The organism is Mesorhizobium sp. KR9-304 (assembly GCF_040049215.1).
Taxonomy (GTDB): Bacteria; Pseudomonadota; Alphaproteobacteria; order Rhizobiales; family Rhizobiaceae; genus Mesorhizobium_K.
In genome coordinates this window covers 279,998-689,811 of the sequence record NZ_JBDZDN010000003.1, presented here as the reverse complement: position 1 = coordinate 689,811, position 409,814 = coordinate 279,998, and the positions used below count along the sequence as shown (strand labels likewise).

General features: G+C 63.9%; 399 protein-coding genes, 4 tRNA genes and 5 pseudogenes (1 of these 408 cut by a window edge). 173 read left to right on the top strand and 235 right to left on the bottom strand.

Annotated elements, in window-relative coordinates; all coding sequences use genetic code 11:
• Positions 1 to 187: 187 nt before the first annotated feature.
• Positions 188 to 1,681, top strand: coding sequence for an adenylate/guanylate cyclase domain-containing protein (locus tag ABLE71_RS19605; protein WP_348785133.1), 1,494 nt, complete (start codon positions 188 to 190; stop codon positions 1,679 to 1,681).
• Between the two features lie 235 nt (positions 1,682 to 1,916).
• On the opposite strand, the gene ABLE71_RS19600 is transcribed toward ABLE71_RS19605, so the two are convergent.
• Positions 1,917 to 2,378 carry a hypothetical protein gene (locus tag ABLE71_RS19600; protein WP_348785132.1) on the bottom strand — a complete coding sequence of 154 codons (462 nt, stop codon included), beginning with the start codon at positions 2,376 to 2,378 and terminating at the stop codon, positions 1,917 to 1,919.
• 182 nt (positions 2,379 to 2,560) lie between these two features.
• On the opposite strand from ABLE71_RS19600, the gene ABLE71_RS19595 reads away from it, so the two are divergent.
• Both ABLE71_RS19595 and ABLE71_RS19590 read left to right on the top strand, forming a co-directional pair.
• Entirely contained in the window at positions 2,561 to 2,989 is a 429-nt protein-coding gene (locus ABLE71_RS19595) for a DUF805 domain-containing protein (protein ID WP_348785131.1), read from the top strand.
• A gap of 18 nt (positions 2,990 to 3,007) precedes the next feature.
• Entirely contained in the window at positions 3,008 to 3,292 is a 285-nt protein-coding gene (locus tag ABLE71_RS19590) for a DUF1330 domain-containing protein (protein ID WP_348785130.1), read from the top strand.
• 106 nt (positions 3,293 to 3,398) lie between these two features.
• On the opposite strand, the gene ABLE71_RS19585 is transcribed toward ABLE71_RS19590, so the two are convergent.
• Positions 3,399 to 4,133: a hypothetical protein gene (locus ABLE71_RS19585; RefSeq protein ID WP_348785129.1), complete on the bottom strand. Its 735-nt coding sequence runs from the start codon at positions 4,131 to 4,133 to the stop codon at positions 3,399 to 3,401.
• A 123-nt stretch (positions 4,134 to 4,256) separates the two neighbouring features.
• On the opposite strand from ABLE71_RS19585, the gene ABLE71_RS19580 reads away from it, so the two are divergent.
• A complete protein-coding gene (locus ABLE71_RS19580) occupies positions 4,257 to 4,586 on the top strand; it encodes a hypothetical protein (RefSeq protein ID WP_348785128.1) in 330 nt (109 codons plus the stop codon).
• Here ABLE71_RS19580 and ABLE71_RS19575 read toward each other — a convergent pair.
• Positions 4,583 to 5,293, bottom strand: a complete 711-nt coding sequence (locus ABLE71_RS19575) for an SOS response-associated peptidase (protein WP_348785127.1) — start codon at positions 5,291 to 5,293, stop codon at positions 4,583 to 4,585. The genes ABLE71_RS19580 and ABLE71_RS19575 overlap by 4 nt on opposite strands.
• A 5-nt stretch (positions 5,294 to 5,298) precedes the next feature.
• A complete protein-coding gene (locus ABLE71_RS19570) occupies positions 5,299 to 6,033 on the bottom strand; it encodes a hypothetical protein (protein ID WP_348785126.1) in 735 nt (244 codons plus the stop codon).
• Between the two features lie 156 nt (positions 6,034 to 6,189).
• On the opposite strand from ABLE71_RS19570, the gene ABLE71_RS19565 reads away from it, so the two are divergent.
• The gene (locus tag ABLE71_RS19565; RefSeq protein WP_348785125.1) at positions 6,190 to 6,855 is read left to right on the top strand and encodes a hypothetical protein; all 666 of its coding nucleotides are present in this window, start codon (positions 6,190 to 6,192) and stop codon (positions 6,853 to 6,855) included.
• A gap of 62 nt (positions 6,856 to 6,917) precedes the next feature.
• Here the strand turns inward: ABLE71_RS19565 and ABLE71_RS19560 are convergent, their stop codons facing one another.
• Entirely contained in the window at positions 6,918 to 7,217 is a 300-nt protein-coding gene (locus tag ABLE71_RS19560) for a hypothetical protein (protein WP_348785124.1), read from the bottom strand.
• Positions 7,218 to 7,330: 113 nt separating this feature from the next.
• On the bottom strand, positions 7,331 to 8,215 hold the full coding sequence (locus ABLE71_RS19555; protein ID WP_348785123.1) for a hypothetical protein: 885 nt from the start codon (positions 8,213 to 8,215) through the stop codon (positions 7,331 to 7,333).
• A gap of 579 nt (positions 8,216 to 8,794) precedes the next feature.
• Here ABLE71_RS19555 and ABLE71_RS19550 point away from each other — a divergent pair.
• Positions 8,795 to 9,517, top strand: coding sequence for a hypothetical protein (locus ABLE71_RS19550; RefSeq protein ID WP_348785122.1), 723 nt, complete (start codon positions 8,795 to 8,797; stop codon positions 9,515 to 9,517).
• Here the strand turns inward: ABLE71_RS19550 and ABLE71_RS19545 are convergent.
• Positions 9,514 to 10,854: an integrase arm-type DNA-binding domain-containing protein gene (locus tag ABLE71_RS19545; protein ID WP_348785121.1), complete on the bottom strand. Its 1,341-nt coding sequence runs from the start codon at positions 10,852 to 10,854 to the stop codon at positions 9,514 to 9,516. The two genes, ABLE71_RS19550 and ABLE71_RS19545, sit on opposite strands and share 4 nt — an antisense overlap.
• Positions 10,855 to 11,197: 343 nt before the next feature.
• Between ABLE71_RS19545 and ABLE71_RS19540 the strand changes: the two genes are divergently transcribed.
• The 3 genes from ABLE71_RS19540 (at position 11,198) to ABLE71_RS19530 (ending at position 13,136) form a co-directional block, all read left to right on the top strand.
• Positions 11,198 to 12,364 carry a CPBP family intramembrane glutamic endopeptidase gene (locus ABLE71_RS19540; RefSeq protein ID WP_348785120.1) on the top strand — a complete coding sequence of 389 codons (1,167 nt, stop codon included), beginning with the start codon at positions 11,198 to 11,200 and terminating at the stop codon, positions 12,362 to 12,364.
• 100 nt (positions 12,365 to 12,464) lie between these two features.
• On the top strand, positions 12,465 to 12,806 hold the full coding sequence (locus tag ABLE71_RS19535) for a hypothetical protein (RefSeq protein WP_348785119.1): 342 nt from the start codon (positions 12,465 to 12,467) through the stop codon (positions 12,804 to 12,806).
• Positions 12,807 to 12,881: 75 nt separating this feature from the next.
• The gene (locus tag ABLE71_RS19530; RefSeq protein ID WP_348785118.1) at positions 12,882 to 13,136 is read left to right on the top strand and encodes a DUF982 domain-containing protein; all 255 of its coding nucleotides are present in this window, start codon (positions 12,882 to 12,884) and stop codon (positions 13,134 to 13,136) included.
• Between the two features lie 6 nt (positions 13,137 to 13,142).
• Here the strand turns inward: ABLE71_RS19530 and ABLE71_RS19525 are convergent, their stop codons facing one another.
• The gene (locus ABLE71_RS19525; RefSeq protein WP_348785117.1) at positions 13,143 to 13,298 is read right to left on the bottom strand and encodes a hypothetical protein; all 156 of its coding nucleotides are present in this window, start codon (positions 13,296 to 13,298) and stop codon (positions 13,143 to 13,145) included.
• 189 nt (positions 13,299 to 13,487) lie between these two features.
• On the opposite strand from ABLE71_RS19525, the gene ABLE71_RS19520 reads away from it, so the two are divergent.
• On the top strand, positions 13,488 to 14,261 hold the full coding sequence (locus ABLE71_RS19520) for an NAD kinase (protein ID WP_348785116.1): 774 nt from the start codon (positions 13,488 to 13,490) through the stop codon (positions 14,259 to 14,261).
• Positions 14,262 to 14,450: 189 nt separating this feature from the next.
• Positions 14,451 to 16,064 carry a DEAD/DEAH box helicase gene (locus ABLE71_RS19515; protein WP_348785115.1) on the top strand — a complete coding sequence of 538 codons (1,614 nt, stop codon included), beginning with the start codon at positions 14,451 to 14,453 and terminating at the stop codon, positions 16,062 to 16,064.
• A 72-nt stretch (positions 16,065 to 16,136) separates the two neighbouring features.
• On the opposite strand, the gene ABLE71_RS19510 is transcribed toward ABLE71_RS19515, so the two are convergent.
• From ABLE71_RS19510 to ABLE71_RS19485, 6 genes are all read right to left on the bottom strand, one after another.
• Positions 16,137 to 16,793 (bottom strand): OmpA family protein, encoded by a 657-nt coding sequence (locus ABLE71_RS19510; RefSeq protein ID WP_348785114.1) that lies wholly within the window; start codon positions 16,791 to 16,793, stop codon positions 16,137 to 16,139.
• 394 nt (positions 16,794 to 17,187) lie between these two features.
• Complete coding sequence (locus ABLE71_RS19505; RefSeq protein WP_348785171.1) at positions 17,188 to 17,466, bottom strand: hypothetical protein; 279 nt, start codon at positions 17,464 to 17,466, stop codon at positions 17,188 to 17,190.
• Positions 17,467 to 17,814: 348 nt separating this feature from the next.
• Positions 17,815 to 18,946, bottom strand: a protein-coding gene (gene prfB / locus ABLE71_RS19500) for a peptide chain release factor 2 (RefSeq protein ID WP_348785113.1) whose coding sequence is annotated in 2 segments (ribosomal slippage) — positions 17,815 to 18,879 and positions 18,881 to 18,946 — 1,131 coding nt in all. Because the reading frame shifts where the segments join, the coding sequence is not laid out codon by codon here.
• 251 nt (positions 18,947 to 19,197) lie between these two features.
• Complete coding sequence (locus ABLE71_RS19495; protein ID WP_348785112.1) at positions 19,198 to 21,630, bottom strand: penicillin-binding protein 1A; 2,433 nt, start codon at positions 21,628 to 21,630, stop codon at positions 19,198 to 19,200.
• Positions 21,627 to 21,860, bottom strand: a complete 234-nt coding sequence (locus ABLE71_RS19490; RefSeq protein WP_348785111.1) for a hypothetical protein — start codon at positions 21,858 to 21,860, stop codon at positions 21,627 to 21,629. Before ABLE71_RS19490 ends, ABLE71_RS19495 begins: the two co-directional genes overlap by 4 nt.
• Before the next feature lies 1 nt (position 21,861).
• The gene (locus ABLE71_RS19485) at positions 21,862 to 23,097 is read right to left on the bottom strand and encodes an N-acetylmuramoyl-L-alanine amidase (RefSeq protein ID WP_348785110.1); all 1,236 of its coding nucleotides are present in this window, start codon (positions 23,095 to 23,097) and stop codon (positions 21,862 to 21,864) included.
• Positions 23,098 to 23,711: 614 nt separating this feature from the next.
• On the opposite strand from ABLE71_RS19485, the gene ABLE71_RS19480 reads away from it, so the two are divergent.
• From ABLE71_RS19480 to ABLE71_RS19460, 5 genes are all read left to right on the top strand, one after another.
• Positions 23,712 to 26,609, top strand: a complete 2,898-nt coding sequence (locus ABLE71_RS19480) for an Rne/Rng family ribonuclease (RefSeq protein WP_348785109.1) — start codon at positions 23,712 to 23,714, stop codon at positions 26,607 to 26,609.
• A gap of 533 nt (positions 26,610 to 27,142) precedes the next feature.
• Complete coding sequence (gatB, locus tag ABLE71_RS19475) at positions 27,143 to 28,642, top strand: Asp-tRNA(Asn)/Glu-tRNA(Gln) amidotransferase subunit GatB (protein ID WP_348785108.1); 1,500 nt, start codon at positions 27,143 to 27,145, stop codon at positions 28,640 to 28,642.
• 9 nt (positions 28,643 to 28,651) lie between these two features.
• The gene (locus ABLE71_RS19470) at positions 28,652 to 29,278 is read left to right on the top strand and encodes a poly-gamma-glutamate hydrolase family protein (protein WP_348785107.1); all 627 of its coding nucleotides are present in this window, start codon (positions 28,652 to 28,654) and stop codon (positions 29,276 to 29,278) included.
• Positions 29,279 to 29,782, top strand: a complete 504-nt coding sequence (locus tag ABLE71_RS19465) for a GNAT family N-acetyltransferase (RefSeq protein WP_348785106.1) — start codon at positions 29,279 to 29,281, stop codon at positions 29,780 to 29,782.
• Positions 29,779 to 30,273, top strand: coding sequence for an N-acetyltransferase (locus ABLE71_RS19460; protein WP_348785105.1), 495 nt, complete (start codon positions 29,779 to 29,781; stop codon positions 30,271 to 30,273). The genes ABLE71_RS19465 and ABLE71_RS19460 overlap by 4 nt, the downstream gene beginning before the upstream one ends.
• A gap of 34 nt (positions 30,274 to 30,307) precedes the next feature.
• On the opposite strand, the gene ABLE71_RS19455 is transcribed toward ABLE71_RS19460, so the two are convergent.
• Positions 30,308 to 31,051 carry an isoprenylcysteine carboxylmethyltransferase family protein gene (locus tag ABLE71_RS19455; RefSeq protein ID WP_348785104.1) on the bottom strand — a complete coding sequence of 248 codons (744 nt, stop codon included), beginning with the start codon at positions 31,049 to 31,051 and terminating at the stop codon, positions 30,308 to 30,310.
• 161 nt (positions 31,052 to 31,212) lie between these two features.
• Between ABLE71_RS19455 and ABLE71_RS19450 the strand changes: the two genes are divergently transcribed.
• From ABLE71_RS19450 to ABLE71_RS19440, 3 genes are all read left to right on the top strand, one after another.
• Positions 31,213 to 31,611 carry an NADH:ubiquinone oxidoreductase subunit NDUFA12 gene (locus ABLE71_RS19450; protein WP_348785103.1) on the top strand — a complete coding sequence of 133 codons (399 nt, stop codon included), beginning with the start codon at positions 31,213 to 31,215 and terminating at the stop codon, positions 31,609 to 31,611.
• Between the two features lie 124 nt (positions 31,612 to 31,735).
• Positions 31,736 to 32,164 (top strand): DUF2155 domain-containing protein, encoded by a 429-nt coding sequence (locus ABLE71_RS19445; RefSeq protein WP_348785102.1) that lies wholly within the window; start codon positions 31,736 to 31,738, stop codon positions 32,162 to 32,164.
• 339 nt (positions 32,165 to 32,503) lie between these two features.
• Complete coding sequence (locus ABLE71_RS19440; RefSeq protein ID WP_348785101.1) at positions 32,504 to 33,013, top strand: penicillin-binding transpeptidase domain-containing protein; 510 nt, start codon at positions 32,504 to 32,506, stop codon at positions 33,011 to 33,013.
• Between the two features lie 13 nt (positions 33,014 to 33,026).
• Here ABLE71_RS19440 and aat read toward each other — a convergent pair whose 3' ends face one another.
• The 6 genes from aat to ABLE71_RS19410 form a co-directional block, all read right to left on the bottom strand.
• The gene (gene aat, locus ABLE71_RS19435; RefSeq protein WP_348785100.1) at positions 33,027 to 33,644 is read right to left on the bottom strand and encodes a leucyl/phenylalanyl-tRNA--protein transferase; all 618 of its coding nucleotides are present in this window, start codon (positions 33,642 to 33,644) and stop codon (positions 33,027 to 33,029) included.
• A gap of 18 nt (positions 33,645 to 33,662) precedes the next feature.
• Positions 33,663 to 35,009, bottom strand: a complete 1,347-nt coding sequence (accC, locus tag ABLE71_RS19430; protein ID WP_348785099.1) for an acetyl-CoA carboxylase biotin carboxylase subunit — start codon at positions 35,007 to 35,009, stop codon at positions 33,663 to 33,665.
• A 19-nt stretch (positions 35,010 to 35,028) separates the two neighbouring features.
• On the bottom strand, positions 35,029 to 35,490 hold the full coding sequence (gene accB, locus ABLE71_RS19425; protein WP_348785098.1) for an acetyl-CoA carboxylase biotin carboxyl carrier protein: 462 nt from the start codon (positions 35,488 to 35,490) through the stop codon (positions 35,029 to 35,031).
• Positions 35,491 to 35,515: 25 nt separating this feature from the next.
• Positions 35,516 to 35,950: a type II 3-dehydroquinate dehydratase gene (gene aroQ, locus ABLE71_RS19420; RefSeq protein WP_348785097.1), complete on the bottom strand. Its 435-nt coding sequence runs from the start codon at positions 35,948 to 35,950 to the stop codon at positions 35,516 to 35,518.
• 129 nt (positions 35,951 to 36,079) lie between these two features.
• A complete protein-coding gene (locus tag ABLE71_RS19415; RefSeq protein WP_348785096.1) occupies positions 36,080 to 36,901 on the bottom strand; it encodes a DsbA family protein in 822 nt (273 codons plus the stop codon).
• A gap of 60 nt (positions 36,902 to 36,961) precedes the next feature.
• On the bottom strand, positions 36,962 to 38,356 hold the full coding sequence (locus ABLE71_RS19410; RefSeq protein ID WP_348785095.1) for a M48 family metalloprotease: 1,395 nt from the start codon (positions 38,354 to 38,356) through the stop codon (positions 36,962 to 36,964).
• Positions 38,357 to 38,484: 128 nt separating this feature from the next.
• Here ABLE71_RS19410 and ABLE71_RS19405 point away from each other — a divergent pair, with 128 nt between their 5' ends.
• Positions 38,485 to 39,633, top strand: a complete 1,149-nt coding sequence (locus ABLE71_RS19405; RefSeq protein WP_348785094.1) for an aminotransferase class I/II-fold pyridoxal phosphate-dependent enzyme — start codon at positions 38,485 to 38,487, stop codon at positions 39,631 to 39,633.
• Positions 39,634 to 39,636: 3 nt separating this feature from the next.
• Here the strand turns inward: ABLE71_RS19405 and ABLE71_RS19400 are convergent, their stop codons facing one another.
• Positions 39,637 to 39,885, bottom strand: a complete 249-nt coding sequence (locus tag ABLE71_RS19400) for a ParB N-terminal domain-containing protein (protein ID WP_348785093.1) — start codon at positions 39,883 to 39,885, stop codon at positions 39,637 to 39,639.
• Between the two features lie 148 nt (positions 39,886 to 40,033).
• On the bottom strand, positions 40,034 to 40,636 hold the full coding sequence (locus tag ABLE71_RS19395) for a hypothetical protein (RefSeq protein WP_348785092.1): 603 nt from the start codon (positions 40,634 to 40,636) through the stop codon (positions 40,034 to 40,036).
• Between the two features lie 68 nt (positions 40,637 to 40,704).
• Between ABLE71_RS19395 and ABLE71_RS19390 the strand changes: the two genes are divergently transcribed.
• Positions 40,705 to 40,869, top strand: coding sequence for a hypothetical protein (locus ABLE71_RS19390; protein WP_348785091.1), 165 nt, complete (start codon positions 40,705 to 40,707; stop codon positions 40,867 to 40,869).
• A 12-nt stretch (positions 40,870 to 40,881) separates the two neighbouring features.
• Here ABLE71_RS19390 and ABLE71_RS19385 read toward each other — a convergent pair whose 3' ends face one another.
• A complete protein-coding gene (locus tag ABLE71_RS19385) occupies positions 40,882 to 41,376 on the bottom strand; it encodes a DUF1993 domain-containing protein (RefSeq protein ID WP_348785170.1) in 495 nt (164 codons plus the stop codon).
• Positions 41,377 to 41,513: 137 nt separating this feature from the next.
• Between ABLE71_RS19385 and ABLE71_RS19380 the strand changes: the two genes are divergently transcribed.
• Entirely contained in the window at positions 41,514 to 42,569 is a 1,056-nt protein-coding gene (locus ABLE71_RS19380; RefSeq protein ID WP_348785090.1) for a DUF1176 domain-containing protein, read from the top strand.
• Between the two features lie 2 nt (positions 42,570 to 42,571).
• Here the strand turns inward: ABLE71_RS19380 and ABLE71_RS19375 are convergent, their stop codons facing one another.
• Genes ABLE71_RS19375 through ABLE71_RS19345 form a run of 7 tightly spaced genes read right to left on the bottom strand, consistent with a single transcriptional unit; the run spans position 42,572 to position 48,824 of the window.
• Positions 42,572 to 43,447: an alpha/beta hydrolase gene (locus ABLE71_RS19375; RefSeq protein ID WP_348785089.1), complete on the bottom strand. Its 876-nt coding sequence runs from the start codon at positions 43,445 to 43,447 to the stop codon at positions 42,572 to 42,574.
• 3 nt (positions 43,448 to 43,450) lie between these two features.
• Positions 43,451 to 45,061, bottom strand: coding sequence for a molybdopterin-binding/glycosyltransferase family 2 protein (locus ABLE71_RS19370; protein ID WP_348785088.1), 1,611 nt, complete (start codon positions 45,059 to 45,061; stop codon positions 43,451 to 43,453).
• A complete protein-coding gene (locus tag ABLE71_RS19365; protein ID WP_348785087.1) occupies positions 45,058 to 45,777 on the bottom strand; it encodes an XdhC family protein in 720 nt (239 codons plus the stop codon). The genes ABLE71_RS19370 and ABLE71_RS19365 overlap by 4 nt, the downstream gene beginning before the upstream one ends.
• A gap of 8 nt (positions 45,778 to 45,785) precedes the next feature.
• The gene (locus ABLE71_RS19360; RefSeq protein WP_348785086.1) at positions 45,786 to 46,124 is read right to left on the bottom strand and encodes an XdhC family protein; all 339 of its coding nucleotides are present in this window, start codon (positions 46,122 to 46,124) and stop codon (positions 45,786 to 45,788) included.
• A 17-nt stretch (positions 46,125 to 46,141) separates the two neighbouring features.
• Positions 46,142 to 47,371: a VWA domain-containing protein gene (locus ABLE71_RS19355; RefSeq protein WP_348785085.1), complete on the bottom strand. Its 1,230-nt coding sequence runs from the start codon at positions 47,369 to 47,371 to the stop codon at positions 46,142 to 46,144.
• A gap of 5 nt (positions 47,372 to 47,376) precedes the next feature.
• On the bottom strand, positions 47,377 to 48,309 hold the full coding sequence (locus tag ABLE71_RS19350; protein ID WP_348785084.1) for a MoxR family ATPase: 933 nt from the start codon (positions 48,307 to 48,309) through the stop codon (positions 47,377 to 47,379).
• A gap of 20 nt (positions 48,310 to 48,329) precedes the next feature.
• Complete coding sequence (locus ABLE71_RS19345) at positions 48,330 to 48,824, bottom strand: flavin reductase (RefSeq protein WP_348785083.1); 495 nt, start codon at positions 48,822 to 48,824, stop codon at positions 48,330 to 48,332.
• A 186-nt stretch (positions 48,825 to 49,010) separates the two neighbouring features.
• On the opposite strand from ABLE71_RS19345, the gene ABLE71_RS19340 reads away from it, so the two are divergent.
• The 6 genes from ABLE71_RS19340 to ABLE71_RS19315 all read left to right on the top strand — a co-directional run bounded on the left by ABLE71_RS19340 (position 49,011) and on the right by ABLE71_RS19315 (position 53,938).
• Complete coding sequence (locus ABLE71_RS19340; protein ID WP_348785082.1) at positions 49,011 to 50,087, top strand: branched-chain amino acid ABC transporter substrate-binding protein; 1,077 nt, start codon at positions 49,011 to 49,013, stop codon at positions 50,085 to 50,087.
• The gene (locus ABLE71_RS19335; protein ID WP_348785081.1) at positions 50,087 to 51,094 is read left to right on the top strand and encodes a P1 family peptidase; all 1,008 of its coding nucleotides are present in this window, start codon (positions 50,087 to 50,089) and stop codon (positions 51,092 to 51,094) included. Before ABLE71_RS19340 ends, ABLE71_RS19335 begins: the two co-directional genes overlap by 1 nt.
• 199 nt (positions 51,095 to 51,293) lie before the next feature.
• Positions 51,294 to 51,728, top strand: a complete 435-nt coding sequence (locus tag ABLE71_RS19330) for a hypothetical protein (protein WP_348785080.1) — start codon at positions 51,294 to 51,296, stop codon at positions 51,726 to 51,728.
• Between the two features lie 60 nt (positions 51,729 to 51,788).
• The gene (gene purB / locus ABLE71_RS19325; protein ID WP_348785079.1) at positions 51,789 to 53,096 is read left to right on the top strand and encodes an adenylosuccinate lyase; all 1,308 of its coding nucleotides are present in this window, start codon (positions 51,789 to 51,791) and stop codon (positions 53,094 to 53,096) included.
• A complete protein-coding gene (locus ABLE71_RS19320) occupies positions 53,096 to 53,668 on the top strand; it encodes an alpha/beta hydrolase (RefSeq protein WP_348785078.1) in 573 nt (190 codons plus the stop codon). Before purB ends, ABLE71_RS19320 begins: the two co-directional genes overlap by 1 nt.
• A 90-nt stretch (positions 53,669 to 53,758) precedes the next feature.
• Positions 53,759 to 53,938, top strand: coding sequence for a hypothetical protein (locus ABLE71_RS19315; RefSeq protein WP_348785077.1), 180 nt, complete (start codon positions 53,759 to 53,761; stop codon positions 53,936 to 53,938).
• A gap of 46 nt (positions 53,939 to 53,984) precedes the next feature.
• On the opposite strand, the gene ABLE71_RS19310 is transcribed toward ABLE71_RS19315, so the two are convergent.
• Complete coding sequence (locus tag ABLE71_RS19310) at positions 53,985 to 54,800, bottom strand: VOC family protein (protein WP_348785076.1); 816 nt, start codon at positions 54,798 to 54,800, stop codon at positions 53,985 to 53,987.
• A gap of 243 nt (positions 54,801 to 55,043) precedes the next feature.
• Between ABLE71_RS19310 and ABLE71_RS19305 the strand changes: the two genes are divergently transcribed.
• The gene (locus ABLE71_RS19305; RefSeq protein ID WP_348785169.1) at positions 55,044 to 55,592 is read left to right on the top strand and encodes an alpha/beta hydrolase; all 549 of its coding nucleotides are present in this window, start codon (positions 55,044 to 55,046) and stop codon (positions 55,590 to 55,592) included.
• Here ABLE71_RS19305 and ABLE71_RS19300 read toward each other — a convergent pair.
• Positions 55,589 to 56,371 (bottom strand): HpcH/HpaI aldolase/citrate lyase family protein, encoded by a 783-nt coding sequence (locus ABLE71_RS19300; RefSeq protein WP_348785075.1) that lies wholly within the window; start codon positions 56,369 to 56,371, stop codon positions 55,589 to 55,591. The two genes, ABLE71_RS19305 and ABLE71_RS19300, sit on opposite strands and share 4 nt — an antisense overlap.
• A 102-nt stretch (positions 56,372 to 56,473) precedes the next feature.
• A complete protein-coding gene (locus ABLE71_RS19295) occupies positions 56,474 to 56,791 on the bottom strand; it encodes a DUF1476 domain-containing protein (protein WP_348785074.1) in 318 nt (105 codons plus the stop codon).
• Positions 56,792 to 57,047: 256 nt separating this feature from the next.
• On the opposite strand from ABLE71_RS19295, the gene purC reads away from it, so the two are divergent.
• The 4 genes from purC (at position 57,048) to ABLE71_RS19275 (ending at position 59,303) form a co-directional block, all read left to right on the top strand.
• Positions 57,048 to 57,842, top strand: coding sequence for a phosphoribosylaminoimidazolesuccinocarboxamide synthase (gene purC / locus ABLE71_RS19290; RefSeq protein ID WP_348785073.1), 795 nt, complete (start codon positions 57,048 to 57,050; stop codon positions 57,840 to 57,842).
• A 31-nt stretch (positions 57,843 to 57,873) separates the two neighbouring features.
• Positions 57,874 to 58,116, top strand: coding sequence for a phosphoribosylformylglycinamidine synthase subunit PurS (purS, locus tag ABLE71_RS19285; RefSeq protein ID WP_348785072.1), 243 nt, complete (start codon positions 57,874 to 57,876; stop codon positions 58,114 to 58,116).
• A 22-nt stretch (positions 58,117 to 58,138) separates the two neighbouring features.
• Entirely contained in the window at positions 58,139 to 58,819 is a 681-nt protein-coding gene (gene purQ / locus ABLE71_RS19280) for a phosphoribosylformylglycinamidine synthase subunit PurQ (RefSeq protein ID WP_348785071.1), read from the top strand.
• A gap of 70 nt (positions 58,820 to 58,889) precedes the next feature.
• Positions 58,890 to 59,303 carry a hypothetical protein gene (locus ABLE71_RS19275; protein WP_348785070.1) on the top strand — a complete coding sequence of 138 codons (414 nt, stop codon included), beginning with the start codon at positions 58,890 to 58,892 and terminating at the stop codon, positions 59,301 to 59,303.
• Between the two features lie 136 nt (positions 59,304 to 59,439).
• Here ABLE71_RS19275 and ABLE71_RS19270 read toward each other — a convergent pair whose 3' ends face one another.
• Positions 59,440 to 59,655 (bottom strand): DUF1127 domain-containing protein, encoded by a 216-nt coding sequence (locus tag ABLE71_RS19270; protein ID WP_348785069.1) that lies wholly within the window; start codon positions 59,653 to 59,655, stop codon positions 59,440 to 59,442.
• A gap of 90 nt (positions 59,656 to 59,745) precedes the next feature.
• Between ABLE71_RS19270 and ABLE71_RS19265 the strand changes: the two genes are divergently transcribed.
• The 4 genes from ABLE71_RS19265 to ABLE71_RS19250 all read left to right on the top strand — a co-directional run bounded on the left by ABLE71_RS19265 (position 59,746) and on the right by ABLE71_RS19250 (position 63,978).
• A complete protein-coding gene (locus ABLE71_RS19265; RefSeq protein WP_348785068.1) occupies positions 59,746 to 61,161 on the top strand; it encodes a PLP-dependent aminotransferase family protein in 1,416 nt (471 codons plus the stop codon).
• Between the two features lie 108 nt (positions 61,162 to 61,269).
• Positions 61,270 to 63,498 carry a phosphoribosylformylglycinamidine synthase subunit PurL gene (purL, locus tag ABLE71_RS19260; protein WP_348785067.1) on the top strand — a complete coding sequence of 743 codons (2,229 nt, stop codon included), beginning with the start codon at positions 61,270 to 61,272 and terminating at the stop codon, positions 63,496 to 63,498.
• Between the two features lie 13 nt (positions 63,499 to 63,511).
• Positions 63,512 to 63,745, top strand: coding sequence for a BolA family transcriptional regulator (locus tag ABLE71_RS19255; protein WP_348785066.1), 234 nt, complete (start codon positions 63,512 to 63,514; stop codon positions 63,743 to 63,745).
• A 5-nt stretch (positions 63,746 to 63,750) separates the two neighbouring features.
• Positions 63,751 to 63,978 (top strand): hypothetical protein, encoded by a 228-nt coding sequence (locus ABLE71_RS19250; protein ID WP_348785065.1) that lies wholly within the window; start codon positions 63,751 to 63,753, stop codon positions 63,976 to 63,978.
• Here the strand turns inward: ABLE71_RS19250 and ABLE71_RS19245 are convergent.
• Positions 63,972 to 64,688 (bottom strand): phosphodiester glycosidase family protein, encoded by a 717-nt coding sequence (locus ABLE71_RS19245; RefSeq protein WP_348785064.1) that lies wholly within the window; start codon positions 64,686 to 64,688, stop codon positions 63,972 to 63,974. The genes ABLE71_RS19250 and ABLE71_RS19245 overlap by 7 nt on opposite strands.
• A 240-nt stretch (positions 64,689 to 64,928) precedes the next feature.
• On the opposite strand from ABLE71_RS19245, the gene grxD reads away from it, so the two are divergent.
• Both grxD and ABLE71_RS19235 read left to right on the top strand, forming a co-directional pair.
• On the top strand, positions 64,929 to 65,261 hold the full coding sequence (gene grxD / locus ABLE71_RS19240) for a Grx4 family monothiol glutaredoxin (RefSeq protein WP_348785063.1): 333 nt from the start codon (positions 64,929 to 64,931) through the stop codon (positions 65,259 to 65,261).
• 98 nt (positions 65,262 to 65,359) lie between these two features.
• Complete coding sequence (locus ABLE71_RS19235; protein ID WP_348785062.1) at positions 65,360 to 66,595, top strand: multidrug effflux MFS transporter; 1,236 nt, start codon at positions 65,360 to 65,362, stop codon at positions 66,593 to 66,595.
• Between the two features lie 28 nt (positions 66,596 to 66,623).
• Here the strand turns inward: ABLE71_RS19235 and ttcA are convergent, their stop codons facing one another.
• The 6 genes from ttcA to ABLE71_RS19205 all read right to left on the bottom strand — a co-directional run bounded on the left by ttcA (position 66,624) and on the right by ABLE71_RS19205 (position 71,292).
• Positions 66,624 to 67,481: a tRNA 2-thiocytidine(32) synthetase TtcA gene (gene ttcA, locus ABLE71_RS19230; RefSeq protein ID WP_348785061.1), complete on the bottom strand. Its 858-nt coding sequence runs from the start codon at positions 67,479 to 67,481 to the stop codon at positions 66,624 to 66,626.
• Positions 67,482 to 67,496: 15 nt separating this feature from the next.
• Positions 67,497 to 68,426, bottom strand: a complete 930-nt coding sequence (locus ABLE71_RS19225) for a glutaminase (RefSeq protein WP_348785060.1) — start codon at positions 68,424 to 68,426, stop codon at positions 67,497 to 67,499.
• 76 nt (positions 68,427 to 68,502) lie between these two features.
• A complete protein-coding gene (rpsD, locus tag ABLE71_RS19220) occupies positions 68,503 to 69,120 on the bottom strand; it encodes a 30S ribosomal protein S4 (RefSeq protein ID WP_348785059.1) in 618 nt (205 codons plus the stop codon).
• A 245-nt stretch (positions 69,121 to 69,365) separates the two neighbouring features.
• Positions 69,366 to 69,554, bottom strand: a complete 189-nt coding sequence (locus tag ABLE71_RS19215) for a DUF3008 family protein (RefSeq protein WP_348785058.1) — start codon at positions 69,552 to 69,554, stop codon at positions 69,366 to 69,368.
• A 21-nt stretch (positions 69,555 to 69,575) separates the two neighbouring features.
• Positions 69,576 to 70,418, bottom strand: a complete 843-nt coding sequence (gene murI, locus ABLE71_RS19210; RefSeq protein ID WP_348785057.1) for a glutamate racemase — start codon at positions 70,416 to 70,418, stop codon at positions 69,576 to 69,578.
• On the bottom strand, positions 70,411 to 71,292 hold the full coding sequence (locus ABLE71_RS19205; RefSeq protein ID WP_348785056.1) for an RNA methyltransferase: 882 nt from the start codon (positions 71,290 to 71,292) through the stop codon (positions 70,411 to 70,413). The genes murI and ABLE71_RS19205 overlap by 8 nt, the downstream gene beginning before the upstream one ends.
• A gap of 279 nt (positions 71,293 to 71,571) precedes the next feature.
• On the opposite strand from ABLE71_RS19205, the gene ABLE71_RS19200 reads away from it, so the two are divergent.
• From ABLE71_RS19200 to ABLE71_RS19180, 5 genes are all read left to right on the top strand, one after another.
• Positions 71,572 to 73,116: an alkaline phosphatase gene (locus tag ABLE71_RS19200; RefSeq protein WP_348785055.1), complete on the top strand. Its 1,545-nt coding sequence runs from the start codon at positions 71,572 to 71,574 to the stop codon at positions 73,114 to 73,116.
• Positions 73,117 to 73,189: 73 nt separating this feature from the next.
• Positions 73,190 to 73,618: a hypothetical protein gene (locus ABLE71_RS19195; RefSeq protein ID WP_348785054.1), complete on the top strand. Its 429-nt coding sequence runs from the start codon at positions 73,190 to 73,192 to the stop codon at positions 73,616 to 73,618.
• Entirely contained in the window at positions 73,596 to 74,312 is a 717-nt protein-coding gene (locus tag ABLE71_RS19190) for an ABC transporter ATP-binding protein (protein WP_348785053.1), read from the top strand. The genes ABLE71_RS19195 and ABLE71_RS19190 overlap by 23 nt, the downstream gene beginning before the upstream one ends.
• Entirely contained in the window at positions 74,309 to 75,544 is a 1,236-nt protein-coding gene (locus tag ABLE71_RS19185) for an ABC transporter permease (RefSeq protein ID WP_348785052.1), read from the top strand. Before ABLE71_RS19190 ends, ABLE71_RS19185 begins: the two co-directional genes overlap by 4 nt.
• A 225-nt stretch (positions 75,545 to 75,769) precedes the next feature.
• Positions 75,770 to 76,984 carry an NADP-dependent isocitrate dehydrogenase gene (locus tag ABLE71_RS19180; protein ID WP_348785051.1) on the top strand — a complete coding sequence of 405 codons (1,215 nt, stop codon included), beginning with the start codon at positions 75,770 to 75,772 and terminating at the stop codon, positions 76,982 to 76,984.
• 115 nt (positions 76,985 to 77,099) lie between these two features.
• On the opposite strand, the gene ABLE71_RS19175 is transcribed toward ABLE71_RS19180, so the two are convergent.
• Entirely contained in the window at positions 77,100 to 78,131 is a 1,032-nt protein-coding gene (locus tag ABLE71_RS19175) for an aldo/keto reductase (RefSeq protein ID WP_348785050.1), read from the bottom strand.
• Positions 78,132 to 78,239: 108 nt separating this feature from the next.
• Here ABLE71_RS19175 and ABLE71_RS19170 point away from each other — a divergent pair, with 108 nt between their 5' ends.
• Positions 78,240 to 78,827: a helix-turn-helix domain-containing protein gene (locus ABLE71_RS19170; RefSeq protein ID WP_348785049.1), complete on the top strand. Its 588-nt coding sequence runs from the start codon at positions 78,240 to 78,242 to the stop codon at positions 78,825 to 78,827.
• 82 nt (positions 78,828 to 78,909) lie between these two features.
• Here the strand turns inward: ABLE71_RS19170 and alaS are convergent, their stop codons facing one another.
• Together alaS and recA are read right to left on the bottom strand one after the other, a co-directional pair.
• Positions 78,910 to 81,582: an alanine--tRNA ligase gene (alaS, locus tag ABLE71_RS19165; RefSeq protein WP_348785048.1), complete on the bottom strand. Its 2,673-nt coding sequence runs from the start codon at positions 81,580 to 81,582 to the stop codon at positions 78,910 to 78,912.
• 745 nt (positions 81,583 to 82,327) lie between these two features.
• A complete protein-coding gene (recA, locus tag ABLE71_RS19160) occupies positions 82,328 to 83,422 on the bottom strand; it encodes a recombinase RecA (RefSeq protein ID WP_348785047.1) in 1,095 nt (364 codons plus the stop codon).
• Positions 83,423 to 83,708: 286 nt separating this feature from the next.
• Here recA and ABLE71_RS19155 point away from each other — a divergent pair, with 286 nt between their 5' ends.
• A complete protein-coding gene (locus ABLE71_RS19155; protein ID WP_348785046.1) occupies positions 83,709 to 84,650 on the top strand; it encodes a carbohydrate kinase family protein in 942 nt (313 codons plus the stop codon).
• A gap of 19 nt (positions 84,651 to 84,669) precedes the next feature.
• Entirely contained in the window at positions 84,670 to 85,587 is a 918-nt protein-coding gene (locus tag ABLE71_RS19150) for a pseudouridine-5'-phosphate glycosidase (RefSeq protein ID WP_348785045.1), read from the top strand.
• Between the two features lie 4 nt (positions 85,588 to 85,591).
• Here ABLE71_RS19150 and ABLE71_RS19145 read toward each other — a convergent pair whose 3' ends face one another.
• Complete coding sequence (locus ABLE71_RS19145) at positions 85,592 to 85,915, bottom strand: TfoX/Sxy family protein (RefSeq protein WP_348785044.1); 324 nt, start codon at positions 85,913 to 85,915, stop codon at positions 85,592 to 85,594.
• 89 nt (positions 85,916 to 86,004) lie between these two features.
• Here ABLE71_RS19145 and ABLE71_RS19140 point away from each other — a divergent pair, with 89 nt between their 5' ends.
• Positions 86,005 to 86,499, top strand: a complete 495-nt coding sequence (locus ABLE71_RS19140) for a GFA family protein (protein WP_348785043.1) — start codon at positions 86,005 to 86,007, stop codon at positions 86,497 to 86,499.
• An 87-nt stretch (positions 86,500 to 86,586) separates the two neighbouring features.
• Here ABLE71_RS19140 and sufA read toward each other — a convergent pair whose 3' ends face one another.
• The gene (gene sufA / locus ABLE71_RS19135) at positions 86,587 to 86,970 is read right to left on the bottom strand and encodes a Fe-S cluster assembly scaffold SufA (protein WP_348785042.1); all 384 of its coding nucleotides are present in this window, start codon (positions 86,968 to 86,970) and stop codon (positions 86,587 to 86,589) included.
• A 121-nt stretch (positions 86,971 to 87,091) separates the two neighbouring features.
• Between sufA and ABLE71_RS19130 the strand changes: the two genes are divergently transcribed.
• Positions 87,092 to 87,688 (top strand): hypothetical protein, encoded by a 597-nt coding sequence (locus ABLE71_RS19130; protein ID WP_348785041.1) that lies wholly within the window; start codon positions 87,092 to 87,094, stop codon positions 87,686 to 87,688.
• 28 nt (positions 87,689 to 87,716) lie between these two features.
• Here the strand turns inward: ABLE71_RS19130 and ABLE71_RS19125 are convergent, their stop codons facing one another.
• From ABLE71_RS19125 to ABLE71_RS19100, 6 genes are all read right to left on the bottom strand, one after another.
• Positions 87,717 to 88,115, bottom strand: coding sequence for an SUF system Fe-S cluster assembly protein (locus tag ABLE71_RS19125; RefSeq protein WP_348785040.1), 399 nt, complete (start codon positions 88,113 to 88,115; stop codon positions 87,717 to 87,719).
• A 5-nt stretch (positions 88,116 to 88,120) separates the two neighbouring features.
• Positions 88,121 to 89,362 (bottom strand): cysteine desulfurase, encoded by a 1,242-nt coding sequence (locus ABLE71_RS19120; RefSeq protein WP_348785039.1) that lies wholly within the window; start codon positions 89,360 to 89,362, stop codon positions 88,121 to 88,123.
• Between the two features lie 111 nt (positions 89,363 to 89,473).
• Entirely contained in the window at positions 89,474 to 90,742 is a 1,269-nt protein-coding gene (sufD, locus tag ABLE71_RS19115) for a Fe-S cluster assembly protein SufD (protein ID WP_348785038.1), read from the bottom strand.
• 17 nt (positions 90,743 to 90,759) lie between these two features.
• The gene (sufC, locus tag ABLE71_RS19110; RefSeq protein WP_348785037.1) at positions 90,760 to 91,515 is read right to left on the bottom strand and encodes a Fe-S cluster assembly ATPase SufC; all 756 of its coding nucleotides are present in this window, start codon (positions 91,513 to 91,515) and stop codon (positions 90,760 to 90,762) included.
• Between the two features lie 46 nt (positions 91,516 to 91,561).
• Complete coding sequence (sufB, locus tag ABLE71_RS19105) at positions 91,562 to 93,082, bottom strand: Fe-S cluster assembly protein SufB (protein WP_348785036.1); 1,521 nt, start codon at positions 93,080 to 93,082, stop codon at positions 91,562 to 91,564.
• A gap of 181 nt (positions 93,083 to 93,263) precedes the next feature.
• A complete protein-coding gene (locus ABLE71_RS19100; RefSeq protein ID WP_348785035.1) occupies positions 93,264 to 94,427 on the bottom strand; it encodes a cysteine desulfurase family protein in 1,164 nt (387 codons plus the stop codon).
• A gap of 227 nt (positions 94,428 to 94,654) precedes the next feature.
• Here ABLE71_RS19100 and ABLE71_RS19095 point away from each other — a divergent pair, with 227 nt between their 5' ends.
• Positions 94,655 to 95,329 (top strand): alpha/beta hydrolase, encoded by a 675-nt coding sequence (locus ABLE71_RS19095; protein WP_348785034.1) that lies wholly within the window; start codon positions 94,655 to 94,657, stop codon positions 95,327 to 95,329.
• A 171-nt stretch (positions 95,330 to 95,500) separates the two neighbouring features.
• On the opposite strand, the gene ABLE71_RS19090 is transcribed toward ABLE71_RS19095, so the two are convergent.
• Complete coding sequence (locus ABLE71_RS19090; RefSeq protein ID WP_348785033.1) at positions 95,501 to 95,833, bottom strand: hypothetical protein; 333 nt, start codon at positions 95,831 to 95,833, stop codon at positions 95,501 to 95,503.
• 37 nt (positions 95,834 to 95,870) lie between these two features.
• Positions 95,871 to 97,007 carry an anhydro-N-acetylmuramic acid kinase gene (locus tag ABLE71_RS19085; protein ID WP_348785032.1) on the bottom strand — a complete coding sequence of 379 codons (1,137 nt, stop codon included), beginning with the start codon at positions 97,005 to 97,007 and terminating at the stop codon, positions 95,871 to 95,873.
• A gap of 102 nt (positions 97,008 to 97,109) precedes the next feature.
• On the opposite strand from ABLE71_RS19085, the gene tyrS reads away from it, so the two are divergent.
• Positions 97,110 to 98,363 carry a tyrosine--tRNA ligase gene (gene tyrS / locus ABLE71_RS19080; protein WP_348785031.1) on the top strand — a complete coding sequence of 418 codons (1,254 nt, stop codon included), beginning with the start codon at positions 97,110 to 97,112 and terminating at the stop codon, positions 98,361 to 98,363.
• A 35-nt stretch (positions 98,364 to 98,398) separates the two neighbouring features.
• Here tyrS and ABLE71_RS19075 read toward each other — a convergent pair whose 3' ends face one another.
• On the bottom strand, positions 98,399 to 101,803 hold the full coding sequence (locus ABLE71_RS19075; RefSeq protein ID WP_348785030.1) for an AsmA-like C-terminal region-containing protein: 3,405 nt from the start codon (positions 101,801 to 101,803) through the stop codon (positions 98,399 to 98,401).
• A gap of 95 nt (positions 101,804 to 101,898) precedes the next feature.
• Here ABLE71_RS19075 and ABLE71_RS19070 point away from each other — a divergent pair, with 95 nt between their 5' ends.
• Positions 101,899 to 102,366 carry a peroxiredoxin gene (locus ABLE71_RS19070; RefSeq protein WP_348785029.1) on the top strand — a complete coding sequence of 156 codons (468 nt, stop codon included), beginning with the start codon at positions 101,899 to 101,901 and terminating at the stop codon, positions 102,364 to 102,366.
• Between the two features lie 327 nt (positions 102,367 to 102,693).
• The gene (locus ABLE71_RS19065) at positions 102,694 to 103,959 is read left to right on the top strand and encodes a M23 family metallopeptidase (protein ID WP_348785028.1); all 1,266 of its coding nucleotides are present in this window, start codon (positions 102,694 to 102,696) and stop codon (positions 103,957 to 103,959) included.
• 10 nt (positions 103,960 to 103,969) lie between these two features.
• On the opposite strand, the gene ABLE71_RS19060 is transcribed toward ABLE71_RS19065, so the two are convergent.
• The 13 genes from ABLE71_RS19060 to ABLE71_RS19000 form a co-directional block, all read right to left on the bottom strand.
• Entirely contained in the window at positions 103,970 to 104,278 is a 309-nt protein-coding gene (locus ABLE71_RS19060) for a Dabb family protein (RefSeq protein ID WP_348785027.1), read from the bottom strand.
• Positions 104,279 to 104,709: 431 nt separating this feature from the next.
• Positions 104,710 to 106,341, bottom strand: a complete 1,632-nt coding sequence (locus tag ABLE71_RS19055) for a GMC family oxidoreductase N-terminal domain-containing protein (RefSeq protein ID WP_348785026.1) — start codon at positions 106,339 to 106,341, stop codon at positions 104,710 to 104,712.
• Between the two features lie 10 nt (positions 106,342 to 106,351).
• Positions 106,352 to 107,113, bottom strand: a complete 762-nt coding sequence (locus ABLE71_RS19050; RefSeq protein WP_348785025.1) for a 3-ketoacyl-ACP reductase — start codon at positions 107,111 to 107,113, stop codon at positions 106,352 to 106,354.
• Positions 107,110 to 108,615, bottom strand: a complete 1,506-nt coding sequence (locus ABLE71_RS19045) for a GMC family oxidoreductase (protein ID WP_348785024.1) — start codon at positions 108,613 to 108,615, stop codon at positions 107,110 to 107,112. The genes ABLE71_RS19050 and ABLE71_RS19045 overlap by 4 nt, the downstream gene beginning before the upstream one ends.
• Before the next feature lie 3 nt (positions 108,616 to 108,618).
• Entirely contained in the window at positions 108,619 to 109,734 is a 1,116-nt protein-coding gene (locus ABLE71_RS19040; protein ID WP_348785023.1) for an ABC transporter ATP-binding protein, read from the bottom strand.
• A 4-nt stretch (positions 109,735 to 109,738) separates the two neighbouring features.
• Entirely contained in the window at positions 109,739 to 110,620 is an 882-nt protein-coding gene (locus ABLE71_RS19035; protein ID WP_348785022.1) for a carbohydrate ABC transporter permease, read from the bottom strand.
• Entirely contained in the window at positions 110,617 to 111,537 is a 921-nt protein-coding gene (locus ABLE71_RS19030; protein ID WP_348785021.1) for a sugar ABC transporter permease, read from the bottom strand. Before ABLE71_RS19030 ends, ABLE71_RS19035 begins: the two co-directional genes overlap by 4 nt.
• Positions 111,538 to 111,601: 64 nt before the next feature.
• Entirely contained in the window at positions 111,602 to 112,849 is a 1,248-nt protein-coding gene (locus ABLE71_RS19025; protein WP_348785168.1) for an ABC transporter substrate-binding protein, read from the bottom strand.
• Between the two features lie 62 nt (positions 112,850 to 112,911).
• Positions 112,912 to 114,423 (bottom strand): aldehyde dehydrogenase family protein, encoded by a 1,512-nt coding sequence (locus tag ABLE71_RS19020; RefSeq protein ID WP_348785020.1) that lies wholly within the window; start codon positions 114,421 to 114,423, stop codon positions 112,912 to 112,914.
• A 25-nt stretch (positions 114,424 to 114,448) separates the two neighbouring features.
• Positions 114,449 to 115,222, bottom strand: coding sequence for an enoyl-CoA hydratase/isomerase family protein (locus tag ABLE71_RS19015; protein WP_348785019.1), 774 nt, complete (start codon positions 115,220 to 115,222; stop codon positions 114,449 to 114,451).
• A complete protein-coding gene (locus tag ABLE71_RS19010; protein WP_348785018.1) occupies positions 115,215 to 116,828 on the bottom strand; it encodes an acyl CoA:acetate/3-ketoacid CoA transferase in 1,614 nt (537 codons plus the stop codon). Before ABLE71_RS19010 ends, ABLE71_RS19015 begins: the two co-directional genes overlap by 8 nt.
• On the bottom strand, positions 116,825 to 117,838 hold the full coding sequence (locus ABLE71_RS19005) for a Gfo/Idh/MocA family oxidoreductase (protein ID WP_348785017.1): 1,014 nt from the start codon (positions 117,836 to 117,838) through the stop codon (positions 116,825 to 116,827). Before ABLE71_RS19005 ends, ABLE71_RS19010 begins: the two co-directional genes overlap by 4 nt.
• Positions 117,835 to 118,878, bottom strand: a complete 1,044-nt coding sequence (locus tag ABLE71_RS19000; protein WP_348785016.1) for a LacI family DNA-binding transcriptional regulator — start codon at positions 118,876 to 118,878, stop codon at positions 117,835 to 117,837. Before ABLE71_RS19000 ends, ABLE71_RS19005 begins: the two co-directional genes overlap by 4 nt.
• Positions 118,879 to 119,078: 200 nt before the next feature.
• Between ABLE71_RS19000 and ABLE71_RS18995 the strand changes: the two genes are divergently transcribed.
• On the top strand, positions 119,079 to 120,242 hold the full coding sequence (locus tag ABLE71_RS18995) for a dihydrodipicolinate synthase family protein (RefSeq protein ID WP_348785015.1): 1,164 nt from the start codon (positions 119,079 to 119,081) through the stop codon (positions 120,240 to 120,242).
• Between the two features lie 9 nt (positions 120,243 to 120,251).
• On the opposite strand, the gene ABLE71_RS18990 is transcribed toward ABLE71_RS18995, so the two are convergent.
• Positions 120,252 to 120,560 (bottom strand): hypothetical protein, encoded by a 309-nt coding sequence (locus tag ABLE71_RS18990; RefSeq protein WP_348785014.1) that lies wholly within the window; start codon positions 120,558 to 120,560, stop codon positions 120,252 to 120,254.
• Between the two features lie 135 nt (positions 120,561 to 120,695).
• Complete coding sequence (locus tag ABLE71_RS18985; RefSeq protein ID WP_348785013.1) at positions 120,696 to 120,965, bottom strand: DUF1488 family protein; 270 nt, start codon at positions 120,963 to 120,965, stop codon at positions 120,696 to 120,698.
• A gap of 758 nt (positions 120,966 to 121,723) precedes the next feature.
• Here ABLE71_RS18985 and ABLE71_RS18980 point away from each other — a divergent pair.
• Positions 121,724 to 121,819: pseudogene (locus ABLE71_RS18980) on the top strand (hypothetical protein); the annotation flags it as partial.
• Positions 121,820 to 121,945: 126 nt separating this feature from the next.
• Here the strand turns inward: ABLE71_RS18980 and ABLE71_RS18975 are convergent.
• Positions 121,946 to 122,021, bottom strand: a tRNA-Val gene (locus ABLE71_RS18975).
• Positions 122,022 to 122,242: 221 nt separating this feature from the next.
• On the opposite strand from ABLE71_RS18975, the gene ABLE71_RS18970 reads away from it, so the two are divergent.
• Both ABLE71_RS18970 and ABLE71_RS18965 read left to right on the top strand, forming a co-directional pair.
• Positions 122,243 to 122,319, top strand: a tRNA-Asp gene (locus ABLE71_RS18970).
• Between the two features lie 262 nt (positions 122,320 to 122,581).
• Positions 122,582 to 123,766, top strand: a complete 1,185-nt coding sequence (locus ABLE71_RS18965) for a hypothetical protein (RefSeq protein WP_348785012.1) — start codon at positions 122,582 to 122,584, stop codon at positions 123,764 to 123,766.
• Here ABLE71_RS18965 and ABLE71_RS18960 read toward each other — a convergent pair.
• The 6 genes from ABLE71_RS18960 to lon form a co-directional block, all read right to left on the bottom strand.
• Positions 123,763 to 124,908 carry an acyltransferase family protein gene (locus tag ABLE71_RS18960; RefSeq protein WP_348785011.1) on the bottom strand — a complete coding sequence of 382 codons (1,146 nt, stop codon included), beginning with the start codon at positions 124,906 to 124,908 and terminating at the stop codon, positions 123,763 to 123,765. The two genes, ABLE71_RS18965 and ABLE71_RS18960, sit on opposite strands and share 4 nt — an antisense overlap.
• A gap of 192 nt (positions 124,909 to 125,100) precedes the next feature.
• Positions 125,101 to 125,802 carry a FecR domain-containing protein gene (locus tag ABLE71_RS18955; protein WP_348785010.1) on the bottom strand — a complete coding sequence of 234 codons (702 nt, stop codon included), beginning with the start codon at positions 125,800 to 125,802 and terminating at the stop codon, positions 125,101 to 125,103.
• A gap of 71 nt (positions 125,803 to 125,873) precedes the next feature.
• Positions 125,874 to 127,133, bottom strand: coding sequence for a porin (locus ABLE71_RS18950; RefSeq protein ID WP_348785009.1), 1,260 nt, complete (start codon positions 127,131 to 127,133; stop codon positions 125,874 to 125,876).
• A gap of 273 nt (positions 127,134 to 127,406) precedes the next feature.
• Positions 127,407 to 128,276 (bottom strand): hypothetical protein, encoded by an 870-nt coding sequence (locus ABLE71_RS18945; protein WP_348785008.1) that lies wholly within the window; start codon positions 128,274 to 128,276, stop codon positions 127,407 to 127,409.
• Positions 128,277 to 128,531: 255 nt separating this feature from the next.
• A complete protein-coding gene (locus ABLE71_RS18940) occupies positions 128,532 to 128,804 on the bottom strand; it encodes an HU family DNA-binding protein (RefSeq protein ID WP_348785167.1) in 273 nt (90 codons plus the stop codon).
• Between the two features lie 187 nt (positions 128,805 to 128,991).
• Complete coding sequence (gene lon, locus ABLE71_RS18935) at positions 128,992 to 131,406, bottom strand: endopeptidase La (protein ID WP_348785007.1); 2,415 nt, start codon at positions 131,404 to 131,406, stop codon at positions 128,992 to 128,994.
• A 352-nt stretch (positions 131,407 to 131,758) separates the two neighbouring features.
• Between lon and ABLE71_RS18930 the strand changes: the two genes are divergently transcribed.
• Together ABLE71_RS18930 and ABLE71_RS18925 are read left to right on the top strand one after the other, a co-directional pair.
• Positions 131,759 to 133,057, top strand: a complete 1,299-nt coding sequence (locus ABLE71_RS18930; RefSeq protein WP_348785006.1) for a DUF1513 domain-containing protein — start codon at positions 131,759 to 131,761, stop codon at positions 133,055 to 133,057.
• A 47-nt stretch (positions 133,058 to 133,104) separates the two neighbouring features.
• The gene (locus ABLE71_RS18925; protein WP_348785005.1) at positions 133,105 to 133,356 is read left to right on the top strand and encodes an Imm8 family immunity protein; all 252 of its coding nucleotides are present in this window, start codon (positions 133,105 to 133,107) and stop codon (positions 133,354 to 133,356) included.
• Between the two features lie 192 nt (positions 133,357 to 133,548).
• Here ABLE71_RS18925 and clpX read toward each other — a convergent pair whose 3' ends face one another.
• The 3 genes from clpX to ABLE71_RS18910 all read right to left on the bottom strand — a co-directional run bounded on the left by clpX (position 133,549) and on the right by ABLE71_RS18910 (position 137,039).
• A complete protein-coding gene (gene clpX, locus ABLE71_RS18920; RefSeq protein WP_348785004.1) occupies positions 133,549 to 134,826 on the bottom strand; it encodes an ATP-dependent Clp protease ATP-binding subunit ClpX in 1,278 nt (425 codons plus the stop codon).
• A 306-nt stretch (positions 134,827 to 135,132) separates the two neighbouring features.
• On the bottom strand, positions 135,133 to 135,765 hold the full coding sequence (locus tag ABLE71_RS18915) for an ATP-dependent Clp protease proteolytic subunit (RefSeq protein ID WP_348785003.1): 633 nt from the start codon (positions 135,763 to 135,765) through the stop codon (positions 135,133 to 135,135).
• 167 nt (positions 135,766 to 135,932) lie between these two features.
• Positions 135,933 to 137,039, bottom strand: a complete 1,107-nt coding sequence (locus ABLE71_RS18910; RefSeq protein WP_348785002.1) for an FAD-dependent oxidoreductase — start codon at positions 137,037 to 137,039, stop codon at positions 135,933 to 135,935.
• A 77-nt stretch (positions 137,040 to 137,116) separates the two neighbouring features.
• Between ABLE71_RS18910 and ABLE71_RS18905 the strand changes: the two genes are divergently transcribed.
• Together ABLE71_RS18905 and ABLE71_RS18900 are read left to right on the top strand one after the other, a co-directional pair.
• The gene (locus ABLE71_RS18905) at positions 137,117 to 138,373 is read left to right on the top strand and encodes a cytochrome P450 (protein ID WP_348785001.1); all 1,257 of its coding nucleotides are present in this window, start codon (positions 137,117 to 137,119) and stop codon (positions 138,371 to 138,373) included.
• Positions 138,370 to 138,951 (top strand): class I SAM-dependent methyltransferase, encoded by a 582-nt coding sequence (locus ABLE71_RS18900; protein ID WP_348785000.1) that lies wholly within the window; start codon positions 138,370 to 138,372, stop codon positions 138,949 to 138,951. Before ABLE71_RS18905 ends, ABLE71_RS18900 begins: the two co-directional genes overlap by 4 nt.
• A gap of 18 nt (positions 138,952 to 138,969) precedes the next feature.
• On the opposite strand, the gene ABLE71_RS18895 is transcribed toward ABLE71_RS18900, so the two are convergent.
• The 7 genes from ABLE71_RS18895 to ABLE71_RS18865 form a co-directional block, all read right to left on the bottom strand.
• The gene (locus tag ABLE71_RS18895; RefSeq protein ID WP_348784999.1) at positions 138,970 to 139,242 is read right to left on the bottom strand and encodes a DUF2442 domain-containing protein; all 273 of its coding nucleotides are present in this window, start codon (positions 139,240 to 139,242) and stop codon (positions 138,970 to 138,972) included.
• Positions 139,223 to 139,459, bottom strand: a complete 237-nt coding sequence (locus tag ABLE71_RS18890; protein ID WP_348784998.1) for a DUF4160 domain-containing protein — start codon at positions 139,457 to 139,459, stop codon at positions 139,223 to 139,225. Before ABLE71_RS18890 ends, ABLE71_RS18895 begins: the two co-directional genes overlap by 20 nt.
• A 24-nt stretch (positions 139,460 to 139,483) precedes the next feature.
• Positions 139,484 to 139,828 carry a cupin domain-containing protein gene (locus tag ABLE71_RS18885; RefSeq protein WP_348784997.1) on the bottom strand — a complete coding sequence of 115 codons (345 nt, stop codon included), beginning with the start codon at positions 139,826 to 139,828 and terminating at the stop codon, positions 139,484 to 139,486.
• A gap of 61 nt (positions 139,829 to 139,889) precedes the next feature.
• The gene (locus ABLE71_RS18880) at positions 139,890 to 141,173 is read right to left on the bottom strand and encodes an O-acetylhomoserine aminocarboxypropyltransferase (RefSeq protein ID WP_348784996.1); all 1,284 of its coding nucleotides are present in this window, start codon (positions 141,171 to 141,173) and stop codon (positions 139,890 to 139,892) included.
• Between the two features lie 192 nt (positions 141,174 to 141,365).
• Positions 141,366 to 141,887, bottom strand: a complete 522-nt coding sequence (locus ABLE71_RS18875; protein ID WP_348785166.1) for a CoA-binding protein — start codon at positions 141,885 to 141,887, stop codon at positions 141,366 to 141,368.
• 104 nt (positions 141,888 to 141,991) lie between these two features.
• Positions 141,992 to 142,414, bottom strand: a complete 423-nt coding sequence (locus tag ABLE71_RS18870; RefSeq protein ID WP_348784995.1) for a VOC family protein — start codon at positions 142,412 to 142,414, stop codon at positions 141,992 to 141,994.
• Positions 142,415 to 142,421: 7 nt separating this feature from the next.
• Positions 142,422 to 143,237, bottom strand: coding sequence for an enoyl-CoA hydratase (locus tag ABLE71_RS18865; RefSeq protein ID WP_348784994.1), 816 nt, complete (start codon positions 143,235 to 143,237; stop codon positions 142,422 to 142,424).
• Between the two features lie 169 nt (positions 143,238 to 143,406).
• Here ABLE71_RS18865 and ABLE71_RS18860 point away from each other — a divergent pair, with 169 nt between their 5' ends.
• Positions 143,407 to 143,841, top strand: coding sequence for a PaaI family thioesterase (locus ABLE71_RS18860; RefSeq protein ID WP_348784993.1), 435 nt, complete (start codon positions 143,407 to 143,409; stop codon positions 143,839 to 143,841).
• An 18-nt stretch (positions 143,842 to 143,859) separates the two neighbouring features.
• Here ABLE71_RS18860 and ABLE71_RS18855 read toward each other — a convergent pair whose 3' ends face one another.
• The 3 genes from ABLE71_RS18855 to ABLE71_RS18845 form a co-directional block, all read right to left on the bottom strand.
• Complete coding sequence (locus ABLE71_RS18855; RefSeq protein WP_348784992.1) at positions 143,860 to 144,240, bottom strand: Rid family hydrolase; 381 nt, start codon at positions 144,238 to 144,240, stop codon at positions 143,860 to 143,862.
• 67 nt (positions 144,241 to 144,307) lie between these two features.
• On the bottom strand, positions 144,308 to 145,126 hold the full coding sequence (locus tag ABLE71_RS18850) for a methyltransferase domain-containing protein (RefSeq protein ID WP_348784991.1): 819 nt from the start codon (positions 145,124 to 145,126) through the stop codon (positions 144,308 to 144,310).
• Between the two features lie 2 nt (positions 145,127 to 145,128).
• A complete protein-coding gene (locus ABLE71_RS18845; protein ID WP_348784990.1) occupies positions 145,129 to 145,641 on the bottom strand; it encodes an OsmC family protein in 513 nt (170 codons plus the stop codon).
• A gap of 331 nt (positions 145,642 to 145,972) precedes the next feature.
• Between ABLE71_RS18845 and rplM the strand changes: the two genes are divergently transcribed.
• Genes rplM through ABLE71_RS18830 form a run of 3 tightly spaced genes read left to right on the top strand, consistent with a single transcriptional unit; the run spans position 145,973 to position 147,412 of the window.
• The gene (rplM, locus tag ABLE71_RS18840; protein ID WP_348784989.1) at positions 145,973 to 146,437 is read left to right on the top strand and encodes a 50S ribosomal protein L13; all 465 of its coding nucleotides are present in this window, start codon (positions 145,973 to 145,975) and stop codon (positions 146,435 to 146,437) included.
• A 3-nt stretch (positions 146,438 to 146,440) separates the two neighbouring features.
• Entirely contained in the window at positions 146,441 to 146,920 is a 480-nt protein-coding gene (gene rpsI / locus ABLE71_RS18835) for a 30S ribosomal protein S9 (RefSeq protein ID WP_348784988.1), read from the top strand.
• A gap of 54 nt (positions 146,921 to 146,974) precedes the next feature.
• Entirely contained in the window at positions 146,975 to 147,412 is a 438-nt protein-coding gene (locus tag ABLE71_RS18830; protein ID WP_348784987.1) for an SEC-C metal-binding domain-containing protein, read from the top strand.
• Here ABLE71_RS18830 and ABLE71_RS18825 read toward each other — a convergent pair.
• Positions 147,300 to 148,352 (bottom strand): glycerophosphodiester phosphodiesterase family protein, encoded by a 1,053-nt coding sequence (locus tag ABLE71_RS18825; protein ID WP_348784986.1) that lies wholly within the window; start codon positions 148,350 to 148,352, stop codon positions 147,300 to 147,302. The genes ABLE71_RS18830 and ABLE71_RS18825 overlap by 113 nt on opposite strands.
• Positions 148,353 to 148,543: 191 nt before the next feature.
• On the opposite strand from ABLE71_RS18825, the gene speB reads away from it, so the two are divergent.
• Both speB and argC read left to right on the top strand, forming a co-directional pair.
• Positions 148,544 to 149,545: an agmatinase gene (gene speB, locus ABLE71_RS18820; RefSeq protein ID WP_348784985.1), complete on the top strand. Its 1,002-nt coding sequence runs from the start codon at positions 148,544 to 148,546 to the stop codon at positions 149,543 to 149,545.
• 28 nt (positions 149,546 to 149,573) lie between these two features.
• Positions 149,574 to 150,506, top strand: coding sequence for an N-acetyl-gamma-glutamyl-phosphate reductase (gene argC / locus ABLE71_RS18815; protein WP_348784984.1), 933 nt, complete (start codon positions 149,574 to 149,576; stop codon positions 150,504 to 150,506).
• Positions 150,507 to 150,518: 12 nt separating this feature from the next.
• On the opposite strand, the gene ABLE71_RS18810 is transcribed toward argC, so the two are convergent.
• Complete coding sequence (locus ABLE71_RS18810; RefSeq protein WP_348784983.1) at positions 150,519 to 151,622, bottom strand: COX15/CtaA family protein; 1,104 nt, start codon at positions 151,620 to 151,622, stop codon at positions 150,519 to 150,521.
• A gap of 139 nt (positions 151,623 to 151,761) precedes the next feature.
• Here ABLE71_RS18810 and ABLE71_RS18805 point away from each other — a divergent pair, with 139 nt between their 5' ends.
• Entirely contained in the window at positions 151,762 to 151,977 is a 216-nt protein-coding gene (locus ABLE71_RS18805) for a DUF2842 domain-containing protein (protein ID WP_348784982.1), read from the top strand.
• A 12-nt stretch (positions 151,978 to 151,989) separates the two neighbouring features.
• Here ABLE71_RS18805 and ABLE71_RS18800 read toward each other — a convergent pair whose 3' ends face one another.
• The gene (locus tag ABLE71_RS18800) at positions 151,990 to 153,036 is read right to left on the bottom strand and encodes a polysaccharide deacetylase family protein (RefSeq protein WP_348784981.1); all 1,047 of its coding nucleotides are present in this window, start codon (positions 153,034 to 153,036) and stop codon (positions 151,990 to 151,992) included.
• A gap of 89 nt (positions 153,037 to 153,125) precedes the next feature.
• On the opposite strand from ABLE71_RS18800, the gene ABLE71_RS18795 reads away from it, so the two are divergent.
• Positions 153,126 to 154,319 carry a GNAT family N-acetyltransferase gene (locus tag ABLE71_RS18795; RefSeq protein WP_348784980.1) on the top strand — a complete coding sequence of 398 codons (1,194 nt, stop codon included), beginning with the start codon at positions 153,126 to 153,128 and terminating at the stop codon, positions 154,317 to 154,319.
• A gap of 6 nt (positions 154,320 to 154,325) precedes the next feature.
• Here ABLE71_RS18795 and ABLE71_RS18790 read toward each other — a convergent pair whose 3' ends face one another.
• The gene (locus tag ABLE71_RS18790) at positions 154,326 to 156,833 is read right to left on the bottom strand and encodes a Wzz/FepE/Etk N-terminal domain-containing protein (protein WP_348784979.1); all 2,508 of its coding nucleotides are present in this window, start codon (positions 156,831 to 156,833) and stop codon (positions 154,326 to 154,328) included.
• A gap of 225 nt (positions 156,834 to 157,058) precedes the next feature.
• On the opposite strand from ABLE71_RS18790, the gene ABLE71_RS18785 reads away from it, so the two are divergent.
• From ABLE71_RS18785 to ABLE71_RS18765, 5 genes are all read left to right on the top strand, one after another.
• Positions 157,059 to 157,622 (top strand): polysaccharide biosynthesis/export family protein, encoded by a 564-nt coding sequence (locus ABLE71_RS18785; RefSeq protein ID WP_348784978.1) that lies wholly within the window; start codon positions 157,059 to 157,061, stop codon positions 157,620 to 157,622.
• A 20-nt stretch (positions 157,623 to 157,642) separates the two neighbouring features.
• Positions 157,643 to 158,773: a glycosyltransferase family 4 protein gene (locus tag ABLE71_RS18780; protein ID WP_348784977.1), complete on the top strand. Its 1,131-nt coding sequence runs from the start codon at positions 157,643 to 157,645 to the stop codon at positions 158,771 to 158,773.
• Between the two features lie 99 nt (positions 158,774 to 158,872).
• A complete protein-coding gene (locus ABLE71_RS18775) occupies positions 158,873 to 160,405 on the top strand; it encodes an undecaprenyl-phosphate glucose phosphotransferase (RefSeq protein ID WP_348784976.1) in 1,533 nt (510 codons plus the stop codon).
• Positions 160,402 to 161,673 (top strand): O-antigen ligase family protein, encoded by a 1,272-nt coding sequence (locus tag ABLE71_RS18770; RefSeq protein WP_348784975.1) that lies wholly within the window; start codon positions 160,402 to 160,404, stop codon positions 161,671 to 161,673. The genes ABLE71_RS18775 and ABLE71_RS18770 overlap by 4 nt, the downstream gene beginning before the upstream one ends.
• Positions 161,674 to 161,760: 87 nt before the next feature.
• Entirely contained in the window at positions 161,761 to 162,693 is a 933-nt protein-coding gene (locus tag ABLE71_RS18765; RefSeq protein ID WP_348784974.1) for a hypothetical protein, read from the top strand.
• 138 nt (positions 162,694 to 162,831) lie between these two features.
• On the opposite strand, the gene ABLE71_RS18760 is transcribed toward ABLE71_RS18765, so the two are convergent.
• Positions 162,832 to 162,908, bottom strand: a tRNA-Pro gene (locus tag ABLE71_RS18760).
• 662 nt (positions 162,909 to 163,570) lie between these two features.
• Between ABLE71_RS18760 and ABLE71_RS18755 the strand changes: the two genes are divergently transcribed.
• From ABLE71_RS18755 to ABLE71_RS18725, 7 genes are all read left to right on the top strand, one after another.
• On the top strand, positions 163,571 to 165,175 hold the full coding sequence (locus ABLE71_RS18755) for an ABC transporter substrate-binding protein (RefSeq protein WP_348784973.1): 1,605 nt from the start codon (positions 163,571 to 163,573) through the stop codon (positions 165,173 to 165,175).
• 37 nt (positions 165,176 to 165,212) lie between these two features.
• The gene (locus ABLE71_RS18750; RefSeq protein WP_348784972.1) at positions 165,213 to 166,202 is read left to right on the top strand and encodes an ABC transporter permease; all 990 of its coding nucleotides are present in this window, start codon (positions 165,213 to 165,215) and stop codon (positions 166,200 to 166,202) included.
• Positions 166,199 to 167,029, top strand: coding sequence for an ABC transporter permease (locus ABLE71_RS18745; RefSeq protein ID WP_348784971.1), 831 nt, complete (start codon positions 166,199 to 166,201; stop codon positions 167,027 to 167,029). Before ABLE71_RS18750 ends, ABLE71_RS18745 begins: the two co-directional genes overlap by 4 nt.
• Positions 167,030 to 167,037: 8 nt before the next feature.
• Complete coding sequence (locus tag ABLE71_RS18740) at positions 167,038 to 167,817, top strand: ABC transporter ATP-binding protein (protein WP_348785165.1); 780 nt, start codon at positions 167,038 to 167,040, stop codon at positions 167,815 to 167,817.
• A complete protein-coding gene (locus ABLE71_RS18735) occupies positions 167,817 to 168,596 on the top strand; it encodes an ATP-binding cassette domain-containing protein (RefSeq protein WP_348784970.1) in 780 nt (259 codons plus the stop codon). The genes ABLE71_RS18740 and ABLE71_RS18735 overlap by 1 nt, the downstream gene beginning before the upstream one ends.
• A 7-nt stretch (positions 168,597 to 168,603) precedes the next feature.
• Positions 168,604 to 169,698, top strand: coding sequence for an aminotransferase class V-fold PLP-dependent enzyme (locus tag ABLE71_RS18730; RefSeq protein WP_348784969.1), 1,095 nt, complete (start codon positions 168,604 to 168,606; stop codon positions 169,696 to 169,698).
• 180 nt (positions 169,699 to 169,878) lie between these two features.
• Positions 169,879 to 170,130 (top strand): hypothetical protein, encoded by a 252-nt coding sequence (locus ABLE71_RS18725; protein WP_348784968.1) that lies wholly within the window; start codon positions 169,879 to 169,881, stop codon positions 170,128 to 170,130.
• A 48-nt stretch (positions 170,131 to 170,178) separates the two neighbouring features.
• Here ABLE71_RS18725 and ABLE71_RS18720 read toward each other — a convergent pair whose 3' ends face one another.
• The 6 genes from ABLE71_RS18720 to ABLE71_RS18695 form a co-directional block, all read right to left on the bottom strand.
• Positions 170,179 to 170,721 (bottom strand): MerR family transcriptional regulator, encoded by a 543-nt coding sequence (locus tag ABLE71_RS18720; RefSeq protein ID WP_348784967.1) that lies wholly within the window; start codon positions 170,719 to 170,721, stop codon positions 170,179 to 170,181.
• A 129-nt stretch (positions 170,722 to 170,850) separates the two neighbouring features.
• Entirely contained in the window at positions 170,851 to 171,174 is a 324-nt protein-coding gene (locus ABLE71_RS18715) for an integration host factor subunit alpha (protein ID WP_348785164.1), read from the bottom strand.
• 160 nt (positions 171,175 to 171,334) lie between these two features.
• Positions 171,335 to 172,306: a beta-ketoacyl-ACP synthase III gene (locus tag ABLE71_RS18710; protein ID WP_348784966.1), complete on the bottom strand. Its 972-nt coding sequence runs from the start codon at positions 172,304 to 172,306 to the stop codon at positions 171,335 to 171,337.
• A gap of 9 nt (positions 172,307 to 172,315) precedes the next feature.
• Complete coding sequence (gene plsX, locus ABLE71_RS18705) at positions 172,316 to 173,380, bottom strand: phosphate acyltransferase PlsX (RefSeq protein WP_348784965.1); 1,065 nt, start codon at positions 173,378 to 173,380, stop codon at positions 172,316 to 172,318.
• A 159-nt stretch (positions 173,381 to 173,539) separates the two neighbouring features.
• Complete coding sequence (locus ABLE71_RS18700) at positions 173,540 to 174,097, bottom strand: DUF177 domain-containing protein (RefSeq protein ID WP_348784964.1); 558 nt, start codon at positions 174,095 to 174,097, stop codon at positions 173,540 to 173,542.
• A 10-nt stretch (positions 174,098 to 174,107) separates the two neighbouring features.
• Complete coding sequence (locus ABLE71_RS18695; protein ID WP_348784963.1) at positions 174,108 to 174,650, bottom strand: ubiquinol-cytochrome C chaperone family protein; 543 nt, start codon at positions 174,648 to 174,650, stop codon at positions 174,108 to 174,110.
• A gap of 132 nt (positions 174,651 to 174,782) precedes the next feature.
• Here ABLE71_RS18695 and ABLE71_RS18690 point away from each other — a divergent pair, with 132 nt between their 5' ends.
• Positions 174,783 to 175,319: an outer membrane protein assembly factor BamE gene (locus tag ABLE71_RS18690; protein ID WP_348784962.1), complete on the top strand. Its 537-nt coding sequence runs from the start codon at positions 174,783 to 174,785 to the stop codon at positions 175,317 to 175,319.
• 80 nt (positions 175,320 to 175,399) lie between these two features.
• Here ABLE71_RS18690 and ABLE71_RS18685 read toward each other — a convergent pair whose 3' ends face one another.
• The 15 genes from ABLE71_RS18685 to ABLE71_RS18615 form a co-directional block, all read right to left on the bottom strand.
• Positions 175,400 to 177,541, bottom strand: a complete 2,142-nt coding sequence (locus ABLE71_RS18685; protein WP_348784961.1) for a sodium-translocating pyrophosphatase — start codon at positions 177,539 to 177,541, stop codon at positions 175,400 to 175,402.
• 270 nt (positions 177,542 to 177,811) lie between these two features.
• Positions 177,812 to 178,537, bottom strand: a complete 726-nt coding sequence (locus ABLE71_RS18680) for an NYN domain-containing protein (protein ID WP_348784960.1) — start codon at positions 178,535 to 178,537, stop codon at positions 177,812 to 177,814.
• 69 nt (positions 178,538 to 178,606) lie between these two features.
• The gene (locus ABLE71_RS18675) at positions 178,607 to 179,815 is read right to left on the bottom strand and encodes an MFS transporter (protein ID WP_348785163.1); all 1,209 of its coding nucleotides are present in this window, start codon (positions 179,813 to 179,815) and stop codon (positions 178,607 to 178,609) included.
• Positions 179,816 to 179,823: 8 nt separating this feature from the next.
• The gene (gene nusB / locus ABLE71_RS18670) at positions 179,824 to 180,321 is read right to left on the bottom strand and encodes a transcription antitermination factor NusB (RefSeq protein ID WP_348784959.1); all 498 of its coding nucleotides are present in this window, start codon (positions 180,319 to 180,321) and stop codon (positions 179,824 to 179,826) included.
• A 5-nt stretch (positions 180,322 to 180,326) separates the two neighbouring features.
• A complete protein-coding gene (ribH, locus tag ABLE71_RS18665; RefSeq protein ID WP_348784958.1) occupies positions 180,327 to 180,815 on the bottom strand; it encodes a 6,7-dimethyl-8-ribityllumazine synthase in 489 nt (162 codons plus the stop codon).
• Between the two features lie 99 nt (positions 180,816 to 180,914).
• Positions 180,915 to 181,532, bottom strand: a complete 618-nt coding sequence (locus tag ABLE71_RS18660; protein WP_348784957.1) for a riboflavin synthase — start codon at positions 181,530 to 181,532, stop codon at positions 180,915 to 180,917.
• Positions 181,532 to 182,656 (bottom strand): bifunctional diaminohydroxyphosphoribosylaminopyrimidine deaminase/5-amino-6-(5-phosphoribosylamino)uracil reductase RibD, encoded by a 1,125-nt coding sequence (gene ribD / locus ABLE71_RS18655; RefSeq protein ID WP_348784956.1) that lies wholly within the window; start codon positions 182,654 to 182,656, stop codon positions 181,532 to 181,534. The genes ABLE71_RS18660 and ribD overlap by 1 nt, the downstream gene beginning before the upstream one ends.
• Positions 182,657 to 182,660: 4 nt before the next feature.
• Positions 182,661 to 183,125 (bottom strand): transcriptional regulator NrdR, encoded by a 465-nt coding sequence (gene nrdR, locus ABLE71_RS18650; protein WP_348784955.1) that lies wholly within the window; start codon positions 183,123 to 183,125, stop codon positions 182,661 to 182,663.
• A 9-nt stretch (positions 183,126 to 183,134) separates the two neighbouring features.
• On the bottom strand, positions 183,135 to 183,542 hold the full coding sequence (locus ABLE71_RS18645) for a type II toxin-antitoxin system VapC family toxin (RefSeq protein WP_348784954.1): 408 nt from the start codon (positions 183,540 to 183,542) through the stop codon (positions 183,135 to 183,137).
• Complete coding sequence (locus ABLE71_RS18640; protein ID WP_348784953.1) at positions 183,530 to 183,772, bottom strand: AbrB/MazE/SpoVT family DNA-binding domain-containing protein; 243 nt, start codon at positions 183,770 to 183,772, stop codon at positions 183,530 to 183,532. The genes ABLE71_RS18645 and ABLE71_RS18640 overlap by 13 nt, the downstream gene beginning before the upstream one ends.
• 82 nt (positions 183,773 to 183,854) lie before the next feature.
• Complete coding sequence (gene glyA, locus ABLE71_RS18635; RefSeq protein ID WP_348784952.1) at positions 183,855 to 185,168, bottom strand: serine hydroxymethyltransferase; 1,314 nt, start codon at positions 185,166 to 185,168, stop codon at positions 183,855 to 183,857.
• Between the two features lie 192 nt (positions 185,169 to 185,360).
• Positions 185,361 to 186,614 (bottom strand): L,D-transpeptidase family protein, encoded by a 1,254-nt coding sequence (locus ABLE71_RS18630; protein ID WP_348785162.1) that lies wholly within the window; start codon positions 186,612 to 186,614, stop codon positions 185,361 to 185,363.
• A 302-nt stretch (positions 186,615 to 186,916) separates the two neighbouring features.
• A complete protein-coding gene (locus tag ABLE71_RS18625) occupies positions 186,917 to 187,432 on the bottom strand; it encodes a winged helix DNA-binding protein (protein ID WP_348784951.1) in 516 nt (171 codons plus the stop codon).
• 214 nt (positions 187,433 to 187,646) lie between these two features.
• The gene (locus tag ABLE71_RS18620; protein ID WP_348785161.1) at positions 187,647 to 188,018 is read right to left on the bottom strand and encodes a DUF6163 family protein; all 372 of its coding nucleotides are present in this window, start codon (positions 188,016 to 188,018) and stop codon (positions 187,647 to 187,649) included.
• 44 nt (positions 188,019 to 188,062) lie between these two features.
• Positions 188,063 to 189,106 carry an enoyl-CoA hydratase/isomerase family protein gene (locus ABLE71_RS18615; protein ID WP_348784950.1) on the bottom strand — a complete coding sequence of 348 codons (1,044 nt, stop codon included), beginning with the start codon at positions 189,104 to 189,106 and terminating at the stop codon, positions 188,063 to 188,065.
• A gap of 263 nt (positions 189,107 to 189,369) precedes the next feature.
• Here ABLE71_RS18615 and ABLE71_RS18610 point away from each other — a divergent pair, with 263 nt between their 5' ends.
• A complete protein-coding gene (locus ABLE71_RS18610) occupies positions 189,370 to 190,191 on the top strand; it encodes a DUF2066 domain-containing protein (RefSeq protein ID WP_348784949.1) in 822 nt (273 codons plus the stop codon).
• Between the two features lie 71 nt (positions 190,192 to 190,262).
• Positions 190,263 to 191,294 (top strand): porphobilinogen synthase, encoded by a 1,032-nt coding sequence (hemB, locus tag ABLE71_RS18605; protein WP_348784948.1) that lies wholly within the window; start codon positions 190,263 to 190,265, stop codon positions 191,292 to 191,294.
• Positions 191,295 to 191,308: 14 nt separating this feature from the next.
• Here the strand turns inward: hemB and ABLE71_RS18600 are convergent, their stop codons facing one another.
• Positions 191,309 to 191,962 carry a glutathione S-transferase gene (locus ABLE71_RS18600; RefSeq protein ID WP_348784947.1) on the bottom strand — a complete coding sequence of 218 codons (654 nt, stop codon included), beginning with the start codon at positions 191,960 to 191,962 and terminating at the stop codon, positions 191,309 to 191,311.
• A 102-nt stretch (positions 191,963 to 192,064) separates the two neighbouring features.
• Between ABLE71_RS18600 and phaZ the strand changes: the two genes are divergently transcribed.
• The 3 genes from phaZ to ABLE71_RS18585 all read left to right on the top strand — a co-directional run bounded on the left by phaZ (position 192,065) and on the right by ABLE71_RS18585 (position 195,615).
• The gene (gene phaZ, locus ABLE71_RS18595; protein ID WP_348784946.1) at positions 192,065 to 193,279 is read left to right on the top strand and encodes a polyhydroxyalkanoate depolymerase; all 1,215 of its coding nucleotides are present in this window, start codon (positions 192,065 to 192,067) and stop codon (positions 193,277 to 193,279) included.
• Positions 193,280 to 193,407: 128 nt separating this feature from the next.
• Entirely contained in the window at positions 193,408 to 193,761 is a 354-nt protein-coding gene (locus tag ABLE71_RS18590; protein WP_348784945.1) for a DUF423 domain-containing protein, read from the top strand.
• A 78-nt stretch (positions 193,762 to 193,839) separates the two neighbouring features.
• The gene (locus ABLE71_RS18585; RefSeq protein ID WP_348784944.1) at positions 193,840 to 195,615 is read left to right on the top strand and encodes an SLC13 family permease; all 1,776 of its coding nucleotides are present in this window, start codon (positions 193,840 to 193,842) and stop codon (positions 195,613 to 195,615) included.
• A 13-nt stretch (positions 195,616 to 195,628) separates the two neighbouring features.
• Here the strand turns inward: ABLE71_RS18585 and ABLE71_RS18580 are convergent, their stop codons facing one another.
• Both ABLE71_RS18580 and ABLE71_RS18575 read right to left on the bottom strand, forming a co-directional pair.
• Complete coding sequence (locus tag ABLE71_RS18580) at positions 195,629 to 196,327, bottom strand: DUF2270 domain-containing protein (RefSeq protein WP_348784943.1); 699 nt, start codon at positions 196,325 to 196,327, stop codon at positions 195,629 to 195,631.
• 102 nt (positions 196,328 to 196,429) lie between these two features.
• Entirely contained in the window at positions 196,430 to 196,582 is a 153-nt protein-coding gene (locus ABLE71_RS18575) for a hypothetical protein (RefSeq protein WP_348784942.1), read from the bottom strand.
• A 152-nt stretch (positions 196,583 to 196,734) separates the two neighbouring features.
• On the opposite strand from ABLE71_RS18575, the gene ABLE71_RS18570 reads away from it, so the two are divergent.
• A complete protein-coding gene (locus ABLE71_RS18570) occupies positions 196,735 to 197,799 on the top strand; it encodes a LacI family DNA-binding transcriptional regulator (RefSeq protein WP_348784941.1) in 1,065 nt (354 codons plus the stop codon).
• 15 nt (positions 197,800 to 197,814) lie between these two features.
• On the opposite strand, the gene ABLE71_RS18565 is transcribed toward ABLE71_RS18570, so the two are convergent.
• The 3 genes from ABLE71_RS18565 to sthA form a co-directional block, all read right to left on the bottom strand.
• Complete coding sequence (locus ABLE71_RS18565) at positions 197,815 to 198,312, bottom strand: VOC family protein (RefSeq protein WP_348784940.1); 498 nt, start codon at positions 198,310 to 198,312, stop codon at positions 197,815 to 197,817.
• Positions 198,313 to 198,337: 25 nt separating this feature from the next.
• On the bottom strand, positions 198,338 to 198,772 hold the full coding sequence (locus ABLE71_RS18560) for a VOC family protein (protein WP_348784939.1): 435 nt from the start codon (positions 198,770 to 198,772) through the stop codon (positions 198,338 to 198,340).
• Between the two features lie 128 nt (positions 198,773 to 198,900).
• Positions 198,901 to 200,289 carry a Si-specific NAD(P)(+) transhydrogenase gene (sthA, locus tag ABLE71_RS18555; protein WP_348784938.1) on the bottom strand — a complete coding sequence of 463 codons (1,389 nt, stop codon included), beginning with the start codon at positions 200,287 to 200,289 and terminating at the stop codon, positions 198,901 to 198,903.
• 211 nt (positions 200,290 to 200,500) lie between these two features.
• Here sthA and ABLE71_RS18550 point away from each other — a divergent pair, with 211 nt between their 5' ends.
• From ABLE71_RS18550 to ABLE71_RS18540, 3 genes are all read left to right on the top strand, one after another.
• Positions 200,501 to 200,971 (top strand): RDD family protein, encoded by a 471-nt coding sequence (locus ABLE71_RS18550; RefSeq protein WP_348784937.1) that lies wholly within the window; start codon positions 200,501 to 200,503, stop codon positions 200,969 to 200,971.
• Between the two features lie 135 nt (positions 200,972 to 201,106).
• Positions 201,107 to 201,862, top strand: coding sequence for an arginyltransferase (locus tag ABLE71_RS18545; protein WP_348784936.1), 756 nt, complete (start codon positions 201,107 to 201,109; stop codon positions 201,860 to 201,862).
• A 90-nt stretch (positions 201,863 to 201,952) separates the two neighbouring features.
• On the top strand, positions 201,953 to 202,804 hold the full coding sequence (locus ABLE71_RS18540) for a DMT family transporter (RefSeq protein WP_348785160.1): 852 nt from the start codon (positions 201,953 to 201,955) through the stop codon (positions 202,802 to 202,804).
• Between the two features lie 43 nt (positions 202,805 to 202,847).
• On the opposite strand, the gene ABLE71_RS18535 is transcribed toward ABLE71_RS18540, so the two are convergent.
• The 7 genes from ABLE71_RS18535 to ABLE71_RS18505 all read right to left on the bottom strand — a co-directional run bounded on the left by ABLE71_RS18535 (position 202,848) and on the right by ABLE71_RS18505 (position 212,935).
• Positions 202,848 to 203,336 (bottom strand): nucleoside deaminase, encoded by a 489-nt coding sequence (locus tag ABLE71_RS18535; protein ID WP_348784935.1) that lies wholly within the window; start codon positions 203,334 to 203,336, stop codon positions 202,848 to 202,850.
• A gap of 140 nt (positions 203,337 to 203,476) precedes the next feature.
• Complete coding sequence (locus ABLE71_RS18530; RefSeq protein ID WP_348784934.1) at positions 203,477 to 203,977, bottom strand: CAP domain-containing protein; 501 nt, start codon at positions 203,975 to 203,977, stop codon at positions 203,477 to 203,479.
• Between the two features lie 24 nt (positions 203,978 to 204,001).
• A complete protein-coding gene (locus ABLE71_RS18525; protein WP_348785159.1) occupies positions 204,002 to 205,210 on the bottom strand; it encodes an AI-2E family transporter in 1,209 nt (402 codons plus the stop codon).
• 110 nt (positions 205,211 to 205,320) lie between these two features.
• Positions 205,321 to 208,452 (bottom strand): efflux RND transporter permease subunit, encoded by a 3,132-nt coding sequence (locus ABLE71_RS18520; protein ID WP_348784933.1) that lies wholly within the window; start codon positions 208,450 to 208,452, stop codon positions 205,321 to 205,323.
• Entirely contained in the window at positions 208,449 to 209,621 is a 1,173-nt protein-coding gene (locus ABLE71_RS18515; RefSeq protein WP_348784932.1) for an efflux RND transporter periplasmic adaptor subunit, read from the bottom strand. Before ABLE71_RS18515 ends, ABLE71_RS18520 begins: the two co-directional genes overlap by 4 nt.
• Before the next feature lie 76 nt (positions 209,622 to 209,697).
• The gene (locus tag ABLE71_RS18510) at positions 209,698 to 210,369 is read right to left on the bottom strand and encodes a TetR/AcrR family transcriptional regulator (RefSeq protein WP_348784931.1); all 672 of its coding nucleotides are present in this window, start codon (positions 210,367 to 210,369) and stop codon (positions 209,698 to 209,700) included.
• A 211-nt stretch (positions 210,370 to 210,580) separates the two neighbouring features.
• Positions 210,581 to 212,935, bottom strand: coding sequence for a DNA topoisomerase IV subunit A (locus ABLE71_RS18505; RefSeq protein WP_348784930.1), 2,355 nt, complete (start codon positions 212,933 to 212,935; stop codon positions 210,581 to 210,583).
• Between the two features lie 201 nt (positions 212,936 to 213,136).
• On the opposite strand from ABLE71_RS18505, the gene ABLE71_RS18500 reads away from it, so the two are divergent.
• Positions 213,137 to 214,342, top strand: a complete 1,206-nt coding sequence (locus tag ABLE71_RS18500; RefSeq protein ID WP_348784929.1) for a hypothetical protein — start codon at positions 213,137 to 213,139, stop codon at positions 214,340 to 214,342.
• An 81-nt stretch (positions 214,343 to 214,423) separates the two neighbouring features.
• On the opposite strand, the gene aspS is transcribed toward ABLE71_RS18500, so the two are convergent.
• Entirely contained in the window at positions 214,424 to 216,208 is a 1,785-nt protein-coding gene (gene aspS, locus ABLE71_RS18495) for an aspartate--tRNA ligase (RefSeq protein WP_348785158.1), read from the bottom strand.
• Positions 216,209 to 216,407: 199 nt separating this feature from the next.
• On the opposite strand from aspS, the gene ABLE71_RS18490 reads away from it, so the two are divergent.
• A complete protein-coding gene (locus tag ABLE71_RS18490; protein ID WP_348784928.1) occupies positions 216,408 to 217,655 on the top strand; it encodes an MFS transporter in 1,248 nt (415 codons plus the stop codon).
• Positions 217,656 to 217,739: 84 nt separating this feature from the next.
• Positions 217,740 to 218,897, top strand: coding sequence for a ribonuclease D (gene rnd, locus ABLE71_RS18485; RefSeq protein WP_348784927.1), 1,158 nt, complete (start codon positions 217,740 to 217,742; stop codon positions 218,895 to 218,897).
• Positions 218,898 to 218,932: 35 nt separating this feature from the next.
• Here rnd and guaB read toward each other — a convergent pair whose 3' ends face one another.
• The 3 genes from guaB to ABLE71_RS18470 form a co-directional block, all read right to left on the bottom strand.
• On the bottom strand, positions 218,933 to 220,438 hold the full coding sequence (guaB, locus tag ABLE71_RS18480) for an IMP dehydrogenase (RefSeq protein WP_348784926.1): 1,506 nt from the start codon (positions 220,436 to 220,438) through the stop codon (positions 218,933 to 218,935).
• Between the two features lie 161 nt (positions 220,439 to 220,599).
• Positions 220,600 to 221,295 (bottom strand): RlmE family RNA methyltransferase, encoded by a 696-nt coding sequence (locus ABLE71_RS18475; protein ID WP_348784925.1) that lies wholly within the window; start codon positions 221,293 to 221,295, stop codon positions 220,600 to 220,602.
• Entirely contained in the window at positions 221,292 to 222,647 is a 1,356-nt protein-coding gene (locus tag ABLE71_RS18470; protein WP_348784924.1) for a Ppx/GppA phosphatase family protein, read from the bottom strand. Before ABLE71_RS18470 ends, ABLE71_RS18475 begins: the two co-directional genes overlap by 4 nt.
• Before the next feature lie 256 nt (positions 222,648 to 222,903).
• Here ABLE71_RS18470 and ABLE71_RS18465 point away from each other — a divergent pair.
• Positions 222,904 to 223,182, top strand: a pseudogene (locus ABLE71_RS18465) (AI-2E family transporter); the annotation flags it as partial.
• Positions 223,183 to 223,486: 304 nt separating this feature from the next.
• Here the strand turns inward: ABLE71_RS18465 and ABLE71_RS18460 are convergent.
• Positions 223,487 to 224,131 (bottom strand): ThuA domain-containing protein, encoded by a 645-nt coding sequence (locus ABLE71_RS18460; protein ID WP_348784923.1) that lies wholly within the window; start codon positions 224,129 to 224,131, stop codon positions 223,487 to 223,489.
• Between the two features lie 108 nt (positions 224,132 to 224,239).
• Between ABLE71_RS18460 and ABLE71_RS18455 the strand changes: the two genes are divergently transcribed.
• Positions 224,240 to 224,743 (top strand): VOC family protein, encoded by a 504-nt coding sequence (locus ABLE71_RS18455; RefSeq protein ID WP_348784922.1) that lies wholly within the window; start codon positions 224,240 to 224,242, stop codon positions 224,741 to 224,743.
• A gap of 41 nt (positions 224,744 to 224,784) precedes the next feature.
• On the opposite strand, the gene ABLE71_RS18450 is transcribed toward ABLE71_RS18455, so the two are convergent.
• Positions 224,785 to 225,582 (bottom strand): IclR family transcriptional regulator, encoded by a 798-nt coding sequence (locus ABLE71_RS18450; RefSeq protein WP_348784921.1) that lies wholly within the window; start codon positions 225,580 to 225,582, stop codon positions 224,785 to 224,787.
• Here ABLE71_RS18450 and ABLE71_RS18445 point away from each other — a divergent pair.
• Complete coding sequence (locus tag ABLE71_RS18445) at positions 225,567 to 226,124, top strand: RidA family protein (protein ID WP_348784920.1); 558 nt, start codon at positions 225,567 to 225,569, stop codon at positions 226,122 to 226,124. The genes ABLE71_RS18450 and ABLE71_RS18445 overlap by 16 nt on opposite strands.
• Here the strand turns inward: ABLE71_RS18445 and ABLE71_RS18440 are convergent, their stop codons facing one another.
• The 4 genes from ABLE71_RS18440 to ABLE71_RS18425 are packed head-to-tail and all read right to left on the bottom strand — an operon-like array spanning position 226,125 to position 230,000.
• Positions 226,125 to 226,922 carry an ABC transporter permease gene (locus ABLE71_RS18440; protein WP_348784919.1) on the bottom strand — a complete coding sequence of 266 codons (798 nt, stop codon included), beginning with the start codon at positions 226,920 to 226,922 and terminating at the stop codon, positions 226,125 to 226,127.
• Positions 226,922 to 227,827, bottom strand: a complete 906-nt coding sequence (locus tag ABLE71_RS18435) for an ABC transporter permease (RefSeq protein WP_348784918.1) — start codon at positions 227,825 to 227,827, stop codon at positions 226,922 to 226,924. Before ABLE71_RS18435 ends, ABLE71_RS18440 begins: the two co-directional genes overlap by 1 nt.
• Entirely contained in the window at positions 227,820 to 228,896 is a 1,077-nt protein-coding gene (locus tag ABLE71_RS18430) for an ABC transporter ATP-binding protein (protein ID WP_348784917.1), read from the bottom strand. The genes ABLE71_RS18435 and ABLE71_RS18430 overlap by 8 nt, the downstream gene beginning before the upstream one ends.
• Positions 228,897 to 228,908: 12 nt before the next feature.
• Positions 228,909 to 230,000, bottom strand: a complete 1,092-nt coding sequence (locus ABLE71_RS18425; protein ID WP_348784916.1) for an ABC transporter substrate-binding protein — start codon at positions 229,998 to 230,000, stop codon at positions 228,909 to 228,911.
• A 192-nt stretch (positions 230,001 to 230,192) separates the two neighbouring features.
• On the opposite strand from ABLE71_RS18425, the gene ABLE71_RS18420 reads away from it, so the two are divergent.
• The 4 genes and pseudogenes from ABLE71_RS18420 to ABLE71_RS18405 all read left to right on the top strand — a co-directional run.
• On the top strand, positions 230,193 to 230,546 hold the full coding sequence (locus ABLE71_RS18420; RefSeq protein WP_348784915.1) for a hypothetical protein: 354 nt from the start codon (positions 230,193 to 230,195) through the stop codon (positions 230,544 to 230,546).
• Positions 230,539 to 231,168, top strand: coding sequence for a 4-carboxy-4-hydroxy-2-oxoadipate aldolase/oxaloacetate decarboxylase (locus ABLE71_RS18415; protein WP_348784914.1), 630 nt, complete (start codon positions 230,539 to 230,541; stop codon positions 231,166 to 231,168). Before ABLE71_RS18420 ends, ABLE71_RS18415 begins: the two co-directional genes overlap by 8 nt.
• A gap of 16 nt (positions 231,169 to 231,184) precedes the next feature.
• The gene (locus tag ABLE71_RS18410) at positions 231,185 to 232,816 is read left to right on the top strand and encodes a GMC family oxidoreductase N-terminal domain-containing protein (protein ID WP_348784913.1); all 1,632 of its coding nucleotides are present in this window, start codon (positions 231,185 to 231,187) and stop codon (positions 232,814 to 232,816) included.
• A gap of 447 nt (positions 232,817 to 233,263) precedes the next feature.
• A pseudogene (locus ABLE71_RS18405) lies at positions 233,264 to 233,425 on the top strand (site-specific integrase); the annotation flags it as partial.
• Positions 233,426 to 233,482: 57 nt separating this feature from the next.
• Here ABLE71_RS18405 and ABLE71_RS18400 read toward each other — a convergent pair.
• Positions 233,483 to 233,556: transfer RNA gene (locus tag ABLE71_RS18400), tRNA-Gln, on the bottom strand.
• Positions 233,557 to 233,760: 204 nt separating this feature from the next.
• Here ABLE71_RS18400 and ABLE71_RS18395 point away from each other — a divergent pair.
• Positions 233,761 to 233,982 carry a cysteine rich repeat-containing protein gene (locus ABLE71_RS18395; protein ID WP_348784912.1) on the top strand — a complete coding sequence of 74 codons (222 nt, stop codon included), beginning with the start codon at positions 233,761 to 233,763 and terminating at the stop codon, positions 233,980 to 233,982.
• Between the two features lie 24 nt (positions 233,983 to 234,006).
• Here the strand turns inward: ABLE71_RS18395 and rbsK are convergent, their stop codons facing one another.
• The 3 genes from rbsK to ugpC are packed head-to-tail and all read right to left on the bottom strand — an operon-like array spanning position 234,007 to position 236,487.
• The gene (rbsK, locus tag ABLE71_RS18390; RefSeq protein ID WP_348784911.1) at positions 234,007 to 234,933 is read right to left on the bottom strand and encodes a ribokinase; all 927 of its coding nucleotides are present in this window, start codon (positions 234,931 to 234,933) and stop codon (positions 234,007 to 234,009) included.
• A 6-nt stretch (positions 234,934 to 234,939) separates the two neighbouring features.
• The gene (locus ABLE71_RS18385) at positions 234,940 to 235,395 is read right to left on the bottom strand and encodes an RbsD/FucU family protein (RefSeq protein ID WP_348784910.1); all 456 of its coding nucleotides are present in this window, start codon (positions 235,393 to 235,395) and stop codon (positions 234,940 to 234,942) included.
• Between the two features lie 42 nt (positions 235,396 to 235,437).
• The gene (ugpC, locus tag ABLE71_RS18380) at positions 235,438 to 236,487 is read right to left on the bottom strand and encodes a sn-glycerol-3-phosphate ABC transporter ATP-binding protein UgpC (RefSeq protein WP_348784909.1); all 1,050 of its coding nucleotides are present in this window, start codon (positions 236,485 to 236,487) and stop codon (positions 235,438 to 235,440) included.
• 298 nt (positions 236,488 to 236,785) lie between these two features.
• On the opposite strand from ugpC, the gene ABLE71_RS18375 reads away from it, so the two are divergent.
• The 3 genes from ABLE71_RS18375 (at position 236,786) to ABLE71_RS18365 (ending at position 240,550) form a co-directional block, all read left to right on the top strand.
• Positions 236,786 to 238,432 carry an ABC transporter substrate-binding protein gene (locus ABLE71_RS18375; protein WP_348784908.1) on the top strand — a complete coding sequence of 549 codons (1,647 nt, stop codon included), beginning with the start codon at positions 236,786 to 236,788 and terminating at the stop codon, positions 238,430 to 238,432.
• 100 nt (positions 238,433 to 238,532) lie between these two features.
• The gene (locus tag ABLE71_RS18370) at positions 238,533 to 239,636 is read left to right on the top strand and encodes a sugar ABC transporter permease (RefSeq protein ID WP_348784907.1); all 1,104 of its coding nucleotides are present in this window, start codon (positions 238,533 to 238,535) and stop codon (positions 239,634 to 239,636) included.
• On the top strand, positions 239,633 to 240,550 hold the full coding sequence (locus ABLE71_RS18365) for a carbohydrate ABC transporter permease (RefSeq protein ID WP_348784906.1): 918 nt from the start codon (positions 239,633 to 239,635) through the stop codon (positions 240,548 to 240,550). The genes ABLE71_RS18370 and ABLE71_RS18365 overlap by 4 nt, the downstream gene beginning before the upstream one ends.
• A gap of 30 nt (positions 240,551 to 240,580) precedes the next feature.
• Here ABLE71_RS18365 and ABLE71_RS18360 read toward each other — a convergent pair whose 3' ends face one another.
• Both ABLE71_RS18360 and ABLE71_RS18355 read right to left on the bottom strand, forming a co-directional pair.
• Positions 240,581 to 241,381, bottom strand: coding sequence for an SDR family oxidoreductase (locus tag ABLE71_RS18360; RefSeq protein WP_348784905.1), 801 nt, complete (start codon positions 241,379 to 241,381; stop codon positions 240,581 to 240,583).
• Positions 241,378 to 241,707 carry a nuclear transport factor 2 family protein gene (locus ABLE71_RS18355; RefSeq protein WP_348784904.1) on the bottom strand — a complete coding sequence of 110 codons (330 nt, stop codon included), beginning with the start codon at positions 241,705 to 241,707 and terminating at the stop codon, positions 241,378 to 241,380. Before ABLE71_RS18355 ends, ABLE71_RS18360 begins: the two co-directional genes overlap by 4 nt.
• Before the next feature lie 69 nt (positions 241,708 to 241,776).
• On the opposite strand from ABLE71_RS18355, the gene ABLE71_RS18350 reads away from it, so the two are divergent.
• Positions 241,777 to 242,172, top strand: a complete 396-nt coding sequence (locus ABLE71_RS18350) for a helix-turn-helix domain-containing protein (protein WP_348784903.1) — start codon at positions 241,777 to 241,779, stop codon at positions 242,170 to 242,172.
• On the opposite strand, the gene ABLE71_RS18345 is transcribed toward ABLE71_RS18350, so the two are convergent.
• From ABLE71_RS18345 to ABLE71_RS18325, 5 genes are read right to left on the bottom strand one after another with little or no spacing between them, the layout of a single operon-like run.
• Positions 242,169 to 242,918 carry a creatininase family protein gene (locus ABLE71_RS18345; RefSeq protein WP_348784902.1) on the bottom strand — a complete coding sequence of 250 codons (750 nt, stop codon included), beginning with the start codon at positions 242,916 to 242,918 and terminating at the stop codon, positions 242,169 to 242,171. The genes ABLE71_RS18350 and ABLE71_RS18345 overlap by 4 nt on opposite strands.
• A 2-nt stretch (positions 242,919 to 242,920) precedes the next feature.
• Complete coding sequence (locus ABLE71_RS18340) at positions 242,921 to 243,484, bottom strand: SIS domain-containing protein (protein ID WP_348784901.1); 564 nt, start codon at positions 243,482 to 243,484, stop codon at positions 242,921 to 242,923.
• Positions 243,481 to 244,974 (bottom strand): FGGY-family carbohydrate kinase, encoded by a 1,494-nt coding sequence (locus ABLE71_RS18335; protein WP_348784900.1) that lies wholly within the window; start codon positions 244,972 to 244,974, stop codon positions 243,481 to 243,483. Before ABLE71_RS18335 ends, ABLE71_RS18340 begins: the two co-directional genes overlap by 4 nt.
• Positions 244,971 to 246,098 (bottom strand): M42 family metallopeptidase, encoded by a 1,128-nt coding sequence (locus ABLE71_RS18330; RefSeq protein WP_348784899.1) that lies wholly within the window; start codon positions 246,096 to 246,098, stop codon positions 244,971 to 244,973. The genes ABLE71_RS18335 and ABLE71_RS18330 overlap by 4 nt, the downstream gene beginning before the upstream one ends.
• Complete coding sequence (locus ABLE71_RS18325; protein ID WP_348784898.1) at positions 246,095 to 246,907, bottom strand: BtpA/SgcQ family protein; 813 nt, start codon at positions 246,905 to 246,907, stop codon at positions 246,095 to 246,097. The genes ABLE71_RS18330 and ABLE71_RS18325 overlap by 4 nt, the downstream gene beginning before the upstream one ends.
• A gap of 175 nt (positions 246,908 to 247,082) precedes the next feature.
• Here ABLE71_RS18325 and ABLE71_RS18320 point away from each other — a divergent pair, with 175 nt between their 5' ends.
• From ABLE71_RS18320 to ABLE71_RS18295, 6 genes are all read left to right on the top strand, one after another.
• A complete protein-coding gene (locus tag ABLE71_RS18320) occupies positions 247,083 to 248,105 on the top strand; it encodes an aldo/keto reductase (protein ID WP_348784897.1) in 1,023 nt (340 codons plus the stop codon).
• A gap of 102 nt (positions 248,106 to 248,207) precedes the next feature.
• Complete coding sequence (locus tag ABLE71_RS18315) at positions 248,208 to 249,746, top strand: altronate dehydratase family protein (protein ID WP_348784896.1); 1,539 nt, start codon at positions 248,208 to 248,210, stop codon at positions 249,744 to 249,746.
• 124 nt (positions 249,747 to 249,870) lie between these two features.
• Positions 249,871 to 251,343: a class I adenylate-forming enzyme family protein gene (locus ABLE71_RS18310; protein WP_348784895.1), complete on the top strand. Its 1,473-nt coding sequence runs from the start codon at positions 249,871 to 249,873 to the stop codon at positions 251,341 to 251,343.
• Positions 251,344 to 251,360: 17 nt separating this feature from the next.
• The gene (locus tag ABLE71_RS18305) at positions 251,361 to 251,924 is read left to right on the top strand and encodes a GNAT family protein (RefSeq protein WP_348784894.1); all 564 of its coding nucleotides are present in this window, start codon (positions 251,361 to 251,363) and stop codon (positions 251,922 to 251,924) included.
• Entirely contained in the window at positions 251,917 to 252,162 is a 246-nt protein-coding gene (locus ABLE71_RS18300) for an acyl carrier protein (RefSeq protein WP_348784893.1), read from the top strand. Before ABLE71_RS18305 ends, ABLE71_RS18300 begins: the two co-directional genes overlap by 8 nt.
• Positions 252,163 to 252,184: 22 nt before the next feature.
• Entirely contained in the window at positions 252,185 to 253,219 is a 1,035-nt protein-coding gene (locus ABLE71_RS18295) for a nucleotidyltransferase family protein (RefSeq protein ID WP_348784892.1), read from the top strand.
• On the opposite strand, the gene ABLE71_RS18290 is transcribed toward ABLE71_RS18295, so the two are convergent.
• The 3 genes from ABLE71_RS18290 to ABLE71_RS18280 are packed head-to-tail and all read right to left on the bottom strand — an operon-like array spanning position 253,216 to position 254,931.
• Positions 253,216 to 254,199 carry a serine kinase gene (locus ABLE71_RS18290; RefSeq protein WP_348784891.1) on the bottom strand — a complete coding sequence of 328 codons (984 nt, stop codon included), beginning with the start codon at positions 254,197 to 254,199 and terminating at the stop codon, positions 253,216 to 253,218. The two genes, ABLE71_RS18295 and ABLE71_RS18290, sit on opposite strands and share 4 nt — an antisense overlap.
• Positions 254,196 to 254,636, bottom strand: coding sequence for a lasso peptide biosynthesis B2 protein (locus ABLE71_RS18285; RefSeq protein ID WP_348784890.1), 441 nt, complete (start codon positions 254,634 to 254,636; stop codon positions 254,196 to 254,198). The genes ABLE71_RS18290 and ABLE71_RS18285 overlap by 4 nt, the downstream gene beginning before the upstream one ends.
• Before the next feature lie 16 nt (positions 254,637 to 254,652).
• Positions 254,653 to 254,931: a PqqD family protein gene (locus ABLE71_RS18280; protein WP_348784889.1), complete on the bottom strand. Its 279-nt coding sequence runs from the start codon at positions 254,929 to 254,931 to the stop codon at positions 254,653 to 254,655.
• 381 nt (positions 254,932 to 255,312) lie between these two features.
• Between ABLE71_RS18280 and ABLE71_RS18275 the strand changes: the two genes are divergently transcribed.
• Entirely contained in the window at positions 255,313 to 256,263 is a 951-nt protein-coding gene (locus ABLE71_RS18275; protein WP_348785157.1) for a formyltransferase family protein, read from the top strand.
• Positions 256,264 to 256,297: 34 nt separating this feature from the next.
• On the opposite strand, the gene ABLE71_RS18270 is transcribed toward ABLE71_RS18275, so the two are convergent.
• The 9 genes from ABLE71_RS18270 to ABLE71_RS18230 all read right to left on the bottom strand — a co-directional run bounded on the left by ABLE71_RS18270 (position 256,298) and on the right by ABLE71_RS18230 (position 265,397).
• Positions 256,298 to 257,773 (bottom strand): nucleotidyltransferase family protein, encoded by a 1,476-nt coding sequence (locus ABLE71_RS18270; protein ID WP_348784888.1) that lies wholly within the window; start codon positions 257,771 to 257,773, stop codon positions 256,298 to 256,300.
• Positions 257,763 to 258,473, bottom strand: coding sequence for a glycosyltransferase family A protein (locus ABLE71_RS18265; RefSeq protein ID WP_348784887.1), 711 nt, complete (start codon positions 258,471 to 258,473; stop codon positions 257,763 to 257,765). The genes ABLE71_RS18270 and ABLE71_RS18265 overlap by 11 nt, the downstream gene beginning before the upstream one ends.
• Positions 258,470 to 259,216 carry a glycosyltransferase family A protein gene (locus ABLE71_RS18260; RefSeq protein ID WP_348784886.1) on the bottom strand — a complete coding sequence of 249 codons (747 nt, stop codon included), beginning with the start codon at positions 259,214 to 259,216 and terminating at the stop codon, positions 258,470 to 258,472. The genes ABLE71_RS18265 and ABLE71_RS18260 overlap by 4 nt, the downstream gene beginning before the upstream one ends.
• 7 nt (positions 259,217 to 259,223) lie before the next feature.
• The gene (locus tag ABLE71_RS18255; RefSeq protein ID WP_348784885.1) at positions 259,224 to 260,339 is read right to left on the bottom strand and encodes a serine kinase; all 1,116 of its coding nucleotides are present in this window, start codon (positions 260,337 to 260,339) and stop codon (positions 259,224 to 259,226) included.
• On the bottom strand, positions 260,312 to 260,743 hold the full coding sequence (locus ABLE71_RS18250) for a PqqD family protein (protein ID WP_348784884.1): 432 nt from the start codon (positions 260,741 to 260,743) through the stop codon (positions 260,312 to 260,314). Before ABLE71_RS18250 ends, ABLE71_RS18255 begins: the two co-directional genes overlap by 28 nt.
• Before the next feature lie 273 nt (positions 260,744 to 261,016).
• On the bottom strand, positions 261,017 to 262,294 hold the full coding sequence (locus tag ABLE71_RS18245) for a nucleotide sugar dehydrogenase (protein WP_348784883.1): 1,278 nt from the start codon (positions 262,292 to 262,294) through the stop codon (positions 261,017 to 261,019).
• 3 nt (positions 262,295 to 262,297) lie between these two features.
• Entirely contained in the window at positions 262,298 to 263,323 is a 1,026-nt protein-coding gene (locus ABLE71_RS18240) for an NAD-dependent epimerase/dehydratase family protein (RefSeq protein WP_348784882.1), read from the bottom strand.
• Positions 263,323 to 264,591: an FkbM family methyltransferase gene (locus ABLE71_RS18235; protein WP_348784881.1), complete on the bottom strand. Its 1,269-nt coding sequence runs from the start codon at positions 264,589 to 264,591 to the stop codon at positions 263,323 to 263,325. The genes ABLE71_RS18240 and ABLE71_RS18235 overlap by 1 nt, the downstream gene beginning before the upstream one ends.
• The gene (locus ABLE71_RS18230) at positions 264,588 to 265,397 is read right to left on the bottom strand and encodes a polysaccharide lyase (RefSeq protein WP_348784880.1); all 810 of its coding nucleotides are present in this window, start codon (positions 265,395 to 265,397) and stop codon (positions 264,588 to 264,590) included. The genes ABLE71_RS18235 and ABLE71_RS18230 overlap by 4 nt, the downstream gene beginning before the upstream one ends.
• Positions 265,398 to 265,629: 232 nt before the next feature.
• Between ABLE71_RS18230 and ABLE71_RS18225 the strand changes: the two genes are divergently transcribed.
• From ABLE71_RS18225 to ABLE71_RS18200, 6 genes are read left to right on the top strand one after another with little or no spacing between them, the layout of a single operon-like run.
• Positions 265,630 to 266,835 (top strand): hypothetical protein, encoded by a 1,206-nt coding sequence (locus ABLE71_RS18225; RefSeq protein WP_348784879.1) that lies wholly within the window; start codon positions 265,630 to 265,632, stop codon positions 266,833 to 266,835.
• Positions 266,832 to 268,073 carry a glycosyltransferase gene (locus tag ABLE71_RS18220; RefSeq protein WP_348784878.1) on the top strand — a complete coding sequence of 414 codons (1,242 nt, stop codon included), beginning with the start codon at positions 266,832 to 266,834 and terminating at the stop codon, positions 268,071 to 268,073. The genes ABLE71_RS18225 and ABLE71_RS18220 overlap by 4 nt, the downstream gene beginning before the upstream one ends.
• A gap of 4 nt (positions 268,074 to 268,077) precedes the next feature.
• Positions 268,078 to 269,169, top strand: coding sequence for a glycosyltransferase family 4 protein (locus tag ABLE71_RS18215; RefSeq protein WP_348784877.1), 1,092 nt, complete (start codon positions 268,078 to 268,080; stop codon positions 269,167 to 269,169).
• On the top strand, positions 269,166 to 269,762 hold the full coding sequence (locus tag ABLE71_RS18210) for a histidine phosphatase family protein (RefSeq protein ID WP_348785156.1): 597 nt from the start codon (positions 269,166 to 269,168) through the stop codon (positions 269,760 to 269,762). Before ABLE71_RS18215 ends, ABLE71_RS18210 begins: the two co-directional genes overlap by 4 nt.
• Positions 269,759 to 270,904 carry a hypothetical protein gene (locus ABLE71_RS18205; RefSeq protein WP_348784876.1) on the top strand — a complete coding sequence of 382 codons (1,146 nt, stop codon included), beginning with the start codon at positions 269,759 to 269,761 and terminating at the stop codon, positions 270,902 to 270,904. The genes ABLE71_RS18210 and ABLE71_RS18205 overlap by 4 nt, the downstream gene beginning before the upstream one ends.
• Entirely contained in the window at positions 270,901 to 271,674 is a 774-nt protein-coding gene (locus tag ABLE71_RS18200; protein WP_348784875.1) for a polysaccharide deacetylase family protein, read from the top strand. Before ABLE71_RS18205 ends, ABLE71_RS18200 begins: the two co-directional genes overlap by 4 nt.
• On the opposite strand, the gene ABLE71_RS18195 is transcribed toward ABLE71_RS18200, so the two are convergent.
• The 9 genes from ABLE71_RS18195 to ABLE71_RS18155 form a co-directional block, all read right to left on the bottom strand.
• The gene (locus tag ABLE71_RS18195; protein WP_348784874.1) at positions 271,666 to 273,054 is read right to left on the bottom strand and encodes an adenylate/guanylate cyclase domain-containing protein; all 1,389 of its coding nucleotides are present in this window, start codon (positions 273,052 to 273,054) and stop codon (positions 271,666 to 271,668) included. The genes ABLE71_RS18200 and ABLE71_RS18195 overlap by 9 nt on opposite strands.
• Positions 273,051 to 273,902 (bottom strand): MBL fold metallo-hydrolase, encoded by an 852-nt coding sequence (locus ABLE71_RS18190; protein WP_348784873.1) that lies wholly within the window; start codon positions 273,900 to 273,902, stop codon positions 273,051 to 273,053. The genes ABLE71_RS18195 and ABLE71_RS18190 overlap by 4 nt, the downstream gene beginning before the upstream one ends.
• A gap of 12 nt (positions 273,903 to 273,914) precedes the next feature.
• On the bottom strand, positions 273,915 to 274,370 hold the full coding sequence (locus ABLE71_RS18185) for a cyclic nucleotide-binding domain-containing protein (RefSeq protein ID WP_348784872.1): 456 nt from the start codon (positions 274,368 to 274,370) through the stop codon (positions 273,915 to 273,917).
• 88 nt (positions 274,371 to 274,458) lie between these two features.
• Positions 274,459 to 277,125 (bottom strand): ABC transporter transmembrane domain-containing protein, encoded by a 2,667-nt coding sequence (locus tag ABLE71_RS18180; RefSeq protein ID WP_348784871.1) that lies wholly within the window; start codon positions 277,123 to 277,125, stop codon positions 274,459 to 274,461.
• 95 nt (positions 277,126 to 277,220) lie between these two features.
• Positions 277,221 to 278,390 carry an ABC transporter permease gene (locus tag ABLE71_RS18175; protein WP_348784870.1) on the bottom strand — a complete coding sequence of 390 codons (1,170 nt, stop codon included), beginning with the start codon at positions 278,388 to 278,390 and terminating at the stop codon, positions 277,221 to 277,223.
• Entirely contained in the window at positions 278,387 to 279,385 is a 999-nt protein-coding gene (locus ABLE71_RS18170; protein ID WP_348784869.1) for an ABC transporter permease, read from the bottom strand. Before ABLE71_RS18170 ends, ABLE71_RS18175 begins: the two co-directional genes overlap by 4 nt.
• Positions 279,386 to 279,498: 113 nt before the next feature.
• Complete coding sequence (locus tag ABLE71_RS18165) at positions 279,499 to 281,388, bottom strand: ABC transporter substrate-binding protein (protein WP_348784868.1); 1,890 nt, start codon at positions 281,386 to 281,388, stop codon at positions 279,499 to 279,501.
• On the bottom strand, positions 281,385 to 283,271 hold the full coding sequence (locus ABLE71_RS18160; RefSeq protein ID WP_348784867.1) for an ABC transporter ATP-binding protein: 1,887 nt from the start codon (positions 283,269 to 283,271) through the stop codon (positions 281,385 to 281,387). The genes ABLE71_RS18165 and ABLE71_RS18160 overlap by 4 nt, the downstream gene beginning before the upstream one ends.
• 125 nt (positions 283,272 to 283,396) lie before the next feature.
• Positions 283,397 to 284,539, bottom strand: coding sequence for a DUF3095 family protein (locus tag ABLE71_RS18155; RefSeq protein WP_348784866.1), 1,143 nt, complete (start codon positions 284,537 to 284,539; stop codon positions 283,397 to 283,399).
• Positions 284,540 to 284,722: 183 nt separating this feature from the next.
• On the opposite strand from ABLE71_RS18155, the gene ABLE71_RS18150 reads away from it, so the two are divergent.
• The 3 genes from ABLE71_RS18150 (at position 284,723) to ABLE71_RS18140 (ending at position 288,043) form a co-directional block, all read left to right on the top strand.
• Entirely contained in the window at positions 284,723 to 285,985 is a 1,263-nt protein-coding gene (locus ABLE71_RS18150) for an adenylate/guanylate cyclase domain-containing protein (RefSeq protein ID WP_348784865.1), read from the top strand.
• Positions 285,986 to 286,240: 255 nt separating this feature from the next.
• On the top strand, positions 286,241 to 286,522 hold the full coding sequence (locus ABLE71_RS18145; RefSeq protein ID WP_348784864.1) for a cytochrome c: 282 nt from the start codon (positions 286,241 to 286,243) through the stop codon (positions 286,520 to 286,522).
• 165 nt (positions 286,523 to 286,687) lie between these two features.
• Complete coding sequence (locus ABLE71_RS18140) at positions 286,688 to 288,043, top strand: ferric reductase-like transmembrane domain-containing protein (RefSeq protein WP_348784863.1); 1,356 nt, start codon at positions 286,688 to 286,690, stop codon at positions 288,041 to 288,043.
• Positions 288,044 to 288,173: 130 nt separating this feature from the next.
• Here the strand turns inward: ABLE71_RS18140 and ABLE71_RS18135 are convergent, their stop codons facing one another.
• The 6 genes from ABLE71_RS18135 to ABLE71_RS18110 all read right to left on the bottom strand — a co-directional run bounded on the left by ABLE71_RS18135 (position 288,174) and on the right by ABLE71_RS18110 (position 295,994).
• The gene (locus ABLE71_RS18135; protein WP_348785155.1) at positions 288,174 to 289,073 is read right to left on the bottom strand and encodes a DUF2950 domain-containing protein; all 900 of its coding nucleotides are present in this window, start codon (positions 289,071 to 289,073) and stop codon (positions 288,174 to 288,176) included.
• 98 nt (positions 289,074 to 289,171) lie between these two features.
• Positions 289,172 to 290,521, bottom strand: coding sequence for a DUF3300 domain-containing protein (locus tag ABLE71_RS18130; protein ID WP_348784862.1), 1,350 nt, complete (start codon positions 290,519 to 290,521; stop codon positions 289,172 to 289,174).
• A 125-nt stretch (positions 290,522 to 290,646) separates the two neighbouring features.
• Positions 290,647 to 291,441 (bottom strand): xanthine dehydrogenase family protein subunit M, encoded by a 795-nt coding sequence (locus tag ABLE71_RS18125; RefSeq protein WP_348784861.1) that lies wholly within the window; start codon positions 291,439 to 291,441, stop codon positions 290,647 to 290,649.
• 112 nt (positions 291,442 to 291,553) lie between these two features.
• The gene (locus ABLE71_RS18120; protein ID WP_348784860.1) at positions 291,554 to 293,896 is read right to left on the bottom strand and encodes a xanthine dehydrogenase family protein molybdopterin-binding subunit; all 2,343 of its coding nucleotides are present in this window, start codon (positions 293,894 to 293,896) and stop codon (positions 291,554 to 291,556) included.
• Between the two features lie 139 nt (positions 293,897 to 294,035).
• Complete coding sequence (locus tag ABLE71_RS18115) at positions 294,036 to 294,533, bottom strand: (2Fe-2S)-binding protein (RefSeq protein ID WP_348784859.1); 498 nt, start codon at positions 294,531 to 294,533, stop codon at positions 294,036 to 294,038.
• A gap of 162 nt (positions 294,534 to 294,695) precedes the next feature.
• A complete protein-coding gene (locus ABLE71_RS18110; RefSeq protein WP_348784858.1) occupies positions 294,696 to 295,994 on the bottom strand; it encodes a DUF445 domain-containing protein in 1,299 nt (432 codons plus the stop codon).
• Positions 295,995 to 296,272: 278 nt separating this feature from the next.
• Here ABLE71_RS18110 and rirA point away from each other — a divergent pair, with 278 nt between their 5' ends.
• Positions 296,273 to 296,737, top strand: a complete 465-nt coding sequence (rirA, locus tag ABLE71_RS18105) for an iron-responsive transcriptional regulator RirA (RefSeq protein WP_348784857.1) — start codon at positions 296,273 to 296,275, stop codon at positions 296,735 to 296,737.
• On the opposite strand, the gene ABLE71_RS18100 is transcribed toward rirA, so the two are convergent.
• From ABLE71_RS18100 to hemP, 5 genes are read right to left on the bottom strand one after another with little or no spacing between them, the layout of a single operon-like run.
• Entirely contained in the window at positions 296,738 to 297,529 is a 792-nt protein-coding gene (locus tag ABLE71_RS18100) for a heme ABC transporter ATP-binding protein (protein WP_348784856.1), read from the bottom strand. It lies immediately after the preceding gene.
• 7 nt (positions 297,530 to 297,536) lie between these two features.
• Positions 297,537 to 298,640, bottom strand: coding sequence for an iron ABC transporter permease (locus ABLE71_RS18095; protein ID WP_348784855.1), 1,104 nt, complete (start codon positions 298,638 to 298,640; stop codon positions 297,537 to 297,539).
• A 1-nt stretch (position 298,641) separates the two neighbouring features.
• The gene (locus ABLE71_RS18090) at positions 298,642 to 299,541 is read right to left on the bottom strand and encodes a hemin ABC transporter substrate-binding protein (RefSeq protein WP_348784854.1); all 900 of its coding nucleotides are present in this window, start codon (positions 299,539 to 299,541) and stop codon (positions 298,642 to 298,644) included.
• A gap of 11 nt (positions 299,542 to 299,552) precedes the next feature.
• Entirely contained in the window at positions 299,553 to 300,608 is a 1,056-nt protein-coding gene (locus tag ABLE71_RS18085; protein ID WP_348784853.1) for a ChuX/HutX family heme-like substrate-binding protein, read from the bottom strand.
• A gap of 10 nt (positions 300,609 to 300,618) precedes the next feature.
• Positions 300,619 to 300,831, bottom strand: a complete 213-nt coding sequence (hemP, locus tag ABLE71_RS18080) for a hemin uptake protein HemP (RefSeq protein WP_348784852.1) — start codon at positions 300,829 to 300,831, stop codon at positions 300,619 to 300,621.
• A 254-nt stretch (positions 300,832 to 301,085) separates the two neighbouring features.
• On the opposite strand from hemP, the gene ABLE71_RS18075 reads away from it, so the two are divergent.
• The 4 genes from ABLE71_RS18075 (at position 301,086) to ABLE71_RS18060 (ending at position 305,680) form a co-directional block, all read left to right on the top strand.
• Positions 301,086 to 303,230, top strand: coding sequence for a TonB-dependent hemoglobin/transferrin/lactoferrin family receptor (locus ABLE71_RS18075; RefSeq protein WP_348784851.1), 2,145 nt, complete (start codon positions 301,086 to 301,088; stop codon positions 303,228 to 303,230).
• A 50-nt stretch (positions 303,231 to 303,280) separates the two neighbouring features.
• On the top strand, positions 303,281 to 303,664 hold the full coding sequence (locus ABLE71_RS18070) for a hypothetical protein (RefSeq protein ID WP_348785154.1): 384 nt from the start codon (positions 303,281 to 303,283) through the stop codon (positions 303,662 to 303,664).
• 3 nt (positions 303,665 to 303,667) lie between these two features.
• Positions 303,668 to 305,194: a TonB family protein gene (locus ABLE71_RS18065; RefSeq protein WP_348784850.1), complete on the top strand. Its 1,527-nt coding sequence runs from the start codon at positions 303,668 to 303,670 to the stop codon at positions 305,192 to 305,194.
• A gap of 171 nt (positions 305,195 to 305,365) precedes the next feature.
• Positions 305,366 to 305,680 carry an antibiotic biosynthesis monooxygenase gene (locus ABLE71_RS18060; protein WP_348785153.1) on the top strand — a complete coding sequence of 105 codons (315 nt, stop codon included), beginning with the start codon at positions 305,366 to 305,368 and terminating at the stop codon, positions 305,678 to 305,680.
• Positions 305,681 to 305,682: 2 nt separating this feature from the next.
• Here the strand turns inward: ABLE71_RS18060 and putA are convergent, their stop codons facing one another.
• A complete protein-coding gene (putA, locus tag ABLE71_RS18055) occupies positions 305,683 to 309,309 on the bottom strand; it encodes a bifunctional proline dehydrogenase/L-glutamate gamma-semialdehyde dehydrogenase PutA (protein WP_348784849.1) in 3,627 nt (1,208 codons plus the stop codon).
• 142 nt (positions 309,310 to 309,451) lie between these two features.
• On the opposite strand from putA, the gene ABLE71_RS18050 reads away from it, so the two are divergent.
• The gene (locus ABLE71_RS18050) at positions 309,452 to 309,901 is read left to right on the top strand and encodes an Lrp/AsnC ligand binding domain-containing protein (RefSeq protein ID WP_348784848.1); all 450 of its coding nucleotides are present in this window, start codon (positions 309,452 to 309,454) and stop codon (positions 309,899 to 309,901) included.
• A gap of 91 nt (positions 309,902 to 309,992) precedes the next feature.
• Positions 309,993 to 310,670 (top strand): hypothetical protein, encoded by a 678-nt coding sequence (locus tag ABLE71_RS18045; protein ID WP_348784847.1) that lies wholly within the window; start codon positions 309,993 to 309,995, stop codon positions 310,668 to 310,670.
• Positions 310,671 to 310,672: 2 nt separating this feature from the next.
• On the opposite strand, the gene ABLE71_RS18040 is transcribed toward ABLE71_RS18045, so the two are convergent.
• Together ABLE71_RS18040 and ABLE71_RS18035 are read right to left on the bottom strand one after the other, a co-directional pair.
• Complete coding sequence (locus ABLE71_RS18040; RefSeq protein ID WP_348784846.1) at positions 310,673 to 311,878, bottom strand: cytochrome c peroxidase; 1,206 nt, start codon at positions 311,876 to 311,878, stop codon at positions 310,673 to 310,675.
• 6 nt (positions 311,879 to 311,884) lie between these two features.
• Positions 311,885 to 312,325, bottom strand: coding sequence for a FixH family protein (locus ABLE71_RS18035; RefSeq protein ID WP_348784845.1), 441 nt, complete (start codon positions 312,323 to 312,325; stop codon positions 311,885 to 311,887).
• Between the two features lie 122 nt (positions 312,326 to 312,447).
• On the opposite strand from ABLE71_RS18035, the gene ABLE71_RS18030 reads away from it, so the two are divergent.
• Positions 312,448 to 313,389 carry a sugar kinase gene (locus ABLE71_RS18030; protein ID WP_348784844.1) on the top strand — a complete coding sequence of 314 codons (942 nt, stop codon included), beginning with the start codon at positions 312,448 to 312,450 and terminating at the stop codon, positions 313,387 to 313,389.
• A 55-nt stretch (positions 313,390 to 313,444) separates the two neighbouring features.
• On the opposite strand, the gene ABLE71_RS18025 is transcribed toward ABLE71_RS18030, so the two are convergent.
• The 3 genes from ABLE71_RS18025 to ABLE71_RS18015 form a co-directional block, all read right to left on the bottom strand.
• Complete coding sequence (locus ABLE71_RS18025) at positions 313,445 to 314,464, bottom strand: aldose epimerase family protein (RefSeq protein ID WP_348784843.1); 1,020 nt, start codon at positions 314,462 to 314,464, stop codon at positions 313,445 to 313,447.
• A gap of 68 nt (positions 314,465 to 314,532) precedes the next feature.
• On the bottom strand, positions 314,533 to 315,990 hold the full coding sequence (locus ABLE71_RS18020) for an NAD-dependent succinate-semialdehyde dehydrogenase (protein ID WP_348784842.1): 1,458 nt from the start codon (positions 315,988 to 315,990) through the stop codon (positions 314,533 to 314,535).
• A gap of 194 nt (positions 315,991 to 316,184) precedes the next feature.
• Positions 316,185 to 317,132 carry an AEC family transporter gene (locus tag ABLE71_RS18015; protein ID WP_348784841.1) on the bottom strand — a complete coding sequence of 316 codons (948 nt, stop codon included), beginning with the start codon at positions 317,130 to 317,132 and terminating at the stop codon, positions 316,185 to 316,187.
• A gap of 150 nt (positions 317,133 to 317,282) precedes the next feature.
• Here ABLE71_RS18015 and ABLE71_RS18010 point away from each other — a divergent pair, with 150 nt between their 5' ends.
• The 6 genes from ABLE71_RS18010 (at position 317,283) to ABLE71_RS17985 (ending at position 322,952) form a co-directional block, all read left to right on the top strand.
• On the top strand, positions 317,283 to 317,831 hold the full coding sequence (locus ABLE71_RS18010) for a histidine phosphatase family protein (protein ID WP_348784840.1): 549 nt from the start codon (positions 317,283 to 317,285) through the stop codon (positions 317,829 to 317,831).
• Between the two features lie 149 nt (positions 317,832 to 317,980).
• Positions 317,981 to 318,262 (top strand): acyl carrier protein, encoded by a 282-nt coding sequence (locus ABLE71_RS18005; protein ID WP_348784839.1) that lies wholly within the window; start codon positions 317,981 to 317,983, stop codon positions 318,260 to 318,262.
• Positions 318,263 to 318,301: 39 nt separating this feature from the next.
• On the top strand, positions 318,302 to 319,498 hold the full coding sequence (locus ABLE71_RS18000) for a beta-ketoacyl-ACP synthase (RefSeq protein ID WP_348784838.1): 1,197 nt from the start codon (positions 318,302 to 318,304) through the stop codon (positions 319,496 to 319,498).
• 13 nt (positions 319,499 to 319,511) lie between these two features.
• The gene (locus tag ABLE71_RS17995) at positions 319,512 to 320,783 is read left to right on the top strand and encodes a beta-ketoacyl-ACP synthase (protein WP_348784837.1); all 1,272 of its coding nucleotides are present in this window, start codon (positions 319,512 to 319,514) and stop codon (positions 320,781 to 320,783) included.
• A 121-nt stretch (positions 320,784 to 320,904) separates the two neighbouring features.
• On the top strand, positions 320,905 to 321,933 hold the full coding sequence (locus ABLE71_RS17990) for a zinc-binding dehydrogenase (protein WP_348784836.1): 1,029 nt from the start codon (positions 320,905 to 320,907) through the stop codon (positions 321,931 to 321,933).
• 11 nt (positions 321,934 to 321,944) lie between these two features.
• Positions 321,945 to 322,952 carry a lipid A biosynthesis lauroyl acyltransferase gene (locus ABLE71_RS17985; protein WP_348784835.1) on the top strand — a complete coding sequence of 336 codons (1,008 nt, stop codon included), beginning with the start codon at positions 321,945 to 321,947 and terminating at the stop codon, positions 322,950 to 322,952.
• 36 nt (positions 322,953 to 322,988) lie between these two features.
• Here the strand turns inward: ABLE71_RS17985 and ABLE71_RS17980 are convergent, their stop codons facing one another.
• Positions 322,989 to 323,420: a L,D-transpeptidase gene (locus tag ABLE71_RS17980; protein ID WP_348784834.1), complete on the bottom strand. Its 432-nt coding sequence runs from the start codon at positions 323,418 to 323,420 to the stop codon at positions 322,989 to 322,991.
• Positions 323,421 to 323,606: 186 nt separating this feature from the next.
• On the opposite strand from ABLE71_RS17980, the gene ABLE71_RS17975 reads away from it, so the two are divergent.
• From ABLE71_RS17975 to ABLE71_RS17955, 5 genes are all read left to right on the top strand, one after another.
• A complete protein-coding gene (locus ABLE71_RS17975) occupies positions 323,607 to 324,881 on the top strand; it encodes an acetylornithine deacetylase/succinyl-diaminopimelate desuccinylase family protein (RefSeq protein ID WP_348784833.1) in 1,275 nt (424 codons plus the stop codon).
• A gap of 143 nt (positions 324,882 to 325,024) precedes the next feature.
• A complete protein-coding gene (locus tag ABLE71_RS17970) occupies positions 325,025 to 326,506 on the top strand; it encodes an ABC transporter substrate-binding protein (protein ID WP_348784832.1) in 1,482 nt (493 codons plus the stop codon).
• Positions 326,507 to 326,669: 163 nt separating this feature from the next.
• Complete coding sequence (locus ABLE71_RS17965; RefSeq protein WP_348784831.1) at positions 326,670 to 327,617, top strand: ABC transporter permease; 948 nt, start codon at positions 326,670 to 326,672, stop codon at positions 327,615 to 327,617.
• Entirely contained in the window at positions 327,614 to 328,477 is an 864-nt protein-coding gene (locus tag ABLE71_RS17960) for an ABC transporter permease (RefSeq protein WP_348784830.1), read from the top strand. Before ABLE71_RS17965 ends, ABLE71_RS17960 begins: the two co-directional genes overlap by 4 nt.
• Complete coding sequence (locus tag ABLE71_RS17955) at positions 328,474 to 330,099, top strand: dipeptide ABC transporter ATP-binding protein (RefSeq protein WP_348784829.1); 1,626 nt, start codon at positions 328,474 to 328,476, stop codon at positions 330,097 to 330,099. The genes ABLE71_RS17960 and ABLE71_RS17955 overlap by 4 nt, the downstream gene beginning before the upstream one ends.
• Before the next feature lie 109 nt (positions 330,100 to 330,208).
• Here ABLE71_RS17955 and ABLE71_RS17950 read toward each other — a convergent pair whose 3' ends face one another.
• The 6 genes and pseudogenes from ABLE71_RS17950 to ABLE71_RS17925 all read right to left on the bottom strand — a co-directional run bounded on the left by ABLE71_RS17950 (position 330,209) and on the right by ABLE71_RS17925 (position 335,629).
• Positions 330,209 to 331,693: a peptidoglycan DD-metalloendopeptidase family protein gene (locus ABLE71_RS17950; RefSeq protein WP_348784828.1), complete on the bottom strand. Its 1,485-nt coding sequence runs from the start codon at positions 331,691 to 331,693 to the stop codon at positions 330,209 to 330,211.
• Between the two features lie 119 nt (positions 331,694 to 331,812).
• Positions 331,813 to 332,466 carry a protein-L-isoaspartate(D-aspartate) O-methyltransferase gene (locus ABLE71_RS17945; RefSeq protein ID WP_348784827.1) on the bottom strand — a complete coding sequence of 218 codons (654 nt, stop codon included), beginning with the start codon at positions 332,464 to 332,466 and terminating at the stop codon, positions 331,813 to 331,815.
• Positions 332,463 to 333,221, bottom strand: coding sequence for a 5'/3'-nucleotidase SurE (gene surE / locus ABLE71_RS17940; protein WP_348784826.1), 759 nt, complete (start codon positions 333,219 to 333,221; stop codon positions 332,463 to 332,465). Before surE ends, ABLE71_RS17945 begins: the two co-directional genes overlap by 4 nt.
• Positions 333,222 to 333,830 (bottom strand): annotated as a pseudogene (gene serS, locus ABLE71_RS17935) (serine--tRNA ligase); the annotation flags it as partial.
• A 159-nt stretch (positions 333,831 to 333,989) separates the two neighbouring features.
• A pseudogene (locus tag ABLE71_RS17930) lies at positions 333,990 to 334,664 on the bottom strand (serine--tRNA ligase); the annotation flags it as partial.
• A gap of 170 nt (positions 334,665 to 334,834) precedes the next feature.
• Positions 334,835 to 335,629 carry a hypothetical protein gene (locus ABLE71_RS17925; protein ID WP_348784825.1) on the bottom strand — a complete coding sequence of 265 codons (795 nt, stop codon included), beginning with the start codon at positions 335,627 to 335,629 and terminating at the stop codon, positions 334,835 to 334,837.
• Positions 335,630 to 336,217: 588 nt separating this feature from the next.
• Between ABLE71_RS17925 and ABLE71_RS17920 the strand changes: the two genes are divergently transcribed.
• Together ABLE71_RS17920 and xth are read left to right on the top strand one after the other, a co-directional pair.
• The gene (locus tag ABLE71_RS17920) at positions 336,218 to 337,669 is read left to right on the top strand and encodes an NCS1 family nucleobase:cation symporter-1 (protein ID WP_348784824.1); all 1,452 of its coding nucleotides are present in this window, start codon (positions 336,218 to 336,220) and stop codon (positions 337,667 to 337,669) included.
• Positions 337,670 to 337,781: 112 nt separating this feature from the next.
• Complete coding sequence (gene xth, locus ABLE71_RS17915; protein WP_348784823.1) at positions 337,782 to 338,573, top strand: exodeoxyribonuclease III; 792 nt, start codon at positions 337,782 to 337,784, stop codon at positions 338,571 to 338,573.
• Between the two features lie 63 nt (positions 338,574 to 338,636).
• On the opposite strand, the gene ABLE71_RS17910 is transcribed toward xth, so the two are convergent.
• Positions 338,637 to 339,068: a TerB family tellurite resistance protein gene (locus ABLE71_RS17910; RefSeq protein ID WP_348784822.1), complete on the bottom strand. Its 432-nt coding sequence runs from the start codon at positions 339,066 to 339,068 to the stop codon at positions 338,637 to 338,639.
• Between the two features lie 131 nt (positions 339,069 to 339,199).
• Between ABLE71_RS17910 and ABLE71_RS17905 the strand changes: the two genes are divergently transcribed.
• From ABLE71_RS17905 to ABLE71_RS17890, 4 genes are all read left to right on the top strand, one after another.
• Positions 339,200 to 339,985 carry a TSUP family transporter gene (locus ABLE71_RS17905; RefSeq protein ID WP_348784821.1) on the top strand — a complete coding sequence of 262 codons (786 nt, stop codon included), beginning with the start codon at positions 339,200 to 339,202 and terminating at the stop codon, positions 339,983 to 339,985.
• Between the two features lie 203 nt (positions 339,986 to 340,188).
• The gene (locus tag ABLE71_RS17900) at positions 340,189 to 340,965 is read left to right on the top strand and encodes a helix-turn-helix transcriptional regulator (RefSeq protein ID WP_348785152.1); all 777 of its coding nucleotides are present in this window, start codon (positions 340,189 to 340,191) and stop codon (positions 340,963 to 340,965) included.
• A 71-nt stretch (positions 340,966 to 341,036) separates the two neighbouring features.
• On the top strand, positions 341,037 to 341,435 hold the full coding sequence (locus tag ABLE71_RS17895) for a VOC family protein (protein ID WP_348784820.1): 399 nt from the start codon (positions 341,037 to 341,039) through the stop codon (positions 341,433 to 341,435).
• A 9-nt stretch (positions 341,436 to 341,444) separates the two neighbouring features.
• Entirely contained in the window at positions 341,445 to 341,846 is a 402-nt protein-coding gene (locus ABLE71_RS17890) for a cupin domain-containing protein (RefSeq protein ID WP_348784819.1), read from the top strand.
• Here the strand turns inward: ABLE71_RS17890 and ABLE71_RS17885 are convergent.
• From ABLE71_RS17885 to ABLE71_RS17870, 4 genes are all read right to left on the bottom strand, one after another.
• The gene (locus tag ABLE71_RS17885) at positions 341,843 to 342,517 is read right to left on the bottom strand and encodes a DUF2161 family putative PD-(D/E)XK-type phosphodiesterase (protein ID WP_348784818.1); all 675 of its coding nucleotides are present in this window, start codon (positions 342,515 to 342,517) and stop codon (positions 341,843 to 341,845) included. The two genes, ABLE71_RS17890 and ABLE71_RS17885, sit on opposite strands and share 4 nt — an antisense overlap.
• A gap of 74 nt (positions 342,518 to 342,591) precedes the next feature.
• Complete coding sequence (locus ABLE71_RS17880; RefSeq protein WP_348784817.1) at positions 342,592 to 343,059, bottom strand: nuclear transport factor 2 family protein; 468 nt, start codon at positions 343,057 to 343,059, stop codon at positions 342,592 to 342,594.
• 102 nt (positions 343,060 to 343,161) lie between these two features.
• A complete protein-coding gene (locus tag ABLE71_RS17875) occupies positions 343,162 to 344,631 on the bottom strand; it encodes a cobyric acid synthase (RefSeq protein ID WP_348784816.1) in 1,470 nt (489 codons plus the stop codon).
• A gap of 4 nt (positions 344,632 to 344,635) precedes the next feature.
• Positions 344,636 to 345,235, bottom strand: coding sequence for a dimethylsulfonioproprionate lyase family protein (locus ABLE71_RS17870; RefSeq protein ID WP_348784815.1), 600 nt, complete (start codon positions 345,233 to 345,235; stop codon positions 344,636 to 344,638).
• Positions 345,236 to 345,348: 113 nt separating this feature from the next.
• Between ABLE71_RS17870 and ABLE71_RS17865 the strand changes: the two genes are divergently transcribed.
• The 3 genes from ABLE71_RS17865 (at position 345,349) to ABLE71_RS17855 (ending at position 348,081) form a co-directional block, all read left to right on the top strand.
• Positions 345,349 to 346,515, top strand: a complete 1,167-nt coding sequence (locus ABLE71_RS17865) for an isobutyryl-CoA dehydrogenase (protein ID WP_348784814.1) — start codon at positions 345,349 to 345,351, stop codon at positions 346,513 to 346,515.
• Positions 346,516 to 346,660: 145 nt separating this feature from the next.
• Positions 346,661 to 347,545, top strand: a complete 885-nt coding sequence (mmsB, locus tag ABLE71_RS17860) for a 3-hydroxyisobutyrate dehydrogenase (RefSeq protein WP_348784813.1) — start codon at positions 346,661 to 346,663, stop codon at positions 347,543 to 347,545.
• A gap of 314 nt (positions 347,546 to 347,859) precedes the next feature.
• Positions 347,860 to 348,081 (top strand): hypothetical protein, encoded by a 222-nt coding sequence (locus ABLE71_RS17855; protein ID WP_348784812.1) that lies wholly within the window; start codon positions 347,860 to 347,862, stop codon positions 348,079 to 348,081.
• Between the two features lie 40 nt (positions 348,082 to 348,121).
• Here ABLE71_RS17855 and ABLE71_RS17850 read toward each other — a convergent pair whose 3' ends face one another.
• The 3 genes from ABLE71_RS17850 to ABLE71_RS17840 all read right to left on the bottom strand — a co-directional run bounded on the left by ABLE71_RS17850 (position 348,122) and on the right by ABLE71_RS17840 (position 351,330).
• Positions 348,122 to 348,475: a hypothetical protein gene (locus tag ABLE71_RS17850; protein WP_348784811.1), complete on the bottom strand. Its 354-nt coding sequence runs from the start codon at positions 348,473 to 348,475 to the stop codon at positions 348,122 to 348,124.
• 74 nt (positions 348,476 to 348,549) lie between these two features.
• The gene (locus ABLE71_RS17845; protein ID WP_348785151.1) at positions 348,550 to 349,929 is read right to left on the bottom strand and encodes an aspartate aminotransferase family protein; all 1,380 of its coding nucleotides are present in this window, start codon (positions 349,927 to 349,929) and stop codon (positions 348,550 to 348,552) included.
• Between the two features lie 234 nt (positions 349,930 to 350,163).
• A complete protein-coding gene (locus ABLE71_RS17840) occupies positions 350,164 to 351,330 on the bottom strand; it encodes an MFS transporter (protein ID WP_348784810.1) in 1,167 nt (388 codons plus the stop codon).
• A gap of 316 nt (positions 351,331 to 351,646) precedes the next feature.
• Between ABLE71_RS17840 and ABLE71_RS17835 the strand changes: the two genes are divergently transcribed.
• The 4 genes from ABLE71_RS17835 (at position 351,647) to ABLE71_RS17820 (ending at position 357,259) form a co-directional block, all read left to right on the top strand.
• Complete coding sequence (locus ABLE71_RS17835; RefSeq protein ID WP_348784809.1) at positions 351,647 to 351,847, top strand: hypothetical protein; 201 nt, start codon at positions 351,647 to 351,649, stop codon at positions 351,845 to 351,847.
• A gap of 142 nt (positions 351,848 to 351,989) precedes the next feature.
• Complete coding sequence (locus ABLE71_RS17830; RefSeq protein WP_348784808.1) at positions 351,990 to 353,567, top strand: trimethylamine methyltransferase family protein; 1,578 nt, start codon at positions 351,990 to 351,992, stop codon at positions 353,565 to 353,567.
• Positions 353,568 to 353,573: 6 nt separating this feature from the next.
• Entirely contained in the window at positions 353,574 to 354,692 is a 1,119-nt protein-coding gene (locus ABLE71_RS17825; protein ID WP_348784807.1) for an alcohol dehydrogenase family protein, read from the top strand.
• A complete protein-coding gene (locus ABLE71_RS17820) occupies positions 354,689 to 357,259 on the top strand; it encodes an FAD-dependent oxidoreductase (RefSeq protein ID WP_348784806.1) in 2,571 nt (856 codons plus the stop codon). The genes ABLE71_RS17825 and ABLE71_RS17820 overlap by 4 nt, the downstream gene beginning before the upstream one ends.
• A gap of 46 nt (positions 357,260 to 357,305) precedes the next feature.
• On the opposite strand, the gene ABLE71_RS17815 is transcribed toward ABLE71_RS17820, so the two are convergent.
• On the bottom strand, positions 357,306 to 358,427 hold the full coding sequence (locus tag ABLE71_RS17815; protein WP_348784805.1) for a DUF2336 domain-containing protein: 1,122 nt from the start codon (positions 358,425 to 358,427) through the stop codon (positions 357,306 to 357,308).
• A gap of 173 nt (positions 358,428 to 358,600) precedes the next feature.
• Between ABLE71_RS17815 and ABLE71_RS17810 the strand changes: the two genes are divergently transcribed.
• The 3 genes from ABLE71_RS17810 (at position 358,601) to ABLE71_RS17800 (ending at position 360,349) form a co-directional block, all read left to right on the top strand.
• A complete protein-coding gene (locus tag ABLE71_RS17810; protein WP_348784804.1) occupies positions 358,601 to 359,053 on the top strand; it encodes a MaoC family dehydratase in 453 nt (150 codons plus the stop codon).
• A complete protein-coding gene (locus tag ABLE71_RS17805) occupies positions 359,053 to 359,931 on the top strand; it encodes a CoA ester lyase (protein ID WP_348784803.1) in 879 nt (292 codons plus the stop codon). The genes ABLE71_RS17810 and ABLE71_RS17805 overlap by 1 nt, the downstream gene beginning before the upstream one ends.
• Positions 359,932 to 360,022: 91 nt before the next feature.
• Complete coding sequence (locus tag ABLE71_RS17800) at positions 360,023 to 360,349, top strand: hypothetical protein (RefSeq protein ID WP_348784802.1); 327 nt, start codon at positions 360,023 to 360,025, stop codon at positions 360,347 to 360,349.
• Between the two features lie 61 nt (positions 360,350 to 360,410).
• Here ABLE71_RS17800 and ABLE71_RS17795 read toward each other — a convergent pair whose 3' ends face one another.
• Positions 360,411 to 360,995: a nitroreductase gene (locus tag ABLE71_RS17795; RefSeq protein ID WP_348784801.1), complete on the bottom strand. Its 585-nt coding sequence runs from the start codon at positions 360,993 to 360,995 to the stop codon at positions 360,411 to 360,413.
• 114 nt (positions 360,996 to 361,109) lie between these two features.
• On the opposite strand from ABLE71_RS17795, the gene ABLE71_RS17790 reads away from it, so the two are divergent.
• The gene (locus ABLE71_RS17790) at positions 361,110 to 362,096 is read left to right on the top strand and encodes a hypothetical protein (RefSeq protein ID WP_348784800.1); all 987 of its coding nucleotides are present in this window, start codon (positions 361,110 to 361,112) and stop codon (positions 362,094 to 362,096) included.
• 36 nt (positions 362,097 to 362,132) lie between these two features.
• Here ABLE71_RS17790 and ABLE71_RS17785 read toward each other — a convergent pair whose 3' ends face one another.
• A complete protein-coding gene (locus ABLE71_RS17785) occupies positions 362,133 to 362,525 on the bottom strand; it encodes a hypothetical protein (protein ID WP_348784799.1) in 393 nt (130 codons plus the stop codon).
• Positions 362,526 to 362,634: 109 nt separating this feature from the next.
• Complete coding sequence (locus ABLE71_RS17780) at positions 362,635 to 363,519, bottom strand: lysophospholipid acyltransferase family protein (protein ID WP_348785150.1); 885 nt, start codon at positions 363,517 to 363,519, stop codon at positions 362,635 to 362,637.
• A gap of 209 nt (positions 363,520 to 363,728) precedes the next feature.
• Here ABLE71_RS17780 and ABLE71_RS17775 point away from each other — a divergent pair, with 209 nt between their 5' ends.
• The 3 genes from ABLE71_RS17775 to ABLE71_RS17765 are packed head-to-tail and all read left to right on the top strand — an operon-like array spanning position 363,729 to position 365,982.
• Positions 363,729 to 364,370 carry a CDP-alcohol phosphatidyltransferase family protein gene (locus ABLE71_RS17775; protein ID WP_348784798.1) on the top strand — a complete coding sequence of 214 codons (642 nt, stop codon included), beginning with the start codon at positions 363,729 to 363,731 and terminating at the stop codon, positions 364,368 to 364,370.
• The gene (locus ABLE71_RS17770; protein WP_348784797.1) at positions 364,367 to 365,056 is read left to right on the top strand and encodes a lysophospholipid acyltransferase family protein; all 690 of its coding nucleotides are present in this window, start codon (positions 364,367 to 364,369) and stop codon (positions 365,054 to 365,056) included. The genes ABLE71_RS17775 and ABLE71_RS17770 overlap by 4 nt, the downstream gene beginning before the upstream one ends.
• Positions 365,053 to 365,982 carry a phosphatidate cytidylyltransferase gene (locus tag ABLE71_RS17765; RefSeq protein ID WP_348784796.1) on the top strand — a complete coding sequence of 310 codons (930 nt, stop codon included), beginning with the start codon at positions 365,053 to 365,055 and terminating at the stop codon, positions 365,980 to 365,982. Before ABLE71_RS17770 ends, ABLE71_RS17765 begins: the two co-directional genes overlap by 4 nt.
• Positions 365,983 to 366,013: 31 nt before the next feature.
• Here ABLE71_RS17765 and ABLE71_RS17760 read toward each other — a convergent pair whose 3' ends face one another.
• A complete protein-coding gene (locus ABLE71_RS17760) occupies positions 366,014 to 366,391 on the bottom strand; it encodes a cupin domain-containing protein (protein WP_348784795.1) in 378 nt (125 codons plus the stop codon).
• Positions 366,392 to 366,551: 160 nt separating this feature from the next.
• Between ABLE71_RS17760 and ABLE71_RS17755 the strand changes: the two genes are divergently transcribed.
• On the top strand, positions 366,552 to 367,349 hold the full coding sequence (locus ABLE71_RS17755; protein WP_348784794.1) for a copper homeostasis protein CutC: 798 nt from the start codon (positions 366,552 to 366,554) through the stop codon (positions 367,347 to 367,349).
• A 60-nt stretch (positions 367,350 to 367,409) separates the two neighbouring features.
• On the opposite strand, the gene ABLE71_RS17750 is transcribed toward ABLE71_RS17755, so the two are convergent.
• The 5 genes from ABLE71_RS17750 to ABLE71_RS17730 form a co-directional block, all read right to left on the bottom strand.
• Positions 367,410 to 368,180: an SDR family oxidoreductase gene (locus ABLE71_RS17750; RefSeq protein WP_348784793.1), complete on the bottom strand. Its 771-nt coding sequence runs from the start codon at positions 368,178 to 368,180 to the stop codon at positions 367,410 to 367,412.
• A gap of 22 nt (positions 368,181 to 368,202) precedes the next feature.
• Positions 368,203 to 369,216 carry a fumarylacetoacetate hydrolase family protein gene (locus ABLE71_RS17745; protein WP_348784792.1) on the bottom strand — a complete coding sequence of 338 codons (1,014 nt, stop codon included), beginning with the start codon at positions 369,214 to 369,216 and terminating at the stop codon, positions 368,203 to 368,205.
• A 100-nt stretch (positions 369,217 to 369,316) separates the two neighbouring features.
• Positions 369,317 to 370,351, bottom strand: coding sequence for an L-threonine 3-dehydrogenase (gene tdh / locus ABLE71_RS17740; protein ID WP_348784791.1), 1,035 nt, complete (start codon positions 370,349 to 370,351; stop codon positions 369,317 to 369,319).
• A 51-nt stretch (positions 370,352 to 370,402) separates the two neighbouring features.
• The gene (locus ABLE71_RS17735; protein ID WP_348784790.1) at positions 370,403 to 371,590 is read right to left on the bottom strand and encodes a glycine C-acetyltransferase; all 1,188 of its coding nucleotides are present in this window, start codon (positions 371,588 to 371,590) and stop codon (positions 370,403 to 370,405) included.
• 137 nt (positions 371,591 to 371,727) lie between these two features.
• Positions 371,728 to 372,207, bottom strand: a complete 480-nt coding sequence (locus ABLE71_RS17730) for a cupin domain-containing protein (protein ID WP_348784789.1) — start codon at positions 372,205 to 372,207, stop codon at positions 371,728 to 371,730.
• Between the two features lie 581 nt (positions 372,208 to 372,788).
• Here ABLE71_RS17730 and ABLE71_RS17725 point away from each other — a divergent pair.
• A complete protein-coding gene (locus ABLE71_RS17725) occupies positions 372,789 to 373,895 on the top strand; it encodes a mandelate racemase/muconate lactonizing enzyme family protein (protein ID WP_348784788.1) in 1,107 nt (368 codons plus the stop codon).
• A gap of 8 nt (positions 373,896 to 373,903) precedes the next feature.
• Here the strand turns inward: ABLE71_RS17725 and ABLE71_RS17720 are convergent, their stop codons facing one another.
• On the bottom strand, positions 373,904 to 375,106 hold the full coding sequence (locus tag ABLE71_RS17720; protein WP_348784787.1) for an acyl-CoA dehydrogenase: 1,203 nt from the start codon (positions 375,104 to 375,106) through the stop codon (positions 373,904 to 373,906).
• A gap of 243 nt (positions 375,107 to 375,349) precedes the next feature.
• On the opposite strand from ABLE71_RS17720, the gene ABLE71_RS17715 reads away from it, so the two are divergent.
• Together ABLE71_RS17715 and ABLE71_RS17710 are read left to right on the top strand one after the other, a co-directional pair.
• Complete coding sequence (locus ABLE71_RS17715) at positions 375,350 to 377,419, top strand: EAL domain-containing protein (RefSeq protein ID WP_348785149.1); 2,070 nt, start codon at positions 375,350 to 375,352, stop codon at positions 377,417 to 377,419.
• A gap of 93 nt (positions 377,420 to 377,512) precedes the next feature.
• Complete coding sequence (locus ABLE71_RS17710; protein WP_348784786.1) at positions 377,513 to 377,986, top strand: GNAT family N-acetyltransferase; 474 nt, start codon at positions 377,513 to 377,515, stop codon at positions 377,984 to 377,986.
• Here ABLE71_RS17710 and ABLE71_RS17705 read toward each other — a convergent pair.
• Complete coding sequence (locus ABLE71_RS17705; protein ID WP_348784785.1) at positions 377,983 to 380,028, bottom strand: NADH:flavin oxidoreductase; 2,046 nt, start codon at positions 380,026 to 380,028, stop codon at positions 377,983 to 377,985. The genes ABLE71_RS17710 and ABLE71_RS17705 overlap by 4 nt on opposite strands.
• A 54-nt stretch (positions 380,029 to 380,082) precedes the next feature.
• Here ABLE71_RS17705 and queF point away from each other — a divergent pair, with 54 nt between their 5' ends.
• Positions 380,083 to 380,544 (top strand): preQ(1) synthase, encoded by a 462-nt coding sequence (queF, locus tag ABLE71_RS17700; protein ID WP_348784784.1) that lies wholly within the window; start codon positions 380,083 to 380,085, stop codon positions 380,542 to 380,544.
• Between the two features lie 22 nt (positions 380,545 to 380,566).
• Here queF and ABLE71_RS17695 read toward each other — a convergent pair whose 3' ends face one another.
• The 3 genes from ABLE71_RS17695 to ABLE71_RS17685 are packed head-to-tail and all read right to left on the bottom strand — an operon-like array spanning position 380,567 to position 383,796.
• Positions 380,567 to 381,004 (bottom strand): hypothetical protein, encoded by a 438-nt coding sequence (locus ABLE71_RS17695; protein WP_348784783.1) that lies wholly within the window; start codon positions 381,002 to 381,004, stop codon positions 380,567 to 380,569.
• 37 nt (positions 381,005 to 381,041) lie between these two features.
• Positions 381,042 to 382,226, bottom strand: coding sequence for a mandelate racemase/muconate lactonizing enzyme family protein (locus tag ABLE71_RS17690; protein WP_348784782.1), 1,185 nt, complete (start codon positions 382,224 to 382,226; stop codon positions 381,042 to 381,044).
• Between the two features lies 1 nt (position 382,227).
• The gene (locus ABLE71_RS17685) at positions 382,228 to 383,796 is read right to left on the bottom strand and encodes a trimethylamine methyltransferase family protein (protein WP_348784781.1); all 1,569 of its coding nucleotides are present in this window, start codon (positions 383,794 to 383,796) and stop codon (positions 382,228 to 382,230) included.
• Positions 383,797 to 383,884: 88 nt separating this feature from the next.
• On the opposite strand from ABLE71_RS17685, the gene ABLE71_RS17680 reads away from it, so the two are divergent.
• The 4 genes from ABLE71_RS17680 to ABLE71_RS17665 all read left to right on the top strand — a co-directional run bounded on the left by ABLE71_RS17680 (position 383,885) and on the right by ABLE71_RS17665 (position 388,622).
• Positions 383,885 to 384,787: a LysR substrate-binding domain-containing protein gene (locus ABLE71_RS17680; protein ID WP_348784780.1), complete on the top strand. Its 903-nt coding sequence runs from the start codon at positions 383,885 to 383,887 to the stop codon at positions 384,785 to 384,787.
• Between the two features lie 84 nt (positions 384,788 to 384,871).
• Positions 384,872 to 386,446 carry an FAD-dependent oxidoreductase gene (locus ABLE71_RS17675; RefSeq protein ID WP_348784779.1) on the top strand — a complete coding sequence of 525 codons (1,575 nt, stop codon included), beginning with the start codon at positions 384,872 to 384,874 and terminating at the stop codon, positions 386,444 to 386,446.
• Positions 386,447 to 386,453: 7 nt separating this feature from the next.
• On the top strand, positions 386,454 to 388,295 hold the full coding sequence (mutL, locus tag ABLE71_RS17670) for a DNA mismatch repair endonuclease MutL (protein WP_348784778.1): 1,842 nt from the start codon (positions 386,454 to 386,456) through the stop codon (positions 388,293 to 388,295).
• A 90-nt stretch (positions 388,296 to 388,385) separates the two neighbouring features.
• Complete coding sequence (locus ABLE71_RS17665; protein WP_348784777.1) at positions 388,386 to 388,622, top strand: DUF2093 domain-containing protein; 237 nt, start codon at positions 388,386 to 388,388, stop codon at positions 388,620 to 388,622.
• A gap of 24 nt (positions 388,623 to 388,646) precedes the next feature.
• On the opposite strand, the gene lpxK is transcribed toward ABLE71_RS17665, so the two are convergent.
• The 11 genes from lpxK to ABLE71_RS17610 all read right to left on the bottom strand — a co-directional run bounded on the left by lpxK (position 388,647) and on the right by ABLE71_RS17610 (position 400,661).
• Positions 388,647 to 389,675, bottom strand: a complete 1,029-nt coding sequence (gene lpxK / locus ABLE71_RS17660) for a tetraacyldisaccharide 4'-kinase (RefSeq protein ID WP_348784776.1) — start codon at positions 389,673 to 389,675, stop codon at positions 388,647 to 388,649.
• Complete coding sequence (gene waaA, locus ABLE71_RS17655) at positions 389,675 to 390,985, bottom strand: lipid IV(A) 3-deoxy-D-manno-octulosonic acid transferase (RefSeq protein ID WP_348784775.1); 1,311 nt, start codon at positions 390,983 to 390,985, stop codon at positions 389,675 to 389,677. The genes lpxK and waaA overlap by 1 nt, the downstream gene beginning before the upstream one ends.
• On the bottom strand, positions 390,982 to 391,686 hold the full coding sequence (locus ABLE71_RS17650) for a lysophospholipid acyltransferase family protein (RefSeq protein WP_348785148.1): 705 nt from the start codon (positions 391,684 to 391,686) through the stop codon (positions 390,982 to 390,984). Before ABLE71_RS17650 ends, waaA begins: the two co-directional genes overlap by 4 nt.
• A gap of 80 nt (positions 391,687 to 391,766) precedes the next feature.
• A complete protein-coding gene (locus ABLE71_RS17645; protein WP_348785147.1) occupies positions 391,767 to 392,018 on the bottom strand; it encodes a DUF4170 domain-containing protein in 252 nt (83 codons plus the stop codon).
• 179 nt (positions 392,019 to 392,197) lie between these two features.
• On the bottom strand, positions 392,198 to 393,001 hold the full coding sequence (locus ABLE71_RS17640; RefSeq protein ID WP_348784774.1) for a 3'(2'),5'-bisphosphate nucleotidase CysQ: 804 nt from the start codon (positions 392,999 to 393,001) through the stop codon (positions 392,198 to 392,200).
• Positions 392,988 to 394,331, bottom strand: coding sequence for a TldD/PmbA family protein (locus ABLE71_RS17635; protein ID WP_348784773.1), 1,344 nt, complete (start codon positions 394,329 to 394,331; stop codon positions 392,988 to 392,990). Before ABLE71_RS17635 ends, ABLE71_RS17640 begins: the two co-directional genes overlap by 14 nt.
• Positions 394,332 to 394,435: 104 nt before the next feature.
• Positions 394,436 to 395,293, bottom strand: coding sequence for a patatin-like phospholipase family protein (locus ABLE71_RS17630; protein ID WP_348784772.1), 858 nt, complete (start codon positions 395,291 to 395,293; stop codon positions 394,436 to 394,438).
• Complete coding sequence (locus ABLE71_RS17625) at positions 395,290 to 396,573, bottom strand: pitrilysin family protein (protein WP_348785146.1); 1,284 nt, start codon at positions 396,571 to 396,573, stop codon at positions 395,290 to 395,292. Before ABLE71_RS17625 ends, ABLE71_RS17630 begins: the two co-directional genes overlap by 4 nt.
• 70 nt (positions 396,574 to 396,643) lie before the next feature.
• A complete protein-coding gene (locus ABLE71_RS17620) occupies positions 396,644 to 398,026 on the bottom strand; it encodes a pitrilysin family protein (protein WP_348784771.1) in 1,383 nt (460 codons plus the stop codon).
• A gap of 105 nt (positions 398,027 to 398,131) precedes the next feature.
• The gene (gene rsmD / locus ABLE71_RS17615; protein ID WP_348784770.1) at positions 398,132 to 398,692 is read right to left on the bottom strand and encodes a 16S rRNA (guanine(966)-N(2))-methyltransferase RsmD; all 561 of its coding nucleotides are present in this window, start codon (positions 398,690 to 398,692) and stop codon (positions 398,132 to 398,134) included.
• A complete protein-coding gene (locus tag ABLE71_RS17610) occupies positions 398,673 to 400,661 on the bottom strand; it encodes a pseudouridine synthase (RefSeq protein ID WP_348784769.1) in 1,989 nt (662 codons plus the stop codon). Before ABLE71_RS17610 ends, rsmD begins: the two co-directional genes overlap by 20 nt.
• 88 nt (positions 400,662 to 400,749) lie before the next feature.
• Here ABLE71_RS17610 and ABLE71_RS17605 point away from each other — a divergent pair, with 88 nt between their 5' ends.
• Positions 400,750 to 401,184, top strand: a complete 435-nt coding sequence (locus tag ABLE71_RS17605) for a nucleoside deaminase (RefSeq protein WP_348785145.1) — start codon at positions 400,750 to 400,752, stop codon at positions 401,182 to 401,184.
• 23 nt (positions 401,185 to 401,207) lie between these two features.
• On the opposite strand, the gene ABLE71_RS17600 is transcribed toward ABLE71_RS17605, so the two are convergent.
• The 3 genes from ABLE71_RS17600 to ABLE71_RS17590 all read right to left on the bottom strand — a co-directional run bounded on the left by ABLE71_RS17600 (position 401,208) and on the right by ABLE71_RS17590 (position 406,137).
• Entirely contained in the window at positions 401,208 to 401,897 is a 690-nt protein-coding gene (locus ABLE71_RS17600) for a hypothetical protein (RefSeq protein ID WP_348784768.1), read from the bottom strand.
• Positions 401,898 to 402,096: 199 nt separating this feature from the next.
• A complete protein-coding gene (gene ileS, locus ABLE71_RS17595) occupies positions 402,097 to 405,132 on the bottom strand; it encodes an isoleucine--tRNA ligase (RefSeq protein ID WP_348784767.1) in 3,036 nt (1,011 codons plus the stop codon).
• 240 nt (positions 405,133 to 405,372) lie between these two features.
• Positions 405,373 to 406,137, bottom strand: a complete 765-nt coding sequence (locus tag ABLE71_RS17590) for a MipA/OmpV family protein (protein ID WP_348785144.1) — start codon at positions 406,135 to 406,137, stop codon at positions 405,373 to 405,375.
• Between the two features lie 227 nt (positions 406,138 to 406,364).
• Between ABLE71_RS17590 and ABLE71_RS17585 the strand changes: the two genes are divergently transcribed.
• Positions 406,365 to 406,934: an HdeD family acid-resistance protein gene (locus tag ABLE71_RS17585; protein WP_348784766.1), complete on the top strand. Its 570-nt coding sequence runs from the start codon at positions 406,365 to 406,367 to the stop codon at positions 406,932 to 406,934.
• Here the strand turns inward: ABLE71_RS17585 and ABLE71_RS17580 are convergent, their stop codons facing one another.
• Complete coding sequence (locus ABLE71_RS17580) at positions 406,935 to 407,918, bottom strand: bifunctional riboflavin kinase/FAD synthetase (RefSeq protein WP_348784765.1); 984 nt, start codon at positions 407,916 to 407,918, stop codon at positions 406,935 to 406,937.
• Positions 407,919 to 407,921: 3 nt separating this feature from the next.
• Positions 407,922 to 408,782, bottom strand: coding sequence for a TIGR01459 family HAD-type hydrolase (locus tag ABLE71_RS17575; protein WP_348784764.1), 861 nt, complete (start codon positions 408,780 to 408,782; stop codon positions 407,922 to 407,924).
• A 203-nt stretch (positions 408,783 to 408,985) separates the two neighbouring features.
• Between ABLE71_RS17575 and ABLE71_RS17570 the strand changes: the two genes are divergently transcribed.
• Positions 408,986 to 409,814, top strand: partial view of an EAL domain-containing protein gene (locus ABLE71_RS17570; protein WP_348784763.1) — the 5' portion only. It continues 392 nt past the right edge of the window; 829 of the gene's 1,221 nt are visible here — the first part of the coding sequence; the start codon lies at positions 408,986 to 408,988; its stop codon lies beyond the right edge, outside the window.

Here is a 409,814-nt window from a genome sequence, read left to right as displayed (position 1 = left end):
AAAGACAATCCAGCTCCGACGCTTGCAGCACCGCAAGCTCGCCGCTTAACATCAATCCAAAATCGAGGCCAACACTCCGCTAAATCAAGCAGCCATCAGCGCCAAATGTTCAGACGACGGACATTCACGGCTGATCGAAATCAACGAGGCTCGCACACTCGCGGCGATCAAAACCCTTCGCATAGAAGTGATCGACCCGCTCATAGCCGAGCATAGGGGCCGGATCGTCAAGCTGATGGGCGATGGTGCCATCGTTGAATTTGCCTCAGTAGTTGATGCTGTGGGCTGTGCCGTCGCAATGCAAGAGGCAGTGACTTTCCACCAGCAGGAGGTTCCGCCCGAGAACCGCATCGTGTTCCGCATGGGCATCAACGTTGGGGACGTTGTCGTGGAGGGAGACGACCTTCTCGGGGATGGCGTTAATATCGCGGCTCGACTTGAGGCTCTAGCGCAACCGGGTGGCATTTGCGTCACCGACGCTGTGCAAAAGTATTTGGCAGGCAAAACGGATATTCTCTTCGAGGACATCGGCGAGCAAACGCTGAAGAACATCGCTCAGCCAGTGCGAGTTTGGCGCTGGGCAATCGGCTCAACCCGGCCTGCCGAGGGCAAGCCATTGGCGCTACCAGAAAGGCCTTCGATTGCTGTGCTTCCTTTCGACAATCTGAGTGGCCAGCCGGAGGAAACGTATTTCAGCGACGGAATTACCGAGGACATAATTACTGGGCTGGCACGCTTCCGTTCCTTGTTTGTCATTGCTCGCAATTCCTCCTTCTCCTTTCGCGGCAAAGCGGTCAGTCTTGTTGAGATCGGCAGACAGCTTGGCGTCGCGTACGTACTTGAGGGGAGTGTCCGGCGAGCCGGAGACCGCATCCGCATCACTGCGCAGCTTATCGAAGCAGCCACTGGCGCTCACATCTGGGCGGATCGCTACGACCGAAACTCGGCTGACGTATTCGAAGTGCAGGATGAGGTGACAACGACGATAGTTTCGACGCTAGTGGGTCGAATAGAGGACGCAAAAATAAGGCAGTCGCTACGGAAGCATACGCAGAGCCCGGCGGCATACGACTATTTGCTTCGAGGGATCGTTCAGTTCAGAGGCTATGCGAAGGAGGACAATAGCCGTGCTTGTGCGTTTTTCGAAGAAGCCCTCGCCTGTGACCCGAATTTCGCTCTGGCCCATTCCTACCTCGCGCTTGCGCGGATCGCCCTGCATGGCTACGGGGCGGCCCCAGCGGAGGTAAAGTCAGCGTCCAGCGCCATGGCTAGACGTGGCGTCGAACTGGACCCTCAGGAAGGGGGTTGCCATCGTATCTTGGGGCAACTCCTCCTATACCTCCACGAATACGATTTGGCCGAACACCATGCGCGGCGAGCCATCGGACTGAACCCCAACGATGCCGATGGTGCAGCAACAATGGGTGACGTTCTGATACAGAGGGGCATCCGGCAGAAGGGCTGGTCTGGATCGAAAAGGCGATGCGCCTCAATCCATTTCATCCGCCATGGTACTATGCTGTGCAGGCCGCCGCCCTCTATTCACTCCGACGGTTTTCGGAAGCGGCGCAGGCGATCAAGCACATGCCCGACGAAGGCAGATGGTCGTCGCGACTTGCGGCCTGTTATGGCCAACTTGGCCAGACCGAGAACGCCGAGACAGAGGTCGCGGCGATCCTGAAGGCGAAGCCCGATTACTCAATACAAGAATTCATGAATAAGGTAGTTTTGTTAGAACGATCAGAAGACCGGGAGCTGCTCCGCGAAGGGCTCATCAAGGCGGGATTGCCGGCGTGAGCCAAGCAGACAACTTTGGGCCGGCGCTTACAGTAAGCGCCGAGCTTCAAGCCCAGCGGCCGTAAGTCGACCCGCATAAATATGGAAGCGCCTGCGACTTTCTCACGTTCAGCGCCGTTCTACTCGAGCCCTGTAATGTCCAGAAGCTCCTGTGTAACTTTTTGAAGTCGATTGACGTTAGCGTCCGTCGCACCAAGCAAGTCTTCCGCCTCGATCACGTGGTCCGCAAACCCGTCAGCCGGCCGCCCGTTGTTGCAATCAAAGGTGCGACGCATCCCTTCAAGAAAGTCTTCAACCCGCGAGAGATCGTCGATGAGCGCCTTGGTGAAATAGGCGTGTTTGCTCTGTGCTAGCTGAAACGCCACTCGCTCCGGTAAGCTCTCAGATAAACCAGAAGTTTTAAAGGCTTCCGTGGCTTTTTCGAACAGCTCAAGCCGGGTTCGGACGGCCAGCAGGCTGCCATCCAGGTTGTCCTGTAAGGCATCAACCGTCTTTTGTGCCTTGGACGGAAACAGGCAGATAAGAAGGACACGATCAGCACCCCTCCGAGCAACATTAGCTGAAAAGGGACTTGACCGCATCAGGAATTTGTTCCCATTTCGTTCCCCATGTCCGAACCATTTGGCCCAAGCGAAAAGGCTAGCCGACGCAGCTAGGGGCGAACGATCTTTCCGACAATCATCTATCCGTGCCCTGCGGATGGTAGTATTGTTTCGGCACGATACAGATTGAAGCGGTCTCGTGGCTCTCCGGGGGGAAGGCAATGATCGAAGCTGTCACGGTCTGTCTGCGCAACTATTTCAACTTCTCGGGTCGTGCGGCGCGTCCTGAGTTCTGGTGGTTCGTTCTCTTTGTCGTGATCGCTTCGTGGCTTTTGTCGATAGCCGACTACTTCGTTTACAAGCTGACTGATCTCTCGGCATTCAATCCTTATTCGACTACAGTCATTGATGACGAAACGATTTGGTACGACCTCACTGGCGGGCTGCTTACGGAAATCATAACACTCGCACTTTTTTTCCCCCAACTCTCCGTCTCCGCACGCAGGCTTCACGACAGAGACCATTCGGCCTGGTGGCTTTTGCTCATCTTCGTGCCGATCTTGGGCTGGCTAGTTCTACTCGTCTGGTACGTCCTTCCCGGCACGCCGGGCGATAACCGCTTTGGCCCTGATCCGCGCTCGCTGCCGTAACCAGAGAGGGATTTTTCCATGCCCAAGGCATACATCGTTGCGAGCATCAACGTCACTGATCCGGAAAGCTATGAGACATACAAGAACGCGGCAGCGAAGGTTACCAAGGAAACCGGCGGCAGGCTTCTGGTGGGCGGTGGCCGGACCGAAGCTATCGAAGGAACGTTGCACAACCGTATCGTCGTCATTGAGTTCGACAGCATCGAAGCGGCACGCGCAGCGGCGGCGGGCTACTCGGCCTTGCGCCATACGAGAGGCACTTCGGCCCCCGACTACAATTCAGTCATCGTTGAAGGCATGTGAGAGAACGAGGCTCGCACGGCCCCCCATGGTGGCCGAACGAGCACCGGGGGTATCGCGCGGCATCAACCGTCAAGTTCGACCCCCGTATTTTCGGCCATTTTAGGCGTCATTCGTCCACCGTGAGTGCACGCAGCGCAGCCCGAGCGTCTTCGTAAATCTTCCGACATTCCTCCAGCCACTCCTTCTTGCGGGGCAGCTCCGCTCGGAAAGGGTCGAGTGAAGGGGCCCTCATGGCCTTCTGAAGAAAGTCGATCCACTCGCCCTCGGCTAACGAAAGCGCCGCTCCGGCTTTCATATATGAGGACGCTTTCTTGGCCAGCTCGATGTCGGTGAACGTACCCGCTTCAGCCTGTGCAATCACATCGTCTAGCGACTTATCCATTTCGGACAGTGTGTGGTCGAGTTCATCCTTACGGCCGTTGGCGTGTTCGATCAGGAGCTTTAGACTGGCGTGATCCTCCGCTCTTTCTGGAGAGGTGTCGCCCGCGATGTCGATGAGCTGCTGGCACACCTCACTTAGTCGCCGAATGTTCGCATCGGTCTGTTCAAGGTCCCTCTCTGCCTCAGTCACCTCTTTCTCGAAGCTGGGCTGTGGGCGCCCATCGTTGTACTCAAGGGCGCGGCGCATAGCCTTAACTTGTTCCTCGACGCTGGAGAGGTCGTCAATGAGTGCGTTTGTGAAATAGGCGTGTCTCCCTTGCGCGAGTTTGAAGGACGCGGCCTCAGAGCAACCATCTTCAATTCCGGACATGTCGAATGACTTGGCGGTCCGTTTGAAAACCTCCAGGCCAGCCCCCACTGCCACCAACCGACGGTCCAGTTCCTCTTGAAGTGCGTCCACGGCCTTCTGTGCCTTAGACCGAAACAAGCGACTGAAAAGTGACATTGAAGAGCCCCCACTCTAGCAATTTTATACCATCCAGGGACTTGACCGCATCAGGAATTTGTTCCCATTTCGTTCCCCATGCCCGAACCATACTGGCCCAAGCGGAAAGGCTCGTACACGCTCGCTGACGCGGCGAAGCACAACACCTATGCCTCTATCCGGTGCACCTACTGCAAGCGGACCCGCTACTACCTTGTGGCCGACCTAAAGACCGCCTTCGGGGACGTTGAGTGCGATGATGTGGTCCATGTGGCGCGGCTGCGTTGCCGGAACTGCGACGGGAAAGGCTCGCTGGAACTGAAGATGGGCGGCCCCCCGAGCGACATTGCCGACAAGGCGTGGCTGCGGCGGATTGAGCGCGTCGAGTACAAGCGGAGGATTGTGTGGAAGGAGACGCAGGGCGTCTAGAAAAGCGAGGGCTGCTCGGGTGCTTTCGCGGGAGCCGCTACGTCCTCCACGAGGATCGGCGCGGGGACAATGGTAGTGAGTTTGTCGGGTAACGGGCGCTGAAGCTTCACTGCCACTTCATACGGCGCTGTCAGCCACGTCTCCACCTCCTCCGAGGTCGTCAGGATGACGGGCATGGCCTTCTCATGAATTGGCTTGACGACGCCATTGGGTTCGGTCGTCAGGAAGCCGTACAATTCGTAATCCTGCGGGCCGTCCTTCACGCGGCGGATGCCGTGCCAAGGTGTCCAGATGCCGGCGAAAAAGAACAGCGGCTTGCTCTCATCCAGAGCGAACCAGAAGTTCCGCTGGATGCCGGTGGCGGGGTCCTTGTCGCCAGGCGTCGGGCTTGGCTCCGCGAAACTTGTCGCAGGGACCACGCAGCGGTTCTCCACGTTCATCCACTTCCGCCAGTGTCCGAAGTTCGGGCGGCGTATGTTGGTGGTGCCATAGTCGGCCTTGCCCTTCACCCGATCGGGCGGCGTCGGCATTCCCCACTGGAGCTTGGTGAGTTCCCTCGTGCCGTCCGCCGCGTTGCGGACCACCGGGGCGGGATAGTTCGGATAGATGTCAACGGTGGGCTCTAGGTTGCCCAACACGTCCCGCATGGCGCGAGACCATTCGATGATCGCCCGTTGGGTGGTGGTGACGTTGTAGAGGTTGCACATGGGCGTCAGTTTAACAGGGATTGGATAAGCTCAAGGAGCTTGCGGCCAGCAGCTTTCATGCCCTCTCCCATGGCCTGTTCCGTGCCCTTCTGTATGGTCTTTTGCGCTGCGTCGGTAGTCGACCGTTGCAGCTTTTTCAGCAAGCCCGGTTCAACCATCGGGGCACGCAGCATAAGCAGCACTGTTTCTAACATCGCGATTAGTTGTGATCGTTCTATATCAGTCAATGCCGCCTGATCCTCTGGGAGGTTGGTTGATTTCACGAGCAGTGCAACCTCATCTAGAAGGTCGGAAAGCTCGGCAATGATTTCTTTCGCCCGCGAACGGGGCCGGATATAAACCCACTGCTCTGCCCAAACAGGAACGGGTTCGGGCGGGTGCCGTTCAACGACGTCATCCAGTTCCAACATACGTTCGTCTTGCGGCGATGTAGTCCTGGAGCCCCCGTACTCGCTCTCAATTCGCCGCAGATACGTCTTTACGCGTTCAAGCGCTGCAAGCATCACGTTGGCGGCAACGGACCCATCAAGGTTCTTTAGCTTCCTTGACAGGGTGGCATTGATCCCGGTGCTTCCAAGCACGCCTGCTTCGTCCAGGTCATAGAAAACGCTAACGCCGTCACTTATGAATGAAACCGGCATCTGTTTTGAGTAAAGATTAGAGCTGCGGATGCGGCTTATGCTTCGCTCGGTGGCGTCAAGCATCTCGTGAATTTCTTCCAGTGTAAAACTATGATCCATGCATCGCAGCCCAGGCGCCGCTCAAACGTTGGCTCCCTAAAAGCTTTCGTGTCAATTCTGTTACTGCTTAACCCGGTGTTCAAAGGGAAAAACCCATGGGCGTGGGGCGCTGGTCTCTCCGGACAATTGGTCGACGTTGAAACTTGGAAACACCACATGCGCACGCCGTTTGAACCGCATGTCGTGACCTTGGAGAGACCACAAGAACTGGTACACGTCCTCGTGTCTTCTGCATTTGACACCGTAGCGTCGCCCGATGAACTGATGTCTGTCGCCGTACCGTTGATAGGCATCTTGAACGGTGTCATGGCAGTTCAGTGCGGCGCAAAATCGCTGTCTTTTTATGGTGCAGTAGAGTTGTTGCCGGATGGGAATTTTAGACGCCACCTCCGCCTCTTTGCTGAGCAGGGTAGGTTTGAGATCAGCGGCTTTCCCGCATCGTTGGCCCATTGTGGCACCGACCGCCAACCTATCGTAGCGCTGACGCCGTCTACTACCCAGAACGCAATAGCGATGGCGAAAGGTGATCTTGCCGACGCACTCACGTACTTCGCGAGAGCCTACGACTGGCAGGAACTCTGGAAGGCATTCGAAACCATCGGGGCGCACTATGGCTCAACCCAAGACGCCGCGTATCTGCAACTCGGCGCGTCTCAGCAGGAGCTTGCCCGGTTCCGAGCGACGGCCAACGAAATACACCGCCACCACAAATGGCGCAGCCCACCTCGTCCTTCTCGTGTTGGTGCAACATCACGGCCTTCAATGACACTTCAAGAGGGCAAGGTATTTGTCGCCGCCTTACTCAAAGCCTCGTTGCAGTGAGCGTACCTGACGCTGGTCCAATGACAGCCACGGTTGTGCCTGACACCGAGCGCCGGCAAGAGCTATCGCTGTGTCCCAGTCCGCTTCACGTAGCCGACAACAACTGCGCAGAGCCAAACCGCAACGCCTATCAGCAAGGTCGCGACTACCTCCCAAACGTCCTCCGGCTTGAAGCCCGACCGGCCGCCCCAGTTGAAGGCATAGGCGAGCAGGTTGAAAGCGAACCATAGGCCCATCGGGATGGCAAAGATCAGTGCGGCGGTTATTGACCCCATCATGCCGGCGTCCTTGTCTTCCCAAAGGCCCAAGTGATAGCCGCCCCATGCAGCCACAGCGACGATTATGAGGGTGTAGATTTCCACAGCGCCTCGAAGCTCTCTAGTGTCATCAGACGGACAGCGCATCGTTGCCGGGGGGCACCGGGATATCGCGCCGGCTTCAACCGTCGAGCGCGAGCGCCCATGCTGTTGCGCATTCAGGGATGCGTCCAACCGGGGGGTGGGTCCATAGGGTAATCTTGAGCCGCTGCTAATTGCCCCGGCGTGCGCTTAAAGGGCATGAGCTCCGGCCGGACCGTATTCCAATGATTGATTAGGGTCGCGCCGTATCGCCATACTCCGACACTCGATGTTGCGCGAGGCAGCTGGACGTCGAAAGGCCTTTCTTGCTTGTACGCCAAGGCCTTTTCTCGCAGGAGAGCGCCTTTCAAAAAGGCGCTAATCAAGTGGTTTCGGACTGGTTCATCAAATGACGCGAACATGGTGGCCAAAAGGCTGCCAAGCAACCAGATGCGCACGATCGGCGGCGGATGGAAACTTGGCGTGATTTCGCCGGTCACCGGGAATGGTGACGGGGCGAGTTCCTCGGCGACGCGAAAGTTTGTGTACAATACAGCGCCTAGGAGCTCCGTCCGATAAGCTACCACATCGAGTGGCATACCCTCTGGTATCCGAAACTCCGTTCCCACGTCCGACTGTTGGATGCCTGTGAACCCGCAGGCAAGAACTCTGGCTGCGTAGCTGTCGGCGTCGGCCTCTAGCAGTTGTCGATCCAGCGTGGTGAGCGCCTTTGACATTCCATATTCAACGTGGCCGTTGGCTATGTGGCCGGCCTCGTGACGCAGTGTTTGACCGATAAGCAGGCCCCACTCCGCCTCCGCTCGAGCCTCAACACCGTCCGGATAGGCCTCGTGTGGCGGGGGACCCGGCATGTCGTCGTGTATCAGCGCCAACAACTCGGCGAGACGCAGCAGCTTGCCCGTAAACATGGCAATGCAGAACCGATTTTGGCCCACGACTGCTGCTGTTGCATTGACTTGCTCGTTATGTAGGACCCCGCCTTCAACGACAAACCCTGGCATGGCAGCCTCAAGCGAGGCCGCTATCATTTCCGCTTGGTAGAGAGCGCGGTTGAACCTGACAGGGTCAAATCCCGGAGGCGGCACTGTGAGAAGGCCCCCCCGTAGGTTTGCCCATGCTTCAAATTCAGGCGAAGCCAACACCGTTCCCTCAATTTAGGAGATTGTGCTTCGGCACCTGCGCTAAACCAACCACCCACATACGTGCGGTACACCGCTGACGCCCACGCAAACATATCTCGTAGCACATTGCCAGCGTCATGGGGCCCCCACTGCCACCGACCGGGGACCCTAGGGGCATGGGGGGAAACCCACCCCACCGGCCTTGACGTTTCCGGTAGGAGTGCGGATTTCAGAGGCCTCACCTTCGGACACGGCCCCAGTGAGTTCCCCGCGTGTTCCCCTTGTACTACATACCTAAGCCAACTCGCTGTTGTTGCTACTTAATTGGCACCGCTTTCTCTGATTGATAGTCAGCTGCTCACCTCTGCAGCCTGACTTGGACCGCAGCCAGTTTTTGGCTGGCATAGACAACTTAGCATTTTTGCGACAGCGTCTCGCAAGTTCGCTGCAGGAGCCTAGATGTCTACGCCCATTTCAATCGACGAGGAGGAAAAATATAATGTTGAGCGCGTAACCCGCTGGACTTTGCATAGGATGCTGGAATTCCGTGCCTCTCATGATCTTACGCGCTACCTTCTAGATCAGGCTCGCACTAATCATCGCCAAACTGCAGCCGAGATGCATGCAAATTATCCTATTAAAGGAGTAGGCGTAAAAGCAACAAGGGCAAGCTTGACGCGTCATAACTTCGATCAGCCGTATTTCATAATAGACGACCAGCCGCTCGCTCCCGAAGACCTCTTTTTTAAAGTTGCCGAATATCCCTTGGATGGAGCTTCCTGCTCCTATCTATTCACTCTCGTCGAGGAATACGGGAACTTTATGGTTCGAACTTTTTATCCAGATTACCCGCCATTTAAGAAAGTTCACACAGCGTGGCACCATGGAGTTTATGCGGGGATGAACTTACGGAACCCTGTCGAAATGCAGAAGGCGAAAGCAGCGTTTACGCGGCCATTTGGGGATGAGGGCGCTCATATCTCGCCGCAAGCGATACGACGGCTCCGACAAATCAAAGAGCAGCGGAATTCCTTTGCGCATGAGGCTCGGGAGGATTTTGAATTCAAGGCATTCTTCGAAAACACAATTGCTATCGTTTGCCACATCTATTTTCTTTGTATGCCGGATAGAAAAGAAATCGGTGTTTATCCATTTGAAGACATCCTCGGAACATGGCGCTAGGCGCGAAGCGGCACAACGTTGAAATGCGGCTCCCCAACCAAGTTAGTCACGAACCTTCCCCAATTTTCAAGCGCAGTTGCTTTTTGCTCTGCAAGGTCATGAACCTGATAAATCGCGACGATACCTGCGAAACTGCCAGAGGTGTGGTTGAGGACCTTTTCCGTCACTTCAACCGGGGTGCCTAGGCGCTGCAACCCTGCAGCCACTGTGCGTCTTAGGTCGTGCAGTCGCCATTCGGATATCACGATGTGTTCCCCGCGATCCCTTCGCGCTGACTGACCCATCAGGACATCAAGCCGCTTTTTCATACGGCTGTAGCCGCTAACCGGGGTTTCGCCATTGGTCGTGAACACATACCCGGCTGTCCCTGCTATCCGAGGCAGTTTAGAGAGGACACTCGTTGCCGCGTCTGACAGCGGCACTATGTGTGGCTTCCCGTTCTTGGTCCGACTTGCGGGTATGGTCCATTGCCGGCCGACCTCGTCAATCTCGCTCCATGTCATTGCTCCAACCTCGGAGCGCCGCTGACCGGTAAGAATGAGCATCTGCACTAGCGGCCCAAAGGGGTAGCCATCTGCCTCACACGCGACCCAAAGCCACCGCAATTCGTCGTCGGTAGAGCCGGGCAGAGTGCTGACACGCATCAAGGTACGGTCACGCCGTCGTGCTGCCTCGTCGTGCATATCGGTCGGCGGAGACATACCATCGATCGGGGATGTTAGAAGTATGTCCTTGCTCACACACCATTTGAAGAATTTGCGAAGTTCGGCAAATCGTCTGTTTGCTCCAAAGGGTGCCTTGGAAACAATCGCATCGAGTTGCTCCTTGACATCGCGGCGGCTGATTTCAGTTATATGTCGCTTCTGCCAAGCGTCGGTCGGACTACCTGTCAAAACTATCCAAGAGTTTGGGGTGTCAGGGTTGGACCTCATCCCAAGCAGACGAGCCTTTTCACGGAAGCCACGTCTCTTCGAAGCATACTCACGTAGGTACCTTTGAGCGACAGTAAGGAACTGGTTGGGATCGCTTCTGCTAGCTCGTGCTGCCGCCTCCCGCGCATTCTTTTGTGCAGACCGTGGGTCTTGGGGCGTCACCCCTCCTAGCATCCGTTGTGCATCGATGGCGTGTTCGCGAGCCTGCCTTAAAGAGAACGTTGGGTAGGGACCGATTGTCAATTTTTGCACCCGGCCTGCGAACCGGTACCGAACCGCCCACGACTTTTTTCCGCTGGGCTGCACAATCAGGTAAAGGCCCCTCACCTTGCGATCTGCAATCTCCTGCCGCTTGTCGGCTGCAGCCCAGTTCTTAACTGAAAGGTCCGTCAGGTCCTGTGTCATGCATTCATCCAGGGGAGCGTCGGGGGAACGAACAGCGGCGATACCCCGCGTTACAATGCGTTACGATCTGTGACGCACCCAGCACGTAAATTGCGGAAATAAAATGGCTTTTCAGGACCGCGTGATCGGCTCAGAAAGATGCTGAAACTACTTGATGCCGGTTTTGTAAACCGAAGGTCGGGAGTTCAATCCTCTCCGGGGGCACCAAAAAACTTAGCCTGTTAGCCTGGAACGAAATGCAGATGTGGCGCAAGCATAAGGCGATCGTCGAAGCTAGCGTGTGCCCTGTGGCGCGGTCCGGAAGCCGAATGTATGGTGTTCGCCAACGGGGGATGATCTGACGTTGGCATGGGTTAGGGCGTTTTACGCGGCGCATTCAAGGCGCATCTCTCTATTCGAGCTTTTGTTCATTTTTGGACTGCTTTTCATCCATCGGTGGATGGTCCCGTTCTATCATTGGGGTATCTACCGCCTGGAGTTGCCTTTTCCCGAAATCCTGTCGAACTTTTTCTACGGGATTTGGCTGGAAAAGGAATTCATACGTGCCGTTTTGGTTGTAGTTCTCATCGCCTTTATTTTGTTCAGCAATTTTATCCGACGCTATTCTTTCCGCGAACTTGGCATACGATTCGACAATTTGTGGACGTCGGGACGTGAATGTCTCGTCGCCCTGTGCGTTATTCTGGCTATCGCTATGGTGGTTGGCCTTGCCTTGTCGCAGTCGATTTCTTTGGAGAGATATGTCGCCTCCGGTCATTTCACTGCTGAACTGTCTGAGGGTCTCCTGTCGGGATTCGCACAGCAGTTCCTTTTGCAGAGCGTCGTCCTGGTCAGAGCGCTTCAACTCTTCAGAGGGAAACTCGCGGCGGTATTGACCTCATCCGTCCTGTTTTCCCTTCTGCACGCCCCAAACGTGATGCTCATGGCTCTGACGCTTGTTTTTGGCGCGCTGTGCAGCGTGCTGTTCCTGAGGAACAGAAACGTGATCACTCTGGGCATACTACATGGCGCGGTTCAGCAGGTTGTGAGGATTATTCTTGCTTCCGTTCTTGTCACTGGAGTTTCCTATTACAATGCCGACTACTATGACTACAGTCTGAGGGTCGGGCCCCGCAGAGGAGAGCCTGACTTTTTGGCAAAACTTGAATATGATGCTAGTCGCATCAAAGTTGACCCTTCAGGATCGATATCCGTTACGATTTCCGCGACAAACAAAAGCACATTGGAATGGGACTCGCATCACGGCGCCGATCGCGAATTCCTGAGCTATCATCTCCTGGACTCGGATGGAAATGTGGTCTCGTGGAACAATCCCATGACACCATTCGAGACGACCGTTAAGCCAGGCGAAACCGCGACTGTTGATATTGTGGTGAATTCTCCTCTGGACGGAGAACAATACTATGCGGAAGTCGATGTCGTGAAACAGCAGGTTTCGGGATCTCGGAAAGTAACTTTGTTTAAGTATAAGGGCTCTAAATCAGTTCTTGTTCCTCTCCTTGCACCTTAAGCGGGCAGCCAGCGGCGAGCACCCTTAACTTTCCCACTTCCCGCCCCAAAATCTCCATGATCGTGGTGCCCACGGAACTTTGGCAAATCTGGATTATTCTGTGACCATGGTGGACACGCGCAGGATCGGCATGATCGTCGTGGCGGGCAGCTTGCTGCTGCCGCTTGGCGCATGCTCGCGCACTTCCGATGGAACCGTGGTCGTGGACAAGCCGCTTGCGCTGCCGAGCTTCAACGTGATGCCGGCAAAGCCGCTGCTCCCGTCATGGATGCGGCGCAAGCAGCCTGAGCCGGTTGTCGTCGCCTCGAACTTCCCGCCGCCGCCTGCCAAGAAGACCTCACCGCGACGAAAGACCCGGGCTCCCGTCGTCACGACTGCTTCGGGCAAGCTGGAGTGCAAAAACCAGACCGAGGGCGGTCGCGTGCGCATGGTCTGCAAGTAGGCTCTGGCGGGCGTTCGTCATGCCTAGCGGGCGCTTGGGGCTGGTCTTGGCGAAGCCGATGTCCTATGAGCGGCAATGTCAAACACCCGCTTCGACGTTCCGGTCGCCGTAAAGTTCGGCTCGCCGGTCCAGGAAAAGGTCCTGCGAACCGCTCAGGACGCTTCCGACTTCCTCCTCAACAGCTGGCCGGGCAAGAGAAGCCCCAAGCACAGGGAGGCCCTCCAGGCCTGCCATGATGCGATCGCCGGCGCCAAGCCGATCATGTCGGCCCGCCGCGCCTTCCTCGCGGTTGCCCGCGAGGCCGGCGTGACGGTCGCCACCGGAACCTAGCCGGACCTATTCGGACTCCGCTTCCTCGGCAGCGACTTCCTCGTCCTTGGGCGTCCGCTCGTTCCTGGCTGCCGCCTTGGCCGCCGCCTTCTCCGCCTTCTTGGCGGCCTTTTGCCGGTCGCGTTCCTTGCGTTCGTGATTGTAGTTGGGCGCGCGCGCCATATTTTCTCCTTTGGTCGCTTTACGTCGACTTCGATGCCGGCATTCTAGTGCCATTCGCCGTCGGATAGAAGCGTTCTACCGGAGGCTGGGCTTTAATCAACCGGACATGCGCGGCAAGCCCATCCCTTTGCACTGGCAACGCCCCGTGCTAACCCCTCACCGCCTCCCATCGGGACCGACCGCGAAAGCATGAGCACAGCCGCAGAGAAGTTCGCCTTCGTGTCGTCGGATGTCGACGACGCGCGCGCCGCGGCGGCGGAGCTGATCTCGCGCTATGGACAGGCGACGGTCGCCGAGGCCGACGTCGTCGTGGCGCTCGGCGGCGACGGCTTCCTGCTGCAGACGCTGCGCGAGACGATGAGCACCGGCAAGCTCGTCTACGGCATGAACCGCGGCACGATCGGCTTCCTGATGAACGAGTTCCGCGCCGACGCCCTGCCGCGGCGGATCGCGGCCGCGCTGCCCGAGACGATCCGCCCCCTCGAGATGGAGGCCGAGACCGAGACCGGCGACAAGCAGGCGGCGCTCGCCATCAACGAAGTCGCGCTCTGGCGCCAGTCCTACCAGACGGCGAAGATCAGGATCGCCATCGACGGCAAGGTGAGGCTCGACGAGCTCAACTGCGACGGCGTCATGGTGGCGACGCCGGCCGGCTCCACCGCCTACAATTTGTCCGCCTACGGACCCATCCTCCCGCTCGACGCGCCGCTGCTTGCGCTGACGCCGGTCAGCCCGTTCCGGCCGCGCCGCTGGCGCGGCGCGCTGCTGTCCGACAAGGCGACCGTGCGCTTCGACATACTGGAGCCCGGAAAGCGGCCGGTGAACGCGTCGGCCGACCATGTCGAGGTGAAGTCGGTGATCTCGGTCACCGTGCGGGAGTCGCAGACCAAGACCGCGACCCTGCTGTTCGACCCCGGCCACTCGTGGAACGAGCGCATCCTGGCCGAGCAGTTTCGCTATTGAGGCGGCCTGGAAGCCGGCTCGCGATTAACGTTAGCCGCTAATCATAATACGGTTGTGATCCTTACATTACCGGCATTTAAGTTGACAAAACGCGGGTCTGCGCCTATCGCAATGCACAATATTGCAGGCGCGAGGCGCTTGCCGCGGCATCCCTGTCGCGCCATCGAACCAGCCAAAGCAGCCAAACACTTGTCTTCAGACACGACGACCGCTCAAGAAGCGTTGACATTCGCAGACCTCGGCCTGTCGCCCAAGGTCCTCTCCGCAGTCACGGACGCCGGTTACACGGTGCCTACTCCGATCCAGTCCGGCGCTATCCCGCATGCGCTGCTGGGCAAGGACGTGCTCGGCATCGCGCAGACCGGCACCGGCAAGACCGCCGCCTTCGTCCTGCCCATGATCACGCGTCTCGAAAAGGGCCGCGCCCGCGCGCGCATGCCGCGCACGCTGATCCTCGAGCCCACGCGCGAACTCGCCGCGCAGGTCGAGGAGAACTTCATCAAATACGGCAAGAACCACAAGCTCAACATCGCGCTCCTCATCGGCGGCGTCTCCTTCGACGAGCAGGACAAGAAGCTCGAGCGCGGCGCCGACGTGCTGATCGCCACGCCCGGCCGCCTGCTCGATCACCGCGAGCGCGGCAAGCTCTTGCTCAACGGCGTCGAGATCCTCGTCATCGACGAGGCCGACCGCATGCTCGACATGGGCTTCATTCCCGACATCGAGCGTATCTGCGAGATGATTCCGTTCACCCGGCAGACGCTGTTTTTCTCCGCGACGATGCCGCCGGAGATCACCAAGCTGACGGAAAAGTTTTTGCATGCGCCGGTGCGTGTCGAGGTCTCGAAGGCTGCATCGACCAGCACCAACATCACCCAGCGCCTCGTCAAGTCGGGGCCAAAACCCTGGGACAAACGCGAGACGCTGCGCAACCTCATCAAGGCCGAAGCCGACGGCCTGAAGAACGCGATCATCTTCTGCAACCGCAAGGTCGAGGTGTCCGACCTGTTCAAGTCGCTGGTAAAATACGAGTTCGATGCCGGCGCGCTGCATGGCGACATGGACCAGCGCGCGCGCATGGCAATGCTCGAGAGTTTCCGCGCCGGCAAGCTCAAGTTGCTCGTCGCCTCCGACGTCGCCGCGCGCGGCCTCGATATTCCCGACGTCAGCCACGTCATCAATTTCGACGTGCCGATCCATGCCGAGGACTATGTCCACCGCATCGGCCGTACCGGCCGCGCCGGGCGGTTGGGCAAGGCGTTCACGATCGTCACGCGCTCGGACACGAAATATCTGGACGCCATCGAGCGGCTCACCGGGCTCAAGATCGAATGGCATGACGGCGACCTGTCGACGGTGGTCGCCAGCGAAGGCAGTGACGAAGAGGCTCCGCGCCGCGGCCGGGGCGCTCCGCGCCGGGCCGGACGCAGCAAGGACGAGGGCGAGCGGGGGGACCGCAATCGCGGACGTTCCCGCCGCGAGGCGCCGGCGGCCAAGCCGGTCGAGCAGATCGAGGCGGAGCCGGCGGAGATTGCCCCCGAAGCCGCCGGCATCGCGCAGGAGCGCCGTGCCCGCAAGGATACGATCAAGTCGGAGAATGCCGGCCGCGGTGCCCGCACCGAGACCAGCCGTACCGACGCTCCGCGCAGCGACCGTGCCGCCAGGCCGGCCCGTGACGACCGGTCCGACCGGCCGCGCCGCGACGACAAGCGGCATCATCGCCGCGATGACGACATGAGCGACGGCACGGTTGGCTTCGGCGACGACATGCCCGCCTTCATGCGCATCGAAGCGAAGGCTTAGGCTTCGATTGTCTCAAACGTGAAAACGGCCCCGTTCGGGGCCGCTTCCATTTTTACGCCTGTCTGAAACCGGTCAGGTCAGCGGCGACAGCTGGATCTCGACGCGGCGATTGAGTGCGCGCCCTTCGGCCGTCGAGTTCGTCGCGATCGGCCTGCTGGAGCCGAAGCCGGTGACCGCGAAGCGGCGTGAATCGACCCCCTGCTGGTTAAGATAGTTGGCGACCGCCAGAGCACGACGTTGCGACAAGTCCTGGTTATGGGCGTCGCTGCCTGTCGAGTCGGTGTTGCCGAATATGTCCACCACGGTTTGCTGATAGCGATTGAGCACGATCGCGACCGAGTTCAGCGTCTGCCGGAAGCTCGGTTTGATTGCATCCCTGTCGATGTCGAACGTGATGTCCGACGGCATGTTGAGGACAACCTGGTCGCCGACGCGCGTCACGCTGACCCCAGTGCCCTGGAGCTGAGCGCGAAGCTCGGCTTCGTTCTTGTCCATCGTCGCGCCGATCGCCCCGCCAGTGAGCGCGCCCAGGCCCGCGCCGATCAGCACGGCGTTGCGCTGCGCGTTCCTGCTGCCGCCGACGGCCATGCCGGCAAGTGCGCCGAGGCCGGCGCCGATGGCAGCGCCGCCGGCCGTGTTGGAGACCTTTTGCTCGCCCGTATAGGGATCGGTCGAGCAGGCGCCGGCAAGAGCCGCGGCCGCCAGCACGGCGATCAGTTTTTTCGTCATCGGGTGTCCCCTCTCAGATGCTCTCGGCGCAACGATCTCGTCGCGCTGTCCGTCCCTTCGCTCTTGTACCACGAAATGCGGCAAAAAGCCGACAGCCGGTCCGGCTGCCGGAAGGCAGATCGCATATCATGATCGGCCGGTCACCCCGAAATGACGGCCCTACCTGAGATTCTTGGCATGGATGACCGCGCGCTGATCTGCGTCGTCGCGGAGGCCGTATTCGACCCCAATCCTGGATTGCCGAAGTCAGGCTTGCCGGTCGACCAGTCGGCGTCTGGCCAGGCTGCCGCGACCGCGGCCCGCGCGGAACTGGCGCCTGATCGTGTCAAGCTACGCCGCCCACCCAACGGCAGCATAGCGGGATGCCCCCACAACCTCGCGTCGGAAGCGCGGCTCAGTAGGAGCGCGGCGGGACGAAAAGGCAGATGGTGCGGGAATCGTCCGCCCCTGCCACCGAGCACCAGTGGAACTCGCCATCGGGCGAATCCTTCAGGCGCATATCGGAATAGGCGACGATCTCGCCCGTGCCCTTGATGACATAGCCTTCCGGCTTCTCGCTGATCTGCTTGGACGAAACTTCGCGGCAATCGTAGCCGGAGCAGCAGGAGAAAGGATAGGACCAGCCCTGCGGCTTGGCCGCCGTGGGGATGGCGTCATGCGCCGCGGCGGGCATCGCCAGGCAGGCCGCCAGTGCGGCGGCGCCGAGATACGGGGTAAGGCGCTTTTGGAGTGTCCGGCTCGTCGTGGCCGACATGCTTGCGTGGTAGGACATGGCTCATTCCTGTCAAAACGAGTTCGTCAAGCTTTCGCTTGCCCGTCCCAGGATCCGTGTCTTCCCTTCGCCGCCCGTCAGCGCAGATAAGCCGCGTCCGGCTGAATGCTTTTCCTCCTCCAGTACCCCCGATGCTGGAGCGATTCTTTCGCCAACGCAAGATTTTTGCTGCAGTGCACAATGTCGCAGCCTGCGCCGGCATCCGCATCGCGAATGCTGCGCCCGCATGGTTAACGAAAGCTTAACGGCCTACTCGATATCCGCGACCGGCTGCCCTGCCCCGCCTTCGATGCGCAGCGACAGCGATGCCTCCATGAACTCATCGAGATCGCCGTCGAGCACGTCGGACGGGCTCGTGTTCTCGACGCCGGTGCGCAGGTCCTTCACGAGCTGGTAGGGCTGGAGGACGTAGGAACGGATCTGGTGGCCCCAGCCGATGTCGGATTTCGACGCTTCGGTCGCGCTGGCCGCGGCCTCGCGCTTCTTCAGCTCCTCCTCGTAGAGGCGCGAGCGCAACATCTCCCAGGCTTTGGCCTTGTTCTTGTGCTGCGAGCGCTCGGCCTGGCAGGCCACCGCGATTCCCGTCGCGAGATGGGTGATACGCACCGCCGAATCCGTCGTGTTGACATGCTGGCCGCCGGAACCCGACGAGCGGTAGGTATCGATGCGCACGTCCGACTCGCTGACCTCGATCTCGATCGAGTCGTCGATGACGGGATAGACCCAGACGCTGGCGAAGGAAGTATGCCGGCGGGCGTTGCTGTCATAAGGCGAGATGCGAACGAGGCGGTGCACGCCCGATTCCGTCTTCAGCCAGCCATAGGCGTTGTGACCCTTGATCAGCACGGTGGCCGACTTGATGCCGGCCTCTTCGCCGTCGTGCACTTCCAGCACCTCGACCTTGAAGCGGCGGCGCTCGGCCCAGCGGGTGTACATGCGCAGCAGCATCGAGGCCCAGTCCTGGCTTTCGGTGCCTCCGGCGCCGGCATGGACTTCAAGATAGGTGTCGTTGGCGTCGGCTTCGCCCGAGAGCATGGTCTCGATCTGGCGCGCCTTGACCTCGCCCGCCATCGAGCGGATCGCGGCTTCCGCCTCGTCGACGACGGGCTGGTCGTCCTCTTCCTCACCGAGTTCGATGAGCCCGATATTGTCTTCCAGCGCCCGTGTCAGTTCGCGGACCGCCTTCACGCCGTCTTCCAGGCCCTGGCGCTCCCGCATCAGTTTCTGGGCTTCCTGCGCGTCGTTCCAGAGCATGGAATCCTCGGCGCGCATGTTCAGGTAATCAAGCCGCTTCAGCGCCTGATCCCAGTCAAAGATGCCTCCTCAGCAGGGTTATGCCCTGCCTGATTTCGTCGACGAGCTTTTCGGTTTCCGCGCGCATGGCTGGATTGGGCTTTCCATCAAAAGGAGGTGGTTGAATCGGCGCGGAACATAGGGATGCGGTCCGCACCTGTAAAGCAAAGATAAGCTCGGACGCAGAAATGGGCGAACCTGGGTCCGCCCATCCTGCCGCCTGAGATTTGCGCGCCTCCCCGGTGACGGGAACCGATCTTGAGGGGCGACGGCGAGTGGTAAGAGCTAGCGCGTCATTCGACGATGCGAAGTGACATGGTGCGCATTCGGGCCGGGAACCTAATACAGGCCGCCCCCCCCGGACTGGATCGCCCGGTTCGCGGAGGGCGAGATCGTCTCGCCCATTTCGCCGCCCGCATCCATGCCGATGACCCAATAGCTGTCGGCCGGCCCTGTGCCGGGCTTGAAGGCTTCCATGATCGTACCCGGCTCGCCCTCTTCGGCGCGCATGCCGGTCTTGCGGTTGATGGCGATGAGGGTCATGCCTTCCGGAACCTGGAAGTTCACCGGCGGCGTGTCCTTGAGAGCCTCGGCCATGAATTCCTTGAAGATCGGCGCGGCCAGCCCGCCGCCGGTCGTGCCCTTGCCCAGCGTCTGCGGCTGGTCGAAGCCGATATAAAGGCCGACGACCAGGTTCGGCGTGAAGCCGATGAACCAAGCGTCCTTCTCGTCATTCGTGGTGCCGGTCTTGCCGGCGACCGGACGGTTGAGTTCGAGCAGCGTCGTCGCCGTGCCGCGCAGGACCACGCCTTCCATCATCGACGTGATCTGGTAAGCGGTCATCGGATCGAGCACCTGGTCGGCGTTGTCGACGAGTTCCGGCTCGACCTGGTTCGTCCATTCCTGCGCCACGCAGCCTTCGCAGCCGCGCTCGTCATGCTTGTAGACGGTCTTGCCGTAGCGGTCCTGGATACGGTCGATCAGCGACGGCTTGATCTGGCGTCCGCCATTGGCCATCACCGAATAGGCCGAGACCATGCGCATCACCGTCGTCTCGCCGGAGCCCAGCGCCATCGGCAGGTAGGGCGCCAGATGATCGTAGACGCCGAAGCGCTCCGCATATTCGGCGACGATCTTCATGCCCATGTCGTGGGCGAGCCGCACCGTCATCAGGTTGCGCGAACGCTCGATGCCGGCCCGCAGCGTGGAAGGGCCGGCCGACTTGCTGTCGTAGTTCTTCGGCGTCCAGGTCGTGTTGCCCGACTTGATGGTGATCGGCCCGTCCATGATGACCGAGGCCGGCGTGTAGCCGTTGTCCAGCGCCGCGGCATAAACAATCGGCTTGAACGACGAGCCGGGCTGGCGCATCGCCTGTGTGGCGCGGTTGAATTCGGATTGCGCAAAGGAGAAGCCGCCGACCATCGCCAGCACGCGGCCCGTATGCGGGTCCATTGCCACCAGCCCGCCCGAGACGGAGGGAATCTGGCGGAGCTGATAGGCTGCGCCTTCCTTCTTCTCGACGTAAACGACGTCCCCGGCCTTCAGCACCTCGGCGGGGGAATCGGCCTTCACGCGCTTGCCGTCGACGATGTGGCGCATGGCGAAGCTCATGTCCTCGGCGGCCACGGTTGCGGTCTCGCGCTCGGCGGAGAGCGCACCGGAAATCTCCCGCTTCGGCTGCAGCCCGATCGACAGTCCGGCGTCCGAACTTTCCAGCACCACGGCGAGGCGCCACTCAGGCACGTCGGCGAGCGCCTTGACCTCGCCCAGCGGCACGCCCCAGTCGGCGCCCATCTCGATCCGCGCCACCGGGCCACGGTAGCCGCGCAGCGTGTCGTATTTCAACAGCCCGTTCTGCATCGCCTTGCGGGCAATGAGCTGCATCTTGGGGTCGATTGTCGTGCGGACCGAAAGTCCGCCTTCGTAGAGCGCGTTCTCGCCATAGCGCGAGATGATCTCGCGGCGGACTTCCTCGGTGAAGTATTCGCCCGCGAACAGATATGTACCCGTGCGGCGCGGCTTGACCCCGAGCGGCTCGGACTTCGCCTTGTCGCCCTCCTCGCGCGAGACGTATCCGTTCTCCACCATCTGGTCGATGACCCAGTTGCGGCGCTCGACCGCGCGATCGGTATGCCGGAACGGATGGTAGTTCGCCGGGCCTTTCGGCAGCGCCGCGAGGTAGGCGGATTCCGAAACCGTCAGTTCGTTGACCGACTTGTCGAAATAGGTGAGCGCCGCACCGGCCACGCCATAGGCGTTGAGGCCGAAGAATATCTCGTTGAGGTAGAGCTCCAGGATGCGGTCCTTGGGGAAGGCCTGCTCGATACGGAACGACAGGATCGCTTCCTTGATCTTGCGTTCGTAGGTCTGGTCCTTGGTGAGCAGGAAGTTCTTGGCCACCTGCTGCGTGATCGTCGAAGCACCCTGGCGGGCGCCTGTCTGTATGTTGTTGACGACCGCGCGGAACAGGCCGGCAACGTCGATGCCGGGATGGGTGTAGAAATTCTTGTCCTCGGCCGAAAGGAACGCCGCCTTGACCCGGTCGGGAACCGCCTGGATGGGCAGGTAGAGGCGGCGCTGGCGAGCAAACTCGCTCATCAGCGCGCCGTCCGAAGCATGCACGCGGGTGGTGACCGGCGGCTCGTATTTCGACAGCACCTCGTAGTCGGGCAGGTCCTTGGCCAGGTTTCCGACGAACACGCCGATCCCCGCCGCCACAAGCAGCGCAAGCGCCGTGCCGATGCCGAAGAAATAACCGACCAGTCGAATCATGCCCGCTCCAATGCCAGATCGGGGGATTCCCGCAAAACGACGGCGATCAAACGTCGCCGGAACCATCCCTTTCCGAATTCGCCAAGCCTTGATCTGGCGATGTGTGCAAAATGGGGCAAGCGGGCACGGCAGCGCAAGATCGGCGAAAAAATTGTGAAGGCCGTGGTCGATTCGCCACGCCACGGACCGCCGCCATTTTCATCGTCGCCGCTGCCGCCGACGCACAGCATTTCAGCCTCCGGCGCTGCCGGTCGAGGTGGCGAAGAGCTCGATCGCCTTCGAGATGCTCGTCGCGGCCTTGGCGCGCCAATCGGCGTTTTTCAGCTGCTCCTCGTCCTTGGCGTTCGACAGGTAGCCGAGTTCGACTAGGACCGAGGGTACGTCCGGCGCCTTCAGCACCTTGAAACCGGCGAAGCGGTGCGGATTGTTGATCAGCCCGACCGTGGTCGACAGTTCGCCGACCAGCGAGCGCGCGAAACGCATCGAGAAGCTGTGCGTCTCTCGCTTGATCAGGTCGATCAGGATGTCGGCGACTTGCTGGTCCTCTTCCTCGACAGCGATCCCGGCGAGCTGGTCGGAGAGGTTTTCGCGGTCCGCCAACGCCTGCGCCTCGGCATCCGAAGCCTTTTCCGAGACGGTATAGACCGTGGCGCCGCGAATGCCTTTCAGCCGGATCGTGTCGGCGTGAATGGAGATGAAGAGGTCCGCCTCGTGCTCGCGGGCGATCCTCACGCGATCGTCGAGGCGAAGGAAGTCGTCCTTCTCGCGCGTCATGAAGACGTTGTAGCGGCCGTCGGCCCGCAGCTTGTCGCGCAGCTCCGCGGCGAAGGTCAGGGTGATGTCCTTCTCGACGGTGCCGCCCGGCCCGGCGGCGCCGCCATCTATGCCGCCATGGCCGGGATCGATGACGATGGTGAAGCGCTGGCCCTCGCGGCCTGTCCGCAAGCCCAGGCGCTCGCTCTTAGGCGTCGTCTCGGTCGAGCCGGTCGTCGCCGCCTGCACCGCGAGCGCCTCTTCGAATGCGCCCTGCGAGGCCGCGGACAGATCTGCCACCATGCGAAAGCCGGGGGATGCCTCGTTGGGCAGGATGTCCAGCTTGTCGATGACGAACGGACCCTTGGCTTCGAGCATCAACCGCGAGGTTTTGCCGTTGATCTGGCCGTAGCGGACGTTCCTGATCAGTCCCCGCGCCTTCAGTTCGCTTGGATCGATCGCGAATTTCGTGGTCGGCAGGTCGATCACCAGCCGGTGGGGGGCGCGCAGCAGGAACCATCTCGGCTCCGGCTCGCTGTCGAAATTGATGACGACCCGCATGCGCACCGCATCGCCGGCCATCTTGTAGTCATGCGCTTCGAGCGCGCGAGCGGGCGACGGAAAGATCGACGAACAGGCGAGAACCAGCAACAGAAGCACCGCCCAGGCTGGAGCCCCGCGATTGCTTTCGTGCCTTGTGGCTCTACGACTCATCAGTTTCCCTGCCTCAAATCTGCTGCTTGCGGCGCGGCCCGGACAGACTCCACACTGTTAACGAGTGGTATTCGGACAAGGTTAACCGAGCGTTTCGCGCCGATTGTCCTAACGGAAGCCAAATTTGCCGGCGGCAGAAATCGGGGTTGCCTAAAACTTCGTCAAATCATAAAAGCGATACCGGATCACCGCAATGCCCGGATCCCCTCCGCCGCTACTCCCAAAAGTCTCAGGCGACGCGAGGCGGCTCCAATCGCAACCTGTGATGGTGTGAAGGTTGGTCCCTGTGGATTTCGTCGGGGCGCTCCGGTGGCGCGGAGCCCCTGCCGCAAGCGAATACGGCCGGAAGACGAAGGATCCGCGCCGGCTCTTCACGAGCAAATCAGCTGGTCCGGTTAGTCCGGGCTTAGGTTCAAAAGGTTCCGCAAGGCAAGGAATGGCAAGCGCAATCGTGAAAAGGTCCGCAAGACACCGCGCCGGTTCGGCTGCGGGCGGCACCGTCATGACGCTAAGCCAGGCCCGCGCGGACGCAATTTCCGGCATCCCAACAGGCGCGCGGCGGCGGAGTTTTTCCGCGGCGCTGCGGTCGGCGGCTGCCGGAGGGAAAAGATATAATGCCCAACAAGATGCTTATAGACGCCTCCCACCCGGAGGAAACACGGGTTGTCGTCGTTCGCGGTAACCGCATTGAAGAATTCGACTTCGAATCACAGGACAAGAAGCAGCTCAAAGGAAACATCTATCTCGCGCGGGTCACCCGCGTAGAGCCGTCGCTCCAGGCTGCCTTCGTCGAATATGGCGGAAACCGTCACGGCTTCCTCGCCTTCAGCGAAATCCACCCCGACTACTACCAGATCCCCGTCGCCGACCGGCAGGCGCTGCTTCGCGCCGAAGCGGCCGAAGCCGAGGAAGAGGACGACGAGGAGGAGGATCGCGAGCGCGGCCGGGGCCGCAATCGCCGTCGTCGCGGCGGCAAGAGCCGCGACCGCGGCGACGACGCGCTGAAGGCCGCCGAGGGGACTGATTCGGCCGATGCCTCTGCCGGACCCACGGAAGAGCGGCCGGCCGAAACCGGCCAGGCCGATGGCCCAGGCGACGAGAGTGCCGACGGATCAGCCGCCCCGGAAGAGCTTGTTGCAACCGCGGAAGCCGACGCCGCCACGCCGCCCGCCGACGCCGCTCGAGACGATGCCGGGGACGATGCAAGCGGCGACGACAAGCCCTCCGGCGGGGTGACCTCGATTGCCGCGGAAGTCGAACTGGACGAGGTCTCGGAGAAGATCGTCGAGCCGGCCGGCGATGACGAGCGCGGCGGTTCTGTGGAGGAGATCCGCCCCGCCCACCACGACGACCATGAACACGAGGTCGAATCTGTCGGCGCCGAGGATGCGCTCGAGGAAGTGCGCAACCGCCGCAAGCCGCCGCGCCGCCACTACAAGATCCAGGAGGTCATCAAGCGCCGCCAGATCCTGCTCGTGCAGGTCGTCAAGGAAGAGCGCGGCAACAAGGGCGCGGCGCTGACCACCTACCTCTCGCTCGCCGGCCGCTATTCCGTGCTGATGCCCAACACCGCACGCGGCGGCGGCATATCGCGCAAGATCACCAACGTGCAGGACCGCAAGCGCCTGAAGGAGGTCGTGGCCGATCTCGAGGTGCCGCAGGGCATGGGCGTCATTCTGCGCACCGCCGGCGAGAGCCGTACCAAGGCCGAGATCAAGCGCGACTACGAATATCTGATGCGGCTTTGGGAAAACGTCAGAAGCCTGACGCTGCAGTCCACCGCGCCCGCGCTGGTCTACGAGGAAGGTTCGCTGATCAAGCGCTCCGTGCGCGACCTCTACAACAAGGACATCGACGAGATCCTGGTCGCCGGCGACGACGGCTACCGCGAGGCCAAGGACTTCATGCGCATGCTGATGCCGAGCCACGCCAAAGTGGTTCAGCCCTATCGCGAGACGACGCCGATCTTCGCACGGGCCGGCGTCGAGTCGCAGCTCGACCGCATGCTGCAGCCGCAGGTGACGTTGAAGTCGGGCGGCTACATCATCATCAACCAGACCGAGGCGCTGGTCGCGATCGACGTCAACTCCGGGCGCTCTACCAAAGAGCATTCGATCGAGGAGACCGCGCTCCACACCAATCTCGAGGCGGCCGAGGAAGTCGCCCGCCAGTTGCGCCTGCGCGACCTTGCCGGCCTGATCGTCATCGACTTCATCGACATGGAGGAAAACCGCAACAACCGTGCGGTCGAGAAGCGCCTCAAGGATCACCTGAAAAACGACCGCGCACGCATCCAGCTCGGCCGCATCTCGCATTTCGGCCTGATGGAAATGTCGCGCCAACGCATCCGCGCCAGCGTGCTGGAATCGACCATGAAGCCCTGCCCGCATTGTGGCGGCACCGGGCATGTGCGATCCGATTCATCCGTGGCACTGCTCGTCGTGCGTGCCATCGAGGAGTTCCTGCTCAAGGATTCACGGCAGCACATCATCGTCAAGACCCCGGCTTCCACGGCTTTCTACGTGCTCAACCACAAGCGCAGCACGCTCACCGAGCTTGAGATCCGGTTCGGCCTGACGATCACCGTCGAGGTCGACGAGACTGTCGGCGCACAGCACTACATGATCCTGCGCGGCGCCGTTGCCGAGAAGCCGGCTGGCTTCCAGGAGCAGCAGTTCCTGGCGCCGCCGCCGGTTGAAGAGGAAGAGGACGAAATCGTCGAGGCCGAGGCTGAATACACGCCACCGGCCGAACAGCGTCCCCAACAGCAGCAGCCTCCGGCCGAAGGCGGCGAGGAGGGCAATCGCGACCGCAAGCGCCGGCGGCGGCGCCGGCGGCGGGGTGGCCGCGATCGCGACCACGACAATGGCGCTCCGCGCGAAGGGGCGGCGGGGGCGATGCCGAATGGCGCTGCCGAAGCCCAGTTTGCAGCCAGCGAAAGCGATCTCGAGGTCGAAACCGATGCGGATGCTCCGCAGGATGCGGTCGCCGACACGGCGGATACTTCCGAAGACGGTCAGGCCAAGAAGCGCCGGCGCGGCAAGCGCGGCGGCAAGCGCAACCGCAAGGAAGGCGACGACGCGCTGGCTGAAGCCGGCGACCTGCCCGAGCCGGAGGCCGACGAGCTTGTTGCGGCCGAGGAGATCGCGGCTGAGGAAACCGTCGAGGCGAGCGCTGCTGACGAAGCTGTCGAACCGGCGGTGGCCAGCGAGCCGGCTAAGAAGCCGCGGCGCGCTTCGAGGGCGAAGAAGGCCGTGGCCGCGGATGCCGCATCGCAGGTTCCCGATGAACCGGTTGCGGTCGCCGAGCCCGAAATGGCCCGACCCGAGGCTTCCGAGCCTGTGGCGGCCGCGGACGACCGGTCCGTCGAGGAAAGCGCATCGCGCCGCAAGCCGGCGAATGCCGAGCCTGCCGTCGCCGTCGTTTCGTCCACGCAGGCGGAAGGTCAGACCGAACCGGCATCCGACCAGCCGAAACGCGCCGGCTGGTGGCAAAGGAAGGGCTTTTTCTAAGCTCTTTCAGTCGGTTATATCGTAATCTTGGGGCCGGAAGCGCACTCGCGCTTTCGGCCCCAGCGCATCTGGGCGTGGATAGACATGCCCGGCAAGCCATTGATTTCGTTCGATCACCGATAAAAGCGGCGGCATTCTATTCACGCGCGTTCAGCCTGCGCGATACTGAGGCCATCACCCTCGCGGGAACACGGGTCATGAACCGGATGAGCGTGGAGGGGACGGCGCCGGATCGGTCGCGCTACGGTGGCGCGGCTGGGTGATGAGCCCTGAGGTCCGGGCCCTGACCGAGGTCGCGCAGTGAAAGAATTCGCTGCGTCCCCTCCAGGTAGGGCAAGAACGCCGGCGGGGCGCGGAAACCGGCCACGTACTAATAATTGAGAGGCTCGGTCCCGTGCCCCGCTCCCCACCTTTTCAAGCAAAGGCCAGATGCGAAAGCAGGCGTGGCGATGACGAAGCTTGGCTTCCGGCAACTCTTGCCACTCCCCGCTCTTTGCACTAGCGAAACGAAACGCAAAACAGATCAGGCCACCATGTCCATCATCGATACCCGCACGCCCGACGCCAAGCGCCTTATCCCCGGAGCAACCGGCGACTGGGAAATCATCATCGGGCTGGAAGTCCACGCCCAGGTGACGTCGGAGGCGAAGCTGTTCTCGGGCGCCTCGACCTCCTTCGGCGCGGCGCCCAACGCCAATGTCAGCCTGGTCGATGCCGCCATGCCCGGCATGCTGCCTGTGATCAACGAGGAATGCGTGCGCCAGGCGATCCGCACCGGCCTCGGCCTCAAGGCCGAGATCAACCACAAGTCGGTTTTCGACCGTAAGAACTATTTTTATCCCGACCTGCCGCAGGGCTACCAGATCTCGCAGTTCAAGCAGCCGATCGTCGGCAAAGGCAAGGTGACGATCTCGGTCGGGCCGGACCGCGAAGGAAAATTCGAGGACATCGAGGTCGGCATCGAGCGGCTGCATCTCGAACAGGACGCCGGCAAGTCGATGCACGACCAGCACCCGACCATGTCCTATGTCGACTTGAACCGCTCCGGCGTGGCGCTGATGGAAATCGTGTCGAAACCCGACATGCGCTCGGCCGACGAAGCCAAGGCCTACGTCACCAAGCTCCGGACCATCGTGCGCTATCTCGGCACCTGCGACGGCAACATGGACGAAGGCTCGATGCGCGCCGACGTCAACGTGTCCGTGCGCAAGCCCGGCGGCGAGTTCGGCACGCGCTGCGAGATCAAGAACGTCAATTCGATCCGCTTCATCGGCCAGGCCATCGACTACGAGGCGCGCCGCCAGATCGCCATCCTGGAGGATGGCGGCAAGATCGATCAGGAGACGCGCCTTTTCGACCCAACCAAAGGCGAGACGCGGTCCATGCGTTCCAAGGAAGAGGCGCACGACTACCGCTATTTCCCAGATCCGGACCTTCTGCCGCTTGAGTTCGACCAGGCCTATGTCGATGCGCTGGCTGAGGGTCTGCCGGAACTGCCCGACGTCAAGAAGGAGCGGCTGGTGAAGAGCCTCGGCCTCTCGATTTACGACGCGTCGATCCTCGTCTCGGAAAAGGCGATCGCCGACTATTTCGAGAAGGTTGCAGCCGGGCGCGACGGCAAGACCGCCGCCAACTGGGTGATCAACGATCTGCTTGGGCAGTTGAACAAGGCTGGCAAGGATATTGAAAACGCCCCTGTAACACCCGACCAGATCGGCGCGATCATCGACCTGATCAAGGAAGGCACGATCTCCGGCAAGATCGCCAAGGATCTTTTCGAAATCGTCTGGAACGAGGGCGGCGATCCGCGCCAGCTCGTCGAAAGCCGTGGCATGAAACAGGTCACCGACACCGGCGCGATCGAGAAGGCGGTGGAGGAGATCATCGCCGCCAATCCGGACAAGGTCGAACAGGCCAAGGCCAAGCCGACGCTCGCCGGCTGGTTCGTCGGCCAGGTGATGAAGGCGACCGGCGGCAAGGCCAACCCGCAGGCTGTCAACGACCTCGTCAAGGCCAAGCTCGGGATCGATTGATCCAATCGTATGCTGCGGAAACGCAAAGACTTTTACCAATCCATGCTTGAGCTTCGCGCCAAGGAACCGGCGAGCAGCTATCGGTACGATATTGCTGAGCCGACTTCCGATGTTCTACTTATGGCACCGCATGGTGGTGCTATCGAATCCGGCACTGCCGAAATTGCACGGATGATTGCTGGTAGCGACTTCAAGCTATTTGCATTTATTGGCCAACGGCGCGACGCAAAAGGGAGACTCTCGGGAAACTTCTCCCGCTTGCACGTTACTTCGGAGCACTATGATGACCCTGACGCCCGCAGAATTGCTGCTGGAGCGGACATTGTGGTGGCTATCCACGGCACTGGATTGCCAGAGGCTCACGTAGGCGGGCTCGACGTGGAATTGGCAGGCAAGATTCAAAACGCATTGCGGGGTGCCAAATTTCCCGTTGCGACCAAAGCGGCACCTCATCTGGCCGCGACCAGAAAGCAGAATATCTGCAACCTGAATGCTAGCAAAAGGGGGGTTCAAATCGAGTTGCCGCGCGCGATGAGGTCTCGCGAAGCAAGAGATCAGGTAGCCAAAATCATTCTGTCGGCGATGACTGAGCAACTTAAAGCTCAGTCGAACTACGCTAGCACGGCTTCAAACTAGATGTTCGTCCGGACCGCCAGCGAGCGCGATCTCAAGGCCGTCCGCGACCTCCTCGTCGAAACATGGCACGCGACCTACGATTCGATCTACGGGGCCGAACGCGTCACCGCCATCACCGACGACTGGTATTCGCTCGAGTCGCTGAAACGCCGGCTCGAGCGGCCTAATGCCGAGTTCCTCGTCGCCGACGACGGCAAGCAGCTTGGCGGAATGGCATTTGCGACGGTCGATGCCGCCGGCACATCGGTCATGCTCAACCAGCTCTACGTCCGTCCCGCCTTCCAGGGTCGCGGCATCGGCGGCATGCTGCTCGACGAGATCATCGAGAGCTTTCCCGACGCCACGCTGTTCAAGCTCGAAGTCGAAGAAGCGAACGCCAGGGCGATCGGCTTCTACCGGTTGCAAGGCTTCGTGCAGTCCGGCCGGACCGCCAATTGCGGCGCGGAGCAGTCCGGTATCCCTGCCCTTCTGTTCGAGCGCCGGAGAGGAGAAGTGGGCCGATGACGCAAATAAGGGCCATGACCGAGCAGGATGTGCCGGCCGTGTCGCGGTTGATGGGCGATTCCTGGCGGCGCACCTATGGGCCGATTGTCGGCGAAGACACTGCGGCGCGCATTTCCGGCGACAAGCACTCGCCAGAGCGCCTCGCCTCGGATCTCACCGACGCCGATACGATGTCTTTCGTCGCGGAGCGCACGGACGGCGCCATCGTCGGCTATGCCATGGCCCAGTTCAAGGACGGCGATGTCATGCTCGACCGCCTGCACGTCGACAAAAGCGAGTTTGGAACGGGCGTGGCGGTCGACCTGCTTCACGCCGTTCTCGCGGCGCATGCCGGCATGCCGAGCATCGCGCTCGAAGTGCTGGAAGGGAACGACCGGGCGCTGGCCTTCTACAAAAAACACGGCTTCGAGGTTGTCGAGCGAAGGGCTGCACCGCATGGCGCCGCCGGTCATTCGTCCCTCATCATGCGAAGGCTGCTTTCGCGTGCCTAGGGGCCAGCAACTCCACCCCCTTCACCTGCTGATTTCAGCGGCCGGCGACGTTGAGCAAGCGGGTTCGTTTCTTCGCCCAGCGCAGCAGCACGTAGGCGAGCGCGCCGATGGCGAGAGCCGCCAGCCAGTTCGGATCGAGCGCAATCTTGCTTTCGGCCAGATATTCGCGCGACTGGTCGAGTACGAAGAACACCGCGATGATGGCGAACAGGCCCGAATATTCGCGTCTCAGCACATTGCGGAAGGAGAACGGCAGCTTCGGGGCCCGCCACCCTGTCAATCTTGGGAAGAAGGCCGGAACCTCGGCCGCCCAGTTGCGGTAGTCGTCGCCGAATTTTCCCGCGAGGAATTTTTCCTCGGTCGCGATGATGCGCTCGAGATAGACGATCAGGAAGAGCAGCATCAGCACCGCGAACCAGATGTTCTGCAGGAAGCAGGCGACCGCCATATAGATCACCGCATTGCCGAGATAGAGCGGGTTGCGGGTCAGCGAGTAGAGGCCCGTCGTGTTCAGCGTGTCGGCGACCTGCCTCGCCGTGTTGCGGCCGGACGTGCCCGCCGGCACATGGCCGACCGTGTAGGCGCGTATGGCGAGCCCCAGGAAGGCAAGCGCGATGCAGACCGATTCGAACAGCGTGTCGGCCGCGGGCCCGAAGGTGGTTTCGATCGGCTCGGGCTGGGTGACGACAAGATACACCAGCGGCGCGAAGCCGAGCAGCACGTAACTGCGCCAGCGGAAGAACCAGCTGCCCTGGCGTGCGATCGAATCGGCAATCATGTCCGTCTCCGGCGGAGCGCCGCGACGCGCGGCCTGAAGCGCTTCTGCTGCAGCTTTGAGCCGGAATTGCGGCGCCGGCACTGCGGCGCTTTGCCCTTGCCATCCGTCCACGCCAACGCCATAAGCGATGGAATGCGACGCCTGTCGGCGACGAGGAACAGATGAAGAAGTTTTGGACCCAGTTTTTCACCTGGTGGAACGGCGAGACGCTTGGCACCCGCTTCCACACCTGGCGCTTCGGCAAGCGTGTGGGTGAGGACGAGGTCGGCAACGTCTACTACGAGGGCGGCGTCAACTCCGACGGCCGCACCCGCCGCTGGGTTATCTACAATGGCTACGCCGAAGGGTCGGCGGTGCCGCCCGGCTGGCATGGCTGGCTTCATCACCGGGTCGACGTCGCGCCATCCGCCGAAGACTATAGGCCGCGCGAATGGCAGAAGTCTCATATTCCCAATCTCACAGGCAGCCCCGCGGCCTACCGCCCGAAGGGCTCGTTGCTCTCCGGCAAGCATCGGCCACAGGTGACCGGCGACTACGACGCCTGGACGCCGGGCAACTGATCGTGCATCGGCGGTCGGGCCACGTCATTTGTCGCCACAATTGCCGGTTAGTTGCGTGGCTGGTGTCTTGATAGGCGAACGGCCCGCGCGTTTCGGGTCAGGCGCAACTTCCGGTGCTTCCCGCATGCTACCTTTTTTCAGCCCGATCCCGCTGGCCAGAACCGCACTTGGCGCCTTCGCCGCATTCGCTGTTTTCGGCCTGTCGCCGGCGAACGCCGAACGGGTCAGCAATCCAGTCGCCGAATTCACCGGCGTCGACAAGATCACCGGCCGCATCATCACCTTCGACGTCTATATCGACGAGACGGTGCAATTCGGCGCGCTGCAGGTGACGCCGCGCGTCTGCTACTCGCGCCCGGTAACAGAAGAGCCGAAGACCGACTCCTTCGTCGAGGTCGACGAGATTACCCTCGACCGAAAGATCCGCCGCATCTTCACCGGCTGGATGTTCGCCGAAAGCCCGGGCCTTAACGCTGTCGAGCACGCCGTCTACGACGTCTGGCTGAAGAGCTGCAAGCAATCCTCCGACGTCCCCGCACCGGAAACGAACTGATCCCCCGCATGTCCCTTGCCATCAACGGCGTCGCGTGCGCCCGCCATGCATTCCGGATCTGCGCGGCGGCGGCCCTCGCTGCCGCGGTCGGCACGGGTTCAGCATTGGCGGACAATGTCTGCACCATCCTCGCCGATGCCTCGACGCGCGCGGTGCTCAAGCGGGAGGGCGAATGCGACCGGCACGTTCCGCCTGCTTCGACGTTCAAGATTCCGATCGCGCTCATGGGATATGACGCCGGTTTCCTGAAGGACGAGAACAATCCGAAACTGCCTTTCAAGGAAGGCTATCCGGACTGGATCGAATCGTGGCGGACCGACATCGACCCGAGCGGCATGGATGAAGAACTCGGTCGTCTGGTATTCGCAGCAGGTGACGCAGGCGCTCGGCGAAGAGAAATTCGCCGGCTACGTCACGGCCTTCGGCTACGGCAATGCCGACGTGTCGGGCGACGCAGGCAAGGACAACGGCCTGACCCGGTCCTGGCTGAGTTCGTCGCTGCGCATCTCGCCGCTCGAGCAGATCGACTCCCTGATCAAGGTCGTCCGCAGGAAGCTCGACGTCAGCGCCCACGCCTACGAGATGACCGAGGCAATCCTGACAGAATACAAGCTGCCGAATGGCTGGACCGTCTATGGCAAGACGGGTGCGGGCTTTCCGGTGAAGGCCGACGGCACGCCCGACAGGCAACGGCCGCTGGGCTGGTATGTCGGTTGGGCGAACAAAGGCGACCGGACTATCGTCTTCGCGCGTCTCAAGGAGAATTCACAGCCAAAGAAGATGAGTCCTAGCCTTGGAACGCGCGACGACTTCTTGAAGGAACTGCCTTCGACGCTCGACGCGCTTTAGCCTGCCCTCGAATTCAGGGGTAGAAGACAGCGTTTCCCTTGAGCGCCTCGTGGAGAAGCTTCTCGTAGCGCCCGCGCGGCACGTCAATCGCGCCGAACCGCTTCAGATGCTCTGTAGTGAACTGTGTGTCGAGCAGGGCAAAATCCCGTTCGCGCAGGCGCTCTACCAGATGCGCCAGGCAGACCTTGGACGCATCCGTCTCGCGCGAGAACATGCTCTCGCCGAAGAAGGCGCGGCCGAGTTTCACGCCATAGAGCCCGCCGACCAGCAGTCCATCGCGCCAGGCCTCCACCGAATGGCAGTGCCCCTGCTCGAAGAGTTTTATGTAGGCTTCGCGGATCGGCGCGTTGATCCAGGTCGACGTCCGTTCCTCGCGCTCCTCCGCGCAAGCATCGATGACGCCCGCGAAATCGGTATCGATTCGTATATCGAAGCGGTTCTGCCGGATCACCTTCCTGAGGCTTTTCGGCATATGGAAGGCATTGAGCGGAATGACGCCCCGCGTCTCGGGCCGCACCCAGAAGACTTCCGGGTCGCCGGCGCTCTCGGCCATCGGGAACACCCCCGACGCGTAGGCCTTGAGCAGAAGATCGGTCGGAATGCGATAGCCGGGCGCGTAGGGACGGGTCATGGCCACCAGCCTGCCTGGCTACTCCACCGTCTCAACCAGATATTTTTCCAGCCAGTGGATATCGTAGTCGCCATTGGCAATGTCCGGATTGCCGACCAGATCGCGAAACAGCGGCAGCGTGGTCTTGATGCCGTCGACGACGAACTCGTCAAGCGCACGGCGTAGCCGCATCATGCATTCAACACGGTTGCGGCCGTGCACGATCAGCTTGCCGATGAGGCTGTCGTAGTAGGGCGGAATGCGGTAGCCGGAATAGACGCCGGAATCGACCCGGATGCCAAGACCACCGGGCGTGTGGAAATGGGTAATCGTGCCGGGCGAAGGCGTAAAGGTGCGCGGATCCTCGGCGTTGATGCGGCATTCGATGGCGTGGCCCTGGAAGCGGATTTCGTCCTGCGTTACCGACAGCCCGCCGCCCGAAGCGACGCGGATCTGCTCATGCACCAGGTCGATGCCTGTGATCGCCTCCGTCACCGGATGCTCGACCTGTAGGCGCGTGTTCATCTCGATGAAATAGAACTCGCCGTCCTCGTAGAGAAACTCGATCGTGCCGGCCCCGGAATAACCGAGATCGGCAATCGCCTTCGAGCAGGTCTCGCCGATTCGCGCGCGTTCTTCGGCATTCAGAGCGGGAGAATTCGCCTCTTCCCACACCTTCTGGTGGCGCCGTTGCAGCGAGCAGTCACGCTCGCCGAGGTGGATGCCGCGCCCCATGCCGTCGCCGAACACCTGAACCTCGATGTGGCGGGGCTTTTCGAGATATTTTTCTATGTAGACCGCGTCGTCGCCAAAGGCCGCACCCGCCTCGGTGCTCGCCGTCTGCAGCGCTTGTATCAGGTCGTCTTCGGACCGCGCGACCTTCATGCCGCGCCCGCCGCCGCCGGCCGACGCCTTGATGATCACGGGATAGCCTATATCGGCGGCAATGCGTTTCGCCTCGCGCTCGTCCGACACGGCGCCGTCCGAGCCGGGCACGACCGGAATGCCGAGACGCTTGGCCGTACGCTTGGCCTCGATCTTGTCGCCCATGATGCGGATGTGATCGCCCGATGGCCCGATGAAGGTGATGTTGTGGGCGGCCAGGATGTCGGCAAACTTGGCGTTCTCGGATAGGAAGCCATAACCCGGATGCACCGCGTCCGCTCCTGTGATCTCGCAGGCAGCAACGATCTGGTGGATGTTGAGATAGCTATCGCGCGACGGCGGCGGGCCGATGCAAACGCTTTCGTCGGCGAGACGCACATGCATGGCGTCGGCGTCAGCCGTCGAATGCACGACCACCGTCTGGATGCCGAGCTCCTTGCAGGCGCGCAGCACTCGAAGGGCGATCTCGCCGCGGTTCGCTATGAGTATCTTCTGGAACATGCGCCCTGATCTTCCGGCGCTATTCAATGATGACGAGAGGCATGCCGTACTCGACCGGCTGGGAATCCTCGACAAGGATCGCGGTGACCGTCCCGGAGCGTGGCGATGCAATCTGGTTCATCGTCTTCATAGCCTCGATGATCAGAAGCGTCTGGCCCTCCTTGACCGCCTGGCCAACCTCCACGAACGGCTTGGCATCGGGCGACGGGGCGAGATACGCCGTACCGACCATGGGCGAGGGTACCGCATTTTTTGACGTCTCGGCCGCGGCCGGGATGGGCTGCGCGGACGGCTGGGACGGAGCTGTAGCCGCATATACCGGTTGCGGGGCGGCGACGGCATGAACGGCGGCCGGTTGCCGAGACACGCGAACTTTGAAGGCGTCGAGTTCGACTTCGATCTCGGTCAAGTTCGTGTCGTTGAGAATTCCCGCGAGATCGCGGATCAGTTGCTGGTCAATGCCGGTCTTTTTTGTTGTCATTTCAAGGCCTTTTCATTGTCCGTCGTCAAATCCGCGCCGCCAGCGCCTGAAGCGCAAGCGTGTATCCGAGCGGGCCGAAGCCACAGATCATGCCCAGCGCATGGGGGGCAACTTTGGAAACGTGGCGGAAGGGTTCGCGGGCGTGGATGTTCGACAGATGCACTTCAACGACCGGCAATGGCGCCACCGAGCGGATAGCGTCGTGGATTGCGATCGAAGTATGGGTGTAAGCGCCTGCGTTGAGCACGATGCCCTGCGCTTTCTCGCCTGCTTCCTGAATCCAGTCGACCAGGATGCCCTCGTGGTTGGACTGGCGGAAATCCACGTCGATGCCGAGCGAGCCAGCGGCCTTCCGACAGTCGGCGGCGACACCATCCAGGGTCTCGGTTCCATAGATTCCCGGCTCGCGCTTGCCGAGCATATTGAGGTTTGGGCCGTTCAAAACGAAGATCGTTTTCAAGCAATGGACCTTTTCTCGCGCCGGCAATCTCCGGCGCGCCGCCACCTCTATAGTGGGCTTAGTCCGCCGCGAAAAGAGCGCAAGAGCCTAGTTTTGCTATCCACAGGCGGGGCTAGGCCCGATCCGATCCTAGTTGGCGGCCTGCGTCGCCGCTGTACGGGCTTCCGCGATTTTCTGAGCCAGAAGATCCTGGCCGAGCGCACCGAACACGACCTCGCTGCCAACCACATAGGAAGGGGTCCCCGTGATCGCCAGCTTGTTGGCCAGTTCGTAGGTCTTTTCGAAGGCTGCGCTGATCGTCGGGTTCTTCATTTCCTCGCGCAGCCTTGCCTCGTCGGCGCCGAGCGACATAGCGACCTTAATGGCCGTCGCTTCGCTGGCGCGGCCTTGCCCGCCGAGCAGCTGGTTGTGGAAATCCCCGAATTTTTCCGGCATCAGCGTCCGGAAGGCCATCGAGACGACATGCGCCTTGGTCGAATCCGGCCCGAGGATCGGAAACTCCTTGAGCACGAAGCGCAGATCGGGGTCGGCTGCCGTCAGCGCCAGCATGTCTTCCTGGGCGCGTTTGCAGTACCCGCAGTTGTAGTCGTAAAACTCGACGATCGTGGTCTTGCCGTGGGGGTTGCCGACAATACCGTCATAAGCAGCGTTGAATATCTCATCCCTGGCGGCCTCGATCACCTCGAGATTGGCCACGCGCTGCTGTTCCCGCTGCTTCGTCTCGAGCGCCTGCTGCATGTCCAGCAGCAGTTCCGGGTTCTTCACCAAATAGTCTCGGATGATGTTCTCTATCTCGACGCGGTCGACGGAGGCGGTCGCGGATGCAAGCGCTACCGCCTGCGGCGCGTCATTGGCGATCGCCGCCTCGGGGCGGCCGGCGACGTAGCCGACCGCCAGCATTGCGGCAGCGACGGCCAGACCAGTCGCACTCAACCAAATCGCCTTGCTCATCGTTGCTCGTCCTCTATCCGGTGACACTCACGGCTCTGTCGCAGCATGAGCCAAAAAGGTTCATTTCTTCTTCTTGGGCGTCTTGTAGTTGATGATGTCCTGCGCCCTCACCCACCCCGGCGCGCCGCGCTTGAACTTCTGCTGCGCACGCATGGCGAAAATCTTCGCCTGCTGGTAGTTGCCGCCGTAATAATAACCTTCCGCGGTCGCCAGTTCAGCATCGGCAACTTCGCCCAGCTGGTTGTAGGCCTGCGCCAAATAGGCATAGCCGTTGAAATTTTCCTTGTCCCGGCCGAGACCTTCCTTGATCTCGGCCACGGCTTGCTTGACTGCTCCGGGCTTGCCAGTCGCTATCAGCGCCTGCCCGTAGGCGATCGGCAGGATGCCGGACTTCGCCGGATCGAGCTGGACGGCCAGCTTATAGGCCTCGGCAGCCTTCTCAGGCTGGTTGGCGCGCAGAAGGATGTCGCCGCGCAACTCGTGGAAGTAAGGGTTCTTCGGCTGGATCTTGATCAGCGCGTCGGCCTTCTTCAGCGCAGCGCGCGGACTGCCGAAGAGGAGCGCGGATTGCGCTTCGCCATATTGGGCGGCGAGGCTGCCGGGCATCTTCTTGAACAGGCGGGAAGCTGCCGCCTGCCCTTGCGTGTAGACAGCAATCTTGGCGCGCATCATGTCGTGACGCTGCTGCAGCGCCTCCGAATCCTTGTTGTCGTAGTGCGGGCTCGCTTTCACCAGCGTTTCGAGATTGGCTACGCGGTCGCGCGGCATCGGATGGCTTTGCTGATAGGGATCAACGCGTGCGCCGGAAAGCGACAGCGCGCTCTGGAAGCGCTGGAAGGTGATCAGCATGCCCGCGCCCGACTGCCCGGTCGCCTCCAGATACTTGATCGCCGATTGGTCGGCGGTGGCTTCCTCCGAGCGCTGATAGCCCAGCAGGCCACGTCGCGCGGCCTCGGTGCCGCCGGCCATGAGGCCAGCGCCGGCGGCACCGAGGCCGCCGGTATCGGTGGCCGCGCCGGCCACCATCGCGCCGACGCCGAGCAGCGAAGAAATGACGGCCATGGTCTGCGCACGGGCAATCTGCTCCCGCAAGCGGTCCTGATGGCCGCCAGCAATATGCCCCGCCTCATGCGCGATCACGCCGATGATCTCGTTTGGAGTGCCGGCCTGCAGCAGCGCTCCAGTGTTGATGAACATGCGGCGACCGGCCACGAACGCATTGAAGCTCGGATTATTGACCAGGATGATGTCGATACCCGACTTCGACAGGCCGGCGGCCTTGAAGATCGGACGCGCATAGTCGCGCACCAGCGCCTCGATCTCGGCATCGCGGACAATCGGCAGGTTGCCTTGCGCGAAGGATACCGCCGACCCGGCCGATACGACGACTGCTGCAAGCAGCAGCGTTGCGGCCGCGCGGGCAAGGACAATCGTCGAGCGAATGAAGGAATCCATGGCGGGGAGCACAGGTAAACGAGCAAAGGGGCAATGGAAAGGCGGCGCCGGGGACATCATGAACTTGTGATCCCCATATCAATCAGGCATTTGTGCGGCGCAGTCGGTCACGGGACACGAGTCAGGCAATGGCGGTAGCGATCTCGAAACGCGGCGATGTCGAACCTTTCCACGCCATGGACATCCTCGCCGAGGCCAACCGCCTGAAGGCGCTCGGCCAGCCGATCGTTTCGATGGCGGTCGGGCAGCCGTCGGATCCCGCGCCGCAACGGGTTCGCGAGGCTGCGGCGAAGGCGCTGGCCGACGGGCGCATCGGCTATACTGACGCATTGGGGCTTGCGGCGCTGCGGGAGGCGATCTCCGCGCATTATGCCGAACATTACGGCGTGGACGTTGCCTCAAGCCGGATCGCGGTAACCACCGGCTCATCAGCCGCGTTCAACCTCGCCTTCCTCGCCATGTTCGATCCCGGCGACCGAGTCGCGATCGCCGCTCCCGGCTATCCAGCCTATCGCAACATCATGACGGCGCTCGGCCTTGAGGTCGTCGAGATCGAGCTTTCGGGCGCCGCTTATCTGCACGCGCAGCATCTGCGCGAAGCGAACGCCGAGCGACCCTTGAAAGGCGTGCTTTTCGCCAGCCCGGCCAACCCGACCGGAGCGGTGATTCCCACTCACGACCTCAAGGAACTCGTCGAGACGGCGCAAGAACTCGGCATCGCGGTGATTTCCGACGAGATCTATCACCGGCTCGCCTATTCGGCTCCCGACATGACCGCCCTGAGCCTCGGGCCGGACGTCACGGCCATCAACTCATTCTCCAAGTTTTACTGCATGACCGGCTGGCGGATCGGCTGGATGGTGCTGCCGGAGAAGCTGGTACGGCCGATCGAGCGGATCGCGCAGAGCCTCTACATCTCGCCACCGGAAATCTCCCAGATCGCAGCCATCGAGGCGTTCGGCGCGACGGCGGAGCTGGAAGCGGTCAAAGCGAGATATGCCTGGAACCGCGATCTGCTGATGCGCCGCCTGCCTGAGCTAGGCTTTGCCTTGGCCGCGCCGATGGATGGAGCGTTCTATGCGTTCTGCGACGTTTCGAAATTGACAAACGACAGCATGGCTTTCGCGCGGCGGATGCTGGCCGAAGCCCAGGTAGCGGCAACGCCCGGGCGCGATTTCGACCCACTCGCCGGCCACCGCTACATGCGCTTTTCCTATGCCGGCAGCCATGACGACATGGTGTTGGCCATGGATCGCATCGAGCGCTGGCTGCGATAACCGCTAATGCTTGCGAGCCTGCACCAGATAGGCGTCGATCTCCGCCTCACCCAGCCATTTCATAGCTTCGAGCCTGTGCAGCCCCTCGACGAGGATATGACGCTTGCCGTCGTGGCGAACCTGGATCGGCGTCGTCAGACCATGCTCGACGATATCCTCGGCCAGCGCGCGGACCGTTTCGGGATGCAGTGTCTTGCGTCGAGCCGTCGGCACGTAGATGCCGTCGATTGGAACTCTTGTCACTCGCAGCATGCTGCCTCCCGAACGGCCATCTATGATCATGAAGCATGACGTTCTCCGAAAGTCTGCACCTTTCGGGCTTACGCGTAAGCCGTGCACATAGGATCGTGCACATAGGATAGAGCGTTCGGCTTGCCGCGCCCAGGCGCGCCGCCCTGGCTCAGCGCCGTGTCTTGGCGAGCGCCTTGCGCTTGGCCTCGTCGATGAGGCCGTTCGCTACCTGCATGCGGGCAAGAGCGCGTTGTCTGAGGTGCGGCGCGACGCGGTCGGGATGATTGTTCAGGGCAAAGGCGCGACGCAGCCTCCCGAAATCCGTGGGATCAGCATTTGCAAGGCCGAGTTCGGCTGCAATCGCCTCAGGCTCTATGGGTAGCAGTTCCCCGGCATCGGGAGCAGCCGGCGTCTTCTCGAAACCGACCTCCGCGAGCAGCGCGGACAGCTCTGCCTCGATCCCCACACCCGCTGCTCGGTATTCCGCAGCAGCCGCCTCACGCGACACTTTGATGCGCCCCGAATGCAGCTCTTCGGCCACGGCCAGATAGTCGAACGGGATCGTTGGCCGGGGAGCGGTCTCCTCAGGAGTTTCGGTCACCACGAACAAATCGTCCAGCAGCGAAGCGAAATCGCGGTTCGTGCCCGTGACAGCCTCCCATACTCGAACATCGACCGTCGACAGGCACCGTAGAGCGGGGGCGTTAAAAATCACTGCGCGGAATGAGGACGACTTTAGATTTGGCGGGCGCGCATGGCAGCCATGCGCCATGCTGCACTGCACAATGGCCTGCGAATCGATTAAATACGGAGTGGGGGGACCAATTTGGGGCTTGAACGATGGCTTTCTACACTGAACTGTTTTCCCGCCCGCGTCCTCGCGAAGAGGTGCGCTACCGAGCGGCCCTTGCTCTTCTCAATGCCATGAGCAATGCCGACCGTTCCGACATCGGCATCAAGCCGGCGGATTTCCCGCGCATCGCCCGGGAAACCGCGATGAAATGAAGCGCCGGGCGCTCAGTCTCTACCCAGGAAGTTGCCCTTGCCCAGCGGCACGCCGTTGTGGCGTAGAATGCCGTAAGCCGTGGTTACATGGAAATAGAAGTTCGGCATCGCGACGTCGAGCAGATATTTCAATCCCTTGAGCTCAACGTCGTTGCCGCCGATCTTCAGCGTTACCGTCCGCTCGTCCGAGCCCTCGAACTCCTCCGGCTTGAAGGTCGCCAAATAGTCCCTCGTCTTCGCTACGCGGGCCTGAAGCTCCGCGAAACTCGCCTCATTGTCCTCGTATCTCGGAACCGCGCGCCCAGCGAGCCTTGAAGGCGCGCCCTTGGCGTGATCGGTCGCGATCTGCACCTGCTTCGTCAAATTGAGCATGTCGGGCGCAAGTCGAGCGGTCAAAAACACGTTCGGGTCGATCTTGCGTTCAGCGGCGTTGGCTTCGGCCTTGGTCAGAACGATCGTCAGCGCCCTCAGCCGCTCCGAAAAGACAGGAACGGAAACATCATACATGGAAATCACGGAAAACCCTCCAGAAGGAATGCGGAAATCGCTTCGCGCAGATAGGGTTCCACCACAGCCGATTGCAAGCGTCACCCGGCTGCGCAATCGATGCTATATCATTTAGCCAAAGCGGTGGAGACAAGCTCATGCGGCCATTGCCCCTTGCGTTAGCGTCGGCGGTGCTCCTGCGCTGCCTTTCAGGCGTCGATGCTTTCGCACAAGAGACGCGCTACATCGACGACCGATCGAGTGCGGCAACGATTGTGAAATCGCTCTACAACTCAGTGAACCGCAAGGAATACGCCCGCGCCTGGGACTATTTCGGCGACGAGAAGCCAGCGACGGACTTCAAGGCTTTTGCCGACGGCTACGCCTCGACAGAACGCGTCGACGTCGAAATCGGAGCGGTATCGGAGGAAGGTGCCGCCGGCAGCATTTTTTACAGCGTGCCCGTGGCCATCCGCGCGGTCGGGGCCGACGGTTCCGAAAAAGTCTTCGCCGGCTGCTATACCGCCCGCCAGGTCAACGCGCAGATCCAGGAGCCGCCATTTCGGCCGCTCCACATCGACAAGGGCAGCCTGAAGCCCGCCGACGGGGACCTCGTCGACGCCCTGCCCGCCCAATGCGGCGATACGCCGCCGGCAAAGACGGACGCAGCCTTCGAACAGGCCAAGGCAGCGTTTGCGGCCAGCCACGCCGAACAATGCGAAGCCAATGGCGGCGCAAGAGCCGACGACCCGTCCAATGCACCCCAGGCCTACCCGATCTCCTACCACTACAAGACGGACGCGGAAGGCGCCGAGCCCAGACAGGCGCGTCTCTTCCGTTTCTATTGCTCGATGGGCGCCTACAATGAAGTCCACATCTACTATGTCTCGGACGAGATAAGCGGCGTGAACGAATTGCATTTCGCCGAGCCGGAACTCGACATCCGCTATGAGAACGACAATTCCGAAGGCAAGGTCGAGAGCATTACCGTCATCGGCTTCCGGTCCAGCGGCGAACTCATAAACTCCTTCTACGACGAAGCGACCATGTCGATCTCATCGCATGCCAAATGGCGCGGCGTCGGCGATGCGGCGTCATCGGGGACCTGGATCTTCAGGGACGGCGCTTTCGCGCTGGTCAACTACGAAGTGGACGCGTCCTATGACGGCGAGATCAATCCCGAGACGGTGGTGGACTACAATACCCCGCCTTGAGTTCAGCGCGATGCCGAAAGCATCCAGTTGAGCGTTTCGCGCCAGTCCGTCATCCGTATCGGCGTGCCATGCGTGCCGGTCTCGAAGCGCACGAAGCGGGTCGGATACCCGGGCGAACGCGCCAGGATTGAGCGGTAGAAGGCCTCCTGTTTCTCGACCGGGAATACAGGATCGCGGCTGCCTTGACCGAAGAACACCGGCACCTTTCGCTTGAAGGCGGCGCTGGACAAAAAGCCTTCGTCCCAGAGCGAGCCGAGCAGCAGGAGGCCTGAGAGCCTGCCGGCCAATGTGGAGTTCCCGGCGAGTTGCCAGCAGAGCATGCCGCCCATCGAGCCGCAGGCGATGAAGATTTTCGCGCCCGGGGATTTTTCCGCGTAGTGCCCGACCAGTGCGGCGACCTCGGCGGCTCCTGTCTCACCGAAATCCGCAAAGTCCGGGGACAGGTAAAGCCCGCCATTGGTCGCCATCAGGTTCTTGATGCGGTTGAAATTTCCGCCGAAAGTGAAATCGTCGACGCCCTGCTTGCGGCTGCCGCCCTGCCCGTGAAGATAGACGGTGATGATGCTGGCGCCCTCGGTTCTGCCGACCGCAAAATGGTGGATCGTGCCGGCGTCCGTCTTCAACGCGAGATCTTTCTGGACCTTGCGCACGCCGGTCGAGACGTATTGGCCGCGCACACGCCGTTCGGGCACCTGATCGCGTTTGTCGATGTCGCGCGCCTCGCTGTAGTCGACCACGAGGTAAGCCCCGCCGGCCTCGGACGCGAGGATGCCGGGGTAGGCGAAAAGCTCGTCCTTGAAAGGTTTAAGGGCCTGCGCACTGGCCTGGGACGCCACGGGCAGCACGAGAAGCAGGAAGAGCAGCAGGCGAAATCCCATCCGTCAGTCCTGAAGCACGCCGCCAGCGCTTTCAAGGGCATCCCTGGTATCGACGTCGATCATGGCGCCTTCGCCGATCTCGACATCGACGACCGGCATCGATCCGGCCTCGACGAGGTGTCGTGCGCCGGTGTCGCCTTCCAGTTGGGCTACGGCGCCGAACAAGGCGCGTGGCAGGATGACGGGATTTCCGCGCCTGCCGTCATGGGTGGCGCGCACGATTGCTTGGCCGCCGGCCCTTCGGAAAGCAGCGATGAGGCGGTCGAGGTCGGCGGAGGAGACCGCCGGCATGTCGCCAAGCTGGATCAGAGCGCCAGCAGCATCCTCAGGCACAGCGGCGATGCCGGCTTTGAGCGAACTTGAAAGCCCCGCAGCAAAATCGGCATTGTGCGCAACGCCGGTATGCAATCCGTGCAGCGCTTCGCGGATGCGCGCGGCCTGATGGCCGGTCACAACTGTCGCACTGGACGCCTTCGACGCGAGAACACGCTCGACTGTCTGTCGGATCAGCGGCTTGCCGGAAAAATGCGCCATTAGCTTGTTCGGCCCGCCCATGCGGCTCGAACGGCCGGCGGCTAGCACCACGGCGTGCACTTTCGCGGCGGCCGAGAGCGACGGAAGCTCGCGCGGCTGCGGACGGGTCGGGATTTCCATCAGCAAGCCGCCGACGCCCATGCCGGCAATGTCGCCTGCCGTGACGTCGATCCCGGCGATCAACCGGTCAAGCACCCAGTCGAAGCCGTTTTCCTTGGGGCTGCGAGCGCAGCCGGGCGCACCGATGACGGGCTTTGTTCCCAATTGTCCAAGAACCATGAGATTGCCGGGGTCGACGGGCATGCCGGACCGCAGCACCTCGCCGCCAGCCTGCCTGATTGCCACCGGGATGACATCGTCGAAATCGCAAAGCGCAGACGCGCCGAAGACGATGACCATGTCGTTCGCCGCGGCCAGCGTTCCGATCGCTGCTGCCAGCGGTGCAGACTCATGCGGGGTGCGTAACTCGTCGGCGATCATGCTGCCCGATCGTGCAAGGCGGTTCGCCATCACGCGGGTGGTCTTGGCCAGAACGCTGTCCTTCAGGCCAGGAAGTACCGTCTGGACCAAGCCCACGGTCATCGGCCGGTACGGATGAACTGCGAAAATCTCCGATGCCGCGAGAAGCGAGACGACGCTGTCCACCAGAGCGCGATCGACGGCGAAGGGAATGATCTTCACCGTCGCGACCATGTCGCTTTTTTCGACCGGCTTGAACGCGGCGATCGTCGCCAGCGTGATCGCCGGATCGATTGCGTTCAATCGGTCGACCAAAATCTTGTCGACGGTGAAGACGCCCGCATCGGATGCGTGAAGATTGACGCGGCCAGTGGCGGCCGGCTTCGCCTCGATATCATGCAAGCGCATGCTCGCCGCGATACGTGCGGCAGCTGCATCCTCGTCGAGATCGTCGGAGGACAGAACCGCGGCGACAATCTCGCGGACACCCGCCGCTTTCAGCAACGCAATATCCTCGGCGGTGAGACGATGCGCCTTGCGGAAGCGCCGGTCGCCGGCCGTCGTGGCATGGGCGAGCATCGCCCCTTCGGCATCTTCAACCCGGACCGGCCCGAATTTCATGCAGCTTCGCCCTTTGGCGCGCGAACCGCGTCGGCCAGGCCGCGCGAGCGGAAGGTGCGCACCACTTGCGCCAGCACCGCGACGGCAATCTCGGCCGGGCTCGCAGCGCCTATGTCGAGGCCGATCGGCGCCGCTATGCGCTCGATGTCTTCCGGCGTCGCCCCAAGCGCCAGCAGGCGCTCCACCCGCTTTGCATGCGTTTTCCGGCTGCCGAGCGCGCCGACGTAGAAACAGCCGGCGTCGAGAGCGGCCTTCAGCGCGAAATCGTCGATCTTGGGATCATGGGTGACAGCGGCGAGGCCCGTATAGGCGTCGAGCGGCCGCTGCGCCAGAACCGTCTCGGGCCAGTCAGGATAGAGGTCCGTGTCAGGGAAACGGTCGGGGGTGGCAAAGGCACTACGTGGATCGATGATCTCCAGCGGATAGCCGGCGATGCGCGCCATCGGTGCGAGCGCCTGACTGATATGGACGGCGCCAATCACCACCAGCCGCGGTTGCGGCAGATGCGCGTTGAAGAAGAACTTCTTCCCGTCTGCCTCAACCGCCCCGGAATTGCCTGTGCGAAACGCTTTCGCCAATGCCTCGCCGACCTCGCCGTCGAACGCATCGTTCTCCCGGACCAACATCGCACTGCCGTCTTCAAGGTCGGTAACCAGCACCACCGCGCGGCGGGCGCGGCGTTCCTCGTTCAGGGCTTTGAGAACGGAAATATCCATGATTCCCCTCAGCCGAGCCTCTCGACGTAAACCTTGATCCGGCCTCCACAGGAAAGGCCGACCCGCCAGGCGGTTTCGTCGGCGACGCCAAACTCCAGCATCTTCGCCTTGCCCGTGTCGATCACGTCGATCGCCTCGGTGACGACGGCGCCTTCAACGCAGCCACCCGAAACCGAGCCCTGAAAGTTACCCTCGGCATCGATAACGAGATGGCTGCCAACCGGACGCGGCGCCGAGCCCCAGGTCTCGACCACGGTCGCGATCGCCACGGCCCGGCCTTCGTCCCGCCAGCCCTCCGCGATGATCAGCGGGTCGCGGGCATCGTCGAGATGAACGTCTTCCATCAAGTTCCTCCTTCGCGATCTTAAGCGGCCCGGTGCCCGAGCCACAAGCGCGGGTCGATGTCGCGCGAAGACGGACGGTCGAGCGAAGCACAGAGATCGGCAAGTGCATTGAGGTTGTGGACGGCGCGGAACTCGTCGACATAGGGCAGCATGGCCTTCACGCCGCGGGCCCGCGCCTCGAAGCCGTCGAAGCGCAGCAGCGGGTTGAGCCAGACCAGCCGCCGGCAAGACTTCTGGAGTCGCTCCATCTCCCGAGACAGGCCAGCGATATCGTCGCGTTCAAGGCCATCGGTGATCAGGAGAACCACCGCGCCCTGCCCCAGCACTCGGCGCGACCACAGCCGGTTGAACTCGGCCAGCGTATCGCCGATACGCGTGCCGCCCGACCAGTCCTTCACCGCGGCGGAGCATTCGGCGAGCGCCGCGTCGGGATCGCGGTGACGCATCTGGCGCGTCAGGTTGGTGAGGCGCGTTCCAAAGACGAATGTGTGAACGCGACGCCGCTTTTCGGTCAGCGCATGCAGGAAATGCAGGAAGATGCGCGTGTATTGGCTCATCGAACCGGAGATGTCGGCAAGCACGACCAGCGGCGGGTGAACCTCGCGCGGCGAGCGGAATTTCGGCAGTATGAGCTTGCCGCCGGTGCGTGACGCCAGCCGGATCATGGCGCGCGCATCGATTCGGCGGCCGGACGGGTCGGCGCGAAACCGGCGTGTGCGCACCGTATCGAAGGGCAGCCGTAACGCGGCGATCGCGCGCCGTGCCTCACCAAGCTCAGCCGCGTTCATCTGGGCGAAGTCCTTGCCGCGCAGAAGCTCGTTGCCTGACACGGTGAAGCGCGCGTCCATCTCGATCTCGGGGATCTCCTGCATGGGCTGCCGCTTGCGATGCCCCTCGAACATGGCATCGGCAACACGGCTCTCGGCTGTGCGCGGCTTCTGCCGCTCCCGGTTGTCCGGAGCGACGGGCGAGAACATGGCAAGCATCTTCTCGATCAGCTCGTGGGATTTCCAGAACAGACGGAACGCCTCGTCGAAGGTCGCATGATCCTCGTGCCTCGACACGAGCACGGCATGCAGCGTCCAGTAGAAATCGTCCCGCGAACCGATCCCGGCGGCAAGCACCGCTTCGATGGCGTCCTTCACGGACGCCGGTCCGACCCGCATGCCCGCCTTGCGCAGCGTGCGAGCGAAATAAACGATGTTGTCGGCGAGACGGCCGTCAGGATTGGCGATGGCGGCCGCCGGCACAGGCGTCACTCCGCCGCGGCGGAAAGCTCGGCCTTGACCTCCTGAAGGATCCGCCGGCCTTCACCCTGTTCTATGCGCGCGATGTCGTCCTTGTACTTCAGAAGCACGCCGATGGTGTCGGATACAGTTTCGGGATCGAGGGCCACCTTGTCGAGTTCGGTCAGCGCGCCGGCCCAGTCTATGGTTTCGGCTACGCCCGGCACTTTGAACAACTCAAGCTGGCGCAGCTTCTGGATGAAGCCGACGATCTCAGCGGACAGCCGCTTGTTGGCCTCGGGCACCTTGCGCCGCACGATTTCCAGTTCCCGGGCAGCGTCCGGATAATCGACCCAGTGGTAAAGACAGCGGCGCTTCAGCGCGTCGTGGATTTCGCGGGTGCGGTTGGTGGTAATGATCACGATCGGCGGCTCTTCGGCCTTGATCGTGCCCAGTTCGGGTACGGTGACCTGGAAATCGGAGAGGATTTCGAGCAGGAATGCCTCAAAGGCCTCGTCGGTACGGTCGAGTTCGTCGATGAGGAAGACCGGAGCCGCGCCCGCCTTGCCGGTCAGCGCGTCGAGGACCGGGCGGCGGATCAGGTAGCGTTCGGAGAAGACGTTCCTCTCCATGTCTTTTCGGTCGACCTTGCCGGCCGCCTCCTCCATGCGGATCTCGATCATCTGGGCGGCATAGTTCCACTCGTAAACCGCCGAAGAGACGTCCAGGCCTTCGTAACACTGGAGCCGGATCAGCCGACGCCCGAGCGACTGCGCCAGAACCTTGGCTATCTCAGTCTTGCCAACGCCCGCCTCGCCCTCGAGAAAGAGCGGGCGCTTCATGCGCAGCGACAGGAAAAGCACGGTCGCCAGCGACCGGTCCGCGACATAGTCAGCGCCGGTCAAGAGATCGACCGTCTCATCGATCGTTTGAGGCGCCGGACGGGGGTGAAGTTCGGCCATGCTATTTGACCTCTGCGGCTTCAGAAGACTCGGTAGCCGCGGTTGAAGTACATCAGCGGATCAATCGTATCGCCGATGCGGATGCCCGTCACCTGGCCGAACAGGATGCGATGCGTGGCGTGGTCCTTGGTGTCGATGATCGCGCAATCGAATACGGCGAGACCACCGATGAGGGTCGGGGCGCCACTGGAAATGCGATCCCATTCGGCAAGTGAAAAGCGTTCCTCGGCAGGCAGGCCAGTCTGGCCCGAAAAGCCCTCGGCAAGCGCCTGCTGGTCATTGCCAAGCGTGTTGAGCGCGAAATTGCCGTTCCGGACGAAGGTCTCGTTCTTCAGATTTTCTCGATTGAGGCAGACCAGCACTGTCGGTGGCGCGTCGGATACCGAACAGGCGGCGATCACGGTTGTGCCGCGTTTGCCTGCTGGCCCATCGGTGGTGACAATATGGACCGCGCCCGCAAACCGCGCCATCGCATCACGATAAGTCTGCGGACCAATTTCGTTCTTCTTCAGCACTCGTGAGTTTCCCGCGACAAATCTGCCCTCGCTATATATGGCCGGATAGCATGCCCCACAAGCAATGGTGGCCGGTCCAACCACATCGAATTCGCTTGTTGCGCTTGACCAGGCCAGCCTTTACGTCTTGCCGGGCATTGGCGGCAGGTCTCATGCTGCCGACAAAGGGAGAATCAGCGCCGCCTCATGCGACTTCCGTTACGAACGCTCTGCGCCCTTGCTGCGCTGGTGCTCGCCGGCGAGGCCGGCGCACAGGCGTCGATCGGGCTTTCGGCGCCGCTGACCGGCCCTTCCGCGCTGATTGGCGAGCAGATGCGCACAGGCGCCAACATGGCGGCGGAACGGTACGCCAGTTCATCTTTCAGGCTGATCGTTGCCGATGATGGTTGCACCGCCGATGGCGGTGCTCGGGCTGCCCGGGAGTTGGTGGCGGCGAAGGTGCAAATCGTAGTCGGTTTCCTCTGCGGCGAGGCAATCGAGGCCGCGCTGCCGATTCTGAAGGAAGCGAACATCCCGGCGATCACCGTCGGAGTGCGCACCGACAGCCTGACCGATCGCAGGAACCGCACCGGCTGGCCGGTCTATCGGCTAGGCCCGCGCGCCGACAGTGAGCGCGAAGCCGCGGGGCGGCTGCTTTCGCGGCTCTGGCAAGGCGAACTCTTCGCCATCGTCGACGACGGCACGATCTATGGGCGAGAGCTCGCCGAAAGCGTGCGCGTCGCTGTCGAAAAGGCCGGGCTGTCGCCGGTCTTCGTCGATACGTTCCGTCCGCAACTCGACAACCAGATCGGCCTCGTTGGACGACTGCGGCGCGCCGGGGCCACCCATGTCTTTGCCGGCGGCGACCGCGACGACATTGCCGTGATCGGCCGCGATGCCGCCCAGTTGCAGACCGGCCTCACCGTAGCTGCCGGTGAAACGCTGCGCTCGATCGGGGAAATACCGCTCGCGCCCGGCACTTTGATGGTCGCCCTGCCCGACTGGGCCGACGTCGCGGTTCCCGCGGTCACGGCAGCTTTCGCGGAGCGCAGGATATTGGCACAGGGCTACGTTTTGCCGACATACGCCGCCATCGAGGTGGCGCATGCGATCCTCGCAGAGCCATCGGTGGCTGGCGGATCGATCACCGACAATCTTTCAGGCCGCGACTTCGCGACCGCGATCGGCACGATCAGGTTCGACGACAAGGGCGACCTCACCGAAAATCCCTACCGCCTCTTCCGCTTCGACGGAACGGGATTTTCCGAGGTGACTGTCCCCTGATGTTTCACACTGGACCCCGCAACCTGATCACGGATGTCGTCGGCCTGCGTGTCGGCAACGCCTCGGACGGGCAACTCAAGTCGGGCGTCACGGTTGTGCTCTGCGACAACCCTGCCGTCGCCGGCGTGCAGGTGCTCGGCGGCGCGCCGGGCACGCGCGAGACGGATCTGCTCGAGCCGCACAATTCGGTGGACACCGTAAACGCGATCGTCCTGTCGGGCGGCTCCGCCTTCGGTTTGGACGCGGCGTCCGGCGTGCAGGCGGCGCTGCGCGAGGCGGGCATCGGCTTTCTCGTGCGCGGCAACCACGTCCCTATCGTGCCGGCCGCCATCCTCTTCGACCTGGCGAACGGCGGCGACAAGAATTGGGGCCGCTATCCGCCTTACCGCGAACTGGGATACGAGGCAGCGCAGAATGCGTCGCAAGACTTCGCCATAGGAACCACGGGAGCCGGAACGGGGGCGCTGACTGCTGGATTGAAGGGCGGGCTGGGCTCGGCGTCGACCGTGCTCGACAGCGGCATCCATATCGGTGCGCTTGCCGCGGTCAATTCAACGGGCTCGGTGACGGTCGGCCGCGGCAAGTATTTCTGGGCGGCGCCTTTCGAGATCGGCGACGAATTCGGCAATCATGGCTATCCGTCGCCCATTCAAGCCGACGCGCGAAAGATACTGCTGAAATTCCGCGACAAATCGGTGGGAGCAAACACCACGATCGCGGTCATAGCAACCGACGCGGTGCTTACGGCAGCCGCAGCGAAGCGGCTGGCGATAGCTACCCATGACGGCTTCACGCGGGCGATCTGGCCTACGCATACACCTGCGGACGGCGATCTCGTCTTCGCGCTCGCTACAGGCGCCAGCGGAAAGGAACTGTCGGAGGACGACGCTATCGACCTCTATGCCGCTGCCGGCGCCACGATGGCACGCGCGATCGCGCGTGGCGTTTACGCCGCTACGCCCGCGGAGAACGACTTGTTTCCCGTCTGGACGTCGCGCCTTCGCTGAGAGCGGAACGCAACATTAGGATTCTGCGGCGATACTGGCCGGCCAGGCAACCTGCAGGACGCCAGATGTCTACCGGCTACCTGCCCGGAGCTTTCACAACGGGACAGGCATGACGACCGTTTCAGCAGCCAAAAATTCGTCCTGGCTGTCCGGTGCGCTGTCCGGCGCCCTGCCGGCGCCACTTCCCACGCTTGTTGGTATGCTGCTCTGGGGCACCGTCATGGGCGCCAGCGCCCTCATGGCTTTGGTGCTGGCGGATTGGGAAACGCCGCAGAAGATAAGAACCGTCACTGCGCTCTTCGCTTTGGGTGGCATCGTCGCCTTCCCGCTCGGCCTGATCCCGGCGCGTTTTCTGTCCTATCGGAGGCAGGGGGAAACCATGTTTGCCGCCGCTTTCCTGTCGCTCGCCTTTGCGACCGTCTGCGTGACCGCCGGATTCTTTGCGCTACAATACCGGGATTATTATGCCGAGTGGCACGCTGACGCATTCACGCGAATCTGGTTCCTGCAGTTCGCTCACACTTTCGCTGCCGCGCTCTATCAGTTCGCGGTGCTCGGGTTACGCCTTTTCTTCCCACTCGGGTTTGCCGCCTTGCTCATTGCGTCATTCTGGTTTGCGCGACGCATGCGTTGAGCATTCCCGCCACCTCTGTTAGGGAGCGGCGGTATCAATCCTGATGGGAACCGCTCCGAGATGATCCCTCGCTATTCGCGCCCGGAAATGGTCGCCATCTGGTCGCCAGAAACCCGTTTCCGCATCTGGTTCGAGATCGAGGCGCACGCCTGCGACGCGCTGGCCGAGCTTGGCGTGATTCCGATAGAAGCTGCCAGGACCATCTGGGAAAAGGGCGGCGCTGCGAAATTCGACGTCGACCGCATCGACGAGATCGAGCGCGTCACCAAGCATGACGTGATCGCTTTCCTGACGCATCTCGCCGAATTCGTTGGGCCAGATGCCCGCTTCATCCATCAGGGCATGACCTCGTCGGACGTACTCGACACATGTCTTGCCGTGCAGCTTGCACGCGCCAGCGATCTGCTGCTTGCCGACGTCGACGCACTTCTGGCGGCACTGAAGAAGCGCGCCTTGGAGCACAAGGACACCGTCACCATCGGCCGCAGCCACGGCATCCACGCCGAGCCAACCACCTTCGGCGTGAAGCTGGCACTCGCCTATGCCGAGTTCTCCCGCGCCCGCGAGCGGCTCGTCCACGCCCGGGAGGACATCGCAACCTGCGCCATCTCGGGCGCAGTCGGCACATTCGCCAACATCGATCCCTATGTCGAAGAGCATGTGGCTGCAAAACTCGGCCTGAAGCCGGAGCCCGTCTCCACCCAGGTTATCCCGCGCGACCGTCACGCCATGTTCTTCGCTACGCTCGGCGTCATCGCCTCATCGGTCGAGCGGCTGGCAACCGAAATCCGGCACCTGCAACGCACGGAAGTGCTGGAGGCGGAGGAGTATTTCTCGCCTGGCCAGAAGGGCTCGTCGGCGATGCCTCACAAGCGAAACCCGGTGCTGAGCGAGAACCTGACCGGGCTCGCCCGCATGGTGCGCTCCTACGCGATGCCCGCGATGGAAGACGTGGCGTTGTGGCACGAACGCGACATATCGCATTCCTCGGTGGAGCGGATGATCGGCCCGGATGCGACAGTGACGCTCGATTTCGCGCTGACGCGACTGACCGGCGTCATCGACAAGCTGATCGTCTACCCGGACAACATGCTGAAGAACCTCAACAAGTTCAGCGGTCTCGTCCATTCGCAGCGCGTGTTGCTTGCTTTGACGCAGGCAGGTGTGAGCAGGGACGACGCCTATCGCCTCGTCCAGCGAAACGCCATGAAAGTATGGGAAGAAGGCGCTGATTTCCTTGAGGAACTCCTGGCTGATCCGGACGTTACCGCAGCGTTGCCAGAGGCGGAGATCCGCGAGAAATTCGATCTTGGTTACCACACCAAGCATGTCGACACGATCTTTCGGAGGGTTTTCGGAGAGACGTGATGATCGCCGCCAACGGAGATTTCGATTTTCTCGCGGTGCCTGGCCGCGGCAACTCCATGCCCGATCACTGGATGTCGCACTGGTGCCGCGCTTTCCCGAATTCGAGCAGGGTTCTGCAGGCGGACTGGAACAGGCCGGAGCCGAAGGCCTGGATTGCCCAACTCGATGCTGCCGTCGCCATCGCACCGAGGCGCGTAGTGGTCCTCGCGCACTCGCTTGCTGTTGCCGCTACGGTCAAATGGGCGGCCGAGGCGAGAGAAGACAGATTAACCAAGGTCCTAGGCGCCTTCCTGGTGGCGGCCTCGAACGTCGATGATCCCGACCCGTCCTTCGACCTGATCAGGCCGTTTGCCCCTATGCCGATGAACCGCCTGCCTTTTCCAGCGCTCGTGGTCGCCAGCCGCACCGATCCGCGCGTGACTTTCGAGAAAGCACAGGAGTTCGCCGCAGCCTGGGGCGCGGAATTCGCTGACGCCGGCGATCTCGGCCATATGGGCAACGAAGCCAAGCTCGGGCTTTGGCCGACCGGCCTGCTGTTGCTTGGACGATTGCTGGAAAAAGCCCAGGCTTAACTCACCCTACGTGATGGCATTTCGCTGATAGGAAGGAACTCCTGTCGCGCAGCAAGCGTTGTCGGCGGCATTCAATCTGGAGTGACGCCTATGCCGCATCCGCAGACCCGGACCGTACATATCGGCAGAGCCGGCTGGTTCGGGGTGGGGGCGTTGGCAGCCAGCACGGTTTTCGTCCTTCTTATCGTGGCGGGGGAGTATTTCAGAGCAGGCGGCAGCGAGCCTTCGGCGAACACCGAGCAGCCCGCGGTGATCATCGAGGGAGACTGAACGCGCTGCATTGGATTCAACAGAAGCGCGCGATGGCGGGTTTCCGTCAGGTCGGCTTTCCTGGGGTCACTCGGATTTCGGTGCCCCAGGGGTCGTTATATTGGGCCGACTCGATGGCGTCCGACGAGCGCAACTCGACCCAGGCCAGGCCGGACCGGCCCTTCTCACGCCTTCCCGCCCCTGCGCTTTGCCAGGTGTTGGCGCCGATATGGTGGTGGTAGCCGCCGGTCGAGAGGAACACCGCTTGCGCGCCGTATCTCGCAACCGTGTAGAAGCCGAGCGTCTTGTGCCACCAAGCCTCGGCCGCGAGCGGATCGCCGACCCTCAGATGCACATGGCCGACGATCGAGTTTTCCGGCGCGCCTTGCCAGCCAGCGTCGGCGGCGGGAACCTCGCCGCGGACCGCGGCAATATCCATGCGCTGCGTCGCCAAGGTGATCTGATCGCCGTTCCACTTCCACTCGGTCGGCATGCGATCGGCGTAGATCTCGATGCCGTTGCCCTCAGGGTCGGTCAGATAGAACGCTTCGCTGACCAAATGGTCCGAGGCCCCGTCGATCGGAATCTGACGCTCGGCGGCGAAGTTGATCCAGCGTCCGAGATCGGCGCGGGAAGGCAGCAGAAACGCCGTGTGAAATAGGCCAGCACTGCGCGGATCGTCAGGCTTGGCGGCTTTGTCGCTTTCGATAACCAGCAGCGGCCGGCCTTTGGCGCCCAGCACTATGGTCTCGCCATCCGCAGACAGTTGCTCCAGTCCGACGATCGCACTGTAATAATCGGCCAGCGCCTTGGCGTCGCGCGCCTTGAGGCCGACCTGTCCAACGCTGACCGGCGTTGTGGCTGCAAATGGAAGTTCGCTCATGTTCTGCTCCGTTGCAGCGGCAAATCCCCTCGGGGCTGCTGCCAGTTTGCCGATACCGCCAATCACGGCGCGATGGGTTAGCGTCAAAGCCGCGACTCCCGAATACGCACCTATTTGCATTCGAACACGTACATCGGGCCAAAAGGTCGTTCACACAAGTGGGCTAAGTCCGAACACGGTGTTCACTCGGCGTTGACTCACCAACCGGTTGCACGTCGCAGGCACGCTCGCTACATGCGCGACATGAAAGTCAAAGACGCAGATATTTTGTTCGTTCCGGGCTATACGAACTCCGGCCCGGACCATTGGCAGTCGCGTTGGCAGTCGAAGCTCTCGACGGCGCGCCGCGTCGAACAGGCCGAATGGTCGAAGCCGGTGCGCGAGGACTGGACCTCAGCGATGTCCAACGCCGTGAACGAAGCTGAACGGCCGGTTGTGATCGTTGCACATTCGCTAGGCGTGCCAACCGCCATTCAGGCTATCCCGCAGTTCAGGAAGCCTGTCGTCGGGGCGTTCTTCGTCGCGCCACCGGATGTCGCCAACCCGTCGATCCGCCCGAAGCATCTGATGACCTTCGGTCCCTACCCGCGCGACCCGCTGCCGTTTCCGTCGGTCGTGATCGCCAGCCGCAACGACCCCTACAGCGCCTTCGAGGTCGCGGAAGATGCTGCCGCGGCCTGGGGTTCGCTTTTCATCGACGCAGGCGAGCGAGGCCACATCAACGCTGAATCCGGCCACGGTCCGTGGCCGGAAGGATCGCTCACTTTCGCGAAGTTCCTGTCTCAGCTTTAGGATTTGGCCCCGGTCAGCGACGTACGCACGGCCGTCAGCAGCGCGTCGGAGCCCAGTCTCATCAGGGTATGCTCCGAGCCCATGGCGAGCAATTGGTAGCCCATCGAGACGTAACGTCCCGCCGTCGCTGGGTCGATCACATAGATGCCCGCATATTTGCCGGCCTTGCGGGCGCGGCCGCCTATCTGCTCGACCGCCTGCATCATGTCCTCGAGCGTGGCATTGACACGGGCGCCATTGGTCCAGGCGATCGAAAAGTCGGAGGGGCCGAGGAAGATCGCGTCTATGCCGGGCGTGTCGAGGATACGGTCGAGAATGTCTACCGCCGCACGCGTTTCGATCATGGCGAAAGAGATGGTGCGCAAGTTGCTCTCGCGCAGCCAATCGCCGAAATCGCCTTTGCCGTGGCGCGGAAAGCCGTAGGTCGGCCCCCAGGAGCGTTCGCCGGCAGGGGGATATTTCATCGCTGCGCCGAAGCGTTGCGCGTCCTCGATCGAATTGACCATTGGCGCGATGACCGCCTCGGCGCCGAAATCGAGCGCGCGGCTCGCCATGTCGAAACGCCCGACAGGAATCCTGACAAGTGCGGGCTTTCCAGCGCGCTGGACCGGGACGATGCTGCGCAGCACACTGTCTTCGTTGTGGCCGCCATGCTGCATGTCGAGTGTCACGGCGTCAAAACCTTGCGCCGAAAGAATCTCGACGGTCAGCGCATCCGGGACGCCGGACCACGCGCTGCACAGCGTTTCGCCCGCGGCGAGCCTTGATTCCAGCGACATTCATCCCTCCTCGGTCGGCCCCTATGTCAGGCCGGTACCGCGAAAAAGCAAAAGAAAAACCGCCCGAAATGAGCGGTTTTCATTGATCCAGCAGTCCTGGGATCAGCTTTTGACCTGCTCGATGGCCCGAGCCATCAATTCGTCCATCGTGCGGCGGATCTGATGCTCGGACTGGGCGACGCCGGCGGCGTCGAAGTCCGCCTTGATCTTGCGCAGCACGTCATGGTCGCCGGCCTCCTCGAAATCGACCACGATCACTTCTTTGGCATAGGATTCGGCGTCCGCGCCTGATTTTCCAAGCTTTTCGGCGGCCCAGAGCCCGAGCAGTTTGTTGCGCCGGGAAGTAGCCTTGAACCGCAATTCCTCGTCGAACGCGAATTTGCGTTCGAAACCCTTTTCGCGGTCACTGAAGTCGCTCATCGAAAATCCTCCGGATAGGTGGTGGTCGTTCGGACCGGATATGGTGGCTGACTGCACAAACCAAAAGGCTAGGCCGCGGTCAATACGGACGACCATGCTGCGGTGCGGTATTTCGCAGCGGAAAGCGGTTGATCTCTAGCATTGGCGATTGAGGAAACGGTTCGATTCAGATAGACACCGGCATTGAACCATACGGCTGCCGCATTATGTCTTCCGGGCCGTCTGGCGCGCCTGCCCGAAAAATCCAGGAAATCAGATGAAAAATCGCCGCCGCATTTATGAAGGCAAGGCCAAGATCCTCTATGAAGGACCCGAGCCGGGCACGCTGATTCAATTCTTCAAGGATGATGCCACCGCTTTCAACAAGAAGAAGCACGAGGTGGTCGACGGCAAAGGCGTGCTCAACAACCGGATCTCCGAGCACATCTTCAACCACCTGAACCGGATGGGCATTCCGACGCACTTCATCCGTCGGTTGAACATGCGCGAGCAGCTCATCAAGGAAGTCGAGATCATCCCGCTCGAGGTGGTAGTGCGCAATGTCGCCGCTGGCTCGCTCGCCAAGCGCCTCGGCATCGAGGAAGGCACGGTGCTGCCGCGCTCGATCATCGAGTTCTACTACAAGGCCGACGCGCTGGACGACCCGATGGTGTCGGAAGAGCACATCACGGCGTTCGGCTGGGCGAGCCCGCAGGAAATCGACGACATCATGGCGCTTGCCATTCGGGTCAACGACTTCCTCTCCGGCCTGTTCCTCGGCGTCGGCATTCAGCTCGTCGATTTCAAGATTGAGTGCGGCCGGCTTTTCGAGGGCGACATGATGCGTATCGTCGTCGCCGACGAGATTTCGCCCGACTCCTGCCGCCTTTGGGACGTCGCCACCCACGACAAGCTCGACAAGGACCGTTTCCGCCGTGACATGGGCGGGCTGGTCGAGGCCTACCAGGAAGTGGCCCGCCGTCTTGGTATCATGAACGAGAACGAGCCGCCCCGCCCGACCGGTCCCGTTCTGGTCGCCTCCGGCGACGGCCGCCGCGGCAAGCCGCACTGAGATTTTCGACCAGGACAGGAGCTTTCGCAGCGTGATCAAGGCCCGCGTAACCGTCACCCTCAAGAACGGCGTGCTCGACCCTCAGGGCAAGGCGATCGAGCACGCACTCGCCGGCCTCGGCTTCGACGGCGTCGGCTCGGTCCGTCAGGGCAAGGTGTTCGACTTCGAACTGCAGGCGACCGACAAGGCCAAGGCCGAAGCCGAGCTGAAAGCCATGTGCGACAAGCTTCTGGCCAACACGGTTATTGAAAATTACAGTGTTTCGCTGAACTGAGGCAGCAAACCCGCAGGTTGGCATGAAAACCGCCGTAGTCCTCCTTCCCGGCCTCAATCGCGACCGCGACATGATCGCGGCGCTGACCAAGATTTCCGGCAAGGCGCCGGTCACCGTCTGGCAGACCGACACGGAAATACCCGACGTCGACCTGATCGCCATTCCGGGCGGTTTCTCCTTCGGCGACTACCTTCGCTGCGGTGCGATAGCCGCCCGCATGCCTGTGATGCGCGCGGTCGCCGAGAAGGCAGCGGAAGGCGTGCAGGTGATCGGGGTTTGCAACGGCTTCCAGATTCTGGTCGAAGCCGGCCTCCTGCCCGGCGCGCTGATGCGCAACACGTCGCTGAAATTCGTCTGCCGCGAGGTCAAGCTCCAAGTGGCGAACGCCAACACTGCCTTCACCCGCAACTACGCGCCGGGCCAGATCATCCGGGCGCCGGTCGCCCACCATGATGGCAACTATTTCGCCGACGACGAAACGCTGAAGCGCATCGAAGGCGAAGGCCGGGTCGTGTTCCGCTACGCCGAAGGCACCAATCCGAACGGCTCGATCAACGATATTGCAGGCGTCATCAACGAAGGCGGCAACGTGCTCGGCCTCATGCCTCACCCGGAAAACCTGATCGAGCCCGCGCATGGCGGCACAGACGGACGGGGCATCTTCGAAAGCTCGCTCGGCATCACGGCCCGGCAGGCAGCCTGACCCCCCGACAATTTCCATTTGGCATGCGCTGGTCCACGATGCGGGCTGTCGTCGCGATTCGAGAGGCTGCATGAAGAAGACTTTTCTGGGATTCGCCGGCCTCGCGGCCTCGCTACTTCTCCTCTCGGCCTGCCAGTCGAGCAAGACGCCAGCCAACCCCGGCGGCTCCGGCAAAAGCGCATCGCTGCGCGTTATGGAGCAGGTCGCGATCGCCGCGCACAAATGCTGGATCGCCAGCATGGACCCAGCCTTCAAATCCTACAGCATGGCCAATGAACTGAACAATTTCGGCGGGGCGCCGCGTTTCCTGCTCGTGCCGAAGAACAATTACGGCGGCAAGCCGCTGCTTGTTGTGCAGGCGCGCGGCCATTCGAGCGAGGTCGAGGTGTTCGGGCCGTTGATGGGCGAAGCGGTCGGATCGAGGATCGGCGCCGATATCGGCCGTTGGAAATCCGGCGACAGCGGCTGCGGTTCCGCCGCTTGATGAATCATTTGCCCACGGCGCAGGCTTGACCAGAGCCTAAAACACGATGGCCGCCCTTCGAGGCGGCCATCAGAGGTATTCGGGTTTTTCCCGAGGCTTTTGTCGTCGTTTTTCCCCGATGGTCATTCTTCGAAGCTCAGCCCCAGAATGGACGGTTTGCTTCGCGGAAGGCTTCCGAACGGGAAATGCCGATGTCCTTGAGCTGCGCGTCGCTCAGTTCCATCAGGGCATGGCGACTGCGGTGGCGCTCGACCGCCATCTCGATCATGGTCACGACGCGCAGCAGGGCCGAACCGCGTGACGCCGAAGAACGCATCGTGACATCGGTACGGGATGTGATGAATGTACTCATTGTCCTCTCCAACTGTATCCGCGATCACATTGTATCGCTACATTCCAATGAATTGACACTCTTTCGAAGGCAATATATGAAGTTGTCACGATGACAAATTGGCTTCCTGACGTCTCCACCGGCTCCGGACCGCTCTATATGCGGCTCGCCGACAGGATCGAATCCGATATAACAAAAGGACTTCTGCCCGCCGGTACAAAGTTGCCGCCGCAGCGGGACCTCGCTTATGACATTGGGGTGACAATCGGAACGATCGGCCGAGCCTATGCTCTGGTCCGCGAGCGCGGCCTGGTCAGCGGCGAGGTCGGCAGGGGCACATTCGTGCTCGGGCGGGACGCCGAAACCGACAATTCACTTGCCCAGATACCCCAGCAGATTGCCGGCACGCGCGCGCCCGACGCCTTGACCGGCAAGCTCATCATGGACAGCACCTCGGCGCCGGATGTCGGCCAGGGCGAAGTGGTAGGCCGCATAGCCGCCGAAATCGCAAGGGAGTATCCTGATAGGATCATCGACTACACCCGCTCCTGGCCTTCGGACTGGCGGGAGGCCGGCGCGCGGTGGCTTGCGGCGGACGGCTGGAAGCCGGATCCGCAAGCCGTCGTGCCTACGATGGGCGTCCACGCTTCCGCCATGGCGGTCATTGCTGCAATGACCGCGCCGGGCGACAAAATCGCCTTCGAGCAGCTCACCTATTCATCGATATCGCGCAGCGCCAATCTGATTGGCCGTAGAAGCGTCGTGGTCGGGATCGACGAGCACGGTCCCATACCTGAGGATTTCGACCGCCTGTGCGCGCAGCAGCACCCCAAGCTCGCCTTTTTCGTCCCCTCGCTCCACAACCCGACGCTGACCATCATGCCGGTGAGCCGCCGGCGCGAGATCGCCGAGATCGCCCGTAAGCACAATGTCTGGCTGATAGAGGATTCGATCTACGGCGCCATGCTCGACCAACCGCCCACGCCGATATCCGCATTCCTGCCGGAGCGTACCTTCCACATCGGCGGGCTGTCGAAGACGGTATCGGCCGGCGTGCGGGGCGGATGGGTTTCCTGCCCTGCCAATCTCGCTCCGCGCATCCAGGTCGCCCACAAGATGGTGACCGGCGGCCTGCCCTTCATGCTGGCGGAACTGTCTTCGCGGATGGTGCTGTCGGGCGCAGCCGACACGATCCGGCGGGCGGCCCGCGCCGAGATCGAAGCGCGCGAGGCGATGGCGCGGCAGGCATTCTCCGGGCTCGACTTCGAATCGAACAAGCGCGCGCCTTTCCTCTGGATGAAGCTGCCAGATCCGTGGCTCTCCGGCACGTTCAAGCAGGCGGCTGCGAGCGAAGGCGTGCTCGTCGACGACGAGGACGAGTACAAGCCTGGCCGCACCGAGCATTTCTATCACCGCATCCGTGTCGGCTTCTCGACGCCGAAGCGCCGCGAGGATATCTGGACGGGATTTACGATCCTCCGGCGTTTGATCGACAATCCCAACGCAGGATACGACAGCTACGGCTGAGCGCAAATTACGCTGCAATTTTCTTCGCAGTGCGGTATGAGCCGGCGCGCGCTTGCGCTATGGGTGCAAGGCGCGCCCTCCCCCGTCACCCGGAGCCGACTGCACCCCATGACCGCCCAGAACACCGTCGCCATCACGCCCGAGCTGATCAAGGCGCATGGGCTGAAGCCGGACGAATATCAGCGCATCCTCGACCTCATCGGCCGCGAGCCGAGCTTCACCGAGCTCGGCATTTTTTCCGCCATGTGGAACGAGCATTGCTCGTACAAGTCGTCCAAGAAGTGGTTGCGCACCCTGCCGACCAGCGGACCGCGGGTGATCCAGGGGCCGGGTGAGAACGCCGGCGTTGTCGATATCGGCGACGGCGACTGCGTCGTCTTCAAGATGGAAAGCCACAATCACCCATCCTACATCGAACCATACCAGGGCGCCGCTACAGGGGTCGGCGGCATATTGCGCGACGTCTTCACCATGGGGGCACGTCCGGTCGCGGCCATGAACGCGCTGCGCTTCGGCGCGCCGGACCACCCGAAAACCAGGCATCTTGTGGCGGGCGTGGTCTCCGGCGTCGGCGGCTACGGCAATTCCTTCGGCGTGCCGACTGTCGGCGGCGAGGTCAATTTCGACGCCCGCTACAATGGCAACATTCTGGTCAACGCCTTCGCAGCGGGGCTGGCCAAGACGGATGCAATCTTCCTCTCCGAAGCCAAGGGTGTCGGGCTGCCGGTGGTCTATCTCGGCGCCAAGACCGGCCGCGACGGGGTTGGCGGTGCGACCATGGCGTCGGCCGAGTTCGACGACAAGATCGAGGAGAAGCGGCCGACCGTTCAGGTCGGCGACCCCTTCACCGAAAAATGCCTGCTTGAGGCCTGCCTCGAACTGATGGCCTCGGGCGCGGTCATCGCCATCCAGGACATGGGCGCGGCAGGTCTGACCTGCTCGGCCGTCGAGATGGGCGCCAAGGGCGATCTCGGCATCCTGCTCGACCTCGACAAGGTGCCGGTGCGCGAGGAGCGCATGTCGGCCTACGAGATGATGCTCTCCGAAAGCCAGGAGCGCATGCTGATGGTGCTCAGGCCCGAGAAGGAGAAGGAAGCCGAGGCTATCTTCACCAAATGGGGGCTGGACTTCGCCATCGTCGGGCACACGACCAACGATCTGCGCTTCCGTGTCATGCACAAGGGCAGCGAGGCAGCCAACCTGCCGATCAAGGATCTCGGCGACAAGGCGCCCGAATATGACCGGCCATGGGTCGAGCCGAAGAAGCGCCAGCCGCTTGCCGCCGACGACATCCCGCAGGCGGATGTTGCCGATGCGCTGCTCAAGATGCTCGGCGGGCCCGACCTCTCCAGCCGCCGCTGGGTTTGGGAGCAATACGACACGCTGATCCAGGGCAATTCGCTGCAGCTACCCGGAGGCGACGCCGGCGTGGTGCGGGTCGACGGCCATGCGACGAAGGCGCTCGCTTTTTCCTCCGACGTCACCCCGCGCTACTGCGAGGCCGATCCGTTTGAGGGCGGCAAGCAGGCGGTGGCGGAATGCTGGCGCAACCTGACTGCTACCGGCGCCGATCCGCTCGCCGCGACCGACAACCTCAATTTCGGCAACCCCGAGCGCCCCGAGATCATGGGCCAGCTCGTCATGGCCATCAAAGGCATCGGCGAAGCCTGCCGGACGCTCGACTTCCCGATCGTATCCGGCAACGTCTCGCTCTACAACGAGACGAACGGCCAGGGCATCCTGCCCACGCCCACGATTGGCGGCGTCGGGTTGCTGCCGGACTGGTCGAAGATGGCTCGCATCGCCTTCACGCGCGAGGGCGAAGCCATCCTGCTCGTCGGCGCGCCGCCAGCCTGGGGCACGCATCTCGCGCAGTCGATCTACATGCGCGACATCCACGGCCGCACGGACGGCCCACCACCACCGGTCGATCTGGCCCATGAGAAGCGCGTTGGCGACTTCGTGCGCAAGCTGATCCACAACGGCGTAGCGACAGCGGTGCATGATGTGTCGGACGGCGGTCTCGCCGTCGCGCTCGCCGAGATGGCGATGGCGTCGGGCATCGGCGCTACGATACCTGGGCTCACCGAAACCGATCCCATTCCGGTCTTCTTCGGCGAAGACCAGGGCCGCTACCTCGTGACCGTCAAGCTCGACCCCCAAAGCGATGAGATGGCGGCTCTCTGGAACGATGCCAAGACGCTCGGCATCCATGCCCCGTGGATCGGCACGACGGGCGGCGTCGAATTGAAACTGGGCAAGGCGCGTGCGATACCGGTCGCTGAACTGAAGTCCACCCACGAAGCCTGGTTCCCGCGCTTCATGGACGGCAAGTAGCGGAGAATCTTTAATGGCAATGGATGCGCATGAGATCGAAACGCTGATCAAGCAAGGCATCCCCGACGCCAAGGTGACGATCCGCGACCTCGCCGGCGATGGCGACCACTATGCGGCTGAAGTCGTGGCCGAGAGTTTTCGGGGAAAAAGCCGCGTGCAGCAGCACCAGATGGTCTATGACGCGCTCAAGGGCAATATGGGCGGCGTGCTGCACGCGCTGGCACTGCAAACCAGCGCTCCGGAATAAGCGACATGTCGGCGATCGGCGATTTCATCAAGGGCGTCGTGACCGACGTGCTCCAGGACATGGCGCGCAAGGCATCGTCCAGCAGGCGTGCCAGGCGGCGCAAGCGTACGACCAAATTGACCGTGGCCGAGCAGTTACGGCGTCTGGAAAGACTGATCAAGCCGGCGAAGCGGCAGACGAGCCGCCGCAAAACCGTCCGGTCCCGTTCGAAAACCAAGCGCCGCGCCTACTGAACGCCGGCCGTGGTCTTCTTGCGGACGGCCAGCATCGGACCCGCCGGATACTCACCGCCAATCAGGTACTTGCTGCCATCGTGAAGCGCAGAGACAGTGCCGTCGAAGAACAGCGCATTTTTGTAGCCAAGCGCATCCCGGAACAGGCGCGCGAAGCTGCCGAGGCTGACGGGTCCACGTGAGATCGCGAAAGCCACTCGTTTGCCGCCATCCGCCGCGACGCCGTTGCGGATGTGGCGCGAGGTTCCGTTCTCCTCGAAGCGCGGATGAATCTTCCCGTCGATGACGAGCATCGGACCCGACTGAGTAGCTAATCGCGGCTTGATGCCGGCGGCGGCGAAGGCCGACGATTCGAGTGCGCCCGCATTACCCTGTTGGTCGACATAGAAGACACCGTTCGGCTTCAGGAAAAAATTGCCCTCCGCGTCGGCCAAATTGATCGGCGACTGCTCTCTGCAGTCCTCGACGTGCAGTCCGACCGGTGTAAAATCCTCGTGATACATGCCCGCGTTCATGGCGAATACAAAAGGCTCGGCGGCGGCCAGTTTTGCGAGGTCGCCGAACGGCTTTCCAGCCCGGTCAGCGCGCTTGAGAACCAACTCGTGGTCGTCCAGCCCGAACTCGCAGACGATGTAGGAAACACCTTCGAAGGCCAGGTCGCGGCACGTGTCGGGCAGATTGCTGGCCGTTTCAGGCGGCGTAGGCGGCATCGGCTGCCTCCACAGCAAGGCAAAGCCGACCGCGATCAACACAGCGCCGAAAGCCGTGAGAAGCCATGTTTTCATGGATAACTACAGGAGGAATCCGTTTGAATATCCATGGCAGCATGACCATGTGCCTTTGCGACCTTTCCATGGCGGGCATCGTTCGCGTCTTGTTTCGGGTCGCCTGTCGGTTTATTTGAGTGTCATGTTTCGAGCCTGACTCCCACAGGCATGAAAGGACAGACGATGAGCGGAATCGGCGAATTTATCGACAGCGAAGTTAAGGGCAACGACGTCGTGCTCTTCATGAAGGGCACCCCCGGCTTTCCGCAGTGCGGCTTTTCCGGCCAGGTCGTGCAGATCCTGGACTATGTCGGCGTCGACTACAAAGGCGTCAACGTGCTCACCTCGGACGAACTGCGCCAGGGCATCAAGGAATATTCCAACTGGCCGACCATCCCCCAACTCTATGTGAAGGGCGAGTTTGTCGGCGGTTGCGACATCATCCGCGAGATGTTCCAGTCGGGCGAACTCAAGTCGCTGCTCGACGAGAAGGGCGTGACCGTCAAGGCCGCCTGAAGACCTGAAAGAATCGCCGTTGCCCGCCACAAGGGCACCGCGCCTAGCGAATGCGCCGGTTTCCGGCGCATTTTCCTTTTTTGTTTGGAATTTCTCCCATGGACCAGCAGGCTTCCCCATCAGCAAAGGCGTTCAGCCTGCCGATTCCGCGCTGGGAGTTCATCGCCCTCGCCGCCGCGCTGATGGCGCTGAATGCGCTGGCCATCGACATCATGCTGCCCGGCCTGCAGCAGATCGGCGCCAGCCTCGGCGTCGAGAACGAGAACCACCGGCAGTATGTGATCACCGCCTACATCGCCGGCTTTGGGCTGGCGCAGCTTGCCTTCGGCCCGCTTTCCGACCGTTTCGGCAGGCGTCCGCCGCTGCTGTTCGGACTTGTCGTCTATGTGGCTGCGGCGTTGGGAGCGGCCTTCGCGCCAAGCTTCACGACGCTGCTCATCCTGCGTTTCGTTCAGGGTCTCGGCGCGGCGTCGACGCGGGTCATTACCGTCTCCGTCATCCGCGACGTCTTCGGTGGCCGCGCCATGGCCGAGGTAATGTCGCTGGTATTCATGGTGTTCATGGTCGTTCCGGTCGTCGCGCCGAGCCTCGGTCAGCTTGTGATGCTGTTTTCCGAATGGCACATGATCTTCGTGGTCATGGCGCTGATCGCGCTGGCCTTCACCATCTGGACCGCGTTCCGGCTGCCGGAAACGCTGCATCCGGAGTATCGCCGCGCCTTCGACCTGCGCACGATCATCGGCGGCTTCCGAATCGTGCTGACGACCCGCGTATCGCTGCTCTACACGCTGGCGACCACGTCGGTCTTCGGCGCGCTTTTCGGCTTCATCAATTCCGCGCAGCAGGTCTATGTCGGCATCTACGGTCTTGGTGTCTGGTTTCCCGTCATCTTCGCCGTAGTGGCGGGCATGATGGCCGTGTCGTCCTTCGTCAATTCGCGGCTGGTCGGGCGCTTCGGCATGCGCAAGCTGTCGCACGGCGCGCTGATCGGATTCCTGGCGGTAACCACGGTCTGGTTTGTGCTGTCGCTCTTCGGGGAACTGCCGATCTACATCTTCGTGCCGCTGTTTGCCGCCGCCATGCTGCAGTTCGGCTGGATCGGCTCGAACTTCAACTCGATCGCCATGGAGCCGCTCGGCCATCTCGCCGGCACGGCGTCATCGGTCCAGGGCTTCATGCAGACGGTCGGCGGTGGAATGATCGGCGCGACGATCGGCCAGCTTTTCGACGGCACCACGACACCGCTCGCGGCCGGTTTCTGCGGCGTAGCTCTAGCGGCGCTGATTTTCGTGCTGATTGCCGAGCGCGGCAGGCTGTTCCAGGCGCACCATTAGGGCGGATCGCGCCCGAAATCCGGGCTGGTCAGTCCTCGCTTGCACCAAGGGACGCGAAGTCGAAAAGTTTGCGGTCGAGCAAATGCGACGGGCGCACATTGCTCAATGCCCGGATCATCGTGTCCTTGCGACCTGGCATCCGCGTCTCGATATCGGCGAGCATCGCCTTCATGGCATTGCGCTGAAGGCCGTCCTGGCTGCCGCACAGGTCGCACGGAATGATTGGGAAATGCATCGCCTCGGCGAATTTTTCGAGGTCGGCCTCTGCGCAGAAGGCGAGCGGCCTCAGTACGAAAAGATCGGCCTCATCGTTCAAAAGCTTTGGCGGCATCGCCGCCAGCCGGCCGCCGTGGAAGAGGTTCATGAAGAAGGTCTCGAGGATGTCTTCGCGATGATGGCCGAGCACCAGCGACGAACAGCCCTCTTCCCGCGCGATGCGGTAGAGGTGCCCTCGGCGCAGCCGCGAACAGAGCGAGCAATAGGTGTTGCCCTCGGCGATCTTATCGGTGACCACCGAATAGGTGTCGCGGTACTCGATACGATGGTCGACGCCATGCCTCGCAAGGAATTCGGGCAATATGTGCTTCGGAAAGTTCGGCTGCCCCTGGTCGAGATTGCAGGCAAGCAGTTCGACTGGCAGCAGGCCGCGCCATTTCAGATCGAGCAGGATCGCCAGCAGGCCGTAGGAATCCTTTCCGCCCGATAGCGCCACCAGCCAGCGGTCGCCGGGTTTGACCATGGCAAATTGCTCGACCGCCTCACGCGTCTGGCGAACCAGTCGTTTGCGCAGCTTGTTGAAGGCGACCGACGATGGCACATCGCGGAACATGGGATGTGTCCCGCCTTCGGCATCGGCGAGCGGATCTTCGGTGACGGCAATGTTCATCGTCATCAACCTTGGTTAGGCGCCAAAGATAGACCATCCGGTGCGATGCGCCAGCATCTCCAGCGCCAGCGAGCCGAGCAGCGAGTTGCCATTCTCGTTCAATCCGGGCGACCACACCGCGATCGATGCCTTGCCGGGCGCCACGACCAGTATGCCGCCGCCGACGCCGCTCTTGCCCGGCAGGCCGACGCGGTAGGCGAAGTCGCCCGAGCCGTCATAGTGGCCGCACATCAGCATCAGCGCGTTGATGCGTCGCGCCCGGTCCCGCGACACCACCGTACGTCCCGTCGCCGGGTTGCGGCCGCCGGCCGCGAGAAACAGCCCGGCATGCGAGAGCTGCCGGCACGTCATCGCAAGCGCGCAGTGGTGGAAATAAACGCCGAGCACATGCTCGGCCGGATGGTCGAGCTTGCCGAAGGAACGCATGAACTGGGCGAGCGCGAAATTACGGAAACCGGTCTCAGCCTCCGAGCGGGCGACGCGCTGGTCGATGACGATGGAGTCATCGCCCGCCAGGAAGCGGACGAACTGCACGATCTCGCCGATCGCCTCCTTGGGCTGATGCCCGGCCAAAAGCACGTCGGCTACCGCGATGGCGCCGGCGTTGATGAAGGGATTGCGCGGCTTGCCGTGCTCGTGCTCGAGCTGGACGATGGAATTGAACGCGCTGCCCGACGGCTCGCGGCCGACCCGATTCCACAGACGGTCGCCCACCATGCCCAGCGCCAAAGTCAGCGTGAACACCTTGGACACGCTCTGGACGGAGAAGGCCGTATCGGCCTCTCCGGCTACGAACTCCCGCCCGTCCACCGTCGTTATGGCGATGCCGAAATGCGCCGGATCGACGGCGGCCAGTTGCGGGATGTAGTCCGCCACCTTGCCGCGCCTGGTATGCGCGGCGATCTCACGGTGGATGCCGTTCACCAGCGCCTGCAGATCGTCCATCAGCGATCTCCCGTCTCCACGGACGAAAAAGCCGCCCGGAGGCGGCTTTCTCACAAATCCAGAGTGTGAAGCCCGATCAGCGCGAGTAGAATTCGACGACCAGGTTCGGCTCCATCTGCACCGCGAACGGCACATCGGCAAGGCCCGGAACGCGAGCGAAGGTCGCGACCATCTTGTTGTGGTCGACCTCGATGTAATCAGGCACGTCGCGCTCGGCGAGCTGCACCGATTCCAGCACGATCACCAGCTGCTTCGACTTCTCGCGCACTTCGATCACGTCGCCCGCCTTGCAGCGATACGAGCTGATGTTGGTGCGGCGTCCGTTCACGTTGACATGGCCGTGGTTGACGAACTGGCGGGCCGCGAAGATGGTCGGAACGAACTTGGCACGATAGACGACCGCGTCAAGGCGCGACTCCAGCAGGCCGATCAGGTTTTCCGAGGTGTCGCCCTTGCGGCGGTTGGCCTCTTCGTAAGTCTTGCGGAACTGCTTTTCCGAAACGTCGCCGTAGTGACCCTTCAGCTTCTGCTTGGCGCGCAGCTGCAGACCGAAGTCGGACAGCTTGCCCTTGCGGCGCTGGCCGTGCTGGCCGGGGCCATACTCACGCTTGTTGACCGGAGACTTAGGACGGCCCCAGATATTCTCGCCAAGACGGCGGTCGATCTTGTATTTCGCGGATTCGCGCTTGCTCATCGCATTCCCTTTCAAAACGATTCACCCGGAACCTCATGTTCCGGGTGAAGGAAACGCGCCCTCCTCTGGCCTCCGTTTTCGAAGCCTGACAGGATTTTCCACGCACGCTTTGCGGAAAAATCCACGGGACACGTCAAATAGTACGCCGGACCTTTCGGCCCGGCGCTGGCGGGTGGATAGGCGAAACAGGGCGTATTGTCAACGCTTTGCCGCTGGCGTCGATATCCTGGCTTTGGCTGTCCGGATCAGTCCTTCGACTTCTTTTCGGGTAGCCCCTTTCGCTTCGTCTCGGCGAATTCCTCGAGCTGTTTTTCACTCATCGACTCGTACATCTCCTTCGACGCACCCTTGAGGGAGCTCTTCCTGGTATCGCCGCGCTTGGCCGACAGCGCGGCGCCGGCCGCCTTTTGCCGTGCTTTCGATTTCGCAGGCATCTCGGTTCTCCGTGCAGCTTTTCACGCAAAACTTGCAAAGGACACCGATTGTTCCGCGGCACTGTCGGTAACCGACAGGCCGAATCCCTGCATCAGCCGGCGCGTCGTGAATTCAGCCTTGCCCGAAGTGAAGATCGCCACGTCGGCCCGCTCCGGCGGCGTGACCGGGGCGGATGCCTGTTGCTTGACGGCAAGCAGCGACAGCGCGCGCCTTGCGATCGCCTCTGCGGGGTCGAGCCAGTCGACCGGCCAAGGCGCGGTCTTGCGCATGCGGTTCACCAGGAACGGGTAGTGCGTGCAGGCCAGCACGACGATGTCCGTGCGCGCGCCGTCCTTCTCGATGAAGCAGGGGGCGGTCTCGGCGCGTACGGCCTCCTCGTCGACGAAGCCGTCGCGCATGTAGGTCTCGGCGAGTGCCGCGAGATTGTCGCTGCCTACAAGGCGGACATGGCATTTCGATGCCCATTGCTTGATCAGGTCGCGCGTGTACTGCCGTTTAACCGTGCCGGGCGTGCCGAGCACGGAGACCAGACCTGAGCGGGTACGCTCGGCGGCGGGCTTTATCGCCGGCACGGTGCCGACGAATGGATGGCCGGGAAACCTCTCGCGCAATGCTTCCATGACCAGGGTGGAGGCGGTGTTGCAGGCAATGACGGATATTTCGGGATCAAAGCGCAGGAGCAGATCGGCAAACAGCGCCAGCACACGTTCCCGGAGCGCCGGTTCCTCCCACGCTCCGTACGGAAAGCCAGCATCGTCGGCGACATAAACGAAGCGCCGGTCGGGCATCAATACGCGCGCCTCGCGCAGCACGGTCAGCCCGCCGATGCCTGAATCGAACATCAGGATCGGTCGGTCAGTCATCGCCGCGCCCCTTGTCGACGGGCGCGGGTTTGCGCCGATAGTCGCCGTCAGCATGCGCTTCTCGATCGGCCTCGGCCTTCCTTTCCGGATAACCTTCGCCGCGCGGCGTGCGCGGCGAAAAATAGTCGAGCGACGCGACGATCCCTCGCAGCACTTTTATCTCCGCCTCGGTGAAGCCCGGCCGCGTCAACACCGCGCGCAGATTGTCGACCATCTTCGGCTTTTTCGCCGTCGGGCGGAAATAGCCGCGCGCATCCAGCGCTGATTCCAGATGATCGAGCAGTCCATGGATGTGATGCTTTTCGGCCGGCTGGATCTCCGGACTTGAGAAGGCCGTGTCAGTCTCGCTTGCCAGCCCAGACTTCATCCATTCGTAGGACATCAGAAGCACAGCCTGGGCGATGTTCAGCGAGGCGAACTCAGGATTGATCGGGAACGTCACGATCTCGTCCGCCAGCGCCACCTCCTCGTTGTAGAGGCCGAAGCGCTCGCGTCCAAACATGATGCCGGTACGCTCCCCGGCACGCGCCCGCGAGCGAAGCGCCCTGCCCGCCTCGACGGGTCCACGCACCTGCTTGAAGCCGTCGCGTTCCCGCGCGGTGGTCGCGAAGACGAAGTTCAGGTCGGCCAGCGCTGGGCGCAGGCCGTCGTAGAGCACCGCGCCGTCGATCACATGGTCGGCCCGGCTCGCGGCGGCGCGCGCCTTGTCGTTCGGCCAGCCGTCGCGCGGATTGACGAGCCTCAGCTCGGCGAGGCCGAAATTCGCCATCGCGCGGGCCACCATGCCGATGTTCTCGCCCAGCTGCGGCTCGACCAGAATGATGGCAGGGGCTTGCCCTGTTTCTGCGCTCGCGTCGGCTGCCTTACTTTCCAATGTCTCGCCTCGGTTGTTCCGGACCGCTCGCATGTAGCGGGCCGGATTAACTATGTCGACATCACGAAAAATGCACACTTCGTGAACACCGGCACGCTCCGAAAGACCAGAATACCGGTCTCTCTCCCGTCATAACAGCCGCGGCTCGATATATCGATTACCTCCGGTGCCTACGACGCTTTGACCTGTCATAGGCATGTCACTTGCCCCTGCCTAATAGGCGACCATGGCTCTGGGCTTTTGCCGGGTCGCCCCCATCGGATCAAGAGGATGAAACCTATGCGACGTTTAACACCACTTCTTTTCGTCGGTGCTTCGCTGCTGGCGCTCGCTCCCGCCACTGCCCAGGACAAGCTGCCCCAGACCGGCGACAGCTATTTTACCGCCGCGCAGGCCGACCTTGCCCGCCGCCTAGCAATCCAGCCGATCACCGGCAAGGCGAAGAACGTGATCATCATGGTAGGCGACGGCATGAGCGTCGCGACGGTGACCGCTGCACGCATCCTTGAGGGCCAGAAGCGCGGCGTCGACGGCGAGTCGAACAGCATCGCGGTCGACACCTTCCCCTACACGGCGCTTTCCAAGACCTATAGCCATGACGGCCAGGTTTCGGACTCGGCCCCGACCGTGACTGCCATGGTCGCCGGCGTGAAAACCCGCAATGACGTCATCGGCGTCAACCAGACTGTACCGGTCGGCGATTGCAAGGCCGCGCTCGCCGGCGAAGTGACCTCGATCTTCGAACTGGCGGAGGCAGCCGGCAAGGCGACCGGCGTCGTCTCCACCGCTCGCATCACGCACGCCACGCCGGCCGGGGCCTACGCGCATACACCGGTGCGCGATTGGGAGAGCACCAAGGAACTTCCGGAAGAAGCCAAGGCCGCGGGCTGCAAGGACATCGCCGACCAGCTCGTCAACTGGACGGCCGGCGATGGCTTTGAAGTCGTGCTCGGCGGCGGCCGGGCCTATTTCCTCCCTGCGGAAATGAAAGACCCCGAGGATACCGAAAAGACCGGCCGCCGGACGGATGCCCGCGATCTGACCGCCGAATGGACGAAGAAGTCCAACAACAACGTCTTTGTGTTCGACCAGAAGGGCTTCGACGCCGTCGATGTGAAGTCGGGCGCCAAGATCCTTGGTTTGTTCGACATGAGCCATATGGAATACGAAGCCGACAGGGCGAAGGACGCCGCCGGCGAGCCATCGATTGCCGAGATGACAGCCAAGGCGCTCGACCGTCTCGCCCAGGACGAGGACGGCTATGTGCTGATGATCGAGGGCGGCCGTATCGACCACGCCCACCACGCCGGCAACGCCGCGCGCGCTCTCGAAGACACGCTTGCCTTCGATGCGGCGATCAAGACTGTTCTCGAAAAGACCTCGCGCGAGGATACGCTGGTCGTCGTCACCGCCGACCACAGCCACACCATGACCATCAACGGCTATCCGAAGCGCGGCAATCCGATCTTCGGCAAGGTCGTCAACGTAGAAGGCGAACTGGAACTCGCAGGCGACGGCAAGCCCTACACCACGCTCGGCTACGCCAACGGTCCGGGCGCCTATTTCCCGCCGCTCGGCAAGGACGAGGACAAGACCAAGGCGCAGCCTGCCGGCATTCGCCCCGACCTGACCGACACCGATACGCTGAGCATTGACTATCTCCAGCCGGCAACCGTGCCTATGGGCAGCGAAACCCATGCCGGCGACGATGTCGCGATCTATGCCTGGGGCCCGTTCGCTCACCTCTTTCAGGGAACCGTGGAAGAGAACTACATCTACCACGTGATGAGCCACGCCTCGGGCCTCGGCGCCGAAACGAACTGAGCGGGAAGGCTTCTTCCCGCCAACTTGGCGGTCGCTGGCCTCGGCCGGCGGCCGCTCGCATTGGAGAAGACAATTGATCGACCGCCGCATGCTTCTTGTATCTGCTTTCTCGGCGGGGCTGCTTGCGGGACGTCGTGCATTCGCCGCCACGTCGATCGACTTCAGCGATCTCTATGAAAAGGAGACCGTGTTCTCCAAGCTTGCCGAGAGCCTGAACGGCGCTGACGTGGAGATGACTGGCTTCATGGCGCCGCCCCTGAAGGCCGAATCGACCTTTTTCGTCCTGACCAGGATGCCGATGGGCGTCTGCCCGTTCTGTGAATCGGCAGCCGACTGGCCGAGCGACATCGTCGTGGTCTACACCGAAGAGCCGATCAGCGTCGTCCCGTTCAACTTCCCGATCCGGGTTTCCGGCCGGCTGGAGCTGGGCGTCTACAAGGACGAAGCCATGGGCTTCGTCAGTCGGGTCAGGCTGGTCGATGCTGATTTCCGAAGGGCGTGAGCGCGTGCCGATGCTTTTCGCCGAGCGCCTGGCTGTTGCCTTCCGCGATGCGGACGGCCACTCCTTCAATGTGCTCGACGCCGTGGACTTCGCGCCGGCGCCCGGCCGGTTGACCGCCGTCACTGGCGCATCCGGGTCGGGCAAATCGACGCTGCTCAATGCGCTGTCCGGTCTCGTACGCCTGGATTCCGGGCGCATCATGTTCGATGGAACGGACGTTTCGAAGCTCAGCGAAAGCCGCCGCGACCGCTGGCGCCGCGACAATATCGGGCTCGTCTTCCAGAATTTCTATCTGATCGACGAGTTGAGCCCGAGCGGCAATGTGATGGTCGCGGCCTGGTTCGACCGGCTGTCTGCGGCAAAGCTGCGCGGCCGTGCCGATGCACTGCTCAAGGAGCTGGGCGTTCCCGGCAATCGCAAGAACCTGCATGGGCTCTCGCGCGGCGAGCAGCAGCGCATCGCCATCGCGCGCGCCCTGATGTTCGATCCGCCGATCATCCTGGCCGACGAGCCCACGGCAAGCCTTGACCGTGCGTCCGGAAGGGCAGTCGCCGCGCTGCTTGGCGATCTTGCCCGTCGCGACGGCCGCACCGTGGTCGTGGTGACTCATGACCTCGACCTGATCGCCGCCGCGGATACGATCGTCGAACTCGCGCATGGACGCCTGGCGACGCCTCAGGCGGTGATGGCATGAATCCTCTGCCGATCGTCATGGCCCTGTTCCGCCGAAATCGTGCGACGGTGCTGCTGTTCGTCTGCCTTGTGACGATCGCGGTTGCGCTGGGCATCGCCGTCTCCGCGCAGGAACGTGCGCTGCGCCAGGGCAGCGCGCGGGCGGCCGATCGTTTCGATCTCATCGTCGGCGCTCCCGGCAGCCAAACCGAACTTCTCATGAACATCGTCTATCTGCAGCCGTCGGCAATCGAGCTTCTGAAGCCGGAGGTCCTGGCCCGCCTGCTCGCCGAACCCAAGACCGATCTTGTCGCGCCCATCGGCTACGGCGATTCGGTCGACGGTTTTTCCGTCGTCGGGACGACCGCCGAATTCGTCGCCCATCTGTCCGGCGCACTTGGCGAAGGACGGCTGTTCGAAACCGAAACCGAGGCGGTTGTCGGCGCCGCCTCGCCGTTCCGCCTCGGCCAGACCATCGAGCCGGTCCACGGCCATGGCGAAGGCGGCCTCGGCGCGCTCGAAGGCGGAGACCATGACGAACATGACGGCGTAACCCACCATGTCGATCTCACCATCGTCGGCCGCATGGCGGCGACCGGTACGCCCTGGGACGCCGCGATCATCGTGCCTGTCGAGCAGGTCTGGCATGTGCATGGGCTTCCTACGGGGCACCCGCCCGGCGAGGAGCGTATCGGACCGCCCTTCGATCCCGCCCATCTGCCCGGCGTCCCGGCGGTCGTCGTGAAGCCCGACACGGTGGCTGCGGCCTATGGCCTGAGAAGCGCCTATCGCACGCAGGACTCGACCGCCTTCTTTCCGGCCGAGGTGCTCGTGCAGCTCTATGCCGTGCTGGGCGACGTACGTTCCGTGCTCGACGTCATGGCGTTGACGACGCGACTGCTGGTCGTTGCCGCCATCATGGCCGGCCTGATGGCGTTGATCCAGCTGCAACGCGAGCGGTTCGCCGTTCTTCGGGCGCTCGGAGCACCCCGGGCGTATATTTTCCTGGTCGTCTGGACCGGGATTACCGCCATGGTGGCCGCCGGCGCGATCCTCGGCCTCGGTCTCGGTTACGCCGTTGCCCAGGTTCTTTCAGCCGCGATCTCGCAACAGTCCGGCATCGCGATCTCTGCCTCCATCGGACGTTCCGAACTCATCCTTGCCGGAGTTCTGGTCCTGCTTGGGGGCCTCGTCGCCCTGGCGCCGGCGGCGCTTGTCCACAACCGATCGGTGGTCGACGTGCTTCGGGGGTGACGGTGGCGGTGCGTCCCGCGATGATAACGAAACGGGGCGGCGGCAAGATCGGCGCCTGAGGCGCCGGCAAGGCTTTGACCTGATCGAGCCGGTAACGGCGGCCACAGATCGCCATTTTGCATTGGTCCGACCCGGCTTTGCCTTCCCTGCGTCGAGTGCTATAGGGGCCGCATTTCCCGAACCAGTCAGACGGGCGTTCGCCCGTTTCCCCAAGCGAGGTAGGCAATGGCGAAGATCAAGGTGGACAATCCGGTCGTCGAGCTCGACGGCGATGAGATGACCCGCATCATCTGGCAGTTCATCAAGAACAAGCTGATCCACCCATATCTCGACATCGACCTCAAATATTACGACCTGGGCATGGAGCACCGCGACGCCACGGACGACCAGGTCACGATCGACGCTGCGAACGCGATCAAGAAATACGGCGTCGGCGTGAAGTGCGCGACGATCACCCCCGACGAGGCGCGCGTCGAGGAGTTCAAGCTGAAGAAGATGTGGAAGTCGCCTAACGGCACGATCCGCAACATCCTCGGCGGCACCATCTTCCGCGAGCCGATCATAATGAAGAACGTGCCGCGGCTGGTGCCCGGCTGGACGCAGCCGATCATCGTCGGCCGCCACGCATTCGGCGACCAGTACAAGGCGACCGATTTCCGCTTCCCCGGCAAGGGCAAGCTGTCGATGAAATTTGTCGGCGAGGACGGCAAGGTGATCGAGCACGAGGTGTTCGACGCGCCGGCAGCCGGCGTCGCCATGGGCATGTACAACCTCGACGATTCGATCCGCGAATTCGCGCGCGCCTCGCTCAACTACGGCCTGCTGCGCGGCTATCCGGTCTATCTGTCGACCAAGAACACCATCCTCAAGGTCTATGACGGCCGCTTCAAGGACATCTTCCAGGAGGTTTTTGACAGCGAGTTCGCCGCCGAGTTCAAGGCCAAGAAGATCTGGTACGAGCACCGCCTGATCGACGACATGGTCGCGTCGAGCCTGAAATGGTCGGGCGGCTATGTCTGGGCCTGCAAGAATTATGACGGCGACGTGCAGTCCGACACGGTTGCCCAGGGATTCGGTTCGCTCGGCCTGATGACCTCGGTGCTGATGACGCCCGACGGCAAGACCGTCGAGGCCGAAGCCGCGCACGGCACGGTGACCCGCCACTACCGGCAGCACCAGAAGGGCGAGGAAACCTCGACCAATTCGATCGCGTCGATCTTCGCCTGGACGCGGGGTCTCGCGCATCGCGCCAAGCTCGACGACAACGCCCAGTTGAAGAAATTCGCCGACACGCTCGAAAAGGTCTGCATCCAGACCGTCGAGTCCGGCTTCATGACCAAGGACCTGTCGCTACTGATCGGCCCCGACCAGCCGTGGCTTTCCACCACCGGCTTCCTGGACAAGATCGACGAGAATCTGAGGAAGGCGATGGCCGCCTGATTTTGCGGTATCACGTTAAGCAAAAAAGCCCCGGAGCGATCCGGGGCTTTTTGTTGAAGGCTCCGCTTCGCGTCGGGACCGGACGTCGAAGGAACCCGGTCCTTCAGTACTCTTGTCAGGCTGCCGCGCGTTCGCTTACGGGGCGGCGCCGAAGCTCGGCTGTGACCAGTGCCGGCGGGATGTAGTTGGCCTCGTTGAGGCCGACGTCGACCCCGGGCGGCACGATCCGGTCGATCCGGTCCAACAAATCCTCGCCGAGCCGCACCTCGGCTCCGGCCAGGAGATCGTCGAGATGCTGCATCGTGCGCGGCCCGAGGATGGCCGAGGTCACGCCGGGATGCGCCATGACGAAGGCCATCGCCATGTGGGTTAGCGACAGGCCGGCTTCCCCTGCCAGCGGGAGCAGCTGTTCGACGACCTCGAGGCTGCGCTCATCCGACATCTGCCGGGGCATGAATTTCGCCCGTAGCGAGTCGGGCATCGGCTGGCCCTTGCGGTACTTGCCCGTGAGCATGCCCTTGGACAACGGACTCCACACCATCACCCCCATGCCATAGCGCAGGCAGGTCGGCAGCATGTCGCGCTCGATGCCGCGGTCGAGGATGGAGTAAGGCGGCTGCTCGGTGCGGAAGCGGGCGAGCCCGCGGCGCTCCGCCACCCACTGCGCCTCTACGATCTCCGAAACCGGGAAGGTCGAGGAGCCGATCGCTCTGATCTTGCCGGCGCGCATCAGGTCGGTCAGCGCCGAGAGCGTCTCCTCGATGTCGGTGTCCGGCGATGGCCGGTGAACCTGATAGAGGTCAATATAGTCGGTGCCGAGGCGGCGCAGCGAACCCTCGACCGCGCGAATGATCCACCGCCGCGAATTGCCTTGCATGTTCGGGTCGTCGCCCATAGGCCCATGAAACTTCGTGGCCAGCACAATGCTGTCGCGACGACCCTTCAGCGCCTTGCCCACGATCTCCTCGGACTCACCGGCACTATAGCGGTCTGCGGTGTCGATGAAGTTGATGCCGGCATCGAGCGCCCTGTGGATGATGCGAATGGCATCCTCGTGGTCGGGGTTGCCCATTCCCCCGAACATCATGGCGCCCAGGCAGTAGGGGCTCACCTTAATGCCGGTTCGTCCGAGCGTACGGTATTGCATGGCATTGTCCTTTCCGCAGTGGTCAACGGCGCCCGTTCGTGCTAAACGGAACGGCATTCCATTTAATACGGAACATTGTTCCGGTTAGCAAGAGGTTGAAGGATATCTTTGGCTGAACCGAAAGACGGGAAACCCGCGCGTGCCGATGCGCGGCGCAATCTGCATGCGCTGCTCGATGCCGCCATGGAGGTATTCGCGACTTCCGGTGTCGATGCTCCCGTGCGGGACATCGCCGAGAAGGCGGGGGTGGGAGTGGGCACGCTTTACCGACACTTCCCCCAACGGTCCGACCTGATCGTCGCCGTATTCCGCAAAGAGGTGGACGCCTGCGCTGCTGCTGCCTCTACCCTCGCCGAAGAGTATGAGCCTGGCGAGGCGCTGGAGCGCTGGCTCGACCGATTTATCCAGTTCGTAGCTGCGAAGCGTGGTTTATCCGCAGCCTTGCACTCAGGCGATCCGGCTTTCGAGCCGCTGCCTGCGTATTTGATGGGACATTTGGCGCCTGCTGCATCTGGTCTTCTGCAAGCAGCTGCAACCGCGGGAATAGTCCGATCGGACGTCGAAGCGGCGGATCTCCTGATGGCAATCGCGCATCTCTGCTCGCCAGACGGGAAGGGCGGCATCACGAAGGAGTCCCGACGAATGGTGTCATTGTTGATCGACGGGATTCGGTACAACGCCAGAGGGCGACCTTAGTCGCCCAAAGTCCGCAAAGGCCACAAAGCGGAATTTGGCCCTTGCCGCAAAACCCCAATACTGCCGCGGGCCTGGACTTAAGTCAGGCCGCTTCCAGCGCCGCCCTGACCGCCGCGATCGCGTCGGCTGCCTTGGTTGCATCCGGACCACCGGCCTGCGCCATATCAGGACGGCCACCACCGCCCTGCCCGCCAAGCGCGGCGGAGGCGGCACGCACCAAATCGACGGCGCTGAAGCGCTTGACGAGATCGTCGGTCACGCCGACGACGACACTCGCCTTGCCGTCTTCTCCGGCGCCGACGAAGACCACGACGCCGGAGCCGAGCGAAGTCTTGCCGGCGTCGGCAAGCGACTTCAGATCCTTGGGCGCGACACCGGTGACCGATTTGCCGAGGAAGCCTACGCCTGCGACGGTCTCGCTTTCCGATGCCCCGTTGGCGCTGGCCGCGGCACCGCCGCCCAGCGCCAGCTTCTTGCGCGCGTCCGAAAGTTCGCGCTCCAGCTTCTTGCGCTCGTCGAGCAGCGCCTCCACGCGCGCCGGCACGTCTGCAGGCGCGACCTTGAGCATCGCCGCCGCCGCCTTCAGCCGCCGATCCTGCTCATCGAGATGTTTTCTAGCCGCCTCGCCGGTCAGCGCCTCGATGCGCCGCACGCCGGCGGCGACCGCACTGTCCGAGACGATGCGTACCAGGCCGATATCGCCGGTCGACCTGACATGCGTGCCGCCGCAAAGCTCGACCGAATAGGGCCGGTTCGCCTTGTCGCCATGTAACCCGGTGCCCATCGACACGACGCGCACCTCGTCGCCATATTTCTCGCCGAAGAGCGCCATGGCGCCCTCCGCAATGGCGTCGTCGACCGACATCAGGCGGGTCGTGACCGGGCTGTTCTGCACGACGATCTCGTTCGCCATACGCTCGACCTCCTCGAGCTCGCCGGCCGCAATCGGCTTGTTGTGCGAGATGTCGAAGCGAAGCCTCTCGGGCGCCACCAGCGACCCCTTCTGCGCGACATGGGTGCCGAGCACCTCGCGCAGCGCCTCGTGGATGAGGTGCGTGGCCGAGTGATTGGAACGCAGCCGTGTGCGGCGCGCATGATCGACCTTCAGCTCGACAGCCGCGCCGGTCTTCACGGTTCCCTTCGCCACGCGGCCGAGGTGAACGAACAGACCATCGGCCTTCTTCTGCGTGTCGGTCACGTCGATCGCAAAACCCTCGCCGGAAATTGCGCCGGTGTCTCCCATCTGGCCGCCGGACTCGCCATAAAACGGCGTCTGGTTGACGACCACCGCGACCTGTTCGCCCTCGCCTGCCGCATCGACGACGGCGCCGTCCTTCACCAGCGCAAGCACGACGCCCTCCGCGGCCTCAGTCTCGTAGCCGAGGAACTCCGTCGCTCCGACCTTCTCGCGCAGCGAGAACCACACGGTCTCGGTGGCAGCCTCGCCCGAACCCGCCCAATGGGCGCGCGCCTCGGCCTTCTGCCGCTCCATGGCGTCGGTGAAGCCGGCAAGGTTGACCGAGATGTCGCGCTGGCGCAGCGCATCCTGGGTCAGGTCGAGCGGGAAGCCATAGGTGTCGTAGAGCTTGAACGCCGTCTCGCCGTCCAGCATGTCGCCGGCGCCGAGCGTCTCCGTCGCGTCGGCCAGAAGAACGAGGCCGCGCGCCAGCGTCTTGCCGAAGCGCGTCTCCTCGAGCTTCAGCGTCTCTGATATCAGCGCCTCGCCGCGCACCAGCTCCGGATAGGCCTGTCCCATCTCGCGCAGCAGCGACGGCACCAGCTTCCACATCAGCGGCTCGCTCGCACCCAGCAGCTGGGCGTGGCGCATGGCGCGGCGCATGATCCGGCGTAGCACATAGCCTCGGCCTTCATTGGACGGCAGCACGCCGTCGGCGACCAGGAAACAGGACGAGCGCAGATGATCGGCGATGACGCGGAAGGACGCGACATCGTCCGCGCCGGGACCGCGGCCAAGGGCCGAAGCCGTCGCATCGATGAGGTGGCGGAAGAGGTCCGTTTCGAAAACGCTCTCCACGCCCTGCAGGATGGAGGCCATTCGCTCGAGACCCATGCCGGTATCGATCGAGGGGCGCGGGAGGTCGATGCGCTCCTCCTTCGTCACCTGCTCGAACTGCATGAAGACGAGGTTCCAGAACTCGAGGAAGCGGTCGCCATCCTCCTCCGGGCTTCCGGGCGGCCCGCCCCAGATGTGCTCGCCGCGGTCGATGAATATCTCCGAGCACGGGCCGCAGGGACCGGTATCGCCCATCGCCCAGAAATTGTCGGAGGTCGGGATGCGGATGATGCGATCGTCGGAGAAGCCGGCGATCCGCTTCCACAGCGCGGCAGCGTCGTCGTCGGTGTGGTACACCGTGACGAGCAGCTTGTCCTTGGGCAGGCCGAATTCCCTGGTGATCAGGTTCCAGGCGAACTCAATGGCCTGCTCCTTGAAATAATCGCCGAAGGAGAAATTGCCGAGCATCTCGAAGAAGGTGAGATGGCGGGCGGTATAGCCGACATTGTCGAGATCGTTGTGCTTGCCGCCGGCGCGCACGCTCTTCTGCGCGGTGGTGGCGCGCACATAGGGGCGGCTCTCCATGCCGGTGAAGACGTTCTTGAACTGCACCATGCCGGCATTGGTGAACATCAGGGTCGGGTCGTTGCGCGGCACGAGCGGACTGGAGGCCACCACCTCGTGCCCGTTCTTCCTGAAATAGTCGAGGAAGGTCGACCTGATCTCGTTCACGCCACTCATGGAAATGCCTTTTGATGCGCCGGCCGCAAAGGCCGGAAATTTGGGTCTCGGCCTTTTAGCGGTCGCTCCCATAGCTGTCCAGAAACTCGCATGGGTCGCGTTCCTTTCGCTCACGGTTGAGCGCTCGCTGCCTCCGCTGGCCTCCGTGGGGCGCGGCGCGTCTCATCATCGCCACGCCTGCTTTCGCATCTGGCCATTGCTGGAGCCCTTCGACGGGCTCGGGAGTCCGGGAAGCGGGGCACGGGGCCGAGCCTCTCAATTATAGTTACGTGGCGCGGTCTCCCGCGCCCCGCCGGCGTGCTTGCCCCACCTGGAGGGGACGCAGCGAATTCTTTCACCGCGCGACCTCGGTCAGGGCCCGGACCTCAGGGCTCATCACCCAGCCGCGCCACCGTTAGCGCGACCGATCCGGCGCCGCCGCCCTCCCTGATACCCGGTGCGCACCAGGTTCCCGCGAGAGCGATGGAGGAATTATGCGGGAGGCCGGAGGGGGGTGAAGAAAGCTCTTTCGAAAATTCCACTTCCAGCACTTAGCTGTTGAAATCGCTTTCTCCCCCGCGTGGGGGGTACATCCCGGTCTCGGTGTTCCAAAAAATTCCATCCACGTCCCGGGAATTGAGGGGACAATGACGGCCTCTCGATCTTGCGGACGGGCAACGTTCAGCAATCAACCCGGCCACCCCAAAAACAGAATCGCCGGCAGAAGCCGGCGATCCGTTACGCAACACAATCGTCTGCCGGCCGGTCACATGCCGCCGGCCGCCGCATCGTCATCGTCGAACTCTTCACGAGATCCGTTCTCGAGGAATTTTTCAGCGATCAGACCGGCATTCTGTCTGAGCACCATCTCGATCTCGCGCGCCGTATCAGGGTTGTCGCGCAGGAACAGTTTTGCATTCTCGCGGCCCTGGCCGAGGCGCTGGGAGTTGTAGGAGAACCAGGCGCCGGACTTCTCGACCACGCCGGCCTTGACGCCAAGATCGACCAGTTCACCTGTCTTGGAGACGCCCTCGCCATACATGATGTCGAACTCGACCTGCTTGAAGGGCGGGGCCAGCTTGTTCTTGACGACCTTGACGCGGGTCTGGTTGCCGACAACCTCGTCGCGATCCTTGACCGAGCCGATGCGGCGGATGTCGAGGCGCACCGAGGCGTAGAACTTCAGCGCGTTGCCGCCAGTCGTCGTCTCGGGCGAGCCGAACATGACGCCGATCTTCATGCGGATCTGGTTGATGAAGATGACCATGGTGTTGGAGCGCGAGATGGAAGCGGTCAGCTTGCGCAGCGCCTGGCTCATCAGGCGGGCCTGGAGGCCTGGCAGGGAATCGCCCATCTCGCCCTCGATCTCCGCACGCGGGGTGAGCGCGGCGACCGAGTCCACCACAAGAACGTCGATCGCGCCGGAGCGCACCAGTGTGTCGCAGATCTCCAGCGCCTGCTCGCCCGTGTCGGGCTGCGATATGAGCAGGTTCTCGAGATCGACGCCGAGCTTGCGGGCGTAGACCGGATCGAGTGCGTGCTCGGCGTCGACAAAGGCGCAGATGCCGCCCTTCTTCTGGGCTTCGGCGACCGTGTGCAGCGCCAGCGTGGTCTTGCCCGAGCTTTCCGGTCCGTAGATCTCGACGATGCGCCCGCGCGGCAGGCCGCCGACGCCGAGCGCGATATCGAGCCCGAGCGAGCCGGTCGACACCGTGGCGATCTCGACCACCTGCTCGTTGGCCCCGAGCCGCATGATCGAGCCCTTTCCGAAAGCCCGCTCGATCTGCGAAAGCGCGGCATCCAGAGCCTTTGTTTTGTCCACCGAATTGTCCTCTACGAGCCGCAATGAATTCTGCGCCATGATATCACCCCTTGATCCTCAATGAAGGCCGGAACGTTCGCTGCTTTCAACGCTATGTACCCGTTTTGTTCTCATTTGGCAAGGGGCTCTATGTACCTGATTGAGTTAGCATAATGCGATTCGTTCAAGTTTCGTTCTTTTATTGCGGCCTATCCGCGCCTGACGCCGCCGGCGGGAATCTCGGACGGGCGGCATCCCGGCCGCCGCTGATTCGGCGCTTCCGGTTGCCCGTGGCAGTCGGCCGACCTAATCTCCGGGCGGATTGCGCAAGCGCCGCGGGCCACAAATGACATCTCACAACATCCTCGCCGTGGGCGGCGCACATGTCGATAGGCGCGGCCGGATGACTGGCACCTTCGTGCCGGGCGCGTCGATCCCCGGCGCCATGCGCGAAGATGTCGGCGGCGGCGCGTTCAACGCGCTGCGGACCGCGGTCCAACTGGGTGCGCGCGGCTCCATCGTCTCGATGCGCGGCGGGGACGCGGTGGGCGATGCGGTGGCGCGGGCAATCGCGCAAGCCGGCATTTCGGATCTCTCCGCCGTGTTCCTCGACCGCGCGACGCCCAGCTACACGGCGCTGCTCGACAGCGAGGGCGACGTGGTGGCGGCGCTGGCGGACATGGCGCTCTACGAGATCGCGTTCCCGAAACAGCTCAGGCGCGCGAAGCTGCGTGCGGAGATGGCTGCCGCCGACGCGGTGCTCTGCGACGCCAACATTCCGGCCGCCGGGCTGCAGCGGCTGGCGGCCCTTGGCGAGGGAAAGCCGATCTTCGCGATCGCGATCTCGCCGGCCAAGGCGGTGCGGCTCACCGACATCCTGCCTGCGCTGGCCTGCCTCTACATGAACCGCCGCGAGGCAGCAGCGCTGGCCGGCATGGGTAGCGACGATCCAGTCGAGGCGATCATCGACGGGCTGAAGGCGCGCGGGCTCGCGCGCGGCGTCGTCACGCAAGGCAGCCGGACGGCAATCGCGTTCGACGCATTCCACGTCCTTGCCATCGCGCCGCCGGCGCCGCGAAAGATCGTCGACGTCACCGGCGCGGGCGACGCGCTGGCCGGCGCCATGACCGTGGCGCTGCTCGAGGGATTGCCGCTCAGCCAGGCTTTGCGCCAGGGCGTGGCCGCGGCGCTGCTGGCTGTCGAGAGCCCGACCTCAACGCCGGAGCTCTCGAGGGCAGCGTTCGCTGACGCGTTGGCCCTTGTGTCGGCGCCCGAGGAAATGCGATGAGGCCGCATCCGGAGATGCCATGACGCCCGATACCGCCCGCCCCTTCGTCGACATCATGCCCGCGGTGGCAGACGCGCTTGGCGCGGGCCGGCCGGTGGTCGCGCTGGAAAGCACCATCATCACGCACGGCATGCCCTACCCCGATAACAGCGTGATGGCGGCGGACGTGGAGAAGATTATCGCCGACGAGGGCGCGGTTGCCGCGACGATCGCCGTCATGGCAGGCCGCATCAAGATCGGCCTGTCGGACGGCGAGCGCGAACAACTCGCCATGACAAGCGGGGCCATGAAGCTGTCGCGCGCGGACCTGGCGTTCGCCGTGGCCGAAGGCCGCACCGGAGGCACCACGGTCGCGGCGACCATGATCTGCGCGCACATGGCCGGCATAAGGGTGTTCGCGACGGGGGGGATTGGCGGCGTGCACAAGGGCGCCGAGGAAAGCTTCGACATCTCCGCCGATCTCGACGAGCTGGCGCGCACCCCTGTTATCGTGGTGTCGGCGGGGGCGAAGGCGATCCTCGACATCGAGAAGACGCTGGAGGTGCTGGAGACGCGCGGCGTGCCGGTGGTGGCGCTGGCGGCCGACGTCATGCCCGCCTTCTGGTCGCGCCAATCGCCCTATCGGGCGCCGCTCAGGCTCGATCGGCCGCAGGACGTAGCCAAGCTTTTCGACACGCGCCGGCGGCTCGGGCTGGACGGCGGCATGCTGGTGGCGAACCCGGTTCCCGAGAGCGACGAGATTCCCGCCGAGGAGATGGCGTCCTACATCGCGGCCGCGCACCGGGCGGCCGGCGAGCAGAAGGTAGCGGGCAAGGCGGTGACGCCGTTCCTGCTCGCGAAAATCCTCGAACTGACTGACGGCAGGAGCCTGAAGACCAACATCGCGCTGGTCGAGAACAACGCACGCGTCGCGGCGCGGATAGCGCGGGCGCTCTGATTCTCTATTTGCCCGAGCGGATGCCGGCCTCGTAGGCCTTGCGCGCCCAGGGCGTCATCTCGTCGGCGCTGTCGGCAGCCCCGTCCGGCAGCGACCAGTAGGGCATGGCCACCGATTTTCCATGGCGCGAGTGGACGTAGGTCCATTGGCGGGCGCCCGCCGCCTCGTAATCGGGTGCGACGGTCGCATCGCCCTTGAGCATCAGCTCGCCGCGCAGTTCGACGGCAATGATGACGCCCTCGAAATAGATGCCCTTGCCGCCGAACATGCGACGGATCGAGACCGGCCCCAGGCCGGAAAACAGGTCGGATATCGCGTCGTGGTCCATGGCGGGAATATGTCACCAGTCGTGGCGTCTGTCATTGCCCGGATGCCGGTGCGTGCCATATCCTGCCGACGTCAACGGAGCGTTGCGCCATGCCTGTCCTGCTGAAAGGGTCCTGCCGCTGCGGCGCGGTGAGCTTCGAGGTCGAGAGCCATACGCCGGCGCCGTTCATGCTGTGCTACTGCTCGATCTGCCGCAAGCAGCAGGGCGGCGGCGGGTATGCGATCAACCTCGGCGGCATCAACGAGACGATGAAGATCAAGGGCAAGCGCTCGATCGGCGTCTACCGCGCCGAGATCGCGGACGACGAGCGGCGGCATGAGACGTCGACCGGCGAGCGCAATTTCTGCAGGAAATGCGGATCGGCGCTCTGGCTCTACGACCCGACCTGGCCGGAGCTGGTGCATCCCTTCGCCTCGGCGATCGACAGCGAATTGCCCAAGCCGAAAGAGCGCGTGCACATCATGCTGAAGTACAAGGCGGGTTGGGTGGAGCCGGATATCCGCAAGGGCGACAAGGCGTTCGAGCTCTATCCCGAGGAGTCGATCGCCGACTGGCACAAGCGGATGAAGATGTGGGTGGAGTGACCTTGCGACCGTTCTGCGTCGCCGGTTCAGGCTGCGACGTCACGGCATGGATCCTCGGGTCAGGCCCGAGGATGACGAAAGTTGGAGCTACGCCGCGCCGGCGCGGGCCTCGGCCAGCGCCTTGAGGTCGGCGGGCTTCAGCTCGACGGACTCGCCGCAGCCGCAGGCCGAGCTCTGGTTGGGGTTGCGGAAGGTGAAGCCGGTGCGAAGCGTCGTCTTCTCGAAATCCATCTCGGTGCCGAGCAGGAAGAGCGCGGCTTCCGGCGCAACCCAGACATGCGCGCCGTTCTTCTCGACATGGTCGTCGCCGGTTTTCGGCTCGGTGACCAAGTCAACCGTGTATTCCATGCCGGCACAGCCGCCCTTCTTGATGCCGAGCCGCACACCCCTGGCGTTTTCACGCGTGGCCATGATCTCGTTGACGCGCACTGCTGCCGCGTCGGTCATCGTGATGACGGCAAAGCGTCCCATCTCATTCTCCAATCTCGCGCGGGTTCAAGGCCCGTGGATTATGTTATAGATGGTCGAACAACCGTTAAATCGCAAGAGGACTTCAATTGTGTGGCCTTTCGAGCTTCGGTGGACAAAGGCAATGGTGGGCACCTTGCACAATGGCATCTGGGTTCGGACAGATCGGGATTGGATCCGATATGACGCAAGCCAGACCATGGAACCGTATGCATCGCCAATCCGATTGCTATGGGGCGCTGCCGCTGTATTGGTTGGACTGGCTGCCGCTGCTTGGACCTTAGCGAATGACGACACGCCGCCGATTGTTTATCTTTGCGCCCGGGCGGGAATCGTGGGCTGCCTCTTCGTCTTGGTGCTGATACTGGTCCGCGCACTTGCTATCAGGCGGCCGATCATAACCCTTCCCTCTGATGGCTTTCTGGACGTTAGAATTTCTTCCGCCGTGATTCCCTGGAGGCTGATACAGGAAATCTCCGAAAGAACCATTGCCAGCTCATCCCTTCGTGATAGCAAGGCGCTATTTCTGTATCTCCCGGCATCATCTTGGAAAAATTTGCCGCTTAAACGCCTTGTTCGGTGGATGCTTCCGCTAATTCTAAAAAGAACACACGGTCACGAGGGCCTCTGCATTGGGCATGGCGAGTTCGGCATGTCCTTCGACACATTCCGCGATGTAGTTACGGCTTATGCCGAAGCCCGGGGCGTTACCGTCAATTAGCCAGCCAAGTCCCGTAACTGCGAAGGTTTTAGTACCACCCCACCGCGACCTGCGCCTCTTCCGACATGCGGTCGGGCGACCAGGGCGGGTCGAAGGTCATCTCGACCTCGACGTCAGACACGCCTTCGACCGCGCCGACCGCGTTCTGCACCCAGCCCGGCATCTCGCCGGCGACGGGACAGCCGGGCGCGGTCAACGTCATCTTGATCTTGACCGTGCGATCGTCCTCGATGTCGATCTTGTAGATCAGGCCGAGCTCGTAGATGTCGGCCGGGATTTCCGGGTCGTAGACGGTCTTCAGCGCCGAAACGATGTCGTCGGTGATGCGCGCAAGCTCGTCGGCGGGGATGGCCGATGCGGTGACCAGGCCAGTCGCTGGCGTCTCGGCGGTCGCTTCTGTCTCTGTCGTCAGATTTGCGTCTTCCATGATGCTCACCCGAAAAACTTCCGCGCCTTTTCCAGCGCCTCGACCAGCGCGTCCACTTCGGCGCGCGTATTATACATGCCGAACGACGCCCTGCATGTGGATGTCACGCCAAAACGTTTCAACAGGGGCTGGGCGCAATGGGTTCCGGCGCGGACCGCCACGCCCTGCCGGTCGATGACCATCGACACGTCATGCGCGTGGATGCCCTGCAGTTCGAAGGAGACGATAGCGCCCTTGCCCGGCGCGTCGCCGAAAATACGCAGCGAGTTGATCGAGCGCAGCCGCTCATGCGCGTAGTCCTTGAGGTCGGCCTCGTGCGCGGCGATGCGGTCGCGGCCGATCCCCTCCATGTATTCGAGCGCGGCGCCTAGGCCGATCGCCTGCACGATCGGCGGCGTGCCCGCCTCGAAGCGATGCGGCGGATCGTTGTAAGTGACGATATCCTCCGTCACCTCCTCGATCATCTCGCCGCCGCCCATGAAGGGCCGCGTGCGCTCGAGCATCTCAGCCTTGCCGTAGAGGACGCCGATGCCCGAGGGGCCGTAGACCTTGTGGCCGGTGAAGACGAAGAAATCGCAGCCGAGATCCTGGACGTCGATAGGCATATGGACGGCGCTCTGGCTGCCGTCGACCAGCACCGGGATGTTTTTCGCGTGGGCTATCTCCACGATCTGCTTGATCGGCGTCACGGTGCCGAGAGCATTCGACATCTGCGTGATGGCGACCAGCTTCGTCCGGGAACTCAGACGCTTCTCGAATTCCTCGATGTGGAAGACGCCCTGATCGTCGACCGGCACCCAGACGAGCTTCGCGCCCTGCCTTTCCCGGATGAAATGCCAGGGCACGATGTTGGAGTGGTGCTCCATAATCGAGAGCACAATCTCGTCGCCGGCGCCGATGTTGGGCATACCGAAGCCGTAGGCGACAGTGTTGATCGCGGCGGTGGTGTTCGAGGTGAAGACGATGTTGTCGGTCGATGGCGCGTTGAGAAAGCGGCGCACCGTTTCGCGGGACTTCTCATAGGCGTCGGTCGCGGCGTTCGACAGGAAATGCAGGCCACGATGCACGTTAGCGTATTCGTTCGAATAGGCGTGGCTGACGGCGTCGATGACCGCCTGCGGCTTCTGCGCCGACGCGCCGTTGTCGAGATAGACGAGAGGTTTTCCATAAACTTCCCGCGCGAGTATCGGGAAGTCGCGGCGGATCGCCTCGACGTCGTAAGGAGCGGTGGAGAGTTTGTGGTCCATGCAGTTCAAGGGAGTAGAGAATAGTGAGTAGTGAGTAGGGAAAAGATCGCAAGGGCGATGTGGTCCCGTTCGCTATTCACTACTCCCTACTCACTACTCCCTATTTGCTTCTCATCCATGGCTCGCAAACCATTCATCGAGGATCGCTTCCAGCGCCTCGACGATGGCCTCGTCCTCCAGTTCCTCGATGACCTCGGCGACGAACGCCTTGACCAGAAGGCCGCGCGCGGTCTTTTCCTCGATACCGCGCGCCATCAGATAGAAGAGATGGTTGCGGTCGATCTCCGTGACGGTCGCGCCGTGGCCGCAGACGACGTCGTCGGCAAAGATTTCGAGTTCCGGCTTGGTCGAGAACTCGCCGTCATCCGACAAGAGCAGCGTGTTGCACGCCATCTTGGCGTCGGTCTTCTGCGCGTACTGGTGGACGTTGATGCGGCCCTGGAAGACGCCGCGCGCGCGGCCGGTGACGACGTTGCGGATCACTTCGGTGGAGGCCGTGTGCGGTACGGCGTGGTCGAGCACCATCGTCACGTCGGTGTGCGTATCGCCGGCCAGCAGGTTGACGCCGCGCAGCGTAAAGGTCGAACCCTCGCCCTTGGTCGCGACGTTGATCTCCTGGCGGACCAGCTTGCCGCCGGCGTTCATCACGAAGACGGTAAGTTTGGCGTCCTTACCGATCCACGCGTTGAACTGGCCGAGATAGGTCGTCGTGTCCGGCTGCTCCTGGACGATGAGCCAGGTCAGTTCCGCGCCCTCGCCGACGACGATATTGCTGACAGCGCTGACGAAGGCAGGGCCCGTGCCGGTCTGGCGCTCGACTATCGTCACCCTGGCGCCGGCCCCGACGCGCACCGGCAGGCGTATATGCGTCTGGCCGCCGGCGTGAACGTTCTGCAATTCGATCGGCGTTTCGAGAGCGACCCCGTCGGCGATGTCGACAAAATATCCGTCGGCCACGAAGGCGGCGTTCAGCGCGCCGACGGCATCGTCAAAGCCGAGCGGATCGAGGGACGGCGCAAGGCTGCCATCGGTCAGCTTGTCGGCGACGCGCTGCATCGAGACGCCTTCGACACTCTCAGTCCTGTCGGACGACGTGCCATTCAACAGCGCAAACACAGGCGAGCCCTTCACCAGCGGGGCAAGCGCTTTTGCCTTCGCCGTTTCGTCAAACGCGGAGACCGACGTCAACAGCCGGCGCAGATCGGTGTAGTGCCATGACTCGATGCGCCTGGTCGGCAGCCCGGCCTTGATCTGCTCGATCGCGTTGTCGCGCTTGACCGAGACGGCGCCGTCGCCGGGCAGCAGCGACAGGCGTTCGCCGAACGCGTCGACCAGCGCGGTTTCGGCCGGGGTCAGCTGAGGTGCGGCGTGAATGTTCATGCTGTTTACCTCCCGCCTCAGGCCGCCTCGCCGATGACGCCGGCGTAGCCGTTCTCTTCCAGATCGAGCGCCAGGCTTTTGTCGCCCGACTTGATGACCTGGCCCCTGTAGAGCACATGCACACTGTCGGGCACAATGTGCTCGAGCAGGCGCTGGTAGTGGGTGATGACGACGATGGCGCGGTCGGGCGAACGCAGCGCGTTGACACCGTCCGACACGATCTTCAGCGCGTCGATGTCGAGGCCTGAATCGGTCTCGTCCAGCACGCAGAGCCGCGGCTCCAGAAGCTTCATCTGCAGGATCTCGGCGCGCTTCTTTTCGCCGCCGGAGAAGCCAACATTGAGCGGGCGCTTCAGCATCGCCATGTCCATCGAGAGGTCGGCGGACGCCGCCTTTACGCGCTTGATGAATTCCGGGATCGACAGCGGCTCCTCGCCTCGCGCCTTGCGCTGCGCATTCATCGCGACCTTGAGGAACTCCATCGTCGCGACACCAGGTATCTCCATCGGATACTGGAATGCGAGAAAGATGCCCTTGGCAGCCCGCTCGGCCGGGTCGAGTTCGAGGATCGACTCGCCGTCATAGAGGATGTCGCCCTCGGTAACCTCGTAGTCCTCGCGGCCGGCGAGCACATAAGAAAGCGTCGATTTGCCGGAGCCGTTCGGTCCCATGATGGCGGCGACCTCGCCGTTCTTCACGGTGAGGTTCAGGCCGCGGATGATTTCGGTGCCGGTCGAGGCGATGCGGGCGTGGAGGTTTCTGATTTCAAGCATTCGTTTCGTCTTTCGTGCGTATGTTTGTGGGGCGGGTGGCGGGACGCTAGCCCACGCTTCCCTCAAGCGAGATGCCGATCAACTTCTGCGCCTCGACGGCGAACTCCATCGGCAGTTGCTGGATGACGTCCTTGACGAAGCCGTTGACGATGAGCGCGATGGCTTCCTCCTCGGGAATGCCGCGCTGCATGACGTAGAACTTCTGGTCCTCGGAGATCTTCGACGTGGTCGCCTCGTGCTCGAACTTCGCGGTGGCGTTCCTGGCTTCCATGTAGGGCACGGTGTGCGCGCCGCACTGGTCGCCGATCAGCAGCGAGTCGCAGTTGGTGAAGTTCCTCGCATTGGTCGCCTTGCGGTGCGTGGAGACCTGGCCGCGATAGGTGTTTTGGGAGAAGCCGGCGGCGATGCCCTTGGAGATGATGCGGCTCCTGGTGTTCTTGCCGAGATGGATCATCTTGGTGCCGGAGTCGACCTGCTGATAGCCGTTCGACACTGCGATCGAATAGAACTCGCCCTGGCTGTCGTCGCCGCGCAGGATGCACGACGGATATTTCCAGGTGATCGCCGAGCCGGTCTCGACCTGCGTCCAGGAAATCTTCGAGCGGTCGCCGCGGCAGTCGCCGCGCTTGGTGACGAAATTGTAGATGCCGCCCTTGCCGTTGGCGTCGCCCGGATACCAGTTCTGCACCGTCGAATACTTTATCTCGGCGTCGTCGAGCGCGATCAGCTCGACCACGGCGGCATGGAGCTGGTTCTCGTCGCGCTGCGGCGCGGTGCAGCCTTCGAGATAGGAGACGTAGGCGCCCTCCTCCGCGATGATCAGCGTGCGCTCGAACTGGCCGGTGTTCTTCTCGTTGATGCGGAAGTAGGTCGACAGTTCCATCGGGCAGCGAACACCCTTCGGCACGAACACGAAGGAGCCGTCGGTGAAGACGGCGGAGTTCAGCGTGGCGTAGAAATTGTCCGTCGTCGGCACGACGGTGCCAAGATATTTCTTCACCAGCTCCGGGTGCTCGCGGATCGCTTCGGAGATCGAGCAGAAGATGACGCCGGCCTTGGCGAGTTCGTCCTTGAAGGTGGTCACGACCGAGACGGAATCGAACACGGCATCGACAGCCACGCGGCGCGGCGCGGGATTGTCGTTGGCCTCATCGAGCGAGTCAGCGGGAGCCGCCTGCTTCTTCACGCCGGCCAGGATCTCCTGCTCCTTCAGCGGAATGCCGAGCTTGGCGTAGGTCTTCAGCAATTCGGGATCGACGTCGGCGAGCGAGGTCGGACCGGGCGTCGACTTCGGCGCGGCGTAGTAGTGGATGTCCTGGAAGTCGATCCTGGGATATTCGACGCGCGCCCAGGTAGGCTCCTCGAGCGTCAGCCAGCGGCGATAGGCGCCAAGCCGCCATTCGAGCATCCATTCGGGCTCGCCCTTCTTGGCCGAGATGAAATGAATGATGTCCTCGGACAGGCCCTTCGGGGCCTTGTCCATCTCGATCAGCGTCTCGAAGCCGTATTTATACTGATCGACATCGATCTTGCGGACTCGATCGATCGTCTCCTGCACAGCAGGCATGTCACACTCTCCAATCCTCGCCGGGTTCAAGGCCCGGCAGTTATCAAGTCGTGACGCCGCCAGCCGGCGGCGCAAGGCTTATATAGTGCGTCCGTCCCGGAAAATCACCCGGCGGGACAACATGGCTTTGCCCCGAAAACGCACTGGCTCACGGCCTTTCGGCCGAATTTCTAGTTCCCGCTCAAGCGGCCTTCGTTGTCCTGCCCGCCCGGCGCGCCAAAATCTGCGACAGCGCCGTCGTGAACAGGTCGATATCCTTCATCGTGGTGCCGCGCCCGATCGAGACGCGCAGCGCACCGTCATTGTCGAAACCCATCGCCTTCAGCACATGGCTCGGTCCGACCTTGCCGGACGAGCATGCCGAGCCCGCCGACAGCGCAACGCCGGCAAGATCGAATCCGATCTGCGCGGTCTCCGCCTTGAGCCCCGGAATAGCGAAGAACGTCGTGTTGGCAAGGCGCGTCGCGGCGCGTCCAAAAATCTGAGCGTCCGGCGCAAGCGACTGGATCGTCGCCTCGATGCGATCGCGCATCGCTGCAATGTCGTTGGCATGCGCGAGAGATTCAAGCGCCACTCTCGCAGCCGCGCCGAAGCCGGCGATGCCGGCGAGATTTTCCGTGCCGGCGCGATGACCCTTTTCCTGGCCGCCGCCGGTGACGAGTGGCCTGGGCATCATCAGATCCGATGCGGCGACGAACGCGCCGACGCCCATCGGGCCGCCGATCTTGTGCGAGGAGAGGATAAGATAGTCCGCCGAGCCGTCGGAGATGTCGAGCGGGATGCGCCCTGCCCCCTGCACCGCATCGAGCACTAGGATGCCGCCAACATCCTTCACGATCTTTGCAATCTCGCGCACCGGCTGGATGACGCCGGTCTCGTTGTTGGCGAGATGGATCGCGACGAGCGGCAGGCCTTCGTCGCGATCATGCGCAGCAAGCGCGACGCTGAGAGCAGCGAGATCACACATGCCATTTGCATCGACGCCAATGGTCGACACGCGGTCGGCGGAAAAACGTCCACCGTTCAACAGGCACGGATGGTCGGCAGCCGACACATAGAGCCTCGACATCCTGACCACGCCACGACCCATGCGCCATTCGGGCGTGAGCAAGGTCGATGCGGCTTCGGTCGCCCCGGAGGTGAAGACGACATGGTCGGGCTTCGCGTGAACGAGCGCGGCAACGTCGCGACGCGCTTCCTCGACGATGCGGCGCGCGTTTCGACCTTCGTTGTGGACGGACGAAGGATTGGCGGATCGGTCGAGCGCCGCAAGCATAGCCGCCCGCGCCTCGGGCAAAAGCGGCGCGCTCGCATTGTAATCGAGGTAGGCGCGGTAACTGGTCATTTCCGTTCGATCCGTCGGGGTCAGCGGGCAATCTGCAAGGAAGGCGCGTTATTTCCTTGAATTTGCAAGGGCAGCCGTCCTATTTACCCGCTTTGCCGGCCGGGTGGACAGTACCACCCAGTTTTGAACAATTCTAAACTAGCTTCTATGAAGGCGCGAGTTCCGCGTCAAGGCTGCGGGAAGAATTGATCCGGCCGGCAGCGTGCAGATGCGGTCATGGAGTTCTTATGCCTGAAGTAATTTTCGCAGGTCCGGCGGGGCGTCTCGAGGGACGCTATCAGCCGTCCAAGGAGAAGAGCGCGCCGATAGCCATCATCCTGCACCCGCACCCGCAGTTCGGCGGCACGATGAACAACAAGATCGTCTACGACCTCTTCTACATGTTCCAAAAGCGGAACTTCACGACGCTGCGCTTCAACTTCCGCAGCATCGGCCGCAGCCAGGGCGAGTTCGACCACGGCACCGGCGAACTCTCGGACGCGGCGGCGGCTCTCGACTGGATCCAGTCGCTGCATCCGGATTCGAAGACGTGCTGGGTCGCCGGCTATTCTTTCGGCGCGTGGATTGGCATGCAGCTTCTGATGCGCCGACCGGAGATCGAAGGCTTCATTTCGATCGCGCCCCAGCCCAACACATACGACTTCTCTTTCCTCGCGCCGTGTCCGTCGTCGGGCCTCATCATTCACGGCGACGCCGACAAGGTTGCGCCGCCGAAGGACGTGCAAGGTCTCGTCGACAAACTGCACACGCAGAAGGGCATCACCATCACGCAGAAGACGCTGCCCGGCGCGAACCACTTCTTCTCGAACGAGTCCGATCTTCTCATCGAAGAGTGCGCCGACTATCTCGACCGTCGTCTCGCAGGCGAGTTGTCCGACCCTCGGCCGAAGCGTCTGCGCTGAGCGGCCATCGTCCATCGCGACGGCTAACAACTCGAACCTCAGAACTTGCGTGACTTCGAGGCGAGGTCGCGGTGGAAAGTTTTGCGGTATGCTCTACAACTACTCGACAGCCGACTTACTGCATGTCAGGCTCTTGGTGTGACGAATCACAATCCCTAGACGAGGGGGAATTCAAGTGAGCAAGACTGACACTACCAAGAAGGCAGCCATGGCTGCGATAGCATCCAAGCCGAAGGCGACGGCTAAGCCGGCTGCCAAGAAGCCGGCAGCGAAAGCCGCCGCGAAACCTGCCGTGAAGAAGACAGCAAAGCCCGCCGCCAAAGCGGCCGCGAAGCCTGCTGCCAAGAAGCCCGCTGCAAAAGCTGCTGCCAAGCCCGCTGCCAAGAAGACGGCCGCGAAGCCTGCTGCCAAGAAGCCCGCTGCAAAAGCTGCTGCGAAGCCTGCGGCAAAGGCAACGGCGAAGCCCGCCGCCAAGAAGCCCGCGGCGAAGAAGAAGTAAAACACCGCAGCATCTGCTGCGCATTTCCAAGGGCGCGCGGTTCTACCGCGCGCCCTTCGGTTTATTGAGAACGCCGCCGCTCACTGCATGACGGCATCCGGTCGTCGTCGGAAATGTCAGCGGCAATCCCCTTACAGATCGAACTGCAAGATAGGCCCAGGCCTCCGCCTCGGTGCTGTCGCCGTTAAGATAGGCGTCTTCGGCGACGATGACTGTGGCGCCTGTTGTTTCGGCCGCGGCGCGCAGGTCGCCGACGATATGAGGGTTCTTGCGGCCGCCGCCGCAGACGATCCAGAGCTTCGGCGGCTCGGGCAGATGTTCAACCGACTTGATGATCGCTTCGGCCGCGACGGCGGCAAGCGTTCGCGCACCGTCGGAAAGCTCCAGCCCTTCGACCAGCGCCAGAGTGAAGTCGTTGCGGTCGAGAGATTTCGGACCTGGTTTTTCGAAGAAGGGGTTGCCGAGATAGTCTTCGACGACCGAGCGGATGACGCCGCCCTCGCTCGCGATCGCGCCGCCTGCATCGAACGGCACGCCGCCTTCACGCGAAACCCATTGGTCGATCAAAGTATTTCCCGGCCCTGTGTCGAAGGCGATCGGGTCGCCGCACTTCGGCACGTAAGTGATGTTGGAGATGCCGCCGATGTTGACGAAGGCGACCGGGAAGTCGCCGGCAAGATCGGGCGGCAGCGAACGAGCGAGCGCGGCGTGATAGGCAGGCACCAGCGGCGCGCCCTGCCCGCCATGCCTCATGTCGTTGGCACGCATGTCGTGCACGACCGGCACGCCTGTCTCGCGCGCCAACAGCGCGCCGTCGCCGAGTTGCACCGTCAAAGCCTCGGCGGGCCGGTGCAGCACGGTCTGTCCATGAAAGCCGATCACGTCGGGCGCTCGCCAGGCAGGCGGAGCGCCATTCAGAAAATCCCGGACAGCCTGCGCGTGGCGCAAGGTGATCTCGCGCTCCAGTCCACCGAGCTCTCCAGGCCGCTCCTCGCGTTTCACGATGGACTTCGCCGCATCGAGCGCAGCCTCGATCCGCCGGCGGAATGCTGCCTCATAGGGTATCGACAGCGACGGCCCCGTTGCGACGATCGTCTCGCCGTCGGTTTCCAGCGCCGCGACGTCGATGCCGTCCATCGACGTGCCGCTCATCAGACCGATCGCGCGCAGTGCCTTCATTTCGCCGCCGTCCTTGTGATTCACCGCCGCCGGATGCTAAACGCCCGCGACCATACTTGCCATCGTGGCCTCGTGCCGCCGGCGACCTCTCGGAAAAATGAAATGTCCAAGTTCAAGTCTGATTTCCTGTCCGTGCTCGACGAGCGCGGCTTCATCCACCAGATCTCGGACCCCGAGGGGCTCGACGCCGCCGCGAAGGCCGGCCGCATCACTGCCTATGTCGGCTACGACGCGACGGCGACCAGCCTGCACATCGGCAACCTCATCTCCGCGACGATGCTCTACTGGCTGCAGGAGACAGGGCATCGGCCCATCGCGCTGATGGGCGGCGGAACATCGATGATCGGCGATCCGTCCTTCCGCGACGAGCAGCGCGGGCTGCTGACGCCCGAAGCGATCGCCACGAACATCGAGGGCATCAAGAAGATCTTCGGCCGCATCCTGAACTTCGGCGACGGTCCGGCCGACGCGATCATGGTCAACAATGCCGACTGGCTGATGAAGCTGAACTATGTCGAGTTTCTCCGCGACGTCGGCCGCCACTTCTCCGTCAACCGCATGCTCACCTTCGACAGCGTCAAGCTGCGCCTCGAACGCGAGCAGTCGCTTTCTTTCCTCGAGTTCAACTACATGATCCTGCAGGGCTACGATTTCGTCGAGCTGAACAGGCGCCACGGCTGCGTCCTGCAGATGGGCGGCTCCGACCAGTGGGGCAACATCGTCAACGGCATCGACCTTGGCCACAAGATGGGCACGCCGCAACTCTACGCGCTCACCACGCCGCTGCTCACAACTTCGTCCGGCGCCAAGATGGGCAAGTCGGCGAGCGGCGCGGTATGGCTGAACGAAGAGAATTTTTCGCCCTACGACTTCTGGCAATACTGGCGCAATACGGAAGACGCGGACGTCGAACGCTTCCTGAAAATCTTCACGCGGCTGCCGCTCGGCGAGATCGCGAAGCTCGCCGGGCTCGGCGGTTCGGAGATCAACGAGGCGAAGAAAGTCCTGGCGACGGAAGCAACCGCGATCGTACACGGGCGCAAGGCGGCCGAGCAGGCCGCGGATACCGCGCGCAAGACGTTCGAGGAAGGCATCACCGCCGACACGCTGCCGACCGTCGGCGTCGACCGGGCGTTGCTCGAAACCGGCGTCGGCATCCTGTCGCTGTTCGTCAGCGCAGGGCTCGCGGCGTCGAACGGCGAAGCGCGCAGGCATGTGCAAGGCGGCGCAGTACGCGTCAACGATCAGGCCGTCTCCGACGAGCGCAGAGTCATTACGTCCGCTGACCTTACATCCGACGGCGTCGTAAAACTGTCGCTCGGGAAAAAGAAACACGTTCTCGTGCGGCCGGACTGACTGGATCGAGCATCAGAACGGTCCGACGCTAGGCGTCACTGAAACTCGAAGATCGAGCGGAAGATTCCGGGCGCGATCACCGAAAGCGGGTTAATCTGCACAGCGGGCGAATCCGCGTCGCCCTCTAGCTTGAAGGTGACGCCGATCAGGCCTCTGTCGCGGCCGTTGCCGAGCAGAACGCCGATGATCGGAATCTCGCCGAAGATGCGATTGAGGCCATAAGCGGGCATGAATGTGCCGGTCATGTCCATGTTGCCCTTCGGGTCGTAGAGCATGCCCTGGAACGTCGCGCCCACGAGAGGACCGCGCAGCACGCCGTCGGACAGGCGCAGGTAGCCGGGGCCTTTCTCGATCCTGGAATAGCAACGCTCGAAATTGACGCGCGACGTGTCGATGTCTCGCTTGACGGCCTGGTTGAGGCTGCGGTCGCCGCCGGGCGGGGTGGTCGAGACGATCGAGCTCAGACGCGGCTCGTTGACCAGCACGAAGTCTCGCGCATCGACCTGGCCAGTCATCGGTCCGTCCGTGCCGCCCTTGAGCGTCAGTTCGATCTTGCCGCCCTCCATATGTTCGTAGATATCCAGGAACCTGAGGATCGCGCCGCCGTCGGCCGATGTCATGCGCATGGTGCGGCCGCCATCATCGGCGCCATTGCGCAGCTCAACCTTGGCGCCTGAACTCGCCACCGCGTTGACCTCGAGCCGAACGACTTTGTCGCCGACGCCGCTGTATTCGAGCTTGATGTCGGAAAGCTTTTCGTCATGAAAGCCGGTAACCGTTTTCACGTCCACGCTGACCGACACCGATCCGCCTTCCGTGGCCTTGGTTGCGGTGCTCGAGTCCGCCGTGAACTGCCTCACGACGGAGCGCGCATCGAGCGACTCGCCCTTGATGTCGACCGCATAGCCCTTGCCGGACTGCTTCACGGTGATGGCGACGTCGTCGTTGCGGTTGAGCCTCACCCTAGTGAAATCCGCTTGCGACAGGCTGCCGTCCGAAAGCGCGACGGAGCCTACTATGCCGAAGGTCGCTCCGCTGAGATTGAAGTCCGACAGCGTCGACCTGCCGTCCGCATTTTCGAGCACGAAGCTGACACTGCTCGCGATGCCCGGACCCTTCGTCCAGCCAGCCCACGGAATGTTGAGCTGCGCGCCGGTGAGATCGGCTTCGACCAGCCGCTTGCCTCCCCCCTTCGCATCGACGCGGACCTTCACGGGGCCCTCGACCAAGCCCGCAAGGCCCGGAACCACCGCATCGCGCGTCGTCTCGTCGAGGGTCAGCGTTATCAGGCGCTTCCGCTCGATGTCGCTCGCGCCAAGCGGCTCGACGGCGTCGATCTCGGCCGCGACGCCGCTGAGCTTGGCCTTGGCGGCGATCACGGCCTGCGTCTTTTCGACGGCAATCGTACCCTCCGCCTCGGAGACGATCTGGCCGTCGATCGGCTTGGAGATCGAAAGGTCCTTGTAGTTCAAAGCGACAAGCCAGTTCAGTCGGTCCCGGTCGACACCCTTCTGGAGCGGGATGTCGGCCTTGACGTTGCCGGTGACCTGACCGCCGGTGAAGTCATCCGCCACGAGACCCGCGTGACGCATCGCGTTGATCGGATCGTAGGATGCGAGTTCCGCCACCGCCGGCGCGTCACCCGCGACGTCGATATCGAGCGAGCCTATGACCGGCGGCACGTTCGCCCGCTGGATCGAGAGCTTGCCGTTGCTCGCCGCCACGGTGCGCCCGCTCGGCAGGAAAACTGTTCCAGACGAAAGCGCGATCTCGACGTCGTTGCCTTTGTAGTCGACCGTGCCCGTCGCGTCCCGCACCGGCGGGATCAGGCCGGCAGTGTCGAAGCGGGCGCCTTCAAGCTGGAATGTGCCAAACGATTCATCGGCCGAAAGCGGGACACCGTTGCCGGCGCGGCCAGGCTCGACGCGGAACTGAAGCTGCCCATCCGAAACCCTGCCGCCAAACACATTGTTGAGCACCCAGTTCCTGGCGCCGCGCGCCGAGAACCAGGGCCAGAGCTGCTTGACCTGCGAGACCGGCATGTCGTGCACGTTGAAGGCCACGGAAACGCCGGTCGCCTTCCCTTCCACGAAGCGCATCGAGGCCGTGCCGAGCGCCTCGCCGCGGCCGCCCTTGACCACGATCTCGTCGGCGGACAGGATCCTGTCCTCGGGTAGGTAGACGCCGGCCAACTGCAGCGCCGTGATCATTGCCGGCTCGGGCGAGCCTTCCGGGGCGATGGTCGACCGGGCGCTGACGAGGTTGAACCTGTATGCGGGCTTGTCGCCGGCATTGCCGGTCGGCGGGCGCGGGCCGAAGATGCCCTTGAAATCGAGCACGGAGCGGCCGACCGCGGCGCGCAGTCTTTCGACCTCGATCCGGTCGGCGCCCTCACTGAACCTCGCCGTCAGGTCCAGGTCACCAGACAGAACGCCCCGGGTCTTTCCAAGATCAACCGCCGAGTTGGCGAGCTTCAGCGAAGCGTTGAGCTGGGACTGCCGGTTGCTGTTTCCCTCGGCTCCGGCGAGCTTCAGTTCGACCGCGCCGAGCCGGCTGCCGCTTTTCTCGACGGCCTCGGCATCTTCAACCGCCTGTGATGCAGCCGTCAGTTCGAGGTTGGAGATCTGGCGGGTCGCAGCGTCGCGCGTGGCGCTGGCCGCGACCTCCACGGTGCGGCCGGCGATCTCGATCTCGGACGACAAGGCGACGCTATCGCCGGTGGCCTCCGCAAGCACGGATCGAACGACATTGATGCTGGCTACGCCCTCGCCCGCCGGGAAGACGAGCTCGACATTGTCGAGCCCGATACGCCTGAGCGATTTCGAGCCCATCGCGTCCAGGGCCTGATGCACCGAAGCGAAAACGGCCTTCGCGACGAGATCGGGCTCGATCAGGCCGATGTCGTTGCGGATCGCGGCTGCCCAATCGGAGCCTGCGCCCGTCCGCATACCGTCGACCATGATGCGTGCGTCGGACAGCCTGGCGCTGGAGACGCGTACCTCCCCCGTCAGGAGCGGCAGCAGGCGGACGCCCAAACGCACCGCACCAGCCTGGGCAATCGCCTTGCCGTCGGAGGTTCTCTTAAGGCTGACGTCGCGAACCTCTATCGCCAGGAAACGCATGCCGTCGAGGGTGATGCGCGCAGGTCCGACCGAAGCGTCGACATCCAGGCCGCCGGCCCGTTCCAGCGCCTCCTCGGCAGCGATGCGAAGCCGCTCCGAGCCGATGCCCGAAGCGCCGAGAGCGTAGAGCGCCAGCATCGCGACAAGCACGAGCGAAGCCAGGCCGCCTAAGGTGAAGAGAAGGGTCTTCCTCGCATTTTTCGGGAGCCATTGCCGCGCCGGCCTGGCTTCGGTCCCGGCGGAGGGATAACGAGCGAGATCGGTGATCTCGTCGCGCCTGAACCTTATTTTCTCGTGCTTGGGTAGTTCGTGCTCCACACGATTTTCCGTATCTCGCGTCAGCGCCGTAGACGACTCCTGCCGCAACACTATATGCCTGTGGCCGTTCATGTAACCCGATCAAGGGCATAGCCATGGCCGAATTGACACCAGGAGACGATGCGCCGCGCTTCTCGCTGCCTGCCGACGGCGGCGGAAAGGTCCGGCTGACAGACCTTCGCGGCAAAATCGTGGTGCTGTTCTTTTATCCGCAGGACGACACCGAGACCTGCACGGCGGAAGCCATCGATTTTTCGAGGCTCGACGCCGAATTCAAGGAGGCGGGAGCGGTGGTGATCGGCGTCTCGCCCGATAGCCCGAAGAAGCACGAAAAATTCAAGTCGAAACACGGGCTTGCGATGCCGCTGGTCGCCGACGAAGCGCGCGAGGCGATCGAAGCCTATGGCGTCTGGGCGGAGAAGACCATGTTCGGGCGCAAATATATGGGCGTCGTCCGCTCCACCTTCCTGATCGACCGCGCGGGCAAGATCGCCGCGATTTGGCGCAAAGTAAGGGTACCCGACCACGCCAACGAGGTGCTGGCGGCCGCAAAGCGACTCTGACCGCTTTCGAGACGTGGAACAATTTTCTGGCCGCGGCGTTTCCTCACCTGAAATCATCGTGGGAGAACAACATGTTACGCGGAGTGCTTCTGTGGATGCTCGGGATTCCAATTCCCATCATCATCCTGCTGTGGCTTTTCCTCGATTAAGCCGCATGCAAAACCTTTCATACGCGTAGTCGCGTAGACGCCCTCGTTCCTGCTGACCTCGGAACGAGGGCTTCGTTTTTGCCTTCATGCCGGAAACGCCGCCGGCGAAGGGCTTTGTTAACCCTAACGATGTGTAATCGGCCTTATCGCAATTGTAGCGGTATGGACGCTCGCGCCAGTGGCAGAGACAAGTCGGTCAACGGTCTTCGGCAGACGCAAGGAACCGCACACGGTCATTATCGCGCGCGGCGACCACATCCGTCATTTTCAGGTGCGTCCGTGGGTCGTCGCGCTCGCCGGCTCGGCATTCGCCGCGATGGCCATCGGCTATCTCCTGGCGACCTCCTATCTCGTGTTCAGGGACGATCTGATCGACGCGACCTCCGCGAGACAGGCACGGCTGCAGCAGGCCTACGAAGACCGCATCTCAGCGTTGCGCGCGCAGGTCGACCGCATCACCAGCCGGCAGATGCTCGACCAGCAACTGATGGAGACGAAGGTCGGCGAGCTGCTGGAACGCCAGACCCAACTGACCCAGCGCCACGGCCGCCTGGGCCCAATCCTCGACCGCGCCGAGGCGGAAGCGGCAACCTTGCCGCCAGCCGCCCCCCTGCCGCCGCACAAGCCGGATGTCCGCGCAGAGTCGGCGGGCCGGTCGCCGGACTTCTCACTGGCCAGCGCGGCGACGACACCTTTTTCCTTCTGGTCGACGCGCAATTCTGAGGCGCCCGGCGAGACGTCGGCGGATCGGGCCGACAGGCTGTTCGTCGCCATCAACCTGTCGCTGCGCACGATCGAGTCCGAACAGCTGACCCGCATCAATACGCTCGCGGAGGACGCCTACCAGACGGCGGACGCGATCTCCAACGTGCTCGAAGACGCCGGCCTGCCTGTCGACATCGACGACGGCAAGAGCGGCATAGGCGGTCCGTTGGTAACGATCAGCAATCCCGCGCTGTTCGATACAAAGGTCAAGGAACTCGACGAAGCGCTTGATCTGCTTGACAGAATGAAGTCCGAGGCACGTCGTCTGCCGATTGCCAACCCCTCGCCCGGACATTCGGTCTCCAGCACGTTCGGTGTGCGCAAGGATCCGCTGCTCGGTTCGCCGGCCATGCATTCGGGTATAGATTTCCGGGCGCCTATGGGCTCCGATGCTCGTGTCACCGCGGCGGGCACGGTTGTCACCGCGGGCTGGAACGGCGGTTACGGCCGCATGGTCGAGGTGCAGCACGCAGGCGGCTTCACAACCCGCTACGGCCATCTCAGCAAGGTACTGGTCAAGAAGGGCCAGCAGGTTTCCGCCGGCGCTGTCGTCGGCAAGGTCGGCAGCAGCGGCCGCTCTACGGGCCCGCACCTGCACTACGAAGTCCGCCGCAACGGCGACGCGCTCAATCCGGTTCGCTTCCTGAAGGCCGGCAAGAAGGTCAGCCAGTATCTCTAGCTGACAGCCGTTACGCCTCGATGTCGAACACAAAGAGCCTTTCGGTGCCGCCATCTATGGCGGCGACGAGCCGCGCGCCGGCCTTCTGGTGGTCGGGATGCACGAGATAGGCGTCACGCGCGGCGGCGTCACGGAAGTCGATGGTGAAGCCGTCGGTGAAACCGCGCGCAAAAGGCTCGGGGCTGACATTGGCGCCGAAGCGCATCTCGCCCATGCCGTCGACGACATTACTGAGCGCGTCGAGTTCGGCGTGGATCGCCTCCCGTTCGGCCGCCCCAACGCTGGAGCGGAACGCGTAGAAAACGCAATGTCTGATCATCCAGTATTTCCAGTCAAGGCAGAGGCACGTCGCGGCTTACGGCATAACCCTCCCATGGCGAATCCGCCAGAGAGCGACCTCGTACCTCTCACTGGAGCGAGCAAGCTAACGCAGCGGTGTTTCCTTGCGATCGGGCAACGGATCGACGAAGACAAGCAGCCTAACGGCAACCGCCGCCAGCAGCAGGCCGATCACGACGCCCACACCAATTCCCACCCAAAACATCGGCCCCACTCCCCAGCAAAGGCCTTCTCGGATGGGCAGACTGTATCAGAAATTGCTAAAGTTTGGTAGCAGGCTAATTTTCGGTAACGAGAATGTCAGCGTGCCATTGCGACAGACTTGGCCAAGCCCGACGCCGGTTGCCGGCCAGGCAGGATATTGATGCAACGCAAACGATTGCGTTTTCCACTGACCAAGCTGGTCTGAGCTCACGCCGCCGAACGGCTCTGCGAAAACACAACCGGCGGCAGCGGCTCGCGACCGAGGATAATGTCGGAGCCCTTCTCGCCGACCATGATGGTCGGCGCGTTGGTGTTGGACGACGGCACGCGCGGCATGATCGAGGCATCGCAGACGCGCAGGCCTTCGATGCCGCGCAGCTTCAGGTCCGGCGTCACAACGGCCATCGCGTCATGCCCCATGCGGCAGGTGCCGACCGGATGGTGGTCGGTCTTGGCGCTGCGGCAGGCATAGTCGAACAGTTCGTCGTCCGTCTTCAGCGAGGGACCGGGCAGCACCTCGCGCTCGACGAAGGGTTTCAGCGCGCTCTGGCGCATGATGTCGCGCGCGATGCGCAAGCCCTTGATCGAGATCTCGCGATCATAGGGATCGGCCCAGTAGTTCGGATCGATGAGCGGCGCGACAGCCGGATCGGAACTCGACAGCCTGACCGATCCGCGGGAGCGCGGGCGCAGGAAGGCAGAGTTCAGCGTAACGCCGGGGTTCTTCAGCTTCTCGACGCCGGCCTCGATGCCGGAACCGAGGCCGAGATGGAACTGAATGTCGGGCTGCGCTGCCGTCCGGTCGGCGTACCAGAAGCCGCCGGTCTCGAAGAGGCTCGACGCAACCGGCCCCTTCCTGAACAGAAGATATTGCAGGCCGGCCCAGGCCGAGCGGTGGAGTTTTGCGTAGTTATCGTAGGTGAAGTCGCCGGAGCATTCGGCGATGACGAAAAGGTCGAGGTGGTCCTGCAGGTTCGCGCCGACGCCGGGCAGGTCGTGCACCGGCTCGATGCCGACCGACTTGAGGTGGTCGGCCGGGCCGATGCCCGAGAGCATCAGGAGTTTTGGCGATCCAATCGCGCCGGAACTGACGATGACCTCGCGGTTCGCGCGCAGGATCTCGGGCTGGCCGCCGGGTTTGGCGACGATCTCGACGCCGGTCGCCCTGCCCTTCTCGACGACCACCCGCGTGACCATGATTCCGGTGCGGACGGCGAGGTTCTTGCGGTCGCGGATCGGCTTAAGATAGGCGACGGAGGCCGAGGAGCGGCGGGCGTTTCTCTGCGTGAGCTGGTAGTACCCGACGCCCTCCTGGCGGGCGCCGTTGAAGTCGGGATTGAAGGGGATGCCCATCTCCTGGCCGGCGCGGAAATAGGCCTCGCAGATCGGCAGCGGCGCGATCGGGTTGGAGACGCCCAGCGGACCCTGATCGCCATGGAAGTCGTTGGCATAGCGCTCGTTGTTCTCGGCGCGCTTGAAATAGGGCAGTACGTCGCGATAGCCCCAGCCGGGAAGGCCTTCTTCCTTCTCCCAGGCGTCGTAGTCGCGCGCGTTGCCGCGGGTGTAGATCTGCGCGTTGATGGACGAGCCGCCACCGATCACCTTGGCCTGGGTGTAGCGGAAGACGCGGTCCTTCATGTGTTTCTGCGGCACGGTCGACCAGCCCCAAGACGCGATGCCCTTGGTCATTTTGGCGAAGCCTGCAGGCATATGGATCAGCGGATGCCAGTCGCCTCCGCCGGCTTCGAGAAGCAGCACGGAAATTGCCGGATCCTCGCTCAGCCGGTTGGCGAGCACGCAGCCCGCAGGCCCACCGCCGACGATGATGAAATCGGTCATTTCACACCTTCTAGAGACGCCGCACCGACAGCGCGCCGTCGACATTGAGGATCGAGCCGGTGGCGAAGCCGAGCGTGCCGGCGGCGAGCGTTGCGACCGCCAAGCCGACATCCGCCGCCTCGCCCCAGCGGCGTGAGGGCACCAGTCCCTGCCCGATCAAGCCATCGTATTTTTCCGCCGCGGCCGCTGTCATGTCGGTGCGGATGATGCCGGGCCTCACCTCGAAGACGCCGATGCCATCGGCGGCCAACCGCAGCGCGAGGTTCTTGATCCACATGGAAAGCCCCGCCTTGGAGACGCAATAGTCCGGCCGCTCGGGCGACGCGAACTCCGCGCTGACCGACGTGATGGTGACGATCGAGCGGCCGTCCTTGGCAGGCGCGGCGAGCATGGCGCGGGCGACGGCTTGCGAGAAAAAAATCGTGCCGCGCAGATTGACCGAGAGAACGCGGTCGAAGTTCTCCGGCGCGAGGTCGAGGAGGTCTCCGCGCACGGGCGAGGCCATGCCGGCGTTGTTGACCAGGCAGTCGATGGCGCCGAACTCCTTCCCGGCGGTCTCGATTACGCTGGCATGGGTCGAGAGGTCGGAGAGGTCAAAGGCGCGGTAGGCAAGCCGGCCGTTGTTGCGCTCGACGCCGGCATGGAGTTCATCGCTCGGAGCCGGCGCGAGGTCGCCGGCGAGGATGTCGAAGCCGGAGGCGGCGAGAGCCTCGGCGATGGCAAGCCCGATGCCGCGATTGGCCCCGGTGACGATTGCGGCGCGGCGGGTCATGCTCCCAGCTCCGTTCTGCGGATGTGGTCGGCGACACGAAGCGCCTGCGCGGCGACCGTGAGCGACGGATTGACCGCCGCCGACGTGGGCAGGAAGCCGGCGTCGACGACGAAGAGGTTTTCGTGGTCGAAGCTGCGGCACCACGGGTCGCAGACATAGTCAGCGGGATCGCTTCCGATCCGCGTCGTGCCGCATTGATGCGACGGCAGGCGGCCGTCCACGAGTTGGCTGAGCAGGATGGGGTATCCCGCCGCCCGCATGCGCTCCTTGACCCTGGCGACCAAGGTTTCGTGCGCTTTCATGTTCGAGAAGCGCCATTCGAGGATGACCTGCGATCCGTCGAGCCGCACCCGGCTTTCCTTGCGCGGCAGGTCTTCCGAAACCAGATACCAGTCCACGGAGCGGCGGCTGAGCATATTCAGCGCGAATTCGGGAACGGCGCGCAGACGGCTTTTCAGAATCTGCCCGGTCACGCGGCCGAGCAGTTGAACCTGGCCGAGCGGTCCCGATCCATTGCCGTCGCCGAAATAGAAATCGTTGAAGTGTATGGTCTTCTGGTAGACCGAATCGTTGACCGTACGGGGGTCGACGGCGAGCATGAACGTCGCGTTGTGGTTCATGAAGTTGCGGCCGACCTGATCCGAGCTGTTGGCGAGTCCGTCAGGGTTGCGTCCGTCCGCCGAACTCAAGAGCAGCGTTGCGGAACGGATGGCGCCGGCCGACAGGATCACCAGCCTAGGCGAGAGGCGCCTCTCCTCACCGTTCTGGCGATAGACGATCGAGGCGATGCGGTTCTTCTCGTCGGTCTCCAGCCTGACAACGTCCGCACCGGTCTGCAGATCGATGTAGGGATCCTTGAGTGCTTCAGCCAGACCGCAGCTCTCGGCATCCATCTTGCCGGTCAGCGTGTCGGGGTAGGCGTCGAACGGCGTTTTGGCGCGGGCAAGCCAGCGGTCGATGTCCAACCCGAGCGGCAGGCTGGCCGGATGCAATCCTACCGAACTCAGGCGCTCACGGACTTTCGCGATGGCCGGTTCGTCGGGAACGGGCGGGAAAGGATAGTCGCGGGAATGGAACGGCTCGGTGGGGTCTTCGTCTGTCGTTCCCCTGACCTGATAGAGCTGCTCGGCCCTTGAGTACCAGGGTTCCAGTTCCTCATAGGGGAACGGCCAGGCCGGCGACACGCCGCCGCCGGGGAATTCAAGCTCGGCAAAATCCTCCCTGCGGTAGCGAAACAGCACCGCGCCATAGAACTTCGTGTTGCCGCCGACGACATGATAGTTGCCCGGGTTGAACGGCCTGCCCTCGGCGTCGAGCCACATTTCTTTCGGACGGAAATACCCGCGCTGGAAGATGGCGCGGGCATCGCGCGTCTCGGGCGAGTCGAGCAGGCGCTCACCCTTCTCCAGGATGGTCACCTTCGCGCCACTGCCCGCCAGGCCGGCAGCCACCGTGGCGCCGCCCATGCCGGAGCCGATGATGACGATGTCGGGCGAGCCCATCGGCTAGTGAATCCGCGCTTCCGTCGCCGGATCGAAGAACACGGTCTTGGTCAGGTTGAAGGTCAGGGGGGTGACGGTGCCGGGCTGGACATTGGCGTCGGCGCGTAGGCGCGCCACCACGCCCTTGCCGCCGAGATTGGTGACGGCGAAGGTGTCGGAGCCGGCCGGCTCGACGACCTCGATGTGGAGGTCGGCGGTGGCGGTGCTCGAAGCGTTGCGGTCGGCGCCGTCGGGGTCGGTCAGCGCCTCCGGGCGTACCCCGAAGATCACCTGCTTGCCCTGGAAGGCAGCGAGGCCCGCGGGTGGGTTAGTGAGGGCGAGCGACACCGCAGGACGGCCTTCACGCTCAAAGTTGGCTGTCAGCGCGTTGCCGTCGGTGCCGATGGTCGCCGGGACGAGGTTCATCGCCGGCGAGCCCATGAAGTCGGCGACGAACATGTTGACCGGGTTGTTGTATATCTCGGCCGGCGTGCCGAATTGCTGCAGGATGCCGTCCTTCAGCACCGCGATCTTGGTCGCCAGCGTCATCGCCTCGATCTGGTCGTGGGTGACGTAGACGATGGTGGTCTTCATGCGCTGGTGGAGCCGCTTGATCTCGGTGCGCATGTCGATGCGCAGTTTTGCGTCGAGATTGGACAGCGGCTCGTCGAAGAGGAAGACCTGCGGATCGCGCACGAGCGCACGGCCCATGGCGACGCGCTGGCGCTGGCCGCCCGAGAGCTGCGACGGCTTGCGGTCGAGCAGGTGACCGATCTGCAGCATGTCGGCGACCTTGGCGATCGCCGCCTCGCGCTCGGGCTTGGGCACGCCGCGGATCTCCATGCCAAAGGCAATGTTCCCTGACACCGTCATGTTCGGGTAAAGCGCGTAGGACTGGAAGACCATCGCGATGTCGCGCTTGGACGGATGGAGGCCCGCGACATCGCGGCCGGCGATCCTGATCTCGCCGCCGGTGATGGGTTCCAAACCCGCGATGGTGTTGAGGAGCGTGGACTTGCCGCAGCCGGACGGGCCGACCAGCACGAGGAAGCCGCCCTCCTCGATCTCCAGCGACACGTCCTTCAGGATACGCGTTGCGCCGAAGGACTTTTCGAGATTCTTGATCTGCAGGAAGGACATGGTTCTATCCCTTGACCGCACCGGCCATCAGGCCGCGCACGAAATAGCGTCCGGAGACGACGTAGACGATGAGCGTGGGAAGCGCGGCCAGGATCGCGCCGGCGAAATGCACGTTGTATTCCTTCACGCCCGTCGACGAGTTGACGAGGTTGTTCAGCGCCACCGTGATCGGGATGGAATCGAAGCTGGAAAAGGACGATCCGAACAGGAAGTCGTTCCAGATGTTGGTGAACTGCCAGATGACTGTGACGACGATGATCGGCCCCGACGAGGGCAAAAGGATGCGCCGGAATATCTGGAAGAAGGAGGCGCCGTCGATCTGTGCGGCCCGCACCAGCTCGGTCGGGAAGGCTTCGTAGTAGTTGCGGAAGAACAGCGTGGTGAAGCCGAGGCCATAGATGGCGTGGATCAGCACCAGACCGGTGATGGTGCCGGCAAGCCCGGTGAGGCCGAGGATGCGGGCCGACGGGATCAGCACGATCTGGAACGGAATGAAGCAGGCGAGCAGCATCAGACCGAACACGATCGTGTCGCCCTTGAAGCGCCATTTGGTCAGCACGTAACCGTTGAGCGCACCAAGGATGGTGGAGAGCGCGACGGCCGGCACGACCATGAGGATGGAGTTCAGGAAATAGGGCTTGAGGCCGGTCGGCGAAACGCCGATCTGCGCCGTCGACCAGGCGGAAAGCCAGGGCGCAATCGTCCATTGCCGCGGCAGGTTCAGCATGTTGCCTTCGCGAATCTCGTCGAGCGGCTTCAGCGAGTTCACCACCATCACGTAGAGCGGTAGCAGGTAGTAGACCGCGAAGATGAGGAGCAGCGAATAGATCAGCGCGCGGGCAAAAATGCCGGTGCGGGTGGCGTTGTCCTGCGAGACGGCGCTCATTGGCGGCGCCCTCCCCTGAGTTCGGAGTAGAGATACGGCACGATGATGGAGAAGATCATCATCATCATGATGATCGCCGACGACGCGCCCATCGCCATCTCGTTGCGGCCGAAGGTGAACTTCTGCATGAACAAAGCCGGCGTCCAGGTGGCGGTGCCCGGGCCGCCGTCGGTCATGGCGACGACGAGGTCGTAGGACTTGATCGCAAGGTGCGCGAGCACGACGAAGGCCGACAGGAAGACCGGCCGCATCAGCGGGATGATGATGCGGCGATAGATGGTGACGGTCGAGGCGCCGTCGATCTGCGCGGCCTTGATGATCTCGTTGTCGACGCCGCGCAGGCCGGCAAGGAACATCGCCATGACGAAGCCTGAGGACTGCCAGACTGCGGCAATGACGATGGTGTAGATGGCGAACTTGCCCTCCTTGATCCAACGGAAGGAAAAGCTCTCCCAGCCCCAGCTGTGCATGACATGCTCGAGGCCGATGCCGGGGTCGAGGAACCATTTCCACGCGACGCCGGTGACGATGAAGGAAAGCGCCATCGGGTAGAGGTAGATCGGGCGGAGGACGCCCTCGCCGCGGATCTTCTGGTCGAGCAGTATGGCCAGGCCGAGGCCGAGCACACTGCAAACGACGATGTAGAGCGTGGCGAAGATCGCCAGGTTCTTCAGCGCGGTGATCCAGTTGGGGTGGTTGAAGAGGCGCACATAATTGCCGAAGCCGACCCAGGTGGAGAAGTCGGGCAAGAGCTTGGAGCCGGTGAAGGACAGCACGCCGGTGAAGACGATGAAGCCGTAGACGAACAAAAGGATGAGCGCGAAGCTCGGCGCAAGCACCAGCTTCGGCAGCCATTCCTGCAATGTGGCGCGCGGGTTTGCCGCCACGCGCGGCGCGGCTACGCTGATGGTCGCCATGTCCCTGTCCTCGATCGGTGGAAGAGTGCCCCGGCTTAAGCGCCGGGGCACAGATCGCTTGAGGTCAACCCTTGGCCGCAGCTACGGCCTCGGCCAGCGCCGCAGCGGCGGCAGCCGAGTCTAGTTCGCCGTTGAAGTGGCGGGTGATCACGTCATACATGGCGTTCTTCACCGCCGCCGGGTTGGCATGGCCGTGGGCCATCGAGCCGAAAAGCTTGCCGTTCTTGTCGGCTTCGGCGAGGTCGGCCATGGCCTTCTTGCCGCAGTCGTCGAACGCATCGTTCGGCACGTCGGTGCGCGCAGGCGCCGAACCCTTGACGACGTTGAACGCCGACTGGAATGCCGGATCCTCGATCGCCGACGCCATCTTCAGCTGAGCGCCCTTGTTGGCGTCGCCCACCTGGAACATCATGAACTGGTCGGAGTTGAAGGTGACCGACCCTTGTGTGCCCGGGAAGCGGATGCAGACGAAGTCCGTGCCCGGCTTCTGGCCGGCCTTGAGGAACTCGCCCTTGGCCCAGTCGCCCATGAACTGCATGCCGGCCTTGCCTTCGATGACCATGGCGGAAGCGAGGTTCCAGTCACGACCCGAGAAGTCGGCGTCGACATATTCCTTGAGCTTGCCCATCTTGTCGAAGACCGCGACCATCTGTTCACCGCTGAGCGCGGCCGGATCGAGGTCGATCATCGAGGCCTTGTAGAAGTCGGTGCCCTGCGAGAGCACGACGGCGTCGAAGATCGTCGCGTCCTGCCAGGCCTGGCCGCCGTGGCCGATTGGCGAGATGCCGTTCGCCTTCATGGCGTCGAGGACCACGATCAGCTCGTCCCAGGTCTCGGGAGCCTTGCCGCCGGCGGCGTCAAGGGCCTTCTTGTTGATCCACACCCAGTTGGTCGAGTGGACGTTCACAGGAGCGGCGATCCACTTGCCGTCATACTTCGAGAAGGCCTGGAGAGCGGCCGGAACCACGGCATCCCAGTTCTCCTTCGCGGCAACCTCGCCGAGATCGCCGACCACGCCCTGCTTGGCCCAGTCGGTGATGTCGAAGCCGAGCGCCTGCACGGCGGTCGGCGGGTTGCCGGCCGTGACACGGGCACGCAGCGCGGTCATCGCCGCCTCGCCGCCGCCGCCGGCGACGGGCATGTCTTTCCAGGTGACGCCCTGGGCTTCGAGGTTCTTCTTGAGAACGTCGAGCGCGGCGGCTTCACCGCCCGACGTCCACCAGTGCAGGACCTCGACTTCCTCGGCAAATGTCGGCGCGGCATAGGCCGTGAGCGCCGTCGAAAGCATCGTTCCGATAAGCAGTTTACGCAACATGATGTACCTCCCAAAGTTGCGGTTACACGACCGGCGGACACCGCCGGGTTCTTCCCAACTCAGCCAACCCACCAACCGGTGCGCTGGCCGCGATGAAACTGGATGGTCTTCTCCTCGGTGTAGTCCTCCACGGCGCGCTTTCCCAGTTCACGCCCGAGGCCGGACTGCTTGTATCCTCCGAAGGGCAGTTCGGGATAACCGTCCATGAAGGTGTTGACCCACACCGTTCCCGTACGGACGCCGCGCGCTACCGTCATGCAGGTGTCGATGTCCTTCGACCACACGCCTGCAGAGAGACCATAAGGCGTGTTATTGGCGATGCGCAACGCCTCTTCAATCGTTTTAAACGAGAGCACGGAGAGCACCGGGCCAAACACTTCCTCACGGGCGATCGCCATGCCTTCGGTCACTCCCGCGACGATGGTCGGGTCGAGATATTGACCCGCGCTGGATGCCCTGGCGTCACCGCCGGAAAGCACACTGGCGCCCTCGCCTTTTGCCGTCGAAACGTAGCCGGAGACCTTAGTCAGATGGTCGGTCGAGATCATGGCTCCGACCTTGGTGAGGTCATCGAGCGGATCGCCGACGCGGACCTTTGCGGTGAGCGTTTTCACCGCTGCGAGAAAATCGTCTGCTATGGCCTCATGCACGATGAGCCGGCTGCCGGCGTTGCAGCACTCGCCGGCGTTGAAGAAACCGCCGAAGACGGCTGCGTCGGCGGCGGCCTCCAGGTCGCCATCCGGAAACACGATCTGGCCGTTCTTGCCGCCGAGTTCCATCGACACCTTCTTCAGCGACTGCGCCGCGCTCGCCATGGTCAGCTTGCCGACACGGGTCGAGCCGGTGAAGGAGACCATCTCGACCAGCGGATGCGAAACCATCGGCGCGCCGACATCGGCGCCGAGGCCGGCAATGACGTTGACAACACCTGAAGGAACGCCGGCTTCGAGCAGTATGTCGCCGAGCACGAAGGTCGACGCCGAGGTCATCTCCGAGGGCTTCACGACGGCGGTGCAGCCGGCGGCGAGCGCGAAGGGCAGCTTCTGGCTGACGATCAGGAACGGAAAATTCCATGGCGTGATGATCGAGACGACGCCGATCGGTTCGCGCAGCACCACGCCGAGCATGGCGTCGCCGAGATTGGCGTAGGATTCGCCATGCAGCGTGCGGGCAAGCGAGGCGGCGTAGCGCCAGATGTCGACGGCGCCGCCGATCTCGCCACGCGCCTGGGCGATCGGCTTTCCGGATTCCAGCGCATCGAGGCGGGCGATGTCTTCAAGCCGCGCCTCGATCAGATCGGCCGCTTTGAGGAGGATTCCGGCGCGCTCGGCGGCCTTCATGCGCGGCCAGGGGCCACTCTCGAAGGCACTGTGCGCGGCCTTCACGGCCAGATCTACGTCCTTCTCGCTCGCCTGCGCATAACGCGAGACGACGAAGCCGTGGCCGGGGCTCCGGCGCTCCAGCGAGCGGCCGTCGGCGGCGTCGACATGCTTGCCGTCGATGAGCAGCTTGTAGCTCGTCGGGCCAGCGGCGGCCTCGGCTGGCATTGAGATATTGAGCGGAGCGTTCATTGAGAAATCGAGTCCGGTTTCGTCTCTAGCTTCTTGAAAATGCTAGCTTCTGTTTGTTTCTGAATGCTTCGACGCCCATCTTTAGGTCGCCGGTCGACGCGATGAATCCGCTGGCAAGCGCTTCGATCGCGGCAGCGCTTTCCTCACCCTCTGCGACTGATATCATCAGCTTGGCGACCTCGGTGGCGAGCGGCCCGCGCTCTGCGATCTTTTCCGCCCATGCCTTCGCCTCGGCCAGCGCCGCGCCCGTCTCGACGACGCGGTCGACGACGCCCGATGCCAGCGCCTCGGGTGCAAGCAGGATCTCGCCGCCAAGCGCAAGCCGCCGGACGGTCTGCGCGCCGAAACGGCGCACCGCACGCTGCGTGCCAGACCAGCCGGGCACCACGCCGATCGACGTCTCCGGGAAGCCGAGTTTCACCTGACGTTCGGCGAGGCGGAAGTCGCAGGCGGCGGCAAGCTCCAGTCCGCCGCCGAGAGCGTGGCCGCAAAGCACGGCGATTGTGGGTTGGCGCAGCCGCGCCAGGCGGTCGAAGACGCGGTGGCCGTAACGTACCCACTTGACCTGAAAATCGGCAGCACTCATCGCGGACCACGCCTCGACATCGCCGCCCGAACAAAAGCCCTTGCCCTCGCCGCATAGCAACACGACGCGCACACCTTCCGCCTCCTCGGCGGCGTCAAGCGCGGTCTCGAGCGCGCGCAGCATGGGGATGTCGAGCGCGTTAAATTTTTCCGGGCGGCGCAGCGTGACGATGCCAAGCGCGCCGTCCTGTTCGAAGGTGACGAGTTCAGACATGCGCCGCCTCCATGGGAACGCGCGCGGGCTTGCGCGGCAGCGTCAAGCCGATCGGCGCTTCGGCGAACAGGCAGGCATCCATCGTCTTCAGGTCGGGCGAGACGATCAGCGGGAATTCGGACTGGTCGAGAATGTGCGTCTGCAAATCAGCGCCAGGCGCAATCTCGGTGAGCACGATACCCTCCCGCGACAGTTTCATCACGGCACGTTCGGTGACGTAGGTCACATTCTGGCCCTGCTCGACGCCACGCCTGCCCGAGAAGGTAACGTGCTCGACTTCGTTGACCAGTTTCTTCAGCTTGCCGTCCTTCTCGATGACCAGCTTGCCGCCTTCGACGTTCAGCTTCGCGCCCGCGTTGAACATGCCTGAGAAGACGATCTTTTTCGCCCGCGCGGTGATGTCGACGAAACCGCCGGCGCCAGCCGTCACATGCGGGCGGAAGGAGAGCTTCGAGACGTTCACCGAACCGCTGCGGTCGATCTCCAGGAAGGAGAGCAGCGAGGCGTCGAAGCCAGCACCCTGGAAATAGGTGAACTGATAGGGCGACGGCATGAAGGCGTCGGCATTCGACGCGCAGCCGAAGGCGAAGTCGAGCAGCGGCACGCCGCCGACGGCGCCCTGCTCGATGACCCAGGTGACTTCGCCGTGCAGGCCTTCCTCCAGGAGGATGCGCGGCACGTTGGCCGAGATGCCGAAGCCCAGATTGACGGCGCTGCCCGCCTCAAGCTCGCGGGCGACGCGGCGGGCGATGACCTTCTGGATATTGAACTCGGGCACGCGGAAGCTTTCCAGCGGGCGGAAGATCTCGCCGGATATGGCGGGATCGTAAAGTGTCTGCGTGGTCTGCTTCTGGTCGGGATCGACGACGACATAGTCGACCAGCATGCCGGGCACGCGCACGTCATGCGGGCGCAGCGACCCGTCCTTGGTGACCCGCTTGACCTGCGCAATGACGATGCCGCCATTGTTGCGGGCGGCGAGCGCCTGATCGAGCCCGCCGAGATAGGCACCCTCATGCTCGTAGGTGAGGTTGCCGCGCTCGTCGGCGGTGGTGGCGCGGATGATCGCGATTTCCGGGGCAATGGCAGGGAAATAAAGCCAGTCCTCGCCCTCGAAGACAATCTTCCTGACGATCGGCTCGGCGGCGGCCCTTTCGTTCATCGCGCAGCCCTGTCGGTCAGGGTCGACGAAGGTGTCGAGCCCGATCTTGGTCAACACGCCGGGGCGCTTTGCGGCGGCCTCTCGGTGCATGTCGAACATGATGCCCGACGGAACGTTGTAGGCGGCGACCTCCTCGTTGCCGATCATCTTCCAGATCAGCGGCGGCTCGGCGCTCGACGGTCCCGAGGGATAGGAGCCGCCGATGATCTTTTTCAGCAGGCCCTTCTTGGCGATATGGTCGACACCCTTGATGCCGCTCATGTCGCCGGCGGCGATCGGATGCAGCGTGGTGAGGTCGCGCGGATGGCCTTCCTTGTCGAAGCGTTCGCCGATCGCCTTCAGCATCAGGTCGGGACAACCGAGCCCTGAGGACGAGGAGACGGAGACGACCATTCCGTCCCCGATAAGGGACGCGGCCTGGGCTGGGGCGACGACCTTGCTCACGCGATCTCCCCGAGCTTCGGATCGACGGCGACGGCGCGCCCGGTCCTTGCCGACTGCAGCGCGGCCTCGGCGGAGGCCAGCGACCAGACGCCGTCCTCGCCGGTGGCCGACGGTGCCCCCTCGCCGTCTATCGCCTTGTGGAACAGGCCGAGCGAGCGTGCATAGAGATCGCCGCGGTCAAAGGTGAGTTCCTCCTCGCCGCTGGCGGTGCGCAATGTGACCGAGCCGACCGGCTTCTGTGTCATCACGTCCCTGCCGAACAGCGAGCCTTCGCTGCCATGCACCTCGAAGCCGGTGCCGGCGAATCTGGTGGTGAAGCCCTCATGCGACTGCGCGATTACGCCGGACCTGAAGCGCCAGATGCACATGGCGCCGTCCTCCAGCCCGCCCGCCGCCATCCCGGCCGACTGGGTGAACGCAGAAACCTCGACCGGGTCGCTGCCCAGCACGAAGCGGAGCGTGTCGGCGTCATGCACGGTGATGTCGAGCACCACGCCGCCGCCCGCCTCGGGTTTCGAGATGCGCCAGCCCTGGAGATTCTCGGGCAGATAGACGGAGTGGAAGACGCGCGCGGCGATCGGCTTACCTATGCGGCCTGAGGCAATCGCCTCGCGCATGGCGCGGTGCGCGCCGGCATTGCGCAGATGATGGTTGGTGCCCATGACGACGCCCGCAGCCTTGCAGGCCGCGACGATCTTCCTGGCATCGGCGCTGGTGAGCGCAAGCGGCTTTTCGCAAAGCACATGCTTGCCGGCCTTCGCCGCGGCAAGCGACTGTTCGAGATGCAGCTCGTTGGTGGTCGAGATGTAGACGGCGTCGATGTCGGCGCCGAGGATTGCGTCGAGCGTCGAGAAAGCGGCGGGAATGCCGTTTTCCTTTGCGTAAGACGCCGCGCGGTCGGCGCTGGAGCTCATGACGGCCGCGACTTCGCCGCCCTCGGCGCGAACTGCGCCGATCATGAACTGCCTGGCGATCGTGCTCGCGCCGATCAGGCCCCATCTCACCGTCATGCCACTCCGTCCCTGGATGTATCGAGGTCGGGGCCGCAACTTTCGCGAACCACCAGGTTGACGGCGCCGACATGGTCTTCCGCGCGCGTCGTGCGCGACTGGATCATCTTCAGCACCGAATGGGCGGCGCGCTCACCAAGGCCTGCCGTGTCGACCGAGACGCTGGTCAGCGCGGGCACGTAATGCTGCGCTTCAACCACGTCGTCGAAGCCGACGACGGCGAAGTCGCGCCCCGGCTCCAGGCCGCGCTTGCGCAACGCCAGCATGACGCCGAAGGCGACGGCGTCATTGAAGCAGACCGCGGCGGTCGGCGGGTTCGGCAGCGACAGGGCAGTGTCGAGACAAGCCATGCCGCCTTTGCGGTTGGTCTCGCCCTCGACGATCGTGATGTCCTGAGTGGCGATACCATGCGCCTCGCAGGCATCGCGAAACCCGTCGGCACGTTCATGGTAGACGACCATGTCGGAGAAGCCGCCGAAGAAGGCGAGCCGGCGGTGGCCCTTGCGGATAAGATGCGCGGCGGCGAGCGTGGCGCCGCGGCGATTGTCCGGCACGACGGCCGGCACGCGGCCCTCGCGCAGGCGACGCATCGCAAGCACGACCGGAATGCCGGCCTGCTGCATGCGCCGGAACGCTTCAGCCGTCGTGCCGCGCGCCGGGGAGACGATGAGGCCGGCGACCCCCTGCTCCATCATCGACTTCAGCACCTCTTCCTGGCGCACGGGATTCTCGGCGGTGTTGGCGATGAAGGGCACGATGCCGGCAGACTGGAAGACGCGCTCCATGCCGACGGCGAGTTCGGCGAAGAAAGGATTGGTCAGGTCGTTGATGACCATGCCGATGACGTTGGAGTGCGACTTGCGCAGATTGGCGGCGCCGCGGTTATAGACGTAGCCGACGTCCTCGATGGCCTTGCGGACCTTGCCTGCGGTCTCGGGGCGGATGAGCCCGCTGCCCTGGAGCACGAGCGAAACGGTCGACTTGGACACGCCGGCTTCGCGCGCAATGTCCAGAATTGTCGCCTTTTCGCGAACGGGCACGGGTTTCCTCCGGGGCTGGTCTTTGCGCCAGCGAATTGGAACGTTCTAATTCTCACGTCCCGTCATGTCAAGCGCACTGGCTGACCAAAGCATCTCACAACCCACCGCTATAGCCGATTTGAGCAGTGGCCTGTTTGACACTTTGGAACGTTCCATATAGTTACGCCGGCATTCGCCCATCGCAGGGAGGTCCACGGCCGATGGCAAAACTCCGTCTTCCGCTCAGCGACGGCTCGATCGAAGACTACTCGACCGGCCCGGCGTCACCGTTTCCGCTGGCGAGCACCACCGCCCTGCCCCGCACGGTCTACGCGGCGGCGCACGTGGTCGCGGACCCGCTGAGAATGACCGACCCGGTTACGTCGCCCGTTGTCGACTGGGATGCGACGCTGAAATTCCGCCACCATCTGTGGGGCCTCGGCATGAAGATCGCCGAGGCGATGGACACGTCGCAGCGCGGCATGGGCCTCGACTGGTCCGGCGCCAAGGAGCTGATCAGCCGCTCCCTGGCCGAGGCAAGAACTGTGGCAGGCGCCGACCTCGCCTGCGGCGCCGGCACCGACCAGCTCGAGCCGGCGAAAACGCGCTCGCTGGACGATGTGATCGCCGCCTATGAGGAGCAGTTCGCCCACATCGAGGCGAATGGCGGCCGCGCGATCATGATGGCGAGCCGCGCGCTCTGCCGCATGGCGAAGTCGCGCGACGATTATCTAAACGTCTACGACCGGATCATTTCCCAGGCAGCCGACAAGGTGATCCTGCACTGGCTGGGAGACATGTTCGACCCCGAGCTTGCCGGCTATTGGGCGAGCCGCGATGTCGACACGGCAATGGCGACCGTGCTCGACCTGATCCGCGCGCATCCCAACAAGATCGAAGGGATAAAAATCTCACTGCTCGAACAGCGGCACGAGGAGAAGCTGCGCGCCGCCCTGCCTGCCGGCGTGAAGATGTATACGGGCGACGATTTCAACTACGCCGACCTGATCGAGGGCGACGGCAAACATGTCTCCCATGCGCTGCTCGGCATATTCGATCCGATCGCGCCGGCTGCAGCCGCAGCACTCCAGCGCCTCGCGGCCGGCGACAACGCGGGCTATCATGCGATCCTCGACCCCACGGTCGCGCTGTCGCGAAAGATCTTCGAGGCGCCGACCCAGTTCTACAAGGCGGGCGTCGTCTTTCTTGCCTGGCTGAACGGCTTCCAGAGCCATTTCCGCATGCTCGGCGGCATGGATGCCGCGCGCGGCGTCGTGCATTATGCCGACGTGTTCCGCCTCGCCGACAAGGCCCACCTGCTCGCCGATCCCGAACTCGCCGCTGCACGCATGAGGCAACTCGCGGCCGTCAACGGGATAGACTGAAGCCGGCCGTCAGCGGTTGCGCCCGGCCCCTGAAGCGCGCACGCATTTGCGCACGGGACAATTGCGCGTGTCGGCTGCCGGTACGCTCTGGAGATCGGCGCGTTGCGACGAACTGCAAAACGTCCTGTCGCGGACGTAGCGGTCATAAAGCACCAGCGACGGATTATCGGGCGCGGGATAGCGCAAGATCGCCGCACCATCCGAGCTGACGGCAGCCTGCACCCTTGCGCAGCTCATCGACGTCGTCTGATAGCGGGAAATCGCCGAGGCCTCGCCGGCGAGCAACAGCACCGGAAGGATTATCGCAAGCCGCCGCACCGGACCCTCGTATCGTTGGCTCCGGACCGACGACCCGAAGCGATGCCGTCTGGCAACCTTAGCAAAGGCGGGTAGAGCGCCGGGATGACAATCTCGTGAGGGTCGGCGGAAATTCGGCGGGCACCCTCTCAGCCTTCAGACATCAGCCGCCGTCAGGGCGTATGTGGTCTTGCGGGTTCGGCCATAAGCCTTGGCCGCAACAGCCTGGACGAACGAGCGGCTGGCGTCGAAGGTCGCCAGATAGTCCCGCTCCGCGTCGGCGCCGTCGAAGCGTTTTCGCGAAATTGCATCGGTGGTGATGGAGAAGGAGATCTGGAACATGCCGTCATGGCCGACAAATCGAATTCTGCCGTGGTCCGGATCGTAGCTACGGCTTGAATTGGGAAATGTCAGTCCCGTGGTCATAACAACCCCGCATAAATCGCATATGCGGAAGCAGAAATGAATACCAGAACCGAGACCTTCATGACTAAATGGAAAGCGTATGCGCTCAAGGCAGCCTCCTGTGTTTTTGTTATATTTTTGGAGTATTTTACCATCGTAACACATATGCATAAGCCTATGTGGATTATTATTTTACACTGATATTTCAACGGCTCCGCATGCCGGCCAGAACTCGGCGTCGCGCCTCACCAATAGTTGGAGAACTGAGTGCCCCCGCAGCCGTCGACAGGCCAAGCCGGCGCGTCCGCAGCCGGATGAGAGGTCAGTGGCAGGCCACTTCGGGCCCGGCTTATTCTTGGCGCCAATGTCAAAGTCACATGCCGAGATAGCTTTGACGCACGGAATCTCGAGTGATGAGATCGGCTGCTTTCCCCTCCATCTCAATCCGGCCACTCTCTAGAACGTAGGCGTACTCGGAAATGCTGAGCGCCGAATAGACATTCTGTTCGACCAGACAGATCGTCATACCCTCCCGACCGATCACGATCAGTCTCTCCATGATTTCGTCAGCCATGATCGGCAACAGGCCGAGGCTCGGCTCATCAAGAAGAAGCAGTGTTGATTTCCGCCGAGAGTTGACCCGGGATTGAGGGATTTTTCCATCGAGAGTGACCCATGTTTGAACCCACCCCTGCTTGATGATTTCAGGGGACATTGGAGTGATAGACATGGCGTTACTGAGCGTTATCCGGCGCTGACATCTGCGGGATGGACTTTCGATCCGGGAGATTGCGCGGCGCACGGGACTGTCGCGGAACACGATCCGCAAATACCTGCGATCCGACGAGGTCGAGCCCCGCTTTCGAGTGCCGCAGCTCAAGCTTGCCAACTGGGTGACAAGCGTGCGGTCGGGTTGCTGGATGGTAGCTAGATCAGAACATATGTCTCAAAATCGGAGGCAACCGTTCTAAGAAAAACAAGCAATTTCAATCGCATGACTTTGGTGGGCGATGACGGGCTCGAACCGCCGACATCTTCGGTGTAAACGAAGCGCTCTACCAACTGAGCTAATCGCCCCAGAAACAGGCTCGAAAATCAGGCCCGGACGTTTAAGCATTTCGGCGTGGCTCCGCAAGCGGAATCGGGGCCGGCGCGGGCTGCGGCCCTTTGCAGCGCGGCGGGATTCCGGAAGCGCTTGCGTCACACGCGGCTAACGTCGCTGCGGCGCTTGACACTCCCGGTCGAACCCCTTATCCAGCCGCCAACGACGCAACACGCCAGTCACGTGCGCGTCATGCGCGGGTGTAGCTCAGTCGGTTAGAGTGCCGGCCTGTCACGCCGGAGGTCGCGGGTTCGAGCCCCGTCACTCGCGCCATTCCTCCACATTCTGCAGGGTTTGCGGCGGGGAACGCGGTTCTCGCGACGGCGCGGCTGGTGGCCTTGCGGTTGCGGACGGGATCGGACAAAGAAAGAACCGCGATTGCCGACCGCGACGATACCGCCTCAGATGGAGTTCCATCCATGCCCGCTGCCGCCGGTGCTGTTGCCTGCCGCTACACAGGGTTGATCGACAAGAACACCTGCCGAGCCTGCCGCGGGCCTGCTGCGCCGACCTGGCCGCACACGGCGAGTTAGCGATGCTGGGAGCCCTGCTTGCTTGGGAACACGGCAGCGGCCGCGGCCATGTCGTCACGTTGAGAACGGTTGCCGAGGCCGTCGGCGACCGTTTCACGTTCGACGCCGCCCTGTGCAAACTGGACTTCGAGAGCGAGCTGGCCGCCCTTTGCAACCCGGTGCAGGGCCCTTGGCTGCCCTTTTCGGACGAGTATAGAAAAGCCCACGGAAACCCGGCTACGTCGACCTGGGGCGAATTCATGGGAGACATGAGCTTCCGCAGCCCCGAAATCCTCCGCGAATGCATCGGCTGGTGGCAAGGGGTCATGAGTGAGTGCGACATCTCCTTGGTCATCGCCGACAGCGCACCGTGTGCGCTGCTGGCTGCACGAGGTCTTGGAATCCCATGCGTTGCAGTGGGTACCGGATATTTGGTTCCGGCTCCGAACATGACGACTTTTCCTATTCTTCTGCCACGTCATTCGACGCGCATTCATGACGAGGCGGAGATCGTCGACACAATCAATTCGGTGGTTCCGGAGTTCGGCATCCCCAGGCTTGCGCGGCTTCCGGAAGTCTATGCCTGCACCGACCAGCTCGTTTTTACGCTGGAGATGCTCGACCCCTACACCGAGTGGCGCTCGCAACCCTTGCTGCCACCGATCATTGGCGGGACAGCAGAACCGGTTTCCGATGGCGATGAGATCTTCATCTATTTTTCGAGCACCGAGAAGTTCGATCCGGGGCTGATGGAGGCAATAAGCTATCTCGGAGCGCCGACCCGCGCCTTCATTCCCGGAATCGACATCAAGGCTGCGGATAACCTCACCCGGCGGGGGATCCACGTCGAGCGATCGCCTGTCCCAATCGACCTCGTGGCGAAGCGTAGCCGGCTGCTGGTCAACGCAGCGCAACCCGGCACGCTCTGCATGGGCCTCGCCTCGGGACTGCCCCACGTGTCCGTGCCGCAGCATCGGGAACAAGAGTACTACGCTAGGGCAGTCGAAGACCGTGGGACCCTAATATCCGTCGACAAGGCGGACAGACGCGCCGGGCGTTTTCGCTCCATCGTGCTTGACGCCTATGAAGACGCCGCAATGGCCCGCCGCGCCAGGGATCTGGCCGATGAGCTCAGGCCACATTTCCAGGCAAACCAGCGCAAGCTGATCAGGCGGAGGATCGCAGCCGTCATGGATCATAGAGTCTAGGCTTCCGCTCGCCTTCTGCGCTTGGGCAGACCGAACAGCGGCCTCAACGCAGGTACCCTACGGAGGACTTCGTATCCCAATATGCAACCAATGACTGTCGCCCCGACCATCGTCGTCGCCTCGATCGCGACAGAAGCCTCGTTCACCGTGAACCAATAGCCGACAAGCACAATGATCGTCTGATGCAGGATGTAGTATGGGAATATTGCCGAGTTCAGATGGGTCAGCGTGGGGCTCGCGCAATTTGCGAACCTGCGCCCAAGGCCAAGCAGCATGACGATGATCGACCAAGCATAAAATTCCCTCAGAAGCAGCACCGCGTTCAGCAATTGCAGGTCCGAGCCCACCGCGAACTGGTTGAGCAATGCCGTCAGCAGCAAGCCGCCCAGAACCAGCGAGAGGAAAATCGATGCCGGCAACGTCCTGTCGACGGCGTTCCAGAAATCCTCACTCTTCGCCGCCGCGAAGCCGATGAGGAAGAATGTGAGCGTTTGTGCGATGTTGGCCCAATCCCCCCACAGGGCAAGCGTTGTCGGGAAGTAGGGATCCAGTGTCACCGCATAAGCGGCGAACGGGAGCGCCGGCACGAAAAGCAGCCGCCACGCGCGCCCTCTTGCCAGCCAAGCGACGAACGATCCACCAAAAGCGGTTGCCGCAGGTCTCAGCAGCGGCAGACACGCCACCGCAATCAACGTGTAGACAAGAATGTAGGCGACATACCAGAGGTGATACCAAGGCGGCGCGACGATCGAGAAGTCGCCGTAGCCGAGATAGTCGCGGTAGAATGCGAAAAAACCCGGCTCGATCTCGCCCAGATAACGAAGTTCTGCGTAGGCTTGCGGCACACAAATCACCGCCATGCCGAACGCCAGAGGGACGAGCAGCCGCGTGAACCGCTCCGGCAGAAATATGCCCAAGGTTGTCTTGTCGATGGCGAAGCGGACCGCTGCGCCCGAAATGAAAAATAAAAGCGCCAACCGCCACGGATTTGTCAGCCCCATGACAGGTTCCAGGAACGGAGCGCTGTAACGGCTCTTCACGATCCAGTCCCAGGTCACGTAGAACATGCCGACGTGATAGAAGATGAGAACACCGAACGCGAATACCCTCAGCCAGTCGAGATCGTATCGCCGCCCCCACACGTCCTCCGGCGGATCCGCTCTCGGACGGGCATCGGGCGCGGATGTCCCGTGTTGCGCAAAGGCATCTGCCGTCGTCATTGCTTAGCTATGGCGACCGCCGTCAAGAAGCCATGGATTGCTTCCTTCGACACAAGGGAAATCGTCCGCCTCCCGCCGCTACCTGCGCCGCAGGCAGCCGTTCTGCTCAAGCGATCAGTCCGGATACCCGCTAGGGGCAGCCGGGCGTTCTGGCCGGTCCGCTCCGCCCGGCTCGGTCCGCTGCATTCCGGACCGCGATCCAGACAGGCCGCAACTGCCGCTGGCGAAGCCGTAGAAGCCGCGCGTCAGCCTCTGCCTGCCGGACAGGAACGGAAAGGCGGTGTCCGTACCGACCGTCTGATAGATGTCGCGGTTGACCCGCGAGGCGGGAGCGACTCCGCCGCCGGGCGTTGCAACCACGACGTCGCAACGTCGACGCAGTTCCTCACAGCCATTGGCGCCGCAGAACCGCGCGGCCCCTTCAAGCAGTACGACCGAGGTGATGCCGCCAAGGCCGACAAAAATGTCGAGCCGCGTGCCACGCACGCCGATGACGCCGGCCGGCGTCACGATCTCGTAGGCTTCTGATTTCGACTTGCCTGAGATCCAGCGGAACGACCCCCGCGCGGCGTTCAGGGTAAGCTGGTTGAAGGAGTTCGCATCGTCGAACACGAAACGGTCGATGACGACGGAGGAATTGCCGCCTACCGCGAACTTGGTGCCGTCACGGAACGTGAACTCGCCGAGCCCGCTCTGCGACGTGCTGATACGCTCGTCGCGATAAACGGGAGACTTGAGCGCGAGCGGTCCGGCGGCGCCGGTGACCGCCGTCTTGATCAGCGTCGCCTGTCCGACCTGTTCCTGAGCGAACGCCACGGACGTTAACAAAAGAACGGCGGTTGCAGCGACGATAGTTTTGTTTGCCGACCCCTTCATAGGACGCTCCATCAACCGCCAAAATTCGCCTGGGCGCGGACAAAGAAACCCCAGTTCTCCGACGGAACTTCTTCGCCGTTCCAGTACTCGTTCCAGTTCTGGAACTCATCATCAAAGTTGTCGATGTACGCGATCTCGGGTGTAATGACGAAGTTTGGAACAAGCTCGTAAGCGATGTTGGCCACCACGGCGAAGTCCTCCATCTGGTCGTAGGAGACCTGAAGGTTGAACGTCGCTTTGTCGGTCATCATAAAGGAACCGCCGGCCCAAACTGCCCAGTTGCCACCCCAGGGAGCATAGTAGTTCGGGCTGTCCTTGACCTCGACTTCCGTCCAACTCGACCCGTTCCAGTACTCAAGGAACAGGTAGTCGTCGTCGTAGCTCGACCACCCCGCCATCGCGAACAGCGACAGCCTGTCGGTCGGATAGAAGTCGACGCGCGCCTTGACTGCGCCCTCTTCCCACACCGAATCGTAGCCCGCTACAACCGACGCCCCGCCCCAGGCACCCTGCCAGCCGACGCCGCCGACGACATGGGGAACGTAGCTGTCCAGCGTGTAGAGGTTAGGCTGGTTGAAAGCCGGCGCCAGGAAAGGCGCAATGATATCGCCGTCACCCATTTCGAGCGCGACCGCCGCGGCAAATCCGCTGTCACTTGACCATCCATATGCGAACTGGTTCGTGCGGTAAGGGCCGTAGCCGATTATGTCGTCGTTGATCACCCCGCCAGCATAACCGGTGAAGGTGGAGAATAGCGAATCGGTCTTGCCGACGCGGAATCCCGCGAGTTCCATATAGGCGTGCTCGATCGATACCGTATCCTCGACGTCGGTCATCCAGACACCATCGAAGGAAAAGGGGTCTTCGTTGTACTCGAAAGTGCTGTAGTTGAAATTGATGGCCGCATAGGTGCGAAGCGTACCGAGTTCCGTCTCGGCACGGGAATCCAGCCGCAACTGGAACCTGGCGCGCATATCATAGGTGTCGTTCAGTTCGTCCCACCAGCCAAACTCCCCCTCCGACCAGGCTCGTTTGTCCGTGACGTCCGTGAAACCGAAAGCCCCCGCCCCCACATCGAAGCGCATATAGCCGCTGACCTTCAGGCAGGTCTCGGTGCCGGGAATGTAATAGAACCCGACGCCGTAGGTGTCGCAGATGCGGACATATTCCATAGGCTCCGGTTCGGCGACCACGACGGCATCCGCCGCGCGTGCGCCCGAGACCGCAACGAGCGCTGCAGCCGAGGCGAGAAAGAGGCGCCTGAAGTGCACACGAACCTCCAATTACATCCGGATGCGAGAGAGGAAGGGATTCGCCTTCCCGTACGGTATGTTTTGCGGCAGTGCGGCAACAACCGCAACGGCAACCTTTAGTGGAGGCAAAGCATCGTTCGCTTCGGCCAGCCTGTGTGGCAGATGTGCCACAAGCCGGGCGGATCAGGGCCGGAACGACGGTGCGTCGGGCAATTCAAAAAGTGCGCGTTATCAAAGAAAAAGCCGGGTCGAGCCCGGCTTTTTCCTATTTCGAAGCGTGTTGAGCCGCCGTCAGGGCACCGGCTCAACGGGAACCACCGGATCGGCTGTTTCAGTCGTCTCGGTCTCAGGCGCCTCGGCCGTCTCTTCGGCAGCAGCGGCCTCCAGCGTCTCGCGCATCTCGTCGATCTTGCCGACATTTTCCTCGCCGACGCCAAGGACTTCCTTCGCCCAGTCAATCACCTCCTGATCGACGGGCGTCTTGTTGCCCATCTCGTTAAGCGCCGCAGCGAGCGCTTCCTCATCGGGGACAGCCGCGGTCTCGGCGTCCTCCACAACATCTTCTTGCGTGGCGATGAGGTCCGGCAAGGCCTCGAACCTCTCCTGCTCCTCGGTCGTCCGTTGGGCTTCGGGGATATCCGTCAGCGCATCGAGCTCGGCATTGAGCGCGTCCAACTCTGCCTGTTCTCCGGCGAGCGCGTTTTCGGCTTCGGCCGACGCCATCACGAATGCCTGGATGGCGGCGAATTTCGGGCTCTTGGAGTTGATGTAGGCGTTGATGTTGCGCTTCAGCGAATTCAGCCGGCCGAGCTTGGCATTGAGGTTCTTTTCCTTGGCCAGGGTCTCTTCCGCCGATACTGCGGCGACCTGCTGCTGTTTCGCCGCAAGCTTTGCGGCCTTCTTTTCAGCGCCGACGCTCGACTTGGTTTGACCGGCCGCCGACGCGGACTTGCCCTGCGCGCCCCCGTTGCCGTTACCGTTGCCACCCCCGTTGCCGTTGCCGCCCCCGTTGCCGCCCCCGTTACCGCCCCCGTTGCCGTTGCCGCCGCCATTCTTGGCATAGGCGCCGATGTCGAATCCGTCGCTTCCGTAGTCGAGCGGAAGTGCACTGATAGCAATACCGCACAGGGTCGCGATGAAGAATGTCTTGGTAGGGCTCACAGGCTGGTTCCTCCAGTCATCGATGTCTTCTTGATTCGCCCCCAGCCGCAAACGACGGTACGCGATCGCTATCTGTTGTCCAGCCAACATATGTGATGGGCGGTCATACGTCGCGCCTAAGCCATCGGCCCGGTTAACGTCTCATGAACAAGCACGGTACAACCCGCCCAGCGCCGAGATAATCCTTGCCGCGGAGCCGCCGGAAAAGAAAAAGCCGGGTCAAGCCCGGCTTTTTCGACATCAGTGACCTATCGGTCAGTTGACCGCGTCCTTGAGGCCTTTGCCGGCCGAGAACTTCGGCACGGTGCGAGCGGGAATCTTGACCGCCGCGCCAGTCTGCGGGTTGCGGCCCGTCGAGGCAGCGCGCTTGGAAACCGTGAAGTTGCCGAAGCCGACCAGACGCACGTCGCCGCCATTCTTCAACTCGCCGGTGATCACGGAAAAGACCGCGTCAACTGCCGACTGCGCATCGCCCTTGGAAATCTTCGCTGCGTCGGCGACGGCAGACACTAGTTCGTTCTTGTTCATATAACTTCCCTTCCATGAGAAAACCGGGACGAAAGACTCATCCGGCAGGAAACGGACTTTAGAAAGAACCGGTTCCGCAACCAAGCCGTAAAAGCGATAAAAAGCTTGGAAATCCGGGCTTTTTTCACAAAAAAGCCGGGCGCAGGGCCCGGCTTTCCATTGTTGCAGTGCACCAACCCCGATCAGGTCAGTGAGCCAGCGTCTTGCCGCCTTCATCCACCGCGTCGACCGTGGCGGCCGGAGGCGTGACGGGCTCGACCCATTCGATCGGTTCGGGCATGCGCACCAGAGCATGCCTCAGCACCTCGCCGACACGCGCGACCGGGATGATCTCCATCCCGCTCTTCACGTTCTCTGGGATCTCCGCCAGATCCTTGGCGTTGTCCTCGGGGATCAGCACCTTCTTGATGCCGCCGCGAAGTGCGGCGAGCAACTTTTCCTTCAGGCCGCCGATCGGCAGGACCCTGCCGCGCAGCGTGATCTCGCCCGTCATCGCGACATCGGCCTTGACCGGGATGCCGGTCAGGATGGAGACGATTGCCGTCGCCATCGCGACGCCGGCCGACGGACCGTCCTTGGGAGTCGCGCCTTCCGGCACGTGGACGTGGATGTCCCGCTTGTCGAAGAGCGGCGGCTCGACGCCGAAATCGAGGGCTCTGCTGCGGACATAGGATGCCGCGGCCGAGATCGATTCCTTCATCACGTCCTTCAAGTTGCCGGTGACCGTCATGCGGCCCTTGCCGGGCATCATGACGCCTTCGATCGTCAGCAGCTCGCCGCCAACCTCGGTCCAGGCAAGACCCGTCACCACGCCAACCTGATCGTCCGCCTCGACCTGGCCGAAGCGGAAACGCTGGACGCCGAGATAGTCGGCGAGGTTCGCGGCCGTGATGTCGACCCGCTCCTTCTTCGTCTTCAGGATCTCCGTGACGGCCTTGCGCCCGAGCTTCATCAGTTCGCGCTCGAGGCTGCGGACGCCTGCTTCCCGCGTGTAGGTCTGGATGATCGCGCGGATCGCGTCGTCGCTCACCGAAAACTCCTTCGGCTGCAACGCATGATCGCGCACCACCTTCGGCATCAGGTGCCGCTTGGCGATCTCGACCTTCTCGTCCTCCGTGTAGCCGGCGATACGGATGATCTCCATGCGGTCCATCAGGGGCGCAGGGATGTTCAGCGTATTGGCCGTCGTCACGAACATCACGCTCGACAGGTCGTATTCGACCTCGAGATAGTGATCCATGAACGTCGAGTTCTGCTCGGGATCGAGCACTTCGAGCAAAGCCGAGGACGGGTCGCCGCGGAAGTCCATGCCCATCTTGTCGATCTCGTCGAGCAGGAAGAGCGGGTTGGACTTCTTCGCCTTCTTCATCGACTGGATGACCTTGCCGGGCATCGAGCCGATATAGGTGCGGCGGTGACCGCGGATCTCGGCCTCGTCACGCACGCCGCCGAGCGCCATGCGGATGAACTCGCGTCCGGTCGCCTTGGCGATCGACTTGCCGAGCGAGGTCTTGCCGACGCCGGGAGGGCCGACGAGGCACAGGATAGGCCCCTTCAGCTTCTTCTGGCGACTTTGCACGGCGAGATATTCGACGATGCGATCCTTGACCTTGTCGAGGCCGTAGTGGTCGGTGTCGAGCACCTCTTGGGCAAAGTGCAGATCCTGCTTGACCTTGGAGTTCTTACCCCAGGGCAGCGACAGCAGCCAGTCGAGATAGTTGCGGACAACAGTCGATTCAGCCGACATCGGCGACATCGATCTGAGCTTCTTCAGCTCGGCTTCCGCCTTCTCGCGGGCCTCCTTGGAGAGCTTGGTCTTCTTGATGCGCGCCTCGATCTCGGCGGCCTCGTCGCGGCCGTCCTCGCCCTCGCCGAGCTCCTTCTGGATCGCCTTCATCTGCTCGTTGAGGTAGTACTCGCGCTGGGTCTTCTCCATCTGGCGCTTGACGCGCGAGCGGATGCGCTTCTCCACCTGCAGCACGGAGATTTCGGCTTCCATGAAGCCCATCGCCTTCTCGAGCCGTTCCTTGACGGACAGCGTGGCGAGCATCTCCTGCTTCTCGGGGATCTTGATCGCAAGATGCGAAGCGACCGTATCGGCGAGCTTGGAATAGTCGTCGATCTGGCTTGCCGCGCCGACAACCTCGGGCGAAATCTTCTTGTTCAGCTTCACGTAGTTCTCGAAGTCGGAAACCACCGAGCGGGCAAGCGCCTCGATCTCGATCTCTTCCTCTTCGGGCTCGCGCAGCACGACCGCATGCGCCTCGTGGAAATCGTCGCGCGCGGTGAAAGACGTGATCTTCGCACGCGCGGTACCCTCGACCAGAACCTTCACGGTGCCGTCGGGAAGCTTGAGCAGCTGCAGCACGTTGGCGAGCGTGCCTACTTCAAAGATTCCGTCGGCCGCCGGATCGTCTTCGGCAGCATTCATCTGCGTCGCAAGCATGATTTGCTTTTCGGCGCCCATCACCTCTTCCAACGCCTTGATCGACTTCTCACGGCCCACGAAGAGCGGAACGATCATGTGCGGGAAAACCACGATGTCGCGCAGCGGGAGGACTGCGAAGACGCCGTCGCCGGAAGTCCGGGATACCTTGGCCATCGAATTACCTTTCTGCCGCAGCCGCCTTTGGCCGACCGCGAATCTCATATTAGCGGCCGCGAACCGTCTCGCCTACCACGCTATCATGATATGTGGATTGCAGCACGAGATTAAGCCGAAGCCTTATGGACGTTAATTGGATAGGAAGACGGCAAAGATCAAGGGCGCGCGCCCGGACCGGACTGCGCCGTGCTTCCGGTGCATAGCTCCGCTAGGCAGCGCTTCCGTGGCGCGAGAACTGGCACTAGGATGAGAACCCAATCTTAGGAAAGAACGTGCTCAATCAATGGGATCGCGCTGTGCGATACAGTCTTGAGTCAGGAGTTGACCGCATTGACCTTGGGTAATCGCCATGTCGGTTGACCGTCGCAGCCTGCTTACCGGCGGCGCCTTGCTGGCGCTTGCCGCGACAGCGCCTACGGAGGCCGCTCCCGCGCCGGCCAAAACGAGCAAGCATGACCTCAAGAACGTCGCGGTCTATGTGCCCGGCTATTTCCCCGAAAGCGCCTATGCGAACGGCAAGCCGCTCGCGGCCAACCGCCGCTTCAACCGCGCGATCAAGGGGCAGCCGGTCCACAAGATGCTGACCCGGGTCGGCTTCGACGGATCGATCCGCCAGACGCTGCTGCCGGTGGCCGCGCACGACGTCGAGGTCGCGCCCGACCGCTCGATCGGCGTGCTCTGCTCGATGGACGGCGAGCAGCACACCGCCTTCGACCCCGAGACGCTGGAGCTTGCGGCAATCGGCCCGTCGCTCGGCGACGGCTGGCACGGCGGCGGCCACGCCGTCTATCTCGACGGCGGCAAAACGGTCATCCTGTCCGAGCGGGCGCCATCGACACCCTATCAAGGGAAGCTGGAGAGGCACTACGGCCGGCTGACCGTGCGCGACCCCAAGACGCTGAAGGTCGCCGAAACCTATTCCACGCACGGCATCGATCCGCACGACATCCGCCTGACGGCCGACGGCAAATACATCGTGGCGGCCAATTACGGCTCGACCGTATCGGCCAAGACAGGGAAATTCACCATCCCGCGCGGCGTGGTTCAGGCATCGATTACGGTGGTGGAAGTGTCGAGCGGCAAGCTGGTCGACAAGCGCGTGACCGGCAAGGGCGAGGTCGAACTGCGCCACCTCGCCGCCGGACGGCTCGACCGCATCTTCGCGATCCAGGCGCGCTACGGCAGCGACCATGACGATTCCCGGCAGCTCAGGGGCGAAAACGTAGCCTATGAGAGCGACATCACGACGGACCCCGGCTACAATTACATGTCGGCCGCGACGCTGAAATACGACGCGGCGCGCAACCGGCTCACGAAGATGGGCGACGCGAAATCGCTAAAGGTCATGCGGCACGGCCTGTCGATCCGCTATGACGAGCGCCATGACGAGGCGATCGCCACCTACCCGACCACGCACCACGTCATGGTGTTCGACGGCGCGACCGGCGCGGTGTCGAACAGCCTCGACACACGCACGGTAGGCCTGCGCTACCCCGCCGGCGTCACCTTCCTGCCTGATGGCAAGCACTACGCCGTCACCGGCCACTGGGAGAACATGTTCGTGTTTGAACGCGGCACGCACCGCCTAGTGCGGGAACTCTGCCTCTATCCGGTGTTCTTCGGGCATAGCCACATCACGGCGGCTTGATGGCTGCTGGTAAAGGGTCAGTGCGCGGATAGAAAGCGAGCGGAATTGTGAGAGCACAGTACAAGGGCCACAGAATTTTGGATGCCAATGCTGGTGCTTTTGCACTCGACACATGGAATCCACGCGATCCCGCCGACTTCTCGGTCACGATCGATTTTTACGCAGGTATGGAAGGAGATAAAAAGGCAGACGCGTTTACCGTGACCGTCTGCTCACCCAATTGGGTTTTTTCGATCCCAAAAAGGCAAGGTCGTTTCTGGAGAAAACACGATCTTTATGTCGAATTTCAATTACGTTGAGCTTGAAAAGTTCCTTGCCGAGCGCTGTGCCGAAACAGAAGGCGAAACGTCGGAAGCCATATGCGCACAGCTTACACGGCTGTGCCGTTGGGAGTTCGACTACCGCCTCTGACTGATGTCCGGGACGCGGTTTAAGCGCACAAACGAAACGGCACCCGAAGGCGCCGCTGAACTTTCAGCCGACGGACAGGATCAGGCGCTGACCGGGCCCTTCTTTTCCTTCGCTTCCGCGTAAATGTAGAGCGGACGAGCGTTGCCCGAGACCACTTCCTCAGAGATCACGACTTCCTGAACGCCTTCCAGCGCCGGTAGCTCGAACATCGTGTCAAGCAGGATCGATTCCATGATCGAGCGCAGGCCACGCGCGCCGGTCTTGCGCTCGATGGCGCGCTTGGCGATCGCCGAAAGCGCGTTCTCGTGGAAGGTCAGGTCGACATTCTCCATCTCGAACAGGCGCTGGTACTGCTTGACCAAGGCGTTCTTCGGCTCGGTCAGGATCTGGATCAGAGCCGGCTCGTCAAGGTCCTCGAGCGTCGCCAGAACGGGCAGACGGCCGACGAATTCCGGGATCAGGCCGAACTTCAGCAAATCCTCCGGCTCGACAAGGCGGAAGACTTCGCCGCTGCGCCGGTCTTCCGGAGAGGCGACGTTTGCGGAGAAGCCGATCGAAGTCTTGCGGCCGCGATCCGAGATGATCTTGTCCAGGCCGGCAAAGGCGCCGCCGCAGATGAACAGGATGTTGGCGGTATCGACCTGCAGGAATTCCTGCTGCGGGTGCTTGCGGCCGCCCTGCGGCGGCACAGAGGCGACGGTGCCTTCCATGATCTTCAGCAGCGCCTGCTGCACGCCCTCGCCACTGACGTCGCGGGTGATCGACGGATTGTCCGATTTGCGCGAAATCTTGTCGATCTCGTCGATGTAGACGATGCCGCGCTGCGCCCTTTCGACATTGTAGTCGGCCGACTGGAGCAGTTTCAGGATGATGTTCTCGACGTCCTCGCCGACATAGCCGGCCTCCGTAAGCGTCGTGGCGTCGGCCATGGTGAAGGGCACGTCGATGATGCGAGCCAGCGTCTGCGCGAGCAGCGTCTTGCCGCAGCCGGTCGGGCCGATCAGCAGGATGTTCGACTTGGCCAGTTCGACGTCGTTGTTCTTGCCGGCGTGGGCGAGGCGCTTGTAGTGGTTGTGGACGGCCACCGACAGCACGCGCTTGGCGTAGGGCTGGCCGATGACGTAGTCGTCGAGAACCTTCAAGATCTCCTGCGGTGTCGGCACGCCTTCGCGCGACTTCACCATCGAGGTCTTGTTCTCCTCGCGGATGATGTCCATGCAGAGCTCGACGCATTCGTCGCAGATGAAGACCGTCGGGCCGGCGATCAGCTTGCGCACTTCATGCTGGCTTTTGCCGCAGAACGAGCAGTAGAGCGTGTTCTTGGAGTCGCCGCCGCTGCTGTTGCCGACCTTGCTCATCGTGTCCTGGTCCTTTCCGTGGCGCCGTCCGTCGGGCGGCGCCCTTCATGCGATATATGGCGGATACTCCGCCTCTGCCAGCGGGCTGGCCATCCACGCATCTCAACCGTACGAAACACACTCGCGAGGACGTGGCAATGATTCGCGACAACCGCCAAAAGCTAAGCCACCGAAAATCAATTTAGGCTTAACGTAGGCGGTCCCACCGGCCGTGGAAACAGCTAATTGTGTCCGAAATGCCGCAGCGCACCTCAAAAATGCGTCATATCACGAAGCGTTTCCCGGGATGGCCCTCACGGCATCGGCTCACTTCGAAGCCGACTGATCCATCGCGTCGCGCGAGGTGATGACCTTGTCGATCAGGCCGAACTCCAGCGCCTGCTCGACGGACATGAAACGATCACGCTCCATAGCATTGTGGATTGTATCGTAGTCTTGGCCGGTGTGCTTGACGTAGATCTCGTTCAGCCGGCGCTTCAGCGCCTCGGTCCACTGCGCGTGGATCATGATGTCGGTCGCCTGGCCCTGATAGCCGCCGGACGGCTGGTGCACCATGATCGAGGCATTCGGCGTGCAGAAGCGCATGCCCTTCTCGCCGGCGGTCAGAAGCAGGGAGCCGGCCGACATGGCCTGGCCGACGCAAAGGGTGGCAACCGGCGGCTTGATGAACTGCATGGTATCGTACATCGCAAGCCCGCTGGTGACGACGCCGCCCGGCGAGTTGATGTAGAGGTTGATTTCCTTCTTCGGGTTCTCCGCCTCCAGGAACAGCAACTGCGCGCAGACCAGCGACGCCATGCCGTCCTCGATCGGACCCGTGATGAATATGATGCGCTCCTTCAGGAGACGCGAGAAGATGTCATAGGCGCGTTCGCCTCGGTTGGTCTGCTCGACCACCATCGGCACGAGGTTCATGTAGTGTTCGACGGGGTCTCTCATCGCTGTCCCTTTGGAGGCTGGGATTCCGGCGCCCGGAAATGCATGCAAATGGGGCAGAATCGGTTGTGGAGCTTGTCCCTGTAGATAGGATGGCGCCTCCACCTTGTGCAAGGCCAGCCTGCCGCTAACCTTACCGCCAGCCGGCAACCCTCCTGACAGCCCCCGCCTCAGCCGAGGTCGGCGCGCAGCCAGCGCTTCAGTCCGGCCGTATCGCCGTCGCCGACGGCTGCGGCGACACGACGGCCGACCGCCGCCCCGAATTTGTAGCCGTGGCCGGAGCAGGCGGACACGACGAGCACCCTGCCCGTCTCGTGGGCGAGGAAGCGCTCGTCGGCGGTGAAGGTGTAGGCGCAGGTCACGACTTCGGTGACTCGATATTCTTGGATGCGAGCGATGGGCGGCGAGAAAAGGTCGCGGATTGCCTCGCCCTCGCCTTCCACCGGCTCGCGGTTCCAATCGGCGTCGCTGGTCGGCACCTTGTGCAGGCCGGAGCCGAACTTCATGCCGGCGCCGCCACTGGGCGGGATCATGTAGCCGTCAGTCTTGCCGCCGACGTCCAGGATGACGGGGGCGGCCTCCCAGGCGGCCTTCAGGTCGGCGGGCGGCTCGACATAGGCAAGCGCGGTCCGGTAGGTCTTCAGCTCGCCCGAAAGCTCCGGGAACAGCTTGAGCACCCAGGCGCCCGCCGCAACGACGACCCGGTAGGCCTGCAGCGTCTCGCCTGACACCAGCTCGACGCGGCCACTGTCGGCGTCGATGGCGGTCACCTTGCTGTTCTCGTAGACGTTCGCGCCGTGAGCGCGCAGCCAGGCGGCCAGTCCGGTTGCGATCCTGCGGCAGTGGAGCGCGCCGCCATCGGCCGAGAAATAGGCGTAGCGGAAGCTGCCGGGCGCCAGGAACGGCCAGCGTTTCACGGCGGCGTCCGGATCCAGCAAATCGATCGGCCAGCCGCCAGCCTCCATGCCCTCGCGATATTCCTCGGCCTCGTCGCCGGGTTCGCGCGAGACGCAGAGGAAGCCGCGCGGGTCGAGATGGTTTTCTCCCAGATCGCCCCACATTTCGGACCAAGCGTCGTAAGCCTCTGTGATCAGCGCGCCATAGCCAGTCGAGGCGCGGTAGGCGCGGCGGATGATGCGGTGATGGTCGCCAGACGCGGCAAGCGGATTTGGGATCGTCGCGCCCTGCTCCAGAAGCGTCACGCTGTGCCCTGCCTTGACCAGCGACCAGGCGGTCGACAGGCCGGCGATGCCTGCGCCAACGACGATGATGTTCATGAGGCCTCTCAAAGCGGATGTGACGGAAGGACCATACGGTCTGGCCTAAGCTTGGCAAGGCGGGCTAGTAGTCCAACATGACCGCTCTTGATCCGCCACCGCCCTATCTCTCGCTCGATCCAACAGCTCGTCGCTTGCGGCTCGATCCGCGCGACGAGCGGTTCTACCAGAACCCCTATGAGGCCTATGGCTGGCTGCACGGTCAGGGCTCCACCTTCTTCTGGGAAGAGTTCGGCTACTGGTGCTTCGGCGGTTGCGACGACGTCAACCGGCTGCTGCGCGACCGGCGCTTCGGCCGGCAGAACCCGGCAGGCATTCCAGACAGTCGCGGCGTGAGCGCCGACCGCTCGCATCTGAAAAGCTTCGACGCGATCGAGGCGAACTCGATGCTTGAGCTCGAGCCGCCAGTGCATACGCGGCTGAGGACGCTGGTCAACCGCGCCTTCGTCTCGCGGCAGGTCGAGTGGTTGAGGCCGCGCATCGAGGCGCTCGCCAACGAACTGATCGACGCCTTTCCCGCCGGCGGGACCGTCGACCTGCTGCCGGCATTCGCAACGCCGCTGCCGATCACGATCATTTCGGAGATGCTCGGCGTTCCGGTAACGATGGGGCCGCAACTGCTCGACTGGTCGCATCGGATGGTGGCGATGTACACCCATGGCCGCACGCGCGAGACCGAGGAGATTGCCAACCGGGCCACGCAAGAATTTTCGGATTTCCTGCGCCGGTATGTCGCCGAGCGGAAGAGGCAGCCCGGCGACGACCTGCTGTCGCTGCTGATCGCGGCGCAGGAGAACGGCCAGAAGCTTAGCGAGGACGAACTCATTTCTTCGACCATGCTTCTGCTTAACGCCGGCCACGAGGCGACGGTACACCAGGCCGGCAACGCCGTGCGCGCGGTGCTTGCTCAGGGCGGCGACCCCAGGCGGTTCTTCGCCTCGGCCGAGGCGACAGCGGCGACGGTGGAGGAATGCCTGCGCTTCGACGCGCCGCTGCATCTCTTCACGCGCTACGCCTACGATGACATGGAGGTCGCGCCGGGGGTTACGGTCAAATCCGGCGAGCAGATCGGCCTGCTGCTCGGCATGGCCAATCGCGACCCAAAGGCGTTCGCCGAGCCGGGCTCCTTCCTTCCGGACCGCGCTGACCAGAAGAACGTGTCCTTCGGCGCCGGCATTCACTTCTGCATCGGCGCGCCGCTGGCCCGGCTCGAGTTGCAGGTGGCGCTGAAGGTGCTGTTCGACCGGCAGCCGCATCTGGCGCTCGCCGAAGAGCCGCGCTTCCGCGATACGTGGCATTTTCACGGGCTGGAAAGGCTGGTGGTGCGAACGTGAAGGATCAGTCCACCCTGGATTTTTATGCACGCGAGGCCGAGGCCTATGCGGCGCGCTATCGCGTGTCCGAGGAACTGGCACCTTTCCTTGCGCTCCTCCCGGCCGGAGGCCGGATACTGGAGCTCGGTTGCGGCGGCGGGCAGGACAGCGAGGCAATGTTAGCCGCCGGCTTTGACGCGACCCCGACCGACGGGGTGCCGGAACTGGCTCGGCAGGCCGAAAGACGGCTCGGCCGCCCGGTGCAGGTATTGCTCTTCGAAGATATCGGCTTTGTCGCCGAATTCGACGGCGTCTGGGCGAATGCCTGCCTTCTCCACGTGCCGAAGCCGTCCCTGCCCGCGATCTTCGGAAAAATCCGCCGCGCCCTGCGTGACGGCGGCGTGATGTACGCGAGTTTCAAGACCGGAAGCGCCGAAGCGGTCGATCAGTTCGGCCGCTACTACAACTACCCAGACGAGGCATTCCTGCGCGAGGCAATCGGAACTGGCTGGTCATCCATCGAGATCAATCAGCGCGCCGGGAGCGGGTACTACAATCTGCCGGCCGACTGGTTGCATATGGTCGCAGTCAAAGCCTGATCACCCTGTCGCCGGCGCTCAGGCCGCGCGATCCGTCGGACGCTTGACAACGCGGCCGCGCAATAATCCCGCAACCGAAATGTCCTCGTCGATATCCGGCCAGTGGATACCCTCGCCACGGCCGATAAATCGCCAATTGGCACGCTGTCCGGACGTGGCGTCCCGAAGACGCGGAAACCACTCGATAGGCACGGCAAGTTCCCGTCCGTCGTCCAGAACGACCTTAAGCATCGATTCAGTCAGCTCAACTCCGGTCGCCAATGGCTCGCCCTCAGTCTTCGAAATGGTCATGCCATGCCTCCAGGAAAGTCAGGTGATATTGTAGCACAAGATTTCGCAATTCACCGAGTTCGTGTGCGCGAAATCGCTTGGACGACGCCAAGTCCACCGGATCCAGCCAGTATTTGGCCAGCTTGTCGCCACGCTCGACATGGATGTGTGGCGGCTCGTCATTCTCCCGGCTGTAGAAGTAAAATCGGTAGCCTGCCTCGCGCAGCACTGTCGGCATTGGGTTCGCTCCCTGCCTGCGCCGTCAAAGCCTGATCACATATTCCTTGCGAGTCGTTTCAAGCACTTCCCAGGTTCCCTTGAAGCCGGGCTTGAGGACGAAACTGTCGCCTTCGCTGACCGTGCGCGTCTTGCCGCCGTCCTCCTCGATCACAGAGACACCCGACAGGATGTGGCAGAATTCCCACTCGTCATACTCGATGCGCCATTTGCCTGGCGTCGCTTCCCAGACGCCGGCGTAGAGCCCACCTTCCTGCTCATCGAGGTTCCACGTCAGGAATTTCGGGTCGCCCGAGATCAGTCGATCCTCGGCCGGAGCGCCGCGTTCGGGTTCGACAAGTTCGGCATCGATCTCAACGAAGTTCGCCATCCAATTCCTCCAAAGAAAAACCCGGCAGCGGGCGGCTGCCGGGGTCATCTTGCATGCCGGATCAGGCCTTTGCCAGCGCCTGCTCCAGATCGGCGATGATGTCCTTCACATCCTCGATGCCGACCGACAGGCGCACCGTATCAGGGCCGGCGCCGGCCAGCGTCTTCTGTTCGTCGGAGAGCTGGCGATGGGTGGTCGAGGCCGGGTGGATGACCAGTGACTTTGTGTCGCCGACATTGGCGAGGTGGGAGAAAAGCTCCAGCGCCTCGACGAATTTCACGCCGGCCCCGTAGCCGCCCTTCAGGCCGAAGGTGAATACGGCGCCCGCGCCGAGCGGCGAATATTTCTTCTGCAGCGCATTGTTCTTGTCCGACGGCAGGCCGGGATAGGACACCCACGACACCTTCGGATGCTTCGACAGCCATTCGGCGACGGCTTGAGCGTTGTCGCAGTGGCGCTGCATCCTGAGCGGCAGCGTCTCCAGGCCGGTGAGGATGAGGAATGCGTTGAAGGGCGAGATCGCCGGGCCGAAGTCGCGCAGGCCAAGCACGCGCAAGGCGATGGCGAAGGCGAAATTGCCGAAGGTCTCGTGCAGCACGATGCCGCCATATTCCGGGCGTGGCTGCGACAGCAGCGGATACTTGCCCGATTTCGACCAGTCGAAGGTGCCGCCGTCGACGATGACGCCGCCGATGGAGTTGCCGTGGCCGCCGATGAATTTCGTCAGCGAGTGGACGACGATGTCGGCGCCATGCTCGATCGGACGCAAGAGGTATGGCGTCGCCAGAGTGTTGTCGATGACCAGCGGGATGCCGTGCTTGTGGGCGAGATCGGCGAGCGGCTTGATGTCGATGAACTCGCCGTTCGGATTGGCCAGGCTCTCGGCGAAGATGAACTTGGTTTTTTCGTCGATCTGCTTTTCGAAGGTCGAGATGTCGTTCACGTCTCCCCAGCGGACTTGCCAGTCGAAGCTCTTGAAGGCGTTGCCGAACTGGTTGATCGAACCGCCGTAGAGCCGCCGCGCCGCGAGGAAGTTCTCGCCCGGACCGAGCAGCGTGTATGCGACCAGAAACTGCGCACCGTGGCCCGACGCGACTGCGAGCGCCGCGGTACCGCCCTCGAGCGCGGCGACGCGCTCCTCGAGCACCGCCTGCGTGGGATTCATGATCCGGGTGTAGATGTTGCCGAACGCCTTCAGCCCGAAGAGCGAGGCGGCGTGATCGGCATCCTCGAACACGTAGGAGGTGGTCTGATAGATCGGCGTGGCGCGAGCGCCGGTGGCCGGATCCGGCTTGGCGCCCGCATGGATCGCGAGCGTATTGAACCCCGGTGTGCGCTGGGACATTGTTTCCTCTCCAAGACTGCTTTTGAAATCGGTTGCTATCTTTGGCCAAGCCTAGGGACGATTGCAAAGAAGAAAATGTCGCCCGGGCCGTTGGTTTGAAACGGGACGGATACAAACGCCCCGTTTCCGGGAACGAACGTGCGGGATTGGCCCCCGAGCGTGTTTCTCCTCAAGGCCGGTTCCGCTTCGGGATCACTTCTGCCGTATGCCGAAGCTCTGGAAGCCCGAGCGCATCACCGGCTTCTTCGACGAGATCACGCCGGAGTTGACGCCGGTCCACGCGATCTCGCCAGACAGCCTGCCATATTCGATCTTGGGGCAGCGGTTCATGACGACCTTGATGCCGGCGGCCTCGGCTCGCGCCGCCGCCTCGTCGTTCCGCACCGTGAGCTGCATCCAGATCACCTTGGGCAGCGGATCGAGCCGCAGGGCCTCCTCGACGACATCAGGCACCGCGTCCGACGCGCGAAACACGTCGACCATATCGATCGCGACCGGAACATCGGCCAGCCGTGCGTAGAATTTGGTGCCGAGTATGTCCTTCCCGGCCTCCTTCGGATTGACCGGATATACGTCGAAGCCCTTGTTCAGCAGATATTTCAGCACGAAGAAGCTCGGCCTGACGTCGTTGGCGGAAGCGCCGACGATGGCGATTGTCCTTACCGAGTTCAGGATGCCGGAGATGTAGGCGTCGTCGTAGGAATCGTGGTTCATGCGGAGGGTGTGGCCCATGCGGTGCGATCAATCAAGGCGGCCCGACAGCGCATCTTAAAGCCGGGCATGTCGGAAAGCTGGGCATGTCCGAAACCCGGCGGCGCTCAGCCGGGAAGCGAGATGTTGCCGTCGACGTCGATCGGAAACGCCGGATTGTGCGCCACTTCCCAGACATGGCCGTCGGCGTCGGCGAAATAGCCGTACCAGCCGCCCCAGAAAGCGTGGCCCGCCGGCTTGACGATGCGCCCGCCGGCCTTCTCGGCGGCGGCCAGCACCGCGTCGACCTCGGCTTCGGAGCGTGTGTTGTAGGCGAGATATACGGCCGATGGAGCCTTGGCGAAGATGACGCCGGAATCGGCTTCGGCGTCCTTGCGCGGGAAGAGGCCGAGAATGACGCCGCCCATCTGAAAGAAAGCCACGCCCTCGGTGATGGCGGCATGGCGTTTCAGGCCCATCGCCTCGTAGAAGCGCACGGCGCGATCGAGGTCGTCGGTGGCGATGGTGACGATGGAGATGCGCGGTTCCATCGGGAACCTACTCCTCCCTCCACTCCGGCTTGCGCTTGCCGATGAATGCGGAGATGCCCTCCTGCGCATCGGCGGCGAGCAGGTTCTCGACCATGACGCGCGAAGCGTAGTCGTAGGCGTCGGCCAGTCCCATCTCAGCCTGGCGATAGAAGGCTTCCTTGCCGAGTTTCAGTATCGAAGGCGATTTGGAAGCAATGGTTTGCGCGTACTTGTTCACGATCTGAGTCAGGTACTCGCGCGGCACGACGCGGTTGACCAGGCCGAATTCCTTCGCCGCCGCCGCGTCGATCATCTCGCCGGTCAGCAGCATTTCCATCGCGTGCTTGGGCTTCAGCCCGCGCACCAGGGCAACGCCCGGCGTCGTGCAGAACAGGCCGACATTGATGCCGTTGACGCCGAAGCTCGCCTCGTGGGAGGCGATGGCGAGGTCGCAGGAAGCGACGAGCTGGCAGCCCGCCGCCGTGGCGACGCCGTCGATCTCGGCGATCACGGGCTTGGGATGGCCGACGATCGACTGCATCAGACGCGAGCAGGCGGCAAAGGTCTCCTCGAAAAACGCCCTGCCCCCGTCGGCATCGGCCCGATGCGCCGTCATCTGCTTCAGGTCGTGGCCGGCGCAGAACATCTTGCCGGTCGCCGCGATGACGACGACGCGTACCGCCTTGTCGTCGCGGGCGCGGTCGAGTTCGGCCTGGATATCCCGCATCACCTCGAGCGAGAGAAGATTGGCCGGCGGATTGGACAGGGTGATGCGCAGGATGCCATGATCAAGCGATGCGGCGGGCTCGTGGGCATCGCGCCTCAGCGAAACTATGTCGGCCATCTCAGCGTCTCCAATCCTGCCCGCATGCAGCAGCTATGCATTTCGAGATCTATTCACTCGATCCAGCAAAAACTAGCACGGCGGCGATTGAAGAACAGCTTCCGCTTGTGTTTTCTCGCGAGGGCAGCCGGCGCAAGAGGGCGCGCGGACGGCAGGGGGAGGAGGACCGATGAACGAAAAGGCCAGGCCGGTGCTGACGACCGCCGAAGTCAACGAACTGCTGGCAACGATCTATCCGGAGCTCAACGCGCAGCTTGGTTCGTATCAGGCGGTCGACGTCTTCCCCGGCGGCTGCACGGTGAGGCTGAACGCGGACGGAAGGCACCTGCGGCCCGGCGGCACCGTGTCGGGGCCGTCGCTTTTCACGCTGGCCGACATCGGCGGCTATGTCTGCGTGCTCAGCCATGCCGGACCTGATGCGCTGTCGGTGACAACGAACATTAACATCAACTTCATGCGCAAGGCCGAGGCCGGACCTATCGACGGCCATTGCCGCATCCTCAAGCTGGGCCGGAGCCTGATGGTTTTCGACATCGACATCGTTGCCGGCGGGCAGACGGTCGCGCATGCCACCGGCACCTATTCGATTCCACCGAAACCTTGAGAAGCGCGCGACCGGCGACTACGCCTCGGCGATCATCGCGATCGAGATCTTGAGCCCTTGGATACGCACAGGAAGCTTGGCGCCTTGCCGTGCCGGCGGATCGCGCGAGAACCATTTGATCCATTCGCGGTTCATGCCCGCGAAATCGTCCTCCTCCGCAAGAATGACGGTGGCGCTGATCGCCTTGTCGAGCGACGTTCCGGCGGCTTCCAGGATCGCCTGGACGTTGCGCAAGGCTTGCGCCGTCTGCTCCTCTATCGTCTCGCCAACGATCGCCCCAGTCTTCGGTTCATAGGCGGCCGTGCCGGAGACGAATACCAGCCCAGCGCATTTCACCGCGTGACTATATGTTGGCGGGGCCTTGGGAAGATCATCAGACGATACGATGGTTCGGGACATGGCAGTTCCTCTTCTTGAAGATTGTTCCTGGACTCGCTTCAAAGGGTGGATGGGCGCCGGCGACGCGCTACCGATAGCCGATCACGGTCACGAATTCGCCGGGAATGCGGTAGCTGCCGTCCGGGGCGCGGTGGTCCTTCACCGAGTCGAGGAATTCGGCCTCGACTTCCTTGATCGTCTCGGGCGTGAATCGCTTCACGGCCAAGGCCACCGGCCCGCCCTGAAGCATCGCCGACAGCAGGGAGCGTTCATGCGCAAACTCCAGCGTCTCGCGCTGTCGATGCTCCTCGACGTGGCGGAGGCCCGCCTGCTCGAAATCCCTGCGCAGAGAGCCAGGCGTGCCGCTGGCGAAAAAGAGGGGGCAGACTTCCGAGACCACGCGCGCGTCGACGATCGGGAAAATCTCCGCCCATCCGCAGTTGCGCCGCTCGCCCCAGACCGTCGCGACTACCCGGCCGCCGGTTCTCACCGCCCGCGCCATGGACAACGCCGCCTTGCCGGGGTCGGGAACATACATCAGTCCTAGCGCGCAAACCGCCGCATCGAAGCTCTCAGGCTCCACCGCAAGGTCGTCGGCGCTCATCCGCGCGGTCGTCACCCAGCCGTAGCCTGCCTCCGCGCAGGTCCGGGCGGTGAGGTCGACCATGTTCTGCGAAAGGTCGGTCGCCAGGACGGCGCCGGCCGGTCCGACCGCGCTTGCCACCGCTTTCGTTACCAGCCCGCTGCCGCAGGCGGCCTCGATCACGCGCTCGCCGGGCTTGATGGCCGCGACCTTCAGGAGCGTCTCCTGCGCCGGCGCGAGGGGATCGCACCACCCGTCCTCATAAAGTTCCGCCGCGGCATCCCAGCCGTAGCGCTGGACGCGTATCTGCAGCTTCGGCTCCATGGCTACGCGCTCGCTTGGACGAGTTTCGTCTTCAACGGCTGCGCATCACGAAACGCTATGAAATACGGATCGCGTTCGAGCGCCCTGCCTACCATCGCCTGGACCTCGTCCCAAGGCGCAGCACTTTCGATCGCGATGGTGACGCGCGTCTCCAGCGGCGCGGCGGTGTTGTCGCTGACACCGATCATCGCGGCGTCGTCGAAGTCCATCTCGACATCGACGTCGATTGCGCCGATATCGACGCCCTCGCGCGCCGCAGTGAGCTTGATGCCGATGGCGATGCAGCCTACCAGCCCTACCCGGATATGGAAGCCCGGCGACGGCGCCGACCCCTCGCCGCCGATCGGCTCGGGCATATCCATGGTGGCCGTGTAATCGTCCTGCCGTGCGTTGCAGACCAGCCCGTGCTCGATGCGGCCGCTTGCGCGTTTGGTGTTGAGTGCAGCGGCCGGCTTCTTGCGAAAGACCTCGGAGACGCGTTCGATGGCAACCCGGATTTTCTCATTGCGGCTCATTCGTCAGGTTCCTCGACTGATTACCCCAGGGCAAGCTACCAATAAGCGCTTGCGACGAATAGTTCTGTTTCTGAATCTGGATGCGCACTCGAATTGATGTGGTAAAATAATACCACAACCCTAAGACGCTGTTATCGCTGGCTTTTCAAAACCGTCGTCAACTTGACTGCCGTCGCCGGCTACGCGTATAAGCTCCCTCGAAATAGCGGCCCCTCGGGTCGCCGTTTCATTTTTGGCGGGGGATTGAACCTTTGCCAATCCAAGCAACAAGAAACGCCTTCAGGCTCCAAGGGCAACCGCCGGGGCTGAAGGTCCAGCAGAAAGCAGAACCATGGCAACCTTTTCGCAGAAACCTGCGGACGTGGTGAAGAAGTGGGTGTTGGTCGACGCCGAAGGTCTCGTCGTCGGCCGTCTCGCCTCCATCGTCGCCAACCGTCTCCGCGGCAAGCACAAGCCGACCTTCACCCCGCATGTCGACGACGGCGACAACGTCATCGTCATCAATGCCGACAAGGTCGCCTTCACCGGCAAGAAATTCACCGACAAGGTGTATTATTGGCACACCGGACATCCCGGCGGCATCAAGGAGCGCACCGCGCGCCAGCTGCTCGAGGGCCGTTTCCCCGAGCGCGTCGTCGAGAAGGCGGTGGAGCGCATGATCCCGCGCGGTCCGCTCGGACGCCGCCAGATGAAGAATCTGCGCGTCTATGCCGGCACCGAACATCCGCATGTGGCCCAGCAGCCCGAGACGCTCGACATCGCCGCGATGAACCCCAAGAACAAGAAGAGGGCTTAACAGATGGCTGACCTGAATTCGCTGGCAGAACTCGGCGGGACCGCCATGGCTCCGGCTCAGGCCGCGGCTCCGGTGCATGTCCAGAAGCTGGACAAGCAGGGCCGTGCCTACGCCACCGGCAAGCGCAAGAATGCGATCGCCCGCGTCTGGGTGCGTCCGGGTTCCGGCAAGATCGTGGTCAACGACAAGGAATTCGTGGCCTATTTCGCGCGTCCGGTCCTGCAGATGATCCTGCGGCAGCCGATCGTCGCGGCCAACCGCGACGGCCAGTTCGATATCGTCGCCACCGTTGTCGGCGGCGGGCTTTCGGGCCAGGCGGGCGCGGTGCGCCACGGCATCTCCAAGGCGCTGACCTATTACGAGCCGGGCCTGCGCGCCGTGCTCAAGAAGGGCGGCTTCCTGACCCGCGACAGCCGCGTGGTCGAGCGCAAGAAGTACGGCAAGGCCAAGGCCCGCCGCAGCTTCCAGTTCTCGAAGCGCTAAGCAATCTTCCGAGCAATCGGATCAGAAAGGCCGCCTTCGGGCGGCCTTTTTTGTTTGTCTGTAACCCTCTTGCAATTGACGACCGTCCTTCGGCCAAAGCATAGGTGCGCGGCCACAACCGACAGGAGGCGACCATGCCACGCGATCGCGACTTCGCCGACCAAGCTTGCTTTCGAGAGAACAGCCAAGCGACGTAAGGGCTATCCGTCCGAAACCCATGTCAAGCGCGGACTGCGCTTCGTCCATGGCGACAAGGAACTCGTCGAGAAGCTCGGCCGCAACGACCCATGCCCATGCGGATCGGGACTGAGATTTCAAACGCTGCTGCCTCGCAACGGGCCGCTTTCGATGGCGCCGAGCGCAATGACTATTGGCGCGGCTAGTTGCTGGCGGCCATCGCCGCGACGGGCACCGACTCTCCGGCATACGGCACACGAAAACCATTGGCCTCCAGCCATTCGATCGCGGCCTTCGGCTGGTCGGTCTGGATGATGGTCGCGCCGCGGTCGACCCAGAAGCCGTAGGCCTCGCCTGGCATCGAGGCGACCGTGGCGAGCTGGTCGCCTCGCCCGCCGGAGAGCATGCCGGCCGGCTTGTTGACGATGGCGTAAGTGTTGACCCAGAGGTGCCAGTCGCCGCGGGCAGCCACCGCCCTCGCCTTAGCGCCGAACAGCGGACCGCCGTCCGATGTCATCGGCTCGCCGCCCTTGTGCCAGGCGATCAGTTCGACCGCGTCGGCGGAAAAGGCGCGGGTTGCAGCCTCCAGGAACTCTGGATCCCGCACGGCATCGTCGGCAATGATCGGCATGAAAATCGCGCCGCTGCCCGTTCGCTCCAGCAGCCGGGTCATTTCCGCGATCTTCTCCGGGCTCCAGAGGTTGCGCTTGATGACGATCTGGTCAGCCATGCCCATGCCGCGCGCGACGGCGACAATGTCAGGCAGCGCCTCGATGTCGAGCTTGTTGTCGATGTTGACGAAAATCCGGTCCTTGGTGACATCAAGCAATTCACGCAGGGTCGGGATCGGTTCGTCCGTTGAGGCGCCGGTGCCCGCAACGACGAGGCGGCATTCCTTCAGCTCGGCCAGGGTGCGTCTCGCAAGTTCGCCCTCGCAGGTCGACGAGCGATCGAGCCAGCTGTCGTGAAACACGACGAATTCGCCGTCGCTCGACTTCTGGATGTCCAGTTCGACCATCTCGACGCCGAGGTCTATCGAGTTCAGCACAGCGGCGATCGAATTCTCCGGATAGTTGCTCCTGTCGCCTTCCAAGCCGCCGCCGCGATGCGCCACGACCATCACATGGTCGCGCCAGCGATTGGCGTTTTGCAGCCGTTCGCGGATTTCGTCGAGGGGAGCGCCTTCGGCGGCGAGCGCAGGCGCATGGATGGCCGCCAGCAAAACAAATGCCGCCGCAACGGTGGCTTTCCACATGAGAATCGCTTCCGCCTGCCAAGGTTCATGCGAGCGATAGAGGCGGCGCGTGACATGCCCGTGAACGCAGCCGGCTCAGGAATGCCCGAGAATTGTGTCGGGTGTCGCCCCGAGTGTGCAGTGCGAAAAGGGGTCGCATTTGTGAAAAGAATGTCGAATAAGGGTGCCCCTGCTACGAAAGAGGGTCACCTATGCCGGCACGCACGATGGACCACGCCTTCACCGCGACCAGAAACACCGGCCGCGCGGACGATCCGACCTATGCCGGCGCGCTGTCCTTCATGCGCCGCCGCTATACAAAGAACGTGAAGGGCGCGGATGCGATCGTGTGGGGCATCCCCTTCGACGCCGCCGTCACCAACCGGCCGGGCGCGCGCTTCGGGCCGCAGGCGATCCGGCGCGCCGCCGCGATCTTCGACAACGACCCGCAATATCCGTTCAACCGCCAGCTGTTCGAGACGATGGCGGTGGTCGACTATGGCGACTGTCTGCTCGACACCGGCAACCACCAGAAGACGCCGGCGACGATCGAACGCGAAGCTGCCAAGCTGCTGAAATCAGGCGCGTTCCTGCTGTCGCTCGGCGGCGACCATTTCGTCACCTGGCCGCTGCTCAAGGCGCATGCGGCGGTGCACGGGCCGCTGGCGCTGATCCAGTTCGACGCCCATCAGGACACCTGGCCGGACGACGGCAAGCGCATCGACCACGGCTCCTTCGTCGGGCGCGCCGTGCGGGACGGCGTGATCGACCCGGAACGCTCGATCCAGATCGGCATCCGCACCCACGCCCCCGAGGATTGCGGCATCAAGATCATCTACGGCCACGAGGTCGAGGAGATGCGGGCGGCCGATATCGCCTATTCGATCGTCGAGCGCACCGGCGGCAAGAAGGCTTATGTGACCTTCGACATAGACTGCCTCGACCCCGCTTATGCGCCGGGCACCGGCACGCCGGTCGCGGGCGGGCCGTCCTCGGCGAAAATCCTGTCGGTGCTGAGGCAACTCACGCAGGTCGACATCGTCGGCGCCGACGTGGTGGAGGTTGCGCCGGCCTACGATCATGCAGATATTACTGCCATCGCCGGGGCGACGGTCGCGATGCAGTATCTGGGACTGCTCGCCGAACGAAAGGCGCGGCTGGAGAACATGAACCACAACGGCGCTGCGGAAGTGAATCACGCAAGCGGCATATGACGTTGAATTCGCAGGGTTTTCGACTGATATGAAACCGAAGATATTCATCGACGGCGAACACGGCACCACAGGCCTGCAGATCAGGTCGCGTCTAGCCGGCCGCGACGACATCGAGGTGATCTCGATCCCGGTCGAGCGCCGCAAGGACACCGCGGCGCGAACCGATTTCCTGCGCGCGGCCGACATCGCCATCCTGTGCCTGCCCGACGACGCGGCGAAGGAGAGCGTGGCGCTGATCGGCGACGCTGGCACCCGCGTCATCGATGCCTCGACGGCGCACCGCGTCGCCAAGGGCTGGACCTACGGCTTCCCAGAGATGGACCGCGAGCAGGCAAAGAAGATCGCCGGTGCGAAACTCGTCGCCAATCCGGGCTGCTGGCCGCAGGGGCCGATCGCGACGCTGCGCCCGCTCGTCACCTCGGGCATCATCCCGGCCGGGTTCCCGATCACCATGAACGGCATTTCGGGCTATTCCGGCGGCGGCCGCCAGATGGTCGAGGACTATGAAGCGAAGGGCGACGACGCGCCGGAATATCTGCCCTACGGGCTCACCTTCCAGCACAAGCATGTGCCCGAGTTCCGGCTCTATGCCGGCCTGTCGCGCGACCCGCTGATGCAGCCGGTCGTCGGCGACTTCGCGCAAGGGATGGTGACGATGGTTCCGTTGCAGCTCGCGGCGCTGAACCACGTGCCGACGGGCGCTGAACTGCACGCTGCAATCGCGGACCACTATGCAGGGTTGGAAGAGTCGGTGGTCGAAGTGGCGCCCTATGCCGCCGTGGAGCGCACGCCGGAACTCGACCCGCAGAGCTACAACAACACCAACCGCATGCGGCTGCACGTCTTCGCCAACGACAAGAAGGCCCAGGCCCTGCTGGTCGCCGTCTACGACAATCTCGGCAAGGGCGCGTCCGGCGCGGCAGTCCAGAACATGGACCTGATGCTGGGGCTGAAGCACTGAGGGCTGCGGCGTTCAGCGCGCCAGCCTGATCTCCGTCGGCAGCGGATAGGCGCCCTTTGAGCCGCGCCAGTGGGCCGCGGCAAAGCCGAGCACGATCAGCGCGAAACCCTGGTGCAGCAGCGCCCAGTGCAGCGGCATCTGCATCACGAGCGTTACGATGCCGATAGCCGCCTGGATGAGCACCAGATGGAAAAGCACCAGCGCCCGGCGCGCATGCGTGGTGCCCGGCAGCCTGCGCCGCGCCGCGATCATGTGCCAGAGCGCCAGCAGGAGCACGGCATAGGCCCCTGCCCTGTGCACAAACTGCACGGTCTTGGGGTTCTCGAAGAAGTTGTGCCAGACGGGCTGCATGATCAGGAGATCGCCCGGAATGACCGCGCCGTCCATCAGCGGCCAGGTGTTGTAGCTCATGCCTGCGTCGAGCCCGGCCACCAGGCCCCCGAGGAAGATCTGGACGAGCAGAGCAAGCACGAGGAAGCCGGCGAAGCGCTGCGTGCCTTCATCCGCCGGCGCCTGCGTGTGTGGCGCCAGACCGCGCGCGACGACCATGATGGCGACGTAGATCACACAGGCGAGCGTCAAATGCGTTGCCAGCCGGTACTGGCTGACGTCGACGCGGTCGACAAGGCCCGACGCCACCATCCACCAGCCGACGGCGCCCTGCAGCCCGCCGAGGAGCAGCAGCCCGACAAGCTTGGACGACAGGCCTCGCTCGACGCGGCCGCTCGCCCAGAAGAACAGCAGCGGCAGCGCGAAGACGAAGCCGACGCCCCGCGCCAGCACGCGGTGCCCCCATTCCCACCAGAAGATGCGCTTGAATTCGCCCAGGCTCATGCCCTGGTTGATCTGAGAATATTCCGGAATCTGCTGGTATTTGGCGAATTCCTCCTGCCATTCGGCGTCGTTGAGCGGCGGGATGACGCCGTGGATCGGCTTCCATTCGGTGATCGACAGGCCTGAATCGGTCAGCCGCGTCGCGCCGCCGACCAGCACGAGCGCGACAAGCATGAGCAGGACGACATAAAGCCAGCCGCGCACGAGCGCGCGGTTGGCCAGCAGGCGCTCGCGTTCGGTTCGAACGGCGCGCGGGTTTGGGGTGGCCAGGGTCTGTTCCATCGGCGGATTGGTGAACCATCGGCGACCGGCTTGCAAGGCTGCGCCCCTCGCGACAAGCGGTCGCGTCGGCCGGCTTCAGCTCTTCCGGCGTTGCGCCGGCGTCATCAAAGCCTTAAGCGGTGGCGACAAAGGAACGGGCATGCCCATTCGCCTGAAAAAGCTCATTGGCACGATACTTTTGGTCGCACTGGTGATTATCTATGCGCTGGTCGCGACGACGGTTGCTGTCGCGCAGCTCGCCGAGTCTGGCCCGGTCGTCCACCTCGCATTCTTCCTGTTCACCGGCATTTTGTGGATCCTGCCGGCGATGGGCATCATCAAATGGCTGATGCTGCCGCCGAGGCCGAAAAACTAGGTCGAGGACTCTTCAAACGGTGACGAGCATCCTGCCGCGATTGGCGAGCGGCGTCGTAATGCCCGACAGCATTGTGCGGATGTGCGCCACGCGCTGGTAGCGCCCGTTGACCGAGATGCGCGGCAGGGCATGCAGGTGGTTGGCATGCTCGGCGCGCAGCACGCCGTGCCGCGTGGTGACGGCGGAAACATAGCCGGCCTCCTCGGCAAGCTTGACCTCGCGGCAGCCGACCGCGCTGGCATAGCCATAGGGATAGGCCAAGTGCCTGGGCGACTCGCCCAGTTCCGACCTCAGAAGCGTCACGACATCCGTCATCTCACGCCGAGCCCTCTCTTCGGGCAGGCGCTTCAGGTTGTAGTGGTTGACGGTATGCGCGCCGATCGAAACCAGGGGATGCGCGGCAATGCCTCGAATCTCGTCCCAACTCATCAAGGTCTTGCGGCCGGGCGCAGCCGGATCGACGCCGGCGACAGCGGCGAATTCGCGCAGCGCGGCGCGCTGCTTCTCTTCGGGAACGTCAAGGGTCAGATAGTTGTAGAGCCGCAGCAGCGCACCGGGCGCCCGGCAGTCGAGCGTCTCCGTGCCGCCCGTCCGCTTCAGCTCCAGCCTGGGGGCGGCGGCAACGATGTCGTCGAGAACGTCCCACCAGAGGTCCGCCGTGCCGTCGATCAGCGCCGGAGCGACGTAGATCATCAGCGGCGCGGCGTGCTTCTCGAGGATCGGCAGAGCCTCGGTGAGATTGTCGCGGTAAGCGTCGTCCGCGGTGATCGCTGCAAACAGCCCATCAGAACCGCCGCGCCTGATGCGCGCGACCGCTTCATCCATTGAAACAAAAGCATAGCCGGCGGCCTTCATGTCGGCGATCACGGCATCGAGGAAGTCGGGCGCGATGTTGAGATGGCGATTGACGCCGAGCGGCTTCTCGGGAACGGCGGTCACCCGATGAAGCATGAGGATCGCCCCTATGCCGCCGACCAGCGGCCTGGCGAGCGGTGCGAGCCCGGAATACCTGGCCACGTTGAGGGCCAGCTTCCGGATCACTTCGCCCCCGTCGATCATTCATTCACCTTTTGCGCCTAGCGTATACGGCGTGGTACGCGGACGCGATGTGGACCCAGCCTCCTGAGATACGCCCCAAGGATTGAGGGATGGTTGACGCGGCCGTGTCATTTCTCCAAGCGACGAACAGTGTGACCTCAACGGGAAATCCCGGACTTTCGGTATCGATCCTGCCGCCGGACAATCTTGCCGCCTACGCCGAATTGGCGAAGCGCGGCGTGTCGGCGCCGGCCCAAGCCGCGCTCTGGGTCGAGGAATGGGTTGCCAACGCCTCGCCCGCCGGTTTTGTCGCGATCGTCCACGCGGAGGGCAGCCCGGTCTACGGGCTTGCGCTCGAAGTCGTCAGGTCCGGCCCGTTCCGCATCGCCCGGTTCATGAGCGGCAGCCACGCCAACGGGAATTTTCCCGCCGCCGATGCCGCTTTCCTCAAGACCGGCTCGCTGGACACCGAGGCGATGCTCGCCGCGATCCGCGCAGCCCGCCCGGATGTCGATGCGCTGGTGCTGGAGCGGCTGTTACCCGATCTCGAGGGCATCGCCAATCCGCTGCGCGCCCTGCCGCATTTCCCAAGCCCGAACGTTTCGCTTGCAGTCAGCCTCGAGGGCGGCTTCGAGGCGCTGCTGTCGCGCGTCAGCGGCAAGCGCAAGAAGAAGAAGCACCGCTCGCAGACGCGCAAGTTCGAGGCCGCCGGAGGATTCCGGCGCATCGAGGCGCGGACATCAGAGGAGGTGACGCGGCTGCTCGACGCCTTCTTCGCCATGAAGGAGTTCCGCTTCCAGAAGATGGGCATCGCCAATGTGTTCGGCGACGACGAGGTGCAAAGGTTCTTCCGCTCGCTGTTCCGCGACGCCTTGCGCGAGAACCCTAGGCCATTCGTGCTCCATGCGCTCGAAGTCGGTGGCCAGTTGCGCGCCGTCACCGGATCGAGCCTCTACGCCGGGCGGCTCGTCTGCGAATTCGGCGCGATCGCCGAGGACGAGCTGGGGCATGCCAGCCCCGGCGATTTCCTGTTCTTCGAAAACATCGGCGAGGCCTGCCGGCAAGGGCTGGAGCTGTTCGACTTCAGCGTCGGCGACGAACCCTACAAGCGCCTGTGGTGCGATATCGAGACGCGGCATTTCGACGTCGTCGCGCCGCTGACGGTCAAGGGAAAGCTGCTCGCCTGGAGCCTGCGGCTCAAGGCCGGCATCAAGGCCTACGTCAAGAACAGTCCGACGATCTGGAAGCTGGCCAAACTGCTGCGCAAGAAGGCAGCCGGCCAGGCACAAGCCGCCGACGATTGATTTGCTTCAGGCCGCCGACCGCCCGGGCATGGGGGCATCCGGCGAACGGTGGTCGGCAGGCGACACCAGCATCACCCGGCCGTAGCCACGCGCCTTGAGCGCCGCCGCGGTTGCCGCCGTCTCGCTGTCGGGTTCGATTACGCTGACCATGATCTCGGTGCCGTCGGCGACGAGCCGCCGAATGCCTTCCGCATCCGACGCACCGCACTCCACGACGACCACGTCATACGCCGCCGTCAGCGACTGCATAATCATCGGCAGCCTGTCTGCGGCCTTCATCGCACGCACCGGATCGGCCGTGCCCACGGGCATGACATGGCAATCCGAATAATGGTCGGTGTGGATCGCCTCGGTGAACTGTGCCTCGGCGGCCAACAGGTTGGTGATGCCGGGGTAGGAAACGCTGTCGAGCATAGGCCGCGACGCGGCGCCCGACGCCGTCAGGTCAAGCAGCAGTACGCGCAGCCCGGCGTCGGCGACTTCGCGGGCGACCATGACCGCCGCGGCAGCGCCTTCGTCTCCTTCGGGCGAGACAAAAATCGCCCGGGTCGCACCGCCGGCGATCAGCATCTCGGCAGCGCTTTCGATCCCGACCTCGCCGATGGCTGCCGGCACGGCAGCCGGTTCGATGGTTTCCGGCGCCGGAACCGGCTTCCTGCGTGCGAACGGATTGCGCATGATCGGCTCCTCCTCGATTTCGTTGTGCTCGACTTCGTCAGTTTCGGATTCGTCATATTCGGCGGGATTGTCTTCGACTGGCCGGGCGGCATGGGTCTCGTATTGCGCCGCATCCATGATCCGCTTGTGCCTGGCCCAGGCTTCGCTGAATGATTCGCGCTCGACCTTCATCTCCGGCAAGGGCTCGTTTTTGATGGGTTCGATCGCCTTCGGCGCGGGGATGATGTCCGCGACGGCAGGAACAGCCACTGCCGGCTCAGCCTTCGGCGGATCGAGCTCCTCGGCGAGAGCCGGCTTGGGCTCTACCGGAACCGGTTCGACGCTCGCAGGCTCGGGAACTGGCGCAACAGGCTCTTCACGTCCAATCGCCTCGGCGACGACTGGTTCGGCATGGGGCTCGTCAATCTCGACATCGTCGTGCAGCCGCGAACCGGAGGCCGGGCGCATCGCACGGCCGGAGAACAGCTCCTGCAGCAGCGTGATGACAGCCATGACCAGAAGCGAGCCGACGAAGGCTGCGCCCGCGATCGGCAGCGGTTTCGGATAATACGGCTCCGCCGGCACGATGGCGCGCGAGAAGATGCGCGCGTCGGCGGGCAGGTAGTTGCCGTCCCGGCGCGACGACGCCTCGCGATAGCGCGAGAGATAGGATTCCAGCAGTTCGCGTTGCGCGTTGGCCTCGCGCTCAAGCGCCCTCAGTTCCACTTCCTCTTCGCCTGCGCGCGCCGATTCGGCCTTGAGCGAATTGAGGTCGGCAACAAGCTGCTTCTCGCGCAACTGCGCTGCTTTCGCCTCCGAAGCGAGCGCGTTGAGGACGTTCTCGGCCTCGGTGCGGATCTGCCGGTCGAGATCGGCAAGCTGCGAGCGCAGGGCGCGGATGCGCGGGTGGTTGTCGAGCAGGGTGGTCGACAGGTCGGCGATGTCGGCCTTGAGTTGCACCTGCCGTTCACGCAGACGCTGGATCAGCGTTGATGACAATACCTCGGGCAGCGCATCGAGCGACGCCCCGCTCTGCAGGACGGCACGAACGCTTTCCGCGTTCGCCTCCGCCGCGCCGCGATTCGCGCGCACCCTCGAAAGCTCCGTCGAAAGCTCCGAAAGCTGCTGCGTGGCGAGCACGGAATTGTTCTGGCCGATCAGCAGATCGGACTGCGCGCGAAAGTTGGCGACACGGGCCTCGGCTTCCTTCACCCGGGCGGAGAGATTGGCGATTTCGGGTTCCAGCCAGTTGGTCGCGTCGGCGTTCGACTGCTGCTTGGCCGCCCCCTGCACCGCCAGATAAGCGTCGGCGAGCGCGTTGGGAATCTTGGCGGCGAGCTTCGGATCCTCCGACGACATCTCGATCACGATGACACGCGATCTTTCCACGCGGTAGACGGTCAGCTTCTGGCGGAATGCCTTGAGAACCCGCTCCTCGGGCGGAACCTCATTGGGATCGCTCTTGAGCCCTGCGATGACCAGCAGCCGCGACAGCACCGACATGTCGGCGGCCTCGTCGAACTCCGGCAGGCGCGCGAGGTCGAGCTTGAGCGCCACCTCCTTCAACAGGTCGGTCGACGTGATCACTTCGACCTGGCTGGTGACGCCCTCCTCGTCGAGCAGCGGACGGTCGTCCTCGCCGCTCGTCTGCGGCCGCGTGAAGACGGACTCGCGCGTCTCTATGAGGATGCGCGTTTCGCCCTTGTAGTGCGGCGTCGCGACCCAAGTCAGACCAAGCGCGAGCGCGGTGACCGCGACGGCAACGAACAAAATGCGCTTCCAGCGCACGACGAGACTGCCGAACAGCCTTCCGAGGTCGACGTCGATATCGCTGGCCGATGACTGTACGCCTGACATGCATCCCTGCTCCGAACTATCGGAAACGCATCGTAAACAACTATGGTAACCCAGCCGTTAAGATGCGCCGGCCCTAGCGCACGCTGCTTGCCCGACAACGCGTCCCGCGCATACAAAAACCACGCAAGCTTTACCGGCCATTAACCCTAACAGGATGATAACGAGCGCAGGTCAGAAGCCTGCCGGGCACGCCTCCGGTAGCCAGTCGAAGGTTTGCGTCCGTCCATGAAAAGGCTTTCGCTCGTCTCCCATGCGTTGCTGGCCGGGCTCGTGCTTTCGGGCTGCTCGGGCTACCGCCCTGCCCCGGCGGCTTTCCATGAGATGCTCGACCAGCCCTACCGGCTTGGCGCGGGCGACCGCATCCGCGTCACCGTGTTCGAGCAGGCTGAGCTGACCAACACCTACAGCGTCGACCAATCCGGCTACTTCGCGTTTCCGCTCGTCGGCGCGGTGCCCGCGCGCGGCCACACGGCGCAGCAGATCGAGGCGACACTCGCCGCCAAGCTGCGCGAAGGCTATCTGCGCGATCCTGACGTCTCGGTCGAGATCGACCGCTACCGCCCGATCTTCGTCATGGGCGAGGTCGGCGCCGCCGGCCAGTATTCCTATGTGCCCGGCCTCACCGTGCAGAAGGCCATCGCGATCGCGGGCGGCTTCACCCCACGCGCCAACCAGGGCAGCGCCGACATCACGCGCGACATCAACGGCAAGGTGATAACGGGCCGCGTAAGAACCTCGGACCCGCTGCTGCCGGGCGACACCATCTACGTCCGCGAACGCCTGTTCTGATCAATGATCGCAGGCTTGCCGTGACCCAGAAATTGCGGATCGTCCACTGCTTTCGGTCGCCGGTCGGTGGCATTTTCCGGCATGTGCGCGATCTTGCCGAAGCGCAGTCCGCGGCAGGGCATCTGGTCGGCATCGTTTGCGATTCGTCTACGGGCGGCGCGTTCGAGGAGCAGTTGTTCCTGGAACTGGAGCCGAGCCTTGCGCTCGGCGTCTCGCGCACGCCGATGCAGCGCCATATCGGCCCCGGCGACATCGCCGCGGCCTGGCGCGCCTACAGGATCATCAAGGAATTGCAGCCCGACATATTGCACGGACACGGCGCCAAGGGCGGCGTCTATTCGCGCATGTTCGGCTCACTGTTGCGGGTTTTCAGGTCTCGCGTAGCCCGCCTCTACACCGCGCATGGCGGAAGCCTGCACTACGACGAGGGGACGGCGACGGGAAAGCTGTTCTTCGCGCTCGAACGCCTCATGGCGCGCTTTACCGACTACATCCTGTTCGTCTCGGAATATGAGCGCGGCGCCTACCGTCGCAAGGTCGGCAAGACCGACCGGCCGAGCGGTCTCGTCTACAACGGCCTGCGCGAGGCCGAGTTCGAGCGAGTCGCGGCGGCACAAGATGCCGCCGATTTCCTTTATATAGGCATGATGCGCGATCTGAAGGGGCCGGACCTTTTCATCGACGCGCTGGCGCAGGCGGAGATGCGGCTCGGCCGCCCTGTCACCGCAGTCATGGTCGGCGACGGCGAACATCTCCCCCGCTACGAGGCGCAGGTCCGGCGGCTTGGCCTCGACAACCGCTTGCGGTTCCTGAAGCCAATGCCGGCAAGGCAGGCTTTCGCAATGGCCGGCACGGTGGTCGTGCCCTCCCGCGCGGAGGCAATGCCCTACATCGTTCTCGAGGCGCTGGCGGCCGGAAAGCCCATGATCGCCACGGCGGTCGGCGGCATACCCGAGATATTCGGCGAAGGCTCGCGGGCGATCGTGCGTCCGGATGCCGGAGAACTGGCCGCCAGGATGGTCGATGCGCTGGCGGACCCTGCTTCCTTCGCCGCGCAGATGCCGGACGCCGCCAGTCTCAGAAGGCGCTTCGGCGCGGAAGTGATGGCGACCGAGATCGAGAAGGCCTATTTCGCCGCGCTTGGGCGCTGATCGCATTGCCCACGGCGGGTCGAATGCAACGACCGCATTCAAGGCTTTCTTAGCTATCTTCTGCTAGCGAAATGCCGAACGCACGGGTCGGCAGCAGCCATGAACAAGATAGAGCCGGCGAGCCGCTTCTCCGCGGAAGCGGTGCGCAAGCATGAAGGCGGCGACAAGAGCCAGCCCGGCCAGCTCAACGAGACGGCCAGGCAGGTGGCCGCGCAGTACCGGCGCGACACAATGTCCCCGATCATGGTCAGCGGCGTGTTGCGCCTTGTCGAGCTCGCGCTTCTCGTCATTTCCGGCGCCGCGCTCTTCGTCGACTATGTCGGCCTCGGCACCGACCTCGACTGGCATTATCCGGTGGTGATCGCGGGCGCATCGCTGATCGCCGTCATCCTTCTCGACATCACGGACTGCTACCAGCTTCCCGCGCTGATGCGGCCGGTCTCCAACATCACGCGCATCGCAATCGTATGGGCCGGAACCCTGGCGCTCTTCGCCGTCGCCGGTTTCTTCCTCAAGCTCGCCGACGATTTTTCGCGCGTCTGGTTTGCCGGCTGGTTCGTGGTGGGCCTGCTGCTGCTACTCGGCCCCAGGCTTCTGCTGGCGCATATGGTCAAGCGCTGGGCGCGCAACGGCCGGATCGAGCGGCGCGCGGTGATCGTCGGCGGCGGCAAGGCCGCCGAGACGCTGATCCGCTCGATCGAACAGCAGCCCTACAACGACATCCGCATCTGCGGGATCTTCGACGACCGCGACGACCGCCGCTCGCCGCCGCTCGTTGCCGGCTACCCGAAGCTAGGCACCATCTCCGAACTGATCGAGTTCGCCCGCATCGCGCGCATCGACATGCTGATCGTCTCGCTGCCGCTGACGGCCGAGACGCGCGTGCTTTCGCTCCTGAAGAAGCTCTGGGTGCTGCCGGTCGACATCCGCCTCTCGGCGCATTCGAACCAGCTGCAGTTCCGCCCGCGCTCCTATTCCTACATCGGCTCGGTGCCGATGCTCGACATATTCGACAAGCCCATCAATGATTGGGATTCCGTAGCCAAGCGCGTCTTCGACGTGGTGTTCAGCCTGCTCGGCATCGTCGTGCTGTCACCGGTCATGATCGCGACCGCCATCGCCATCAAGCTCGACAGCAAGGGGCCGGTGCTGTTCAGGCAGAAGCGCCACGGCTTCAACAATGAGATCATCGAGGTCTACAAGTTCCGCTCGATGTATACCGACCAGGCCGACCCCACCGCGATCCGGCCGGTCACCAAAGGCGATCCGCGCGTCACGCGCGTCGGCCGCTTCATACGCAAGACATCGATCGACGAACTGCCCCAGTTCTTCAACGCCCTGTTCGGCTCGCTGTCGCTTGTCGGCCCCCGCCCGCACGCGGTCGCCGCGCAATCGCACAACCTTCTCTACAACGAAGTCGTGGACGGCTATTTCGCCCGCCATCGCGTCAAGCCCGGCGTCACCGGCTGGGCGCAGATCAACGGCTGGCGCGGTGAGATGGACACCGACGAGAAGATCAAGATGCGCACCGAGTACGACCTCCACTACATCGAGAACTGGTCGCTCTGGTTCGATCTCGAGATCCTGTTCCTGACGCCGATCCGCCTGCTCAACACGGAAAACGCCTATTGAGCGCGCTCGCCTACGGCCTGCCTCGACACGCGGTCAACGCCAAGCTCGTCGCGCTGATCTCGTCGGGAGCGGTCGCGCTCGGCGTCTTCCTCTCCGGCTTCGTCATCCGCGAGCCGGCGCCCTACGAGCTCTACATGGCGGGCCTGATCGTCGTCTGGGCGCTGTTTGGCCTGCGCATCTCGCGCGCCATCGCGCCGCTGGTCGTGCTGCTCGTCGCCTTCAACATCGGCGGCATGATCTCGATGACGCAGATGTCCGACCTGATGGACACGCCGCTCTACCTCGCCGTGTCGCTGTTTCTCGCCTTCACGGCGGTGTTCTTCGCAGCCGTCACCGAGGCGCAGCCCTCGCTCTACAGGCTTATCTTCCAGGCCTGGATCGCGGCAGCCGTCATCACCTCCACGCTCGGCATCGTCGGCTATTTCGGGCTGCTGCCGGGTGCGGAGATGTTCACCAAATTCGAGCGCGCCGCCGGCGCCTTCCAGGACCCGAACGTGTTCGGACCGTTCCTGGCCCTGCCCGGCATCTACCTTCTCTATCTGGTGCTGACCGGCAATCCGGCGAGGATGATGCTCTACGCCGTGCCGCTGCTCATCGTTGTCGCCGGCATCTTCTTTTCATTCTCGCGCGGCGCCTGGGGCCTGTTCGGCGCGGCGGCGGTCATGCTGGCGGCCGCACTCTTCCTGCAGAGCCACAGCGGCCGGTTTCGCCTGCGCATCGTCGTCATGACGATCGCCGCGGTGGCGCTGCTCATCGCCGCCTTCCTCGTCGTCCTGCAGATACCCGGCGTTGCCGACATGTTCACCCAGCGCGCGCAGCTCGCGCAGGACTATGACAGCGCCCGGCTCGGCCGCTTCGCGCGCTATGCGATCGGCTTCCAGATGGCGATGGAGCATCCGCTCGGCATCGGGCCGCTCGTGTTTGGCCAGCAGCTTGGCGAGGACACGCACAACATCTGGCTGAAGGCCCTGCTCGACTACGGCTGGCTGGGCTTCGCCGCATGGGCGATCATGATCGGCTGGACGATCGCGGCGGGTTTTCGCATCCTCTTCCGCGACCGGCCGTGGCAGCCCTTCCTGCTCTGCGCCTATGTCGTCTTCCTCGGCCATGTAGCGCTCGGAACGGTGATCGATACCGACCACTGGCGGCACTTCTACCTGCTGATCGGGCTGATCTGGGGCGCCATCGCGCTGGAAAACCGCTATCAGCGGGGGCGCGGGACAATCGCCCCAACCCGCTCACCCGCGTTTCGACCGTCGATTCCGTAACGATCTCGATCGCCGAGAAAAAATTCTATCCACACCCCTCCGAACCCGAGTGAAAATGCCGTCGCCTATCGAACAGGACTGGCGGCGATGGACTGGAACCTGGCAATCGAGAAAAACCGCGAAGCGCTGAAGCGTATTCTGGCCATGCTCGTCGCCATGGCTGGGCTCGGCGATGCCCTCGCCTCCCCCCAAGGACAGGAAATTCGGGGAGGTCGGCGGTCGCCAGACCGCCGGGTGGGGGTCATTGCAGCGCCGCAACCCCCACCCGACGCTTCGCGTCGACCTCCCCACAAGGGGGAGGTGAAACCCGTGCTGACCTTGCCGCGCCACCTTCACCGCGCGATCCTCAGCCTGCTCAGGCCGGCCGAATCCGCTGTGCGGCGGCTGATCATCGTCATGGCGCGCGGGCTGGTCGTGACGCTGCCGCCGGTGCGCCCGCGCAAGCCGAAACCGGCGCCGACCTTCCTGCGCAAGCCCGGCGGCACTGGCATCCTGATGCCGTCCAAATTTCGGGCCCCGACCATCTCCATGGCCGGCGCGCCGCGCGCACCCCGCGCGCTGTCCCTGCCGCTGCTCGACCCCCTCAGGCCCTTCCGCCCCAGGCCGAAGCGGCCGGTCCAAAGAAGCATTCCGCGCATCTCGTTTCCAGGCTTTACCGCGCCGTCTCCCATCGCGCTTCGCCGCCCGCCCGCGCCCGACGATCCCCTCGACGCTACCCGCATGGCGCTCCGCCTTCAGGCGCTGGGCGCGGCACTCGACGACCTGCCGCGACAGGCAAAACGCTTCGCCCGCTGGCGGGCTGCCCGCCGCGACGCCGTAGGCGCGCAAAACAGAAATCCGGACGCCGCAGGCGCGCAAAACAAAAACCGGCAGGCCGGCCTCGCCCGCCGTGTGTGGCCGCTGCGGCCGAGCCGCCCGCCCGGCCAGCGTCCCGCCAGGCACCGCGCCGAGGTGCACGAGGTCCTGGCCGATCTCCACTGGTTCGCCTTCGAGGTGCTGGAGCATCCCGACACGTCGTGACATCACCACGCCTTCGGCGAAGACGAGGGATGGCAAGGGCCAGCGCAAATCCCGCGCGCGGCGACGATGAAGCTTGGGTAAAATTCCGGCGGCAAGGGCAACCGTAACCCATGTCTTCGGGCCGTACACTTTGAAAAATGGTCGGAGTGGCGGGATTCGAACCCACGACCCCTTGACCCCCAGTCAAGTGCGCTACCGGGCTGCGCTACACTCCGGACCGCGGAGAGCCTTAGAAGACGGGCGGGTCCGACGCAAGCGCAAAAACAGGCGGCGGGGCCGCATCGGGGCGCTTGGGCCGGCTGTCGCGGCGTCACAGCCTGTCCGCGAGCGATCCTGCTGGTTGCGCCTGAATTCAATTCGACGCTGGTCGGCTATGTTCCGCGATAACGTAATAGCCAGCGACGCCCGGGGATGGTGCTATCCGACCGCGGGTCCACCCACCCGTATTGGCCGGCGCCTGAACCCAAGCCCCCCAGCCCCAAGGCGCCGGCCCCTATCATGAACTTGGGTGGCCGACTCGCACCGGCGTTCCGGTAGCGTTACCCGTCATGTCATTCCGCGATAACGGAATATCCGAATCGCCTCGCTTCATGTTGTTATCCTACTGCGGCGGACCTTTGCGGGCCCGTCCGGCCGGCGCCCGCTCAGGCAACAGCTCCCATTGGGCGCCGGCCTCCCCCTCCCGCGGATCGCCCGCGGAGGTGAAGACGCAAGCACTCGTCGCCCCGTAGTCTCAACACAGCCCGATTGCTGATAGGAATTTTCTCCGGCGTGGCTCGGTGCAAAAAAGCATTCCTCGCGCTAAGCTGCCCGCAAATCGGAAACTCACGTCGCTTGCGCGACGCACGATTGCGCGTCCGCTTTTTTGGAGTGCCCCATGTCTCACATTTCGTTCACCCGCCGCATACTCCTGCAGAGCACGGCCATGCTCGCCGCCGCCGCGGCCCTGCCGGTCAGGGGTTTCGCCCAGTCAGGCGGACGTCTCGTCGTGGCAGCCGATTCCGAGCCGAAGAACCTCAACCCCGCCATCGTCGCCTCCAACGGCGTCTTCTTTGTCGCCAGCAAAGTGGTCGAGCCGCTGGCTGAAGCCTCCTTCGAGGGCAAGGACGGTTTGGCGCCGCGGCTGGCGACCAGTTGGGAAGGCTCGGCGGACGGCCTCTCGGTCACCTTCAAGCTGCGCGAGGGCGTCACCTGGCACGACGGCAAGCCGTTCACCTCGGCGGACGTGGCCTTCTCGGCGATGAACGTCTGGAAGCCGCTGCAGAACCTCGGCCGGCTGGTCTTCGCCAACCTGGAAGCTGTCGACACGCCGGACGAACACACGGCGGTGTTCAAATTCTCCAAGCCGACGCCGTTCCAGCTCATTCGCAACGCCCTGCCCGCCGTCACTGCCGTCGTCGCAAAGCACATCTATGAGAACAGCGCGGACATCGCGGCCGATCCCGCGAACGCAAAGCTCACCGGCACCGGCCCATTCAAGTTCGCCGAGCACAAGCCGGGCGAGTATTACAGGCTGGAGAAGAACGAGGCCTATTGGGGCGAAGGCCAGCCGAAGCTCGACGAGATCGTCTACCGTGTGCTGCCCGACCGCGCAGCGGCGGCCGGCGCGCTCGAAGCCGACGAAATCCAGCTCGCAGCCTTCAGCCAGGTGCCGCTCGCCGATCTCGACCGCATCTCCAAGGTCGACGGCATCAAGGTCTATTCGACCGGCTACGAAGGCCTGACCTACCAGCTCGTCGTCGAGATAAACCATCGCCGCAAGGAACTCGCCGACCTGAAGGTCCGCCAGGCTATCGCGCATGCCGTCGACAAGGACTTCGTCGTCAAGACGATCTTCCTCGGCTACGCCAAGCCGGCGACCGGCATCGTCCCGCAAAACGCACCAGAGTTTTACGACCCTGACGTCCCGACCTATGCCTTCGACGTCGCCAAGGCCAATGCGCTGCTCGACGAGGCAGGCTATCCGAAAGGGGCCTACGGAAACCGTTTCTCGCTGAAACTGCTGCCCGCGCCCTATTTCGCCGAGACAAAGCAGTTCGGCGACTACCTGCGGCAGGCGCTCGCAGCCATCGGCATCGACGCCCAGATCGCCAACAACGATTCGGCCGCGCATATAAAGGCGGTCTACACAGATCACGACTTCGACCTCGCCGTGGCGCCCCCGGTCTTCCGCGGCGATCCGGCAATCTCGACCACCATCCTGGTCAAGAGCGGAACGCCTGACGGCGTGCCCTTCTCCAACCAGGGCGGCTACGCCAACCCGACGCTCGACGCATTGATCGACAAGGCCAACCAGACGGTCGATGTGGCGGCGCGCACGGAACTCTTCAACGAGTTCCAGAAGCTGGTCGCGGAGGACCTGCCGCTGATCAACGTCGCCGAGTGGGGCTTCATCACGGTGGCGCGCACCAGCGTGAAGAACGTCTCCAACAATCCGCGCTGGGCGGTGTCCAACTGGGCGGATACCGAGCTGGAATCGTGATAGATGTTGGGATCGCATCGCTGAGGTCCGATCCCGCGTGAAACGTGCCTTTCTTCTCACCAGGCGAAGGCTGCTCAGCAGCATTCCGGTGCTGCTGATCGTCGTCGTCGGCACGTTCCTCCTGCTTGAAGCCGCGCCCGGCGACGCGGTCGACGCCTATCTGCTGTCGATCGGCGGCGGCGACCCGGCGCTGGTGCAATCGCTGCGCGAAAGCTACGGGCTCGACCAATCCGTCTTCGCGCGGCTGTGGCTCTACACAAGCGCGCTTGTCCGTCTCGACCTCGGCTTGTCGGTGGTTTTCGGTCGGCCGATCCTGGAGGTCATCCTCGAACGCCTGCCCAACACGCTGTGGCTGATGGGCAGCGCGACGGCGCTTTCCTTCGGGCTCGGATCGGCGCTCGGCATCGCCGCCGGCGCGCGGCCCGGCAGCGCTACCGACCGCGCGCTCTCCATCGGCTCGCTGGCGCTCTACGCCGTCCCGAGCTTCTGGCTCGGCCTGGTGTTCAGCGTCGTCTTCGCCGTGCAGTTGCGCTGGTTCCCGACCGCCGGCATCGAAACCATCGCCTCCGGCAAGGAGGGCTTATCGCGCGCCCTCGACATCGCCTGGCACCTGGTGCTGCCGGTCGCAGCCCTCAGCTTCATCTATCTCGCGCTCTTCCTGCGCATGATGCGCGCAGGCATGGCGGAAGCCTGGCGCCAGGATTTCGCGCTTGCCGCACGCGCCAAGGGGCTCGCCCGCAGGCGCATCGTGCACCGCCACATCGCGCGCAACGCATTGCTGCCGCTCGTCACCATGCTCGGCCTCCAGGCGGCATCCATGCTCGGCGGCAGCGTGGTCATTGAGAGCGTGTTCGCCATCCCCGGCTTCGGCCGGCTGGCGCAGGAGGCGGTCGCGGGCCGGGATGCGCCGCTGCTCACCGGCATCATCGTCGTCAGCGCCGTCCTGGTGATCGTCGTCAACCTGCTGGTCGACATCGCCTATGCGCTGCTCGACCTGCGCGTCGGAGCGGCGGAGCCTTCGGCATGAACGTCTTCTTCCGACTGCTGCGCTCGCCCGAAGGCGCGATAGGCCTTGCCGTGCTCTGCCTGCTCGCCCTGACGGCGATCTTCGCCGACGTGATCTTTCCGCATGACCCGCTGTCGATCGTCGGTCCGGCGCTGCTGCCGCCGTTCAGCGACCCCTCACTGCCGCTCGGCACCGACCGGCTCGGCCGCGACGTATTGGCCGAACTCGTGCATGGCGCCCGCGCATCGCTCGCGGTCGGTATCGCGGCGGCGGTCGTGGCCCTCGTCATCGGCTCGCTGATCGGCACGCTAGCGGGCTTCGCCGGGGGGCTCATCGACGAGGCGCTGATGCGGGTCGTCGACGCCTTCCAGATCGTGCCGGCCTTTCTGCTGGCGCTCGCCTTCGTCAGCGTCATCGGCGCCTCGCTGCCAGTCGTGGTGCTCGCCATCGCGCTCGGCGCGTGGACCGGGCCGGCGCGGCTCGCCCGCGCCGAAGTGCTGTCGATCCGCGCGCGCGACTATGTCGCCGCCGCGCGCGTCATCGGGATGCGCCCGCTGGAGATCGCGCTAAGCGAAGTGCTGCCCAATGCCTTGCCGCCAGTGCTGGCGCTCAGTTCCGTCATCGTGGCCAGTTCCATCCTCATCGAGGCGGCGCTTTCCTTCCTCGGCTTAAGCGACCCGAACGTCGTCACCTGGGGTTCCATGATCGCGGAAGGCCGTAACGTCCTGCGTTCGGCACCCTTCCTGTCGATCGTGCCGGGCATTGCGCTGATGATCACCGTGCTCGGCGTCTACCTCTTGTCAGAGGGGCTGGCCGATGCGCTGAGCCGGCGGAGGGCGCGGGCGTGATCAAAGTCCTGGCTCATCTTGACGGCGTGTCGGTCACCCATCGGGCCGACGGGAAGACAACCGCTGCGCTGGAGGCGGTCGACCTCGATATCATCTCCGGCGAGCGCCTCGCGATCATCGGCGAAAGCGGCTCGGGCAAGTCCACGCTGGCGCTGGCTCTCGCCGGTCTGCTGCCGGACAATGCGGACGTCACCGGACGCATCCGCTGGCCGGCGCTCGGTCATACTCCCCTGCCCGGCCGCGATATCGGGTTCGTTTTTCAGGATGCGGGCGCCAGCCTCAACCCCGTGCTCACGGTCGGCGAGCAGATCGCCGAGGTCGCGCAAGCACATCTCGGCATCGGTTGGTATGAGGCATACGGGCATGCCCTCCGTCTGCTGGAACGGGTGCACATTCCGCAGCCGGAGGCCGCGCTCGGCGCCTATCCGCATCAACTCTCCGGCGGACAGCGCCAGCGCGTCTGCATCGCCTCGGCGATTGCCGCCCGGCCGAAACTTCTCATCGCCGACGAGCCGACCAGCGCGCTCGACATGGTCGTGCAGGCCGAAATCGTCGCGCTGCTGCAGGAACTCGTGCGCGAGGACGGCATGACGCTGGTCTTCATCACGCACGACATAGCGCTCGCCTCGGGCTTTGCCGACCGCATCGCGGTGTTCCGCAAGGCAAGACTGGTGGAGATCGGACCGCGCGAAAAGGTCTTGGCGCATCCAAGGGACGCCTACACCGCCTCCCTCATCGCCAGCCACATCGATCTCCACTCGCCACCGCTGATCGACGAGGCGGCCTGATGAACGCCCCTCTCCTCGCCGCCACGGGCATCTCGAAGACATATGCGAACGGAAGCCGTCGGGTCGCCGCCCTCGACCAGGCCTCTGTCGCCGTCACGCACGGCCAGACACTCGGCCTGGTCGGTTCCTCGGGCAGCGGCAAGTCGACGCTTGCGCGCATTCTGCTGCGCCTGATCGAGCCTGACGCCGGCCGCATCGATTTCGCGGGTGTCGATCTCCTGTCGCTGCGCGGCGAGAAACTGCGCGCGATCCGGCGTCACATCCAGATGGTGTTCCAGGATCCGCTCTCCGCCTTCAACCCACGCGCCACCGTCGGCAGCGCGCTCGCCGACCCGCTGCGCATCCACGCCATCGCCAACCCATCCGAACTTCGGGCCGCCGTCGCCGACCTGCTCGAACGTGTCGGGCTAGGCCCGGCGCTCGCCTTGCGCGCCATCCACGAGATTTCCGGCGGGCAGCGCCAGCGCGTGGCGATCGCCCGCGCCATCGCGACGAAGCCGGACCTCATCGTGCTCGACGAGGCGTTGTCGGCGCTCGATGTCTCGGTGCGTGGAAAGATCCTCGATCTGCTGGTCGACCTGCAGCGCGAGCACGGCATCGCCTATATCTTCGTCTCCCACGACCTTGCCGTCGTCCGCGCGATTTCACACCGCATAGCCGTCATGGATGCCGGCCAGATCGTCGAACACGGTCCTGCCCGCGACGTTGTGGCCAATCCGCAATCGGCCGCCGGGCGCGCGCTGGTCGCTGCCGTGCCCCGCCTTCGCCTCAACGCATAGAGCTTTCATGTCCCAGCCGTCGCCGCTTCTCGACCTGCCACCATATCCCGCCGACGGTTACAAGCGGCTCGCCGACCGCATCGGCGCGCTGCTACGCACGAAGAACGACGTGCTCCTGGTACAAGCTGAAGCCATCGTCGCCCTGGAGGCCGTTGCGACGAGCATCGCATCGCCCGCGATCTCGGCGCTCAACATCGTCACCAGCCCTTACGGCGCGTTGTTCGGCGACTGGTTGCGGCGCGGCGACGCGAGGGTCGCGGATGTGACCGCGCGCCCGGCGAAGCCGATCGGCGTCGACCAATTCGCGGCCGCTTTGGATGCCGCCCCCGACGTCAACCTGGTCTCGCTCGTCCACGCGGAATCGGCCAGCGGAATCCTCAATCCTCTTCCCGAGATCGCGCGTCTGGCCAAAGCGCGCGGCGCGGTCCTGGTGGTCGACGCCGTGGCGTCCTTCGGCGGGCACCAGCTCGACGTCGACCGGCTAGGCGTCGACATCGCCGTGATAGGCCCCCAAAAGGCGCTTTCCGGTTCGTCGGGCCTCTCCGCCGTCGCCGTCGGCGCAAAGGCATGGCAGCTGATCGAGCAGACCAGAGCGCCGGTTCAATCGACGCTCTCGCTTGTCGACCTCAAGCGCAACTGGCTCGATGCTGGACTTGGGATGCTGCCCGGCATGCCCTCGGCGCTCGAGTTCTTCGCGCTCGAAGCCGCACTCGACCGCGTCGAAGCGGAAGGGCTGGACGCGATCGTTCGCCGCCACAGGCTCGCTGGCGCGGCGACCCGCGACGCGATGCGTGCGCTCGGGCTTTCGACCTGGGTCGCCGACGCATCGGCATCGGATCTGGTGACTGCACTAACGCTGCCGGAGGGTGTCGAGACGGCCGAACTGCTCCGCCGTGCAAACCTGGCCGACGCCGACCTCACCGCCGGCGTCGGGCCCGGCGCCGAAAGCCTTCTGCGCCTCAACCACACCGGCCGGCGGGCGCAGCGCCAACCGGTGCTTGCCAATGTGGCAGCCCTCGCGGAAGCGCTGCGCGCAATAGGCATCGACACCGACCTCGATGCCGCCACGACGGCAATCGCCGCTCACTACGACGCGACCTGAAGCCGTTCGCCTGCATCACAATCCGGTCGAAATCATCCTCTATCGAACGAGACATCGTTGCATCTGGCGACGAGTTTCGCGTGCATCGCCGTAAGGAGAGACCATGAGCTGACTTTGCCCTGGCCAGGCCATTTGCCCGTCACGTCGACGGTCGAACTGTGCCCAGAAAGGAGCCAAGTCATGCCGAAAGTCTCCGTCCGCCTCTCCAGGAACGCCGCTGAAAAGGCAAGGAAACCCGACGACCTCAGGGAAGCGGCGCTCGCCGCCTTCCAGGCCGCCGGCGCCGGCGACATCTACTTTGCGCTGTTCAAGTCCAACGGCCAGCAATTCGCGCTGTCGTCGCGGACGATCGTCGAGGTCGACTGGGTGCCGAACCGGCTGCCGGACAAGGTGATCCGACAGGGCGGAAGATCGTCTGCGAAGAAGCGATAGACGAAAACGGCGCGCTTGCCTGCCGCGCCCCACAACCACCCTGCTCGATCAACGTACCTGGTCGAGCAGGCGCTTGCACTCCAACAGGTCGAACAGCGCTTCCTGAAGCAGCGCGCGATTGTCGCGCGACAGCTTGCCGTCGCCCGGTTGAACCGGGCCTTCGTCATCGGGCTTGCCGAGCCCGAAGAAGCGGCGCGGCCTTGCCTTGGCTTCGCCGACCAGCATCTCGTCCTCGCCCTGGCGCGGCTGCGCGGCAGCGGTCAGCGGGACCGACGCCTCCGCCTGCTTGCGCTGGGCGATCGCCTCGACCGCGGCGCGGTCGCCGCTGCCGACGGCGATCAGGAACTGGTTGCCGTTGTCCCGCAGCAGTTTCTGCACGCCCTTGATGGTGTAGCCCTGATCGTAGAGCATGTGACGGATGCCCTTGATCAGTTCGACATCCTGCGGGCGATAATAGCGACGGCCGCCGCCGCGCTTCATCGGCTTGATCTGCGTGAAGCGCGTCTCCCAGAAGCGCAGCACATGCTGCGGCAGATCGAGGTCTTCGGCCACTTCGCTGATGGTACGGAATGCGTCGGGGCTCTTGTCCATGGCGCGGCCCTTTTGTGAAAGTCCGAATCGCTACTCATTTCAGCGATTTGCGCGCCAATATTCAAGCCGCGGTCCATCCGAGGCGCGGCTTATGCACCGGAAGGCGTGATGCCGAGCGTCTGTCGCCGGCTACTTTGCGGATTTTACCTTGCTGTTTTGATGCATCCGCAGGATGCGGCTCTTGAGTACGTTCGATGCCTTGAAGGTCATCACCCGGCGCGGCAGGATCGGCACTTCTTCGCCAGTCTTCGGATTGCGCCCTACCCTCTCGTTCTTGGCGCGGACGTGGAAGGTGGCGAAGGAAGAAAGCTTCACGGTTTCGCCGCGAACGATCGCCTCGCATATCTCGTCGAGGACGGATTCCACGAGCGCAGCGGACTCCGTGCGTGAAAGGCCTACCTTGCGGTAGACGGCTTCGGCTAGGTCGGCGCGAGTAAGTGTTTTCCCTCCCATGCGACCGTCCAACCATCCCCTCGGTAAAAACAAATAAACGATACAAACACCAAGAACGTTAGGGAATTGGCCACACTAGGTCAAGGACCGAACCCGCCACGTCAAGTCGCGACAGACAATAGTGTGGCATTCCGGTTCGCCTTGCCGGCTACGCTCCGCGCTACCAGCGCACCAGCACGGCGCCCCAGGTGAAGCCGCCGCCCATCGCCTCGAGCAATACCAGGTCGCCTTTCTGGATGCGGCCGTCGGCAACGGCGACGGAGAGCGCCAGCGGAACGGAAGCCGCGGAGGTGTTGCCATGAAGCTGCACCGTGGTGACGACCTTCCCCTCGGCGATGCCGAGCTTCTTCGCCGACGCGTCGATTATGCGCTTGTTGGCCTGATGCGGCACGAACCAGTCGATGTCCTCGGAAGTGATCGCAGCCTTCGCGTAGGTGTCTTCGATCACGTCAGCGATCATGCCGACCGCGTGCTTGAACACCTCGCGGCCCTCCATCCTTAGATGCCCCACCGTGCCGGACGTACCCGGCCCGCCGTCGACGAAGAGCTTGTCCTTGTGCGCGCCGTCCGAGCGCAGGCTGGACGCGATGATGCCACGATCCGAAACCCTGCCTTCGCTCTCCTCGGCCTCGAGGATCAAAGCGCCGGCGCCGTCGCCGAAGAGCACGCAGGTCGAGCGGTCGGTCCAATCCAGGATGCGCGAGAAAGTCTCGGCGCCGATCACCAGCACGCGCCGGGCGAGCCCGCCCTTGATATAGAGATCGGCCGTGGTGATCGCATAGACGAAGCCGGAGCAGACCGCCTGCAAGTCGAACGCGAAACCGTGCCGCATGCCGAGCCGGTTCTGTATGTCGACCGCGGTCGCCGGGAACGTGTTATCGGGCGTCGAGGTCGCGACCACGATGAGGTCGATGTCGTCGGGGGTCAGTCCGGCATTGTCGAGCGCGGCGCGCGCGGCAGCCTCGCCAAGCGAAGCCGTCGTCTCGCCCTCGCCCGCGATATGGCGCTGGCGGATGCCGGTACGCTGTGCGATCCATTCGTCGGACGTCTCCACGATGCCCTCGAAGTCGGCATTCCTCATGATGCGGCGGGGCAAGGCGGAACCGATCCCGCGCACGACTGATCTGATCATGAAAGGGCTCTATTCCTTGTCGTCTTCCTCGGCGACCCTCGCCGCTATTTTCTTTGGGTGCCGGGCATGGAACAGGTCGAGGTCGGCATCGATCCTGTCCAGCAGTCCGTTCCTCACCATGTCGTAGCCGAGTTCCACGGCTGCGGCGAAACTCTCGTCGTCGGCGCCGCCATGGCTCTTCACCACAATGCCGTTGAGACCGAGGAAGACGCCGCCATTGGCCTTGCGGACGTCGAGCTTGTCGCGCAGCCTGTTGAACGCGCCCTTGGCGAGGATATAGCCGATCCGCGCCATCAGCGTGCGCTCCATGGCCGCCTTGAGGAACGACGACATCAGCCGCGCCGTGCCCTCGGCCGTCTTCAGCGCAATGTTGCCGGAGAAGCCCTCGGTGACGAAGACGTCGACCGTGCCCCTGCCGAGATCGTCGCCCTCGACGAAGCCGTGATAGCTCATCGACATCAGGCCCGCCTCGCGCAGCAGCTGGCCCGCTTCCTTGACCTCCTCCTGGCCCTTGATCTCCTCGACCCCGACGTTCAGAAGGCCAACGGTCGGACGGTTGATGCCGAAGAGCGCGCGCGACATGGCGGCGCCCAGGATCGCGAAGTCGATGAGCTGGTGCGCATCCGCGCCGATCGTGGCGCCGACATCGAGCACGATGCTCTCGCCGCGCATGGTCGGCCAGATCGACGCGATCGCCGGGCGGTCGATCGTCGCCATGGTGCGCAGGCAGAACCGCGACATCGCCATCAGCGCGCCGGTGTTGCCGGCCGAAATGCAGCAATCGGCCTGGCCGGCCTTCACCGCCTCGATCGCCTTCCACATGGACGACTTCCAGCGGCCATGGCGCAGCGCCTGGCTCGGCTTGTCGTCCATCCTGACCGAGATCTCGCAATGGACGAGTTCGCTGATCGCGGCCACCTTGGGATATTTCTCGAGGATCGGCCGGACCTCGTCGACCTTGCCGTAGACGAGAAATCGCACGTCGCTGCGGCGCTCGGCGACTTTCTGCAGGCCCGGGATCACCACGGAGGGCCCGTGGTCGCCACCCATCGCGTCGATTGAGATTCTGATCAAGAGGCCACGATCCGTTCAGGTTGCCTGGTATGCCGACGATGTTTGCGGCCGGTCTTTGCATTCATTTTGTGCAGCCCGGAAAGGGCTGGCGAAAAGTTTGCGCAAAATAGCGGTTTTGGCCGCAGGCACAACCGCGATTTCGCAGGCTGGATGGACTATTCAGTCTTTCCGCGAGAGCCGGCGCAATTTTTCCTGAAGCGGACCTTCAGGCTCGGAATTGGCATCCTTGTCGCTGTCGGATACCAGCGTCGCGCCCGGCTTTCGAGGGTAGGGATCGATGGCAAGGCCGAAAAACTGCTCGGCTAGAGCGCCCACGTCAATGGTGTCGCCGGTGAAGGTTTCGGGACCATCGGGGCCTTCCGCGTCGATATGGATCTCGCCCCCTCCCTCGAAGCCCAACCGTCCGAGCTTCGAATCCTCCGGCAGGAAAAGCCCTTCGACGGCCTCGTCGATCCTGGCCTGCAGCGGATCGAGCGTCACAACGCATTCCTGCGTGATGTCAGCCTCGACACGGCCCGAAACCTTTACCCCATGGCGCTTCCAGGGCGCGACGAGCAGTTCGGCATGGAAGCGCTCCACCGACACCAGCCCATGCGCAGCCGCCAGCGCCTCGCGCTGGCGCGCGTCCGCGTCGATCAGCACCGGCATGCCGCTTTGCGGCAACCTCGTCACCGAGGCCTTGAAGGATACCGGACTTGCGCCTTCCTTTTCGTGCATCTGCTCCCTTTCAGGCTGCCGCCGGCGCCGGAAAGCTGATCGAGCCGCCCCGGATGGCGTCGGAATCCTGCGCGGCCAGCACTTCCACGGCAACGATGACGTAATCCGCCAGTCGCGCCCCCTCCGGCCAGACTTCAGCATCGGGTCGGATGTTGCGCATCAGCGCGGCCCTCAACGTTTCCCGGTCGTTGCGCCCCAGCGCATCGTCATAGGCCGCCGTGCGGCCGTAGTACATGCGAGCAAGCTTCTTCATGCGCTTCGGTATGCCGAGATCGCCGATGCCGAGTTCGCGAAGCGAATGGTCCACATCCTCGAAGAAATCGTCGATGAGAATCTGCGCCAGTTCCTGCGAAGCACCGGTTTCGCCGTGCATCCTGTGCTGGAACAGGAACATGTGCAGCGACAGCATCTCGAAACGCCCGAGCGGCGTGTCGGGCACGTTCCAGTCCGAATAAAACGGCGGCTGCCGCGCGGCCGCCACGATTGAGGCGTAGAGCGACTCCGTGATGGCGCGGTTCGCGCTGCGCTCGCGGCCGAACAGGCGCTGGAACATGAAACAGGTCTCCCGGCGTCACTTCGCCTGGCGGCGTTGTTGCATCGCCGCCGAAGCTGGTTTACCGGTTTTGCCGCGCGGTGCAAGGTTGTGGGGAAGGTTCCGGCGCAGCCCGGCCGTTTGCAGATTTTGATGGAGTTGTTGTTGCCAGCGTCGAAATTCAAGACCCAGCTCCTGCCTCGAACCGCCGGCGCGATGTCGGTCGTTCTGGCGGCCGGGGCGATTGCGGGCTGCAACACATCCAAGACATTCGCCGGCCTCACCCCCGGCGAGACACTCACCCAGGGCTACGTCATCGACGAGCAAGCTATCGAGTTGGTGCCTGTCGGCTCCAGTCGCGAGCAGGTGCTGCTTGCGCTCGGCAGCCCCTCCACCACGGCGACCTTCGACAACGAAGTCTTTTATTACATCTCGCAGACGCGCAAGCGGCCGGTTGCCTTCATGAACGCCAAGCTCGTCGACCAGCGCATTCTCGCCGTCTATTTCAATGCCGAGGGCCGGGTCGACAACATCGCCAATTACGGGCTGAAGGACGGCAAGGTGTTCGACTTCATCTCGCGCACCACGCCGACAGGCGGCAAGGACCAGAACTTCCTCGGCCAGATGCTTTCGGGCGTTGGAAATGTCGGTCAGACCGCGGCGAAAAACATCCTCGGTGGCGGCCAGTAGCCGCTCGCCGCATCCGCCGCGAACAAAAAAGCCCGCCGGAGCGATCCCGCGGGCTTTTGTTTGATCTTGGTCCGCTGGCCTCAGCCGTGCGCGAGCACGGCCAAGAGCAGCAGCGCGACGATGTTGGTGATCTTGATCGCCGGGTTGACGGCGGGGCCGGCGGTGTCCTTGTAAGGGTCGCCGACCGTGTCGCCGGTCACCGAGGCCTTGTGCGCCTCGGACCCCTTGAGGTGCTTGACGCCGTCCTTGTCGACGAAGCCGTCCTCGAAGGACTTCTTGGCGTTGTCCCACGCGCCGCCGCCCGAGGTCATCGAGATCGCCACGAACAGGCCGTTGACGATGACGCCGAGCAGAGACGCGCCGAGCGCGGCGAAGGCCGAGGCCTTGGAGCCGGAGATCAGCAGCACGCCGAAATAGACGACGAGCGGCGCCAGCACCGGCAGCAGCGAGGGGATGATCATCTCCTTGATCGCAGCCTTGGTCAGCAGGTCGACGGCACGGGCGTAGTTCGGCTTCGAGGTGCCGGCCATGATGCCGGGGTCCTCGCGGAACTGGCGGCGCACCTCCTCGACGATCGAGCCCGCCGCGCGGCCAACGGCCGTCATGGCGATGCCGCCGAAGAGGTAGGGGATAAGGCCGCCGAAGATCAGGCCGGCGACGACATACGGGTTCGACAGGTCGAAGGAGACCGTGCCGAGGTCCGCGAAGTACGGATAGGTCGCCGCGTTGGCCGCGAAGTACTGCAGATCATAGCTGTAGGCTGCAAACAGCACGAGCGCGCCGAGACCGGCTGAGCCGATGGCATAGCCCTTGGTCACCGCCTTGGTGGTGTTGCCGACCGCGTCGAGCGCGTCCGTGGAATGACGCACTTCCGGCGGCAGGCCCGCCATCTCGGCGATGCCGCCGGCATTGTCGGTGACGGGGCCGAAGGCATCGAGCGCGACGATCATGCCGGCGAGGCCGAGCATGGTGGTGACCGCGATCGCGGTGCCGAACAGGCCGGCGAGCTGGAAGGTCGAGATGATGCCGCCGACGATGACGATCGCCGGCAGCGCCGTCGATTCCAGCGAGACTGCAAGGCCCTGGATGACGTTGGTGCCGTGGCCTGTGACGGAAGCCTGCGCGATCGAGTTGACCGGGCGCTTGCCGGTGCCGGTATAGTATTCCGTGATGACGACGATCAGGCCGGTCACCAGAAGGCCGATAAGCCCGCAGATGAACAGGTTCTGTCCAGTGATGACGACGCCACCGCCGGTGCCGATCTCGCCCCAGCCGATGGTAAGGGAGGTTGCAGCACCGAGGCCGATGACCGACAGGATGCCGGTGACGATCAGGCCCTTGTAAAGCGCGCCCATGATCGAGCCGTTCGAGCCGAGCTTGACGAAGAAGGTGCCGACGATCGAGGTGATGATGCAGGCCCCGCAGATGGCGAGCGGGTAGAGCATGACGGAGTCGAGCACGGCCGTGCCGCCAAAGAAGATCGCGCCGAGAACCATGGTGGCGACCACAGTCACCGCATAGGTCTCGAACAGGTCCGCAGCCATGCCGGCGCAGTCGCCGACATTGTCGCCGACGTTGTCGGCAATGGTCGCCGGGTTGCGCGGGTCGTCCTCGGGGATGCCGGCCTCGACCTTGCCGACAAGGTCGCCGCCGACGTCCGCACCTTTGGTGAAGATGCCGCCGCCGAGACGTGCGAAGATCGAGATCAGCGAGGCACCGAAGCCGAGCGAAACGAGCGCGTCGATGACGACGCGATCAGCCGGCGCATAGCCCATCGGGCCGATGAGCACCCAATAGTAGACGGCGACACCGAGCAGCGCGAGACCGGCAACAAGCATGCCGGTGATGGCGCCGGACTTGAACGCGATGCCGAGGCCTGCAGCGAGGCTGTTCGAGGCGGCCTGCGCGGTGCGCACGTTGGCGCGGACCGAAACGTGCATGCCGATAAAGCCGGCCAGCCCGGAGAGCACTGCACCGATAAGGAAGCCGAGGGCGGCGGTGACGGAGAGAAGCCACCAGGCGAGCAGAAGCACGACCACCCCGACGATGGCGATGGTGGTGTACTGGCGGGCGAGATAGGCCTGCGCACCCTCGCGGATGGCAGCGGAGATTTCCTGCATGCGTGCATTGCCCTGGTCGGCCGCAAGGACCGAACGCGTCGCCCAAATGGCGTACAGGACTGAAAGCAGGCCGCAGGCGATGACGACGTAAAGCATGGTCATGCCGAATTCCCTGATTGCTGGTCCGAAAGACCCCTCCCCGGACCGATGAGAAGGAGACCGAAGCCCGAGAAGCGGATTTCGATCTTTCGGAGCGGCTTATGCGAAACGGCCTTGCGAACGTCAAGATAATGTTCAGCTTTTGCCCGTGTTTCGGCCAGATCGCACCGGTTCATCCGACGCGAATCCGCAACCGGGCGGAATAAGATCGATTGAAATATGCGCACCGGGCGGTGGCACGCCGGAATCGCGATTTCATTGCTTCGGTTCGGACTACCGCTTTGGCTTGACGCGGACCTCGATCATTCTGCCACCTGCGCCGTTCGCGTTGCGGACTTCGACGGATTTGAGACTTTCGACAAGCGAGCTGAGCTTCTTGAAGCCGTAATTGCGCGGATCGAAGTCCGGCCGGCGTTTGTTGAGTATCTGGCCAACCTCTCCGAGACGCGCCCAGCCTTCTTCCCCGGAGAGGTCGTCGATGGCGGCCAGGATGTCGTCGACGGGCAGCCGCGCATGTTTCGCCGTTTTCGCCTCGCCGCCGCCCTTCTCCTCGCTGATGAGAAGGTCGCAATAGAAAAAGCGGTCGCATGAACGCACATAGGCCGTCGACGCCTTCTGCTCGCCAAAGCCATAGACCGAAACGCCATCCTCGCGGATGCGGCTGGCAAGCGTGGTGAAATCGCTATCGCTGGACGCGATGCAGAAGCCTTCGATCTGCCCGCGATGCAACAGGTCCATCGCCTCGATTGCGAGTTTCATATCGGTCGCGTTCTTGCCCGTCGCCGCCGGCGGAATATGAACGGGGGTGAGTGCATATTCATGCACGAGCGGCTGCCACGCGTTCATTGCGGTGCTGGCGAAGTGACCGTAGACGCGCTTGACGGTTATGGTGCCGAGCGCGGACGCTTCCCGGATGATGATTGGCAGGAACGCCGCACGGACATTGTCGGCGTCGATCAGCAGGGCAAGCCGGGCGCGAGGCGTGGCGTCGGTTGGCATCTAACGTACCTCCTTTGCCGAGCGTAGCTTTTTCGGCAGGCCATGGCGACCGCAGCAGCGCAGGTCTCGCTATCCGTGACTTCCGGCGAACCGCCGGCGTCCGACCGCCAACCCGATCAGCCCGATCAAGCACAGCCCCGCCACCGGGAACACGATCCAGTTCAGCATTTCCCAGCCCCAGGCATTGTAAACCGCGCCGGAAGCCAGGGAGCCGAACGCCACGCTGCCGAACAGGATGAAGTCGTGCAGTCCCTGGACCTTGCCCTTCTCGGAACTGCGGTAGCTGCCTGCGACCATTGCGGTGGCGCCGATGAAGCCGAAATTCCAGCCGAGGCCGAGCAGAATGAGAGAAGTCCAGAATTGCCAGAGCTCTATGCCGGAAAGCGCCACGATCGCGCAGGCGATCAGCAGGACCAGCCCTGTCGCGACGATCGTCTCCTTGCCGAAGCGGGATATGAGGGCACCCGTGAAGAAGCTCGGCCCGAACATGGCCATGACGTGCCAGGAGATGCCCATCGCCGCCTCGTCCGGAGTGAAGCCGCAGCCGACCATGGCCAGCGGCGCGCCGGTCATCACGAAGCTCATCAGCGCATAGGATCCGACAGCGCAAAGCAGGCCGACGGCAAACTGCGGCTGCGTGGCGATTTCCCAAAGCGTCCGCGCGGGCTCGGCAGCATGCTGATCGTGCGACGAGATCTTGGCCTTCACCCGCAGGAACGAAATCAGCACGGCGCCGACCGCCGCGAGGCCGATGATGGCCGCAAAGGCCCCGGCGAACATGACCGGCGCAAGCAATTCGCGTGTGAAGATGACGATCTGCGGGCCTATGACGGCAGTGAACACGCCGCCAGCGAGCACGAAGGAAATGGCGCGCGCCTTGAATTCCGGCGGCGCATTGTCCGCCGCCGCGAAACGGAACTGCTGCACGAAGGCGCCGCCGATGCCGACGATCAGCAGGCCTATGACAAACAGCCAGAAGCCTGATTGGAACAACGCCAGCGTCGCGACGAACCCGCCAAGGGCGGTGACCAGCGTGCCGACCTGGAATCCGTTGCGCTGGCCGAGCGTGCGAATGATCCACGCCGCCGGGATAGCGCCGAGTGCGACACCGACGTTGAAACCGGTGACCGGGGCGGTCGCCAGCGACTTGTCGACATCAAGCAGATACTGGCCGGCGAGCGCGCCAAGCGAAATGGACACCACCGCCGCCGACCCGACGATCGCCTGCGTGGCTGCAAGGATCAGCGACGTGCGACGGGCCTCGCGCTCGACCGACATGTGTTCGGTCACGATGCGTCCTTGCCGCGCCCCTCGCCCCTGACACGGCGCGATACGCGGTCGAGTACGGCATTGACCAGTTTGGGCTCGTCTTCCGAGTAGAAGGCCTTGGCGATATCGACATATTCCGAGACGATGACGGCGACCGGGACATCCTCGCGCTTCATCAACTCGTAGACGCCGGCCCTGAGGATCGCGCGCAGCGTCGAGTCGAGCCGCGACAGGGGCCAGTCTTCCGTCAACGCCTGCCGGATGATCGGATCGACGACCTTTTGATTCTCGACCACGCCCGAGAGAATGGCGCGAAACCACTGTGCGTCGGCCTCGCGATATTGCGCGCCGTCGACTTCCTTGCCGAGCCGGAACGCCTCGTATTCGGCGGCGATCTCAAGCAGCCCGCTGCCGGCGACGTCCATCTGGTAGAGCGCCTGCACCGCGGCAAGCCTGGCGGCGCCGCGCTTGTTGGCCTGCCGCGGCGTTGGCTGTTCGCCGGCTGCCTGCGTCACCGCTCTCAGCCTCCCAACCGCTCGCGCAGCGCGATCATGGTGAGTGCCGCACGCGCCGCGAAGCCGCCCTTGTCGCCCTCGCTCTTCTTGGCGCGCGACCAGGCCTGCTCCTCGTTTTCCGTGGTCAGGATACCGTTGCCTATGGCTAGAGATTCCTCGACCGCCAGATCCATCAGCGCCCGCGAAGACTCGCCGGCGACGATGTCGAAATGATAGGTTTCGCCGCGAATGACCGTGCCCAGCGCGACGTAGCCGTCATACGCAGTGCCGCCCTCTTCCGCACCGTCGAGCGCAAACGAGATGACAGCCGGGATCTCCAGCGCGCCAGGCACTGTCACGACGTCGTAGGTTGCGCCGGCGGCGTCAAGCGCTGCCTTGGCGCCATCGAGCAGCGCGTCGGAAAGGTCGTCGTAGAAACGCGCCTCGACGATCAAGAGATGCGCCTTGCCTTCGGGCAGGCTGAAGGCTTTTCCGTGGTCTGAAGTGACGGCCATTCTGGTCTCCAAGTCGGCGGTGACTTAGGCCGAACGGAGTGCGACCGCAAGCGATACGTTCTGTGCCAGGCTTGCGCCGATCAAATCGGGCGTAGAGGCTCAAAGCCCTTCCTTCGCCGCCTCCGCGAGGCGCGCCGCGTAGCGCGCCATGGTGTCGACCTCGAGGTTGACCTCGTCGCCGGCCTTCCGATCGCCCCACGTCGTCACCGACAGCGAGTGATGGATGAGAAGCACGTCGAAGCGGGTTCCCTCGACCTTGTTGACGGTGAGCGAGGTTCCGTCGAGCGCAACCGACCCTTTCGGCGCAATGAACTTCGCCAGTTCGCGCGGCGCCTCCAGCGTGAAGCGAACCGCGTCGCCCTCGGCTTCGCGCGCCACGATCACAGCCTTTCCATCGACATGGCCGGAAACGATATGGCCACCGAGTTCATCACCGATCTTCAGCGCCCGTTCGAGATTAATCCTCGTGCCCGCGGTCCAGCTCGAAGCCGTCGTCAGGCGAAGCGCCTCTTCCCATGCCTCGACCTCGAACCAGCGCGCATTTGCACCCTCGCCGGGCAGGCCCGTCACGGTCAGGCACACGCCGGCGCAGGAGATCGACGCGCCGATGGCGATGGTGGCCGGGTCGTATGCCGTTTCGATGCGCAGCCGCACGCCCTCGGGGAGCGGCCTGGCCGACGCAACTTTGCCAATGTCGGTCACTATCCCTGTAAACATCAGATCGGCCTTGCCCATTCGGCAACACGATCGTCGCCATAGGTCGCCTCGCGCAGCAGGCGGAACCCGGCCGGCATATGGTCTTCGTCGATAGGAGCCGCAAGCCCGCCTTCCCCGATCACCACCGCGCCGCGAAAGAGCACAATGCGGTCGACCAGCCCCTCATCCAGAAAATGTTTCGCGGTGATCGCGCCACCCTCCACGAGAAGGCTCGCCATGCCCTTCGCAGCCAAATCCTCGAGCAGTTCGGGAAGCGCCACTCGGCCATCGAACGTCTCGGTTGCGAGAAAGCCTGCGCCAGCCCGCTCAAGTTCGGCTTTGCGCTGCGGATCGGCCTCAGCGCAGGCCGCGATCAGCAACGGCACGTCCCGCGCGGTCAGGACCAGCTTCGAGGTCAGCGGCAGCCTCGCCATGCGGTCAAGCACGATGCGCGCCGGCGAACGGCTGGCGAGGCCCGGCAGCCTGACCGTCAGCTCCGGATCGTCGGCGATCGCCGTGCCGATTCCGACCAGGATCGCATCGCTCACCGCCCGCATCATATGCACCTGCCGGCGCGAAACCTCGCCGGTTATCGCGATCTGACCCTCACCGGGCTTGCCGATCATGCCATCTTGCGAAAGTGCAAGCTTCAGAGTCACTTCCGGGCGTTTGTTCAGAGATCGAGTCAGATAACCGGCCATGGCGTCGGCGGCTTCTTCGGCGAGCACCCGCTCGACCACCTCAATGCCAGCCTGGCGCAATATGGCGTAGCCTTTGCCCGACACCCGCTCGTCCGGGTCGCTCGCGCCGCCGACGACGCGGACCACGCCCGCCGTCACCAGCGCGTTTGCGCAGGGCGGCGTGCGGCCGTGGTGCGCGCAGGGCTCCAGCGTCACATAAGCGGTCGCGCCGCGTGCCAGCTTACCGGCTTCCGCCAGCGCTTCCGTCTCGGCATGCGGCCTGCCGCCGACAGCGGTGACGCCTCGCCCGACGATAACAGGCGAACCGCCGTCATCGCGCACGATCAGCGTGCCCACCGCCGGGTTGGTGGATGTCAGACCCGAATGTTTCCGCGACAGCCGGATCGCCGCCGCCATATAGCGCCGGTCGAGCGCCTCCTGCTCATGCGGGGTCCTTGTGGCCATCCGTTCAGCCTGCGTCCTCGTCGCCCTTCAACTCGCCGAGCACGTCGTGAAAATCCTTGGCCTCGCGGAAATTGCGGTAGACCGAAGCAAAGCGAACATAGGCGACGTCGTCGAGCGACTTCAGCGCCTCCATCACCAGCCGTCCGATTTCGCCGGACTGAACCTCGGTCTCGCCCGAGCTTTCGAGCTGCCTGACGATGCCGGTCACGGCGCGGTCGATCCGCTCGGGATCGACGTTACGCTTCCTCAGCGCGATCTCCACCGAACGCAGCAGCTTGTCGCGGTCGAACGGCACCTTGCGGCCCGACTTCTTGACCACGACGAGGTCGCGCAACTGCACCCGCTCGAACGTCGTGAAGCGGCCTCCGCAGACCGGACAGACACGCCGGCGGCGGATCGCCCCGCCATCCTCGGCGGGACGGGAGTCTTTTACCTGCGTATCTTCCGACTGGCAGTAGGGGCAGCGCATGGGCGAGACTCAGTTCAAATTTGGGGAAATAAGACGGACATCCGGAAAATAGGTACGATATCGACGCGCGTCACGCGTCAGCAAAGGCATTCCAAGCGTCGCCGCGTGCGCGCCAATGAAGAAATCGGGGAGCACACCAGACTTGGCCCCGCCAGCCGCGCGGTAGCCCGCAAACGCCTTCGCCGCGAGAAACGCCGCTGCCGGAGGCATGTGAGCAAAATCCGCACCGACAGTTTTCATCAAATGGTCCACCTGCGCCTCGCGCTCATAGCGGATAGATAGTTCGGCATAGATAACCGCATTCACATACAGGGGCCCTTCCGCCGCCGCAGCCTCGACCGCATTGAGAGACCATCGGAGCCAGGTTGGATCGTCGGTCGCGATATCCAGCAGAACGTTCGTGTCTACGAGGGCCAATCGTCGCCTCGCGTCAGCCGCATCACCTCGTCCGTGGTCATGCCCGGACCGGCATGCCCGATAAGCTTTTCGAAGCGGCTGGGCGGACGAATACCGTCAACCCTTTCGACGACAATTTCCCGCTTCTCGTTGTAGCGAAAGCGGACTTCCATTCCCGGTTCGAGGCCTAGGAGGTCCCGGACGCCCTTCGGGATCGTGACTTGGCCCTTGGTGGTAATTTTCGTGCTCATCTCAGCCTCGGTAATACCTTGTGTTCCAGAGGTATTACCGAACAGTCGAGAAATCAAGATATCGCCAATCCGCCCGACCGCTCTACCCCATATAGGAATACAGCGGGAACCTGTCCGTCAGCGCCAGCACCTTCTTTTTCACCGCCGCCTCGACCGCGGCATTGCCTTCATCGGAATTGGCGGCCTTCAGACCGTCCAGCACCTCCGAAATCAGCTTGCCGATCTCACGGAACTCGGCCTGGCCGAAGCCGCGCGTGGTACCGGCCGGCGTGCCGAGCCGGACGCCCGAGGTAACGAACGGCTTTTCGGGGTCGAACGGAATGCCGTTCTTGTTGCAAGTGATGTTGGCGCGGCCAAGTGCCGCCTCCGCACGCTTGCCAGTGGCGTTCTTCGGCCTGAGGTCGACCAGCATCAGGTGATTGTCGGTGCCATCAGACACGATGTTGAGGCCGGTCTCCTTCAGGCTTTCGGCGAGCGTTCTGGCATTCGTCACCACGCTCTTCGCATAGATCTTGAAGTCCGGCTTCAGCGCCTCGCCGAACGCCACAGCCTTGGCGGCGATGACATGCATCAGCGGGCCGCCCTGCAGGCCGGGGAACACCGCCGAATTCATCTTCTTGGCGATGTCCTCGTCGTTGGTCAGGATCATGCCGCCGCGTGGGCCGCGCAGCGACTTGTGCGTCGTCGTGGTGACGACATGCGCATGCGGCAGCGGCGACGGATGCTGACCGCCCGCCACCAGGCCGGCGATATGCGCCATGTCGACCATCAGCCAGGCGTCGACGGCATCGGCGATCTCGCGGAAACGCTTCCAGTCCCAAATGCGCGAATACGCGGTGCCACCCGCAAGGATAAGCTTGGGCTTCGTCTCATGGGCGAGCTTTTCTATCGCGTCCATGTCGAGCAGATGGTCGTCGCGGCGCACGCCGTAGGAGACGACCTTGAACCATTTGCCTGACATGTTGACCGGCGAGCCGTGCGTCAGATGCCCGCCCGAATTTAGGTCGAGGCCCATGAAAGTGTCGCCCGGCTGCAGCAGCGCCAGGAACACCGCCTGGTTCATCTGGCTGCCGGAATTGGGCTGCACGTTGGCGAAGCCGCAGCCGAACAGCTTCTTGGCGCGCTCGATCGCCAGTTCCTCGGCGATGTCGACGAATTGGCAGCCGCCGTAGTAGCGCTTGCCCGGATAGCCTTCCGCGTATTTGTTGGTCATGATCGACCCTTGAGCCTCCAGCACGGCGCGGGAGACAATGTTTTCCGAGGCGATCAGCTCGATCTCGTGGCGCTGGCGGCCGAGTTCGGAGCGGATGGCGCCGAAGATTTCGGGGTCGGCGTCGGCAAGGGCGGTCTCGAAAAAGGAAGCGGAATGGGTCGCGGCGGCCGTTGCTGTTGCCATGGCGGTCAATCCTTGATGTTCGGGCCCTTGAAACAAGGCCAACGGGTGGGAGGCGGTCGGCGCGCCATAACACAGTTGCTCCGCCCTCGCCACGTTCGTAGCCGCGAAATTTCGTCGCCGCTTTGCGCCATGTGCCGCAAAAACGAAAAGGCCGCCCGGAGGCGGCCTTGGATGCCCGAAGTAGCCGGATCTTTACAGCGCCTGGCTGAGTTGCAGCTCGTCGACGCCGTCGCGGCCGTAGATGTCGTCGCGGAAATGCGCGACGCCGTCGCCCGTCGACCAGGCCGAGATATAGGTGAAATAGACCGGCACCGGCACGGCGAGCTGCACCGGCGTGTTCTCGCCGCTCTTGATCGTCTGCTCGAAGCGCTGGCGGTCCCATTCGGGCGTGTCGCGCAGCAGCCAGGTGACGAGGTCGCGCACGTTCTGGACGCGCACGCAGCCCGAAGAATCGAAACGCATCAGCTTGTTGAACAGACCCTGCGAGGGGGTGTCGTGCATATAAGTCGCATGCGGGTTCGGGAAATTGATCTTCACCGAGGCCATCGCGTTGATCTTGCCGGGGTCCTGACGGAAGCGGAACTTCGCCGCGTCTTCGGTGTTCCAGTCGATCGTCACAGGATCGATCTCGTTGCCATCAGGGCCGAGGATGCGGATGCTGTTCTTGGTCAGATACTCCGGATCCTTGCGCATCAGCGGGATAATGTCCTTGCGGACGATCGATTCCGGCGCGTTCCAGTACGGATTGACGATGATTTCGTTGATCGCCGAGTTGAGGATCGGCGTCTGGCGGTCGATCTTGCCGACGATCGCCGTGTGGCGCAACGCAACGCGGTCGTTGTCGACCGCCTCGATCTGCGCCGCCGGAATATTGACCATGACATAACGCGGGCCGAGGTCGCCGGACATGGTGCGCAGCCGCACGAGATTGGTCTCGAGCTGGCCAAGGCGCACCGGCGCCGTCACGTTCATCGCGGCGTAGGTATATTTGCCGAGCACGCCGTCGGCCGGCAGCCCGTGGCGAGCCTGGAAGCGCTTCACCGCCGCATCGACATAGGTATCGAACGATTCGGAAATGCCGGCGCTCGTGGGAAGGTCGCCAGATACCATCAGGCGCTTGCGCAGCGCGACGACGTCGGGATCGACGACGCCGAGCTGGAGCTTCTTGGTCGCGGGGACCATCGGCCAGCCGCCCTGCGCGACGATACCGGAATATTGCGCCACCGCCTGCTCGATATACATGACGGTCTGCGGCGAGAAGATCGGCAGGTTCGAAGCCACGTTGTCGCCCTGGGTGGCGCGTGCGTCGAACGTATCGTCCCAATTGCCGCGGCGCTCGGACTGCAGGATTTCGCCGATCACATCCTGCGCGCTGACCGGGCCGGAAAACGCGGCCATGGCCAACGCGCCTGCGCCCGATAAGAAGAAACGTCGGCTCGTCTTGATCGTCATTCGGATACTCTTCTCGTCATCACCGGGCTTCAGGCCCGGCCTGAACTCTATGGTTGCCATGCTTAACAATTAGCCAACCATCACGATTGAAACCGGCCGCAGCCCTCGATCGCACCAATGCACCGTCGCAGCGGAAGTTCCGGATGCCGCATCGGCGGCGCGTCCATTGCCCGGATTTTCATCTGAATATGGCGGCAGCATGGCCTTTGCCACACACGAGACCGTGAAACCGGCAAAATGCAAACGGCCGCTGCCTTTCGGCAACGGCCGTTTCCCGGCGTCCTTCAGCCTTAAACTTACATACGGTAGGCGATCGTGTCGTTCCAGAAGCGGTCTAGCCGCTGCAGCGCGCGGTTCATCTGCTTGAACTCTTCGGTGTTGATGCCGCCGACCTGCTCGATCGAGCCGATATGACGTTCATAGAGCCCGCCGACCACTTCGGCGACCGCCTGCCCTTTCGGCGTCAGGCTGACGCGGACCGAACGGCGGTCGATGCGCGAGCGCTGGTGGTTGATGAAGCCGAGGTCGACCAGCTTCTTCAGATTGTAGGAGACGTTCGAGCCGAGATAATAGCCGCGCGAGCGCAATTCGCCGGCGGTCAGCTCGGAATTGCCGATGTTGAAGAGCAGCAGCGCCTGGATGGCGTTGATGTCGGAACGGCCGTTGCGGTCGAACTCGTCCTTGATGACGTCCAGCAGGCGGCGATGCAGGCGCTCAACCAGCTGAAGGGACTCCATGTATAGAGACCTGATCGCTTCACGGCGATCGTCGGAAACGGTAGCGGTCTTCGCCGCCGGACGCGAATTGATCATTGCCTTGCCTCTCGTTTGTCGCCCGGTGATTGTTTTGTTTCTCACCTTGATCGCGACACTATCGAATGCGCATAAAATTCGACTTAAACGCCAGGACTAACAAGGGGTTAAGGTCGATAGGTTTCGCAAGAGAGTTAATGAAACCCCCGCCGGGCAATGAAAATTAACCTAAAGCCTTAGGCGATGCCGCGAGGTTGCCTCCGGCGCTGGGCGACTAACGCTCCGCCCTGCGGCGCTGCCAGTAGATCAAAAGGCGGAAGGCTGCGTAAACCACCGCCACCACGAGGTGACTCGACACGATGAGCAGCCGGTTGCCGTAGAGGTCGGGGAAGAGGAAATACATCACCGTCTCGGTCGCCGCGCAGATCACCCAGATCACCGGCCCCCACGAAGCGAGCATCCACAACCCGATCGCCGCGAATGGATAGAATACCGCGAGTGTGACGGCCGCCACCTGCCAGTGCACCGGCATCAGGTCGAACCGCCAGAGCGGCCCGTCATAGAAGCCGATCAGCCGCACCCAGTAGAGGATGCCGAAGAGCAGGCAGTAGCCGGCGATCAAGCGCTGGAACCAGACGAAGCCCATCTCGGCCAGCGTCGGCCGGAGCGGTCCATGGTCCGCGAGATCGCTCACAGCTTGAGATCCCCGCCGGGCAGCGGCGCGAAGAATGCGTCGATCGCCTCCGGGCGTACGTCCTCCAGCCGGGCGGGCTGCCAGTTCGGCACTGTGCCCTTGTCGATCAGCGCCGCGCGAATCCCTTCGTAGAGGTCGTGGCTCTCGAGCATCCGGTTGAGGATGCGGAACTCCATCTTCATGCACTCGTCCATCGACATGGTCGAGCCGGCGGTGATGGCGCGGAAGGTGACGTGCAGGCTGGTCGGCGAGCGGCCCCTCATCGTCGCCAGCGTGGCGGCGGCAAAACTGTCGGCGGCGGCCGCGCGCTCCAGGCTAACGACGATGTCCTGCAGGGAGCCCAGCGAAAAATGCCTCGCGATTGCGTGCAGGGCCGCCTCGTCCGTCTTGCGCGGGGCCGCCTTGAAGAACTCTCGCAGTTCCGTGCCCGGATCGCCGCTGTCGGCGATCTCCTCGACCAGCGTCGGCAGATACGCCGCCTGCACCGTATGCGTGGCGATGCCCGACCACAGCGCGTCGCCATATCCGATCTTGTTGCCGGTCAGGCCGAGATACATGCCGAAGCAGCCGCCGAGATTGGGCAGAACGTAGCTGCCGCCGACGTCCGGGAAGAAGCCGATGCCGACCTCCGGCATGGCGAAAACGGCGTTCTCCGTCATCACCCGGTGCGAGCCGTGCGCCGATATTCCTACGCCGCCGCCCATGCAGATGCCGTCGATCAGCGAGACATAGGGTTTGGCGAAGCGGTCGATCTGGGCGTTCAGCCGGTACTCGTCGGCGAAGAATTCGGTAAGCCGCTTGCCCGCCTGCCTGGCCTTGTAGACCTCCAGGATGTCACCGCCGGCGCAGAACGCCCTGCCCTCGGCCTTGAGGATGACGACTTCGACGCCGCTGTCGGATTCCCACGCCGCCAACGCGGCGCTCAGTGCGTTCACCATCCGACGCGTCAGCGCATTGAGCGCATTCGGCCGCGTCAGCGTGACGATGCCGGCTTTGCCGCTCCGCTCGAAACGGATCTCATCGCCGCCGCCGAAATCCATGCCGCCAGAATCCCTCCCCGACACCCCGCCGGGACTGAAGTGCTAAAGCGTGGCGGATAGGCGCGTCAATGGCGAGCGCGGCGGGACCGGGAAATCGATATCTGCTCGACCGCCCGGACAGCGGCGCGCCCCTAGCCGCCTTCGGTCGTTGGAGCCGGACTCCGGCGGGACGATGCAGCAACATGCGGCTGCTTCCAGCTTTCCGTCACGAGGCGGCCTGTGCTAACGCTGACACGCAAGCCGCATCCGTCAAACATCACTCGATGATCCTGTCGATCCGCCTAGCCTGCCTGCTCATTCTTGCCTTTGTGCCGGCGGCCCCCGGCTACGCGGCTGAGGCAGCAGGCGATCTCTACAGTGCGCAGGCCGTCGTTACCGGCCAAGGCGAGAAGAACCGGCAGCTTGGTTTCCGCGAATGTCTCGACCGGGTGCTGGTGCGGATGTCCGGCGACCAGCGGCTTCTCGCTAGGCCCGAACTTGCCGGACTGCGCAACAAGGCCGGGGCGTTGATCGCTTCGTTCAAGTATCGCGACCGCCTCGAAGGCATTCCCATACACGACGAGCAAGGCTCGCACGATCGGCCGCACGACCTGAGCTGTTTGTTCGACCGAGCCAAGGTCGACGCCGCGCTGGCCTCGATGGGCAGCAAGCCCTGGCTGGCGGAGCGGCCCGTCGTCGCGGTTTTTCTGTCCGTCGAGCGAGGAACCCAGCGTTTTGTGCTCACCGCGGACGGCGACGATGGCCCCTTCATGGATGAGTCCCTCGCGGCAGCCGCCGAGCCGCTGGCGATGCAAATGGTGCTGCCGTCAAGGGCTCGGATCGAAGCCGCCCGGCTCGACGCCCGGACCTTGCTCCAGCCGGATTTCGGCGTTCTCAAACGTGCCGCGAAGGACGTTGGGGGAGACGTTCCATTGCTTGGCCGCCTCGCCTGGAGCGATGCTGAGCTAGGCTGGGTCGCCGACTGGCGAATCGCATTCGAGGGCAAAACCTATGACTGGCAGGTGCGTGGCGTCAGTTTCGATGAAGCGTTCCGCGTTGCGATGCGCGGTGCAGCGCAGGTCCTTTCCGGCAATGGTCAGCCTTAGCGGCTCCAAATCGCCGCATTGGTGGTCGCTGCCCACCCGTGCTAAAAGCCGCGCGATCCGGAGCTTTTGCGATGAACAAGTTCACCATTCCCCGCCAAGCCGCCGCCCGCACGGTTGACGAGATCACCGGCTCGCGACGGCTGCGCCGCATGCGCAAGGCCGACTGGTCGCGCCGGCTCGTTCAGGAGAACCGGCTGACCGTTGACGACCTGATCTGGCCGATCTTCGTCATCGACGGCGAGAACCGCCGCGAGGAGATCGCCGCCATGCCCGGTGTCTTCCGCATGACGATCGACCTTGCCGTCAAGGAGGCGGAGCGCGCGGCAAAACTCGGCATTCCCGCCATCGCCACCTTCCCGAATGTCGATCTGTCGCTGCGCGACCAGACCGGCTCGCACATTCTCGATACGGACAATGTGATCAACCGCGCCACCCGCGCCATCAAGGCCGCGGTGCCCGAGATCGGCGTCATCACCGACGCCGCACTCGACCCGTTCACCAGCCACGGTCATGACGGTATTTTGCGCGACGGCATCATCGTCAACGACGAGACGGTGGCCCAGCTCACCGCAGCCGCGGTCGCCCAGGCCGAAGCCGGCGCCGACATCATCGCTCCGTCCGACATGATGGACGGCCGCATCGGCGCGATTCGCGACGGGCTCGACGCGGCGGGCTTCCAGGACGTAGCGATCATGTCCTACGCGACGAAGTTCGCCTCGGCCTTCTACGGCCCCTACCGCGAGGCGGTCGGCACGGCCGGCCTGCTCAAGGGCGACAAGAAGACCTATTATCTCGACCACGCCAATTCAGACGAGGCCGTGCGCGAGGCCGAGCAGGACATCGCCGAGGGCGCCGACATGATCATGGTGAAACCCGGCCTGCCCTATCTCGACATCATCCGCCGGCTGAAGGACGAGTTCCAGATGCCGACCTTCGCCTACCAGGTGTCGGGCGAATACGCGATGATCCTGGCCGCCGCGCAAAATGGCTGGATCGACGGCGACAAGGCGATGCTGGAATCGCTGCTCGCCTTCAAGCGGGCCGGCTGCGACGGCATCCTCACCTACTTCGCCCCGAAAGTGGCGGAGATGCTGAGGGGGTAAGGCGGCGCCCGCTCCTAAAACTCCACCTCGAGCTCGACGATCTCGTCCGGCTCGGCAATCGCGCCTTCTGTCCATTCCTTGAGCAGCGGCCACTCGAATATCCGCTCGCAATAGGCGGCGAGCGCTGGCTCGAGTTCGATGGCGTAAGTCCTGAACCGCGTACAGACCGGCGCATACATGGCGTCGGCGAGGCAGAGCCTTTCGCCGAAAAGATACGGCCCGCCATAGGTCTCCAGGCATTCGTTCCAGATCGCCTTGATGCGCTCGACGTCCGGCCGCGCTCCGGAAAAAATCTTGAATTTTTCGTGCCGCGTCTTGAGGTTCATCGGTAGCGCCGAGCGCAGATTGTGGAACCCTGAATGCATCTCGCCCGACACGGCGCGGCAGATAGCCCGCGCTGCCTTGTCCTTCGGCAGCAGATTGGCCTTCGGATATTGCTCGTTCAGGTATTCGGCGATCGCCAGCGTGTCCCACACGGTCACGTCGCCGTCGGTCAGCCTGGGCACCAGCACCGAGGGGCTGAGCAGCAGAAGCTCCTGGCGCTGGTCCGCGTCGATGTCGACCAGCTTCTCCTCGAAATCGAGCCCAGCCATGCGGCACAGCAGCCAGCCGCGTAGCGACCAGGAGGAATAGTTCTTCGACGAGATCGTCAGTGTTGCCCGCGTCATTGCCTCGCCTTCCAAGCAGCCCACGACAATCCTCTCGCAATGCAGCATGAATTGCACTAGCTTTTTTGCAGCGCACATGGCGCTGCCTCGGGGATGCCGCGGATGCTCTATCAGACCTACCAGTTCAAGGACGATCTGGTTGCGCCGTTCCGCCTCATGGCGCGCGGCATGCAGGCGCTGGCGGGCGCAACCCTCTGGGGGCCGGCGGCCGACCTCGGCCGCCAGATGGCCGCGGCGATGGAAATGATTGCCCGCTTCGAGATAACCCATGTGCGCCCGGACTTCGCCATCGCGCCGGTCAGGGTCGGCAACCGCGACGTTGCGGTGACCGAGGAGGTGGCGCTCGACCTGCCGTTTGGGCGGCTGCTGCACTTCGCCAAGGACGTCGATACGCCGCAGCCTAAAATCCTGGTTGCGGCTCCGCTGTCAGGCCATTTCGCCACGCTGCTGCGGGGCACCGTGCAGACGCTGCTGCGCGATCACGACGTCTACATCACCGACTGGACCAACGCGCGCGACGTGCCGCTTTCAGCCGGATCGTTCGGCGTCGACGACTATGTCGACTACCTTATCCGTTTCATCGAAAAGATCGGGCCGGGCAGCCATGTGCTGGCCGTGTGCCAGCCTTGCGTACAGGCGCTCGCGGCCGTCGCCGTGATGTCGGAGGACCGGCATCCCGCGACGCCGCGCTCCATGACGCTGATGGCTGGGCCTATCGATCCCAGAGAAAGTCCAACCGAGGTGAACGAATTCGCGGTCGCGAAATCGCTCGCATGGTTCAAGAATTCGGTGATCTCGCAGGTACCCTGGCGGCATCGCGGCGCCGGCCGCAAGGTCTATCCGGGCTTTCTCCAGCTTACCGCTTTCATGGCCATGAACATGGAACGCCACCGCACCGCGCATGAGAAGCTCTACAAACATCTGGCGGCAGGCGAGACCGCCGAGGCGGAGAAGATAAAAACCTTCTACGACGAGTATTTCGCGGTGCTCGACCTCACCGAGGAATTCTACATCGAGACGATCGATCGCATCTTCCAGAAGGCGGAACTGGCGACCGGCGACTTCACCTACCGCGGGCAGAAGGTCGATCCCGGCGCGATCCGCAACACCGCGCTGCTCACCGTCGAAGGCGGGCGCGACGACATCTGCGCGCTCGGCCAGACCTCCGCTGCGCACGAGCTTTGCCGTTCGTTGCGCCCGCACCTGAAACGTCACCATCTCCAGGCCAATGTCGGCCACTATGGCGTCTTCAACGGCAAGCGCTGGGAGCGGGAGATCTATCCCGTGGTGCGCAACCTCATTCTCGCGATGGAATAGCGCCGGCCGCCGGTCGCCTCATGCCGGTTGTTGACGGGCCCCGCCCGACGTAAGGTTCACCAGCGCGAGTTTGATTCACCCATGTCCAACGCTATGGTTTCCGCCCTGACAGCCACTACGGTTCTGCCGTGGCAAGCCGCCTCCTGATCTTCGGGGCCGGGCTTTGCGGCGCGGCGGGCGTTGCCCTTTCCGCCGTCGCGGCTCATGGCGGAGCGGCCAACACGGCGACCGCGGCCACTTTTCTCGTCGTGCATGCGCCCGTGTTCCTGGTCATCGGCATGACCGTCTTCAACGCAATCATGCGCTGGGCAGCCCTGGTCCTGCTTCTCGGCCTGGCGCTCTTTGCGGGCGACATGGTGACGCGCGATTTTGCCGACGAGCGCCTCTTCGCGATGGCCGCGCCGACTGGCGGCGGCCTGATGATTCTTGGCTGGCTGGGCATCGCACTCGCCGCGCTCTTTCCCCGTCGCCTGCTGGGGTGATATCGTCGTTGCCCGACCCTTGGGCGATGGCAACGAAAACCCGTACCGCGCGTTTTTGACCGCCAGCCGCGAGTCGCCATGCTCCCACTCCCACAACTTCTCTCCTTCGCCGTCATCGGGCTGATGATGGCTGCTTTCCTGTGGGGCCGACTGCGCTACGATCTCGTCGCGGCGCTGGCTCTGCTGGCAGCGCTCGCGGTCGGGGTGGTTCCCCTCGACAAGGCATTTACGGGCTTCAGCGACGACATCGTCATCATCGTCGGCAGCGCGCTCCTGGTCAGCGCCGGCGTCGCCCGAAGCGGAATCATGGAGTTCGCGCTGCGGCGCTACCTTCCCGATTTTTCTTCGGTGCGCGTGCAGCTCGCGCTGCTCGTCGTCACGGTGGCCGTGTTGTCGGCGTTCGTGAAGAACATCGGCGCGCTCGCCATCATGATCCCGATCGCGTTCCAGTTCGCGCGGCGCTCCGGGACATCGCCCTCTACGTTCCTGATGCCGATGGCCTTCGCATCGCTGCTCGGCGGGCTGATGACGCAGATCGGCACGTCGCCGAACGTCGTTGTATCGCGCGTACGCCAGGATATCACAGGCACGCCCTTCACCATGTTCGATTTCACGCCGGTAGGCGTGATCCTTGCCGTGTCGGGTTGCATCTTCCTCATCCTCTTCTACTGGATTCTGCCGCAGCGCACGCGGCAGGACAGCGCGCTTCACGAAGCCCTCGACATCAAGAATTATGTCGCGGAAGCGAAGGTGGTCGAGGAATCCGCAGTGGCCGGCAAGACGGTAGCGGATCTGCTCAAGATCGCCCGCGGCGACGCGCTCGTGAAGTCGATCATCCGGTCCAACAGCCTGCGCCTGACACCGTTTCCCGATCTCCTTTTGCGAGTTGGTGACCGATTGCTCATCGAGGGCGACCACGAAGCGCTCGACAGGCTGGTCGCGCAGGCCAAGCTCAGCCTCGGCCGCGACAACACGATGGCCGCAGGCGACGGCGCCGAAACAATCGCCATCGAAGCCGTGGTCGGCGAGAACTCAAGCCTGATCGGCTGGTCGGCGGCGAACCTGCTTCTCTACGACCGCTTCAACGTCAACCTGCTCGCCGTCAGCCGCCAGAACGAACGGTTCGACCAGAAGCTCGGCACGATTACGCTGCGCTTCGGGGACGTGGTCGTCCTGCAGGGCAGCGAGGCCTCGTTGCCGCGCTTCCTGCGCGACTTCGGCCTTCTGCCGCTGGCCGAGCGCTCGCTGCTGCTGGGCAGCGCCCGCCGCGGCATAGTGCCTGTGATGATCCTTATGGTCGCGATGGGCGCCACGGCCTTGGGCGTTCTTCCCGTTCCGATCGCCTTCTTCGCCGCCGCGGTCGGCATGGTGATGTTCCGCGTCATCCCGATCCGGGAAGTCTACGCAGCCATGGACGGGCCAATCCTGGTGATGCTCGCCGCACTGATCCCGGTGAGCGACTCGCTGCGCAGCACCGGCGCAACCGACGTCATTGCCTCGATGCTTGCCGAGATCGCAGCGTCCCTTCCAGGCTACGGCGCGCTGGCCTTGATCCTTGTCGTCGCCATGGCCGTCACCCCGTTCCTCAACAATGCCGCGACCGTGCTTGTGATGGCGCCGATCGCTGCCGGGTTCGCCGCCTCGCTTGGGTTCCAGCCGGAGGCCTTCCTCATGGCCGTGGCGATCGGCGCGGGCTGTGACTTCCTGACGCCCATCGGCCATCAGTGCAACACGCTGGTCATGGGACCTGGCGGTTATCGCTTTTCGGACTATCCGAGGCTCGGTCTGCCGCTTTCGTTTCTTGTCATAGTGATCGCGGTGCCGGCGCTCATGCTGGTCTGGCCGCTAAGCTGACCAAACAGAATGCTTACACATGCACGTCGCCTTCGGTGACATCTGTCTCGGCCGCTCCCAGCGTCAAAGCGACAAGGAAGAGGGCGACATAGAACGCCGCCACCGCCGCCACGACCAGCCATCCGGGCAATGGTCCAAGTGCCGCATTGTTCACAGCCTCGGCCGCCGTGGCCACGAGGCCGCCGCTGCCCGTCGTCTCGCTCTGAAGGCTCGGCGTCGATATCTTCAACACCCAGGCAAACAGCACGATCGCGAACATATGGATGTAATTGCGGCGCAATCTGCGGGCGAAGGCGGTCCAGTGCGATATGTGGAACTTGGGCGTCCTCAGGCTCTCCCCTAGAATCGCCAGCCAGTTGGCTGCGTGGTCCGGTTGCGGCGAGAACAACTGAGCGAAATAGTGCCGCTCGAGCTGGCGCACCCTGGCCCGATAGACGTCGAAGAAGCGATAGCGCCTCGCCTCGATCCACAGCAGGAGCATGATCAGCAGCATGGCGAAGATCAGCACCCCATGGTGGGCGCTCGACGTCGAAAGCGAGAGCGACAGCATCGCAGCAACAACCGTTATCGCCCAGTTGGTGGTTCGGTCGATGCGGTCGCGCCAGCCGGCCATACGGGCGATCTCAGCGCGATGGAAATGCGCCACAGTCGTCACGAACTCGTTGGACGACAGCGGTCCCTGGCTTAGCTGGCTCGGAAGCTGGTTGTCCATGACCGATGCATCGGGCCGCGCTGGGCGGCCGCCTCCCCTCGATGATCTAGCGCGAGGCGCTGTCTTCGTCGAGAGGTGCCGGCGTGGGCCGGGAACGCGGTCTCAGCGCGTTTCTTCGTCGCGGCGGAAGCGCGGCAGACGCCAGGCCGGCACTTGCCGGTCTCTGCGCTGCTGGCCCTCCGACCTGTCCCGGTGCTGCGGAATGCCCCAGTAGTGCCGCATGATTTCGTCGAACAGGTAGTTGACAGGATGCATGACATCCTCCTCTTATTGAATCGATCCAATCGAGGGTCGCACGTCGTATTGGATCGATTCAAAACATAGGGGGTCACGGGCGAGAGTCAAGTAGAATTTGAACCGATCCAAACCAGATGCTATAGCTTCTGACATTAGGAGGCTCCGCGGAAGTGGACGCGAAAATCAAGCCTGTCAGGCTCGCCGATGTGGCCAAGGCGGCCGGCGTCTCGCATGGCACCGCCTCCAACGTTTTCTCGCGCCCCGAGATCGTTCGCGAGGAAGTGCGCGAGCGGGTAAGGGCCGCCGCCGGCAAACTCGGCTATGGCGGGCCAGACCCAAAAGGCCGGCTTCTGCGCGCCGGCAAGGTCAACGCCATCGGCGTGGCGACCGCCGAACCCCTGTCGTACTTTTTCGACGATCCCTTCGCGCGCGTCGTCATGTCCGGCATCAGCGAGGCCTGCGACCGCACGGGCGCCGGCATAGCGCTTGTTTCAGCCGCGAACGAAGAGCAGCTCGCCTGGAACATCAGGAGCGCGCTGGTCGACGGCTTCATCGTCTTCTGCCTCGAAGGCGGCTCGCGGCTGGTCGAGCTCACCCGCGAACGAGGCCTGCCCTTCGTTGCGCTCGACTTCGGCTTCGACGACGAGAGGATTGCCGCAATCGGCGTGGACGATGTCGCTGGAGCGCGCCGCGCCGCGCGGCACCTCGCCGGTCTCGGCCACAGGCGTTTCGCCATCCTCTCGCTGGAGTTCGACGGCGGCGGCCATGGACCTGCCTCCTTCGAACGCGCCAGCGCAACCGTTTACGCCGGCACGCGCGACCGCATCGCCGGCTATCTCGGGGCGATTACGGAGGCCGGTGCGGATCCGGCCTCGGTACCGATCTACGAGACGCAGAACGACAAGGCGACGACCCATGCCGGCCTGGAATACTTCTTCGCTGCGGAAACCCCGCCGACCGCGATCCTCGCCATGTCCGACAAGGTCGCGCTTTATGCTCTCGACTGGCTGGCAGCGCGCGGCATCCCGGTCCCGGGCGACGTGTCGGTCGTCGGCTTCGACGGCGTGCCGGAGGGCGAAACCTCCGAACCGCCCCTCACCACGATTGCCCAGCCGATGGCGGAGATGGGCCGACGCGCCGTCGAGATGATCCTCGGCTTCGACGGTACGATTCGCCGCGAGACGCTGGACGTCGAGTTGATCGTCAGAGGATCGACGTCCGCGCCTCGCGGCTGATCGGACTTAAATCCGCTAAGCTGCCTTAGTCCCCTCGAAAGCTCTTCTGATGGGCTCGATCTCGAGCTTGACCATCTGCATCATCGCCTCGGCCACCCGTTTGGCCCGCGCCTTGTCCTTGGTCCTCATCATCTCCATGAACTCGGTCGGCACGATCTGCCAGGACACGCCGTATTTGTCCTTCAGCCAGCCGCAGGCCTCGTAAGCGCCGCCTTCGCCCAGCGCGTCCCAGAGACGGTCGACCTCGGCCTGGTCGTCGCAGTTGATGACGAAGGACACCGCGTGGTTGAAACTATCCATCGGCCCGGCCTGCATCGCGTTGAACTGGACGCCGCCCAGCGTGAACTCGACGACCTTCACCGAGCCGGGCGGTCCGCTCGGCGAGTCGGCCTGCAAGGTCCAGATGTCGTCCAAGCTCGAATTGGGGATCAGCGAGACATAGAAGCGGACCGCCTCTTCCGCCTCCCTGGCGAACCAAAGAAAGGGGACGACTTTTGATACGGCGATTGTCATGATTTCTTCCTCCGATCCTGTTCGCTCAAGCGGCCGCGGCCGACTGGTCGCCGCCGGAGGTCGCCGCCTCGACATCCATGCACGCGACTTCCCAGATATGGCCATCCGGATCCTCGAAGCTGCGCCCGTACATGAAGCCCAAATCCTGGGTCGGCGTCGGATCGATGATTGCTCCGGCGGCCTGTGCCTTGCCGACCATGGCGTCGACGTCGTCGCGGCTGTCGGCCGAAAGAGCGATCAGCACCTCGCTGCTCGTCTTTGCGTCGACGATCTTCTTGGACGTGAACTGACGGTACTTGTCGTGCGTCAGAAGCATCGCGTAGATGGTCTCCGAGAAGACCATGCAGGACGCCGTATCGTCGCTGAACTGCGGGTTTTTCGTCGCCCCGATGGACTCGTAGAACGCCGTCCCCTGCTTCAGGTCGGCGACCGGCAGATTCACGAAGATCATTTTCGGCATCGATTTTCTCCTGTTGCTGTCGCCTATAGGACGAACTGGAGCGGGAGAAATCGACATCAAGCCGGAAAATTTTCGTCGTAAATTGGTGTTCGTCATTCCGGGGCGGGCGTCATGCCATTTGATGCCCGTTAGTTGCCCATGCGGTTCCAGGCATCGAGCCCAGCGATCTTGTAGGCTTCGGCGAGCGTCGGATAATTGAACGTGTTGTTGACGAAGAAATCCACCGTGCCGGCGAGGTTGATCACCGCCTGGCCGATGTGGATCAGTTCGGTCGCGCCCTCGCCGACGATATGGGCGCCGAGCAGCCTCCTGGTCTCGATCGAGAAGATCAGCTTAAGGAAGCCTGAATCGACGCCCATGATATGGCCGCGCGAGGTCTCGCGGAAGCGCGCCACTCCGATTTCGTATGGCGTGCCCGAACTGCGCACCTGTTCCTCCGACTGGCCGACCGTCGAAATCTCGGGCACCGAGTAGATGCCATACGGGAACGTCTCGGGCGGCGGCGGCAAGTTGACGCCGAAGGCGTGGCAGGCGGCCACCCTGCCCTGCTCCATGGCTGTCGAGGCCAGACTCGGGAAGCCGATCACGTCGCCCGCAGCATAGATGTTGGGCACCGTCGTCTGGAACGTCTCCGGATTTGCCTTGATGCGGCCGCGGCTGTCGACCTCGATGCCGATCGTGTCCAGGCCCAGGCCGCCGATATTGCCGCTGCGCCCGGCCGCGTAGAGCACGATCTGCGAACGTACGGTGCGCCCGTCGCCCAGCGTGATCTCGACCGACCCCTTGTCGACCGCGATCTCCTTCACCGTGCTGCCCAGCCTGATCGCCATGCCGCGGTCGCGCATCTGGTGCAGGAAATCGTCGACGATCTCGCTGTCGACGAAGTCGAGGATGGCGTTTCTGGATTCGATCAACGTCACCGGCACGTCGAGCGCGGAGAAGATCGTCGCATATTCGACGCCGATGACGCCGCCGCCGATCACGGTCAGCGTGCGCGGCAATTTCTCGAGCGACAGCATCTCGTCGCTGTCGAACACATGCTCCTTGTCGAACGGCACGCTGTGCGGCCGGTAGGGCCGCGTGCCGACCGAGATCATCGCGTTGGCGAAACCAACCTCGGTGATGTCGCCGTTCTCGTTGGTGAGCTGCAGCCTGTCCGCGGTCAGGAACTTCGCCGTCGCCCGGATGTGGCGCACACCGTTGCGCATGAACTGGTGCTGCAGTACCTCGACCTCATGGTCGAGGGTCTTGTGCAGGCGCTGGATCAGGTCGCCGATCGAAATGTCCTGCTTGACCCGGTAGCCGCGGCCGTAGAAACCGCGCTCGCGCCAGCCCGACAGGTTCAGCACGGTCTCGCGCAGCGTCTTCGACGGGATCGTGCCGGTGTGCACGGAGACCCCGCCGAGACGGCTGCCCTTGTCAACCACCAGCACCGATTTCCCCAGCTTGGCCGCCTGGATGGCGGCGCGGCGGCCGGACGGGCCGCTGCCGATGACGACCATGTCGTATTGCTGCATCTGGTTCCCCTTGACCCGTTGCGCCCCAAATCATGCTGCAGTGCAGCGAGAGTTAACGTCATCGCGCGACCGAACTCAACCGATTGAACGCGACGTTAACCCGCCGGCCTTGTCCAGCCGGATGCAAAAGCTTGAATCGGCGGCAATCCTTCACCATTTTCATCGACAGGCGCATGACAGAGCGCCACCAAGGAAAGCAACGGAGAAAAGATTGAACGCCCGTATCCTCGACGGAGAAATCGTCGCAACGCGGCTTGACGATGTCAGAGCCTATGACGGCGTGCGCACGCGGCGCGTCTTCGCCTTCCTGCTCGATTACCTGATCGTCGCGCTCCTGCTCATCCCCTTCGCGATCCTGGTATTCTTCCTTGGCCTGCTGACCTTCGGCCTCGGCTGGTCGCTGTTCGCCGTGCTCGGCCCGGCGGTGGCGCTGGTCTATGTCTGGAATACGCTCGGCGGTCCCAACCAGGCTACAACAGGCATGCGAATGATGGGCATCCGGCTCGACCGTCTCGACGGCGGGCGCGTCGACGGCATGCTGGCGATCGTCCACTCCGTTCTCTTCTGGGCGGGCAATGTCGTGCTGACCCCGCTGATCCTGCTCGTCACGCTGTTTTCCGACCGCAAGCGGGCGCTGCATGACCTGCTGCTGGGAACCGTCGTCACCCGCTCCGACAGCTAGGCGGATTCTGGAATCATTCCCGCCGCTTGACGTGGCGGGCGCAAGCGTCGATTCATTACGCTCACAATCCAGTTGAAATTTTTGCGGCACGCTTCAAGGTAGAGTGATTCGCAAGGAGCAGTTTGCCGGCACGCGATGACGCACCATACGACACAGTCGCCTCAGTTCTTCCTGACCGCGCCGTCGGCCTGCCCCTATCTCGACGGCCAGTTCGAACGCAAGGTGTTCACCCATCTCGTCGGCGACAAGGCGCCCGAGATGAACGACCTGCTCACCCAGGGCGGGTTCCGCCGCTCGCAGAACATCGCCTACCGCCCCGCCTGCGAGAGTTGCCGCGCCTGCGTCTCCGTGCGCATCCTGGCCGGCGAGTTCAGGCCGACCCGCAACATGCGCCGCGTCATCCAGCGCAATGCCGACCTGATCGGCGAGATGCACGACGCCGAGCCTTCGACCGAGCAGTACTCGCTCTTCCGCACATACCTCGACGCTCGCCACCGCAAGGGCGGCATGTCGGACATGACCGTGCTCGACTACGCCATGATGGTCGAGGACACCCATGTCGACACCAAGGTTATCGAATACCGCCGGCGCGGTCCCGACACCTTCATCACCGGCCGCGGTGTGGGCGAACTCATCGCCGTCGCGCTGACCGACAAGATGGGCGACGGCCTGTCGATGGTCTACTCCTACTACAATCCCGCCTTCGACGACCGCTCGCTCGGCACCTTCATGATCCTCGACCATATCGCCCGGGCACGCGCGGCCGGCCTGCCCCATGTCTATCTCGGCTACTGGGTCAACGGCTCGCGCAAGATGGACTATAAGGTGCGCTTCCTGCCGCAGGAGCACCTTGGCCCGAAGGGCTGGGAGCGCTTCGACGAACAGCCCTGACACTGCAGCGACGCGCGCCCGTAGCCGTCAGCGGAGCGCGACTTGCCTGCCAACCATTCGGACCACGTCAAGGGACTGCTCATCACCGGAATGGGCGGCCTGGCGCTTACCGTCGACATACCGCTTCTGAAACTCGCGAATGGCGAAGCATGGTCGGTGCTGATGCTAAGGACCGGGGTGACCTTCCTCGCCGCGCTCCTGATCTGGGCCGTCTGGCGGCTCGCCTCCCCGTCCGCGCCCAAGCTCGTGCCCGGCCGCGCGGGGCTTGCGGTCGCCGCGCTCTATGGCCTCGGATCGATCTTCTTCGTCACCGCCGTCTACAACACGACGACGGCGAACCTGGTCTTCATCCTCGCCTTCAACACCATGTTCGCCGCGCTGCTCTCCTGGCTCTTCCTCGGCGAGCGGCCCGGCTCCGCCACGCTTCTCGCAATGGCGGCAATGATTGCGGGCATCCTCATCATCGTATGGGACTCGGTCGGCGCCGGAAACCTGTTCGGCGATATGATGGCGGCCTGTTCGGCACTCACCATCGCGTCCGCGATCACCATCTCGCGCGCCAGCGGCGATAATATGGGCTTTACCGCCATCACCGGCGTCATCTTTCCCTTCGCGGTCGCGGCTATCATGGTTGGCGGCAGCGGCTACCAGATCGAGGCGCCGTGGTGGATCATTTTCAACGGCGCCGTCATCATGCCCTTGTCCTTCTACTGCCTCGCCACCGGCCCGCGCTACATTTCCGGCCCCGAAGTCGCGATGTTCTATCTCCTGGAAACCGTACTTGCGCCGGTCTGGATGTGGGTCATCTTCCAGGAGGCGCCGACCCGCAACAGCCTGATCGGCGGTCTCATCCTGATCACGGCACTCGTCGCGCATTCCGTCTGGCAGCTTGCGGAAGGCCGCAAGCGGCGGGCAGCGACAGCGGTGAACTACCCGGCTTAGCGGAGCGGATCGTCGTTCGCTTCACGCAGCCGCAGCGGTTGAGCTACCTGTCTTTCCAGAAATCGGTATGGAGTTGCGCGGCCTCCGCGGCAAGCAGCGGGCCGACGACTTCGGTCGGACGCTGTCCAGCTTCGAAGACGACCGTGCAGGGCAGATCCAGCGTGGGATTCTCGACGTGTGCACCCGTGAGTGCCTTCATGTCATGCTCTGCCAGCCCGAACACGACGCGTCCGATACCCACCCAGTAAATAGTGCCCGAGCACATCGCGCATGGCTCGGCGGACGTATAGAGCGTGCATGAGGCAAGCTCTTCGAGGCTCAGATTCCGCTGCGCCCAGGAGGCCAGCAGCCTTTCGGCATGGGCGGTGCGGTCGCCCCCTCCGGATTTGTAGCCGTTGGGTTGCTCGCGCAATACATTGCCGTCCTTGTCGGCGAGAAGCGCGCCAAAGGGATGTTCGCCTGCATCGCGCGCCTGCCGCGCCACCTCGAATGCCTGACGGAGCAAGCGCTCATCATAGGGGCGCTGTGGCATCGACCGCACCTCGATTGCTTGTTGGACAGTAGTGCCGAACAGTCCGCCGACTCAAGCCTGCAGATTCAGTCAACAGCCGTCAAACCGGTTGGGCGGCCCGTATCGGCAGGATGCAAATGTCAGAATCGGACCACTGGCGACTATCTTCCCAGCACCAGGGCCCAGTATTTCCTGCCCTGCCCGTCTTCCGCCGACGCCAGCCCGTAACGGGCGAAGCGCGGATCGAGCATGTTGCGGCGGTGACCCTTCGAATCCATCCACATCGAAAACAGCTTTTCCGGGTCCATCGCGCCGTGCGCGACATTCTCGGCCGCGGCACCCTCGACGCCGTTCTCCTTCATGCGGGTGGCGAAATCCTTGCGCCAGCCGGTGCGGTGACTCATCGCGTCGGCGCGCGCCATATAGGCGGCCTGCTGCGCGGCAGCCCTCTCCAGCTTCCGGTCAGGGACAAGTGCCGGCAGGCCATGCTCGGTGCGGATCGACGTCAGATACATCTCGCCCGTAGTCGAGGCGCCGACGCCTTCGCCGACGCCCTTCGGACTGACCATCGAAAACACGTTCTGGCAGCCCGCCGTGGCAAGCAGGGCGATGAGCGCAATTGCGGCGACCGGCCGGTGCGGCCGTCTGATGTCGTTGGTCATGCGCTACCCGAGACTTATCAAAACCTACGTCTTCAACCCGATTGTGGCTTTTGCCGGGCCGGCGGTCGAGGCGGGCTGGGTTTCGACCACGACCGGCGGCTCGTGCATCTGTTCGACAATCGGCTCCGCCGTTACTTCGACCTCGTGCAGCCATTCGCGCCAGATCGCGACGAGGATCGCCATCAGCACCGGGCCGATGAACAGGCCGAGGAGGCCCATCGTCTTGACGCCGCCGATCAGCCCGAAAAAAGTCGGCAGGAAGGGGAGCTTGATCGGCCCGCCGACGAGTTTGGGCCTCAGCGTCTTGTCGACGACGAAGAGTTCGATCGAGCCCCACAGGAAGAGCGCCACGCCGGCCACGGGCGAGCCGCTGGCGGCCAGGTAGATCGACACCAGGGTGAATGACAGCGGCGCCCCGCCGGGAATCAATGCCATCAGTCCCGTAAGCGCGCCGAGCGTCACCGGCGACGGCACGCCGGCGATCCAGTAAGCGACGCCGAGCACGAGCCCCTCGCCGATGGCGATCAGCGTCATGCCCGTCACCGTCGAGCTGATCGTGCGGGGCACCACGCGCGAAATGCGCTCCCATCGCATCGGCAGGATGCGCTCGCCGAGCCGGTCGATCTGGCCCGCGAAGGCCTCGCCGTCGCGATAGGTGAAGAACAGCGCTATCAGCATGAACAGCAGCGTCAGAAGCAGGCCGAAGGCGCTTCCGCCGGCGGCCAGCACGCCGCGATAAATGCTGCCTATATTAGCGCCGCTGATCAGCTGGATGATCTCGCCGATACCGCCCGGATGCGCGAGATAGCCTGTCCATTGCTCATCGAGCCAGTCGCCGACCCCGGGCAGCTGCGTTATCCACGCGGGCGTCGGCGCGCCGTTACGGTTGGTTTCCAGCGCCCACCCGACCCATTGCTGGATTTCGGTGATCGCATAGCTGCCTGCCATCATGATCGGAATGATCAGGAAGGCCAGGATGAGCAGCAGCGCGATGCTTGCCGCAATCGTGCGGCTGCCGCCGACGGCGTCGAGCAGCCTGCGGTAGAGCGGCCAACTCGCGAAGGCGATGACCAGTGCGGCCAGCACCGGCACCACGAAGCCGTGGAAAAAATAGACGCCCGCCGCCAACACCAGAAGCAGCAGCCATCGCGCCGCCGACAGCGGCGCGATCACCGCCCCGCGCGGAGCGGTCGACGCTCCGAAGAGCGGACGCTCCCGCTCGGCAGCCTTGATCCTGGGTTCCTTCAAACGCGTATGTTCCAGCCAATGCCCAATCCGTCACATAGTGCATAAAGATCGCGACAGGCAAATGGCGGATGCAAGGCAGGGAGGCTGAGAGGACGCTACTCCGCCGCCACCGGCATCTCCCGCGGCGGCAGCATGTTCGCATTGGCCGCATGATGGTGCGCAGGGTCCGGCTCGTCGGCTGAATTGGGCCGTACCAGCCAGCGCCACAGCCTGGCCGTGCCGATCGCCGCATCGTCCATGATCGTATAGAAGGACGGCACGAAAATCAGCGACAGGAAGGTCGAGACCAGGAGGCCACCGACCACCGCGATGGCCATCGGCGCACGGAATTCGCCGCCGTCGCCGAGCGCCAGCGAAGCCGGGATCATGCCGGCGGACATCGCGATCGTCGTCATCACGATCGGCCGCGCGCGCTTCCTGCCCGCATCGATGATCGCCTCCTTGCGCGAAACGCCCGCCTTGACCTCCTCGATGGCGAAATCGACGAGCATGATCGCGTTCTTCGTCACGATGCCCATCAGCATCAATATGCCGATCACCACCGGCATCGACACCGCCGAATTGGTCAGCCAAAGCGCCGCCGCCACGCCGCCGATCGCCAGGGGCAGCGAGCCGAGGATCGTGAAGGAGTGGAACACCGAGCCGAAGAGCAGGATCAGCACCACTAGAACCAGCATCAACCCGGTCGACATGGCGGTCGCGAAGCCGGCGAAGACTTCGCCCATCACCTCGGCGTCGCCGGTCTCCTGGATGCGCGTGCCGGCAGGCATGTTCTTCACCGCCGGCAATTCCCACACCGCCGCCAGACCGTCGCTGAGTTCGGCACCCGGCGCCATGTCGGCGCCGATGACGACGCGCCGCTCGCGGTTGAAGCGGGCGATCGAAGACGGACCCTGCCCGAAGCTGATCTTGGCGACGGAAGACAGCGGCACGATGACGCCCGAGGGAGTCGTCACCGGAAGCTGGCTGACGACTTCGATGTCGTCGCGCGCGGCTTCGGTAAGCTGCACGCGGATCGGGATCTGCCGGTCGCCGACGGTGAACTTGGCGAGGTTCTCGTCGATGTCACCCATGGTGGCGACGCGCAGCGTCTCGGCAACCGTCGCCGTCGAAATGCCCAGTTCGGCAAGTCTGGCAAGATCCGGCTCGACGACGACTTCCGGCCGGTCTAGCGCGGCGTTGGAAGTGATCGCGCGGAACTTTCCCGTCGCTGCCATCTCGCTCTGTATCTTGCGCGCCTGGCTGTCGAGTACGGCGCCATCCGTGCCCATCACGCCGAAGGCGAGCTGCCGCTCGCCGCGATCGTTGACAAAATAGGCGCGCAGGTCGGGGATCGTCTCCATCCTGTCGAGCAGTATGCCTTCAATCTCATGCTGCGGAATATCCCGCTCCGACTTGTGCTTCAGGTCGGCCACGACAGTGGCGCGCCGCGTCTCCATCGTGCCGGTCGGGCTGGCGCCACCGATAACGTAGACATTCTCCACTTCGGGCACTTCGAGCATCAGCCTGGTGACTTCGTCGCTCGTGGCGCGCGTGTCCTCGAGCCTGCTGCCCGGCGGCAATTCGAGCGAGAAGACTATCCGGCTGGCATCCTCGCGCGGGATGAATCCCGACGGCAGGAAGCCCATGGCATAGATCGAGCCGATGAAGAAGGCTATGCCGGCGCCGAGCGTCACCCAGCGAAACCTGAGGCTCGACCGCAGCAGCCGGTCGTAGCCGCGCATGACCATGCCGGGCTTGGGTTCGGCGTGGCCGTGCCCGCGCAGGAAATACGCTGCCATCATCGGCGTGATCAGCCGCGCCACCAGCAGCGAGAAGAACACCGCCACCGCGACAGTCAGGCCGAACTGCTTGAAGTACTGGCCGGCGATGCCACCCATGAACGATACTGGTGCGAATACAGCCATGATGGTCGCCGAAATGGCGATCACGGCGAGCCCGATCTCGTCAGCCGCCTCAAGCGAGGCGCGGTAGGGCGACTTGCCCATCTTGACGTGCCGGACGATGTTTTCGATCTCGACGATCGCGTCGTCGACCAGGATGCCGACGACCAGCGTGATGCCGAGCAGGCTCACCAGATTGAGCGAGAAGCCCATCATGGAAAGCGCCCAGAAGGTCGGGATGATCGACAGCGGCAGCGCGGTCGCCGACACGAGGGTGGCGCGCCAGTCACGCAGGAATATGAACACCACGATGACGGAGAGCGCGGCGCCCTCCATCAGCGTTTCCATCGCCGAATCGTAGTTGCCGACCGTGTAGCTCACCGAGTCGTCGACCTTGGTGATGCTGACGTCCGGATAGGAAGCTTGCAGATCCGCGACCGCCGCGGCCGCCCGCTCGTTCACCTCGACGTCGCTTTCGCCCTTGCCGCGGAAGATCGCGAACGAGACGACGGTGCCGCCGTTGACGCGGGCAAAGGATTTAGGCTCCGCCCAGGCGTCGGTCACCGTCGCGATGTCGGAAAGTCTTACCTTGCGGCCGGCCGAGAGCGGGATCTCCAGCGCCTGCAGATCGGCCACCGTGTCGGCGCCGCCGAGCGTGCGGATCGATTGCTCGCGGCTGCCGAACTTGGCGTTGCCCCCGGTCATGTCGGCGTTGACGGCGCGCAGCGCCCGGTTCACGTCGCCGGCAGCGACGCCGAGCGCATTCAGCCGGTCCGGGTCGAGTTCGATCTTGATCTCGCGCGTCACGCCGCCATAGCGGTCGACGCGGGCGACGCCCTTGAGGCCCTGCATCTTGCGGATAATCGTGTCGTCCACGAACCAGGACAGTTCCTCGATGGTCATGGCGGGCGCGGAGACGGCATAGGTGAGGATCGCCTGGCCTTCGACGTCGATCCTCGCGACGACCGGATCGTCGGCGGTCGCGGGGAGATCGGAGCGGATGAGCTCGACCGCGTCCTTGACGTCGTTCACCGCCGTCTGCGTATCCACCTCGAGGCGGAACTCCACGGTCGTTTGCGACGTACCCTCGGTCAGCTGCGAGACGACGTTCTTGACGCCCGAAATATTGGCGACGGCATCCTCGATACGCTTGGTGATCTGCGTTTCGAGCTCGCTCGGCGCCACGCCGGGATCGGTCACGGTGACGGAAACAAGCGGGATGTCGATGTTGGGGAAGCGCGTCACCGGGAGCTTCGAGAAACTCATCAGCCCGAGCGCGACCAGCACGATGAAAAGCAGGATCGCCGGGACAGGATTGCGGATGGACCAGGCGGAGATGTTCATGGCTTGACGGCTCCCGTCGCCTCGACGCGTACCGGCGTCACCAGGTCGCCATCGGCGACGAATGTGCCGGCGCGCGACACGACTTCCTCGCCCTCGGCGATGCCCGACACGATCTCGACCATCTCGCCGGATCGCGCGCCGAGCGTGACGGTCTGCGTCCTGACCTTGCCGTCCTCGACGCTCTGCAGGAACGCGTCCGGGCCGGCGTACATCACGGCCGAGGTAGGCACCGCCACGCCTTGGCGCCTGATGATTTCGATCTCGCCGCGCGCAAAATTGCCGGCACGGACGGGCGAGCCGGGCTTCAGGGCAATGCGGATCGCACCAAGCCGCGACGAATGGTCGACCTCGGGCGAGATCCTGCGGACCGATCCGGCGATCGGCCGATCGAAGCCGGCCATCGAAACTTCGGCCACCATGCCATTCGCCAGCCGCGGCAGGGCCGTCTCGGCGACCGTTGCTGCAAGCTCGAACTCGCTGTTGATGGCGATGCGGAAAAGCGGCGCGGTTTGCGCCATCACCACGCCGCCCAACGTGGCGTCGCGTGCGAGGATCAGCCCGTCAGCCGGCGCGCGCAGCTCGGTCTTGGATATCTGCACGACCACGTTCTGACGCTGCGCCTCGACCACGGCGAGCTGTGCTTCGGAGGCCTTGAGCGCCTTCTCGGCGGAGTCGAGCTTGGCCTTGGCGCTGTCCAGCGCGTTGACGGCGTTGTCGCGCTGCGCGTCCGTCGCTACGCCCTTCTTCTGCAGCGCTTCGGCGCGATCGAGCGCTTCCCTTGCCTGCCGGACGCCGACTTCGACGTCGCCGATCTGGGCGCGCATCTGGGCGATATTTGCCTCGGCCTGGGCACGACTTGCCTCGATCTGCGCGAGCTGCGTGTCGAGCATCGAGCGGTCGAGAACGGCCAGCACATCGCCCTTCTTTACGAGGTCGCCCTCGTCGGCATTGAGCGCGATCACCGTCAGGCCGTTGAGGTCGGTGCCGACCGCGGCCTCCTCGCGAGCGACGATCGTGCCGTTCACCGAAAGCGTTTCGACAAGCTCACGACGTTCGGCGGCGACGACGCGTATCGACGGCGGCACCTGCTGGACGACGGGCGCGGCCTCGCTCGCGGCAAACGCCACGGCAGGCGAACTCGCCAGCATGGTGGCGGCGAGCAACGCCATTGCTGCACGCGTTAGGGGACTGGACTTGGCAGGCATGAAGATCACCAAAGAATACGAGTGAAAGCTGCTCTCGGCGTCAGGCCTTTTGGGCCATCCGCTTGCCGGTCGGCCTCAACATGCCGACAAGCATGGCGCGCATGGCCGCTTCGATCTGGTCGAGCGATATGCCGCGTGCAGGCAGGTCGTTGATCGCGATGCCTTCGCCAACCGACATGAGGACGGCCATGAGGGTTTGCAGATCGACAGGCGGGTCGATCTCGCCACGCTCGATCGCGCCTTGGACGAGAGGTGCGATCATTCCGGCGATCTCCGCTTTGTGCCCATCGACCGTGTCGCGGATCGTCGCATTGCGGTTGGACTCGGAGCGCATCTCGGCAAATAGCGCGGCGCTGCCCTTCTTGTGGGTATGCGCGATATGCGCCATCGCGCCCTCGACCAGACCGTCGAGAGCGGAAGTCGCATCGCGGAAGGCACTGAAGCAGGTCATGTCATCCTCGCGGTCCGCCTCGCAGATCGCGGCGACTATCGACTCCTTGGACGGGAAATAGCGGTAGAGGGCGCCGGGGCTCATGCCGCATTCGGCGCAGATCTGGTGCATCGACGCCCCCTGGAATCCGGAGCGGACAAAGCAAGTCTGGGCCGCCTCGAGGATGCGCTGAATCTGCTGGTCGCGGCGCTCGGCCCGAGTCTGCCCCTGCCCTTCGAGCGGCTCGGCTTGCGTGGCCTCGAAAAAGACAACGTCTTCCATGACTATCTCCAGGAGCGAATGTTCGCTCTCACTTTATGCGAATGATTGCTCGCACTTTATGCGAACGATCATTCGCGGTCAAGATGCTGCAGCGCGAAAAGCTCGCCGGCGACCTCTGCGGCGCAATCTCCTGCTTGATACGGATGAACGCAGCCTCTCCTACGCACGCTCGCACGCGCCGGCAGAAAAAGGCTCTAAGTATCGGAAAGTATTATCCGAACTTGCCGGTGCGCGGGAAACCCTTGGGAGCGATCCGCCCGGCCGAGGCACGCGCGCCGAACCATTCGGCAAGTTCCTCGCGGCTGCGCGTGAAGGTGCGGTCGGCCGAATCCTGCCAGGAAAGGCCCTCGGCGACCGTGAAGGTCTTCATGTCGAGAACGCCGCCATCCTTGTATTTCTGCAGCCGCACGCCCTTGCCGCGCGCCATTTCCGGAATCTCGGCGAGCGGGAAGATCAGCATCTTGCGGTTCTCGCCGACGATGGCGACGTGATCGCCCGACAGCACCGCGCAGTGCGACGCCTCGTCCGGCGACTTGACGTTCATCACCTGCTTGCCCTTGCGCGTATTGGCGACAACCTCGGCCTCCGGGACGGTGAAGCCGTTGCCGGCATGGCTGACGAGCAGCAGCTTGCGTTTCGGGTCGTGCACGAACGCCGTGACGATGTCCTGGTCGTTCTCCATGTCGACGATGATGCGGATCGGCTCGCCATGGCCACGGCCGCCAGGCAGCCGCTCGGCGCCGATCGTGTAGAACTTGCCGCCGGTGGTGAAGACGAGGATCTTGTCCGTCGTCTGCGCCGGAAATGCGAGCTTCAGGCTGTCGCCTTCCTTGAAGGTCAGCAGCGACAGGTCGCTCAGATGCCCCTTCATCGCGCGCAGCCAGCCCTTCTCCGAAACCACGACGGTGATCGGCTCCTTCTCGATCATGGCGTGGTGGATATCGGCCACGTCATGCTCCGGCGCATCGGTGAATTCGGTTCTGCGTTCGCCAAGCTTTGTCGAAGGGCCGAACTTCTTCTGCGTCTCGGCAACCTCCCACCGAATGGTCTTCCATTGCTTGGCCGGCGAGGCCAGCAGCGCCTCGATCTGCTTTTTTTCCTCCGACAGCCCGTCGAACTCCTTGCGGATCTCGAATTCCTCGAGCTTGCGCAAAGCGCGCAGCCGCATGTTGAGGATGGCTTCTGCCTGGTTGTCGGTCAGCGACCAGCGCGCCATCATGACCTGTTTGGGCTCGTCCTCCTCGCGGATGATGCGGATCACCTCGTCGATGTTGAGATAGGCGATCAGATAGCCGCTGAGGATCTCGAGCCGCCTCTCGATCTCGCCGAGCCGATGTTTCGAGCGGCGGACGAGCACGTCCTTGCGGTGCTCCAGCCACTCCGACAGCACGCTCTTCAGCGACAGGACGTTGGGCACCTTGCCGCGCGACAGCACGTTCATGTTGAGCGGAAAGCGCGTCTCGAGCTCGGTCAGCTTGAACAGCGATTCCATCAGCAGGCCGGGTTCGACCGTGCGGCTCTTCGGCACCAGCACGACGCGGACGTCCTCCGCGCTTTCGTCGCGCACATTCTCCAGCAGCGGCAGCTTGCGGGCCAAAAGAAGCTCGGCGATCTTCTCGATCAGCTTCGACTTCTGGACCTGATAGGGGATTTCGGTGACTACGATGTTCCAGGTTCCCCGGCCCTGGTCCTCCTGCTGCCATTTGGCGCGCAGCCGGAAGCCGCCGCGCCCTGTCTGGTAGGCCTCGATCATCGATGCCCAGCCGTCCACGACCGTCCCGCCGGTCGGAAAATCCGGCCCCCTCACCTTGCATTCGAGCAGGATGGCCTCGGCGCGCTTGACCGCATCCTTGTCCTCCTTGCGCAGTTCCTCCTGATGGCGCCGCTCGATCTCAGCCCATTGCTCCGGCGAGGTCATGAGTTCCGCGACCGGCGCGTCGCGGTTGTCGATCAGATGGAGCGCGGCCGCGCAAAGCTCCGCCGCATTGTGCGGCGGGATGGAGGTCGCCATGCCGACAGCAATGCCGGACGAGCCATTGGCGAGGATGTTCGGGAATGCGCCCGGAAGGACGACGGGCTCCTCATCCTCTTCGTTGTAGGTTGCCCGGAAGTCGACCGCGTCCTCGGTGATGCCTTCCAGAAGGGCCGTGGCAACCTCGGTCATGCGCGCTTCGGTGTAGCGCATGGCAGCGGCGTTATCGCCGTCGATGTTGCCGAAATTGCCCTGCCCATCGACCAGCGGGTAACGAACGGCAAAGTCCTGCGCGAGACGCACCAGCGCGTCGTAGATCGACTGGTCGCCGTGCGGATGGAACTTGCCCATCACCTCGCCGACGATGCGGGCGCATTTGGCGAAGCCCTGGTCGGGATTGAGGCGCAGAAGCCGCATGGCGTGCATGATGCGCCGGTGCACCGGCTTCAGCCCGTCGCGCACGTCCGGCAGCGCACGATGCATGATCGTCGAAAGCGCATAGGCGAGGTAGCGCTCTTCGAGCGCTTTTTTCAGGTCGACCGGCTCGATATGATCGCCGCCGCCGGAGGCAGGCGGAACAAGGCTTTTTCCCATTGCGCCGGGTTAGCCGAGCCGCTGATTCGCGGCAAGTGCCGCATGGGAGCGGTTGGGGTGCATCGCCTTTACCATCACTGCGAACGCACGGCGTCTGCGGTTGCCAAGGATCGGGGTTTGCGGGCAATCTGCGCGTCGCGCCTTATTTCCGGTCCAGTTCACGGCGACTGGTGCTCGGATTCCGCCAATTCGGGAACGACGATGACCAAATACCAAGCGGCCCTTCGCAAGCTCGCCTTCTCGACGATCCTGCTGGCTATTCCGCTCGACCTGGCGCTCGCGCAGGACGCGTCGGCAGTCGCGGACCGGCTGAAGGCGCTCAGCGCCAAGCAGGGGATAGACATCGGCTGGTCCAAGGTCACCGGCGACGCCTCGAACATGGTGATTGAGGGCTTCTCCGCAAGGGCGGCAGGCGAGTCGGATGCTTTCGAGATCGGCAACGTTACGCTTTCGGACGTCACGGAACAGAACGGCGGCTACCTCGTCGGCAGGCTGACGACCGCTCCCTTCTCGATGGCCGAAGACGGAATGGAGATCGACATCAGCCCGTTTGTGGTCGAGGGACTGAGCATTCCCGCCGACAGCACCGACCCGATGTCGTCCATCACCATGTACCGGAATGCATCCCTCGATAACCTGTCGGTCAAGATCGCCGGCAAGACCGCTTTCGCGCTCGACGGCATGGCCTTCCAGGCCGCGCCTCCGGAGGGCGGACAGCCCATGACCTTCAGCGGAGCGATCGAGAAGTTCAGCACCGATCTCACCGTCATCAGCGACCCGCAAGTCAGGTCGTATTTCGACGCGCTCGGCTACAGCCAGCTCGACGGCTTCATCAACCTGGCCGGATCGTGGCAGCCGGCCGATGGACGCTGGCTGGTCTCCCGGTATGACATCGCGATCAACGACGTCGGCACGCTCGGCATGACTGTCGACGTCAGCGGCTTCACGCCGGGCGTCCTCCAGAAGTTGAACGAGACCTCGGCCAGGATGGCCGAGACTCCCGACGGAACCGACACAGCCGACCAGAAAGAGCTGCTCCGCCAGTTGGAAAACGCCACGTTCAACGGAGCCAGCCTGCGGTTCACCGACGATTCGCTGACGAACCGCGCGGTCGGCATGGTGGCAGCGCAGCAGCGGGCAAAGCCGGCCGACGTCATCACCATGGCGAAGGCCGCGCTCCCGCTCGCCATGATGCAGTTCCAGATGGGAGAGCTGGCTGGCGCCATCTCGCCGGCGATCAACGCCTTCCTCGACGATCCCAGGAATGTCGAAATCGTGCTCGCGCCGCCCTCGCCCGTAACGTTCGGCAGGATAAGCGAGGTCTCCACCGCCACTCCGGGCGACAGCGCGGCCACTACAAACGCGCTTTGGACGTTGCTCGGCGTGAAGGTAGACGCTAACCAGTAACCGCAAAAACCGCGCAAAAGCCCGGCATCTTTGCCGGGCAATTGTCGAATCCAAAGAATCGCTTGGGGCCGATTGCGGACCCTATTTCTGAGGTGGAACCGTGCGCAGGTGCAGTTCGCGCAACTGCGTCGGCGTCGCCTCGGACGGCGCGTTCATCAGGAGGTCCATCGCCTGCTGGTTCATCGGGAACATGGTCACCTCCCGCAGGTTCTTAGCGCCGACGAGCAGCATGACGATGCGGTCGATGCCGGCCGCCATGCCGCCATGCGGCGGCGCGCCGTACTGGAAGGCACGGTAGAGGCCGCCGAAGCGCTCCTCGACCGTCGCACGGTCGAGCCCGACCATCTCGAACGCCTTGACCATCGTCTCCGGCAGGTGGTTGCGGATGCCGCCCGACGCAATCTCGAAGCCGTTGCAGACCATGTCGTACTGAAACGCCTTGATCGACATCGGCTCGGACCCGTTCAGCGCGTCGATGCCGCCCTGGGGCATGGAGAACGGGTTGTGCGCGAAGTCGATCTTCTTCTCCTCCTCGTTCCATTCGAAGAACGGGAAGTCGACGATCCAGCACAGCTCGAATTTTTCGCGGTCGACGAGGTTCAGTTCCTCGCCGGCGCGGCTGCGCGCTGCGCCCGCGAAGCTGACGAACTTCTTGGGATCGCCGGCTACGAAAAAGGCGGCGTCGCCGTCTTGCAGTCCGAGTTGGGTGCGGATCGCCTCGGTGCGCTCCTCGCCGATGTTCTTGGCGATCGGGCCGGCGCCTTCGAGCTTGTCGCCCTCCTTGCGCCAGAAGATATACCCCAGGCCCGGCTGACCCTCCCCTTGCGCCCAGGAGTTCATGCGGTCGCAGAAGGCGCGCGACCCGCCCGTCTTGGCCGGAATCGCCCACACCTCGGCCTTCGGGTCGCTGGCGAGGATGCCGGCGAACACCTTGAATCCCGAGCCACGGAAGTGGTCCGACACCTCCTGCATCTCTATCGGGTTGCGCAGATCAGGCTTGTCGGAACCGTATTTGCGCATCGCCGTATCGTAGGCGATGCGTGGGAATTCCTTGGTGACCGGCTTGCCTTCGGCAAAAGTCTCGAACACCGAGCGCAGCACCGGCTCCATCGTGCCGAGCACATCGTCCTGCTCGACAAAACTCATTTCGAGGTCGAGCTGGTAGAACTCGCCGGGGAGACGATCGGCGCGAGGATCCTCGTCACGGAAGCACGGCGCGATCTGGAAATAGCGGTCGAATCCCGACACCATAATCAACTGCTTGTATTGCTGCGGCGCCTGCGGCAGCGCGTAGAACTTGCCGGGGTGGATGCGGCTCGGCACCAGGAAGTCGCGCGCGCCTTCCGGCGACGAGGCCGTCAGGATCGGGGTCGAGAACTCGGTGAAGCTCGCCTCCGCCATCTGCCTGCGTATCTCGGCGATTATCCTCGTACGTAAAACGATATTCTTGTGCAGCGTCTCCCGGCGCAGGTCGATGAAGCGGTATTTGAGTCGGATGTCCTCCGGATAATCCGGCTCGCCGAACACCGGCAGCGGCAGCTCCTTGGCGGCCGACAGCACCTCGATCTCGCGGGCGAACACCTCGATCTCGCCGGTCGGCAGGTTTGGGTTCACGGCCTCGGCCATGCGCGCCTTGACCTCGCCGTCGACGCGGATCACCCACTCGCCGCGCACCGCCTCAGCGGTCTTGAAGGCTGGCGAATCCGGGTCGGCGACAATCTGCGTCATGCCATAGTGATCGCGCAGGTCGATGAAGAGCAGCCCACCATGGTCGCGCACGCGATGAACCCAGCCGGAGAGCCGGACGGCTTTTCCGGCTTCGGATTTCCTGAGTTGTGCGCAAGTGTGGCTGCGGTAGCGGTGCATCGTCATGTCAAAAATCCGGGATATGTGCCAAGTGCCGGCGAACCGGCGCCGGCCCAAAATTCGCGCGGAAAAGCGCATGGGCACCCTGATTTGTCAAGGCAAAGGCTGGGCTGGCCCAATGCCGGTGGCCATCGCCTCTGGCAATCGTTCGCGCGATGCCCCAATAAGAGCATCCCGCTAGCGGATTGCCCCGTCGCAGATGTCCTCGATCCGTCCGCTGATCCCACTTCTCCTCGCAGCAGGCATACTGCTCGGCGGCAACGGGCTGCAAGGCACGCTGATCGCGCTGCGCGGGGCCGAGGAAGGCTTCTCGCCGGCCACCATCGGCTTCATGGGCACCGCCTATTTCGGCGGCTTCCTGCTCGGCTGCATCTTCATCACGCGCATCATGAGGGCAGTCGGCTACGTCCGCTCCTTCTCGGCGCTGGCGGCCATGGCCTCGGCCGGAACTCTGCTTCTGGTGCTCGTTATCGACCCGGTGATGTGGTCGGCGATACGCTTCGTCACCGGCTTCTGCTTCGCCGGGCTTTTCACCGTCATGGAGAGCTGGCTCAACTCTGGCGTCCAGAACCACGATCGCGCGCGGGTGCTTGCCCTTTACCGCATCATCGACATCGGCTCGGTCACCGGGGCGCAGTTTCTGATCCCGGTGTTCGGAGCGGACGGATTCGCGATCTTCGCCATCATGTCGATCATGATCACGCTGTCGCTGGTGCCGGTGTCGCTCGGCGACCGCTCCAATCCCACCGCCCCGGAGGACGTCAAGCTCGACCTGGCCCGGGTATGGCGTATTTCGCCGCTTGCCTGCATCGGCTGTGTCGCCGTGGGAATGACCAACAGCGCCTTTCGCACCCTCTCGCCCGTCTATGCCGAACAGATCGGCATGTCGGTCACCGACGTCGTCACCTTCGTCAGCATAGGCATCGTCGGCGGCGCGATCATCCAGTACCCGCTCGGCCATCTTTCCGACCTCTGGGACAGGCGCAAGGTGCTGCTGATCACCACCGTCGGCGCCATGCTTGCCGCGCTGGCGCTTGTTTTCCTGGCAGGCACCGGCGTGATCGCCAATTTTGGCCTGGTTTTCGTCTTCGGCTCGTTCGCCATGCCGTTGTTTTCGCTTTCGGCGGCGCACGCCAACGACCGCGCCGACAGAGGCGAGTTCGTGCTCGTCAACGCAGCCCTCATGCTGTTCTATTCGTTCGGTGCGATCGGCGGCCCGCTCGTCGCCTCGTCCTTCATGCAACGCTTCGGCCCACAATCGCTGTTCATCTTTTGCGCGACCGTCTACGCGATCTTCATTCTGATCATCGTCTACCGAATGCAGGCGCGGGCCGCGGTACCGGCCAGCCGGCGTGGGCGTTTCACGGCCCTCCTGCGCACTTCGACGATTTTTGCCCGCCTGACACGGCGAAACGGCGCTTCCGGCAAAGGCTCCGCCGAGGAATGACCGTCGACGTTTTGCCCGCTAAGCTTGACGAACGCGCCGCCGGCTGGAATGGAAGCAGATCATCCTGTTGACCGAAGACTTTTCATGCATGTGATTACGACCCAGGCCGAGCTCGACTCCGTCATAGGCGAATTGGCGAAATCCGAATTCGTCACCGTCGACACGGAGTTCATCCGCGAGACCACGTTCTGGCCGGAACTGTGCCTGATCCAGATGGCATCGCCGGGCGTGACCGCGCTCATCGACCCGCTCTCACCCGAAATCGACCTCAAGCCCTTTTTCGCGCTGATGGCCAACGAGGCCGTCATCAAGGTTTTCCATGCCGCGCGGCAGGACATCGAGATCGTCTTCCACCTGGGGGCGCTGATTCCGCATCCGGTCTTCGACACGCAGGTCGCGGCCATGGTCTGCGGTTTCGGCGACAGCGTCTCCTACGACCAGCTCGTGCAGAAGATCACCGGCGAGCAGCTCGACAAGTCGTCGCGCTTCACCGACTGGCGCCACCGCCCGCTCTCCGACAAGCAGCTCGCCTATGCGCTCGCCGACGTGACGCATCTGATCGACGTCTACAACCATCTCAAGGTCGAGCTCGAGCGCGAGAACCGCGCCCATTGGCTGAATGAGGAGATGGAGGTGCTCACCTCCCGTTCCACCTACGATCCAAAGCCGGAAGACGCCTGGAAGCGGCTCAAGATGCGGCTGCGCAAGCCGCAGGAACTGGCGGTGATGCAGTCGGTTTCGACATGGCGCGAACACGAGGCGCGCGAGCGCAATGTGCCGCGCGGACGCGTGCTCAAGGACGACGCGATCTACGAGATCGCCCAGCAGCAGCCGCGCGATGCCGCCGCACTGGCGAGGCTCAGGACCACGCCGAAAGGCTGGGAGCGCTCGGCGACGGCGACGGCGCTCCTGGCCGCCGTCAACACAGCGCTCGCCATCCCGAAAGACCAGATGCCGCGGCTGCCCAAGCTGCCGCAGCAGGCCGAAGGATCGAGCGCTGCGGCGGAATTGCTCAAGGTGCTCCTCAGGCTTGTCGCCGAAAAGGAGGGCGTCGCCGCCAAGGTGCTCGCCTCCAGCGACGACATCGACCGGCTGGCCGCCGAGGGCGAGGCCGCCGACGTGCCCGCGCTCACGGGCTGGCGGCGCGAGGTGTTCGGCGAGCAGGCGCTACGCCTGGTGCGCGGCGAAATCGCCGTCAAGTTCGAACGCCGCAGGATCGCGGTGTTCGAGGTTAACGGCTGAATCGCAAGGCACTTCCAGGAGTTTCGGGCGGGACCCTACATGCCACCTGAATAATTCGGGCTCTCGCGCGTGATCGTCACGTCGTGCGGATGGCTCTCACGCAGGCCGGCTGGCGAAATGCGCACGAAGGTTGCGCGTTCGCGAAGCTCGGCAAGGTCGCGCGCACCGACATAGCCCATGGCAGCCTTGAGACCGCCTGCAAGCTGGTGCAGCACGCCGGCGACCGGGCCCTTGTAAGGCACCTGCCCCTCGATGCCTTCCGGCACCAGCTTCAGCGTATCGCGCACTTCCGCCTGGAAATAGCGGTCGGCCGAGCCGCGCGCCATGGCGCCGACCGAACCCATGCCGCGGTAAGCCTTGAACGAGCGCCCCTGGTGCAGATAGACCTCGCCGGGGCTCTCGTCGGTGCCGGCAAGCAGCGAGCCGATCATCGCCGCGCTGGCGCCGGCGGCGAGAGCCTTGGCAAGATCGCCGGAGTACTTGATACCGCCGTCGGCAATGATCGAGACGCCGGCGCGCTGCGCCGTCTCGACAGCCGACATGATTGCCGAAAGCTGCGGCATGCCGACGCCAGCCACGACGCGTGTGGTGCAGATCGAGCCGGGGCCGATGCCGACCTTGACCGCGTCGGCGCCGGCGTCGATCAGCGCCTGCGTGCCGTCGGCGGTCGCAACGTTCCCGGCCATGATGCGCACCGAGTTGGAAAGGTTCTTCACCCGCGTCACCGCGTCGAGCACACGCTGCGAATGGCCATGCGCGGTGTCGACCACGAGCAGATCGACGCCGGCGTCGATCAGGCGCTCGGCGCGCTCGAAACCGTCGTCGCCGACGCTCGTCGCCGCGGCGACGCGCAGACGGCCCTGCGCATCCTTGGAAGCGTTGGGATTGAGCTGCGACTTCTCGATGTCCTTGACCGTGATCAGACCGACGCAGTTGCCGTCCGTGTCGACGACCAGCAGTTTCTCGATGCGGCGCTGGTGCAGCAGCCGCTTGGCCTCTTCCGGATCGACGATAGACTCCTTTACCGTGACCAGGTTCTCCTTGGTCATCAGTTCGAAGACCTTCTGCGACGGGTCGGACGCGAATCGCACGTCGCGGTTGGTGAGGATGCCGACCAGCCGGCCGACCTTCTGCCCGCCCGTTCCGCCGTTCTCCACCACCGGGATGCCGGATATGCGATGGACCTTCATCAGGGTGCGGGCGTCCGCCAGCGTGGCTTCGGGGCCGATCGTGACCGGGTTTACCACCATGCCGGATTCGAACTTCTTGACCTGGCGGACCTGCTCGGCCTGCTCGGCGGGTTTGAAGTTGCGATGGATGACGCCGATGCCGCCGGCCTGCGCCATGGCGATGGCAAGCGGCGCTTCCGTGACCGTGTCCATCGCAGCCGACAGGATCGGCAGATTGAGGTCGATGTCGCCGGCGATTCGCGTCCTGATGTCGGTCTCGCCGGGCATGACCTCCGAGTGGCCGGGCTGCAGCAGCACGTCGTCGAAGGTCAGCGCCAGGGCGCCCGTTGCAGTCTCGATGATCTTCGCCATTGCCGATCCTTGTAAATACGCGAAGCAGGCGCGGTGCCCGTTGGACCGCGCCGACTCGGATGTTCCCTTTCAGGATTGGCAGCGGCTGGTAACACGTCCGCCGAGGGAAGAAAAGCGGCTGGCTTGCGGATTCTCCGGTGAGCACCGCCTACCGTCCGGCCTCAGCCCCTGCCCTTGAAATCCTTGGCCAGCAAATAGAGTTCGACCGATTCGCCCCGCGAAGCGGGCGGCTTGACGTGATGCACGGAGCGGAAATTCTTCTTCAGGAGATCGAGCACGGCATGTTCCGTGCCACCCTGGAACGTCTTTGACAGGAAGTGCCCGCCGGGCTTCAGCACCGAGATCGCGAAATCGGCCGCCACCTCGCACAGATGCTCGGTGCGGATGTGATCGGTCCGGCGGTGACCGGTGGTGGGAGCGGCCATGTCGGACAGAACGACGTCCGGCTCGCCGCCAAGCTGTTCGAGCAGCTTCGATGGAGCGGCGTCATCCAGAAAGTCCATCTCCAGCACGGTGGCGCCCGGCACCGGGTCCATGCCGAGGTAATCTATCCCGACGACATGCGGCTTCTCCGCCGCCGACTTCGTGCGCGCCGCCGCCACCTGGCTCCAGCCGCCGGGAGCCGCGCCCAGGTCGACGACCTTCATGCCGGGTTTCAGCAGCTTGTAGCGGTCGTCGATCTCGATGAGCTTGTAAGCGGACCGGGAACGGTAGCCCTCGGCCTTCGAGCGCTGGACATAGGGGTCGTTCATGTGGCGCTCGAGCCAGCGGCGCGACGATTCCTTCAGTCCGCTCTTCTTCTTGATCTTGGTGCGGAGCACGCGGGTGGCGCCGGGCTTCACCGGCTTCTTGGTCACGGCCGCGCTCCGCCGCGCCAGCCGCGCCGCCACACGCCCGCGTCGCCCATCAGTTCCGAAAGAATGCCTTCGCGCAGGCCGCGGTCGGCGACGCGCAGGCGGTCGGACGGCCATACGCCCCGTATCGCCTCTAGGATGGCGCAGCCGGCGAGCACGAGATCGGCCCGGTCGGCGCCGATGCAGGCATTGTTCACGCGCTGCTGGAAATCCCAGCCGAGCAGCTTCTCCACCATGCGGTCGACGCTCACGCCGTCCATCCACAGCCCGTCGACGCGCCGCCGGTCGTAGCGTTCGAGCTCGAGGTGGACGCCGGCCAGCGTCGTCACCGTGCCCGAGGTGCCGAGCAGATGGAACTTTTCTCCATCCATGAGATGGTCCAGACGGCTGCGCCCGGCGAAACCGTCGAGCATCGACTTCACGTGCTCGATCATCGCGCCGAAGGTTTGCGGCGTCACCTCGCGTCCGCCGAACTTTTCCGCCAGCGATACCACGCCGACCGGCAGCGAGGTCCAGGCGACGATGTGGCTGGCGAGGCGCGGCGATCGCTGCCCCCTGACGTCGATCAGCGCGATCTCGGAGGAGCCGCCGCCGATGTCGAAAAGCACGACGCCCTCGGTGTCGCGCTCGACCAGCGAGCCGCAGCCCGAGACGGCGAGACGCGCTTCGGTCTGGCGATCGATGATTTCCAGCGTCAGTCCTGTCTCTACCTTGACGCGCGACAGGAACTCCTCGCCGTTCGCGGCCGACCGGCAGGCTTCGGTCGCCACCAGCCGCGCCCGTTCGATCGCGCGATTGCGCAGCTTGTCGCCGCAGACCTTCAGCGCCTCGACGGCGCGGTCCATCGCCGCGTCGGACAGCCGGCCGTTCGCCGCCAGCCCCTCTCCGAGCCTGACGATGCGCGAGAAGGCATCGATGACGCGGAACTGGCCCGGACGGCCGGGCACCGCGACCAGCAACCGGCAATTGTTGGTACCGAGGTCGAGCGCTGCAAAAACCGGGAGGTCGTAAGGCTGGGGCGGGCGGGGCTCGCGTCGAGCGGCCTCCACGGGTATGGTTGCCGCCTGTCGAATTTCTGCAGGCGGTGTTTCAGCGGGGACGTCCGGCTCAGGCTGAGAGACCTGCGGAGCCTTCGCCGAGGGCGCATTGCCGTCGCGCGCAAAAACCTTGCGTCCGCGCTTGCGCTTGCGGCGTCTCTTGCCTTTGCTGTTCGGGTGCGGACCGTTTTCCTCGCCGGCGCCGGGCGACGCGAAGTCAGCCCTGCCGGCCGATCGAGTTTCCGCGCCTCCTGCCGGCTGGAAACTTCCAGGCACACCCGCTCCCGGCGCGTCGGCGCCGGCGTTGCGGTCTTCCACGGCACTATCCTTCACGCGCCGCGCGAACCTTTCGGACGCAGCATGCGCTCTGTATCTTCAGTTGCAGACAGGATAGCAGCCGCGGCGGCGATCACCAAGTGCCGCGTCGCGGATTTGTCGGTAGCGGCCTGGACGGCCGGCGCCGAGCAAAGTCCGACGTAATGTTCCACGCGGGACGGCCAGATTCCGCGCAGATTGCGCCTGGCCCCGCCAGTGCAGCGCTGGCAAGACCGCGCAGCACCTGCGGGGCTGGTATTCCGCGCTGTTCGTCTTTGCCTGCCTCAATCTCATCCAGTTCGCGATCGGCAGCTACGTCGAGCCGCGCGTGGCAGGAAAAGCATTGTCGCTGTCGCCCTTTCTCGTGCTGTTTTCCGTCTTCCTGTGGATGTTCCTCTGGGGCTTGTTCGGCGCCTTCATCGGGGTCCCGATAACCATCGCCGTGCTGACCTTCTGCGCTCAGCTTCAATCGACCAGATGGCTTGCCCGGCTGATGGGCGCGCCTGACGATATGGTCGACAGCACGCAGAGCTCATGAAATTGTACGTCTGCTATAACTTGTCCCAGCACCACAAGCGGACCTACGACTTCCGGCCCCAAACCAGACATAGTGTGAATCATGCGAATGCGGACGGCAGATTAGGCGCGCCCGGAATATAGGTGGACTCTCCTTGAGGAGGGCAACATCGGATGCGTTCAAAAAATATCGAACGCGAATCCGCGTCTATGAGACGAATAGCCGGCCACCGGCCAAGCGAAAACCAAAGCGGCGTGCTGCATTGGCAGGATGTATTTTAACGATGACAATTATCCCCATAAACCTTGGCAGTCCCTCAGGCAGCCTAACGGGCGGCCCAGATGAGTCCGCGCAGGAGAATTGTGCGGGCGGGCACGACATCTAGTTCCTCGGGAACGTGGCCAAGCGCACTGAAAAAGACCCGACCAGCGCCAAACTTCTTCTTCCACACCGAAGGCATGACGACGCCGTCGATCCATTGATAGAATCGATTATCGAACCGCGTCACCGCCAGCACCTCAACGGCCGGATCAACATGCATGTAATACTGCTCGGAGCGGTATGAGAAATTCTTGATGCCGGAAGTGATGGGATCGTCCTTCCTGACAATCTCCACGGTATAATTGGTGATCGCGCCGGGCTCGGCCACGTATGAGCCACCTACGACAAAGCGGAAGCGGTCGTTGTTACGAAAACCGTCGGCCAATCCGCCATGGAAGCCGCCAAGGCCGACGCCGTAATTCGCCACAGCGTCCCAGAGCCGCTTCGACGTCTCGACTGACATGTCTCCGACTGTCCAGTTCGGCACGATGAGATCGTAGGCGGTGAGATCCTCCTCGTCATAGGCCGACAGGCGGTCGCTGTGCACAACAGCGAAGCCCTCGTCCTCGAGCAGTTTCTGCACCCGGTTGCCAGCCTCGATCGGGCGATGTGGCGCGTAGCCGCCGGACACAATAAGGCATCGTTTCATGGGTACCTCCGTTTGTTGCGACCATAGCTAACTGTTGCGCATAGCACAATAGTTGTTGATATTTTCGAACATGGCGCTACTGTAGGCCCATCCAAGAGGGAGACACCGATGACTGCATTTCCAGGGCCTTTGGTACAACGCGCCACGCTCAACCATGTAAGCGTTCCGGCCAAGGACATGGCCGACTCCGAATCGTTCTATCGCGATGTGCTGGGCTGCGAGCGTCTGCCGGCACCAAATTTCGGCTTCCCGGTATGCTGGCTGCGGCTTGGCGATCTGCAACTGCATCTGCAGCAGGTCGGGCCAACTCCGGGGGTCCGCACCTACCAGCACTTCGCCGTGTCCGTCTTCGACTTCACGGCAGCGTTCGAGGCCCTGTTGGCGCGCGGCGCTTTCGAGGAAGGAACCCGCTACGCCTCCCTGTGGCTGCTGCCCAGCGGGGAAATGCAGATGTTCGCGCGCGATCCCTCGGACAATCTCATCGAGATCGATCATCCGGACGCTTCGACGCTGGACTTAACTCGGTTCGGCGACCGGATCCGGCGGCTGGGCGAGGAGCAGGAGCAATCATCGCAGCATCTTGCTGCCAAGCTGTTCCTGACCCCGCAATAAGCCTCCAGCCCCTCCGGTGAAGGAGACGTTGGCGACCCAACTCAACCAGCGATCTGGGTCGTCACCACGTCCCCGATCTCTTGAATGGACTTAATCAGGTGCTCGAAACGGCCCGATTCAGCGCTGACTAGAGCGGTGACACAGGTGATACCGATCGACGCGATAGGGACCTTTTGCGCATTGAAGATCGGCCGCGCAATGCAAGTCAGACCCTCATGAGTCTCGTTCGCGTCGATCGCATAGCCGCGTTCGCGCGTCACCGCGAGATCGATCCGCAGGTCGTCGGCATTCGTGATGGTGTTCTTCGTCGTCTGGACGAAGTCCAGATTGGCGATCAACGCCTCGCGCCGACCCTGGGGCAGATGGGCAAGGACAGCCTTACCGACGGCGGAGCTGTGCAGAGGCTCCAGACCGCCGATGACATGCCGGATCGAGACCAGGGAATCGGACAGTGCGAAATCGGCGAGAAGAACCCTGTCGTTGACGAAGAGCCCGAGATGGGTGGTCTGTTGGGTGATCCCAGCCAGGCGTTCGAGATGATCGTGGAAAGTGTCGATCAGGCGCGTCTTTTCGCGCAGCCGCGATGCCCAGTAGTAGACGCGTCCGCCGACGTCATATTCCTTCGTGGTCGCGTCCTTGCGCAGGAATCCTCGGTGCTCCAGCGTCTGGAGGAATCGGAAAGCCGAGGCGCGGTCCATGTCGAACCGGCGCACGATGTCGGAAAGCTTCAACGGGCCAGGAGATTCGATGATCTCATCGAGTATCCGGAGCCCCTTCTCTAGGCTCTGGATGTTCCCGGCCGGGGCATCGGCCTCGCGAGGCAATGTCAGCGCGTCCAAACCAAGCTCCGGTTTCTTTGATCATTAAACAACAATTAGTCTCATGCGGCTGGACTGTCAAACCAATGCAAACCAACACATCCCCTGATCCTGCCACCGCAAATATCCAATCCGGATTGCCGACAGCACCTCCGCCGGCTGGCAACTATAGCGCGGTCCGTGTGTACGACGGATGGCTTTACACTTCGGGGCAACTCAGCTGGCGGGACGGCAGAATCATCCACCCAGGTATCATTGGCGTGAATGTATCCGTCGAACAGGCCCTTGAGGCGGCTGCCATCGCCGCGACGAACCTGATCGCGCAACTCAAGCTCGCCGTCGGGGACCTCGATCGTGTGGCGGCCTGCATGCGGCTGACCTGTCATCTTGCCTGCGCACCGACCTTCCATGATCACCCGACGGTGCTAGACGACGCCTCCGCCGTACTCGTCGAGCATCTAGGCCATGAGGTCGGTCGCCACGCTCGCCTCGCCTACGGTTCATCCAGCCTGCCGTTCAATTCCCCTATCGAAATCGAAGGTATCTTTAGGCTGCGCCGATGATCATCCGCGGTGACTCGCCTTTCGTATGACTACGACAACGGCCGATGTTGCGATCATCAGCAGAACGGTGGAAACCGAAGCAATTGTCGGGTCGATCTTGTCGCGCAACGCGGTGAACATAACCTTCGGAAGCGTCGCGTTCTCGCCGCTGGTGATGAACATGGCCACGACCACTTCATCGAGCGAGGTGACGAAGGCAAGAAGCGCGGACGCAACCATCGGCCCTGATACCTGCGGGATTACGACTGCGCGCCAGGTCTGAACACGTCCCGCGCCGAGGCTGCGCGCGGCACGCTCCTGCGAGAAGTCGAACTGGCTGAAGGCGGCGCTCATCACCACGAAGACAACGGGAATTGCGAGCGCTACATGGGCGACCACGAGGCCGCTCATCGTTCCGACGAGGCCGAACCGAGCCAGCATGAAGAACATGCCGATGGCGATGAGGATGGCCGGGATCACCGCCGGCAGAACGATGAGGGTAGCCACCATTACCCGCATCTTGCCGCTCAATTGCAAAGTCCCGTACGCGGCAAGCGTCCCGATCGGCACCGAAATCAGGGTTGTCAGAACGCCGGCGATGAGCGAGGCGCGCGCCGCCTGCGTCCAGGTGATCGAATCCCAGAAATAGGCGTACCAGCGTAGTGATAAGCCGGGCGGCGGAAACTCGAGGAAATCCGATGACGAGAACGACATCGGGATGACGATGAAGGATGGAGCGGCGAGGAACAGGACCAGCAATAGCGCTGCGGCCCATTTCAGCCGCTCCAGCGTCTTGCTCTCAGCGAAACCGTCAAGCATCAGATGGCCTTCCTCGCAATGAAGCGCTGCAATGCGTAGCCGAGCAGGAAGACGGTTCCGGTGAAGACGAGCATCAGGACGCCCAGCGCGCTTGCCGCACCCCAGTTCGAGAAGTTGGATAGGCTCCGGGCAATCCGCATCGAGATGACGGTCACGTTTCCACCGCCCAGAATGGCCGGTGTGACGTAGAAGCCAAGGCTCATGACGAAGACCAGGATCGCGCCAGCTGCGATTCCTGGTGAGGCGAGCGGCAGAAAGACGGTCCGGAAGGTGAAGCTGCGCGTTGCCCCGAGGCTGGCGGAGGCCCGAATGATGTTCCGGTCGATTGCCCGCATCGCCCCGAGCACAGGCAGGATGAAGATCGGCAGCATGATATGTGTCATGCCGAGGATCGTCGCGAAATGGTTGAAGGCAAGCTGCAGGGGTTCATCGATGATGCCGAGCGACATCAGCGTGGAATTCACGATACCACCGCGCTGCAGGAGCACCAGCCACGAATAGGCCCTGACCAGAAGCGAGGTCCAGAACGGAAGCAGGATCGCTGCCAGGAACCAGACCGCCTTGCGCTGTTCGAGGCCGCTAATGAAGGCAGCAAACGGTACGCCAATCACCACACATGCAAGGACCGTTAACAGACTGACCTGGAAAGTGGTCATGAATATGCGCGCATAGGAAGCGCCATCGATGATGCGCTGATAGTTCTCAAAGCTCAGGCTTCCGTCGGCGCCGAAGATCGACAGGTAGAACAGCCAGCCACAGGGGATCGCAACCGCAATCGCCACGACGAGCAGGCAAGGCAGTGTAAAGCCGAGGGCGAGAAGACGTTCGTATGTCGCGTCGCGGGCAAGCCCGCGGCGATTCAGACCTTCAAGCCGGACGTTTCCGGCAAGCGCCATGTCAGCCATTTGTCGCCCCGAGCACGTGCAGGCGGGTGCGCGGAACGTGAAGCGGCAGTGGCTGACCTATCAAGAGAGCGGACACATCCGGGGCGAAGTGCTGCTGGGCGCGCGCACCGATGAGAGTACCATCGGCCAATTCGACCTGGAGAAGCCAGCTGTCACCCTGAAAAACGATGCCGCGCAGGGTTCCTTCAAGTGTCGCCCAGCCGTCGGCATCGCCATCCGGACGCAGGCAGAAATCCTCGCTACGGATGACGACCTTTCCCTTCGCGCCAGCACCCGCAAGCCGATCCGAGTCAAGGATAGTAGCTTCGCCGATGAACTTCGCAACGAATTCGTCCGCCGGATGCCGGTAGAGAACTTCCGGCGTATCGAGCTGAACGATGCGGCCCTTGTCCATGACTGCGATCCGATCGGCGATAGTCAAGGCTTCGCGCTGGTCGTGCGTCACGTAGAGCGTCGTTATCTGAAGTTTGTTGTGAAGTTCACGTATCTCGATCTGCATCTCTTCCCGGAGCGTCTTGTCCAACGCCGAGAGGGGCTCGTCCATGAGCAGGACCTTGGGCTCGAAAACGATGGCACGAGCCAGCGCGACTCGCTGACGCTGGCCGCCGGACAGTTCACTGATGCCGCGGGAGCCGTATCCGCTAAGTTTGACCGTCTCCAGCGCGGCTTCTGCCCTGCCGGAGATTTCACGCTTGGCCACGCCCCTTACTCTCAACGGAAAGCCGACATTGGCCAGGACGTCCATATGGGGGAACAGCGCGTAATTTTGGAACACGACGCCAAAGCCGCGCCTGTTTGCGGGCGCCCGCACGATATCGGACCCGTCAAACAGGATACGGCCGGCGTCCGGCCGGATGAAACCGGCAACAGCCATGAGCAGCGTGCTCTTTCCCGAGCCGGACGGACCGAGGATGGCGATGAATTCGCCAGCCTCGATGGAAAGGGTCACGTCGTCCAGGGCACGGAAATCACCATAGGTCTTGGTGACCGATCGTACATCCAGAGGCGCCGCGGTTCTTTTCAACATGGTGTCGCTGGAGTTCCGGACTTCGGACGGCGTGAGCAGCATAGTGGCCGATTCCTATTCGGTCATCATGTCTTCGAACATCTGCTGGGCCTTGTCATTGTTCTTGGCCCACCAGTCGTTGTCCATCACCACAAGCGTGGCTCCGTTGGCCGGGCTGGTCGGCAGAACGGCTTCCACCTCGGGGCTGATCAGACCCGTCTTGTAAGCGTCCAGGTTCAGCGGACCGTAGCTGATATACTTTGTCAGCTTGGCCTGAGCCTCGCCCTTCGACATCTCGGCAACGAGCTTCATGGCTTCGGCCTTGTGGGCCGACCCCTTGATGACGGCAAAGCAGTCAACGGACAGTATGCCCTGATTGTAGGTGTAGTCGGCCGGTCCGCCAGCGTCCTTCGCAGCCTGGAAACGAGCATTCCAGCCGGTGCTCATATCAACCTCACCATCCTTCATGAGCTGCGAGTGCTGGGCACCGGAGGTCCACCAGATGGAGATGTTCGGTTTGAGCGAGGCGATCTTGTCCATTGCGCGTGCGAGACCTTCATCGGTGCTCATGACCTCGTAGAGGTCGGCAGCCGGGACGCCATCCGCCAGCAGGGCCATCTCGATCTGCGCCTCGGCGTCGGCGCGCATCGCACGCTTGCCCGGGAACTTTTCGGTGTCCCAGAAGTCCGCCCAGGTCGACGGCGCGCCCGCGGCGTAAGTCTTGGTGTTCCATGCCATGGTTGCCGCGACCCCGTAGATGCCGACGCAATAGGGAGCAGCTGAGCCCTCCATGAAGGAGGAGGCGTCGATGACCGAGTAGTCCAGCGGTTCGAGCAAGCCCTCGGCGCCCGCAATGGCCGCCTGATACCCGCTCATAATGATGATGTCCGTCTTGACCGTACCAGAGCCCGCCTCAAGACGGAGAACGTCAAGCGCGTTGTCCGCGGTCTCTTCCTTGACCGCCACCCCAAGCTTCTCCGCGGCAGGACCCCACAGAACGGCCTTGCCGCCATCCTGGATCGCGCCGCCGGGGGTGTTGAGCGTAAGCGTTACGTCTTGAGCGTTCGCAACCGAACTAGCTACCGCGATGACCGCCGCCACCACAATCGAACTTCTCATGGCTTCTTCCCCTTTTTTGTACCAACCAGCACCTTGCCGTTTGATCATGAAACAACGTTTGTGCCTTGCCTTCCTATCAAGGGCGCGCATAGAGCTGCCTGTCAAGTGACTTGCGCCAGATTTTTTCTTATAGCACAACATTAGTTTCTCTGGTAGCAACAGAAATCGAACCATCGTCGACAAGCTGACAGGTCATATATGCCATTGGACCCACCACGCCTCGTCAACCTGGCCTTCAAGGTGAAGCGCCTCTCCGATGCCGAAGATCTGGTCGCCTCCAGCCCCGGATGGGAGCGCAAGGCCATCCACGCGATTGACGGCGACAATTTCCTGGAAGCCAGCATTGGCGACGTGAGGGTGAATTTCTTCGAGAGCGCCATTTACGACAATGGGGACGCTCCAAAGCAGGACGGTTTTCTGCATGCCAGCTTCGCAGTCAGCGATCTTTCGGCAATGCTGGAAAATTCCCAGTGGAAAGCAACCCTGATCCATGGACCAACCACCATCAAAGGAGGCTTCGGGCATCGGCGCATTGCGTTTTTCGAGCCCCTGCCCGGCTGCAGGATCGAACTGATGGAGGAACTCGGTGACTGACTCGACAACACTCGACATCTTCCGGCGCGCTGGCGCCGCAACTGTCTACGAGGCTAGCGGTCGGATTGGCTGTTTGGATTCCGAAATCCGGCCAGTGGTCGCCAGCGCAGTAGTCTCCGGTCGAGCCTTCACCGTGCGCTGCGACCATGGCGACAACCTGGCCGTCCATCGTGCGGTGGCGGAAGCCGAAGCCGGCGACATCCTCATTGTCGATGGCCAGAGCGGCGCATTCGGCTACGTTGGCGATGTTCTGGCCGAGGCTGCATTGGCCCGGGGCATTGCAGGCGTGGTGGTCGACGGTACCGTGCGGGATGCGGCAGAACTCCGGCGCATGAATTTCCCGGCCTGGTCGCGAGGCCTGTGCATTCGGGGAGCCTCAAAGACCTTTCCCGGCGAGCTGCGTTGCCCTGTAGCGGTTGGCGGAGTCGTCATACGTACCGGCGATCTGATCGTGGCTGACGACGATGGCGTGTGCGCGGTAGCAGCAGAATTGGTAGAACGCACGCGAGCCGGCACGGAGACGAGACTAGCTCAGGAGGCCTCGATGCGAGAAGCGTTGCGGTCCGGCGCGCTGACGCTCGATCTCCTCGATTTACGCAAATACCTAGTCGATACAAAGTAGGGCCAGAGCGGAACCGATGCAGAGAACCCCGGAAGCGCAACCCCTGGACGGCGACTCCTACGACTATATCGTCGTGGGAGCGGGATCCGCGGGATCGGTGATCGCAGCAAGACTGAGTGAGAGCGGCAGGCACCGCGTCCTGTTGCTCGAGGCCGGCCCCAGCGACTGGAACCCGTGGATCCACCTGCCGATGGGCTATTCCAAGCTCTACAGCGATCCTAGCGTCAATTGGATGTATGAGAGCGAGCCTGAGCCGGGCCTCAACAACCGGGTGCTCTACCAGCCGCGTGGCAAGGTGCTAGGTGGGTCCAGCTCTATCAACGGCATGATGTATGTCCGCGGTCACCCCAAGGACTTCGACGGCTGGGCGGAAGCCGGCTGTCCGGGATGGGCATTCGAGGACGTGCTGCCGTTCTTCCGCAAGTCCGAGGACAATTCCCGCGGCGAGAACAGGTTTCACGGTGCAGGCGGCCCGCTGAAGGTCTCAGACCAGTCCTTCGACCGCGAACTGCCGCAGGCACTGCGCGCGGCGGCGCGCGAGGCCGGCCTCAAGGACAATCCGGATTTCAACAGCGATGTCCAGGACGGCTTCGGCTACTACCAGATGAACATCCACAAGGGCCGGCGCTGGAGTGCCGCCAAGGGCTATCTGAAGCCTGCGCGATCACGATCCAATCTGCGCATACTCACAGGAGCGACGACCGAGCGCATCCTGCTGAACGGCACGGTTGCGGAAGGTGTGCTCTTCCGCCGCCAAGGCAAGCTGCTGCGCGTTCAGGCCCGGGAGACGATCGTCTGCGCCGGCGCGATTGCAGCACCACAATTGCTGATGGTCTCCGGTATCGGTCCCGCCGATCACCTCAAGGCAACGGGCGTCGGCGTAGTCGCAGATCGGGCATCCGTGGGACAAAATCTCCAGGACCATACCAACACGCAGCTTATGTTCCGTTGTATCAAGCCTATCACGATCAACGATATCGCAAACAGTTGGGTCCGCACGCTTGGCACCGGCTTACAGTATCTCCTGACCGGCAAGGGCTATTTTTCCGAAACGGGCATCTATGTTGGCGGCTATGCGCGAAGCAACGCCTCCCTGGACAGACCGGACATGCAGGTCACGATGGCGGCCTGGAGCGTCGGCGAACGCACTGCAAAAGGTGCAAAGCAGCATCCCTTCTCAGGCTTCTCCTTCAGTCCGGAGCATGTCTGTCCTGAAGCCCGCGGCTCGGTCACGCTGAAGTCGCCGGACGTACAAGTCGCGCCCAGCATTCGTTTCAACCTATTCCAGACCGACTATGACTTGCGGGCGATGATGTTCGGGATACGGCTGATCCGTCATATCGTGAGGCAGCCTGCGATGAAGCCTTACGTGTCGTCGGAACTCCAGCCAGGCCCGAACGTCCAGAGCGACGGGGAAATGATCGCATTCATCCGTGAGAAGGCAGGGTCCGATATACACGCCGCAGGATCTTGTCGCATGGGAGGCGATGCTGATTCCGTAGTCGATCCGCAGCTGAGGGTTCGTGGCGTGAGAGGGCTGCGGGTGGCGGATGCCTCGATAATGCCGCGCGTTGTGCGTGCGAATACCCATGCGGCAACGGTGATGATCGGCGAGAAGGCCGCTTCTATGATCCTGTCGGCCGCGTAAAGGTTTTCCCACGGCCGTCGACGATGACAAATCAATCTTAACTCGCAGCGAGACAATGACGATGGACGGCACCAAGCCGAAGTGATGCGCGCGGCCCAAAGGATTCGTCTCGAAAGGGTCTCGACGCTTCCGCCGCAGTCGCGGGCCAATCCCAGGCAACAGCTGCCGTGTCTTCACAATGCTCGAATAGCGAAAAAGGTAATGATTGTGGTCCGCCTTAGCACCTTGTCCGTCGTAAGCCGACAGCCCGAGTCGGCCCCCAAACAGACAGTGTGAAATACCAATTTCACACTGAGACACCGCTTTGCGCCGCATCGCGGCGGTAGAGATCAACTCTGCAGCGTCCCCAAAGCGAACATCGTCGATAATCACGCTGGAGTTCGTGGTTCCTCATATCGATCATCGGGTCCGGAACTATCCATGACCGTAACGGTAGAAGCGGCCCATGGCGGGCTCGGACTGCCGCCGAAGGTCGTGCAGGAGCGCATGGGGCATTCTTCGATCACGATGACGATGGACGTGTACGGCCACCTGTTCCCGGCAACGGACGATTCCGACGCCCTCGCTGCAGCCGAGCAACGGCTGCTGTCGGCCGCCAATGCGACATAGATGCGACATAGCTGCCCCCTCGCCAAGTGTGATGCCCTCTAAGTTCTTGATTTTGCTTGGCTGGGGAACCTGGATTCGAACCAGGACTAACGGAGTCAGAGTCCGTGGGTCTACCGTTAACCTATTCCCCACTGCCGGGCAGCATTCGCGTCGGCCCCAGGATCGAACCTTCGCGGCCGGACGGCTGCCTTGTAGCCGTGGCCGGAAAATAGTCAAGGCCGCCTCGCCATTCAATGCCTGCGATGAACGGCGTCGGTTGCCGCTCGGGCACTGCTCCCTTACGTCACCCCGGAATGCGGAATATGCTCGCTCCATCCTGAAGGGAGGAAATCGTCATGAAGATATTTCTGTCAGCGCTCGGCCTGGCGGCCGCACTGTGCTCAAACGCGGCAATGGCGCAGACGGCTGCCGAGCGCGAAGCCTGCAAGGCCGATTTCGAGAAGTACTGTCCGGGCGTCCAGCCCGGCGGTGGGCGTATCATGGAATGCCTCGGCAAGCACCTCGACCAGCTTACCCCGCAATGCAAGTCGGTGGTCGAGGCGAACATGCCGAAATAGTCCGGCCGGGCTCCTCGCGACCGGCTAGCCGTTTTCGCGCAGGAGCGCTTCGACCTCGGCCAGCGTCGGCATCGACGGCGCCGTGCCCGGCCGCGTCACCGAAATGCCGGCCACGGCGCAGGCGAAGCGGACGGCATCGAGCGGTGAGGATCCTCTTGCCAGCGCCGCGGCCAGCCCGCCGTTGAAGGCGTCGCCCGCGCCGGTCGTCTCGACCACCGGTCCGGCGCTGACGGCAGGCACATGCTCGGACTGTCCCCTTGTGTGCAGCAGCGCGCCCTTCTCGCCCAGCGTGACGATCGCCGTGCCGACGCCCATCTCCAGCAGCCGGTCCGCCGCGCGGCGGGCGTCGTCGACGGTCTCGACCCTGATGCCGGTCAATTCCTCGGTCTCGGTCTCGTTCGGCGTCAGATAGTCGCTGAGCTTGTATATGCGGTCGGGTAGCTTGGCGGCCGGCGCGGGATTGAGGATGGTTGTCACGCCGGCTTCCCTGGCGATCTCCAGCGCGCGCACGGCCGCTTCGATGGGCTGCTCCAATTGCGTGACGAACACGCCGGCCGAGCGGATCAGCGCCGCGTTGGCGTCGATGTCATCAGGCGAGATCAGCGACGCCGCGCCCGGACAGACGATGATTGCGTTGTTGCCGGTCGTCTCCTCGACGAAGATATAGGCGGCGCCGGTATAGCTCTCCGGCGTCTCGATCACCGCCGGCTTGACGCCTGCGTCCTTCCACGTTGCCCGCGCCATCTCGGCGAAGGGATCGCGGCCGAGCCGGGTGATGAAGGTGACGTCGGCGCCGAGCCGGCCGGCCGCGACCGCCTGGTTCGAACCCTTGCCGCCCGGGCCGAGCTTGAAGTCCGATCCCAGGATCGTTTCGCCCATGCGCGGGGCGCGCGCCGCCCTATAGGCCGTGTCGGCGACGAAGACGCCCAGGATAACGACCGGCTTTTGCATTGCAGCCTAACCCGCGTCCGGCGGGATGACGCCCTTGCGGAAGGCGAAGCAGCCGTAGAAGCGCCGCTCGCCGGTCTGCACCACGCAATAGGCCTTTTTGGCGCGCTCGTAGAAGGCGTAGCGCTCGATCGAGATCATCGGCCAGGACTTGCCCTCGGCCTTGTCAATGACCTTCTGCACCTCCTTCTGGACCGGCGGGATCTCCTTAGGCTTGCCGACGATCTCCATGCGCGCCGCCGCGTCGTCGACGAAGGTGTCGAGCGGATAGACGGAGAGGATCGCCGCGGCGGCTTCAGCGGACGTCGTGTTGTCGATCCGAAGCAGCTTGCCGAGCTGCGTCTGGCGGGCGACCGAATCGGCCGGGAAATTGGTGTCGACGATGATCAGGTCGTCGCCGTGGCCCATTGCGCGCAGTGCATGGAGCACATCGGCGTTCAGCAGCGGGTGGATATTTTTCAGCATTCGGCGAATTCCTCCGGATATTGATTTGATTGGGCCGGGGCGTCAGATCCGCTGGCCGCTCTGTGGATCGAACAGATGGACGAGATCCCTGCGCGGCCTGAGATGCAGCGTGTCGCCGGGCCTGAAGTCGTGGCGCTCGCGGAACAGGGCGACGATCTCGCTCTCGCCGAACCGCAGCACGACCGTCGTCTCCGAGCCGGTCGGCTCGACCACCGAGATGCGAGCCGGCAGACCATCCTCGGCGATCTCGAAATGCTCGGGGCGGACGCCGTAGAGCACCTCCTGCCCTTCCGATACCTTGTGGCCGGCCGCGACCGGCAAGACAGCACCGTCGACCCGCACGCCGCCGGCCTCCACCTTGCCTTTCAGCATGTTCATCGCCGGCGAGCCGATGAAGCCCGCCACGAACGTATTGGCCGGCCGGTCGAACAGTTCCAGCGGCGCCCCCATCTGCTCGATCCGCCCGGCCTGCATGACGACGATCTTGTCGGCCATGGTCATCGCCTCGACCTGGTCGTGCGTGACGTAGATCGTCGTCGTCTTGAGCCGCTGGTGCAATTCCTTGATCTCGGTGCGCATCTGCACGCGCAGCTTGGCGTCGAGGTTCGACAGCGGCTCGTCGAACAGGAACACCTTCGGGTCCCGCACGATGGCGCGGCCCATGGCGACGCGCTGCCGCTGTCCGCCGGAAAGCTGGCGCGGATAGCGATCGAGATAGGGGGTGAGGTCGAGAATCTCGGCTGCCTTGCGCACCCGCTCATTGATCTCCGCCTTGCCGCTGCCCCGCAGTTTGAGTGCGAAGCCCATATTCTTGGCGACCGTCTTGTGCGGATAGAGGGCATAGTTCTGGAAGACCATGGCGATGTCGCGCTTGCCGGGCGGCAGGTGGTTGACCATGCGGTCACCGATGGCGATGGTCCCGCCGGTGACGGCCTCCAGCCCAGCGACCATGCGAAGCAGGGTGGACTTGCCGCAGCCGGACGGGCCGACCAACGCGACGAACTCCCCATCCGCTATGTCGACGCTGACGCCATGCAGAACCTGCACGGACCCGAATGCCTTCGACACGTTGCGGATTGCGACCTGCGCCATCGTCCCCCCGTTCCTTGTTTTGGCCGAAGCTAATCAACCGGGTCGGCCAAGTCCATTGCTCAAATCGACTGGCCAAATCGACTGGCCAAATCGACTGGTAGGACCATCGCGTTGACTCCGTTCGGCCTTCCTCCATAGTGTCAGGCGCTTTCTATCGTCTTGACGTTCGGACTGCCGGAAGCACCGGCAGACATCCGCATCGATTTGCCAGACCTTTTCCGGTGGAGCTGGGACTGGAACGGGCACCCGAACGTCAATGCGCGGAAACCGCTGATCAGGTTCTGGGAGGAACAACGACATGAAGGTAGGTATCTTCGAACAACTGGTTCGCGCCGGGGCGACCCGCCGCGACATGCTCAAGGGCGCGGCCAGCATGGCCGCGCTCGCGGCCGCTTCGACCGGCACGCTCGGCGCGCTGACCAGGCAGGCCGCCGCGCAGGAGGATGTGCGCGCGCAGATCCTGCAGATTCCGGGGGTCGGCAAGGGCTCGCCCACCGACGCCGACTGGCAGAAGGTCGGTGAACTGTGCCTCGGCGCAACCAAGGCCAATGTAGCGGCGGGCGAATTCGCCGGCGTCGAGCTGACCTTCATGGGGCTCAACAACCAGAACCTGCACAACTTCCTGTTCCGCGGCTTCCTGAAGCCTTGGGAGGCCTATACCGGCGCCAAGATCAGCTGGATCGATCTCGCCCAGGCCGACTACAACGCCCGCCTCCAGCAGTCGATCGCGACCGGAACGGTCGATTTCGACATCATCGAGATGGGCGCGCCGTTCGAAGGCGACACCGCCAGCAAGGGGCTGCTTGACGAGATGCCCGGCTGGGTGGCGACGCAGATCGAGGCCGACGACCTCGTGGATTATCTGAAGGCGCCCGTCGGCACGTGGGACGGCAAGACCTACCGCATCACCATCGACGGCGACTGCCACACCTTCGCCTACCGCAAGGACTATTTCGGCGACGGCTCGATCAGCGGGATGGCCGAAGTGCCCAAGCACTGGGAGGATTTCCCCGCGCTCGCCACGGCGCTTGCGGGCAAGACCGATCCGCTCACGGGTGCCCCGGCCTATGGCTTCATCGACCCGCTCAAGTACCAGTGGGGAGGCTTTGGCTTCTACTTCCTCGAGGACCGCGCAGCAGCCTACGCCAAGCATCCCGAGGATCCGGCATGGCTGTTTGATCCCGATACGATGAAGCCGCGCGTCAACAACCCGGCCTGGACCCAGGCGATCCAGGACGTCATGGACCTCGTGAAGGCCAACGCCTATCCACCGGATCAGGTGAACGCCGACCCGAACGCCACGGCGTTCTCACAGTTCCTCGGCGGCACCGGAACGGCCCTGACGTGGTGGGGTGATGTCGGCTCGAATGCAAGGACTTCGGACACCTCGGTAGTCGGAGATGTCGTGGGCTTCTCGATCAACCCTGGCGCAAGGCGGGTTTACAACGCAAAGGCCGGCGCGTGGGAAGAGAAGGAGAACTTCGCGCCGAACATGGCCTATATCGGCTGGGGCGTTTACGTGACGAGCCGCGTCTCGAGCGACGAGAAGAAGCGCAAGGCGGCGTGGTCCGCGGCGGCACATCTTGGCGGCAAGGACATCTCGCTATGGACCGCAGCATATCCGTCGGGCTTCCAGCCCTACCGCCAGTCGCACTTCAAGTACGAGGAGTGGGAAGCTGCCGGCTACGACCGCGCATTCGTCGAGGACTACCTCGGCTCGAACCTCGACAGCTACAATCACCCGAACGCTGCGATCGAGCCGCGCATCCCCGGCATCTTCCAGTACTATTCGATCGCGGAAGACGAGCTGGTGAAGGGCATCAACGGTCAATACGCTTCCGCCCAGGAGACCGCCGACGCCATTGCCGCGGCCTGGGAGAAGATCACCGACCAGATCGGCCGGGAGAGTCAGATCAAGCTCTACAAGGCTTCTCTAGGCATGTGACGATCAGGGGCACGCGCCTAGCGCGTGCCCCTGATTTCTTCGAGCCCCGTGCCGGATGCGGCTCCAGGGAATCCAGATAAAGCATACGCCTCGGGTAAGCATGAGCCAGGGAGATCTCCTTCACGTTGTCACGGCAGACGACATTTCCGACAGGCGAAAGCTCTTCGGCCGTGCAATTGTCTGGATTTCGGCGCTGATCCTGGCGCTGGTTGCGGCCGCTCAAACCCTCCAGCAGTTGGGCATGGCGGAGTTCGGTTTCCAAACCTGGCGGCCCACTCTCTTCGCCTACATACTTTGGGCGGTCTGCCTGTGCTGGAGCCAGGTGCTGATCAGAGGCGAGCTCGGCAAGCGCACGCTGTTCGTGCTGCCTGCCGCGCTGTTCGTCGTGTCGCTCACCGTCTTCCCGCTCCTGTTCGGGCTGATCATCGCGTTCTCGGACTGGAACCTTTCATCCCCGCTGGGCCGCCAGTTCAACGGGCTCGACAACGTCCGCCAGATGTGGAGCGACCCGTTCTACTGGAACGCGTTGCGCAACATGGTGTGGTTCAGCCTGGCGATCCTCGTCGAATACGCCGTGGCCTTCGGTTTGGCGCTGCTGCTCAACGCCGAGATTCGCGCCCGCAAATTCTTCCGCGTCGCGTTTCTGTTGCCGCTGATGCTTTCGCCGGTGGCCGTGAGCTGGATGATCGGCAAGTCCATGCTGGAGGTCCGGTTCGGACCCATCGCGCGCTTCGCGCGATGGCTGGGCTGGGACAACCCGTCCTTCTTCGGCTCCCCCGAAATCGCACGCTTCACCATCATGCTGCTCGATGCCTGGACCTTCATCCCGTTCATGATGATCATGATCCTCGCCGGGCTGCAGGCGATTCCCAAGGAGCTGACCGAAGCCGCGCGCGTCGACGGCGCAGGCCCGTGGAAGAGTTTCTGGGAAGTCACCTTCCCGCTGATGCTGCCGGTCTCGATCACCGCGATTCTCATCCGCATCATCTTCAAGCTGAAACTCGCCGACATCGTGATCACGATCACCTCGGGGGGGCCGGGCGGTGCGACGGACACCGTCACCTCGTTCATCTTCCGCGAGTACAGGGATCGTTCGAATGTCGGCTATGGCACCCTTCTGGCTATGGTGTATCTCGTGATCATCATCATCGCGATGACCATCCTTATGAAACTGGCGGAACGCTTCGCAAGGCCTCGGACATGAACGCGCCCCTTCTCAACAAGGACGAGCCGCACCTTGCGTTTCGGGCCAGCCGGTTGGCCGGCAAGACGGCTATCTACTTATTGTTGATTCTGTGGACGATCATCTGCCTCTTTCCGATCTATTGGACCATTACAACCAGCTTCAAGATGGCCCCCAACGTCATGCAGGGCGCGCTGGTCCCCTGGGTCGACTACACGCCGGCATGGCTCGGCTGGAGGTCGCTCGGCTTGTCTCCCGAAACGATCGGCGCGGAGAGCACGGTTCGCGACGAGTTCTTGAAGAGGTTCTTCAATTCAACGATCACCGCGATTTCTTCCTCCTCGATCGCCGTCGTCCTCGGCTCGCTCGCCGCCTACGGCCTGTCGCGTTTTTCCTACAAATTCGGCTACATGCGAAACTCGGACATCTCGTTCTTCTTCCTGTCGCAGTTGATCCTGCCCCCCGTGGTTCTCGCGCTGCCCTTCCTGGTGCTATACAAGCAGCTCGCGCTGCTCGACACCCGGATCGGCATCATCCTGCTCTACACGCTGACGGTGCTACCTATCGTCATCTGGATCATGCGCGATCAGTTCGAGTCCATACCAACCGAACTCGAGGAGGCGGCGCTGGTCGATGGGCTCTCCATCTGGGGAGCTTTCTTCAGCGTCATCCTGCCAATCGCCTTGCCGGGAATGATCGCCGCCTTCATTCTCAGCCTCGTTCTCACCTGGAATGAATACTTCTTCGCGGCGCTCCTCACTTCCACGCACGCAAACACCTTGCCGGTAATGGTTGCCTCGCAAACCGGCAGCCAAGGCATAAACTGGTGGTCGATGGCCGCGCTTTCCTTCGCCGCGATCCTGCCGCTCGTCATCATCGGTGTGGTGCTGGAGCGTTACCTCATCAAAGGCATGACAGCCGGCGCGGTGAAATGAAATAGGGACTGCATCCAGCAAGAGTGCGGTTCAGACGGTCGGTATCGTGCCTCCATCGATTACATATTCGCTGCCATGTATCGCGGCGGCACGGTCAGACGCCAGGAATGCCACCAGCTCTGCAACCTCCTCCGGCCAAGCGGGCCGCCCGATGGGGATGCCGCCGAGAGCGTCCATGATGCCCTGCCGCGCGGTCTCTTCATCGGTGCCGGCGCTTTCGGCTACCCGCTTCGCCAGATTTTCCGACGCAGTCGTCAGAATCCATCCCGGCGAAACGGCATTCACCCGGACCCCTTTCGGCCCGAGTTCCTTGGAAAGTGCCTTGCTGTAGTTGGTCAGCGCGGCTTTTGCGGCCGCATATGCGATCGTCGATTCATGCAGCGGCAGCCGGCGCTGGATCGATGTGACGTGAATGACGATGCCAGAACCGCGCTCGATCATCTGCGGCAGAAGCATCCGATCCAGACGGACCGCGGCGAGCAGGTTGAGATTCAGTTCGTCCTGCCAAAGGTCTTCCGTCAGCGCCGCGAAACCGCCGCCCGGCGCATGCGAACCGCCAAGGCAGTGGACGATGATGTCGAGCCCGCCGAAGCGCTCGAGCACCGCCGCCGCAACCGCCTCCGTCCCGGCCAGTGTCGCGAGATCGGCCTTGATGAAGAACGCAGGGGATTCGCGGCCAGCACCCGATCGCGCAGCGGTGGCTACGAGGGCTCCGGCGGCGCTCATCCGGCGGACGATCGCCTCGCCCGCCCCCTTGGTACCTCCGGTCACAAGCACGCGCTTACCGGCAAATTCTTGTGGATCGACGCTGAAGTTCGGTCTTGTGGTCATGCGCCGATCTCCAGATGTGAAATGCAGTCGGCATCCAGCCGAAACATGAAGTGCAATGTCGCCGGACTTCCCGGGAAATTGCCGGAAACGAGCGCGGCGACCTTCACGCGGCCGTTCTCGACCTCCACGCCGGACGGCTCTGCGGTATCGTCATATTTCGCCGTGGTCTCCTCCATCCAAGCTCGGATCGCCGCGCGGCCGCGGTGGGTGTGGCTTTCGTCCTTGACGATGGCGCCTTCGGCAAATGGCGCCAGCGCGGCATCGATGTCTTTGCGGTTCTTGGCTTCGAAGTAGGCATCCAGGGCCGGATAGCCGGTTGTGAGCATGGAAATTCTCCGTTGCGATTGGGCGGTGCCGCCCTTGTTCCGCAAGGGAGATGGAGCTAGGCTGAAAAAATGACAAGAACCGACGTAAAAGTAAGGTACTTACCCGAAAGTAAGGTGCTCTATCCGACCCCTGTCTCTGCGGCGAGCGGTGTCGAAAGCGCTCTGCGCATTCTCGAAGGCCGCTGGAAGCTGGTGATCCTGTTTCACCTCTTCGGCGGCAAGGTTTTGCGGTTTTCGGACCTCGAGCGGGCGATCCCGGCGATCTCGCAAAAGATGCTGATCCAGCAACTGCGCCAAATGGAGGCGGACGGCATCGTGCGCCGCACTGTCTACCCCCAGGTGCCGCCCAAGGTCGAATACCACCTCACCGACTGGGGTCAGGCGCTCTGCCCTGCCCTCGACGCCTTGCTGCAATGGGCGGCATCGCGCGAAGAGATCGCAAGCGGAGCCGTCGAGAGCACTTAACCGGCTGGTGCAAGCAACGTCCGCAACCGCTTCAGGATCAGTGCTACGCCCTTCGCCCCAAGCTCGGCGCTCGCGTCCTTTGCCGTCGCCGTATACCAGCCGGTGTTGTCGCCTAGCTTCGCCATGTCCACCGCCTCGGGGCAGAGCGCCAACATCAGCGAGGTCTCGCCCTGCCCCGCATGGTCGAAGGGATAGTCGGCCATGGTCTCGGAACTCATCAGCGAATGGATGCGAATCCAGTTGAACGGGTTCCGCCCGGCCTCGTGCTCGGCGTAATATGCCGCCATCTTCTCGTCGCCCCACCAGCCCTCGCCGCTCTCGCGTTCGAGGAAGCGGAATATCGCCTGCCGTCCCGCCGACTTGAACGCCAGGTCGGTCGGCATGCCCGCGGCGAAGTTTTCGGTTTGGTGGTGGATGATCGCATGGATGTTGCGGAAACCGACCCTGAGAAGGCTGTGGAACAGCGCCTCGGCGAACGGCGCCAGCACGTTGCCGCCGACCTGCACGGTGCCGGTGCCTTCCGGCGGCGCCACCGCGTAGCTTGCCGCGCCATAGTAGAATGGCGGCAGGATGACGAGGTCCATCTCCGGTTCGATCAGTTCGAGCGTCTTGATGACGGCCAGCGTGTCCATGCCGACGCCCATATGCTCACCGTGATATTCCAGCACCCCGAGCGGCAGAACGACCGGCCAGTGCTCCGCGATCGCCTTGCGGATTTGATGGGGCAGCATCAGTTCGTAGCGCATGGCTATTCCATGTTCGTGTGCCGGGCGCGCATCGCCTCCGGCGACACGCCCAACATGTCCTTCAGTCTCAGCACCATGATCTCGAAGAGCAGGAACAGCGCGCCCTCGAAGACCGAGCCCATCGGAAGCACCGACGTCATTTGCGGCCCCTGATCGTCGGCCATGGTCTGCGCCGGCACGACCAGCATGAAGTCGGCAAGGTCGGCGGCACTCCCCTTCGGCTGGGCGGTGACGAGCAGGTTTTTCGCCCGCGCGCCGTGCGCGACCTTCATCAAGGTCAGCACTGTCGCCGTTTCGCCCGGCCCCGAACTCGCGAAGAAGACATCGTTGTGCCTGAGCGCCGGAGTCGTCATGTCGCCGACCACCGAGACGGGCAGGCCGAGATGGAAGAGCCGCATGGCGAAGCCCTTCATCTGCAATGCCTCACGGCCGCAGCCATAGACGACGATCTGCCTCGCCTCCGCCAGCATGCGGCAGGCGTGGTCGATCGCGCCCTGGTCGATGCGCGCCAGCACGGCGCCGAGTTCGCCGAGAGCCTTGCCGAAAAGATCGTTCTCCATCGTCATGACAGTTCCGCCATCAGGTCGCGATTGCGTTCATAGAGTTGCCGGAAGATGCGGTATTGCCGCCGGTAGACGGCGCGGTTCCCGCGGTCGGGGACGATGCGCCGCGCTTCCGGATTCCAGTCGCGTATCTCCTTCTTCTTCACGTCGCCGACAGCCAGCGCCGCCAGGAAGGCGTCGCCATAGCTGGCGCCCACCGTCTTTGCGCAAACGGTCTGCGCCAGGCCGGAAACGTCCGACGTTGCCTGCGACCACACACGGTTCCTTGTGCCGCCGCCGACGGCCAGCAGCTTTTTCGGCATCTCGCCGATCTCCCGGTAAGTCTCGACGATATGGTTGGTGCCGCAGGCGATGCCCTCGAGCAGCGCGCGGTAGAGGTCGCCGCGGGAATGCGTCAGGTTGAGCCCGAAGATCGCGCCCTTGGCCTTGGCGTCGTGGATCGGCGTCCGCTCGCCCGAAAAATAGGGCAGCATCACGAGCCCCTTGGCGCCGGGCGGCGACGCCTCCGCCTCCTTCGCGAGCTTTGCGAAAGCTTGGTCGGGACCCAGTTCGCGCGCGGCAAGGTCTCGGAACCAATGGGTCAGCGTGCCACTCGTCGCCAGTCCCGCCATCGAGGCGTGCTCGCCTGGAAACAGCCAGGGCGCATGCCAGAGCCGCGCATCGGCGATGCGTTTCCTCGACAGCATGATCGTGAAGATGGTCGAGCCGTACATGACCATCATGTCGCCCGGCCTGACGACGCCGACGGAGAGTGCCTCCGCCGCCGCGTCGATCGTGCCGGCGATGACCGGCGTGCCCTTGGCAAGTCCGGTCGCGAGCGCCGCCCTCGCCGTCACTTCTCCCGCGATGTCGGTGGTCCACGTCACCCGGGGCAGCCGCTCGGGTTCGATGATGTCGGGCGCGAGCTCCGTGCTCCAGCCCTGGCGATCAATCAGGTAGAGCGGCGAGAAATTGGCCGCCGAATAGTGGTCGATGACGCACTTTCCGGTCAGCTTCTGGACCAGATAGGTTGTCGAGGTGACGATCCTGGCTGCCTTGCGAAAGATGTCGGGGCGGTTCTTCTTCAGCCACAGTATCTTCGGGCCGACAGACTGCGAGGTCAGCGCATTGCCGCAGCGGTCGAGTATGCGTTCCGGGCCGATCGCAGCGTCAAGCTCCTCGATTTCCGTCGCCGCGCGCGTATCGACGCCGTAGAGCGCGGCATTGGACAGCGCCTCGCCCTCCCCGTCGACCGGCAGCATGCACGGGCCGATGGCGCTTGTCCCGACGGCGCGGATCGTCTCGGGCGCAATGCCGCTTTCGGCGAGCATCTTCCTGCTGATGAAGGTGAAGTCGCCCCACCAGTCCTGTTTCGGGCGATGCTCCGCCCAGCCGGGCCGCGGCACCAGCATCCTGTGCGGCTTCGACGCGCTGGCGACGATGCGCCCCTTCTCATCGACGATCACGCCCTTCGATTCGAAGGTGCCTATGTCGATGCCGAGATAGTGCCTCATTCGTAGTCGTCTCGGTCGAGGCTGAAGCCTGCGTCGATCCGGCCGATCCCCTCGACCAGCAGCATCGTCAGGCGTTCGAGGTCGCCAAGGTCGCAGACTTCGAGCGAGGAGTGCGAGTAGCGCATCGGGAAGCCGAGATCGATCGAGGCGACGCCCTGGCCGACGAGTTGCACATAGGATGAATCGGTGAGCGCGCCGGTATGCGCGCTGCGCTGCAGCGGCACGTCGAGGGCCTTCGCGCTCCGATCGAACAGCGCCACCAGCGCGGGATGCGGGATCGTCCCATTGAGGGTACCGCGGCCGTGGAAGGAATACATGCTCATGGCCGGACCGCCGCCGAGCCTGACGTCGCCGCGATAGCCCATGTCGGGCGTGTCGGTCGCAAGCAGGAGGTCGAGCTGGATCGCGATGTCGGGCTGCAGCACCTGCGCGGCCGTCAACGCCCCGCGCAGGTTGAACTCCTCCTGCACCGAGAAGACGAAATGCAGCGTCGGCCGTGTGCCCGTCGTCATCAACTGGCGCGCCGCTTCGACGATAACAGCGCAACCGGCGCGGTCGTCGATCGCCGTGCCGGCGACGCGGTCTGGCGACAGCTCGACCCAATGCGGCCGGTAGACGACCGGCGACCCCACATCGACGCCCGCGGTGGCTGCCTCCCCCGCGCTGGCGAAGCCTGCGTCGATATAGAGGTCCTGGTAGGGAACGACCCTGTATTTCTCCTCCGGCGTCGTCGCGTGGTGGCTTTTGTTGGCGATCACGCCCGGCCGGTCGCGCCCCTCGCCGACGCAGATCAGCACCTCCTGCGACGCCAGCGCGCGCTCCGGAACGCCGCCGAGCCGCTCGAACCGCAGAAACCCGTCCGGCTCGATCTTGCGCACGATGAAGCCGAGCTGGTCCATGTGCGTGAACAGCATGACCGAAGGCGCGCCTGGCGTTCCGTCGAGGGTGGCGATCAGATTGCCCAGCCTGTCGGTGCGGGTCGCGAGGCCGAGCGCCTGCAACCGGCCCGCAAGATGCCGCCGCACCCTGCCCTCATATCCGGACAGGCCGGGGATCAGCATCAGCTCGCAAAGCAGCGTCTTCAGCCGCCCCCTCGCCTCGCCGGACAGCGCCGCGCCGCTCATAAGCCGCGCGCCGTGCGCGCGAGGCGCATGAACTCGGACGCGCGGTCCGGGTCAACCGGCTTCCATGTGTCGCCGTCGACCTTGAGCGAGGAGCCGACAATGCAGCCATCGGCGATCCGCAGCACGTCCGCGACGGTTGCATGTTTCACGCCCGTGTTGGCGAGAACCGGTGTGTCGGGCAACACCTTCTTCACTGCCTCGAGGTCGCTCAATGCCGCCGCCTCGCCGGTGATCTGCCCGGACACGAGGATGGCGTCGGGAATGCTGGAGAACACCGCGCTGCGCGCACGGTCGGGCAGGCTGCGCTGGTCGAGCGAATGGGCGAATTCCGCTGACACATTGTAGAGCAGCGCGAGGTCCTGCCGGTGCAGGCGGTCGCGGTAGCGCATCGCCTTGCCCGCGTCGGGCGTCCACGGCCCCATGTCGGAAGCATAGGCGCCGGTGAATATCTCGCGCACGAAGGCAGCGCCCGTCGCCGCGGCAAGCGCGATCGACGACATGGGGTCCCACAGAACGTTGACGCCGAACGGCACGGTTATCTTGTCGCGCACCCGGCCGATCGCATAGGCCATGGTCGCCGTCGAGGCCGTATCGACATCGAACTCGTAGGGCCGATCGTTCTCATTGCCGAACATGATCGCGTCGAAGCCGGCCTTCTGCAGGGCGTCGATGTCCCGGCCGATGCCGTCGATGAGACCGTCGAGCCCGCGCTCGGCGTCGAATAGCGGCGCTCCGGGCAGCGCGCCGAAGTGCACCATGCCGATCACAGGCTTGCCGTTGCCGAATACGCGCCTGAATTTCTGCGTCACTGGCCCTCCCCATATGTTTTCATGGATGCTAGCAACCGCCGGAATCCATGTCCAACGGATAGCCCTGCTGGCCGAGTGAATTTGGTGAACAGGGCGAATTCGCTGGACCGGCGGGAGTCGAATTTGCATCATCCGGCGCAATCGCGCCGAAGGCATCCAAGACGGAGGAGCGTCCATGAAAACCAGGCATTGGGACCGCATCGGCAATGGCGGGCTGACCTTCACCGAGCTCGGCTTCGGAACCGCGCCGCTCGGCAATCTGTACCGCGCGGTTTCCGACGAGGACGCCCAGGCGACGCTTCAGGCCGCATGGGACGGCGGCTTCCGCTACTACGACACCGCACCGCTTTATGGGCTCGGCCTTTCGGAAACCCGGCTCAACCAGTTCCTGCGCGGCAAGAAGCGTGACGAGTATGTGCTTTCCACCAAGGCTGGACGTCTGCTCCAGGTTTGTCCGCCGGAGCAGCGCACCGGCATCGGCAAGTTCTTCGACACGCCGTCGCGCCGCGAGGTCTACGATTACAGCTACGACGGCGTGATGCGCTCCTTTGAGGCTTCCTTCGAGAGGCTGGGCGTCGACCGCATCGACATCCTTTTCGCGCATGACCTCGACATCTTCACGCATGGGTCCAAGGAGGCATCCGACGCTCGCATCAACGAATTCATGCGCTCCGGTTATTACGCGATGCTCGCGCTGCGCGACCAGGGCGTCATCAAGGCGTTCGGCGGCGGCATCAACGAGTGGGAAGTCTGCCAGACGCTCGCCGAACGCGGCGATTTCGACCTCTTCCTGCTGGCAGGGCGCTACACGCTGCTCGAACAGGAAGCCTTGCAGTCGTTCCTGCCGCTTTGCGAGAAGCGCGGCATCGGCATCGTGCTCGGCGGGCCCTACAATTCCGGCATCCTGGCCACCGGCCCGAAGCCCGGCGCCTACTACAATTATTCCGAGGCGCCCAAGGAAATCCTGGACCGCGTCGCCAGGATCGAGGCTGTCTGCAAGCGCCACGGCGTCGCGCTGATCGAGGCCGCCTTGCAGTTCCCGGCACTCCACCCTGCCGTGGTCGCGCTCATTCCAGGCGGCCAGCGGCCCGAGGAAGTGAAGAGCAACCGCAAGATCCTCGACGCAAAGATCCCGCCAGCGCTATGGGCCGATCTCAAGGCCGAGGGCTTGATGCGCAAGGATGCGCCCACCACCTGATGGAAAGCCCGACCCCTGGGCGGGAACTAGCCGGACAAAGGATTGGTAGCGCTGCCAACCGCGCTGCTGTAAATGGTCAGGCCCAAACTTGGAACGATTTGAATGCTAGAGAAAGTAGCCAGGACTCTCCGTCTGAGCGAAGAAGACAACGTCGTCGTTGCCACCGAAAGGACCGAGCCCGGCTCGACGATTGCCCCAGGCATCGCCGCGCGTCAGCGCATTCCGTTCGGTCACAAGGTCGCCATCCAGCCGATCGCAAAAGGCGAGCCGGTCACGAAATTCGGCCAGATCATCGGTTTCGCCAGCCAGCCGATCATTCCCGGCGACTGGGTCCACGAGCACAATTGCGACATGGGTCCCGAGCATGGCGCCTTCGAGCGCGACTACCAGATCGCCCAGGCCGCGCGCCCGGAAAACATCCTTCCGGTCGAGGAACAGGCCACTTTCCAGGGTTTTCGCCGCGCCAACGGCAAGGCCGGTACGCGCAACTATGTCGGCATCCTGACCTCGGTGAACTGCTCGACCACCGTCGCCGGGTTCATCGCCAAGGAGATCGAGCGCTCCGGCATCCTCGACGACTATCCCAACATCGACGGCATCGTTGCGCTGAAGCAAGCCAATGGCTGCGTGATCGACTATCGCGGCGTGATCTTCGACACGCTGAAGAAGACGACCTGGGGTTACGCGACCAACCCGAATATGGGCGGCGTGATCATGGTCGGCCTTGGCTGCGAAGGCTTCCAGATTCCGCGCTTCAAGGAAGCCTATGGCGTTCAGGAAAGCGAAACGTTTCGCACCATGACCATCCAGGAGGTCGGCGGCACCAGAAAGACCGTCGCGGCCGGCGTCGAGGCGGTCAAGGCGATGCTCCCCACCGTCAACAAAGCCAGGCGCGAGACGCTGCCAGCCTCGGAACTGATGCTGGCGCTGCAGTGCGGCGGCTCCGACGGCTATTCCGGCATCACCGCCAACCCGGCGCTCGGCGTCGCGGCCGACATCCTGGTCAGAAACGGCGGCACGGCCATCCTTTCCGAGACCCCGGAGATATACGGCGCCGAACACCTGCTCACCCGGCGCGCTAGGAACCTCGAAGTCGGCGAGAAACTGATCGAGATCATCCACTGGTGGGAAGACTACGCCGCCCGCAACAACATGGAGATGAACAACAATCCGTCGCCCGGCAACAAGCTCGGCGGATTGACGACCATCCTCGAAAAGTCACTCGGCGCGGCGGCGAAGGGCGGCTCGACGACGATGAACGCCGTCTACCACTACGCCGATCCGGTGACCGAGAAGGGTTTCGTGTTCATGGACACGCCCGGCTACGATCCCGTGGCCGCAACCGGCCAGGTGGCTGGCGGCGCCAACATCCTTGCCTTCACGACCGGCCGCGGCTCCGCCTATGGCTGCAAGCCCACGCCGTCGATCAAGCTCGCCACCAACACGCCGATGTATGAGCGCATGATCGACGACATGGACATCAACTGCGGCGACATACTCGACGGCGTGACCCTGCAGGAGAAGGGCGAGGAGATTTTCAAGGAAATCCTCGCGGTTGCGTCAGGCAAGAAGACCAAGTCGGAAGAGCTTGGCTACGGCGACAACGAGTTCGTGCCCTGGCAAATCGGCGCGACGATGTAGGCTCGGCGTCCTGCGCTCTGCCTGATTCCTTGCACAGGCGCCCCTGCATGCCCCGTTCCTCGGACTTGCGGATCGGCTTGGTTTGAGGCAATCGAGGTCAGCCCGAACCTTGCTGGAAAGTCCATTGACCAAAGCCTCCGTGGCAGCCCTGCTTCCCGCCATCGTCGCCGCTCTCCCGGAGACCGCGCAACTCATCGATGTGCGCTCGGGCAAACGCCATTCGCGGGACGCGATCTGGCAGACCGTGTGTGAACGCGCCGTTGCGCTCGCCGCAAGCGGCATCGAACGCGGCGACACGGTGGTCGTCGGCCAATCCGACGGGGCCGAATTCATTCTCGACGTGTTTGCTGCCTGGACTGCCGGCGCGGTTGCAGTGGCTGTCAATCCCAGGCTCACGCCCGACGAACAGAGGCGCGTCTTGGCCTCCACCGGCGCGAGGCTCTGGCTCGGGCCGGTCGCCTGCGAGACGCCGCTTCGCCTGGTCGAGGACAAGCCGGCCGATCTCGGCGTCCTCGCCAGCCGCGCGCTTGGCCTGGACGTTCCGGCCCTGATGCTGATGACTTCGGGCACAACCGGCACGCCGAAGGGCGTCGTCCACAGCCTGCGTTCGCTTTCCGCGAGGCTCGCCCTCAACATCGACGCCATCGGCCTGCCCGATCTCGCGCGTACGCTCAACGTGCTTCCGGCCTTCTTCGGCCACGGCCTCATCGGCAATTGCCTGACCGCGCTTGCCGGCGGCGGCGCGCTTCACGTGTGGACAGGCCCGGATGTCGCCGAACTTCGCGATCTCGCGGACTTCATCGATCGTGAAAAAATCACCTTCATGAGTTCGGTGCCATCGTTCTGGAAGATCGCGATGCGCATGTCTGAGGGTCCGAAACATCCGCTCGCCCGCGTCCATGTCGGTTCGGCGCCGCTTTCGCTCGAGCTTTGGACCGAGATCGGCCGCTGGGCCGGAACGAAGCGCGTCTTCAACATGTACGGCATGACCGAGACGGCGAACTGGATCGGCGGCGCTTCGCTCGAAGACCCGGCCGCGGGTGACGGCCTTGTCGGCCGCGCATGGGGCGGCAGCTTCGGCGTGCTCGGCGAGGATGGCGAGGTTCGCCAGCGCGGTTCGGGCGAAGTCGTCTTGAACTCGCCTTCGATCATGCTCGGATTCCACGGCATGGCCAACAAGACCTCTGAAGTCTTCCATGGTTCCTGGTTCAGGACCGGCGACATCGGCGAGATCGACGCCGATGGGCGGCTGTTTCTAGTCGGCCGCATCAAGAACGAGATCAACCGCGGCGGCATCAAGGTGCCGGCCGAGGAAATCGACATGCTTCTGGAGCGCCACCCCGACATCGCGGAAGCCTGCGCCTTCGGCTTGGCCGATCCTGTCTCGGGCGAAGCCGTGGCCGTCGCGATCGTGATGCGCGAAGGCGCGCAGGCAAGCGACGAGGCGATCAAGGAATGGTGCCGCAAGCACATCCGCGCCGAGGCGGCGCCGTCCCGGATCTTCCGCCTCGCAGAGATACCGCGCAACGAGCGCGGCAAGATCGTGCGAAGCGTCGTGCGCGAGACAGCGCTTTCGTTGCGGGCAGCCGCCGAATAATGGCGAAGTCTCATCCCATGCGGCAACGCCTCGAGACGGAGCGCTTCGTCCTGCGCCCGCTCGGCCGCGTCGAGGCGTTCCGCATCGGCCGCGGCAACTGGAACCACGATCCGGAGATCATGCGAAACCTCATCCATTCTCCCAAGCCGCTCAACCCGTGGCGGTGGCTGAGGAAGATGGTCTGGGTGAACGGAAAATCGAAATTCTCCCACGCCATCGAGCCGAAGGAAGGCGGCGCGCCGATCGGCGTGCACGGCATGACGCTGCAGAAATACCGCAGCGCCACGCTCGTCGTTGCCGTTCACGACCGGGAATGGTGGGGCCAGAAGGTCGTCGCGGAGGTTCGCAAGGCCGTGATCGACCATGCCTTCGAGAACAAGGTCATCGATCGCCTGTGCTGCACGGTGCAGGCACGCAACGCCGCGTCCGTTTTCAATTATAAGAAGCTCGGCTTCAAGCATGTCGGCACGCTGCACAATGCGCAGTGCGATCCAGTCAGCGGGGAGCTGTTCGACACGCTGATCTTCGAACTCCTGCGCGCGGACTGGGAAAAGCAGAGGAAGCTCACGCCGCATGCCTGAAGCTGCCGAACTCAAAGCGCGCAAGACGATTTCCGATGCGCTGAAGTGCTCTCTCGACGCGGTCGGTCCCGATGCGGATGTCCAGACCCTGCCGCAATGGGACAGCATCGGCCATATCAACATCATCCTTGAAATCGAAACCGAACTCGGCCGCAAGCTGTTGCCGGAAGAGATAGCCGGCATCAGCTCGGTTGCGGACGTGGCGCGGCTCTACATGCACCAGCCGGCGTCGGCATAAATACAGAAAACGGGGAAACACATTGGACGAAGAGCGCCACACCCCACTGACGGTGCGCGAGCAGGTTCTCTTCGCGGCCCTTGCCGATCCGGAACGGGAGGTAAGCCCGCAGGACTGGACCGACGAGCAGGCGGCGCTGAGAATGCTTTCGGTCGCCCGCCTGCATGGCGTGCTGCCGATCGTCTGGCGCAAGTTCCGCACGATGCCTTCTTCCGACCTCGGCGAGGCGTTCCAGGCGGAGATGCAAAGAGCCGGGACAACGGTCACGCTCATGGCGGGTCAATCGCTGCTCCTGCGCCATCACAGCCGCGGCATCACCGCCGCCTTTGCCGATGCCGGCATACCGGTCGCGATCGTCAAGGGACCGGTCTTCGCCGAGCGGCTCTACCGGATGTCTACAGACCGGCCATTCACTGACATCGACCTTCTGACCGCGCCGGAAAACCTGGCGCGCGCAAATGCGGCCCTTCCCCCGCTCGGCTTCGTCGCACTGACCAAGCAGGTCTGGGACAGGTCCGACAGCAACCAGGAATACAAATGGGGCCGTTCCGACAATCCGAACGTCCTCATCGAGCTGCACGGCAATCTCGTGCATTATGCTTCTTTCCGTCGGCTGCTTTCCTACTCCTATGCCGACCTTATGCGCGCCGGAGACGGCGATCCGAACACGCCTGCCGCGCTCCTGATGACCGCGGTCATCCACGCCGCCTGCGGCCACAAGTTCCACCGGCTGCAATTCGCGGTCGATATCGTCCAGGCCGCCCGCGCCCTGCCCGACGCCGATCTGCCCTTGCTCGACCGGGCGGCCCGCGCCATCGGGGCGGAGCTTGAGCTCGCGGTCTCACTGAATCTCGCCGGCAAGCTGTTCGGCGACCGGCGCGTGCTCGATTTGGCTGAGCGCTTCTCGTCGGGTTTCACCGCCGCGCTGTCGAAGCGTCTGGTTTCGCCCGCCGCGGTCCACAATGCCATGAGCACGTCGGGGCGCGCGTCGCATGCAAGGCGCAAGGCCTTCCGCGGCCTGCAATTGTTGTCGCGGGTCGCGGGCGGGCGGCGCTAACCTCGGCCGAGCGCGTCGAGTATCGCCGGAGCGGTCGAGCGCGGGTCGGAGCCGACGGTCACCTTGAAAGTCGGCGCCGAAGAGGCCAGGCCGGCAAGGCCCGCGAAGCGCCGCTGATGCGATTTCAGCAGGCCTGTTCTGCCCGTCCGCACGTTGTCGGCGGCGAGCGACACGAGCGTATCGGTCTGGCTGAGCGGAGCCGCCACGGCGCGCTCGGCATTTCCGCGTTCCAGGAAGAAGACCCCCGCGATGGGCCGCCGCGCGGCAGTCTCCACGCGTATACGGTCCGACAGGGCGGCGCGCGTGATGGCCTGCTCACCCTCGTCGTTCCATTTGCCCTTCAGGTAGGGCTTCAGCCACGGCATCATCTCGGCCGTGTTGTGATGGACCTTGAGGTCGCGAGGCAGGCCCCACCCGGTCGCCTCGGTCCCGTCGAGCCGGATGACCATGGAATCGTCGGTGCACAGGCCGAAGCCGCTGTCGGCGAGCGCCAGCGAGGTGGTCGTCTTGCCCGTTCCGCTCTGCGCGAAGACCAGAACCTGTGCGTCGGTGCCGGGCACGGTCAGGCCCGCGGCATGCAGCATGAACTGGCCGGATGCGTCGACCGCCGCGTCGACCACCAACATGCCGGCGGTCGCGCCGACGCGCGAAACGCTGTCGGGCGCGGCGACTATCTGCGCCGCCCTGGCCTCTGGATCGAGCATCAGGGAGAGCCGGCCAGGGAACGAAAGGTAAAGTCGCCCCCCATCCTCGGCATAGACGCAGTCACCCTCCCAGAAGACCGGCCCTTCGTAGATGGTCGTGGCGGCACCCGGGATCGACTTGGGCGTTCCCTCCTGGATCGTAAGCGTAAACGCCGGATCGTTCGCCGTTTCGATTGCCAGGCCACGCAGTAGTGCCCCGAAGCGATCGGCCAGGCGGTCATCCTCCACGTTGACCCTGAGAACAGGCCCCATCAAGTCGAAATGACGGCTGATCAATGCATTGTCCTGTCGCCGGCCGGCTCAGGCGTTTCCGAGCGGTGAACGAAAATGGTAATCTGGTCGCCCTGCCGATCTCCGACGACCGGCTTGCCGTCCAGGCAGACCCAGCAATGGGCCGATATCCGGTCGGACGAGACCGAAGCGGGATCGACCGCGAAATGCAGCTCCGGCGAATATCCCGACCTGCGCAGAAACTCGAAGCCGAGAAGCCCCTCGCGAAGACAGCGGCGATCACGCATCAGCCAGGGGTGACGGACCGATTTGCGCACGCGGCGCGAGATGTACTCCGCCGGAAGGCCGGCATAGTCGACACGGCCTTGGGGCGACGCCTGCGCGAGTATCTCCTCGAAGGATTTGCCCGCGACCCGCCAGGGCAGCGATCGCGCCGCCAGCCAGAGGTCAATGCGAAACCGACAGGTTTTCAGGAAACTCACGCGCCGTGCCTGCCGTTCAGTTCTTGCCGCCGACGATGACGCCTTCCTGTATCAGGCTCGCGGCCAACTCGGCGAGATCGGCCTCCAGCATCTCGCGCTCGACTTCGTACTCCTCGGCCAGCAGATCGACGATGTCGGCGAGTGAACGCTTTCCGTCGACATGGCGCAGAAAGGCTTCGGACGTGTCATTGCACGAATAGAGCTGGCCGCTGTCGGCGAGCAGCACGACGGCGCCGTCTCCGACCGACTGGAAGGAGGCCAACGGCGACAGGGAATACACTTCGTCGTGGGGCATCGTTCAACTCCTCAGGCTATCGCGCCATAGCCGGGGTTCAGGGCGCCGCCAGCTTCTGAAGCGGAAGATCGCACCAGTCAAGTTCCAGGCCCAATACGCAAATTGCCAAGTTTGAGTTGCGGCTAGAGCGGTGCCAAGGAGTCATTCCCCTTTGCGGTAACCGCCGAAATCGTTTCGCGCTTCACCAATGCGGGTTTAGTATAGTGTTTTTTCATGGCAGATTTCCCCGAAGAATCGGTCTTCGTTATAATATCTGCGTCCGCAGGGTCAATCCGCGGGTCAGGCGCGGATTTGATTTCCTTGTCCTGCCCGGTCCGGTGAATCGTGACTGAACCAACCCCAATTCCCGCGGCCGGGGGCGGTCAGGTCCCATTGACCGCCGTGTTCTTCGTACATTTGTCCGGGATCGCCGCCCCCATGATCAAGGCATGGCTGGACGGCGGACACCGCATCAGCGCGATCGTCGTCTACCGTCAGAAGGGGCCCCGTGTGCTGTCCGAGCCGGTACAGTGGCTTAACCTGCAATGGTCGGTCATGCGACACCTTCGCCGCCATCGTATTCCCGTGATCAGGCCCGAACCGCCGCTGGACTGGCAGGACCTTTACCGGAAACTCGCTGCGGACGCACCCGACGTGGCGATCAGCTACGCCTTCATGCGCTTGATCCCTGACGGCCTGCTTGGGCTTTTTCCGCGCGGGGCGCTGAACTTCCACCCTGCCCTCTTGCCGCACTACCGCGGGCCTCAACCAATCCAGTGGCTGGCGATCGACGATGCCATGGAACGCTCAGGCGGAGTCACGCTGCACGAAATGACCAATGCCTTCGACGAAGGGGCGATCGTGGCGCAGGCGGCGATGTCGGACGTCTCCGGGACGACCGATCCCTCCGATTTCGTCGCAGACGCCCTCTCCTGCATGACGCGCCATGTCATTCCCGGCTATTGCGCGGGTGAAATCCAGGCGTGGCCGCAGCCGCCGGGCACCTATCCCTATGCCCACTACATTCTGCCAAAGCTGGTCGTACAGCCTCGTTGGACGCGCAAGTATCTGCAGGTCCTGTCGTCGGCGATCCGCAAGAGGCCGGGGGTTGGGATAAACGTTTCGGGCAGGAACATCCGTCTGCTGACTGAGGCCCGCGCACTCGGATCACCGAACGGAAAGCCTGCCACAGTGCGTTGGCGCACGGTCGAATTCGACCTTTCCGATCAACGCGTTGTCTATTGGCGCCACACTTGGTTAAACAAATTCATCAGCTATTTCCGAACGTTCGGGCGCCGATTTTCGCAGCCGGCCAGGGAAGTACCCATCCGCCTTGGCCCGTTCGACCCCTGATCCTGATCAGGCGGACCACTGATCGCCGCCAGCCTCATGTCTTGGGCAACAGACGCCTTGTTCGAAGGCGGACGACCCTGAATGGCGTCGCGGCGTAACGCTCAACCAGCGCCTGCGGCGCGTTGGCATTGAATATGCGCGAGGCCGCCGCCACCAGCACCGGCGCTGTATCGTCAGGCGCCAACTCCACGGGAACGTTGAAACGCAGCAGCCGTTCGCGCCTGCCTCGATTGAGGACGATGGCCCTCAGCCGCGCGTGATGCCGGCCATGCGAATTGAGCTCGAAGTCTATCCGCCTGGACGCTGGGGGGAGGTCGACGGAAACCGTTATGTCCAGGCTGCCGCGCCAGGCCTCGCCCGGCTTCCGATCCGGCAGGACAAGCGGTTCTTCCAGCACCTTTGCGCCGGATGCAGTCACGCTGCCGCCGGTCAGCAGCGAGGGGAGCACGACGCGACGACGATCGCCTGAAAAGCGTCTTCGGTAGGTTCGCATGAGCCGGCTCTGCTTCGCCACGGCGCGCGCGAGCCAGAAAAAGCCGATCCTGTCCGTCTTCGGCCGCGTCTCCGCAAGTGCGGCAAGCAAGGAGACAGGGCGGCGTGCCGCCTTCTTCTCCAGGCTGACGATGACCGATTCCGGCACCGGCCGCTCGAGGCGTTCGCGCGCATAGCCCAGCGCCGTGGCTGCGGCCGCGTGCAGGCGTCTGCGTTCGATGATCTCTTGCAGAAGCACCCAGTCGACGCCGCTGTCGATGGCGACCGCAATGTCGACCAGCCAGTCGCTGCTCTTGTGCGCGTCGAGGGATCCATGCGCGATTGCGATGGCGACGGCATCGGTAGCGGAGGGCACGCGCACGGGGGTATAGGCGATCGCACCGCTGGCTGAACGGTCCCAGATCGCTGCGTCCTCAGCCGCCGATTCATACGGCGGGTGAAATGCCGTGCGGTGAAGGTCGAGGTTGCCGAAACGCCCGCGCACCAGATTGATGCCGACCGCGCCTGCCAGGTGGCCTGCGTGATATACCGCAGTCCCGGACTCCGCCGGCAGCCATCCGTCCGCCGTCAACAGGTCGAAGGCGCGCTTCAGGTCGTCAGGCCGCACGACGACATCGACATCGTTGACGACACGCCCGCGTGCGGTTGGGCCTCCGGCGGCCAATCGGCCGGCGCCCTTGATGACCAGCATGTCGATCGAGGCGGCCGCCAGTACGCGCAGGCCGCCGCCGGCTTCGCCGATGACCATCTGGCTCTGCGACCAGTTCGCCCGCTCGATGCCGCCGATACGCGCGCGCATGGGGCTTTCCGGGGCCAGCGCCCTCAGCCGCCTCGACGCGAATGCGATGAGCCTCATCTCGCCTGCGGTCAGGTGGTCGAAGTCCGCCGACGCCTCGAATTCGTGCCAGGCGGCCGCCGCGGCATTCGAGTCGTCGAGCATCGCTGCGCGCAACAGCCTGTCGATCGAGGGCCTGGGCCAGGCGCTGCGCAGCAGGAGCGCTAAAATCTTACCCCTCATCGCGAGCAGGTCCCGTCCCGCTTTCCGACGCCATCCGCCTCTTTCGTTTCAACGCATTGTGGACTGCGACGAGATAGCCCCGGTTGCGCTCCGCGTCACGGTTGCTCGAAAGACTGCCGGCCCTAATCCGGCGCATGGCCAGGATTTCTTCCAGCATCAAATGCCGGTGCCCCAGATCGCGGCTGCGGGCGAGCCAATCGACCATTTCTCCAAGCATTCCCGGCATATCCGTGAAATCCCCGACTTTGCGCGCGGCGTCGGTGCGGAACAGCAAGGTGGTGCGCGTCCAGAGCCGCGTGACCGCGCCATCGCCTTCTGGATCGGGCGCCTGGCCGTCCGGAAATTGGCGTCCCAGTGAGAAGACACCGGCCAATCCAGGGTCCTCCTCTAGCGCGGCCAGTTGGCGCTCGATCTTCGCGGGCAGCCAAAGATCGTCTGCGTCGAGCGTCGCGAAGCAGGGAGTTGCGACGCGGCGGAATCCCGTCGTCGTGGCAGCGCCTGGGCCACCGTTCTCCTGCCGGACGACCGTAATCGGCCCGGCCATCGCGGCTGCTACCGACGCCGTCTCATCGGTGGATCCGTCGTCGACGACGATGATCTCCTGCGCGGGAACCGACTGGCCGAGGATGGATTCAACCGCCTGCCGAATGGTTCCGGCAGCGTTGTAGGCGGGAATCACAACCGAATAGGCCGGTGTCACGCGCCAAACCCCTCCTCGATTTTATCCCGCCTAAGAAACATCTCCGAGAAAACCTTGGGAACCTCTACCTTCCCCTTCATGCGGTTGCGCGCCGCCCATTTGAGGCTCGCCAGCATGAACTCGCGCTGCATTTCCTGAACGTTCAGCGTAACGTTCGCGTCGTGCCTGCGATAGTAGCAGGCCAACCCGTCATCCAGGACGAGGTTGAACTCCCGCTCGATGACGCGCAGCACGAAATCGGTGTCGCATCCCTGGCGAAACGTCTCGTCAAACCTGCCGACGCTTCGGATGACCTGCGGGCGATACATCGCGGATTGCAGATAGGGTCCGCGGATTATCTTGGTCGCGCTTTGGGCCGCCGGCGCCATTTGCGACTCGTCGGCGATGGAGAACATCTTCACCAAGCCGTAAAGCACGTCGATGCCGGGATCGCCGGCGAGAAGCGAGCGCTGGCGCTCGATCCTCCCGGGTACGGAGAGATCGTCCGCGTCCAGGAAGGCCACGAAGCGGCAGTCGTCGCGTATATGATCCAATCCGGTGTTGCGCGCGGCGGCGATGCCCTTGCGGGGGTTCTGCAGCAGGCGGACCTCGGGAAAATCGGCGGCTAGAGACTCCACGACCGGTCTGGTCGCATCCGTGGAGCCGTCATCGACCACAATGATATCCAGATCGACGGCATCGCGCTCAGCCAAGAGCGAGCGGATCGCCGCATCGATGAAACGGTCGGCGTTGAACGCCGGCATGATCACGCTAACCGGAATGCTCCGCCTCCCTTTCGAGGAACGATCTGATCGAAGCGGCGATCTCCGCCGGTTCTTCCGACAAGCTTACCCGATAGGCTGGCAGGCGTCTGGCCAAGTCGGCAAGGAACCTAAATCCTTCCCCTGCGTCGCCTGCAAGCTGGAAAACCGAGGACGGCGCCAGCGCCAGTGCCGCCCTCTGCGCGGAAACACGTTCGATCCGTGTGTGTTTCGATCGGGCGATCTCGGGCAGCAACAATGCGCGGATGTCCATGCGCTCGGCAAAACCATCAGGCGAGAGCCTTGCCGCGTCGAACTCTATCTTGCCATGCCAATTCAGCCTTCGGTCCGCAAGGCGCTCCGGCGGCAGGCCAGCGCGGCGAAGTCCTTGCGGGTCCTGCTTGAATACCCCGAAGACCGAATGAGCCACGACCCCATCGCCCTGCTCGACGAGTACATAGTCGTCGCCGACGCTGCTCAGGCCATTCAACAGGCCCGCCAACGTCGTGCCAGACTTTCCGGAGCCGCTTGCGCCAACCATCAGCGCGCCCCGCCCGTTGTAACCCAACGTCGCCGCGTGTGTCAGCCGCATGCCGGCGGCTGCGTAAGCCCAATGCAGGAACAGGCGAAGCGGAGACCCCTCCTCCCAAGGCGGCATGCCGAGTGGGGTTGGAAGCGTCTGGACGCCGATGCCGGCCGCGGAATCGAAGAATTGCCAGGACGGCGCGTCGTGGTCGTAAAATCCGCGCACATTGCCGAGCGCGAGCGTCCTGTCGAATTCGCGAGACGAAAAGCCGCTGCTTTCGCGCCACGCCGCGGGCATTTCCCAGCCTTCCGCCTCGGCATCCAGCGCAAATATTTCGGCGGCGGCTTCGAATGGTCGGGCGCTCTCGCGCAGGACCAGCTTCCTGCCGCACAGATCGGCCAGGGCCTCGCTTGCGAACCACACCGTCATGTCGAGACGAGCCAGCCTGAGGTCGCGCCGGAAGAGGCGCGCTTTCGGAAAGGCGGCCGCGGCGGCTAGGCGACCCCTGGCATAGGCGAGAAGGCTCTGCATCGACACGTCATCGACGGGCCGCCTTCTCGATCCTGCTTCGATCACGGATTGGGTCGTGGCGCTGGCCATCCCGCCTGCTCGTCCACGTCATGGATGGGATCGGCGAGAATCAGCTCCGCAAGGTCGTCGAAAACCTCGATCCTGGGTTCTTCGCCGGACCAGGTTTCGTTGATCGGCCCCTGGGCGTTGCCCGCCTCGGCGTCTTGTGGGCGGATGAGCTTCAACTCGATCAAACGATCGACGAACTCCGAAGAACGTCCGGTCAGCGATGGCTGATGTGCCTCGATGCTTTCCAAAATCGCCGCCGGGCTCAGTCCCGCGACAAGCAAAGACCATATTTGCGACGCTATGCCATCGAGACTGAAGTAACGGCCGTCGCCCAGATTGAGGATCACGATCTTTCCATCGAAATCCTCCGCGACGACATCGGGCGCGTTTATTGCATAGCTGCCTGTTGCGATCATGGGCGTCATTTGCATGCCGGTCCAGAAATGCTCCAAGTGCGTCAGCTGTGGGGACAGCCCCGCGCAAATTCAAGATTCGTCCCTCGACGGCAACGGCATGGATGCAAAGCCAGGCTTCGTATCATCCTTCGCGGCGGAAGAGATTTGCAAACTGGCCGACCGTGCCCCTATCGCATCGATCTCGCCCGTCCCCTCGCCAACCGTCTAATTGCTCGCATCCTGTTTGGCAAGATCGGCGCCCGGCAGCAAAAGCCTTGTGCGCGGCGACATGCGGAGCCTCCGTTACAGGCGTCCGTCCGTCTCGTCCTTCCCGAATATGCCCTTGACGTCGTAGAGCACGGCCGCGTCCTTGCCGAGCGCCCGAACGCCCACCGCGCCGGCCTCGATGAACTCCCGGTGCCCCACCGCCACCACCACTGCATCGTAGGCGCCCTGCAAGGGCTGGTCCGAAAGGCAATCGAGGCCAATCTCGTTCTTGCAGGTCTCGGCCGATACCCACGGGTCCCAGACGTCAACCGACGCGTTGAACTGCTTCAGCTCCCGCACGATGTCGATCGCCTTGGAATTGCGCATATCCGGGCAGTTTTCCTTGAAAGCCAGCCCCATCACGAGGATACGGCTTCCCACCACCGGAAAGCCGCGCCGCATCATCAGCCGGGCGACCTGGTCGGCCACATAGCGGCCCATGCCGTCGTTGATGCGCCGTCCGGCGAGGATGACCTCCGGGTGATAGCCGGCCTCCTGGGCCTTGTGCGTCAGGTAGTATGGATCCACTCCGATGCAGTGGCCGCCGACCAGACCGGGGCGGAACGGCAGGAAATTCCACTTCGTCTGGGCCGCCGCCAGCACTTCCAGCGTATCGATGCCGAGCCGGTTGAAGATGATCGCCAGTTCGTTCATCAGCGCGATGTTCAGGTCGCGCTGCGTGTTCTCGATGACCTTTGCCGCCTCGGCCACCTCGATCGAGCTCGCCTTGTGCGTGCCGGCGCGTACGACCGAACCGTACAGCGCGTCTATCGCGTCGGCAGCCTCGGGCGTCGATCCGCTGGTGACCTTGGTGATCGTCGTCAGGCGATGCTCGCGGTCGCCGGGATTTGCCCGTTCGGGGCTATAACCAACGAAAAACCCCTCGTTCAGCCTAAGACCCGACAGCTTTTCGAGGATCGGCACGCAGATTTCACGGGTGCAGCCCGGATAGACCGTCGATTCGTAGATGACCACGCCGCCGCGCTGCAACGCCTTGCCGACCGTTTCCGTGGCCAGGATCAGAGGCTTGAGGTCGGGCCGGTTGGCCTTGTCGATCGGCGTCGGCACCGTGACGATGAAAATTCCGCATCGGCGCAAGGCGTCAGGGTCGTCGGTAAATTCGATCTGCCCTGCGCGCCCGAAATCCTCGGGGGCCACCTCGAGCGTCGAATCGCGGCCGGAAAGCAGTTCGTCGATGCGTTGCCGCCGGATGTCAAAGCCGACGACCGGCCTGGTTTTTGCGAACTCCATCGCAAGCGGCAGGCCGACATAGCCGAGCCCGATCACGGCGATCGTTTTGTCGTCGAGTTCCATGGTTCAGGTCGCCCGTCCGGATTGCGAATGCACCTCGGCCAGGTACCAGTCGATGAACTTGGTCATGCCCTCCCTGATGCCGGTTCCCGGTCTGTAGCCGGTCAGCGCCTCAAGCAGCGCGGGTGAGCCCGCGGTCCGCAGGACGTCGCCGGCCTGCACTGGCAACAGGTTCAATCGTGCTTTCTTTCCAAGGATTTCCTCGATCGTCTCTATGTAACGCATCAGGCCTACGGTTCTGCCGCCAGCGATGTTGACTTCGCGATAAGGCGCAATCGCCGACAGCGTGTCGGTCACCCCGGCCGCCACCGGACTGCCGATTTCCGGAATGCACCCGACGAGGCGCGTGACTGCCTCGACGAGGTCGCCGACATAGGTGAAGTCACGCTCGTGGGCGCCGTCGCCGAAAACGTCGATGGGCTCGTCGTTCAGGATCGCGCGGACGAATTTGAACAGCGACATGTCGGGCCGGCCGTTCGGTCCATAGACGGTGAAGAAACGGCATACCGTCGTCGGAATCGCGAAAAGATGCGCATAGGAATACGCCATGACCTCGCCTGATTTCTTGCTGGCAGCATAAAGCGATACCGGGCGGTCCGTCGGGTCCGTCTCCACGAATTCGGGCTTGTCCGACATGCCGTAGACGGAGCTTGTCGATCCGAACAGGAAATGCCGCGGCTTCACCGCCCGGCAGAGTTCGAGCACGTTCACCATGCCCAGAAGATTGGCGCTCGCATAGGCCTCCGGCTTCTCCAGGCTGTAGCGCACGCCGGCCTGGGCCGCGAGGTGGATAATCACATCCGGCGCGGCCCTTTCGGCCGCGATCCGCAAGGCCGGCGCGTCCTCGAGCATTGCCTCGAAGGCCAGGAATCCCGGTTTGGCGCCCAGGATTTCGTGCCGTCTGCGCTTCAGTCCGACATCGTAGTAAGGGGTGATGCCGTCATAACCGACGACCGAATGGCCATCTTCCAGCAGCCTGCTGGCGAGGTGAAAGCCTATGAAGCCCGCCGTGCCGGTAATGAAGAACCGCATCAGCCGGCGGCCTCTGGCGCGAGCAGGTAATTGGCGTGGCCTTTATCGGTGAAAATGCGCAAGACCCGATACTTTTCCTGCCGAAGCCAAAGCATCAGGGCCGGCGTGTTGCGGTTGGCGATCTCGATGAAGATCAATGGCTTATTGCCCCGGATCAGTTCCCGCGAGCCTGCCAGCACGCTCATCTCCATTCCCTCGACATCGATTTTGAGCAGATCGACCCGACCCGATACCATCGAATCGAGCGTCGCGACAATGACTTCACCCGCCGGATCGGCCTGCAGGCTGGTGGCGCCGAGTCCTCCCCGCCCGGAAAATACGAGCCGCGCGCGGCCTTCGCGGTCCGAGACGCCTGTGCCGAGGCGCAACAGGTCGACATTTTTCAGCCGGTTGCGTGCAACGCTCGCCCGCAAGGCGTCCGCAGCCGCCGGCAGCGGCTCGAACGGCAGCACAGACGCCGCCTTCATGGGACCGGCGAAAAACACAGTGTGGTTGCCCGTGTTGGCCCCGACGTCGACGACATGCGCGCCGGGCTTGACCACCTTGCGCAGTTCCTCCAGTTCCATCGCCTCGAAGAACAGGCCGCGCGACTGTTCGCGCTCGATGCCCGCGTTCCGGCCCGTATAGGGCAGATAATAGGTTGCATCGCCGTGGACGATCGGCAGGAACACCGGCTCGTCCGCCAGCCGTTTCAGCACATAGTCCGTCGCTTCCGCATCGAGCGGCTGCGGCTCGGCATCGAGCTCCAGCAGCGGCTGCGCCGATTTCAGGCAGCGGGCATTGCTCCAGATGTCGAACAGATAGTCGAGCTTCCAGTTCTTGCCGCCACTCGCGGCGACGCGTTCGAGCGTATGCAGCGCCAGTTCGGTGCGCACTAGGTGAGCGTCCGGCATCCACCAGTATAGCAGCGCATGCGGCAGCCTGTCCGCCGTGTCGAAGGCCAGCCGGCTGAGTTTCGCCACCGCATCGGCGCTGCCGCGCGGATGGGCCGCACCGAAGATCGCCTCGTAGAGGCCGAGCGCGGGAGCCGCGAGTTCGAAGGCGTCGTCCGTCAGCCCCTCGCCCGGCGCAAGCGCAATCATCCACTCCGCCTCCGCCTCTGCGGCGAGCCTGGCAGCGCCCAACCTGCCCGAGAGGCTGTCCGGCGGATGGCCGGTCAGGCCGAGGGCTTGCACGGCTTCGAACCCCCCGTTTGCGGGCAGGCGCTCAGGCGGCTTGCCGGCGAGCGAAACGACGGCAACCGTCCCGGCAATCCTGGAGGCGCTCATGCCTTGTCCGCAGGTGTGGGGACCGCGCCGGGGTCGACGGCGGCAAAGCTGTCTGCGCGGCTGTAATTGTCGTGATAGACGACTAGAGGCTTGGTGATTTCGCCGCTGGCATAGACGCCGAGTTTGAAATACGGACCTTTTATCTCGTTGCGATAGCCGAGCGGCCCGTCGAAGCGGAACAGGCTTTCACCGCCGAGAAATGCATCGATGCTGGAATCCCCGTTTCTCGACCAATGAATTCCGAACACGAAATCCAGCCAGGCCCCGCGGGCGATCCGCGGTATCTCGTGGAAGACGTAGCGTTTTTCCGGGTCCTGCGATGCAACTTCCGAAAATGCCCCAGTGAAGCGCAGCGCTCCGTCTAGGTAGCGGATCGCCAGCGGCGGCTTGCCGGCGGGATCGCCGAGTTCGGCCTGGTCGTGCCATTGCGCCAGCACGACGCCGACGCCCTGCGGCGGCGCAAAATCCTTGGGCAGATAGGTGGAGAAGCCGTACCAGGTGTCCGCCTCGAAGGGCGCGTTGTACCAGTCGCGCAGTTCGGCTCGAAAACCTTGCGAGACGTAATCGCCCGGCCTGATCTCGAAGCGGCAGGATTTGGCGCCGCTGCGCACGACGTCGCTCTGGATCACCGCCGAATAGTCCTTCGCCAGGCGCCGGACGCTCCAGCCCGAAAAATCTCCGCTTTCGAAGTCCAGCCGCACCGATCGACTGCCGCGCGGGTCGGTTTCCAGCGCTCGGGCGATGTCCCGCTCCTCCTCCAGGGTTCGCCCCGATGCGGCGATGCGCTGTGCATCGGTTCTGGCCATGATCACCTGCCTTGCAAGCTGCTGGAGAATTGACCGCCGGTCCGGGCGGACAACGGTTTCACGTCATTTAAGGCTTCGACGGCTTCTGCGAAAGCCCTGCGCCGTGCGCCCGCGTTTGAAGCCCCCGTTTGAGCGAAGCTATTCACAAATGGGCTCCCGGACGTTAATGGTAGCGTGCCTCAAGACGGCTATTCCGGTTGCGCGGCCAGTTGATACGAAGCGGGATCATTGTATGCGTGACGGAGTCCAGCAGGCGAACCGCGCCCCGCATATCCTGCTTTACAGCCACGACACGTTCGGGCTCGGCCATCTGCGCCGCTCGCGCGCCATCGCCGAAGCGCTGGTGTCCTCGCTCGAGGGGTCGTCGGCGCTCATCCTCACAGGATCGCCGGTCGCCGGACGCTTCACCTTCGCGCCAGGCGTCGACCACATCCGCATGCCGGGCGTCGTCAAGACGATCGACGCCGACTATGTCTCGGAATCGCTGAATCTGGACATCGAGCAGACGACGGCGCTGCGCGCCAGCGTCATCCTGGCTGCCGCCGTCACGTTCAATCCCGACCTCGTCATCGTCGACAAGGAACCGGCCGGCTTTCGCGGCGAACTGACGACCACGCTCGAAATCCTCAAGGAGATGGGCCGCGCCAAGATCGTGCTTGGCATCCGCGATATTCTCGATTCCCCCGAGGCCCTCAGCCTGGAGTGGGAACGCAAGGGCGCGCTCGACATCGCCGACAAGTTCTACGACCAGTTCTGGGTCTATGGCGACCAGAGCATCTACGACCCGCTCCAGAGCCTCGACATTTCCGACGATTTCAGGCGCAGGGTGCACTACACGGGCTATCTTCGCCGCGCCGTACCGCAGGAATCGCCCGCGACCCTGCCGCACAAGCCTTACGTGCTGGTGACGCCGGGTGGCGGCGGCGACGGCGAGGCATTGGTCGACTGGACGCTCAGGGCCTACGAGAACGACCCGACGCTGCAGCCCGATGCGTTGATCGTCTACGGTCCCTTCCTCAACGGCGAGCGGCGCATGGCGTTCGACCAGCGCGTTGCCGCGCTTGAGCCGCGCGTCACCGCGATCGGCTTCGATTCCCGCATCGAAGGGCTGATGCAGAACGCGCTCGGCGTGGTCGCGATGGGCGGCTACAACACGTTCTGCGAGATTCTTTCCTTCGACTGCCGGGCTGTCATTGCCCCACGCACCGTGCCGCGCATGGAGCAGCACATTCGCGCATCCGTCGCCGAGGAACTCGGGCTGATCCGCATGCTCGACCGGGAGCGCGACGGCGACGGCCCCGAAGTCATGGCCAGGGCGATCCGGGAACTGCCTTTCCAGAGCCCGCCCTCCGGCAAGGCTCCGGCCGGGTTCATGGACGGGCTGGAGAAGATCATCGCTCTGACGAAATCGCTCATCAGCACCCCCGCCAAGGCATGAACGACGCATTACCGTCCGCCGGGCGGCTCGCTGTCGTCCTGAAGGGCTGGCCGCGGCTTTCCGAAACCTTCATCGCCCAGGAACTCGTGGCGCTGGAAAATCGCGGCTTGCGCTTCGAGGTCTGGTCGATGCGCCATCCCACCGACAAGAAGCGGCATGCGCTTCACGACGCCCTGAAGGCCACGGTCACCTACCTGCCCGAATATCTTTACCAGGAGCCGTGGCGCGTGCTGAAGGGCCTCGCCCACTCGGCGCGCCTGCCGGGGTTCGGCGCCGCCTTGAAGCTCTGGCTGAAACATCTGGTCCACGACCCCACGCCCAACCGCGTGCGCCGTTTCGGCCAGGCCGCGGTGCTGGCGCGGGAAGCGTCCCCCGACCTCAAATTCATCTATGCCCATTTCATGCATACGCCCTCTTCGGTCGCGCTCTATGCCAGCGTGATGCGCGGCGTCGCGTGGGGGTTTTCGGCGCACGCCAAGGACATCTGGAAGTCGCCCGACTGGGAAAAGCAGGACAAGCTCGCGCGCTCGACTTTCGGCGTCACCTGCACGAGGCTCGGCGCGGAACATCTGCGCAGCCTTTCCGCCGACCCCGGCAAGCTCGACCTCGTCTACCACGGCCTCGACCTGTCGCGCTTTCCGCCGCCTCCCCCTGCCCGGCCGCCGCGCGACGGATCGGGCGAGCCGGTGACGCTCATCTCGGTCGGCCGGCTGGTCGAGAAGAAAGGCTACAACCTGCTGCTCGACGCGCTGGCCAGACTGCCGCCTTCGCTGAACTGGCGGTTCGTCCATATCGGCGGCGGCGAACTTTCTGAGACTCTCAAGGCGCGGGCCCGGAAGCTCGGGCTTTCCGAACGCGTCGAATGGCGCGGCGCGCGCGACCAGAGCGAGGTCGTCGCCGCCCTGCGCGAGGCCGACATCTTCGTGCTGCCCTCCCGCATCGCCAGCGACGGCGACCGCGACGGCCTGCCCAACGTGCTCATGGAGGCGGCCAGCCAGGAACTGCCCATCCTGTCCACCAGCGTCTCGTCGATTCCCGAATTCATCGAGAACGGCAAGCAGGGCGTGCTCGTCGAGCCGGACGTGGGCGAACTGGCTTCGGCCCTCGCCGCCATGATCGCCGATCCCTATGGCCGCGCGGCACGTGCCGAAGCCGCGCGCGAGCGGCTGGTCGAGCATTTCGGCATGGACGCCGGCATCGACAGGCTGGTCGCCCGTCTGCGAAACGCGCTGGCTTAGGCCGATGAGCGCCGTCGCCTTCTACGCGCCCCTTAAGCCGCCGGAAGATCCCGTCCCCTCCGGCGACCGCACCATGGCGCGAGCCCTGCTCGCCGCGCTTGACGGAGCCGGGCTTGGGGAAGTCCATCTGGCGAGCAGGCTGCGCAGTCGCGACGGCGCCGGCGATCCTGCCGCGCAGGACCGCATCTGCGGCGATGCCGAACGCGAGATCGAGCGGCTTTCGGCCGGCCCGCGCCCCCGCCTCTGGCTCACCTATCACAGCTACTACAAGGCGCCCGACCTTCTCGGTCCGCGACTTTCGCGGCATTGGGGCATCCCCTATGCCCTCGTGGAGGGCACCCGCGCGTCGAGCCGCCTGCAAGGTCCCTATGCGCGATTCGCCCAGGCCGCCGAAGCCGCCTGCGATGCCGCGCAGGTCATCTTCTATCTGACGGAATACGATCGTGAGGCGCTTGAGCGCGATCGCGTTCCCGGCCAGCGGATTGCCAGGTTGCGGCCTTTCCTCGCGGCTGAGTCGCTGCCGCCCTGGCGACCGCCGCCGCGCTCCGACACGTTCCGGTTACTTACCTGTGCGATGTTCCGCGCCGGGGATAAGCTGGCGAGCTACCGGGCGCTGGCTTCGGCGCTGGCTCTGGTGACATCGCAGGCCTGGTCGCTGACGATCATCGGCGACGGGCCGGCGCGGGCGGAGGTGGAGGCATTGTTTTCGCGGTTTGGCGACAAGGTCAGGTTTGCCGGCGCGCTCGGCCAGGAAGAGATCGCCGCGCGGTTGCGTGACAGCGATCTTCTCGTGTGGCCGGGCGTGGGCGAAGCGTTCGGCATGGTCTATCTCGAGGCACAGGCGCAGGGCTGTCCCGTGCTCGCCGAGGACCGGCGCGGCGTCAGGGATGTCGTGCGCGACGGCGGCTTTCTGGTCCCGGCCGACGATCCGTCCGCCTATGCGGGGGCCATCGAGGCGCTGATCGCCGACCCGGACCTCAGGCTCGCCGCGGGACGCAAGGGGCGCGACCGGATCGCCGCGGAACATCTGCTGCCCGCGGCGCGCGCCGCCTTGACCGCGGAGCTTCTGCCTCTCCTTTCGGATCGACCCCGCTGATTACCGCGCGCCTTGCGCTGCTGCGCCATGGCCATACCGCGTGGAACCGCGCCGGCCGCATACAGGGGCGTACCGACGAGCCGCTCGACGAGCGCGCGCGAGAGCATCTTTCCCACCTGCGGCTGCCGGAAGAATTTCAGGGGTCGGCGCTGTTTTCCAGCCCGCTTGCCCGCGCCGTCGAAACGGCGCGCATCATCGCCGGACGCGAGCCGGTCATCGTGCCCGCGCTGATCGAGATGGACTGGGGCGGCTGCGAGGGCCAATGCGGGATCGACTTGCTGGAGGACCGCAATTCGGGTTATCGCCACATCGAGGAATGGGGATGGGATTTTCAGCCTCCGGGGGGGGAGACCCCCAGGCGCGTCTGGGAGCGGGTCAAGCCTTGGCTGGGCTCGGTCGAAGGGCCGGCGGTTGTCGTTTCCCACATTGGGATAATGCGTGTATTGCTTGCCCGCGCGACGGGCTGGAATTTCGACGGCCCGGCTCCGTTCAGGGTCAAGCGCGACCGCCTCTATCGCGTCGACGTCCATGACGACGGCACGCTCTCGCACGACAACGAGCCATTGCGCCTGATCCAGACCGGCAGTGCATGAAACGCGTTTCCATCCTCGTCACCCATCTGCTCGGCACCGGACATCTCAGCCGCTCGCTGATACTCGCTCGCGCCTTGCACGACGCCGGTCTTGCGCCGCAGCTCATCTCGGGCGGCATGCCGGCCGGACATCTCGACCTTTCCGGGGTCGATTTCGTCCAGCTCCCGCCGGTGCGCTCCGACGGCGCCAGCTTCACGAAGCTGCTCGACATTTCAGGGAATCCGGTTGCGCCGGAATTCATGCAGGAACGCATCCGCGTGCTCAAGGCGGCGCTCTGCGCCAGTCCGCCGGATGTGCTGATAACGGAACTCTTTCCGTTCGGCCGCCGCGTTCTGCGCGAGGAATTCGAGGCCGCGATCGCCGTGGCCGAGGCCATGCCTCGGGCCCCGCTCGTCTTTTCGTCGATCCGCGATATTCTCGCGCCGCCCTCCAATGCGAAAAAGGCGCAGCAGACGGAAACCTGGCTCGCCGAGCATTATGACGGCGTGCTGGTGCATTCCGACGCCGGCGTGGTGTCGCTGGAGGTCAGCTGGCCGGTGACGCCGCGGATCGCCCGGCTTTTCCACTATACGGGCTTCATCGCGCCGCCCATGCCGGTCGAGGACTCCGCCGGAGGGGAAGGCGCTGGCGAAATCATCGTCACCGCCGGCGGCGGACCGGTCGGGCGCAAGCTCTTCGAGACATCGATCGAGGCAGCGCGCCTGGGCAACAACCGCTGGCGGCTTCTTGTCGGCGGCAGCGACGCGGAAGCGGTCTGCGCCAGGCTGAACGACCTCGCCAACGGCGCTCCCGTCTTTGCCGAACCGCTGCGCGCCGACTACCGCGCGATGCTGATGCGTTGCGCGGCCGCCGTCGGTCAGTGCGGCTACAACACGGCGATCGACTGGCTTCAGGCCGGCGTTCCCGGCGTCTTCGTGCCGTTCGCCGAGGCCGGAGAGGTCGAGCAGACGCTGCGCGCCGCGTCGCTGCGCAAACGTTTCGGCTTCGGCCAGATCGCGGAGGAGGATCTCACCGCGGAAAACCTCGCCGCGGCCACGGCCGCCGCGATCCAGCGCGGACGCTTCACGGCGAACGGGCTGAAGTTCGACGGCGCGGCGCGCACAAGCCGCATTCTCGTCGACCTTTTGAGCGCACGCGGATGAAGCGGCTGCTCCCTGCCGCGACCGCGGAGCTGGAACGCTGGCGCGGCGAAGACCTGACCCTGCCGATCTGGTGGCGCGATGACGACGCCGTCATGCCCACGCCCGCGCTTGAACGGCTGATCGCGCTGGCCGACAGGTTCGAGGCGCCACTGCATCTCGCCGTGATTCCCGAGCCTGCCTCCGCCGAACTCGCGGACCGGGTGAGGACCGCTCCCGACATCTTCGCGCTCACGCATGGATGGAAACATCTCAATCATGCGCCGCCCGATCAGAAGAAAGCCGAGTTCGGTGCGCATCGTCCTAGCGGGACAATGCTCGAGGAAATCGCAGCCGGTCGCCGCCGGCTGGATGAACTCTTCGCGGCTCAGGCCCTGCCCGTTTTCACGCCGCCCTGGAACCGCATCGCGCCCGAATTGCTGGACGGCCTGCCTGCGATCGGTTTTGCGGCAATCTCGACCTTCACGCCGCGCAAAGCCAAATTTGCCGCCCGCGACCTGCTGCAGATCAATACGCATCTCGATCCGGTGGCCTGGAAGTCGGGCGGTGGCCTGCTTGATCCCCGGCTGCTTGACGCCCAGCTTGCGCGGGAACTCGCTGCCCGCAGGACAGGCGGCGCCGACTACGCGGAACCTTACGGCATCCTCACGCACCATCTGGTGCAGGACGATGCCACCTGGGCTTTCACGGAGGCGATGCTTGAGGTTTTCGCTTCAAGCCGGGCAGCCGCCTGGACGCCGCCGCTGAAAGAATTTCGCAACGCTTCAAGCTGACGGTGCAAGGCTCTCGCGCCGGCTCCAGACCGCCAGCGCCGTGCCGGGCGCCAGCCCTTCGAGCTCGACGTCGACGTCCATGAAACGCGGCATACGCGCCGGCACATAGCCCTGCCCGATCGCCGCGTCGAACGTCGACCGCGTGACCACCGCGGCGCTGTCGAAGATCTTGTTGGCCTTTTCCAGCTTGGCCGCGACATTTACCGTGGAGCCAATCACGGTTACCTCCATCCGGTCGCTGTCGCCGACCGCACCGAAGATGATGGGTCCGGCCGAAACCGACAGGCCGATGCCGTCCCGGACCAACTGGCTGAGGCTGGCGTCGTCACCCCACAAATCCGTGTCCGCAAGGATCGCATCCACGGTCCTCAACGCGTCGGCGGCATAGGTGTCCGACGGCCTCACGGCCCCGAAGGTCGCCATGATCCCGTCGCCCATGAACTTGTCGATGACGCCGCCATTTGCCTGGATGATCGGCACGACGCGGCGCTGGTATGCGGTGAGCATCGAGATTGCGTCCGACGGGGGGAGGTTTTCGATCAGCCGCGAGAAGCCCCTTATGTCGACGTTCAGGATCGCCGCCTCGCGGGCTCTGCCCTCGCCGGGCGCGATGGCGTTCTCGCCCGAGCGTATGTCCTCGACCACGCTGCTGTCGAAGAAGCGGGAGAGCCGTCTTGCCGCCATCGTCTCTGTGGTGGCGCGGATCAGCAGCACCCGGCCGCGATAGAGCGACAGGCCTATGATGCCGGTGACCAGCATCATCGCCAGGATCTTTTCCAGTTCGGCGCCGGGCAGCACGGCGTCGCCTGTCGCGTACTCCACGAAGTTGCGGGCTATGTGCACTCCTGCCGGATCGCCGAAGATGGCGTAGCCGACCATCGCGATCCACCCCGCAACCGCCGCCACACCCGCCACCAGAACGAAACGAGGATCGAATCTCAGCGCGCGCAGCGCGATGAAGACGAAGACGAACGTAACCGTGGGCGCTTTCAGGTAGAAGGATGGAGGCTGGTCCAGAAGAACATGGAAGCGCCAGATGACGAAGTAGAGCAGCGCCATGTCGAAGACGATCGAGAAGTAGATCGTCCAGTTGGGCAGCCGCCGCCGGGTCGCCCAGAACAGAAGAAGCCCGTTGACGACCATATAGGTTCCAACGGCAAGGGGAATGAGGAGGAAGTCGTTGGTCCGAAGCTGCGGGGACAGCAGATAAAGAGCCCCCCAGACGGCGGCGATGATCAGTTGGACGATCTTGGCCAGAACCTCGCCCCGGTTCTCCTGCTCCTGTATCGCCGCCGCGACCTGCGTCGGCATCGCCTTCGTCGCGCGGGCCCCGAGCAAGGGGATCAGCCAGCGCTGGTAGCGCGCCTGCAAGGGGGTCACGTGTCGCCGTGCTCCGGCTTGCCGAAGAGCTGGAAATGTTGCCCCTGGCGCGCCGCGAACGAATTCGGGTAGACCTTGCGCGCCGCATCCTCGATCGCCTGCTGGTCGACGTCGGTGCGCATGTGCATGTGGTGGAACATGCCCCAGTGGCGCACGCCGGCCTCGGCGCACAGCGCGCCGCACTGCTCCCAGGTCGAGTGGCCGAACTTCACGTAGCGAGGATACTCTTCCGGTGTGTACGTCGTGTCGAGCATAGCGAGATCGGCATCCTTCGCCAGGCGAAGGATTTCCGCGTCGCCTGCGCCTGCGTCATGCTCGAAATCGGTGAGGTAGCAGAAGGTCGCCCCCGCACGCTCCATGCGATAGCCCACCGCGCCGTTCGGATGCGTCAGACGGCCGGTCACGATACGGACGCCGGGAGACGGTTGCAGCACGTCGCCGGGCGAGAACTTGCGGTACTCCACGTCGGCGCGCATGTAGTCCTTGGTGATCGGAAAGTAGGGCGGGCGGAAGATGCCGTCGACCAGTTGCTCGGGTGTCGAGCCGTCCAGCATGTGGCCTGCCCAGATGCGCAGCTTGGCCTTGTTCCAGAAGGCCGGGAGGAAATAGGGCAAGCCGATGATATGGTCGTAGTGGACGTGGCTGAAGAAGAGGTCGATCTCGGTGACGCCCTCCTCGAGCAGCGCCTTGCCGAGCGGGATGATCCCGCTGCCGGCGTCGAAGATCATCACGCCGGCGCCGGCGCGAACCTCGACGCAGGCGGTATGCCCCCCGAACTCGAGCGCCTCGGCGCCCACCATCGGAAACGTACCGCGCGCGCCCCAGACCCGGATATCGATGGCAGGCATCGACGGCATCCATCACGCCTTCGCGGCGGACCGCAAATTCGCAAGTTCGCTGGTAGTACGCGCCAGGCGCTCGGCAAGCGAGCGCATGACCTCGACGGTCACTTCCGGGAATTCCTTGAGCAGGTTGAGGAAATCCTGCTTGCCGATCCTGAGCGTCGAAACGTCCGATAGCGCCGTCACCGTGGCGGTGCGCGGCATGTCGCGCAGGATCGCCATCTCACCCACGATATCGTTGCGCTTCAGCCGGGCAACCGTGGCCACGCCCGAAGGCGTTTTGATCTTCACTTCCGCTTCGCCGGAGACAAGGATGAAGGCCTCGTAGCCCTCGTCGCCCTCCACGCAGAGGTCCTGGCCCGGCGCGAACAGCACGCGGCTCGACGCCAATGCCAGCAACTTTAGGCGCCTCGGCGCGACATTGGCAAAGAGTTCGACCTTCGCCAGAAGCAGTGCGTCTTCTTCCAGGCTCATGTAACTCTCCCGCTGGTGTGACCGCGGCCACGCCCCGGTAGTGAGGCCCTACTCCCGAAGCTCCGGGCGCGAAATCCGTCCAGACCGATCATCCTGCCGCCTCGTCCGAAATCATCGCGCCGCGCGAGAACTTCAGCACCCGGTCGAACATCGCCGCCTGTGACTCCGTCGATGTTATCCATAGTACGCCAAAACCTCCCGGATCCGACTTTGCCATGTCCAGAATGCCGCGGACAACCTTTTCTACGGTCCGGTTGTCGAGCGCGTTCAGGCCCCGGTTGACGATCAGGAATTCCGGCCGCCGCAAAAGTACGCGCGCCAGTCCGAGCTGTTGACGCTGCGACAGCGACAGTCTGCGACCGCCGGAACCGATCTCGTATTTCAGGCCACGCTCCAGAACGGCGTAGGATAGGCCTAGTTCCTCCAGAATTTCTCGTAGCATGGCGCTGACGCGGTCGACCGCGCCAGCGCGCCCGTCGACGATGCGGCCGAACAGTATGTTATCCTGCAGCGAGGCGAACGGGTTGATCTCATCCGGATCGTGGAACGAGAACTCGGCTGCGAGATGCTCTGGCAGGTTCTCGCGGAAGGTCACGCGCGCCTCGACAATGGCGGCGCGCAACTCGTCGGTGAGGAGATCCAGGCGGTGGCGGGGTTCGCTGTAGCTCAGTGCCACGCGGATGAATTTCTGCTTGTCCGCCGTCGCCACATTCGCGAATTCGACGCCTTCCGTCCGCCCGAGCGCGGCGCTGTAGTCCGATAGCTTGGTCGGATCGATTAGGTCCAGCCGCTCCAGGATCTTGATGTTGTCGGAAACCTCGCCGAACAGGTCGACGATGACCGCCGAGGCGTCGCGCCCGAGTTGGTAGAGCTGCTTCTCCAGTCCGCGGCCGGCCAGAAGACCCCAGAGCGGCGAGTCCGCCGGGAATTCGCTGGGCAGCATTTCCGGCGACGAAACCGCGCCGAACACTATGTTCTGGAACAGCGTGAGCTGCGAGTTGAACTTCGTCAGCACGAACGACTCGACGTCCGCGGCGTTGTCGTCCTTGGTAAGCCTTTCGAGGAAGATGCGGCGTGCGTTGAGGAACATCTCCTCGCCATGGCCTTCCGTCGCATCGGATAGTTTAGTGCGCAGGCCGAAGGCGTAGAAGTCCTCTTCCAGATTGACCAGGGCAAGCACCTGCGTGATCCGGCCGGCAAGCTCCTCGCCGTTGCTCGCTCCGGTCGCCTCGTAGTCGATCCAGTCGGCGCGCCGGTCGAACTGAGGATTGCCCGATGCCGCCGCCTCCCTCAGGATCAGTGGGGTCATCTCCGTTCCCTCGGGCGCGGGCCTGAATGGAGCGTGGCGCAAGCCGCTCAGGAGAGCGTCGCGCGCCGTTCCATGCGCAAAGAACGGCTCGGGGCCGACATAGCCGATCCGTCGGCCTGTCTGCCATTCCGGCAGCGAGGAGATTGCGGTCGAGCCTACGCTGAGCGTGCCGGCCGAGTGCGGGATGAGCCGCGCGATGAGTTCGCCGATCACCTCCGCGCCATCCCCCGCCGCACCGATCGCGACGACGTTTTCGCGCAGGCCGATCGTCAGATCGAGCCCGCTGATCAGCGTCTTGCCGGATTCGTCCGTCGCCGAGACCTGGCGGAAGACGAAAGGCCCCTCGAGGTGCGGCACCCTGCTCACCTGCAGTTCCTGCGCCCGCGACGGCGCCAGCGGCGTGATGTCGAAGGCGTTGACGACCTGCAGGTATTTCACCTGGACGTCGAGGCGCTGGTAGTCCCAGTCGATCAGTTCCTTGATCGGTCCGGGCAGATCCTTGTAGGCGGCGATCACCGCGACGAGCTGGCCGATGTCGAGGTTGCCGCGGATCGCCAGGATGCCGCCGCCGAGATAGAAGACGAACGGCGTGAACTGGGCGAGGAAGTTGTTGATGAACTTCACCAGGAACTTCCACTGATAGAAGTCGAAACGGATGAAGAATATCCGCGCCAGCCGGTCTGAGATGTCCGAGCGCTCGAAATTGGTGCTGTCGTTGAGGCGGATATCGGTCGCGCCGTCGACGATCTCGCTGACCCGGCCCGACAGGTCGCGCGCGGTAAGCTGGCGCTGCAGGGCGAGCATGCGCAGGCGGCCCCTCAGCTTCGGGATGAGCAGGGTCTGCACCATGAGGATCGCCAGCGTGACGAGGCCGAGCGCCCAGCTCTGCAGCATGATGAAAAGCAGCGCCGCCAGCGCCTGCCCCACGAGGAAAGCGGGCGTCGCGAAGGCTTCGCCGATGAAGCCGCCCAGCGGATCGACCTCGTCCTTGATCATCGTGGCTATTTCGGAGCTTCGAACCCGCCGGTATTGCGGGAACGGAAAGCGCAGCACCCTGTCGACGAGCTGATAGCGCAGGCGGCGCAGCATGCGCTCGCCGAGGCGGCCCTTGTAGGTGTTGATGTAGAGCTTGAAAGCGCCGTTGATGATGACGTAGCCGAGGAATGCAGCGGAGAGCGCAACAAGAGCTCCCATGCGGTCGAGATCGAAGCCGCTGAACAGCGTGAAGGTCTGCTCGCCGAACGGGTTGCCGATCTCGATCGGCAGCACCTTCTGGGTGGCGTCCGGCGTCTCGAAGCCCCTGCCCTGGATCGGCCCGTTGACGATGAGCTTGGGAATATCGAATGCCAGGAAGTAAGTCGGCATGGAGAGGGCGACGACGATCAGAATCCATATCTGCTGCCGCTTGGAGTGGCTCCAGATATATTTGAATAGATTTTTCTCCATTCTGTCGCTCATAAGAGTCCGCCCAGTTCAGGAGTTCTGATCTTGGGGCGCCATGAGCGGCGCCCCCTCGCAATATCTATAGCTATCTTTCATGTTCACTTGTACGGGTCCGCCGCGTCCCTCAGCCCGTCGCCAAAGAAATTGTAGGCCAGCACGACGAGGACGACCGGCATGACCGGCCAGAGCAGCCACGGGTAGAGCGCCACGGCGTTGATGTTCTGCGCTTCGTTGAGAAGCACGCCCCAGCTGGTGATCGGAGCCCTCAGGCCAAGTCCGAGGAAGCTCAACGTCGTCTCGCCGAGGATCATCATCGGGATCGCGATCGTGGCGGTGGCGATGAGATGCGAGGCGAAGCCCGGGATCAGGTGGCGGAACACGATGCGGCCGCTGCTTGCGCCCATCACTTGCGCCGCCGAGACATAGTCCTCCTCGCGCAGCGCCAGCAGCTTCGAGCGCACCGTTCGCGCCAGTCCCGTCCAGTCGAGCAGGCCGAGAATCACGGTGATGCCGAAATAGACGACCACCGGCGACCAGGTGATCGGCAGGATCGCCGCAAGCGCCAGCCATAGCGGGATGGACGGCAGCGACTGGATGACCTCGATCAGGCGCTGGCTCAGCACGTCGAACAGCCCGCCGTAGTAACCCGCCAAACCGCCGATCACGATGCCGAGCACCAGGCTGACGCTGACGCCGAGCAGGCCGATGGTCAAGGAAATGCGCGCGCCGTAGATGATGCGGCTCATGACGTCGCGGCCGAGCCGATCGGTGCCCATCAGGAACAGCGTCCCCTTCTCCGCCGGGCAGATCAGATGGAACCTCGCCTCGACCAGGCCCCAGAACTTGTATTTGTCGCCGCTGCAGAAGAAGCGGATGGGCTGCACCTTTTCCAGGTTCGGCGAGTATTCGCGCTTCAAGTTCTCCATGTTCAGCTTGAAGTCGTAGCCATAGACGAACGGGCCGCGGAACTCGCCCTCGTGGAACAGATGGATGGATTGCGGCGGCGCATAGATGTGGCTGGAATTCCTGGTCTCGAGGTTGTAGGGCGCCAGGAATTCCGAGATCAGGATCGAGAGATAAAGAAGTCCCAGGAAGATGCCCGAGATCAGCGCCGGCTTGTGGCGCCGGAACTTCCACCACATCAGCCTGAGCTGCGAAGCCTCGAACAGCTCCTTCTGCGCGTCGGTATATTTGTAGATCGCCTCGGGGTCGAACGGCCGGTCCGACACCGTATGCGGCAGCCTGGTGGCGTTGGAGGGCAAGGTCATTTGCGTACGCCACCACTCAGCCGGATGCGCGGATCGAGATAGGCGAGCGCAATGTCGGAGATCAGCACGCCGAAGACCGTCAGCAGAGAAAGGAACATCAGGAACGAACCGGCGAGATACATGTCCTGCCTCTGCAGCGCCTGGATCAGCAGCGGACCGGTCGTCTCCAGCGAAAGCACGATGGCCACCACCTCGGCGCCGGAAATCACCGCCGGAAGCAGCGAGCCTATGTCGGAGATGAAGAAGTTCAGCGACATGCGCAGCGGATATTTGACCAGCGCGCGGAACGGGTGCAGCCCCTTGGCCCGCGCGGTGGTCACATATTGCTTCTGCAATTCGTCGAGCAGGTTGGCGCGGATGCGGCGGATCATGCCGGCGGTTCCCGAAGTGCCGATGACCAGGACCGGAATCCACAGATGGTGGAGCACCGACATGAATTTGGCCCAGCTCATCGGCTGGTCGGCGAAGGCCGGATCGACCAGCCCACCGATGGACGTGCCGAACCAGACATTGGCGAGATACATAAGCACCAGCGCCAGCAGGAAGTTCGGGATCGCCAGGCCGAGGAGGCCGAGGAAGGTGAAGCCGTAATCGCCCCAGCTGTATTGCCGGGTCGCCGAATAGATGCCGATCGGAAAGGCGATAAGCCAGGTGAAGATGATCGTCGCCATCGACACGACGATGGTCAGGAAAAGCCTGTCGCCGACGATTGCGGTCACCGGGCGCTCGAAGGCGAAGGAATAGCCGAAATCGCCGACGAACATCCCGCCGACCCAGTTGAAATACCGCTCGACCGGCGACTTGTCGAAACCGTACTCCTTGCGCAGATACTCGATCCTGGCGTTGTCCACCGACTCGCCCTGCGCCTTCAGCTCGGCGATGTAGCTTTCCAGATAGTCGCCCGGAGGCGCCTCGATGATGGCGAAGATCAGCGCGCTGGTGATCACCAGCGTCGGGATCATCATGAGAATCCGGCGCACGATGTAGTAAAGCATAGGGCTAGCCCACATCGTGTCTGTGGCGGATCGCAACAGACGTCACGCAAAGCGCGCCCGGGGCAGGCCCGGACGCCAAGTCGGTTCGGTTTGGATGCGGAAGAGCCATCCGCTTACTTGCCGTCTTCCATCCAGAACGCGTCCATCTGGTAGATGCCGAAATAGCCATAGGGATCGAAGCTCGAAATGCCTTCGGCGGGCACGTTGTGCAGCTTGTTCGAGATGACGACGGGGACCAGCGTCGCTGTCACGATGCCGATCGAGAACACCTGATCGGCATGGATGTCGAGGATTTCCTCCCAAATCTTGAGGCGGGTTTCGGAATCTTCCGAAACGAGCCACTGATTGTAGAGGTCGACCAGCTTCTGCGCCGCGGGGTCGTCGATCTTCTGGCCCGCCGTGCCCTGGGTGCTGACATAGGTGCCCCACATCGGCCACTGCAGCTGGTAGGGGTCGCTCGGCACGAATTCCTGCGGGTTGAAATCGGGCGTCGGAGCGCCGTTGTCGACGCCGGCCCAGACCGACATGTTGGTTTCACCCGCCGCCACCCGGCTGCGGAAGATGTCGCGCTGGCTGGTGCGGGTCAGGAGCTTGACGCCGAGGTCCGCCCAGTTGCCGGTTACCAGTTCCAGCACATCTGCTTCCATCGAGCTCTCGCCCGTGCTTTCGACCACCAGGTCGAGCGGCCTGCCGTCGGGCATTTGCCGGATGCCGTTGTCGCCGCGCTTCAATCCGATCTCGTCGAGCAAGGCGTTGGCCTTGTCGAGATCGAATTCGGCGTAGGCGCTGCCCAACTCATCGCGGAACAGTTGGCTGCCGGGAAGGACAGTGCTCTGGCCTTCCTTTGCAAGACCGGCAAACAGCACCTGGTTGATCTGCGCGCGGTCGATGCCCAGCGAGAGGGCCCTGCGGAAGCGGGGATCGCGAAACAGCGTGCGCCAGCCGGTATCGTTCGTGTTGAGATTGGGGAACAGCGCAACTGCCGCCCCCTTGCCGACCGTCCAGAGCCTCACGGTGTAATTGTTGCGTTTCTCGCCCTCCTTCAGGAAGGTGTAGTCGGAGAAGCCGAGATAGCGTTCCTGGAGGTCGCTTTCGCCGGAACCCGTCTTTGCCGCGATGATCGAGCTTTCGGCGATGTTGATCACGACCTGATCGACATAGGGCAACTGCACGCCGTTCTGGTCGACCCGGTGATAATAGGGGTTGCGCTCGAAAACGTAGCGGTTGGCCGGCGAATAGGTCTTGTTCTGCCAGGGCTGCAAAGTCGGCAGGTCGGGATTCTCGAAGCGATAGCTGCGCCCCTTGCGGATCTGCAGCCGCGTCCAATCCTTCACCTCTTCCTTTGCAACCGCGGCGGCGAGCGCTGCGGCGTCGGCGTATTTGGCGTGGAACTGTTTCAGATACGCGGATGCGCTGTAGATATCGAGGGGACGCGCGCCCGCGAGCGCCGGCAGGAAGAGCGGATTGGGCTGGTCCCATGTGTAGCGGACGGTCAGCTCGTCGATGACCTCGAACTTCGGACCTTTGCCTCCGGCCAGCAGAGCGGAATCCAGCCCGCCGCGATCCATGTCCTTGTCGGTCATGATGTCTTCCCAATGGAAGCGGAAGTCCTCGGCGGTGAAGGGGGTGCCGTCGGACCATTTGTGTCCGGGCCGCAAGTGCAGGGTGAAAACGCGGTTCTTGTCGTTTTCGTAGCTCAGCAGGATGTCGGGCTCCAGCTCGAGCGATCTGTTGTAGGCAACGAGTCTGGCATAGCCGTAGACGGTCATCAGCCGCAGGTCGCCCTGTTCGGCCATCAGCGTTCGAATTGTCCCGCCGCGCTTGCCGACCGTGCGTCCCGTCGACTCGTCTATGATCATGACGCGCGGTTCTTTCGGCAGCCGCTCGGCCTCCGGCGGCAATTTTCCCGCCTTTACCAATTCTGCGAGCACAGGCGCCTCGTCCGCGTGCGCAGGCAAAATCAACATGGCCATGACGGCCAGGAAAGCAGCGAAGATCCTCATGCGTGAAACTCCCTGAAGTCGGCGGTCTGACGCGCCAGAACCTGATGTCCGCCGCCAAGCTCTATGGCGGCGAGATCGTCCATTTCGCCCCGGAATGCGTCCGGCCAGTTGTCGGGGTCGGACGACCCCTTGAGCACAAGATCGTCCAGAACTAGGGGCCTGTCGAGATCGGCGAAAGGTACCGCCTTCAGCAGCGCCCTGGTGTAAGGATGGGCAGGCGCCTCGAAGATCGCCCGGCTCGGCCCGATCTCGACGATGCGGCCCGCGGCCATCACGGCCACACGTTCGGCCATGTAGTTAACGACCGCAAGATTGTGGGCGATAAAAAGATAGGTCAGCCCCATTTCCTTCTGCAGATCCTTGAGCAGGTTGAGCACCTGCGCCTGGACCGAGACGTCGAGCGCAGAAACCGGCTCGTCTAGAATGAGCAGATCCGGGTTCATGGCAAGCGCGCGGGCGATGCCCACGCGCTGGCGCTGGCCGCCGGAAAAGCTGTGCGGATAGCGGTTCAGCGCATTGGCGCCGAGTTCGACCGAGGTCAGCAGGTCCTTTGCCCGCTCCATCTGCTCGGAACGGGCCCCTGTTCCGTGTATCTGCATTGGTTCGCGCAATATGTCGCCGATGGTCATGCGCGGCGACAGTGAACTCACGGGATCCTGGAAAACCATCTGCAGCCGCGGCCGGAACGCCTTCAAGTCGCGCTCGTTGAGCTTCAGCACGTCGACCTGCTCTTGCCCGTCGTCGAAGACCACCGATCCCGAATCGGCGGTGATTGCGCGGGTCAGTATCTTGCTGACGGTGGTCTTGCCGCTGCCGCTTTCACCGACCAGGCCCAGGCATTCGCCGCGCCGGATCGTGAAGCTCACATCGTCGACGGCCCGGATCACCCTCGCCTCGCCGCCGAGAATTGACGCTTTTCTGAGGTGGTACACCTTGCTCAGGCCTGACACCGTGAGCAGGGGTCGGTCGTCCGGCTGGCTGCACTTGGCTTTTGCCTTGCGCATCTCGACCACGGTGCGTTTGCCGCCGCGAAGCGCCACGAGCCGCTCGTCCGGCGCCATGTTGAAATGCGGAGCCGCATTCAGCAGCGCGCGCAGATATTCGTGGCGGGGATTGCGAAATATCTCGTCGACGGGTCCTGCTTCCACCACGCGGCCGTCATAAACGACCACGACCTCGTCGGCCAGATTGGCGACGACGCCGAGATCGTGCGTGATCAGCAGCACCGCCATGTCGAGCTTTGCCTGCAAGTCCTTGAGAAGTTTCAGGATCTGCGCCTGCACCGTGACGTCGAGCGCAGTCGTCGGCTCGTCCGCGATGAGCAGCGACGGTCGGCAGATCAGCGCCATGGCGATCATGGCGCGCTGGCGCAGGCCGCCCGACATCTCGAACGGATACATGTCGTAGGCGCGATGGGGATTTGGAAAACCCACCAATTCCAGCGTCTCTTCGGTGGCGGCGCGCAGTTCCTTGTGCGACAGGCCGGCGCCGAGCGCATGGATTCGGAGGCTTTCCTCGACCTGGTTGCCGATCGAATGGACCGGCGACAGTGACGACATCGGCTCCTGGAAGATCATCGAGACGGCCGAACCGCGCAGCGAACGAACTTTGGGTCCGTTGGGCGGCAATGCCGCCATATCGACGATTTCGCCCGATTTCGGCCTGAAATTGATCGATCCGCCTGTAATCGTGCCATTCTTGGGCAGGATGCGCATGATGGCCTGGGCGGTCACCGACTTGCCGGAGCCGGATTCGCCGACAACCGCCGTGACCGCGCCGGCACAGACCCGGAAGCCGATGTCCTTGACGACCTCGACCGGCGATCCGTTTACGTCAAACGCCACCCTCAGATCGTTGACGCGAAGAACCTCACCCTCATCCAACTCGTCGTTCCCCAACCCCACAAACGATGCTCAATTGCGTCGACCGGCTTTCGCTGGCGACCGGATCGGCCGCCGCCTTAGGCAACCGCTCCGCATGCTCCGATTTTCCAATGCTGGCCGCTCGATCAGGACTTCATGTTCTCCGCTGCCTGCGCATAGCCGCCACCCGCTCCGTCAAGAAAATGAAAATGCGAATCTGACGTTACCGATGGTACGTAGCAGGTCAGGATTGCACTATCTTGAACGCTAAGTCCGTAGCGAAGATTCTTCGCTTTGCGTTCATCCTCCAGAATTTCCGTCAGTCTGCCCAGTTCAGTGTCCCCCAGCGACACGGTGATGCGCAACCCGTCCTGGAATTTTCTATAGTCCGTATTGAGAGAAGTAAATTCCCTGTAGTGCTTCGCGTTGAATGACCCGACGTTGATCCCCGTGGTGAGGATGAACCAGGAAAAGAAGGTCCAGAGGTAGAGGGCGGCCCTGCGCACAGCCAGCGAGGTCTGGCCGCGCGTCGCCCGCGCTTCCATTTCCAGGCCTTCGGGGGGCCATGCTCCCGACGGCCCCTGCGCCGGCATGGGCGATCCGCCCCGCGGCAGACGCATTCCGGCAAGATCGAGCAGCGTTTGCGCTATCTCGGGAAATCTGTCCGCCCTGCCCTCGCCCGGCTCGACGATGATCGAGACGATCTTGCCTTGCTCCGGTTTTATCGCCGACCAGCGGCAGGACAGGCCGGTCAGGTCGGGTCTGCTGCCGGGCGGCGCCGGCGGCACCGTGTATTCGCCGGCCTTCATCAGCGCCTCGGCGCGCGATAGCCCGCCCCCGCGAAATGCATAGTTGTTCACCGCTTCCGACACGCGCGTCGCCTGCACGAGCACGTCGTAGCCTTCTGCTCGCACGGCCGATACCGGCACCAGCGCCGCCCGCAATTCGAGGTCGAGATCTTCCTTCACCCAGGCGGCCGTTCTCGCCATCGTGTCGGCCACGACCTCGCGATCCTCGGGCGAGCATATGATCGCCGCCCCGTCGCCGCCGAAGATGTAGGGCAGTGCCTGGGTGTCCAGCGCGTTCATCAGCGCGCTGATCACGGCAACGCCGGCCATGTTGACGGCCTTGTACTGTCCGGCCGCAATCGCCTTGCGCGAGCCCACGACGTCGCTCACGGCGATCAGCCAGTCGTCCGGCGCCCGGCGGTAGAAGCCGTCGTCGAGGACGGTGCGGAATTCATTGCCGACCGGCAGGGACCGGGTGAACTCGGCGGTTTCTCCAGTCATCAGGCGCGCCTCCCTCCGGCCAGCGATGCGGTTTTCTCCGAACTGTGCGTCCGGCTCCTCGCGGCCATCAGAACACAATACGGTGAAAAGTTGACGCCCATTTCGCCGGCGCACTTAAAAAATCGGATACGCCACTCCACATGATATGGTCTGCGGCAGGCGGCGCGTTCTACAAGGCTCTCCATGACAGACACGACTCTGGTGAACGGAATCAACGAATGGCTGGTCGACCAGGCGCTGTCGGAACCCGACATCGTTGGCATGTTCGAGGGCCTTTGCAGCCGCATTCACGCCATTGGCGTGCCGCTAGGCCGGGCCAGGTTGACCTGGCCGACGCTGCATCCGCTGTTCCAGGCGGAAACGATCCTTTGGAAGCGCAATCAGCCCACCGAGTTCGAGCAGTTCATGCATCAGGAGGTGCAGTCGGACGCCTGGCTGCGCAGCCCGATGAAGTACATGTTCGACAACAACGTCAACGTGCTTCGCCGCAACCTCGACGGTCCGTCCAGGCTGCTGGACTTCCCCGTCCTCGAGGAGGTCGCCGAGCAGGGAATGACCGACTACCTGGTCATCCGCACCGGGCTCTCGATCAAGAACGAGAACGCCACCGCCAAGCAGCTCGGCATCATCGCGACCTGGTCGGCCGACCGCCCCGGCGGCTTCACCAACAGCGAGCTTGAAGCGCTGCAGAAGATCCAGCGCCGCTTCGCGGTGGCCTGCAAGACGGTCATCCAGACGCGCATCGCCCGCAACATTTCCGAGACATATCTCGGCAAGGAAGCCGGCAACCGGGTGCTGGCCGGCTCGATCCGCCGCGGCGACGGCACCGAAACCAGGGCCGTGGTCTGGTACAACGACATGCGCAACTCGACCGCGCTCGCCGACACCATGCCCGGCCAGGATTTCATCCAGCTGCTCAACGAATATTTCGACATCACCGCCACGCCGATCATCGAAGCCGGCGGCGAGGTGCTCGACTTCGTGGGCGACGGCGTGCTTGCGATCTTCCCCTACAACGACGCCGGCGAGCAGGAAGCCGCGGTCGGCGCAGCCATGGTCGCGCTGCGCGGCGTGCTCAAGGCGCGTGACGAACTCAACGAGGAACGGCGCGGGAAAGGCCAGTTGCCCATCCGCTTCGGCATCGGCATCAACACCGGAACCGTGATGTTCGGCAATATCGGCATCTCGCGGCGCCTGACCTTCTCGGTGATCGGCCCGACCGTGAACGAGGTTTCGCGGATCGAGGCGCTCACCAAGGCGACCGGGCTCGACGCGCTTGTCACGCGCGACATCGTCGCCCTCCATCCCGAGAAATGGATCAGCATCGGCCATCAGCGGCTGCCGGGCGTGTCGGAGGAAATGGAGCTGTTCACCTTCGCCAAGGAGACGGTCCAGCAGGCGCTCGCGATGGAACGTATAGAGCTGAAGCCCGCGGTGAAGAACTGAGCCCGGCCCCGGCAAGCCGGAGCGGACCCCGCCTCGCATCGCCGCCGGATGGTCCGTTCGGCCATCCGGGTCCGGTCGTCTTTTCCCGCCTGCGAGGGACGGAAGCGAAGCGGTTTGCACTGGATCAAGGCGGCATGGATTGCGTATGCTACCTGGACGCTCGTTTCGTCCGAAGCCGGGGCTTCGGGGTATGCGAAGGCAGAGAGGGTCCATATGAATAAATCCTTACGTCTTGGCTTGGGGCTCTTGGCTTCCATGACCGCGCTCGACGCCGCGATGGCGCTCTCCCCTTCCGAGCAGCGCGGCCTCGTCTTCGCCAAGACCAATTGTTCGCAATGCCATTCGATCGACCCGGTGGGTCCGAGCCCCTTGTCGCTGGCGCCGCCCTTCCGCGACCTGCACGAGCGCTATCCGGTCGAGGACCTGCAGGAGTCGCTGGCCGAGGGCATTCGCACGGGCCACCCGAGCATGCCGGAATTCCAGCTCGCCCCGGACCAGATCGGCGACTTCATCGCCTTCCTGAAGTCGCTGGAATAAGCGGCGAGACCGTCGCCGGCCGCTTTGCACCCGCCCTACCGTCTCGCTTGGCGAGGCGCTTGGCCCAACTGAAAGTCGCGCCGTCGGCGCCGCTGCTTGACCTGCATCAATGACGCGCGTTCAACACGGCGCGAAATGGATCCGATCCCTCCAGGGGCGGAAGCCATGCAAGCCATCAAATATGTTTTCTGGGGCGCGCTGGCGCTGCTGACGGCGCTGTGGATCGCCGTGGAGCCGCAATTCTTCGCGGCCGCCAGTCTTTTCGAGTTGCGCGCGACCATGATGCAGTACACGGGCGTGATCGCCATGGGCTGCATGAGCTTAGCCATGATCCTGGCGCTGCGCCCCCGCTGGCCGGAGCCGTGGCTTGGCGGCCTCGACAAGATGTACCGCCTTCACAAATGGATGGGCATTGCCGCGCTGGTGGTCGCCATAAGCCACTGGCTGTGGGCGCAAGGACCGCGCTGGGCGGTGGATTTCGGGCTGCTCGAACGGCCGGTGCGCGGCGCGCGGCCGGCTGCCGGCAACCAGGTCGAGCAACTCTTCAGGGACCTGCGCGGCGGCGCCGAGGGGGTCGGCGAGTGGGCATTCTACCTCGCCGTCGTGCTGATAGCGCTGGCCCTCATCAAGCTGTTCCCCTACCGGCTGTTCTACAAGACGCACCGGCTGCTTGCCGTCACCTACCTGGTCCTCGTGTTTCACTCGGTCGTCCTGACGACGTTCGCCTACTGGATGACGCCCATCGGCGTTGTCATGGCTCTGCTCATGGCCGCCGGCACCTGGGCGGCTGTGATCGTTCTGCTTCGGCGCGTCGGAATCGACCGGCAGGTCAAGGGGCAGATCGCCTCGCTGCAATATTACCCGGGCGTGCGCGTCCTCGAAACCGAGATCGACGTACCCACGGGATGGCCCGGCCACAAGGCCGGCCAGTTCGCTTTCGCCACGTCGGATGTGTCGGAGGGAGCCCACCCCTACACCATCGGCTCGCCCTGGCATGCGGATCGTCGCCGCATCAATTTCATCACCAAGGAACTCGGCGATCACACCAGCCGGCTGAGAGAAGAGTTGCGCGTCGGCCAGGAGGTGAAGATCGAAGGGCCGTATGGCTGCTTCACCTTCGACGATGCCTGCCCGCACCAGATCTGGATAGGCGCCGGCATCGGCGTCACGCCGTTTATCGCCAGGATGAAGAACCTTGCGCAGTTGCATAACGAGGATGGAGGCCGGACCGGATCGCAGACGGTCGACCTGTTCCACCCCACCGCCGACTATGACGAGGAGGCCGAACGAAAATTGCGGGCCGATGCGCTGGCGGCAGGCGTGCGCCTGCATTTTCTCATCGACGCACGCGATGGCCGCCTGAACGGAGAGCGCATCCGCGCCGCGGTCCCTCAATGGCGCGATGCGAGCATTTGGTTCTGCGGTCCGATAGCCTTCGGCGCCGCGCTGCGGCGGGATTTCGCCCAACACGGCTTTCCCGTGTCGAAGCGGTTCCACCAGGAGCTTTTTTCCATGCGCTGAGAAATCTGCCGAGCGGCATGGACTGCCGCAATCGCTGCGGTGGCATGTGGCGTGGGTCTCGACTGCGAACGCTGCAAGCGAGCGAGGAGCGACCTTCCAAGCCTTTCGTGTATCCGAGCGCCTACATCGCCTAATCCACCACGACCTTCCATTGGTCGTCCGGGTTGAAGCGCTCGATATGCTTGACGATCTGCTCAGTCGCAGCCCCGAGGTCGGTTTCGTAGACCACGCCGTGCTGGTTGACGACAAAGGTATTCACGCCGGTCCCGGCATATTTCACCGGCCAGGCGATGAGCGCGAAGCCGGCGATCATGTTGCCGTTGATGACGTAGTCGTATGCGCCGCCGGCAATCTGGTCGCCCTGCCCCTTCAGGATGCGGTACCGGTAGCCGAAATAGCCTTCGCCCTTTCCCGCATCGTCGAGTTCCGCCTGATTGACGAAGTCGCCCGCCGGGCTCTCGCCGTTGATATCATCGGCTGGCCAGAAGAGCCCGTCGGTCATGCCTTCCGTGCTGATCAGCTTCTGCGCGAACTCCTCGACGCCGTCGTCGTCGCGGTCCTGCGACGCATAGTCTTCCTGCGCGTCGACATAGGCGCGCATCGTCTCGATGGTCTGCAGTTCGTTCTCGCCGACGCGGCGGTTCACGATCTCCTCCAGCCCGGCATAGGTGTCGAAAGCCCATTTGCCATCCTCGACCTTGACCAGCGGGAACGGCAGCGGCCACAGCTTGTCGCCGATCTGAAGCAGCCTGCTGTCGTCCTCGCCGTCGAGGACAAGCTGCTTGGCCACACCCTCCTTGATCTGGGCGAGCGTCGCCTCGGTGTTCTCGTCTGCCTTGAGCTTGGCGGCATCGAGGCCGAGAAGGGCCGCGATCGCGTCGCTGCCCGGCGCCTGCAAGGCCGTCTTGAAGGCTTCCACCGCGGCCTCCGGCGTGTCGAAGGCTGGCGGCTCAGTGGCCGCGGCGAACGACTCTATCTCGGGCGGCTGTGGCGCGTCCTGGGCCGCGGCGGCAGGAGGCAGCGAAGCCATGATGCAAGCGGCGAGCGCGCCCGCGCAGATGGACAGGACGAGCCGAATGGGACGAACGGCGTGAAATGTCTTTGTCATGGTCATGTCCTCCCGTGCCATCAGCGCCTGCGCCCACCGCCGCCGCCGCCGCTTGGGCGCCTGACCTGCTTGTGGCCGCCGCCGCCTCGACTGCCGCCGCCCATCGACTTGTGGCCGCGGTTGGAACTCACCTTGGTGGACTTGCCGCGGTTGACGTTGCCGAGCCCCGAAGGTTTCTTCGGACGGTTGTCGACGCGGGCCGCTGGCTTTGGCTTGCCGGCCTTGCGGTTCACGTTGGCGGGCTTGCCGGCGGCAGGCCGGCTGGAGGGGCGGTCGACGTTCGCCTTGTTGGCCGGCCGGTTCGCAGCCTGACCACCCTTGCCCTTCAGCCCGTCGAGCGTGCTTTTGCGTACGTCTTTCGTTCCCGGGCCACCCGCGTCCGGCCGCTTGTTGGCGATGTTGTCGCGCTTCTTGATGTCCCTGGCGCGATCGCGGATGGCGTTGTCGCCGTTCGCCTTGACCTTGTTTCTGATCTCGTTGCGGTCGAACTTGTTCAACTGGTCGCGGTCGATGTTGATCTTGCTGCGATCGACATTCCTCCAGTCTACGTCATTGATGTTGATCTTGCCGTTGAAGTCGCGGTTGTTGAAGCAGTTGTTGCAGTCGATATCGATGTCGCCGCCGTGCCAGCGGCCGCCCCATACGCCCCAATCGTCCCAATCGACGGCGGCAGCCCAGATGGCTCCGGTCACCGCCCCGGCAAAGAACGTCGCCCCCGGGTACCAGTAGTATGGGTAAGGGTCGGGATAGTAGCGGATCGGCTCCCACACATAGCCCGGCTCGTAAAACATCTCCGGCGGATATTGCGGGACGTAGATCACCTCCGGGCTGGCCGACTTGATGACGACGTTGTCGTTCTCCTTGACCACCTGGATCTTGTCGTCGGTCTTGATGACGCCCTTGGCGACCGCCTCGTCGCGCAACTGCTGGATGGCGATCAGCACGTCCTTCTGCTGGTATGCGATGGCGTCCCCGAGCGCTTGCGTCCATTCGAGGTCGTCGCTCATCATCCTGACGATCTCGGGATAGTTGAGCAGCGACACCACGCTGCCGTCCCAACTTTCCTTCGGCTTCAGGCTCTTGTCCTTCTCGTACCGGTCGAGATAGCGCGCCGCCTCGACGACCTGCAGCGGATAGAGCGCTGCTGCCGTGATCACCGCGATCAACTCGTCCGGGTAGAGCGCAATCCTGGCAACCAGCACCTCCATCTCGTCGGCGCTCAGCGGTTCGGGCGACTGCGCGGCTGCATCCGCTGCATCGGCGGCCGCCACCTGCTCCTGCGCGTACGCAGGCTGGAGCGGCTGCGCCATCATCGTCAGCAGCACCGCAGCCGCCCCGGCAATTCTCCGGGCAAAGCGATTGCCAATCATGGTTTCATCCTCCACGGCTGCAATACACCGCTTTGTAGACCCAAAAGGTCCGGCAGCGCCTGTAGCACTCGTTCAAATCGGCTTCGGAAGTGTCGGGAACGCGCTAGCCCCGATGTGTTCGCACCTCACCCAGCCTTCGCCACCGCCCTCTTGGCCATCACCTTCACCAGATTCGCCCGGTATTCGGCCGAGGCGTGGATGTCGCTCATCAGCGCGTCGGCCGACACGGCGACCCCGTCCACCGCCGAAGGCGCGAAGTGCTGCGCCAGCGCCGCCTCCAGTTCGGCCGCGCGGAAGACGCCGTTTTCGCCCGCCCCCGTCACCGCGACCCGCACGCCCGAACCGCCCTTGGCGACGAACACGCCTGTTATCGCGTAGCGCGACGCCGGGTTGCGGAATTTTTCGTAACCGGCCTTCTCCGGCGCGTCGAAGCGCACGGCGGTGATGATCTCTCCCGCACCCAGCGCGGTCTCGAACAGGCCGGTGAAGAAGTCGTCCGCCGCGATCTCCCTGGCGTTGGTCACGATCGTCGCGCCGAGCGCCAGAAGTGCCGCCGGATAGTCTGCGGCCGGGTCGTTGTTGGCGACCGAGCCGCCGATCGTGCCCTTGTAGCGCACGTGCGGGTCGCCGATCATCGACGCCAGCTGCGAGAATGCAGGCGCGACCTTCTTGATCTCGGCGTTGCTGGACACTTCGAAATGCGTCGCGCCCGCGCCGATGGTGACCTGTATGCCCGCAACCTTGATACCCTTCAGCTCCGCGATATGGGCGAGGTCGACGAGATCGGAGGGCGCGGCGAGCCTGGTCTTCATCGCCGGGATCAGCGTCATCCCGCCGCCCAGCGCCTTGGCGTCGCCGGTTTCGAGCAGTTTCAGAGCATCCGCCACGGAGGAGGCGCGGTGGTAGTTGACTGCGTACATTTGGTTTCTCTCCCTTCGGAAAGAGAGTGAGTAGGGATTAGTCAGTAGTGAGTAGTTCGCCGAGGCCTGTCCGCCTCTTTCCACTACTCACTATTCCCTACTCACTACTCCCTCAGTGTTTGTTGATTGCCCGCCACACCTTCAGCGGCGTCGCCGGCATGGTCAGGTTTTCGTGGCCGAGCGCGTCGGTGATCGCGTTGATCACCGCCGGCGGCGAACCGATCGCGCCGGCCTCGCCGCAGCCCTTGATGCCAAGCGGATTCGACGGGCACGGCGTGTTCGAGGTCGACACCTGGAACGATGGCAGGTCGCCCGCTCGCGGCATCGCATAGTCCATGTAACTCGCCGTCACGAGCTGGCCGTTGTCGTCGTAGACCGCGCCTTCGAGCAGCGCCTGGCCGACGCCTTGCGCGATGCCGCCATGCACCTGGCCCTCGACGATCATCGGGTTGATGATGTTGCCGAAATCGTCGGCGGCGACGAACTGCACAATGTCGGTCACCCCCGTCTCCGGGTCGATCTCGACCTCGCAGACATAGCAGCCTGCCGGGAAGGTGAAGTTGCTGGGATCGTAGAACGCCGTCTCCTTCAGGCCCGGCTCCATGCCGGACGGCAGATTGTGCGCGGTGTAGGCGGCCAGCGCCATCTGGAACCACGGTATGGTCTTGTCGGTGCCGGCGACCTTCAGCGCGCCGTCCTCGATGACGATGTCGCCTTCGTCGGCTTCGAGCAGGTGCGCGGCGATCTTCTTCGCCTTGGCCTCGACCTTGTCGAGCGCCTTGACGATCGCGCTCATGCCGACCGCGCCCGAGCGCGAGCCGTACGTGCCCATGCCCATCTGCACCTTGTCGGTGTCGCCATGCACGATCGACACCTGCTCGATGGGCAGGCCGAAGCGCGAATTGACGAGCTGCGCGAACGTCGTCTCGTGACCCTGGCCGTGGCTGTGCGAGCCGGTCAGCACCTCGATCGTGCCGACCGCGTTGACGCGCACCTCCGCACTTTCCCAAAGGCCGACGCCTGCGCCCAGGCTGCCGACCGCCGCCGACGGCGCGATGCCGCAGGCCTCGATATAGCAGCTCATGCCGATGCCGCGCAGCTTGCCGCGCTTCCTGGCCTCCTCCCGCCGCGCAGGGAAGCCTGCATGGTCCGAAGCCTTCAGCGCTGCGTCGAGCGAGGCGTCGTAGTCGCCGGCGTCATACATCAGCACCACCGGCGTCTGGTGCGGGAACTCGCGGATGAAGTTTTTCCGCCTGAGTTCGACCGGACTCATGCCGAACTGCCGCGCCGCCACCTCCATCATGCGCTCGAGGACATAGGTCGTCTCGGGCCTACCGGCGCCGCGATAGGCGTCGACGGGCGCCGTGTTGGTGTAGATCGCCTTCACATTGGCGAGGATCGCGGGAATGTTGTACTGGCCCGACAGCAGCGTCGCGCACAGATAGGTCGGGGTCACCGACGAGAACAGCGACATGTAGGCGCCCAGATTGACCTGCATGTCGACCTTGAAGCCAGTGATCTTGTGGTCGCTGTCGAACGCCATCTCGGCATGGGTGTGATGGTCGCGGCCGTGCGCGTCGCAGAGGAAGCTCTCGGTCCGGTCGGCCACCCATTTCACCGGCACGCCGGTCTTCTTCGAGGCCCACAGGCAGACGATCTCTTCGGGGTAGATGTAGATCTTCGAACCGAAGCCGCCGCCGACGTCAGGCGCGATGACGCGCAGCTTGTTTTCAGGCGCGATGTTGTAGAAGGCGCTCATCACCAGCCGGGCGAGGTGCGGGTTCTGCGAGGTCGTCCAGCAGGTGTAGTGGTCCTCCGCCTTGTCGTATTGGCCGAGGGCGGCGCGCGGCTCCATCGCGTTCGGAATGAGGCGGTTGTTGATGATGTCGAGCTTTACGATATGCGCCGCCTTGGCGAAGGCCGCAGCGGTCTCGTCGGCATTGCCGAGGTCCCAGTCGAAGATCAGATTGTTTTCCGCTTCAGGATGGATCTGCGGCTGGCCGGCTTCCATCGCCTTCGACGCGTCGGTAACCGACGGCAGTTCCTTGTAGGTGATCGCGACCGCCTCGGCGGCGTCGCGCGCCAGGCTCTTCGTCTCGGCAACGACGACGACAACGGCGTCGCCGACATACCGCACCTTGTCCACCGCCAGCGGCGACCAGGCGCCCATCTTCATCGGCGTGCCGTCCTTGGAGTGGATCATCCATCCGCAGATCAGGTTGCCGATGCCGTCGGCTTTCAGCTCCTTGCCGGTAAGCACCCCGATGACGCCCGGCATCGCCTTCGCGGCGGCCACGTCGATCGAGACGATCTCGGCATGCGCATGCGGGCTTCTGACGAAAGCCGCATGCTTCATTCCGGGCACGACCATGTCGTCGACATAGCGGCCGGCGCCGGTGATGAACCTTTTGTCTTCTTTTCGCGCGACGCGCGCGCCAATTCCCTCAATACCCATCAGAGTCCTCCTCCTGAACCATGATGTGAACAGATTTCCGCGTGTCTTTTGTCGCGGTGCCGGCTAGGCCCTTGGAATCGCTTGTCGAAATCATGTCGCGTCGGGGCCGGTCGGGAATTCTGTCCACGCTCGGAATTTCTCAGGCCGCCTTGGCCGCGCCCTTTTGACCCTTGGCCATCGCTTGAGAGGCCGCCAGTATCGCCTTGACGATGTTGTGATATCCGGTGCAGCGGCAGATGTTGCCTTCGAGTTCGGCGCGCACTGTCGCCTCGTCCAGGCCCTCCGGGTGCCGGCTGATCATGTCGGTCGCCGCCATGATCATTCCGGGCGTGCAGAAACCGCATTGCAGCCCGTGGTGCTCCTTGAAGGCCGCCTGCACCGGGTGGAGCTCGGCGCCGTCCGCAAGTCCTTCAATCGTAACGATTGTCGAGCCCGAGGCCTGTGCGGCGAGCATCGTGCAGGACTTGACCGCCTTGCCGTCGATATGCACCACGCAGGCGCCGCACTGCGACGTGTCGCAGCCGACATGGGTTCCCGTAAGTCCCAGATTTTCCCTCAGAAAATGGACCAGAAGCGTTCGGTCCTCAACGTCGGCGCTCACACTCCGCCCATTCACCACCAACGATACGTTGGACATGATCCCTCCCTTGGTCCTCTGCCTAGGTACTCGACGCCGAAGTCCGGCTAGCGCAACCTATATCCACAACGATCTGTCGGAAAAGCGTTTTTCTGCTTCGCACGCGAGAATGCTCCCGCCGGCAGCCGTCGCATATTGAACTTTCGGCGGGCAGCGCTTCCCTCAGCCTGTCAGAAACAGCCGTTCCGCGACGTGCAGGATCACCCCGGCAAGCCCGCCGATCAGCATGCCGTTAAACCGGATGTACTGCAGGTCCCTGCCGATATTGATTTCGATCAGGCGGGTGAGTTGGACAAGATCCCAGCGCCGCACCTGATCGGCTATGAAGGTGGAGACGCCGCTCTTCTGGCTCTCGACAAACGACGATAGCGCCACGACGAAACCTTCGTTCATATCCGCGCGGATCTGCGGATCCGTGCCAAGATGGCGCCCGATGTCGACGAACATCGATGCCAGATGCCGGCGTATCACCGAATCGTCGGCTTTCGCGTCCTGCTCGACGAAGCGGCGCGTGCTTTCCCAGACATCCTGAGCGAATTCAGCCACTTCGGGACGAGCGAGCAGGTCAAGTTTCAGCTTCTCGGCGCGCCTGGCGTAGTCCTTCGAGTGGCGCAGGCGCTCGATGAACCGGTGCACGAAACGGTCGAATTCCAGCCGCGTGGGATGGTCGGCGTCCGCCCTCACCTCTTCGAGCAGCGAGCCGGCGGAGGCAACGATCTTCTTGAGCAGGTAGGCATCGGCGCGAAACAGGTTGAACAGCGACGGCAACTCCTCGCGAATCCTCTCGCGCATCGTCGCCAAGGCCTGCTCGTCGTTCAGAAAACGGCCGACAACCTTGATGAACTCGTCGAACAGCTTCTGGTGGCGGCGATCCTCGGTAAAGGCAGAGAGCAGGTCGGCGGCGAGCGGTGCAACCTTCACCTTCCCGATTTCGTCCTGCATGCGCTGCTTGATGAAGTCGCGCAGCCCGGATCCCTCCAACGCCGTGAGGGTCTGCGGAACGAGCCGCGCGACGAAGCGAGACAGGCCGGCCGCACGGTCGGGACCGGTCAGCCAATCGGCGACCAGCGCGGCGAAGTCGACTTGCCGGAGCTTGTCCCGCACCGGTCCGGGTGCGAGGAAGTTGGCTTCTATGAAGCGGCCGAGATTGTCGGCGATTCGGTTCCGGTTCTCGGGGATGATGGCGGTGTGCGGGATCGGCAGTCCGAGCGGCCGCCTGAACAGCGCCACCACGGCGTACCAGTCGGCAATGCCGCCGATCGTCGCCGCTTCGGCGAAGGCGGCCACGAAGGACAGCCACGGCCACACCGGCTCGAAATATTTCGCCAGCGCGAACACCGCGACGCAAAGGGCGAGAGCGCCCGTCGCAATAGCTTTCGTTCGCCTGAGCGCGGCGAGCTTATGCGCGTCCTCGGGTGCGGGAATGCCGTCCGGCAGTGCGGATTCGATTGCTGAAGGCATGGCCGGTCGGTCTCCGGTTGACGAAGCGTGCTGACATCGAAGATAGGGTTCGAAGACCTCGTCTGCAGCAATCGGGGCGCGTATTCATGATGCCTTGCCTCGGTGTAGCGGGCATCGCCCGTTCCGGTCCCCTCGCGACCATGGGACATGTCGCAAATAAGCCGCCATCCGCACGAAAGTAGATAAAGGAATTCAGGTTTTATTGGCTTCTTGTCTGGAATTGTTCTAAGGAATAGGCCATATTCCAAATTGACCCCAGCTTCGCGAGGACTTGCCCCATGCGGCTTACGCGACAGACCAACTACGCGATGCGCATACTCATGTACTGCGCCGCCAACGATGGCCGTCTGAGCCGGATTCCGGAGATCGCAAGCGCGTATTCCGTATCCGAGCTGTTCCTGTTCAAGATCCTGCAGCCGCTTGTCGAGCACGGGCTGGTTCAGACTGTACGCGGCCGCAACGGCGGCGTGCGGCTCGGCCGACCGGCGGAGCAGATCACGCTGTTCGATGTGGTGCGCGTGACGGAAGAGAATTTCGCCATGGCCGAGTGTTTCGAGAGCGACGCCGCCGAGTGCCCGCTGGTCGATTCCTGCGCGCTGAACTCGGCGCTGCGCGAAGCGCTGAACGCATTCTTCGCAGTCCTGATGCGCCATTCCATCGCCGACCTGGTGGCGGCGAAGCCCGATATGCGCGGCCTGCTCGGCATTGAAATGCCGATCCAGCCGCAGGCACTCGCTGGATAGTTACAGCCCCGCCGACTGCGGCAGCACGAAGGGCGTACCGGCGGCCGGCAGCACCCCTACCTTCAGCTTGCATTCGAATACATTCGAGATCAGTTCATCGCTAAGCACCTCCAGGGGCGAACCGGCCGCAGCCAGCCGGCCGCGATGCATGACGAAGATGCGACCGGCGTACATGGCCGTCAGATTGAGGTCGTGCAGGATGGCGACCACCCCTCCCCCACGCGTGGCGAAATCGCGCGCCAGGTTCATGATGATGAGTTGATGCTTGATGTCGAGGCTGGAGACCGGTTCGTCGAGGAACAGGTAGCGCGGCTTGCCGTCGAGGACCGGCGCCCAGACCTGACAGAGCACGCGGGCAAGCTGGACACGCTGCTGCTCGCCGCCTGAAAGCTCCTGGTAGAAGCGGCCCGCGAACCCGTCGAGGTCGACGCGCGCAAGCGCCCGTTCCGGCAGGCGCTCATCCTCGCCGGCCAGCGCCCCGGAACGTCCGCCGGTCAGTCCGAGCTTGACGATCTCGCGCACGGTGAACGGAAAGGACAGCGCGGTCGCCTGCGGCAGCACGGCGCGCAGCGACGCGGCCTCCCAGGCCTTCATCATGGCAAGGTCGCGGCCGTTCATGCTCACGCGGCCGGTGTAGGGAAGCTCGGCCGAGAGCGCCTTGAGAAAGGTGGTCTTGCCCGAACCGTTCGGGCCGACGATCGCGGCCAGTTCGCCGGGCTTCACCTCGAAATCCACGTTCGAGATGATCTTCCGGCCGCCGATGGATACGGATAGGTCGCGCGCTTCGATCATTACCGGCTCACAGGTCCAGAATCCCGCGGCGGCGCAGGAGGATCCAGAGGAAGAAGGGAGCGCCTACCGTCGCGGTGACGATGCCGATCGGAAGCTCGGCCGGAGCGACGATCGTCCTGCTGACGGCGTCCGCTAGCAAAAGCATGCTGGCGCCCAGCAACGCCGAGGCCGGCAGCAGATAGCGGTTGTCCGGTCCAATGAGCAGACGCAAAAGGTGCGGCACGACGATGCCGACGAAGCCGATGCCGCCGCTGACGGATACCGATGCGCCGACGGCCGCCGACACCGACAGGATGGCAATGTATTTCAGCCGCTGGACGGGAATGCCGAGATGGCCTGCCGTCGCCTCGCCGAGCGCCAGCGCGTTGAGTCCGCCTGCCACGAACGGTGTCGTCGCCAGGGCCACGACGATGATCGGAGCGACGGCGCCGATTTTCTGCCAGGTCGCGCCGGCCAGAGATCCGAGTTGCCAGAAGGTCAGGTCGCGCAACTGCCGGTCGTCGGCCATGAAGATCAGGATCCCGGTGAGCGCCATCGCAAGCGCGGCGATGGCGATGCCGGCAAGCAGCATCGTGGCGACCGATGTCCGTCCCTGCCTGGTCGCGACGCGATAAAGAACGAGAGTCGTGACCAACCCGCCGACAAAGGCGGCGAGCGGCAGCGCGAAGGTTCCGAACATCTCAGTCAGTGGCGCAAGCGTGCTGGCGCCGAGCACTATAACCGAGACTGCGCCGAGGCTGGAGCCGGCAGACACGCCGACCAGCCCCGGATCGGCCAGCGGGTTGCGGAAAAGCCCCTGCAGCACCGCGCCGGACACGGCCAGCGCGGCGCCTATCAGCACGCCCATGATCACGCGTGGCAGGCGGATATCGTATACGATGATGCCGTCGCGGATCGATATCGGATCGGCGGAGGACGTTGCCAGCAGCCAGCCGCGGACGAGGGCAAGGGCAGATGCGTTTGACGCGCCCGACGCAAGGCTGAAAAGGACCGTCGCCACGAGCAGGATGGCGAGGAGCAGAATAGCAAATCGCGCACGCGAAGCACGGTCGCCATGGACGGCCGTTGCATTCCTCGTCCCGATCACCCCGGCAGCCGGACCAAGGGACATGTCAGCCCTTCAATTCATCACCGTAGAGCGCGGTCGCCAGATCGCGTATCGCGCCGGCCGTACGGGGGCCGAATCCGAGCAGATAGTTGGCGTCGAGCCGGACCAACCGTTTTGCCTGACCCGCCGGCGTCGATGCGATGGCGGGATGAGTGAAAAGCTCGGCATCCGCTGGGCCATGATCGCCGCCCCGATCCATCATCAATATGATGTCCGGTCTGGCCAAGATCGCAGCCTCGTCGGACAGTTGCCTGTATCCTGAAAAGCCGTCGACGGCATTCACGCCGCCAGCAAGTTCGATGATGCCGTTCGCCGCCGTGTTCGAGCCGGCCGCAAGAAGCTTTCCTCCCTGCATGGAGAGGATAAAAAGCACGCGCTTCCTGTCGGCGATTCCGGCGGTCAGTTTTTCCGCGGCGGCGAGGTCGGCCTCGACTTTCCCCGACAGCGCGGCCGCCTTCTCCTCTGCGCCCATTGCCTGCCCGACGACGCGTATCTTTTCGAGGATGCCGGCGTGGTCGAAGGTTTCGGGCACCATGATGAAGGGCACGCTCGCCTTTCTCAGCACGTCGATCGCTTCCTTCGGCCCGCTGCCTTCGACAGCCAGGATTCCAGTCGGATTGATCGACAGCACGCCTTCGGGAGAAAGGGCGCGCATATAACCGACATCGGGAAGCTTCAGCGCGGCTTCCGGATAGAGGCTGGTGGAGTCGCGTGCGACGAGCTTGTCCTGTTCGCCGAGCGCGTAGACGATCTCCGTGATCGCGCCACCGATCGAGGCGATGCGCGACGTGTCCTTGAATATCTCCTGCCCTTGTTCCGCCGTCGCCGCGGGAGAGCCCAGACCCAGCGCAAACAGAAGCGAACCCGCGCAAAGGAGGCGCGTAAACAATCTGGCGTAACCCATGAAACTGCTCCTCAGGCCGCGGACGATTGCGCGGTGCGCGGCAGATTTTCGGCCAGGAAGCGCCAGTCGTCGCGCTCCGGTTCGCCTTCGTGGCGCTGGCCGAAAAACTGGATGATCATCTGCTGGCTGGCGTCGTATGCCTCGATCGAGGTGACGTGGCCGTCCTTGGTCGGCTTGCGCACCGTCCAGAGTTCGCGGACGCGGTCCTGCCTCAGATGCAGATGAAAGGTCTTATCGAGCACGTTGATCCACGGACCCATGACCTTGATGTTGCTGACCGGGCCGGAATGGATCTGGATGCAGCCGCGGTTGCCGACAAAGCACATGATCGGCATGCCGCCTGCCGCCGCGTGATTGAACATGGCGGCCAGGCTTTCGTCGGCGAGCCGCCAGGCAAAATCGTCCCCGATCATGTGCACGGCCTGGTGACGCGTCAGCTTCAACTTCTTGAGCATGCCGAAGAACTGATGCACGTCGGTCATCCGGCTCCAGCGGTCGCGCAATTCCTCGGCGCTCCCCGTTTCGCCTGTATCCGGCTCGCCCTCGGCGATGCCTTGTAGCGCGACCGTCGGCGACTGGTCCGGCGAGACCAGGGCCGCGACAAGCTTCTGATAGGCGTAGAGATTGGATGCGGGACGCAGATGTACCTTGTGCACCGCTTCGCCGGCTTCGTCGAAGAACTGCAGCGAGCGGCGGATCTCGTCGCCCTCGCGCTTCTCGACCGCGAAACCATGCGCCCAGGTTTTCGGGAAGATTCGCAGGTCGATATCGGCGCCGAGGACCAGCGCGGCGTGATCGCCTGCCTGGACCTTGTCGTAGATGCCGATCTTCTCGTGGACCGCGCTTTCGTTGCGTGTCAGCGCCATGACCTCGCCGACAGCTTCCAGCCCGAGCAGCAACTCGTTGACGCGCGACTCGATGCGCTGCACGCCGTCGCCGCAATGCGCGGCGACGAACTCCGCCTCCGATACGCCAAGCTGCGCGGCGAGGTCGCGCTCACGCATCTTGGGGTTTTCGGCGCGCGCAATACGAATCTCATGCGGTGCCGGTTTGACGCGCTGGTCCATGTCGGGATGCCTACTTGTTGAGGATGAGCTTGCCTTGGCGGGTGATCTTCAGCCGATAGAGCGAGCCGCCATGGTTGATGCCTATTTCATAGAGGCCGTTGAACAGCGCCTCGCTGGACACCGTGCGCGGCGGCAGCCTGCCGGCGGCGGTGTATTGGGCCTGCTCGTCCGTCACCGGACGACGCGGCCGAAACCGGAATTCATGCGGGTTGTGCGTGTTCATCGATCCGCTCCTTTCCCCGTCCGTCATCACCAATTCGCGCGGCGGGTTTGAAATGCGATTTGTTTTCTTGACTCGAATAGTCATGTTTATTAGTCAGTGCAATACCGGAGTAAATGAGTCAACATTTAAAGCGATCCGGTGGACTATGAAAATGCGAGCGAGCTCCATGCCAGCCAGCATCGAAATTCAGGCATTGGAGTTGGGACATGGGGCTGGTTGGGCGAGACATGGCGGTTCTGCTGGGCGGAGCCGCAATGACGGTTTTGGTAGGTACGCAGGCGGGTTGGGCACAGGAGGCTCAGCAGACGGGCCAACCAATCCTTGTAAACGGCGAAGCGGTTGCTGAAACCGGTCAGGAGCAGGCGACGCAGCCGGCAACCGCGGCAACCGGGGCCACGCCACTCGACAAGATCACCATCGTCAGCCGCACCGGCGAAAGCGCCATAGACCAGATGGCCTCCGTCAGCCATGTCGACCAGGAGCAGCTCGAACGGCGCATGGCCACGACGCCGCAGGACGTTCTTTTCGGAGTGCCGGGCGTCGCCATGCAATCGGACGCCAACCGCACGGCTTCGAGCGTCAACATACGCGGCCTTCAGGATTTCGGCCGGGTTGCCGTCATCGTCGATGGCGCCAGGCAGGACTTCCAGCGCACCGGTCACGGCACGCAGTCCATGTTCTGGCTCGACCCGGAACTGATCGATCAAGTCGACGTCATTCGCGGCCCTGTTGCCAACACCTATGGTTCGGGAGCCATCGGCGGCGTGGTCATGTTCGAGACGAAAGACGCCGAGGACTTTCTGCGCGACAGCGAAACCTGGGCGGCTTCCATCACCGGACGCTACGACACGAACGGGAACGGCTGGACGACCAGCGGCACCGGCGCCTACCGCTTCAACGACTCATTCGACGTGCTCGGCAACATCGTCTGGCGGGACTTCGACGATTATACCGACGGCAATGGCGATGATGTCCCGGGGAGCAGCTTCGATGTCCTGAGCGGAATTCTGAAGTCGACGATCCGTCCGACCGACAACAGCGAGCTGAAGCTGGGGTGGATCGGCGCCGACGACAGCTGGACCGAAGGCGGCGACACATCGCGGATGGATACCCAGCAGAATACGTTCACCGGCCGCTACAACATCAAGGACGAGAACGAAAGCTGGCTCGATCTCCACATCAATGGCGCCTACAACAAGACCGATCTGGACCAGACCTATCTGACCGACGTCGGCCGCTACAGTTCGGTCACAGGACTGCCGATCGTCATTCCGGCGGGCTCGAAAACCACCTACGACGTCGAGACTCCGAGTGTCGACATCTGGAATACCTCCCGCTTCGACACCGGCCAGTTCGCACACGAACTGACCTATGGCGGTGATTGGGTCCAGGACGACGTCGAGACGGCCAGCCCGGAAGGCGGCGACGACATCTACACGCCGTCGGGCAAGCGGCGCGTCTCGGGCGCCTACATCCAGGAAAAGCTGGTCTGGGAATGGCTCGAGGTGGTCGGCGCGCTCCGCTACGACAGCTACAAGCTGGACAGCGATGTCGGCGAGACCGAAGGCGACCGGGTTTCCCCCCGCATCACGGTCGGCGTATCGCCTTTCGAGCAGATCGGCCTTTCCGGGCTTCAGGTCTATGGCACCTATGCGGAAGGCTATCGTTCGCCGTCGCTGTCGGAAACGCTGATCAGCGGACTGCATCCCAACGGCGTGGTCTTTCCGTTCCTGCCCAATCCTGACCTCAAGCCGGAAACGTCGCACACGATCGAATTCGGCCTCAACTACGGCCAGGACGGCCTCATACAGGCCGACGACCGCCTGCGCCTGAAGGCAGCCTATTTCGACAACGACATCGACGACTATATCGGTGGGGCACAAATCTCGGCGTTCAGCGACCCCTTCGACGGGTGCACCTACACGCCAGGACCCGGCGTCATCCCGATCTGCTACCAGTACCAGAACTTCGCGAACGCCAAGATCCGCGGCTTCGAGCTGGAAAGCGTCTACGACGCCGCATGGGGTTTCGCCGGCCTCTCGATCTCAATCACCGACGGATACACGATCTCATACGAGGGCGTTCGGGAAGATCTGCTGACTATCCCCTCGTCCCAGGTAACAGGTCAGCTGGGCTTCCGCTTCTTGGAGGACCGGCTGGTGGTCGGCGGCGAGGTGCAGTTCAACGGCGCCCCCGCCGGCAATCCGATCGCCGAGGATTATACGCTGGTCAACCTCTTCGCCTCCTACCAGGCGACGGACGACCTGAAGTTCAACGCCCGCGTGGATAATCTTCTCGACGAAAACTACACCAACCCCCTCAACGCTTCGACGACCGACATCATCTACGAACCGGGCATCTCGCTGAAGGTAGCGGCGAGCATGCGCTTCGGGGGCTGATCAGACCGATGCATCCGGTGCAGCTCTTCTATATAACGGCCGCGGCGTTCATCGCCGCGGCCTCTCCCGTTTCAGCACAGGAGCCCCCTGCCCTCGTGCTCGAGCTCAACGGGGCGCAGCCGTCGGACAAGGGCTGCCGACTGACCTTCGTGGTCACCAACAATCTCGGCGCGGAGCTGGCCAAGGCAGCCTTCGAGATCGCGTTGTTCAACGACGCCGGCGTCGTCGACCGGCTGACGGTGCTCGACTTCAACGAGTTGCCCGCGGGCAAGACGAAGGTGGCCCGCTTCGATCTTGCCGGCGCCGATTGCACCAAGATCCGCCGTGTACTCGTCAACCACGCGACCGAATGCACAGGCGCGGGCATCGACCCGAAAGCCTGCCTCAGCCAGCTGAAGCCGGAAACGAAGTCGGCCATCGCCTTCGGCGTGTAGGCGATGGCGGTCGGGCTCGAACCAGCCTTCGCATCCGCCCGGCCGCTATGGCCGTTGGCCGGCATGGCGGCGGCCGACTTCGAGCCGGACGATCCCGATCTCGCCATCCCGCGCGGCGCCCTTCAGAACGGCATCCGCGAGGCCCCCGAGCGCTACTTCGCTGCGAACCACAACAGCCTGATCACGCTCAGGCCGGCGGAACCACTCGGCCCGAATCCCACGAAATCGATGGACCTGGGGCGCAAATGGAAGCTGGCGCTACTGGCGTCCTGCGTCTTTCACGCGGCCATCGCGATCTTCTTCATCCAGGCCACCGACGAGGCGGTGCTGATGGAAGGCGCCGATTTTTCCGGCATCGCCCTTCTCGGCAGCCCTGAAGATCAGGCGAAAGCCGGCGAAACCTCGGAGATCGAGGATACGGTCGACGTCACCATGGTCACCATGCTTGACGCCGTGCCGGTCGACACGGTGGATGCCGAGCCGGTTTCCGTCGATGATGCGGTAGAGGCGAGCGACGTCACCAAGGCCGTCACCGCGGAACCGGAAACGCTGAGGCCGGTCGAGGAACCGCCCGCCGAGCCGGTGACGGAGGCGGCGGCCGAGCCTGTCCAGCCAGCCGAGCTTGCCGAGGCAGTGACGGCCGAACGGCAAACCGCTCACCCTACCCAACGCACGGAACCTGAGACTTCGGAAAGCAAGCCCGCCCCAGCCGTCACCGAGACCGCGCCGCAAGTGCTGGCGACCGACCGGGCCGAGTTGGTCGACGACGACAATTTTGTCCAGAAACCGGCCGAAACTCAGGCAGCAGAGCCGGTCGCGGCTGCCGAGACCATTGCGTCCGACCAGGTGCAAGCATCGCAACCCACCGAGGCCGATCCCGTGGAAAGCGCGGAGGTGGTGGAGACGGCAGAGGTTGCGCAGGCCGAACCGTCGCAGACGAAGCCCGTCGAGGCGACCGAGCACACCGATCCGGCAGTTGAAGCGGAAGTCAGGCCTGGGGCGATTACAAACAAAGCCGAACCGGCGAAGCCTGCCAGGGAAGCCGCGAAGAAGCCCGCCGCCGAGAAGAAGACCGCGAAGCAGAAGTCCGAAGAAGGCAAGAAGGTCGCCAACAAGGCCGATGCCAAGCCGAAGAAATCCGGCAATCGCGGCCAGAACCAGGCCAATGCCCAGCGCGGGCAGGCGGACGGCCAGGAAAAGGGCGACAGCAGGCAGGCGAGCCGCGGCGGCTCGAAGAACGGCCAGGTCGGCAATGCCGCCGTGTCCAACTATCCTGGCAAGGTGCGTTCCAAGCTGGCGCGGGTTGCGCGATCGGTTCGCGCGAAAGGACGCGGAGAAGTGGTGGTCGCCTTCGCGGTCGGCTCGAACGGCGGCGTCCGCTCGGCGCGGGTGACACGAAGCTCCGGCGTGGCTTCGATCGACCAGGCCGCACTTCAGGCCATTCGCAACGCGTCTCCGTTCCCGCCCATCCCCGCGAATGCAGGTCGCTCGTCATGGGAATTTTCGATCCCCCTCGCATTCATGCGGTGAGCACCGGAGACCCGCGATTGTTCTCGTTCAATGGACTGCCGGCGGGACGTGGCTGAAGCCGCAGGCGGCATGCTACCCTTCGGCAGGAACGGCACACGGGCCGCATATGAGGCCGCCTATCGGACAGAGCCGGAAGGGCCGGCTTTCGACGCAACAACTGAAAGGAATACGATGTTCATCGCAATGAACCGCTTCAAGGTGAAAAAGGGCTCGGAGGAGGCCTTCGAAAATATCTGGAAGGGCCGCGACTCAAGGCTTCACGAGATGCATGGCTTCAAGCAGTTCCACCTGCTGCGCGGGCCGGAGAACGAAGCCGAAGGCTACACGCTCTTTGCCTCGCATACGATCTGGGCGAGCAAGGACGACTTCACCGCCTGGACGAAGTCGGAGAATTTCCGCGCCGCACATCGCAACGCGGGCTCGAACGACGTGCATTACCTCGGCCATCCGCAGTTCGAAGGCTTTTCGGTCGTCGAGGGAGCGTGACCTCATCCAGCTCCGGCGAGCAGGCTGGCATTGCCGCCGGCCGCGGTCGTGTCGACGCAGACCGAGCGTTCATGCGCATAGGCGGCTGGATACAATATCTCCGTGACCAGCGGCACGATCGGGCCCGTCTTTTGCGCCAGCGCCTGACGGATGGTCCGAGCATCCTCGGTCCGTCCTGAGAACGCGACGACATCGATGTCGAGCGTCACGACATCGGTCGTGTCCAGCGTTCCGTCAATCGCGGCGACAGGCAGGCCCTTGCCCGTGAGCAGGTGAAGAGCTGCCGGCGCGCCGGGAGCGACCACCAGCACCGCGTTGCCCGCGGCCAGAGCCTGGATCGCCTGTGCCAGAAGCGTCTCTGCATCAGGTCCGAGGCAGAGCACCCGGCCGCGCGGCGCGAGCGTCAGCGTATCCGCCTCGCCGGTCGGGCCGGGCAGGTCGACGGGCCCGAAGTCGATGCTGGCGGCGGCCGTGATCGCGGCAGCGCCCTTGCCGCGCAGATGCTTGCGCAGCACGGCGATGCGGTCCGCACGCGTCGACCAGCCGCCCAGCGCCGGATCGGGCGGGCTGTTCTTCAACACGGCGGCGCTCACCTTGGCCGCCGACGAGGCAGCCGCCTGCTCGCCCGATGCTGGCGAAGCCGACTTGCGGAACCGCCTGAGATAGTGCGGCCCGCCGGCCTTCGGCCCGGTGCCTGACAGCCCCTCGCCGCCGAAAGGCTGCGAGCCCACGACCGCGCCGATCTGGTTGCGGTTGACGTAGATGTTACCGGCATGGATGCCGTCGACGATGTGCTGCACGCGCGCCTCGATGCGTGTGTGCAGGCCGAAGGTCAGTCCGTAGCCCTTGCGGTTGATCGCGCCGATGACGCGGTCGATGTTCTCGGCTTCGAAACTCGCGACATGCAGCACCGGCCCGAAGATCTCGCGCTCCATCTCCTCGATGCCGGATACGCGAAAAATATGCGGCGCGACGAACCGCCCGCCGGCCGGCGCTTCCAGCTTCGCGATCAGCCGGCCCTTCGTTTCCATCGCGGCACAATAATCACCGATCGACTGCTGCGCCTCTTCGTCGATTACCGGACCGACGTCGGTCGAGATCGACCAGGGATCGCCGACAACCAGTGCCTCGAGCGCCCCCTTGAGCATCTCAAGCACCTTCTTCTCAACGTCCTTCTGGACATAAAGAATGCGCAGCGCAGAGCAGCGCTGGCCGGCGCTCTGGAAGGCAGATGCAAGAATGTCGCGCACCGCCTGTTCGGGCAGCGCGGTGGAATCCACGATCATTGCGTTGAGGCCGCCCGTCTCGGCAATCAGCATGGCGTCGGGCGATGCGGTCTTGGCAAGCTGGCGCTCGATCGCCTTGGCGACGTCTGTCGAGCCGGTGAAGCAGACGCCGGCGATGCCCGAGTCAGCCGTCAGCGGCGCGCCGACCGAGGGGCCGTCGCCCGGCAGAAGCTGGATCACGTCTTCCGGGACACCGGCCTCGCGCAGTAGCGCCACCGCACGCGCCGCGATAAGCGGCGTCTGCTCGGCGGGTTTGGCAATCACGGAATTGCCGGTGACAAGCGCCGCCGCGATCTGTCCGGTGAAGATCGCCAGCGGAAAATTCCACGGCGAGATGCAGACGATCGCGCCGCGCGCTTCGGTTCCAGCCTCCACGTTTACCGCTTCGGTCGCGTAGTAGCGCAGGAAGTCGACCGCTTCGCGGACCTCGGCAATGCCGTCGGCAAGCGTCTTGCCGGCCTCGCGGGTCGCCAGCGCAAAGAACTCGACGGCATTCGCCTCGTAGAGGTCTGCCGCGCGCTCGAGGATCGCGGCGCGCTCGGCCACCGGACGTTTCGCCCAGGCAGGCTGAGCCTCGACTGCGATGCGCACCGCGGCCGAAACCTGCTTGGCGCTCGCCTCGGTCACGCTGCCCGCGACGTCCGTCACCTTGGCGGGATTCTGGATCGGGCGTTTCGGCCCCCGTCCCGCCGCACGCGTCATCGGCGCCGCCCGCCAGCGTTCCTTGCCGGCAAAGGCGGACTTCGCCTTTTCCAGGTCGGCCAGCGTCACCGGATCGGTGATGTCGTAGCCCTTGGAGTTCTTGCGATTCGCTCCAAAGATCGCACTGGGCTTTGCAATCGCCGGGTTGGCGGCCGGCCCCTGCCCTGACACCGTCTCGAAGGGATCGCGGGCGATCGTCTCCGGGGGCACGTCGTCGTCGGTCAGCTGGTGGACGAAGGACGAGTTGGCGCCATTTTCCAACAAGCGGCGCACCAGATAGGCGAGAAGATCCGAATGCGCTCCGACCGGCGCATAGATGCGACAACGCGTGCCCTCCGCCTTGCGCACGGCCTCGTGCAGCTGTTCCCCCATGCCGTGCAGGCGCTGGAACTCGAAGGCATTGCGATCCGGCGCCATGGCGAGCACGGCCGCGACGGTATGGGCGTTGTGCGTGGCAAACTGCGGATAGATGCGGTCGGTCATCGACAGCAGTTTTCGCGCGCAGGCAATGTAGGAAACATCCGTGTTCACCTTGCGGGTGAACACCGGATAACCCGAGAGCCCCAGCGTCTGCGCGCGCTTGATCTCGGTGTCCCAATAGGCGCCCTTGACCAGACGCACCATGATCTTGCGGTCGAGCTTCTGCGCCAGCGCATGCAGCCAGTCGATGACGAAGGCGCAACGCGGGCCATAGGCCTGGACGACGACGCCGAAACCGTTCCACCCGGCAAGCTGCGGCTCGGCCAGCACGCGCTCGATGACGTCGAGCGACAGGTCCAGCCGGTCGGCCTCCTCGGCGTCGATGTTGAGTCCCATGCGCGCGTCACGGGCGGCAATAGCCAGCGCCAGCAGCCGCTCTGCCATCACCGGCAGCATGGCATCCTTCTCCGCCTGCTCGTAACGCGGATGCAACGCCGACAGCTTCACCGAGATGCCGGGATTGAAGCGGATGTCCTCGCCAGTCGAGTGTTTCGCGAGTGCGGTGATCGCGTTCTCGTAGGCCTTGAAATAGCGCTGCGCATCAGCTTCGGTGCGCGCCGCTTCGCCCAGCATGTCGTAGGAATAGAGATAGCCCTTGGCCGTCATCGACTTGCCGCGCTTTACGGCTTCAGCGATGGTGCGGCCGAGCACGAACTGCTCGCCCATCTCGCGCATCGCTGCAGCGACGGCGGTGCGGATGACAGGTTCGCCCAGCCTTCGCACCATCGCGCGCAGCGTGCGCTCTATGCCGCCCTCGCCCTCGTCGAGCACGCGGCCGGTCAGCATCAGCGCCCAGGTCGAGGCGTTGACGAAGATCGACGCGGAACCGCCTGAATGCGCCGACCAGTCCTGCGGCGCGATCTTGTCGCGGATCAGCTCGTCCATCGTCTCGGTGTCGGGCACCCGCAGCAGCGCCTCGGCCAGGCACATCAGCGCGACGCCCTCCTTGGTCGAGAGGCCGTAGGCGGAGAGAAACACTTCCATCAGCCGCGGGTCCGACGAGCCGCGCACCGCGCGCACGAGCTGGGCGGCATGGTTGGAGATCGCCTGACATTCCGCGTCGCCGAGCTTCGCTGCCGCGCTCAAGCGTTTCAGCGCCGCATCCTCGTCGGGCAAATAGTTCGCACGGATTTCGTTTCGGAGGGTGGCGAGCGTCGGCATGAAGCGATCCGGATCGGGTTGTGGTTCGCGCGGAATCTAGCACGGACCCCGATTTTCGCGCGGTCCGAAGATGTCGACAAAACTACCCTATCGATCTAAATAGATGCTCATAGATCAATCATTTTGCCTAGTGATATAACCAATGACAGACCAATTGGACCGCCTAGATCGAAACATCCTTGCCGCTTTGGCGCGACAGGGCAGGCTTTCGATGGCCGAACTTGCCGCCAAGGTCGGCCTGTCCAAGACGCCCGTCCAGGCGCGGGTCAGGCGGCTGGAGAAGGACGGCTACATTCGGGGCTATTCTGCCGTCATCGACCGCGAGCGCATGGGAGAGGGCCACGTCGCGTTCGTGCAGGTCAAACTGTCGGACACGCGCTCCCTAGCCCTCGACGCCTTCAACCGCTCGGTCCAGGGTGTGGCCGAGATCGAGCAATGCCACATGATGGCGGCGAGCTTCGACTATCTGCTCAAGGTCCGCACCACCGACATCGCCTCCTACCGGCGCGTGCTCGGCGAGCGCATCTCCGCCCTGCCTCATGTCGCGCAGACATCGACCTTCGTGGCCATGGAAACGGTGAAGGATCGGTAGCTGCAGGCTCTTGTCGGTCGACAAATCGCAAGCTTACGTATATCCAATAGAAATAAGCAGCAACTAGCCTGGCCGCTGGCCAGCTTTTCCCATGAAAATCGAAGTGACCGCCCAAGAGGCGTTCGAAACGGTCCGCTCCGGCGACACCGACTCCGACACAATTTGGCTATTGATCGAAGCGCTCAACAATGGCTTTCCGCTTCAGTCGATCACTGAACTCGTCAATTCGTCGACACCGGGCGTCAGCAGTGCCGGTGTCTACATTCTTGAAGAACTCAGTTGTCGGAAGCCGGAGGTACGTGAACGCATACACGAACTGCGGGACACAGCACTCGCCTTGAGCAGAAGCCCCGATGGTTGGCGACGTAAAGTCTCTGTCGAGTTTTTCATGAACAGCCGGTTGATCGATGAGGCGATCTTGGAGGCACTGGCAACTTCTCTCGGCGACACCGATTGCCACGTCCGTAGCTGGGCGATCAACTGGGTTCTGAAGAGCCCGAGCGCTGCGGTGCTGCGGCTGGCTTCGCATCTTTTTGGACCGGTCGAGACGGCACACGCTCTGGCGGAGAAACTTGCTGCGGTCGACCGCAGGAACAGGCAGTCGCGGGCTTTCAAGATCGCTGTGTTGATCAAAGCCGGAAATGGCATTCACGCGACGCTAGATGACGCGGGATTCGAGGACAGCTTCATCTATGAGGCACTGGAACACATCGAAAGTGTCCATCGGCGGCCATGGCGGCCCATGGAATTGCCTGTGGTCGAGACGTAGCGTCACTCCGCCAGCGTCTTCAGAAAGGCGATAAGTTGCTGGCGTTCGCGCTCGGAAAGGGTCAGCGGATGCAGCTCCGTCGCTCCTGAGGGCGCCGCGGGCGCGCGGGAGTAATGGTCTACAACCTCCTCCAGCGTCGCGAACTGCCCTGCATGCATATAGGGCGGACGCGTCGCAGCACCCCGCAGCGACGGCGGCTTGTAGGCGCGTGTGAGAGCGGCGCCCTCCTTGACCATGAAGCGCAACTCGCCACAGGCTTCCGGTCCGGCGTCGCTGAATTTTCCCAGACAGTTGAAAGGATCGGCGTCGACTTGCTTGACGCCCGTCTCGCGCCCGAGATCCTCCGGCAGGCCGGGCACGACCGGCACCCCGGTATTGTGGAATGAATCGTCGGTCAGGCGCGGGCCAGTGTGGCAGGTCGAGCAGTTCGCCTTGCCGATGAAGAGCTTCAACCCGGCGATCTCCTCGCCCGAAAAAGCCACGTCGCCCTCCGCCGGTTTCCCCGCCGCCAGAGCCCTGGCGAAGCGATCGAAGCGCGTCTCTTCCGGCACGATCGAGCGTTCAAAGGCTGCGATCGCCTTGCCGAGGTTGGAGAAGACGCGGTTCACCGCGTCCTGCCGGTCCGGACTCATCGCGTTCCATGCCGTTTGCTCGGCGGGTTTGCCGAAGGGACCGGCCTGCTTCGGCACCGACGATAGATCAGGCAGCGGCCCGAAGATGCGCTGGTATCGCTCGTTGAACTCGTCGGCCACGAAGTGCGCATAGAAAGCGCGCGTCCCGGCATGCTCGCGCTGGTCCTCCAGCGGCGCCAGGGCCTGCGCCCACAGGCTGTCGCGACGTCCGTCCCAAAAGAACCAAGGACCCCAGGCCGCGCCGGCGAGCGGCATGGTGCGACGGTTGGTCGTGCCTACGCCTTTGCCGCGCGGCAGGTCGTCCTGGAACTGCCGATCAATGAGATGGCAGGTGCCGCAGGAGACGACGCCGTCGCTGCTCATGCGCTGGTCGAAGAACAGCGTTGCGCCGAGGGCAGCTGCAGCCGGATCGTCGGCATATTTGTTGGTTGGATCGGCAGGCAAAGGCAGCAGCGACGCCAGCGACATCGAAGCGATCGTCGCTTTCTCCGCATCGCTGAAGCTCTCTCCGCTGCAGGACGCGAGGAGGAGCAGCGAGGCGACCGCGCAGAACCAAGCTGAACGGCGGCTCTCCATGGCTCGTCACATCACCAGGTTGAACGTCACGGTGTCGGAACCGGCAGCCGACGAAATGTCGAAGCGCAGTTCCCACCAGCCGCTCATCGAAAATTTTACCCCGTCGATACGGTAGCGGCCCTCGCCCAAATATTGCGTCACCTCGGGGCTGGTCGGCAGGCCATGGTTGTGGTCGGGCATACCGCCTCCGACCGTAATCTTCGCATCATCCACCGGCTTGCCGTCAGGCGTCTTCACCGTGAGTATCCAGGAATGCAGCTCGCCTTGCTTCATCCCCGGCGATTCCGGTTCGATGGCGGCGACATAAAGCCCGTTGGCCGTCGTCCGGGAGCGTGATTCGTCGATCTCCGACTTCGTCGGCGCGGCCGACGGCATCGCCAGGTAAGCGCCGATGACGACCGCCAGAAGCACGACGACGGCAAGCACGTAAAGCCAGGTTGATTTCAATTCATTCTCTCCGTCATTGCGGCAACGTTTCGGATGCAGCCGATCATCCCGGAACAGATCGTGCAAAGCATGGCCTCGCCCAATACGAAAAGCTATAGCGTCACGGAAGCGCGGAGGAAGGCATGGCGAGAACAGGAATCGTCTCGATCGGCGAGTGCATGCTGGAACTGTCCGGCCGTGGAAATCATAGCGGGGGCGGCGAGGACTGGCGTCTGGGTTTTGCCGGCGACACGCTGAATACGCTCTGGGCGCTGCGGGCGCTGGTCGACCCCGAGCGCACGACGAACTATATTTCGGCGTTCGGCGACGACCCTTTTTCCCGGGATCAGATCGCCTTCTTCAAAGCCAATGGCATCGGCATCGGCGACAGCCCTGTCATTCCCGGGGCGCGCCCAGGGCTTTATGCCATCACGCTGACCGGGGCCGAGCGGTCGTTCACCTACTGGCGCAATGATTCGGCCGCGCGGCAGCTCGCATCCGATCCCGCGAAGCTGGCGAAAAGCCTGGAAAACCAGGCACTCGTCTATTTTTCCGGCATCACCTTGGCAATTCTGGAGCCGGCGGCCCGCAAGGTGCTCTTCGCAGCCGTGGACGCCGCCCGCACGGCCGGCAGCCTTGTCGCCTTCGACGCCAACTACCGGCCGCGGCTGTGGCGTTCCGTCGACGAGGCCAGGGAGGCGACCGCCGAAGCTCTGTCGCTGACGGACATGGCGCTGCCGACCTTTCCGGACGAGCAGAGCCTCCACGGCGACGCCACCCCGGAAGCGACCGCGCAACGGCTGGCTGCCGCCGGCGTCAAAGAGGTCGCGGTCAAGAACGGGGAGCTTCCGGCAACCCTCTGCTGCGAAGGCAAAGTCGAAACCGTGGCGGCCGTGCATGTCGAAGTGCCCGTCGACACGACGGGCGCCGGCGATTCCTTCAACGGCAGCTACCTTGCGGCACGGCTGGCGGGACTGCCGCCGCTCGAAGCAACGCGCCGGGCGCACGCCGTCGCGGCGGCTGTGGTCCAGGTGCGCGGCGCGCTGGCGCCGTTCGAGACGCTGCGCGCGGCTTTCGCAGGGTAGTCTTTTTGTCGCAATTCCGGACGGAAAACCGGTTCCCACTTTTCCTGGAATTGCTCTACGCCATCCGGAACCGATATTCCGTGACCTGCCGGTAGACCTCGCCCGGCCACAGCACGGCCTGCGGGAAATAGGGCCGGTTGGGCGAATCGGGCCAGATCTGCGGCTCCAGCGCAAATCCGGCATAGGCCTTGTACATCCGCCCGCCATGGCCCGGCACGGTTCGCTCGACCTTGGCGCCGGCGTAGAACTGGACGCCCGGCTCCGTCGACCAGACCTCCATCTCAACGCCTGAAGATTCGCCCTGCGCCCAGGCCGCCTGCCTCAGCGGGCCGCGCGCGGCCGCGAGGCAGAAATTGTGATCGTAGAGGACTTGCTCGCCTTCCTGCTCCAGACGGATCGTCCGCGCCCGGCGAAAATCGAAGGCGGTTCCGCCGACCGGCTGGACGACGCCGGTGGGGATCAGTTCCTCGTCGACCGGCAGATATGCCTCGGCAGGCAGCATCAGGCGATGATCCAGGATATCCCCGCTGCCGCCATCGTCCAGATTGAAATAGGAGTGGTGCGCGAGGTTGCAGAGCGTCGGCTCGTCGCAGGTCGCCGAAAGCTCGACCGACAGCGTGCCGGGTATCTTCATCCGGTAGGTGCACACGACGTCGAGCGCGCCCGGGAAGCCCATTGCGCCCGCCGGGTCGTGCAGCGCAAAGGTGACAAAATCGTCGCCGTGGAGCAGCACCTCCCAGACCTGCTTGCCGTAGCTTCTTGATCCCCCGTGCAGGGTGTGCTTGCCGAGAAAATTCTTGTCCGCCTGAAATTGCTGCCCGGCGATCGTGAAACGCCCGCCGGCGATGCGGTTGGCGTAGCGGCCGGCGATCGCGCCCATATAGGGCGAATGAAGAGGATAGTCCTCGAAGCGATCGAAGCCGAGCACGAGCGGCGCGTCGTGGCCGGCGAGCCTGAGGTCCTGCAGCACCGCGCCCCAGTTCATGATGTTTGCGGTCAGCCCGCCGCCCGTGATGGAAAACCGGTGGACGGCCTCCCCCTCGCCGGTCTTTCCGAAGATTTCGCCGTCGGCCATGCGGGCTCCCCCCTCAACAAAACTGCGAAACAAAAAGGCCGGGTTTTCACCCGGCCCGCAAGGGAAAATCAGAGGCCAAGCCCTCCGATGCAGACATATTTCGTATCGAGATAGTCCTCGATGCCCTGGTGCCCGCCCTCGCGGCCGAGCCCGGATTCCTTGACGCCGCCAAACGGCGCCTCGACGGTCGTGATCAGCCCTTCGTTTACGCCGACCATGCCATATTTCAAGCCTTCCATGACACGGAAGGCGCGGCCGAGATTGCCGGTGTAGAAATAGGAGGCGAGACCGAACTCGGTGTCGTTGGCAAGCCTGATCGCCTCTTCCTCGGTGTCGAACTTGAACACCGGCGCGACCGGCCCGAAGATTTCTTCCCTCATGAATTTCATCGTCGGCTTGGCGTCGGCGATGACCGTCGGCTCGTAGAACGACCCGCCGAGCGCGTGGCGCTTGCCGCCGGCGACGATACGGGCGCCCTTGGCCCTGGCATCGTTGACGAATTCTTCGACCTTCTCCACCGCCTTCTCGTCGATCAGCGGCCCCTGCTGCGTGCCCTCCTCCAGGCCCGAGCCGACCTTCAGCTTGGCGCTCGCGGCGGCAAGCTTCTGCACGAATTCCTCGTAGACGCCGGCCTGCACGAAGAAGCGGTTTGTGCACACGCAGGTCTGGCCCGAGTTGCGGTACTTGGCGACGACCGCGCCTTCGACCGCGCGGTCGATGTCGGCATCGTCAAAGACCAGGAAAGGCGCGTTGCCGCCGAGTTCCATCGACACTTTCTTGACCGTCGAGGCGCATTTCTGAATGAGGATCTTGCCGACCCCGGTCGAGCCGGTGAAGGTCAGCTTCCTCACCAGCGGGTTGGCGCAGATCTCGTCGCCGATCTCGCCGGCCGAGCCTGTGACGACGTTGACGACGCCTTTCGGGAAGCCGGCCTCCTCGGCGAGCACGCCCCAGGCGAGCGCCGAATAGGGCGTCTGCGAGGCGGGCTTCACCACCGTCGTGCAGCCCGCGGCAAGCGCCGGCCCAAGCTTGCGGGCAAGCATGGAGGACGGAAAATTCCAGGGCGTGATCGCGGCGATGACGCCAACCGGCTGCTTGGTGGTGATGATGCGGCGGTCGGCCCAGGGCGACGGCACCACGTCGCCATAGGTGCGGCGGCCCTCCTCCGCGAACCAGAGCACATAGGCGGCCGAGATGGCGATCTCACCCTTGGCCTCGAACAGCGACTTGCCCTGTTCGGTGGTCAGGAGTTCGGCTAGCGGCTGCTGATTGTCCATGATCGCGTCGTGCAGCTTGCGCAAAAGCTTGTGGCGATCGAGCGCCGAGGTCTTCTTCCAGGACTGGAACGCCGCTTCGGCCGCTTCGATGGCGCGGCGGGTCTCGGCCTTGCCTGACTTCGGCACAGTGCCGATCTTCAAGCCCGTCGCGGGGTTGGTCACGTCGATCGTCGCGCCGCTGTCGGCCTGTACCCATTCGCCGCCGATCAGGTTCGCCTGGCGCATGAAATGGCTGGTTTTCTGGAGCATCGTCTTGCCTCCTCTGCGGCGTCGCGGCGCCGGCTTCGAGATTGTTGCAGGCCGAGGGGTCGACCGCCGTTGCCGGGACGGCGATTGCCGCTCCGGCCTCGACAGTTGCTCTACTCCAGCCGGCGTCCGGCGATCAATGCTTATCGACTGGCGGGCCTTGGTCCAGCAATGCCCTGCGTCCAGAGCGTGCCGCTCTAACCGAACACGGCCTGCGCAACCGTCAGCCAGAATGCCGTGGTCGCCACGGCCAAAGCCGTGGTGATGGTCATCTGGTTGGAAGCAAGCGCCTGGCCGGTGCCGAACTGCGTCGCGATGAGGTATGAGTTAACCCCGGAAGGAAGCGCCGCGGCGGCGACAGCGACCTTGGCGGCGACCGGCGGCAGCCCAAGCAGAAGCGCTGCGCCGAGCGCCACGGCAGGCATCAGGAAAAGCTTCAGCGCCGAAAGCACGAGCGCAGGCATGACATTGCCGGAGATGCCGAACTTTCTGAGGCCGAGCCCCATGGCGAACAGCGCCAGCGAACCGGCAATGCCGGCAAGCGCGTCGACAAGCCTAGCCGCGAGCGTCGGCAGTTCCAGACCCGTCATGCGCCACGCCAGACCGATCAGAATGCCGACGACCAGTGGATTTTTCACGATCCGGCGAAGGAAGCTTCGCATCACCTGCAGCGGATCGATGCTGCCCCCGCCGCGCCCGAAAATGCCGAACAACATAATCGAGGCGATGATCATCACCGGCAGGTGCACGGCGATGATCAGGGACAGGATCTCGATGCCCTGCCGCCCGAAAACCCCCTGCATGAAGGGCAGGCCGAGAAGGAGCAGGTTGGAGAAAGCCGTCGCAACGCCGCCAACGACGCCGGCCTGCGAATCCCGGCCGAAGATGCGGGTGGTGACTAGGTGGCCCGCCGTCCAGGCAACCGCAGCGGCCGAAAAATAGGCCGCCCACAGCGACCATGGGGCGGAGCCTTGGAAATCCGCGGCGATCATGGTGCGGAAGAGAAGCAGGGGCAGTGCAACGCCGACGGCGAATTCCGTGAGCGCATCCCCGACTTCGACCTTGAGATAGCCGGTCAGCCCGGCGAGATAGCCGAGCGCGACAAGTCCGAAGACGAAAAGGATGGTTTCGACGACCGGCGACACGCCCTGCCGAATAGGCGACTGCGCCGCCCGGCGCAACCGCTGGGTGGAGGCGGCCGCACACCTCTAACAGCGGGTCTCGGGGCTACGCTTGCCTTTATTCCCTCTTTCACATCCCTATATCCGTCGTCGCCCATGGGAGGAAATCGCCGAATGCTGCGTTTGGTCGTCGCCGCGCTGATGCTTGCCTGTGCCGCTCAGGCAATGGCGACGGAGGCTGGCTGGGCGCTGCTGCGCGAGGGCGAGCATGTCGTCCTCTTGCGCCACGCGATGGCGCCCGGAGCCGCCGATCCCGCGAGTTTCGACATCGAGAAATGCTCTACGCAGCGCAACCTCTCGGACCGAGGAAAACAACAGGCGCGCAAGATCGGCGCGCTGTTCGCAGCCCGCGCCGCGCCGACCGAGCGCGTGCTGACCAGCGGCTACTGCCGGACGAAGGACACCGCCCGGCTGGCCTTCGGCGACGCCGAGGATTTCCCGCCGCTCGACCCGCCTGCCGCGGAAGAGCCAGCCCGCAAGGAACAGATCGAGGCGATCCTCAAGGAAGTCCGGGACTATTCCGGCTCCGGCAATCTCGTCCTCGTCACCCATCTTGAGACCATCGAGGCGCTCACCGGCCAGGCGGCTCGCGAGGGCGAGGCCGTGATCGTCGGCCCGGGAGACGAGGGTCTGCAAGTGCTGGGGCGCATAATCTTCAACTGAAGACAGGCTTTCGCGTCGCCGAAAGGCGCTGCAGCGTGTCAAGGGCGGCAAGCGGCTCTTTTCATAGCAAGAAAAAGCGATTAGACAGCCGGTCGACGAACCGCGCCTGGGCACTTTTCCCGGGCTGCTGGGAATTTGAAGGAAAAACCGTGCCGACCACTTTCGAGAAAGTCGCCAAGATCATCGCCGACACGAGCGAGATCGACATCAGCACCATCACCCCCGAAAGCCACACCATCGACGATCTCGGCATCGACAGCCTGGATTTCCTCGACATCGTTTTCGCGATCGACAAGGAATTCGGCATCAAGGTGCCGCTTGAGAAGTGGACTCAGGAAGTCAACGACGGCAAGGCTTCGACCGACGAGTACTTCCTGATGAAGAACCTCTGCGCCAAGATCGACGGGCTGGTCGCCGCAAAGGCTGCCTGATGGCCAGAGCCACGGCCGTTTGACCGGAAACGGCGCGCTATGAACCCCAACGACGTTCTCATCACCGGCATCGGGCTGGTTTCAGCGCTCGGCGAAGGCGTCGACGCGCATTGGCGGAAGCTGACGGCTGACAAGCCACAACCGGTGACGGACGATGTGCGTTTCGCGCCATACGTAATTCATCCCCTGCCCGCCATCGACTGGGGGCTGCAGATTCCAAAGCGCGGCGACCAGCGGCAGATGGAGACATGGCAGCGGCTCGGTACCTATGCAGCCGGACTCGCGCTCGACGACGCCGCCATCAAGGACGAGACGCTTTGCGCCACCATGGACATGGTGGTCGCGGCCGGCGGCGGCGAAAGGGACGAGGCGGTCGACTCGGCGATCCTGGAAGCGTCGACGACACGCAACGACCGCGACGTCCTGCTCAACGAAAAACTGACGACCGATCTGCGCCCCACCCTTTTCCTGGCGCAGCTTTCCAACCTGCTCGCCGGCAACATCTCCATCGTCCACAAGGTCACCGGCTCGTCGCGCACCTTCATGGGCGAGGAAGGCGCTGGCGTCGCGGCAGTGGAGACCGCGGCCGCGCGCATCCGTTCCGGCCAGTCGTCGCATATGCTGGTCGGCGGCGCCTTCCAGACAGAACATCATGACATGCTGCTTGGCTACGAATTGGCGGGATATCTGCACCGCGGCCCTTGGAAGCCGGTTTGGCGGCGCCAGGGTTCCGAAGGCGGCGGTGTCGTCACCGGCTCGGGCGGGGCATTCCTGGTGCTCGAATCGCGCGAACATGCTGAAAAACGCGGCCGCAAGGCTTATGCGCAGCTTGGCCAGGTGGTCTCCAGCCGTGCGCGACGTCGGAAAGATGATCTTGCGGCGGGAATTGCGGCCCTCGCGGTCAAGGCAGGCATGCCGGCCGGCCGGCCGATACTTGCCATATCCGGCGTTTCGGGAGCGCATGCCGCGACATCTGCGGAGATAAAGGCCTTCGAGGCGATGCCCAATGTCGCCTTGCGCGGTTTTTCCAACGTCGTTGGCCATTTGAAGGAAGCGCAATTCCCGTTCGCCGTGGCGCTGGCCGCGCTCGCCGTTCACAACCGCGCCGGCTATCCTGTTTTCGATGCGGAATCGGAGAAGCCGTTCGACGGCGATACGACAACCGTGCTTGCAACGACGGTCGGCTATCACCAGTTTGAAGGCATGGCGCAAGTCGGCAGCGCCGACCGGGCCTGACGGGACAAGCAATATGGCGAAGACGACGGATCACCTCGGCAGACCTCTCGTAGCCGTCACCGGCATTGGTGTCATCACCTCGCTCGGGGTCGGCAAGCAGGACAACTGGGCGGCGCTTACATCGGGCCGATCCGGCATCCACCCGATCACCCGCTTTCCGACCGACCATCTCAACACGCGCATATGCGGCACCGTCGATTTCCTGGAGTCGAGTTCCAAGGGGTCGAGCCCGCTGACCTACGAGCTCGCGGAAACCGCCGCGCGCGAGGCGATCGGCGAATCCGGGCTCTCCTCCGACGATTTCAACGGACCGCTCTTCCTCGCGTCGCCTCCTGTCGAGCTCGACTGGACCGACCGTTTCAGCCTCTACGCCGCCGGCAAGGACGGCACGGCGGCCGATCGCGTGCTCGAAATCGCCCGCGGGCTGGACGCGCTGGATGTCTTCGAGACCGCGCAATTCGGCTCGATCGCCGACCGACTGGCGGATACCTTGGGCACGCGCGGTCTGCCGATCACGCTTTCCACAGCCTGCGCCTCTGGCGCCACCGCGATCCAGCTCGGCGTCGAGGCGATCCGGCGCGGCGAATGCGACCGGGCGCTTTCGATCGGCGCGGACGGTTCGGTCACCGCCGAGGCGCTGATCCGCTTCTCGCTGCTGTCGGCGCTGTCGACCCAGAACGATGTTCCGGAGAAGGCCTCGAAACCGTTCTCCCGAGACCGCGACGGCTTCGTCATCGCCGAAGGCGCCGCCGCGCTCGTGCTCGAATCGCTCGAAAGCGCCGTCGCGCGCGGGGCGGAGGTGCTCGGCATACTGCGCGGCTGCGGCGAAAGGGCCGACGACTTCCACCGCACGCGCTCGAAGCCGGATGGGTCGCCGGCGATTGCGGCGGTGCGGGCCGCACTTTCCGATGCCGGCCTGTCCGAGGACGAAATCAGCTACGTCAATGCGCACGGCACGTCCACGCCCGAGAACGACAAGATGGAGCATCTGTCGCTGTCGACGGTCTTCGGCGAACGTATCCGCAAGATACCCGTCTCGTCGAACAAGTCGATGATCGGCCACACGCTGTCGGCGGCCGGCGCGGTCGAGGCTGCGTTCTCGCTTATGACCATGCGTGAGGGCGTCATCCCGCCGACCATCAACTACGACAATCCCGACCCGGCGATCGACCTCGACGTGGTGCCGAACAAGAAACGTTCGGCCGACGTTTCGAGCGTCCTGTCCAATTCCTTCGGCTTCGGCGGCCAGAACGCCTGCCTTGTCTTGGCGCGGGAACCCGTCTAAGCGAACCTCAACGTTCGCCAGGAGCATGATCCCGAACCGAAGGACCGCGTAAGCGAAAAGCGGGAACCGGTTTTCGGAAAAGATCATGCTCAAAGAAGAATAGAGGGAAGCCGCCCGCAATATGCGCGCATTGCAGTTGATCGAGGATCGCAAGCTCGAAACGGTCGAGGTCGCCCCACCGCCCGCGCCGGGCCTCGGCGAGGTCACGCTCCGGATCAAGGCGGTGGCGCTCAACCACATCGACGTCTGGGGCTGGCGCGGCATGGCCTTCGCCAAGCGCAAGCTGCCGCTGACCATAGGGGCCGAGGCCTCCGGCGAGGTCGAGGCCGTCGGTCCAGGCGTCTCCAATCTCGTGCCGGGCCAACTCGTCGCGATCTATGGCGCGCGCACCTGCGGGCTCTGCCGAAATTGCCGCGAAGGGCGCGACAATCTCTGCGAACACGTGTCGGGCGTGCACGGCTTCCATCTCGACGGCTTCGCCCAGGAGAAGATCAATCTGCCGGCCCGGCTTCTGGTCCCGGCCCCGCCCGGGGTCGATGCGATCGGCGCGGCCGTCACGCCCGTAACGTTCGGCACCGTCGAGCACATGCTTTTCGACAATGCGAAGCTCGAACCCGGCGAAACCATCCTCGTCCACGCCGGCGGCTCCGGCATCGGCACCGCGGCGATCCAGCTCGCCAGGAAGATGGGCTGCACCGTCATCACAACGGTTGGATCGGCGGACAAGATGGCGAAGGCGGCCGCACTCGGCGCGGACCACGTGATCAACTACCGCGAGGACCGCTTCGAGGGCGTCGTGCGCAAGCTGACCAAGAAGAAGGGCGTCGACGTCGTGTTCGAGCATGTCGGCGCCGACACCTGGGCCGGATCCATGCTTTCGCTGAAGCGCGGCGGACGGCTGGTCACATGCGGCTCCACCTCGGGCGTCTCGACATCGATGAACCTGATGCAGCTTTTCCAGCAGCAGCTGAAGATCTTCGGTTCGTTCGGCTGCCGCATGGAGAACATGGCGAACGCCATGCAGAAAATGGCGGCGGGGCTTGTCACGCCCGTGATCGATACGGAGGTCGACTTCGCAGGCATCGGGGACGCGTTGGCGCGCCTGGAAAGCCGCGACGTGTTCGGCAAGATCATCCTGCGCGTCGGCTGAGGACCCCCCAGTTGCAGCGGGGCAAATTCGTCACCTTCCGCTATCGGGCCATGCGGTCCTTAAGGCGGCTCAACCACTGGCTTGTCGCCCGCTTCGCCATGGGCGCGCTCTGGCTGCTCAGGAAGCTGCCCCCCGACAAGGCACTGGATTTCGCGGCCCGGATGGCAGTGAAGGTCGGCCCCCGCTTTGGCCGCCACCGCACGGCCCTGGCAAATCTCCGCATGGCCTATCCGGAAAAGTCGGAGCAGGAAATCGAGGCGATTGCGCTCGAGATGTGGGACAACATGGCCCGTCTCGCGGGTGAGTATGTCTTCCTCGACCAACTCTTCGACTTCGACCCGGAGAACCGGACCGCCGGGCGCATCGAGATCGTCGGGGAAGAACTGTTCGTCCGGCTCGCGGCCGAGAAGAAGCCGCACATCCTGTTCACCGCCCATCTCGGCAATTTCGAGCTTTTGCCGATCGCCGCGGCCGTGCACGGCCTGAAGGTGACGGCATTGTTTCGCCCGCCGAACAATCCCTACATCGCCGAATTCATCCTATCAACACGCCGCTCGACAATGGGAGAGCTGATGGAGACGCGGGCCGGCGCAGCCTTCGCGCTGGCGGCCATCCTCGAGAAGGGCGGCAACGTTGGCGCGCTCGTCGATCAGAAATTCATCGGCGGCCTGCTTACGACTTTCTTCAACCGGCCCTGCGAAACCAATCCGGTCGTGCCGATGCTCGCACGCCGCTTCGACTGCGAGGTTTTTCCGGCGCGCTGCATCCGCCTGCCCGGCAACCGCTACAGGCTGGAAATCCAGGAAGCGGTCGAACTCGTGCGTGACGCAGACGGCGACATCGACATCGGGGCTTCGACGCAACTTCTCAACCACGTCGTCGAAGGCTGGGTGCGCGAGAATCCCGGCCAATGGATGTGGTTTCACAAGCGCTGGACGCTAAGCCGCAGAAGGCGCAGCAGGCGCTGGCAGGCCAAACCCGGGTCCCGCAACAAAAAAGCCGCACGCAAGGCAGGCTGACATCGGGCGGTTGCGGCAAAGCCACAACCTGCAACGTCAGTTGACGACCGTGATCCGCGTGTTGCCGCGGCCGACCTGCTGCACCAGCGAATAGAACTGCGCAGCGTTGCCCGTCTGCAGGCGGATGCAGCCATGCGAGGCCGGGCGACCGAGGCTCTTCACGTAGTTGGTGCCGTGGATCGCGTAGCCGCCAAGGAAAAATACCGAATAAGGCATCGGCGACATGTCGTATTTGCGCGAATACCACATGCGGTGCAGCCGCTTCGGGCTCCACGTCCCACGCGGCGTCCAGTAGCCCGGACGGGCGGTCGATACGCGCCATCTGTGAATGACGCGACCATTCTTGGCTACGGTCATTGTCTGGCTGGAAATGTCGACGCGGGCAACGAGGCTCGCGCTCCAGCCCTGCGCCGTCGCGCCGAACAGCATCGAGGCAAACGCAATTGCCACGAGAAGCGAATTTTTCATCTGACTGACCCCTCTTGCCCGGTTCTGAAGGTATTTGACCGTATGGACCGAACTTTCACAGTACTACGCCGAATCCGTGAGGTTTTCTCCAATCCGGTCGGGCAAATTTGAACAATTTCGCGTGACCGTTGCGCTGCTGCGAGGCCAGCCTTGCCAACAGGCCCGCGAGACTGCTCAATTCGCAGCATGGACGAGCGTCTTTCCAGGATGATCGAGAGCCGGGCCGACGAGCTTGCAGAGCTTACGGCCGACCTGATCCGCTTTCCGACCGTCAATCCGCCCGGCGACGCCTACCGGCCATGCGCCGAATACATTGCCGAGCGGCTGAAAAAGCGCAACTTCGGCATAGAGTTCATCCGTGCCGAGGGAACTCCTGGAGACACCGACCGCTACCCGCGCCTGAACGTCGTCGCGCGCTTCGACGGCAGGACCCGCGGCTCCACCGTTCATTTCAACTCGCATATCGATGTGGTGGAGGCCGGCGACGGCTGGACCGTCGACCCCTTCGCCGGCGTGATCAAGGATGGCAGGGTCTATGGCCGGGGGGCTTGCGACATGAAGGGCGGGCTCGCCGCTTCGATCATCGCGGTCGAGTCCTTCATGGACGTCAATCCCGACTTTCCCGGCGCCATCGAGATTTCGGGAACGGTCGACGAGGAGTCGGGCGGCTTTGGTGGCGTCGCCTATCTGGCCAGGAAAGGTTACTTCTCCAAGCCCAAGGTCGATCACGTCATCATTCCCGAACCGCTGAACAAGGACCGGATCTGCCTCGGCCATCGCGGCGTCTGGTGGGCCGAGATCGAGACCAAGGGCGAGATGGCGCACGGTTCGATGCCGTTTCTCGGCGATTGCGCGGTCCGTCACATGGGCGCGGTGATCAGGGCGTTCGAGGACGACCTATTCCCGGCTCTCGATCAGAAGCGGACCCGGATGCCCGTCGTACCCGAAGGCGCGCGCCGCTCGACGATGAACATCAACGCCATTCATGGCGGCCAGACCGACGACTATTCCGGCCTGCCCTCGCCCAACGTGCCGGACTCTTGCCGGATGGTGATCGACCGGCGCTTCCTGCTGGAAGAAACGCTGGCCGAGGTAAAGGACGAGGTCGTCACCGTGCTTGACCGGCTGAGGGGCAGCCGGAAGAAATTCGACTACACCATCCGCGACATCATGGAGGTTCTGCCCCTGATGACCGAGCGCGATGCGCCGGTCGCCGCCGCAGTCGCCGAGGGCATACGCGAGGTGTTCGGACGCGAACCGGAATACGTCATCTCGCCTGGCACGTACGACCAGAAACATGTCGCGCGCATCGGTCATCTGCATGACTGCATCGCATACGGCCCGGGCATACTGGACCTTGCCCATCGGCCCGACGAATGGGTCGGCATTGACGACATGGTGGAATCCGCCAAGGTGATGGCGATCGGCGTGGACCGGCTGCTTCGCGGCAACAGCAGATAGCGGCCTGACCGGACCGGCAAATCGATCTAACCGATTGTATGGAAAAACATTTCGGTTCACCGCTCGCATTCGCAACAAAGCCGATTTACTGATCCTTGAATTCGCGCTTGTATTCGCGCGGCGTCGTGAAACGGAGAGCGGCCATGAACCCTTGGAAATCAGTCGTCGCAGCAGCCATCGTGGCGCTCGCCTCAACCACGGCGGCCACCGCCGCGCGAACCGACCTCGTGCTCGGCATGCCGCTCGAGCCGCCGCACCTCGACCCGACCGCGGGCGCGGCGGCTGCGATAGACGAGGTGCTCTATGCCAATGTGTTCGAAGGTCTGACCCGCATCGGCTCGCGCGGCGAGGTACTGCCCGCGCTCGCCGAGAGCTGGACGGTTTCCGACGACGGCAAGACCTACACCTTCAAGCTGCGCACCGGCGTCAAATTCCACGACGGAACCGACTTCGACGCCGACGACGTGAAGTTTTCGCTCGACCGGGCGCGCGCCGACAATTCGACCAATGCGCAGAAGGGTCTGTTTGCGGCGATCGACACTGTCGAGGCTGTCGACCCGGCGACCGTCAAGGTGACGCTCAAAAACCCGCAAGGCTCGTTCCTCTACAACATGGGTTGGGGCGACGCGGTGATCGTGGCGCCGGAATCGGCCGAGACCAACAAGGAGAAGCCGGTCGGCACCGGTCCGTTCAAATTCGGCAACTGGGCCAAGGGCTCGTCGATCACCCTCGTCAAGGCGGACGGTTACTGGGGCGATCCGGCGATGCTCGACAAGGCCGAGTTCCGTATCATTCCCGACGCCGCCGCGGCGGTGCCGGCGCTGCTTTCCGGCGACGTGCAGGCGCTTCCCAACTTCCAGCTCGGCGACGCGCTGCCGCAGGTCCAGTCTGACCCGCGCTTCAAGGTCGTCATCGGCTCGACCGAGGGCGAGACGATCCTGTCGATCAACAACAAGAAGCCGCCCTTCGACAATCTCAAGGTTCGCCAGGCTATCGCGCATGCGATCGACCGCAAGGCGATCATCGACGGCGCCTCCGGCGGCCTGGGCACGCCGATCGGCTCGCATTTCTCGCCGGCCAACGATGCCTATGTCGATCTTACCGGCACCTATCCCTACGACCCGGCGAAGGCGAAGGAACTGCTCAAGGAAGCCGGCTTCGAGAACGGCATCAAGACGACGCTCAAGCTGCCGCCGGTCACCTACGCCCGCGACGGCGGCCAGATCATCGCTTCGGAGCTGCGCGACATCGGCATCGACGCGGAGATCATCCCGGTCGAGTGGGCGGACTGGCTGAAGCAGGTCTTCACCGAAAAGGACTACGATCTCTCGATCGTGTCGCACACCGAGCCCAACGACATCGATATCTATTCGCGCAAGGACTACTACTTCCAATACGACAACCCCGCCTTCGACAAGGTGATCGAGGAGTTGAACCTCACTTCCGATGACGCCAGGCGCAAGGAGCTCTACGGCCAGGCGCAGAAAATCCTCGCCGACGATGCCGTGGTGGGTTTCCTGTTCGAACTGCCCAAGATCGGTATCTGGGACGCCAAGGTCGATGGACTGTGGGAGAACTCGCCGATCCAGGCGAACGACCTGACCAGGGTCAAGTGGGTGGATTGAGCGCCTTTACCCTCCCCCTCGCAGGGAGGGTCGGCTAAAGATGGCTTCCAAGCAGTTATCTTTAACCGCGGTGCAATTCCGTGCATTTGACGATCCGTCTAGTGCAGCTACCCCCACCCCGCCCTGTGGGCCACCCTCCCCACAAGGGGGAGGGTAAGACCTTATGACGGTATATCTCCTGCGCCGCCTTGCGACCGGGCTGCTCGCGCTGGTTGTCGCGTCGGTCGTGGTTTTTTGTGTGCTAGAGATCCTGCCCGGCGATCCTGCGCGCCTGATGCTCGGCTTCAACGCCACCGAGGATGCCGTCCAGGCGCTGCGTGTGCAGATGGGCCTAGATCGGGGCCTTCTCGTCCGCTACCTGCATTGGACCGGTGGGCTGCTGAGCCTGGATTTCGGCCGTTCCTACACCTACTCCGTCCCCGTCATAGACCTGGTCAGGGAGCGAGCCGCGGTCTCACTGCCGCTTGCCCTGGTTTCGCTCGCTCTGTCCACGGCGATTGCATTGCCGGTCGGCGTTTTTGCCGCCGCGCGCCGGGGCCGTCCGTCCGACACGGTCGCCATGGCAGCCTCGCAGTTCGGCGTCGCGGTTCCGAACTTCTGGTTCGCCCTGCTTCTCGTCTACGTCTTCGCCGTGTGGCTGCGGCTGGTGCCCGCCGGCGGTTTTCCCGGCTGGAGCGCAGGCGTCTGGCCGGCGCTGAAGGCGTTGATCCTGCCCTCGGTAGCCCTCGCCCTGCCACAGGCAGCGATCCTGGCGCGGGTGACGCGGTCGGCACTGCTCGACGTTCTCGGCGAGGACTTCATCCGTACCGCGCGCGCCAAGGGGCTGCCGCGAAAGGCCGTGCTCTGGCGCCATGCGCTGCGCAACGCCTTGCTGCCCGTCCTGACGATCCTCGGGCTGCAGTTCGCCTTCCTGCTTGCCGGAACGATCATCATCGAGAACGTCTTCTACCTGCCCGGTCTCGGCCGTCTTGTCTTCCAGGCGATCAACCAGCGCGACCTCATCGTGGTGGAAAGCGTCGTCATGCTCCTGGTGGCGACGATCATCGCGATCAACCTCGTGATCGATCTCTCCTACGCGCTGGTCGACCCGCGGCTTAGGGTGCGCGCATGAGTGATCGGACCTCGGATCTCCCTGAAAGGGGCTTTGTCGCGAAGGCCTTCGCGAACCGCTCCTTCCTCGCAGGCTTCGTCATTACGGCGCTCGTCACCGCCATGGCATTGTTGTCCTTTTTCTGGACGCCCTACGACGTGACCAAGCTCATCGTCGCCGACCGCATGCAGCCGCCTTCGACTACGCATATTTTCGGCACCGACCAGTTCGGGCGCGACATGCTTTCGATGATCATGGTCGGCGCGCGCAACTCGATCGCGGTTGCGCTGGTCGCGGTCGGCATCGGCATGGGCATCGGCGTGCCGCTCGGCTGCTGGGCGGCGGCGCGCGGCGGCTATGTGGACGACGCGCTGATGCGCTTCAACGATATCGTCTTCGCCTTCCCCGCGCTTCTGTCGGCGATCATGATCACGGCGATCTTCGGACCGGGAGCCGTCAACGCCATCATCGCGATCGGCATCTTCAACATTCCGGTGTTCGCACGCGTCGCCCGGGCGGGCGCACTCGCCATCTGGCCGCGCGAGTTCATCCTTGCCGCACGCGCCTCCGGCAAGGGCCACGCGCTGATCACCGTCGAGCACATCCTGCCCAATATCGCCAACCTGCTGCTCGTCCAGGGCACGATCCAGTTCGCGCTGGGCATTCTGGCCGAGGCCGGGCTCTCCTATGTCGGGCTCGGCGCACAGCCGCCGATGCCGAGCTGGGGCCGCATGCTGTTCGATGCGCAGACGCGGATGGTCGTGGCTCCCTATCTGGCGATCGTGCCCGGCATGGCGATCATCATCACCGTGCTCGGCCTCAACCTGATCGGCGACGGCATCAGCGACACGCTCGACCCGAAACTCAGGCGGCAGAGATGAGCCTGCTCGAGATCGAAAATCTGTCGCTCGATATCGGCGGCACGCCAATCCTGCGGGGCATCGACCTTTCGATCGAAGCCGGCGAGATCACGGGTCTGGTCGGCGAATCCGGCTCCGGCAAATCGATGACGGCGCTGTCGCTCATGCGGCTCCTGCCGGATGCCGCGCGGGCGATGGGCCGCATCACCTTTGACGGCATCGACATACTGGCAGCTTCCGAGGACCGGATGTGCGCGCTGCGCGGCGACGACATTGGCATGGTTTTCCAGGAGCCGATGACGGCGCTCAACCCGCTGAAGGCGATCGGCGAGCAGGTCGCCGAAGGCATCCGCTGGCACACCAGGGCGAACAGGACCGACGCCGAGACGCTCGCACGCAAGATGCTGGATCGCGTCGGGCTGCCGGCGGACAAGTTCCCCCTCACCCGCTATCCGCACGAACTGTCGGGCGGCCAGCGCCAGCGCGTGGTGATCGCCATCGCCTGCGCGCTGAAGCCCAAGCTGCTGATCGCCGACGAGCCAACGACCGCGCTCGACGTCGTGCTGCAGGCGCAAATCCTCGAACTGCTTCGCGATCTGGTCGACGAGAACCGCACGGGCCTGCTGCTCATCTCGCACGATCTGGCGGTCGTCGCCGAAATGGCCGACCGCATCACCATCCTGCGCGGCGGCGAAGTCATGGAAGCGGGCGAGACCGCGCGGACGCTTTCGGCGCAGGTGCATCCCTATACGCGCCAGCTCGCGCAGGCTTCGATGCATGTGCCGGAACGCGCAAAGGCCATCCATGGGGTCGCGGCCGGCAAGCCTCTGCTGACCGTCCAAAACGTTTCGAAAGACTATCCCGGGCGCCGAACCTCGCTGTTCCACAAGCCGCTGCCGGTCCGCGCAGTGGACGACGTCTCCTTCGCACTCGGCGAGGGCCACTCGGTGGCGCTGGTTGGGCGGTCGGGCTGCGGCAAGTCGACCCTTGCCCGCATGATCCTCGCGCTCGACGAACCGACTTCCGGAACGATCACGTTCCAGGGCGAAACGATCACCGGGCGCGACCAGGCTTCGTTGCGATCCGCCCGGCGCGACATGCAGGTCGTCTTCCAGGATCCATACGGTTCGTTCAACCCGCGTCGAACTGTCGAATGGCTGGTCGCCGAGCCGCTGCATCTGCTTGACAAGAAGCCGGGCAAGACCGAACGGCGCGAACTCGTTTCGCAGGCCCTCCACGAGGTCGGGCTTAAACCGGCCGGCATGCAAAAATATCCGCACGAGTTTTCCGGCGGTCAGCGGCAGCGCATCTCCATCGCGCGGGCCATCATCACGCGGCCGAAGCTTGTCGTGGCCGATGAACCGGTGTCCGCGCTCGACGTATCGATCCGCGCCCAGGTACTCGACCTGTTCGCGGAGTTGAACCAGAAGCTCGGCGTGGCCTACCTGTTCATCACGCATGACCTGACCGTCGCCCGCGCCATCACCGACGACGTGATGGTCATGCATGAGGGCCGGATCGTCGAGACCGGCAAGACGGCCGAGGTTCTGTCGCATCCGCAAACGGAAGCGGCCCGGGCGCTGGTCGAGGCGGCGCCGGATCTGCACCGGGCGATCGCGAAAAGGATGCAGGAACAGGGCTAGGCGGTCAGCACCCGCCAGCCTGCCGCACAACGGAAAATGCCCGCCCTCTCGGGCGGGCAGAGCGGGCGGGCCGGACTGGAGGTCAGACGGTCCGCGATCGTTTCTGCTTTTATTCGAGATAGGTCGACGGATCGACGGGGGCCGAGTTCTTGCGGACCTCGAAGTGCAGCTTCGGCGCGTCGGTGGTTCCGCTCATGCCGGAGACAGCGATATCCTGGCCGCGCTTGACCTTGTCGCCGCGGTTGACCTTGAGCTCGCTGGCGTGTCCGTAGACCGTGACCAGCCCGTCCTCGTGGCGCACGAGAACCGTGTTGCCGAATTCCTTGAGACCGTCGCCGGCATAGATCACGACGCCGTTTTCAGCGGCCTTGACCGGCGTGCCTTCCGGCACCGATATATCGATGCCATCATTCGACTTGCCGCTGCCCTTGCCGTATTGCGAAATGACACGGCCGAGCACCGGCCAGCGCATGCGGCCGATGCCGGTGGCGTCGGGAGCAGTCTCGTCGGCCTGCTCGATGACCTTCTCGGCCTTCTTCGGCGGCGTGTAGACGGCGACCTTCTCGCCTTGCGCGGCGGGCTTGGCAGTCTCGGCAGTCTTCGTCGTGTTGGTCACCACCGCGTCGGTGGCGGCGGGAGCGGCCGAGGCGACTTTCGTCGAGCCGCCCGCGCCCGGGATCTTCAGCGTCTGGCCGACACGGATCAGGCCGTCGGAAAGGCCGTTCGCTTCCTTGATGGCGGCAACGCCGACGCCTGTGTTCCTGGCGATGCGCGAGAGCGTGTCGCCTTCCTGCACCTTGTAGGTGCCGCTAGCGCCCGAAGGCTTGGCGTTGCTGCTGTCGGCGGTCGCCGTGGTGGCCGCTGCCGATTTCTCCTTGCTCTTCGGCGTCTGCGGGAGAACCGCGAGGTTCTGCTGGGCGTCCTGGTTCGGGTCGGACGGCTGCTGCTCGCCACGCGAGGATTTCGCCTTGGCCGTCTTCGGATTGTTGTCGGGGGCGGAGACGCCTGCCTTGTCCGAATAGACGTAGGTCGGGATGACGATCTTGGCGCCCGCCTTGAGGCCGTCGGATTCGCTCAGCCCGTTGGACTTCATGATGACGTCGGCGGGGACGCCGAAGCGGCGCGACAAATTGTAGACCGTCTCGCCCTGCTTGACCGTGACCTGGGTTCCGCCTGCGCGCGACCAGCCCTTGATGTCGCCCTGCTCCGCCATTGCCGGCTCGGGCTTGACCGTGCCGGTGGTGGTGGTGTCGGCCGGCTGCATGGCGGGAGCCGAGGCGGTCCGGACCGGCTGGGCGGCAGGAGCGGTGGAGACCGGCGCCAGCGCGCCGCGGCTCACCGAGCCGGAATAGGCGCCGTTGGCGGGCGCCGCCGCGACCTGCTGGGTGTCGCCGGGATAGGTCTGGGCGCCGGAAGTGTCGCCACTCGGGCGGATGATCTCGCGCTGGTTGGGAGTCGACGCTGTCATGAAGTCGTCGACGCCGCCGAAGCGGGCGACCTGGGAGCTGCAGCCGGCGGCCATCCCCGCCAGGAGAAAGACTGCCGCGCCCTGCGACAGCTTCAATCCGCTACGCTTCAAAACACTGACCTGCATGGCAACAACCCGCAAATACTCGAGACTCAACTGGCGGGATTAAAGCGCGTTAATGTTACCGGTCGGTTAAGCCCCTCTCATTTGAAGCGGATTTAATTCAGACTTTTCAAAAACGCCCTTCAGATCACGGCGGCGACGCTCCGCACGATCGGCTGCAGGCGCACCGTGCCGATGTCCTCGCGTTCGAAACGGCTGCCGATCTTGGTGAGTTTGGTCAGCGTCTGCAGGCCTTCGTCGGGCCCGATCGGGGATATCATCACGCCGGCGGAGGAAAGCTGCTCGGCGAAGCTGCGCGGCATGCTGTCGAAAGCCGCCCACACAACGATGCGGTCGAACGGGCCTTCCGCCGCGAGCCCCTGCGAGCCGTCCGCATGCCTGACGAAGGCGTTGGTGAGGCCAAGCGCCTCGAAGCGCTGGCGGGCGAGCTCGGAGAGCGTCTTGTAACGCTCGACGGTGACGACGCGCGCCGCAAGCCGCGCCATGACGGCGGCGCTGAAGCCGGAGCCGGTGCCGACCTCCAGCACGCGATGCCCCGGCTCGATGGCGAGCGAGGCCATGATTTCGGCCTGCAGGTCCGGCCCCTCGACCGCCTCGCCGCACTCGATCGGGATCATGCCCTCTGTCCAGGCGACATTCTGCCAGCGGTCGGGCACGAAAGCGCGCCGCGGCGTCGCCTCGAAGGCCGAGATCAGGTTCCTGGCGACGATGCCCTTGCCGCGCAGGCGCAACAGGAAGGAGGCAAATGCCTCGCGTTCATCCGGGACGCCGTTCATGCGAGCGCCTTTGTCAACTGGTCGCGCAGTTCGTGCGCGGTGAGGTCGAACTTCAGCGGCGTGACCGAGACGAAGTTGCTTCGCACGGCGTGGATGTCGGTTCCTTCGCGAAGCTCCGTCGCGTCGCGGCCGAAGCGCAGCCAATAATAGGGTAGGCCCCGCCCGTCCGCCCGCTCCTCGATGCCGAGATTGTAGGCGACCTTGCCCTGCGCCGTGACGCGCGTGCCCTCGACCTCGCCGGGCCGGCAGCTCGGGAAGTTGAGGTTCAGGAAGGTGCCGACCGGCAGGTCGACGGCGAGCAGCTTTTCGAGCAGCGCCCGCGCCAGCGCCTCTGTCGTCTCGTAGGGCACCGTGCGCTGTCCGTCCTCGACCAAGTAGGCCTGGCTGAGCGCAACCGACTTGATGCCGAGCAGCGCGCCTTCCATGGCGCCGGCCACCGTGCCGGAATAGGTGATGTCGTCGGCGATGTTGGAGCCGGAATTGATGCCCGACAGCACGAGGTCGGGCGGCCCCGGAAGCAGCCGGCGCACGCCCATGATGACGCAGTCGGTCGGCGTGCCCCGCACGGCAAAATGTTTCTCGCCGAGCTTGCGCAGGCGAAGCGGCTCCGACAGCGACAGCGAATGCGCGTAGCCGGACTGGTCGGTTTCCGGCGCGACGACCCAGACGTCGTCGGAGAGTTTTCGCGCCACGCGCTCGAGGGCGGCGAGGCCCTCGGCATGGATGCCGTCGTCGTTGGTGAGCAGGATGCGCATCTACCGCGCCTCGATCTTGGTCAGCCCGCCCATATAGGGCCTGAGCGATTCAGGAATGGTTACGCTGCCGTCAGCCTCCTGGTAGTTCTCCATGACGGCGATGAGCGCGCGGCCGACGGCGGTGCCGGAGCCGTTCAGCGTGTGCACGAAGGCCGTGCCCTTGCCTTCCTTGGGACGGTAGCGGGCGTTCATGCGGCGCGCCTGGAAATCGCCGCAGACCGAGCAGGACGAGATTTCGCGATAGGCGTTCTGGCCCGGCAGCCAAACCTCGATGTCGTAGGTCTTCTGGGCGCCGAAACCCATGTCGCCGGTGCAGAGCGTGACGGTGCGGAAGGGCAGATCGAGCTTCTTCAGCACCGTCTCGGCGCACTCGGTCATGCGCTCGTGCTCGTCGCGCGAACTGTCCTGATCGGTGATCGAGACGAGCTCGACCTTGTAGAACTGGTGCTGGCGCAGCATGCCGCGCGTGTCGCGTCCGGCAGAGCCCGCCTCCGAGCGGAAGCACGGCGTGAGCGCAGTGTAGCGCAGCGGCAGCTTTTCGAACGGGGTGATTTCCTCGCGCACGAGGTTGGTCAGCGGGACTTCGGCGGTGGGGATGAGCCAACGACGCTGATATTTTGGCTCCTTCGGTTCTTCCTCATCGAAAATCTCATCAATGCGAAGTTGATGCTTATCCGAATCCTCAATCGAAATGCCTTCTGCAGCGGCCCGATTAAAAACCCGCCCCCATACAGCCACCTGCCGGAGGTCTCGCTTTACGAGCGAAACGAACAGGTCATCTTCGAATTTAGGGAGCTGGCCAGTCCCGTACATAACGTCGTCATGAACCATCAGCGGAACCTGCACTTCCTGATAGCCGTGCTCCGTCGTGTGCAGGTCGAGCATGAACTGGCCGAGCGCGCGTTCGAGCCGCGCCAACTGGCCCTTCAGCACGGTGAAGCGGCTGCCGGAGAGTTTGGCGGCGCGCTCGAAATCCATCATGCCGAGCGCCTCGCCGATCTCGAAATGCTCGCGCGTCCAGTTGGACTTCTGCCTGGGATCGCCGACCTTGCGAACCTCGACATTGTCGTGCTCGTCGGCACCGACGGGAACGTCGCGCAGCGGCACGTTGGGGATGACCGCCAGCGCGTCGTCCAGCGCCTTGTCCAGCTCGCGCCCCATGGCCTCCGCGCCGGACAGCCATTCCTTGATGGCGGTGACCTCGCCCTTCAATTCCTCGGCCTTGGCCGCATCGCCCGAGCGCATGGCGTTGCCGATCTCCTTGGAGGCGGCGTTGCGGCGCTCCTGGCGTTCCTGCAGCCGGCCAAGATGGGCGCGGAGCGCCACATCCTTCTCGATCAGCCCGTCGACGGTTTTTTGCGCTTCCTCGGGCGTCCACTGCCGCTTGACCAGCGCCTCGGCCAGCGCCTGCGGGTTTTCGCGAATCCATTTGATGTCGAGCATGGCTGAAACCGTTCCTGAAAAGGCGCGACAGGGCCTAAACCGAGTGGGCAAAGGATGCAAGGTGGGGAGATTGGTCGTGGACATGCCTCATCGTTGCCACGCCGTGCATTTCGGCAGTCTGGCTGTTGATCCCTCATCTTTCTTCGCGTTCGGCAAGGCAGCCGCCGGCGTCATGACGTGTCCGGGCTGAGCGCGAAGCGGGCCAGCGCGTGGGCGTGCGCCAGGATCTCGTCGACGTCGCGGGTGTTCTTCCGGCGTGGGGCGTCCGGATCGTATCGTGACAGGCGCCCGCCGGGCGGACGGCCGGGACGCAGAGGCCAGACGCGGCGAAACCGGCCGGTGCGGCGACTATTCCCCTTTTGCGTGCCTGCGGCGTCGGGCTTGTGCGCGGCGTCCGCCGCCCGCGCCCGCCAGCGGGCGAAGCGTCTTGCCTCTCGCGGCAAGTCGTCCAGAGCGCGGCCGAGCGCGCCAAGGCGCAGTGCAAGACGCGCGGCGTCGATCGGATCGTCGGACGAAGGCGCGCGGGGGACGGGAAATGGCTGGGTCAGACCGGGGATGGAGATGCGGGGAAACCCGCTCGCCGCCGGCCTCGGCGACGCACCCCACCGGGGCAGCGGATCGAACAACGGCAAGGCACGCGAGCAAGCGGCCGGTGTGCCGGCCTTGTGCCGCCAGCCGCGCGGCATCACGATGCCGGTGCCGATACCATTGCGCAGGATCGTGGATGTCGGCTTCGGCTTGCTCGGGCCGGTCGGCGCAAGTGTCACCACCAGCCCGCGAGCCATGACGATGATCAGCCGCCGCGCAGCGGATTCGGCCGGCCTGAGCAGCCGCAGGATCGCGCGGTGGAGATGGCGGGGCAAGGTGGCAGGGTTGCCGCCGCCCAGCCCGGCCATGGCGACGAGCATGGCCAACACGCGCTTCAGCGCCTCGCGATTGTCCTCGATTGCCGCATTACAGTCCATCGACGCGTTCCTCGACCCAGACGGCGACATCATCGCTCCGCCGGGAAGGACGGGGACAAATGTCCGCGGATTTTTTTGGGTGAGAAGCGGCGCTCATGGCATCGTTCGAGGAGCTGAGGAGCGATTTCAATGACTTGGCTGGCGCGCGAAGCGAGGCCAAATGCTCGAAATCGCACGTGGCAGGGAGCATGATTCCACGTTTGGATGTCGCCTAGCGTCCTCGTGGTTCGACAGGCTCACCATGGACTGCGCGGCATGGTCAATTCGCTTCGCGACCGGCTGGTCACCCCTCGAGGGCAGAAGGGAGCGCTGGGCCCCACCTCCGGCCGCCTAGCCCCGATCCGCTGTCGGCGGCCCGCTTCAAGATTACATTGAAAGACTTGCTTGGTTTTCTCGGAAGCGATGAGAGAAGCGATGAGACAGGCAACCTAATCGGCTGATTTCGTTGCGTTTCGAAGGTCGTGCGGGATCTTAGAGCGATTGCCGCCTTGTCCCCAAGGCACGGCTGAGTTCGTTGACAGACTCAGGGGCCGCTCTCACGCTGCGGAAGCCGGCAAAGGAGAGGCCGGCCTGCAAGGGGACAGGATCATGACGATATCGAATGCATCGCCTCAGCTGTACAATGAGGATCTGGCGCCCGCCACGGAGCGCAACTGGGGGCCGTTCTCGATCTTCAACGTGTGGACATCCGACGTCCACAGCCTGTGGGGCTACTATCTCGCCGCAAGCCTGTTCCTGTTCTGCGGCAGCTTCATCAACTTCCTGATCGCAATCGGCATCGGCTCGCTGATCATCTATTTCCTGATGAGCCTCGTGGGCGTCGCGGGTGTGCGGACCGGCGTCCCCTTCCCCGTGCTGGCGCGCGCCTCGTTCGGCATATGGGGCGCGAACTTCCCAGCCATCGTGCGCGCCATCGTCGCCTGCTTCTGGTACGGCGCGCAGACGGCCGCGGCATCGGGCGCGATCGTCGCGCTGCTCATCCGCAACGAGGGCATGCTGCAATTCCACCAGACAAGCCATTTCCTGGGGCATTCGACGCTGGAGGTGATCTGTTACGTCGTCATCTGGGCGTTGCAGCTCCTGATCATCCAGCGCGGCATGGAGACGGTGCGGCGTTTCCAGGACTGGGCCGGTCCCGCTGTCTGGGTGATGATGCTGATCCTCGCGGTCTATCTGGTCATCAAGGCGGGCGGCATATCGCTGAACGGCAACATCCCGATGGACGTGCTGCTGGAGAAAACCAAGGATGCCGGCGTGCCCGGAGTGCCCGGCTCCTTCGAGGCCCTGATGGCGGTGGCCGCGATCTGGGTCACCTATTTCGCCGCGCTCTATCTCAACTTCTGCGACTTCTCGCGCTATTCGCCAGACGAGCGCTCGCTGAGGATCGGCAACATCTGGGGCCTGCCGGTAAACCTGATCCTGTTCTCGCTGGTCGCCGGCATCACCACCATAGCCGCCTTCCAGGTTTACGGCGAAGTGTTGCTGCACCCCGACCAGATCTCTGCCAAGTTCGACAGCTGGTTCCTGGCCCTGCTGGCGGCGCTGACCTTCGCGGTGGCCACCCTCGGCATCAACGTGGTGGCGAATTTCGTGTCGCCGGCCTTCGACTTCTCGAACGTCTTCCCCAAGTATGTCGACTTCAAGAAGGGCGGCTATATCGCGGCGCTGATCGCGCTGGTGCTCTATCCCTTCGCGCCATGGGAGGGAGGCGCCGCCCACTTCGTCAACATCATCGGCGCGACCATGGGGCCGATCTTCGGCGTGATGATGGTCGACTACTACATGATCCGCAAAGGCTGGCTCAACGTCGAGGACCTCTATCGCGAACACGGCGAATACCGCTTCCAGAACGGCTGGCATGTCAATGCGCTGATCGCGGCAGGCATCGGCATCGTGTTCTCGTCGATCCTGCCGAACTTCACCAACATCCTGCCGTCCTGGTGGGGCGTCTACGGCTGGTTCTTCGGCGTCGCGATATCAGGCGCGATCTATTACGGCCTGCGCGCCAAGAGCATCGGCGCCGTGCCGAAGACCGCATGACGGAACGGAGGCGGGCGGTGTATTTGCGCCGCCCGCCTCCGCTGTCAGCATGGCGCGATAGCGCAGCGTTTTTCGGATGATGCCGGCCGGCCGCCATGCTAACCGTCGTCGCATGAAGATCGTGACCTGGAACATCAACGGCGTGCGCGCCCGCATCGGCAACCTCCTGCACTGGCTGAAGGAGGCCGATCCCGACATCGTCTGCCTGCAGGAGATCAAGACGGTGGACGAGGGTTTTCCGCGGCTGGAGGTGGAGGCGCTGGGCTACCATGTCGAGACCAACGGCCAGAAAGGCTTCAACGGCGTCGCGATCCTGTCCAAGCTGCGCTTCGACGAGGTCAATCGCGGCCTGCCGGGCGACGACGCCGACGACCATGCGCGCTTCATCGAGGGCGTGTTCTCGACGGACAAGGGCGCGCTGCGCGTCGTCTCGCTCTATCTGCCCAACGGCAACCCGGCCGACGACCCGGTGAAATTTCCCTACAAGCTCGCCTGGATGGAGCGGCTCGAGCGCTGGGCGAGCGAGAGGCTGGAGCTGGAAGAGCCGCTGGTCATGGCCGGCGACTACAATGTCATCCCCGAGCCGATCGACGCGCGCTTCCCCGAGAACTGGGTGAACGACGCGCTGTTCCAGCCGGCCACGCGCCAGGCCTTCCGGCGGCTGGAGAACATCGGCTTCACCGAGGCGGTGCGCGCCACGACCGACGCCCAGGTCTACACATTCTGGGACTACCAGGCCGGCGCCTGGCAGAAGGACAACGGCATCCGCATCGACCACCTGCTCCTGTCGCCCGAGGCGGCGAATTTCCTGGCCGGCACCTCGATCGACAAGCATGTGCGCGCCTGGGAAAAACCGTCCGACCATGTGCCGGTGGCGGTGGAGTTGAAGCTGGCGGCTGCGTAGGGTCTGTCGATATTCAGGCGAGGCCGGCCTGACCTGAATCTCGTCCAGCCCCCATTCGGAGGTTCAGCTCTTCGGCTTCACCACATCGACCGGGCTGATGCCCAAGAGGTCGAGCGTGCGGCGCAGGAGCCGCACCTCGTTCTCGGCGAGCTGGCGGTCGGCCTTGGCGATCTCGGCCATGTGGCGGGCGAGTTCCTTGCGGCGCTCGATGTCGAGTTCGCGGAACATCCCGATCGCCTGCGCGCCCGACGTTTCGTAGCCGAAGTCGTTGAGATATTCGATGACCCCGTCGATGCTCTCGTCGGCGATGCCGAAGGACTCGCGGCAGATGCGGCGGAAGACCTGCATCTCGCTGTCGGAGACCTGCCCGTCGGCGAGGATCATGCGGAAGAGCAGCAGAAGCTCGGCCGACAGCACCGGGTCGTCGGCGACCTTGCGCACGCCGGCGTCACCCTCGAAGATCTCCCTGAGCTGGGCAAGCAATCCTGACGCCATCGGCAAATCCCCGTGCTCGGCCCCGGTTTTGGCCGCATCCGGCGATCATTAGCGCGAATCCCGGCTTGCGCAACCGGCAAGCCTGTGGTGAAGCCGGCAATCATTCGCCGGCGTCAGCCCCCTCCTGCCCCATGTCCGACATCGCCACCGAAATCATCCTGTTCCTCGCGCTGGCGGCCTTCGCCGCGGGCTTCATCGATTCGATCGCCGGCGGCGGCGGGCTGATCGCCATTCCGGCGCTGCTGCTCGCCGGCTTCCCGCCTGCCGAGACGCTCGGCACCAACAAGCTGCAGGGCCTGTTCGGCACCGGCTCGGCAGCGCTTCACTACGCTTCGAAGGGACAGCTCGACGTGAAGCGGCAGCTGCCATGGGCCGCGCTCGCCTTCGCCGCCTCCGGGGCCGGCGCGCTGGTGGCGACGAGCATTCCGGGCGATGCGCTGCGGCTGGCGCTGCCCTTCGTGCTGGTGGCGATCGCGCTCTATTTCGCGCTGAAGCCCGACATGGACGACGCCGACCGCGCCCAGCGCGTGACGCCGATGCTGTTCGGCCTGAGCGTGGTGCCTCTGGTCGGCTTCTACGACGGCGTGTTCGGGCCCGGAACCGGCTCCTTCCTGATGCTCGCCTTCGTGTCGCTGGCCGGCTACGGCGTGCTGAAGGCGACGGTGCACACGAAATTCCTCAATTTCGCCACCAATCTCGGCGGTTTCGCGGCCTTCGCGGCGGCAGGCGTGGTGTCGTGGAAGGTCGGGCTGATCATGGGCGCGGCGCAGTTCCTCGGCGCGCGCATCGGCTCGGGGCTTGCGATCAGGAACGGCGCCAGGCTGATCAAGCCGCTGCTGGTGCTGACCTGCGTCGCGCTCGCGGTGCGACTTTTGGTCGACCCGGCGCATCCGCTGAGAGTCTTGCTTGGCGTTTGAGCCGCGGCTAAATAAGATTGTCGTAACGAATCATGAGCTGAGCCCCTGGGTTCAGGGTAGCTCAGGCAACGGAAGCGCCCGGTCCCTCGGCCGGGCGCTTTTTTGCGCGGCGGCGCGGCGGCTGCTATCGTGGGGCCGAAGGGTCCGCGATGGCCGACAGAATGCAGGACAGGCAGACACCCGCCTCGCCGAAGGCTTTCGAGATGGCCGAGCGAAGGCCGGCGGATGCATTTGCGGGTCTCGTGTCGAGAATGGTCGGCTACCGCGAGATCGAGCGCGGCCACTTCCGGCAGGTCGAGGCGGCGTCGCTCGACATTCCACTGGTCGTCAGCTTCGGCGAGCCTTTCGCGATCGGTCTTGGCCGCGCGCCCGGAAGCAACGACCGCTACGGCAGCTTCGCGGCTGGGCTCTTCGCCGGGCCGGTGACGATCGATTCCTTCGGCGCGTCGAACTGCATCCAGATCAACTTCACGCCGCTCGGCGCAAGACGGTTCTTCGGGATGCCAATGACGGAACTGACCGACAGGATCGTCGTGCTGGACGATTTGCTCGGCGCGGAGGGAGCGGCGCTGCGCGAAGCGCTCGGCGACGCGCCGGACTGGGAGCGGCGCTTCGACATCGCCGAGTCTTTCGTGCTGCCGAAGGTCGCCGGCGCGCATGCGCCCTCGCCCGAAGTGGCCTGGGCCTTCCGCACAATCACCGCAACTGGCGGACGGGCGCGCGTTGCTTCGATCGCCCGGGGGATCGGATGGAGCCGGAAACACCTGGCGCGGCGTTTCGCCACCGAGGTGGGCCTCGGGCCTAAATCGGTGTCGCGCATCGTGCGGCTGAACCGTGCGATTGCGGCCGCGCGGACCGGCGACGGCGGATGGGCGAGCATCGCCGCAGATTGCGGCTATGCGGACCAGGCGCATCTGGTGCGCGAGTTCCGCGAGCTTGCCGGAGCGTCGCCGACGGCCTGGGGCATCGAGGCCAGGTAACATTTCTTCAATCCGGCCGGACGACGGCGTGCGAAGACGGGGCATCGAACCGTTTCGGAGGGAGAGCCATCATGACCGCCGCAAGCATCTATCCGACCTTCCGCTATCGCAGCGCGGAAAAGATGATCGACTGGCTGTGCGAGGCATTCGGCTTCGCCGTCGACGCGAAGTTCACGGACGGCAAGGCAATCACCCATGCCGAACTCAGCCTCGGCGGCGCCATCATCATGCTGGGCGAGGTGCGTGATGACGCCTATGGCGGGATGGTGGGCGGACCGGGCAGCCCCGGCGGCAAGTCGACCTACATCGCTGTGGACGACATCGACGCGCTCCACGCCAAGGCAAAGGCCGCCGGCGCGAAAATCCTGGAGGAGCCTGTCGACCGCGACCATGGCAGCCGCGACTTCATCTGCGCCGACCCGCAAGGCAATGTCTGGAGTTTCGGCACTTACCGGCCGAAGGCGAAGTAGGAGGGCCCGATGCCAGATAACATGCGGCCGCCCATCGTGCGGCTGCCGGGCGAAGGCCGTGAATACACGATGCCGACGATGCACGCGGTGTTTCACGCCGACGGCACGGAGACCGGCGACGCCTATTCGGTGTCGGAATGGCGGCTGGAGCCGAAAAGCGACGGACCCGGCCCGCATTCGCACGAGGCGAACGACGAGATCTTCCGCATCGTGGAAGGCACTATGTCCGTGCTGGTCGGCGAGCGCTGGATCGACGCTCCGGCCGGAAGCACGCTCGTCGTCCCGGCCGGCACGACGCATGATTTCGCCAACCGGACCGACGCGCCGGCGGCACTGTTCAACGTGTTCATCCCCGGCGGCTTCGAGAAGAACATGCCTGACATAGTCAGGTGGTATGAGGAGAACGGCTAGGGTTCGGCCGGCGACAGTGCGCCTTGGGGCCAGCGCAGCAAGGCGGCGCGGCCTGCGTCGGTGAGCACATACACGCCGCGCTCGGCGCGATCGAACCAGCCATAGACATTGTCGAGCAGAATCTTGCCCGCGCGCGGCGTAAAGCCCGTCAGGTCGCGCGGCCGCCTCGGCCCCTCCGCCATTGCCGCCGCGCACGCCAGCGCGTCCTGGCGATAGGCGGTCATGACCGGCGAGCGCGTGCTGCCGCCGACGGCAGGGTCGCCGCGCCGGCGCCGGTGCTCGTCGAGAAGTCTCGACCGCATCCTGGGATCGCGGCGCGGCGGCGGCGCGGCCGGACTGAGCAGCAGCTCGACTTCCCCGCGCGGCGTCACGCCAAGCAGCCCGAAGCCGAGCCGCCGGCAGAGGGCTCGAAAGCGGCTGTCGTGCTCGCGGCCCTTTCCGCGCGCGGACATGGCGGCGGCCAGCCACACCTCGTCGCTCGCCCCGGCGCGGTCCACCGCCTGCAGCACCAGTTCGAGGTTGAACTGCATCTTCAATTCGCAAATGACCAGAACCGGCGGCTCGCCCTCGCGCAGACCGACCACGTCGCAATTGCCGATCTCGCCCTTGACGACGAAATCGAGGTTTTCCAGGAACTTCTTGACCGGCGCATAAAGCGAGATTTCGGACATGCACAACGCATAGACGATTCGCCGCCAACAGGCATGCAGCGCAGATCAGTCGTGCCGACTCGAATGCTCGCCTGCTAGGGCGTGGCAGCCGCAGCCGCTTTGGCCGAGTCAAAGATATCGACCATCGAGACAAGCTTGCCGTTCCTGAACTCCCACAGGTTCGCGATCCAGCATTCGACCGTCTTTTTGGTCGCCTTGTTCTTGTAGGCGCACTTGCCGAACATAGCGATCTTGTTGCCCTGCTCGACGAATGTCTTCGGCGTGTAGTGAACCATCTCCCAGTCGTTGAAGATACCGGTGAGGTAGGCGAGCGACTCAGGCTTTGACGATCTATCAGCGGCAAAACCCAGCCCAGGCGTGTTCTCGTCCATGCTGGCGATCCGGAAGCTGTTGGCCATTAGCGACTCCAGCGGTCCGATATTAGCCGTGGCCCTGCTCTTGCCCCATGCCCTGTACGCAGCTTTCAGGTTCTTCAGATTGGATGGCTTGGTTTTCGCGCCCTTGCTGGCAGGCTTCTTACCTTTCTTGACAGTTGCAGCCATTGCGATCCTCCCATGGTTACGCAAGGTCATCCTGTTCCCGATTGCTGCGGCATGCAAGTCGCACGAAAGTCCGAGACCGCGAAAATACTAGCCGGTTGAGTATTACCGCGCTGCGGCGAAGATGGCGTCGCAGTCGAGGTGCGTTTCGAGATGTGCGGCGAGTTCGTCGAGCGCGCGCTCGACCTCGGCGCGATAGTCTATGCCGGCGCCCTTGACGCCCAGGCTTTCGAGGAATTTCTGCCGGAATTCGTCGGCGCCGAAGAGGCCGTGCATATAGGTGCCGAACACCTTGCCGTCGGCGGACGTTGCGCCGTCCTCGACGCCGCTGATGACCGCCGCCGGGCGCAGGCAGTCGGGGCCGGTGGTGCGGCCGAGATGTATCTCGTAGCCCGACAGCGGCGTGTCGAAGGCGACAGAACGCGCGGTGACATTGCGCACCGTCTTTTCGGGTTCCATCACCGTCTCGATGTCGAGCAGGCCGAGCCCCTCTGTCTCGGTGACATTGCCTTCGATGCCATCAGGGTCGCGCACGACACGCCCCAGCATCTGGAAGCCGCCGCAGATACCCACGACATGGCCGCCGCGCCGGCGGTGGGCGGCGAGATCGCGGTCCCAGCCGTTGCGGCGGAAGTCGATGAGGTCGGCGATGGTCGATTTCGAGCCGGGGATGACGACGAGGCCGGCATCGTCAGGCAGCGGCCGGCCGGGCGCAACGAAGACGACCTCGACCTCGGATTCGGCTTTGAGCGGATCGAGGTCGTCGAAATTGGCGATGCGCGACAGCATCGGCACGGCAACCTTGAGCGCGCGGGACTGACCCGACGCAAGGCGCTCCAGCACGACCGAATCCTCTGACGGCAGCAGGGCAGCGGCGGCGAGCCACGGCACGATGCCGAAGCAGCGCCAGCCGGTGTATTTTTCGATCGCCAGCAGGCCATCGTCGAACAGGGAAACGTCGCCGCGGAACTTGTTGATGAGGTAGCCTGATATCATCTTGCGGTCCTCGTCCGACAGGATGAGATGCGTGCCGGCGATCGAAGCGATGACGCCGCCGCGGTCTATGTCGCCGACGAGGATTACAGGCACGCCGGCGCGGGTGGCAAAACCCATATTGGCGATGTCGCGGGGCCTGAGGTTGATCTCAGCAGGCGAGCCAGCGCCTTCGACGATGACGAGGTCGACCCCCTCGCCCACCTTCGCCCAGGAATCGAGCACGGCGTTCATCAGCTTTGGCTTGAGCATCTGGTAGTCGCGCGCCCTCGCCTCGCCGAACACCTTGCCCTGCACGACGACCTGGCTGCCGATGTCGCTTTGCGGCTTGAGCAGGACCGGGTTCATGTGGATCGACGGTGCAACGCCGCAGGCGATCGCCTGCAGCCACTGCGCGCGGCCGATCTCGCCGCCGCCCGGTTCGCCCGGAATATCGGCGACGGCGGCGTTGTTCGACATGTTCTGCGGCTTGAAGGGGCGCACGCGCATGCCGCGGTTTTTCGCGGCGCGGCAGAGGCCAGCGACGAGCACCGTCTTGCCGACGTCGGAGCCGGTGCCCTGCAGCATGATGGCGCGCGCCATCGCCTCAGCCCCGTCCCGTGATCGTCGAGCGGGCGGCGAGTGGCCCGCCGCGCCAGAGATAGAAGGCGAGCAAAGGCTCTGCGCCGGTGCGCATGGCATGGCTGACATCGGAGGCGTGGTGGATGACCTCGCCTGCCCCGCGTGTTCGGAAAGGGCCGCCGCCCATGCGCCATTCGGTGCCGCCGGTGAGCGGTATGTAGAGTTCTTCGGCGACGTGGTGATGATCAGGATATTCGATGCCGGGGCCGAGGATCAGAAAGCCGCCCGCGAGCGCGTCATTGGCGAAATGGCCGCGTGTGCCGAACACTTCCAACCAGCCGTAATTGTCGATGAATCGTTGGCCGAAGTCGGCGGCAGTATATGTTTGGCCCCAATGGAACCCACCGCCGTGGTCGCGAAGAAGCCGGGCCAGCGGCTTGGCCTCGTCTGCGGCGATCTCGGCGGCACGGTCGAGATGGACAAGGCATGGCAGGCTGCGCGACGCGAGCTCCCGCGCCGGCATCGCCCAATCAATGCCGGCGATGAAGCTTCGCGCGGGCTCCTCGCCGAATCCGGCGAGGAAGCCTTTCACGCCAGCAAGAAGGTCTTCGAAAACCGTGGTCACCCGTCCTCGCAACGTGATGGTCGAAACTCCCGGCCGAACGGCCGATTGCGCGGGCGCATCATTGGTCTAGATTGTTTTGCGCGCATAGCCAAAAAACGTCACGGGAGGACGTGATGGACGCCAAGGCGGATATCCCTGCCGGCCAGTTCGAGCTGAACGAGGACCAGCGCGCGATACAGGCGATGGCGGAGGCGTTCGCCGCGGATCGCGTTGCGCCGAACGCGCTCGACTGGGACCGTAATAGGCACTTTCCGGCCGATACGATCCGCGAAACCGGCCCGCTCGGCTTCGGCGGCATTTACGTGCGAGACGATGTCGGCGGCGCGGGCCTTGGCCGGCTCGACGCTGTGCTGATCTTTGAGGCGCTGGCACTGGCGTGCCCGGCTTTCTCCGCCTTCATCTCGATCCACAACATGACGGCCTGGATGATCGACCGCTACGGCAGCGAGGAACAGCGGCGGCGTTTCGTGCCGAAGCTGACCGCGATGGAGTGGCTGGGCTCGTATTGCCTGACTGAACCGGGTTCCGGCTCCGACGCGGCTGCGCTGAAGACCAGAGCCGTGCGCGACGGCGGCCACTATGTGCTCAACGGCGCGAAACAGTTCATCTCGGGCGCCGGCGACAGCGATATCTATATCGTCATGGCGCGCACCGGGGCGGAAGGCCCGAAGGGCATCTCGACCTTCATCGTGCCGAAGGACGCGCCTGGCCTCTCCTTCGGCGCGCTCGAAACCAAGATGGGCTGGCACATGCAGTCGACGCGGCAGGTGATCTTCACCGATTGCCGCGTGCCGGCCGAAAACCTTCTCGCGGCGGAGGGCGAAGGATTTCGCATCGCCATGGCCGGGCTGGATGGCGGCCGGCTGAACATCGCCGCCTGTTCGCTCGGCGGCGCGCAGTCCGCGCTCGACAAGGCGCTGGCCTACACCGCCGAGCGCAAGGCCTTCGGCCAAAAACTCAACGAATTCCAGGCGCTGCAGTTCAGGCTGGCCGACATGGAAACGGAGCTGCAGGCGGCGCGGATATTTCTTTATGCGGCTGCATCAAAGCTGGATGGCCGCGCGGCCGACGCGGGCAAATGGTCGGCGATGGCCAAGCGCTTCGTTACCGACACCGGCTTCAAGGTGGCGAACGAAGCGCTGCAGCTTCACGGCGGATACGGCTACCTGCACGATTACGGCCTCGAGAAGCTGGTGCGCGACCTCAGAGTGCACCAGATCCTCGAAGGCACCAACGAGATCATGCGGGTGATCGTGGCGAGGCATCTGGTGAGGCAGTAGGGGAGTAAGTGAGTAGTGAGTAGTGAGTAGTGAGTAGTGAGTAGTGAGTAGTGAGTAGTGAAGGTTTGGAACTCGGACGCGCACACAACATCCTTTTCTACTCCCTACTCCCTACTCACTATTCCCCCTGTTTCGGAGGACCATCATGACCACTATCGCTTTCATCGGCCTCGGCAACATGGGCAACCCGATGGCCGCGAATCTCGTCAAGGCGGGACACACGGTGCAGGGCTTCGACCTGATGCCGGAAAACCTCTCGATCGCCCGCGACAACGGCGTGGAGGCGACGGCAGGCGCGGCGGACGCCGTAAACGGCGCGGCGGTGGTGATCACCATGCTGCCCGCGGGAAAACACGTGCTGGAGGTCTACGAGGACATCGCGCCGCTTGCGGCAAAGGGCACGCTGTTCATCGACTGCTCGACCGTGGACGTCGATTCCGCGCGCGAGGCCCACACGATTGCCTCAGCCAACGGACTGCTGTCGATTGACGCGCCGGTGTCGGGCGGCACGGCGGGCGCGGCGGCGGGCACGCTGACCTTCATGGCCGGCGGGTCGCGGGAGGCTTTCGCGCTGGCCGAACCCGTGCTGCAGCCGATGGCCGGCAAGGTCGTGCATTGCGGCGAGGCGGGCGCCGGACAGGCGGCAAAAATCTGCAACAACATGATCCTTGGCGTCTCGATGATCGCGGTCGGCGAGGCCTTCGTGCTCGCCGAAAAACTCGGCCTGTCGCACCAGGCGCTGTATGACGTGGCGTCGACCTCGTCGGGGCAATGCTGGTCGCTGACCAGCTATTGCCCGGTGCCGGGGCCGGTGCCGACTTCGCCCGCCAACCGCGACTACAGACCGGGTTTCGCGGCGGCGCTGATGCTGAAGGACCTGACGCTGGCGCAGGAGGCCGCAAGCTCGTCGGGCGCCTTCACGCCGCTCGGCGAGGCCGCCGCCGAACTTTACGAGCGGTTCAACGAAAACGGCCACGGAGCCGAGGATTTCTCGGCCATCATTCGCTACATCAGAGCTTCCGCCGCATAAAAAGGCGAGGACGGAAATCGTACACGTCAAGTCAAAAAAGTCGCAAATTTAGGTTTGCTTAAGCTCTCGATAACCACGCGGTAACAATGTCCCGATAGAACGGATGGCGAGGCGGTGATCGCAATCGCCCGGCGCTCCGGATCAGGTCTCGCGTACCGGAGCCGTTACCTTCGCAGCGTATCGTACGCGAAGGGCCATGCGTTGAAATGGCAAGACCGCGCACTGCAGGCGCGGTTTTTGCCGTTTGGGGCGGCAACGGAACCTTTTCCACCTTGTTTCGGTTGATCAAGATGACAACGAGCGACGCGGACGCAATGTCACCGCTTATCCGTTACATAATCACACGCATGTCCATCGGCTTCGCCCTGGGGGCGAGCACAGCGATGGCTCTGGTCGTCTTCACCCCAGAGGCAATCGGGTCGCCGTCGGGACCGCTCGAAATCTGCATGATCATATACGGGCTGGGATCGACGTTCGCGGCCGGCTATCTCGCCACGGCCTTGGCGACGGGGAGCGACATCCGACCCGGTCCTTGACAGCGATGTCCGCTCACGACCGCGCGGCGGCATCTGAAACCTACAACTTCGACAGGCGGCGGAAGTTGTCCCGGACGCGCCGGCCGGCCGGCACCAGGGCAGCGTGGAGCGAACGCTCGACGGCGGCGCCGGTGAGGACGGACGGCGTCTTGCCCGCAAGGACTTCAGGCCAGAACTGCGCCGCCGATCCCAGAAGCGACATGTGGGCAGCGAACGCGCCTTCGGCAATCGCCGCGATCTTTTCGTTGACCGCCAGAGCCGACTCGGTCGCCCAAGTGCCTGAATTGCGCGCCTCCGCCGCAATGAGCGGAAGCCGCATCAAGGCGACCATCGGGGCCAGCATGAGGCCGCCGGCCGACGCGCCAGCGCTTTTGGTGGAACGACGATTTTTCATGGCTGGGTCCCGACATTATGATGCAGTGCACCATAACGTCGGGTGTGCCCAGGCGTTCCGCAAGCCCGAGACAATCACTTTCCGCGGAGATCGGCGAGCGCGAGATCGAGCGCCTTGACGATCCGATCGCACGCCATGTCGATCGTGTCTCGCGTCCAGATCAGCGGAGGCGACAGGATCATAGTGTCGCCGGTCGCGCGCAGCATCAGGCCGTTGGCGATGGCATGGTCGCGGATGACGACGGCGGCGCTGCCCGCCGGCTTGAAGCGCTCGCGCGTCGCCTTGTCCCTGACAATCTCGATCGCGCCCATGAGGCCGAGCGCGCGTGTCTCGCCGACCAGCGGATGTCCGGAGATGCGCTCCTTGAGCGCCTGCTCGAAATAGGGACCGGTGTCGTCGCGCACGCGTTCGACCAGCCCTTCACGCTCGATGATCTCGAGGTTGCGCAAGCCGACAGCGCAGGCGACGGGATGGCCGGAATAGGTGTAGCCGTGGAAGAACTCGCCGCCTTTCTCGACCATGGTCGAGGCGACGCGGTCACCCACGAGCAAGGCCGATAGCGGCAGGTAGCCTGATGTCAGCGCCTTGGCGGTGGTGATCATGTCGGGCTCGACGCCAAACGTCTGGGCGGCGAACCAGTTTCCGGTGCGGCCGTAGCCTGTGATGACCTCGTCGAGCATCAGGAGCACGTCGTATTGGCGGCAGATGCGCTGGATTTCCGGCCAGTAGCTCCACGGCGGGATCTTGACGCCCCCTGCCCCCATCACCGGCTCGCCGATGAAGGCCGCGACGTTGTCCGCGCCAGCTTCGAGGATGGCGTCCTCGACGGCTTTGGCCGCGCGCAGGCCGAAGGCCCCGTCGCTTTCGCCTGGCTCGGCGAGCTCGAAGGCGTAGGGCGGCATGACATGCACGATGCCCGGCACCGCCCCGTGAAGCTGGCCGTGCATGTGCTTCATGCCGCCGAGCGAGACGCCGGCGACCGTCGAGCCGTGATAGGCGTCGCGGCGCGAGATGACGATGTTCTTTTCCGGCTTGCCTTCGAGCGCCCAGAAATGGCGCACGAGGCGCAGCGCTGTATCATTCGACTCCGAGCCGGAGGAGCCGAAAAAGACCTGGTTGATCGATTTCGGCGCGAGTTCGGCGAGCTTTTGCGCCAGCAGCACCGGCGTCGGCGTCGAGCATTTGAAGAAGGAGTTGTAGTAGGGCAGTTCCAGCATCTGGTCGTAGGCGACCTTGGCCAGTTCCTCGCGGCCGTAGCCGACGGCCACGCACCACAGTCCGGCCATGCCGTCGAGCAGTTCGTTGCCCTCGCTGTCGTAGATGAAGGCGCCGTCGGCGCGCACGATCATGCGCGTGCCGGCGCCGCGCAGTTCCTTGTGGTCGGTGAAGGGGTGGAGATGGTGCGCGGCGTCGATCGCCTGCAGCTGCTTCAGCGAATAGTTCTGATAGGTCATGGACATCTTGCCTCGTGAGTGAATCAAGCCGGCCCGGACTTTGGTCCTGGCCAGCGGCGGATTCAGAGGCGGGCGGGCGGCGAATAGCCGATCCGGGCGCAAAGCCTGAGCATCTCGGCATGGAGCGTCCGCCGCGAGGGGTTCGCGGCGGTCAACTGCGTTTTCGGATGTTCCAAACGGCGGCCCATCCGGAAATCATAGTCGAGTTGGCGGCCAGCCTACAAGCGTCGGCTTTCAAGCGTCGCGGCGGCGCACGATGCTGAGAACCGCGAGCAGGAAGCAGATCAGCCCGAGCGCCAGCGGCAGGCCGGGCGCGCCGACGAGGTCCATCGCTGCGCCCGCCGCCGGCGGCACGGCGATGCCGCCGACGCCCCACATCATCGAGAAGGCCGCGTTGCCGGCAACGAGCATGGAGCCGGTGAAGCGTTCGCCGAGTTCGATGATGGTCATGGTGTAGATGCCGTATGAGACGGCGCCCCAGACGAAGATGAAGGGCCACACCAGCGGCGATTCGATCAGCAGAGGAAGCAAGGCGCAGCCGAGCACGGTGGCCGTCACGCAGGCAAACCGCACCAGCCGGGCCGACCAGCGCTCTGCAAGCAGGCCAAGCGGCACCTGCAGCGCAATGTTGCCGGCGATCATCACCGCAAGCAAGGCGGACATGGTGGATTCGGCGATGCCGTAGCTGGTGCCGTAGACCGGGAGCAGCGCGAGGATGCCCTGCTCGAAGCCTGCCGCGGTCACCACGGCGAACAGCAGCAGCCAGGCGAGCGGAATGAAGCCGAAGACTGAGACGTGACGGCCGCCCTCGCCGTTCATGTCCGGCAGGCGGTGAAGCACAAGCGCGAGGCAGATGCCGCAGATGCAAAAGGCGACGATGCCGACCAGAAAGGGCGGCCAGCCCTCCGAGCCGACGAAGAGCAGGCAGAGCGGCCCGGCCGCAAAGCCCGCCGAGATCAATGTCGTGTAGATGCCCATGATGCGGCCGCGGCGCGAGGGCGGCGCAAGCGCGATCATCCAGACTTCGGAGAGCACGTAGAGCGGATTGACGGCGACGCCGAGCAGGAAGCGCAGCAGGAACCAAGCATGGACGTCCTGTGTCCAGCCGATCAGCGCGAGAAGCACAGCCGACAAAGCCGCGCAGGAGAGCGCCGTGCGGCCGGCGCCGAAGCGCCTCGAAACAGCCGGGATGAGCGGCGAGGAGACGATGAAGCCGATCGGCGTCATCGCCGCCGAGAGCCCGATCATGCCCGGAGAGACGCCCTGGCGCTGCAGGATGAACGAGAGCAGCGGATAGGAGAGCCCCTGCGCGATGGCGAAAACAGAAACGGTTGCGATCACCCCGGCGATGGCCGCCCAGGGTGTCTCTTCCGCGACCGTCCGTTGCTGCGCCAGATTCACCGTCGATACCGCATGTGTTGAGAGGCCAAAGCCAAAGCGGGCCAACTCATCAGTAGGCGGGATGAAAGGCAATGCGGGCGAGGTTCAGGACCAAGCGAAAGCGCGCTCTGAGCCGATCGGGAAGCGCCGCACGGCGCCGTACAGCGGCGGTCTAGCCGGCGAAGTCAGTCAGCATTACTGACCGATTTTGTCCGTTTATTTCCGAATCGAATATGACAGTTTTGTAACAACGGCAAAATTGCGCAACATCGGGCAGTTACGTTCCAAGCTTAGGCGCATCTCCTGGCGGTGGCTCTGCCAAGGGGAGTGTCTTTTTATGGAACAGCGTTGGACGGTCGATAGATATGACGTGCCGTCGGGTGATCTCGAATTCTGGGCGCTGCGTCGCGGCAAGGTTCCGACGCCGGCGAACCAGAACGACTGCCGATACGTGCCGGCCTGCAGGCGCAGGCAGATCATGATGCGCGCCAGTCTTGCCGTGGCGGTCGCCGCTGTCGTGGGGCTTGCGTTGAGCTGACGGCTCGGCCCCCGCGGCACGGCCGGGCCGGTGGCTCTGGGATGTCGCTTCCCTCGCGCTAGTGGTCGCCGCCTCCGCAATGGCCGGACTGGCGGCGGTCCATGATGCTGGCGGAAAACCAGCACCACCCGTGAGGATCGCCATGACCGCCGCGCTTCATCCAGCCGAACCCGCGCTCGCTACCGACCGGGTGCGCCGTGGCGGCCGCGCGGGAAAGCGCGCCGGCGGCGCGGCCGCATTCGAGCAACCGCCCTTCCGCCAGCTGAAGAACCCCTTCGCGCCGACCAAGCTGATCTCCGACGACGAGCTCGAATCGATCCACCTGGCGTCGCTGCGGGTGCTGAAAGAAATCGGCGTCGACGTTCTGCACGACGAGGCCCGGCGCATCATGAAGGAACATGGCGCCGACGTGCGCGAGGGCTCGGAGCGCGTGCGCTTCGACGCCGACATGATCCTCGACCTGGTCGAGCACTGCCCGAGCGAATTCACGCTGCATGCGCGAAACCCGGCGCACAATGTGCGCTTCGGCGGCAACAATCTGATCTTCTCTCAGATGGCGTCGGCGCCGAACTGCTCCGACCTCGACAATGGCCGCCGGCCCGGCAACCAGGCCGACTTCCGCAATTTCCTGAAACTCGCGCAGATGCACAACATATTGATGACCACCGGCGGCTATCCGGTGGAGCCGGTCGACATCCACCCAGGGGTCCGGCATCTCGAATGCATCCGCGACCTGTCGATCCTGACCGACAAGGCGTTCCACATCTACTCGCTGGGCAAGGAGCGCAACGCCGACGGCATCGAGATCGCCCGCATCGCCCGCGGCATCAGCCGCGAGCAGTTGCAGGACGAGCCGTCGGTCTACACGATCATCAACACCAACTCGCCGCTGAAACTCGACATCCCGATGATGGAAGGCATCATCCAGATGTCCGGCAACGGCCAGCTGGTCATCGTGACGCCGTTCACGCTCGCCGGCGCGATGGCGCCGGTGACGGTGGCGGGCGCGCTGGTGCAGCAGAACGCCGAAGCGCTGGCCGGCATATCCTTCGCCCAGATGGTGAAAAAGGGCGCGCCCGTCGGGTATGGTGGATTCACCTCCAATGTCGACATGAAATCTGGGGCGCCGGCCTTCGGCACGCCGGAATACATGAAGGCGCAGCTCGTCGGCGGGCAGCTCGCGCGGCGCTACGGCATACCCTACCGCACCTCGAATGTCTGCGCCGCCAACCAGGTCGACGCGCAGGCGGCGTATGAGAGCGTGTTCTCGCTGTGGGGCGCGATCCAGTCGGGCGCGAATTTCATCCTGCATTCGGCCGGCTGGCTGGAAGGCGGCCTACGCTGCTCCTACGAGAAGACGATCCTCGACATCGACCTGCTGCAGATGGTGGCTGAGTTCCTGACGCCGCTCGATCTTTCCGAGGATGCGCTGGGCGTCGAGGCGATCCGCTCGGTCGGCCCGGGCGGCCATTTCTTCGGCACCCAGCACACGCAGGACCGTTACAAGACCGCCTTTTATTCGCCTGTTATTTCCGACTGGCGCAATTTCGAGACCTGGGCGGAGGCCGGTTCGCCCACCGCGCTGGAGCGCGCCAACCGGGTCTGGAAGGAACGGCTTGCGACCTACGAGCAGCCTTTCATGGACCCGGCGATCCGCGAGGAGCTCGACGCCTTCGTCGACAAGCGCAAGGCCGAAGGCGGCGCGCCGACGGATTTTTGACGGGCCATGCCACTGCCGACAACCATGCAGGCCGTGATCCTGACCGGCCATGGAGGGCCGGACAAGCTTGTCGTGCGCAGCGACTGGCCGGTGCCCACGTATCGCGCGAACGATGTACTGATCCGCGTGGCCGCTGCGGGAGTCAATAACACCGACATCAACACGCGAACCGGCTGGTATTCCAAGGCGGTGACCGGCGACACCGCCTCGAGCGCCGCCGGCGCGACGGCTGACGACGGCGGCTGGGCGGGCGTCCCATTGGCATTTCCGCGCATCCAGGGCGCCGACATCTGCGGTCGGGTTGTCGCGGCGGGCGATGCCGCGGATCAAGCCCTGATCGGCCGGCGTGTTCTCGTACGCACCATGCAGCCTGCGGGGGACTCCGCCGAGGGACCGGTCACCGTCACCGTTGGTTCCGAAATGGATGGAGGCTTTGCCGACTACGTCTCGATACCTGCCGAGATGGTGGTTCCAGTCGAGTCCGGCTGGTCCGACATAGAACTCGCCTCGATCCCCTGCGCGTGGTCGACCGCCGAGAACATGCTCGAACGCGGAGGTGTTGGGCCTGGTGATCGCGTGCTCGTTACCGGGGCGTCCGGTGGCGTCGGTTCCGCCGCTGTGCAACTTGCAAAACGACGAGGCGCCCATGTGACGGCGATAGCGGCAAGGGCAAAGCTCGATTTTCTCGAGCGCATCGGAGCCGACCATGTCATCGCTCGAGACGACAATGCAACGGCGGCCATCGGTCGTGCCAGCGTCGATCTCATCGTCGACCTCGTCGGCGGACCGGATTGGCCCTCTCTGCTCGCCTGCCTGAAGCGCGGCGGCCGCTACGTCGTCTCCGGTGCTATTGCCGGTCCGATCGTTTCGCTCGATCTTCGCGATCTCTATCTCAACGACTGGACGCTGAAAGGCGCTACCTGGCAGCCCATGGTTATTCTGGAAAACCTCGTGCGCTACATCCAGGCAGACGAAATCCGCCCGGTCGTGGCGAAAACCTATCCTCTCTCTGCGATCCACGAGGCGCAGATCGACTTTGTCACCAAGAGCCACCCCGGCAAGCTCGTGCTCGTGCCGGATGCGTTGTGGGACGACCACGCGCCCAATCGACAGGACGAACCATGAAATCCCACTACAAGGCGGTTGTCATCGGCGGCGGCGTCGTCGGCTGCTCGGTGCTTTACCATCTCGCCCGCGCCGGCTGGACCGACATCGTGCTCATCGAGCGCTCGGAACTGACCTCCGGCTCGTCATGGCATGCGGCGGGCGGCTTCCACACGCTCAACGGCGACCCCAACGTCGCCAAGCTGCAGGCCTATACGGTGCAGCTCTACAAGGAGCTGGAGGAGATTTCCGGCCAGTCCTGCTCGCTGCATCTCACCGGCGGCGTGATGATGGCCGACACGCCCGAGCGCATGGACTTCCTGCGGCTGGCGCATGCCAAGGGTCGCTATCTCGGCATGGACACCGAACTGATCACGCCGTCGGAAGCAAAAGCGATGTTCCCGCTGATGGACGAGACGAATTTCGTCGGCGCGATGTGGGACCCCGTCGAAGGCCATCTCGATCCGTCCGGCACGACGATCGCCTATTCCAAAGCGGCGAAAAAGCTCGGCGCCGAAATCGTCCTCAGGAACCGCGTCGTCGAGCTGACGCAGGAGGTCGACGGGACCTGGAACGTCGTCACCGAACAGGGCACGGTGAAGGCCGAGCACGTCGTCAACTGCGGCGGCCTGTGGGCGCGCGAGGTTGGCCGCATGGTCGGCGTCGAACTGCCGCTGCTCGCCATGGAGCACATGTATCTGCTCACCGAACCGATGCCAGAGGTCGAGGCCTTCAACAGGGAAACCGGCCGCGAGATGGTCGGCGTGCTCGACTTCAAGGGCGAGATCTACACGCGCCAGGAACGCAACGGCGTTCTGCTCGGCACCTACGAAAAGGCGTGCAAGCCGTGGTCGCCGGTCGAGACGCCGTGGAACTTCGGGCATGAGCTGCTCCAGCCCGACATCGACCGTATCGCGCCGTCGCTGGAGATCGGTTTCAAACATTTCCCGGGGATCGAGAAGGCCGGCATCAAGCAGATCATCAACGGCCCCTTCACCTTCGCGCCCGACGGCAACCCGCTGGTCGGACCGGTGCAGGGGCTGACCAATTTCTGGTGTGCCTGCGCCGTGATGGCCGGCTTTTCGCAGGGCGGCGGCGTCGGGCTGGCGCTGTCGAACTGGATGGTCAACGGCGATCCGGGCTTCGACGTCTGGGGCATGGACGTGGCACGGTGGGGCGAGTGGGCGAGCCTGCGCTACACCAACGCCAAGGTGCGCGAGAACTATTCGCGCCGCTTCTCGATCCGTTTTCCCAACGAGGAACTACCGGCCGCACGCCCGGCGCAGACGACGCCCCTCTATGACACGATGGTTGGCCAGAACGCCGTGATGGGCGATTCGTGGGGCCTGGAGACGCCGCTCTGGTTCGCGCCTGAGGGTACCGAGCCGAAGGACAAGGTGTCGTTCCACCGCTCGAACGATTTCGAGCATGTCGGCAACGAAGTGCGCGCGACTCGGAAAAGCGTCGGCGTCACCGAGACCGCCAATTTTGCCAAATACGAGGTGTCGGGACCGGGCGCCGAGGACTTCCTCAACCGGCTGATGACCAACCGCATGCCGAAGAAGGGCCGGATCGTGCTGACGCCGATGCTCAATGAGTTCGGCAAGCTGATCGGCGATTTCACCATCGCGAAGACCGGCGCGGAAAAATTCATGATCTGGGGCTCGTCGGCGGCGCAAAAGTACCACATGCGCTGGTTCGAAAAGCACCTGCCGAAGGACGGCAGCGTGAATATTCACCGCTTCGACCAGACGCTTGTCGGCCTCTCCATCGCCGGCCCGAAATCCCAGGCGCTGCTGCAGAAGCTGGTCGATGTCGATGTTTCGACCAAGGCGTTCCGCTTCATGGATTTCCTGGAGATGGCGGTCGGCGGCGCGCCGTGTTTGGTGAACCGCATCACCTATACCGGCGATCTCGGCTACGAGATATGGATGGCGCCGGCCTATCAGCGGCTGGTCTATGCCGCGATCAAGAGCGCGGGCGAAGAGTTCGGCATCGTCGATTTCGGCATGCGCGCGCTGCTGTCGATGCGGCTCGAGAAAAACTTCCCGACCTGGTTCCGCGAGCTGCGTCCGATCTACGGTCCCTACGAAGGCGGCATGGATCGTTTCATCAAGCTTGAGAAGAACGACTTCGTCGGCCGCGAGGCCGCTGCGAAGGAATTGGCCGAAGGCCCGAAACTGCGCCGTGTCTCGCTCATCGTCGATGCGCTCGACGCCGACGTGATGGGCGACGAGCCAATCTGGGCGAAGGTGGCGAAGGACTACGGGACGGTCGAGAAGCCGCACGGCTATGGCGCGCCGCGCTTTGACGCCAAGGGCAAGGAAGCACGCGGCTCGACCGCTGCGACCGGCGCGTCGGCCGTGCGCGGCATCATCGACGGCGACTGGCGCGTGGTCGGCTGGGTCACCTCCGGCGGCTATGCGCATTACGTCCGGAAATCGATGGCGCAAGGCTATGTGCCGGCGGCTCTTGCCGGGGACGAAAGCGAAGGCCTGTTCGAGATCGAGATCCTCGGACACCGCCGCCCAGCCCGCATCAATGTCGAGCCGCCCTTCGACCCCGATGGCGGGAAGATGCGGGGGTAGCCGCCCGCATCAACTCCGCTCAGCCGGTAAGCTGCGAGCCTGCCGACTACGCCGCGGCGATCGCCAGCGCATGCTCGCGAGCGTTTTCGCGCAGCGCGTCGAGGTGAATGGATTTCAGCAGCGCGGCGAGGTCGCCATCGGCCTCGTGCCCGCCGATCTCCCGCAGCATCAGCCAGGAGACTTCCTGCGCGCCGGCGACGCGCTTGCCGTTGGCGACTTCGCGCCAGACCTTCAGCGCACGGATAAGGATGCCATGCACGGCATCGGAAAGGCCGGCGCCGCGGAAGACCGCAGAAAGCGCCACGTCGCTGCCCGCTGCGAGCAGCGAGCGCACGCGCTGATCGGACGATCCTGCCAGCGCGACAAGCACAGAGCCGAAGAAGTCCACCTTGCCGTGCGCGACCAGACGGATGATGAAGCTGGCCGTCAGGTCGCCGCGCACCCTGAGATGCGCAATCAGGGCCGAATAGTCTTCGGAGCGGGTGCCGTCGATCAGCGTCAGCGACGCCTTCATGCAGGCGTCCTTCAGCAGGCGCTCGGCCCGCGAAACGCCCATCACCGCGACCACCAGCGGCGAGCCCTTCAGCGCCTCGCCGAGCTTGACGAGAAGCATGTGGCGGCAGTCGGCGGGCATGCGCCGGTCGGCGATCAGCGCCTCGCGCAGCGGCCCGACATGGCCGTGGCGTTCGGCCATGCGGCGGAAGGAGAGCGCGGCGATGTCGGCGCCGCTGTTGGCGACGAGCATGCGGCAGGCATCGGCCCCGCCGATCTCGGCGATAGCCGCGGAGAGTTCCATCGACACGGCGGGCCGGTCGGCGATCAGCATCTGCGTCGCATTCCCGCCAGAAAGCACGCGCTCGATCAGGTCGGCGTCGGTGAGCAATGGCGAGCGCGCCAGCACGACGCCCGCCACTTCGGGCTGGTCGCCGGCGAGCGCGCTGATGACCTGCAACGGCGCGTTGCGGGAGAGCGCCAGCGCCTCGGCCATGGCCTTGCGCACCTTGGCGGAAGGGTCGTCGAGCAAAAGGGTAAGGGCTGCCTCCGCCGCGCAGCGGTCCTCGAACGGGAGATCGTGCTGGACATAGGCGCGGGCGAGCGCGCTGGCGGCCGCCGCGCGTTCGTTCGCCTTGGCCGTGTTGATCCACTTCAGAAAATGCGAAACGACCATCAATGCCTGCTTGCGCCCCCAGGCGAATATCCGCCAACACCCCGCGTGGCGTCGTTCGGACCGTAGGCAGAAATGGTTTACGTTTGGTTCACCATGTTCATTAACCGGTGAAACGGCTTGCCGGACCCGGCTTGGCCGGCCTATTCCGGTGAGGTATGCAGGGAGGATCGCGGATGGCCGGGCTTTATCTCGAGGAATTCCAGGTCGGCCACGTCTTCCGCCACGGCCTGACCAAGACGGTCACCGAGAGCGACAACATGCTGTTCTCCGTGATGACGCTGAACCCGCAGCCGCTGCACATCGATTTCGACTTCGCCTCGAAGACCGAATGGGGCAAGCCGCTCGTCAACTCGCTGTTCACGCTCGGCCTGATGATCGGCATCTCGGTGCATGACACGACGCTCGGCACCACCATCGCCAATCTGGGCATGACCGAAACGGTCTTCCCCGCCCCCGTCTTCCACGGCGACACAATAAGAGTCGAGACAGAAGTGCTGTCGGTGCGCGAGTCGAAATCCAAATCCGACCGCGGCATCGTCGAGTTCGAGCACCGCGCCTTCAACCAGAACGGCGTGCTGGTCGCGAAATGTTTCAGGCAGGCGATGATCAAGAAGAAGGGCGCCTGATGCGCTCGCTGCTGTTTGTTCCGGGCGATTCGGAAAGGAAGCTGGAAAAGGGATTTTCGGCCGGCGCCGATTTGGTGATCGTCGACCTGGAGGATTCCGTCGCGCCTGGGAACAAGGCGCTCGCCCGCGCCCTCGCGCCTGATGTCATCCGCGCCCGGCGGGCCGGCGGCCCACTCGTGTATGTGCGGGTCAATGATCACGCGACCGGCCTTACCGACGAGGATCTCGCCGCGATCGTGCCCGCGCGGCCCGACGGCATCATGCTGCCGAAATCGGTCAATGGCGCGGACGTGCAGCACCTGTCGACCAAGCTGCGCGTCGCCGAGATCGAGAACGGCCTGCCGGACGGCGGCATCAGGATCATCCCGATCATCACCGAGACGGCTCTCGCCACGCTGTCCACCGCCACCTACCCGAACGCCGGCCAGCGCCTTGCCGGCCTCACCTGGGGCGCGGAGGACCTGTCGGCGGCTATCGGCGCGCGCACGCCGCGCGACGAGCACAAACGCTACACCGACGTGTTCCGCTACGCACGGGCGGTCACGCTGCTCGCCGCATCCGCAGCCGACGTCCCGGCCATCGATACGGTGTTCATCGATTTCCGCGATCTCGACGGCCTGCGCAGGGAGTGCGCCGAGGCTGAGCGCGACGGCTTCACCGCCAAGATGGCGATCCACCCGGCGCAGGTGCCGGTCATCAACGAGGTCTTCACGCCGGCGGCGGAGGCGGTCGCGCATGCGCAGGCGCTGGTCTCGGCCTTCGCCGCGGCGGGCAATCCCGGCGTCGTCGGAATAGACGGGCGGATGTACGACATCCCGCACCTGAAGCGCGCCGAACGCCTGCTGGCGAGGGCGCGGGCGGCGGGGGTGGTGGCCTAATGGTAGGCGCGCGACACAGGATACACGCTGCGTTAAAGTGAGGGTGGACGACCGATGCGAACGTCCGAACTGAAACGAGGAGCGATCTGCGATGATGACATATCAGTCGAAGGGCGTGCTGCTAACGCTTGCGATCGTTGGCTGTGTCATGGCCCGGAGCGGGAACGCGGCCGAAGAACCCGGTCTTGGAACTGTCGTTCCTGAAGCCGAAATGACCGTGTTCTGCCAGAACGCGGCAGCGGCACGATTTGAAGTGCAACTCGACGCCATCACGACGGATCCGCCTATCAGGCGTGAGGGAAAGCTCCTGGTTTTGGGCACGGTGGATGATGAAGGCACCGACCGTGATGCCGGCTTCGACTGCCGCTTCGAGGAGAACGGAGCCTATCTCGGAATAATCGGCGCCCCCGCCGAATAGCACAAGTCAGGATGCGATCTCGCTGCGATATGGTGGTGGACCCGCATATCATGCTTGTCGTCTATCCCGCCCACGGCCCCGAATAGTCGGCATAGAGCGTGGACACATCCGGCCTTGGGCGCTCGAATCCCGGCCCGTCATGCGTGCCGATATGGACGAAGCCGACCACTCGCTCGTGCGGCGCCAGCCCGAGCAGCGCGCGGCCCTCCTCCGTGTCGGAATACCAGTTGGTGATCATGTTGGTGCCGTAGCCGAGCGCATTGGCTGCAATCATCAGGTTCATCGCCGCCATGCCGCCGGACAGGAACATCTCCCATTGCGGGATCTTCGGGTTGTCCTTCGGGCTGGAAATCACGCCGATGACCAGCGGCGCGCGCGAGAATCGCGTCAGCTCCTGGTTGCGGCGGCCTTCCGGCAGCGGTCCCTCCCGCTTCTCAGCCAGTTCGAGCAGCTTTTCCCCGATTTTTTCGCGCGCCTCGCCGCGGTAGAGGATGAAGCGCCACGGCGCCAGCCGGCCATGATCGGGCACCCGCGTCGCGGCGGCGAGCACGGTCGCGATCTCGCTATCAGTTGGAGCCGGCGCCTTAAGCTCGGGGATCGGCGCGGAATTGCGGGTCAAGAGGAAGTCGATGATGGGCGATGCCATGCGCGTGTCTCCGGGATTTTGGCTGAAGCGCGGCGGCAGGCATGTGGCGGCGTGCGGCGGCTCTTGGCGAATTAAGGCCTTGAAATTGCCATCTGGTTGGGGGAGAACGCAAGCATGACCGGAGGGGTAATCCGTCTTTTTGTCGTGCTCTTGAGCGCCGCCGCCTTCACGGCGCTTCCCGCGCTGGCCAACGCGCAGGAATTCAGCGGCGAGGGAATGGGCACTCCAGCTCTCGACCTCAACCTGCCCTCGTTCTCCAGTTTCGCGCCCGCGACCGACCCCTCCTCTCCGCTCGCGCTCGCGACCGGCGGCGAGATCACGCTCTCGGCCAAGCTGACGGAGGAAGGCGAGGACATATCGCGCGGCCTCGTCTGGCGCATCTTCGGGCAGCAGGCAGGCCCCGACGGCAAGCTGCCGCTGATCGCGTCGTCAGAGGGCGGCAGCGGCGTCTTCCAACTCGCGCCCGGCGGCTACCTCGTCCATGCATCCTACGGCCGCGCGGGCGCCACCAAGCGCATCACCGTCGGCCGCGATTCAAAGAGCGAGAGCCTGGTGCTCGACGCCGGCGGCCTCAAGCTCGACGCCACGCTGGCCGGCGGCGTGCGCATTCCGTCCGGCAAGCTGAAATTCTCCATCTACGAGGCCGAGACCGACACCAATGGTGAGCGCGCGCTGATCATCCCCGATGTCAGCCCGAATTCGGTGGTGCGGCTGAACTCCGGCACCTACCACATCGTGTCGACCTACGGTTCGGTCAACGCCGTCATCCGCTCCGACATCCGCATCGAGGCCGGCAAGCTGACCGAGGCGACCGTCGAGCATCACGCCGCCGAACTGACCATGAAGCTGGTGCGCGAACCCGGTGGCGAGGCCATCGCCGACACGTCGTGGTCGATCCTCTCCTCGTCCGGCGATCCGGTGCGCGAGGTCGTCGGCGCATTCGCATCGCTGGTGCTCGCCGAAGGCGACTATACGATCATCGCCAAGAACAAGGACCGCATCTATCAGCGCGACTTCACCGTCGTCGGCGGGCGCAACCAGGACGTCGAGGTCCTGGCGACCGAGGCAAACACGGTCGAGAACATGGACGGCGCGGACTAAGCGGAACCGGCCGCCCGACCCCAATCAGGCAGAACCTTATCCCTGCGGCGGCACGTAAGACTGCAGCCCGAACAGCATCAGAACGAACGACAGCAGGAAGAAACCGGCTGCCACGCCGAGCGCAATGCGGGCGTAGAGCCCGTATGTGTCGCGCATGACGGTGCCGAATACCCGCCGCGCGGCGACATCGGCCGGGCGGGATTTCTCGTCGAGATAGAGCCATACCTCGGTGTGCCTGGGATTTTTCGTGCCCGCGGTCATTGCTTTCCAGACCAGCGCCAGCGCCATGATCAATGTCAGGAACGCGCCGGAGCGGAAGGCCGAAACCGGGTTGAAGGAAAAGCCGATCATGACGCAGCCAATGGCAAGCGACCCGAACATGACGGCGCGCCCGACGCACTCGAAAGCAACCCGCCTGATCTCGTCCATCGGCCGCCTCGGCAACAACGGCAGAACAGTGGGCGAACGCCTCGACGCTTGCAAATCACATTAAGGCGACGGGGCTGACGGAGGCACGTCGATCAGGGTAGGCTCTCTGTCACAATCGGGCTGCCTTCGCGGCTTCGCGACCGCGCAGCTTGAAGCGCACCGCGATGCGACGCCTGGGCATCGCCGCCGGCGCCAGTTCGAACACCGCCCGCTTCAATTCGCCGAGCAGAGCCTTGCGGTCTCGCATGGGTTCGAGTTCGTCCCATGCGAGCGTCCGCCCTATGCGCACGTCGATCGTCTTGTCGGACAGCCGCGCGAACTCGCGCACCAGCATCGAAAGCCTCAACGTCAGCGACACCTTGCCGACCATTCTGGCCAGCCGCCCTTCCCGCTCCAACAGGTTCATCGGCCCGCTGACGATGTGGAAGAGCCGCCCGTTCTGGCCTGAGAAATGCATCGGCACGACCGACGCCCTGGCCTCCTGGATGAGCTTGGCAGGAAACATCTTCCAGGGCAGGTCCTCGGCCGCGCCGAAGCCGCGCGGCGCGGTCGCCACTCCGCCCGCCGGAAAGACGACGATGGTGGTGCCGGATTTGAGCAGCCGAACCGCCTCGTGGCGGATGGCGAGATTGTTCTTCAGCGCCTCCTTGGTGCCGGAAAAATCGACCGGCAGCGAATAGGGCTCCATCTCCTTGATCTTCAGGAGTTCCGACGCAATCATCACGCGGAAAGGCCGGCCCAGCCGCTCGGCGAGCGACAGGATGGCGATGCCGTCGCCAATCCCGAACGGATGGTTCGCGACGATCACCAGCGGCGTGTTCGGCGTGTCCCGCAGGCCGGCCGGCGGCCATTGCCCGATCGCATTGACGCCGATGCCGACAAGATCGAGCATCTGCCCGAAGATGCGATCGCCGGTCGGCGCGATGCTTTTGCGCCACAGATCGTAGATCGCGGCATAGCGGTCCCTGCCCGACAGACCTTCCACGGAGCGGATGAACCAGCGCTACAGCCGCGGATCGGCGGCGCTCGCATAGGACAGTTCGGTGAAACGAGAATCGGATTTTCGCCGAGGCAGCATGCGCACGGGTTAGCCGCGTCGCATGACAGGCGCATGAAACATGCGTTGAAAGCGCCTGCCGGCGCCCTGCTCCCAGTTCAGCCGCGCTCGCCCATATGATAGCGTCGCCGCAGCAAGGGGGCTTGATGACATTGCATGAAGAGACTGCGCGCCGCCCGATCGCGGCGCGATCATCCGCGTGGGCAATAGCGTCGAGCGCCTGGCTGGCGCGAAAGGGCGTGTCGCCGAACGCGATCTCGGTGACGTCCATGCTGTTCGCCGCGCTCGGCGGGCTGCTCATCTTCGAGGGCGGGCACTGGCTCGCATGGCTGGCTGCAGCCGCCTGCGTCCAGCTTCGCCTCGCCTGCAATCTCCTCGACGGCATGGTGGCGATCGAAGGCGGCCGCAAGTCGAGCGTCGGCGCGATCTACAACGAATTTCCCGACCGCATCGCCGACACGCTCTTCCTGGTGCCGCTGGGCTATGCCGCCGGTATGCCGTGGCTCGGCTGGGCCAGCGCCCTGCTTGCCGCGCTCACCGCCTATGTCCGCGTCTTTGGTGGTTCGCTCGGGCTGGCGCAGGATTTCAGCGGCGTCATGGCCAAGCAGCGGCGCATGGCGGCGCTCACCGCCGGTCTCGCCGCCCAGGCCGTGCTGTCGTTGTTCTCAGCCGGCATTTGGCCGCTGCTCGTCACGGGAGCCGTCGTCGCGGCCGGGTCGCTCGTCACCTGCGTCACCCGCACCCTCGCCATCGCCCGAAAGCTGAAGCAAGGGCCGGACCATCCATGAACGCGGCGGCTGCAAAAACCGAAGCGACGGCACTTGCCCGGCGATTCCTGATCACGCTGGTGCGTATCCTGCTCGGCGCACGCAGCGAGTGGCTGGGCTGTACGCCGAAACCCACCCGCCGAATCTATTTCGCCAATCATGGCAGCCATGTCGACACCATCGCCGTGATGGCCGCCCTGCCCTGGCAAGTGCGCCGCCGCACGCACCCGGTCGCGGCCCGCGACTACTGGGGCAAGACGAAACTCCACCGCTTCATCGCGGAAACAGTGGTCTGCGCGGTGCTGATCGACCGCAAACCCGAGCCGGGCACCAACCCGCTGGCGCCGGTCGAACGCCTGCTGGAACGGGGCCAGTCGATCCTGATCTTCCCGGAAGGCACGCGCGCGGACGGCGACGAGGTGGCCGAGTTCCGCAGCGGCATTTTTCGCCTGGCGCAGCGTTTTCCGGATGTCGAGCTCATCCCCGTCTATCTCGACAATCTCAGGCGCATCCTGCCCAAGGGAAGCATGCTGCCCGTGCCGATCACCTGCACCGCGCGCTTCGGCGCGCCGCTGCGCCTCGAACCCGGCGAGGAGAAGGCCGCGTTCCTGCACAGGGCGCGCGCGGCCGTGCTAGCGCTCGATGTGGCGCGTCCCGTTTCCACGCCGCCTGCCGCATCGAACCAAAGCCCGGCGGTGCGCCCATGAGGGAAACCCTGTTCGGCGTCCTGGCCGGCATCGTCGCGCTGCTGACCCTCGCCTCGCTGGTCGGCTACGCGCTGGAGCGCCGCGCGACCAAGCCTGAATCGATCGCCACCGTGCGCAACCTCAATGCCCGCACCCGCTCATGGTGGGTGATGGTGCTGGTCGTCGGCGGCGCGATCCTGCTCGGGCCGACGACCACGGTCGTGCTCTTCGCCATCCTGTCCTTCATGGCGCTGCGCGAATTCTGGACTCTGACGCCGTCGCGGCGCGGCGACCACTATGCGCTCTTTCTCTCCTTCTTCGTCGTGCTGCCCTACCACTACTACGTGCTCGGCACGGAATGGTACGGGATGTTCGTGATCTTCATCCCGGTCTACGCCTTCCTGCTGCTGCCTGCGGTCGCCACGCTGATGGGCGACACCAACGAGTTCCTCGCGCGCAGCGCCAAGGTGCAGTGGGGGCTGATGCTCACCGTGTTCTCGATCAGCCATGCGCCGGCGCTGCTGATGCTGGAAACTGGCGTGCCGAGCGCCCTGCTCATCGTCTACCTGATCATCGTCGTGCAGCTCAGCGACGTCTTCCAGTATGTCTGGGGCAAGCTGATCGGCAAACATCGCTTTTCGCCCAACATCAGCCCGTCGAAGACCATCGAGGGCCTGGTCGGCGGCGGCCTCTCCGCCATCCTCGTAGGCACGCTGCTCTACCGCATGACGCCGTTCTCGCCGCTGCAGGCCGCGGCGGTCAGCGCCGTCATCGTGGTGGCGGGCTTCTTCGGCGGCTTCGTGCTGTCGGCCATCAAGCGCGACCTCAAGGCGAAGGACTGGGGCTACATCATCGAAGGCCACGGCGGCGTGCTCGACCGGGTCGATTCGCTCACCTTCGCGGCACCGCTCTTCTTCCACGTCACGCGCTACTGGTTCACGGCGTGAGCGCTGCAACGATGGCAGGCGCTCCCTAAGTCTACACAATCACCGTATCGAACTCGCCGAGCGTCGAGCGCAGATCGCCGACGCCGGCAGGATCGAGCAGTTTTCCGATCAGGCGGTCGATCTTCGGCGTCAGGATGATGAGGTATCGGGCCGGCTCGACCACAGTGTAGGTATGCGCGACGCCCGCCGGCACGAAGACCGTCGTCCCGGCAGGCGCATCGACCTCCCTGTCCGGGAACTTGAAGCGCAGTACGCCTTCGAGCACGTGCCAGGCTTCATCGTCCGAATGATGCACGTGCACATAGTAAGGGCCGGGCATCGTCCATTCGCGGATGACGAAGGATGAACCGGCCGCGGAGATCGCCGGCGAACCTGGACCGGCGACGATCGGCTGAGGAACGTGCGTCATGGAGACCTCCGATACGCCTGAGACGCGGCGACGGATATTCCAGGCCTCACCCGTGAATCCAATGATTTGATTTCACGAAGATGGTGAACGCGGCTCAGTGATCGGCGCAGCTCGAACGGACCGCATGCCGCGCGTTGCGGCTTGGCCTGCCGGGCAGCCGATGCTAGGCACTCCGAATTGCGATGGAGACCGCCTCTTGTCCTCTTCCCCTGCCAACCACCCCCTGATCGAGGTCTGCGTCGAAGGCATCGACGGGCTGCTGGCCGCGCAGGAGGTCGGCGCCGACAGGGTCGAGCTTTGCGCCAGCCTGGTCGAAGGCGGCATCACGCCGAGTTTTGGCACGGTGCGCAGCGCGCTCGATCTGGCGACCGTGCCGTTCCACGTCATCGTGCGGCCACGCGGCGGCGATTTTCTCTACAGCGACGCCGAATTCCGCTCCATGCTCGCCGATGTCGAGTCGCTCAGCGAGCTCGGCGTCGCAGGCGTCGTTGTAGGCTGCCTCAGCGCCGACGGCTCGATCGACGAAACACGCGTGACCGAACTGGTCGAAGCGGCCGGTCCGCTCGCCGTCACCTGCCACCGCGCCTTCGACATGACCCGTGATCCGGTCGAAGCACTGGAGGCACTGATCCGCTGCGGGGTCGGGCGCGTGCTGACCAGCGGCCAGCGCGACACGGCGGTCGAGGGCGCGCCGCTGCTGGCCGAGCTGGTCAAGCAGGCCGGAGACCGCATCATCATCCTCGGCTGCGGCGCGCTGGCACCGGAAACGATATCCGGGGTCCGCCGGGCGACCGGGCTCACCGAACTACATTTTGCCGCCTTGAAGGACGTTCCAAGCGGCATGGACTATCGCAATCCCCGCGTCGGCATGGGAGGCGCCGATCTCGACCGCGAATACCGCAACACGGTGACCGACCGGGACCTCGTGGCCGCGACGATCGCCGCGGCGAGGTCCTGAATCAGTTGGGGAACCCGGTCGGCGCTTCCAACGAGAAGTGCCTCAAAACGACGTGCCGACTCACTTCGGCAATATGCGGAAATCGGCCCCTTCGGGCAGGAGCTGTCCGCCGTCGACCACGATCGTCGTGCCGGTGATGTAGGCTGCCTCGTCGGAGGCCAGGAACAGGAAGGCGTTGGCCACGTCGCGCGGGCTGCCCAGCCGCCCGAGCGGGATCGCGTCCTCCATGCTCTTGATGAACGCCGCGTCGCGATGCTCCAAAATCGCCTCGGTCAATATGTTGCCCGGCTCGATGCCGTTGACGGTGATGCCGTAGCCGGAAAATTCGAGCGCGGCGGATCGGATGAAGCCGTTGATACCGGCCTTCGTCGCGGAGTAGTGGCCGTGCCCCGGACTGGTGACGTGCGGCCCGGTGATCGACGAGGTGAAGAGCATGCGGCCCGATCCCTGCTTCTTCATCGGCACGAGTGCGGCCCGCGCCCCGTTGAACGCGCCGCGCAGGTTCACCGCCATGACGCGGTCCCAGTCGTCGGGACTGGTGTCCTCGATCAGCTGCCAGGGGTAGATGCCGGCGTTCTGTACGATGATGTCCAGGCGGCCGAAGCGCTCGACGGCAACCGCAACCGCGGCCTCCGCGTCCTCCATTTTCGAGATGTCGGTGCGAAGGAACAGGGCATCTAACTCGCCGGCGGTTGCCTGGCCTGCCTCGGCCAGCGCGTCGGCCAGCACCAGCCTTGCGCCCTCCTCGGCGAAACGCTCGGCGATACCCTTGCCGATGCCTCGCGCGGCCCCGACGACGAGCGCCACCTTTCCTTCCAGTCTCCCGACCATGCGTGGTCCCCGGCGCGCTGTCTCAGCGCTCGTATTTCTCGACGGTCTGCTCGATCGCGCCGAAGATCGAGTGGCCGCCCGCGTCCTTCATCTCGATGCGCACGGTGTCGCCGAAGCGCAGCAACGGCGTTTTCGCCTTGCCGCCGCTTTCCAATGCCTCGACCATCCGCAGTTCCGCCAGGCAGGAATATCCTGCTCCACCCGCCGAAACGGGCTTGCCATGGCCGCCATCGAGCTTGTTGGATACCGTGCCGGAGCCGACGACCGTGCCGGCCGCCAGCGGCCGGGTCCTTGCCGCATGGGCAACGAGCTGGCCGAAGTCGAAATGCATCTCGCCGGCATTTGCCCGCCCGAGCGGTTTGCCGTTGAGATCGACGTGGAGCGGCAGGGCGAGCTTTGCGCCGTCCCATGCGTCCCCGAGCTCGTCCGGGGTCACCGCGACAGGCGAAAACGCCGAGGACGGCTTCGACTGAAAGAAGCCGAAACCCTTGGCGAGTTCGGCCGCGGCCAGGCCCCTCAGGCTCACGTCGTTGACCAGCATGACGAGCCGGATCGCCCCCCTCGCCTGCTTCGCGGTCGCACCCATCGGCACGTCGTCGACGATCACCGCGACCTCGCCCTCGACGTCAGCGCCCCAGGCTTCGTCCGCCAGCAGGATCGGATCGCGCGGAGCCAGGAAGGCGTCCGAGCCGCCCTGGTACATCAGCGGATCGGTCTCGACGTTCGCCGGCATCTCAGAACCGCGCGACTTCCTGACCAGTTCGACATGATTGAGATAGGCCGAGCCGTCCGCCCATTGATAGGCGCGCGGCAGCGGCGAATGGGCGTCGTGCTCGTGGAAGCGTGACGAAGGAACGGAGCCGGTTTCGAGCGATTCGGCGAGCGTCGCCAGATGCGGCGCTATGCGCTGCCAGTCGTCGAGCGCGGCTTGCAGGGTCTGAGCCAGGAAGGATGCGTCGGTGAAACGCGTGAGGTCGCGCGAGACCACGACCAGTTTCCCGTCGCGCGCACCGTTCTTGAGCGTCGCCAGCTTCATGCAGTTCCTCCCGGTTGTGCGGCTTCCTCCCGCCTGCGAGCACAACAGGGGTATTGCGGCCTGCCGTCAAGCCATCGTCCCTATGGAAAGGGCTCGGCGCCTACCAATCCATCACGACCTTGCCGGAATTGCCTGACTTCATCGCCTCGAAGCCGGAAATGTAGTCGTCGACGCCGATGCGGTGGGTGATCAGCCCCGAGACGTCGAGCGGCCCCTGCACCAGCGCGATCATCTTGTACCAGGTCTCGAACATCTCGCGGCCGTAGATGCCCTTCAGGGTGAGCATCTTGAAGATGACCTTGTTCCAGTCGATCTCGAAGCCGGTCGGCGCGATGCCCAGAATTGCAATCTTGCCGCCATTGTTCATGGTGTCGATCATGTCGCGGAAGGCGTTGGCCGAGCCCGACATTTCGAGGCCGACATCGAAACCCTCGCGCATGCCCTCCTCGCGCATCACGTCGCGCAGCTTTTCCTTCGAGGCGTCGACGACGTGATGCACGCCTAGCTTCCTGGCGAGCGCCAGCCGCACCGGGTTGATGTCGGTGATGACCACCTTTCGCGCGCCCACGACCTGCGCCACCAGCGCGCCCATGATGCCGATCGGCCCGGCGCCGGTGACGAGCACATCCTCGCCGACCAGATCGAACGACAGCGCCGTATGCACGGCATTGCCGAGCGGATCGAAGATCGCCGCAATCTCGTCGGGGATGTCGTCGGGGATCGGCACGACGTTGTGCTGCGGGATCGCGAGATACTCGCCGAACGCGCCCGGCCGGTTGACGCCGACGCCGAGCGTATTGCGGCACAGATGCCCCCGGCCCGCGCGGCAGTTGCGGCAATGGCCGCAGACGATGTGCCCTTCGCCGGAAACGCGCTGGCCGACCTTGTATTCGGTGACCGCCGCGCCGAAGTCCGCAACCGTGCCGACGAACTCGTGGCCGGTCACCATCGGCACCGGCACCGTTTTCTGCGCCCACTGGTCCCAGTTGTAGATATGCACGTCGGTGCCGCAAATCGCGGTTTTTCTCACCTTGATGAGCACGTCGTTCGGGCCAATCTCGGGCACCGGGACCTGTTCCATCCAGATGCCAGGTTCGGGCCGGGACTTCACGAGCGCCCGCATCATGTTGGACATTCTTTTGTTCCTTGAATCTCTTGATTCGGGATCGTTTTCTCGCCCGCAGGGTCAGGAGATGACTTTCAATTCCCGCCCCACCGCGCCGAACGCCTCGATCGCCCGGTCGATATCTTCAGGCGAATGCGCCGCCGACATCTGGGTCCGGATCCTCGCCTGGCCCTTCGGCACGACGGGGAAGGAAAAGCCGATCACATAGATGCCGCGCTCCAGCATCTTTTGAGCCATCTCCTGCGCCAGCGCGGCGTCGCCCAGCATCACCGGTATGATCGGGTGGTCTGCGCCTGCCAGTTTGAATCCGAGCCTGGTCATGCCCGCGCGGAACCGCGCCGCATTCTCATATAGGCGTTCCCGCAGCGCGTCGCCCTCATCGATCATGTCGAAGACTTTCAGCGAGGCTCCCGCAATCGCCGGCATCAGCGTGTTGGAAAACAGATAAGGCCGCGAGCGCTGGCGCAGCCAGTCGACCACCTGCCGTTTGCCTGACGTGTAGCCGCCCGACGCGCCGCCGAGCGCCTTGCCGAGCGTGCCGGTGATGATATCCACCCTGCCCTCGACGCCGCAATGCTCGGCCGAGCCGCGGCCATGCTTGCCCACGAAGCCGACCGCGTGGCTGTCGTCGACCATCACCATCGCGTTGTATTTTTCGGCCAGGTCGCAGACGCCCCTGAGGTCGGCGATGATGCCGTCCATGGAGAAGACGCCGTCGGTCGCGATCAGCCTGAAGCGGCTGTCCCGCGCTTCCTTCAGCCTGGCCTCCAGGTCGGCCATGTCGTTGTTGGCGTAGCGCAATCGCTTTGCCTTCGACAGCCTAACCCCGTCGATGATCGAAGCATGGTTCAGCGCGTCGGAGATGACGGCGTCCTCTTCGCCGAGCAACGTCTCGAACAGGCCGCCATTGGCGTCGAAGCAGGAACCGTAGAGGATCGTGTCCTCCATGCCGAGGAAAGCCGAAATCCGCGCTTCCAGCTGCTTGTGCTCCTCCTGCGTGCCGCAGATGAAGCGAACCGACGCCATGCCGTAGCCGTAGCGGTCGAGCGCCGCCTTGGCGGCGTCGCGAAGTTCTTCGCTGTCGGCGAGGCCTAGATAGTTGTTGGCGCAGAAGTTGAGCAGCTTGCGGCCGCCGACCTTGATCTCGGCCGACTGGGGCGACGTGATGACGCGCTCCGACTTGTAGAGACCGGCGGACTTCAGCCCTTCCAGTTCGGCGGAGATGTGGTTGAGGAACGCATTGCTCATCGGCGGTCGGCCCAGGATTGAATTCAGGGCGGACTGTCGCGCGATGCCGGCGAAAAATCCACGAAAAACGCGACCGCAAACAGAATGGGCGAGACGTTGGGAGCCCGTCTCGCCCATCCGCCCCCTAACCGCCCAAGCTAGGAAAGGGGGGCCCCGATGATGTCTATCCCGTTGCGCGCGCAGGCTTCCGTCAGCGCCGCGATCATCGCCGGCGTCGGCTCGACCTGCGGCGGCAAGGTCGCGCAGCTCGCCGGCTCGCCGATCTCGCGGATCATGTTCTCCAGGTCGCCGCCGGAGGTGATGGTCAGGCAGCGCGCCCCTTCGCGGGATTCGACGCGGAAGGAATGCGGAATGCCCTTGGGCGCCAGAACGGTCTCGCCGGCGTGTGCGACGGTCTCGACGCCATCGATATGGATGCGCATCGAACCTTCGAGGATATGAAAGACCTCGTCCTCGTTGCGATGGATGTGCAGCGGCGGAGACTCGCCATGGGGCATGTAGTGCTCGACCACGCTCACGCGGTCTGCCCCTGTATTCCAGGAGAGACGGACATTCACCAGCGTCCCCTTGAACCAGAACAGCTCGCCGGAATTGCCGATCGCTGTGTGCATTGTCATTCTCGTCTCCTGCGAATACCCGCTCAACCAGGGATAGGCAGCCGCTGTAACCGTTTTAGCGCGACCGGCACCGAAGCTGTATCAGCCGCTTGAAACACTGCCTGTGCCGCACCAAACCAGAGGCGTTGGCCGCTCTAGAAAATGGTGATGTATCGGACGACTCTTCGCAGCACCGAGACGACCGAGGCTCCTGCGAGCCAGCCGCGCGCAGTCTCACCGCGGTCCAAATCACCGGCTGCCGGTCCTTCCGGCGCCTTCAGGACAAAGCTTGATTGCCGCGGTGTCCTCACCCCGCGACGGCCATTGGGCGTGTGCATGGTCATGGATCGGTCTCCTCCCGAATCTGCATTGCATGCTTGCGTGACCTGAAGTAGCCGCACGCTGTAACCGTTCGATCTCGGCAGGTGCCGGACCTGTATCGTCGCCTGAAACAGCGGCTGGAAAGCTCGCTCTCATGCAGGGCATCGCCGGGTTCCGCACCACCGAACTGTCGTAAAAGCGACGCGTCCCCCCGCCGTTTCCCTGGCTCCGGCGCACCGCGAAAATGGCTAGCCTCCACCCTTTGAAGGAGCACCACGCGCATGACGATCGCGAGTATCCGCCTCTTCCGGCAATGGCAGCCCTTCCGGGACGGCACATACCGCTGCTCGGGGGGCCGCAGCGCGGAGGGTTTCGATTCGACGATTGTGGAGATCATCGCCCGCGACGGAACCACCGGTTACGGCGAGATGGCGCCGCTGGGCAGTTTTTACGACCCGGCCTTCGCGGAAGGCGCGCGCGCCGCCATGCGCGAGCTGGCGCCGAAGCTGATCGGCGAACCCTCGGCCGGCATCGAGGCAATCAACCGCCGCATGGACCTGCTGCTCAAGGGGCATCCCTATGCCAAGTCCGCGATCGACATGGCGCTGTGGGATCTCGCCGGCAGACGTTGCGGCCTATCCTTGGCGACGATGACGGGCGGGGCGGAGGGCGACAGCGTGCCGCTCTATCGATCGCTGGCGCAGGCAGCGCCCGACGCGATGGCCGCCCGCGCCCAAAAATATGTCGCAGAGGGCTATCGCCGCCTGCAGGTCAAGATCGGGCTCGACGTGCGCGAAGACATTGGGCGGCTGGAGGCGGTGCGCGCGGCGACCCCCTCCGACACGGTCATCTTCTGCGATGCGAACGGCAGCTGGGGCACGGCGGATACGCGGCAGTTCCTGCTTGCGACGCGTTCCATGGACTACACGCTGGAACAGCCATGCGCGACCTATGAGGAAAACCTCGCCATCCGCCACACCTGCGACCGGCCGCTTATCCTCGACGAGACGATCGACGGCATCGACGCCCTGTTGCGCGCTCTCGCGGATTCTCTGGTCGACGGCATCACGATAAAGCTCGCCCGCGTCGGCGGGCTGACCAAGGCGCGGCTGATCCGCGACGTCGCCGCGGCGCGCAACCTCAAGATAACCATCGAGGATACGGGCGGCGCGCAAATCGACACCGCCGCCTATTCGGGCCTGATGCTCTCGACGCCGGCGGGCCTGCGCCAGCATACGGTCGACTTCCAGAACTGGGTGACCGTATCCAATGCCCGTGCCGATTTCAGGGTCGCCAACGGAAGCATGGGCCTGCCGGACGGGCCAGGACTTGGATTAGAGGTTGACCCAGTCGCGTTCGGCGAACCGATCTTCGTTTGCGCGGCGTAAGCAGTTCCTCAGAAAAACGCCTGCAGTCCCGTTTGCGCACGGCCGAGGATGAGCGCGTGCACGTCGTGCGTGCCCTCGTAGGTGTTCACCGTCTCGAGGTTCTGGGCGTGGCGCATGACGTGGTATTCGATCTGGATGCCGTTGCCGCCGTGCATGTCGCGGGCCTGGCGGGCGATGTCGAGCGCCTTGCCGCAATTGTTGCGCTTGACGATCGAGATCATCTCGGGCGCGAACTTGCCTTCGTCCATCAGGCGGCCGACGCGCAGCGAGGCCTGCAGGCCCAGCGCGATCTCGGTCTGCATGTCGGCGAGCTTCTTCTGGAACAGCTGCGTTGCCGCGAGCGGCCTGCCGAACTGCTTCCTGTCGAGCCCGTACTGGCGCGCGCGGTGCCAGCAATCCTCCGCCGCGCCCATCACGCCCCATGAAATGCCGTAGCGGGCGCGGTTCAGGCAGCCGAACGGACCCTTCAGGCCCGAGACGTTCGGCAACAGAGCCTCTTCGCCGACCTCGACGCCGTCCATGACGATCTCGCCGGTGATCGAGGCGCGAAGCGAAAGCTTGCCGCCGATCTTGGGCGCAGACAGGCCCTTCATGCCCTTCTCCAGCACGAAACCGCGTATCTGGTTGTCATGCGCAGCCGACTTGGCCCACACCACGAAGACGTCGGCGATCGGCGCGTTCGAAATCCACATCTTCGAGCCGGTCAGCCGGTAGCCGTTTGCCGTCTTCTCCGCCCGCGTCTTCATGCCGCCCGGGTCGGAGCCGGCGTCCGGCTCGGTCAGCCCGAAACAGCCGATCCACTCGCCGCTGGCGAGTTTCGGCAGATACTTCTTCCGCTGGTCCTCGGAGCCATAAGCATGGATCGGATACATCACCAGCGAAGACTGCACTGACATCATCGAGCGATAGCCGCTGTCGACCCGTTCCACTTCGCGCGCGACCAGCCCATAGGTCACATAGCCGGCGCCGAGGCCGCCGTACTCCTCCGGAATGGTGATGCCGAGCAGGCCGGCATCGCCCATCTCGCGGAAGATCGCCGGGTCGGTCTTTTCCTCCAGATACGCTTCCTGCACGCACGGCGCGAGCTTGTCGGCCGCAAAGCTCGCCGCGGCATCGCGCACCATGCGCTCGTCCTCTGAGAGTTGATCCTCAATCAGGAAAGGATCGTTCCATACGAAATTCGCGGCTGCGACCTTGCTTTCGGCGTTCATGGCGGTTTCCAGATATCTGCCTGCGGAGTTTATACCCAAGGCCGGCCGCGAGAATTGGCATCCGCGCCCGGTCGATTGGCGCAGATCGCATAAATACAGGCGAAATGCAAAACGACCCGATAACCATCTCACTTGAATTGCCTGCGGCGACAGCCGATCGAAAGGTCACTTGCGCCGCGCCTTAACCATTTTCCTGCGAAGGGTAGATGCATGGAAGCCGCCCGTCATCCCCGCCAGCCATTCATGCAGCAGCAGCCCGTCAATGTGAATTCCAGGAAGCTGATCGCGCTGATCAAGAGCGCGTACTGGATCGCGCTTCTGATCATCGCCGCAATCACGATGGCATCCTTCATCCTGCTGCAGCAGATGATGGCGGAGCAGCAGCGCGACGATGCGCTGCTTACGCTGGCCAGCACGCAGAAGGCTCTCTCGCAGCGCGTGGTGTTCCTTGCCGGCGCGACCAAGGACGCACCTCGCGAGGAACAGCTTTCGCTGATTGCCTCGCTGAGGAAAGCCGTCGCCGAGTTCGAGGCGAACTACGACATGCTGCTGGAGCGCACGAACGCCGATCACCGTTCGCCTGCGCTCTTCGATCCGAGATCCATCGAAAGCGTGCTGTTCGGCATGCCGTACCACATCGATCTGTTCTCGACCGAGCTGGCTGCAAACGGCTGGCGTCTCATCTCGGCGCTTGAGACCGAACTGGGCGTACCCGGCGCCGACTATCGCGCGGGAAAGGAAACGGCGGTGCTCGACGAAACCGTCGCCAACGCCACGCTTGAAGGTTTCACTGCGCTCGGACAGCGCATCGGCGCGCTTGCCGACGCCCGCCTCGACAGCACGCTCGCCCTGCACCGGACGCTTTTCTATTCCACAATCGGCGTCATCATCCTGATCGCGCTGTTCATCTTCCGGCCGATGTCGGATGTCATCCTGCGCAAGACGGACGAGCTGATGGATGCGCGCAATTCGATGGCGTTCCTGGCCGTGCATGACGGGCTGACCGGCCTCCACAACCGCGCCTTCCTCACCGATCATTTCGACACGCTGATCAAGGGCGCGCAGCGGCGCGACGAGCGCATGGCCGTGGTGCAGATCGACCTCGACCGCTTCAAGCAGATCAACGACACGCTCGGCCACGCGGCAGGCGACTACGTCCTGGTGATCACCGCGCAGCGCATGCGCGAATCCTGCCGTGCCTCCGACATCTGCGTCCGGCTCGGCGGCGACGAATTCGTGATGATCCTGCAAGGCGCCGGCTCCACCGAAGACATCAACATGGTCGCTAGGCGCATCATGAACCGCATCAACGAGCCGATCGGCTTCCAGGGCGCCACGATCCTGCCCGGCGCCAGCGCGGGCATCGCCGTCTACCCGGTGGACGCCGACAACGCCAACGACCTCGTCGTCCATGCCGATCTCGCGCTTTATGCCGCCAAGAAGCAGGGCGGCGGCGCATATTCCTTCTTCTCCGAGGAACTTCGGCGAGAGCTCGAGCACCGCAAGCAGCTCGAGCACGACCTGCGCCTCGCCATCGCCGACAAGTCGTTCCAGGTCTATTTCCAGCCGCAGGTCTCGCTGACCAGCGGCGCCATCGCGGGCATCGAGGCGCTGGTGCGATGGCAACACGCGACGCGCGGGATGATCCCGCCGGGCGAGTTCATTCCTGTTGCCGAGAAGTCGGGGCTGATGGCCGAAATCGGACGAATCGTCATCGCCAAGGCCATCCGAGCCGCGGCCGAATGGCACCGCGCCGGCATCCAGTTCGGACGTCTCGCCGTCAACGTTTCGGGCACCGAACTGCGCGAGGTCGATTTCGACAGGTTCCTTTTCGACACGTTGGAGGCAGAGGGCCTGCCGCCGCAAAAACTGTCGCTGGAAATCGTCGAATCCGTCATCCTGGACGACGAGAAAACCGGGATCGCCGCGAAACTGCGCCACATCCGCTCGGCCGGCGTGCATCTTGAGCTCGACGATTTCGGCACCGGCTACGCCTCGCTCAGCCACGTCAACCCGAACGAGATCGACCGGCTGAAGATCGACCGGCGCTTCGTGCAGAACATCAACGCCAACGGCGACAACACCAAGATCGTGCGCGCCATCACCGAGCTAGCGCGCGGCCTCGGCATCTCAATCATCGCAGAGGGCGCAGAGACCGAGGCCGAGCTTACCTCGCTGAGGTCGATCGGCTGCGATCAGGTGCAGGGCTACTCCATCGCCTTCCCCATGCCGACCCGCCAGGCGCAGGAATGGCTTTCGCTGCGCAGCCCGAAAAAGCCTCAGCTGACTGTGCTCCAGGGCAATCGGGCGTAGGTTTGTCCGGCCCGCGTTTTCGGCCGCGACTTTGGAAGCCATCAATGCGATAAGCCGCACCGTAACCTTCTCGCGACCATTCCGAATCGAAGCATGATCGAGCCTATCGACCGCGACATCGAGCCCGCTGTTCTCGCGCTCAACAACGAGCATGCCGAGGAATTGTCCTGGCTCGAGCCGGAGGAATTGTCCCACCTGATCGGACAATCCTTCTATGCGCCGAGGATCGGCAATCTCGAGGCGTTCCTCATCGCCTTCGATCAGTATGCGGACTACGACAGCCCCAACTTCCTGTGGTTCAAGGCGCGCTATCCGCGTTTCGTCTATGTCGACCGCATCCTCGTCGCCGCCGAGTCACGAGGCAAAGGGCACGCGCGCAGTCTCTACAGCGACCTTTTCGAGCGCGCGAAGCGAGCAGGCCATGACGTGATCGTCTGTGAGATCAACTCCGACCCGCCAAACCCTGGTTCGGAAGCCTTCCATGCGGCGCTTGGCTTCTCGCATGTCGGAGAAGCCGTGATCCACGGAGGGAAAAAGGCGGTGCGCTACTTCGCCCGGCTGCTCTAAACGCGCAGGCCGAACCTGACAGCATCGTAGATGGCGGCATGGATGTTGCGCGCCGCGACCGCATCGCCGATGCGGTAAAGCACGAAAGCCGCGTCCGGCCGTGTCTCGGGGAATATCTCGCCACCCTCGACAAGCCGCTCATAGTCCACCGCGCCATTGTTCTTCGACAGCGGCTTCAGCGCCAAATAGAGATCGTCGAGCGGCAGCGTGCCATGCTCGACGACTACCTGGTCGACCCGCCTTTCGCTGCGCCAGCCGTCTGCAAAATCCGAGGATAGCGTCGCGACAAGCTGATTGCCTTCACGCCGAACCGCATGAAGCCGGGTGTTGATTGTGATGGTGACGCCCTTCTCATGGAAGGCGCGCATGTAGGGTACATGGTTCATGCCGCCCATCTCCGGCGCGAAGAACCGTTCGGGCGAGAGCAGCTCAAGCCTGGAGCCGGCATCGGCGATCAGCTCCGCCGCGGTCATGCCCTGGTGGCCGCCATTGTCGTCATAGAGCAGCACGTTTTCGGCCGGCTTCACCGCGCCGGCCACGATGTCCCAACTCGATGTGACGAGATCGCCTCCCGCTTCAAGCGGCGGATTCTGGGGCAAGCCGCCTGTCGCCACGATCACCACATCGGGCGACAGCGCCAGCACGTCGTCCTTCTCCGCCCAGGTATCGTAGCGGATTTCGGCGCCCAGCCGCTCCAGCTCCGAAAGCCGCCAATCGACGATGCCGATCAACTCCCTGCGGCGTGGATTCTGCGCGGCAAGCCGGACCTGCCCGCCGGCCCGCCCCGACGCTTCGAGTACCGTCACACGATGCCCGCGCTCGGACGCGACGCGCGCCGCCTCCAGCCCGCCTGCGCCGGCGCCGACCACAACGATCTTCTTCGCCGGCCCGCCGGCTCTTGCGATGACATGCGGGATCGTCGCTTCACGCCCTGTCGCGGCATTGTGGATACACAGCGCCTCGCCGCCTTCGTAGATGCGGTCGAGGCAGTAGGTCGCGCCGACACATGGCCGGATCTCGTGCTCGCGGCCCTCCATGATTTTCTTCACGATATGCGGATCGGCGATATGAGCCCTGGTCATCCCGACCATGTCGAGCTTGCCGGCCGCGATCGCATGGCGTGCCGTCGCCACGTCGGAGATGCGCGCGGCGTGGAACACCGGAAACTTGGTCGCGGCCCTCACCTCGCCAGCGAAGTCGAGATGCGGCGAGGAACGCATGCCGGCGATCGGGATGACCTTGGTCAGCGCCGCGTCGGTCTCGATCGAGCCGCGGATGATGTTGAGGAAATCGAACTTTCCCGACGCCGCCAGCCGCCGCGCGATCTCGACGCCTTCATCCTTGGAGAGCCCGGCGGAAAAATCCTCGTCCGCCACCATGCGGATGCCGACGACGAAGTCCTCGCCTACGGCCTTGCGCACGGCGTCGATCACGCGCCAGGTGAAGCGCAGCCGGTTGTCGAGCGAGCCGCCATATTCGTCGTCGCGATGGTTGGTGGCCGGCGACCAGAAGCCGTCCATAAGGTGCCCGTAGGCCTCGAACTCCATGCCGTCGAGCCCGGCGTCCTTGATCCGCGCCGCAGCCGACGCATAGTCGGCGACGATGCGCTCGATGTCCCAATCCTCGGCGATCTTCGGGAACGACCGATGCGCCGGCTCGCGCACCGGGGAGGCACTGAGCACCGGCAGCCAGTCCGCCTTGTTCCACCCGGTACGGCGGCCGAGATGGGTGAGCTGGATCATCACCTTGCAGTCGTGCTCATGGCAGGCGTCAGCGAGTTCCCGCAGCCACGGCACGATCTCGTCGCGATAGGCCTGGAGGTTGCCGAACGCAGCCGGGCTGTCGCGCGACACGATCGCCGAGCCCGCGGTCATGGTCAGCGCCATGCCGCCCTTCGCCTTCTCGGCATGATAGAGCCGGTAGCGCTCCTTGGGCATGCCGTCCTCGGAATAGGCCGGCTCGTGGCTGGTCGACATGACGCGGTTCTTCAGCGTCAGGTGTTTCAACTGGTAGGGCTGGAGAAGCGGGTCGGCTGCTGACATCGTCTTTTCGTTCCAACTGAATGTGCTTATAAGCGCCCGCTGATGGAGCACAATATGACCGTAACCGACAGCCTTACCCAACTTGGCGCGCGCGTGGAAACGCCAACCTCTCCGCAAGCCGCAATCCTGGAGACGGTGCCGTATTCGCGCGGCGACGGCCCGCCAGCAATCGTGCGGTTCACCTGCCCGGAATTTACCTCGCTATGCCCCGTCACGGGCCAGCCTGACTTCGCCCACATCGTCATTGACTACGCACCGGACAGACTGCTGGTTGAATCGAAGTCGCTGAAGCTGTTTATGACCTCTTTCCGCAACCACGGCGCGTTCCACGAGGACTGTACGGTCACGATCGGCCGCCGTGTCATCGAGGCAACGGCCCCGCTCTGGCTGCGGATCGCCGGATACTGGTACCCGCGCGGCGGCATTCCGATCGATGTGTTCTGGCAGACTGGATCGCCGCCAGAGGGCGCCTGGGTCCCTGAAACTGGCGTTGCTCCGTATCGTGGGCGCGGCTAGCCCAGCGGGGCGATCCAACCGCCTACTCGCACTGGAAGCGGCTGAGCGCCCAGTCCTTGGACAGCGAGATCATGTCAGAGATGCGCCACTCGGTACCTATCGCCTTCAGTCGCCACTGCACCGCCTGCTCCTCCCCCTCGGCCATGAATTTGGCGACCACCGTCGCTTCGTTGCCGCTGACCAGCTCTTCGAGCTTCAGCGTGCTCGCGATCTCGGCAGGATCGAAGTTCGTGTCGTTGAACGGCAGCGCGGGGTCGAGGCAACCATCGGGCCCGCCCTGCCTGATCTCGTCGTTCTGGTTGAGGATCTTGCGCGCCGGGTCGATGAACTGGCCGCGCGCCGATTGCTCGAGTTCGAGCCCCGGCTGCAGGTAGAACGGCCTGACGACTTCGCTGGGCTCGCCCGCCTGAGCGGCGGACACGGCAAAAACTACGATCCCTATTACAAGCAAACTCCGCATGACTGCCCCCCTGTAGGCGCGAAGTATCCCTAAAATGCTAGTTCAACGGTAACCGCCGATAGCGCCCGGGCCTGCCCGGATCGTGAAAATGCCCTATCGGACCATGCTCGGTAAAGTGGGCAGCCCATTTCTTCATCGATGCGGGGTCAAGCTCGACGCCGAGCCCTGGTCCTTCCGGCACCCGCACCATGTTGTTTTTCTGGCGGAACGGTCCGTCCCTGATGACGTCGCCGACCTGCCAGCGAAACAGCGACTGCGACGCCTCCGTGATCCACTGCGTCGCCGCCGTGACATGCAGATAGGCCGCCGTCATGATGCCCAGATCGTTCGAGTAGCACCAGAACCCCTTGCCCATCGCCTCGCAGGCCGCAATGAATTTCATCGTCTTGGACAGTCCGCCCAGCGCCGCGAAATTGCAGACGAAGGTGTCCGGAGTGCCAAGCGCCACCGCCTTCCTGAGATCGGGCACATGCGTCGAGAAGGGGATGCGCGAATGCTGGCGCAGCGCGGCCATTTCCTCGAACGTCGCTACCGGATCCTCGTAGTTGCGAATGTTGTAAGGTTCGATCTCTCGCAAGATCCAGCGCGCCGCCGTCAGCGACCATTGCATATTGGAATCGAGTCGAATCTGGGCATTTTCGCCGAGCGCTTCGCGCAGCAGCCGCACCGTACGGATTTCAAGCTGCGGATCGCCCATGATCAGCTTGCCTTCGAATATGGTCGAGCCGTGCTCCTCGCGCATCCGCAGGCAGTAGTCGACAATTGCCTCCGCCGTCATCTCGCCGCCCGCTCCGTCCTGTTCGGGCCGGAAGGCAAAATATTCCGAGAAAGGGATGTCCTTCCGCACCGCGCCGCCGAGCGTCTTGTAGAGCGGCTCGCCCATTACCTTGCCGCGAATGTCCCAGAGCGCCAGTTCGACCGAGCCGAAGGCCACCGAAGCGGCGTTCTCGCCGGTATTGGCGGTGATCTGCCAGGGTGGCACGCAGCGGCTCTCGCAATCGGCGATATCAAGCGGATCGGCGCCGATCAGCGCCGGCGCGATCTCAGACTTGACGACCTCGCCGAAGTGCCACCACGGCGCCTCACCCAATCCGACTACGCCCTCGTCGGTCTCGACCTCGATGATCGATTTAGAGGCGCCGCCATAGAGCCCCGCCGTCCACCAGAACGGCGCATCCAGCGGCACGTTGACGTGAGTGACGTTGACGCCGGTGATCTTCATCTCAGTACCATGCGTCCTGCATCGACGCCTTCTTTCTGGCGATGAAATCTTCGAGAGCTTCGTCGATGCTTTCGTCGAGCGGCGGCGGCTGGTATTCGGCAAGCGCCTTCTTCCAGCGCCGGTTGGCGCGGATCGCGGCGTCCTCCGATCCAGCAGCCTCCCATTTCTCGAACGGCTCGTTGTCGGCGATATCGGAGTCCCAGAAGGCTGTCTCGTAGTTCGCCAGCGTGTGCTGCGATCCAAAGAAATGGCTGCCCGGCCCGACCTCCCTGAAGGCGTCGAGCGCAAGCTGGTTGTCGTCCACCTTGACGCCGTCGAGATAGGTGTGGAGCGCGCCGCAGAAGTCGGCGTCCATGACGAATTTCTCGTAGGACATGGAGAGCAGGCCGTCGAGAAAGCCCGCCGAATGCAGGATGAAGTTGGCGCCGCAATGCACGGCCGCCAGCATCGACATGGTGCCTTCGTTCATTGCGTGCGCATCCGGCAGCTTGGATGTGGTGAAATTGCCGGAACAGCGGAGAGGGAGATTAAGTCTCCGCGCGAGCTGCCCAATCACCATCGAGCCGATGGCAGGCTCCGGCGTGCCGAAGGTGGGCGAGCCCGACCGCAGCGACATGGACGACAGGAAGTTGCCGAAGATCACCGGCGCGCCGGGCCGCTCGAGCTGCGTCAGCGCGCAGCCGGCCATGGTCTCGGCAAGCGACTGCGCGATGGCGCCGGCGTTGGTCACCGGACCCATGGCGCCGCCGAGGATGAACGGCACGATCACCGCCGCCTGGTTGGCGCGCGCATAGGCGCGCAGCGCCGTCGTCATAGTGGCGTCCCATACCAGCGGCGAATTGACGTTGACGTTGCCGAGGATGACGCAGTTCTGGTCGACGAAGGTTTCGCCGAAGACGATCCGCGCCATGTCGATGGAGTCTTCCGCCCGGCTCTCCGCCGTCACCGAGCCCATGAAGCCGCGGTCGGAATACTTGATATGGCTGTAGACCATGTCGAGGTGGCGCTTGTTGACGGGCACGTCGACGGGCTCGCAGATCGTGCCGCCCGAATGGTGCAGCCAGGGCGAGGACTGCGCGAGCTTAACGAAGTTGCGGAAGTCCTCGATCGTGCCGTAGCGGCGGCCTTTGTCGAGGTCCATGACGAAGGGCGAGCCATAAGCCGGCGAAAAGACGACGCTCTTGCCGCCGATGACCACCGACTTCTCAGGGTTGCGCGCATGCTGCGTGAACTCGGCGGGCGCGGTCTTGAGTATCTCCCGCAGCATGCCCGGCTCGAACTTCACCAGCGCGCCGTCGATGCTCGCCCCCGCCCGCTTCCAGTGGTCCAGCGCCACCGGATCGTCGCGGAACTCCATGCCGATCTCGGCAAGGATGCGGTCGGCCGTCGCCTCGATGCGCACGAGGTTTTCTTCCGACATGATGTCATAGGTCGGGATGTTGCGGACGATATAGGGCCGCCCGAGACCCTCCGACCCGTGCGATCGTAACTCGCGCCGCGCCATGCGACCGCCGCCGCGTTCGCGCCGCTTGGCTGGTCCAGCAACCGTTTCAATCTCGGCGGCGCGCATCGTTCCTCCCTCGCTCTGGCATGAACATATCCTGTCCCAGAGGCCCTGTGACGCTGGAAAATCTTCATCACTTGTATAAGTTGGACTTATGCGAAACCTTCGCCACATCCTGCCCTCGGCCGGCAGCCTGATCGTCTTCGAGACCGCGGGGCGGCTGCTCAGCTTCACCGCTGCGGGCCGCGAGCTCGGCATGACGCAGGCGGCCGTTTCCTATGCCATCCGCGGCCTTGAGGACGAGCTCGGCGTCAAGCTGTTCAGGCGCGGGCACCGACAGGTGATGCTGACCGAAGCGGGCGACCGGTTTCTGGCCGACGTCACGCTCGGGTTGTCGCACATCCGCAAATCGGCCGAGGCGCTCAGGGCGCTGTCGGGCGGCACTCACGTCACGCTGTCGGCCTCGACGGCCTTCGCCTCCTTCTGGATGATGCCGCGCCTGCAGAAGTTCCGCGACGACCTTCCCGGCATTGACCTGCGCATCCAGACCGCCGACCGGGACCTTGATCTCATCGCCGAGGGCATCCCGCTGGGCATTCGCGGCGGCGGCGCAGAAGACTGGCCCGACTACGACCTGCTGCCGCTGGCCGGCGAGGAGATCTACGCAGTGGCGGGGCCGGCCTATGCGGCGAGTTCGGGGCTCCCCGCGACGCCAGCCGAGATGACGTTCCACCGCCTCATCCATCTCGACGAGCCCTTCCGCCCTGCCGCGACCTGGAGGGACTGGTTCCAGTCGGCAGGCATCAACAGTGCCGTCGCCAACCGGGGACTTCTGATCAACGACTATGTGCTGGTCATTCAAGCGGTCATGGAGGGACAGGGCATCGCGCTCGGATGGCGGCATCTTACCGACAGGCTGATCGCCAGTGGGCTGCTCGTCCGCGTCACCGCGCATTCGATGACGACCGGCGCGCATTTTCACGTCGCCTGGCCGAAGAACCGCGAGCTGTCCGACAGCGCCAGGCAGGTGCGCGACTGGCTGGTCTCGCAGGCGTGACCTCTCGCGGAAACCGCCGCGCTCTTCTTGCTTGCCCGAGCCGTGCTATCCTTGTCCCGCGCTTGCCTTATGCTGGGGGAACAAATGGATACGGATGTCCTGATCGTCGGGGCCGGCCCGACCGGACTGATGCTCGCCTGCCAGCTTGCGCGGCGGGGCGTCGGGGTGGAGATTGTCGATCGCCATTCGGGGCCGGCACAGCAGAGCCGGGCTCTGGGCGTCCAGGCGCGCACGCTGGAGATCTACGCGCAGCTGGGCATCGCGGAGCGCGCCGTTGAACTCGGCAAAAAGGGCACTGGCGCGACTTTATGGGCACAGGGTCGGCGCATGGCGCATGTTCCCCTCGGCAACCTCGGCGGCACCGTCACGCCCTACCCGTTCATCCTCGTTCTGGGACAGGACGACAACGAGCTGATCATGGGCGAGAAGCTCGGCGAACTCGGCGTGACGGTTCGCTGGAATACCGAACTGACGGAGCTTACCCAGCATGCGGACCACGTATCGGCGACGCTGAAACAGCCTGACGGTTCGAGCCGCACCGTGAGCGCTGCCTACATCGCAGGCTGCGACGGCGCGCACAGCGCGGTGCGCAAGCTGTCGGGTATCGGATTTCCCGGCGCACCCTACGAACACGTCTTCTTCGTCGCCGATGTCGAAATGACGGGCACCATGGCTCCCGATGAGATCAACGTCTATTTCTGGCGCTCGGGCTTCCATCTGCTCTTTCCGATGCGCGGCGCGGACCACTGGCGCATCGTCGGCATCGTGCCACGCGAGCTTCGGGACGTCGAAAACCTCGATCTCGACGCCATCATGCCCTCGCTGCGCAAGGAAGCCGGCGCCAGCCTGTCGATCCGGAATTGCAGCTGGTTTTCGACCTACCGCATCCATCACCGTGCCGCCGAGCGCTTCCGCGACCGCCGCGCCTTCATTCTCGGCGACGCCGCGCATATCCACAGCCCGGTCGGCGCGCAGGGCATGAACACCGGCCTGCAGGACGCCTACAATCTCGCCTGGAAGCTGGCGCTGGCCGTCAGGGGAGAAGCCGACCCGGCGCTGCTCGACAGCTACAATGAGGAGCGCCTGCCGGTCGCCCGCAGGCTGCTCGCGACGACCGACCGCGGCTTCAAGCTCGTCGTCTCCGACAGCTGGTTGGCGGGCCTCCTGCGCACCCAAATCCTCGCCCGTATCGCCGCCTTCGCCATGTCGATCGAACGCGTTCGGCAATTTGCGTTTCGCACCGTCTCCCAGACCGGCATCGGTTACCGCGATAGCTCACTCTCCAAGGCGATCGACACCCTTCCCGCCAGCGCGCCGCAAAGCGGCGACCGCTTTCCCTGGATGCACCTGGAACTGCGCCCGGACGGACCGGCCGAAGATACGTTCAAGGCATTCGAGGACCGCTGCTTCAACCTTCTGGCCTTTGGCCAGTCCGTCCCGGACGGACCGGGCTTCGGCGCCATCGTCAAGAGCTGGACCGTGCCCACCGGCCCGCGCAACGATGCCGAACTCGCCCGCGTCGGCATCCCTCGGCTTTCCTTCTATCTCATCCGGCCGGATGGCCATGTCGGCCTCTGCGGGACGACCGCCGATGCAACCGCGATCCGGCGATATCTTGCCGAAACCATCCGCTACGCCGCGGCCCGAATCCCTGTATAGTCGCGCCATGCCCATCCGCCAGCTTTCCGAAACGATGATCAACCAGATCGCCGCGGGCGAGGTTATCGAGCGTCCGGCGAGCGTGGTGAAGGAACTGGTCGAGAATGCGCTCGATGCCGGCGCACGCCGTGTCGAGGTCGCCACCGCCGGCGGCGGGCTGTCCCTGGTGCGGGTGGTCGACGACGGCGCCGGCATTCCGGCCAGCGAGCTGCTGCTGGCCGTGGCGCGCCATTGCACCTCGAAGCTGTCGACCGACATTCACGAGATCCGCTCGCTCGGCTTCCGCGGCGAGGCGCTGCCTTCGATCGGCTCGGTCGCACGGCTTGCCATCCGCTCCCGCACCGCGGGCTCGGACGCGGCGGCGGAGATTTCCGTCGAAGGCGGACGGGTCTCGGCCGTGCGTCCCGCCGCTGCCAGTCGCGGCACGTCGGTCGAGGTGCGCGATCTTTTCTTCGCGACGCCGGCGCGGCTGAAATTCATGAAGGGCGAGCGGGCGGAAAGCTCTGCCACAACAGACGTCATCAAGCGCATCGCCATCGCCTTCCCCGCCGTCCGCTTCACGCTGTCGGGCACCGACCGCTCGACGCTCGACCTGCCGGCCACGGAGAACACGCCTGAGGGCAGTCTGCGCCGCATCGCGCAGGTCATGGGCTCGGATTTTCCCGAGAACTCCATCGCGATCGACGCCGGCCGCGAGGGCGTGGCGCTGAGCGGCCGCGTCTCTATCCCGTCATACAGCCGCGCCAACGCGCTGCAGCAATTTGCCTATGTCAACGGCCGCCCGGTGCGCGACAAGCTCATCGCCGGCGCGATCCGGGGCGCGTTCGCCGACGTGCTGCCGCGCGACCGCCACGCGGTGACCGTCCTGTTCCTGGACCTCGATCCGGCGCTGGTCGACGTGAACGTGCATCCGGCCAAGGCCGACGTGCGCTTCCGCGACCCCGGACTGGTGCGCGGCCTGATCGTGGGAGCCATCAAGCAAGGGCTCGCCGCCGCAGGCATCCGCCCGGCGACCACCGGCGCGGCAGGTCTCGCCGGCGCCTTCAGGCCGGGCGCCGCGGCCTATGGGCATGCCGGCCCAGCCAACGGCCACCGCGGCTTCGATCCCGCCTTCCGCGCCAATTTTTCCGGTTTCGATCCCGGCCGCTCGCCCTACCGCCCGCTCGACATGGGGTTCGCCGAGAGCGCGCAAGCCGGCTTCGACGCCGGACCGGCCGCCAGCGCCGATGCAAGGGCCGGAACAGGCGCGCCGGACGAGACTCTGCTCGGCGCTGAGCTTGGCGCGGCGCGCGCGCAGGTGCACGAGAACTACATCGTCGCCCAGACCAGGGATTCGCTTGTCATCGTCGACCAGCACGCCGCCCATGAGCGGCTGGTGTACGAGGCCTTGAAGAACGCTCTCCATTCGCGTCCTATGCCGGCGCAAATGCTGCTTTTGCCAGAAATCGTCGACCTGCCCGAAGAGGACGCGGAGCGCCTCGCCTCGCATGCCGACACGCTTTCCCGCTTCGGGCTCGGCATCGAGCGTTTCGGTCCTGGCGCCGTCGCCGTGCGCGAGACGCCGTCGATGCTCGGCGAGACCAATGTCGGCCAGCTGATCCGCGACCTCGCCGACGAGATCGCCGACAACGACACGGTCGACACGCTGAAGGAGCGGCTCGACCGCATCGCCTCCACCATGGCCTGCCACGGCTCGGTGCGTTCAGGACGGCTGATGAAGCCCGAGGAGATGAACGCGCTGCTGCGCCAGATGGAGGCGACGCCGGGCTCGGGCACATGCAACCACGGCCGTCCGACCTATATCGAACTCAAGCTCGCCGACATCGAACGCCTGTTCGGCCGGCGATAAGGGCATGTCGCGCCCCGGAACCCGCCTGTGGGTTCCCGCGTCCGGACCCTACAGCTTGACCTGCCCTGGGATTTGTGGCGGAACAAAACCATGATGAACAAATTCGAGGGCCCCGGCGCCAGGGAAGCCCGCATCCGCTATCTCGACGGGGATTTCCAGGTCACAAGCCCGGGCGCGTTCGTGCGCTGCGCCGTCACCGGGGAATCCATCCCGCTCGACGAGCTCAAATACTGGAGCGTCGCGCGCCAGGAACCCTACGTCAGCGCCGCCGCGTCGCTGAAACGCGAAATGGAAATGAACCCCGACCTGCGGCGCCGCCGCGCCTGAGTCTGTGGCGAGCCACGCCGCGCGTCAGGCCTTCAGGCGCCGGTGGCGCCAAGCCTCGAGCGTTTCTTCGATGATCCGCTTCGGAGCATTGGCATTCTCGAAGACGGCGTCGATTTCGAGCACGTTCATCCGCTCGAGCAGTTCCTTCGGCGCGATGCCGTTGCGCAGGCGCGCAAAATCCTTCGCCGTCGTGATCAGTTCGAGTTCGGCGGTCTCGGCCGTGTGCGCGAGTTCCCTGAGTTCGTCGTTCGAATAGTAATGATGATCGGGGAAGGACCGCGACATGACGATCGTTCCGCCTGCCTGCGTCACCGTATCGAAGAACTTGTCTGGGTGGCCGATGCCGGCGAAGGCCAGGAAGCGCCGGTTGGCGAACTTGTCCGCGCTCTTGGGCCGGGTCCACGCTTCGAAGATCGGCCGGCCCGCGCGCGCCGCCTGCCTGACGACCGCCTCGCCTGCCTTATCCTCGCCCATGCGCACGATTCCGGTCGCGAAGCGCACCTGGTCGATCAGGCGGGCGCGCAACGGTCCGCCGGGCAGCACCTGACCGTTGCCGATGCCGTAGCGTCCGTCGACGACCACCAGAGCATAATCCATGTGGATCTGCGCACTCTGGAACCCATCGTCCATGATCAGGAAATCGCAGCCACGCCCAAGAAGCAGCTTTGCGCCGGCGACCCGGTTCGGCGTCGTCGCGGTCAGAGCGTGATCGGAAAGCAGCAGCGGCTCGTCGCCGACCTGCCTGGCGCTGTCGTGCTTGCGGTCGACGACATGCGGCTCGTGGATCGAGCCGCCGTAGCCACGCGACAGGAAACCGGGCGTCAGGTGCATTTTCTTCGCCTGCTTGGCGAGCGCGATGGCCACGGGCGTCTTGCCGGTGCCGCCAACGGTGAAGTTGCCGACGCACAGCACCGGCACGTCCAGCTTTTCGCGCCGCGCATTGATCATCCGCCGCGTGGCGATGAAGCTGTATATCCGCGAGGCGGGATAGAGCGCATAGGCGCGCCAGTCCGGCTGATCCTCCCACCAGAAGGGCGGCGCCTCGCTCGCCATCAGCGCGTTCCCTTGAGCCGCGCCTTGACGATCAGCGGGTGGATGAACGGCTCCAGCGCCTTGAGCGTCTTGGCGAGCGCGCCGCGCATCTCCTCGACGGTTGTCGCACCCGCCTCCATCATCTTGCGGCGCGGACCGTCGTTCAGAAGCAGGAAATTCACCGCGCCGGCCAGCATGTCGCGGTCGGCGACGAGCTTGGCCGCCCCGCTGTCGATCAGCCGCTGATAGGCCTCGCGGAAATTCTGCACGTTGCGGCCGGCCAGGACCGCCGTCTCCAGCATCGCCGGCTCAAGCGGATTCTGGCCGCCCTCCGCCGTAAGCGAGCGGCCGACGAATGCGATCTCGGTGAGCCTGAGGTAGAGGCCCATCTCGCCGATCGTGTCGCCGAGCAGTATGTCGGTATCGGAACGGATGCGTTCGCCGGAACTGCGCATCACGACCTTCAGCCCCTTCGCCGCGAACTCGACCGCGAGCGCCAACGCGCGTTCAGGATGGCGCGGCACGATGATGGTGAGCAACCCCGGATGGCGCGAACGCAGCATCATGTGGATTTCGGCCGCTATGGTTTCCTCGCCGTCGTGGGTGGAGACGGCGGCCCAGGTCGGGCGCAGGCTGAGCTGGCGGGAGATGGAATGCAGCGCGCGCTCGTCGACCGGCGGCGGGTTGGTGTCGACCTTGAGGTTTCCCGACACCGTCACCGGCCTTGCCCCCAGCGCCTCGAAGCGCTCGGCGTCGACCTGCGACTGCGCCACGACGTGCGAAAGGTTCTCGAACAGCGCCTCGGCGATATAGGCCCGCTTCTTCCACGACGTGAAGGAGCGCTCCGACAGCCTCCCGTTGACCAGCACCTGAGGAATGCGCCTCAGTCCGAGTTCGATTATCGTCATCGGCCAGATCTCGGATTCGGCGATGATCGCCAGGTCCGGCTGCCAATGGTTGAGGAAGCGGGTGATCGCGGGCTTCAGGTCGAGCGGCACGAACTGGTGGACGACGCGGTCGCCGAGACGTTCGTCCGCCACCTGCGCCGACGTCACGGTCCCCGTGGTGAGCACCACCTGGACGCCGAGATCGAGGATGGTTTCGATCAGAGGCACGATGGCGATCGTCTCGCCGACGCTTGCGGCATGCGCCCAGATCAACGGCCCTTCCGGGCGCGGCCTGCTGGCGACGCCTGAGCGTTCATGGCGGCGGTTGCGGTCTTCCTTGCCCTTGGTGGCGCGCCAGGCGACATAGGGTCCGATCAGCGGAAAGGCCGCAGCGCCCACGACGCGGTACGCCGCCAGCACGGTACGCGCCCACTTCTCGCTCATCGCGCACCGTCGACGAGAGCGTATGCCTTGGTGGTCGCGGCGTTCAGCATCTGCGTCAATTGCTGGCGCTTGCGCTCCATCTCGGCTTCGTCGGCATCCTTGGCGACGTAGATCAATTCTCCTACGACGATGGCGCTGCGGCCGAAGGGCAGGCTGATGGTCGTCTTGTCCCAGGTCTTCTCCAGCACCTTCCGGCGGCTGGTGGCGATCGCCGCGCAGATGATGGGGCGCCTCGAAAGCCGGGCGAGAAGAATGACGCCCATGCCTGCGTCGCGTGGCTTTCCGTGGGGTATATCGGCGATCATGGCGACGTTCTTGCCCGCATCCAGCGCCTTTTTCAGGGCAATGAGGGCTTTGGCGCCGCCCTTGTCGAGGTGCCGGCTGTTGTCCCGCCCGCCGGAGCCGCGCACCGCCTCGATGCCGAATTTCTCGACCACCATTGCGTTCAGCTCGGCATCGGCGCTGCGCGACACCATCGCAACCAGGCCGCGCTTGCTCGGATAGAAGATGGGGGCGAGCAGATGCTGCCCGTGCCACAGCGCGATGATGCCCGGCTGCTCGGCCTCGTATATGTCGGCAAGCTTGACGGAGCCTTTGACCGGCGGATTGGTCAGCCTGATGAAGCGCAAGGCGCTCGCAAACAACGAGGTGACAATCCCCTTTGCCACGCGCGACTGGGCGAGCGGCCGGCGGATTTTCATCCAGAAGGTCTTCGGCCGCTTGACGGTCTTTCTCTTGGCCGCACGCCGGACGACCGGCTGCGTCGCGGTCTGATCGTCCATTATTCCGATCCGGAGCCTTTCATGTCCGGCTCGAGCAGCCGGTGCAGGTGGACGACGAAATAGCGCATGTGGGCGTTGTCGACGCTGGCCTGCGCCTTGGCTTTCCAGGCTGCCTGCGCGGTTCGATAGTTCGGATAGATCCCGACGATGTCGAGGGCCTCCAGATCCCTGAATTCCGTGCTGCCGAGCTTTTTGAGCTCGCCGCCGAAAACCAGATGCAAAAGCTGTTTCTCGTCCTTTTCGCCGGACATTCCTGGAACCTTGATCTGCCGCTTCGGCGCCTGTCTAGCGCATCGATCCAGAAATCGGAATCGAATTCTGGACCCGGACCATGCGCCAGTTCCGCACTCCGCCGCACCAATACGCGTCGGCTGCACATGCTGCGCAGTAACCGAAAACGCGGCGTTTTCAAACCAGTTTCGGCGATTTTTCAACTGCCGGCGCGAATGACCTGCGCCATTGTCGCCAACAGCTCGCCGCTGCCCCCGACAAGCGCTCCGTGACGGATATCGAGACCGCCATAGGTCGGCGCCGCGCCGAATTCGTCAAGAATGCTGCCGCCGGCCTCGTGCAGGATCAGATCCGCCGCCGCCAGATCCCAATCGTGCGAGTTCGGCTTGACGAAACTGCCGTCGAGGGAGCCGTCGGCGACCATCGCCAGGCGGTAGGCGAGCGAGGGTATGTATTCGGCGCGCTTGACGTGACGGCGGATCTCCGGGGGCAGTCCACCGATCATGTCCGCGGGGCCGCCGACCAGCGCCACCGGCCCCGGCTCCCCGACCGCCAGCCGTCGCCCGTTCTTGAATGCGCCGCCACCGGGCGTCGCCCAGAATGTCTCCTTGCGTGCCGGACATTCCAGCACGCCGGCGATCGAACGCCCCTTTTCGACGACGGCAACCGAGACGCACCATTCGCGGCGGCCCTCCAGGAAACCCCGCGTGCCGTCGATCGGGTCGACGACGAAGGTGCGACGGGCGCCGAGCCGAGCTTGATCGTCCACAGCCTCTTCGGAAAGCCAGCCATAGTCCGGCCGGGCGGCGCGCAGCGACTTGTTGAGGAAGTTGTCGGCGGCGTAATCCGCCTCGCTGACCGGCGACGTCCCGCCCTTCAACCAGACTTCCGGGCTCTGCCTGAAATAGCGCATGGCGATCTCTCCGGCTTCCCGCGCGGATTCCAGCAGCAGGGCAAGGTCGCCCGCCAGGTCGGATTCGCTCAGTTGCTCAACTGCCGGCAAGCGTCATGCCCTCGATCAGCAGGGTCGGACTCGCGGTCGCGTAGTTGCGGTCGAGATCGTTCGCGGGCACCATCCTCAGGAACATGTCCTTGAGATTGGATGCTATCGTCACCTCGGCGACAGGATAGGTGAGTTCGCCGTTCTCGATCCACAGGCCCGATGCGCCGCGGCTGTATTCGCCGGTGATCATGTCGACGCCCTGGCCGAACACTTCCGTGACGTAGAAGCCGCTCTTCAGCGATCTGATCATCTCCTCGGGCGTCTTTTCTCCCGCCTCTATGGCCAGGTTGGTCGAGGTCGGCGACACCGACGATCCCGACCGGGCGCCGCGTCCGTTCGTCGTCAAGCCGAGCTCCCTCGCCGCCGAGGTCGACAGGAACCAGTGGTTCAGCACGCCCTTGTCAACCATGAGCAGCTTCTCGCCGGCGACACCCTCGCCGTCGAACGGCCTAGAAGCCTGGCCGCGCATCATTGCCGGCTCGTCCGTCACGGTGATGCCGGCGGATGCCACCTGCTTGCCCATCTTGTCGCGCAGGAAGCTGGTCTTGCGCGCGACAGACGCCCCGTTGATCGCGCCTGCAAGGTGTCCTGCAATGCCGCGCGCCACACGCGGATCGAAAATCACGTCGACCGGACCGGTCTTCGCCTTGCGCGCGCCAATCCTGCGAACGGCGCGCTCGCCTGCCTTGCGCCCGATCTCCTCGGCCGAATCGAGGTCGGCGAAATGCGGCCGCGACGAATATTCGTAGTCGCGCTCCATGCCGGTGCCCTGCCCGGCGATCACGCTTGCCGAACGGCCGAAGCGCGAGCCGACATAATGGCCGACGAAGCCGTGCGAAGTCGCGAGCACCAGTCCGCCGAGGCCGGCGCTGGCGCCGCTGCCGCCCGAATTCGTCACGCCTGGCACGGCGAGCGCCGCTGCCTCGGCGGCGAGCGCTGCTTCCCGCAATTCGTCCGCCGTCACCTCGGTCGGGTCGTAGAGATCGAGATCGCGCACTGTCTTCGCCAGCAAGGCGGGATCGGCAAGACCCTGATAGGGGTCTTCCGGCGAGACCTTCGCCATGGCGACTGCGCGTTCGGCCAGAGTGGCGGGATCGGAAGAGGCGGTCGCCGACACGCTGGCGACGCGTTTGCCCACGAACACCCTGAGCGACACGTCGTCGCCTTCCGAAGCGTTTGTGCTTTCGACCTTACCGAGCCTGACCGAAACGCTGGTCGAGCGCCCCCTCACCGCGACGGCATCGGCCGCATCGGCGCCAGCCTTCCTGGCGGCCTCGACAAGGGCGGCAACGCGATCGGTCAGGCGCGCGGCGTCAGGTGTATCGTTCATCATCTGTCCTGGGATATTCATGACAACAGGCGGGGGTCCTGCTGCTCCATCTATTGTTCCGGACAGGCTTCTGCAATGGCTGGGCGCGTCCACGATCGCTCAGATCATGCCGCGGCCTTGGCCTTGACGGCCGCCTCCACCGCTCGTTTCAGCTCGTCCTTTATCGACGCCGTCTCGGACATCAGCGTATCGATCTTCAGGAAATCGAGGACCCGGAATTTCGACACCGACGGCCGCAGCAGGATATCTGGCGGGCACCGCTGAAGCTTATGGGCGATGATCGACTGCATCAGGAGCTGCGTGGCGCCGAACATCAGGTCGATCGAGGTCGGCTTCCTGCCTGCCGCCTGCTGCGGCGCTCCGACAACGTCGACGGCAATCACGATGTCCGCCTTTCCATGCAGGAGGTCGAAGGGAACCGGATTGTAGATGCCGCCGTCTATGTAGGTGCGCCCATCGCGCGTGACCGGGGAAAAGACCGCGGGTATGGCCGCGGAGGCGGCAAGCGCGAAGCGCAGATCGCCTTCGGTGAAAACAGCGACGTGATGGCCGTAATAATCCGTCCCCGTCACCTGCAGCGGAATTCCGAGTTCGCCGAAATGTTTCGGGATCCGGTGGGGCAGGAAAGCGTGCAGGATGCGCTCTATGCTGAACTGCGTGACCCGCAATCCGCCGACCATGGCCGCCAGCGTCTCGGGGCGCGCGCTCCACATGCGCCCGACCACCTCGGCGCGCCGCGACAATATGGAGCGGGCGTAGTGTTCGATCTCCGCGCCCGTCATGCCGGCCGCCATGCCCGCCCCCATGATCGCGCCGATCGACGATCCGGCGATCGCCACCGGTTTGATTCCGAGCTCGTCGAGAGCCTGGATGGCGTGGATATGCGCAAGCCCGCGCGCGCCGCCGCCGCCGAATGCAACGGCGAAGCTTGGCCCGCTCGTGCGTCCGGCCTCGACCGTCACCCCTTGCTCCCCTGCTCGAAGGGCGGCCCGATCACCAGGATCGCCGGCTCGGCCGTCAGCAACTTTCCGGCGGCCGCCTTCACCTGGTCGAGCGTGACGCTCTCGATCAGCGCCGCGCGCCTGTCCATGTAGTCGATGCCCAATCCTTCCTCCTGCAGCGACAGCAGCGTCGCCGTGATCGCGTTGGAGGAGTCCAGGTTGTTCAAGGCATAGGAGCCTATGACGTATTTCTTGGCCGCGGCCAGCTCGGCCTCGGTCGGTCCCTCCTCGGCCATCCGCCGCACCTCGTCGCGGATGACGGCGAGCGTTTCAGACGCGCGGTCCGAACGCGTGGCGGTGCTGATCACCAGACCCGAGGAGTATTCATGCGTGACCAGCGACGAGTCGACGCTGTAGGCCAGGCCGCGCTTTTCGCGCACCTCGTCGAACAGGCGCGAGGTGAACGTCCCGCCCCCCAATATGTGGTTCATCAGATAGGCGGCGAAGAAGTCGGGCGCGTTGCGGGGAACGCCGGGATAGGCGAGCTGCAGCGAGGTCTGCGGCAGGTCGTACTCCACCCGCACCTCCTGGCCGAGGTTCAGCTCCACCTTGTCCACCGGCCGCAAATCCGACTTCTCCGGCAGATCGCCGAACAGCCGGTCGAGCTGCTGCTTCACCGTTGCCGCGTCGATGGCGCCGACGATCGCCACATTCAGATTTTCGCGCGCGAAAACCGCCTTGTGATAGGCGCGCAGATCGTCAGCGCTGATCGTCGCCAGCGACTTTTGCGTGCCCTCGTCGGGCCGCGCATAGGGGTGCGTGCCGTAGAGCGCCTCGGCCCATTTTACCCTTGCCGCCGTCTCCGGATCGCGCTCGTTGGCGACGATGCCCGACACCATCTGCGCCCTGATGCGGTCGATCGGGGCGGCATCGAAGCGCGGTTGCCCCAATGCGAGCGTCAGAAGTTCCAGCGCCTCGTCCTTCTTCTCGGCGAGCATGCGCATGGAGCCGTAGATGGTGTCGCGCCCGGCGCCGAAACGCATCTCGGCTCCCGCATCGTCGAGCTTGACCTGGAACGTTTCGGAATCGAACTCGCCCGCGCCCTCGTCGAACAGCGCTGCCATCAGTTCCGACAGGCCCTCCTTGCCCGGCGGGTCCTGCGTGTGGCCCCCCTTGAAGGAGAAACGGATGGTCACGATCGGCACCGAATAGTCCTCGACCAGCCAGGCCGTGACGCCCTTGGCGCTCGTCACCTCCTGGATCGCGACCCCCGCCTGCGCCGGCCATCCGGCCAGCACCATCGAGGAAGCGGCGACAAGGCTAAATGTGAAAGCGCGAGTCTTCGCAATGAATTGCGTCATCATGTTCATGTCAGTTCTGCACCGGCTCTGAGGGCAGGAGAAGGCCCGTCACGGAGTGGTCGCCGGCCAGGTATTTCGCCGCGACCTTCTGGATGTCGGCCGCGGTCACCTTCCTGATGCGATCGGGCCATTCCTCGATATCCTTCATGGCGCTGCCGGTGGCGAGCGCGGTGCCATAGAGATTGGCCATCGATGCCTGGTTGTCGCGCGCGAAGATCATCGACCGCAGGAAACGGTTCCTGGCGCTCTCCAGCTCCTTTTCGCTCACGCCGTCCTTGGCGATGAGCGCGATCTCGACATCGATCGCGGCCTGCACCTCGTCCAGCTTTGCCGTGCCGCGCGGCGCGCCGTAGACGGTGAAGGCCGTCTCGTCCAGCTTCGAGCCGTCGTAGTATGCGCCAGCCGACGAGGCGATGCCCGACTTCACCACCAAAGCCTGATAGATCCGGCTGCGATTTCCTCCGCCCAGTATTTCCGAGAGAAGGTCCAGCGCCTCCGCCTCACCGGGCTCGGCGGCATGATAGGAAGGAACCAGCCATGACCGCGAGAAACTCGGCACCGAAACGCGCGGATCGGCCAGCGTCACCGTGCGCGCCGTGTTCTGCTCCGGCTCGGTCGGACGGATGCGCGGCGGCAGGTCAGGTCCGCGGGGGACCTTGCCATAGGTCTTCTCCGCAAGCATGCGCACGTCCCCTGCGTCGACGTCGCCCGCGACGATCAGAATCGCGTTGTTGGGCGCGTAGTAGCGGTCGTAGAAGGCCACCGCGTCGGTGCGGTTGAGCTTTTCCATCTCGTGCATCCAGCCGATCACCGGGATGCGGTAGGGATGGTTCTGGTAGAGCGTGGCGTCGATTTCCTCGGCAAGCAGCGACTCCGGACTGTTCTCGATGCGCGAGCCGCGCTCCTCCAGCACGACGTCGCGCTCGGGCCCGATCACCGCGTCGGTCAGGATCAGGTTGCGCATCCGGTCGGCCTCGTATTCCATCATAGTCTCAAGCGCCTCGGGCGGCACGGTCTGGAAATACGCGGTGTAGTCGTCGGAGGTGAAGGCGTTCTCGCTGCCGCCGATCTCGGCGATCCTGGCGCCGAACTCGCCGGCCTTGTGCCTGGCCGTACCTTTGAACATCAGGTGCTCGAAGAAGTGCGCGATGCCCGATTTTCCTGGCGGCTCGTCGGCGCTGCCGACCTTGTACCAGACCATGTGGGTGACGATCGGCGCGCGCCGGTCGGGGATCACGACGACCTCCATCCCATTGTCGAGCAGGAAGCTGGAGATCTTGCTCTCGACAGGCGCCTTGTCGACGGGCGCGTCCGCCCACGCCGGGCCGGCAGCCAGAATCAATACCAGCACAACGTTCAGAAACTGCCGCCTCAATCGGACTTTCAATGCCATCCGTGCTCCAATGATCTCCGCCCAAACTACAGCGGGCGGACAACCGCCGTTAGTTAATTGTTGGTCATCTGGGCGGCAAAGAGGCCAAACTCAAGGCGAGCGGCGTCATGCCGCCAACGCTGCAACGAAGCGAACCACCGTGTCGCCGTAGCCGCGCTCGTCCAGGACTGAAAATCCGTCGCCGGGTTCGAAATGCGCCGAAGCGGCCTCTTCCACGACGCAGAGCGCGTCCGGCAGCAACCAGCCGCCCCTGAGCGCTGAGCGCAGCGCCGCCTCGCCGAGTCCCTTGCCATAGGGCGGGTCGGCAAAGACCAGCCCGAACGGCGCGATCGTGCCGGCATCTCCAAGCCCCGTCGCATCGCGCCGGAATATCTTGGTGCGGCCCTGCAGGCCGAAGGCTTCGACATTGGTGCGAATCAGGCCGCGCCCTTCGGCCGATTCCTCGATGAACAGGCAATGCGCGGCGCCGCGCGAAAGCGCTTCGAGCCCAAGCGCGCCGGTTCCGGCGAAGAGGTCGAGCACGCGCGCGCCTTCGAGCTTTTCGGGGAAGCGATGCGCGAGCACATTGAACACGGCCTCGCGCGTGCGGTCGGTGGTCGGACGTATCGACTGGCTGTGCGGCGCGGCCAACGGCCTGCCGCGGAACTCACCGCCGACGATCCGCATCTTTTCCGCCCGTGCGCGGTCCTCTTGGCCCGCCCTTGCCGCCATCTGGCCTGTCGCGTTGGGTCCGATCACCTTGCGGCCGCTCGCCGCGCGGCTTGCCAAATCCCGGTTTTCCGCCCGGCTTGCCATATGCCTGCTTCTTGGCGGCGCGCCTGGCCTCTACCTCCGCCTTCTCGGCGGCAGCGCGGCCGGCGCCGATCGGCCTGGCGCCAGGCGCCATCCAGACATTCGCCTTGCGCTGACCGGGCGGCTCGATCGGGCGCTGCTCGCGTTCGGGTTTCTTGCCAGCGCGCGTCGGCTTTGCCCCGGGCTTGTCCGCGAATGTCGCGAAGCGGTCGGGCCTGTCGCCGAATTTGCCTGTACGCACCGGCCTCTCGCCGCGCTCCAGCTTCGGCCGTTCCGGCCTGTCTCCGCGATCGAATTTCGGCCGGTCCGGCCTTGACGTGGACAGCTTGCCCAGCGCCTCGTCGCGCGTGTTCTCACGGCGCTGGCGCTTCTTGATCAGGCCACCCTCGCCGATCCTGCCGCGCTCGCCGTCGCGCACGATCTTCGGCCGCTCGCCGGGTTCCGCCGCTTTCGGCTCGGGCGCGCGCTTGACCGGCTGGTTGGGGAACTGGTTGACCACCGGAGCCTCGAAATTGGCGCCCGACTCTTCGATCAGCCGCTCGCCGAGCTGGTCGCGCAACAGGCGACCCTTGATCTCCTGCACATGGCCTTCGGGCAGGTCGCCGAGCTGGAACGGCCCGTAGGAAATGCGAATCAGCCGCGACACGTCCAGCCCCAGCGCGCCGAGGATGTTCTTCACCTCGCGGTTCTTGCCCTCGCGCAGGCCGATGGTGAGCCAGGCGTTGCTGCCCTGCTCCCGGTCGAGCGCAGCTTCGATCGAGCCATAGAAGACGCCATCGACCGCGATGCCGTCCTTCAGCCCGGCAAGCGCCTTCTCCTCGACCTTGCCGTGAACGCGCACGCGGTAGCGCCTCAGCCATCCGGTCGCCGGCAGTTCCAGCACGCGCGACAGGCCGCCGTCATTGGTGAGCAGCAGCAGGCCTTCCGTGTTGATGTCGAGCCGGCCGATGGTCATAAGCCTCGGCAGGTCCGTGGGCAGAACGTCGAAAACGGTCTTGCGGCCTTCCGGATCGCGGTTGGTCGTCACCAGACCGGCAGGCTTGTGGAACAGAAAGAGCCGTGTGCGTTCGATCGCCGGGATCGCGGTGCCATCGACCTCGATCGTATCGTCAGGCATGACGTTGAAAGCTGGCGACTCAAGCTTGAGGCCGTTGACCCTGACCCGCCCGGCCGCGATCAGCTCTTCGGCATCGCGCCGCGAAGCGATGCCCGCGCGGGCCAGCCGTTTGGCGATGCGCTCGCCGGGGGCTTCCTCGACCACACCGGCTCGTTTGACGAAAGGCTTGCGGTCGCCGTCTTCATGGCTCTTCATGCCATACGAACGACGCTGACCCTCGTGGCTTTTGGTTGCGAAGGAGCGCGTGCCCTCCCTGCTGGCTGGGGCATCACCCGCGGGACGCTCGCGTCGCTGAAATCCCTCGCCGTCGCGGCGCGGGCGCGGCGTGAATTCGCGCTTCGGGCGCTGGTCGCCTTCAGGCCGCGGCACATATGGCTTGCGCTCGCCGCGCTCGGCATAGGGCTTGCGCTCTCCGGCCGGACGCTCGCGCTTTTCGAACGGCTTCCTGTCGGGGCGCGGGCCGGCCTTGAACGGCCCCGCCGCCCTTTCGGCTCTCGCCTCGCCATCGCGCGGCCGGGCGTCCTGGTCGAACTGCCGCTTGGGGCGATCGCCCGCCTGCGGCCTTTCCGCGAAAGGTTTTTTCACGAAAGGCTTTTTCGCGCCGCCGGCACGAAAAGGCTTCTTGCCGAAGTCGGGCTTGCCCGAACGCGGCCCATCCGTCGCTCGCCCTTGTCCGGTCGGTCTCGGTCCGTTCTTGCGCGGGAATTTTTTTCGGTCGTCGTCCATGTGGCCTTTGCCTCTTTGCGCGCGTAGATAACAGGATCGTTCCGGGCTTGCGAGGAAATAGAGCTTGAATTCCGGCCGCACGGATTTCATGGGTGCAGCGCTTGACGAGGCCGAGGCGGCCGGCGCGCGCGGCGAGGTGCCGATCGGCGCAGTGCTCGTCAATGCCGGCGAGATCGTCGCCCGCGCAGGCAACCGAACCCGCGAACTGTCGGATGCGACCGCGCACGCGGAACTGCTGGTGATCCGGGAAGCCTCGCGAAAGCTGTCCTCGGAGCGCCTCGGTCTTTCGGACCTCTACGTCACGCTGGAACCCTGCACGATGTGTGCTGGCGCCATCTCGTTCGCCCGCATACACCGGCTCTATTTCGGAGCGGTGGACGAAAAGGGAGGCGCGGTGGTCAGCGGCGTGCGCTTCTTCGCCGCGCCGACATGCCATCATGCGCCGGAGGTCTATTCCGGGTTCGACGAGGCCAGATCGTCGGAAATGCTGAAGCGCTTTTTTCGAGACAGGCGATCAACTTAACCAGGACTGTGCCGAGCTTCAGGCTAGAGCCAGGGAATCAAATCCCGCCAGCTCGTGTCTCCGGCCGCCTTGCGGGCCTCGGCTTTCAGCCTGCGCTGCTTCTTGTATTCATCCTCGCCGAGTTCGTCGGCCGGGGCGGTGGGGATCGGCTGGCGATATTCGATCGGCGGCTCGGTCAGGGTACGGCGCACGGTCGGGCTGCCTTGCTTGCTCGCGGCAAGCCTCTGCCGGGCCTCTGCGCCCTTCTTGTTCAGGTCTTCCGCTTTGCCGGCTGCCGCGACGCCTGACTCGGTGGCGCGGTCTGAAGTGCCCACTGCCGCGGACTGGGTTTCCTGCTCAAGGCTGAGATCGTTGATCACCTCGGGTTCCCAGCCCTGCTTGTCCCTGTTCTCGGTCGCGTCGGCGCGAATGCGGGCGCGCCGCTGCTCGGGCGATTCGGGCCACTGGTCGCCGGCGGATGCCACGATGTTTTCCTGCGGCGGAGGCAATTCGGTCGTCGGCGTCGTCGGCTTCACCAATTCGGGACGGGGCGCGTATTCGGCGTTCGCCCTTTTTGGCTTCAGCGAGAACATGGTGCTGACATCGGTGGTGAGCTGCTTGGTCTGCGTCGTGCCCGTGCCATAGGTCGGCGAGCTCATGCAGCCCGACACGAGAAGGCCCGAAACGAGAAGCGGCGCAACCAGCAACGCGCGTGCGCCATTTCGTTCACTCATAAGCACCAGTCCCACTGAAAACCGCCTCTCCATCGACCGGACAACATTCCGGCCATGCGTTAGCGCATATCCGACGGAAATCCGGCGACAATTTGTCTGCCGGAATATCCGCTGTTTACCTTAAGCGTCCGTCAAGGGCAACGACCGGCCCGAACCGGGGCCTAGCCGCGCCCCGGGGGCGCGGCATTCCTACACTGCGTCAGAGCCGTCCCAGAGCCTGCAATTCGTGCAACACCTGGGCGTCCCGGGCCGAAACCTCGGGGAACTCCGGATCGGAACCGACATCTGCAGTATAGCGCCAGGAACGCGCGCACTTCCGCAGGCCGCGCTCCTCCGCCTTCTCGACGACCACCGCCACGCCGGGCACGTCCGGCAGGGTGAAGGCAGCGGCGGCCGCCTGCCCGTTGCCGATTTCCCAGCCGCTGGTGATGGCGATCTCGGCCATATCCGCGCCCGTGACGGCCTTGGCCAGTTCGGCATTCTCCAGATAGACCACCGGGACTGCCTCCAGCGAGGAGCCGATCGTCTTCCTCGCCCGCTCGATCTCGAGCGCTCCGGTAACCGCGCGCCGCACGTCCCTGATCCTGTACCACCTGGCCTCGAGATCGGGATTCAGCCACTCTGCCGGGATTTTGGGAAACTGCTCCAGATGCACCGATTCCCTGCCGGGATGGCGCTCGAGCCAGGCTTCCTCTGTCGTGAAAGGCAGCATCGGCGCCAGCCACGTCACCAGGCATTCGAACAGATGGCGCACCACCTGCACGGCCGCCTTGCGCTTCAGGCTCGACGGTCCCTCGCAGTAGAGCGCGTCCTTGCGGATGTCGAAATAGAAGGCCGACAGTTCGACGTTCATGAAATCGCTGAGCGCGCGCACCACGCGCTTGAAATCGAAGGCGTCGTAGCCAGCGCGCACCGTTTCATCCAGTTCCGCCAGCCGGTGCAGCATCAGCCGCTCCAGTTCCGGCATCTCCTCCAGCGGCACCGTCGAGCCGTCGTCATGCGCCAGCGTGCCGAGCATCCAGCGGATGGTGTTCCTGAGCTTGCGATAGGCGTCGATGTTGGTCTGCAGCACGTTCTTGCCGAGCCGCTGGTCTTCCCAATAGTCGGTCGTCACCACCCAGAGGCGCAGAATGTCGGCGCCGGACTGCTTGATGACGTCCTGCGGCACCACGGTGTTGCCTAGCGACTTCGACATCTTGCGGCCTTCCTCGTCCATGGTGAAGCCATGGGTGACGACCGTGTTGTAGGGCGCCCTGCCCCTGGTGCCGCAGCTTTCGAGCAGCGAGGAATGGAACCAGCCGCGATGCTGGTCCGAACCCTCCAGATACACGTCGGCCGGCCATTTCAGGTCGGGCCGGTCCTCCAGCGTGAAGGCGTGCGTGGAGCCGGAGTCGAACCACACGTCGAGGATGTCCTTGACCATCATCCATTTCCGGGGGTCGTGATTGCCGAGGAAGCGCTCCTTGGCGCCTTCGGCGAACCATGCGTCGGCGCCTTCCTGCTCGAAGGCTTCGGTGATGCGGGCGTTGACCGCCTCGTCCTTCAAAACGTTGCCGTCCTCATCGGCGAAGACGCAGATCGGCACGCCCCAGGCGCGCTGGCGCGAAAGCACCCAGTCCGGGCGCTCCTCGATCATCGCGCGCAGGCGTGTCTGGCCGGCCTGCGGCACGAAACGCGTGTCGTCGATTGCGGCAAGCGCGCGGGTGCGCAGCGTCGTGCCATCCTTCAGGTCCATGTCCATATGGACGAACCATTGCGGCGTGTTGCGGAAGATGATCGGCTTCTTCGAGCGCCAGCTATGCGGGTACTGGTGCTTCAGCCGCCCGCGCGCGAACAGCATGTTCTTCGCGATCAGCGCGTCGATGACCGCCTTGTTGGCGTCGCCCTTCTTGCCGTTGTCGTCGATGACGCGCGCAGCACCTCCCTCGCGATCCGGTCCGAAACCCGGCACATCCTTGGTGAAATAGCCGGCATCGTCGACGGTGAAGGGGATCGCCGTCTCGATGCCGCGCTGGCGGAGTTCGGGCGCCGCATCCATCCACGCGTCAAAGTCCTCGCGGCCATGACCCGGTGCGGTGTGGACGAAGCCCGTGCCGGCGTCGTCTGTGACATGATCGCCATCTAACAATGGCACCGGAAAATTGTAGCCGCCGCCAAGTCCTCGGAACGGATGCGCGCAGACAATCGACTGAAGCAGCGACCACGGGAGATCGGAATACACCTCGCGCAGCTTCACCTTTGCCTTGGCCGCGCAGTCATCGGCAAGACCCTCTGCAATGACCAAGCGTTCGCCAACCTTCGGACCGAAGTCGTTTTCGGCCTCGGTGATCTCGAAAAGGCCGTACTTTATCCGTGCTGCGTAGGAAATCGCACGGTTCCCTGGAATCGTCCAAGGTGTTGTGGTCCAAATCACCACATAGGCATTTGCCAAGTCGGCACTTTGAAGTGGGTCCTGATCTTCCTTCTTGAGTTCAGGAGCCACTACACGGACAACGGCTTCCTGCTGTTGGTTGATTTCGGCGACAAGCTGCTTGTCGTACGCAACAATCGGAAACTTCACCCAGATCGTATCGCTCTCGTAGTCGTGGTATTCGATCTCGGCCTCGGCCAGCGCGGTCCGCTCGACCACGCTCCACATCACCGGCTTCGAGCCGCGATAGAGCTGCCCCGACATGGCGAACTTCAAGAGCTCGCCGGCTATGCGCGACTCCGCGTGATAGGCCATGGTCAAATACGGATTGTCGAAATCGCCGACGACGCCCAGCCGCTGGAACTCGGCGCCCTGCACCTTGATCCAGTGTTCGGCATAGGCGCGGCATTCCCTGCGGAACTCGATCATCGCAGCCGGCTCGGAAAGGTCCGGCTTCGACTTGCCCTTCGAGCGATAATTCTCTTCCTCGATCTTCCACTCGATAGGCAGGCCGTGGCAATCCCAGCCCGGCACGTAATTCGAGTCATAGCCACGCATCTGGAAGGAGCGCGTGATCACGTCCTTCAAGATCTTGTTCAGCGCGTGCCCGATATGGATGTTGCCGTTGGCGTAGGGCGGGCCGTCATGCAGCACGAATTTTTCGCGCCCGGCCGCGTCCTCGCGCAGCCGCCTGTACATGCCCATATCCTGCCAGCGCTTGACGATGACAGGCTCCTTTTCGGGCAGCCCGGCGCGCATCGGGAAATCCGTCTGCGGCAGGTATAGCGTCTTCGAATAGTCGATCTTGTCGGTCGTATCGGTCATATGGCTTGCCATGAGATTGCCCGTCGGAGGACGGCCCGGGCGTTGAACTATCATGATTTCTGGAAAGCGCGAGTGCAGTCGCGCAACAATCCCGGCTTCCGGCAGCCTCAGGCCGCCCGGACCGGGCTCATAATTCGTATCGCCGTGACCGGCATGCGCGAAAAATGCGTCATACGGCAGCCTCTAGCGGAAACCACGCCGAGAATAAAGTGCTTGTTGGGGCTGAGGTTAAGCCGCCGCCTACATCGTGAAGTCGAAGCGATAGGCCGCCGAAACCCCGAACGTGAACTGGTTGAGTGAGCCGCGCTCCTCCACAAGGCTCGAATCCGCCGCCGAGCCAAGCAGCCGCGAATACTCACTGAACACGCTCGTGGTGAATTTTTCCGTCACCTTCCAGTCATAGGCGCCACCGAAGCCGATCGATTTGATGCCGCCGTCCGGATAGTATTCGGACAGGCCGGAATTCGCCGATTCCGTGGCGTCCACGCCATAGTAGCTCTCGAAATCGTCCGCTGACGCGAAGGAAATCCGAGGACCGCCCGACACGCGTACCGACGGCGTGATGTCCTTGAACGCATCGACCCTGATGTCGGCCACCACGCCGCTGTGCGACCTGATCCCCTGTCGGACTTCGCCGCGCACGCGCAGCCAGTCGGTCGGGTAGACCTCCGCGAAGCCGCCGATTTCCGCGCCGAAGCGCACCGGGTCGAGCCCTTCCAGATCGTCATCGGAATCGCGCTCGAAGATGATCTTGCCCGTTGCGCCGGCGCGCATGCGGCCATTGTCGTAGAGCGACAAGGAGATGCCGTCGTTTCTCGAAGTGAAGCGGGCTTCAGGACCGGCCTTGCCCAGCGAAATGATCGGCGACACCGTGAACATCAAGTCTTTCGCACCTTCGAAGTCAGGCGCCACCATGCCGGTCGCACCAACTATCAGCTTCCAGTCTCCGTGGACCCAGTCGAAAAACCCGCCTTCGGCCAAGGCACTGCCCGGCAAGGCAAACATCGCAATGGCGAAAACCGATGATGGAAGACGCTTTAACATGAAGCCCCGTTGGCACGCTCGACCGCGCCGTGCCGCTGACATCCTGTTTCGGGCGATTGCGTAAAATTTGCATTAAACTCGCAAACCTAAGTGGCGTTCGCACCGTGGACGCAACCGCGCCGCGGCGCTACCATCAACGCGCGAGTTCGGCCGCGAAACCGGCCAATGTTCAAGGAGGGATGACAGCTATGACTTTGACACCGGATCTACCGGAAGTGCTCAAGGGCCGCATCGGCGAATTGCGCTCCAAATGGGGATGGTTCGTCGGCCTCGGCATCGTGATGCTGATCGTCGGCGTCATCGCGCTCGGAAATCTGCTCGCCGCCACCGTCGCATCGGTCTACCTCGTCGGCTTCATGATGCTTATCGCCGGCGGCTTCGAGATCGCCCATTCCTTCGGGGTCAAGACCTGGGGCGGTTTTTTCTGGTGGCTGCTCGGCGGCCTGCTCTATGCGGTCGGCGGTATCATCGCCTTCAACAATCCGCTGTTGGCCTCGGCCGTCCTTACCCTGCTCCTCGCCGCGAGCCTCATCGCCTCCGGCGCCGCGCGCGCATGGATCGGCTACAAGCACTGGTCGCACAACGGCTCCGGCTGGATTATCGCCGCTGCCCTGATCACCGTGCTTTGCGGCATCGTCATCGCCATCGGCTGGCCGGTCAACAGCCTCTGGGTACTGGGCATGTTCCTGGCGATCGACATGATCTTCCAGGGCTGGACGGCAATCGCGCTCGGCCTAGCCCTGAAGAGCGGCAAGTAGCTAAAACGCGATCCGGGCGTCGAGGTCGGACAGCGGCCTGACGCCGGACAGCAGCGCCCTCGCCTCGGCGTCGTCGCGCCTCATCTGCGCGACGAGCGGTTCCAACCCGTCGAACTTCTCCTCGCCGCGCAGGTAGCCGAAGAACGAAACACTGGAGGTCTCGCCGTAGAGGTCGCCCGAAAAGTCGAACAGGAAGGTCTCGAGCAGCGGCGCGCCGTTCTCGTCGACCGTCGGACGCCGGCCGAAACTCGCCACGCCGTCATGCAGTGAGCCGTCCTGCCTGCGGAAGCGCACGGCATAGATGCCGTGTTTCAGCGCGGCGTCTGCCGGCAAAGCCATGTTCGCCGTCGGAAAGCCAAGCGTCCGGCCAAGCTTCTGGCCGGCTGTCACCTGCGCCTGCACCGTGAAGCGGTAGCCGAGCAGGCCGGCTGCCTCTGCCGCGTCGCCGGCCTGCAGAAGCCCCCGGATGCGGCTTGACGAGACGACCTCGGCGCCTTCGTCGCGAAATGCATCGACCAGGGTCACGCCGAAGCCATGCCGCTCGCCGCTCGCCATCAGGAAAGCCGGGCCGCCCTGCCTGTCCTTGCCGAAATGGAAGTCGAAGCCGGTCACGGCGTGGCTGACGCCCAGCCGTCTTTCCAGCACGTCGGTCACGAAGCTTTCGGCCGACAGAGCGGCGAATTCGCGCGTAAAGGGCTGCTCGACCATCGCGTCGAAGCCGAGTTGGCCGAACAGCCTCGCCTTCATCGCCGGCGGCGTCAGGATGAAGATCGGAACGTCGGGCCGGAACACCTTGCGCGGGTGCGGCTCGAAGGTGAGCGCCAGCACCGGAACACCTCGCCGCGCGGCCTCTTCCAGCGCCCGCTGCAGCACCGCCTGGTGGCCGCGGTGGACGCCATCGAAATTGCCGATCGCGACCACCCCGCCGCGCAGGGTCGCGTCGAGTGGTTCGGCCCCGGTGAGATGGCGGAACGTCTTGCTCATTTGCTAGCGCAGTTTCGGCATGGTCGCCACGACGTGATATCCGTGGTTGTCGAGGAATGCCTGCAACTGTGCCGGATCCGGATCGTCGGCATGTCCGTAGTCGCGCGAATGGATGCCGCCGGACACGTAGAGCACGTCGATGCCGTAGTCCGACGCCCCTTTGATGTCTGTCAGCATGCCGTCGCCGATCGCCAGCGTCTCGTCGCGGCGCACCTCGCGCCCGAGCACGTCGCCGGCAGCCTTCATCGCCGCGTCGTAGATCGGCCTGTGTGGCTTGCCCGCGATCAGGGTGCGGCCGCCGAGCTGTGCGTAGTCGCGCGCCAGCGCGCCGGCGCACCAGATGATCCTCTCGCCGCGCTCCACGACTATGTCGGGATTTGCGCAGATGAACGGGAGGTTCCTCGCCCGCAGCCGCGCCAGCATCTCGCGATAGTCGTCCGGCGTTTCGATCTCGTCATCGAACAGGCCGGTGCAGACGACGCCGTTCGCCTCGAACTCCTCGACCAGTTCCACGTCGAGCCCGTCGAACAGGGTGAGGTCCCGTTCGGGACCGAGGAGGAAGATCCTGCGGGGGCCGGCGGCGATGAGGTCGCGCGTCACGTCGCCGGACGTGACCACCCGGTCCCAGGCGGATCGCGGCACGCCGATCGTCGTGAATTGCGCCTCGACGCCATCATGCGGGCGCGGCGAATTGGTTATCATCACAGCCGCCAGCCCCCGCTCGCGCGCCGCCGCCAGCGCTTGCGCGGCCGCCTCGAAATGGCTGACGCCGTTGTGCAGAACACCCCAGACGTCGCACAGGATCGCCGCATAGCGGCCCGATATCTCATCCAGCGACGCGATCGTTGCGGGCCTGCCCGCCACTGGAACCTCGGTTGTTATGGGAGCCTCTCTTGCGGTGTCGAGGGAACTTGGAACGGGCCACCGAATTAACCGAAGCCCTTCACTCTGTCATCAGCTTTTGCTTCGGTTGCCGGCTGGACCGAGCGAAAAAACGGGCGGCGTAAAAGCAATTGCGCTAGGGTCAGTAAAAATACGTTCTAGGGACAAGGGGGGCGGTCGGACCGATGCAGCGGATCTTGTTGGCCATTGCCGGTGCGGCTGCTTTCTGCGCGGCCGTCACGTTCCTGCTCCAGATCGCGATTTCGCGCGGGCTGCCGGCGACCGACATCGTTCTGGTCACGGCGTCGGCGACGCTGCTGCTCTCGATAGCCGCCGCGGCCTTTGCCTACCGCGCCTTCAACCGCGCCAACCTCGTGGCCACGGAGCTCGAGCGCCTCACCCGTTCGATGGATGCAGCCATCAAGGACGTATCGCTGCGCGGCGACCGCGATGCCGCAAAGCTCGAAGACCTCAGCGCAGCGGTGTCCAGCAGGCTCAGGCCCCCGTCGGCGCGCGCTTCGACCGCCAGGGACGACGCCGATACGGATGCGGACTCCGAGCACAAGGCGCGCGAGGCGGAACATCACGCCCCTTCCCGCAAGGCCAGGCAGACACCGGCGCCAGCCCTAGGGATCGGCGCAACCGAGGCGGCGGACGTCGACGTGGCGCTCAGGCGCGTGGTTGCCGGCGCGCAGGCGGACCTCAGCCTCCAGCCCATCATCGCCGCCGGCCGCGGCGAGGCAGGCGGCTTCGAGGTGCACTTCCACATCCAGCCGGAGGAAGGCAAGCCAGTCGACCTGCGCCGCCTCTCACGGCCTGTCGCGGATGTCGATCCGGCAGCCTATGAGCGCCTGACGGTCGTCTCGGCGACCGAGGCTGTCAGACGGCGTCTCGGCGACGTCAGCGAGAAGATACCCCTTCACGTCGCCATCTCCTCCGCCCTTCTGCGGGACGGGCTGGAGTTCGCCACGGTGCTCGACATCTTCAAGCTGCACCCAGCGCTGGCAAAGGCGG

Excerpts from the sequence above, each read along its gene's own strand:
- ABLE71_RS19600 (WP_348785132.1), bottom strand. The coding sequence starts at position 2,378 with ATGCGGTCAAGTCCCTTTTCAGCTAATGTTGCTCGGAGGGGTGCTGAT.
- ABLE71_RS19595 (WP_348785131.1), top strand. The coding sequence starts at position 2,561 with ATGATCGAAGCTGTCACGGTCTGTCTGCGCAACTATTTCAACTTCTCG.
- ABLE71_RS19590 (WP_348785130.1), top strand. The coding sequence starts at position 3,008 with ATGCCCAAGGCATACATCGTTGCGAGCATCAACGTCACTGATCCGGAA.
- ABLE71_RS19580 (WP_348785128.1), top strand. The coding sequence starts at position 4,257 with ATGCCCGAACCATACTGGCCCAAGCGGAAAGGCTCGTACACGCTCGCT.
- ABLE71_RS19575 (WP_348785127.1), bottom strand. The coding sequence starts at position 5,293 with ATGTGCAACCTCTACAACGTCACCACCACCCAACGGGCGATCATCGAA.
- ABLE71_RS19570 (WP_348785126.1), bottom strand. The coding sequence starts at position 6,033 with ATGGATCATAGTTTTACACTGGAAGAAATTCACGAGATGCTTGACGCC.
- ABLE71_RS19565 (WP_348785125.1), top strand. The coding sequence starts at position 6,190 with ATGCGCACGCCGTTTGAACCGCATGTCGTGACCTTGGAGAGACCACAA.
- ABLE71_RS19555 (WP_348785123.1), bottom strand. The coding sequence starts at position 8,215 with ATGCCAGGGTTTGTCGTTGAAGGCGGGGTCCTACATAACGAGCAAGTC.
- ABLE71_RS19550 (WP_348785122.1), top strand. The coding sequence starts at position 8,795 with ATGTCTACGCCCATTTCAATCGACGAGGAGGAAAAATATAATGTTGAG.
- ABLE71_RS19545 (WP_348785121.1), bottom strand. The coding sequence starts at position 10,854 with ATGACACAGGACCTGACGGACCTTTCAGTTAAGAACTGGGCTGCAGCC.
- ABLE71_RS19530 (WP_348785118.1), top strand. The coding sequence starts at position 12,882 with ATGTCAAACACCCGCTTCGACGTTCCGGTCGCCGTAAAGTTCGGCTCG.
- ABLE71_RS19525 (WP_348785117.1), bottom strand. The coding sequence starts at position 13,298 with ATGGCGCGCGCGCCCAACTACAATCACGAACGCAAGGAACGCGACCGG.
- ABLE71_RS19520 (WP_348785116.1), top strand. The coding sequence starts at position 13,488 with ATGAGCACAGCCGCAGAGAAGTTCGCCTTCGTGTCGTCGGATGTCGAC.
- ABLE71_RS19510 (WP_348785114.1), bottom strand. The coding sequence starts at position 16,793 with ATGACGAAAAAACTGATCGCCGTGCTGGCGGCCGCGGCTCTTGCCGGC.
- ABLE71_RS19505 (WP_348785171.1), bottom strand. The coding sequence starts at position 17,466 with ATGCCCGCCGCGGCGCATGACGCCATCCCCACGGCGGCCAAGCCGCAG.
- ABLE71_RS19495 (WP_348785112.1), bottom strand. The coding sequence starts at position 21,630 with ATGATTCGACTGGTCGGTTATTTCTTCGGCATCGGCACGGCGCTTGCG.
- ABLE71_RS19490 (WP_348785111.1), bottom strand. The coding sequence starts at position 21,860 with ATGCTGTGCGTCGGCGGCAGCGGCGACGATGAAAATGGCGGCGGTCCG.
- ABLE71_RS19485 (WP_348785110.1), bottom strand. The coding sequence starts at position 23,097 with ATGAGTCGTAGAGCCACAAGGCACGAAAGCAATCGCGGGGCTCCAGCC.
- ABLE71_RS19480 (WP_348785109.1), top strand. The coding sequence starts at position 23,712 with ATGCCCAACAAGATGCTTATAGACGCCTCCCACCCGGAGGAAACACGG.
- gatB (WP_348785108.1), top strand. The coding sequence starts at position 27,143 with ATGTCCATCATCGATACCCGCACGCCCGACGCCAAGCGCCTTATCCCC.
- ABLE71_RS19470 (WP_348785107.1), top strand. The coding sequence starts at position 28,652 with ATGCTGCGGAAACGCAAAGACTTTTACCAATCCATGCTTGAGCTTCGC.
- ABLE71_RS19465 (WP_348785106.1), top strand. The coding sequence starts at position 29,279 with ATGTTCGTCCGGACCGCCAGCGAGCGCGATCTCAAGGCCGTCCGCGAC.
- ABLE71_RS19460 (WP_348785105.1), top strand. The coding sequence starts at position 29,779 with ATGACGCAAATAAGGGCCATGACCGAGCAGGATGTGCCGGCCGTGTCG.
- ABLE71_RS19455 (WP_348785104.1), bottom strand. The coding sequence starts at position 31,051 with ATGATTGCCGATTCGATCGCACGCCAGGGCAGCTGGTTCTTCCGCTGG.
- ABLE71_RS19450 (WP_348785103.1), top strand. The coding sequence starts at position 31,213 with ATGAAGAAGTTTTGGACCCAGTTTTTCACCTGGTGGAACGGCGAGACG.
- ABLE71_RS19445 (WP_348785102.1), top strand. The coding sequence starts at position 31,736 with ATGCTACCTTTTTTCAGCCCGATCCCGCTGGCCAGAACCGCACTTGGC.
- ABLE71_RS19440 (WP_348785101.1), top strand. The coding sequence starts at position 32,504 with ATGAAGAACTCGGTCGTCTGGTATTCGCAGCAGGTGACGCAGGCGCTC.
- aat (WP_348785100.1), bottom strand. The coding sequence starts at position 33,644 with ATGACCCGTCCCTACGCGCCCGGCTATCGCATTCCGACCGATCTTCTG.
- accC (WP_348785099.1), bottom strand. The coding sequence starts at position 35,009 with ATGTTCCAGAAGATACTCATAGCGAACCGCGGCGAGATCGCCCTTCGA.
- accB (WP_348785098.1), bottom strand. The coding sequence starts at position 35,490 with ATGACAACAAAAAAGACCGGCATTGACCAGCAACTGATCCGCGATCTC.
- ABLE71_RS19415 (WP_348785096.1), bottom strand. The coding sequence starts at position 36,901 with ATGAGCAAGGCGATTTGGTTGAGTGCGACTGGTCTGGCCGTCGCTGCC.
- ABLE71_RS19410 (WP_348785095.1), bottom strand. The coding sequence starts at position 38,356 with ATGGATTCCTTCATTCGCTCGACGATTGTCCTTGCCCGCGCGGCCGCA.
- ABLE71_RS19405 (WP_348785094.1), top strand. The coding sequence starts at position 38,485 with ATGGCGGTAGCGATCTCGAAACGCGGCGATGTCGAACCTTTCCACGCC.
- ABLE71_RS19400 (WP_348785093.1), bottom strand. The coding sequence starts at position 39,885 with ATGCTGCGAGTGACAAGAGTTCCAATCGACGGCATCTACGTGCCGACG.
- ABLE71_RS19395 (WP_348785092.1), bottom strand. The coding sequence starts at position 40,636 with ATGGCGCATGGCTGCCATGCGCGCCCGCCAAATCTAAAGTCGTCCTCA.
- ABLE71_RS19390 (WP_348785091.1), top strand. The coding sequence starts at position 40,705 with ATGGCTTTCTACACTGAACTGTTTTCCCGCCCGCGTCCTCGCGAAGAG.
- ABLE71_RS19385 (WP_348785170.1), bottom strand. The coding sequence starts at position 41,376 with ATGTATGATGTTTCCGTTCCTGTCTTTTCGGAGCGGCTGAGGGCGCTG.
- ABLE71_RS19380 (WP_348785090.1), top strand. The coding sequence starts at position 41,514 with ATGCGGCCATTGCCCCTTGCGTTAGCGTCGGCGGTGCTCCTGCGCTGC.
- ABLE71_RS19375 (WP_348785089.1), bottom strand. The coding sequence starts at position 43,447 with ATGGGATTTCGCCTGCTGCTCTTCCTGCTTCTCGTGCTGCCCGTGGCG.
- ABLE71_RS19370 (WP_348785088.1), bottom strand. The coding sequence starts at position 45,061 with ATGAAATTCGGGCCGGTCCGGGTTGAAGATGCCGAAGGGGCGATGCTC.
- ABLE71_RS19365 (WP_348785087.1), bottom strand. The coding sequence starts at position 45,777 with ATGGATATTTCCGTTCTCAAAGCCCTGAACGAGGAACGCCGCGCCCGC.
- ABLE71_RS19350 (WP_348785084.1), bottom strand. The coding sequence starts at position 48,309 with ATGGCCGAACTTCACCCCCGTCCGGCGCCTCAAACGATCGATGAGACG.
- ABLE71_RS19340 (WP_348785082.1), top strand. The coding sequence starts at position 49,011 with ATGCGACTTCCGTTACGAACGCTCTGCGCCCTTGCTGCGCTGGTGCTC.
- ABLE71_RS19335 (WP_348785081.1), top strand. The coding sequence starts at position 50,087 with ATGTTTCACACTGGACCCCGCAACCTGATCACGGATGTCGTCGGCCTG.
- ABLE71_RS19330 (WP_348785080.1), top strand. The coding sequence starts at position 51,294 with ATGCTGCTCTGGGGCACCGTCATGGGCGCCAGCGCCCTCATGGCTTTG.
- purB (WP_348785079.1), top strand. The coding sequence starts at position 51,789 with ATGATCCCTCGCTATTCGCGCCCGGAAATGGTCGCCATCTGGTCGCCA.
- ABLE71_RS19320 (WP_348785078.1), top strand. The coding sequence starts at position 53,096 with ATGATCGCCGCCAACGGAGATTTCGATTTTCTCGCGGTGCCTGGCCGC.
- ABLE71_RS19315 (WP_348785077.1), top strand. The coding sequence starts at position 53,759 with ATGCCGCATCCGCAGACCCGGACCGTACATATCGGCAGAGCCGGCTGG.
- ABLE71_RS19310 (WP_348785076.1), bottom strand. The coding sequence starts at position 54,800 with ATGAGCGAACTTCCATTTGCAGCCACAACGCCGGTCAGCGTTGGACAG.
- ABLE71_RS19305 (WP_348785169.1), top strand. The coding sequence starts at position 55,044 with ATGAAAGTCAAAGACGCAGATATTTTGTTCGTTCCGGGCTATACGAAC.
- ABLE71_RS19300 (WP_348785075.1), bottom strand. The coding sequence starts at position 56,371 with ATGTCGCTGGAATCAAGGCTCGCCGCGGGCGAAACGCTGTGCAGCGCG.
- ABLE71_RS19295 (WP_348785074.1), bottom strand. The coding sequence starts at position 56,791 with ATGAGCGACTTCAGTGACCGCGAAAAGGGTTTCGAACGCAAATTCGCG.
- purC (WP_348785073.1), top strand. The coding sequence starts at position 57,048 with ATGAAAAATCGCCGCCGCATTTATGAAGGCAAGGCCAAGATCCTCTAT.
- purQ (WP_348785071.1), top strand. The coding sequence starts at position 58,139 with ATGAAAACCGCCGTAGTCCTCCTTCCCGGCCTCAATCGCGACCGCGAC.
- ABLE71_RS19275 (WP_348785070.1), top strand. The coding sequence starts at position 58,890 with ATGAAGAAGACTTTTCTGGGATTCGCCGGCCTCGCGGCCTCGCTACTT.
- ABLE71_RS19270 (WP_348785069.1), bottom strand. The coding sequence starts at position 59,655 with ATGAGTACATTCATCACATCCCGTACCGATGTCACGATGCGTTCTTCG.
- ABLE71_RS19265 (WP_348785068.1), top strand. The coding sequence starts at position 59,746 with ATGACAAATTGGCTTCCTGACGTCTCCACCGGCTCCGGACCGCTCTAT.
- purL (WP_348785067.1), top strand. The coding sequence starts at position 61,270 with ATGACCGCCCAGAACACCGTCGCCATCACGCCCGAGCTGATCAAGGCG.
- ABLE71_RS19255 (WP_348785066.1), top strand. The coding sequence starts at position 63,512 with ATGGCAATGGATGCGCATGAGATCGAAACGCTGATCAAGCAAGGCATC.
- ABLE71_RS19250 (WP_348785065.1), top strand. The coding sequence starts at position 63,751 with ATGTCGGCGATCGGCGATTTCATCAAGGGCGTCGTGACCGACGTGCTC.
- ABLE71_RS19245 (WP_348785064.1), bottom strand. The coding sequence starts at position 64,688 with ATGCCGCCTACGCCGCCTGAAACGGCCAGCAATCTGCCCGACACGTGC.
- grxD (WP_348785063.1), top strand. The coding sequence starts at position 64,929 with ATGAGCGGAATCGGCGAATTTATCGACAGCGAAGTTAAGGGCAACGAC.
- ABLE71_RS19235 (WP_348785062.1), top strand. The coding sequence starts at position 65,360 with ATGGACCAGCAGGCTTCCCCATCAGCAAAGGCGTTCAGCCTGCCGATT.
- ttcA (WP_348785061.1), bottom strand. The coding sequence starts at position 67,481 with ATGAACATTGCCGTCACCGAAGATCCGCTCGCCGATGCCGAAGGCGGG.
- ABLE71_RS19225 (WP_348785060.1), bottom strand. The coding sequence starts at position 68,426 with ATGGACGATCTGCAGGCGCTGGTGAACGGCATCCACCGTGAGATCGCC.
- rpsD (WP_348785059.1), bottom strand. The coding sequence starts at position 69,120 with ATGAGCAAGCGCGAATCCGCGAAATACAAGATCGACCGCCGTCTTGGC.
- ABLE71_RS19215 (WP_348785058.1), bottom strand. The coding sequence starts at position 69,554 with ATGCCTGCGAAATCGAAAGCACGGCAAAAGGCGGCCGGCGCCGCGCTG.
- murI (WP_348785057.1), bottom strand. The coding sequence starts at position 70,418 with ATGACTGACCGACCGATCCTGATGTTCGATTCAGGCATCGGCGGGCTG.
- ABLE71_RS19200 (WP_348785055.1), top strand. The coding sequence starts at position 71,572 with ATGCGACGTTTAACACCACTTCTTTTCGTCGGTGCTTCGCTGCTGGCG.
- ABLE71_RS19190 (WP_348785053.1), top strand. The coding sequence starts at position 73,596 with ATGCTGATTTCCGAAGGGCGTGAGCGCGTGCCGATGCTTTTCGCCGAG.
- ABLE71_RS19185 (WP_348785052.1), top strand. The coding sequence starts at position 74,309 with ATGAATCCTCTGCCGATCGTCATGGCCCTGTTCCGCCGAAATCGTGCG.
- ABLE71_RS19180 (WP_348785051.1), top strand. The coding sequence starts at position 75,770 with ATGGCGAAGATCAAGGTGGACAATCCGGTCGTCGAGCTCGACGGCGAT.
- ABLE71_RS19175 (WP_348785050.1), bottom strand. The coding sequence starts at position 78,131 with ATGCAATACCGTACGCTCGGACGAACCGGCATTAAGGTGAGCCCCTAC.
- alaS (WP_348785048.1), bottom strand. The coding sequence starts at position 81,582 with ATGAGTGGCGTGAACGAGATCAGGTCGACCTTCCTCGACTATTTCAGG.
- recA (WP_348785047.1), bottom strand. The coding sequence starts at position 83,422 with ATGGCGCAGAATTCATTGCGGCTCGTAGAGGACAATTCGGTGGACAAA.
- ABLE71_RS19155 (WP_348785046.1), top strand. The coding sequence starts at position 83,709 with ATGACATCTCACAACATCCTCGCCGTGGGCGGCGCACATGTCGATAGG.
- ABLE71_RS19150 (WP_348785045.1), top strand. The coding sequence starts at position 84,670 with ATGACGCCCGATACCGCCCGCCCCTTCGTCGACATCATGCCCGCGGTG.
- ABLE71_RS19145 (WP_348785044.1), bottom strand. The coding sequence starts at position 85,915 with ATGGACCACGACGCGATATCCGACCTGTTTTCCGGCCTGGGGCCGGTC.
- ABLE71_RS19140 (WP_348785043.1), top strand. The coding sequence starts at position 86,005 with ATGCCTGTCCTGCTGAAAGGGTCCTGCCGCTGCGGCGCGGTGAGCTTC.
- sufA (WP_348785042.1), bottom strand. The coding sequence starts at position 86,970 with ATGGGACGCTTTGCCGTCATCACGATGACCGACGCGGCAGCAGTGCGC.
- ABLE71_RS19130 (WP_348785041.1), top strand. The coding sequence starts at position 87,092 with ATGGTGGGCACCTTGCACAATGGCATCTGGGTTCGGACAGATCGGGAT.
- ABLE71_RS19125 (WP_348785040.1), bottom strand. The coding sequence starts at position 88,115 with ATGGAAGACGCAAATCTGACGACAGAGACAGAAGCGACCGCCGAGACG.
- ABLE71_RS19120 (WP_348785039.1), bottom strand. The coding sequence starts at position 89,362 with ATGGACCACAAACTCTCCACCGCTCCTTACGACGTCGAGGCGATCCGC.
- sufD (WP_348785038.1), bottom strand. The coding sequence starts at position 90,742 with ATGAACATTCACGCCGCACCTCAGCTGACCCCGGCCGAAACCGCGCTG.
- sufC (WP_348785037.1), bottom strand. The coding sequence starts at position 91,515 with ATGCTTGAAATCAGAAACCTCCACGCCCGCATCGCCTCGACCGGCACC.
- sufB (WP_348785036.1), bottom strand. The coding sequence starts at position 93,082 with ATGCCTGCTGTGCAGGAGACGATCGATCGAGTCCGCAAGATCGATGTC.
- ABLE71_RS19100 (WP_348785035.1), bottom strand. The coding sequence starts at position 94,427 with ATGACCAGTTACCGCGCCTACCTCGATTACAATGCGAGCGCGCCGCTT.
- ABLE71_RS19095 (WP_348785034.1), top strand. The coding sequence starts at position 94,655 with ATGCCTGAAGTAATTTTCGCAGGTCCGGCGGGGCGTCTCGAGGGACGC.
- ABLE71_RS19085 (WP_348785032.1), bottom strand. The coding sequence starts at position 97,007 with ATGAAGGCACTGCGCGCGATCGGTCTGATGAGCGGCACGTCGATGGAC.
- tyrS (WP_348785031.1), top strand. The coding sequence starts at position 97,110 with ATGTCCAAGTTCAAGTCTGATTTCCTGTCCGTGCTCGACGAGCGCGGC.
- ABLE71_RS19070 (WP_348785029.1), top strand. The coding sequence starts at position 101,899 with ATGGCCGAATTGACACCAGGAGACGATGCGCCGCGCTTCTCGCTGCCT.
- ABLE71_RS19060 (WP_348785027.1), bottom strand. The coding sequence starts at position 104,278 with ATGATCAGACATTGCGTTTTCTACGCGTTCCGCTCCAGCGTTGGGGCG.
- ABLE71_RS19055 (WP_348785026.1), bottom strand. The coding sequence starts at position 106,341 with ATGACCGATTTCATCATCGTCGGCGGTGGGCCTGCGGGCTGCGTGCTC.
- ABLE71_RS19050 (WP_348785025.1), bottom strand. The coding sequence starts at position 107,113 with ATGACCCGCCGCGCCGCAATCGTCACCGGGGCCAATCGCGGCATCGGG.
- ABLE71_RS19045 (WP_348785024.1), bottom strand. The coding sequence starts at position 108,615 with ATGGGCTCGCCCGACATCGTCATCATCGGCTCCGGCATGGGCGGCGCC.
- ABLE71_RS19040 (WP_348785023.1), bottom strand. The coding sequence starts at position 109,734 with ATGTCCTTCCTGCAGATCAAGAATCTCGAAAAGTCCTTCGGCGCAACG.
- ABLE71_RS19035 (WP_348785022.1), bottom strand. The coding sequence starts at position 110,620 with ATGAGCGCCGTCTCGCAGGACAACGCCACCCGCACCGGCATTTTTGCC.
- ABLE71_RS19030 (WP_348785021.1), bottom strand. The coding sequence starts at position 111,537 with ATGGCGACCATCAGCGTAGCCGCGCCGCGCGTGGCGGCAAACCCGCGC.
- ABLE71_RS19020 (WP_348785020.1), bottom strand. The coding sequence starts at position 114,423 with ATGAACGCTCCGCTCAATATCTCAATGCCAGCCGAGGCCGCCGCTGGC.
- ABLE71_RS19015 (WP_348785019.1), bottom strand. The coding sequence starts at position 115,222 with ATGTCTGAACTCGTCACCTTCGAACAGGACGGCGCGCTTGGCATCGTC.
- ABLE71_RS19005 (WP_348785017.1), bottom strand. The coding sequence starts at position 117,838 with ATGACGGTGAGATGGGGCCTGATCGGCGCGAGCACGATCGCCAGGCAG.
- ABLE71_RS18995 (WP_348785015.1), top strand. The coding sequence starts at position 119,079 with ATGGCAAAACTCCGTCTTCCGCTCAGCGACGGCTCGATCGAAGACTAC.
- ABLE71_RS18985 (WP_348785013.1), bottom strand. The coding sequence starts at position 120,965 with ATGACCACGGGACTGACATTTCCCAATTCAAGCCGTAGCTACGATCCG.
- ABLE71_RS18965 (WP_348785012.1), top strand. The coding sequence starts at position 122,582 with ATGCTGGGAGCCCTGCTTGCTTGGGAACACGGCAGCGGCCGCGGCCAT.
- ABLE71_RS18940 (WP_348785167.1), bottom strand. The coding sequence starts at position 128,804 with ATGAACAAGAACGAACTAGTGTCTGCCGTCGCCGACGCAGCGAAGATT.
- lon (WP_348785007.1), bottom strand. The coding sequence starts at position 131,406 with ATGGCCAAGGTATCCCGGACTTCCGGCGACGGCGTCTTCGCAGTCCTC.
- ABLE71_RS18930 (WP_348785006.1), top strand. The coding sequence starts at position 131,759 with ATGTCGGTTGACCGTCGCAGCCTGCTTACCGGCGGCGCCTTGCTGGCG.
- clpX (WP_348785004.1), bottom strand. The coding sequence starts at position 134,826 with ATGAGCAAGGTCGGCAACAGCAGCGGCGGCGACTCCAAGAACACGCTC.
- ABLE71_RS18915 (WP_348785003.1), bottom strand. The coding sequence starts at position 135,765 with ATGAGAGACCCCGTCGAACACTACATGAACCTCGTGCCGATGGTGGTC.
- ABLE71_RS18910 (WP_348785002.1), bottom strand. The coding sequence starts at position 137,039 with ATGAACATCATCGTCGTTGGCGCAGGCATCGCCGGCCTGTCGACCGCC.
- ABLE71_RS18905 (WP_348785001.1), top strand. The coding sequence starts at position 137,117 with ATGACCGCTCTTGATCCGCCACCGCCCTATCTCTCGCTCGATCCAACA.
- ABLE71_RS18895 (WP_348784999.1), bottom strand. The coding sequence starts at position 139,242 with ATGACCATTTCGAAGACTGAGGGCGAGCCATTGGCGACCGGAGTTGAG.
- ABLE71_RS18890 (WP_348784998.1), bottom strand. The coding sequence starts at position 139,459 with ATGCCGACAGTGCTGCGCGAGGCAGGCTACCGATTTTACTTCTACAGC.
- ABLE71_RS18885 (WP_348784997.1), bottom strand. The coding sequence starts at position 139,828 with ATGGCGAACTTCGTTGAGATCGATGCCGAACTTGTCGAACCCGAACGC.
- ABLE71_RS18880 (WP_348784996.1), bottom strand. The coding sequence starts at position 141,173 with ATGTCCCAGCGCACACCGGGGTTCAATACGCTCGCGATCCATGCGGGC.
- ABLE71_RS18875 (WP_348785166.1), bottom strand. The coding sequence starts at position 141,887 with ATGAACCACGATTCCTACGACGACGCCTACATCTCCGGCATCCTGAAC.
- ABLE71_RS18870 (WP_348784995.1), bottom strand. The coding sequence starts at position 142,414 with ATGGAACCGCGCATCTCCATCGTCACCATCGCCACCGACGACCTCGAT.
- ABLE71_RS18865 (WP_348784994.1), bottom strand. The coding sequence starts at position 143,237 with ATGGCCGACATAGTTTCGCTGAGGCGCGATGCCCACGAGCCCGCCGCA.
- ABLE71_RS18860 (WP_348784993.1), top strand. The coding sequence starts at position 143,407 with ATGAACGAAAAGGCCAGGCCGGTGCTGACGACCGCCGAAGTCAACGAA.
- ABLE71_RS18855 (WP_348784992.1), bottom strand. The coding sequence starts at position 144,240 with ATGTCCCGAACCATCGTATCGTCTGATGATCTTCCCAAGGCCCCGCCA.
- ABLE71_RS18850 (WP_348784991.1), bottom strand. The coding sequence starts at position 145,126 with ATGGAGCCGAAGCTGCAGATACGCGTCCAGCGCTACGGCTGGGATGCC.
- ABLE71_RS18845 (WP_348784990.1), bottom strand. The coding sequence starts at position 145,641 with ATGAGCCGCAATGAGAAAATCCGGGTTGCCATCGAACGCGTCTCCGAG.
- rplM (WP_348784989.1), top strand. The coding sequence starts at position 145,973 with ATGGCAACCTTTTCGCAGAAACCTGCGGACGTGGTGAAGAAGTGGGTG.
- rpsI (WP_348784988.1), top strand. The coding sequence starts at position 146,441 with ATGGCTGACCTGAATTCGCTGGCAGAACTCGGCGGGACCGCCATGGCT.
- ABLE71_RS18825 (WP_348784986.1), bottom strand. The coding sequence starts at position 148,352 with ATGTGGAAAGCCACCGTTGCGGCGGCATTTGTTTTGCTGGCGGCCATC.
- speB (WP_348784985.1), top strand. The coding sequence starts at position 148,544 with ATGCCGGCACGCACGATGGACCACGCCTTCACCGCGACCAGAAACACC.
- argC (WP_348784984.1), top strand. The coding sequence starts at position 149,574 with ATGAAACCGAAGATATTCATCGACGGCGAACACGGCACCACAGGCCTG.
- ABLE71_RS18810 (WP_348784983.1), bottom strand. The coding sequence starts at position 151,622 with ATGGAACAGACCCTGGCCACCCCAAACCCGCGCGCCGTTCGAACCGAA.
- ABLE71_RS18805 (WP_348784982.1), top strand. The coding sequence starts at position 151,762 with ATGCCCATTCGCCTGAAAAAGCTCATTGGCACGATACTTTTGGTCGCA.
- ABLE71_RS18800 (WP_348784981.1), bottom strand. The coding sequence starts at position 153,036 with ATGATCGACGGGGGCGAAGTGATCCGGAAGCTGGCCCTCAACGTGGCC.
- ABLE71_RS18795 (WP_348784980.1), top strand. The coding sequence starts at position 153,126 with ATGGTTGACGCGGCCGTGTCATTTCTCCAAGCGACGAACAGTGTGACC.
- ABLE71_RS18790 (WP_348784979.1), bottom strand. The coding sequence starts at position 156,833 with ATGTCAGGCGTACAGTCATCGGCCAGCGATATCGACGTCGACCTCGGA.
- ABLE71_RS18785 (WP_348784978.1), top strand. The coding sequence starts at position 157,059 with ATGAAAAGGCTTTCGCTCGTCTCCCATGCGTTGCTGGCCGGGCTCGTG.
- ABLE71_RS18775 (WP_348784976.1), top strand. The coding sequence starts at position 158,873 with ATGAACAAGATAGAGCCGGCGAGCCGCTTCTCCGCGGAAGCGGTGCGC.
- ABLE71_RS18765 (WP_348784974.1), top strand. The coding sequence starts at position 161,761 with ATGGACTGGAACCTGGCAATCGAGAAAAACCGCGAAGCGCTGAAGCGT.
- ABLE71_RS18755 (WP_348784973.1), top strand. The coding sequence starts at position 163,571 with ATGTCTCACATTTCGTTCACCCGCCGCATACTCCTGCAGAGCACGGCC.
- ABLE71_RS18745 (WP_348784971.1), top strand. The coding sequence starts at position 166,199 with ATGAACGTCTTCTTCCGACTGCTGCGCTCGCCCGAAGGCGCGATAGGC.
- ABLE71_RS18735 (WP_348784970.1), top strand. The coding sequence starts at position 167,817 with ATGAACGCCCCTCTCCTCGCCGCCACGGGCATCTCGAAGACATATGCG.
- ABLE71_RS18730 (WP_348784969.1), top strand. The coding sequence starts at position 168,604 with ATGTCCCAGCCGTCGCCGCTTCTCGACCTGCCACCATATCCCGCCGAC.
- ABLE71_RS18725 (WP_348784968.1), top strand. The coding sequence starts at position 169,879 with ATGCCGAAAGTCTCCGTCCGCCTCTCCAGGAACGCCGCTGAAAAGGCA.
- ABLE71_RS18720 (WP_348784967.1), bottom strand. The coding sequence starts at position 170,721 with ATGGACAAGAGCCCCGACGCATTCCGTACCATCAGCGAAGTGGCCGAA.
- ABLE71_RS18715 (WP_348785164.1), bottom strand. The coding sequence starts at position 171,174 with ATGGGAGGGAAAACACTTACTCGCGCCGACCTAGCCGAAGCCGTCTAC.
- ABLE71_RS18710 (WP_348784966.1), bottom strand. The coding sequence starts at position 172,306 with ATGATCAGATCAGTCGTGCGCGGGATCGGTTCCGCCTTGCCCCGCCGC.
- ABLE71_RS18700 (WP_348784964.1), bottom strand. The coding sequence starts at position 174,097 with ATGCACGAAAAGGAAGGCGCAAGTCCGGTATCCTTCAAGGCCTCGGTG.
- ABLE71_RS18695 (WP_348784963.1), bottom strand. The coding sequence starts at position 174,650 with ATGTTCCAGCGCCTGTTCGGCCGCGAGCGCAGCGCGAACCGCGCCATC.
- ABLE71_RS18690 (WP_348784962.1), top strand. The coding sequence starts at position 174,783 with ATGGAGTTGTTGTTGCCAGCGTCGAAATTCAAGACCCAGCTCCTGCCT.
- ABLE71_RS18685 (WP_348784961.1), bottom strand. The coding sequence starts at position 177,541 with ATGACCATGCTTTACGTCGTCATCGCCTGCGGCCTGCTTTCAGTCCTG.
- ABLE71_RS18680 (WP_348784960.1), bottom strand. The coding sequence starts at position 178,537 with ATGCCAACCGACGCCACGCCTCGCGCCCGGCTTGCCCTGCTGATCGAC.
- ABLE71_RS18675 (WP_348785163.1), bottom strand. The coding sequence starts at position 179,815 with ATGTCGGTCGAGCGCGAGGCCCGTCGCACGTCGCTGATCCTTGCAGCC.
- ribH (WP_348784958.1), bottom strand. The coding sequence starts at position 180,815 with ATGGCCGTCACTTCAGACCACGGAAAAGCCTTCAGCCTGCCCGAAGGC.
- ABLE71_RS18660 (WP_348784957.1), bottom strand. The coding sequence starts at position 181,532 with ATGTTTACAGGGATAGTGACCGACATTGGCAAAGTTGCGTCGGCCAGG.
- ribD (WP_348784956.1), bottom strand. The coding sequence starts at position 182,656 with ATGGCCACAAGGACCCCGCATGAGCAGGAGGCGCTCGACCGGCGCTAT.
- nrdR (WP_348784955.1), bottom strand. The coding sequence starts at position 183,125 with ATGCGCTGCCCCTACTGCCAGTCGGAAGATACGCAGGTAAAAGACTCC.
- ABLE71_RS18640 (WP_348784953.1), bottom strand. The coding sequence starts at position 183,772 with ATGAGCACGAAAATTACCACCAAGGGCCAAGTCACGATCCCGAAGGGC.
- glyA (WP_348784952.1), bottom strand. The coding sequence starts at position 185,168 with ATGGCAACAGCAACGGCCGCCGCGACCCATTCCGCTTCCTTTTTCGAG.
- ABLE71_RS18625 (WP_348784951.1), bottom strand. The coding sequence starts at position 187,432 with ATGATCAATTCGCGTCCGGCGGCGAAGACCGCTACCGTTTCCGACGAT.
- ABLE71_RS18620 (WP_348785161.1), bottom strand. The coding sequence starts at position 188,018 with ATGGGCTTCGTCTGGTTCCAGCGCTTGATCGCCGGCTACTGCCTGCTC.
- ABLE71_RS18615 (WP_348784950.1), bottom strand. The coding sequence starts at position 189,106 with ATGGATTTCGGCGGCGGCGATGAGATCCGTTTCGAGCGGAGCGGCAAA.
- ABLE71_RS18610 (WP_348784949.1), top strand. The coding sequence starts at position 189,370 with ATGATCCTGTCGATCCGCCTAGCCTGCCTGCTCATTCTTGCCTTTGTG.
- hemB (WP_348784948.1), top strand. The coding sequence starts at position 190,263 with ATGAACAAGTTCACCATTCCCCGCCAAGCCGCCGCCCGCACGGTTGAC.
- ABLE71_RS18600 (WP_348784947.1), bottom strand. The coding sequence starts at position 191,962 with ATGACGCGGGCAACACTGACGATCTCGTCGAAGAACTATTCCTCCTGG.
- phaZ (WP_348784946.1), top strand. The coding sequence starts at position 192,065 with ATGCTCTATCAGACCTACCAGTTCAAGGACGATCTGGTTGCGCCGTTC.
- ABLE71_RS18585 (WP_348784944.1), top strand. The coding sequence starts at position 193,840 with ATGCTCCCACTCCCACAACTTCTCTCCTTCGCCGTCATCGGGCTGATG.
- ABLE71_RS18580 (WP_348784943.1), bottom strand. The coding sequence starts at position 196,327 with ATGGACAACCAGCTTCCGAGCCAGCTAAGCCAGGGACCGCTGTCGTCC.
- ABLE71_RS18575 (WP_348784942.1), bottom strand. The coding sequence starts at position 196,582 with ATGCATCCTGTCAACTACCTGTTCGACGAAATCATGCGGCACTACTGG.
- ABLE71_RS18565 (WP_348784940.1), bottom strand. The coding sequence starts at position 198,312 with ATGACAATCGCCGTATCAAAAGTCGTCCCCTTTCTTTGGTTCGCCAGG.
- ABLE71_RS18560 (WP_348784939.1), bottom strand. The coding sequence starts at position 198,772 with ATGCCGAAAATGATCTTCGTGAATCTGCCGGTCGCCGACCTGAAGCAG.
- sthA (WP_348784938.1), bottom strand. The coding sequence starts at position 200,289 with ATGCAGCAATACGACATGGTCGTCATCGGCAGCGGCCCGTCCGGCCGC.
- ABLE71_RS18545 (WP_348784936.1), top strand. The coding sequence starts at position 201,107 with ATGACGCACCATACGACACAGTCGCCTCAGTTCTTCCTGACCGCGCCG.
- ABLE71_RS18540 (WP_348785160.1), top strand. The coding sequence starts at position 201,953 with ATGGGCGGCCTGGCGCTTACCGTCGACATACCGCTTCTGAAACTCGCG.
- ABLE71_RS18535 (WP_348784935.1), bottom strand. The coding sequence starts at position 203,336 with ATGCCACAGCGCCCCTATGATGAGCGCTTGCTCCGTCAGGCATTCGAG.
- ABLE71_RS18530 (WP_348784934.1), bottom strand. The coding sequence starts at position 203,977 with ATGACCAACGACATCAGACGGCCGCACCGGCCGGTCGCCGCAATTGCG.
- ABLE71_RS18520 (WP_348784933.1), bottom strand. The coding sequence starts at position 208,452 with ATGAACATCTCCGCCTGGTCCATCCGCAATCCTGTCCCGGCGATCCTG.
- ABLE71_RS18515 (WP_348784932.1), bottom strand. The coding sequence starts at position 209,621 with ATGGCGTTGCTCGCCGCCACCATGCTGGCGAGTTCGCCTGCCGTGGCG.
- ABLE71_RS18510 (WP_348784931.1), bottom strand. The coding sequence starts at position 210,369 with ATGGAAGACGTTGTCTTTTTCGAGGCCACGCAAGCCGAGCCGCTCGAA.
- ABLE71_RS18505 (WP_348784930.1), bottom strand. The coding sequence starts at position 212,935 with ATGGGAAAAAGCCTTGTTCCGCCTGCCTCCGGCGGCGGCGATCATATC.
- ABLE71_RS18500 (WP_348784929.1), top strand. The coding sequence starts at position 213,137 with ATGACCAAATACCAAGCGGCCCTTCGCAAGCTCGCCTTCTCGACGATC.
- aspS (WP_348785158.1), bottom strand. The coding sequence starts at position 216,208 with ATGCACCGCTACCGCAGCCACACTTGCGCACAACTCAGGAAATCCGAA.
- ABLE71_RS18490 (WP_348784928.1), top strand. The coding sequence starts at position 216,408 with ATGTCCTCGATCCGTCCGCTGATCCCACTTCTCCTCGCAGCAGGCATA.
- rnd (WP_348784927.1), top strand. The coding sequence starts at position 217,740 with ATGCATGTGATTACGACCCAGGCCGAGCTCGACTCCGTCATAGGCGAA.
- guaB (WP_348784926.1), bottom strand. The coding sequence starts at position 220,438 with ATGGCGAAGATCATCGAGACTGCAACGGGCGCCCTGGCGCTGACCTTC.
- ABLE71_RS18460 (WP_348784923.1), bottom strand. The coding sequence starts at position 224,131 with ATGAAACGATGCCTTATTGTGTCCGGCGGCTACGCGCCACATCGCCCG.
- ABLE71_RS18455 (WP_348784922.1), top strand. The coding sequence starts at position 224,240 with ATGACTGCATTTCCAGGGCCTTTGGTACAACGCGCCACGCTCAACCAT.
- ABLE71_RS18445 (WP_348784920.1), top strand. The coding sequence starts at position 225,567 with ATGTCAGCGCGTCCAAACCAAGCTCCGGTTTCTTTGATCATTAAACAA.
- ABLE71_RS18440 (WP_348784919.1), bottom strand. The coding sequence starts at position 226,922 with ATGCTTGACGGTTTCGCTGAGAGCAAGACGCTGGAGCGGCTGAAATGG.
- ABLE71_RS18435 (WP_348784918.1), bottom strand. The coding sequence starts at position 227,827 with ATGGCTGACATGGCGCTTGCCGGAAACGTCCGGCTTGAAGGTCTGAAT.
- ABLE71_RS18430 (WP_348784917.1), bottom strand. The coding sequence starts at position 228,896 with ATGCTGCTCACGCCGTCCGAAGTCCGGAACTCCAGCGACACCATGTTG.
- ABLE71_RS18425 (WP_348784916.1), bottom strand. The coding sequence starts at position 230,000 with ATGATCAAACGGCAAGGTGCTGGTTGGTACAAAAAAGGGGAAGAAGCC.
- ABLE71_RS18410 (WP_348784913.1), top strand. The coding sequence starts at position 231,185 with ATGCAGAGAACCCCGGAAGCGCAACCCCTGGACGGCGACTCCTACGAC.
- ABLE71_RS18395 (WP_348784912.1), top strand. The coding sequence starts at position 233,761 with ATGAAGATATTTCTGTCAGCGCTCGGCCTGGCGGCCGCACTGTGCTCA.
- rbsK (WP_348784911.1), bottom strand. The coding sequence starts at position 234,933 with ATGCAAAAGCCGGTCGTTATCCTGGGCGTCTTCGTCGCCGACACGGCC.
- ABLE71_RS18385 (WP_348784910.1), bottom strand. The coding sequence starts at position 235,395 with ATGCTGAAAAATATCCACCCGCTGCTGAACGCCGATGTGCTCCATGCA.
- ugpC (WP_348784909.1), bottom strand. The coding sequence starts at position 236,487 with ATGGCGCAGGTCGCAATCCGCAACGTGTCGAAGGCATTCGGGTCCGTG.
- ABLE71_RS18375 (WP_348784908.1), top strand. The coding sequence starts at position 236,786 with ATGAAGGTAGGTATCTTCGAACAACTGGTTCGCGCCGGGGCGACCCGC.
- ABLE71_RS18370 (WP_348784907.1), top strand. The coding sequence starts at position 238,533 with ATGAGCCAGGGAGATCTCCTTCACGTTGTCACGGCAGACGACATTTCC.
- ABLE71_RS18365 (WP_348784906.1), top strand. The coding sequence starts at position 239,633 with ATGAACGCGCCCCTTCTCAACAAGGACGAGCCGCACCTTGCGTTTCGG.
- ABLE71_RS18360 (WP_348784905.1), bottom strand. The coding sequence starts at position 241,381 with ATGACCACAAGACCGAACTTCAGCGTCGATCCACAAGAATTTGCCGGT.
- ABLE71_RS18355 (WP_348784904.1), bottom strand. The coding sequence starts at position 241,707 with ATGCTCACAACCGGCTATCCGGCCCTGGATGCCTACTTCGAAGCCAAG.
- ABLE71_RS18350 (WP_348784903.1), top strand. The coding sequence starts at position 241,777 with ATGACAAGAACCGACGTAAAAGTAAGGTACTTACCCGAAAGTAAGGTG.
- ABLE71_RS18345 (WP_348784902.1), bottom strand. The coding sequence starts at position 242,918 with ATGCGCTACGAACTGATGCTGCCCCATCAAATCCGCAAGGCGATCGCG.
- ABLE71_RS18340 (WP_348784901.1), bottom strand. The coding sequence starts at position 243,484 with ATGACGATGGAGAACGATCTTTTCGGCAAGGCTCTCGGCGAACTCGGC.
- ABLE71_RS18335 (WP_348784900.1), bottom strand. The coding sequence starts at position 244,974 with ATGAGGCACTATCTCGGCATCGACATAGGCACCTTCGAATCGAAGGGC.
- ABLE71_RS18330 (WP_348784899.1), bottom strand. The coding sequence starts at position 246,098 with ATGAGCGGCGCGGCGCTGTCCGGCGAGGCGAGGGGGCGGCTGAAGACG.
- ABLE71_RS18320 (WP_348784897.1), top strand. The coding sequence starts at position 247,083 with ATGAAAACCAGGCATTGGGACCGCATCGGCAATGGCGGGCTGACCTTC.
- ABLE71_RS18315 (WP_348784896.1), top strand. The coding sequence starts at position 248,208 with ATGCTAGAGAAAGTAGCCAGGACTCTCCGTCTGAGCGAAGAAGACAAC.
- ABLE71_RS18305 (WP_348784894.1), top strand. The coding sequence starts at position 251,361 with ATGCGGCAACGCCTCGAGACGGAGCGCTTCGTCCTGCGCCCGCTCGGC.
- ABLE71_RS18300 (WP_348784893.1), top strand. The coding sequence starts at position 251,917 with ATGCCTGAAGCTGCCGAACTCAAAGCGCGCAAGACGATTTCCGATGCG.
- ABLE71_RS18280 (WP_348784889.1), bottom strand. The coding sequence starts at position 254,931 with ATGCCCCACGACGAAGTGTATTCCCTGTCGCCGTTGGCCTCCTTCCAG.
- ABLE71_RS18270 (WP_348784888.1), bottom strand. The coding sequence starts at position 257,773 with ATGAGGGGTAAGATTTTAGCGCTCCTGCTGCGCAGCGCCTGGCCCAGG.
- ABLE71_RS18260 (WP_348784886.1), bottom strand. The coding sequence starts at position 259,216 with ATGCCGGCGTTCAACGCCGACCGTTTCATCGATGCGGCGATCCGCTCG.
- ABLE71_RS18255 (WP_348784885.1), bottom strand. The coding sequence starts at position 260,339 with ATGGCCAGCGCCACGACCCAATCCGTGATCGAAGCAGGATCGAGAAGG.
- ABLE71_RS18250 (WP_348784884.1), bottom strand. The coding sequence starts at position 260,743 with ATGACGCCCATGATCGCAACAGGCAGCTATGCAATAAACGCGCCCGAT.
- ABLE71_RS18245 (WP_348784883.1), bottom strand. The coding sequence starts at position 262,294 with ATGGAACTCGACGACAAAACGATCGCCGTGATCGGGCTCGGCTATGTC.
- ABLE71_RS18240 (WP_348784882.1), bottom strand. The coding sequence starts at position 263,323 with ATGCGGTTCTTCATTACCGGCACGGCGGGCTTCATAGGCTTTCACCTC.
- ABLE71_RS18235 (WP_348784881.1), bottom strand. The coding sequence starts at position 264,591 with ATGAGCGCCTCCAGGATTGCCGGGACGGTTGCCGTCGTTTCGCTCGCC.
- ABLE71_RS18230 (WP_348784880.1), bottom strand. The coding sequence starts at position 265,397 with ATGGCCAGAACCGATGCACAGCGCATCGCCGCATCGGGGCGAACCCTG.
- ABLE71_RS18225 (WP_348784879.1), top strand. The coding sequence starts at position 265,630 with ATGCGTGACGGAGTCCAGCAGGCGAACCGCGCCCCGCATATCCTGCTT.
- ABLE71_RS18220 (WP_348784878.1), top strand. The coding sequence starts at position 266,832 with ATGAACGACGCATTACCGTCCGCCGGGCGGCTCGCTGTCGTCCTGAAG.
- ABLE71_RS18215 (WP_348784877.1), top strand. The coding sequence starts at position 268,078 with ATGAGCGCCGTCGCCTTCTACGCGCCCCTTAAGCCGCCGGAAGATCCC.
- ABLE71_RS18205 (WP_348784876.1), top strand. The coding sequence starts at position 269,759 with ATGAAACGCGTTTCCATCCTCGTCACCCATCTGCTCGGCACCGGACAT.
- ABLE71_RS18200 (WP_348784875.1), top strand. The coding sequence starts at position 270,901 with ATGAAGCGGCTGCTCCCTGCCGCGACCGCGGAGCTGGAACGCTGGCGC.
- ABLE71_RS18190 (WP_348784873.1), bottom strand. The coding sequence starts at position 273,902 with ATGCCTGCCATCGATATCCGGGTCTGGGGCGCGCGCGGTACGTTTCCG.
- ABLE71_RS18185 (WP_348784872.1), bottom strand. The coding sequence starts at position 274,370 with ATGAGCCTGGAAGAAGACGCACTGCTTCTGGCGAAGGTCGAACTCTTT.
- ABLE71_RS18180 (WP_348784871.1), bottom strand. The coding sequence starts at position 277,125 with ATGGAGAAAAATCTATTCAAATATATCTGGAGCCACTCCAAGCGGCAG.
- ABLE71_RS18175 (WP_348784870.1), bottom strand. The coding sequence starts at position 278,390 with ATGACCTTGCCCTCCAACGCCACCAGGCTGCCGCATACGGTGTCGGAC.
- ABLE71_RS18170 (WP_348784869.1), bottom strand. The coding sequence starts at position 279,385 with ATGCTTTACTACATCGTGCGCCGGATTCTCATGATGATCCCGACGCTG.
- ABLE71_RS18165 (WP_348784868.1), bottom strand. The coding sequence starts at position 281,388 with ATGAGGATCTTCGCTGCTTTCCTGGCCGTCATGGCCATGTTGATTTTG.
- ABLE71_RS18155 (WP_348784866.1), bottom strand. The coding sequence starts at position 284,539 with ATGACTGGAGAAACCGCCGAGTTCACCCGGTCCCTGCCGGTCGGCAAT.
- ABLE71_RS18150 (WP_348784865.1), top strand. The coding sequence starts at position 284,723 with ATGACAGACACGACTCTGGTGAACGGAATCAACGAATGGCTGGTCGAC.
- ABLE71_RS18145 (WP_348784864.1), top strand. The coding sequence starts at position 286,241 with ATGACCGCGCTCGACGCCGCGATGGCGCTCTCCCCTTCCGAGCAGCGC.
- ABLE71_RS18140 (WP_348784863.1), top strand. The coding sequence starts at position 286,688 with ATGCAAGCCATCAAATATGTTTTCTGGGGCGCGCTGGCGCTGCTGACG.
- ABLE71_RS18135 (WP_348785155.1), bottom strand. The coding sequence starts at position 289,073 with ATGGCTTCGCTGCCTCCTGCCGCCGCGGCCCAGGACGCGCCACAGCCG.
- ABLE71_RS18130 (WP_348784862.1), bottom strand. The coding sequence starts at position 290,521 with ATGATTGGCAATCGCTTTGCCCGGAGAATTGCCGGGGCGGCTGCGGTG.
- ABLE71_RS18125 (WP_348784861.1), bottom strand. The coding sequence starts at position 291,441 with ATGTACGCAGTCAACTACCACCGCGCCTCCTCCGTGGCGGATGCTCTG.
- ABLE71_RS18120 (WP_348784860.1), bottom strand. The coding sequence starts at position 293,896 with ATGGGTATTGAGGGAATTGGCGCGCGCGTCGCGCGAAAAGAAGACAAA.
- ABLE71_RS18115 (WP_348784859.1), bottom strand. The coding sequence starts at position 294,533 with ATGTCCAACGTATCGTTGGTGGTGAATGGGCGGAGTGTGAGCGCCGAC.
- ABLE71_RS18110 (WP_348784858.1), bottom strand. The coding sequence starts at position 295,994 with ATGCCTTCAGCAATCGAATCCGCACTGCCGGACGGCATTCCCGCACCC.
- rirA (WP_348784857.1), top strand. The coding sequence starts at position 296,273 with ATGCGGCTTACGCGACAGACCAACTACGCGATGCGCATACTCATGTAC.
- ABLE71_RS18100 (WP_348784856.1), bottom strand. The coding sequence starts at position 297,529 with ATGATCGAAGCGCGCGACCTATCCGTATCCATCGGCGGCCGGAAGATC.
- ABLE71_RS18095 (WP_348784855.1), bottom strand. The coding sequence starts at position 298,640 with ATGTCCCTTGGTCCGGCTGCCGGGGTGATCGGGACGAGGAATGCAACG.
- ABLE71_RS18090 (WP_348784854.1), bottom strand. The coding sequence starts at position 299,541 with ATGGGTTACGCCAGATTGTTTACGCGCCTCCTTTGCGCGGGTTCGCTT.
- ABLE71_RS18085 (WP_348784853.1), bottom strand. The coding sequence starts at position 300,608 with ATGGACCAGCGCGTCAAACCGGCACCGCATGAGATTCGTATTGCGCGC.
- hemP (WP_348784852.1), bottom strand. The coding sequence starts at position 300,831 with ATGAACACGCACAACCCGCATGAATTCCGGTTTCGGCCGCGTCGTCCG.
- ABLE71_RS18075 (WP_348784851.1), top strand. The coding sequence starts at position 301,086 with ATGACGGTTTTGGTAGGTACGCAGGCGGGTTGGGCACAGGAGGCTCAG.
- ABLE71_RS18065 (WP_348784850.1), top strand. The coding sequence starts at position 303,668 with ATGGCGGTCGGGCTCGAACCAGCCTTCGCATCCGCCCGGCCGCTATGG.
- ABLE71_RS18060 (WP_348785153.1), top strand. The coding sequence starts at position 305,366 with ATGTTCATCGCAATGAACCGCTTCAAGGTGAAAAAGGGCTCGGAGGAG.
- putA (WP_348784849.1), bottom strand. The coding sequence starts at position 309,309 with ATGCCGACGCTCGCCACCCTCCGAAACGAAATCCGTGCGAACTATTTG.
- ABLE71_RS18050 (WP_348784848.1), top strand. The coding sequence starts at position 309,452 with ATGACAGACCAATTGGACCGCCTAGATCGAAACATCCTTGCCGCTTTG.
- ABLE71_RS18045 (WP_348784847.1), top strand. The coding sequence starts at position 309,993 with ATGAAAATCGAAGTGACCGCCCAAGAGGCGTTCGAAACGGTCCGCTCC.
- ABLE71_RS18040 (WP_348784846.1), bottom strand. The coding sequence starts at position 311,878 with ATGGAGAGCCGCCGTTCAGCTTGGTTCTGCGCGGTCGCCTCGCTGCTC.
- ABLE71_RS18030 (WP_348784844.1), top strand. The coding sequence starts at position 312,448 with ATGGCGAGAACAGGAATCGTCTCGATCGGCGAGTGCATGCTGGAACTG.
- ABLE71_RS18025 (WP_348784843.1), bottom strand. The coding sequence starts at position 314,464 with ATGGCCGACGGCGAAATCTTCGGAAAGACCGGCGAGGGGGAGGCCGTC.
- ABLE71_RS18020 (WP_348784842.1), bottom strand. The coding sequence starts at position 315,990 with ATGCTCCAGAAAACCAGCCATTTCATGCGCCAGGCGAACCTGATCGGC.
- ABLE71_RS18010 (WP_348784840.1), top strand. The coding sequence starts at position 317,283 with ATGCTGCGTTTGGTCGTCGCCGCGCTGATGCTTGCCTGTGCCGCTCAG.
- ABLE71_RS18000 (WP_348784838.1), top strand. The coding sequence starts at position 318,302 with ATGAACCCCAACGACGTTCTCATCACCGGCATCGGGCTGGTTTCAGCG.
- ABLE71_RS17995 (WP_348784837.1), top strand. The coding sequence starts at position 319,512 with ATGGCGAAGACGACGGATCACCTCGGCAGACCTCTCGTAGCCGTCACC.
- ABLE71_RS17990 (WP_348784836.1), top strand. The coding sequence starts at position 320,905 with ATGCGCGCATTGCAGTTGATCGAGGATCGCAAGCTCGAAACGGTCGAG.
- ABLE71_RS17980 (WP_348784834.1), bottom strand. The coding sequence starts at position 323,420 with ATGAAAAATTCGCTTCTCGTGGCAATTGCGTTTGCCTCGATGCTGTTC.
- ABLE71_RS17975 (WP_348784833.1), top strand. The coding sequence starts at position 323,607 with ATGGACGAGCGTCTTTCCAGGATGATCGAGAGCCGGGCCGACGAGCTT.
- ABLE71_RS17970 (WP_348784832.1), top strand. The coding sequence starts at position 325,025 with ATGAACCCTTGGAAATCAGTCGTCGCAGCAGCCATCGTGGCGCTCGCC.
- ABLE71_RS17965 (WP_348784831.1), top strand. The coding sequence starts at position 326,670 with ATGACGGTATATCTCCTGCGCCGCCTTGCGACCGGGCTGCTCGCGCTG.
- ABLE71_RS17960 (WP_348784830.1), top strand. The coding sequence starts at position 327,614 with ATGAGTGATCGGACCTCGGATCTCCCTGAAAGGGGCTTTGTCGCGAAG.
- ABLE71_RS17955 (WP_348784829.1), top strand. The coding sequence starts at position 328,474 with ATGAGCCTGCTCGAGATCGAAAATCTGTCGCTCGATATCGGCGGCACG.
- ABLE71_RS17950 (WP_348784828.1), bottom strand. The coding sequence starts at position 331,693 with ATGCAGGTCAGTGTTTTGAAGCGTAGCGGATTGAAGCTGTCGCAGGGC.
- ABLE71_RS17945 (WP_348784827.1), bottom strand. The coding sequence starts at position 332,466 with ATGAACGGCGTCCCGGATGAACGCGAGGCATTTGCCTCCTTCCTGTTG.
- surE (WP_348784826.1), bottom strand. The coding sequence starts at position 333,221 with ATGCGCATCCTGCTCACCAACGACGACGGCATCCATGCCGAGGGCCTC.
- ABLE71_RS17925 (WP_348784825.1), bottom strand. The coding sequence starts at position 335,629 with ATGGACTGTAATGCGGCAATCGAGGACAATCGCGAGGCGCTGAAGCGC.
- ABLE71_RS17920 (WP_348784824.1), top strand. The coding sequence starts at position 336,218 with ATGACGATATCGAATGCATCGCCTCAGCTGTACAATGAGGATCTGGCG.
- xth (WP_348784823.1), top strand. The coding sequence starts at position 337,782 with ATGAAGATCGTGACCTGGAACATCAACGGCGTGCGCGCCCGCATCGGC.
- ABLE71_RS17910 (WP_348784822.1), bottom strand. The coding sequence starts at position 339,068 with ATGGCGTCAGGATTGCTTGCCCAGCTCAGGGAGATCTTCGAGGGTGAC.
- ABLE71_RS17905 (WP_348784821.1), top strand. The coding sequence starts at position 339,200 with ATGTCCGACATCGCCACCGAAATCATCCTGTTCCTCGCGCTGGCGGCC.
- ABLE71_RS17900 (WP_348785152.1), top strand. The coding sequence starts at position 340,189 with ATGGCCGAGCGAAGGCCGGCGGATGCATTTGCGGGTCTCGTGTCGAGA.
- ABLE71_RS17895 (WP_348784820.1), top strand. The coding sequence starts at position 341,037 with ATGACCGCCGCAAGCATCTATCCGACCTTCCGCTATCGCAGCGCGGAA.
- ABLE71_RS17890 (WP_348784819.1), top strand. The coding sequence starts at position 341,445 with ATGCCAGATAACATGCGGCCGCCCATCGTGCGGCTGCCGGGCGAAGGC.
- ABLE71_RS17885 (WP_348784818.1), bottom strand. The coding sequence starts at position 342,517 with ATGTCCGAAATCTCGCTTTATGCGCCGGTCAAGAAGTTCCTGGAAAAC.
- ABLE71_RS17880 (WP_348784817.1), bottom strand. The coding sequence starts at position 343,059 with ATGGCTGCAACTGTCAAGAAAGGTAAGAAGCCTGCCAGCAAGGGCGCG.
- ABLE71_RS17875 (WP_348784816.1), bottom strand. The coding sequence starts at position 344,631 with ATGGCGCGCGCCATCATGCTGCAGGGCACCGGCTCCGACGTCGGCAAG.
- ABLE71_RS17865 (WP_348784814.1), top strand. The coding sequence starts at position 345,349 with ATGGACGCCAAGGCGGATATCCCTGCCGGCCAGTTCGAGCTGAACGAG.
- mmsB (WP_348784813.1), top strand. The coding sequence starts at position 346,661 with ATGACCACTATCGCTTTCATCGGCCTCGGCAACATGGGCAACCCGATG.
- ABLE71_RS17855 (WP_348784812.1), top strand. The coding sequence starts at position 347,860 with ATGTCACCGCTTATCCGTTACATAATCACACGCATGTCCATCGGCTTC.
- ABLE71_RS17850 (WP_348784811.1), bottom strand. The coding sequence starts at position 348,475 with ATGAAAAATCGTCGTTCCACCAAAAGCGCTGGCGCGTCGGCCGGCGGC.
- ABLE71_RS17845 (WP_348785151.1), bottom strand. The coding sequence starts at position 349,929 with ATGACCTATCAGAACTATTCGCTGAAGCAGCTGCAGGCGATCGACGCC.
- ABLE71_RS17835 (WP_348784809.1), top strand. The coding sequence starts at position 351,647 with ATGGAACAGCGTTGGACGGTCGATAGATATGACGTGCCGTCGGGTGAT.
- ABLE71_RS17830 (WP_348784808.1), top strand. The coding sequence starts at position 351,990 with ATGACCGCCGCGCTTCATCCAGCCGAACCCGCGCTCGCTACCGACCGG.
- ABLE71_RS17825 (WP_348784807.1), top strand. The coding sequence starts at position 353,574 with ATGCCACTGCCGACAACCATGCAGGCCGTGATCCTGACCGGCCATGGA.
- ABLE71_RS17820 (WP_348784806.1), top strand. The coding sequence starts at position 354,689 with ATGAAATCCCACTACAAGGCGGTTGTCATCGGCGGCGGCGTCGTCGGC.
- ABLE71_RS17815 (WP_348784805.1), bottom strand. The coding sequence starts at position 358,427 with ATGGTCGTTTCGCATTTTCTGAAGTGGATCAACACGGCCAAGGCGAAC.
- ABLE71_RS17810 (WP_348784804.1), top strand. The coding sequence starts at position 358,601 with ATGGCCGGGCTTTATCTCGAGGAATTCCAGGTCGGCCACGTCTTCCGC.
- ABLE71_RS17805 (WP_348784803.1), top strand. The coding sequence starts at position 359,053 with ATGCGCTCGCTGCTGTTTGTTCCGGGCGATTCGGAAAGGAAGCTGGAA.
- ABLE71_RS17800 (WP_348784802.1), top strand. The coding sequence starts at position 360,023 with ATGATGACATATCAGTCGAAGGGCGTGCTGCTAACGCTTGCGATCGTT.
- ABLE71_RS17795 (WP_348784801.1), bottom strand. The coding sequence starts at position 360,995 with ATGGCATCGCCCATCATCGACTTCCTCTTGACCCGCAATTCCGCGCCG.
- ABLE71_RS17790 (WP_348784800.1), top strand. The coding sequence starts at position 361,110 with ATGACCGGAGGGGTAATCCGTCTTTTTGTCGTGCTCTTGAGCGCCGCC.
- ABLE71_RS17785 (WP_348784799.1), bottom strand. The coding sequence starts at position 362,525 with ATGGACGAGATCAGGCGGGTTGCTTTCGAGTGCGTCGGGCGCGCCGTC.
- ABLE71_RS17775 (WP_348784798.1), top strand. The coding sequence starts at position 363,729 with ATGACATTGCATGAAGAGACTGCGCGCCGCCCGATCGCGGCGCGATCA.
- ABLE71_RS17770 (WP_348784797.1), top strand. The coding sequence starts at position 364,367 with ATGAACGCGGCGGCTGCAAAAACCGAAGCGACGGCACTTGCCCGGCGA.
- ABLE71_RS17765 (WP_348784796.1), top strand. The coding sequence starts at position 365,053 with ATGAGGGAAACCCTGTTCGGCGTCCTGGCCGGCATCGTCGCGCTGCTG.
- ABLE71_RS17760 (WP_348784795.1), bottom strand. The coding sequence starts at position 366,391 with ATGACGCACGTTCCTCAGCCGATCGTCGCCGGTCCAGGTTCGCCGGCG.
- ABLE71_RS17755 (WP_348784794.1), top strand. The coding sequence starts at position 366,552 with ATGCTAGGCACTCCGAATTGCGATGGAGACCGCCTCTTGTCCTCTTCC.
- ABLE71_RS17750 (WP_348784793.1), bottom strand. The coding sequence starts at position 368,180 with ATGGTCGGGAGACTGGAAGGAAAGGTGGCGCTCGTCGTCGGGGCCGCG.
- ABLE71_RS17745 (WP_348784792.1), bottom strand. The coding sequence starts at position 369,216 with ATGAAGCTGGCGACGCTCAAGAACGGTGCGCGCGACGGGAAACTGGTC.
- tdh (WP_348784791.1), bottom strand. The coding sequence starts at position 370,351 with ATGTCCAACATGATGCGGGCGCTCGTGAAGTCCCGGCCCGAACCTGGC.
- ABLE71_RS17735 (WP_348784790.1), bottom strand. The coding sequence starts at position 371,590 with ATGAGCAATGCGTTCCTCAACCACATCTCCGCCGAACTGGAAGGGCTG.
- ABLE71_RS17730 (WP_348784789.1), bottom strand. The coding sequence starts at position 372,207 with ATGACAATGCACACAGCGATCGGCAATTCCGGCGAGCTGTTCTGGTTC.
- ABLE71_RS17725 (WP_348784788.1), top strand. The coding sequence starts at position 372,789 with ATGACGATCGCGAGTATCCGCCTCTTCCGGCAATGGCAGCCCTTCCGG.
- ABLE71_RS17720 (WP_348784787.1), bottom strand. The coding sequence starts at position 375,106 with ATGAACGCCGAAAGCAAGGTCGCAGCCGCGAATTTCGTATGGAACGAT.
- ABLE71_RS17715 (WP_348785149.1), top strand. The coding sequence starts at position 375,350 with ATGCAGCAGCAGCCCGTCAATGTGAATTCCAGGAAGCTGATCGCGCTG.
- ABLE71_RS17710 (WP_348784786.1), top strand. The coding sequence starts at position 377,513 with ATGATCGAGCCTATCGACCGCGACATCGAGCCCGCTGTTCTCGCGCTC.
- ABLE71_RS17705 (WP_348784785.1), bottom strand. The coding sequence starts at position 380,028 with ATGTCAGCAGCCGACCCGCTTCTCCAGCCCTACCAGTTGAAACACCTG.
- queF (WP_348784784.1), top strand. The coding sequence starts at position 380,083 with ATGACCGTAACCGACAGCCTTACCCAACTTGGCGCGCGCGTGGAAACG.
- ABLE71_RS17695 (WP_348784783.1), bottom strand. The coding sequence starts at position 381,004 with ATGCGGAGTTTGCTTGTAATAGGGATCGTAGTTTTTGCCGTGTCCGCC.
- ABLE71_RS17690 (WP_348784782.1), bottom strand. The coding sequence starts at position 382,226 with ATGAAGATCACCGGCGTCAACGTCACTCACGTCAACGTGCCGCTGGAT.
- ABLE71_RS17685 (WP_348784781.1), bottom strand. The coding sequence starts at position 383,796 with ATGCGCGCCGCCGAGATTGAAACGGTTGCTGGACCAGCCAAGCGGCGC.
- ABLE71_RS17680 (WP_348784780.1), top strand. The coding sequence starts at position 383,885 with ATGCGAAACCTTCGCCACATCCTGCCCTCGGCCGGCAGCCTGATCGTC.
- ABLE71_RS17675 (WP_348784779.1), top strand. The coding sequence starts at position 384,872 with ATGGATACGGATGTCCTGATCGTCGGGGCCGGCCCGACCGGACTGATG.
- mutL (WP_348784778.1), top strand. The coding sequence starts at position 386,454 with ATGCCCATCCGCCAGCTTTCCGAAACGATGATCAACCAGATCGCCGCG.
- ABLE71_RS17665 (WP_348784777.1), top strand. The coding sequence starts at position 388,386 with ATGATGAACAAATTCGAGGGCCCCGGCGCCAGGGAAGCCCGCATCCGC.
- lpxK (WP_348784776.1), bottom strand. The coding sequence starts at position 389,675 with ATGGCGAGCGAGGCGCCGCCCTTCTGGTGGGAGGATCAGCCGGACTGG.
- waaA (WP_348784775.1), bottom strand. The coding sequence starts at position 390,985 with ATGAGCGAGAAGTGGGCGCGTACCGTGCTGGCGGCGTACCGCGTCGTG.
- ABLE71_RS17650 (WP_348785148.1), bottom strand. The coding sequence starts at position 391,686 with ATGAAAATCCGCCGGCCGCTCGCCCAGTCGCGCGTGGCAAAGGGGATT.
- ABLE71_RS17645 (WP_348785147.1), bottom strand. The coding sequence starts at position 392,018 with ATGTCCGGCGAAAAGGACGAGAAACAGCTTTTGCATCTGGTTTTCGGC.
- ABLE71_RS17635 (WP_348784773.1), bottom strand. The coding sequence starts at position 394,331 with ATGAACGATACACCTGACGCCGCGCGCCTGACCGATCGCGTTGCCGCC.
- ABLE71_RS17625 (WP_348785146.1), bottom strand. The coding sequence starts at position 396,573 with ATGGTGCTGGCCGGATGGCCGGCGCAGGCGGGGGTCGCGATCCAGGAG.
- ABLE71_RS17620 (WP_348784771.1), bottom strand. The coding sequence starts at position 398,026 with ATGGCATTGAAAGTCCGATTGAGGCGGCAGTTTCTGAACGTTGTGCTG.
- rsmD (WP_348784770.1), bottom strand. The coding sequence starts at position 398,692 with ATGCGGATCGTCGGCGGTGAGTTCCGCGGCAGGCCGTTGGCCGCGCCG.
- ABLE71_RS17610 (WP_348784769.1), bottom strand. The coding sequence starts at position 400,661 with ATGGACGACGACCGAAAAAAATTCCCGCGCAAGAACGGACCGAGACCG.
- ABLE71_RS17605 (WP_348785145.1), top strand. The coding sequence starts at position 400,750 with ATGGGTGCAGCGCTTGACGAGGCCGAGGCGGCCGGCGCGCGCGGCGAG.
- ABLE71_RS17600 (WP_348784768.1), bottom strand. The coding sequence starts at position 401,897 with ATGAGTGAACGAAATGGCGCACGCGCGTTGCTGGTTGCGCCGCTTCTC.
- ileS (WP_348784767.1), bottom strand. The coding sequence starts at position 405,132 with ATGACCGATACGACCGACAAGATCGACTATTCGAAGACGCTATACCTG.
- ABLE71_RS17590 (WP_348785144.1), bottom strand. The coding sequence starts at position 406,137 with ATGTTTGCCTTGCCGGGCAGTGCCTTGGCCGAAGGCGGGTTTTTCGAC.
- ABLE71_RS17585 (WP_348784766.1), top strand. The coding sequence starts at position 406,365 with ATGACTTTGACACCGGATCTACCGGAAGTGCTCAAGGGCCGCATCGGC.
- ABLE71_RS17580 (WP_348784765.1), bottom strand. The coding sequence starts at position 407,918 with ATGAGCAAGACGTTCCGCCATCTCACCGGGGCCGAACCACTCGACGCG.